This is a genomic window from Eubacterium sp. AM05-23, assembly GCF_003477535.1.
Taxonomy (GTDB): Bacteria; Bacillota; Clostridia; order Eubacteriales; family Eubacteriaceae; genus Eubacterium; species Eubacterium maltosivorans.
Genome location: NZ_QUDF01000005.1, coordinates 1 through 328,296, shown reverse-complemented (window position 1 = coordinate 328,296; position 328,296 = coordinate 1). Strand labels below are relative to the sequence as shown.

The following is a 328,296-nucleotide window of genomic DNA, read 5'->3' as shown; positions in this document are numbered from 1 at the left end:
ATCAGCTTTGCTGATTTGATTTAGATCAAATTCGCTATGCGAATTTGGCCCTTAACCTTCCACCTTCAACTTTCAACCTTCCATTAAAAAACGTAAGGCACGACGCCCTCGTCGTGCCGCAGACAGATATTAAAAAACAGGAGGAAATTTTAAAATGCCAACAACCAACAAAGATTTAACCATCCATTTTCAGCGAGCAGACGGGAAAGAGTTTAAGATCACCATTCCCGATTACAAGGAAGGCATCACCGATGCCGAAATCAAGGCAGGGGCCCAGGCCATTGTGGACCAGGGCGCCTTTCTGCCCGACGGCTTTGGGCTGGTCAAGGTGACCGGAGCCGTGAAAGTCGACACCACCAAAACCGACGTGGTCATCGAGGAAGCAGCATAAGAAAGGGGCGAAAGCCCCTTTTTAAAGTATTGATAAAGGAGATCAGTAAGAGATAAAGTGTTAAAAAGAGGAGTGTTTAGTTGAAGGTTGAAAGTGGATAGTGGAAAGTTTCGGTGCAAATCTGCCACAGGCAGATTTGATTGGGTGCGGCCTGCAGCTGCATATTAATCGCTTGAGCCACAGGCGAAAGCGTACGACAACCATCCACTATCCACGATCAACTCAAAGAGCTTCAAGCAATCGCTTCGTATCATATGAACACCTTTATCCAAACTCTAAAGGGAGGAAAACATGAAAAGAACGAAGAAAACAGTGATAATCGGGCTGATTGTGATTTGCGCGGTGGTCACAATGCTGTTCCTGAAAAGCCTTAGCCCCAAAAGAGCCGAGAATCTCATCATCCCAGAGACATCACCCGCCGAGGAAACAGAACCGGACACGCCAGAAAAGCCCGGAGAACCCGCAATGCCGCCGCCTCAGGACAGCGACAGCGCACCGGCCGGCACAGAGGAGGAGGCGCCCCTCATGGCAACACCCCACTTTGCCATGGCAGAATACCAGTGTGACTGCACAGGCTATTGCGATGGCTGGCCCTGCGCCATGGCCCCCGAGCTTTTGGAGAAGATCGAAGCCCTGCGCTGTTCTTTCGGGCGTCCGGTCATCATCACCTCAGGCGTGCGGTGCGCGGCGCGCAACGAGGAGGTAGGAGGCGTCAGCTGGTCCTTTCACAAGCGGGGCTGCGCGGCAGATCTCTACTGCCCGGGAGTGGGCGTGGGCGATCTGGCCGCCGGAGCAAAGGACTGCGGGCTGAACGTGCTGCCCTATTACAGCAGCGGCTATATCCATGTGGAAATCATGCCTTAAGGATGTTTGACTTGTTAAAAAATGTCTGAAAAAGTTCAAGATTTTTCTATTTTTTAAAACCCACTGGACGCAAAATATTTGGCATCTTAAAATAATACTGCTTATAAAACGTTGATAATGGCCTTAATAAAGGAAGTGTCACGTGATTTTGCGTGTAATGCGTTTATGCGGGAAAAATGAAACGTCAAAGAATTAAAGCGTCTTTTTTATAAAATAATTGTGATTTTATAAGATATTTTAGGTATGTTGAGAAGCAAACTTTCTTTAAAAAATTGAAGGAACTGGCACGGAAATTGCATTAGTATAGTGTCAGGAAATTTAATTTGTTTTAGGCAGAAAAAGCTTGTTTAAAACAAGGAAAGGAAAGTATAATGGATGTAGAAAAAAGCGGCGTTGTCGGAAGGCTCCAAACCAACAGAAGGAAGGGATCATCATGACTGAAAGACGCAGAGAACTCATTTATGTCTGCTGCCTGACAGGATTCATCACGATTACCTTTGCTTTTGGAAGATATATTTTTTCGATGATTACCCCGGATATTGTCAGAGAACTGGGGATTGATTATGAGTTTGTGGGACGGATTAACGCCTTTCATCAGGGTGCTTATCTGCTGTTTTCTCTGCTTGGCGGGCTGCTCTGCAGTGTGGTCAGCGTCAGGCATTTAATTGGAGGCTCAGTAATACTCTGCGGCGTCAGTGTCACGATGCTGGCGTTTGTGAATAATCCATGGATACTGCTCTGTATTGTCACCCTCCAGGGAATCTTTGCCGCAACCTCATGGATACCCATGGTGGCCTTTGTGGCGGAAAATATCCAGGAGAAAAACAGGGGGAAGAGCCTGGGCATTATCTCCAGCGGAACCTCCTTTGGCCTGATCTTAAACGGTATGCTTATCCCGTGGCTCCTTAAATATGGTACATGGCATACGGTGTGGCTGGTCTTTGGAATTATCAGCCTTATTCTTGGGGCCTTGGGAATTTATGCGATCACAGCCCTTGGAAAAAGTGGCCCAGAAGGACGTGAACCGACGGTGCCAGCGCCCAAGCCTGTTCCGGCGGCCCAGAAAGGCGGGCCCGCTGGCTGTATCTGGCGGCATTACCTGCTGCTGGTGGCTCTGCTTGTGATTTCAGGACTTTATCTGATTCCCTTTCAGAGCTATATTGTCCCGCTCATGCAGGAGGATATGGGGCTCAGTGAGCAGGTTTCAGGACTCTGCTGGAGTCTGTTTGGCTTTATCGGTATTTTCAGCGGGTTTATCGCAGGTGTGCTGGCAGACCATACCTCCGCTAAAACGGCCATGCTCATCACCTACAGTGTATCGGTGCTGTCCATTGCGTCAGTGGTCTTTTTAGGCGGCGCGGCTTCCGCGCTTCTGGCCTGCGCTATTTTTGGACTGACCTACAATGGTATTTTTGGACTGCATCCTACCTATGTTTCGAGAATTCTGCCGCCGGATAAAACAGCCCGCCTGTTTGGGCTGCTCAACCTTTCGCTGGGGCTGGGCTCTATGATTGGCAATTATGCGGGCGGCGCAATTAAAAAGGCAACAGGCAGCTTTACCCTGGCCTATCAGCTCATGTTGGTCATGGCGCTTTTAGCAGTGGTAATCTGCTTGATGATAAAAAGTGATCGTGAGAAAGGTGGAAAACAAAATGGAAAAAATCGTATTTAATCCCATGGAAATCTTTTATGATATCGAGGCCTTTGCGGGGGACAAAAACATTGACCCTCAGTCAGAGGTTTACAGTGCGCTTCTTCAATGGGCCCCAGCGGCCGAAAAGCTTGTAAAGCCAAGAGCTGTCATTAAATGGTGCACAGTAAAGGAGTTTGGCGGTGACCGGGTGCAGGTTGCGCATAAAATTTTTAAAAGCCATCTTCTGGCCGAAAAGCTGAAGGGGATCGAGCGGGTTTTTGCCACTGTGGTAACAGCAGGCGACGAGCTTGACGCTTTGGAACTGCCTTCGGATGAGGTGCGTAATCTGTTAAAATATGCCGCCCTCAGAGAGGCCCGGGCAGGGGTGGACCGTTATTTAAAAGACCATTTTTCTTTTGACCATATGGGCCGTTTGAATCCGGGATCACTGCCAGACTGGCCGATCGCCAATAATCCTGCACTTTTTGAGATTATCGGAGACGTGACAGAGACCATCGGGGTCCGGCTGACAGAAAAAAACTATATGCAACCAGGGTATTCGGTATCGGAGCTGCTCTTTTCAGGCGATGAGGATTACGATAATTGCAGCCTGTGCAAGAAATACGACTGTCTCGGGCGTAAGGTACCCTTTGACCCGGAGGCCTATGAGCAGATATTTGCATGAAAGGGAGGTAAGAAAATGAAAGGCAAAGAAACAGGAACACGCGGCTTAAAGGAAGCCCTTCATGCCTATGAAAAAAAGCTTTTACTGGATGCGCTTACTGAGAATTGCTATAATATTTCCAAAAGCGCCAGAGTTCTGGGGATTTCCAGACAAAACCTGCAGCACAAAATAAAGCTCTACCACATCCCGGTAGAGCACCAATCAGCCAACGGCAGACATGGATAAAATGAAAAAATCACAGAGCAGCGCCCTGTGATTTTTATTTTTGCCTGTAAAAGCCACCCTCAGTCGACCTGATAGACATCTTCCTTTGGCAGAACGATGACGCCAGAGTTCTTGAGAACCTCGATCGCCTTTTCCTGATCGCTGGTTTTCATGATAACCAGAGGCATGGCGCTCTGATTGCGCATGACAAAGGAATAGACATATTCTACATTGATGTCATTATCGGATAAGGTGTCAAAAATGCGGTACATGGCGCCGATACGATCCTCGGGCTCAACGGCCAGCACATCGGTCATTTTGGCCACATGACCGGCTTCTTTCAGGAGCTCGGCGGCTTTGTAGGGTTCATTGACAACCAGGCGCAGTATGCCGAATTCGGAGCTGTCAAAAACCGAGATCGCCCGGATATCAATTCCGGCATCACAGATCACCTTTGTGATGCTGGCAAGATGTCCTTTTTTGTTTTCGATAAAAATGGATAATTGTTTGATTAACATATCGGGCCTCCTTATTTTTCGTCTCGAAGGTCAAGGACACGCTGGGCCTTTCCTTCGGAACGCTTTAAGCTCTTTGGTTCAACGAGGTGGATGGTCGGATGAATTCCAAGGATGGTGTGCAGCTTGGTTTTGATTTCGGCATAGAGTGCATCCAGCTTGGTGACAGAATCCAGCAGGTCGTGGTCGATGACCTCCACATCAATCTCGATTTTATCCAGATACCCCTTCTTGCTGACGGTAATCAGATAGTTAGAGCCAATGCCGTCAATACTCAACAGCACTTCCTCAATCTGAGACGGGAAGACATTGACGCCGCTGATGATGAGCATATCATCGGTACGGCCTTCAATCTTGGCCATGCGCGCAGTGGTACGGCCACAGGCGCAGGGGGAGTAGTCGAGGTGGGTAATATCCTTGGTGCGGTAACGGATCAGCGGCAGTGCCTGCTTGGTGATGGGGGTGATAACCAGTTCGCCGGTTTCACCTTCTGGCAGAACCTCCAGTGTCACAGGGTCGATGATTTCTGCAATAAAGTGATCCTCATTGATGTGCATGCCGGTGAGCTCACGGCATTCGCCGGAAACACCGGGGCCGATGAGCTCGCTCATTCCGTAGTTTTCAGTGGCGAACAGGCCAAAAGCCTCGTTGATCTTGGCGCGCATGGCCTCGGTAGAGCCCTCTCCGCCAAAGCAGCCGACCCGCAGGTTTAAATCCGTTGCCGGGTCCAGGCCCATATCCTGGGCCACCTCGGCCAAGCGCAGCGCATAGGATGGCGTGCCGATGAGTACAGTGGCGCCAAAATCCTTCATGATTTTTATCTGCTTCTGGGTATTGCCGCTGGACATGGGCACTACGCCGGCACCCACCTTTTCAAGGCCCTGGTGCAGGCCAAAAGCCCCGGTGAACAGGCCGTAGCCAAAGGATACGTGTGCGGTATCCCGTTTCGTCACGCCGCCCATGGTAACCAGACGGGCAATACACTCGGCCCAGGTTTCAAGATCCTTCCTGGTGTAGCCCACAACGGTTGGGTTGCCGGTGGTGCCGGAGGACGCATGGTAGCGCACGATTTTTTCCTTAGGCACTGCGAACAGGCCAAAGGGATAGTTCATCCGAAGATCCTCCTTGGTGGTAAGAGGGAGGAAACGCAGATCCTCCAGAGAACGGATATCATCGGGCTTGATTTTATTGGCCTTAAACAGGTTTCTGTAGTAAGGCACGTTTTTGTACACATGTTTAAGTGTTTTTTTTAGACGTTTGAACTGAATTTCACGAATTTCTTCGCGGGGCAGGGTTTCTTTTAGTGACCAAATCATATTTACTCCTTATGATAAACGCGATTGAATGCGGATTACTTTCCAGGACGCCAGGAACTTTTAAGCGGCACGACCTGATTAAAGACAGGATTTCCCTCGGTTGAATATTTAGGGTCAACCGAGAAGTAGCCCTGGCGGACAAACTGGAACTTGTCATAGGGCTCAGCTTCGAGCACACGCGGTTCTACCCAGGCGGTGATCTTTTTCAGTGAGTCGGGGTTGATCTTATCAAGGAAGGTGTCGGCGTCAAAGCCTTCTTCATCCTTAAGCAGCGGGTTCAGCATGTGGACTTCGACCTGTTTTCCCAAGTCGGCGGATACCCAGTGGATGGTCCCCTTGACCTTGCGCCCGGTAAAGCCCGAGCCGGATTTTGTTTCGGGATCATAGGTACATTTAAGCTCGATGACCTCGCCGTTTTCATCCTTGATAACCTCGTTGCAGGTAATGAAATAAGCGCCTCTCAGGCGGACTTCATTGCCGGGGAAGAGTCGGAAGTATTTTTTAACCGGAGCTTCCATAAAGTCTGATTTTTCAACATAAATTTCACGTCCGAAGGGCATTTTGTGCATGCCCATTTCGGGCACATCCAGATTGGTCTCAATTTCAAGCCACTCGGTCTGATCCTCGGGGTAGTTGGTAATGGTAACCTTGAGGGGATCAAGCACAGCATTGACACGCGGGGCTTTCAGCTTTAAATCGTCGCGGATAAAATGCTCCAGCATGGCGATGTCTACGGTAGAGTTGGCCTTGGCCACGCCGATTTCCTCACAGAAGGCCTGGATGGCTTCCGGGGTATAGCCACGGCGGCGCATACCGGAGATGGTCGCCAGTCTTGGGTCATCCCAGCCGTCCACAATGCCTTCGTCCACCAGTTTTTTCAGGTAGCGCTTGCCCATAATGGTGCCGGACAGGTTCAGCTTTGCAAATTCGATCTGGCGGGGATGTTCAGCCTTAAAGTCGTCCAGATTGGCGAGAACCCAGTCGTAGAAAGGGCGGTGGTCTTCAAATTCCAGGGTGCAGAGGGAATGGGTGATGCCTTCAATAGCGTCTTCTACCGGATGGGCAAAGTCGTACATGGGGTAGATATACCAGTCTTCATCGGTGTTGGGGTGCTTGGTGTGCAGGATACGGTAAATGACCGGATCGCGCATGTTCATATTCGGGCTGGCCATGTCGATTTTAGCGCGGAGTACCTTGACGCCTTCATCAAATTCTCCCGCCTTCATTTTTTCGAAAAGCTCAAGGTTTTCGGATACAGAGCGGTTGCGGTAAGGGCTTTCCTTACCAGGCTCCTTGAGGGTGCCGCGGTACTCACGGATCTGGTCGGCATTTAAGTCATCTACAAAGGCAAGGCCCTTTTTAATGAGTTCAACGGCATATTCCGCCATTTTGGAAAAATAGCTGGACGCAAAGTAGAGGCGGTCTTCCCAGTCAATACCCAGCCAGGATAAATCCTCTTTGATCGAGTTGACGTACTCAATGTCCTCCTTGACGGGGTTGGTATCGTCAAAACGCAGGTTAAACTTTCCGTTGTATTTTTTGGCTACGCGGTAGTTCAGCAAAGAGGCCTTGGCGTGGCCAATATGTAAATAGCCATTGGGTTCGGGTGGAAAACGGGTATGCACACGGTTGTCGGTGTACACATGGTTTTTGTTGTCTTCGTCAATGGCGTTGATAATAAAATTGGTTTTTTCGTTTGTCTCCATCTATTCTCTCCTGTTGTGATTCTTGATTTTTATACTTCCTAAAATAATATCATAAAATCAGGCAAAAGCCTATAGTTAAGATGGGATATTGTGGGAGAAATTGCGGTGGATCTCCATAATTTCGAAAAACGTAAAATATAGAATTTTTAAAATTTAGTCTTGACAAACGAAATTAAACGAAATATAATTTGAGCATACTCAAATTTAATCACGCTCAAATAATTGAAGGGAGTAAAAAAGTGTGTTACATAAAGAGGAGCAGAGGTTAATGCAGTAAATCAAGTATTAAGGAGAGAGTGTTATGTCAGTGGAAATGTCGCGGTCAAAGAAAACGTTGGCAGTCATTGCCATTATGGCCACTGCTATTGCCGTTATGGCGGATCTGGCCATTAATCCTGTAATTGGTCTGTTATATCAGGCCTATCCGGATTCAATGGGGTATATTAATTATTTTATTTCGGGACCAATGTTAATTGTTGTCATTGCGTCTTTATTAACCGGCGTGGTTCTGAAAAAGGTTAACAAGCGGACCGTTATGATTGCGGGCGGCGTTGTTTTTGCCGTTGGGGCGATCTTAGGCGTTTTAGTCGATGATTTTTTATACATGTGTATCATGCGTACTCTGGTGGGGATTGGTTCAGGTGTTGTCAATGTGGTGGCTGTCGCCCTGATCGCGGATCTTTATGAGGACGAGACGAAAAGGGCTAAAATTACAGGCTATTATAATGCGGCCCTGAGTCTCGTAGGGGTTATCTTCAGCTATGCGGCCGGTATTCTGGCAGCCAGCGGTGTCTGGCAGAATGTCTTTAAGATTTACTGGTCAGCGGTGCCAATGGTAATTTTGCTGATCGTGTTTATTCCCAGTATCCGTCCAGAAAGCCAGGCCGCGCAGCAGTCCGGCGGCAAGGCTGAAAAGGAATCCCTGGGCTGGCGGTTTTGGTGGATGAGCTTTGGATGGTTTGTGATGAATGTGGTATTGGGGGGGACGGTCCTCTATTATCTGTCCTCCTACATTATGGAAAACGGTATTGGAGGAACCGAGCTGGCAGGTATTTCAGCCTCCGTTAAATCACTAGCCGGGTTTGTGCTCTGCCTGGGCTTTGGCTTTGTTTACAGCAAGCTCAAACGGCAGACCATTACCCTCTGTTATCTTGTAGCCGCGCTGTCCCTGTTTATTCTGATTCTTTTCCCATCAGTGGCAACGGTTCTAGTTGTAGGTACTATAGGGGGCTGTACCTACAAATATGCTTTCTCATATGCTTATGCCCAGGGATTTGCGATTGTACCAAAATCTCGATATGACGATTCAGTATCCATCTCGACAGCGGTTTATGGCATTGGCTCTTTTGTCAGTACTTACTACGCGACATGGCTGACCCAGCTCATGCACACCGATTCCTTCGTAAAAACTTGGATTATTTCAGCCGTCATACTGGCAGTGCTGTTTGTGGCGGAAATATTTGTATCTGCCATTGAGAAAAGAAGCTTTGCAGAGACCAGTGAAGCGTAAAAGACTTGGATTAATAAATTAAAAGGAGATTGAAACAAATGAGAGATGACGTTAAAAAAATATGTGAAGAACGAACACAGAATATTAAAGATGTATTTGACAATAAAATTCCGAAACGGGTGCCTATTTCGGTCAGCCTGCCATTAACCGCAGTGGCGGATTATGGAAGAGTTGACCGGAAGGCTGCTTACTGGGACCCTTCACTGCTTGAGTCGGCCGCGGAGGAGCTGTGCGAAATGATCCCGACCGATACCTGTATTTATGCAGGATCTGTTTACGCACCTTATTCTTCCCAGACGCTGGATGCCAAAAACAAACTGATGTCCAATACCGGGATCATGCAGCACCCTAATACAGAATGTATGCAGGCCGATGAGTACAGCGAGCTTATCGAAGACCCGTATGCTTTTTTAATTGATAAATGTGTTCCGCGGCTTTATAAAAACCTTAATGTGGAGGAAAGTGCGGGAGAGGTTTTGTTTTCATTATATGAGGAAATGATCTTGGAGGGTGACTACTATGCAAAAACTGGGTCTATGGTAGAAAGACTTAACCAAAAATACGGCTACCCATCGGATGTCGGCATTCAAGGCTTTGGCCGCGCTCCGATGGACTGGATCGGGGATCAGCTCAGAAGTTTTTCAGGCATCTGCATGGATGTTCGAAGACACCGGAAGAAGCTGATAGAGGCCCTTGACGCCATTTATCCCATGATGTATAAAATGGGGAAATGTACAGACAGCCGACAGATCAACCGCTATAATCCAACCATGTTCCAACTACACATGGCAACCTATATCCGTGAAAAGGATTTTGCAGAGGTTTGGCTGCCCTCGTGGAAACGCCTGGTAACCGACTACGCGTCACTTGGAATGCGATGCGGCGCCTTTTTAGAGCACGACTGGACAAGACTGCTGGACTATCTGTATGAGCTCCCAACAGGCATGTACTTTACCTTTGAACTGACCGACCCTAGGGAGATCAAGAAAAAGCTGGGCAAAAAATTCGTTTTGGGCGGCGGTTTCCCGCTGAACAATCTTTTAACCTGCACAAAGCAGGAGGTTATTGATAAAACAAAGGCATGGCTGGACATTATGGCGCCCGGCGGACAATATATTTTCGGCTTTGACAAGGATCCTATCACACTGGCGGATATCAAGCTTGAAAACCTGGCGGCAGTTTGTGAAACAGTGCGGGATTATGGCGTATATAAAAATGCCGGAACCGCCACGGGTGAGGTCTTTAAAAAGGAAGACTATCACCATTCAGAGGTTCCGGCATTTAAAAGCCGCTATTACCAGAGCTGGGACGACTATGTGAAATATTACCCCAATACGCCGGATAACGCCAGACCGTTGGTAATGGCAGCCCAGGACGCAGTATTTGAAAAATTCTTCTATATGAGCTGCTAGTCCTGTGCCGGAGGACAGGGCGCGATGGAGAGCTCGAAATCCTCGGATACCCGGATCTCCAGCGTGCCTAAGTCCTCATAAACACGGTCTAAGCGCCGGGAAAAATCCGCCTTTTCAAGAAAAGAATAGTGCAGCTCAAGATAGTAATTGAAAATTTCGTCAAAGGTCAGCCGGTCGATATCCCGGTCAATATAGGACTCCAGATACCCGTCCATCCCAATCATTGCGGCAAAGTAAAACAAGGCCTTCTGCTCACTCATGTATTCCTTAGCCACCAGAAAGGGCTCCGAATAGCTGTAGACAAAGCGGGACAGCTCCTTGTCGTAGGCACGCTGTGTGCAGACCTCGGCAGAAAAGCGCCGGTAATTCGCGTTGTCATAGAGCAGACGTAAATGCATGGCAAGTGCCAGCATACGTTGCTGTGTCAGATCACTTTCTGGAAATAGTGCCTTGGATTCGTTGGACAGGGTCTCCATAAGCTCCTGGTAGATCAGCAGGGCGATGTTAATCTTACTTTTAAAATGGTAGGAGACTGAGCCGGGATTTGTACCGGTCGCCTTGCAGATTCCGGCAAAGGTTACGGCAGAGAACCCCTTTTCATAAAACAGATGCCTACAGGTGGTTAAAATCTTCTTCCGGGTTGAAATGCCATTCTTGTTTTCTGTTGCCATTTTGAGTACGTCTCCTTTTTTAATCACGGTCAAATAAATATGTAATATTATGATAACACAAAACATACCGTGTTTAAAACAGGAGAATCATTTTATTTAAAGGATGAAGCATCCAGAATCAGAGGTCTGTCATGTTAGAGGCATTATCCAAAACCAAAAAGCTTTTGGCCTATATCAGTATTCTGACCACCTCCTTCGCGGTGATGTACACCACTATTTTTCAGGTGATTAATTATAATATTTATGCGGCCTTTCCAGACCAGCCCGCTGCGGTCAGATTTTTTATCTCCGGCCCACACATTGTCATCATGTGCGTGTCCTTTGTCTCACCGGCCATCTACAACAGGACGAACCGAAAAAAAGCCCTGCTGCTCGCCTGTGTGATCTTTACGGTCTCGGCCCTGCTTTTTACCCGCCAGGTCAGTATCGGCGGACTGATTGCGGTTAACCTGCTGTGCGGAGCCGCCTCCGCCTATATTAACGTGGCGGCGGTCACAATGATTGCGGAACTCTATGTCGATGAGCGGGTCCGGGCAAAACACATGGGATATTACAATGCCGCCATGGCGGCGGTGGGCTCTCTATTTTCGGTAGCGGCAGGTTATCTGGCCCAGCGGTCTTGGTTTGGCGTCTTTAATGTTTACTGGTCCGCGGCGCTCATGACCCTGATGGTAGCCCTGTTTATCCCGGGCCTGCCCGGCACGCTCTTTGATAAAGAAAGCAATAAAAAGGACAGGCACCCGGGCAGCGCCAGACTGGGCCCAAGATTCTGGGGAATGCTGCTTAACTTCATCGTGCTGGGCATTACCTACTTTGTTCCGGGGTTTTTTCTGTCTCTGTATATTGTGGAGCATGGCCTGGGAGATGTGAGCTATGCAGGAATCGCTCTTTCGGTCGATACCCTGGGCGGAGCGGTTTTTGCTTTCTTTTTTGACCGGACCTATGGAAAGCTCGGAAGCTATACCTCGGTTGTCTCAGACCTTTTGATGTCCGCAGTGCTTCTGATTTTGTACCTTTTTTCAAACCGGTTTTTGCTGATCATCTTGGTCACCCTGATGGGCGGGTCCTACATGACGTCCATCTCCTATGTCTATCAGGAGACGACTGAGGTGGTGCCCCCGGCATGTGTGCCCCGCGCCATGGGAATCGTGGTGGGGGTTCAGTACATTGCCACCTTTCTGGCGGCCTATATCACCACCGGGCTGATGAAGGTTCTGAATACCGCCGAGCTGACGCCAATTTTGATCTTTCCCGTCGTATGGATACTGGTTTTTGCTTTTGCCGAGTATCGCAGCATCAGATGGTACCAGGCCTCTGGATCGAAGGACACGCCCGGCCCGACAGATTTAATATGAAAGTTTTAAAGTGCGGGGCACTGTGTTATAATAATCCTGAAAAACAAATCAGGAGGAGTATCATCATGAGCTGCAACACATGTCAAACACCCGAAACTGCTGAAGAGCGGATCTGCCGGAGGGATAAAAATGAGCAGGGCTGTACCTGTACTGAATTTGGCTGTAAACAGCATGGCTACTGCTGTGAATGTATCGCCAAGCATCGGGGACGGGGGCAGATACCAGGCTGCCTGTTTTCCGAAGAAGGAGAAAAGCTCCATGACAGAAGCCTGGAAGCTTTTTTAGAGGATGTTAAGAGAAGGCAGCAGGCTTAGGCCGCCGCTGAAAAAGACAGAGGATTTTTTATATCCTCTGTCTTTTTTGTATATGGGCATTATTCACTCCTTTAAATCCAGATAAAACAGTTTTATAAACCACTTTTTATCTGGAATTTTTGCTGAAATTCTTGGGCGTAAGGTGTATAATAGACGAGGAAAATTGACAGAATGAGGTGGAATGGATGGAATTTAGATTTGAAACAGAGCTGGGTGGTAAAAATGCCGTGTTTGAACTCCGCACAGCCCCTTTAACCGATGAGGACGCCGCCAAGAAAACGACTTTGCGCGGTTATAAATGTGAACAGGTCATGGTAAACGGCGAGGCCCTGAAAAATCCGGCTTTTATCAGCTGCTATGCCGAAACCAATAAAAAGGAAGGTCCAGCGCTATGCTTTAAGTTTGGTATGGCCAAGTGGATGGAAGAGCAGTTCGGCATTGAAAATAAAAAGGGACAAGCCCTCTATGTGGGGATCCCCGAAAGCGTGCAGGCAGCTTATCTGGAAATGCTTGGAAAGCTGGATCAGGAAATTGAACGCCTTCAGGCAGAGGCCGAAAAGCGGAGGGATGAAAATGATAAAAATGTGCGGGACGATGATATTATCGAGCTATCCTACAGTCCGCGCTTTGTAGGGGTTCGTTATCCCTTTGATTCAAACAGAGAAAAGATCGAGTCAAAAATATGGTCCCAGTTCGATGGTAATCTGGACCTGGACGACTGGATAGAGGTGCATCTGGAACCATACTGCGTGGGGCTTGGCTGTGGCTGCTCCAAGAAGTACAGGGTGCCCTACAGAGAATACGCGGCGCTGCTGGAAGCATATAAAGCGCAGCTTTAAAAAAACCAGGACGCTTTAAATGAGGCGTCTTGGTTTTTTAGTGTCAGTCATCAATGCCGATCATGACGGAGGTCGCTTTGATCACCGCATAGGCGTCCGAACCTACCTGCAAGCCCAGCTCTCTGATAGAATCCATGGAGATGGTGGAGGAAATTTGGTTTCCACCGCCGATGTCTAAAACAACAATGCCGTTTACGGCGCCTTCTTTAATCGAGACGACCTTTCCGGCCAATTGATTGCGAGCACTTAATTTCATCAAAAATGCCTTCTTTCTATGGTATATTTTCTTATTATCATAATGAATACAGCTTAAGAATAACTTTAAATAAAGGCGGAGCCCTGTCTTTTTATCATATCGGTCAACGGATACCGGCAGCACGGACAATCTCGGAAATGTCCGCCCATTTGTTAAGGGAGTAGATATGCAGCCCGTCGATTCCGGCGCTTATAAAGCGGTGGATCTGTTTGACGGTATACTCCACGCCGGCCTTTTTAAAATCTTTTGGATTATCGCCATAGCGTGCAATAATTTCAGCCAGGTCTCTTGGAATGGAGCTGCCGTTGGATACCGCCATGCGGATGGTCGGGTCTTTAGCCAGAACGGGCATAATACCCACATCAATCGGCAATGTGATATGCGCTTTCCGGATTTTTTCGACCCACCATTCATAGTGGGCAACATCGTGGCAGAGCTGTGTCATAATAAAATCAGCGCCGGCATCCTGCTTTATGCGCAGATGGGCAATATCCTCGTCAAAGCTGCTGGCCTCAAAATGCTTTTCCGGGTCCCCAGCCATGGCAATGCTGAACTCTGGAAACGCTTCTTTTATAAAAGCGATCAGCTCGTTGGCATAATCAAAATCTCCGCCCGTCGAAGCACTGCCCTTTGGAAAGTCGCCCCGCAGCGCCAGAATATGATCTACGCCCAGTGACAGGTAGTTTCTGAGTTCATCACGGATTTTATCTTTGGAATTCCCAATACAGGTAAAATGGGTGATGGGGATCGTTGCGCCACTGTCCTTAATGGCCTTGCAAATTTCCACATTTCTGCCCGCATTGGTTCCGCCGGCGCCATAGGTACAGCTGATAAAATCCGGCTTGAACGCGTAGAGATGATCAAGTGTGTCAAGCAGCGGCTCAAGCGGCTGTTCCTCCTTTGGCGGAAAAACCTCAAAAGAAAAACTCATCCGATTCTTCATGATTTCTGGTATTGTCATAAAACCCCTCCGTATTTAATTTCTACTTAATAGCTTATATAAAGCATATCCGATTTCTTTACGAATAAACAGTGTATATGCAACAAAAGTCAATATAAAGGCTCATGGCGCGCATGATTTCTATGGTCTGGTTTTTAGTTTTACTGGATTTTATCAGGCTGTTTATCAAGCGTGAACAAATAAGTTGTTGTACTCAGAGAAAAACAGTATTGATGAAGCTATGGCAACAACTCAGAATCTAAAGACAAAGTGCGTAAAGAGACAAAGACTATCGAACAAACAGAAACAAAAAACTGAAAGGTTTAAAAGGATACGGGTGAATGAAATGGCAGTTAGAGTACAATACTCAACGATGATTGTAAAAAGCTTAGAGGAATCCATGAAGTTGTACAGAGATATTTTAGGTTTTAAAAAAGGGTACCGTGTCGACCTTCCAGATAGCGGGTGTATTACGATCATGGAGAGTGAAGGCGCAAGTGTTGAACTGATCGAGCACACAGATGAACATAAAGAAAAATATCTGTCGGAGGGTTAAAAAGATATGAGGATAGAGGGCAGATTAGCCTGAGATAAGTTATATCTGCTTGCTTCTGGAATTAGTCTGTCTAAACGATGACAGTGAGGACTGGCGTGTCCTTCATATTTTTAAAGTGCTTTTATATACTTAGCGTGGCGGGCAACAAAACTTAAGTGTTTTGGTGCCATGTGATGGCATAAGAATTTCCGCATTAACATTTTCCTTGTTCATATTACGAATAAATTTAAGAATCCAAGCACAAGGGAGGTCGATACCGGTTTGTTTTACTGGGGTGGTTTGCTTGAAAACACCAGCAATTTTTAATATTCTGGTATCATCAGCGGCAATCATGTCATTAAGAAGGTTAGGGCTCTCGCAAAACTTTTTTCCATAGCCACAACAACAGTCAGCACAAAAAGGAATATATAAATTCCCTTTATTTGTAAATAGAGCAAACGCTACGCCATCATCCACAGCGCTTTCATTTATCACTTTTTTTGCTTTACTTACCATAACATCAAAATCCATGTCTGTTTACCTCCGTATAATATAAATTTTCTGCACGGCATATTGTCCAACAAATCTATACCAGCATTATATCATGGATAATATTAAAAAACGATCGATAAAGCCATTTATTTTTCTTCAAAATTGCATTCTGATAGACCATAAAAATAGTATAAAAAATTGCTTTGAAAAAATAATGAGTTGATCCCAATTTATTAATTATTGTTGACTTTCTCCAAAAACCTGCTATTATGTTATTATAAGTAAAAAAAATAAAAGAAATTTGTAGAGAGTCCTGCCAAAGGAAAGTAACTTTGTTACTCTGGAAAATTAAGTGAGAATCTTTTACTGATGCACAGCCGTATTTTGTTAACAATAAGTCGGCAAGCCACCATCTACAAAGACAGCATAATAAAGTTTTACGCATCTCTTAAACTTCTGTCATAAACCTTTTTTTGGTGACAGAAGTTTTTTGTTTATATTAAGTGATTTTCAACTGCTATTCTGGACAGGACAGATGATATATACGAATTTAAATTTTTCATACCATGGGAGGTGGCACACATTGGATACACTTCAAGAGAAAATGGAAAAAGAAGTTATCGCATTAATCTTTCGTGATTATCCTGATTTGAGGGATCAAATCCTTAAGGCTCGCGTTACGAGCAGGGAATTTACAGGCGTTGGATTCTTTACTAATTATAATAAAGAAGATATATTGAGCGAAAAGAATAGGACAATCGACGTTGCTGTCGGAGCGATTCTCAACAATCGTATTGAGGTTGGGTTTGTTTTTTTCATCACAAAAGAAGAAGGGAGTGTTCTTGAATGTTATACGTATATGGTGCCTTTTCCTGATCAGTTAGAATCCTACGAAGCCATTGTATATGAGGTAGATGGAAATCATATGCTGGTTCGGCCACACTAATTAGGGGGCGACCTGAGCGCATACTTCATATCGATTAATGGTTGTGAGACAGACAGCGTCTGTTACAAATGTTTCAATTTTAATAGGAGGTTCAAATGGGATGTTACAAAGTACTATCAACACCAATGCTATTTGTGAAGAAAGAATATAAAGGTCTCAATCGTGTAGAAGCACCTTACGGATCAGGTACAAACAAACGGTACATTTCGCTGTGGGAGAGGTATATCGAATATAATGAACCATTGAAAAACACGGGGATTACCAATGAGCTCACAATTGACGAACTAAAAGAATATGCCAATCTGGCAACACAGGAAACCGGAGAATCTTATGAAGTGATCTACTTCAGCAAACACAAAGACTGTCTGCATAAGTTTGAATATTATGGTGTGGATGTTACAGGAGTGGGTGTCTATTCGATGGTAGGAGAGGGGTTCTTTAGAGGTTCATCTCCCGTACATAATGTTTTAACACAGTATTTTACAGAGAAGTTGAATGCTTACGGCTTGTTTGGTGCATATGAGGATGCTGAGTGTTTCCGGGCTGTTATCATGCAGTTGGGGATGTGGTTGCCCGGCAGTATTGAAGACGAGGACTGGCAGATACTTCATATTTTTAAAGTGCTTTGAGACTTCAATTAATACCAATTTTGCTCAAAGTGGTCGATATGCTGTAGAAAAAATATATTTTCTTGTGAATTTAAAATTGTTGAGGTAATATATGACAAAGTCAGGTTTTAAATATGCAATGCAACGCGGTCTGGGAAGCTGCATGCTGGTACTTGAATCCGTCGGCGATATCGAGCAGTACCGTGATATAATTCTCTGGGGATGTCTGCGAAATCTGTCGTATGACACCCAATGTGAAGGAACCAGGGCGTGTTATCTCCATGAGCTTGCCGCCCACTATGATAATGAGACGTATTTCGTTGAGCCCATTGCGGCAGCCCTGAAAAAGATGCGTTCAACTGACGGATGGGGCAAATGGCAGTTCAGCCATTATTGTGAAATCCTCCTGTGCTTTGCGCAGGCCGGAAATGCAGAAGCAAGAGCAGCCCTCTACGAAAAGTACGATGTCCTTTATCATAAGCTTCTCCGTACGCATTGCGGCTCCAGAGCGTCATGGGGCCTTGCGTGGGATTTTGAAAGTCTGTGTATTGTTTTGACATCCTTGGATGGCATTGGCCAGTATCTTTCGATGGAATCCGATATTGGCGTTTTGTTAAAAAAATCCCGTTTTACTGTAAGCAGCTTTTGGTGCTTTATAGATAACGCTAAAAGCGAGTTTGGAGAGAAATGTATATGCAAAAATCTTTTAAAAGCAGCCCAGGATTCAGAAACGCTGTCCTACTTTTGCGACCAGATAACCGAACAGGAACGAGTGAATCATGAACGAAAACCAGTGCCTGTCCAAATGGTTGACACAGCCGACGAGCTTTTAACAAAGGCAGTCAATGGCGAATTATCCATTGCCAAAAGAGTCCGATTCAGGAGAGCGGCCAGTGATGAAGAAAAGAAAAAACTAGCAGAGCATATTCTTTCCTGTAATAAACCATCAGTAAAGGCAGTACTCCTTTCCACATTTTTCGGAATAAATTTTCCCGGTCCATGCGAAGCGATTATCGCAGACGTCCACTCAGAAAATCTACAGCTTCGTGAGGTTGCGCTTGAGACGCTTAAAACATGCCGTGGTGAGGCAGTAAGGCTATTGGCACTCAAACTGCTGCCAGAAAAAGCGAACACAGCAAGTGCGATCTGTATGCTGATTACCAACTATTGTAAAAACGACAAGGAGGTACTATTCAAGGCCTTATATCGTTTGCCTGTTACATATTCCAACGTGAGCGGCTGGCATGAAATAATGCGGCATATTCTCTGGGCGTTCGAACAAGAAGCGTGTCAGGCATATCCGAGAGAGCTTCTGGATTACATATATCAAAATTCGCTTTGCTCGGGTTGTCGTGAGAAAGCCGTTAAATATCTTGTACAGCATAAATGGTTAACCTCGGAAATGAGGAGTGAATGTCGTTATGACAGTAACGAGAATATTAGAAAATATATTGCCTGTATCCCGAAATAAAAAATCGCGTATTCCAGCGGTTTAAAAACTAAAATCAGGGTATATTATTAATGCATACCTCTTACTTACATCTCCCCAAAATTTTCCTTATACCTTTTATTGTTGATATCCCCGGCTCCCCCAAGCCGGGGATATTTTCGTCTGAGGTACTTTAGTCTGATTTAACAGAGCTTTAACCTTTTCTTTACCGATTCAAAACCAAAGAGGTGTTTTTCTCTGGTATGATTAATCTCGTAGTTAAGCACAACTTAAGAAATTAAATATTAAAGGAGAAGAAATTAAATGGGATTAAAGAAACGTTTAGCAGGTCTGTCCATGGCCTTGGTTGTCGGAACATTTGCATTTGCAGGATGCAGCGGCGGAGGAGACAGTACGGGCAGCTCCTCAGCGGCCATTTCCGGTGAAATCAACGGCGGAGGCTCCACCTCAGTCCAGAAGATCATCGAAGCGGCGGGCGATGAGTTTGCAGCTCAGAATCCGGATGTCAAATTTACATACAGCGGTACCGGCTCGTCTGACGGTATTAAGGGAGCAACGGAAGGCACCTACGCTTTTGGCTGTGCTTCAAGAGAATTAAAGGATGAAGAGAAATCTGGCTTGACGGAGCTTGTTTTTGCCTATGACGGCATTGCCATGATCACACATCCATCCAATCCGGTTACCAACCTCAGCTCAGCGGACTTGACAAAGATTTATACTGGTGAAATCACAAACTGGAGCCAGGTCGGCGGTAACGATGCGCCCGTCGTCGTCGTATCCAGAGAAGATGGCTCCGGCACCCGTTCAGCCGTCGAAGAGCTGCTGAAATTTGAGGATAAACTAAAACCAGACGCCACCATCAAAGAAGGCAACGGTAATGTACAGTCTACAGTCGCTGGAAATGAAAATGCTATTGGCTATGTATCCTTAACCTTTGTGGACAACACCGTTAAAAAAGTAAATGTTGACAATGTTGAAGCAACCGTCGATAATGTCGTAAATAAAAGCTATCCGGTATCCAGACCGTTCCTGGCAGTTTACAAGACAGACAGCCTGAACAATCAGACAAAAGCTTTCTTAGATTTCTTGATGACCGATGAAGGACAGGCCATTGTTGAGAAAGAAGGCGGTATCAAGGTTGCGCTTGAACAGTAAATAAAGGCTCCACCTTCTTTTGTCCCCGGTTTGCCGGGGGCTTTTTTAATGTCGGAAGCTTGTCAAGGCCATTAAAAAGTTTAATGTTGTTTTTTGGCACAAAAAGGCATATGATAGGGTTAAGATTTTAAGAAGGAGTGAAAAGAAAATGACAACCCTGAAATTGAATGCCGGCCCCTGTGGCTTTAACACAGTCATCAAGGCTGAAACCGAAAAGCCATACAAGGTTAAGGTGACTGTTGAATCGGAATGCCCTCATTACAAGGCTGTAAATGATGATCTGGCAGAACCGTTGGATGCTCTTGGAATCTGCTGTAAGGAAAAATATGACAGCAACACCGTTTATAAGATCTTCGCGAAGCATATGAAGCATCCAGCCTGTCCGGTGGCCGTTGGGGTGATCAAGGCCATGGAAGCTGAAGCAGGATTGGCCTTAAAAACCGATATTGAAATGAAGTTTGAATAAAACAGATAAAGCCTGCCGGGTCAAAAGGCAGGCTTTTTTAAAAAGTTTTAAAACAGCGCTTGACTTTCCAGTCACTGGAATGTGTATACTTAAGTCATGTTCGAACAATGAATTACAAAGGGAGGAACAAAATGCTGACCATTGGTGCATTTTCAAAAATCAGTAATGTTACCACTAAAACACTGCGGTATTACGATGAAATCGGCCTGATCAAACCGGTTTATGTCAATGATGAGAACGGATACCGTTATTATTCGGCCACCCAGCTGGAGACTGTTTTGCTCATAGGCAAGCTGAAATGGTACGGCTTCTCACTGGACGAAATTGCCGAAGTGCTTAAGAATCCCGAGGATAACACCTTTATTCTCTCGCAGATCAGGGAGAAGGAGGTAGTTCTGAGGGAGACAGCACAGCATTATCAGATGCTTCTCTCCTTGCTGGAAAAAGATATTTCAAACTTAGAAAGAGGTAAAAACATTATGGCCTATTTAGAACAGATTGAAGTCAAGCTTGTTGAAACTAAACCCATGCCCATTTTATCCATAAGGAAAAAAATGAATGTCAAGGATTCGCAAAAATATATTATGGAGCTGATGAAAACCGTTCAGGATAAAGGGCTCACGCTTACCGCTGGCCCCATGAGCATTTTTCACGATGAGGTTTATGATCCTGAAAACTATGATATGGAGGACGCTGTCGCCATCAGGGAGGCGGAGGAAAGCACCCGTATCTTGGAAGGGGGCTTCTGTGTCATGTCCGTTTTAAAGGGCGCTTATACCGAATTGCCTTCTGTTTACGCAAAAATAAGAGAATGGATTGAGGATGAAGGCTACACTGTTTCGGGAGCCCCCTATGAGATTTACCAGACCGATCCAACGCAGGTTCTGCCTGAAGAGAATATTACAGAGATTTATGTCCCGATAAAAAAATAAGCGTGGCAAATGTCCTGGCTGTTATAAAACAGCCAGGACATTCTTTGCTTTTATACTAAAAAATTAGGCCAGATCACCAGCTGCCTTGACTTTCAAACGGCTGGTATTGCCGGGATAGTAGGCCAGAGGAACATCCTCAACATCAATGATGGCTACGGTCTCGGGGATTGCTCCGGCCTCAACAGCCAGGTTTGAGGCCTCTGCACGGGCGTTTTTAAGAGCTTCATCCCTGGGAATTTCATCATAGGATATCAGCTTTTCATAGGTCCCGCTGACCTTGGAGATGGCTGAGCCGATGGCATTGGCAATACCAAAATAGTCTGGTTTTGCTACCTGGCGGGCACCTGCCAGCTCTTTTGGAACAATGATCGAACCGCCACCCACCAGTACCACGTCGATAGCATCGTTGGAAATTTTCATCTGGTCAATACTGTCTTCGATCATTTCACGGATAACAGCCATAGCGCTCTCGGCAAAATCCAGTTCAATGCTGTCTGTCCTTGAAGGATCGCCCACCTCGGCCATACCCAGACGGACTGCAATGTCGGTGGCAGTTATGGTATTGCCACCGAAAACCAGGGCTTTTTCAGTTATCTGATAACCCACACTGTCTGGCCCCACGGTGATTTCGCTGTTTTCTTCACGGACAACAGACCCGCCGCCGAGGCCGATGGATATGACGTCTGGCATGCGGAAGTTTGTCCGTACACCGCCAATGATGGCGGCAACGCTGCTTTCTCGCGGAAAATCATGCTGAATGACTCCGAAGTCTGTTGTAGTGCCACCGACGTCGATGACAACAGCGTCGTGGAGACGGCTCAGATAGGAGGCGCCGCGGATAGAGTTGGTAGGCCCGCAGGCGATGGTGAGGATAGGGTAGCGTCTTGCAAAATCCATGGTCATTAAGGTACCATCATTCTGGCTCAGAAAAATATCGGCGTTTTCAATGCCTTCGTCTGCCAGACTTTTGGCAAAGCCTTCAGTAAAGCTTTCGGCAACCTCATACAGGGCAGCGTTCAAAATGGTCGCATTCTCTCTTTCAACAAAGCTTAGTGTTCCGATTTCACTGGATTTTGAAATGTGGACATCGGGTCCCAGCACTTCTCGGGCCAGCTCGGCACAGCGGTCTTCATGCTCGTTCCGCACAGGGGAGAAAACGCAGGAGATGGCAATGGACTGTGTTTTACCTTTGATATCTTCAAAAAAAGCGCGTGCGCCAGCTTCGTCAAACGGGGCAATTTCTCTGCCGTCAAATTCGTAACCACCGGCTACTGTCGTGGTGGCAATGACAAAATCAGTCAGATCTACCGGCCAGTCCACCATGGGCATAATGCCCTGCATAGCCGGCGCCGCCAGACGAATTACAGCCACTGGAGCCAGCTTTTTACGCTCCACAATGGCATTGGTACACTGAGTGGTGCCGAGCATAGCCTGATTAACCTGTGAGCGATCAATATCGGCTTCGCGAAGCACATCCTTCAAAGCGCCCAGAATACCCGAATAAATATCTTCGGAAGTGGTGTGCTTAATGCCTGCGATGATGTTTCGATTTTCATCTACGACAACGGCGTCAGTATTTGTACCGCCAACGTCAATTCCTATTTTATACATTTATGCGTTCTCCTTTCCAGATAAGCGTTCTTCCAGCGGAATATAATCTGTATCACACCCAAAATAACGCGGCCCGACCATTTCAAGCCCCTGTGGTGTGCGCCATAGATCATAGCAGGGCAGTCCTACGGCCATAACCCGTTTGCCATATTTTAAGGCGTCGGTCGTCACAGGAATAAAGGTTTCCGTATCGACCAGGCAGATCAAGTCGGGAACCGTTGCCTTTATACGGCCATTGACGGTTACGGTCAGGTTTTCGTTTTGGAAGGTTACCTCGGCCTGTTGCCCGCGGTACTCAGAAATGCCGTCCAGCATAACATGGCCCAGGTTAAAAGCGCCGGTGGTTTCACGCAGCACATCGGTTATTTTGCCCTTGAAAATTTTGTAACCGCCGGTCTGCGTAAGAAAGCTCGCTTCAGGTGTTCTGTTTTTATCAAGCTGCTTGATGCCCCTGATGGCAGCGCCCAGCTTTTGGGAACGGGTGATGATATTTTTGACGCCCCATTTTTTCATGGTAGCGCCATCCATGCCATACAGGGCAATGCAGACAGATCCGCCGCAGGTCATGGTGACCGCCCGGGCGAGGTCTTCGGTCCATTTGTTTGTGATGGTTTCAAAGATACAGGTATTGCCCTTTTCATCGGTCAGGGCCATGGGGGTAGCACTGACGCCGCCCAGGGTAAAGGTGACCATCTGAAGCTCTGGAAAGGCCCGGCCCATACCATCGACATCCACGAGGGGGATGCCCAGGCGGGCTGAGGCTGCAATGGGCAGCATACTGTTGACACCGCCGGCTTCGATGGGAAAGAAGCCCTTGATTTCTTTGCCGTAGAACTGGCTGACCATATCGTAAAGGCGTTTGTACTCGCTGCCGTTTATGCCCTTTTCGGCCAGTACAGTGGGCGCCCCCATCATGGCGATGGGAATAACCAGGTCATCGTCACCGATTTCTTCAGGGTCCATCATGGTGACGTCGCCGCAGGTTTTGACGGCATCCATGGCCATGAGCTTGCCAATGTAGGGATCGCCACCGCCGCCAGCGCCCAAGAGGGACGCGCCCAGGGCGATGTCTTCGATTTCGTTAATACCAAGCGTTCTCAATTTTAATTCTCCTTATTATCCGGTTTATTTTCAATGATTACAGTATAAACAAATTGAAAATAAAAGTAATGGGCCAATGGGATAAAATAAAAAAGATGCTTTCGTCCAAAAGGACAAAGGCATCTACTGGCCGTCCAGCAGTCTTCTCACAGACAAGGCTGTATAAAGCAGATTGCTTTCGGGCATTTTAGTCACCGGGTAACCAAGAAGGCTGTTGATTTTATGAAGCCGGTATTTTACCGTGTTTTTATGCAGGTACAAAAGTTCTGCCGTCATGGTGACATTGGCCTGGGCGTCGAGGAGGTAAACTGATAGGGTGGCAAGCAGCTCTTCCTGTATGTTGGAGTCGCTATGGAGCAGCGGCTCGAGGGGAGCGGTGACTTGCCGGACCATGGCTTCGCCTCTGGCGATGGTCTCAGCACAATCTGCGGCAAAGCCCAGTTCTGCCTGGGAGACAAGGGAACTGGCAGGGTAGAGGGTCCTAGTGTTTTTTAGATGGTTTTGATAGAGCAGAAAGCTCTTGCGCACACTGGCGGTATCGGCTTGGTTGGTAAAAAAGCCAAAGCTAACCGGAATGGATTCTTTTTCCAGACAGGCCATCAGGTTTTCGGCATGGGCCAGCATTTGTGAGGATAGCGGCGTATCCTGGATAAAGAGCACCACGGTGTTGTCATAAATATCTGAGGGGCCTGTCAAATGCTGGCTCTGCATAAAATCACGGCAGATTTTTAGAATCTGTTCATTGAGCAGTGCAGATCGGTCGTTGTCTGGCCGGACAAGCCACATGGTATGGATCGACGCGACGTCGATGCCCAGAATATCAGCCAGCCGGCGCATTTTCAGGGGTTCGTCATTTAAAATTGAACGGATTAGCTCGCTGTAGCCAATGGTGCCCTCTTTTTTATTCCAAATATTGATAAAAAGGCGCAGCACTTCGGCGGCATCCTCAAGGGCGGATAGGTTTTGAACAGGATTCTCTGATATCAGCGCCAGATTCATTCTGGGAGTATTGTCGGTCTGAACCGGCAGAACAGTGCTGTACAGCGTTAGGTTTTCTTCCTTTAATACAAGGGGGCCAGAGTTCAGACCTGCCTCGGTAAGCGCTGGCAGAATATTAGAGAGATAATCAGCTGCTGAGATAGGCCAGGCGGCAATTTCAGGATGTGTGAGGGCATGGTCAAAAAGAATCAGGGAGGAACGAAGGCGGTCGCTGAGCATGCGCAGCACATTGCCAAGGGTACGTCTGTTGTCTGGAAGCTGGGTAATGCGTTCCAGCATGGCGCTCACAAAATGGGGGTCCTTGTTCTGGTCCATAAAGATGGTTTCCATGGTCTGGGTGATAACCTCGCTGTATCTGAAATCTAGCCGGTTTTCTGGCATATAGATGAGTGGAAAGCCCAGGGTATCGGCCATCTCAACGAGCTTTTTATCAATGCATGGCAGGTAGATGCCAACATAATAAAGGATAAGGGCCGCCTCGCCCCCATCACTTAGCCGTTTGAGCACACGGCATTGTGCATTGACATCATCCTTAATATTGATGAAGCCACTGAGGACAATCTCGCTGCCTGGCACAAAGGATGGATTTTCAAAGAAGCTGTCTACCAGGGCGCCAGGGTCGGCATACTCCAAAACAGAGATGGAGCCTACAAAACGGTCAAGACCGGTATGGCCGCCCGCCACACGGGCTTCCCTGAGACAGGGCAGCTTTAATAAATCAGCTACAGTGACGCTCATTGCGAAACCTCCAAAGAATTTAATGGGCTTATTATAACACAAAAAGGATTTTTAAGCTTTCATTCAGCTTTAACGTTAAATTTAAGACAATCCACTGGTTTTGTCACTTTTTTTGACAAATGTCTGGACTCGTAAGGTGACAGCTGGTCTTTTAGGGTATTATACTTACCATAACAAAAGTGAACCATCGAAGGGAGTTATGAATCATGAACAAAGATAAATTAGGTAAAGCTCTGGCTGCTGGCGCCGGTGCTGCTATGGCGGCAGCTGCAACAGCAGCGACAGTGGCAGCAACTAAAAAAATGCGCAGACAGCAGCAAGAAGAAAGTGAAAACGCGGTCCAGAACCGTGATTACGGTGATAAGCAAGTCTACTTTGTGGGCGGCGGTATCGCCAGCCTGGCCGGAGCCGCTTATCTGGTACGTGACGCTAACTTTAAAGGAGAAAATATCCATATTCTTGAAGGGATGGATATCCTTGGCGGAAGTAATGATGGTATCGGCACGCCGGAAAAAGGCTTTGTGTGCCGCGGAGGAAGAATGCTGAATGAAGAGACTTATGAAAATTTCTGGGATTTATTTTCATCCATTCCGTCTTTAGATAACCCGGATCGTGATGTCACCACAGAAATCCTGAACTTTGACCATGCACATCCAACCCATGCGCGGGCACGTCTCATTGACAAGGACGGGAAAATTTTAGATGTCTACAGCATGGGCTTTAATAATGAAGACCGTATGGCCATGGCCAGGCTTTTGGCAACTCCGGAAAAGGATCTAGACAACCTGACCATCGAGGATTGGTTTAACCGTACACCGCACTTTTTCGAAACCAATTTCTGGTATATGTGGCAGACCACCTTTGCTTTCCAGAAATGGAGCAGCTTGTTTGAGCTTAAACGCTATATGGAAAGAATGATTCTTGAATTTAGCCGTATTGAGACACTGGAAGGCGTTACCCGTACGCCCTACAACCAATATGACAGCCTGATCCTGCCGCTTAAAGCCTACCTGAAAGATCACGGTGTTCAGTTCGAGATTAATACCAAGGTTGTGGACATTGACTTTAAAGATGGCGAAGGGATTACCGCAACTGCCATTCATATAGAAAAGAAGGGTAAACCGGAAGAAATCATTCTGAAGGATGGCGATGTGTGTATTGTCACCAATGGCTGCATGACAGACAGCGCAACACTCGGTGATATGAAAAAACCAGCGCCGGAGCCAAAAGAACTCTCCATGTCTGGCGAGCTGTGGGGTAAAATTGCCGTGAAGAAAGCCGGACTCGGCAATCCAGAGCCTTTCTTTGGTAATGTGCAGGAGACAAAATGGGAAAGCTTTACGGTTACCTGTAAGGGCAATCAATTCCTGAAGATGATCGAGGATTACTCCGGCAATATTCCCGGAAGCGGCGCTTTAATGACCTTTAAGGATTCCAGCTGGCTTATGAGCATTGTCGTGGCCGCTCAGCCGCATTTTAGAAACCAGCCCATGGACACCACAATTTTCTGGGGCTATGGCCTGTACCCTGACAGGGAAGGCGACTATGTTAAGAAGCCCATGAAGGATTGTACCGGAGCGGAAATTTTGAAAGAGCTGATCTATCAGCTTCATTTTGAAGAACATGAAAAGGAACTGATGGACTCCGTTGTCAATGTGGTACCGTGCATGATGCCATATATTGACGCCCAGTTCCAGCCAAGGGCCATGAGTGACCGTCCTGCAGTGGTTCCGGAAGGCTCCACCAATTTTGCCATGATCAGCCAGTTTGTAGAAATTCCTGAGGATATGGTCTTCACAGAGGAATACTCCGTAAGAGCTGCCCGGACCGCGGTCTATACTCTGTTTGACATTAAGAAACCCATTATTCCCGTTACGCCTTATAAACGCGACCCGAAAGTTCTGGCAAAAGCGCTGAAAACAGCGTACCGTTAAAACTAAAAAAGAAACGCCGATTTTTCTGGCAGGCTTTTGCCTGCCTTTTTTATTGTGTAAAAGCAATATTCCCGGTATAATAGAAAGTAATCATAAAAAGGAGACGGTGTGGATGTTTAAAAAATTGATTAAAGTCATATTTGCAGTGCTGATTGTCATGACCGTTGGGCTGGTTGGCGTATCTTTTTTTGCCCCAAAGGATAAGGATGCTGTTACAGATGAGCAGGTAAGTCAGACAATGGCAGAGGATCACTTTTTATCCAATCCTTACAGCGGATTTTCACTGCTGGGTGTGGATGAGAAAAAAACTTACCTTCGGCTGACAGATAAGCTGGACAATTATGAAAGTGCAGTAGAACTGGGCGATAACAAAATATCGGTAGACAGCCTGAACCGTGTCTGGACAGCCATTCAACAGGATAAGCCAGAATATTTTTGGCTGGACAGCTACACCTATCACTATGACCAGGAGACAGGGATGGTGACAGACGTCAGCTTTAATTTTAATTACAATACCGATGAGATCAAGCGGCGTCAGGGTGAAATTGAGGCGGTGACAGCAGGTATAAAAACCGGCATTTCACCAGAAATGGACGACTACGCCAAGGTCAAAACGGTTCATGACTATATCGTCAGCCATACCGAATACGATCTGGATTCAGAGGACAATCAGAATATATGCTCAGTTTTCTTAAATAACCGTTCTGTCTGTGCCGGTTACAGCAAGGCCTTGCAGTATGTGCTTAAGGATATTGGTATCTTTTCAAATTATGTTACAGGCAACGCAGTGGGAAGAGGCCCCCACGCCTGGAATCTGGTACAGATGGACGGAGAATACTATTATGTGGATGTAACCTGGGATGATCCGAGCTTTGATGATATTACCTGGGAGGACCCGGCCCTTCGGGCAGACCCGCCGCTGAGCATCGAGTATGTTTATTTTGGACTCACAACAGAAGAGCTTTTGAAAAGCCATACCTTTGATAATACACTGAGCACATATCCAGGCTTCACGGCAACAGCGGATAATTATTATGTCAGAGAAAATATGCTTTTCGATTTAAATAACGACGACGAACAGGCGCGTTTTATTGACACCTTAAGGGATACTCTCGATAACGGCGGCGTTATGGAGGCCAGGTTTACAGAAGCAGGTATGGTGGACCGCGCCCTGACCGGTATTGAGGAGAGCGATCTTTTAAACGAGTCAGGCGTCCGCTACCTGAGGTATGATGAAAATCAGGTTCTGATTATCTGGCGACCCTGATATTACTTTTAAATTTAAGCTGAAAGTGCTACAATATGGCAAAATGATTGAAAGAAAGGTGCCCCGGACCGATGATCCGGGGCGTGGCATGTCTTATGCAGTTAAATGTAAAAAAAACAATGTCTCTTTTGGGAATACTTCTGCTTATGTCGCCTGTTTTATTCTCACGTATGGCCATGGCGGAAGGACAGTCCACAGATTCCCTGAATATTGAAAACGGCAGTATTTCCATTTCAGAAGTGGGAAGAGCCACACAGGCTGGAAACACCTATACCTTTTCCAATGACCGAGGTCTCCGGCTCACCGGAACCAGCGACCAGTACGGTGTTACCGTCCGTTACGGTGTCGGCACTGGCAACCCTGTCAATCTCAAGCTTGATAATCTTCAGATTGACACCAGCAAAAATGATCTGTGTGCTTTTTCAGTTTTGGAAAATGCCTCGGTTGTCATTGAGCTGATGGATGGAACAGATAACCGACTGACCAGCGCGGATTATTTTGCCGGCCTGCAGGCGCAAAACCTTGGCGGAAAAGCCGGAGAAGTCCGTATAACTGGAACAGGCAGTCTGACATCCACTGGAGGCAGAGGCTCAGCCGGCATTGGCGGCGCCCAGAATATTACACACTGGTATGGCACGGGAGGAAACATCAGCATTGACAGCGGAACCATTACTGCCACAGGCGGTGAGGAAGGCGCTGGTATTGGAGGAGGCTACAAGGGAGACGGCGGTGTGATCCGTATTTCCGGCGGCACAGTAACCGCCCAGGGCGGCAAGAATGCTGCCGGTATCGGCGGTGGACATTATGGACTGGCAGGAAGCCTTGATATCACTGCTGAAAATATAACGGCCCAAGGCAGTGATGGCGCCGATTCCATCGGAAACGGTGCGGATTACACCGAAAAAAACGCTGGTGAAACCGTCATTGAAGTTCAGCAGTCAACGGACGTGAAGGTGGACGCGGTTCCAACAGCGTCGCCCGCCCAGACGGCACCCCAAAAGCAGGAAGAAGCCAGCCAGGAGAACCCCGCGCCAGTCAAAAAGGCAAAAGCAGGCAATATTTTGCTTTCCTTTGGTCTGCTTTTACTTCTCATGGGAGCAGAGCTTGGCCTGTGTAAAAGGATGGAAAAACACTGTGCGGAAGATGAAAGCAGCCAGGGCTATAGGAACCCTTAACATCCTAAATATAAACAATAAGGTAAGAAATGAAAGCAAAAGAAATTTTCAGCATTCCCAACATTTTATCCTATGTACGCATTTTATTGATCCCAATGTTCATTGGGATTTACATCAATGCCCAAACGACCCGGGATTATTATCTGGCGGCGCTTATCATCCTGATTTCTGGGTTGACAGATTTTGCGGATGGTCAGATCGCAAGGCGGTTTAATATGATCACAGAGCTTGGCAAGGCGCTGGACCCGGTGGCGGATAAGCTCACCCAGGCGGCCATTGTTTTCAGCTTGATGTTCCGCTACCAGAGCATGATTTTTGTGGTTATTCTATTTGTGATCAAAGAACTTTTTATGCTGGTCAATGATCTTGTCCTTATGCGCAAGGGTAAGAAGCTGGGCGGCGCTATGTGGTATGGCAAGGTATCTACGGCGGTGTTCTATGTGCTCACCTTTATTCTCATCGCGTTTCCGGAAATCAGTACAGTATGGGCGAATGTGCTTATGGGCGTTACAGGTTTTTTCCTGCTGCTGTCCTTTATTATGTACGGACGTGTGTTTTTTCAAATGTACCGTGAGGCGGCTGAGGAGAAAAAGAAACAGTAAAAAAGCCATGAAGTGTTTTTAGATATGGTATAATGATATAGAAATGACAGAAACAGGAGGCATATATGCAGGAAATTAAAATTGGACGAAATGATCCCTGCTGGTGTGGCAGCGGTAAGAAATATAAAAAGTGTCACGAGGAAATGGATGAAAAGATCGCGGGCTTCGCGCTTAAGGGACATATGGTGCCAAAGCGAAGTATGCTCAAGACACCGGAGCAGATCGAAGGTATCCGGGTCAGCGGGAAGATTAATATCGCTGTTCTGGACGAAGTGGCCAGCCAGATTAAAGAAGGCATGACCACCGAGGAAATTGATAAAATCGTTTATGATACGACTGTGAAAATGGGCGGGAGGCCTGCCCCTTTAGGCTTTGAGGGCTTTCCGAAGAGTGTCTGCACATCCATTAACGAGGAGGTTTGCCACGGTATTCCGTCAGAGCACATTGTTCTGCGGGACGGGGATATCATCAATGTGGATGTGTCCACCGAGTATAAGGGCTATTACTCAGACTCCTCCCGTATGTTTTGCATTGGAGCAGTAAGCCCCGAAAAGAAAAAGCTGGTAGAGGTGACGAGAGAGTGTGTCAAAAAAGGCCTGGAGCAGGTAAAGCCTTGGAATTTTATGGGAGATGTGGGCAACGCGGTACACGAGCACGCGCTTAAGAATGGTTATACCGTGGTTCAGGAAATCGGCGGGCATGGCATCGGGCTGGATTTTCATGAAGAGCCCTTTGTCAGCTTTGTAACCAGACCTGGCACAGAGATGCTGCTTGTCCCCGGTATGGTTTTCACCATTGAACCCATGGTTAATATGGGAACTGATGAAATATACCAGGACGATGAAAATGGCTGGACCATTTATACCGATGACGGGAAGCCCTCGGCACAGTGGGAGGTTACTGTTGCAGTGACCGAAACAGGCCATGAAGTGCTGGTATATTAAAAAGGAGAAGGACCAGTGAAGCTGAAGAAAACAACCCTGAACGCAGTTTTGAAACATTTTGATCTGGAGCCATCGGATTTTGGAAGTGCAGTTGCCCGCGCCTCAGATGGCTATGCCGTTGAAATTTCAGAAGATATGCTTTGGCAGAAGGATGTGGTGCTGGTCTTTGAGGCTGATGACAGACGGTTATCCCTGCGGGTGTATGTCCGCAGGGAAAGAGCCATGTACTGTGTACGTGATGTTGTGAGCCTGACCCTGCTGCCCAGGGCGGAGACAGTACCTGTGGAGTCGGTGTTGTTCTTTGATACGGCAGTGCAGGGTATGAAAAAAGAACTCTATATAGCTTATGGAGAAGATGCTGAAGCCGTTAAGGCCGCTGATTTCCTCGATGGTTATTTTGAGGAGAAGCCGGAGTTTATCAAGGCAGAAATGGTCGATGGGCTGGTCAAACGGGAGCAGTATTCAGTATTCAGCAAAGGATTCTTAAAGCTGACGGGTAAAAACGCCATACAGTTTACAGCCCCCGATTTGCCAGCAGGTATGCGGATGAAGGGAATACAGACCCTGTACGTTGGAAAGACAGCGTCTGTCAGCCTGAAGATGGCTTTTGAAAAAAGCGAGCGCAAAGAGCTTCTGGGCAGAGCTTTTCTGGAAGACATACTGCCAGCAGCAGACCGCTTAAAACTTACGGGCACAGATGGCACCCGGGTTGAAATCGATCGTCAGGATGCGCTTGGAGCGCGTTTTTATCAGGAAACAAATGGAACGGCGTCGTGTGAAATAAACGGGAAAACATTTAAAAATATCCTTAAGCTGGAGTCCTGCAGGGCGCTGCCAAAGCTTTCAGACAATTCAGGAAGCCCGTCCGGCAACAAGCTGGTTATGCGTCTGGAGCCAGTCTCTCAGATCGAGCCTCTTGGCGTTATCGATGGCGAAGCCTCAGAGCTTTATACACCAGGGGGCCTGTATCAGAAGGCAGGTACCCTTCGGTTTTATCCGCAGTGGGACGAAGAGGGAAAGCTCTGCGCGATTGTGCCGGGGACAACTTTGACAGACAGCGCTGTTAGCGGGCAGACAACCCGGAGCCTTGCAGTTGGGAAGGATGGAGGCATGTTTAATATCGGCAGTAACCCCATTGAGCTTCGGGGAAATACGATTTTTGGCCGGCGGCTGGATGGAAACCCTTTTGAGATGGCCGGCCTTTTTATCACTGAACCCGAAACCACTATTATGAATACAGCCTGGGATGCCCTTGAATGTCTGAAAAATGATGAAAAAATTATGATTATTGAGCTGGATGGCTTTGGACTGAATATTTACAGAAAGGCTCTGTCCTTAGGTAAACTCCCCTTTCTGTCAGCACAGCCCATGCAGCGTGCGATGACAGTGTTCCGGCCAGTATCCCACTCCGGTCTGGCTGCCATGCTCACCGGGACAACACCAGATGTCAACGGTATTCATAACCGAAAGGGCCGCACGTTATTAATGCCCGATCTCTTTGAACGATGTATGGCCATGGGGAAGGAATGCACCTATATCGAAGGCTATATCAAGCTTATCAACACCTCGGAGGAACCGGTGCTAAACCCCAGCCGGGGAGACTCTACAACGGATAAAGCTGTTTTTGAGTCTGCGCTCAGGGCAGTGAAAAAACGGCCAGACCTTCTTTTTATCCATTTTCACGGGATCGACGATGACGCGACCACCTACGGCCCATATGCCAGCGAGACCATGGAACGGGTATTAAAAAATGATGCCATGGTAAGCCGGTTGGCAGAGGAGTGGGCTGGTAGCATCATCGTTACCGCTGACCACGGGCTTCATGAGGAGAAAGACTTTAACAGCAGGGGAAGCCACGGCATATTCTGTGCGGAGGATATGCTGGTGCCCTATATTTACATTAAAAAGGACCATTCAGAATGAAGATAAAGACAGAAGATGTGCGCGGCGCAGGCCTGACAACGGTTTGCGCGAGTTTTAAAAAGAGCCGGCAGGCCCCGGAAAACCGGAAGTATACAGGCGTTTCATTTAAAAGGCTCGCAGAGTACACAGGCCACTCCCTTTCAAAGGAAAGTATCTGTGTTTTCAAAGCCTCAGACGGATTCAGCATTGCCCTCACCGGGGAAGAGGCAATGGATACGGAACAGTGCTTTATCGCGGTAAGCGAAGCTGGAGAGGCCTTGACACTGGAGGCTGGAAAGCCTTACTGCATGATGCTGATGCTAAGGGATGCCACCAGCCAGCGCTGGTGCCGCTACCTTGATGAAGTGGATATCCGGGAATGATTGAGAGGAACAAAGATGAAAGTAATATCAATCTGTGGTATTTCGGACAGCGGCAAGACAACGACTGCCGAGCATATTATAAAAGAATTGAGGCGGCGCGGCTACAGTGTGGGCTCTGTGAAAGAAATCCATTATGATCAGTTTAAAATGGATACAGAGGGCAGCAATACTGACCGCCACAGAAAAGCAGGTTCCCAGCTGGTGACCGCCAGGGGAAAATATGAAACGGATATTTTGTTTCAGGAAAAGCTGCCGGTTCGGGATATTCTGGCCTTTTATAATTTTGATTATGTGGTGCTCGAGGGCGTTGCCGATGCCCGGGTGCCAATGATCCTGACGGCACACGAGGCACCGGAGCTTGATGAGCGGTGGAGTGATTATGTTATCTGTTGTGCAGGGCGCATTGCCAGAACGTTAGACACCTACAGAGGCCGTCCTGTCTTTGACGCCAGAACTCAGACGGAAGCCCTGGTTGATCTGATTGAGTTAAAAACCTATCGTATTCTTCCGGATTTTGATAAAAACTGCTGTGATGCCTGTGGCTATGGCTGCGATGGGCTTGGATCCGCAATTTTAAAGGGTGAAGCCAGAGAAAAAGACTGTATAGTGCGGACTCGGCCTGAGGTGGATGTAAAGATTAACGGACAGCCCCTCGAGATGGTTCCCTTTGTCCAGGACATTATCAGGAGCGCAGTGACTGGTATTGTGGGAGAGCTGAAGGGCTATGAGGAAGGGGCCACCATTGAAATCAGCATTGGAAGAAAGTAGAACCTTCGAAAGCCGGAGGAATATCGTAAGTCTGGAAAAAGGGCGGATTAAAAAAGTTTTCAGCGACGCTGAAGCCGCGCACCACGAATGGAGTATTCTCATGCTTCTTTATAAAAGAGGTGTAGCAGTGCCGGAAGTTCTCGAGCTACGGGAAAATGTACTGTATCTGCAGTACTGTCCCGGGCCTTTACTGCTTGACCGCGTGCTTGCACTCGAGCACAAAAACAGTGCGGAGAGTCTGAACAATTTGTGCACAGAACTGGCAGACTGGTTTGATCGGTTTTATCAGGCAGTGCCCGGTCACATCCGAGGAGATGTCAATTTCAGAAATTTTATCGTCGGTGTTTCAGGTGTGATCGGCATTGATTTTGAGGCCCTGCCCACCGGTCAAAAAGAGATGGATATGGGCGCTATGCTGGCTTATTACGCGGCGTACAGCCCAGCTTTTACCACTCAAAGGACAAGGAGCGCCGCCATTATGTTCAATGTTTTTTCAGAAAAAATCCTATTGGATAAAAACAAAGTTCTAGAAGAAATACATATTGCTTTTAAGAGGATGAAGAAGCGGCGAAAATGCTTTGATACCCGTATTGTAGAAAGCTGGTTAAGCAGCTTTGAAAAAGAGGTTTGAAATGAAGGATAAACGATATTTAAAAAAACAGGTGCTGTATTTTTTGTACCGCGGCGCGATATGGGTGCTTTGGCTGTTGGTTTTTTGGAATATACTGATGTTATTTAATGAAGTCCTGGCGATTATTTATTTTCCAGACTTACCAGTGTGGAATTTATTTGTGCTTCTTTTTATGCTGACAGCAGATTTTCTTATAACACATTATATTTTAAAAAAGTTTGAAAAATGGATTGGAGAACATTGTTCCTTTAAAAACTATTTCAGAGAATTTCTGATTTAAAAGATAAATAATGGTATTATTCTCGATTAAATAAAAACCGCATGGACACTGCTGTTTGCGGTGTCCGTGCGGTTTTTTATATTTTGTCTTCTTTTTCATCGCGAACGTATTCCAAAATATCACCGGGCTGGCAGTCAAGGACATCGCAGATTGCGTTGAGGGTCGAAAATCGAATGGCCTTCACCTTGCCGGTCTTTAAATTGGACGGGTTGACATTGGAAATGCCAACCTGCTTTGCCAGCTCATTGAGGGATATTTTTCGGTCTGCCATCACACGGTCCAGTCTTAAAATAATAGCCATAACGCCCTCCTATAAAGTTTCATCGGATTCCTGCTGGAGGTAAGTACCATAGCGAAAGATGTAGGCAATGGCAAGCACCAGAAAACCGGCGGCAATTAAAATGATACGGAAACCATCATCCAAACCAAAAAGAAAGAAACGTGCGCCCAACAATGAGGAAGCTAAATTTACTTTTATGATCCTTTGGACAAACGCTGCCAATACAGTGCCGCTGCCAACGATAACCAGCTGTACAAAGGTTTTATTGCTGAAAGGTGAAACATCATTACATATTCGGTGAAAAATGGACCACAGCAGGGTTGTGAGGAAAACAGTCAAACCAAGAATAATGATGTGGTACCAGGCCTCAAATTGAAAAAAAGCTTTTGGATTTTGAGGCATAAAATGAGGACTGTAAAGCTTTGTGTCAAGTAAACGCAACATCTCTGCAAATCCCATTTCGTCCATTGGAATTGGCCGGTCCCAGGCAATAGCAATCTTTAAAGCGTTACTGTCAGGGGCAATTTGATAGGCAGTAAATTGATTTTCAGGAATAATTAGGATCATGACGATATGGTATAGATTTTTTCGACGCTCCGACGTAAAAGGTGGTCCTTCTAAGGACATACTATAAAGGAGTTTTCTAAGCAGAAACCATATGATACCAAACAGAAGAATAACAGACAAATTTGTCCATAAAACAATTTGCAATGCTGCCTTTGGGTGGGATGGTAAATTAGAGACCCCAAAATCTGTATGTGGAAATGGACTTGCATATAGAATAATTTTACTGGCAGCCTTGACAACCGGCTGAACAGATTCCGGATAGTACAGGATAACCGTTTTTGTAATATCCGACGGTTTGGTAATCTCAGCTGCTTCATAAACCTCGCCAGGGACTGAAAGACTAAGAGCTGTGAACGTCAGCCCCGTGATTAAATTAAAAATACAAAGGGCCAGAAAGACTGTGACAATTGAGCGCAGAATTATATAACGCTTTTTTAAACCGTTTTCCATAAGAACACCTCCTTTGCTTTTTTAAGTTTATTATAAAATTTTACTTGATATCTGTCGAGAAAACTTTAATTTTTATCATTAAAAAATAAATGATAAAAATAAAAACATCCGATTGGTCATAAAGATAACTTTTAAAAAAGTCATTCTTCAGAAGAAAATCGAATGTTTATATTTATTATTTCAAAGAAAACTGTAAATGTATGCCAAATACATCATTGTCAAGAGACGCACTGATACTGCCGCCCATACGGGTGGCAAGGCGTTTGGCGATGGAAAGGCCCAGGCCGGTGGTTTTACGGCTTCTGGACACATCGGTGGTGTAGAAGCGGTCAAAAATATAGGGAAGATCATCAGGGGTGATGCTGTGCGTACTGTTCTCAAAGGTGATATTCACAGCGTGGTTCTCCGATACGGCTTTTACGGAAAAATGACCTTCGCCGTGGGTCAGGGCATTGCTTAAGATATTGCTGAAAATCCGTTTGAAGGCATCGGTATCACCGGTGACGATAAAGGGATCGTCAGGAATCTGGATTTCCGGTTCACTGTCCTGGCTGCAAAAATCATTGTAAAACAGAGCCAGAGTATCGCGCAGCACATTGCCTAAGTTGACTGGTTCCTGGGCAAGAACCAGCTCATCCGCCTCAATGCGCGCAAATTCAAAAAGCTGGTCTAGAAGCTTGCGCACAGCCTGAATCCGCTGCTGAACAATTTTCAGGTACTCGACTCGGGTTTTCTCAGGCAGATCAAAATCCTGAAGCATCTGGATATAGCCTGAAGCAGAAGTGAGCGGGGTGCGCAGGTCGTGTGAAATGCTTGTGATGCTGTTTTTAAAGCTGCGGTTTGCCTGTGTCATGCGGATCTCAAACAGGCGGTGAGTCTCCAGCAGGGCATTGATGCTTTCAATCAGAGCTTCCACCTCCTTATCGGGCATGGCGGCAGTAATGGGCAGGTTGGTATCCTCATTTTGTATAAAATGATTTTGCCGTATAATATCCCGGATCTGTCTTTTTAAAAGCAGGCAGTGAATAACGGAAAAGAGGGCGGCGCCCCCGAGGATAATGCAGAGTATCATGAGTGATGTTTCCATAAAAACCTCACATAATGTCCCGTTTTTTAAAAACGGCAATACCTGCCAGCGTAGGCAATAAAATATAAACCACCATAAGCGCCAGGGTTTGCAGTACGACCAGGCCGCTGACTGTGTCAAATTCAAGGCTGGAAAGCGCCTCGGCGATCCAGATGGTGAGCAGATTAAAGCCTGTGGCATGGAAAGCGTTGCCGACAGATAAAAAGGCAGTGACAAAAATGAGCAGACAGATATTGACGGCCACTGTGGGGCTGGTCTGCTTGATGAGTACAGCGGTCATGACAAAGAAGGAGGCCAGACCGAGGTGCAGCAGGGTCTGTAAAGAGAGCCGATAGGCCAGCAGACTGACGGTCTGCGAATTCAGCGAGCTAAAGCCCCAGCACAGGCCGCTGAAAAGGACAGCGCTGAGTACGGCCAGTACAACGAGAAAAAGGGTTGCAGTCATGACGGTGATAAGCTTTGAGAGATAGATATCGCGTCTTTTAAAGCCCTTTGACACAGTGTTACGGAGTGTGCCGTCCCTGAAATCCGCGCCAATATACAGAGAGATAAATACTGCCATTAAAACAGTGGTGACACTGCCGGAAAGCGCTGTTTCGATAAAGGAGCTGGCATTGTAATTTTGCATGGCCTCGATTGTTTTAGCCAGATTTTCTGAGCTGTTTGACAATCCAAAGCGGATGCCAAAGCTGTTGTTCTCTTCAATACGCTTCTCAGATTCCTGCAGAGCGGCAGGGGACATGTTTGAAAAAAGATCGGCGGAATAGAGCTGTCCGACGGCTACAAAGGCCATAAGCGCCACGCAGAGAATCATGCAGACCCTGAAGGACTTTGCCTTAAAAAGCTTGAAGAGATCAGAACGCAGCAGGTTAAGCATGGTCTTCACCACCTATCATGGACATAAAATAAGCCTCTATATCCTGACCGACCGGCGTGATGGACTCGACCAGGATGCCGTTTTGGTTAAGCTCCCGGTTGACAAGGCCGCTCTGGTCCACATAGTCGAAAAGACGGATGGTGTTTTCTGGAAGAATGTCATAATTGTCTGTACCCAAAAGGGTTTCAATCAGCATTGCAGCCTTTTTAGGCTGGTCAACAACCATCTTCAGGCAGCGCTGACAGCGTGTTTCCAGCTCCTCGTGGTTAAACTCGTCGATAAGCGCGCCCTCGCGTATGATGCCATAACAGGTAGCCAGCTTTGACAGCTCGCCGAGAATATGGCTTGAAATAAGAATGGTCACGCCCCGTTCCCGGCTGAGCTGTGTCAGGACAGTGCGGATTTCTGCAATCCCTCTTGGGTCGAGGCCGTTGGTGGGCTCATCCAGAATCAGAAAGTCTGGACTGCCCAGGAGGGCCATGGCAATGCCGAGGCGCTGGCGCATCCCCAGGGAAAAGTGCTTGACCTTTTTGTGGTCAGTGCTGCTCAGACCAACGGCTTCAAGTGAATCGGAGACAGCGGTGCTGCTGGTGATGCCGAGCAGACGTCTGTGGGCCTCCAAGTTATTCGCTGCGCTCATATTGCCATAAAGACCGGGCGCCTCAATGATACAGCCTGTCCGCTTGCGGTGCTGTTCCAGCTCTGTGCTGTCAAAGAGGGTCATTGTGCCCTCAGTCGGAGGCATAAGGCCTGCGATCAGGCGCATAAGGGTGGTTTTTCCCGCGCCATTACGCCCGATCAGGCCGTAAATATCGCCCTTCCGGATGGTCATATTCACATGATCGACGGCATGGCGGCCCTCGCTTTTTCGCTTTTTATGCCGGGCAAATCCCGCAGGTGGGAAAATTTTTGTAAGGTTATGAGTTTTCAGGATGGTGGACATGGTTTTTGATCCTTTTCTGTTTTTATTCAGGCGGCTTTCAGTTTTATTGTAACATGCTGTTTTTTAAATTCTGTAAGCCAATCCTAAAGAAAAGATAAAGATTGACGCTATTTCATTTTAAAGCCAATGCCCCAGACTGTTTGGATATAGGCTTCATCGGGGTCGATTTTAGCCAGCTTCTGGCGCAGGTTGCTGATGTGCACATTGATGGCGTTGTCCTCGCCTAGAAACAGATCCTCCCAGACAGTCTCGTAGATGACATTTTTGGAAAAAACACGCTGTGGGTTTTGCATTAGAAGCTCCAGAATTTTGTATTCACGCTTGGTCAGTGACAGAGGCTGCCCCTTCAGGCAGACCTCGTAGGTAGAGGGGGTGAGGGTAAGCCCCTTATAGGTCAGTGTTCTACCCGAAAGGCCTGTATTTCCCGAATTACGGCGCAAAAGAGCCTCAATACGGGCCAGAAGCTCTTCGTTATTAAAGGGCTTGGTAATATAGTCATCTGCGCCGTTTTTGAGCAAATTGATCTTTGTGAAAGAATCATCCTTTGCGGATACGGCAATGACCAGGGTGTCTGAGGTTTGGCGCAGGCTTTTCAGCACTTCCTCGCCGCTCATACCCGGAAGCATTAAATCCAGAAGAATTAAAGCATAACTATTCTTTTCAAGGCAAAATAAGGCCTCGGTGCCGGAATAGGCGGTATCTGCCGTATAGCCGCTGTGTATCAGCAGATCCAAAAGCATGTTGCTGATGTTGACATCGTCCTCGACGATTAAGATATTGATGGATTCCATTTTGTTTGTCCTCTTTATTTAAATAGATTGATTTTCTGAAGCTGTCGGTACAAAAGGTTCGCCGCCACGCCCACCACGATCCCTGTCGGGATGGCGAGCAGCATGAGAAAGGGCAGATAGGACCAGAACAGGTTCATATTTTGCACTACTGCGGCTGCTACGGCCAGCTGGCCCAGGTTGTGGGACACTGCCCCGAGCAGGCTGATGGTTATGAGGGATAGCTTTTCTCTGGGGACCTTTAAAAGCAGGGCCATCATTCCAAAGCTTAGGAGCCCTCCGGCCAGGGAGTAGAGAATTGCGCTCATGCTCCCAAATAAAAAGCCGGATAAAAAGATCCGCGCGGTGACGATGAGCATGGTCAGGGGAGTGCCCAGGGTCAGCAGTGAGATGAGGGTAACGATGTTGGGCAGTCCGACCTTTGCCCCGGGCACAGGCATGGGGATGGGCGCAAGGGATTCCAGATAGCTGAGAATTAAGGCCAGGGCAGTATACAGAGCAATGACGACCAGGCGGCGCGTTTTGTTTTCCATTTTAAGGCTCCTGTATGATTTCAAGGATCAGCCGGTGGGGCAGGCAGGCAATGGTCTCTCCAGGGGACTGGATCGACGGGCTGTGCACACACACCTGGTTATCGCAGTCTGCGCTTTCGACCCGGGCGCTGCGGTCTTTAATGGCAATGGTGTTGCTGCCGAGGTCGCTGGTGATGGTTTCGGTATGGTCCTGACTAAGCGGCAGTGTGCGGATAACCTCACCATCCTGGCTGACCCGCAGCATAAGGTCGGAGCTTTGGCTGTTCATGAGGTGGAAGACGCCGAAGGCGATGAGGGCAACGGCCACAACCCCGGCAATGATGATCAGATCACGTTTTTTCATGTTTGATTTGTCCTTTGGTTCATTCTAGAGTCCATTTTAACGAAAAAAACAGTCTTGGTAAAGAGCAACTTTTTTGATATAATCACTTTTTAAGACAGGAGGTGACGATTTTATGGAAAATTATGATGATATCCGACAGCTCAAGGTGACCACCGACGGCTATGTGGGGGACGGCTATGCGGCCTGTATTGATTTTGAAACGGGTAAGGCCTGCTGGGCTGCTAGTGCGCTTTTTTATCAACCCCCCAAGTATTTAAAAACACTGGATACCGAGGCGCTGGACGCCTTGAAAAAAGGGATGTCGGAAGCTGGTGTACTGCAGTGGAAGAAAAAATATTATGATCTGACCTGTCTGGACGGCCCAATCTGGGAGATGACCCTGGTTTTTGAGGATTGTGAAAAGAGACTTGGGGGCACTGCGGCATATCCGGAAAGCTGGGAAGATTTTTGCGCGTTGCTCAGTGAAACGTTGGGAAAAGTTTTTAAGTAATGGAGAATGAAAAATTCTCCATTTTTTGTTTAGGAAAAATTAATTGACAGATGGGCGGCGGATATAGAGGGGATTGATGAGACAAAAAATAAAAAAGCAGACGTTATCCTAACATCTGCCTGATCACCAATTAAATGGTGCGAGAAACGGGAGTCGAACCCGTACGTGCGTAGCACACACGCCTCTGAAACGTGCTTGTCTGCCAATTCCAACACTCTCGCACAGCGCTCTTTTTTCTTGAGCGGCGACTCATTTCCTGAGTGCTTGTATATAATAACTTTTTTTGCCCGCTTTGTCAACACTAAATTTAAAAAATTTTAACTTTTTTTTGAAAATATTTTTCAACATAAAAAAATATGATTTTTATGCATTTTAGATTCAAAAATAAAGCGCTGCATTTGAAGAAAATCAATTAGTAATTGTAAAGTAGTGCAGGCTGAGATAAAATAGCTCTATAGCAAAAGGGAGAGATAATAATGAAAAAATGGGAAGATTCTTTTACAAGAGATATTTTAGATAATGGATATGAGCTTTTTACAAATGACCAGGTTCTGGAGGCAGTGCGCTGTGATAACGGCTATGAGGCAGTGGTGCGCGATACAAAGGACTATCGGGTAACGATCGAAACAGAGTTAGGTGAAATCACTGCTATGTGTTGTGATTGTACCTATGCGTCAGAGGGAGCTCATTGCAAGCATATGGCGGCAGCGCTTTTTGCCCTTACGGAAAGTGTGGGGAATGCCTTCAGGGATCCGTGGCAATTTGAAAACACCGAGCTCTATGCCCTTGTGCAAGGGGCGAGAGAAAATGAGCTCAGAGACTTTATCTACGAGCTGGCCTGTGCGGACAGGAACCTTGCAAACCGCCTCTGGCTCCGGTTTTTTAAGGGCGAAAGCATCGAGGAGCTTCGCCCTCTGGAACGTGCTCTGAATGCCATCTGCAAGAAATACCTGGGTCTTGAGCAGTTTATTCCATATTGGGATGCAAAGGACTTTTGCGAGGAGATTGAGCAGTTTTATGATGATAATCTGGAGGCTCTTATGGACCGGGAGCATTATGGGAGCGCCTTTGATTTTACCGCCATGGTTTACACCAGACTGTGCCAGATTGAGATCGATGACTCTGACGGGGATATTGAATTAATCGCACAGGACTGCGCGGATGGTTGGATGAAGATTCTGCCTCATATCAATGATGAGGCAGAAGAGCGGAGAATGCATCATTGGTTTATGAATCGTCTGGGCGGCGAAACGCTCGACTATCTTGAAGACTATGTGTTTGATGTCTTTATGAAATGGAACTGGAAACCGGTTCTGCTTGCCGACAGTATAAAAACTGTAGACTGGCTTATCCGAAGCGCTACACAGGAGCGGCTTGATTACTGGCTTGAGACCTATGCCGTCTGCCGGGTACAGCTCATGCAAATGATGGAGCTGCCAAAGGAAGCCATTGAGGCCTACCAGAGAAAATACTGGCATTTTTCCGGAATACGGAATACGGCCATCACCCTGAAAATCCAGTATGGTGAGATGGACGCCGCCATTGAGATGATCGATGAGAGCATGGAGATGGACAGAGATGATCCTGACAAGATTGACGAGTACCAGCGTGTGCTGGTATGGCTGTATGAAAAGCTGGACAGGCCCGAAGCCCTGAAAAAGGTGCTGTCGGAAATGCTTGCGGGCGAGGATTTTGTGAAACTGGAGGATTTTAGAAAGCTGAAAGCTCTTTGCGGCGAGACGGAATGGCATGAGCTTCGGGAGGAAATATTTAAAAACGTGGACTATGACCATAATCTGCGTGATCTGTATGAGGAGGAAGGGCTGTGCGAACGCCTCTTGGAAAGCATCCGTACCCAGGGAGATATGTCTGACCTGGATTATTATGAAAAAACCCTGAAGGCAGGCTGCCCAGAGGCCGCCCTTGAGCTTTATGCCGATTTTTTAAAGGGTATGGTTAAAAAGGCGGCGAACCGCAGAAAATATCAGCAGATAGCGGATTATCTGAGAAAAATGCAGGCTTATCCCGGCGGGCCGGAAAAGGTAAGGGTGCTGACTGCGGACTGGCGGCTCCGTTACGCCAAACGGCGCGCACTTATTGAGGAGCTTGAAGCACTTTGACAAATTTAAAATGCCATGGGCCCTTTTGGGGACAACATGGCATTTTAAGATTTAAAGAAACCATTCCGGCTCGGCCCGGCGCTTTAATCCCTCCTCAAGCTCATGCTTGTGGTAAAGATAGCCAGCGTCGTCATAGTAGCGCGCATGAACCGGGCATTTTTTTATACAGGCGCCGCATTTTATACAAATACCTGTGTAAGCCCGTACATCGTCGCGGTTGATGGAGCCCATAGGACAGACCTCAGAGCAAAGCTTACAGTCGGTGCACGCATCACTTGTGAGCGGTTTTACCTTGCGGATATCTACAGGAGTACCCTTGCGGTCCCTTGGCTGATAATAACCCCGGTAAGGGGCTGGCGCACCCTTGACATGGACAGGCAGGACATCCTGAATCTTGGTGATAGCAGCGACTTTTTCATAAGTCAAACCTGCAAATTCCTGGGCTTTTTCCATATCCTGTTCGTCTGGGCGTCCGGCTGCCAGTAAATCGGAAAAGGAATGTTCCCCGATAAAGGCTCCTGCTGTAAGCGTATGAAAGCCAGTCTTTTCAAGAATATCCCGAAGCTCGATCAAGGCATCGTCATAGTCTCTGTTGCCATAGAGTACCAGAGGAACAGCAGCTGCACCGCCTCCCTCCAGAGTCGCCAGATATTTCAGCAGCACGTTGGGCACACGCCCTGCGTAGACAGGGGTGCCAAATACTACCAGATCGTCAGCCTCAAAGCTTTTTGGCGCTTTTCGCTCCTCGGGCAGTGTGAAGTCAAAGCTTTCACAGGGCACCTCAAGTTTTTTCGAAAGGTTGTCTGCAACCGCGGTCACCAGCTTCTGGGTGGTGCCGGTAGCACTGAAGTAGACGGCCCATACACGATTGAATTTCATGATTTTTCTCCCTTGCGTAAAAGAGTGGTTTTTATGCCTTAACTATATCAGAGGGTGGGATGGTTTTCAAGTGGAAGCTAAAAAAACTGGCGGTTTTTAGCCAGAAGTGCCTTTAAGACAACAATAGATACGTCGAAACAACGTGCCTCGGGTTGTGGATAATTTTGGACAAGCAGTGAAAAACAGGGCAAAGGATATATATGTCCGCTATTTTGTCAAAAAGGGCAAAGTGGCGGCAGAATCACGGACATCCATGTCCGCCATTAAATAATTAATAATATATTATTTTAATCTTTTAAGAAGACAGAGACTTAAACTTTTTAAAAATTCTGGAAACCTTTTGGAATTTTTGACGATTGTATTAAGTGTAGAGCCGAATATAAAAAGAATCCCATTGTTTTCATTACAGCCAGCGGATGGTATAATGCAGATGAGCAGAATAAATAGTTAAAACCGAAAGGAGCAGTACCTATGAAAATGCCTGAAACCATCGATAACGTCATGTTCGCCCCCTGTGGAATGAATTGCCTGGTCTGTTATAAGCACTGTTACCACAAAAAGCCCTGTGCAGGCTGCCTGAACAGTGATAAAGGAAAGCCAGAGCACTGCCGGAAGTGCAGGGTCAAGGCGTGCGTTCTGGAAAAGGAGATTCGGTATTGCTTTGAATGTGGAGAATATCCCTGCAAGCCTGTCAAATCCCTGGAGAAAAGCTATAATACCCGCTATCACGCCAGCATGATGGAAAACAGCCGCCGGGTTAAGGAATTAGGGCTGGCGGCCTTTATGGCGCAGCAAAAGCAGCATTTTACCTGTCCGGACTGCGGCGGTGTTATTTCATTGCACGATGCAGAATGCAGCGAGTGCGGACAGAAGCCTGAGAAGGCAGGACTGGAATAAAAAACTGCCCGGCCAGGCGGACAGTTCTTCAAAAACCTGGTATACAGGTCAGTTAGGCTTGCCGGTAAAAGGGTTTCTTCCCTTCACAAAACTAAAAATAATGTGAATCATGCCCACCACAATACCGACAATCGCAATGCCCTCGGCAAAGCCAAGCCAGAAATCAGGCAGAAGCCGGCTCATAAACAGAGACAGTGTAAAGCACAGCATCCCTGCCAGATACAGAGCCATGACAAAAGAACAATACCCTTTCTTTTCAAAAAACTTCATCAGAAAACCCCTTCCCTTTTCATTGCTCCTTTATAAATGCTATTATAGCACAGGAAAACTGAAAAGTCTAAAGCGATTTTATCACAATAATTTGGGTATTTTATACCATAAAATCAATTAAATACAAAGGAGAATAAATAATGACAGGTGTAGAAATTGATATGGTTGTGACCGACAGCCTGAAAGCCCTGGAGCTGTATGAAAAAATATATGAGGTTGAGCGCGTAGAGGTGACCGATTACCCGAAAGGCACCAATGAAGCGGTCTTTACAATCTATGATACCCGCTTCCACCTGCTGGATGAAAACCCTGAGTATCAGCTAATCGCTCCAAAGCCCGGCCAGCCTCAGTCCGTCTGGTATAACGTGCTTGTTCCGGACATCCTGGCGGTCTACGATAAGGCCATGACGGCAGGCTGCACCGCGATCCAGCAAGTTACTGAGATGCCCGAAATGGGCGCCGCCAACGCCATGTTTGCCGATCCCTTCGGATATGTCTGGATGCTCCACCAGATCCACCGGGAGGTCAGCTTTGAAGATCGCTGTAGAGTTATGGAAGAAAAGCAGGAATAAACAGAAAGCAACCGGATTTTCGGTTGCTTTTCTCGTTAACATATCCTCTCAGGTTTGAAAATCCGTTTTTTTATTGGCGAAAATAAACCGGCTCCCGATGACGGCAATGACAGCGGCCAGAAGCACATAGGCCAGACGAAGCTCAAAAACCTCAGACTGCTTCATGAACAGGGTGCTGAGCGCAATGGCATAGCAGGTCATATAGGTGGCGCGGAAAAGATAGTTGTCCACCGCGTAGCCAAGGAATGTGCCAATGGAGAGAATGATCATGTGGCCGGTAAAGCCGGTGATATAGTGAAGCAGAATGGCTGAGATAAAAACTCCGGCGATGTTGCCGCCCACACGCTGTTTGATCTTGACCATGCTGTCCTCATAAAAATTGAGCGTCATGATAAAGACATTGAGGGGAAGCCAGTAGCCCTTTGGGATGTTAAATACCCGTTCCAGAAAAAAGCTGAAGGTCACCAGTAAAGAGATTCGGATGGCAAAGCGGGTGAGACGGAAATCAAAGGTGCCGGACTCAAGGGGCTTCGAAAGGCCCAAAAACAGGTGAAACTGCAGCATGGCTGCCAGGTTTTTAAAGGCACGTACAGTCCCCTTTAAAAAATCGCGGGTTTTGCCGCCGAGGTGGAGAAAAGGATTAAAAATGTGGGGATCAAGCTTAAAGCCTGTTTGCCTGCGCTTCAGTAAATACATAAACACAAGCCCGAGTGTGGCGATCGCGCTGGAGACAACGATGGCTATAAGGCGCAGCCTGAGCTCTGGCATAGTGGTGGAGAAGCTCTGGTACAGCACAAGCCCAAAGCCATAGCTGTAATAAGCCTTTGAGGTGTCTGAGTCGGTGAGAAGAAAGACCATGAGGTAGGTCGTGATAAAGTCCAGGGTAACGCAGAGCCAGACATTCAGACCTGCCAGGTGGGCGGCGACAGCCAGCACAAGGTTGATAAGCATTACGCTGTAGGGGTGCCAGCGGTCAGGCGAAAAGTCCTTGAGACGGTTGAAAATAATGGTAAGCGGAACTGCAATGACAGCATTTTTGTAGCCGAATAGAGCCATATTCATAAAAAAAAGCAGCAGACAGAGGGTGGTGGCTGGAATGGATTTCTTAGTCCCCTTCCAGGCAGACTGCCGTAAATGCTTAAGGTTTAGGCGTTTAATTTTTTCGCTCATCACAGGCTTCCTTTCATCATCATCGATACCATAGTTTTTACCCAAAAAGGGAATTTTATTCGATTTATGTGCGTTAAACAGGTAGAATTGTGGTACAATATTTAACGGTCCCTTTTTCAGGGAATCTAAGCATCATTGATTGTAAAAGGAGATAGTTAACATGCAAAATACAAATGATATTCCAAAAGGCCCCTTACAGCGGGTGGCTGCGATTCATGATATATCTGGATTTGGAAAATGCTCCATGACCGTCGTGCTGCCCATTTTATCCGCGGCAGGTATCGAGGTGGTCTGTATGCCTACTGCGGTCCTTTCGACCCATACCGGAGGTTTTGAAGGCTTTACCTACCGTGATCTCACTGAAGACCTCCCTGCCATTACCGAGCACTGGAAGTCTCTGGACCTGCACTTTTCATCAATCTACAGCGGCTTTTTAGGCTCACCGGAGCAGGTGGACATGGTGTCCAATTTTATTGATACCTTTAATTCAGACGACATACTGGTCTATGTGGACCCGGTTATGGCTGATGAGGGTGTGCTTTACAGCGTTTTTGACGACCATATGGTGGATAAAATGCGCGAACTCTGTGAAAAGGCAGACCTGCTGCTGCCCAACATCACCGAGGCCTGCTTTCTCTTGAAGGAGCCTTATCAACACGGTCCATACACCAGAGATTATATCGAAAAGCTTGTACGCAATCTATCCGAGATGGGCCCAGGAAAGGTCGTTCTGACCGGCGTGTATTTTGATAATGAAAAATTGGGCGCCGCCTGCTATAATCGCGATGAGGATAAGGTAGAGTACGCCTTTTCCGAAAAAGTACCCGGACAGTTCCATGGGACTGGCGATATTTTCGGCAGCTTTTGCCTGGCAGCTCTGCTGAACGGTAAATCCCTGCAGGATTCCACACAGTTTGCTGTCGATCTGACCACAGACTGCATCCTCAGAACGGTTGAACGTGAGACTAATCGCCGTGAAGGTGTGGATTTTGAAGGCGTGCTGCCAGAGATGATGAAACGTCTTGAGCTGGTCTAGAACAGAGAAGTAATTTAAAAAAAGAAAAAGCAGGTACGTCGTTTCGACGTACCTGCTTTTGTTCTGGGCAAAGCCAGTCTTTGTTTATTGTTCATCGAGCGTTTTAATCAGAGGGATCAGCTCGCTCAGATCCTGGATAACATAGTCTGCGCCGGCATCTCTGAAGGTTTTGGTTACCTTGTTGATGGCAGCGGCTTTGTCATCATCACAGAGATGGTTAAATTCTTCCTCGGTCAGCCCCATCTCAGAACTTCCGCGCACAACGCCGATGGAGACAACGCCGGCGTTTTTTCCTTCCAGAATATCGGAGACCGTGTCGCCGATTTTTACAGCATTATGGACGGAATGAACACCCAGAGTCTCCAGGTTTTTGAAAAGCATAAAGGGGTAGGGGCGGCCATGATTTTCCACAGCGTTTGGGCTGTACCAGCAGTCCGGCGCGTAACCCTTATCGGCAGCGACACGGGTGACTACGGCCATCATTTCATCGGTGTAGCCGGTGGTTGAGCCGATTTTTAAGCCCATGTCACGCAGTGCCGCGACAGTGTCCAGCACATATGGCTTGGGGTCTGCAAACTGGTCCAGAATACTCATGAGTTTTTCCTCAAACTGGGCGTATAGGGCGTCAATATCCTCTTCGGTGTAGCCGCGCCCGTACTTTTCCTGCCAGAGACTGTTGATACGCGGCATATCCATCATGGTGTGGATATGGTCACGCTTGAGCATCCCCATGGGCTTTCTTGTCTCCTCCATGGTGGGCTCAATGCCGAAGCCTTTAAAAACCTCCATGAATGCCTGTACCGGAGCAATGCATCCGTAATCGACCGTTGTACCGGCCCAGTCAAAAATAACAGCTTCAATCTTTTTCATCAATATGGCCTCCTATGCGTTCTGTTTTAAATAATCATAAAAGATATTGTAGAGATTTTCAATATCTTCTTGATAAATTTCTCCGATATTACCCATGCGGAAGGTATCCACCCTGGTCAGCTTGCCAGGATAGATGGCATAGCCGCGCTCCTTAACAAAGTTGTACATATCGGGAAAGTCAAAGTCCTGCTCGGGATAGAGGAAGGTCGTGATAATGGGGGAGCGATAGGCTTCGTCAATATAGGCATCTATTCCAAGCGCTGCCATTTTTTCGATCAGCAGCTTATTGTTCGAGGCGTATCGCTGATAACGGGCTTCGACCCCGCCATGCTCCTCCAACTCGTCCAAAGCTTTGGAGAAGGCCAGGACCGTATGAGTCGGGGAAGTAAATCGCCATTTTCCATCCTTGTTCATGGTCTTCCACTGGTCGTAAATATCCAGCGACAGGCTTCGCGCATTGCCCTTTGAGGCTTCGAGAGCTGCTGTGTGGCCAATGATAAAGGAAAAGCCCGGTACGCCTTGGATACATTTGTTGGCGCTGCTGATCATAAAGTCGATGTGGTTATCCTCTAACGAGATATCAATACCGCCAAAGCTGCTCATGGCATCGACAATATAGGTTTTGCCGAATTCTGCGCAGAGCTCACCGATAGCGTGGATATCGTTGAGAATGCCGGTGGTGGTTTCGCAGTGCACCATGGCCACATGGGTGATATCTGGGTTTTCTGTTAAAATTGCGCGCACTTTGGCGGCGTCAGGGATTATGTTGTATTCCTCGTTGTAGGCAAGGTAGTTCAGACGATGGTAGTCCGCGATGTCCAGCATGCGTTCGCCGTAGGCGCCGTTTGTGATGAACAACACCTTGTCCTTATCGCCGATAACGCTCGAAAGTACGGCTTCCACGCCAAAGGTGCCGCTGCCCTGCATGAGGATGGCGGTATATGTAGCCTCGCTGACATGGGCCAGTTTTAAAAGCTGAGCGCGGATTTTCTGGGTGATTGCTTTATATTCATTATCCCAGGTACAGTGGTCAAAAAGCATTTCTGCCTTTACCGCATCGCTGGTGGTCAGTGGGCCGGGGGTGAGTAACTTGTATTTTTTCATAAATGTTTTCTCCTCTGTAAAATATATCTTTGTATAAAATTTGTTTTTTACTTGTTAAGTTTGCATTTCTCTGAAAACTCCTGGTGTTTTTGTAAAAGATCCACGGTCAGGGGCTCTGGAAATATCTTAGGGCTTTTGGTGCACAGGGCAGGGTCGGCTGTTTCGCCGGGATACAGGGGCAGCGGATAGGTCTTGAGCAGCTCGGTCCTGGCGCTTTTTACAATACATTCAGCCATTTCCATGGCTTTGGCATTGGTTTTATCCCCTTTATTAATGACGGCGATGGATTCCGTGAGAGCATAACTGCCCTCGGACGGGTCGATGTAGTCGATGGGAAGACCTTCGCTTTTGGCCGCGACGGCCTGATGCCGAAGGCCGAAGGCCAGTGCGACCTCACCGGCTTTTACCTTTTTAAAGGGGCCGGAGCCGGAGCTTTCCATGTGCGGCCCGGAATTTCGGATGATCCCTGTCATGATCTCAGCGCCTTCTGTCTCGCCGTAAGCGTCGATGACAGCCTGTACCAGAATCCAGCCAGTGGAGGAGCCTTCAATATCCGGGATGGATATCTGGCCCGCGTACTCTGGATCAGCCAGATCCTTGATGGAGGCAGGTGCAGAAAGGCCCTGTTCCCGCATCACTTCAGTGTTGACTATGACAGCGCCTTCCTGGGCCGTGATAGGGGAAGAATAGGACGGACTGTCACCGCTCAGGGTGGCATGGTCAAAGCTCAGGTCAGAGAACATTCCGGATTCTTTTTGGGCAGTGTCCAGATAGTATGTGCTCATGGTCACCAGGTCGGCTTCGATTTTAGAGCCTTCAGCCATCATCCGGCCGCCTAGCTCGGAGGTTGCAAAGCTTTGGATAATATACTGGCCTTCGTAGCCGCCGGCAGTCAGAGCGTTTTCCATGGCGGTCAGGGCTTCGTCATCTGCATTGGAGTAGATAACGACTCTGTTATCCGCGTTTCCTGTACTGCACCCCGCAGCGGTGAGGGCTGTGACGGCAATGAGCAGTCCGGCGGCCAGGATTTTTGTGAGTTTACTCATCAGGCGGCCTTCCTTTCTGTTTTCTTCGACAAGGCTTTCAAAATCAGCTTGACAGCCAGGTTGGTGGAAAGAATGAGCAGGGATAAGACAAAAATCTGTTCAAAATCGCCGAAGTGCTGAAGCTGTTTGATTTTGGTGGTAACGACCATGGTGCGCGCGCCGACAATAAAAATAACAGCGGAAATAGTCACCATGGCGTTGATGAAGTAATAACTGAACATTTCAAATATCGTTGACCAGGAATTGGGGATCACGACTCTGAAAATGGTTTTGGTCCAGCTGTCGCCCATGAGCATACCGGTCGTTTCCCAGGAGGCGTTCATCTTTGACAGCGAGTTTTTGATCATCAGGTAAGGGGTTGAGAAATAATGGATAATGTTACAGATGATCAGTATAATAAAGGTACACTGGAGGCTGGTGCCAGAAAAAGCCAGGAGAAAGGCGATGCCAAGCACCATGCCCGGTACAGTGTTGGTGGTCTGGACCAGGCCGTCAATGGCGGCTTTGGAGGGCTTGCCCATTTTACTGCGGGCAGTAACCAGCGCGCTAAGATAGGCGATGGATGTCCCTAAAACTGCTGTGAGCACTGCTACCAGAATGGAATTGAGGTAGACGTCGGTCAGCTGGCCGCCAAACAGGGTTTCCCTGATGTTGTCAAGCGAGAAGCCAAGCTCATAGGGCCAGCTCTGCACAAAGGGAACGATAAAAATAACCGCGAAGATAGACAAAATACCAAGCATTACCAATGCGGACAAAACGGTGAAAAGGCCGTCGCGCCCTTTGTTTTTTGTGAGCTCGATCTGGGAGATCTTGTTATAGCGGAAATTGTATTTTTCCAGATAGCGCAGGATCAAAATGCTGAAAACCGATGGGATCAGCATCATCATGGCAACAACAGCCCCCTTGCTGAAATTGGGGATAGAGCCCAGCATCTGATTGTACAGCGTGGTGGCAACCACCTTGTACTCACCGCCAACTGATGCTGGAATCCCAAAGTCGGTGAAGCTCAGGAAAAAGGCCTGAATAAAAGAAGCCCCCAGAGTGGCGATCAGTGGCTTAAAGGTTGTGGTGAAAAAGGTTTTAAAGCTGTTGTCACCAAGCACACGGGATACCACAGAGAACTTCTTGTCAATGTACTTAAAGGTATTGTTAATAAGCATAAAGGCAATGGGAATAGTGTAGATTACATAGCCCAGCAGCAGCCCGTTAAACCCATAAATCTCAAAGGGCTGAAAGCCCAGCAGCCTGGTGACCAGGCCCTGCCGGCCGAAGGAATAGATGATGGCAAAGCCATAGGTAATGGTGGGCAGGAGCATGGGCAGCACTGCGACACTGGAAACGGCGCTCTTGTACCAGTCGGGTACATTGGTGCTATTGACTGTGTAGGCCAGCATAAACGCGAGAACCGTAGTGACAAGCGCACTGGTCCCGGCGATGATAAAGCTGCCCGCCAGGGCATTCAGAAAGCCTGCGCTGCTCAGTACAGCGGCGTAGCTTGCCGGGCTGAAGCTGCCGTCCACATTAAGGGACTTGATGAGCAGCAGTACCAGTGGAGCGACAAGGAACACCGCGAAGATGGCGATGATGATCCAGAAAACAATCTTCAGCTCCAGCGGGGTACCCGTAACAGCCCGGCTCCGCAGCCTCGGCCGTATTTTGTCGGTAATGGAATTACTGGGCATAGCATTCTCCGAACAGTGAGAAGATATTGTTGCGCTTGATCATGAGCTGGTTGAGAATAAACGCCTGAACAAAGCTGTTGCCAGGCTTTGTGATGATTTCCTGCGGTTCGGCGTATTGTGAAATTTTACCGCCGTTTAAAATGAGCACCCGGTCCGATAAGGTAAGGGCTTCTTCAGGGTCATGTGTTACAATAATGGTCGTCAGATTAAAATCCTTGGCAACTGTTTTGATCCGCTCTTTGATGGATTCCTTGATAACCCCATCAAGCGCGCTCAGCGGCTCGTCCAGTAATAACACCTTTGGCTTCATGACCAGGGTGCGGGCCAGAGCCACACGCTGTTTTTGCCCGCCGGAGAGCTGGTCAATGGGTTTGTCCAGATGCGGTCGGAGGTCCAGAAGGTCGATGAGCTCATCAACCTCCTCCTGGGTGGAAATACCCGGCTTGTTTTTGAGTCCGTATACGATATTATTATAGGCATTCAGGTTGGGAAACAGGGCATAGTCCTGAAAAACAATGTTGAAATCACGCTGTTCCATAGGCACATGGGTGATATCCTCACCGTCGTACAAAAGCTGTCCCTCATCAATGTCGGTGATGCCGAGAATCAGGTTGAGCAGAGTGGTTTTACCGCCGCCGGATGGGCCGAGAATGGAAACAATTTCGCCATTTCCGATGTCGAGTGTAATGCCTTTCAGGATTTCTGTGCCGTTATAGGCCTTCTTTACATTTTTTAAACTTAGCATAGTGTTATACTCCTTAACATTTTGGTTAAAACAAATGGCTTATTAGATTAAGAGGGTTCTTTCAAAAGCCTAGGCGTATTTTAATTCTAAAAATCTCACAATTCAATAGACTTAACAAAGAGTTAACGGAATTTAACCGAAGCTTTACAAAATCATTGGTTTTACAAATCGCAGTCGGATTGGTATAATAATGGGAGAAAAGAATGAGAGAAAAGAATGGAATCTAAAAAAATCTTTATGAAAAATAAACAAATTCTCTGGTGGTGTGTTCCTTTCCTGGCAGCTTTGGCAGTGGTGCTGCCCTTGCTTCTTAAGGAGGGTATCCCCTTTGGAAATGATGCAAGCTTCCATCTTTCAAGAGTTGTCTCGATCGCAGAAGGTCTTAAAAATGGCATTTTTTTGCCGGGAGTCTATGCCGATTACTTTAATGGCTACGGCTATGGCAACGGGCTTTTTTATCCGGATTTCTTTTTGTATATTCCGGCAGTACTGTCGCTTTTGGGCATGCCGGCCATCACGGCCTACAAAATTTTTCTGATTTTACTCACAGGCGCTATGGCCTGCACTATGTATCTCTCGGTCAAATCTGTATGGCGGTCTGATTTCGCGGCCTCGGTTTCCACTGTGCTTTACCTTCTGTGTTCCTTTCACACCACAGATCTTTATCAGCGGTCGTCGGTGGGGGAGCTTCTGGCCTTTGTCTTTCTGCCGCTTATTGTGGCAGGCTTCTGGCAGGTGGTTTACGGCGAGAAGGAGAAGTGGCCCCTGCTGTTCAGCGGCTTTAGCGGTCTGATCCTTTCACATGTCCTGACCGCCGTGCTGATGGGGGGATTCGCCGCTGTCTTTCTGCTGTTCAGTATACCAAGGCTGGCCCGCGAGCGGGAAAGACTGGCGGCACTTGGAAAAGCAGCGCTTTGGAGCATTGTCCTGACTTTGTTCTTTTTGCTGCCCATGCTGGAACAGCTAGTGGTTAATCCTGTTTGGGGCGACACCGGACTGCTCGGGAGCATTTCGGACTGGGCCGTGCCTTTTAAAAATTTAATTTTGGCAATCCCTCAAAGTATCGGCGAAAAATATGTACCACCGGCGGGGATTGGTCTTGCGCTGACACTGCTGGTAATAGCGGGTCTGTTTTTTAACAGAAGTGACAAGCTGATACAGATTCTTTCGCTGTCAGGACTGCTTTTACTATTCAGTGTATCGGTATATTTTCCCTGGCATTTGTTTGAGAATGTACTGTCAACCCTTCAGTTTCCATGGCGGTTCTATCTGTTTATCTCGGTTTTCTGGTGCTTTGCTTCTGGCAGGATTATTGAGAGCATGACAGAAAAAAGGGAAAACCAGGTGATCATCGCAGCCATTGCTGCTGGAATCATGCTCATAGCATATTTTGTAAATGTTGCGTATACTTATAAGAATTACGCGAAAATGGTTGTCAATACATATCCCACCTTTGCCGCAGGATGTGAGTATTTACCTGAGGATGTGACTTTATCACACATTCAGGAATCACAGAAATACCATCAGAACACTGCAAAACGCACTAATTATGGTTTGTATGAAATAAAATTAGAACGAAATGGTTCAAACGAGCTGCCGCTTATTTATTATAGTGGATATGAAGCCATGCTTAATGGCAATCGTGTCGAGATTTATCGAAACATAAATGGCATGGCAGAAGTAGCAGTTAATGAAACCGGTACGTTGATTGTCCAATACAAGGGAACGCCCCTCCGACGTGTCAGTGAGGCCATCAGCCTCATGGGGGTCATTGTGGGGATAGCCCTGCTCTTTAAAAATAAAAGAAAGGAAAATGATCAAAAATGACAGAAAAGTTCTATCATCTCAGTAAAAAGGAAATCATTTTTCTGGTGGCTGTAATCCTGATTTACAGCGTTGTAGGCTACTGGAATCTGGGCTCAAGAGTTGAGCCCCAGACCTATTATGATATGGAGGAGGGGACCCCCGCCGCGGAATTTGAGCTTCAGAAGCAGCCGGCGTCCATCGCGCTGTATCCAATAGTTAATGATTCCTCAAAATATGTGGGCATACAGATATTATGCTCAGATGATGGCGTGAACTGGAAACAGGCCTTTGATACCCGGGACGACGACACCGACTATACAGCGGCCATGATCTGGTACCACTATCCGCTGAATACGGATGAGAATACCCGATACATCAAAGTTAAAAAGCTGGATACCGCCAACCGCCTGGTACTGAGTGAGGTGGCATTCTATGACAATAATGGGAACAGGCTGGCGTCAACGCCCCTTAACGAAGGTTCCGCGAGGCTTCTGGATGAGCCGGAGACAGTGCGGATCACCTCAGACCGCCTGAACAGCGCTTACTTTGACGAGAGCTATTTTCCCGCCTCGGCGCTGGAAATGCAGGATGGCCTGAGTGTGGCTGAAATGGATCATCCCCCTGTGGGCCGGCTGATCATTGGCCTAGGAATGGATCTTTTTGGCAGAACGCCCTTTGGCTTTCGCTTTATGCAGGTGCTTTTCGGTATCGCCATGCTGCCTCTGATCTATTTTTTCGGCAAGGCGCTTTTTAAATCACCGCTATGGTCTGGTATTGCCACATTGCTGCTGGCTTTCGATTTTTTGCATTATACACAGACACGGATCGGAACCCTGGACGCCTTTCTTGTCTTTTTTATTCTGGCTATGTATACCTTCCTGTACTTTTTTCACGTCAGCACATCAAGGCCAGCCCGGTATGTGTTTTTGCTGCTCAGCGGGATTTTTACCGGCCTTGCCATTGGCACCAAGTGGTCAGGCTGTTATGCGGCGCTCGGACTGGCAGTTCTGTATTTTTACTGGTTTATCCGGGATATGGTAAAGGGCGGTAAAAGTGTCCGGCGGCAAAGACTCGGTGAGTCTTTTTTCTGCTGCCTGGCTTTTATTGTTGTTCCGGTGACCATTTACACACTGTCCTATATTCCTTATGCGGACACCATACCCGATAAAGGGTTTTTCGAGGTGTTTTTCGGCCATCAACAGCAGATGTTTGGCTACCACACCGGGGCTTCGACCCATTACCACCATCCCTATTCCTCCAAATGGTATACCTGGTTCCTGGCTTTAAAACCAGTGTTTTACTATTATCAGAAGGCGCCGGAAACCATTTATCTTTACGCGACCGGAAACCCTATGGTCTGGGGAATTGGCCTTTTCGGCACAGCCTTTGCGCTGGTCCATGGTATATGGAAACGCCATTCTGCCGGTATCGTCATCGGTGTTGGTTACTTTTCCCAGATGATTCCCTGGCTTTTTATCACGCGGGATACCTTTTTATATCACTATTTCCCGATGATTCCTTTCCTGATGCTGGGAGTGGCCTATCTGTTTAAGTATATGGGCTGTACGCCCCAGGCAAAGCCCTGGAAAAAAGCGTATATTGGGCTGTTCATGGCCTTTACGGTCTTTTCATTCATCTGTGCCTTTCCGTTTATCTATGGCAGTCCCATGAAGTGGGAGACGGTGCTGTTTATGCGCCAGCTGTTTATGGTGTTTGCCAGTGTGATGGGCGGTGCCCTGTTGCTGCTCGTGGGCTATGATGCGTATCATCTGCGGCGCAAGAAGAAAGAAAGCGCCCTGCTGGATGAAAATAATGGAGATATGCTTTAAGACAGGGGCTGATTATGGTATAATGCAGTGGGAACCATAAACAGGAGGAGACAATGCAACATAAAATTCAAAATAAGCTTTTGGGCTTTGTGCGGGTACTGGAGATTTTTATCGCCATCCTCATCGCCATTGCCATCATTATTTCAGCCCTTGCTCTGATTCCCGATCTTTGGCAGTTTATAGGAAATTACGGCGATTCTCAGGCCTTCCGGGTGTTTTTGGGCTATGCTTTTAACACGCTCATTGGCATTGAGTTTCTCAAAATGCTGATCAAGCACTCCACCGCGTCGGTTATAGAGGTTTTGCTGTTTGCCATTGCCAGGGAACTGATCGTTGAGCATACCACGCCCTTCGAAAATTTGATGAGTATTATATCCATCGCCATCCTGTTTGCCATCCGGCGTTTCCTGTTCGTCTCAACCTTTGATGACGGAGAGGGCGGAGAAGGTATGTCGCAGGGTGGACTGATGTGGTTTAAGCATCGCTTTAAAAAGCACGATGCACCAGCAGATGACAGCATTTTAGCGGTTTCTGAAGGCGCGGAAAACATTTTAAGTGACGACAAAGGAGAGAACAATCATGAAAACAAAAGTAGCAACAGATAAAGCCCCTGCGGCCCTTGGCCCATATTCTCAGGCGCTGGTAGTAGACGGCACCCTATACGCCTCCGGGCAGCTGGGGATTGATCCGGCCACAGGCGAAATGCCGGAAGCCTTTGAGGCCCAGGCAAAACAGGTGATGCTCAACATGGGCGCAGTGTTAAAAGAAGCAGGATATGACTATTCTGATGTGGTTAAAACCACAATTTTTGTCGATGATCTTGCCAATTTTACTGTGCTGAACGATATTTACGGCGAGTATTTTACAGAAAACCAGCCGGCCCGTTCCTGTGTGCAGGCAGCCAGAATACCCAAGGATGCCAAGGTCGAGATTGAATTTATTGCGGTAAAATAATGAATGGAGAGCTGCTGCACAGGGTGCGGCGGCTCTTTTTTGACTGAGAAAGGAAGTAATTAATGACCCGTTTACTGGTACGCCTGTTTATTAAAGAGGGCGATAAAACCGGAGATCCGGATGTCCGTCAGGCCTACGGTGTATTAAGCGGCGGTGTAGGCATTGCCTGCAATCTGCTGTTGTTTTTAGGAAAGCTTGTGCTGGGCTTTGTGACAGGCGCCATCTCTATAGTGGCCGATGCGGTCAACAACCTGTCGGACGCCGGTTCTTCCATCATCACATTGCTGGGCTTTAAAATGGCGGGAAAGCCTGCTGACCACGGGCACCCCTACGGCCATGGACGCATCGAGTACCTCAGTGCGCTGTTTATATCCGTTGCCATTATCCTTATGGGGGTTGAGCTGCTTAAATCGTCCGCAGAACGGATTTTAAACCCGGCGGAGACCTCGGTAAGCCTTGTGGTTTTTGTTATTTTGACTGCTTCGATTTTAGTGAAGCTCTGGATGTTTTTGTTTAACCGGAAGCTGGGCCAGAGAATCAATTCTTCAGCCATGGAGGCCACAGCCCTGGACAGTATCAGCGACAGCCTGGCCACACTGGTGGTACTGATCGGTATGGCCATCAATTATTTTACAGGCTATGATCTGGACGGATATATGGGTGTAATTGTGGCGGCCTTTATTCTGATAACAGGTATTAAATCTGCAAAGGACTCGGTTCAGCCCCTGATTGGCGCGCCTCCCGATGAGGGCTTTGTGGAGAAAATTCACCGCATCGTGATGGCTTATCCAGAGATCAGGGGAATGCATGAGCTGCTCATTCATGACTATGGCCCGGCTCACGCCGATATTTCCCTGCATGTGGAAATGTCTAGCCAGCTGGACATAGTTACCGCCCACGAGATTATTACCAGTATTGAGGACGAGCTTAAAAGCCAGTGCCATTGTGATGTGACAATCCATATTGACCCGGTCGTGGAGGAAAAAATAAAGGACCAGTAAATCCATCGGTGAAGGTACGTCGTTTCGACGTATCTTCACCGTCTGCGCCCCTTGACTTTTAAAATAACTTAGGCTATGCTTAACCAATAGAGGAGGGAGAACGTTGAAAAATCCACGATTAGAACAAATTATTCAGTTATTGCAACAGCAGGGGACCGTTAGCGTTTCCCAGCTCAGTGAAATTTTTCAGGTAACTACGAAGACCATCCGCAGGGATCTGGAGCTTCTGGAATCCGAGGGAGAGCTTTTGAGGACTCATGGCGGGGCACAGCTTGTCAAGGAGGATATTCTCAGAGAAAAGCCTCTGGAGCTTCGTCTAAACATCGAGGCAGAGAAAAAGAAACGAATGGGGCTCAAGGCCACAGGCCTCATCGAGCATGGTCAGAAGATTTTTATCGGCGCCGGTTCATCACTCTATCATTTTACAGAGCATATTGACAATACCAAGCGGCTTTATGTTGTAACCGATTCGGTCACAGTGGTCAACCAGCTCAACAGCCGCAGTGAAATCGGGATATTTCTGGTGGGTGGAGAAATCACAAAGCATACCCTCAGCACTTCAGGCACCATTGCGGAAAACACACTTCGGGATTTTTACTTTGACCTGGCCTTTGTATCCGCCACAACAGTGGATGAGCAGGGAAACCTTTTCCACCGCGGCCCGGCGGAGTACGGTGTATACCGGCAGCTTGCGAGCCATTCCAAAAGGCTGGTGGCACTCATGGACTCTGGCAAGCTCTTTAAACGTGATTTCATTAATGTGTCAACACTGCACCCAGGCGACGTCCTGGTGACCGATGCAGAGGCAGACAAAGAAATGGTCAAGCACTATGAAGAAATGGGGCTGACCGTCATAATTGCTGAATAACAAATGATAAAACCGGTATGGGAAAATACGGAAATTTCCCATACCGGTTTTTTTAGTGCAAAAAAACTTAAGAAATGTTCAAAAAGGAAACATAAACCAAAAAAGCCTTGACAAAAAAGAAAAAATGTCCTAATATGTCCTTAAAAATAAACCTAAATGGACACGAACGGCTGACGTGGGAGAGAGAAGTATGAACAGCATAAAAAACACAATAGAAAAAGCGCTCAGGGAAGCGTTCCCTTGGCTTGAAATCAAGGTTTCAGTCGACGAAAGGCAGATCGTAACACTGGCAGGAGAGTGCGGGGACTGGCAGCAGTTAATTGATGTGGGACACAAGGCAGCCAATGTGCCGGGAGTGAAAAATATCGTCAGTGATATGTGGGTAAAGGGACTGGAGATTCCCAGAAAGGACTACCAGACCGGACGGGCAAAGGGCTTTGAAGCCGGACTGGTTGGGGAAGCGGACATTGTCATTGCCGGAGCCGGTGTCATCGGCTGTGGAATTGCGCGGGAGCTGGCTAAGTATCCTCTGAAAATTATTGTTGTCGAAAAGAATGATGACGTCTGTACGGGTGCATCTAAAGCCAATAATGGAAATATTCATCCGGGTCACGCGGCCAAAACAGGAACCCTTAAAGCCAGGCTCAATATATTGGGAAACCGGATGTATGATAAGTGGGCAGATGAGCTGGGGTTTGTATTTCAGCGGAACGGCCTGATGTACATTGCATGGGAGGAGGCTTACATCCCGGCCCTTAAGGAGCGCTATGACAAGGGTGTGGAAAATGGTGTGGACGGCATTGAGATGCTCGACGGCGAGCAGGCAATGGCCATCGAGCCAGAACTCAGAAAGTTGGACAATCCGCCCATTGCGGCAGTCTGGCTTCCAAGCCTGGCCCATGTGGAACCCTATGACGTCACCGTGGCACTGGCAGAGAACGCCGCCCATAACGGTGTTGAATTCTGGTTTAACACGCCGGTCTGTGATGTGCTGAGGCATGATGGCAGAGTTGAAGGCGTGGTCACGCCAAAGGGCATTATCAAGGCCAGCTGTGTCATTAACTGTGCTGGCGTTTACGCCGATGATCTTTCAGAAATGGCGGGAGACCGTTCCTTTACCATTCATCCAAGAAAGGGAACCATCGCCATTCTGGATAAGGCCAAGCAGTATCCCTACAGGCCCCAGATGGGCTTTGTGGGAAACGCTCTTGAAAACCGGATGAAAAACATCAAAAACGCCGAATCGAAGGGCGGAGGCTGCTGCAAAACACCAGAGGGGAATTACCTTCTTGGCCCGTCAGCCAAAGAGGTATGGAATAAGGAGGACACCGCGACCGACCCGGATGGCCTGGAATATGCCATGAGCTGCAACCAGCACAAGAACGTGGGGCAGCAAGACCTTATCCGCGTTTTTACAGGCGTGCGTGCAGCGGATTTTAAAGAGGATTTTATCATTGAGATGTCTCCGGTGACCGACGGCTTTATCAATGTGGCGGGAATCCAGTCGCCTGGGCTGGCCTCGGCGCCAGCCATCGCCAAAATGGTCGAGGATATCGTGCTGGAGGATTTTGAGAAGAAAAACAGAAAACTTGATGTCCGTCAGGACTATCAGCCGCGGGAAAAGCCCAAAACACTTTTCAGAAAACTGCCGCCGGATGAGAAGAGGAAGCTAATCGAGAGGGAGCCTTCCTTTGGAAGAATTGTCTGCCGATGCGAGACCATCACTGAGGGTGAGATATTGGAGGCACTCGACAGTCCGGTTATGCCGGCATCTATCGAGGCCATAAAACGGCGGACAAGAGCGGGGATGGGCCGATGTCAGGGGGGCTTCTGTCAACCGCGGGTTATCGAGATCCTTGCCAAAAAACTGGGCAGGGACTGGAGTGAGATCAATTTTTCAGAACAGGGGACCAATTTTCTGGAAAAGATGCATAAATAGACACAAACGCAATGAGGGGTAAAGAGTAATGGATAAAAAATATGTGGTAGGTATTGACAGCGGCACACAGAGCACCAGAGTGATCATTTTTGATACCAGAGGCCAGAAGGTCTGTATGGGAATTGCCGCCCACCCGCCGTTGATTGCTGAAAAGGCAGGTTATGCAGTACATGACTACGACGATCTGTGGAACGGCCTCTGCCATGCCTGCGACGATTTGTTTTCAAAATTCAAGGGTGACGTTCATGAAATCGCCGCGATCGGCTTGTCCGGGCAGCGGGGAACCACCTTTTTTGTCGGAGAGGATAACCGCCAGCTTTGCAGGCCCATCAGCTGGATGGATTTGCGGTGGCGTGAGAACGCCGATCATTTACCGCCGTCCACTGAAGCGATGGACCCCTGGTGTGATTATCTCAGGAATTATTCAAGAATGAACTGGATGAAAACGAATTCTCCAGAGCTTGCCGGAAAGATACACAAATATCTGACGGCCCCGGGCTATATGGGCTATCAACTTTTTGGCGGCTATGTGGATACCCTGGCCAACAATCTGGGAATGCCTGTAGACAGGGAGCACTGGGAACTGTATAAGGATGATGAAGTCTTTGAAAAAATGGGGCTGAAGCGCAGTCAGCTGGCGCGCTTTGTGGAGCCTGGGCAGGTGATGGGTCATGTCACAGCGGAGGCGGCAGCGCTTACAGGCTTTCCAGAGGGCTGCCCGGTGGTGGCCTGTGCGGGTGATAAGCAGTGTGAGGTTTTAGGCTCTGGCTCTATCAGTGACGGGCAGGCATACATTACGTTGGGAACCCTGAGCGGCCTGGACATCGTGGGAGAAAAGTATATCCCAGATGCTTACAAAAAACTGAAGCACCGCACCTATCTGGCGTCTGTTCCAGGCACATGGCATGCTGAGGCGGCAATATCAAAGGGGTTTTGGCTGGTATCATGGTTTAGGGATAATCTGGCCGAAGGACTTGACGCCAAGGCGGAGAAGCTTGGGATGACCATTGAAGCCTACCTTGACAGGGAAGCAGAGAGCATCCCGGCAGGCAGCGAGGGGCTGGTGACGATTCCAGACTGGAAATCCAACTGGGATAAGCCTGCCGCCAAGGGCATGTTTATTGGTTTTGACCACCGCCATAAAAGAGCCCACATGTTCCGGTCATTGATCGAAGGCATTGTGATGCAGCTTAAAGTTAGCACAGATGAAATGTGCAGCATCATTGGAAAATCCATTGCAGAGCTTCGCGTTGGAGGCGGCGGAAGCAAGAGCGCCACAGCCGTACAGACCATTGCAGATGTATTCAATATCCCGGTTAAAAAATCTGTCGAAACTGAAACCTGTTCTTTAGGCTGTGCAATCTGCGGGGCGGTGGGAGCGGGGATCTTTCCGGATTTTCAGCAGGCTGTCGAAGCCATGGGGCAGCAGACAAAAACCTATACCCCGATCGCAGAGCACCATGCTGTATACCAGAAGCTGATGGACCGCGTGTTCAGTCAGTGTTACACCATTAATGAGGATTTGTTGAAGGAAATTGCTGAAATAACGGCTTAGCCGTTTTAAATAAAATACACAACAGAATGGAGAAAGCGCATGAAACAGGAAGAGTTGATTTTAGGTCTTAAAAAGGTGGCCGGCGACGACCGGGTAATCACAGACGATGCCAGTATCGAGGTGGCATCCAGAGATTATATCGGTTTTCGCCGTTATCACCGGTCAGATGGAAAAATATGGGTGCCAAAGGCCGCCTGTGTTGTAAAACCCGCTGACACCCAACAGGCTTCAGAGGTATTAAAATTTTTAAATGCAAACAAGGCCGATGTGGTGCCCAGAACCGGCGGTTCCAGCGTTACCATGGGTCTGGAGCCAGTGGAAGGCGGCGTGATTTTAGACGGCTCAGATATGAATGAGATTATTGAGATTGATGAGAAAAATCGGATTGTAACTGCCAAGTGCGGCACACCTCTGGAATATCTTGAGGAGGTGTTGAACAAAAAGGGATACACAACCGGGCATTATCCGCAGTCCTTGCCCCTTGCCAGCCTGGGCGGGCTGGTGGCAACCCGGAGCATTGGCCAGTTTTCAACCCTTTACGGCGGTATTGAGGATGTGATCGTCGGTCTGGAAGCTGTGCTGGCAGACGGCACCATTGTCCGTATAAAAAATGTACCGAGACGTTCCACCGGACCAGATCTCAGGCATCTGTTCATCGGCAGTGAGGGGATGCTGGGTTTCGTGACAGAGGTTTCCCTAAAATTGTACCCTTACAAGCCAGAAAATCGATGGATGCACGCTTATGGTGTTATCGGCATGAAGCGGGGGCTTGACTTTATCCGGGAGGTTATGATTGCAGGCTACAAGCCGGCCGTAGTGCGCCTTCATGACAAATATGAGGTAGCGGAACGTATGGGAGCGCCAGCGCCAGAGGGTTATGCCATGCTTCTGTTTATCGCGGAGGGGCCGGCGGAAATCGCGAGGGTTACAGGCGAAGCCATTGAAAAGCTGGCAGGCGAATACGAGCTGTTAGACTTGGGTACCAAACCTGTAGAGGTCTGGCTGGAAACACGAAACGATTCCTGCCCGAACATTGATAAGCCCATCAATTACAATAAGGGGCTAGTTTCAGACACCACTGAAATAGCCGCCAACTGGTCGGAGATCGGGGACATCTATGAAGCGATGATCGAGAGAATTCAGAATGAAATCAGCAATATTTCCTTTGTCGGCGCGCATTCCTCACACAGCTACCTCACAGGGACAAATATTTATTGCCGGTTTAATTTCTTAGCGGACAAGGGGGTCGATGCCGTACAGAAAGATTATATGGATCTGGTTAGCATTATTATGGAAGAAACACTAAAGCGGGGCGGAAGCATCGCACATCATCATGGTTCCGGAAAATACCGGACAAAATGGATGCCGCAGGAGCACGGCTCATCCTATGAATTGATGTATCGCTTAAAGGATGCGCTCGATCCAAACCACATTATGAATAAGGGCGTTCTGTTAGTCGAAAGATAATTTTAGGGGTAAAATTAAATATTTATATGAGGAGAGATAAAATGGGGAAATATGTATTAGTAATTGATGAAGGCACTACGGGTACTCGGGCTTTGATTTTTGATTCGGGTTTTAACATTGCCGCACAGGCCTATCAGGAATTTACGCAGTACACGCCGCAGGAAAACATGGTTGAGCACGACGCCATGGAAATCTATGCTAAGAGTGTGGGCGTTTGCCGCGAGACCATTGAGATGGCAGGACTCAGCAGTGATGATATTGCCTGCATGGGCATTACCAATCAGCGGAACACCTGCGTTATCTGGGATAAAAATACCGGCGAACCGCTGTACAATGCCATTGTATGGCAGGACAGCCGAACCGGACAGGCCGTAGACGCCATTAAGCAGACCAAGTGGGCGGAAAAGATTTTACAGGAGACCGGTAAGGTAATCGCGCCGCACAACAATGCCCTGATCATCAAATGGTATATGGACAATGTGCCGGAAATCAAAGAAAAAATCGAAAATGGCGAAGCACTATATGGAACTATGGATACATGGATGATCTGGAAGCTGACGGGCGGAAAGACACATGCGGTTTCCTGCTCTAACGCCTCCAGCAGCGGCTGTATTGATCTGAGAACCGGTGAATGGCACAAAGAGTTTCTGGATTATATCGGTGTCCCGGAGGATATTTTTCCAGTTATTCAGTCAGAATCCTCCGACTATGGAACCACCGATCTTTTTGGCAGCGCAATCCCGATCACCGGGGCGGTTGCAGATCAGCAGTCCGCATTGTTTGCCCAGGGATGTCTTGAACCCGGGACCATGAAATGCACCAATGGTACCGGCAGCTTTATGGATATTAACATTGGTTCAGAATTTAATATTGCCTCAGGCGGCGTGGATAACCTGATCGCCTGGAAGCTTGGCGACACCATAACCTATGCAGTTGAAGGCTTTGTGTCTGTTACCGGTTCAGCAGTCCAGTGGCTGCGTGACGGCCTGAAAATCATTCGGAAATCTTCAGATATTGAGGCTTTGGCGGCTTCAGTTCCAGATACCAACGGCGTTTATTTCGTACCGGCTCTGGTTGGACTGACCACACCGCACAACGATCCCTTTGCCCGCGGTATGCTCATCGGTATTACCCGCGGAACCACAGAAGCCCATATTGCCCGCGCAACCCTTGAATGTATCGCCTTTGGCATCAAGGATATTCTGGATGTGGTAGAACAGGAATGCAATGTAAAAATTGAGGAAATCAAGATTGACGGCGGCGCTTCTGAAAACAACTTGTTAGTCCAGATGCTGGCAGATTACTGTGACGCCAGAGTGTCACGTCCTGACACACTGGAGGCCACCAGCCTTGGAGCAGCACTGATGGCAGCGCTGTATATTAACATGATTGGCCTGGAAGATGTCAAAAATGTATTGAACACAGACCAGGTCTTTGAACCCAAAATTGACCCTGTGCTTCGTGACACCCGTAGTCTGGAGTGGAAAGAAGCCGTAAAACGTTCGCTGAATTGGATTAGACACTAACACTTAACCCCTGTTAGTATTTTATAAAAAAAGGTTCCTTCCGGTTAATCACCGGCAGGAACCTTTTTAAATTGTCATGCTCAGAGCAGGGTATATCGTTTCGGCGTATCTGTTCTATGGTGTCACGATATCCCGCCTTGTCAGGCGGCGGATTGCCAGTCTTGTGAAAACAAAGAGATACAGAGCAATGAGGATAAAAAATAAAATAAATTCAAGAGGGCTGAGCGCAGCCTGGTTCAGAGCGCCAAAGCTTTTGACCAGCTGAGAAGTGGGATAGAGCATCCACAGGCCAGTGACGCAGAGCCCTAATCCCAGCACACAGGTGCCTAGACAGATGCCGATGGGCAGGGCAAAGCTTTTAATGACCATGGATAAATAAAGCTGAATAGCAGCTACTGCGAGGGAGGCCGTAAAGCCGCAGAGACAGAAGTTTAAAATATCCAGCGGAAAGCTGCCTTTCACACCAAGAAGAAGTCCAGCTGTCAGATAGAGTATGATCAAAAAAGCCTGGACAATCAGACTGATGAAACCAATGATAATAAGCTTTGACAAGATAACCGTTCTTGGCCGGACTGGATAGGTCATAACTGCGTTCCAGTTATGATTATTCTTTTCAAGACGCATGATGTATGCGCAGCAGATGGCAATAATGATCGGATAAAAGAAATAGCCGTAAAACAGAGCAACTTGCGTCCAGAGACTGTACCATCCATTGGTAAGCTCGTGTGGATTAACCGCATAATTGCCGCTGCCAAGCAGAACACTGATCAGCGGTAAAAGGATTATTGGCAAAGCGATTTTTGAACCCCTAAGCTTCAGGCCTTCAGTTAAAACAGCATTTTTTAACATGATAAACTCCTTTCAAAATTCTTTTTTGCAGATACAGTAACGACCGGCAAAATAAAGGATAATCCCCAGAAAGAGCGCAAAGGCAAAGGGCCAGGCTGGTACCGGTGTCAGCAGGATTTCCCCTGAAGGATAAGCCATGGTCGCAGGAGATAAATCTAGATAGTAACAGGATAAAACCAGATGTCTCAAAGCAGAGGGGAGAAGGCTGCCCATGATTCCCAAAAAGCCAAAGACAATACCTGCCACCATCACAATCAGCTGGTTTTTAAAATAAAATGCAATCCCTTGAAAAAGGCTGATCAAAGCCGCGTTAACCAAGGCTGTACCCATCAGAGCCGTCAGGAAGGCTGTGACAGGAAAAAGGCCAGCAAAGGCCCTGACGAAAAACCCATAGACAATCAGACTGCCAAAGGTGATGAGCGAGGACATAAAGAGGAGCAGGTTGCTGGCGGAAAATTTGGCAAAGTAGAGGCGGCTCCTGGTTTCAGAGGTTGTCTCCAGCCATTTTAGCGTATTGCCCATATGCTCAATATCGCAGATCCGGCTGCTGAGTAGTGCTGCGGCAATGGGGAAGAAAATCACCTGCATAGAGGTAAAGGTCATGAGCAGGGATTCCCATGGGAAATCAAGCATTCGTCCTTTTGATAGATACTGGTCTGTAGCAGCAATGACCCAGACAGCCTGGATCAGCAGAATGGCCGTGGTCGTCAGAAAGACCCGTCGGCGCTTCAGCTTGTAAAATTCTAGCTTTAAATAGGTCATTACAGCGCGCCTCCTTTGCCAGTAAGCTTCAGGAAAATATCCTCGAGGCTCAGTACATGCTCTTCAATGCGGTAGACATCAATACCCTTTTCTATGAGCAATCGGTTGATCCTAGCCGTCATTTTATCGTCAACGCCGCGGATGAGAACAGTGTCGTTTTCTATCTTGGGCTTCATCCGGTGCAGCAGCGTTCCTGTTTCGACTGGATTGCTGGTTTTAAAAGCTACGCTGGCGCTACTGTAGGCGTGGAGCGATTTTAAGCTTCCCTGAAATATAAGCTCTCCATGGTTAATGATACCGCAGGTGGTGGCCATCTGGTCAATTTCGCTGAGCAGATGGCTTGAAATCATCACGGTAATACCGTACTTTGCGGGAAGAGATTTGATCAATTCACGGATTTCTTCGATCCCTGCAGGGTCAAGACCGTTAGTAGGCTCGTCGAGAATTAGAAGTCTTGGGAAGCCTGCGATGGCCATGGCGATGCCAAGGCGCTGCTTCATGCCAAAAGAAAACTGGCTCACTTTTTTGTCCAGCTGCTTGTCAAGCCGTACGATGCGCAGGGCCTCGAGAGCGTCCTTTTCAGAAACATTTGAAAGTTTTTGTAAAATGTGCATGTTTTCGCGGGCGGTCAGATGTCCATAGTAGGATGGAGACTCAATGAGAGAGCCGGTATGTTTTAAAATATCCAGGCGATTCTCCACTGTGAAGGGTTTGCCAAAAACAGTGATATCGCCAGAGGTGGGGCGTGCCAGGCCCAGAAGCATTTTCATGGTCGTGGATTTTCCGGCGCCGTTTGGTCCAAGAAAGCCATAAACCTCGCCCTCTCGTACTTGAAGGCTTAAATGCTTAACACGATAGATCGAATCATACTCTTTACAAAGCTGTTTTGTTTCAACAATGTTTTTCATTTTTCTGTACTCCTTTTTCTAAGCTGGTTTTAGCTTACCACCGTCACTTTACAGCTGCTTTACGCCTGTTCTACTTTTAGTCTACTTTTTTGTCTGCGCCGGCGGCAGACACCCAAAATGTGGTATAATTTTTTAAAACAGGAGGTGAAATGATGGATTACATTAAAGATAAAGGCATTCTTCTGGTCGACGATGAGCCAGAGCTTTTAAAACTGGTGCATAAGATACTCGAAAATGAAGGCTTTGCGAAGGTTTATACAGCGTCGGGCGTGGCCGAGGGAATGACTGTTTTTCTGGAAAAAGCTCCAGATATGGCAGTTCTTGATGTGATGCTGCCAGATGGTGAGGGTTTTGAGCTGCTTAAATTTATCCGGGCTTCTTCGGATATCCCGGTGCTTTTTTTATCAGCCCGGGGCAATGCCGAGGACCGGTTCGCCGGCTTTGGTTTGGGAGCGGATGATTATATTATCAAGCCCTTTCTGCCCAAGGAGCTTGTGTTCAGGATCACAGCTATTTTAAAACGTGCCTACAAAAACGAAGCGCCGACCTTTACCCTGGCCGACGTCACAATCGATCTGGATCGCGCTGAGATTATCAGGGGAGAGGAGCATCTGCCTCTTACCGCCAAAGAGCATGCTATCCTCCAAAAACTTTATGAAAATGCAGGAAAAATTGTGACGATTGGCTCCCTCTGCGACTATGTATGGGAGGGCGATAGCTATGGTTATGAAAAACCGCTTATGGCGCATATAGGCCGTATCCGGGAAAAAATCGAGGCAGATCCCAGCCATCCAAAAGCCCTTGTGACGGCCAAGGGGCTGGGTTATAAGCTGTTAGTGAGCAAATAGAGGAGCAATATCATGTTTAAGCATATCCGATTCTTTTTCAGACGCTATGTGGTTTTGATTATGCTTTCCATCATTGTGCTCTTTGTGCTCAATCTGTATTTGGGTTATGCCATTGCGGTCAATCCAGTGACTGGAGATCTGAAAAAGTTGCCAGGCGCTATCATTGAAAAAGTATCTGAGGGACTGCTGGAAAGTGAGGATGGAAGGCTTGAGCTTTCAGAAGAAGGAAAAAACTTGTTAACAGAGAGCGGCGCCTGGGCCATACTCATTGACAATAGCAGTAGTGACGTTATCTGGAACGACCATGTGCCGCCGGAGGTTCCCAGTCATTTTACGCCAACAGATATCGCCGGTTTTTCCCGCTATTACTTGAAAGATTACCCAGCTTTTACCTGGGAAAATCCCAATGGCCTTTTGGTTTTGGGCTTTCCAAAGGACAGCTATATGCGTCTTGGCGATAAGTATTACAGCATACCTGTGCTTCAGAAGACCATTACTCGGGCCCTGCCCCTGATGCTGGTGTTTAGTCTTTTGGCTGTGATGGTAATCTATATTATCAGCGGAACCCTGATGATGCGTCCGGTCAAAATTGTAGTGGCGGGATTAGAGGCTCTCTCCAGGGATTGTCCCGTCAGCCTTAAAGAAAAAGGGGCCTTCTCAGAGGTGTTCGCGAGTATTAATCAAACCTCAGCTATATTATCCCAAAAAAATGAAGTCCTTAAAAAAAGGGATAACGCCCGCGCTAACTGGATCGCTGGAGTATCCCATGATATACGAACGCCATTATCCATTATTTTAGGATATGCTGAGGGTCTTAAAGCAAGTAACGATAATGAAACCCAACAGGCTGGGGAAACCATCAGCCATCAGGCCCTGCGTATCCGTTCACTGGTAAATGATCTGAACCTGGCGTCAAAGCTGGAATATGAAATGCAGCCCTTGTGCCTTGAGCCCATAGATGTAGTGGAATGCCTGCGCCAGGTCATCAGTGACACTTTAAATAATGGCCTTCCAGAGCAATATACGATTGATTTCGATTACTATGACAACTGCGGCGGATGTCTGGTAAAAGGGGACGCCAAACTGTTCGAACGCGTCCTTGTTAATTTGATACAAAACAGTATCCGGCATAATCCAGATGGTTGCGATATTGTGGTGAAGCTGGAAAAAAGAGCAGAGGAGCTCGAGCTGACAGTATCAGATAACGGCATTGGCGCCACGCAGGAAAAGCTCAAGCAAATTCGAAGTGCTACCCATTATATTCAAAACGAGGAGGAGAACGCCATTCAGAATCACGGCCTTGGTCTTTTCATCGTGAAAAAAGTTGTAAGTGTTATGAATGGCAAAATAGCCTTTGAGAGTGAGTACAATAAATACTTTTCTGTCAAAATCATTCTGCCGATGTTTCACAGCACAGAGGTGAATGATGTTAATCTAACCCGGGAAAATAGAACATATTAAAAAAGAAGGCTGACACAGTGCAGGTCTGTGTCAGCCTTCGTGTCATTATTTTTCTTCTGTAATCCGCACATAAAAGTGGCGGTTTCGAGGACCGTCGAACTCACAGAAATAAATATCCTGCCAGGTTCCCAGCAGCAGGTTGCCGCCCACCAGCATAATCGTCTCGCTTACACCAAGAGTGCTTGATTTTAAATGGGCTGTACTGTTGCCTTCCGCATGCTGGTATTCTGGAAGATCGGGGTAGATGTGGCGAAGGCCGATAAGCATATCGTGAACCACATCCGGGTCGGCGTTTTCATTGATGGTAATGGCCGCTGTGGTGTGTGGGGCAAAGACCGTTACCGTACCATCCTTAATACCACTTTTTTGAACTGCCTCCCACACCTGAGGCATAATATCGTGCATATTTTCAGGGTCTGTTTTTAGTTTGAATTCGTAGAGCATTGTCAGGAACCTTCTTTCATTTTAATTATCCGTTCATTCTTCTGGATTTATATTTTGCTGAAATAAAATAATTTTTTAATATTATACAATGTATTCTTGAAAATTATCTTTAAAAGGACACATGCTTTTTCAGGAAAAAAGAATTGACATCTTGGATAAAGTGGATTAGGATATTATAAGATAAATATTGTTTGGAGAAGTATCGAAGAGGTCATAACGAGCCGCACTCGAAATGCGGTTGCCTTCCGGGGCACGTGGGTTCGAATCCCACCTTCTCCGCCATAAACTGCCTGAAATCAATGATTGAGGGCTTTTTTGTTTTAATGTAACTGCAGCAGTCTCGCTGATATGAAGGGGTAGGTAAGAATGTACAACATATTAGTCGTTGATGACAGAGAAGTTTTTCGACGAAAGCTGAAGCGTATGCCCTATTGGGAGGAATGTAATGGAAAATTCAGGATCAGCAGCGAGGCTTCAAACGGGCTTGAAGCCCTTGAACTTCTCAGAAAACAGAAAATCGATCTGGTTCTCACAGACATCCGGATGCCGATGGTTGACGGGATTTCACTGCTTAAGCAGATCAGACGGGAGAATCTCTGTAGCTGTGTTATTCTGTTAAGTGAATATGCTGAGTTTTCATATGCCAGAGAAGGTATTTTAAACGGTGCTTTTGATTATATTGTAAAGCCTATTGATAACGCTAAGGTGGAGGATTCCTTTGAACGGGCTTATACTTTTCTCAGCAGTATCAATGAAACGACGCCCTCCAATGTCCATTATGCAGAGGCTTTGACAGAATACATTCTGAACGGGAATCTGGATGACGCCATGGTTTACGCCCGGCATGTTGATGCTGAGCTTAAAAAGGATGCGCAAAATGGAGAGTCGCGGGCCATCTTTATGAATGATCTGCTTAAAAAGCTGGAGGAAATTCTCCTTAGCAAAAAGCCTTATTTGACAAAATATTTTATGATGAAGGATTTGTTTCACATCGACCTTCAGGACCAAACATATAAAGCAAAGGTCTTTACTTTTGCGGAATGGATTTCTCGGATTTTTGAAAAGCTGAAACCTTTTGTGCCCCAAACCAACAATCGGATGATCCGGGAGATATGTGAGCTTGCACTTGAACAGCCAGAGGAAAAGCATAGTCTGGCTTGTTTGGCGAACACCTATTTTGTCAATCAGAAATATCTGGGAAGCTTATTTAAACAGGAAATGAGGGTCAGCTTTTCACAATATCTGACATTTTTAAAAATGCGGCGCGCAGAAATACTGCTGTTGGACAAATGCTTAAAAATATACGAGATAGCTGAAAGGCTGGGATATGAAGACGTAGAGTACTTCAGCCGTATTTTTAAAAATACAATGGGCCAGTCACCGAGCAATTACAGAGAGAGTCTCCTGAAAAAATAGAGCACATTGTGCTGACAAAAGCATATTCGGCTTATTTCTGAAAAAAAGACAGGTTTTGCATGGAGTAATTTCCGGAGAATTTCCAGCACCTGTCTTTTGGGAATAATCCTTTGCCCAAACTGCATTCACTTTTGATAACCTTTCCAGTATCATCTAATCATAAAAAGTATACGGATTCTTTAAGTTTTATTATTCAGGAGGTAATTAAAATGTGTGATACTTTTGTAGCGTTGTCTGATGTTTCGGCATTAAATTCAGTAATTCTGGCAAAAAACAGTGACCGTCCCGCTTTTGACTGTCAGCCAATGGCTTATCATGAAGCGAAAACATTTGGTAGTGGAGAAAAACTGCAGCTTGCGTATGTAGCGATTGATCAGGCAGGAGAACGCTACCGAACCTTTGGGTCATCACCTTACTGGTGCTGGGGATATGAAGAGGGCATGAATGAGTTTGGCGTGACCATTGGCAACGAAGCGGTTTATACAAAAGATCTGACTGAAAATACCGAATCAGAGGAGGCTGGAAAGCCCGTTGATAAAGGAATTTTGGGTATGGAGCTTATCCGTTTAGGACTGGAACGGAGTAAAAGTGCAGAAGAAGCTCTCAATATTATGACAAAGCTGGTGGAGGAGTACGGACAATGGGGCTCTGGCGTGCCGATGTCTGATACGGTTTCGGGTTCCTACAATAATTCTTATATTATCGCAGATAAGAAAGAAGCCTATATTCTTGAAACCGCTGGTAATCGTTGGGCGGTACGTAAAGTTGAAAAAGGCTATGCTGCCATTTCAAATGAAGTCAGTATCCGCACAGATATGACAAGCGGCTGTAGTGATCTTATTGATCATGCGATTGAAAAGGGCTGGTGGCCCGAGGAAAAACGAGATGCTTTTGATTTTGCAAAGGCATATATCAATCAGAACAATCCACGCCAGGTTTCCCATATCCGCGTTCAGCGTGCCCGGCAATTGCTTTCACAGGCAGCAGGCCGTGATGAAAAAATTGACGTTGTGGATATAAAGCGTATTCTGCGCGACCACTATGAGGACACCTTTTTAGAAGGACCGTATTTCAATGCGTCGTCACCGGATTTTCTTACGATTTGTATGCATGATTCTCAGGCAGGATTTACCTGGGGGAATACCGCGTCCTCAATGGTTGCAGTTTTACCGGATGATGATCAGAAACTGCCTGTTATGTGGTGGGCACCAGTGGTCCCATGCTGCAGTATTTATATCCCGCTATTTATTGACGCCGGAGGTTTGCCGGAATACTTACAGGAGGCGGGAACATTCGGAAAAACCATGCGCGCGCCGTCAGACGTTGACCGTGAGGACACTTACAGGGAAGGTTCATTCTGGTGGGATATGCGTTCGCTGCTGGATGAAATCAACGGTGATGCAGACGGAGATACCTATGAACAGCGCCACGCGATTGTAAGAAGTTTATTTGATGAGCTGGAAAATAAATGGCTGACCGAGGTCAATGCTGTTGAGATGAGAGCGGCGGCATTGAAAAATGATGGAAAAGTGCAGGAAGCAGCAGATATGCTTTATGCTTATACCGAAAAATGTGTTGCGGAAGCGCAGGCAGCTATTGAGCGTGCTAAAAAGATGTTCCGCATTTAAGAACAGATTCTAAGATCTGTGGAATGCAGGATAAGCATAGCAATCCCGAAATATCCAAAATGAAAACAAAGGTTAAGAAAATGTCAAGTATAAGAGAAAACGCAGACTATATCATAAAAAAATCAATTGACGCCGTTTTGCCGGATGAAGCGGTCAAAAGGGCTCTTGAAAATAAGGATTTTGGAAATGGGCGGGTACGGCTGGTAGCAGTGGGCAAAGCAGCCTGGCAAATGGCTCAGACAGCTGACGAGGTGATGGGAAAACGTATTGAGTCTGGTATAATCGTGACAAAATATGGCTATAATAAAGGCCCCATCGCTGCTTATACCTGCATTGAGGCAGGACATCCCGTCCCGGATGAAAATTCCTTCAAGGGCACACAGGCAGCGCTGGAGCTGGTTAAGGGCTTGAATCAGAAGGATACAGTTCTCTTCTTACTCTCAGGAGGTGGTTCTGCGTTATTTGAAGACCCTGTAATTCCAGGTAAGGAGCTGGCCGATCTGACAGAACAGCTGTTGGCCAGCGGTGCGGATATCGTAGAGATAAACACGTTTCGCAAACGCATGAGCAGGGTGAAAGGCGGGCGCTTCGCTCTCGCCTGTAAGCCCGCCCGGGTATACTGCATTGTCCTGAGTGATATTGTGGGCGATCCTCTGGATATGATTGCCAGCGGCCCGGCTTATCCAGATTCCTCGACAGCTGAGGACGCAAAGTGCGTAGCCCGAAAATACGGGCTGAAGCTTTCATCAGCTGTATGGGACGCTTTGGAACGGGAGACTCCCAAGCAGCTTGATAATGTTGAGACAGTGATAACCGGAAGTGTGCGTGAGCTCTGCACAGCGGCCAGAAATGCCGCAGAAGAGCTTGGCTATAAAACCCAGCTTTTAACAGATCATCTTGATTGTGTCGCACGGGAAGCAGGAACACTGTTGGGAGATATTGCCCTGACACATCAGGAGTCAATAGAAAGCTGCGCATGGATTGCTGGTGGAGAGACAGTGGTCCGGCTGACCGGTAAAGGAAAAGGCGGCCGCAATCAGGAGATTGCGCTGGCGGCGGCTGATAAAATTTCTGCCTGTCATAATACGGCTGTTTTTAGCATCGGTTCTGACAGTACAGACGGACCCACAGACGCTGCGGGTGGTTTTGTTGATGAAAACACAAAGCCTTTGTTATTCGAATTGGGAATATCGATATTCGATACTCTTCAGGAGAATGATGCCTACAACGCCCTTAAGGCCAGTGGTGGATTAGTGATAACCGGAGCAACAGGTACTAATGTCAATGACGTTGCGATGGTTTTGATAAAACGTTAAGATAAGCTGTTGCCTGAAGGCATAAAGCGTGATAAAGTATCATCAGGACTTAACAGCCTGAAGAAACAGTGTCGGTGTTAAGCCGGCACTGTTTTACTTTGTTTGATCGGTTTGTTCGTATAATTGACAAGGTATATGGAGATATAAGCCATGGAAGATAAAAAACAAATGGAAGAAAAGGCGGCTGAGCAGCTCAATTCATTTATCTATACCGTCGCCCACGAGTTGAAAACGCCAGCCCGTGAGATTAGCCTGTACGCAGAGTTTATTGAAGAGGACAACAGAGATAAGCTGACAATGCAGTCTATTAAGGACCTTCATTCCATTCGCAGAACCTGTGAAAGAATGACCGATATGGTGAAACGACTGATGGAGTATTCTAAAGCGGATCTTAAAAATATTGATCGGATACGCATCAATACACAGTTGCTTATCCATCAGTGCTTTGAGGAATTAATGCGGGCAGAACCAAATCGAAAGGTCACCTTAACAATGGAGGATTTACCAGAGCTTACAGGCGATATGTTTCTGATCAAGCTGATGGTTATGAATATTCTTTCAAACAGTATTAAGTTTACAAGAAGCAGAACAAAAGCGAAGATCATGGTTTTTGCTACCGCTCGTGATGGTTATGTGGCTTTTCATTTTCGTGATAACGGTATCGGCTTTGATATGAATTACGCAGACCAGATATTTGAGGCCTTTGAACGGCTTGAGAGCAATGAGGCATACGAGGGAAATGGCATTGGCCTGGCTACTGTTCGCAGAATCGTGCAGAGATTTGACGGCAAGGCGTCGATTATGGGTTGGCCTGAAAAGGGCTGCGAGGTTACCGTTTGCTTTCCAGAGGAAATAATTTATCCGGATATAAAAGTCAGCAGGCAGGAGTGCTCTGTGGTTAAAATTGGCATTATCGGAGACTTAACGGGAATCGCTTCAAAGGAAGAACGGAGCAAACAGGCAGCTTACCAGCTGGCAGTAAAGGAGATAAATGAGGCAGGTGGTATCGATGGAAAGCAGATTGAACTGTTGATACGTGACGACCGTTCGCAGTCTGACCTTACAAACAAAGCGGCGCTCGAGCTTACCCAGCAGGAGCACGTGGATGTTCTGATGGGCTCAACACTGTCACCTTCACGAGATATTATGCAGCGCTACGCCCAGCAGACCAAAACACTCTATCTCAATACCCAGCAGACCGAGGGCGGTGTTTCAGGCCATTATGTTTTCTGCTTATCAGCTATGCCGGAGCAGCAAATGGAAAAAATGCTGGCCTATCTGTTTAAAAAGTATGGCTCAAAATGTTATATCGTGGCCGCAGACTATAACTATGGTATTTTATCTGCCGAGTGGGTAAAATATCTTGTCCCTAAGTTGGGAGGAGAAGTTGTTGGCATCGAATATCTGGATGAAAAAATGATGGATTTTACATCGGTCATTGACCGGATTCTCCAGGTTCAGACCGATGTTTTGTTTTCTATGTGTGTTTACCCCAACCAGGACCGCTTTTACCTTCAATGGCACGAGCGCGGGCTTAACCATATTCCCAATGCGACCACACAGGTCGCAGCAGAATATCCGCTGAATGTTGAGCTGAAAGCGCCAGTCCTTGAAAATATGTACGTGATGGCGTCGTTTATTGAAGAACTAAAAACTACCAGAGCCCAGCAATATGTAAAGAAATTCCGCTCTGTCTACAATCATCAGAATGTTCCATACATGAACATGGATACCGAAACAGCTTACACGGCCATGCACTTGTATAAACGGGCTGTGGAGATGGCCGGGACAACGGAAACCGAAGCAGTGATCTCAGCCCTTGAAAGCGGAAGTGTGTTTTATGATGGCCCTGGTGGTCGTGTTACGGTTCGTGGGGAGGATCATCACACCATCCGCACCATGTCGTGCTTCCGTATTGATAAAGACCACCATGCAGAGGAAGTATTCCGAACAGAGCCCCAGCATTCCGATTATATCGAATCGATGATCAAAAGGAACACTGGTGTGCAAGGAGGCATTAAAGCATTGGGAATCAACGCTGAAAACCTTCAATACAACATGCTTCTGGATAAAATCCGTTAGGCTGACAGTGCAAGATCAGCATATACTATCAGAAGTTTTTACTGTGGCGAAACAGAAGCACCCATTTGACAAAAACAAAAAACCATAGTATACTCTCTAGCTAGCTGGAATTTGTGCTGCAGATTTAGTTTTGGGAGGAAATTTATGAAAATTGAAAAGATTATGACAGATGAAGCGAATATTGCAGTTGTTTCCAGTAAAGAGAAAATAATCAGAGATACGAACTCCGCACTTGATTTAATCATGACGGTACAATACGAAACCGGAGCGGACAGAATCGCGATTGATAAAGATGCTGTTTCAGAAGATTTTTTTATACTGAGCACGGGAATTGCCGGCGAAATCCTTCAGAAATTTATTAATTATCGTATAAAAGCAGCGATCTTTGGCGATTACTCAAAATACACGAGCAAGCCATTGAAGGATTTTATTTATGAAAGCAACCATGGCAGAGATTTCTTTTTCGTGGCGACACGGGCAGATGCTGTTGAGCGGTTAAAGGATAAATTATAGTATTAAGTGCAAATTCCAGATTGCTTTATTAATATGACTTAAACCTAAGGAGTGCATAATGGCGTATATTATTTCAGGCGAGTGTATAGCCTGCGGCGGCTGTGTGACAGAGTGCCCAGTCGAGGCGATATCAAAAGGGGATGACAGATATGTCATTAACACAGATGAATGCGTGGACTGTGGTGTATGTGAGGAAACCTGCCCCACAGGTGCAATTATATCTGATTAGAGAGTTTGTAACGTTAAATGGCATTATAAGAAAGTCGTTGAGTGTGTATTATAAAAGATACACACTCTTTTTCTTTTTTAAGTACAAACGATAAACAAAATAAATATTTTCATTATGAGCTTGACTTGGAGTTCACTTCAAGTGTTAAAGTAATATGCAGAGGCCGGAAAACAAAGGCTGGCTTTAAAAATTTTATGAGGAGTATAGAAAATGAAAGAAAATAATTATAAAAATCCGGGTGCTTTTCCAATTGGAGAAAAGAATGACGCCTTTGCGGAATATTTTGTTGGTCAAAGCTATTTGAATATGTTGTCGACATCGGGTGTGGTGATTGGAAATGTCACTTTTGAGCCAGGCTGCAGAAACAACTGGCATATCCATCATAAAGGGGGCCAGATTCTCATGGTCACAGGCGGTAAAGGCTGGTATCAGGCCTGGGGAGAACCCGCGCAGGAATTAAACCCGGGAGATGTTGTGAGTATTCCGCCAGAGGTTAAACATTGGCACGGAGCAGCTAATGACAGCTGGTTTTCCCATTTAGCGGTTGAGGTTCCGGCAGAGGGCACGTCAAACGAATGGCTGGAGCCCGTAACAGACGAAGAATACAAAAAGCTTTGAGTAAGGGGGCGCTTGAAAATATTCCTTTCAGACCTTCAGAACTGGATACAGAATATCCAATAGTGACGACAAAAAAATAATGGAATAGCAGTCAAGCTATTGACAGTCAAAATAAACCGTGCTATACTACAAAGCAATTGAATAAACAATCTTCAGGGCAGGGTGCAATTCCCTACCGGTGGTATAGCCCACGAGCCGCAAGGCATGATTCGGTGAAACTCCGAAGCCGACAGTACAGTCTGGATGAAAGAAGATAAACGATGGTTATGTTTTATTTGCTCTGGAATGATTTTATCATTTCAGAGCTTTTTAATTTTAAATATACCTTGGATACAGGAAACTGACGTCAAATGCCTTGAATGATTTTATTCAAGGTATTTTTCTTTTTAGGAGGTGTTAAGTTTGACCGACCAGGATTATATGCAGCTGGCCCTTGAGGAAGCCTGGAAGGGCTGTGGCTTTGTTAACCCCAATCCCATGGTGGGTGCAGTTATTGTGAAAAACGGCCGTGTCATTGGAAAAGGCGCTCATGAAAGCTATGGCGGTCCCCATGCAGAGCGCAACGCCATTGCTCATTGCACCGAGAATTTAAAAGATGCCACTCTCTATGTGACCCTTGCTCCGTGCTGTCATTTTGGAAAAACACCGCCCTGTACCGATGCCATTTTAAAAAGTGGTATCAGGCGTGTAGTTATTGGTTCTCACGATCCCAATCCTTTGGTGGCGGAAAAAAGCGTGGAAATGCTTCGGCAGCATGGCGTCGAGGTAACGGCTGGAATTTTGCGGAAGGAATGTGACGCATTGAATGATGTGTTTTTCCATTTTATCAGAACGCGCGAGCCCTATGTTGTCATGAAATACGCAATGACGATGGATGGAAAGATCGCAACGGCTTCAGGAAAATCGAAATGGATTACTGGTGAGGCGGCAAGGGAAAAGGTGCATCAGGATCGAAAGCGTTATACAGCTATTATGACAGGAATCGGAACAGTCCTGTCAGATGACCCCCTGCTAACCTGCCGTATACCGGGAGGGCGGAACCCCGTTCGCATTGTCTGTGACACAAAGCTGCGTATACCGCTGACAGCGCAGTTGGTAAAGACGGCCCAAAAGACAAGGACTATTATTGTGACAGGTAGCAGTGATGTTAAAAAGCGGTCGCTTCTTAGTAAAGCAGGCTGTGAGATATTTACGCTTCCACTAAAAAATGGCAGAATTGATTTAAAGACTCTGATGAGAAAACTGGGCGAAATGGATATTGACAGTGTTTTAATGGAGGGGGGACCGCAGCTTAACAGTGCGGCCTTAGAAAGTGGAATCGTCAGAAAAGTACAGGCCTATATTTCCCCAAAGCTGTTTGGGGGCCAGCAGGCAAAAACGCCTGTCGGAGGAACTGGCGTTGATTCACCCAAGGCAGCGTGGCATCTATCTGCACCATTGATTACAAAACTCGGGCAGGATATTCTTTTAGAAAGTGAGGTGACTCCATGTTTACAGGAATTATAGAGGAAATAGGTATGGTTCAGACCATTCGCAGAAACACAGCGTCAAGCATGATAACATTTGAAGCCAGCGTTGTTCTGGAGGACGCGAGAAAGGGAGACAGCATTGCGGTAAACGGCGTCTGCCTGACCATAACATCCTTTTCCGGTTCGTGCTTTACGGTGGATATTATGCACGAGACGCTGAAACGTTCCTCACTCAGCAGCCTGCGTCCCGGGGATTCTGTTAATCTGGAACGCGCCATGCCTGCACTGGGGCGGTTTGGCGGCCATATTGTAGCCGGCCATATTGATGGGACCGGTAAGATAACGGCAGTTAGAAAAGATGATAACGCCGTCTGGTATACCATTCAGACCAGCAGTAACCTTTCACGCTATATTATCGAAAAAGGCTCCATCGCAGTGGACGGCGTCAGTCTGACCGTTGCCAGCATAGCTGGAAACCAGTTCAGTGTTTCTGTTATCCCGCATACAGTAAAAAATACCATTTTATCCCAAAAGGGAGCTGGAGATTGTGTAAACCTTGAAAATGACTGTATCGGCAAATATGTCGAAAAGCTTCTGGGTATGGCACCCCAACAGAGCAGCATCACAAAAGATTTTATAATGAAATTTGGCTATTAGGAGGCAGAAAATGATTAAATTTAATACAATTGAAGAGGCGTTGGAGGACCTGCGCCAGGGGAAAATCATCTTAGTGACAGATGATGAGGACAGAGAAAATGAAGGTGATTTTGTATGTGCCGCAGAATTTGCAACAACAGAGAATGTCAATTTTATGGCAGTGCATGGAAAGGGCCTGATCTGTATGCCAATGGGGATTGAGCTGTGTAAGAAACTTCGGTTTCCCCAGATGGTCTCTGACAATTCAGACAACCACGAGACAGCCTTTACGGTGTCCATTGACTATATTGATACGACAACAGGCATCTCGGCTGAAGAGCGCGGGCTTACCGCACGGAGGTGTGTGTGCGATGAAGCAAGGCCTGAGGATTTTCGTAGGCCAGGGCATATGTTTCCGCTCATGGCAAAGAAAAATGGCGTGCTGGAGCGCAGTGGGCATACCGAGGCCACTGTTGATTTAATGCGCCTGGCAGGACTAAAGGAATGCGGACTCTGCTGTGAAATTATGAAAAATGATGGCTCTATGATGCGTACAAAGGAGTTGGCTGAGCTGGCCGAGAAGTGGAATATGAAGTTCATAACCATTAAAGATTTGCAGGTTTATCGAAAAAGACATGACAGGCTGGTAGAATGTGTTACCTCCACAAATATGCCCACAAAATTTGGTGAGTTCAAGGCCTTTGGATACGTAAATAGAATGAATGGCGAGCATCATATCGCGCTGGTGAAGGGCGATATTGGAGATGGCAGGAATCTTCTGTGCCGTGTGCACTCTGAATGCCTGACCGGGGATGCCTTTGGATCGATACGCTGTGACTGTGGCCAGCAGTTTGAGGCAGCTATGATGCAGATCGAAAAAGAGGGACGCGGTGTTCTGCTCTATATGAGACAGGAGGGAAGAGGCATTGGACTGATCAATAAGCTAAAGGCTTACGAACTGCAGGATCGTGGAATGGATACGCTAGAAGCCAATCTGGCTCTGGGCTTTTCCGGTGATTTGCGTGAATATTTTATCGGGGCTCAGATTCTGCGTGATCTGGGGGCAAAAACCTTACGGCTTTTGACCAACAACCCGGATAAAATTTATCAACTTTCAGATTTTGCCATGGATATTATCGAACGCGTACCAATTCAGATCGCTGCGACAGATTATGATTTGCGTTATTTAAAAACGAAACAGAACAAAATGGGACATTTGTTAAATTATTAAACATAAAGGAGAAAAATTATGAATGTATTTGAAGGAAAACTGATATCAAAGGAAATTAAGATAGGGATTGTGGCATCGCGTTTTAACGAATTTATAACATCAAAGCTTCTGTCTGGCGCACTGGATGGGTTAAAGCGGCACGAAGTCAAGGATGAGGACATCGATGTCGCCTGGGTGCCGGGGGCGTTTGAAATTCCGCTCATTGCGTCTAAAATGGCGAAATGTGGTAAATACGATGCCGTAATCTGTGTGGGCTCTGTTATCAGGGGCAGTACCTCCCACTATGATTATGTCTGTAATGAGGTATCTAAGGGTATCGCCCACGTATCCTTAAGCAGTGAGATTCCCGTAATGTTTGGAGTGCTGACGACTGAAAATATTGAGCAGGCCATTGAACGCGCCGGTACAAAAGCAGGGAATAAAGGATTTGACTGTGCCATTGGCGCCATTGAGATGGTCAATTTGATTCATGAAATTGAAAGCTGAGGACGAATTGCTCATTTTTGATTATGACGGCACCCTGCATGACAGTATACAGATCTATGCGCCGGCATTTCGAAAAAGCTACAGAGCACTGGTAAGAATGGGATATGTGCCAGAAAAGCAGTTTACAGATATGGAGATCAGCCGGTGGCTGGGCTTCACTGCGCAGGAAATGTGGCAACTTTTTATGCCAGAGCTGCCACAAAAGCTCAGGGAGAAATGCAGCCGAATGATCGGCGATGAAATGGTTCGGCTTACACAGAAGAATAAAGCGCTTTTATATTCTGGAGCCCTTAATATGCTGGAGCGGCTGAGTGCAGAACACTCATTGATTCTGTTGAGTAACTGTAAGCAGCGATATATGGAAGTGCACCGCCACTGTTTTGAGCTGGATAAATATTTTGATGACTTCTATTGCGCCGAAGAATATCATTTTATTCCAAAATGGAAAATTCTTCAGCAGATATGGACACACTCTGACAGAAGTAAAGGCATTGTAATCGGGGACCGCTGGCAGGATATGGAGGCGGCACAGAAAAACGGGCTGCCAGCCGTTGGCTGTGCCTATGGGTATGGAAGCAGAGATGAACTTGCGGGCGCGGCAAAAATTGTGAATGACTGCGCGGCTCTTTACACAGCCATAAAGAAGATTACAAACCCATGTATCTAATCTGAAAATTAAGATATCCAAATTGATGTGCATTTTCAACCGTGAATCTGTTATAATAAAAACCTAGGAAAGAAGGAATGTTACTTATGAGAAATGCACAAGAGTACAAAGGTTATTATTTGGATATTTTTTACACCGACGGATTAGTCAACGGAATCATCCAGCAGACTGAAGAAGAGCTCCAGGGACTCACCATAGAAGAGGTCATAAGAGAGTTTAAAAAGAAAGTAAATATGATCAGCTGATACAGGGCTGAAAATTTACAAAAAGAGGTCCATTACATTAAAAAAACTATTACATCACGCTGCTTTTTATGTTAATATAAGATTGTAAAACAATTGAATAAGAGTTAGAGCTTTTTGGTATTTAATTGGAAACGACACATCTGTAAAACTGGCAGATGACAACGAACAACACAGCTGTCGTTTTTCAACTCTTTTTTCATTTTGTCAGAAAAGGAGAAATTTAAATGCCAAAAACAAAATTACAAAACGTTATTTTCACACTGTTAATGGCCCTGGTCATGGTTTATGCTTTAATCTGCTACAATATTGCACTGGACAAGGGCGGACTGAGCAATGCAGTGTTCTTGCTGGCTTTTCACGAGCTGACATTTATGTGGCCCGTTGCGGTTATCCTTGAGCTGTTTGTGGTTGAAAAGCTGGCGCAGAAACTGGCTTTTAGAATTATAGCACCTGAATCCAATGAGCCCATCTTTATCGTTTTCGCCATATCGGCAATAACCGTTTGTCTGATGTGCCCAATGATGAGCCTGGTTGCGACCGTCTTATTTAAAAATCCTGGAAGTGAGATCATTGCTGTGTGGTTCCAGACAACGGTCATGAATTTTCCAATGGCTCTGTTCTGGCAAATATTTTTTGCAGGACCCTGTGTGCGTTTTGTTTTCAGAATGCTGTTTAGGAAGCAGATGGCTGAAGAATTTGAATAAGCACTATCTGAGCATCGGCAGGCAGAAAAGCCAGACGATGCTCTTTTTTATGGGTCCATTTAGTAGGAGAGAGCCCGATCAGTGAAAACAATACCTCGCAGATGGTCGATCTCGTGGCAGAGACATTTTGCCATCTCTCCGCTGACATTCAAATAGATTACATCGCCGTTTTCATCCTGGGCGCGTACCTTGACAGCCCTGGGCCGCAGGGTCCTTATATGCCGTCCTGGGAAGCTTAGACAGGATTCAATGCATTCCCGTGATCCCTCTGTGTCCAGGATTTCTGGGTTGACAAGCTTCAGATGGTAGCCTGCGTAATCAATGACAATGAGCTGGAGAAGAATACCGGCCTGGTTAGCAGCTAAGGCGGCAGCGCCGGGTGTAAGCAGCAGGGTATTCATCATGTCATCCAGCAGGCTGCGGACCGAGTCGTCAACCTCTTGAACCTTCTGGCATTTCTGTTTTAAAACAGGATCATCATTATAGTGAAGCGGAAGCTTTGGCATGGCATTCTCCTTGACAAGTATTCTAAAAACATTGTATACTGAGAAATTTATGATGTCAATGTTTCCTTTTTGTGTCATAAAAAGGGAAAGCATGCTATAATAAAAAGAAAAATGAACGCTCGGGGAGGAAATAATTTTGCATTACCGAAAAGCGACTATTGAGGATCTTGATCTCTTATGTGAAATCCGAAAGAGACAGTTAATTCATGAAGGACTGGACCCAGTATTCAGTATTGATGATGAGTTGAAGGCTTTTTTCAGAAAAAGCTTCGAGGACAATACGATGATTGAGATGTTGGCAGTAGAAAACGGAAAAATTATAGCTACGGGTGCGGTTGTTTTTTATGCCTATCCGCCGAGCTATTCAAATAAAACTGGAATGTCTGCCTATATTACCAATATGTTTACAGAGCCTGTATACCGTGGAAAGGGTATTGCCACAAAAATATTGGATATACTGGTAAGGGAAGTGAAAAGCTGCAGAATCACTGTAATACGCCTTCGCGCATCAAAATTCGGAATGCCGGTTTATAAAAAATATGGCTTTGTCGAGGAATCTAACTGGCTGTGTATAAAGTGAATAAAATCATGTTTGGTTTTACGGAAAATATGATAGAATAAATCTACCGAGTAGCAAATGTGTAAATTCTGGCTTGGATTTACGCATTTTTTATTTTTGTTAAATAAGGGTATTTTTAATCGTTAAGGGTAAGAATCTATAAAACAAAAAGCTAAATTCAAATAGATCTTTTTTGTTTTTATAAGCACGGCTCAATCAATAAATCGGTCGTTTTGTGTTATAATGAAAATACTATTTGAAAGCCAGGAGGAAAACATGAAAAAGAAGTCCATTTTCTCTTTGACATTGGTATTATTATTTTTTATATCAGCCGTTCTTTCACCGGTTTATGCCGAATCAGAGGAAGAACTCCAGAAAAAAAAGACAGAAGCCAGCCAGAAGAAGGCAGAATATGAATATCAAATTGATATGAAGCAGAACACGGCTGAGGGAATCGAAAATGAGATCAATAAGGCTGAGGAAAAAATCAAGACCATCACAGACAAGGTCAACGCCTTTGATGGACAGATCAGCGAGATCAATACAAATCTTGAAGCAAAGAACCAGCAGCTCGCAGGCACTCAGGCAAAGCAGGCTGAACAGGAAAAAGACCTGGAGGAACGTCTGAGAGTCATGTATATGTTTGGCAATGAAGGCTACGCCAGCGTCCTTTTCTCTTCAACCAGCTTTACTGATTTTATCGCCAAAGCAGACATGATCCGCCTGATTGCCCAGGCTGACCGAAACGCGGTCAATGCTTTGGAGACAACCGCAAAACAAGTCAAAACACAGCAGGAGGAGATAAAAGCCGATAAAAAGCAGCTGGAGTCCTTGAAGCAGGAACAGGAGATTGCGCTAGCCAGCCAGAATGATATACGTGAACAAGAAAAACAGCTTCTGGCAGAAAATCAACATGTCATCAACGAATTGCAGGCTAAAGTTGAAGCCGAACAAGCAATTTATGATGCGGCGGATGACGAGTTGGCCAGACTGGCTGTTCAAGGTGAAAATGAAATTGGACAAGGTAACGTTCCGGGAAACACTGGTGAGAACGGCGAAGGTAATGAAGGCACAGGGGATAATAATGGTGGAGGTAATGAAAACCCTGTTCCTGATCCGGGACCGGCACCTTCTGTAGGCCTTATTTGGCCAATTTCTTCAGAATACCACCCCGTAGAATGGGATGATATGTTTGGTGATCGTATCCATCCCGTATATGGTACATGGACATGGCACAGTGGTTGTGATATGGCAGCCCCAGGTGGTACATCAGTTTGGTCACCGGGTGATGGAGTTGTAACCTTTGCGGGTTGGAACGGCGGCTATGGAAACTGTATTATGATTGCTGTTGATGGTGGAACTGTCCTTTTTGGTCATCTAAGTTCTATTGACGTTTCTAAAGGACAATCCGTGCGCCAGGGACAACACGTCGGCGCTGTTGGAACGACTGGAACATCCACCGGTAATCACCTTCATTTAAGTTTCCTGGTTAATGGAAACTACGTCGATCCCTTAAACTATATGCACTGGTAATAAAAGGACAATAAAAAACAAGATGCCAGATAAATCTGGTACCTTGTTTTTTACTTTATCAGAGAGTTATTTGTTTTTATACCATACCGAGGCGTTCAGGCAGAGGGCAAAAGAGACCCAGAGAATATATGGCAGCATAAGCCTTGCGGCCGTTTTACTTACCTTGGCGTATTCTTTAGCAGTATAGAGAATTGTCAAGAGGAGAATAGACATTTCGATCAGAGCTGTACCCCTTAAATGAAATTTAAAAAACAGAAAAGACCAGATAAAGTTAAGACTGAGCTGGAGTCCGTCTGCTTTGTGAATAGCCATTTCCTGTTCATCGTCTGCGGCTTCCAGAGCCTTGTACTTTGCAAGCCCCATCAATGCGTAAAGGGTTGTCCAGGCCACTGGAAATGCCCATTTAGGCGGTGCAAAGCTGGGCTTATCCAATTCAGAATATTCTTTTACATCTTTAGATATAGCCTTGCCGACAACAGAGCCAAGAGCCAAAGGGACGGCTAAACAGGCAGCCAAACGTTTTGGGTTTGTTTTTTTAAATAATTCAGACATTATAATCAATCCTTTCGATAATGTATATAAGTAATTTACCCGGAGTCGCTCCTTTAAAACCAAACACACTAATAATCTGAAATTTTAATAAAGCATGGATTATTCCAAGTGAAAAAGGTGTATATATATGGCAAAGAAAGAAAATAGAAGCAGACAAATTGCTTCTATTTTTATGCTTAAATTGGACTTGTTTCTGGGAATATGGGATAATAAATAAAAAACATCACGAGGCAGAAATGAAAATAAATAAAATCGCATTAATCGGCGCCGGTGCACTGGGCGTGCTGTATGGAAGCCGCCTGACCGAAGCTTTTGGTAATGAACGTGTTTATTTCATCGCGGATCAAGAACGTACTGCGCGTTACAAGAAAACCCCTTTTACCTGTAATGGAAAGATCTGTGACTTTCGCTATGTTGAGGATACAATGAAAACCGAAACTGTGGACCTTATTATTGTCGCGGTAAAATATACCGGAATCGACCAGGCAGTGAAAAGTATCCGTAATTTTGTGGGCAGAGAGACCATGATTATTTCATTGCTCAATGGCATTGCCAGTGAAGAGGTGATTGCGGAGGCCTTTGGGCAGGAGCATTTGCTTTATTGCGTGGCTCAGGGGATGGACGCAGTGAAAGAGGGCTCTGATGTCCACTACGATAACGGTGGCATTTTATTGCTGGGGAGCCAGGATAACACCAGAACAGTGCCACTGCAGGCTGTTGCAAAGATACTGGAGACGGCCGATATTCCTTATAAAATTCCTTGCGATATTCACTATTGTCTGTGGAACAAGCTCATGCTGAACACTGGTGTCAACCAGACCGCAGCGGTTTTTGAGACAAATTACGGAGGGCTTCAGAAAGAGGGCGAGGCCAGAGATCTGATGCTGAAGGCTATGGAAGAAGCTCGGATAGCGGCGGCTTACGAGGGAGTTTGTCTGACAGAAGCGGACATTGCGGAGTGGCTGCGGGTTTTGGATAGTCTGAACCCTGAGGGAATGCCCTCTATGCGGCAGGATACCAAGGCGCATCGTAAAACCGAGGTGGACCTTTTTTCAGGAACCATCTGCAAGCTTGGGAAAAAACACAGCTTTGAAACGCCAGTCAATGATTATCTCTATGAACAGATTCATAAAATAGAGGAGGCATATGATTAAAAAGACTCCCATCGGGGTAAATTAAAAATAGCCGCTTAAAGAGCGGTGGGATCGAAGAGATCTCTGTGATACCCTTCAGTGTGACTGAGGGGTATTTTTTGCGTAAAAAAGGCCAGCCTGTGCTGGCCTTTTTAATCAGTCAAAGTTATCCATTGACGACTTCGCCGCCGTTTACATGAATTACCTGTCCTGTTACATAGCTTGAGTCATTACTGGCAAGATAGACATAAGCCGGTGCCAGTTCGTAGGGCTGACCGGGCCGGTCAAGCGGGACATCTTTGCCAAACCGTTTAACATGCTCCTTGCTGAAAGTGGCCGGGATAAGTGGTGTCCAGATCGGCCCGGGAGCAACGCCGTTTACACGAATCGCTTTACCAAGAATCTCCTGATTGCTCGACAACGCCCGGGTAAAGGAGACGATGGCGCCCTTTGTGGCAGAGTAGTCCAGAAGAGTAGAGCTCCCGCGGTATGCTGTTACAGAGGTTGTGTTTACAATGGCAGCCCCTTTGTTGAGATGAGGCAGGACAGCTTTGACCATGTAAAACATACTGAAAATATTTGTTCGGAATGTTCGGTCAAGCTGGGCTGGTGAAATCTCAGTAATACTCTCTGCTACGTGCTGTTCGCCAGCATTGTTTATTAATACATCAATATGGCCATATTGCTCAATAATCTTGCTCACGCCTTTCTTTACAAAAGCGTCATCACCGACATCTCCCTTTATGGAGAGGGCTTCTGCGCCCAGCTCTTTCACGCGCCTGACAATGGCGGCAGCGTCATCATCGGAATCCAGATATAGAATGGCGAGCTTTGCGCCTTCTTTGGCAAAGGCGATTGCTACGGCGCCACCGATTCCGCTGTCTCCGCCAGTAATGACAGCAACTTTGTCTTTAAGCTTTCCGCTGCCCTGATATTCCGGATTTTCCATTACAGGTTCAGGTGAAACATTTTTAGTGGAATCATCGATGTAATAGCCTTTTTGCGGTTCCTGAGTTTGTATGTTTACCTGATTTTCTTTTTCACTTTTCATAATATTACGCCTTTCTTTTTAAAATTTATATTAATTGGATACCCATTCACTTTTTAAAGCGACAATAGAGCTTTTCCTTTTAGGGTTATTAAAGCTTTTCTCGATTCTGAACAAAAGCTTGAACATTTGAGAGAAGTGATAAGGAGACATAAAAATCGGGTAAACAATAGTTAACAATTATTAATGGAGGAACTCATTATGAAAGATGATAAAAGAATTGAACCAACTAACGACGGCGAAGGCGTTATTGAACAGCGTGCCGGTGAAAAGGAACGCCCAACCAATGACGGTAAGGGTATGGAAGGCAATGACAAAGATAAAAAATTCTTTGGGGCAAGAGCTTTGGAAGAAGACGAAAAAGAATAAACCTTACGGTATATAAGCTGCGCGGCCGCGCAGCTTTTTTTCATGCAGAAAAAAAGAAGCCTATTAAGACTTCTTTTGCTGATGATCATAAATCCAAAAGCTGCCAATAGGCGTATTATTATTATCAATTTGGCATCCAAGGGCTTGGGCTGCCTGCTGTACATCCTTTTGTGAAAAGATTTCAAAAATATTTATCTCCATCTGTCCATTTTCGTTAAACGCGTTCTTTGCCATCTGGTCAGAGAGGTATTCCTTTAAAAATACAGTTTTGTCCATGTCCGTACACTCCTTTTTTATAGTATGAATAAATCATACCCAAAACAAAGCAGAACAAAGCAAATAAGTCTGACACTATTGGCTTTTCTCTTTTTCTTTATGATACTTATAAACTTTCCAGCCGATGGGAATGGCAATAATGGCAAGGATGACTAAAATAAAGATAAGCCATGTGAATGCTCGCTGCAAGTAAAAAACAGAGGACTGGACAGCAAAGCTGAAACGAATGCCAACAACCATTCCAATGACAAAAATAATGGCGATTCCCACAACGTATAAGATGATTTTTGTTTTTAAATTGCTCTTTTTTTCAGGTTCTTTATCCTGTTGGACTTTTTCAATTTCTTGATCCTTCATAGGGGCCTCCTTTTAACTAACGTATGGTTTTAGTATAACCAATTTAGTTTAAAAGTAACAGAGGTTTCTGTTTAAAAGCATTAAAATTTTAATAAATCTGTTGGTTAAATTTAAGAATTTTTAAGTTGTCTGGCATGAGAGACAGGATTATACTGAAATTAAGCTTAATGAATAAGGAAGGGAAAATGAATGCGTAAAAGAATATTGATAATCGACGATGATGTGGAGCTTTGTTCTCTGCTTTTAAGATGTCTTGAACGAGATGGATACGAGGTATGTGCTGTGCACACTGGTGCCACGGGATTAAACCGTCTGGAAGAAAAAGAGGCCACACTGGTTATACTGGATGTGATGCTGCCCGAGATGAGCGGATTTGACGTTCTTAACGAGATTCGAAAAACAAAAAGTACACCAGTGCTGATGCTGACAGCCAGAGACAGTGAAAATGATAAAATACTAGGCCTGAAAAGCGGCGCAGACGACTACCTCACAAAGCCCTTTTCGATTAATGAATTCATGGCCCGTGTGGAATCCCTAATTCGGCGCTATACCATCTTAAATCATGATAACCCATGCAAAGAGAGTAGACTTGCTTTTAAAGGAGGTCTGTTAATCAATCCGGTGGAAAGAAGTGTCAGCATACAGGAAAAAAAGATTGCGTTAACAAACAAAGAATTTGATCTTCTCTGCTTTCTGGCAGAAAATCCTGGACAGGTTTTTACCAAGAAACAGCTCTATACACAGATATGGCAAGAGGAGTATGCCTTTGATGATGGGAATATGATGGCCTATATCAGTAAGCTGCGCAGAAAGATTGAGAAAAAAGATCAGGAAGCAAGCTATATTCAAACGATCTGGGGTGTGGGCTATCGTTTTAATAAAGAGGCTGTTTTATGAACGCCACAGTTTTGACAGTTCTGTGTTTGATACTCCTTGCAGCTGTTTTGATTCTGAGCATCCGGCTTTTTAAGGTTAAAAAGCAGATGATAAAGGCCGGTATTATTCTTGATGAAATTGAGAAAGGCAATTTAAATCGCCGGATTTTAGCGAGAAAGGGTGATATGACCGCAGAACTTTGCTATAAAATCAATAAAATTGTCATGAACAGTGAGCGTGAAATTGCTTCGTTGAAGAAAATTGAAAGGACAAACCGACAGCTGATGACCAATTTGTCCCACGATGTCCGGACTCCGCTCACTTCTCTTATCGGCTATCTGGACGTATTAAACAGCGAAAAGACAGAAACTGAGGAGGGGAAAAGGTATCTGGGCATTGTCTGGTCAAAGGCTTATGATCTTAAAGATTATGTGGACGTTCTTTTTGACTGGTTCAAGCTGGAGTCAAGGGAATACCCTTTTTCTTTTGAGGAGCAGGACATATGTGAGCTCACCAGGAATGGACTTATCGACTGGATTCCGTTATTTGAGGAAAACAATCTTGACTACACGGTCCATATCCCAGATGAAGAATACCAGGTCAGGCTTGATACGCGTTCATGGAACCGTATCCTGAATAACCTTGTCCAAAATGCCGTAAAGCACAGCGGGTGTTCTTCGCTTGAAATCGGTATCGAGAGGTGTGAAAGCAGCGTAATGCTCTGGGTAAAAGATAATGGGAGCGGCATTGCCCCCGATCAGCTTCCCCATATTTTTGAGCGGCTGTACAAATGCGATTCATCGAGAAGTTGCGCGGGCAGCGGCCTTGGGCTGGCCATTACAAAGGAACTGGTTCAGGCAAATGGAGGAACCATTCAGGCAGACAGTGTTTTATATCAGGGCACTGTTTTTACAGTTGTTCTGCCTTTATGCTAAAAACTAGAAAAATGCAAGGTTTTGGTAATGAATGTACAAGCTATTTTTCCTATACTGAAAAGCAGCAAAAGAAAAGGAGCGAAACAAATGCATAAACTGATCATTCAGACAAAGGATTTAACCAAAACCTATGGTGAGCAAACCGTTGTAGACCACGTCGATCTTCATGTAAGGAATGGAAAAATTTATGGTCTTTTAGGCCGAAATGGCGCGGGAAAAACAACAATTATGAAAATGATGATGGGTCTTACCCATATAACGGAGGGAGAAATTGAAATCTTCGGCCAGGGGGTCGGGGCGCGTCAGAAAGACATTTATCCCCGTATTGGTGCGATTATTGAAGCCCCTGGCTTTTATCCTAATCTCACAGGGACAGAAAACCTGAATGTATTTGCCAAGCTTAGGGGGATAGTAAGCCCGAGCGCGGTTAAGGAGGCGCTGGAGCTTGTAGGACTTCCCTATAATGATAAAAAGCTTTTTTCAAAATATTCACTGGGCATGAAGCAGCGCCTCGGAATTGCAAATGCCATCATACATGATCCAGAGCTTTTGATTCTCGATGAGCCAACCAATGGACTGGACCCTATCGGCATTGCCGAAGTCCGGAAATTCATTCGGTTTTTAAGCGAGGAACGAGGAAAAACCATTTTAATATCAAGCCATATTTTACCCGAAATTGCTCTTCTGGCCGACGATATTGGCATACTCCACAACGGTGTTCTTCTGGAGGAAAACAGTCTGGCAGCTCTGCAGAAAAAGAATGAATGCTATATTGCCTTTAAAGTCTCCTCGACGGCTAAGGCCGCCAGAGTGCTTGAACAGTTTTTGGGAATCACACATTATGTTATCGAGGATGACCACAGCCTGAGGGTGCTGGACACAAGTCAGGATATCGCAGAAATTAATAAAGCGTTTATGATGAATGAAATAGCTGTGAGCCGATCCGATTTGTGTGAGGAGACCCTCGAGGATTATTTTAAAAAGATCACCGGAGGTGAGGGAATTGCTTAACTTGATCCAGGCCGAATTTATGAAAATCAAACGGCAGAAATTCATCATTTTGACACTGCTGGCATCTTTGCTGGTGCCGCTACCATGGTGTGTGGTGTGTATCCGTGATAACCTGGGCTTTCAAAACCTCTTTCAGGGCATGCTGGTTTACGGAGGTCTGTTATTTTTGCCCTGTGTGCTGTGTATCGCGGCAGCTACCCTGTTTTACAGAGAAGAAGATTATGATACTCTCAAGAATATCATTATGGTGCCTGTGAGTAAAACAGCTCTTGTTCTGTCCAAGATGACAGTATTGCTGATCTTATCTGTTGCCTACTGTGTTTTGGGGCTGCTGGTCTGCATCTTTCTGAGTTTTTTTCTGCTGAATGGCGGACTGGCAGAATTCAGAATAACCGCAGTTCAGGATACACTGATGCTGGCTGTATTTGTATTTTTAGCCATCACCCCTATGATTACGCTCATATTGCTGTTTAAAAAGGGATATATCTTTGCGGTGATTATATCTTTTATTTACGCTATCAGCAGTTTCTCGGTTCTTTTAGTCGGCGTAAAGGTCATGTTTCCCATGATGGCGGTTTTTCAGCTTGTTATCATGCAGCACAACCTGAATATTGAAAAGCTTCCCCAGGAGAGCATTGACTTTTATCATTATCTCATGTATCCAGCTGGGGTATCGCTCGCCTGCCTGATTGCAGTGGCTCTGGTTTCGATCGGACTGGCTATCTTCATTTATAAACAGCAGGAAAATTAGGAGGAAATATATGAGTGCTTTAATACAGGTAGAATTTTTCAAACTTAAACGCTATAATATTTTGATTTTAGGGGTATTTACCACTCTCGGGACTGTGATGATTGCAGTGTATCAAGCATGGAGCATGCGTTTTTATGGCCTAGACTTTCCAGGAATAGCTGATTTTGTGCTCTGGGATGGGCTCACTCTGCTCCAGCCTTTTACCATTACACTTATCGGTGGTTTTATTTTAAAGCGAGAGCTCACAGACCGTACCATGCCCGCAGTATTAATAGTGCCAGTTTCAGAATCAAAACTGTTGGCAGCCAAACTTATCATTATCGCCGTTGTCACTGAGTTTTTGGTAATTTTAGAGTATATCATGACCATTGGTGCGGCCTTTATGCTGGGTGTAGGTGAGAGTATTACGGTTCTTCTGTTGCTCAGCTACTTTTATAAGTTTACGGTCATTGGGTTCACGACCTTTATTGCCATGCTGCCGCTTTTTATTGTTACGGCCTATTTCAGAAAAGGGTATCTGGCCAGCACCGTCATTGCTTTTTTTATGGGATTTTTGGGAATTATGGCAGCGAACAGCCCCACCCTCGTGAATCTGTGGCCGTTAACAGCGGGCCTCAGCCTCATTGATTATCAGAGCTCCGGGGCGAAATACAATTATTATAACCCTGTCATTTCCCTGATGGTTCTGGTTCTTGTTTTATTGTTCACGGTAGTCATGATACACAGGACAGGAAAGCGGAAGAAGGATTTTTAAATAAAAAAAGTGCCGGCATTTAAGTGTTGCCGACACTTTTCACATTTAAGGTTAACGGATAGCTTCGTGCTTGATAAAGGTACCTTCCTCTAGCTCCTCAAAAGCATGCATGAGCTCCTCACGAGTGTTCATAACAATGGGACCGCCCCAGGCCACAGGCTCATCAAGCCGTTTTCCAGAGAAAAAGACAAATCGGGAATCCTGTCCATCCGGGGCTTTAACGGTGATGGAATCACCGGAGCCAAACAACACCGCTGTTTTTTCATCAATGTTTTTTCCTTCGATCACGGCGTCCCCTTGAATCAGGAAAATAAAGACATTATCTTCCGTTTTGGTGGGGAGGGTAAAAGTTTTTCCAGCATTTACTGTAACATCGTAAAGAGTCGCCTGAATGTGACGAGGTTCTACACCTTTGACGCCTTCATATTCACCGGAGATTACACGGACCAGTGCCGTATCACTTGCTTTTTTCTTGATCATGTCACCTGTGATGTCAAAATAAGCGGGAGCAGCCATTTTTTCATCTTTTGGAAGGTTGATCCAGAGCTGAAGCCCCAGCATATGATCCGAAGGCTGCGGCATTTCCTGATGGAGAATACCACTTCCTGCAGTCATCCACTGGCTTTGGCCAGATTTGATGGAGCCCCTGTTGCCAAGACTGTCCTGATGCTCAATATCTCCTTCGATAAGATAGGTGACTGTTTCAATTCCTCTGTGGGGATGGAAGGGAAAGCCCTTTATATAATCGTCTGGATTTTTAGAATCAAAGGAATCCAGCATTAAAAACGGATCAAAATCCTGGACGTCATTATTGCCCAATACTCTTACCAGATGGACACCCGCCCCATCAATGGCATATTGCCCTTTTACTGTTTTGGTTATTTTACGTTCTGACATAAAAACACCTGCTTTCATGGTTTGAAATCACTTATATTCCATAATGAATACATCATGTAGGAATAAATCTACCCATAAAACACAGGCATAATGAATGTTTAAGTATTTTTTAAGGTTTAAAAAGTGAGGCATGCAACGAGGAGATCAAGGATATTGTCGGGTCCCTCTGTAAACGGGTGTGTGTTAAGGTTACCTTGCCCAATGGGTAAATTTGTGATATAATTTATAATCATTATGAAGTGTGGAGGAAGGGTAATGGATAAAAAAGATTATGAACGTGTTGACAAGCCCATGAAGAAGGCCTGTATTGATCCTGATCGTTATTATGGCGAAATGATGGCTATTATAAGAGCTGGTGAAGTCATTCCGTATCCCGCATATGCTGCCTTTACAACAACACCGGTGATCGAGCGGATTCAGAGGGCATCTGAAGATGATAAAATCTGTATTGCTCAATATCTGTTTAAAAACTCGCATAACGAGCTGGAGGTCAATAATATTACAGCGCTGCCTATGGCAATGATTAAAGAAATAAAAAAAGCGTTGAACTAACTGAATAAAAAAGAGACACACTCAATTGTGCATCTCCTGCGGGGCCGTTTTAAACGGCCTTTTTTAGTTAATACGGACGGCGCCTTCCACAACGCCTAAAATTTTCACTGTTTCTTTGGGATAGGTCTCTTCTTTATAAAACTCAATATTAAGGGGCTTCAGGATGATTGTATTCTCCACGATATAGACCCGGCGCAGCCGCACGTTTCCGTTTTCAAGAAGAACCAGGGCGTCCTGGCCATCACTGCAGTTTTCCTGAAGGCAGATATTTAGAATATCATCTTTATAGTAACGGTCGAACATGCTGTGGTCGCGCAGAGTGACCATGATATATTCGTGGCCGTTCCTGATTTTTCTGGGAAGGCTTTCCGTGGTGTATTCCTGGGGTTCTGGAGCCTCAATACTGCCATCAATATTGACGATGGATGAAGTGATACTGGAGGGGATAAAGAGCTCTACATTGTCATTCCAGTTCATGCTTTCACAACCTTTCTTTATAAAAATACAACCTGCAAAAATGTGTTTTCCACAGCAGCGTCCATTAACACCTGCCGCAGCTTTTCAGCGTAAGGGCCCAGATGAGCTTCGGCGGCATTAAAATGAATTATTTCGAGTCTGGTACTGGTAGCGATGCCTGTGAGAGCATCCCAGAGAGCATCGAGGTTTTTGCCGTAATAATCATGGATTTCAAGCTTTTTTTCAATATATGTATGGGCAGTCTGGATGGTATCCATAAACTGACCGTCAAGGGTAATACTTCTCACGCTCAATCGCTCCTTTAAAATATAATTTCTTCAAAGCTGTTATAATGATCGTTTGTATAATAAATCAGACCGTCGCTTGAGTAGATAATTCGTTCCGCGCCACGGTAGCCGCCTTTATAGTTGATATCACATTCCTTCCATGTACGTCCCTTAGCCTCAGGCAGCTTTTTGTCATAGTTTCCAAAACGGTCGCCGCCGATGCTTTTGCCTTTGGCCACCTTATCCAGGTTTCCTTTCTGACTGTCCCAGCCCAGCTTTTGAGCTTCTTTTTTAGTAATAAAGTTGGAGGGCAGCTTCTGGTAAGTGTGTATATAAAGCGCAACATCCTCCTTGGAGGTGTAGGCACCGTTTTCTGTAATTTGCGAGACACTGCCACCAGTGATATCCGTACCCGTTGGTAATGTGCTGCCGCAGCCTGTTATCAGAAGTGCAACCATCAACAGCGGCAGGAGTACTTTAAATAAACGCTTTAGCATTAATGACTTCCTTTCCTTAGGTTTGAATCAATTATATCATAGACCATGCAAAATTTGAATGTTGTATATTCTATTGGATTTAAGGGGTTTTTAATAATCCCTCGTTATACTGTAATAAATGTTATAATTTTGTAAATACATAAGGGGAAAATGATGACTGAAGAAAGCTTTTTTGAAACAGCCGATGAGACGTCCTTTGATGAGGCCTTTGAGATATTAGACGCTTCGTTTCCAGATACTGAAAAACGCTCCTATGAAGGACAGAAAGCACTTTTAGAACAGCCCGATTATAAACTGTTGATCAAACGGACCGATATGGGCAGAACCATTGCACTTTTAGGCGTCTGGGTTTTTGATGATTTTGATTTTATCGAACACGCCGCGGTGTCTGAAAAGGCAAGAGGTGGTGGTATTGGAAGCCGGATATTCAAAGAATATTTTAAAGAAAATGACCGGATGATCTTTTTAGAGGTAGAGCACCCCAATGAGGAGGATGCCAAGCGCCGGATCAAGTTTTATAAAAATTTGGGTTTTCATCTTAACCAGTACGAGTATTATCAACCGCCTTTGAAACCAGGCATGCCTGAGTTGCCGCTCTATGTTATGACCTACCCTGACCCCATTGATGAGGAACGTTTTGAGTACTGTAAGGGTGTTTTAATGGATACCGTTTATCATAAATCATTAAAACCATGAAATACAAAAGCCTGCCGTTGTAGAAGCATACAACGGCAGGCTTTTTATTCATTATTCGGCCAAAACACTCTTGTAGGACGGGTTGTTTGCAAATTCGGATACAGCAAAGGAACAGAGCGGGGTGATTTTTTTATGCTTGTCTCTGGCATATTGAACAGCCTTTTGGACTAAAGCACCGCCGAGCCCTTTTCTGCGTGCGGCGACAGATACGCCTACATGTGTAATGATCCACTCATCACCATTTTGAGTAAAATTCAATTCACCCAATTCGGTGCCGTGTTCATCAGTTGCCAGAATGCGGTTTTCTTCCAGTTGATATGTCATTGTAAAGACCTCCTTGGGATGGTTTATTAATGCTATAAGGCATTACGCTTATTATTATACCGAAAATTCTTAAACTTAACCATAAAATGTGATATAATCATTTTAGGAAGAGGTAATCGGCTTCATATGGAAACATATGTATTATGTTTTTTAAAGAAGGGAAAAAACAATGAATACGGAGTATGGGAAGACAATGGACAAAAAGAGGCTGTGGATGCTACTGGGGCTTATCGGGGCAGTGCTTGTACTGTGTATTGTGGCAATTATTATTTTTAATATGAACAATACCCCTGAGAAAGCTTTAAACACTTATATCGATGCAGTCAATCAGCGTGATTATGAAAAAATGTACAGTCTGATCAGTGATGAAAGCCAAGACAGCTATTCTAAAGAAAAATTTATTGAGCGGAACAAAAACATATATGAAGGTATCGAAGCACAGAACCTGACCATTACAAAGATACAGAACGCAGAGAAAATTGATTCCAAATATACAAGGGTAACTTACGATTCTTCGATGGATACAGTAGCGGGAACACTTAAAGAATTGAACTTTGTGAATTTAAAAAAAGACGGTATGTTTAAACCCTATCAGATCGTTTGGGATTCTTCAGTCATTCTGCCGGCGCTGCAGGATGGGGATAAGGTCAATGTAAGCACCGATGCCGCAGACCGGGGAAATATTGAGGATCGTAATGGAAATCTTCTGGCCACAACCGGCGTGGCTTCCTCTGTAGGTCTGGTTCCTGAAAAAATAAATCCGGAAACCAGAGAGGCAGATATAGCAAAGGTTGCAGAGTTTCTCGAAATAACAACTGAAAATATTCAGACTGCCCTATCTGCGGGATGGGTAACCGATGAAACCTTTGTCCCTATAAAAACAGTGGCTGCCGGCAATGCAGAGCTTGAGGCTGCACTGCTGCAGATACCGGGCGTTATGATCAATGATAAAATGGTCCGGGTCTATCCCTATGGTGAAAAGACATCGCAGCTCACAGGTTATATACAGGGGATCAGCGCCGAAGAGCTTGAGGAAAAAAAGGATCAGGGATATACTGAGTCCAGCGTTATCGGAAAGAGTGGTCTTGAAAGACTTTATGACAAGCGGTTAAGGGGTCAGGAAGGGGCAACCATCTCCATTAGTTATACAGAAAATAATGGTGAGGTGAAGAGCATCGCCATCCTGGAGAAAGCAGCGGTCAGCGGAGAAAATATCAAAACGACTATCGATGCGAATTTACAGAGCGCGCTTTATAACCAGTTTGCAGGGGATAAAAGTGCATCGGCGGCCATTAATCCCAAAACCGGTGAAGTACTGGCTCTTGTCAGTACGCCGAGCTACGATGCTAATACTTTTATACTGGGGCTAAGCGATGAACAGTGGCAGAGTATGAATGCCGACCCGGCAAATCCACTGCTTAACCGTTTTGAGGCTACCTATGCGCCTGGTTCCTCATTTAAGCCGGTGACTGGTTCCACTGGTCTGCAAACCGGTGCCTTTACGGCGGATGAGGACTTTGGAGAAAGTGGTCTTGTCTGGCAGAAGGACAGCAGCTGGGGAGATTTTAATATCACTACACTGGAGGAATACAGAGGGCCGGCAAATCTGGAGAACGCCCTTATCTATTCGGATAATATTTATTTTGCCAAGGCAGCCTTGAAAATCGGAGGGGATCGATTTGCTGAAGCGCTAAAGAAAATGGGGTTTGGCGAGACGCTTCCCTTTGGGCTTGATATGACAGCATCTCAGATTTCTGACAGCGGCGCCTTCGACAGTGAAGCGCAGCTGGCGGCCAGCGGTTTTGGGCAGGGACAGGTTCTGGTGAACCCGCTGCATATGGCTTCGATTTATTCGGCCTTTGTTAATGATGGCAGTATGGTCAAGCCCTATATCGAATACAAGGACAACGCACAGGCTGAATATTGGAAGACGCAGATTTTGACAAAAGAGGTGAGCAATACCATTCGTAACGACCTGATACAGGTAGTGGAAAGTCCAGCGGGTACAGGCCATGAGGCTCAGATTGACGGCTTGAGCATTGCCGGCAAAACAGGGACCGCAGAGATCAAGACATCCCAGGAAGATACTTCTGGGACAGAGCTTGGCTGGTTTAATGCCTTTACCGCTGACTCTTCAAGTGCACAGCAGCTTATGGTCATCAGTATGGTCGAGGATGTCAAGGATCGTGGTGGAAGCCATTATGTTGTCCCCAAGGTCAAGACAGTCTTTGAGACGCTGACACATTAAATTCCAGATTTTTGGGAACATGGTTTGACTTTTATATAACAGGATGGTTATACTAAAAGCACAATAGAGTGAAAGGACATTTTAAAGATGAGTAAAGCACAATGGCGTGGCGCTACCCTGCTGGCACCAGTGCCAGCTGTAATGGTATCCTGCGGCAGCATGGAGGAATCCAACATTTTAACCATAGCCTGGACGGGTATTATCAATTCGAATCCACCTAAGACCTATATTTCTATAAGGCCAGAGCGCTATTCTTATAATATTATAAAAAAAACCGGAGAATTTGTTATCAATCTGACGACTTCACCCCTGGTGAAAGCCACGGATTTCTGCGGCGTGCGCTCAGGCCGGGATTTCGATAAGTTTGAAAAAATGGCACTGACAAAGGAGCCTGCTGTACAACTGGGCTGCCCTATGATTGAGGAAAGCCCTGTGAGCCTTGAGTGTCGTGTGACAGAAATAATCCCTCTCGGTTCTCATGACATGTTTTTAGCGGATATCCTGGCAGTTAATGTTGATGAACAGTATCTGGATGAAAGAGGAAAGCTGCATCTGGATAAAGCACAGCTCATAAGTTATGCTCACGGCGAATACTTTGAGCTTGGGAAAAAGCTAGGCAGCTTTGGTTACACGGTTCGAAAGAAAAAGAAAAGAGCCAGAAAAAAGAATGTCAAAAAGTAATATGGAGCTCCTATTGTCAACTATACCTTAAAACAAGGTTGACAATAGGAGCTTTTTCTTTTATACTTTTTTTAATTAAAGCTTAGGAGAAAAAGATGGAAACAACGATGACAAAAACGCGTTCCATGGTTCAATGTGCGTTATTCGCCGCGCTAGTGGCGATTGGCGCTTTTATACAGATTCCCGTACCTTATATGGATTATTTTACGCTGCAATTCCTGTTTGTGCTACTGGCAGGTATGCTTTTGGGCTCAGTCCGCGGCGCATTGTCGGTGGGGGTTTACGTATTAGTGGGCCTTACTGGATTCCCGGTGTTTGCAGCAGGCGGCGGTATCCAATATATCTTCAGGCCAAGCTTTGGCTATCTGCTTGGGTTTATCCTGGCAGCGTGGGTGACAGGTTTTACTCTTCAGAGTGGGAAGACCTATGGCCGCTACCTTTTAGCTGCATTCGGGGGCCTTTTGATTACTTACACCATTGGTGTGGTCTATAAGTATATGATACTTAATTTCTATATGACAGAGCCGACTCCGTGGAGCATTGTTCTTTTATCCTGCTTTCCCCTCGATCTTCCCGGGGATATCCTGCTCTGCTTTGTTAGCGCTGGACTGGCACACAAGGTAAAGCCATTATTGAGGAGGATATTATGAACATTAAAGCCTTAACAGAAAAAATAAAATCGGGTTATGAGATCAGCAGGAAGGAAGCGCTGGAACTGGCGTATACTTCCAATGCTGAGGCACTGGCTGTATACGCGGATAAGATTAGAGAACATTTCTGCGGCATGGATTTTAATCTGTGCACTATCATCAACGGAAAAAGTGGACGATGCAGTGAAAACTGCGCTTACTGCGCTCAGTCTGTCTGGTTTAACACCTGTGTGGAGGAGTATCCGCTTCTTTCGGAGGAAATCGTGGTAGAAAGCGCCAGATCTAATTATCGTCAGGGGGTACATCGTTTTTCGATCGTAACTTCTGGAAAACAGCTTGAAGACGAGGAGCTGGATGCAGTCTGCCATATATACAGAAAACTTGCAAAGACAACTCCGATAGGTCTCTGTGCCTCGCATGGACTTCTGAGTTATGAAGCGCTGTTAAAGCTTAGAAAATCCGGTGTAACGCGTTATCATAATAATCTTGAAACCTCGGAAGATTTTTTTGCAAAGATTTGTACAACTCATACCTATTCGGATAAAAAGGCTGTTATCAGAGACGCCCAGAGAGCAGGGCTTGAGGTATGCAGTGGGGGAATTATTGGGCTCGGTGAATCCATGGAGGATCGTATTGATATGGCTTTTACCCTGAAACAGCTGGGTGTGAGATCGGTGCCGCTCAACGTGCTAAATCCGATTCCTGGGACGCCTCTTGAAGGAAACGGCCGCCTTGCATATGATGAAATAATCCATACAGCTGCTATCTTCCGTTTTGTTTTACCCAATGTACAACTTCGCTTGGCCGGGGGGCGTGCACTGTTTCCAGATAAAGGAAAGCGTCTGATGAAAGGGGGCGTAAACGCAGCGATTTCAGGAGATATGCTTACCACAGCAGGAATTGCGACTAATGAGGATATCGCTATGATTAAAGCCATTGGATTTGAGGTAAAAGCTAATGCATAAGGGAATATTTATTACTGCCACTGGTACAGATGTGGGGAAAACCTATATCACCGCCAGAATTATTAAAGGACTTATCGGGCAAGGCATAAACGCTGGATATTATAAAGCTGCGCTCAGTGGCACAGAGGTTGAAGATGGAAAGAGAATCGCGGGTGACGCTGCCTATGTATTCCGCTTTGCAGGACTTAAAGGTGAGCCTAACCAGGCTGTGACTACAATACTTGATTATCCGGCGTCACCACACCTTGCGGCGAAGATGGAGAATAAGAATATTACACTGGCACCCATACTGCGGGATTTTGACAAAGCGGTCTCGATTTATGACTATGTGGTGATGGAGGGGAGCGGCGGCATTATCTGTCCCTTAAGCTTAGAAGAAACGGTGCTTATGCTCACGGATGTAATAAAAGCTCTGGCGCTAGATATCGTGATTGTTGCAAATGCAGGTCTTGGGGCCATTAACAGCACGCTTCTAACTCTGGAATATGCCAAAAATCTGGGAATAAACGCACGCTGTATTGTGCTGAACAGGTTTGACAACGATTCTGCCATACATTGTGATAATAAAAGGGTCCTTGAAGCGATGACAGGCCTGGAGGTATTGGTCTGCGAAACTCAGGGAGATTTGGATGTTTTGGCGATTAAAAAAATTTTACTTGCAAATCTACTTGACACGGTTTGATACCTCCGATATAATTGATAGTGTTAAAAGGGAGTAGTTGAAACGGTAAAGTCAACATACTGGTGCGGGGCACCTGGTTTTACCGCCTTTATTTATTCAAAGGTAATGAGACTTTTAGCGTATTTTTAGAATACGCTGGAGGTCTCTTTTTTGATGTTGGGCCTATTTTTTATTAAAATTGGCCTCGAATAAGAGCGGCGCCGAGACAAATACAAATTTCTGAGAAATTTGTGATTCCTGTACAATCTTTTAACAGGGTAAAAATTTAAAAAGGAGTATCGTTGATGAAAGCATTTCTAGAAACGACAAGTCAGACGCTTGAACGGCTAGATGTCGATCCGGAATTGGGGTTAAGGAAAAACCAGATCGAAACCAGCCGTTTAAAGTATGGGGTTAATGCGTTCACCAAAGGAAAGCCAAAATCTGTTTTTAAAAAGATATGGGATGCGGCAACAGAACCGATGATTGTTATGCTGCTAGTGGCAGCTGCAATTACCCTGGGTGTTAATTTTGTTCGCTATTTTACCGGAGGACAGACCGAATTCGTTGAATGTATCGGTATTTTCGCTGCTATTTTTCTGGCAGTCGGTGTTACCGTCATTATGGAGGGGCGGAGCGAAAAGGCTTTTGAAGCCTTAAACCAGATTAATGAGGATGTACAGGTTAAGGTTATGCGGGACGGCAGCATTACCCTGATATCCCAAAAAGACCTGGTGGTCGGAGATATTATGGAGGTAGCTACCGGTGATATGATTCCTGCTGACGGCCGTGTGATCGAGTCGCTGGGGCTGAGAGTCGACGAATCCTCTTTGACGGGAGAAAGCCTGCCGGTTAAAAAAGAAGCGGAGCTGGTTTATGATAACCCCAAGACCCCAGTGGCCGAACGTGCCAATATGCTCTACTCCGGGTGCTTTATAACCGGAGGCAGCGGCACTATGATCGTGACTGAGGTGGGAGATGGCACCGAGTTTGGAAGTATCGCGCGAGAACTTTCCAAAACAGAAAAAGGCTCCACACCGCTTCAGGAGAAAATGGACCGATTAGGAAAGCTTATTACAATTCTGGGTGCAACCGCAGCAGCTATTGTTTTTATTATTCAGCTGATCATCTTTGCTTCAACGGGTACCTTTAATCTGGATACCGTATCTGAAGCTTTTATTACCAGTATTGTTTTGATTGTTGCAGCGGTACCTGAGGGGCTTCCAACCATTGTGGCGGTTTCGCTGTCCATTAATATCATTAAAATGGCCAGACAAAACGCTCTGGTTAAAAAGCTGATCGCCTGTGAAACTATTGGGTGTATTAACGTGATCTGTTCGGATAAAACCGGCACGCTGACAGAAAATCGCATGACGGTTACAGATATTTATTCAGACGGGCATCTGATTACGCCAAAAAATCTTAATAATGAAACCCTGATCCAAAATTTTACCATCAATAGTACCGCGGATATCGAACAGGGGAACCAGCCCAAATTTATTGGAAACCCGACAGAATGTGCTTTGATCATGGCCTACGAAAAATCAGAGGCACGCTGTGCGTCCTACAGCGATCTGCGTAAAAATGCCAAGATTACTTTTGTTTTTCCATTCTCCTCTGAGACAAAAAATATGACGACTATTGTTGAACAGAAAGATGGGAGTATGGCCTACTCTAAAGGAAGTCCTGAAAAAATCATCAACCAGTGCAGCCATATTATGATTGATGGACAGCCTGTTCCTTTTTCGGAAGCACATATCCAGAAGATTGAAAAGGAAATGACAGGCTTTGAGAAAAAAGCCCGCCGTGTGCTTGCCTTTTCACATAAACCACTTTCAGGTGTTGGGACAATAACGGAGTACGAAGAACACCGCACACATATTGAGTCCGATATGATTTTTGATGGTTTTGTCGCTATTACAGACCCGCTGCGTGAGGATGTCTATGAAGCGGTTAACCGATGCCGTAAAGCAGGAATCGAGCTGAAAATCCTGACGGGGGACAATATTGTAACAGCCCGCGCCATCGCCGATGAACTGGGGTTGCTGAAGCCTGGTGACGCGGCGGCTGAGGCCCATAAGCTCGAAGATCTGAGTGAAGAACGCCTCATCGAGCTGCTGCCAAGGATCAAAGTTATTGCACGAAGCACTCCAGTCGTTAAAATGCGTGTGGTCAACGCCTTGAAGAAAATGGGGAATGTAGTTGCTGTAACCGGGGATGGCATAAATGATGCGCCGGCCATCAAAAATGCTGATGTCGGCATCGCTATGGGGATTACCGGGACTGAGGTTTCCAAGGAAGCCAGTGACATTGTACTGCTTGACGACTCCTTTTCCACCATTGTCAAGGCAGTTCAGTGGGGTCGCGGGATCTACGAGAATTTTCAGCGTTTTATCCAGTTTCAGCTTACCGTTAACCTTTCATCGGTTATCGTGGTGTTGTCCTGTATTCTGCTTGGACTAAAGTCTCCTTTTACCGCCCTTCAGCTTTTGTGGATCAACATTATTATGGATGGGCCGCCGGCCCTTACGCTGGGCCTTGAACCAATTCGTGACGATCTTATGAACCGCCAGCCCATCTCCCGGGATTCCAACATTGTGAGTAAAGGTATGCTTTCACGTATTGCCTGCAATGGGATTTTTGTGTCAATCATTTTTATGATGCAGGCTCTGTTCAATATTCTGGGTGGCACCGAAGGAGAACAGTACACCATTCTGTTCACACTTTTTGTGGTCATGCATTTGTTCAATGCTTTTAACAGCCGTGAGCTTACAGATACCAGCGTCTTTTCAAATTTTTTCAGCAATCGTCTGATGCTGCTGGTTTTTGGCCTGACCTTTTTGCTGCAGGTAATCATCACCCAGTTTGGCGGAATTCTTTATAACACCGTACCTTTATCACTAAGCATGTGGGGCAAGATTATTACCTTAGGTTTATCGGTTATCGTTGTTTCTGAAGCGTTCAAGCTTATCAAGAGAAAAGTTTTTAAAATAGCATAAAATAAAAAAGACTCTGTTTTTTAATGAACAGAGTCTTTTTTTTTGCGTTTTTTTAATTCTTTCCGAATATTCAGCCAGATACGGATACTTGAGGAGACGATAATAATCCCCATGGCGAGTGCGCCGGCAATACCAAGCGTATGCAAACCTGTGTTGATGGCATCATCCACGCGTCCATTGATGAAATGCTCCATTGTGTAGTAGATGCCACCTCCAGGAACAAGTGGGATGAGGGCGGCGGCCAAATAAATGGTCGCTGGGGCTTTGAAACGCCTTGCCGTAATTTCGGCGTAAAGGGAAACCGCTAATGTAGCGATAAAATACTGGGGAATGTCGTTAATAAAAAACCCATGCAGGCCTATATACAAAAACCAGCCCAAGGCGCCGCCAATGCCAGCGATGGCCAGTGCCTGACCGCGGATATTAAAGACTACGCCAAAGGCGACTGTGGCGGCAAAGGCATAAAAACATTGGAGTAAGAGACCGCTTTCCATAAGCTAAACCCCCAGAAACGGACGGAGGAAAGTCAGTGGAATAGCAGCCCCCACAGCAATTCCGGCTCCGATCAGCAAAGCCTCTGTCGTTTTTGTTACGCCGGCCAGCAGATCGCCTGCGATAATATCACGCATAGAATTTGTGATGGCTAGTCCAGGTACCAAAGTCATGATGGTACCGATAATAATTTTGTCCATATTAGCGGCAAGTCCGGAACGGACAAACCCCAGAGCACAAAGCGCAATCACAGCGCCGCAAATGACATTTTCAAAGAAAGCATTAGTTTTGATTTTTTCCAGAGCATTGAAGATCACCTTTGTTAAAGCGCTGATAAAAAGTGCAGCAAAAGCATCTGATAGCGTTCCTTTAAAAAGCAGCGTAAAAAAGAAAGCCACAAAGGAGAAAGCCAGCACCTGCTTGATAAGGGAGTAAGGAGGAAAACGGCGAATCGCTTCGATACGTCTCTGAACTTCCTCATAGGGTGGGATAGTTGCGCACATTTCTCGGGATAGGGAATTCAGGCGTTCAACCTTATACAGGTCAGTTCCACGGCTGAAAATACGTTTAGTCAGTGTCAGCGGGGGATCGTCACCGACGCGGATTGTGATGATAATGGTGGTAGGAACTGCAAAAATTTCAGCGTTGTCCACACCATAGGCCTGGCAGATACGGCGCATGGAGTCCTCGACACGGTAGATTTCTGCACCGTTTTCCAAAAGCATATCGCCGATTTCCATGGCCACTGAGATGAGATGAGTTGGCGTCATGGCAGGCATTCCAAAATCGTGTCAAGAATCTGTCCAGCAACATCCTCTTTTGTCTGCTTTGGAAGTTCTGTGACACGGTCTTTTGTAATAACGGTTACGACATTCGTATCCCCGCTAAATCCCGCACCTTCTACCTTTAGATTGTTTGCGATCATCATATCAACGTTCTTTCGAATCAATTTGGCCTGAGAATTTTCCAAGAGGTTTTGCGTTTCCATGGAGAAACCACAGAGAAACTGACCCGGGCGTCTGTTTGCGCCCAGCCAGGCCAAGATATCCTGGGTGCGATCGAGAGCGATATTCATGGCGCCTTCTTTTTTCTTTACTTTTTCATCAGAATAATCGGAAGGAGTATAATCTGCTACCGCTGCAGCTTTGATGATAATATCCTGCTGCTCTGACCGGCTGCTAACCGCTTCAAACATATCCTTTGCGGAAACGATGTTGACCATATTTACAAAAGGAACTGGACGCAGCGCTGTTGGACCGCTGACAAGCGTGACCTCTGCCCCGCGCAGCATTGCATTACGCGCCAGAGAGTAGCCCATTTTACCACTGGAATGGTTAGTAATGTAGCGGACCGGGTCAATGGCTTCACAGGTTGGGCCGGCGGTTATCAGCACTTTTTTTCCAGCAAGATCTTTTTCAAAAGCGATTTCTTTTAGAATATGGTCGATCAGGACTTCTTCCTTGGGAAGCTTGCCATCTCCGATATCCTTACAGGCGAGGATTCCGCTGTCTGGCTGAACAATTTCAAAGTTATATTTTCTTAAAATTTCTAAATTGTCCTGAACGACCGGATTGTGAAACATGTTGGTGTTCATGGCTGGTGAAACAATTTTTTTACAGGTGCAGGCCAAAGCGGTTGTGGTCAGCATATCGTCAGCCAGACCGTGCGCCAGCTTGGCAATCACATTAGCTGTGGCAGGAGCGATCATGAGCAGATCAGCCCGTTTGGCCAGCGAGACGTGTGCAACGTTGTAATTAATGGTTTTATCAAAGGTATCGACAATACAGTTATTGCCTGTCAGAGTGGAGAAGGTCATCGGCGCAATGATCTCCGTTGCGTTGGGTGTCATAATGACATGGACGTCACATCCCCATTTCGCCAGTGTGCTGGCGACATTTGCCATTTTGTAGGCGGCAATACTACCACTGACACCAAGGATAACTGTTTTATTTTTTAAGTTCATCTTTTGTGTACTTCCTTCGTTCAAATTTACTAGGAGATTATATCAAAAATAAAACCTTCCGTAAATGCAGTTTAGGTAAAAAAGACTTGAAAGGTGATCTTTTTTCATGTTAAAATAATCACGATTAAGCATTGTATCCGGCTCGACTGGAACGATAGCAGGAGGAAAATCGAATATGAAAACACGAACGACCAAGGAATTGGTCCAATTGTCACTTTTTGTGGCAATCATTGTCCTGATGGCAGTTGTCCCGTTTTTGGGATACATTCCGCTGGGTTTTACCCGTGCGACCATTATCCATATACCCGTAATTATTGGAAGTATTATACTCGGCCCAAGGTATGGAGCATTTTTAGGATTTGTTTTTGGTCTCACCAGTCTCGTGAACAATACTTTTAACCCAACGGTAACTTCTTTTGTATTTACCCCATTCTATTCGCTGGGAACCTACGATGGTAATTTCTGGAGTCTTGTTATTTGCTTTGTACCCAGAATTTTAGTGGGGATTGTTCCTTATTATATTTATAAGGGGTTGAAAAAAGTAAAGGACAATGATGCTCTGGCCTTGACCTGTGCTGGTGTTGGCGGATCGCTCACCAACACACTGCTCGTTATGAATATGATTTATTTCTTTTTTGGACAGAGCTATGCATCCGCAAAGGAAATGGATATCTCAGCGCTTTATGGCGCCATTTTGGCGGTTATCGGTATTAACGGTGTTCCAGAAGCGATTGTTGCCGGGGTATTGACGTTAGCGATCTGCAAAGCGCTTTTAAAGTACGGCGTTAAAAAATAATAATTCATCTAACTCACCGCATTCGTTAAAAGAATGCGGTTTTTAATGTTTTTAAGAGACTTTAACATAAAATATAGTATAATTGTTATAAAAAAAGGATGTGATTGTTATGAATAATGCATTATGGATAAAGGCTGTTGAATTTCACAGGCACGAGTGTCCCGGGCTGGCTATTGGCGTGCGCGTCAGCGATGCGGCAAAGAAAATGCTGCGCATTGGCTCATCGGAGGACGAAGAGATTGTGTGCGTTGCAGAAAATGACTCTTGCAGTGTGGATGCAATACAGGCCTTGCTTGGCTGTACCTTTGGAAAGGGAAACCTTTTATACAGAAATACAGGAAAGCAGGCTTTTTCGTTTTTTAACCGCGCCACAGGTGAGAAGTTGCGTATTTATCTGAAGGCCCGCAAAAAAGAAATGATGAGTAAGAGTGAATATCAGGAGTACCTGCTAAATGCGCCGCTTGATGAACTGTTTGACTATTCAATGCCAAAATTTGAGCTTCCTGAAAAAGCCCGAATTTTTACTACGGTCTTTTGTGAGCTTTGCGGCGAGGGGGCTCCAGAACATAAAATGCATCTACAGGAAGGTAAAATTGTCTGTGAAGACTGCTTCAAGCCCTACAATAGAGGCTGGTAAAAAAGAAGGCGCCGGAATAAAAATCCGGCGTCTTCTTTTAATTTCGGCTGAGCTGGCGGTATCGGCTGATCATCAGGCCGACTGCAAAGATAGCGATGATAAAGCCCGCCAGAATCACCATATCAGCGAAAACAGGGGACAGGGCTTCCATGTTAAAACTCTTCAAACCGATAATGGCATTGTTTGCTTTAATGTACCAGTAAGTTGGCGTAAAGCTGGCAATGGCCTTAACCGTGTCACCCAACAGATATTGAGGGACAAAAACACCGCTCAGAAAGCAGAGTCCGAGTGAGACCACATTGGCAACGGCACTTTGAATGTTGTAGTTTTTTATAAACTGACCTGTCAGGAAAGCAATCCCAAGTGCAGTAAAGGTCATAAGAAGAGCATTGGCGCTGCAGAGCAAAACCAGCGGCAGATTGTCTGGCGTAATGTCGTAAAGTATAAAGGCGACCAGAAGCATAAATGCCCAGACGATAAGGCCAAAAATCGTGCTGGCGATTGCCAGCTGTGCGTTGAAATTTTTAAGGCGCATAGGGGCACAGCTGTTACGGCGTTTGATATCCTGATTGTTAAAGACCATCATAATCGAGGAAATGCCGAGAATCAAAACAGCCAGCAGAGCATAGGCAAGGTAATTAAAATAATAGGAATAGCTTGGAATCCCCTCCTCAATGGAAATCTGATCCAGCGTCACAGTTGTCTGATCATCCATACTAGCAGCTGTTTTTTTTGAGAGCTCCGCCTGACTGATATCTGGAATTCCCTTTAGGTAGAGCTGAGCCGTATTAAAATACTGATTGACAAGCTGACCCGACTGATACTCAAAATCACTGTCTGGGACTGTATTTTCAATAATTTCGGGATTTTCGCCCGCCATAAAGGCCTGGGTAAATCCTTCGGGAATGATTGCAATATAAACAACTTCTCTGAAAAAAAGCGCGTCTTTAAGTGTTGACGGGTCATCCTTCAGCGGCACAATATTGGCATTTTGATCAAGATAATCGGTAAAGCCACGGAGAAGCTCGCTGTTTTCATCATGATTGACAATGGCCACCGATGGCTTTCGGGGTGTAAAACTCACATTGTTATTAGTCTGTGACATCATTGAAAATAAAACAGCCAGGCCGATGAAAATAACGATATAGATCATCATCTGCATGAGATTGCTTTTAATAATTTTAAAATAGGTTTTAAAGACTTGCATATTGCTGCCTCCGGATAATGAAGTAAGTAACGGTGGAAAAAATCAGTGCAAAAATGCACAGAATAGCGATACAGGTATAAAATTTTGATCCGCCGTCATAATAATAAAGACTGTAAAAGGCATCTGTAATCTGACTGACAGGATTGACTGCCTCAGCCCAGGGGACGCTTAAGCGAATACTGTACTTGATATCTGGCGACATCATGCCAGCCAGAAAGGACATGAGCATAGTGAATGCCACGAGAATACCCGTCTTAAGTCCCTCGCTTCCTTTTACCAGAACGCCTATCATTGTCCCGAATGTAATGCCGCAGACCGACCCGATTAAGCTAATCAGCAGGATTTCAGGAATATGGTTTCCCATCTCAACATTCAGCATAAAAACCATATAGGCGATAAGGATAAGAATTTCAATAAAGTGGATAGTGAGTGTCGCGCAAAAGTTAATGGCCAATAACTTGAACTTATGTGTGGGCGCGACAGCTAAGCGAGCAGCTTTGTCGGATAAATTAGCCTGGATATCAACCATATCCTGAAGCCCTAGAAATGCACCGTAAAAACAGGCCATTGCCAGCAGCGCGTAGTAGCTGATGAGAAGTGTGTTCAGACTTTTGTCAGTCAGGGACCCGGCGGCAGTGTAGTCTTTGATGCTACCAACCTCATCCATAAATCCCTGAGCAAAGGCCTGTGGATTTGACTGAGCGATGTCAGCAACTGTGTGATAAATTCGAATATACTGGTCTAGCACATTTTTGATAATGGTCTGATTGATACCTGATTCAGTCACTGTAAGCTCGGGTTTATCACCAGTCATGGCAACAATGCCTGATACCGTACCATCTGCAAGCCATTCCTTTGCTTTGCCGGTATCCGAGGTTAATGAGAGCTTAAAAATCGAGTCTTCTCCACCGGAAACAGCTTTCATAGTTTCCTTGAAACTTTCATTTTTCTGATAATCTTCGTTTTCGATCACGGCAACAGGAATCGCTTTAAAGTTATGGTCCGATAAAATATTACTGAAGGCAAAATGGAACAGTGTAGCCAGTATCAGCGGAAAGAGCAGTGTCCAGAAAACCAGTGCTTTATCCCGCAAAAGGCATTTTATACGGTTGGTATATAAAAGGGAAAACATTGGGAGGCCTCCTAATCTCTCAGCTCTTTACCCGTGATTTCGAGGAATACGTCATTTAGTGTTGGCTCCTCAGAAGTGACACGGCCAAAGCTGATTCCGTTATTTTGCAGATAGTTAAGCAGCTGCATTAAATTATTTTTCCCACCAGAATAATGGATTTCCAGAAAGTTGTTCTGGTAGTGGACCTTTGAGACAGAGTCCTGTGACTCAATGATGTGAAGATGAGCGTCGGAAAGATCAAAAATTTCGACGTGTACGGTTTCCGCTGAGCGAATCATGGCTTTCAGTTCTTCCTTTGTGCCCATGGCCAGTGTTTTCCCTTTATCCATAATGGCAATGCGGGTGCAGATCTGTTCAACCTCTTCCATATAATGAGAGGTATAGACAATTGTCGCTCCCTCCTCGTTAAGCTTTTGAATACCTTCCAGAATAGCATTCCGGCTCTGCGGATCGACAGCGACGGTTGGTTCATCAAGAATGATGAGCTTTGGTTTATGCGCAATGCCACAGGCAATATTTAAACGTCTGAGCAGGCCGCCACTGAGTTTTTTGGGCAGAAAGCGTTTGAAATCTTCAAGGCCGACAAAACGGATTGCCTCCTCGACCAGAGCGCGGCGTTCTTCCTTGTCCTTAATATATAGACCGCAAAAGTAGTTAATGTTTTCATAAACGGTTAATTCATTAAACACCGCGACATTCTGCATAACAATTCCGATATCCCGCTTGAGAGCGTAAGAGGTTGGCGTCATAGGTTTACCGAAAACCTCAATGCTGCCTTTGTCATATTTGAGCAGGGATAAGATGCAATTGATGGTGGTAGACTTTCCTGAGCCATTTGGCCCAAGCAGACCAAAAATTTCGCCTTCTCTGACCTCAAGATTAAAATGATCAACGGCGACGAGTCCACCGTAACGCTTAACTAAATTTTTAACATTGATGACCATGATGGTGCCTCCTGTATATGATACTCTTATTTTACGCTGCCATCTTGGCTTTCGGTAGTGTCTTACATCAACAAAACGTATGACAAATGTAATTAAGAAAATAAATTTGTGTAAAAACTAAAAGAGTGGTATAGTAAAGTATTAAGAATTTTATTGAGGAGGAAGTTTATGAACAGCTTGTTTAACCGTATTACGCTGCTGATCTGTTCCTGTGCGCTGGTCGCTCTCGGCAGGATAAGCATCTTTTCGGTCGTTGCTTTTCTGGCTGCGGTGACAGTCTCAGCGTTGAACTACTATTTTTCAAACCGCTACTTCAAAATTGCAGCCATCGGCGTATTCACCATTGCTTCCTTTTATTGCACGGATTTTTTCTTTTACTATCCGCTCGTATATTATGATGCTTTCAGCAAGAGTGGCATTGGGTTGTTTTTTCTGGCAGGTACAGCCCTTGTGGTTAATCTGAAAAGCCTGCCCTTTAATATCGGGCTGATTTTGATTATTCTGTTTGGGCTGTCAGGTTTGCTTCGCAGAAACGAGGAGCTGGTTAACCGGCTAAACCTTGATTACCGTACCCTTCGAGACACAACGCGTGAAAACGCAATGCTGCTAGAGAGTAAAAATAAAGACCTGATGGAAAAACAGGATTATGAGGTGAATCTGGCAACCTTAAATGAACGAAACCGTATCGCCCGTGAAATACACGATAATGTTGGGCATCTGCTGTCCCGCTCTATCTTACAGGTGGGCGCACTCATGGCAATCCATCCAGAGGAGCCGCTTCAGGAAAATCTGGTTGAAATCAAGGATACGCTTTCCCAGGCTATGGACAGTATTCGGGATTCAGTGCATAATCTTCACGATGAATCTATTGACTGCCAGACTCAGATATGCTCGTTGATCGATGATTTTGATTTCTGCGAGGTCTCCCTTGATTATGGAATCGAAGGTAACCCCTCGAAGGAGCAGCGGTATGCCTTTATTACAATCGTAAAAGAGGCGCTTTCAAATGTTATGCGTCACTCAGATGCCAGCAGTGTAAAAATCTCCTTGAGAGAGCACCCGGCATTGTATCAGCTCATTATTGAGGATAACGGCAGTACTATAGCCTCAGGTCACAGCGGAATCGGTTTACAGAATATCGCAGACCGTGTAGAGGCTCTGAACGGCAATCTAAATATCCGTAGAGAACATGGCTTTCACATTTTTATTTCCATTCCAAAGGAGGAATCCCATGAAAGTAATCGTTATTGATGATGACCGTCTGGTCTCAGTATCCCTTAAAACCATTTTGGAGGCGGATGCTGAAATTGAGGTTGTAGCGCTGGGAAACAGTGGAGGGGAGGCAATTGCTTTGTACGATGAGCATAAACCGGATATTTTGCTTATGGATATACGGATGGACGGTATGACCGGTCTTGAGGCGGGTGAGCTTATTCTTGCTGCGGACAGAGACGCCCGGATTTTGTATCTGACCACTTTTTTAGATGATGAATATATTATCAAAGCGCTCAAAATAGGCGCAAAGGGTTACCTGCTCAAGCAGGCCTTTGAGAGTATCGTGCCAGCGCTGAAGGCAGTTTACAGCGGACAGAGTGTATTTGGCGATGAAATTGTGACGAAAATTCCGATGCTCCTTGGTGGAGAAGCAGCTGTTGATTTTTCTTCTTACGGCATCAGTGAGCGAGACTTGGAAATTATTGAGGGAGTGGCTCAGGGGCTGAGCAATCGGGAAATTTCAGAAACACTTTTTTTGAGCGAGGGTACAGTGCGCAATTATATCAGCAATATTTTAGATAAACTTGAGCTGCGCGACAGAACTCAGCTGGCCATTTTTTATTTCAACCATAAGTAAGGAGGTTTTCTCCATGGATGACGAGATATTGAAAAAACAGGAAGAAAAGAAAATTTTTTCCGGTGAAATTACACCTGAGGATATGGATGAGCTGTTATATCCTCAGGAAGACAACCCTGAAAAAACCAAAAAACAAGTTAAAGAGACATTCAGATGGAAGTCGAGCAGCGAAAAGGAAGAGCGACGGGTTCAGCAGATGACCGATTCAGCGGTCTTCAGACTGATGGACCGCTATGCGGAAAAATCAAAAAATGTCGCGCTCGAAAATGGCTCTGGCCAAAATGTGCGCCTTGAACCTACACTGATGATTACCGACAGCTACTGGTATGGCTCGTCAGCCAAGCTGTCTTTTAAGATAGGTGAAGACCGCCTTTATGTTGTAAAAGATCTGAGTGCTTTTATGGCGGCTTTTGATAATGGAGAGGAAATTCGATACGGTAAAGCTTTGGTATTACGCCATTTTGAAGAAAATTTTGATGAGCGAAGCCGTAAGTATCTTCATTTTCTTAAAAGCTTTTATAATGAAAGCAATAACCGGGCTTTGGCTGTGTATAAAAAGAGCTTCAATGATAATGTAAAGTACATGTACCTTAACGGTCCTATGCTTGACGCATATATGGCAATATGGGACAAAGAGCCAGAGCTGCCCGTTGATATTGAAGGCTCAGTCATGCTTGCCTCAATTGTACAGTCCAACGCGCATATCAGCATTCGAATTTCAGATATAGGAAAATCCTATATCATCGAGCTTTTAAATGACGAGGCATTGGTGCTGGATGGGCAGGAACGGCTCTATATCTGTGAAAAAGGAAAGATTTATTATTGCGATCCTTCCTACAGTCGCAATACAAGAGATTTTCTGAAGGCGATTATCCGCAATAAGCTGACAATGACTGTGATGAAAGAAGATATGAAGGGCTTTTACAATACGGTTTTATCCAGCCTCGAACAGTACTTCTCCTTTGTTACAGACTGTGACATGAGCGCCTATGAGCCTAAACCACTGGTGGCTAAGGTCTATTTTGATGCACCCCAGGAGGACTTCGTTATGGGGAAAGTGTTTTTCAGCTATGGTGATGAGGAGCATGAAGCATTTAAACCAAAGGATATGATTAAAAGCCAGGATCTGCGTGGTGAGTATCAGATAGAGCAGCTCATCAAAAAATATCTGGACCGCTATGATGCTGTCGGTAATTTTGCGTATATTGACGGTGATGAGGACAAGATTTTTGATCTTTTCAGCGAGGGATTAGAGACCATATCCTCAAAGGCAGAAATTTTTGCGACAGACCAGTTTAAAGGCTTTAAAATTAAGCCGCCTGCCACTGTCCGTGTTGGCATAAGGGTAAGCGGCGATCTGCTTGATCTGGAATTTGATCTGGATGGCCTTGATATACATGAATTGACCGAGGTGCTGAGCTCATACCGTCAGGCCAAAAAGTACCACCGGCTTCGGGATGGCAGCTTTATTAATATCCAGGATAATGCGCTGGGTGAATTTTCTGAGCTGGCGGATGTATTAAGTTTGAACGCAAAGGAGATAGAACGGGGGACTGTGTCGGTAGCGAAATTCCGTGCGCTGTACCTGGATGCCCTGTTTAAGCAGAGTGAAGGGATTAAGTATAATCGGGATACCACTTTCAAGCAGATTGTCAGAGATATCAAAGATGTCTCTGATTCTGACTTTGAGGTACCAGCCTCGCTGAAGCCCATTCTGCGCAATTACCAGAAAACTGGCTTCAGATGGCTCAAAACCATTGCGGCGTATGGATTTGGTGGTATTTTAGCAGACGACATGGGGCTTGGAAAAACACTGGAAGTAATTTCTCTGCTGCTGTCTCAGAAAGAAAGCGGGGCACAGACTACCTCACTGGTCGTCTGTCCTTCATCGCTGGTATTAAACTGGGAGAGTGAAATTGCACGTTTTGCGCCTGAACTTAAAGCAATTGCCGTCATGGGAACTGCTGCAGAACGCCGGGATAAAATCGCCGCAGCTGCCGAGGCAGATGTGCTTATTACCTCATACGATCTGCTCAAAAGAGATATTTTGTATTATGAAGACTTGCATTTTCATTATGAAATCATCGATGAGGCCCAGTACATTAAAAACCATAACACACAAAATGCTAAATCTGTTAAGGTGATCAACAGCGCAGTCCGTTTTGCTTTGACGGGTACGCCGGTAGAAAACAGCCTGGCTGAGCTCTGGTCTATCTATGATTTTTTAATGCCCGGATATCTCTATACTTATCGGAAGTTTCGTGAAAAATTTGAAATACCGATTGTCCGCGAGCAAGATAAAAAGACGTTGGAGCGGCTGAACAAGCTCGTATCGCCCTTTATTCTCCGGCGTCTCAAAAACGAAGTTCTCAAGGAGCTCCCTGAAAAGACGGAGACGACTATGTATGCATCTATGGATGGTGAACAGAAAAAGCTCTATCTTGCGAATCTGGCAAAAAGCAGGGAGGATCTGGCCTGCGAGTTGGATGGAGGCGATTTTGAACGCCGGAAGCTTATTATTCTGGCAATGCTGACAAGGCTTCGCCAGATCTGCTGCGATCCGTCACTGGTCTATGAAGATTACACTGATAAGAGCGCCAAGCTAGAGCTCTGTCTGGAAATTCTCGAAACCTCTTTAGCTTCTGGACACAAGGTGCTTTTATTTTCCCAGTTCACTTCGATGCTTGAAATCATTGAGAAGGAACTTGTTAAGAGGGAAATCGGTTTTTACAAGATTACAGGGCGGACAAAGGCTCAGGAGAGACTGCGCCAGGTTAACGCTTTTAACGAGGATGATACGCCAGTGTTTTTAATTTCCCTTAAAGCTGGCGGGACAGGTCTCAATCTGACTGGCGCTGATGTAGTCATTCATTATGACCCGTGGTGGAATCTCAGCGCACAAAATCAGGCCACCGACCGCGCACACCGTATAGGACAGATGAGCAGCGTCCAGGTCTATAACCTTATTGCAAAAGACAGTATTGAAGAAAAAATACAAAAGATGCAGCAGGCTAAAGCTGAGCTGGCAGATTCGATTATCCGTGAGGGTGAAGGGGCCATTTCCAGCATGTCTAAAGACGAGATTATCGGTCTTTTCGAATAGCATAGAAAGGAAGTTCATATGGAAGAATACATGAAAAATCTGGAAAAAAGCGCGCTTTTTAAATCAGTTAAGAGCGATAACCTTTCTGCAGTGCTTAAGTGTCTGGGGGCTGTCTCAAAGCATTATGATAAAAATGAACGCATTCTAAATAGTGGAGATGAGGTCATCGGCGTGGGGATTCTGGCTAAGGGGCGTGCACAGCTTATTAAAGAGGACGCCATGGGAAACCGCAATATTATCGGAGAGATAGAAGGGGGCGATCTTTTCGCGGAATCCTTTGTCTGCGCGGGCATAAAGGAAAGTCCCGTAACGGTAGTGGCCCTGGAAAGCTGTGTGGTTCTTTTTATTCAGGTGAATAAAATCATTGATGTCTGCAGCAATGAATGCAGTTTTCACAAGCAGATTATCAACAACCTGCTTAAGATTATCGCCAGAAAAAATTTGCATCTGAATAGAAAACTGGATTATCTGAGTTTGAGAACCACGCGTGAAAAACTTTTAGGATATCTGAATGACCAGCAGCGTCGTGCCGGGACAAATCCTTTCACGATCCCTCTGAATCGTGTGCAGCTGGCAGATTACCTGTGTGTTGACCGAAGCGCGATGTCGAGAGAACTTGGCAGATTGAGAGATGAAGGGATCCTCCGTTTTAAGCGCAGTCTTTTTTATCTGAAGGACATTGAGAATGACGCATTATAGAGTACGAAAAAGCCGTCGTAAAACAATGGCGATCCATATTTTGTCTGATGGACAGGTGGAGGTCAGGGCGCCATTAAGGACACCTCAAGCTATTTTGGACCGGTTTGTGATGGAAAAGGCACAATGGATCGAAGCGGCCAGTACAGAGGCTAGAAAGAGGTATAAAAAACGGCAGGAATTCACTTTAAAAGATGGCTGTTCACTGTTTTATCTGGGGAAAAGACTGCCGTTGGTATGCTGTGAACTCAAAAAACCCCTTTTTGACGGGGAGTGTTTTTATATACCTGAAGGATTTACAGAGGAAAAGATGAAAGAGGCAGTTGTAAAATTATATCGTTCTGAAGCTAAAAAAGTTTTAACTGAAAAAGTTCACTATTTCGCGGAGCATATGCACGCAAAACCAACAAATGTTAGAATTAATGCTGCCCGTACCCGCTGGGGCTCATGTTCTGGCAAAAACAGCCTGAATTTTTCATGGAAGCTTATGATGGCCCCCGAAAGGGCCGTTGAATATGTGGTGATCCATGAACTTGCTCATACATTTGAGCATAATCACTCGTCAGCATTCTGGAGCATTGTCACTGCGCTTATGCCGGATTATAAAATGCAGCAAAGTATCCTTAAAGAGTTGGGAACTTTGTTGAGCACACAGGACTGGGAGATATGATTTTCATTGCGTTTAAGGAATTTGCTCACGGGTATAACAACAGAAAATTATTCTAAGGAGAGCAAGAATGAAAGAATTGTACGAGTTCGACGCAATGATTAAAAAAGTACCTGATATCAATGGTGCTTATATTGAAATACCGTTCGATGTTAAAGAAACTTTTGGTCGTGGAAGGGTGAAAGTGCACGCCACTTTTGATGGCGAAGCGTATGACGGAAGTCTGGTACGCATGAAAACACCTTGTCATATTCTCGGTATTCGAAAAGATATCCGTGAAAAAATTGGGAAACAGCCTGGTGAGACTGTTCATGTAACGATCAGGGAGCGGAGGAACAAATAGAGCTCGAAATAAAACATTATACTTTAAAACAAGAAGAGTTTTAACGATTTAAAGTGTCAAAATAAACTTTTGTGTTTGAAAGATTTTCAAAATAGTCTTTCAAATTTACGTACAAAAATTTGAAAAATTCATAAAATCTTAAGAAATATGCAAAAACAACAGATAAAAATTCATCTGTTGTTTTATTTTTTATCTTATTTTAAGGTTTGAGGGTTATAATAGATATATTATAATCTGATAAATAGACGAGGGAGAGTGAAAAAATGACAAATGTATTTTCAGAAGAAAAGCCCGAAGTGCTCGACTATATTGAAAAATTAGAGAAAAATAATCATATTGATCCGGAATTATTTGATAAATACAAGGTAAACAGGGGTCTGCGCGACTTGAACGGAAACGGTGTTCTCACTGGTTTAACAGAAATTTCTGAGATCATGTCCTTTATTATGGACGGAGACCAGAGGATCAACTGCGATGGCCAGCTTTACTACAGGGGTATTAACGTTCAGGATCTGGTAAAGGGCTTTGTCAAGGAAAAACGCTTTGGGTTTGAAGAAGCAACCTATCTGCTTCTATTTGGTGAGCTGCCCAACAAACAGGATCTGGATATTTTTGTGAAGGTATTGTCACATTATCGGACATTGCCAACGAGCTTTGTCCGCGATATCATCATGAAAGCACCCAGCCGCGATATGATGAATACTTTGGCCAGAAGCGTTTTGACGCTTTATTCTTACGATGACCGTGCCAGCGACACATCGATCCCAAATGTATTACGTCAAAGTCTGGAGCTGATTGCACTTTTTCCATTGCTTGCAGTATATGGTTATCAAGCTTACTGTCATTATGAGCTGGGCCAAAGCCTTTACATACACTCACCGCAGCCTGAGCTCTCTACGGCTGAAAATATTCTGTATCTTTTAAGACCAGATAGCAAATATACCGAGCTTGAAGCTAGAATTCTTGATATTGCACTTGTACTTCACGCGGAACATGGCGGTGGGAACAACTCAACCTTTACCTGTCATGTTGTTACTTCCTCAGGTACTGATACTTATTCTGCCATTGCAGCAGCTTTGGGCTCACTTAAAGGTCCAAAGCACGGCGGAGCCAACATTAAAGTCTGCGAAATGTTTGAAGATATGAAAAAAAATGTCAATGACTGGAACGACGAAGAGGAAATCAGTATTTATCTGAGAAAGCTCCTGCACAAGGAAGCTTTTGATAAAGCTGGGCTGATCTATGGTATGGGCCATGCGATTTACTCCAAATCAGACCCGAGAGCCGAAGTCTTTAAAAAATTTGTCCGTAATCTGGCGGAAGAAAAGGGACGTATGGACGAGTTTGCGCTCTATTCCAATGTGGAACGTCTTGCGCCGCTTATTATTTCTGATGAAAGAAAGATGTACAAAGGAGTCAGTGCTAACGTCGACTTTTACAGCGGATTTGTTTATCACATGCTGGAGCTGCCTACCGAGCTCTATACACCGATTTTTGCAATCGCGCGTATTTCGGGCTGGAGTGCTCACCGTATCGAGGAACTTCTCAATGCAGGAAAAATTATCCGTCCAGCTTATAGAAATGTTCATGAGCGCAGGGAGTATATTCCAATTAATGAACGATAAAAATGCAAAAGCATCAGACTTACAGCCCGATGCTTTTTTTAATTGCGGAGCGCTACAGAATCCTTATTGTAATATTTGGCGACACTTATATTCCGCCAATCATTTCTATCTGTCTTGATATCATCGTAATACAGGACATAAGGTTTTACTGTATAGGCAAGAACGTTGGCATGGTTAATGGACTTGTTCTGGTAGATTTCGTTTCGTTCGTCGGCTTCCAGAGCATATTGTGATGCTGAGCCTTCAATGAGCGACTGCAGAGCGCTGAGGCTTGTCACTGGTGTTTTTGCCAAGGGGAGGGTCAGGACGATAAGAACCAGGGCAGCACTGGTAAAAACATCTGGTGGTGGCAGTGCTTTTTTTAATGGGCTGTGCCACAGGTTTTGAATATTTTTATGCTTTTGTATGCGATGAAATATCCACCCTGAAGTATAGAAAAGTATAAAACCCCAAAACCATAAAAAGTTGAAATATAAAATATTCATAATCCGTGTTTCCCAGACGAGACTTCCTGCGCCCAACGCATAAATAGGAGGAGTAAATCCGGCTGCAAAGACACAGAATGCAAGAGACAATGCGATTAAGGGGTACCGAAAAGAAAAACGGCTTTTGCGCGCCAGTTTTACCAGAAGGACGGAGAGGAAAAAAATGCCTGCCGCAACCGGTAGGGACATCCACTGCAGAAAATAATGTCCAGCACATTGAAAGGACTGTAAAACAGCAGAAATTGGAGATGGCTGTGACACAAGGGTCTTAAGTGTATCAGCTTGACGTACGCCGTTGCCGGGAGCAAAAGCGGAAATCAATATGCCAGCAGTTGAAAAAACAAAAACCATAACGGTGCCAAAGCAATGTGTGCTTTTGCGGTACCAGAGTATTGCAGCCATTATAGCCAGAAGTATCAGGTTTACCAGGGAAGACACAAAGTTGCCTCCGGAAATAAAAAAACCGAGGATGCACGCACCGGCGAGGGCCAGATATTTATGCCGTACAGGTCTTTTTTGATAGTAGATAAGCAGCAGACCAAAAAGTATCAGGGACATGGCGTAAATAAAGGTGTAGGAAATAGCACCGTCAAACCAGTATATTCCCTGAACGGCTGAAGGCAAAAATTGAAACTCTAATATTAAAAGCGTACAGCCAATGAAAAGCGTTGTATCACGATCCGCATTTAGATAATTTTCCAGCAAGATTTTTAAAAGAAAAAAAGTGCTGAAGATTACAGATAATACCATAACGACCGGGACCCAGTGGTATAATCCAAAAACAGATGGCTGAAGAGCCCCCAGAAAAGTTGCGAAGAAATTGCCGTCCCAAGTCATATAAGAATGCACCATTTGATTCCATGCAGTGAGCAGAGTTTGAAAAAAAGAGCCGGTGCTGTCCCAGGTTTGCCGCGTCAGCAGCCCGTAGACATAATCATCTGCAGATGGCTGATCATAAATTGAGATAGAAAAAACAGGGATAAGGGTGATTAAAAAAACGAAGATGGTTAGCAAATTCTTATAGTTTTTTTTAGAGACAGGTGTCAGTAAATCATATTTGTTCATAGCATTCTCCGATTATTAATTATTTTTCATATGATAGCACTTAAAAAATGAAAAAAACTTAATCTTAAAACATTTTAAGCTTAAGTTTTTCTACAATGCTTGACATAAACCTCAAAAGGTAATATACTACCTATGTTTAAAAATATATAAAATAAGGAAACAAAAATGTATCGTGGAAAAGTGGAAACAATGGATCCCCGTTTTCGAGTTTTTGGAAATCTTTTTTCGCTGGTAACCAGACTGGAGGTTATGGGAAATAGCCCCGATTTCCTTGGCGAGCTGACTACAAAGCAGTGGTATCTGCTGATTCATCTCATTACCTTTTTCAATGAGCCACCAGCTTTGTCCGAATTGGCCGCTGAAATGGATACCTCGCACCAGAACGCCAAGGCTATTGCCTTAAAGCTTCAAGAAAAAGGTTTTCTCACTCTTGTGAAAGATGAAAAAGACAAAAGGACACTGCGGGTCGTACCAGACAAAGCAAGAATTGAGACCTATGAAGCAGAAATGGGCGATGAGAACAACACCTTTGTCGAAGTATTTCTCGGCGCTTTGTCGGATGAGGAGCTTTTAATATTTGATCGTGTACTGGCCCAATTAATGGAAAAAGCAGAAACGATCAGAGAGGAACGAAAGATAAAATGAGTAAAAAAGCAGTGATTTATGCATCTGAATATGGGAGCACAGAGATATACGCAAAGTGGCTGGCGCAGGAACTTTGTGTCCAGGCATTTTCCCTAAAGAAGATAAAGCTAGATGTGTTAAATGAGAGTGATATTTTGGTTTATGGCGGCGGTATTTATGCCAGCGGTATTAAAGGAATTAAGATGTTTAAGAAAAAATGCGGGTCATTTCAGTATAAAAAGATTATTATTTTTACTGTGGGGCTGGCCGATCCACAGAAAACCGATTATAGCGAAATATTGAAAAGCAATTTTACAGATGAGGAAAGGAAACGCTTTAAATTCTTTCATTTACGCGGTGCCATAAATTACAAAAAACTTTCACTGCCACATCGCGCCATGATGGCGATGATGATGAAGATGTTAAAATCAAAGCCTGATTCTTTCAAGGAAAATGCAGATTTTTTTGAAAGCTACGGAAAAATGATTGATTTTAAAGATAAAAGCGCTCTTGCTCCTGTCATTGAATATATCGAGCAGATATCAGATTAAAAGCAGAATTTAAGGGACAGTATTATCAAAGATATGTTATAATGCTTCCATAATTCAACATGTGAGAGGAAACACGATGAAAGTCATTATACAGGATTTAACGGCGGAAGCTTTTAGTGCGCTCTGTCCGCCGTCTCTTGAAAATATTCAGGTAATCACAAATGAAAGTGATCGGGTCAAGTGTTGCATTGGCTGTTTTGGATGTTGGGTAAAGACACCGGGAACCTGTGTCCTTAAAGATGGATACGGCGATCTTGGAAAATTATATGCTGAGTGTGACGAGCTGATCGTCATTTCAAAGGTTCAATACGGCGGATACAGCGCTTTTGTTAAAAATGTAATGGACAGAAATATTGGTTATCTTCTGCCCTTTTTTACGGTTCGCAAAAATGAAATGCATCATGCAGACCGCTACCCCAATCGGCTTAAAATGACAGTAATCGGTTATGGGGAAGACATTACCGAAGAAGAAACCAAAACATTTAAGCATTTGGTTGCTGCTAATGCTTTAAACCTTAATGTGGAGGGTTATCGTGTTATTATAGTAAAAAAACCTGAGGAAGTTAAAAATGTACTGGAGGCTCTAAAATGAAAATAACACTGATTAACGCCAGTCCTAAAAAGCGCGGCAGCTTTTCGAACTATATTCTTAATGAGTTGCTTCCGCTTGTCAAAACAGAATCCGAGCCGGAGATTTTATCCATGTCTTTTTGGGATGATGATTTTTTTAATGATCTTTGTAGCAGTGATGTGCTGGTCTTTGCTTTTCCTCTGTATGTGGATAGTCTGCCAGCAAGCTTTTTGCACTTTTTAATGCATTTTGAAGAAAGGCTTAAGGGTTCTCCGGCCAATATCCGCATATATGGGTTAGTGAATGCTGGGTTTCTGGAAGGACATCAGAACCGTTATGCGCTCGAGATTTTATCACATTTTTGCCGCAGGGCAGGTCTGACCTGGGGTGGCGGTCTGGGTATTGGCGGAGGCCCTTTTCTTCATGGAATGGCCAATGTTTCATGGAAATTTTCTGCTAAGCGTCCGGTCTATGATGGGCTGGTTCACCTTTCAGAGGCCATCAAAAATGGGCAGGTGCTGGAAAATGATTTGCTGATTACCCCGAAAATTCCGAGAAAAATATATATGACTGTTGCAAACCATCAGTGGATCACAGAGGCTAAAAAAAATGGATTGAAGAAAAAAGAGCTTTATAAAAAGTAAAATATTAGATGGTACCGGTGTTTTTCACCGGTGCTCTTTTTAGTTTTGTCATAGACTTGACAGGACTTTCAAAATGCCGTATGCTGTTCTCATCATTGTTAAGGGAGCCAACAAATGAAGTATAAATTTCCAAAGGTAGGAATGCGAATGGTAAAGACTGCGGTAGCGGTTTTTATCTGCCTGCTTATTACCTTTATAAGGCCTGAAAGTGTGCCGATATATTCTACCATCACGGCTGTGCTTTGCATGCAGCCATACTTGTCAAACACCAAAGAGATCGCCATTAACCGAATTGTCGGAACGCTGATCGGTGGTCTTGCGGGGATGCTTGTGCTCATGTTTATGCGTAGCTATATACCATGGCCCACAATACAGTTTGGCATTGTTTCGCTCTGTATGATTCCGTTGATCTATGTAACGCTGGTCATCAATCATTCGTCAGCTTCTGCATTTACCTGTATTGTGTTTCTTGGGACGACCATTGCTGCAACACCAGACACTGCCCCCTACATCATTGCCTCCTATCGCATGTTTGATACACTGATCGGCATATTGGTTGCCCTGGTGGTTAATGCTTTTCATCTGCCGGTACACCGTAACCGAAGCGTTCTTTTTGTTTCGGAGCTCGACAACACTCTGCTGCATTCCGATGGAAAAATAAGCTCATATGCAGAATTCCATATAAACCGAATGATTGATGACGGCGAGTGGTTTACGATTGTTACAGACCGCACACCAGCCACACTTGTGCCGATTCTTGAAAATCTGAACTTGAACCTGCCGGTTATCGCAATGAATGGTGCTGTGTTCTATGATGTTCAGGATCGTTCTTACTCCTTTTCGCTGCCGATGGATCGTGAGGTCAGCGATGCGATTGAAAGCGTTTTTGAAGAGGAGAGACAAAACTGTTTTGTGCACGCTATCATTAACGAGACAATGCATATTTACTATGGCGATTTCAAAAACACAGCTGAGGAGCGTTTTTATCATCGGCTGCGCCGCACAAGCCACAAAAATTATGTCTTCGGCGGTTTGCCAGAAGATCAGCAGGCGGTTAACATTACTTCGGTCAATGAGGAATCTGTGAACAATCGGATTCGGAAAAAAATCGAAGCCCTGGACATCGGTAAGCGCATCGAGATTATAAACACACCCAGCCACGACGCAGAGGGTTACACAGTTATGGATATTTACAGCGCTGACGCCACAAGGGAAAATGCTATTTTAAAAATGAAAAAGGATTTATCTGTAGATCAGATTGTTGCCTTTGGCAGCTCAAACCTGAATGTGCCGACCTTCAAGCTTGCAAACCGCGCATATGCGGTAGAGAATGCAGCGCGCGCGTTAAAGGAAGCCGCTACCCAGACCATTAGCAACAATGACAGCGACGCGGTCGTGAAAATGATAGACAAGATATTTTACCGCAAAAAGGGTGTTTAATTCTATTCCGCTATACAGACAGGAGGAATTAAAATGAATAAAAACACGGCAGTAAGCTCTTTTTTCAGCTTGCTGCCGTGTTTTTGTTAAAAGGTTAATTCGATATGATCTTTGTTGCAGTTTTTACACTGGATAATCATAGACTTAAGTATATTATTTTCTATACTTACTTCGTCAATGGAAAATTTGTGATCTTCAAGCGCTTTTTTAAAATCCACCACGCTGTTTGGCTTTTCATCAATTTCTACCTTGTTTCCGCAGACACTGCATTGAATAATGATTTTCATAAAAATCCTCCGTTTTATTCTATAGGTTTATGTAAGCTTACACCCTTATATTTACCCTTTAAACAGAGAAAACAACAGACTCAAAGTTCTGTTCCCAAAACCACTCGTTCATTTTTGCCAGACATAAAAGCAGACAGCGCACGGTAGTTTTTAGAGAAAATACTGCCCTTTTTCCAGATGAATGCAAAATCATGGGTGATATCAAATCCCTGAATAGGTATTTCCCTTAACGTTTCACCAGCCAGCTCCCGGCCGGCAGCCACCTCGTATAAAAAGGTAACACCGCAGTTTTTTTCAGCCATTTCTTTTAAAGCGTTGACATTATTAACCTCAATAATTTTCGAAAAATCAGTAATGGCATAATTATTCAGTTTCAGGTACTGTTCAAGGATATTGCGACTGCCAGAGCCAGGCTCTCGAATCAACAGCGGCTTAGAAAATAAAACCTCAATAGGGCAGGGGACAGGTAAAGTCTCGGCATCAGCGCTTTGGACGGCAATAAAACGTTCGGTCGAGTAGACAGCGTAGTCGTAATTCTCTTTTGGAAAATAGCCTTCGATCAGGGCAAAATCAAGATCGTTGTTATCCAGTTGCCTGAGCAATGACTGGGTATTATCAACTGAAACGCGAATTTTTGCCTTGGGATACTGCTCCAAACAGCGAGATAGAATACCGCTTACCACAAATTCGCCAATGGTGAGGGTTGCCCCAAAATTTAAAGAACGAATATGCAGATGGCTACTTTTTAGATGCTCTCTCAAAATACAGTCATCGTGCTTCATGGCAGAAGCAGCGTGGAGCAAGGCAGTACCTTCAGGAGTCAGTTCCATTTTTTTGCCATGAAATTCAAAAAGACGGACGCCATAATCTTGCTCTATAAAATGAATGTGCTGCGAAACAGCAGGCTGTGTTATATTAAGTGCTTCTGCCGCACGTGTATAATTCATGTATTGACAAACCGTTAAAAAAGTATTGATTCTAAAATCTAACATTTTGGCCTCTTTCTTATATTTTTGTTTAACTATAACATATTTTTATGGCAGTATAAAGATAAATAATTTTTCATTATTGATAAAAAGTGATATCCTTCTATCATAGCATGAAACATATTTTACGAAAGAGGAAAAGACATATGAATTTTATCTCAAGAAGCTGGAAAGGTATTTTACTCTGCCTTGTTATCGCCATACCCGCATGGTTTGCAGGACAGGCTCTTCCTGTTATAGGCGGCCCCGTCATTGCTATTCTGGCAGGAATGGTGATCACGCTTTTATTAAAAAATAAAGAGCCTCTGCAGAACGGCATCACTTTTGTTTCAAAAAAGATTTTGCAATATGCGGTTATCCTGCTTGGTTTTGGCTTAAATCTTTCTGTTGTTCTTGAAACTGGACGGCAGTCGCTGCCGATTATCATTGCGACAATCTCAACCTCTCTGATCCTCGCATTTGTTCTACACAAAGTGTTGAAGATCCCAGGAAACATTTCGACGCTGGTAGGGGTGGGCTCTTCAATCTGTGGCGGGTCAGCCATTGCGGCGACCGCGCCGGTGATTGAAGCCAGTGATGAGGAAGTAGCACAGGCCATTTCGGTTATTTTCCTGTTTAATGTGCTGGCTGCAGTTCTATTTCCAGCCTTTGGCACTATGCTTGGCTTTTCAACCACTGACGGCGGAGCCTTTGGTGTGTTTGCCGGTACAGCCATTAATGACACCTCGTCCGTTACTGCTGCGGCTGCGACGTGGGATAGCATGTATCATTTGGGCACTGCGACACTGGACAAAGCCGTTACAGTCAAACTGACAAGAACGCTGGCTATTATCCCTATTACACTGGTGCTGGCATTCTGGAGAACACGGAAGGAGGAGGAAGCCGAGGGCGGTAAGGTAAGCTTTAAACAAGTCTTCCCGTTTTTCATTCTGTTCTTCATACTGGCCTCGGTCATTACAACTGTAATGACCTCCTTCTTCGGTGTTCCCATAGAGTTTTTTACACCGCTCAAGGAATTAAGCAAGTTTTTTATTGTTCTCGCCATGGCAGCCATCGGACTGAACACAAATATCATTAAACTGGTAAAAACAGGGGCAAAACCAATTTTTCTGGGGCTTTGCTGCTGGATCGGCATTACCCTTGTCAGCCTGATGATGCAGCATTTTCTGGGAATATGGTAAAAGGTTAAGTTTCTTTGAATCAAGGAGGTTTTCAAAGTGAGTTATACATTGAGTTTTTCTGAGGCGAACAGTATTTTTGATACACTACAAAAAGAGTATGAAATATGGGCGCCAAAACGTTTTACCGGAAAAGGACGATATTCTGATACTGATATCATCCGTTACGATAAGGTTGGCCGTATTGAAGAAATTGAATTTAATGAAAAATCTGATTTTCCTGCTAAGGAGGTGTTAACGCCTATCTCAGAATCGTTGTTCTACTTTACAGAAGATGCGTTTATGGAAAGCCGGGGAACTTCAAAAAAACTGCTGATTTTCATGCGTCCCTGCGATGTTCATGCCAAGTATCATCAGGAAAAAATTTATCTTCAAAATGGCGGGTTTGAGGACAGCTACTATAAACGTATGAGTGAGAGAGTGAAAATTGTTCTGATGGAATGCAAAGAGGGATGGGATACCTGTTTCTGTGTAAGCATGGGGACGAACAAAACAGATGATTACGCTGCGGCTGTTCGCGCGGGGAAGGATATCCTGAGCCTTGAAGTCAAAGACGCTGAGCTGATTCCTTATTTTGAGAGATGCACATCCTGTGATTTTAAGCCTGAATTTATTAAAAAAAACGATCTGACACTGGAGGTTCCAGAAATCAATGACCGGAATGTTTTGGCTAAACTAAAGGTTCACCCCATGTGGAAAGAATTTGACAAGCGCTGCGTCTCCTGTGGTGCCTGCACAATCGCGTGCAGTACCTGTACCTGCTTTACAACAACTGATGTCATCTACAATGAAAATACAAACGTCGGTGAAAGAAAACGTACTTCTGCATCCTGTCAGATAGGCGGCTTTACCGATATGGCTGGAGGTATGTCTTTCAGGCCAACTGCAGGTGATCGTATGCGCTATAAGGTACTTCATAAATTTCATGATTATAAAGCGCGGTTCAAAGATTACCATATGTGTGTAGGCTGTGGGCGCTGTATCAGCCGATGTCCTGAATTTATTTCAATCGTCGCTACAGTCAATAAGATGACCCGAGCTATTGATGAGATACAAGATGAAATAAAAGCACAGGAGGTACGTTAAAATGGCAAATATTATGCAACCACAGGCCTGTAAAATTATGGACATCAAAAAAGAGAGCCAGCACGAGTATACTTTTAAGGTGAAAACGGATATACGCCCCAGGCATGGCCAGTTTTTTCAGCTTTCACTCCCTAAGATTGGCGAGGCGCCCATTTCGGTGAGCTCCTTTGGGGATGGATGGCTGGATTTTACAATCCGCTCTGTTGGAAAAGTTACGGATGAGATTTTTGAAAAGCAGCCAGGCGATGAGCTATTCCTGCGCGGCGCTTACGGTAATGGCTGGCCGGTCGACCAATTTAAGGGAAAGCATATGGTCATTATTACCGGCGGCACTGGCCTGGCGCCAGTCCGCAGTATGCTGCATTTTTTTACCGAAAATCCAGATTATGTTGAGAGTGTTAATCTGATTTGCGGGTTTAAAAATGAAGCGGGAATTGTTTTTCGTCAGGAGCTTGAAAACTGGCGGCAATCCTTTTCCACCCTCTATACCCTTGACAATGAAAAAATTGAGGGCTGGCATAAAGGCTTTGTGACAGAATTCGTTTCACAAGTTCCGTTTTCAGAGTTTGGCGATAATTATGAGGTTGTACTCGTAGGACCACCGCCAATGATGAAATTTACAGGCATTGAGTGCAGCAAAAACGGCGTGCCGGATGAAAAAATCTGGCTTTCTTTTGAACGCCGCATGTCCTGCGCGGTAGGGAAGTGCGGACACTGCCGAATTGATGAGGTTTATGTCTGTTTAGATGGTCCGGTGTTCAATTATACACAGGCCAAGTACCTGGTAGATTAGTGAAAGGAGCGGCAAAAGATGAATCATGATATCGATGTTAAAAAAGTACGGACAAACTGTTTCAGACAGTCTAAAGTGCCCGGCGAATTTATGCTGCAGATGCGTGTGCCTGGCGCAGTGATCGAGGCCAAGCATCTGAAGGCTGTGGCCGAAATCTGTGAGCGCTGGGGCAATGGCTCCTTTCATATGGGAACCAGGCAGACACTGGATATTCCAGGTGTCAAATATGAAAATATCCCTGAGGTAAATCGTTATATCAAGACTTATATTGAAGAGGTTGATGTAAAAATCTGCGATTGCGGGATGGAGGCAGACGATTATGGCTATCCCACCATTGGAGCCCGTAATGTTATGGCGTGTATTGGAAATACACACTGTATTAAGGGAAATGCCAACACCTATGAGCTCGCAAAAAAAATCGAAAAATTAGTCTTCCCTTCACACTATCACATTAAAGTTGCTGTTGCCGGGTGTCCTAATGACTGTGTAAAGGCTAATTTTAATGATTTTGGTATTATGGGCGTAAATAAGCAGGTTTATGACTATGACCGCTGTATTGGCTGTGGTTCCTGTGTGGATGCCTGCCAGAGCCATGCTACCGGGGTGCTTACACTCAATAAAGACGGGAAGATTGATAAAGACGCCTGCTGCTGTGTAGGCTGTGGTGAGTGTACCTTAATCTGTCCTACTGGAGCGTGGACAAGAGATCCAAAGAAATTATATCGTGTGACCCTTGGGGGGCGTACTGGAAAACAGAGCCCGCGCTCAGGAAAGCTTTTTATGAACTGGGTGACAGAAGAAGTAGTTTTGGGAATGTTTGCAAACTGGCAGAAATTTTCAGCCTGGGCCTTGGATTATAAACCTGAGTATCTCCATGGCGGTCATCTCATTGACCGCGTCGGATATAAAGAATTTATCAAACATATTTTTGAAGGGGTCAACTTTAATCCCGAGGCAAAAGTTGCGGATGATATCTACTGGGCAGAAAATGAACAGAGAAGCAATATACATGTCATGCCCTTATCACAGCACAAACATGCGGGGCCACAGGAATCCAAATAAGAATATGATCTCTCAATATAAGAGGCGCGGGTGATTTGTTCCGCGTCTCTTTCTGTGTTAAGATAAGGGTAATCGATAAACAGGAGGTAGAAGCATGAGAGTCATATCGTTAAGGGAAGAACCCGTTTATACACAAGCCGCCATCGATTTTTTCCAAAGCCGGTGGGCAACAGATAGTAATAAAATGATTTATGAGGACTGTATTGTTCATGGGCTTACCACAGAATCACCACTGCCTCGTTGGTATCTTTTGCTCGAAAGTGATAGGATTATCGGCGGCGCTGGCCTGATTACCAACGATTTTGTGAGCCGTATGGATCTTTGGCCCTGGATATGCGCTGTTTACGTTGAAGAGGAATACAGAGGGCACGCCTATGCGTCTCGTCTTCTCGAACGGGCGCGTGAGGACGCTGGGAAGGCTGGATATTCTTATGTCTACATTTGTACAGACCACGTCGGCCTTTATGAACATTATAATTACGAGTATATCGGCACTGGTTATCATCCCTGGGGAGAAGCCTCCAGAATCTATCGGGCTGGCACCGAAAAGGCTGAAAATATAAACGGCGCCGGAATATAGGTAAAGATGACAGAAAATTTAAAGGAGAAAAGCTAAATGGAGAAAAATGAGCGAGCATATCCGCAGTTTTCTATGTGTGGTCTTAACTGTGGCCTGTGCCCCATGTATCATATGAGAGAATCCGGCTGTCCCGGCTGCGGAGGAAAGGGCCATCGTTCCTGCACAATCAAGAAATGCGGACAAGAACATGACAATATTGAGTTTTGCTTTCAATGCCGGGATTATCCCTGTGAGCGCTACGAGACCGTTAGTCCATATGACAGCTTTATTTCATACCGCCACGTGTTGAAGGACTTTCAAAAAGCTGAGCGTGATGGCCTGGAAAACTACAAAATAATGCTGAATGAGAAAATTGAGATACTTCGTTATCTTTTAAAGAACTATAATGATGGAAGACGGAAAACATTTTACTGCACAGCTGTGAATCTCTTAGAGCTTGAGGATGTAAACAGAGTGATGACGCAGATAAAGGAAGCAATTGCTCCTGAGACACCTCTGAAAGAGAGTGCTAAACAGGTTGTCTATCTGTTTCAAACCATGGCGGAAGAAAAAGAAATATCATTGAAGCTGAAGAAAAAGAAAGCGAAAAAGGAAAAATAGGCCTGAATTTAAAAAGGGCTTAAAGGCGTAATGAGATAGAAATGAAGCTTTACAAACCCACAGCCTGCCTGAATTTTGCTGAAGAAACAGATGTTAAGAGTCGTAACTATAAAATTATGATAAAAAGTCCTATTCAGGACTTTTTTTGTTATACTTTTTAAGTATTGGCATAAAACGTTTCACAAAGGTTCCTTTACCACGGCCTTTAATATAGAACAAACCAAAGATTGAAAAAACGACCGCGCCGATAAAGTTAACAAAGAGATCAGACATGGTGTCAATTAAACCAATGTCGATATAGCCGCCATAATTCCACGTTTGTCCGTTGACAATCATACTTTCGATTGGGATGGTCACCGCAACATTTTTGCCTTCAGGATTAAAAATCACCGAACTGATGCTGTGGATAATGGTATCTTTCTGCATATCGGTATGAAAAAACCAATCTGCTGCAAATTCAAAAAATTCCCAGAGAACGCCGATCGTCATTGAAAAACAGAAAGCAAAGACTGCCACAAAAACCGGGGAAAGGCTGAGACTGAAATTCTCATTTTCGTTAAGAATATCAATGAGTGAAAAACCAATTGCCGCCATCAGAAAACCGTTAATGGTGTGCAACATTGCGTCCCAATGGTCAAAAATGAGGTAGTATTCCTGGATTTCGCCAAGAATTTCAGCCGAAAAGATAAAAAGAAGAATAATAACCTCGAGAGTAGTAGGCATTTTGATATGCAGTTCTTTATCGATAAAGGAAGGAATCATAAATAAAATCAGTGTAAACACACATAAAAACACATTATCCCAGTTTTCATTTACAATCTGAGCAATCATTACAACAATGACCATGGCTCTCAAGAGCAGGTACAGCAGAAACTTTCCTTTATTTTCCCGAATATTTTTAACCGATTTTTCTTTTGATGTCTTGTCCTTTTTCACTAGGTACTCCTTTTGGGGCTTTAATGGTAGCATTATATCACAAATGAGCAGAAAGCAATATTTATTTATTCTATTTCCAAAGAAAAAATCTGTTCCCAAAAATCTTGACAAAGAGGGCAAAGTAGACAATACAGAAATTTTTGAAGCCGCCTGTGAGTTCTACGCGACTGAATCGCTCCGTAAGACCCAGATTTTCAATGAGCCTGGTATGCCCGCGATTGATAAGCTTAATTATTTTATACAGTATCTTTTTGACTATACTCTGAAGCATAAGGAGTTTGAGAGCAATTATCATGAAAACAGTGAAATAAGAGCCAGCCGAATTGATAAGGTGGCGGCTAAAATGGTGGAAAATCTGATTCCGATTATGGAAGAGGGGATTCGTGAGGGTACATTTCATTGCGAAAATCTACAGACGACTGCGAGATTTATCGTTTTTGGTATGCTGCATACCTTTCATGATGAGATTCCTGAAAAGAATATTGAAGCTTACATACAACATTTTGTTATCTTTATTCGAAAAATACTGATTTTCTTGACAATCAAAACAGACTGGGTTGTTCTGAAAGTGAATGAATTCACTCGAATACAAAATCTATGTCAAATTATTCAGCAGGGGAAAACTATCTGAAAGCTATTCTGATTCTCCACAGCTTCATTAAAGATTTATAAATGATGCCTGGATTTATCATTTATAACGTAGTTCATGACGCCAGTTTTCTGAATGGCTGCTACCAGAACAGCTCCCAGGACCACACCGCCGATACAGCTGATGAAAAAAGGTATCACGTAGGCAAACAGAGCAGCCTCTTTGCCCATGACCATGGTCGCAATTGGGTAAGCCGCAAGAGCGCCAAGGATACTGGTACCAAAAAGCTCACCAAGATAAGTGAATGACAGCTTTTGAGTATAACGAAAAACCAATCCGCAGAGAAGAGCGCCGCACATGCTTCCAGGAAAGGCCAGAAGGCTGCCGGTTCCAAGCATTAGCCGTATAAGACTGGTGATAAAAGCCATAGAAAAGCCATAAAAAGGGCCGAGAAAAACGGCTGAGAGAATATTAACCATATGTTGAACTGGAAAACAGCGGGCCGATCCCAAAGGAATGCTGAAGGGCGAACAGACCACCCCTGTGGCAATAAGAATACCGGCCATTGTTAATTTTCGTGTATGATTTTTTTCCATGCCAGAAGCCTCCAGAAAAATAAAAATGGGATACGCCTACGCTGCGTACCCCATAAAATATTATGCTGTCCCTACGTTGGCATTATCCAAATCAGGTTGTGAGTCGAAGCGACAAAGCCTCCTCTCAGCCTGCTGCAGCAAGCTCCCCATATGATTCTGTTTTTATTATAGCTGTTTTTGAAATGATATTCAAGTCTGGCTGGCTTCTTCTGGTACATTTTTTGAGATTTCAAAATCTTTTTTAAGCATCTCTCCGACTTTGTGAATTTCAGTTTTTATGTGTTGCCATTGCTCTGGCGAAACACCTTTTAAGCTTAAGTACATGCTCAAATGAACGGCTACTGCTAGAAAATGCCGGTTCCTATCCATTATTTTTTCAAAGGCTTCATTTGGTATAAGCTTTTGCTCTTCTGCCAGGCTTTCCAGCTGCTTGCTGACCAGATGGAGGTTTAACAGGTTTTCATAAAGTAAGGGTCCAGTCTCCCGTTTTTCAGCAAGATTCCACAGATTATACAGAATAAACAAATCCGATTTAAAAAGGCTGGTGAGTTCATAGCGGAAAACATCCTGCTTGCGTGTTCTGAATATGAAAATTCCGCCAAGTACAGCGATGGACACACCGCCGATAACACAGAATACCCGGAATAATACCAGATCCATGACGCCCAGTTCGGGTAAAAACATAACGGCGGTCATTTGTGTGCTGATTATGGTGCTGACAATTGAACTTTTTATGGTTAGCATAAAGACCAGACCGACTGCAACGGTAAGCAGCAGGCGTATTGAGGCGGGAATATATTGTGTGACAAGAACGAAAAATATCATTCCCAGAATTGTACCGATCACCTTATAGGCAGCTTTTTTTAGTGTGTCACGAATATAAATGCTGGAAGATAAATATCCCATAAGCGGTATCCAGTAGCCGTGCCATTCATTGAGAGGAATACTAAACCAATGGGGAATATAGTGTGCTGTGACGGTACAAACTGTTACAATAACAGCTGTCTGGAGTGCGAAACGCATCTGAAAAAAATCAAGGCTGAACCGGCGGCGAAGTGTAAGGGATTTATACCTAAGCCCTTGTTTAATAGAAGTGTTCAGATCGCTGCTGTGACAATCATCCAGAAGCCGTTCCCTGAGAGATTCCAGAATCAGCAGAAGCTCTTGATTCAGCCGGCTATGGGTCAGCGAAGGCTTTTTTAAAAATGCCTGTAAATCGGCCGCCAATGCTTTGGGCTCTTCCGCAGCTTCCAGCCGTGCGCCTAAAACAGAAAACTGAATCTCATCAATGGCTGAAAGCGCTTTTTCAGAAGTGCCGATGGATTGTAGTACTTGCCCGAGCTGTTCAAGGCAGAGCATCAAACCATAGGTATATTTTTGACTGCCGTTCATCAGGCCCATTTGTCTGAAAACAGCTGGATAAATATCGCTGCTAAGCTCCAGCGATAGGGCATCAAGCTTTTTATCAACGGCTTCATCTTTAGATTTTCTTTTTTGTCCCAGCATTTTAAACCCTGCGCCAGCGCAGTTGAGCGCTTCTTTTACAATTGGATTAAAGGCGGGTTTTGAGGGATGTTTTTGCAGAATCAGACTCATTGTTATACAGATCGCCAGGCAGTAAAGGAGTGCTAAAATACGGATCGGAAGATCGGCCAGTGTTCTAGGGCTGATTTGTACAAGGATAAACGCCATACCGGGGATGTAGTAGTTTGTTTTCAAAAACTCATTGGCATCGGCATAGATCAGAAAAAAAATCAGGAAAAATCCTATAGTAATCAATGTAACAAAGTGCATGGAGACCAAAGTTCCTAAAATAGCATAGCCAACCAACCAGATGGAATCGAGCAGCATATTGACAACGGACAGACGGTTTTTAACCATCGTCTGGGTGTATAAAAGAAAAACAAGTGCGATAACTGCGTTGTTTCTTCCAAAGAGCAGAGTAACAGTTCCCATAAGAAATAAACCGAAGACAATGGCTGGTAATGTTTTGGGTAAGGCTTTAAAGAAATTTTTGATGGCTTTTAGAATTGAAATCACTCCTTAAGGTTTTTCTTTTTAGAATACCCCTTTGGAAAAAAATAAAGCAATAAAAAAACGATTCTGTCATTTTTCCAGAACCGTTTTTTTGCTTTAAAAGAAATTCATTATGAATCCCATAATCATACCCAGCAGACCACCAAGCCATATGATGGCATTCAATTCTTTTTTCATGATGCTTAAAATAATTTTTTCCATTTCCAGTACGTCAAATCCATTGATTTGATCTTCTACTAACTGGGGAATATCCAAAGCAGTGAGAGCCTTGGATAAATTATTTTCGACCAGATTGTGATAGGCCTTAAGCAGACTCTCCTTTACCTTTGGCACACTTGAGCCAAAACGCTCATAGAGTTCAGCCATGCTGTAATCCAATATTTCATGACTCTCGCGGTCTACCAGATTGCCAATCATCTCCTCGCCGCGCTCAAAAATCATGTTGTTGACAGTATCTCTGAGTTTTTCACGGATGCCGATCATGGTGTTATCGCTGACCATAAAAGAAAAAGCTGAAAATAACGAATTATTTTTGATTTCATCCATCGCAGCATCGGCAATCATATCGCCGACATCCATCTGGCATACCTTACGAAAAAGCAGCGCGGTTGCTTTTTCAGTGGTTGTATTCGCCAACGCTTCTGTTTTTTCTTCATCGGTATAGTGGATAATAATTTCGCGAATGGTCATTGGGCTGTCTTTGTAGGCTTCAATTTTATAATCGATGTAGCCATTGATTTTAGCATCCATTTCCGGTGACAGGAGTCCGCGGCTCAGAACCTCTTCATTTACAAGTGTAGAGCCAATGACGCCCCCCACAGATTTTGCGATTCGCGTTTTTTCTTTTGGAATGATCCCTGGCGTGAAGGGAAGAGTCCAACCTAAAATTTTGACAGGCTTCAGTGGCCGGAATAACATGCGTATGGCAATCCCGTTAGTGATAAGGCCAATAACGGCGCCGACCAAAGGGCCGATTAAAAAGTGTAGATCCAAAATGATCGCTCCTTTATAGAATGATTGGTTATTATAGTATTATAACGATGGCGCTTATAAATGTCCATCCTCAAGTTTAACTTAAAATCATTTAAATTTACATAAATATTTCAAAAAGGTATTGAATCTTCCGGCGTTTAGGGGTATACTGTGTATAAATTGAACATATAAAGATGATGACTGGGAAGAGTAAGTTAATCGAAGGTTACAGAGAGCAGGCATAGTGCTGAGATTGCCGCAGCCAATCCTTAACTGAAGACCGTCCCACGAGTTGGCTGTCAAATGCAGTACCGGAGCGCTGTCCGTTATCAGCATCAGAGTGGGTATACTATGTATGCCAATTTGGGTGGAACCGCGTGACGAACGTCCCATTGTCTATGACAATGGGACGTTTTTGATATTTCGTTCCATTTTAGAAAAATATTTATTTGATCAATCTAAACTTATCAATTTTATGGAGGTAATCTTATGAACATAACTTTAAAAGACGGTTCTGTTAAACAGTATGAACCTGGAATCACTGTTTATGATGTGGCGAAGGATATCAGTGAGGGTCTGGCGCGCAACACAATGGCCGGTGAATTAAATGGTGAGCTGGTAGATATCCGCAAGCCCATAACGGAAGACAGCACATTAAATTTATTGACCTTTGATTCTGAAGGCGGAAAGCACGCTTTCTGGCATTCCGCATCCCATCTCATGGCTCAGGCAATCAAACGGATATGGCCTGAAGCACAGTTAACCATTGGTCCAGCCATTGACAATGGTTTTTACTATGACATTGACTTAGAGCATACCTTGACACCTGAAGACCTTGAAAAGATCGAAAAGGAAATGAAAAAAATTGTTAAGGAAGCGCCCGAAATTGAGTATTACACCAAATCCAGAGAGGATGCGTTGAAATGGGCAGAGGCAGAGGGTGAGACCTATAAAACCGAGCTGATTAACAATCTCCCAGAGGACGCGGTTATTTCATTTTATGGACAGGGTGAATGGGCTGACCTGTGCGCTGGCCCACACATACGAAACGCATCTCAGATCAAGGCTTTTAAGCTTTTAAGTCTTGCTGGCGCTTACTGGCATGGCGACGCCAATAACAAGATGCTCCAGCGCGTCTATGGGATTGCCTTCCCTAAAAAGTCGGAGCTTGATGCGTATTTACAGCGCTTGGAAGAAGCTAAAAAACGTGACCACCGTAAGCTGGGCAAGGAGTTAGACCTTTTCTCAATGCATGAAGAGGGACCAGGCTTCCCGTTTTTCCATCCTAAGGGAATGGTTCTGCGAAATGAGCTTGAAAATTTCTGGCGTAGTGAGCACGCGAAAAAAGGCTATAAGGAAATCAAGACGCCGATTATGCTGAACGCTGATCTGTGGAGACGTTCAGGCCACTGGGACAACTATAAGGAAAATATGTATTTTACTGAAATAGATGGACAGGAGTTTGCTGTCAAGCCAATGAACTGCCCGGGCGGCATGCTTGTCTACAAAACGAGACAGCACAGCTACCGTGAGCTGCCACTGCGTATGGGTGAGCTGGGACAGGTACACCGCCATGAACTTCACGGTGCGCTCCACGGCCTCATGCGTGTCCGTACCTTTACTCAGGATGACGCGCACATTTTCTTGACAATGGATCAGGTAAAGGATGAAGTCATTGGAATCATCGACCTGGCTAATGAAATCTATGATATTTTTGGCTTTAAATATAAGGTTGAGCTCTCTACTAAACCTGAGAAAGCCATTGGTAATGATGAAGACTGGGAAGTTGCAACGGATGCGCTGCGCGAAGCATTGGAGGCCAAAGGGATGGATTATCAGCTGAACCCGGGAGACGGCGCATTCTATGGTCCTAAGATTGACTTCCATCTGGAAGACAGCATTGGCCGTACATGGCAGTGCGGTACGATTCAGTTAGATATGCAGATGCCGGAACGTTTCGATTTAACCTATGTTGGCAGCGATGGAGAAAAGCATCGCCCAGTTATCCTGCACCGTACCATTTTTGGCAGTATTGAACGTTTCCTCGGTATTTTAATCGAACACTTTGCCGGAAAATTTCCGCTTTGGCTGGCTCCGGTACAGGTACAATTGATTCCAGTATCCGATGCTCATGACGCTTTCACAAAAGAAGTAGCTTCAAAACTCGAAGAAGCAGGCATTCGCGTAGAAATTGACTTCAGGGATGAAAAGATTGGTTACCGTATTCGTGAAGCACAGATGCAGAAGATTCCGTATATGCTGGTCATTGGTGATAAGGAAGTTGAATCTGGACGTCTGAGTATCCGTAACCGTGATACCGGTGAACAGGAAACTTTAAAAATTGACGAGTTCAAGTATCGTCTTGCTCAGAACATCGCAAAAAAATCTTTGGTTCTGGATTAATTTTAAAAAGAGCTTGACAATTATTTATAGTTGCTATATACTAATTAAGCAAACAAAGCAGAGGTGTCCACTTCTCACCTGGTCTTCTAGCAAGGCGGGTTCATAGCAATTTAAGTAATTGATTGTTTAATGCAGGTGGACTATGTCTACCTGCATTTTTGTTTTAATAAATTCCTATAAATGGAGGTGTATTACTATAGCAAGAGAAGTTCAACACGAGATTAACGAGGAAATCCGTGATCGTGAAGTCCGCGTAATTGATGCAAACGGAGAAATGCTGGGCGTTATGCCGACAAAAGAAGCACAAAAAATGGCAGACGAAAAGAGTCTGGATCTCGTTAAGGTTTCTCCTAACGCGAAGCCGCCGGTCTGCAAAATTCTGGACTACGGTAAATTCCGTTATGAAGAAATGCGGCGTGTTAAAGAAGCAAAGAAAAACCAGAAAGCGGTTGTTATCAAAGAAATCCGTATGTCTGTACGGGTTGAGGAACACGACATCATGGTTAAAGTCAAAAACTGCATTAAGTTCTTAGAACAGGGCAATCGTGTCAAAGTATCCATCCGTTTCAGAGGCCGTGAGATGGCTTATACGGATCAGGGTAGGGGTGTTTTACTTGACTTCGCTGAACGTGTAACTGATTATGGTACGGTTGACAAGCCACCAAAAATGGAAGGCCGCAGCATGGTCATGTTCTTATCCCCTAAAAAGGATAAGTAAGCTAAGCCTATAATGGTATAACTTGTTATACTTCATTATATAAATAAAATAAAAAATAAGTTGACGAAGATAGGGAGGAGGAATCGACTATGCCAAAAATGAAATCCCATCGTGGTGCTGCTAAGCGCTTCAAAGTGAAAAAATCAGGTGTGATCAAACGCGCTAAGGCTTACAAAAGCCATATCTTAAATAAGAAAAGCCAGAAGAGAAAGAGAAATCTTAGAAAAGCTGGTTACTTAGTACCAAGTGACGCAAAAGTTGTCAAAAAAATGTTAATGAAATAATAGTGAGCAAGGAGGAAAATTTTAATGGCTAGAATTAAAAAAGGCGTTAATGCCAAAAAGAAGCATAAAAAAGTATTAAAACTTGCAAAAGGCTATTATGGTGCTAAAAGCAAGTTATACAGACCGGCGAACGAAGCAGTTATGCGTGCACTTCGTTCTTCTTACAGAGGTCGTAAAGAAAAGAAAAGAAATTTCAGAAGATTATGGATCACCCGTATCAATGCAGGTGCCCGTATGTATGGTTTAAGCTATAGCAAATTTATGTTTGGCCTGAAACAGGCTGGCGTTGAAATGGACCGTAAAATCTTAGCCGATTTAGCAATGAATGATATCAATGCATTCGCAAAATTAGTTGATGTTGCAAAAGCACATCAGGCTTAAGCTTTAACAACCAAGACAAAAAACTTCTCAGTCCTTGGGAAGTTTTTTTTATGTGATATTTTCACCATGTTGGGTAATAATCTCCTTTAGAAAGGCATTGATTGCAGCAAACGATCTTGCTTTTTTTTGACAGAATGGTACAATAGGTGAAAGCAAATAAAATATTTACTTGGAGCAGACAAATGATAAACATTGTTAAAAAAGGTGGGCGTATGGCTACCTTTATGCGGCACCGTTCTCCGGCCGAAATTCTGATGTTCGGCTTTGCAGCAGTAATATTTCTGGGGGCAGTGATTCTGAACCTGCCAGTCTCCAGTGCCTCCGGCCAAAGTCCGGGATTTTTGAACTGTTTATTTACGGCAACCTCCAGCGTATGTGTTACAGGACTGGTGGTTGTGGATACGGGGACCTACTGGTCGCTGTTTGGTCAGATTGTCATTATTCTTTTAATTCAAATCGGCGGTCTCGGCTTTATGTCTTTAATGACTATTTTTTTCGTACTGGCGGGTAAGCGCATTACGATTAAAAACCGTCTGCTCATCCAATCCTCAGTCAATTCAGACAGAGTACAGGGGGTTGTCAAATTTACTAAATACATCGTCTTTTCCTGTCTGGTGATCGAAGGCGTCGGCGCGCTGCTGCTGTCCTTTGTCTTTGTTCCAGATTATGGGTTGGGGAAAGGTATTTATTTTGGTATCTGGCATTCGATCTCTTCGTTCTGTAACGGCGGTTTTGATTTAATCGGCGGCTTTCAGAGCTTTACAGGATATGCTAATAACCTTCTGTTGAACTTTACTGTTTGTGCGCTTATCGTAATCGGTGGTCTGGGTTTTGCGGTTACCAGTGAAATTGTCAGCTACCGGACAACCAGACGACTGAGCATGCATTCTAAAATTGTTTTAAGCATTACCGCTATTTTGGTAGTCGGCGGCGCGGTGCTCTTTTATATTTTTGAGCACGCCAACCCCGAAACCATGGGGAACCTGCCGTGGTACGGGAAAATTTACGCGGCTTTTTATCAGTCTGTGACGCCTCGTACAGCCGGTTCCAACACCATTAGCCAGACAGGGCTTAATCCAGTTTCCAAGGTACTAACCATTGTGCTGATGTTTATCGGCGGTTCGCCAGGGTCAACGGCCGGTGGGGTTAAAACCACTGCTGTAGCCATGATGGCTATTACATTATTTACTGAACTGATGGGCAGAAAGGATGTCACCTGCTTTAAACGCCGCATTCCGGAGATCACCATTAAGCGGGCTGCCTGTGTTCTGACCATTGGTATTTCCATCATCATTGTCATTATTATGATTTTGATGGTCTGTGAACCTGGCGCAGACCCGATGGCTGTTACCTTTGAGGTGTTTTCAGCCTATTCTACCGTTGGACTTACCTGTGATTTAACACCGCACCTTCATGCGCTCAGCAAAGTTGCGCTGATTATTACAATGTTTATCGGTCGTGTGGGGCCGCTCACAATCGCTTATGTTATTACGAGAAAAGAAAGAAAAGAACTTGAGAATAAAGGCCAGTTCAAGCTGCCCGAAGGCAATGTCTTGATTGGTTAAAAGGAGCATAAATTGAAGGAAAAACAATTTGCTATTCTGGGGCTCGGCCGTTTCGGTGAAGCTCTTGCTATTACTCTGAGTGAGTTGGGGTCAAATGTGATCGTTGTTGATAAGAATGAGGAAAAGGTGCAGAATATTGCCAACTATGTCACCTACGCGGTTCAGGCCGACGTCTCAGATATTAATGCTCTGAAGTCCATTGGCTTAAAAAATGTGGATGCGGTGATTATCTCGATTACCTCTGATATCAACAGCAGCATTATGGGAGTTGTCAACGCGCAGGAGCTTGGAATTCAGGAAATTTATGGAAAAGCCAATAATGCGCAGCACGAAAAGGTTTTGCTCAAACTAGGCGTTAAAAAGGTCTTTTCACCAGAGCGCGATATGGGTGAACGTGTTGGTCACAGCCTTTATTCCGGCGATTTTATTGATGCACTGGAGCTGGACACAGACCATTCAATCGTTGAGATCGACGCCCTACATAAATGGGAAAACCAGGCTCTGGAGTCATTGGATATGCGTACAAAATATGGGCTTAATGTCATAGCGATCCGCTCTCAGGATCACTTGAATGTCTCTCCAGTGGCGACAGATGTCATCCGTACTGGTGATAAGCTGGTCGTAATAGGCGACAATGCGGATATTAATGATGTCACCCGCCTCTATCAGTCTGGAAACTAAGATGATGGCTGAAGAATTGATTACCTCCCGCCAAAATGCAACGGTTAAAAATGTTATCAAGCTGAAACAGAAAAAAAACAGAGACCGTGAAGGGCAGTTTGTCCTGGAAGGGACTAAGCTTTTTATGGAGGCTGAAGCCTGGAATGTGGCAATCACTGCGGTTTTTACAACGCCACAGTGGCTCGAGGGAGCTGGGAAGGCTGCAATGGAGGCATTCAAACGCGTGAAAGACAAGAGAACCCCGGTTTTCACGGTTGAGGCCAGCGTTTTTGAAGTCATGTCTTCCTTGAGAATGCCGGAAGGTGTTTTATGTACAGCACATAAATTTGACGCATCTGAAAAACTTTTTGAAAAAAAATGCAAAAAAAGCGGGAAAAATTATCCAACTTATGTTATATTAGATGATGTGCAAGATCCGGGCAATGTTGGAACCATCATACGAACAGCGGATGCAGCTGGCTTTGACGGTATTGTCTGCTCGTCAAAAACCGCAGATATCTACAATGAAAAAGTCCTGCGCGGAGCCATGGGATCGGTGTTTCACCTTCCGGTGCTTCAAGTCTGTGATCTTGAAAAGACGGTTCTTTTGCTTAAGGAGCAGGGTACGCGTATGATCGGAACCTCGCTTCAGGGAAAAACCGGTCTGTCTGATTCACTGACAGCGCAGACATCTGTTGGCGTTATCCTTGGCAACGAGTCAAAGGGAATGTCAAAGGGAATGGCGGATCTGTGCGACGAATTGTACAAACTGCCAATGTATGGACATGCTGAATCTTTAAATGTTTCGGTAGCTGCCGGTATCTTAATGTATGATATCGCAAGGACCATGCATGAGTAAAACAGAATAAGATAAAGACGATGATGGAGAAAGTAGGCGGCACGCCGCTCATTTACAGAGAAAAAACCCCGGCGGCTGAGAGGGTTTTAGTGAACAGTGCTGCTGAAGTTCCCTCCTGAGTTTTGACTGCCAAGGCACCTGGTGTTTGTAGTGGTCAACGTCAACGTGACGTTATACGTGAGAGGCCACGCCAACTGGGCGGCGGCAACAAAGGTGGTACCGCGGAATTTATTCGTCCTTTATGCAGTTTTGCATGAAGGGCTTTTTTAGTTTACAGCCGCGATCCGATAAAAATGTTATTATGAAGAAGGAGATAAAAATGCAAGAGGAATTAAATCGCATCAGAGAAAATTGTTTGGAAGATTTGAAAACTGTCAGCGATATGAAATCGCTCGATGACATCCGTGTAAAATATCTTGGTAAAAAAGGTGTTTTGACCGCGGCTTTAAAAGGAATGGGCAAGCTTTCAAAGGAAGAGCGCCCGGTTATTGGCAAGCTGGCTAATGAGGTTCGGGAAGAGATTGAAACCGGACTGGCCGGAAAAAAGGAAGCGTTGGAAACAGCAGAAATGATGGCTGCCATCGAAAAGGAAAAACTGGATGTCTCTCTGCCTGGCAAAAAACCATCAGAAGGCAACCTGCACCCTTTAAATATCATCATCAATGATCTGGAAGAAATCTTCCTGGGTATGGGCTTTTCCATTGCCGAAGGACCCGAAATCGAATGGTCTAAATATAATTTTGATTATCTTAACATGCCTCAGGAGCATTCAGCCAGAGATTTGCAGGAGACCTTCTATTACAATGATGAGGTGGTTTTAAGAACGCAGACTTCACCGGTTCAGGTGCGCGTTATGATGGATGAAAAGCCGCCACTGCGTGTTATCTCACCAGGACGCGTTTATCGAGCTGACGAAATCGATGCGACCCATTCACCGGTATTCCACCAGATGGAAGGTCTTGTCATTGACAAAGGTATCACAATGGCTGATTTAAAAGGAACCCTGGATATGTTTGCCAAAAAGCTTTTCGGTGAAAATGTTCAGACAAAATTCCGTCCTCACCAATTCTATTTCACCGAGCCCAGTGCGGAAATGGATGTAACCTGTTTTAAATGTGGGGGCGCAGGCTGTAAAGTGTGCGGCAATAGCGGCTGGATCGAGCTTTTAGGTTGTGGGATGGTGCATCCTAATGTACTGCGCCACTGCGGCATTGATCCAGAGGTTTACAGTGGATTTGCTTTCGGTATGGGCCTTGAACGAGTGGCCATGACCAAATACGGAATTAACGACTTACGTCTGCTTTTCGAAAACGACATGCGTTTTCTGACACAATTCAAATAGGAGGAGCCCCATATGTTAGTATCACTCAATTGGTTAAAAGAATATGTAAAAATCGAACAGGACCCCAAAACTTTCGGGGATATCCTGACAATGTCCGGTACAAAGGTAGAAACCATTGATCACGTTTCGGATGAGGTTTCCGGTGTCATCACTGGTAAAATTGTTAAAATTGAAAAACATCCTGACGCTGACAAGCTGGTTGTCTGCCAGATTGATGTGGCAGCTGCATCGCCATTAACTATCGTCACCAGCGCAACCAATGTTTTTGAGGGGGCAGTCGTCCCGGTTGCGGTTGAAAATTCAGTGGTAGCCGGCGGGCATAAAATGAGCCGTACTGATTTCCGGGGGATTATGTCTTATGGCATGATGTGCTCTGTGGAAGAACTGGGAATGAATACAGATCTGTTTACCCCTGAAATAAAAAATGGTATCTACATTCTGCCTGAAGATACTGAACTTGGCGTTGAGGTGCGTGAGCTGCTTTGGATTGACGACAATATCATTGAGGTGGAATTGACGGCCAATCGCGGAGACTGCCAGTCTATTTATGGAATTGCGCGTGAAGCTGCTGCAGCGCTTGATGAGCCAGTGGCCCCGGTTAAGCTCTACGATAAAAAAGAAACTAAAAATGAAATTGCGGATCATCTGAGCGTTAAGGTAGAAACTGAGCTGTGCCCGCGCTATGTGGCTAAAATGTTCAAGGTTAAAAAGATTGAGCCCTCTCCGCTTTGGATGCAGCTTAAACTTTTAAACAGCGGCGTCCGTCCGATTAACAATATTGTCGATGTGACAAACTATGTTATGTTAGAGCTTGGGCAGCCGCTTCATGCCTTTGACTACAAGAGCCTTAATTCTGATGAGATTGTGGTTAAAACCGGTAATAAAGAAAAGACGGTCGTCACACTGGATGACAAGGAACGTGATATTGATGAATCCATGATGATGATCACCAACGGAAAATATCCTGTGGCTGTCGCGGGGATTATGGGCGGCTTGAACTCAGAAATCACTGAAAACACCGAATATGTCGTCCTTGAATCCGCCTGCTTTGACAAAACCAGCATCCGCCTGACCTCCAAAAAGCTTGGCATGCGTACAGAAGCTTCTGGACGCTATGAAAAGGGAATCTATCCAGAGCTTGCCGAAACAGCTGCCCTGCGCGCAACTTATCTGTTTGATCTGATCGATGCCTGCGATGTTCTGGAGGGAATGATTGATGTTTACCACAAACCAGAAGAACCACACGAGGTTGCTGTGAATGTGGACTGGATCAACCGTTTTATCGGCATTAGCCTCTCTGAGGATGAAATTATCCGTATTTTTGAAAGACTGTTCCTGACTGTTGAAAACAAGGGAAACGGCGATCTGGTTGTTAAGGTGCCAGACTATAGGCAGGATCTTGAAATCCGAGAAGACCTGGCGGAAGAGGTGGCGCGAATTTATGGCTACAACAGGATTCCAAGCACCATTATGGGTGGCACCACCCTCGTTGGCGGAAAGAGTGTTAAACAGAAATATCAGGATATGCTTCAGAGTCTGCTGGTAGGTGCTGGATATTACCAGACGCTTACCACTTCTTTTACCAGTGTCAACCGTATCAACGCTTTAAATATGGACTGCGGTAATGATCTGGTTCCGCTCATCAATCCACTCGGTGAGGAAAACAGCATTATGCGCAACACACTGGTCGGACACCAGCTGGAAGTGGTGAGCTTAAACCATAACCGTAAAAATCCACAGGGCCGTTTCTTTGAGTTTGCCCAGACCTACCATAAAAACCCAAATGAAAATGAGTTGCCCATTGAGCGCAAGCACCTGGTCATTTCTTCCTATGGAAATACAGACTATTTCGACATTAAGGGTGTGGTTGAGCTGCTGCTCGATCGTTCTGGCATTGTGGGTTATGACTTTATCCTGGCGGGGCCTGATCTTTATCATCCGGGCAGAAAGGCTGAAATAAGAGTAGGGAATACGCTTGTCGGCCAGATAGGGGAGATTCATCCGATGGTTGTCAAAAACTATGATCTGCCGAAACGTACCTACGCCTGTGAACTGGACTTTGATCTGATGGCCGAATTACAGCAGGATGCCATTAAATTTGTTGAAATGCCCAAGTATCCTGGTTCCTCAAGAGATATCGCGCTTGTCCTGGATGAGGACGTGCCGGCTTCAAAAATTGAGGCGACCATCAAAGCCCATGATACAGGTATTATGGAAAATGTTGAGCTCTTTGATGTTTACCAGGGTGAACAGATCGAAAAGGGCAAAAAAAGCCTGGCCTATTCAATTTTATTCCGTCATCCCGAAAGAACATTAACAGACGATGATATCAATCCAGTAATGGACGAAATTTTATCTGATCTCAAAAATGGATTTAATGCCCAATTAAGGGATTAATATGGTATAATAGTAGTGTGTTAAGATCGCATAAAGATTTTGCGAATCGCGTTAAGATTATATAAAGATCTATTTACAGGAATTTACCGGGGCTGAAAAGCCCCGGTCTTAATGCACGAACTTTAAATACCAGGCAGCACCTTCGTCTGCCTTAGCAATAGAAGGGAAGAGAATTATGAATAAGAACGACTTAAACCGCAGTATTATAGCGCTTTGCCAGCTAAAGGGCATCGGCCGTAAAAAAGTGAAAACCATTTTAAAATCCGTTGATAACCCGGCGGACTACCATCTTTTAGAGCTGGTTGAAATCGGTATATCCTTAAATGTTTTTTCACGCAACAGTACAATCGGTACATTTTTAGACGCCAGAAAGCGCGCGGATGAAATTTTAAAGTGCTGCGAAGAAAATGACATCAAGATGATCAACTCTTATTCTGAGGATTTTCCAAAGGCATTGCTATTTGAAGATGGTCCAGATTTGATTTATTATAAAGGCGATCTGTCGCCTCTTACCAATATAAACAGAGCGGCTGTTATCGGTACCCGTGTACCATCCGATATTGGCTATCATTTTGCCTATAATTGCGGTAAAAGTCTGGCAGAACAGGGTTATACAGTTGTCAGCGGGCTGGCTCTTGGCTGTGACACTGCGGCGCATCTTGGCTGCCTGAAAGCCGGGGGAAAAACCGTTGCCTTTCTACCGTCAAATTTAATGACGATTACACCGCGCGAAAATATGGAGCTGGCAGAGCGTATCATAGCAGGGGGCGGCTGTATTATCAGTGAATTTTCGCCTTTGTCCACTTCCAATGCCTATATGTTTATTGAAAGAGACCGGCTTCAGGCAGCGGCTTCTAATTTTGTGCTGGTATCTGAATTTGCCCGAAACAGCGGAACGCTTCATACGCTGCATTTTGCACACACCTATGGGAAACCGATTTATGCTGATGATGCCATTGTCAATTCCGATGTCGATGGGTATGATGCTATGACAGAAGAGGGAATTACATATCAAGTTGGCAATATGGAAGAAATTAAGCAATTTATCCTTAAAAATCGACAATAATTGTAATATTTTAATATTTTATTTGAAATTTCTTACAAGATTACTTATAATGATAGAAAGAGAACTAATTAATTTTTATATACAGGAGGTAAGTTAATTGCCTGAAGAAAAAAAAGTTGTCGAACTTCGCATCTTAGAAAATGATTTTTCTGTAAAGGCTGGGGAAAGTGAGGATTATATCCGCGAAATCGCCACCTTTGTTAATGACGAACTGACAAAGGTCAAGGAACGCAATCCTTTCACCAACCATATCCGTATCGCAATTCTTGGCTGTATGAACATCACTGAGCTTCTATTTGAAGCTAAAAAGGATGTGATCATTGCGGAGCGTAAGCAGGAGGAGGAAGCCAATAATATCAATCTGGTAAAGGAAGAATTAAAGACTGCCGGCGAAGAAATCAATGAACTTAAAGAAAGTAAACTTCAGCTTGTCGAGGAAAAAGAACAGCTTCAGAAAGAAATTGAAGAAAAAAACGAGCTGCTCAACCAATACCGTGAACATCTGAAACAGGCTAAAATCGAAAGTGAATCGAATCGTAAGGCCATTCTTGATCTCCAAAACCAGCTGTTTGAAAGCCAGATTGAACTGGTTAAGGCAAATAAAAAAAATCCTGAAGAAATTGATCAGGATGTACTTCAGACAGATATGGAGCCAGAAGACTCGCCGAATCGTCCAGAATAATAAAATTAAAACCTCCAGTCCAGAGCTGGAGGTTTCTTTTTATGGTCTTACATTTTGCGGAGAAGTCCGGTTACACGGCCCATGATCTGAACCTCGGTATCCTTGAGCTCTCTCGGTTCAAAATTCGGGTTTTGAGGCTTCAGGATAATGATATCCTGATCACGGTAGAAGGTTTTAACGGTTGCCTCTTCATTTTCGAGTAAAAAAGCAACGACAATATCACCGTCGTTGGCAGTATTCTGCTTTTTGACGATAATATCATCTCCGTCTAAAATTCCCGCGTTGATCATACTGGTACCCTTAACCCGCAGCAAAAAGTGCTCACCGGTGCCGACAAAACTAAGGGGAAGAGGAACCTGATCCATGATATCCTCGGTTGCCAGAATAGGATCACCGGCGGTAATTTTACCCAGCAGAGGAAGTGTGACCATCTCACGGTCGGTCTGAAAATGTTCAAGACCGTCCTCGTCACCCTTGTTAATAACATCAATGGCACGCGTTTTTAGCGATGTTCGTCGAATATAAGAACGTTGTTCAAGCGTTTTAAGGTGAGAGTGCACTGACGATGTGGATTTAAAGCCCACAGCCTCGCATATTTCACGGACAGAAGGCGGATACCCACATTCTCTTGTCTGTTTTTTTATAAATTCTAAAATTTGTTTTTGTTTTTCGGTTAAATCTTCGTACATTTTTTGATACCCCCAAGTTTGTTGGGTTTATTATAACATAAAAGAAAACAAAAGTAAACATTTGTTCTTGAAAAATGAAGCCATGTTTGTTTATTTTTTATGGCCAGGATTTCGTTTGGCGAGAGGATTCTGATAGATCGCCTCACGGACATCATCCACCTCAATATGTGTGTAAATTTCTGTGGTAGAAATGCTCTCATGACCCAAGACTTTCTGGAGCGTACGAATGTCTACCTGTCCGTATTTATGCATGAGTGTGGCCGCAGTGTGGCGGAGCTTATGAACAGAAATTTTATCTGCATTCAGTCCAGCTTTTAAAACATATTTTTTTACCATGGACTGTACCGTACGGTTGGAAAGAGGCGTCTTTCGTTTGCTTAAAAAGACATAGGAAACCTCGGTATCCTCAGGCCGTACCGCCATATAGGCCTCCAGTGTCTCCACACAGGCGTCGTTGAGTCTTATATTCCGCTCTTTGTTCCCCTTACCTACAATATGGATTGTTTCCTCCTGGATATCCTCGATTTTAAGGTTGGTTAACTCGGAAAGTCGAATTCCGCAGTTTAAAAACAGAGTGATGATCGCCAGGTCGCGCTCATAAAATTCACCGTCAACGGCATTTAAAAGGCTTAAAGCTTCGTCGAGTGTAAGATAGACTGGATCTCGGGACTTAACCTTGGGGATTTCCAGGCGTTGTGTCGGATCGTCCATTTTAGTGTCGATGACCGTTGTCAGATAGTGGTACAAATTTTTAATGGCCGCAGTTTTTCTTTTTCGAGTTGAATCAATGTTGCTGCGTTTGGAAGTAGAGTAACTCAGAAAAGCGTAAATATCCGGAAGCGTGACCTGTTTAATGATTTTCAGATCGACATCGTCTATGGCAATGGTGTCAAATTCGCCTTCTGGATCAGCCATCTGAAACCGAACCTTTAAAAAACGGAAAAACTGCATCAGGTCATTTCGGTATGAAATTAATGTGTTTGGTGAAAATCCTCGAATAGAGAGCAGATAATCGTCAAGCTCATCGAGGAGGGCATTGTGTTTGAGGTCCATTTATAATATTCCTTTCAATCGCTATAATTGCGTATAACGTAGGTTATACGCAATTATAGCAAAAAAAATAACAAATATCAAGTTTTTTATTACTCTTTCATTTTAACAGACTGTCTTACGGATACTTAAAAAGCACGGCACAATTCTGCGCCGTGCTTTTTAAACTTGTAATTAATGCTTCCATGGTCTGGCTGTTTCGAGCTCTGACCAGTATTTTCCATGCTGATGATGCTGATGATTTTGTTCTGTGACTGCACTAAACTCTTTTCAACTCACCTTCTATTATCTGCCGATTCAGTCCTCCTGCGACAGAAACATGGTTTCCAAAATATGAATCCCTGTTTTTGTTTTAAACAGGCGGTCACGTATGCTTTCGATTTGAGAAGGCTTCATGACATCCTCATAGATATTGACCAGAAAATCAGCTTCGATAAGCACCTGGTAATCGATGGCCTGAATACTGCCGTAGGTATGATGGTTAGCGATCAGGAAGCTGACGCGTTCCATGATTTCATCAGATACGCTATATTTTTTTAACAGGAGACGGGCCAACGGAGGACCTTCAATCTCCTGGTAATTTCCGGCACTGGAGCCATGTTTTTTCACACTTGGTTTGATACCTATGTCATGTAAAACAGCGGCAATTTCGAGGGTATCTCGCGTTCTTTCATCTAAACCCTCCTGTTCTGCGATGATTTTCGCAAAGGCATAAACCTTTAAAAAGTGTTGAACACGGCGGGGATTTCCTTTTTCATATTCAATCATTTCGCTTATTAAATTATTCAAGATGTCTTTCATTTTTATGCACGTCCTCCTTTATATAAGCATTTTACCATGTATCTTAAAGTCTACCGCTGACCAGCTCCATTGTCAATGAAGCAAAAACAGGAGTGCAGGGAAAAAATTGACAAAAAAAGAAAGGCCGGAGCCCTCTTTTTCTTAATAATGCTTCACTAATTTATTTTTTAAAGGCATTGGCATAACCTTAATAATGCCAAAAACCACGGAAAAGCAAATAACCTTATCCAGCAAATCTGTAATAATCTGAGTTGAAAAGACAGAGGTGACAATATTGAAGCCAGAATTTTTCAGAACAGCTACAATAAAGCTGGAGCCTGAGGAGGTTACGCCGTTGAACACAAAGGCAACAATAACAGACGACATGACTGAGACAAACAGGGTTACCAGCACGATCGCCAGCACAGATTTTAAGCCTTCAAAACGGCCATTTTTAAAAAGCAGCCCTGTTGATACACCAGCCACTACCTGCACGGGTAAAAAGTAAAGAGAAACCGGATCGATGGTCGCGCCATTTATCAACGCGGTTAGCCCGCCGACGACTGCGCCTGCTGCCGGCCCCAGGAGCACTGCGGAAAGCAGTGTCCCGATAGAATCCAGATAAACTGGGAGTTTTAGCACAAGCGCGACAAAGCAGCCTACAAAATTTAAGCCGACAGCCATGGCCATAAAAACAAGCATATTGGTGGTAAGTTTCTTCATGACAGCCACCGTCTATTCGCAGCCGTATTTCTCATTGGATAAAACCGCTGTGATATCTGATTGATGCTCAGGAAAAAGGCGTGTCATAAACATTTCCATAAAAGCTCTGGCGTGTACCTGGGTAAGGACAAAGCAGTTCGGCTCCTTTTTGTAAATGCCGCCCACATCGACCATGCTCATCCCAATGGCCTTACCCTCTGTGACAACATCGACATAGTAAGCTCTGCCTGAGCAGATGGAGGGATTAATAAAATAAGCGATGGCCAAAGGGTCATTGATGACGCAGCCTAAGGTGCGCTCCTGTTCCCAGTGAAAATCCAGATAGAATCGGGTGATATCAACAATACAATCCGCAACCGGATCGTTAAACCGACGCAGCAGCTCGATATAATTTGGGGTCAGAACCACTTCGCGGGTGACGTCCAGTCCAACCATGGTGATGGGGCAAGCAAGCTGGTTTAGGACCATTTCAGCCGCGTCCGGGTCAGCCCAGAAATTAAACTCAGCCACCGGCGAGCAGTTGCCGTGGCTCTTGAAAGCGCCGCCCATTAAAACAAGCTCCTCCATCCGGCTAAGTGTGTCCTTATCTTTCTGTAAGGCCAGGGCAATATTGGTTAATGGGCCAATGGCCAAAACAGAGACACGCTCTTCAGTCTTTAGCGTATTTAAGATGAAATCGACAGCGCCCTCATGATAGCGGACATCTTCAATTCTTTCAAATTTAACACCCCCCAGGCCATCCTCGCCGTGTGTTTCCTCCGCGACGACCATATCCCTCAAAAGTGGCTGTGCCGCACCAAGATATACCGGGATATCCAGACGGTTCATCACCTTTAAAATATGGAGTGCATTTTCAGCGCATTGATAGGCATTGATATTACCGGATACAATAGTGATGCCCAAAATTTCCAATTCCGGGGAACGGCATGCCAGCATAATCGCCAGAGCATCGTCAATCCCCGGATCGCAGTCAATAATTACTTTTCGTTTTGTCATGGTATTTCTCTCCTTGGTTAAGTTCAACCAGCGGATAAACGCAAAAAGAGCGCACGTGTAACCGTACGCCCTTTATAACGCTCTTTCCTTAGTTTTTTATAGAGGGATGGTTACGAACCTCTCCGTCTTAATTAAAACGGTCATATGTGCAAAACAGCTTGTTTTGCAGACGGTATACCCGTCCTTGTCTTATGGATACTATAGCATATTTAATAAGTTTTTGCAACCTTCTTAAGCCAGACGCTCCTCAATGAGCCTGGCCAGATCTGTGGCAATGCGGTTAAGCTCAGACTGATCTTTGCCCTCGATCATGACGCGAACCAATGGTTCAGTGCCGGATGGGCGGATTAAAACACGTCCCTGGCCGTCAAAATGCTTTTCAACCTCGGAGATCCGCTTCTGGATCACTTCGTCAGTCAGATAGTCGTTTTTAGTCTGGTTGGTCACTTTTGCATTCACAAGCACCTGCGGATAGGAGGTCATTAAAGACGAAAGCTCTGCCGCGGTGCGGGTTTCTTCTTTTAAGATCGTTAAAAGCGAGACCGCTGTTAAAAGACCGTCGCCCGTGGTATTATGATCCAGTAAGATGACATGGCCGGATTGTTCCCCGCCCAGATTATAGCCTTTTTTCAGCATTTCTTCCAGAACATAGCGGTCGCCGACATTCGTCTTAACACTTTTGCAGCCACAATCCTTCAGAGCGATATCGAGGCCGATATTACTCATAACGGTTACCACGACCGTATCCTTGTTCAGCCGGCCCTCCTGTTTCAGCTTTGCGCCAACCAGATGAAGGATCTTATCACCGTCGATAATACGGCCTTCATTGTCAACCGCCAGACAACGGTCAGCATCACCGTCAAAAGCAATTCCGATGTCTGCTTTTTCCAAAAGGACATGCTCGCTCAGCTTGTCAAGACAGGTAGAGCCATATCCGTCGTTGATGTTTTTGCCGTCTGGTTCATGCCCGATCACAACCACATCGGCGCCGGCATCGATAAAAAACTTCGGTGCAATACGGTAGGATGCGCCGTTTGCGCAGTCCAGCACCATACGGATACCGGAAAAATCACAGGAGAATCCTTTTGTAATGTGATCAACATAGATTTTTTCAGGCTGGTCAAGGGTCTCAACTGAGCCGTCGGACCGGTCATTGATTTCAAGCTGGTCGATGATACATTTTTCAATCTGATTTTCTACATTATCAGAGAGCTTATAGCCCGCGCCGTTGAAAAATTTAATCCCGTTAAATTGATAAGGATTGTGTGATGCGGAGATGACAATCCCGGCATCTGCGTTGATCTCGCGGGCAATGACCGCGACAGCGGGTGTTGGTATAACGCCTGCCAGTACAACCTTACCCCCGACTGAGATAATACCGTCTGTCAGCGCTTTTTCAAGAGGATCACCCGAAATACGGGTGTCCTTCCCAATAACAATTTTAGGATTATGGCTGCCTTCTGATAATATATACGCGCCATAACGTCCAAGCTGATATGCTAATTCTGTGGTTAACTCTTCACCAAAGACACCACGAACACCATCAGTACCAAAAAATTTTCCCATTTTTTAACCTCTATTTCATAAATCAAATAAATCAAATTCTATTATAGCTTTAAAACAGAAATAAATCAATTTATTTAAAGGATTTTATCATTTTTTACTTATATTCGATTGTTCCTCCGCCTAAGAGTATATCGCCATCATAAAAGACCGCCGCCTGTCCTGGCATGGGCGCCCGAACAGCTTCCTCGCACTCCAGATAACCTCTGCGGTTATCTGTCAGGCAAAGTGTTCCCTGGTACAGGTAGCCCCAGCGGCAGATTTTAAATTGGATTTTTCCTGAGTATAAGCTACCGTCAATAAAATGAAGCTCTTTTAAAAAGATTCTTTTTTGATAAAGCTCCGATTCCTCGCCAAGAATGACCTCGTTGGATTTTGGGCGCAGAGCTGTAACCACGTATTTTTTTCCGCAAATTACCGGAACACCATGTTTCTGCCCAACCGTATAGTGATAAAAGCCGTTGTGGCTGCCAAGAATTTTACCAAAGCGATCCCGAAAACGCCCCTCGGTCATCAAAGGTGTTTCTTTTTTTATAAATCGTGCATAATTTCCGTCCGGGATAAAGCAGATTCCCTGGCTTTCTTCAGATTTCGGAAGCACTATTCCCTGCCCCTCCAGAAAAGCACGCACCGCGTCTTTTGACTGAAAAGTGCTCAAGGGAAAAATCAGCCGGTTCAGGAACGCCTGATTAAGGGTATAGAGATAATAGCTCTGATCCTTTCTGGAATCCTGGCTGGTCTTAATCCGGACAAGCCCCTGGCTTTTTTCAAGCCTTAAGTAATGGCCGGTCGCTATGAAATCAGCCTCTTTTTTGTTGGCATAGTCCATCAGCCCTCTGAATTTCATCACCGCGTCACAAAGGATACAGGGGTTAGGTGTGTAACCTCTGAGATACTCGTTTATAAATGGGGTTATCACCCTCTCCCTGAATGCATGCTGCCGGTTGATACATTCATGCTGGATACCGATTTTTTCTGCCAGAGCGCCGGCTTTTTTGAGCAGTACTTCATTTCCAAAAAAATCAAAGGTTACGCCCAAAACCTCGTAACCTTTATTTTTTAGAATCAGAGCAGCGGCAGCACTGTCTGCGCCGCCGCTGAACCCCACAATTACTTTTTTATTTTTCATTTATCTTTTACAGTTTGTCAAATGTGTTGTTTTTTTCAAAATAAATTGTTTCTTGGTCTCAAAAGATTTTTCTTCAAGCGTCATATTGACAGAAAAGTTTTCAAGGTCTGTTTCCTGATTATCTGCAATAATGCGGATAAAGGCTTCGGTCATCCAGGGATTACAGACGAGCACTGGACCAAGAGTGTTTGTAAAAACCGCATTTTTGATCTGGACCCCCTCATTGGTATCCCTTCCGTTATTGCCGTATCCATATTTCAGAGCTCCAAAGGGCTCATCATCGCCAGTCAGCTTGAAATCGGCCATCTGAATCTGATTTCCGATGATTTCCATTTGCGCGCCATTCAGATTACAGCTGAAATAGAGGTCGTCACCGTAGACTGCTTTGTTTTCAACGGTCTCCACATCAATGATGCCCAGACCCTTTACAACGCTGCCATCATCTCTCCTGATTTCGTTACCCCAGAGGGCGATGCTGGTTCCTGTGACAAGCATGGGACGGCCTGCTTGAATAAAGCCGCGGAGCGAAAGCTCATAGGGCTCCAGAAAATCAACGATAGATGAAAAAGAAGCGATCTCTCCCGGTGAACAGAATAAGAAGTCATAATCGATTGGGGTAAAATCTTCGGTATCAAAATCAATTTTTTCAATTTTTACCTCAAAGCCTGCGGCTTCGCCCATACGTTTTAGAGCCAGAACGTTTCCGCGGTCACCGTGGAGGTAAAGGGAATCGGGAAACATCCACCCGATCTTTAATGTTTTTTCATTCATTTAATTGCCCTCCTCGATGTATTTTTTCATTTTATTAAAGGTTTCAAGCCATGTGATCAAATAAACGTTTGAAGTATCTGCCTTTTCAATTTCTTCAAAGATCGTTTTGATATCATCGGTCTCCTTGATAGCAATTTTTGATGGTTCAACCCCTTCGTAAATCAACCGGTTAGCGGTATCATAGCAGACATTTTGAGAGAAACAAAAATATTTTTCAACATTTGATTCTGCAAGCGGTCTGAAGTCGCAGTCAAAGCTGTAAAAGGTGTTGGTATAGAATGGGATAAAATCCGATACTGCATAGAAGCCAAAGCAGACCATTTTGGCTTGCTGATCAGAAGCCATGATGTTTAAAGCGCTCTGAAGCGTATCCGGGTTTTCCTGCTTGATGCGCATATACTTAATGGTTTTATCCTTGTAGTGAAGCACTTCAAAACGGCCGCCGATGTTTTTAAAGGATTTAAAAGCCGGGACTGCGTCCTTGACGGAGACGCCTGCAAAGCGTTCACAAAGCGCCAGAGCGCCGCTGTAGTTGTACAGCATAAATGGCAGATCATAAGGCATATTAAAGGTCTCATCCTCAACCGTGAAAGTCTTGTTTTCAAAGTCAATATCCTTTACGGCATAATGTGGCGCCGCTTCACTAGAATAGCCGCAGTTTGTGCAGGTAAACGGACCGACGCTGTCGATGGTATAGTAGTCAAAATCAATTTTATGATAGCATTTTGGGCATGCACAGGTCGGATAAGTTTCGTCCTTTTCGAAGGATTCAGAATGTTTTTCCACGCCGAAATAGGTGACGTGGTCAGTAAAGCGTTCAAAGGATTTTGTCCGCGGCTCTTCATTATTTAAATATAAATGCATTTTAGGATTCATAAAAGAGGTGAGCTTGCGATAGATAAAATCCGGATCGCCGTTGCGCTGAACCTGGTCCTTCTGCAGATTAGTGATCAACATGTTTTCTGCCGGAAGCTGATCATAGATGAGGGGTAAATAACGCTCATCTGTTTCAAAGACAAAATAATCCGCCTTGAGCTTCCCGGTCATCGTCGATTCTTTTGCCAGAATGGTCGCGATACCGGGCAGTAAATTGGCGCCCTCCAGGTTCGATACAACGGTTTTCCCGTTTTCTCTTAAAATGTGGGTCACCAGATTGGTGGTGCTTGATTTACCATTGGTTCCTGTAATAAAAACAACCTTGGAATAGTCGATCCCCTTGAAATGCTCGACCATTCTCGGGTCTACCTTTAAGGCCTTCTCACCGGAAAGGTTAGATCCTCTCCCCTTGCTGACAAGATTGATGAGGCCGTTAATGGCTTTAGCGTACCATAACGCCAAATAAAACTTCATACTTGTTCCTCCGTTAAACTAATCGTTAAAATATTGGTTAATGTGAGACAAATCATCTTTATTAAAATCAGATACTAAAACTTTATGACGCTCCAGGTCCACCTTATATCCTTCTTTAATGGGGGTGCCATAACTTGCGACAGGCTCGCTTACAAAAACGCCATCCTCCCGTTCGATCACGGCTAATGTACCTTCAATCCGGTCTACAATCCCAGTCATGATGATTCCTCCTGTTTCATACCCTGCCATAAGACAGAAGTATTGTCTCAGCCTTCCGGAACACAGGCATCCAGTCTGACTTCAACTATAAAATTATAATATAAGGCAGCGCATAAGTCCAATCATATTTCCAAACTTCTTGACAAAAAAAATCACAAGAGGTATATTAGCTGTTAGCAGCTTAAAACGAATGATTAAAAGAAAGGAAAACCATGCTGACACTTGATAAAATTTACCACGCTTCCTACACGTTAAAAAAAGTAATTCGACCAACGGATTTGATATACGCACCGGGTATCCAGTCGGATGGCAAAATTTATTTAAAAACCGAAAACCTCCAGGTAACCGGTTCTTTTAAGGTGCGGGGCGCTTACTATAAAATTTCCCAGTTGACCGATGAGGAGAAGCAAAGGGGCGTTATTGCCTGCTCGGCCGGAAACCATGCACAGGGAGTGGCGCTGGCCGCAACTAAAAACAATATTAAATCCCTGATATGCCTGCCAGACGGCGCGCCTATTTCAAAGGTCGAGGCCACAAAGCACTACGGCGCTGAGGTCTGTCTTGTGGAGGGCGTCTATGATGATGCGTATCAGAAAGCCCTGGAGCTTCAGCAGGAAATGGGCTATACCTTTATTCATCCCTTTGATGACGAGAACGTCATTGCCGGACAGGGAACCATTGGTCTGGAGTTGTTGGATCAGCTCCCGGATATGGACGCGGTGATCGTCCCCATTGGCGGCGGCGGCCTGATCTCAGGCATTGCCTTTGCCATCAAGTCATTAAATCCGAATATCAAGGTCTACGGTGTGCAGGCCAGCGGCGCGCCCAGCATGCTCAATTCCATCGCCGATAAACAGATTGAACGCCTGAACGAGGTGTCCACCATCGCGGACGGCATTGCGGTAAAGGAGCCGGGCCAGCATACCTTTGAGATCTGCGGGCAATACGTGGATGAAATCGCCACAGTCACAGACGATGAAATCTCAACGGCAATTCTTACGCTCATTGAACAGCAGAAGCTGATCACCGAAGGCGCCGGCGCTGTGTCCGTCGCGGCCGCTCTGTTTAACAAGTTTCCCATCAAGGGCAAAAAGGTGGTCTGCCTGCTGTCAGGCGGCAATATTGATGTCACGATTCTTTCGCGTGTCATCAAACGAGGTCTTCTGAAATCAGGCCGCACCTGCTCACTAAACATCGAGCTGGTCGACAAGCCCGGGCAGCTGAAGGGCGTATCTGCCATCATTGCCGATATGGGTGGCAATGTGGTATCCATCCACCACGAGCGTGCCAGTGAGAACGCGGATGTAAATGGCTGTTACCTCCGGATCGAGCTTGAAACAAGAAATTATGACCATATTCATCAAATCGAGAATGCCCTTAAAGATGCTGGCTACCGGCTCAAGGACAATTTACAGTAAAAACAGGCGAAAATAAAAAAGAGAAGCACTTGCAGTTTTTTCAGGCTGCGGGTGCTTCTCTTTTATTTTACTTTTTATCGGTCAGGCCGTGGCTTTCAAACAGAGATAAAAGCGAATCGATATCGGAGTGCAGGTCAATGGCGGCGTTTTGCTCAAACTGGCTGATATAATTACCAAAAGCCTCAATGATCGTGTCAAAACTGGCCTCAATCTTTTCTCTTGCCAGTTTATTCTCACCCGTCTCGGTTTCGGTCTGGCTGAGATTATTGTAGGAGCGTATAATATCCAGCGTCATGGGGAGATAATTGATCTCAAAAGAAAAATGATACTCCTTTGGATTTTCCTGCATATGGTCTATGATTTTCTCTGTAAGGCTTTTGATGGTTTTAAGCTTTCCTGAAATTTCGGAGCTCTCGGTGTTTTGAATGGCCGTATCCAGACAATCGGTTGCTTCCTTTAAAAGTTTTTTCTGTTCGAGAATCCGTTTTTTATCCGCTGACAGGCTGTCGGATAAAATTTCGTCAGAAAACAGCTCAGGACAGAGCTTGTCGGTGTTTTCATTATAATAATTAAAGACGGCGGTTTTATTGATCGTTTCGCCGTCGGCGGCAGCGTTAAAAGACTCGGTATCTCCGGTCGGCAGGAGTCCGTCCTTCAGCTTAAAGTCAATGATTTTTTTGATGGCCTCCTGTTCGGCCTTTTTTACCGAGACAGAGGCCTTTCCGCGGTCATTGACCAGTGCAAAATTGTGCTGGCCGTTAAAGCCTTCTGGATAAATGGTGTTTTTCAGCATCTGCCTTGATTCTTTAATAAAAGAGAGCGGCTCTGTGGTAAAATCGCCGGGTGTCGTTTCGGTATAGCCGGAAAGCTCTTTCTGGGTCTTTACAAGATAGTAGGCATTGATATAGTAAAGCAGCCATGAAAAATCATTATCGGATAGTCCGGTGCGATGCTTTTTAATGACCTCGGCACACCCCTCAGCGGAAGGCGTTTTTACCTCAGAATCAATTACCGGGTTGTCGCTCAGGTCAATGAACAGGTTTCTTTCTTTGGCGCGGTACTGCTCGACGAGCTCAGGCACTGTGGCGAAGCGGTTATCGCTCAGATCCAGCACAAAGGAGTAGAGATTTAAGATAAAGCCGCCTTTGTATTTGTTATTCAGACGGGTCACATCCTCAAGGCTAAAGGGGATTTCCTGAATGAGGTTGTGGCTGAGATCTGCCTCCTGGAGCTTGAATAAGTATTCCATGCCTTCCAATGAGCGGATCTCCATGCCCGACGCCCTGAGACTGCGGATTTCCTTTAAATCCTCAATGCTGACCGGTTCGTTAATGCCCGACAGCTTCTTTCCTGCGCGTTTATTGAGCTCGTTTAACACACTGTGTGCGAGATTAACATCTGGAAAAATTTCCCCGAGCGGCACAGGACGGTTTAAATCCAGCTTTCCAGGCTTGTAAGGTGCATTGCCGCCAAATAGTTTTTTAAAAATACCCATATTATCCATTCCTTTCCTTGTCTTAAATGCCTCAGGGTTTGCAGATTCCACAGGGCGTATAGCCCTGCTCCACCGCGCTATCGCGGGTCGCAAAGGTGGTTTGATTGTCCGCTTTTGGCAGCCCGCTGCAGGAGGGAAGATGAAATTTCTTTGTTTTTATGTTTCCAATATACACGATGGTGTCTGCCGGTCCTGCCGGGGATTCAGCGCCAGACACTGCGGTTTCCAGTTTGCCGCTGGCTTGTGTAATGAAGCTAATCCCCTGGCCGTCGCTGATGGCGACCACATTCCCCTCCTGGTCTGTTCGAAAAACGGTCTTTCCGTTCAGTTTGTTCAGAGTATCCTTGCTGGGATGGCCATAGGCGTTATCTCTGCCAACGCTGATCACTGCGTACTGCGGATTTACAAGCGAGAGGAAAAGCTCGCCGGTAGAGGTATCGCTTCCATGGTGGCCGACCTTCAGGACATCGCTTTTGAGCTTTAACCCTGCCTGAGCGGCGGCGTCCTGCTCGTCTTCATTTTCGCCGTCACCGGTAAATAAAAATGAGGTGTCGCCATAGGCTACCCTGGTGATGGGCGAGTAATCATTGAGCTCCGCATAACTTTTTCCCTCAAGGGGAGAAAAAAGCTCAATGGAAACAGCCTCACCTGCCGGAATGCTGACACCAGCATATGCGGCATTAGCCTTCAGGCCTTTTTCGCTCATGGCCTTCATAAAGTTTTCAAACAGCTGCGTATTGTGAGCAACCTTTGGCAAATAGACGCTTTCGACAGTATGGTTTTTCAAGATTTTTTCTGCAGAGCCCATATGGTCACTGTGCAGATGGGTGATCAGCATAGTGTTAAGCTTTTCGACCTTTTGAGCCTTCAGGTAAGTATTAATGGCCTCATAATCCTCTGGGTTGCCGGTATCAATCAGGATATTCTGATTATCCGGCGTTTGGATCAGGGCACAGTCTCCCTGCCCCACATCGATATAGTGAATCCGCAGCGTCCCCTCGGCGTCGATGGCAAGCCCGGGATCCTCCTTAAGCGCAGAGCATCCGAATACGGAGAAAGCAAGAAAGACTGCGGTCAGCAGTAAGCCTAAAATTTTATGTTTTGTCACGATTCTTCCTCTTTTTCTATGGTCTGATCAATCAGCTTTTCCTTACCGTCTTCTTCCACCGCCTGCTTTTCCCGGTTTTGCTGGCCAATGCTGTAGGCGCCTGAAATGATCGCACCGACAAAGCAAGCTGTACTGAAAATGCTGGTGACCGAAATAACAATGGCTGTAAACTGGCTGTAAAACATGCCTTCCACGCGAACCGGATAAATATCGCCATAGCCGATGGTGGAAAAGGACACAAACAGGTAATAGAGCAGATCCAAATAGTCTAAAGGCCGTTCTGTGGCGTGCTGAAAGAAAAAGGGGTTGGTTTTCCAGCAGCTGTAGATCATCAAATACAGGATTCCCAGCTCACACCCCATTAACGCGCCCATACCTTTTATGATGCCAAAAGCCTCACGGTTTCTGCGACGTTCATTGGTGGGCTTCATCAGAATATTGGGATTGATAATGGCGCGGATCATAACAGAAAAGCACAGAAAAAGGGCAAAAAGGAGTCCGATAAAGGTCAGGAGAAGGCTTGGCCGAGATACAAAGCTGGCAAAATAGACAAAAGAATGCCCCAGCAGCAGATAAAAAATAACATCGACATAACGGCTGACCATGTCATCCTCAAATTGATCAAGCCCTACAAAAAGCTTTTGCACAAAATACATGATTACAATGAAGATGATGAAGGTAGCCACCAGACCCAGAATCTCGCGCATGGTTACCATATGGCTCATGGAAATAGCAATAACCGAGATGATTAAAAGCAGGGCGTTTACGGTCAGAAGTCCATGGCGGTCATAATAACGGGTTAATTTTAACAGATAACGGCGCACTGGACGGATCCGTGTCCCGGCTTCCATATTCTTGCGCAGCAAAGCCTTGTAATGCTCTCTGTTGATATATAAAAACACCTCAAACAGAAAAAGACAGAGGACAAAAATATCATAAAAAATCAGAATGGCGTTGCCGTTTGCCAGAGTCTGATGCACGGTCAGATCATTTACTACATTATCCATTCTACATACCTCTCTAATGTTTATTAATGAGCTCCAGCTTTTGTTCACGGGTAAGCTTTTTGATCGCAGCCTCCCGCCGCAGAGCGTCGCTTTTGCTGTCAAATTCTTCTTTGTATACCAGCACAACCGGTTTGCGGCTTTTGGTATATTTTGCGCCTTTACCGCTGTTATGGGCCTTCAGGCGCTTCTCAATATCGGTTGTCCAACCCGTATACAAGCTGTTATCCTTACATTTTAATATATACACGTAGTGTTTGTCCATAAACAGTATGTCATCCTTAACGATATTTTTCATTAAAAAAGATCCCCGTAGGGATCTTAAATTCCATTTGAGACAGTCCTAAAATTCATTTCTTGGTCTTCTGGTAGACTGTTTTCTTTTAGCTCTGCATTCTTTACATCTTTTAGGTTCGTTATCGAAGCCTTTTTCTTTGTAAAATTCCTGTTCACCAACAGTGAATACAAATTCAGCACCACAATCCTGACAAACTAAAGTTTTATCTTCCATTGTGTCTTGTTACCTCCATTTAAAATTTCTTGTACAGGGTCTGATTCAGTTTTTTAAATGGAGTAGATGTTTCAGGACATGGTAACCATTTGAAATTAATGTAATCATTACTATACTATAGGTTTATTATACACTAATTATTTGTTGTTTGTAAAGCGATTTCTACCGGAATTGTGTTAATTTTACATTTTATGTTTTTGAATTTTTTAAAGAGCACAGCGCAAAAATGTGCTGTGCTCATCATGGATAAAAAATGAAAAAACAAGTCGTTGTATAATGTTATGCAACGACTTGTTTTGTATTAAATAGAATTAATTACGAAACGTATTAATTTTGATTTTCCGCAACCATCATTTCCTTAACCTTCATCAAACGGGTAATGTTTCCACGCTCGTTATCTTCCAGCTTCATGGTGATATACTTGATGGTTTCCAGCATCTCCGGAATCATGACATGTTCCAGTGCGTTGACACGGCGTCTTGTCTTTTCGATTTCATCGGCCAGCATGTTACAGGTTTTTTCAACCTCGGCCAGTTCGATGAGCAGCGGTAAAAGCGCCGCCATGTCCAGTACCGCGCCGTCCAGTTCGCCTGAAGTAAAGGCAAAACCGTATGGCAGATCTGTACCGCCTTCTATGGCTGTGTACTTGATAGTCGGCACATCCACATTCATGATATTCTGTTTTCCAAGCTCTATGGCCGCTTCACGGGCCGGGCACAAAAGCGCCTCGGTTACCGCTGCCTCGCCCATTCTGGCACCGGCAATGGCAAAACGTCCCATTGCAGCGCCCAGCTGCTCTTCAATTTCTTCCCGGAGTTCTTTGTTTCTGCGGATATATCCCATAAAACGCCTTACCATTTCGTCCCGTTTATCCTTTAAGAGCTTATGACCTCTTGTGGCTGTTTTAAGCCTTTTTTTGAGACGGGTCAGCTCCATCCGGGTAGGATTTACACGAATAGCCATGGCTTATTCCTCCTCGTCTGTGATATCGTCGTCTTCACTTAGCGGAGAAGGAATGTATTCATCAATATATTCGTCCTTAATACGTTTGAGCTCTGTACGCGGCAGGATGGATAAAAGCTCCCAGCCAATGGTCAGGGTTTCTTCGATGGTTCGGTTGGTTTCAAAGCCCTGAGATACGTAGCGTTCCTCAAATTCTGTGGCAAAACGCGCGTAGATTTTATCGACATCGGACAACGCCGCGTCCCCAAGGATAACGGCCAGCTCCTTCGCGTCCTTCCCACGGGCGTAGGCTGAGAACAGCTGGTTCATGGTATCGGCGTGATCCTTACGGGTCTTGCCTTCACCGATCCCCTTATCCTTCAGACGGCTGAGCGAAGGCAGTACGTCGATCGGCGGCTCAATCCCTCTTCTGTACAGATCTCTTGATAAGATAATCTGGCCTTCGGTGATGTACCCGGTTAAGTCAGGAATCGGGTGAGTTTTATCATCTTCCGGCATGGAGAGGATTGGAATCTGGGTGATGGAGCCTTTTTTGCCGCGCATACGGCCGGCGCGTTCATACAGGGTCGCAAGGTCTGTATACAGATAGCCAGGATAGCCGCGGCGGCCTGGAACCTCCTTACGGGCTGCGGAGACTTCACGCAGGGCTTCGGCATAGTTAGTAATATCGGTCAGGATGACCAGTACCTGCATATCCAGCTCATAGGCCAGGTATTCGGCGCAGGTGATTGCCATACGCGGCGTTGAGATACGTTCGACCGCTGGATCGTTGGCATAGTTCATGAACAGGACAGCACGTTCGATGGCGCCTGTACGGCGGAAATCCTTGACGAAGAAGTCTGCTTCTTCAAAGGTGATCCCAATGGCGGCAAAGACAACAGCAAAACCTTCGTCGTTGTCGAGAACGCGGGCCTGGCGGGCAATCTGGGCCGCCAGTTGCGCATGCGGCAGACCAGAGCCGGAGAAAACCGGCAGTTTTTGTCCACGGACCAGGGTGTTCAGGCCGTCGATGGCTGAGACCCCTGTCTGGATAAATTCGGCAGGGTAGTCGCGTGCAACGGGGTTCATTGGCGAACCGTTGATGTCCAGTTTCTTTTCCGGAATAATTTCCGGACCACCGTCGGTTGGACGTCCCATACCGTCAAATACACGGCCAAGCATGTCTCTGCTCACGCCGAGCTCGATGCCGTGGCCCTGGAAACGTACCTTAGAGTTTGAGATTCTAAGGCCCTGGGAGCTTTCATAAAGCTGTACCATGGCTTTATCGCCATTGACCTCGAGGACTTTACCAAGACGTTTTTCACCATCGGCTTGTTCAATCTCGACCAGTTCGTCGTATTTTACACCTTCTACATGGTCGACCAGCATCAATGGGCCGACGACTTCACTAATGGTTTTGTACTCTTTATTCATCGTCACCACTTCCTTCCATCAGTGCTAAGAATTCTGCTTCCATTTCGGCGGCAATGGCCGGGAAGCGCTCTTCCTTCTGGTCTTCTGGCACGTATTTCATACGGGCGATTTTTTCTCGGATATCCATGGTGATGATTTTGGCAAAAGGCACGTTCATTTCAAGAGCGGCAACGCCTTTTTCATACCAGGCCAGAATCATACTCAGCATGGCATATTGTTTTTCGAGTGAAGAATAGGTATCGACATCGTCAAAAGCGGACTGATGCAGGTAATCTTCACGGATAGACTGGGCACATTCCAGTGTCAGGCGGTCCTTGAAGCCCAGGGCGTCTACCCCGACGAGACGGACAATTTCATCCAGCTCGGCTTCTTCCTGGAGGATCTGCATGGTCTGGCGAACATGAACAGACCAGTCGGTTTCGACAGATTTGTCGAAATAAACATTCATTTTGTCACTGTAAAGCGAGTAGCTCTGCAGCCAGTCAATGGCTGGGAAGTGACGTTTGTACGCCAGGTTGGCGTTCAGGCTCCAGAATACCTTAACGATACGCAGGGTTGCCTGGGATACCGGCTCGGAGATGTCACCACCCGGAGGCGATACGGCTCCGATGGCAGAGATGGCGCCGTATCGCTCTTCTGAGCCAAGGCATCTGACAAAGCCCGCGCGTTCATAGAATTCTGCCAGTCTGGAGGAAAGATAGGCCGGGTAGCCTTCTTCACCGGGCATCTCTTCAAGACGGCCAGACATTTCACGCAGCGCTTCGGCCCAGCGCGATGTGGAGTCGGCCATAATTGCCACTTTATAGCCCATATCGCGGAAGTATTCCGCAATTGTGATACCAGTATAGATGGACGCTTCACGGGCGGCTACGGGCATATCTGAGGTATTTGCGATAAGAACCGTACGCTTCATCAGGGACAGGCCGGTACGCGGGTCATGCAGTTCCGGGAATTCCATCAGAACGTCGGTCATTTCATTACCACGTTCACCGCAGCCAATGTAAACAATGATGTCGGCGTCGGCCCATTTTGCCAGCTGATGCTGCACAACGGTTTTGCCGGAGCCGAATGGTCCTGGAATGGCGGCGATACCACCCTTGGCGATTGGGAACAGCGTGTCGATTACGCGCTGGCCGGTGACCATGGGCTCATCGGGTGCGATTTTTTCTGTATAGGGACGGCCGCGTCGTACCGGCCAGCTTCTGAGCATGGGGACTTCCACAATTTCTCCGTCCTTCTTTTTAATCTTGGCTATGGGTTCGACAATATTGGCTTCACCGTCGAAAACCCATTCAACGGTTCCTTCCAGCTTTGGCGGCATCATGATCTTCTGGAGTACCGCCGGTGTTTCCTGGACAGTACCGATCACATCGCCGGGCTTTAACACATCGCCCTTCTGGCAGGCCGGTACAAAAGGCCATTTCTTTTCGCGGTCGAGCTTAGGGACATCAATCCCTCTGCTGATACGGTCTCCGGATTCGTTGTAAATGGTGGTCAGCGGTCTCTGGATACCGTCAAAAATACTTTCAATCAGGCCAGGGGCCAAATCAACGGACAGGGGCTCGCCTGTCACATATACGGGTTCGCCTGGGCCTAAGCCGGCGGTTTCTTCATATACCTGGATAGAGGCTCTGTCACCTCTTAATTCAATTACTTCACCAATGAGTCGTTTTTCACTGACTCGGACAACGTCAAACATCTGAACATCGGCTAGTCCGGTTGCTACAATCAGCGGACCGGCAACCTTGACAATTGTCCCTACTTGCTTCATGGTTGATTGTTCATTGGGCTGAATCATCGTTCTATCCACCCCTTTCTATAGTTTATAAAATATCTGCGCCAATGGCTTTTTCAATGTTATCCTGAATTCCCTTCATGCCTAACCCGTTTGTTCCAAAACGGTTTGGAATCGGGATGATGGCCGGGAAAGGCTCGGTTTTATACTTTTCAATGGCTTCCGGCACCAGGGCGGCGGCCTGTTCGGTAATGTAAATGACAGCAGTTTCTTCTTTGGCCAGCGCATGGATGGCTTTTTCGATATCCTTTGCTGCATCGGCATAAACGGTGCGAACCCCGAGCGCCTGGAAAACCATGATCGAATCCTGATCGCCGATAACGGCTAATTTTGCTTGTTCACTCATGATTTCCTCCTAAATAACGCCGAGTTCGGCAAGCGGTATTTTAATACCGGAGCGTTTACCCGCAAACATGACCCGCAGGGCCTTACCCTCAGCCTGGCGCTGGAACAGGTAGTTGGCGATGGGGCCAATACTAAAGGAGTCACTCCTCCGCTCATGGATCATATTAAAAGCCGCATCTTCAAATTTCTGTTCAACTTCTGACAAATTTCCGTCCTGCGCATAGCGTTCAAGAACCGATTTGATCAGAATACTGTGTTCCCCGTGTCCCAGCTGTTTTGCGAGCTGTTCATTCGGAATATCCGTTGCGTCAAGCAGCGCCTTTTCTTCGATTTCACCGCCTGGTATCAGCAGGGGTTTTACCTTGAAGGTCCCCCAGTCCAGGACATTTGCTCTGAGCACTGTCAGAATATTGGTAAAATCAATTTTTGCCTTGTAATATTTTTTCAGCAGCTCGCTTGAATGCTTCTGCTGTGATAAAGTTTCTAAGATCTGTGCATAAGCCGCGTTATCGATGGTCACACTGATGACTCTGGGGTCGGTGACATCCTCGAGACGCTTCAGCGGTTCTCTGAAGCATTCCGGCAAAAGACTGTAATCGCCATGCTCCAGGGCTTTCTGAAGAATATCCAGTGGAATGCCGCCTCCTTCAAGCAGGAGGTTTTCGACTTCGACCCGCTGCAGCTGTCCTTTTAAAATAGCTTTGATGTTGTGGACATCTGTCGGAATGAGCAGAAGATCGGTTACTGTTTTATCCGGAGTGATCTCATTGATGAGGTTCCGGGTTTTTGTGAGCTCAGCGTCGATCAGATTGTCGAGCTGGCTGTGGTCTTTGGCTTCTGCGCCATAGCCGATTTCATCCAGGAGCTTGAGAGCCTCGGCTTCATCGGCCTCCCAGAGGCGGTTCCAGCGCGTCCGGTCGATAAGGCCTGCTTCCTGCACCTTGATACGCCCTATTGCATAGGGATAACTGGTTTCAGACATGGCCTACACCTCCACTTCAAAAAGCATTTCTGCAACCTCTCGCTCATATTTTTCGCGGGCGTCATCGATGAGAACATCGAAAGAGCCGTTAATATCGCTCATTTCACCGACAAGCATAACGCCGGATTTAAAAGCTGCCGGAGTTTCATCCAGGGTCAGCTCTCCAATTTTCCCAGCTTCCTTAAGGGCGGTGTTCAGCTTGTTCAGCAAACCGTCCTTGTACCGTTTGATATCTTTTTCAGGAACCTGTAATTTTTCGGTTCCGGTTTCAGAGCCATTCACGACAATCTTTGTCACGAGCGCTTCGTAGCGGCTTTCGTCAAGGGTGTCGAGAGCTGTTCTTGCTTTGTCAAAAACTTCATTGATAACCTTGCGTTTGACGGCCAGGATATTTTTTCTGGAATCCAAACGGGTCATCAGCTGGCTTCTGCGGTGGGCTTCCTCCACATCAGCCTTCTCTTTATTTTTTAGCGCGTTCAATGTCAGCTCTGTACGACGCTCAATGGCGGCCACAGAGGACTGAACCTTTTCTGCCGTTTCCTGTTCGATCAAAGCCACGTCTTCGTTGGCTTTTTCCAGGATTTTTTCAATAATTTTATCGGCACTCACACGCTGTCACCTCACTTTCACGTGTTTTGCAGTTCTTATAACTGGATGCTGTAGATTAACAGGATGGATACGAGTAAGGCTAAGATCGCGTAAGTTTCTACAATCGCGGTGATGGTGATCCCTTTCGCGAAAGCAGACTCATCCTTGGCGGTCATATGAATAGACGCTGCGGCTGCTTTCCCCTGTGCAATCCCGGAGAGTAAGCCGACGATCCCGATTGGAAATCCGGCAGCCAGGAAAGACATTCCCTGGTACAGGCTTAAATCGAGAGGGGTTCCGCCTAAAATACCAATCTGAACCATGATCAGAACCGCTGTCAGGAAGCCGTAGATACCCTGCGTACCTGGCAGCGCCTGGAGTACAAGCATTTTACCGAACATTTCCGGGCGTTCTGCAACAACGCCTGCTGCGGCTTCACCACTAATCTGAACACCCTTGGCTGAACCAATACCTGCTAAACCGGCAGCGATTGCTGCACCAAAAATAGCTAATGCTAAACCTAAAGACATGATTTCATTCCTCCTAAACTTCTTTAGAATTGTCAATGACATCTATTGATTTTGTCTGAATTGCCAGTGGTTCGAAGTTATAACCACCGCCATCATAAAACTTATTAAAGAATTCAATATACTGAAGACGGCTGTCGTGTACATAAGCGGACAGCAGGCTCATTGTGATATTGAAAACATGGCCGATAAAATAGATCACAAGGGATAAGATAAACCCAAGCACATTGATCTGCACCATTCCGGCCAGAATATTCATAACCATGGCGATAACGCCGGTGGCCAGTCCCAAAGCAAGAATACGGGCGTAGGACAGAATATCACTCAGGTAGCTGGTGACATCGTAAAGCCCCATAATACCGCCGAAGGCCTTGCCCACGATATTTTTCTTTTCACGTCCCGCTGTAAAGAGGATAATGACCGCGCCCACAATGGCGAGGACCATTCCCACGGTTCTGGTCTGTTCTAAAAAGATCAGGCCTGCGCCGGCAATCAGGAGCATCCAGCTGACCTGGTCAAAAATCGCGTCCAGCACATGGCCGGCGCGAACCTGCTCTGCGATTTTGATGGCCATACCCGAGAAGATATGAAGCACCCCGATCACCAGAGAGAAGATCAGCATCGCTACCGGGTTGTCCAGCGGCGAGAAGAGAATGGGATGAAAGGTTTCGCCAAAATAGCTGCCGAAAAGTATCCCAAAAATCATGGTTGTGATACTGGAATAAAACAGGAGTGTGACCAGCATACCAAACTGTCCCTTTGGCTTCATGATTTTTTTCATGAGTCCAAAGATAACGGCCATGAGGGCTCCGTAGCCAAAATCCCCCATCATCATCCCGAAGATTACCCAAAACCACGGTGCGGACACCGGTGTGGGGTCGATGGTTCCCGGTTTTGGCGGGGAGTACATATCTGTAATGGACTCAAAGGGCTTCCAGAACTTTTTGTTTTTAAGCGCTGTCGGGGGCTGCTCGCCTTCCTCTGGGTCGCTGTATTCCAGATCGTATACGTCTGTTACCTGACTGACGGCATTTTCAACCGCTTCCATCCGGTCGTTTCTTACCCAGCCTTCTACACAAACCGTTTCAACCGTTTCCATGAATTTGACAGACTGGCGTTCCTGCTCAGCCTTATACTGCTCGCTCAGAAGCTCAAGCTCCTGCTGTGATTCAGCCAGCTCGGCCATCTGCTTTTCATAGGATTCAATATCCTTTTCCAGAAGCTCGATTTTATTCTGATTACTCTGGCTGATTTCAGACGCGGTTCCTGTCACTCTCGGGAGGGATGCCTCCACAAAACCAAGAACTTTGATGCTGTCTGAAAGGGCGGCGTCATCCTCCATAAAGGAGACAATCAGCGCTGCCTGACCTTCTACGGTTTTGCCAAAGAGCTGAATTTCAGCATTGTGCTCCGCCACAGCGGCAACGATTTCTTCATGGACAAGAGGCGGCAGATAGCCAATATGAAAATTGGTGTACTGCGTTGGTTTTAAATCTTCGATGGGTACGTCCATCGAAAGCCACGGCTCCAGCTGGGAGCACTCGGATTTCAGCGTCATAATTTCAGAATGCGCTGCTGAAAGCTTATCCGAGATCGCTGAGGTTTCCTGGACCAGAGCCTCGCCCTTTTCGTTACGGCGGATAAACGCATCGTAACCATATACCGGGCGGTCGCTGAAGAAGCTTTTCTTTTTCTGATAACGCTGCATAAACCGCAGCATGGCATCTGCCTGCTGTACGTCTAAATCAATCTGTTCATTTTTTGCGGTTTGTTCTGTCTCTTCGTCGGGTGGAATGGCCATGAACTCACCACACCTCTGAAGTGAAAGCAGAAGAGCTTCCTTATCTTCCTTCAGGGCAATGAGCTTTGCTTTTTTCATTGGAATAATCATTGCGTTTCTACCCTTTCCAAAATAAATTCAACCGCCTTCGGGACACGAGTCCTGGCATTTTCAGCCATTTTCTCATCTGCGAGACTCGCATCGTGAAGGACGCGTTCCATTTCCTTTTCGGCCAATGCCTCCTCCTGCAGAAGAACTGCTTCAGAAGCTTCCTTGGCTTCAAGAATCAATGCGTCGCCCTTTTCCCTGGCTTCGGCCTCAGCCTGACGCAGGGTTTCACGCGCTTTTGCTTTTGCCTCCGAACGCATTTCTGCTGCACGTTCTTCGGCCTTGTTGATTGAATCCAGAATCGACATTTAATCACCACCTTTACTCTCAAATTCACACAAATTCAGATTTTCTTTACGACCGCTTCTGTTTTTATACCCAGATTCTTTCAGCAGCAAAAGAAATAATTGGACTTAAAAGCAATCTTTTTTGTTGACGTTTACAGGTTTGTTTTTAAAACAGAAGACAGATAACGTCTTTGTCGCCTGTTTGTTTCAAAAAAAAATTTAAAAGAAAACCCATGATAATATATTATCATGGGTTGAAGGGGTTTTCAACAAAAATTTACAGACATTCTCCAAAAATTTCGACGGCCTGGTCAATTTCTTCTTTATTAATAGTTAATGGGGGAACAAATCTTATGGCGTCGCTGCCTGCTCCTACTAAAAGAAGCCCCTTTTCCATCGCTTTGTTTATAATTTCGCCTGTTGGGACAGAAACAGCTACCCCGACCATTAATCCCATACCACGCACATCGGTAATGCAGGTATGTTCTTTTTTAAGTACACACAGCTTTTCCATGAGGTAGCTTCCCTTTTCAGCGACTTCATCGAGGAAGCCGTCACCGGTAAGCACGCTTAATACATAACGGGAAGCGGCTGAGGCCAGTGGATTACCCCCGAAAGTGGAGGCGTGGGTGCCAGGCGTGAAAACCTGAGCAACCTTATCACAGGCGATGATACCACCCATGGGGAATCCGCCCGCGATCCCCTTGGCCATGCAGACAACATCCGGCTTTAAATTGTAGTGTTGGTAAGCAAAGAATTTTCCAGAACGGCCCATACCACATTGCACCTCGTCAAAAATCAGGACGAGGTTTTCATCGTCGCAAAGCTTGCGGACTGCTTGTAAATATTCATAATCCGCCGGATAAATACCGCCCTCACCCTGAATAGGTTCGAGCAGCACCGCGCAGGTTTTATCGGTTACCGCCGCCTTTAAAGCGTCAAAGTCATTGAAGGGTACGTGTGAGATGCCCGGCAGCATGGGCGAAAGGCCTTTGTGGTATTTTTCCTGTCCGGTGGCGGTGATGGCGCCGTAGGTGCGGCCGTGAAAGGAATGATCCATGGCGATGATTTCAACCGCGTCTTCACTTTTAAACTGTTTTGCGTAAATCCGCGCAAGCTTTAAGGCCGCTTCGTTGGCTTCAGCGCCGCTGTTGCAGAAAAACACCTTGTCAAGTCCGCTGGCCTTTACAAGTATTTCAGCCGCGTCAATCTGAGGCTCGGTCCAGTACAGATTGGAAACGTGCATGATTTTCTGGCACTGGTCCGCGATGGCGGCATTGAGGCCCGGGTGGTTATGGCCAAGACAATCTACCGCGATACCGGCTACACAGTCCAGATATTCTTTTCCGTTCACATCTTTTAAAACACAGCCATTGCCGCTCTCGAAAGCAATGGGAAACCGTGCGTAGGTGGGCATGATCACTTTTTCTGCCCGATTAATCAACTCTTCACTTTTGTTCATGTCTTTATCTCCTGAATGTTCATATTTTATGCCTGTGTCAGCGATTGGCGGATCATCGTCCCACAGCCCGCCGCAGTAAAGAGTTCGAGCAGCAGTGAGTGCTCAACCTTACCGTCCAGGATGTGGACAGAATTGACCCCGGAACGAATCGCATCCACGGAATTTTCAACCTTTGGAATCATACCGCCAGATATAATCCCCTCCTCAATAAGCCGTTCAACCTCATCGACATCCAGACGGCGGATAATGGAATCCGGATCATCGGCGTCCATATAGACCCCGTCGGTATCTGTGAGGTAAACCAGCTTTTCAGCCTTCAGCTCCTTGGCGATGGCGTAAGCCACATGGTCTGCGTTGATGTTGTAGCTCTGGCCGCATTTGTCGCTGCCGATCGGAGCGATAACGGGGATATAGTCGCTTTTGAGCAATGTCTGGAGAAGATCGCTCTTTACCTTGACAATATCGCCAACAAAGCCGATATCCAGGCCATTGACGAATTTTTTTCTCACCTTGAGCATACCGCCGTCTTTACCGGAGATCCCTACTGCGGTGATGTCACGGTCTTCCAGAAGCTGAACAATTTCTTTGTTGATTTTACCGGAGAGCACCATTTCTGCCACTTCGATAACATCGTCATTGGTAACACGCAGACCATCGATGAACTCGGTCTGGATGTCCAGATTGTTTAAGAATGCGGAGATGTCTTTACCGCCGCCGTGCACCACAATAGGACGCAGGCCAACCAGTTTCATGAGGGCGATATCGTCCATGACAGATTTCTTGATATCATTGTCATACATGAAACTGCCGCCGTATTTGATGACCACTGTTTTCTTTCTGAATTGCTTGATATAGGGCAGCGCCTCGACCAGGATATTGGCCTTTTCGATGTACTGCGCCATGTTCTGTGTATTATCTGACATTTTTACTTCCTTTTCTGATGGATTGTTTTGTATATGATTTAAGAACGGTAATCGCCGTTGATTTTGACATAATCGTAGGACAGATCACAGCCCCAGGCAGTCGCTTTATCTTCCCCCTCCTTGAGGGTTACCATGATGGAGATTTCCTTTTCAGACAGTACCTTTTTAGCCATCCCTTCATCAAAAGCGATGGGCGCCCCTTCGTTCAGAAGGGTGATCATTCCAGCGTTGCTGAAAAACACCAGGGATACCTTGAGCGGGTCGAAAACGACCCCAGACGCTCCCAGCGACGAAAGCACACGGCCCCAGTTGGCGTCCTCGCCAAAGAGGGCGGTCTTTACCAGGCTGGATTTAACAACCGCTTTTGCCAGGGTGCGGGCATCTTCATCTGTCGCCGCGCCACAGACAGTGACCTCAACAAATTTGGTTGCCCCTTCCCCATCGCGGATGATGGATTTTGCGAGGTGCTCATTGACGTAATAAAGGGCCTCGCTGAATACAGCGAAATCCTGTGAAGTCACATCATTAAGGCTGATCTCCTTGTTTCCGGCCTCACCGCTTGCCATTACGACAACTGTGTCGTTTGTGCTCATATCACCGTCTACAGACATCATATTGTAGGTATCCTGGGTGATTTTAGCGAGCAGCTTCTGCAGGCATTCTGGTTCGATGGCGGCGTCGGTCGTGACATAGGAAAGCATGGTGGCCATGTTTGGGCAGATCATCCCTGATCCCTTGGCCATTCCGCCGATATGGACGGTTTTTCCGTCCAGCTCGATTTCCACCGCAATGGTTTTGGTAGTAAGGTCTGTGGTGATAATGCCGTGCGCTGCGTCGTCCGCGTGCTGCGCATCGTCCCCGAGCCCGTTTACCAGTGCCTGCACGCCTTTTAATATTTTTTCAATGGGCATTACCACTCCAATAACACCAGTGGAGGATACCAGCACGTCCTGAGTGCTTACGCCGAGAAGCTCAGCCGCAACGCCGGCGGTCTGTTCCACATGGCGCATGCCGGTTTCACCGGTGCAGGCGTTGGCGTTTCCACTGTTGACCACGACTGCGCGCTTGTAGGGCGACTCGATCATAACAGCTCTGTCCCATTGCACAGGCGCTGCCTGAACCATGTTGGATGTGGTCATAACAGCTGTCGCCGCGGGCTTGTCCGCGACCAGAAGCGCCATATCCTTATTTCCGTTATCCTTTATACCGGCGGCAATGCCGGCGGCTTTAAAGCCCTTTGCGGCCAAAACGCCGCCATCAATTATTTTCATCTCGTGTTCCTTTCACAAATTAAACCGGGAAATCCGTAATAAAATCGATTCCTGTTTTTTCATCAAAGCCAAACATCAGGTTCATATTTTGAACGGCCTGTCCGGCCGCGCCCTTTACCAGATTATCAATGGCTCCGACGACAATCACGCGGTTTGTGCGTTTATCAACCTTCAGTCCGATATCGCAGTAATTTGAGCCTTTTACCCATTTGGTTTCCGGGAGCTTATCCTCAGTCAGGCGCACAAAATACTCATCCCTGTAAAAGTCACGGTAAACCTGTCTCAGGCCCTCCTCGTCCATATCGCTGGTCAGGCTGGCGTAACAGAGTGCCAGAATTCCACGATTCATAGGTGTGAGGTGCGGTGTGAAAAGCAGCTTCAGGTCTGTGCCTGAAAGCAATCCCAGTTCCTGCTCGATTTCCGGCGTATGGCGGTGTGATCCGACCTTGTAGGCTTTGATGGATTCATTGACTTCACAATAGGAAAATGCGGTATCACTGCTTCTCCCTGCTCCTGTGACGCCGGATTTTGCGTCAATGATAATGCTCTGTGGGTCAACCAGATGGTTTTTAAGCAGCGGCGCCAGGCTCAGAATGCTGCAGGTGGTGTAACAGCCCGGATTGGATAACAGACGCGCGCCCCTGATGTCCTCACGGTGCAGCTCACACAGGCCATAGACGGCTTCCTTCAGCAGATCCTTATTATAATGGTTGACTTTGTACCACTGCTCATAAATATCCACGTCCTTTAGACGGAAGTCTGCGCCGAGATCGATAATCTTTGTTTTTTTGAGAACTTCCCCGGTCACCTGTTTTGAGGCGATGCCGTGGGGCAACGCCATAAAAATTACGTCGGATTTTTCGACCAGCTCGTTCATATCCGCTGTTTCGCACAGGGCGTCTGTCACATTTTCATAGTTTCTGTAAATATCTTTTAAAGGCTGTCCCGCAAAGCTCCTTGAGCCGACGGATACGACTTCAACCTCCGGGTGTCTGTAAAGTATTCTGAGTAATTCCTGTCCGGCATAGCCGGTTCCGCCGATAACTGATGCTTTAATCATAAAATCTCTCCAATTTTAGGTTTATTTTTTATCATACAAATGGTACAATAAATTTTCGATAAATCATTAATAATGAACAATTAACGCTGACCGCTTCTTTTTAAACCGGAGTCCTTAATTATTAATTGTTAATGATTCATTTATAAAATAGCTTTTATGAAAACTATTTTGTAATTATACCCCTAATCATTTGAATATTCAAGCACTTTTTATGAATATTTATGAATAATTTACGCATATTTTTTCAAATATACCTTGCAATTTCGGTTTTGGTATTGTATAATCATTCACAGATTGTAAGGAAACGCAAGAATAAATCAAATGAAAACAATTAAGAGGAGGCACAGTGTTATGAGTGCAAAAAAAGTTATTTTAGCCTATTCAGGCGGATTGGATACCACAACCATTATTCCGTGGTTAAAGGAAACCTACGATTATGAGGTTATCTGCGTATGCGTCGATGTTGGACAGGGTAAGGAAACCGAAGGTCTGGAAGAACGGGCTTTATCCTCCGGCGCCAGCAAGTTATATATAGAAGATGTTACCGATGAATTTGTTGAAGAATACTGCTGGCCGGCACTCAAGGCTGACGCAGTTTATGAGAAGAAATACCTGCTGGGGACTTCTCTCGCCCGTCCGCTGATCGCTAAGGTGTTAGTGGATATCGCCCATAAGGAAGGTGCGGAAGCCATCTGCCACGGCGCTACCGGCAAAGGGAACGACCAGGTTCGTTTTGAACTGGGAATTGGCGCTTTAGACCCGCAGCTTAAAATCATCGCGCCATGGCGTATCTGGGATTTACAGTCCCGGGAAGACTGCATGGATTTCTGTATCGAACATGACATCAAAGTCAGCATGAGCCATGACCAGAGCTACAGCCGTGACCGCAACCTGCTGCACATCAGCCATGAAGGCCTGGAGCTTGAAGATCCTTCACTCGAACCCAAATACGACCATTTGTTAAAATTAACCAAAACACTGGAAGAAGCGCCTGACACTCCAGAAGAAATCGAAATTGAATTTTTAAACGGCGAACCCATCAAGATCAACGGCGAAGCCATGAGCCCGCGCAAAATTCTTGAAACCTGTAATGAAATCGGCGGACGCAACGCCATCGGCGTGGTCGACCTCATCGAAAACCGTGTGGTTGGTATGAAATCCCGCGGTATCTATGAAACACCGGGCGGCACCATCCTGTACCGTGCCCATGAAGAGCTGGAGCATATGTGCCTGGACCGTGAAACCTTTGCCTTTAAACAGCAGGCCGCTGTTAAGTTTGCGGAAATCACCTACAATGGCCAGTGGTTTAACCCCCTGCGCGAAGCCTTATCCGCTTTTGTGGATGAAACGCAGAAAACCGTTACCGGCGTCGTAAAATTAAAGCTGTACAAGGGTAACTGTATCCTGACCTCTGTCTCTTCCCCATACTCCTTATACAACGCAGAGATCGCAAGCTTTACCACCGGGGATTTATATGACCACAAGGATGCCGAGGGCTTTATCCACCTGTTTGGCCTGCCGCTTAAGGTTCGCGCCCTCATGCGCATGAGCCACGAAGAAAAGGAAAAAGAAGCAGAAAAGGAAAATAAATAATGAGTAAAATGTGGGGCGGTCGATTTAATAAAGGAACAGATGCGTTAACAGACGATTTCAATTCCTCCATTTCTTTCGATCAGCGTTTATACAAACAAGATATCAGGGGCAGCATTGCCCACGCAAAAATGCTCGGGAAACAGGGAATTATCTCTGTCCCCGAGTCCGAATTAATTGTCAAAACCCTGGGTGAAATTTTAGAGGATATCGAAGCCGGAAAAATTGAGTTTTCCGTCGATATGGAAGATATCCATATGAATATTGAATCCATACTCACCGGGCGAATTGGTGATACCGGGAAAAAACTGCATACCGGCCGCAGCCGTAACGATCAGGTTGCCACCGATATGCGTCTTTACGTTAAGGACATTTCCATGGAGCTCAAGGACCTGATCCGGAATCTGGGCCTCACGCTGATGGATATGGCAAGCAAGCACACCAAAACCATTATGCCGGGCTATACCCATCTGCAGCGCGCGCAGCCCATCACCTTTGCCCATCACCTGATGGCATATGTTGAGATGTTCAGACGCGATATGAAACGCCTCGATCAGGTTTACGATATGGCGGATACGCTGCCCCTTGGTTCCGGCGCCCTGGCTACCACCACCTATCCGCTGGACCGCTACTATGTTGCCAGTGAGCTGGGCTTTAAAAATGTGTCCATGAACAGCCTTGACGGCGTGTCTGACCGGGATTTCTGTATCGACTTCCTGGAGGCTGTGTCTGTGTTCATGATGCACCTGAGCCGTTTTTCTGAAGAAATTATTCTGTGGTGCTCCTCAGAATTTAATTTTATTACACTTGATGACGCTTTCTCCACTGGCTCCAGCATTATGCCCCAGAAGAAAAACCCGGATATCGCCGAGCTGGTCCGTGGAAAGGCCGGCCGTACCTATGGCGACCTTCTGGGCTTCTTAACCACCATGAAGGGGATTCCGCTCGCATACAATAAGGATATGCAGGAGGATAAGGAGCCAGTCTTTGACGCCTATGACACAGCCAAAATCTGCGCCATTACCTTTGAGAAGATGATCGGCACCATGACGGTCAACACAGAGGTGATGCGCAAATCAGCCGCGGGCGGCTTTTCCAATGCGACTGACGCAGCAGACTGGCTTGTCAAGCACGGCGTGGCTTTCCGTGACGCCCACGCCATTATCGGAAAGCTGGTCTTCTATGCTTTGGAAAAGGGCAAAAGCCTGGATGAGCTGACACTGGAAGAATACAACGCTGTCGATCCAGTCTTTGACGAGAGCATTTATGATGCCATCGACCTGCAGACCTGCGTTAACCAGCGTGATATTGTCGGCGGTCCGGCAGAAAGCACTGTCCGCCGCGCCATCGCCGTCAACCGAAGCCTGTTCCAGAAAGCTTAAACAAATCAACCATATAAAACCAGGTACACAGTGGTAAGGCTGTGTACCTGGTTTTTTCGCATTGTTCTTTTAAGAGGGACTTTGCCGCTTCAGGAAATTTCGGATGCGCCGGTACAGCCGACAACATTCCCGCAGCATGGACAAAGGTTTTGTGGCGTCTGTATGATATTTTCCTTGACTGTGCCCCAGGGGGCTGCCTTACAATAAAGAAAAGACCCATTCACAAAACAGGAGGAATACACATGCAAATCAAGGAGGCGTGCAGAAACTGCCATCTGACTAAAAAATCAATCCAATATTATGAGGATAAAGGGTTGATTTCACCCCGAAAGCTCGAAAATGGCTATCGGGATTACAGCATGGAGGATATTCGGACGCTCAAAGAAATCTCTTTACTCAGACGGCTTGACCTGAATGTCCGGGAGATCAAAGGAATCTTAGAAAGCACCGATAAACAGGCTGCCCTTAAGAAATACCAATATCTGGCAGATTTAAAGCAGGACCACCTTAAAATTCAGTGGATGTCAGCCATGAAGCTTATTGCGAACGATGATATCGAGAAAGCGTTTCAGATTCTGCAAGCCTCTGAAAACCAGTGGTATACAGTCAAAGAGCAGCTTTTGTTCTCTTTTCCAGGGAATTATGGCCTGTTTATCGCACTGCATTTTGGAAAATTTCTCAACGGAAGAATTGATACAAAAGAAAAGGAATCCGCCTATCGTGCAGTGATTGAATATCTGGACAGCGTCGAGCTTTACCTGGATCCTGAGCTTTCAGTCTGTCTTGAGGAAATAACCAGTGTCATGGATCCCGAATTGATGGCGACAGAAACAAGCCAGGCGTTAGACACAGCCTGTCAGGACATCGATGCCTATATGGCTCAAAACGGCGAAGCCATTGCCGCTTATTTCGAATATAAAAAAACCGACGCCTTTAAAAACAGTTTGGCAGGGTGTCTTGAACGCAGTCTTCTTGATTTTCAAAATAAAAGCGGCTACCTGAAAAATTTTATTCGCAATATGGAGATACTCAGCCCTGAGTATCAGACTTATCTCGCACAGCTGAAAAAAGCGAATGAATTGTTTATGGAAAAAATTCCGGAAGCCAAAGACCTGTACAGCGGCTAAATATAAAACGAGCACGGCACATTTTTGCGCCGTGCTCATTATTTTTAAAAGCCAAGAAATACAATTTCGGACAGGGCCGTATCGTATTCGCCGTCCTCAGGGCCGGAGTAGGTATCCTCAATGGTAAAGCTCAGGGTATCGCCGCCCTGGACAGTTACCACCTCGGGCAGCATGAAATACTGTGCGCCGCGGTCATTTTCGAGCTGCAAAGTGCAGAGAGGCGAACCGTCATACAGGTGCACCTTCAAAAGACGGACCCTTCCGTTTTCGGCAAAGGCCTTGTCACTCTTGCAGTATCCGTTTCGAATGAGGAAGCCCTTCATTTCCATACTGTGGGCAGGTGTGATGAGAAGCCGCTCGCCCACGCCAGAGCCGGAAGCGCCTTCCACCCAGGCTGTATCCAGGCTGTTATCCTTTAAGTTTTCAGCGCCGTAGGAAATTCCGGCCATTGGCGCTTTGGCTGAGGAGGCGCTGATCTGATAATCCTGTGTTCTCGGGATATTTTCTCCGCCAGAGGCGGCCCGGAGCGTACCGTAATCCTCATAGGCCTTTGCTGAGCCGGTATCTGTTTCTGAGGCGGCGGCAGTGGGCTGAGCTGTCGGAGCGGGGGTTGGCGTTTCCCCCTGATTTTTTCCTTTTCCGCCATCGGTGTAAATATTGACGCAGCCTGAAAAGCAAAGGCAGGCGGCCAGGATGAGCGCTGTTGCTATGAACCTTTTCATTTCTGATCCTCACTTTCGAAAGATTTTCTTTTTTTCATCATAGCATCTTTTCAAAGTCCTTGCAACTGAAAAATGAGCACGGCACATTTTTGCGCCCTGCTCATTTCTTCCGGTTATCATAGTCGTCCATCTGCATACGGTCCGCAATTTCCAGATCACGCATGCCGGCCCGGGATTCCATATGATGCTGGAATTCGTGCCGGAGTGTTTTTTCCATCTGGTTCTTTAACGCCTCGTCGCTCAGATAGCCGTATACCCGCTCAAAGGAGCCGTAATAAATGACGATATAACGCCCCATGGACGAATCGCGGTGATACTCCCCCATGATATAGAGGTCGTCCCCTCTGGCTTTGGGGTGGCGTTTGGCTTCCGGAAGAAGCAGAATGCCGCCGTTGAGCTCTTCGTAAAAAGCCGGCGGCAGCGTATTGGCAATGGCGTCCAGTACAGTCTCAAACTGGTCAATATCCATCATTTTTACCGAACTCCCTTCTCTCATGCAATTTTGTATTCTTTACGGCGGTTCTTTAGTATGGTATAGTAAGACTATCATACCATGACATAAGGAGACCATCAAATGAATTGTGAAGAAACCTTAAATAAGCTGGATGCCCTGGGCATCGCCTATGAAAAAATAGACCATCCCGCTGTTTACACCATCGACGAGATGGATAATCTTGACATTACCTTTAAATGTAATGTGGTTAAGAACCTTTTCCTGCGCGACGCCAAGGGAAAGCGCCATTTTCTCGTAGTGCTCGACAAGGATAAAAAAGCGGATCTGGCAGGAATCCGCGGGCAGCTGGGCTGTTCCAAACTCAGCTTTGCCTCGGAGGACCGGCTGATGAAGCACCTTCAGCTGACCAAGGGGGCTGTCACTCCGCTGGGTGTATTCGGCAACCCCGAAGCCAATGTGGAGGTTGTTCTGGATAAGGATCTTGCGGGCTGCCCAAACCTTGGCGTGCATCCCTGCGACAACACGGCTACAGTTGTCCTCAGCTATGAGGATCTTGTTAAATGCATTGAGAGCAACGGCAACAGCATTGTATTGCTGAATATATAAAAAAGAGGTGGAGACATCATGCGTAAAGCAAACCGAGAAATTAAAGACGAACAGCTCATGCGCCAGACCCTGGAAACGGCTGACACCTGCCGCCTGGCCCTGAATACCGGCGGCGCTCCCTATATCGTTCCGCTCAGTTATGGTTATACCCTGGAGGAAGGCAGTCTAACCTTCTATTTTCACTGCGCCGGCGAGGGACAAAAGCTTGAGCTCATGGACGCTGATAACCGCGCCGGGTTTGAGGTGGACTGCGGACAGAAGCTGGTGACTGGGCCAAAAGCCTGCCACTATTCCACTCAGTTTATGAGCGTTGTGGGATGGGGGCTTCTGGAAAGGCTGACGGACCCTGCGGCTAAAAAGACTGCCCTAAGCCATTTGATGCGCCACTACAGCGGGCGTGACGACTGGGACTTTGATGAGAAAGTTTTGAACCACACCACCGTTTTACGACTGACGGTTCGTGAATTTACCGGCAAGGCCAATCGAAAGGAGCGCGTATGAATCTTTTTAGCAGTGACTATTGCGAAGGGGCACATCCGAGAATTATGGAGGCCCTGGCCCGTACCAATTTTGAGCAGACCGAGGGCTATGAGGAAGATCCTTATTGTGACAATGCGCGCGCGTTAATCAGAAAAGCGATTGACTGCCCGGCCTGTGATATTTATTTTCTATCTGGCGGTACTCAGACCAACATGACTTTTATTGCCCACGCGTTAAAACCGTGGCAGGCTGTGATCGCAGCTGAAACCGGCCATATCTGCACCCATGAGACCGGGGCCATCGAGGCAACCGGCCATAAGATTATCGCCATGCCAGCAGAGGACGGCAAGCTGACCCCGCAGCTGATCCAGGCCGCGGTAGATGCCCATACCGATCATCATATGGTCGCGCCCAAAATGGTCTATCTGTCAGATTCCACAGAGATCGGTACGATTTATACAAAGGCTGAGCTGTCTGCCATCCGGAGGGTGTGCGACAGGAACAGCCTGTACCTTTATATGGATGGCGCGCGCCTTGCATCCGCCCTCACAGCGCCGGGCAATGATCTGTCCTTCACAGATTTTCCAGAGCTCTGCGATGCGTTTTATATCGGAGGCACAAAATGCGGCGCTCTGTTCGGTGAGGCACTGGTACTTGTCAATCCGGCGCTGGCAGAGGATTTTAATTTTACGCTGAAGCAGCGCGGCGGACTTTTTGCCAAAGGACGTATTCTCGGCATCCAGTTCGGGGAGCTCTTTAAAGATAATCTTTATCTGGAGCTTGGCGCACACGCCAACGCACTGGCAGCCCGGCTGAAGTCCGCCTTTGAGGATAAGGGCTTTCCCTTCCTGGTGGACTCCCCCAGCAACCAGATCTTCCCGATTCTGCCCAACGAGCTGATCACCGCGCTGAGGGAAAAAACTGCTTTCAGAGATCAGGAAGTCATTGACGAGGGACATACAGCCGTGCGGTTTGTAACCTCCTGGGCCATGACCGACGCCATGGTGGACGCGTTTATAGAGGATTTAAACAGGCTGTGCCATGAATAAACAGCAGCTGGTATTCAGGGTATTCCTTCTGGCCACTGGTGTTGCCGCACTTGTGATCCGCCTTTCCACCCTGGTGGTGGATACCGCGTTGTCCATTGATTTTACAGGCTTTCAGGTTTTTGCTCTTGTGAGCTTTGCCCTGTACGCGGCCTTTGCGGTCATCACCCTGGTTCTGTCCTTTTTATCACTGAAAAAGACAAGCGGCTCAGCCGTTCCGGGCCAGGTCCTGTATATCGCCTGTCTGTTTGTGCTGCTGGGTGTTGTTTTAAATCTGCCCGCCTTTTTTAAAGCCGCCGCCCTAGATTTCTCCAGCGCTTCTCCGGCCTTTGTGGCGGTCAATTCTCCATTTCTATTCAATTACGGGAAGGGCTTTGGCAGCATCGCCATCGGGGATTTCACCAATTACTTTTTAGGCCTTGCCGTTACAGTCAGTATGGTCATGGGGATTATCGCGCTGGTTCTGCTGGTGCGCTCTGTCAGAGAAGGGCGCGGCACAGCGGTTCCGTTCACCCGTTATTCCAGACAGGACAGAACAAAAGATTACCGCAGGCCGCGCGCAACCGCTAAACGCGTAAGCTCCGCAAGACAGGTGGATATCTTTGAGCGCAGCAATGATTTCTTTTCGCATCATACTGAGGACGATATCTTTTAACCTAAATTCCTGTATTCTAAGCTAAGGGCATTGCTAAGTCAATGCCTTTTCTTTATAATAAGATTAAATGAATCCTGAAAGGAGTCTTTTATATGAAACTGACCGTACTTGTTGACAATCACACCAGCATTGATCACTATTACCTTGGAGAGCCAGGGCTGTGCTACTATATTGAGGATGAGGACTCGCGCTTTCTTCTGGATACGGGTTATTCGGATATTTACATCGAAAACGCCAGGCGTCTCGGCATTGATCTGTCCAATCTTGACATGATTGTCCTCTCCCACGGCCATAACGACCATACCGGGGGGCTTCCGGCCTATTTTGAACACTTTCACAACCCTGGGCTTAAGATCATCGCCCATCCCGGGGCATTGTCAGAAAAACAGTTTGACGGTGAGAATATCGGAATAACCCTGTCAGAGATGACACTGATTGAAAACAGCCAGCTGATTTTGACAAAAGCCCCCTATAAGGTCAGCCCAAATTTTACTTTTTTAGGTGAAATCCCACAGCTTACGGACTTTGAACCGCGAAAAGCCATCGGCACCACCAGCGGAGGGGGCCGCGGGGATGCATCCGATTTCCTGTTTGATGATTCCGCGCTGGTCTATACCACGCCTGAGGGGATATACATTGTGACAGGCTGCTCACACTCCGGGATCTGCAATATTGTGGAGCACGCCAAGAGTGTTACAGGCGACAGCCGGGTACTTGGTATCATCGGCGGCTTTCATTTGTTTAAGTTGGGAGAACAGGTCGACCGGACGATCCAGTATTTTAAAGACAACCATATCGAAAGCCTGCTTCCCTGCCACTGCACCTCCTTCCGGGTAAGAGCGGCCATCCATCAGGCGGTCCCCCTTAAGCGGGAGGTTGGTGTCGGACTGACCCTGGAGTGGTAAGGCCATGGACGACAAGGTTCGCTGGACTGTCAGCCAGAAAATTCTGCTGGCCCTTACGCTGATCTGCTTTTTCGGTTTCATCATTTATCTGGTTGTATGCTGGAACCAGATTCCGGAACGGCTGGTTTCAAAATACAATGCCGGGGGCGAGGTGGTCCGCTACAGTAAGAAAGCCTTTACGCTGGTACCCATGATGATGATTGAGAGCATCCTGTTTGTGATCATCACCATCATCAGTTTTTTTCCAGCGGCGGTGGCAAATACAAACGCCACAAAGTATATCCAGGATGATATGAATATCTATAAAAAGTCAGCCCTGGAGCGCATACGCCTGCTGACACGTACCATTATCCTCATCTCGGATCTGCTCTTTGTCAATCTGTTTAACACGATCTTTCTGTCCATGATTTATTCGGGCGGTGTTCTGGTACAGCACAGAGTGACACTTTATAGTATCATTGGCTTCACAGTTTTGTTTGCCGCGTCCATCCTTTTTTATTATTTCCGGCTGCGGCAGATTATGAAAGGACATTCACGCTGAACATGAAAAAATATACAACGCTTCTTTTTGACGCTGACGGCACTCTGATGGATTTTAAAAAGACAGAAGCCCAGGCATTGGATCAGACTTTCAGAAAATACGGCGTTCATCCGACAAAAGAGATTCTGGACCTTTACGCGGATATCAACCACGGCCTCTGGAAAGATTTTGAGCATGGGCTGATCGACAAGGATACACTGGTCACCAGCCGTTTCCGGCTTTTGTTTCTTGAGCTTGGGCTGGATATTGACGGAATGGCCTTTGAGTCCGATTATCAGCCAGCCCTGGGGCGGGGCGCTTTTCTCATTGACGGCGCCTATGAGCTCTGCAGGGCTTTAAAGCCGGATTTCAGGCTTTATATTGTCACAAACGGTGTCTCGAGCACCCAGTACAGCCGTCTTTCGGCATCGGGGCTTGACAGGCTCATGGACGATGTCTTTGTCTCCGAGGACGCCGGCGCACAAAAGCCCCAGAAAGACTTTTTCGACTATATCGCCGCCCGTATTCCAGGCTACAACCCCGGTGAGGCGCTGGTCATCGGGGACTCCCTGACCTCTGATATCCAGGGCGGCATAAACGCCGGCATTGATACCTGCTGGTACAACCCTGGCAGAGAGCGCAATCCCCTTGATATTTGTGCTGATTATGAAATACATACCCTGGAAGAGCTCCCGGCTCTGCTGGAAGGCTAAAACCGGATTTTAAAAATGACCGCAAGTAAAATCAAGCGGAAGCTGCGCTCTTTCTTTATAATAAAGAAAGAGCAGTCGAAACGAGGTGGACAGGTAGATGTACGAATGGCTAAAGCATATTCAGACAATCGTTGACGAAATTGACAAATGCATAAAAAACTATAATGATGAAGCACTGACACTGCGCTTTCTTTCTCACAAGCTGGGTTACTCCGAGTTTTATACAACGCGGAAGTTTAAAGAAATATCCGGTATGCCTTTCAGGGATTATCTGAGGCATAGAAAGCTGGCCTTTGCGCTTAAGGAGGTTCGTGACAGTGAGAAAAGCCTTTTGGATATTGCTTTCGATTATGGCTTTTCATCCCATGAGGCATTTACCAGGGCTTTTAAGAAAACCTATGGCGTGACGCCAAGTGAATACCGGAAAAATCCTAAGCCCGTTGTTCTCCGTACAAAAATAAATCCTTTTGACCGCTACTTTTTAGGATTTGGAGAGATTGGCATGATAAAATCCACAGAAGATATTAAAATCTATTTTGTAACCATCCCCGCACATAAATTTTTGCATATTAAGAACTATGAGAGCAACGGCTATTGGGATTTCTGGCAGAAGCAGAGCCTTATCCCAGGGCAGGACTGCGAAACAGTCTGCGGCCTCCTCGACAGTATCAAAGGCAAACTGGATGATGACGGCGGGAGCGAAACGAACAGCGGTAACGGCCAGATTATGGCATACATCAATGATCCGGAAGGAAGACTCTGCGATTGGGGGTTTCCCCGCACGGAATGCTACGGTGTACGGCTTCCCATTGACTATCAAGGCGAGGTTCCAGCCCAAATGCTCATGATGGATGTCCCTGAGGCAGAGTATCTTGTTTTTGAGCATGGCCCTTTTAATTATGAGCAGGAAAACCGCACAGTAGAGGAAAAGATTGAAAAAGCAATGGCAGATTTTGATTTTACAGATACTGGCTACTGCTTTGACACTTCCCCGGGAAGAATTATCTATTTATATTTTAATCCTGAGCAGTTTTGTAAATATGTCCGGCCCGTACGGCGGTAAACGGGCAGATATAAAAACGCCGGTACCCCATAAACAGGGCACCGGCGTTTGTTTCACTTTAGTTCTGCTGGTTTTTTAAGCTGTCCTTGATGGCGTTCATGATATCTGCGCTCATAATATTGCCGAAAACAGCGTTGACTGCGTTCGTATCAAGGTTGACCATCCATTTGCCGTTTTCCTTTACGACCGGGAGTTCGAGCTCAGTGGTCGTCGTTTTTCCCTTGGCTTCCTTTACCAGGTTTAGAAACCGGTCTTCAGAAGGCTCCTCGCCGATCAGTTTGTTGATTATCTGGGAGAGGTCCCTGTTGGTGACCTGTACCTTAACGGTTGCTTCATCCCCTTTCGTCTGACTGTCGAGGATCTTATAAGAAAAGTCCTCGGTCAGATTGGTAAGAAGCGCCTGAGATTCAGGGTCCTGCGCATCGGTGAGCAGCTGATTATCATTTGAAGTCAAGCCGCTCAGCGCCCCAAATTCGCTGCCAAGGCTTATCTTGACATTTTCATTGAGGGTTTTCGCATCCTTATCCTTAAAAGCGTCAAATACGATTTTTACAGTCCCTTCCGGTGTCGATGGGTCTGCGGTTACCTCCATACCGGCTGCATCGTTTGGCTGGGTGGTATTGTTCTTCTTTACGCAGGCTGTCAGCGAGAAAACCATAAACGCCGCGATGGCAAGGGTTAAAATTCTTTTTGCTTTCATATTATTTACTCCTCCTTATCATTTTTCTCTATTCTACCAGAATTTTCCTGAAAAAACTTAAAATTTCAGATTTCTTCAGAATTCTTTAGAAATTGTTATAAAAAAAGAGCCCGAAGGCCCTTTTTTAATAATCTTTCAATTCTGTGTTGATGTTTTGAGTGATATCTTCGCCGAACCATTTCTGAGACAGCTCAGCTAATTTACCGTTATCTCTCAGCTTCTGAAGAGTTTCTTCAATTTTCTGGGCAAATTCAGTGTCATTCTTACGCATGGTGATACCGATTGGCTCATTGGACAGGGTTTCAGAAGTAATGCTGTAAACATCTGGTTTTTTGCTGGTATAGAACTGTCCGACCGGTTTATCTGTTAAGATATAGTCGATGGTCTTTCCTTCCAGTGCTGTGAAAGCATCCAGCATCGCATCAAATTTGCTGAGGTTCATGTCTGTGCCGCTTTCGATCATTTTTTCTGCGGCGTAATCAGAGGTGGTTTCAATCTGAACGCCTACTTTTTTGCCTTTTAAATCATCAGCGGTTTTTGCCGGTGTACCGTCATTTCTGGATACAATGACAATCCCATTGGCGGTATAAGGTGAAGACATGTTAAAAGTTTTCTGACGTTCTTCTGTAATACTGGTCCCTGCGATAATCATTTCATACTGGTTTGAGGTCAAGCCATTGAAAATACCGTCGAATCCGGTATCGACCCATTCTGCTTTAACGCCAAGCTCTTCTGCGATGGCGTTACCCATATCAATATCAAAACCAACCATTTCATTGTTTTCATCCCGGTATTCAAAGGGAACATAGGTTGCGTTGGTACCGATTTTCAGTACACCGTCTGCCAGCGGATCTTCTGCTGTTTTACCGCCGCAGCCAGCCAGAGTCAGGGAAGCTACGAGCATCAGCGCAACAGAAACGCCGACTAGTTTTTTCTTCATTTTCATTTCTCTCCTCCTAATGATTTTAAACTCAAGTCTTATTATACAGCATTATGTATAATAATTCAAGCATTTAAGCAGTTGGCGGATTCAAATGAATAAAAGTGCATTGATTATACGATTGTATACAATATTTGTATTTACCGGATATTTATGCCTGCGCCAGCGCCTTTAAAGCCTTGGACAGCTGATCCGGGCAGGATGTGGTTTTATAGCCGCAGGTGATGCCGCTGAGTTTTGGAATAACATCCTCCACCCTCTGCCCTTCGACCAGCGCTGAAATTCCTTTGGCGTTGCCGTTGCAGCCGCCCATAAACTCAAGATTCTTTATGATGCCGTCCTCTACATCAAAGCTGATGGAACGGGAGCAAACGCCCTGTGTTGTATATTCGTATCGCATGATAATCTCCTTTTTTATATAAAAAATTCCAGAGATAACCTTACCATAAATTATTTTTTTTGACAAGCGCTTAAGTCCAAAAGAGAGTGCAAAAAATAACTAGAACCGATCTGCTTTTTTACTTCTGGCAAATCGGCTCTAGCGTTCAATCTCGGTTAGCATGTCTTTCGGACTCACTCCCTTCAATTGATTTTCAAATCTCAAAATCTTCTTCTGTTGTTAAGTAAACACCATCCCAACCTTATTCCCTATTCAATTGTAATATTCTACTCGTATTTTTCAGTGTGTCCTGTGTCTATCTTTTATTATTTATCTTTGTGAGACGCCTTACTCAACAACTTTCACATTTAAGTCTCGATACGCTATAAATGTAATACTCATTGTCCTTCAGATTTGTCTTCACACTCTTTAAGGTTACCTACTAAATTACTTTCGATTATCTGTTTCAATTCTTCACTCAACCGAAACATTAACGATAATTTGTGTTAAATAATTATGATCAAAATATATGATTAACGTGCCTTACTGTTTTATAATAAATTATTGTTTCCGAGTAAGCCACTGTTGCTCTTTATAGTTTAATCCTTGGTCGTTGGGACTTATTTACTTTTCAATGACCTTCCAAATCTGTCATTTTCAACTTCTGTTGATCTTGATCTTTGATTTGTCTATATTATAATACGATTACATGGAAATGTAAAGGTTTTTCTTGTAACTAATTTGTAAAATTTAAGAAATGTTTAATTTATACGAAATCCTGTGAACCTGTGTAAAGACCATATTTCAGATCACCCTTGTCAGACGATCCGTGACAAACTTAGTACAGACGAAAGTTATTAAAAAATCCTAAAGTGTCCAAACCTTCAAAAAAATCGAAAACGCCCAAAGCTATTTGCAAAAATAGTCTTGGGCGTTTTCGATCATTCGGATTAGTTTTTCTTGCACTTGCAGCTTGCGAGGATAGCTTCCTCATTTCTGGATTCTCTGGATTCCTGAAGTGGGTTATGGTAGCCTGCGCCAGGTGCCTTGTCCACTGCATTTTCATCCAATAACGGATTGGCGTACATTTCAGCCTTTACCTCGTCTTCGGCTTTTTTGTCAGCTGGGGCTTCCGGAGCTGGGGCGTTTGGGTCGTTCTTCTTGCACTTGCAGCTTGCGAGAATGGCTTCCTCATTTCTGGATTCTCTGGATTCCTGAAGCGGGTTATGGTAGCCTGCGCCAGGCGCCTTGTCCACTGCGTTTTCGTCCAATAACGGATTGGCGTACATTTCAGCCTTTACTTCGTCTTCGGCTTTTTTGTCAGCTGGGGCTTCTGGAGCTGGGGCGTTTGGGTCGTTCTTCTTGCACTTGCAGCTCGCGAGAATGGCTTCCTCATTTCTGGATTCTCTGGATTCCTGAAGCGGATTATGGTAGCCTGCGCCAGGCGCCTTGTCCACTGCGTTTTCGTCCAATAACGGGTTTGCATACAATTTTTCTTCCTGTGATCTCATTTCTCTTACTCCTTCAACTTTTTAAATTTTACGGTAATAGTCTTACTGATTTATCCGTAACTTTTTTTGTTACTGTTTATACTGTAATTATATTTGTTACATATAGATTTGTCAAGTACTTTTTTAAATTATTTTAAATATTTTCTAAAAAAAATGAAAATAAAAAAAGCCCCGCCAGCTTCTCATGGAAAACAGGTTCGGCTTCAAAAAATGACTAAGACCAGTTTTACTTCGTTTCGGTGTTTCTGTAAAACCGGTCTTAGCGTTCAGATTCAGTTAGCATGTCTTTTGGACTCACTCCTTTCGAATCTTTAAACCAAATATCAAATGCTTCATTCAGTATCTTTATATCTTTTTGAATAGTTCCTCAACTTGTGATCCTTACAGTCCTTTACTGGGTTACACGTTCAAAATCCTTTTTGATATGGAACACGTTTATGTAATATCACCTACTCCATGGATTCTTCGACGCTTAAGTCTCTATATGCTATAAGTCGTGTACTCCTCCAGCTTTAGGCTATGCCCCTATCTGATTTTCTACTTATGTACTTTTCAAGCCAGCAAGTGATACCATTAGATTGTTGTTATCCTTGGGTTTATTAAATTCTGAAATTCCATTCGACCATTAACATCTTACTACGATTATTGACTTATTGCATCAACATCTTATTCTGGATATTTTTGGTTTTCCTTTTTTTCATACTTCTAATAAAAATCTTTTGGGGTTTACTTTTTCTAGGTGTTGATACAGCCTATCTTCAATAATCACCTTATTGATTTTCATTACCAAAGCTGAGCTTCTATTCACTTGTTAAAGACCTTTCAAAGATTACTGATGTTTCTTTGATCTTTGATTTGTCTATATTATACCACGATTTCAATCTCTGTAAACGGTTTTTTCGTAAACAAAGCGTAACAATTTTGTAAACGTACACATTAAAGTGTTGAACTACTGCGGAACCCTCTGTTTTAAAGGGCTCCGCAGTGCATTGCGTTTCTTAAGTGTTTTCGTAAGCGCTGTCAGGATTTAAGGTTCAGCTCTTCTCGGATCATAACAATGGTCGGGTCTATGATAAAACAGGGCTTTACGGCCTGGTTGACTGTCTGCAGAACCAGCTCGGGCTTGACACTCTGTTGCTCAATGTATTTGAGCCTGAGCGCCAGTACGGCAGTCCCATCCTGTACGGAAAGAACCCGGATATCCTGAATAAAGGGACGGATATTTTTAGGCACCAGCTTTCCCTTCTTATTTCTTTTTTCAAGAATCACCTCATCCAGAGACTGGTAGACGCTTAATGCCTCGTTCAGGGACGCTGCGTCTATCCTGGGTTCCAGCGCGACCTCGATCCGGTAACGGCTGTCTGTAAGAGACGCGCTCAGAGAGGCTTTCCCCTGGGGGATTCTTCTGGCCTCTACCACCTTCAGCCCTTCTGGCAGAGAGGCGTTCAGCCTTTTGGTAAACTCAGTCAGGTCGATGTCGCGGGTCAGCACCACATCGCCGTACTCACTGTCGCTCATGAGCCCCACAGACATGGCCAGTGCAAAGGACAGTTTGGGATGCGGGTTAAAGCCGTTTGAATGGGCAATATTCAGCCCTGCCCGGCGAAATGCCCGCTGAAACAGGCGCTGCTGATCTAAATGTGAGATAAAACGCAGCTCCTCGCCGCGGGTAAATTTAAACCGTATAGTGCTCATGGCATTTCCATCCTTTACTGAATTGCATGACGCCGCAGCTGCTGCAGCCCTCGCGGCAATAAGGCGTCAGAGCCTCTTTTGTTGATTTTTCCCATTCTTTTTGCAGGAATTCCTTTGTCACGCCGATATCAATGAAATCCCAGGGCAGCAGCTCGTCAAAGCTGCGGCTCCGCAGGGCATAGAAATCCGGATCGACGCCGGCCTCCTCAAAAACAGAAAGCCATTTCTGATGATCGTAATGCTCCTGCCAGCCGTCAAATTTACAGCCGGCCTCGTGGGCCTTGAGCAGTACTCTGCCCAAACGGCGGTCACCTCTGGCGAACACGGCTTCCAGATAGCTCAGAGAGCCCTCATGCCAGTTGTAGGAGATTTTGCGGTCTTTGATCAGAGATTTTAACAGCTTCTGTTTTTCGATGAACTGACCGCCGGTATTTTGTCCAAACCACTGGAAGGGTGTAAAAGGCTTGGGCACAAAACAGGAGGTGCTCAGCACAATTTTTACCGCTTTATTGCGGCTTTCTCTCGGCACGGCATAGTATTCATCCAGAACCTTTTGCCCCAGATCGGCGATGCCGGCAATGTCGGTCTCGGTTTCGGTGGGCAGACCGATCATAAAATAAAGCTTGATATGGCCCCAGCCGCGTTCAAAGGCGGTGCGCACAGTGCTTAGAAGGTTCTCCTCGGTCACCCCTTTATTGATGACGTCACGCATGCGCTGGGTGCCGGCCTCCGGCGCGAGGGTGATGCCGGTTTTCCGGATTTTCTGAATCTGCTCCAGCATATCAATGCTCAGGGAGTCAATGCGCAGTGACGGCAGCGATACGCCGATGCACTGGTCCTCGTAGTCAAAAACCAGATCCTCGATAAGTGTCTCGATTTTTGAATAGTCGCCGGAGCTCAAAGAAGCCAGAGAGATCTCCTCGTAACCGGTTGATCTGAGAAGCGCCTTGATGCCCTCCTCGATGGTATTCAGGCTTTTCTCGCGGATCGGACGGTAGATCATTCCCGCCTGGCAGAAACGGCAGCCCCGGCCGCAGCCTCTGAAAATCTCATAGCTCACCCGGTCATGGACGGTTTCGGTGTAGGGCACGACATATGCTTCGGGATAATAGGCGTTATCAAGGTCTTTTATAAAACGCTTGCGGACCTTGACGGGCGCTTCCCCGATAGTGGGGGTAAAAGCCTTTAGGGTGCCGTCCTCATGATAAGCCGCCTCGTAAAAAGCCGGAACATAGACGCCCTCGATGGCCGCGGCTTTTTTCAGGTAGTCTTCCCTTGTGCCGCCCTCTGCTTTAAAGCTCCGGTATGCGTCCATAAGCTCCAGAATGGACTCCTCAGCCTCGCCGATGACAAAAATATCCACAAAATCGGCCAGTGGTTCGGGATTGTAGGCGCAGGGGCCCCCCGCCATAATGAAGGGCGTCTCTTCGCCGCGGTCCTCTGAAAGCAGAGGGATGCCGCCCAGCTCCAGCATATTGATGAGGTTGGTGTAACTCATCTCATACTGGAGGGTAAAGCCCACAAAGTCAAATTCTGAAATGGGGTCCATGGATTCCAGCGCGTAAAGCGGGATTTCCCGGCTGCGCATCTGCTCTTCCATATCCACCCAGGGCGCAAAGACCCGCTCACACCAGATATCCTCTTCGTCGTTGAGCAGGCTGTACAGTATTTTCATGCCCAGGTGGGACATGCCCACCTCATAGGTGTCGGGGAAAGCAAAGGCGTACCGGATCGTGGTATCCTTCAGGTCCTTATGCACTGCTCCCACCTCATTGCCCTGGTAGGTGATGGGCTTTGTGACCAGGGGCAGCACCTTTTTATTGATCAACTCTTTATCGTATTGCATTGTATCCTCTTTGTATTTTATTTCGTTAGCCTTCCTATCTTACAATAACCAGGCACAAAAGTCAAAAGGGATTCTGAAAAAGAGCACGGCGCAAAAATGTGCCGTGCTCCTGGCTCGGTTTATGGTTCGACAATATTGAAAAAATACTCAAAGGTCACCATGTGCTCCGTCAGCTTTTTGAGGATATCCTGGTCTCCCTCGATTTTAATAGCATTTTTCTGCTGGTCTTCGTCCTTGTTTAAAATCGCGAACATGGCAACTCTGGGCAGAGTCAGCGTCGCGTCGGCGTCATCTGCCTGAACGCCTTTCTGGTAGAGGAGCACGCCAGAATCCACACACAGCAGATAAGGGTCGGTGTCGGTAAAGTTCAGATTGATTTTCAGGTTGAGATTCTGCGCCGCGTTGGAATCTGTTAAAATTCCCATGTAGTCCATCATCATTTCCGGTGTCATGGATTTTTTAAGGTCGGCGCTGCTGTTGGCCTTGAAAGCCGCGTCTGTCGTGGTTCCCTCTCTCAGTTCTCTGGCGCCGGACAGGTAGGCGTTGCGCCAGGTGCCGGATTCTGCCTGGTAGCCGAGCTGTTCAAGGGCGTCGGCGCACAGGAAGCGCGCGTCTTTGTTATCCGGGTCGGCAAAGACCAGTACGTTGGTAATTTCGGCTACCCACTGGTACTCGCCTCTGTCAAAATCGGCTTTGGCTTTTTTCAGCACTTCGTTGGTGTCGCCCATATATTCCACATATTTTTTGGCGCTGTCGCTTGGCGTGAGCGGGTTCAGATTTACCGGGTTGGCGTCATACCAGCCCATATATTTCTGATAAACAGCCTTGGCGTTGTGGGCAACTGTGCCATAATACTGGCGTGTGTACCAGTTCTTTTCCAGGCTTTCCGGCAGGGTGATCATGTTGGAAATCTCGTCGGAGGTGTAGCCCTGATTAATGTACATGAGGGTCTGGTCATTGATGAATTTATACATGGCCGCTGTATTTTTCAGATAGCTGCTGATAACGTCATTGCCCCAGTGCGGCCAGTTATGAGACTGAAAAACGACCTCGGCGTCTTTTCCGTAACGGGTCAGGGCTTCCATGATGTATTCGGCCCAGGCATTGCCGTCGCGTATCTGCGCCCCGCGCAGCGTATAGAGGTTATGCAGGGTTCCTGTGCAGTTTTCAGCGATCCAGAGCGCTTTTTTATCTGCGAACCAGGTGTTCATCTCAACAGGGGCCTCTGTACCCGGCGTCAGCTGGAATTCCATGGTCACGCCGTCAATGGTCCGGGTTTCACCGGTCTGTTTAATGGTATCATTTGGAGAAATATAGGAGACTGTCCCAGTGGACTGCCCCATTCCGATGCCGATGGAAAGGGAACCCGTGGCGCTTTTATCCAGAAAAGTGCCGTACTGGTAGCCCGCGCGTCGTCCCATGGCGTTTCCCGCGTAGACATTTTCGCTGACTGCGTGTTCCTCAAAACCCTCGGGCACAATGATGGGAATGGCCCGGGAGATGACCTCCTCCTCGCTGATGATCCCCTTGATGCCGCCATAATGGTCCACATGGGGGTGGCTCATAACCACCGCAGTTACTGGCCTTTCGCCCAGGCTTTCATTGACCAGCTGCATGGCGGCAGCGGAGCACTCTGTGCTCATGAGCGGGTCAAAGACAATCCATCCGGTGTTGCCGCGGATAAAGGTGATATTGGTCATATCGTAGCCCCGAACCTGATAAATGCCGTCCGTTACCTCGAACAGGCCGTACAAATGATTGAGCTGGGTATTTCGCCACAGGCTCGGGTTGACCGTATCCGGCGCCTCTGCGTTCTCGACAAAGGCATAAGCCTTCTGACTCCAGACCACCTTGCCATTTTCGTCCTTGAGTTCCAGTGTCTCGGGTGCGGCGATAAGTCCTTTTTCCGCAAAGGTTTTCTCCTGCTCGTCGGAGAAATCCAGCGCAGTACAGACCGTCTCATTTTTATCGGCGGTGGCTTTGCCTGCCTCCTTGACGGTGGCGTCAAGATTGACGCCTGACCTTCCGCCAGCACAGGACGACAGCGCAAACAACGCGGCCGCAAGGCCCATGGATAAAAGCAATTGTGACTTTTTCATTTTGAAGCCTCCTTTTTTCTATATTTTATCTGCTTTTTTATCGGTTGTCGAACTTTTTTTCCGTATAAAGTAAATTCCCGCAAAAATGATGACGGGCTGAACGGTTTTTTGTCAATGACATTATTCTGGCCGCCTACAGCATGTCCAAGAGCCATACGTCGATCGCTTATAAAAAACTGGGCGTCAACAACGCGATGGACGCCGTACTGAAAGCCCGGGAGCTTGGGCTTATCGATTAAAGCAGGAGACCGGTGTAAAAACGTCCCGGTTTCTTGCTTAATACAGAAAAGACAGCCGCACGTTTGCGCGGCTGTCTTTTTTAGTCAGCTTTTTTCCTGATTATCAGGAAGAATAATACAATCCCGATACCGAGTAAGATGTGGCCAATGCCGGCGATACCGGAAATGGAGGCGTTCAGGCCGCTGCTGACCGGAACCGACAGCACCTGAATAATACCGCGCCATGCCAGTGTGACGGCCGTAATACAGAGACCGAAGTTATACAGGATATAAAATACTTTGAATTTTCTGTCGGCCAGGACATCGGGCAGGTTCTTGACAAACAAGGCCACAACCAGAAACCCGATCATGCCCAGTATAAAGAGATGCGTATGGACAAAGCCCAGGTTTGTCTGGCCGGTAAAGTGGTTGAACTTTGTGAATTCTCTGTAAAACACACCGCCTGCCATAGCGAGCAGCGCATAGGTAAAGGCTGTGTTGATCATTTTTTTCATTTGCTTATTCTCCTTTAATATGAACAGTGTTCATTATCAATCATAGTGCATATGAAGTCTTTTGTCAAGTTTACAGAGAGAGCACAGCGCAAAATTGCGCTGTGCTCTCTAGTCCTCGATTCCAAGCTGGGTTTTATACATGCGGCTGTAAATACCGCCCAGAGACATGAGCTCACAATGGCTGCCTATTTCGGCGACACGGCCATTTTCCAACAGGAGTATCTGGTCGGCGTCCCGGATCGTGGACAGTCGGTGGGCGATGATAAAGGAGGTCCGGCCTTCGGTAAGCCGCAGCATGGCCTTTTGTATCCGGCTTTCGGTCCGTGTATCGACGGAGCTGGTAGCCTCATCGAGGATGAGGATGGGCGCATCGGCCAGAATCGCGCGGGCAATGGTGATGAGCTGGCGCTCACCCTGGCTCAGGCTTCCCCCGCTGTCGGTAATGAGCGTCTGATACCCCTCCGGCAGCCGGCTGATAAAACCGTGGGCCCCTGCAGCTCTGGCAGCCTCGACCACCGCGCTGTCCTCAGCGTCCTCCCGCCCATACCGGATGTTTTCAAGAATACTCATATGAAACAGGGCTGTATCCTGAAGTACCACGCCAAAACAGCGTCTCAGGTCTGCCAGGCGGTAATCCCTGAGGTCGTGGCCATCCAGAAGAATCTGCCCCTCTGTCACGTCATAAAACCGCGTCAGAAGGCTGATAATGGTGGTTTTTCCGGCTCCAGTCGCGCCGACAACTGCCATGCGGGTTCCGGCGCTGGCCTCAAAGCTTACATCCTTGAGAATGGGGATATCGGGTTCATAGCCGAAGGACACGTGTTCAAAGGCCACATCGCCTCTTGGATTGACAATGGGCAGCGCGTCCGGAATGTCAGGCGGCTCTGGGATTTCGTCAAAAATTTCAAAAATACGCTCAGCGCCGGCCACGGCGGTCTGAAAGACATTGTAAATATTGGCAATTTCATTAAGCGGACGCGTAAACTGCCTTGAGTACAGCAGAAAGCTCGAGATAGTCCCAATGCTTACCATGCCCTGGGCAGCCATGACGCCGCTGACAATGGAGACGGATATAAAGCTGAGGTTTTTGATCACGTTCATGAGCGGCATGAGATAGCCAGACCAGACCTGGGCTTTGGTGCCCACATCGCAGAGCGCGTCGTTGTTTTTCTCAAATTCTGCGATGACAGCCTCCTCTCTGCCGTAGGCCTTGACGAGGGTGAGCCCTGAACTGGTCTCCTCAATTTCTCCATCCAGGCGGCCAAGCGCTGCCTGCTGCTTTTTAAACAGCTTGCGGGTGACACGGGTGACGGTGCGGGTCAGTAAAAAGACCAGGGGCACCACCGCCAGCGCGGCCAAGGTCAGCCATACATTGAGAGCGAGCATAATGCCAAGGACCCCCACAAAGGTAAAGACCAGCATCATAAGCTGCGCCAGCGAATCGGAGATGGTGGAGCTGATATTGTCGATATCATTGGTCAGGCGGCTCATGAGATCGCCGTGGGGGCTCCGGTCAAAAAAGGCCAGCGGCAGATCCTTCATCACGTCAAACAGCGCCTTGCGGATATAGCAGATCATGCGCTGGGACACCGAGGCCATGATGTAGTTCTGGCCAAAACGGACAGCCCAGTCGCCGATATAGGCCAGAAGCAAAAATGCGAGGAGTACGGCGGACAGTTGGCCGTTGTTGATGCTGTCGATGATCTTTCCGATCAGCAGAGGGGTGAGCATGGCAGACAGCGAAGCCAGCCCTGACAGGGCAAAAACAAGCCACAGCCCCTGCCGGTGGCCCCTGGTCAGGTGCCAGAGACGGGACAGCGTGCCTCTCATGTTTTTGGGCCTGACCGCCTCAGCCATCCTGTGTTTGCCGGGTGAGCGCCGGACTGGGGGCAGTCCTGCTGGGTTAGCGGCGGGCATGTTCATCATCTCCTATCTGGGATTTATAGATTTCACGGTAAACCGGACTTTCAGCCATGAGCGTTTCGTGGCTGCCAAGCCCGGAGACGCGCCCTTCATCCATGCAGAGAATTTTATCTGCCCGCATGACCGAGGCGATCCGCTGGCTGATGAGGATCACCGTGGTTCCTCTGGCGTATTCCCGGATACGGCTCATAACCGCTGCCTCGGTGGTGGCGTCAAGGGCGCTGGTACTGTCGTCCATCACCAGTATTGCGGGATGGCGGATCAGCGCTCTTGCAATGGAGAGCCGCTGCTTCTGCCCGCCGGACAGGTTTACCCCGCCCTGCCCCAGAACCGTGTCGTAGCCTCCGGAGAAGCCGTTTATAAACGCATCGGCACAGGCTGCGTGGGCCGCGGCGGCGAGAGCCTTATCGTCGGCGTCTGGATCTCCCCACTTCAGGTTATCCCGGATGGTGCCAGAGAAGAGCAGTGATTTTTGGGGAACCATACCGATAGCCGCGCGAAGCTCCGAGGTCTTCAGGCTCCTTACATCCCGGCCCCCCACCAGCACCCGCCCGTCTGTAGCGTCGTAAAACCTTGGGATCAGGCTGACCAGAGTGGATTTGCCGGAGCCCGTGGCCCCGATGACGCCCAGCACCTGCCCGCTTTCCAGGTTAAAAGATACATTGTCCAGTGACTTTTCTGGCGAGTGGCTATATGAGAAAGAGACATGCTCAAAGGCTACGCTGCCGTCGGGCTTTCCAGCCGCGGGGCTCTCTGGTTCGCTCATGGCGGGCTTTTCGGAAAGAACCTCCTGCACACGCTCGGCCGAGGCTGTGGCCCTCACCATTGTGTTGAGGATATTGGAAACCATGGACAGGGCAAAAAGCACCTGAGTCATGTAATTGACAGAGGCCATAAGCTTTCCCACGTCCTGGTGCCCGCCGGTTCCACCCAGCCACAGCAGCACCACGATACCAATGTTGACAGTCAGATTGATGAGCGGCCCAAACACTGCCGTCACCCGGGTGGCCGAGATACCGGAGGCGGCCAGCTCTTCGGCAGCAGTGCCGAACCGTCCGGTCTCATAGTCCTCCCGCCCAAAAGCTTTGACGACTCTTATGGAGGTCAGGAACTCGCGGCTCACGCTGTTCAGGCGGTCCAGCCTGCGCTGAAGCCGGACAAACCTCGGGTAGCCAAAGCGCATGTTCCCGGCGATGAGCAGCGCCGAGATAATAAGGATGATCACAATCATTGGGATCTGCGCTGGCGTCTGGGTTATGATGAGGATGATGGCGCCGATACAGGTGATGGGCGCCTTGACCAAAATGCGCATGGTACCGTTGACAAAGCTCTGAATCTGAGTGACATCATTGGTGATGCGGGTGATCAGTGACGCGGGGTGAAGCCGGTCGATGTTTTCAAAGGAGAAAGACTGAATTTTGCGGTACAGCTCTGAGCGAAGCTCTTTTCCGATCTGCTGGGAGGTGCGGACTGAAAGGTTGTTCCGGATTACCGCGCCAGCCGCGCCTATAAAGGCAACGATCAGCATAATGCCTCCAAAATAAAGCACAGTGCCCACTTCCTGATTTTTTACCCCGTCGTCCACGATATGGGACATGAGGGTGGGCTGTAGCAGGTCCGAGAGTGCCTCAATGGTCAGAAAGAAAATGGCAGTGAGAAACAGCCACAGATGTTCTTTGATTTTGGTTATGATCAGCTTCATGTTAATCCCTGCCTTTTATTTTCGGATAGGTCTATTGTAGCATAAAAAAACGGTTAAGGGGATAAAAGTAAATCCGTTATTGTGCTGTTCAAGGCATTTTTACGTTTATAACAGGCGCGGCTTTATTAATTGAAAAATTTTTTTGAGCTCCAAAAGATCTTATTCGATATATTTCCTTTAATTTGCATTAATTTTGTGTTAAAATTGGCTTGTTTGTGGAAGCAAATATAAAAAAATAAGGAGGAGTATTTATGGAAACAATCGATGTTGGTTTCTTATCGCTGTTACCACCGATCATCGCGATCGTTCTGGCGTTATGCACCAAAGAAGTTATTTCATCGTTGTTAATCGGAATACTTTCAGGGGGACTTATCTACGCGTTAAACACAGGCGGCGGCATCATCGAGATGAGCAGCGTAGCCTTCGGCGTTACTGCTGAGACCGTTGGTTCGCCTGGCAAGTTTAACATCATTCTCTTTTTGGCCCTTCTGGGGGCGCTGGTTTATGTGGTCACGATGGCCGGGGGCTCAAGAGCCTACGGTAACTGGGCCTCAACCAAGCTGAAAAGCAAGAGAAGCGCTCAGCTGGCCACCAGCTTTCTGGGAATGCTGATTTTCATCGACGACTATTTCAACTGCTTAACAGTCGGTACTGTTATGAAACCCGTCACAGACAAGTACAATGTATCCCGCGCAAAGCTGGCCTACATCATCGACGCCACCGCGGCGCCGGTCTGTATCATCGCCCCGATCTCAAGCTGGGCGGCGGCTGTTGGATCAACCCTGTACGAAACCGGAGCCTTCACCAACGAATTACAGGCTTTCTTCGCGACCATCCCATACAATCTTTACGCTATTTTATCCATTATTATGGTACTGGCGCTGGCCGCAACGAATCTGGAATTCGGACCCATGGCCAAGGAAGAGTACAAGGCTGAGAAAAAAGGTGACCTGGGCGCTGTCGCGGATGATCTTGAAAGCAACCAGGAGGTATCCGACAAAGGAACCGTCTGGGATCTGATCATCCCCATCGGCGCGCTGATCGTGTTCTCAATCATTTCCATGCTGTGGAACGGCGGCTACTGGGCCGGCGAAGGCCTGAGCATCGGCGAAGCCTTTGGGAACTGCGACGCTTCCGCGGCCCTGGTACTGGGCGGCTTCTGGGCGCTCGTTGTAACCTTCCTGCTGTTTATTCCGAGAAAGCTTGTGAGCTTTAAGGAATTCATGGGCGGCATCGGCGAAGGCGTTAAGAGCATGGTTCCGGCTTACATTATCCTGACACTGGCATGGACCATCGGTTCTTTATGCCAGGATTACCTGGGCACCGGTATCTACGTTGGCCAGCTGGTAGAAGCCAGCCACCTGCCCATGGGCCTGATTCCGGCCATCGTATTTTTGGTAGCTGCGGGTCTGTCTTTCTCTATCGGTACAGCCTGGGGAACCTTTGGGATTTTTATCCCAATCGTTGTGTTTATCTGTCAGGCATCCGCACCGGAGCTGATGGTTGTCACCCTGTCCGCAACGCTGGCAGGCTCTGTTTTCGGAGACCACTGCTCACCGATCTCAGACACCACTATCCTGTCTTCTACCGGCGCGGGCTGTGACCATATCAAGCATGTGGCCACCCAGATGCCTTACGCGTGCCTGGTAGCAGCGTGCTGCTTTTTCGGCTACATTGTGGCCGGATTCTCATACGGCAACATCGCCCTGACACTTGGCACTGGCATTATCCTGCTGGGCGTTACCCTGTTCGTGCTTCACCGCCTCTCCAGCAAAAAACTGGAAAGAACAGAAGTGACTGCCGAGCCGGAAGCTTAAGCAGACTTTTAAATTTTGTGGAGAATCCAGAACTTTCTGTTGTGGATTCTCCATTTTTTTACCCTTAATAAAAAGAATTTTTCAAGCAAGTCGTTTACAGATATGTTATAATAAAGAAAAAAAGGGGGCTTGAAAATGGGCGAAAAAGTATTATTTAAAGAATGGCTTTGTGCCAGGTACTCAGGCGATGCGTCTTATTTTGGTGATCTGGCAAAGGATGTGGCCGAGGATAAAGGCTTTCCGGACGACGGCTCAGCCGATGATTTTATCAGCTATATTGAGAGCCAGGGCGCCAGCGAGGAAGCGCTGAAGGTGATGAGCGACGCCTACGCACTCTTTATGAAGGGCGACAACTAAACGAAAGAGAACCTGTCTTTTAAAGATGGGTTTATTTTTTTGCCTGGGAGGCACAGCGCAAAAATGTGCCGTGCTCCCCTACCGTCTGCGGCGGAACCTCTGCAGAATATTTCTGCCCAGGTCCCGGAGCCCGGAGCTCTTCACAAGCCGGGTTGGAAAATCCGGCTCGCGGTCATAGACAATCTGGAAATACTGGCTCCTGTTTTCCGCGTCCATACTGGTAAAAACCAGCCCGTACCTCAGGGCGCCGTCTCTGCTCTCATCTGTTCGAACCACTCTGGCCTCCAGTCTGGCGCGGTAGTGGCCGGACTGGACAAGCACCTCCAGCGGCAAACTCGGGTCCAGTGTTTTTCCGGTGTCAAGCGCTATGGCCATGCCTGTTTCGGAGATATCGAGCGTATGGCCCGAAAAACGGCCACAAGGCGTTTTTAACAACACGGGCAGTTCTGCACTGAAGCGCACGTTTTTCCGGCTGTTTTTCCGGCCTAAAATAAAAAATACGGCCATGATAAGAATAAAAGTGTTGAGAACCAGCCAGTACATGACGACCAGAGCCGCCACAAAGCTGGCGGGCATCCACACTGTGTAGCACTGGTAGATGGCGAGCGCGGACAGCAGAATAAAAAACAGGTGCGGAAGCGCCAGAGTAAAGCTGCGCGAGTCGGTCACCGCATCCTTGCGGGTTACAGAGAACTTCTTTTCACGGATGCCCAGAGTTTCCAGGATAATGGGAAGCGTCAGATACGGAAACAGGGCGGTGTCGATAATGTTGCTCCACCTTGCGCTGCGCATGCTGCCGGAAAGAAATTGCAGTGACAGGCCGTAGAGCAGATAGGCTGGTATTGAAAAAATCAGCAGCTCGGGCACAGTGCAGTCCACGATAACAATTTGGAACAGGGTAAAAAGGATCGGGGCTGAAATATATACAAATCGCCTGAAAAAGGCCCACCAGTATAAAAAGGAGCTGTAATAGCTGAGGCGTGTCCTGAGGGGCAGGCCCATATGCCTGAGCCAGTGTGACTGGCGCAGGGTCTGGACGCACCCCCTGCCCCACCGCCTGCGCTGGCTGATGAGGTCCCGCAGGGTGGCGGGAGCCAGCCCGTGGGCCAGAACGGTCGGAATGGCATAGCACCGGTACCCGGCGGCCTGAATACGGATACCGGTGGCAAAATCCTCGGTGATGCTGTCCGTGGCGATGCCGCCCACCTCTGTGAGCGCCCGGCGTGAGATAAGGGTGTTTGACCCTGCATAGATGGGCGCATTGGCATAGTTCCGGTTGACATTAACCTCCTTGAAAAAGTAGTCCTGTTCGTTGGGCAGCTTTTTCTCAGAGTACAGGTTATACTGGAAAAGGTCGGCGTTGTAGAAGCTCTGGGGCGACTGGATAAAGCCGATGGGCCCCTCCTCCAGGAAGAAGTAGGGCACAGTTTTCATGAGAAAATCATGGGTGGGGATCATATCCGCGTCAAAGGTGGCGATGAGGGGCGAATGGGTTTTAAAGATCGCGTTGTTGAGGTTCCCGGCCTTGGCGTGGGGGTTGTCCCGGAGGCCAAAGTAGCCGACGTCCATCTGTCTGGCCAGCGCGGCGACCTCTGCGCGGCCGGTATCGTCGCAGAGGTAAATGTGCACTTTGTTTTTGTCCGGATACACCATGTATCTGCAGGCGTTGACGGTTTTATAAAGGAGCCCGGCCGACTCGTTATGCGTGGCGATGAGCACATCCACCTCCGGATAATCCGCGGCGGGAATCACCGGGAGCTCTGGTACGGCAGAGCGGGAATAATTCCGGTAGAGCTCGAAGGTTTCCAAAGCGCCTGTGAGCTCTGTGATGAGCAGGATAACGCCGACGGCTGAAGCCAGCGGCCCAAACCGGAAGGGCAGCGTAAAAAACAGCCGCCAGCCGAAATAGACGGTCATGGCAACCACTGTAAGTATAAAAATCGTCTTCTTGATTCGTATTTTATTTTGTTCTTTCATGCTTTCCTCTTGAATTTTAAGTCTCATTTAAAGTTTACCCTGAAGCAGTGCCGGAAAACAAAAAAGAAAAGCGGAAACCGGTTAAGGCTTCCGCTCGGTTTCCTATAGAAAAAGGGGAGTAATTCTAAAGGAAAAAGGATTATATGTGATATTTATTATTATAGAGTTATTGATCCCAAGTTGCAAGGCCAAATTTTGCAATATCGTTTGCAGATTTTAATTTGTGAACTGAGATAAATAAAAAGAAAAACCTGTGAGCAGAATGCCTCTGAACATCAGGTTTTTCTTAGCTTTCGAGGGGCTTTTCATCCCCTGTCAGATTCCGAGATTTTTATTGGCGGTTTCCATCATCAGCTTGATCCGGTTGATCTGGTTGACCTCGGAAGCGCCGGGGTCGTAATCGATGGGAGCGATATTGGCCTTCGGATAGCGCTTGCGGATAGGCTTGATCATCCCCTTGCCCATGACGTGGTTCGGCAGGCAGGCAAAGGGCTGGACACAGACGATGTTTTCAACGCCGGACTCGATAAGCTCCATCATTTCAGCGGTCAAAAACCAGCCCTCCCCGCCCTGGTTTCCCAGCGCGATGAGCTCCCTGGCCTTTTCCGCCTTTTTATAGATGGTCGACGGCGCGTGAAAATGGCGGCTCTTATCCAGTGCCTTTTTCATGTTTTTGCGGTACATTTCCAGCACCTTGATCCCGGCGATACCGGCGGTTTTTCCTGATTTGCTGCCTGACAGCTCGTCGTACTTGTAAATCGAGTTATAGCAGCAGTAAAGGAAAAAGTCGATGAGATCCGGCACCACCACCTCAGCGCCCTCGTTTTCCAGCACCTCAATGAGGTTGTTGTTGGCGGTCGGGTGGTACTTGACCAGAATCTCCCCTACAATGGCGACCTTCGGGATTTTCTTCTCAATTCTGGGCAGACGGTCAAAGTCCTCGACAATCTGAGTCACATTGCGTTTAAAGACTGACCATTTCGGCTTGCGGATGTCAATCTTAACCCGCTCTTTCCACTTGTTGTAAAGGGCCATGGCGGAGCCAGGCACCTGCTCGTAGGGCTTGGTGGCGTAAAGCACACGCTGAAACAGGTCGCCGTAGACCATGCCGATCATGGCGCGGTTGGCCAGCCCCGGCGTGATCTTAAAGCCCGGATTGTCCTCCAGGCCCACCAGATTCAGTGAGATTACCGGCACCTGCTCCATGCCCGCTTCCTTCAGCGCCTTGCGGATAAAGCCCACATAGTTGGACGCGCGGCAGGGGCCGCCGGTCTGGGTCATGAGCACAGACACATTATCCAGATCATATTTGCCGGATTTCAGTGCTGCCATGATCTGCCCGGTGGTGATGATGGTCGGATAGCAGGCGTCGTTGTTGACATAGGTCAGTCCTTCATCCACTGCCTTTTCGTCCACGCTTGGCAGCACCTCGACGTTGTAGCCGCTTTCGGCCATGGCGTCCGCGATAAACTCAAAGTGGATGGGCGACATCTGAGGTGCCAGCAGCGTATGACGCTTGCGCATTTCCTTAGTGAACACCACTTTTTCAGGAAGCTCTTCACACGGGAGCTTGACGTGGTTTTTTTCACGTTCTTCCATGGCTGCCTTCAGCGAGCGCATACGGATGCGGACAGCGCCCAGATTGTTGACCTCGTCAATCTTGATGAGGGTATAGATATTGCCCTTACTTTCCAGGATTTCCTGAGTCTGCTCGGAGGTGACCGCGTCCAGGCCGCAGCCAAAGGAGGTCAGCTGTACCAGCTCCAGAAAATCATACTGAGCGACAACCTCCGCAGCCTTGTAAAGGCGGCTGTGGTATTTCCACTGGTCCAGTACGCGGAAGTTTTCCTCATCGAGCTCAGCGGCCAGATGGGCGATGGAATCCTCGGTGAGTACGGCCATGCCCAGGCCGGTAATGATGTTGTCGAGCCCGTGGTTGATCTCAGGGTCGATATGGTAGGGCCTGCCGGCCAGCACAATGCCTTTTTTGCCGTTTTTTTTCAGCCACTCCATGGTCTCCTCGCCCTTTGCGCGCATATCGTCCCGGAAGCGGTCCTTTTCGCCCAGGGCCAGCTTCAGGGCAACGCTGATCTCTTCCTTCGGGATACCCAGCCCGCCAAAAATTTCGGTGAGCCGTTCCTCCAGCCGCTTGTGGTCATCCAGGGCGATGAAGGGATTCAGGAAGGTCACGCCGTTTTCTTTCAGGGATTCCATATTGTGCTTGATGGTTTCGGGGTAGGACATGACAATGGGGCAGTTGTACCAGTTGTCCACTTTTTCAAATTCCCGTTCCTCATAAGGAATGCAGGGATAGAAAATCGTCTTGATTCCCCGGTCGATCAGGTCCTGGATATGACCGTGCACCAGCTTGGCCGGATAACAGACTGATTCGGAGGGGATGCTGGCCATGCCCTTTTCATAAACCTTGCGGTTGGATTCCTCAGACAGCTCGACACGGTAGCCAAGGCTGGTCAGGAAGATGAACCAGAAGGGATAGTTTTCATACTGGTTGAGCACGCGCGGAATGCCGATCACACCGCGGGACGCCTGGTTGGTGGGCAGGGGCTGATAATCGAAAACGCGCTTGTATTTATACTGGTACAGGTTCGGCAGGTCCTTGTTTTTTCTTCCCTCGCCGGCCCCAATCTCACAGCGGTTACCAGTAATGTGCCGGCTGCCGTCATTAAAACGGTTGATGGTGAGCAGGCAGTTGTTGCTGCACCCGCCGCAGCGGCGGTGGCTGACCTCAACCTCAAAGCTGTAGAGCTTATCCAGATCGAGAAGGGTGCTCCTGTCGCCCTCGGTATAGTTTTCACGGGCGATCAGCGCGGCGCCAAAGGCGCCCATCAGCCCGGCGATGTCTGGCCGCACCACGTCCTTATCGGTAATTTTCTCAAAGGCGCGCAGCACCGCGTTATTGTTGAAGGTGCCGCCCTGGACAATGATATTTTCGCCCAGATCCTTGGGGTTATGCACCTTGATAACCTTCTGCAGGGCGTTTTTAATGACCGAATAGGACAGGCCGGCGGAAATCTCCCCGACCTCGGCCCCTTCCTTCTGGGCCTGCTTTACCTTGGAATTCATGAAGACCGTACAGCGGGTGCCAAGGTCCACGGGCTTTTCGGCCAGCAGAGCCTGGGACACAAAGGCGTCCATGCTCAGGTTCAGAGATTTGGCAAAGGTTTCGAGGAAAGAGCCACAGCCCGAGGAACAGGCCTCGTTGAGAATAATGCTGTCAATGGTGCCGTTCCTTATCTTCATGCACTTCATGTCCTGGCCGCCGATGTCCAGAATAAAATCGACCCTGGGCATAAAGTATTTAGCGCCTTTATAGTGGGCAATGGTCTCGATCTCGCCGATATCGACCTTGAGCGCTGTCTTGATCAGGCCCTCGCCGTAGCCGGTGACCGCGGATTTGCCGATAACCGCGCCGTCGGGCAGCTTGTTGTAAACATCCTCCACAATCTTGATGGCCTGGCCCAGAGGGCTGCCCTCATTGCTGCCATAGTAATGGTACAGAAGCTCGCCCTCACGGCCGACGAGTACTGCCTTGGTGGTCGTGGAGCCAACGTCGATACCCAGGAAGCACGCGCCAGTATAGGCCTCAAGGCTTCCCCGCTCCACACGGTCCTTTTGATGGCGTGAGAGAAAACGGTCCAGCTCCTCCTGGCTTTTAAAAAGCGGGTCCAGACGTCCTACCTCGCTGTCACCAGCGCCGTCGGTGTTCTGTACGCGTCTGACCAGCTCGGAGAGCGGCAGCGTGCCGTATTTATCGGAGGAGTAGGCAGAGCCCACGGCCACAAACAGGTTAGAGCCTTCCGGGAAGATTACCTGCTCAGGCGACAGCTTCAGCGTTTCGATAAAGCGCTGCCTGAGCTCAGACAGGAAGAACAGCGGCCCGCCCAAAAAGGCGACATTGCCGCGGATAGGATGCCCGCAGGCCAGACCACTGATGGTCTGGTTGACCACTGCCTGGAAAATGGAGGCGGCGATATCCTCTTTGGCAGCCCCCTCGTTGAGCAGGGGCTGTATATCGGTTTTGGAAAATACCCCGCAGCGCGAAGCGATGGGATAAATGGTCTGGTGGGTTTTCGCAAGCTCATTGAGCCCGGTGGCGTCGGTTTTCAGCAGGGTGGCCATCTGGTCAATAAAGGCCCCGGTGCCGCCAGCGCAGGTACCATTCATCCGCTGCTCAATATTGCCCTCAAAGAAGGTGATCTTAGCGTCCTCGCCGCCCAGCTCAATGGCGCAGTTGGTCTCAGGAATCAACTGCTCAACCGCCACTGTCCCGGCTACCACTTCCTGGATAAAAGGGATATCCAGCCATTTGGAAATCATCAGTCCGCCGGAGCCGGTCACGCAGACCTTGGTGGTGATGTCGCCTACCGCCTCAAAGGTTTCCTTTAAAAGCTCCGCCATGGTCAGCTTGATATTGGACAGATGTCTTCGGTATTCTTTGTAAATAATATTGTCGTTCTCGTCCATCACCACCACTTTAATGGTGGTTGAGCCTACGTCAAGGCCCATCTTGTAAGTTTTGTTCATGTATTATGCCTCATTTTTATTAATCATCAATCATTGTCAGTAATGCTTGTTTAGTGTACGCTCTCTATTTTTCCCAATCGTTTATACAGCGGTTTATAGCGCTTATACGCCTTTTTATACACCTCTCGGTAAAGAACTGCGTAGTGCCGGCTTTCTTCGGGATCAGGCATGAAACGGCGCGATTTTCGCACCATCTCCGCCCCGGCTGTCTCCAGATCCGGATAAACGCCGAGCCCCACGTAGGTAGCCATGGCGCCGCCGAGCCCGGTGGTCTCATAGGTCTGAACCCGGTAAACCTCCCGGCCAAAGACATTGGCCATAATCTGGGCGATGTTGTCACTGCGGGAGCCGCCGCCGGACAGGCCGATGGTATTCACCCGCACGCCAGATTTTTTCTCGATGGTTTCAAGGCCCTCCAGAAGCGCGAAGGCCAGCCCCTCGATAATGCTTCTGTAAATATGGTATTTGGTGTGGCGCTCGCTGAAGCCGATAATGGACCCTTTGGCCTCCGGCTTAAAGGATTCCTGTCCCCAGTAGGGCTGCAGCACCAGGCCGCCGGCCCCCGCGGGTACGGTGGGCAGTTTCCCGTTCAGAAAATCGAACAGGTCCTCACCCCGTTTCTCACAGTCCTCCCGCTCCTTCGTGGCAAACATTTCGATAAACCAGTTGACCATCCAGAATCCGTGATAAACTGTGATCTCAGGGTTATAAGCCTCTGGGTCCACCCCGGGGAAGGGCGGATAGAAGGGCACCAGCTCATAATAGCGCTTGGAGGTTGTCTCCACAGTGGCCTGGGTGCCAAGGGATACACTGGCGCAGCCCTCGTTCACGCAGCCGACCCCAATGGTCTCACAGCCCTTATCGGTTCCTGAGCCAACGAGAGGCAATCCCTCGGGCAGACCTGTCTTTTCGGCGGCCTCAGGGGTAATGACACCGATGACCTGGCAGGAATCCACCAGGTCACAAAGCTTTTCACGCTCGATCTGAATGATCTGGCGCTTGATTTCGTAAGGACCGCACCATTTCTTATGCTTGAAGTCAAAGGGAAAGTGGCCCGCAATATTGGAGGTCGCGTCCACCATCTGGCCGGTCAGTTTATTGATCAGGTAAGTCGAAAGAAAAATGTATTTATCCGCAGCGTTCCAAAGCTCCGGCTCATGCACCTTGATCCAGTGCGCGTGTGTGCCGGTATTAAAGCTCTCGGTAAAGGCTTTTTTGCCCGCTATCCAGAAAGCAAAACGGTAAGGCTGCGGTATCGTAAGTGGTTTCTCCAGCGTCCGCCGGTCCATCCAGCTGATGAAGTCCCGCAGGCCCTCGCCTTTTTCGTCCACAATGGTGGCGATATCGCGCTGCACCGCGATATTCATACCCGAAAGCGCTTCGACATACTCAGGATAATGGTTTTTCATCTCCAGAGTAACCCTGGCCAGATCCTCCCAGAACATAGCGGGCGGCGCTTCCACATAATGCGGCTTCTTTGAGTAGTAGCCCTCAAACCTTTTCTCGGTTTTTGCCAGCGCCCGGCCCGTTTTGTCAAACACAATGGCCCGAATGCCCTGGGTGCCACAATCAATCGTTAAAACTAATTCCTTCTCCAAACCTTAACCTCAAAATCAAATTTCTTCTTATTTATTATATATCAATTCTTAAACGACCACTATTATAACAAATCTTCAAGAATTTATCAAAGTTTTCTTTAGAACTATTTAAATTGGGAAAGGGTTACAATTGATTGAAGTTTTCCCCTGGCGATTAAAAACTTCTTTCAGTCTTTTCAGGTATAATAAAAAGAAACCGCAAATTATGAACAAGAAACTGGAGGCTTCCATGAAAACAAAGCTCGCCTGCTGCCAGATGCCGCTGACAGCAGATAAGGAAACAAATCTGAACACTGCTGAAAAAATGATCCGCACCGCCGCAGAAAACGGGGCCGGGATGGTGCTGCTGCCCGAAATGTATATATGCCCCTACGCCGGGAGTGATTTTCTGACCGCGGCCGAGCCTGCGGACGGGCCTGCCAATACCCGCATGTCTGCCCTGGCCGGGGAGCTCGGCATCACACTGTTCGCCGGTTCTATCCCCGAGATGGAGGACGGTCATATCTATAACTCCTGTTTCGTTTTTGGACCGGATGGCAGTCTGCTTGGACGGCACCGGAAGGTGCATCTTTTTGATGTTGATGTCAAAGATGGTATATCCTTTAAGGAGTCGAATGTTTTAACTGCTGGTGATAGCATCACTGTTGTGGAAACGCCCTTTGGACCTGTGGGCGTGGCCGTCTGCTTCGATATCCGTTTTCCCGAGCAGTTCCGCATTATGGCAGAACACGGGGCGAAGCTGGCAGTGCTGCCCGCCGCCTTTAACATGACCACCGGGCCCATGCACTGGGAACTGGCGCTGCGCTCCCGGGCTGTGGATAATCAGTGCTACATCGCGGCCTGCTCCTCCGCCCGGGATGAAAACGCCAAATACGCGGCCTGGGGACATTCCTGCGTGATTGACCCCTGGGGCAATAATATCGCCGGGCTTGATGAAAAGCCCGGCGCCATCTCGGTCGAAATCGACACCCGTGTCGTTGACGCGGCGCGGGAACAGCTGCCCATTCTGTCAGCCAGAAGAAAGGATCTTTACAGGCTGGAGGAAATAAAATGATTGAGCTTATTTTCGGGAACAGCGCTGCTGGAAGTCTGAGCTGCGCAAAATCCATGAAACATGGCCAGGAGATAAAAGAAGCGTCGATGCTGCGTGGTAAGAATCATACCACCCCCACCCATTGGCCCGGGCTATCCCTTGGCGGCAGCCCCGGGGATGTGGCGCCCCTGTGGCAGTCGCTGGATATCGGAGAGCTTGACAACAACGATACAGAGAGCGGCGTCCGGCTTTCTGTGCTGAAAATCCTGTACGGCGAAACGCCCGGCGTGGCTGAGGAAATTGCGGGGCTGAACCGCAAAACCCTTGACTGTCTGGAAAAAGCCAGGGAAACCCTTGAGCCCGTCCGCATCTGGCTGTCCGAGAACGATCCGGCCGAGGTCTGCGGCCTTCTCTTTATCTGCCATTTTTTCAGAGAAGGTTCAGTTCCCTTATCCGCAGTCTTTGTCTCCCGGCAGACTGTGTTTGACGGCAAAGCGCGCCAATACCTGAGCACAGGCAATATTTTTCCAGAGGACTTCGGCAGCCTCGCCCAGCTTGAGGAACCCCTCGCCCTTGTCCAGGTAAAAGCCTGCGCAGCGCTGTGGGAACAGCTCGTCAAAGAAAACGCCCCTCTGCGGGCTGTGGTAAATGGCCGCGTTATGAGCGTGCGCGAAAACTTCTATGACGCTGTTCTCCGGGCGAATATACCGGACGGTGACTTTATGGCCGCTGTTCCCATCGGCAGAACCCTGATCCGCGTCCCGGGGGTGAGCGCGCAGTGGCTGTTGATGCGTCTGCAGGCCATGGCTGATGACGGAGAGCTTGTGGCAGTTGCTCCGTCAGAGGACGAGAACCCTTATGGCGGCATTATGCGGCGAAAAGACTGAGCAACGTAAAAACGGCCGGATCGCTCCGGCCGTTTTTGGTTTCGCTTACGGATCTATTGGTCCTGCCCGGAATATTTATTCCGCATTTTAAAATAGAACAGGCGCCAATATATCGACTCGATTAAGGTTTTTAACACTACTTCTCTTTCCTCGATTCTTTTATTTTTGTAAACGAATTTGTACTTGTATTATATACCCTGAACTCAGAAAAATCAATTGTATTCAGAAAAACACCCATAGGATTTAAGAGATGATGGCACTCACTGTTGTGTTACGTAATATGCACAGGAATTGAATGTATTAATATTGAGTTTTGCACTTGTTTGGTGTATGATATACAAAAGCGGAGGTATATGATGGATAAAAAACATACCGTAGATAAGCAGGTCTTCGGCCAGCGCCTTAAATACCTGATGACCAATTTTAATGAAACCACCTATTCGATGTCCCGAAAATTCAATCTTTCTCCCCCGAGTATTTCACGCTATACCCGAGGCGAGATGGCCCCGAAGATTACGACCATCCGGGAGATGGCGGCCTACTTTGACGTCAGCCCCCTGTGGCTTATGGGGCGTCCTGTCTCGATGTACGAGAGAGAGGTGCTTGACGACACCCGGCCTTTTGGGCCGGAGGTGACACTCTCGGTTTTCGGGAGCATAAAATACCAGCTGCCTGTCTTTTCCAACGAGAAGACCGTCCATACCCTTACCCTGCCCAGCGACCAGCTGGCAAAATGGGGCCCGGTCTTTGCTCTGGAGATTACAGACGCCAGCATGGAGCCCACACTCATGAAAAATGACCATGTGGTGGTAAAGCTCAACACCTTTTTAAAATCCGGCGATCTGACCGCGCTGCACGTGGGTGAGTCGGATCTCAAAATAAGGAAGGTCTCTTTCCGGAAAAATCAGGTGATTCTCCAGCCGCACAACCCAGCTTTTGAGGTGGAGGTTTATGACCTTAATAAGGATAATGTCCAGATCATCGGTTCCGTTGTCTATCAGAAACGCATCTATGAGCGCTTCTTTGAATGTTATTAATTTTATTTATAGGAGGACTTATGAAATCTTATCGAAAAGAACTGCATTTTAACTTGCCGACCCGCAGAGGCCTTGTCAATATCACGCCGGATGTGGAGGCAGCGCTGGCTGACAGCGGTATCCGGGAAGGACTGGTGCTGGTCAACGCCATGAATATCACTGCCAGCGTGTTCATCAACGACGATGAGAGCGGCCTGCACCATGACTATGAGGTGTGGCTCGAAAAGCTGGCGCCCGAAAAACCTTACAGCCAGTACCACCACAACGGTTTTGAGGATAACGCCGACGCCCATCTCAAGCGGACCGTTATGGGCCGTGAAGTGGTGGTGGCCATCACAGACGGCCGCCTGGATTTCGGCACCTGGGAACAGATCTTTTATTTTGAGTTTGACGGTAAGCGCGATAAACACGCGCTCATTAAAATCATCGGTGAATAAAAAGCACGGCACAAAAATGTGCCGTGCTTTTTTAGTAAAGTTTCTGTCTTTTGTAGGACCATACAGCCAGCCCGCCAAACAGCGGGATCTCCACCGCGGCGAACAGAAGGCAGGCGCAGGGCCGCCACAGGACAAGGTCGCCAGCGTTAAAAAATTCCAGGCTTTTCTCTGTCAGCGTCTGATAAAAGCCACTGCTCGAGACGACGCCGGCAGAGGGCAGCAGAGAAGACAGCACGCTTTCCTCAATATGGAGAAAGGAGAAGAAAACAGGCAGCAGGGCGATCACCACACTGGTCGACACAGCCGCCACCGGCACTTTGCAGCGTGAGGATACAAGCATGGCGCAGGATACTGTGGCCAGCAGGGTGAGAATGCCTGAAAGCACTGTGGCGCCCATAACGCCGCCGATGGTCATTGGTGTGATCGCAGTTGTGAAGTAACGGGTCTGTAGGGATGCTTTCAGCCCCTCCCATCCAAATACGGTGTTGAGGGATAGCAGATAAATCCCGATGCAGACTGTCACCAGCAAAAGAACCAGGACATATACGGCCATCAGCCGCGCTGTTCCAAGCTGCGGCCCATACCGGCAGCAGCGCTGGATATCATCGGCCTGGCTGTGATAATCCTCAGAAAAGACTGGCGCGGCAATAACCGTACCGAAAAACACCAGCACAAACAGGAGAAACACCAGAAATTCTGGCCCGTCGCTGTCGCCGTAACCATAGGCGTAGTAAAAAGGCGTTTCGACCCTCTGGTTAATGTTTTTGGCGGCATTCTGAACCGCTGGCGAACCGGGATACTGCTCCTCAATGGATGCGTTGATGCGCGCTTCACGCTGTCTGTAAAAGTCAGCGGCAGCATCAACAGAAATGTCGCGGGTTTCATAAGTATACGACAGCAGGCGCAGCAGCGGCGACAAAGGCGCTGTCGTTTTCTCCCGGAGCGCGTCTGGTATTTCGCCTTCCGGGTAATCTTCTGCGATATCCTGATAGGTCCTGAGGGCTGACTCCAGCTTTTCAGCTGTGACAGAGCCGTATGACGGCGCGTAGACTATTCTCGCGTGGGCAACGGCGTCCAGGCCGCTTCTGTACGCCGGGCTTTCGTATGAGCCATAACGGGTGTTCGCTATGACCACATACACCAGTAAAATGGTAAACAAAACCGACAGGATCGACAGCGCCTGAACGGTCTTGTTCAGGCACAGCCGCTTAAATTCATGAAAAAAGACGTTTAGCATGGCCACGCTCCGAGGTAGCTCAGGCGACCTGCCGACCCTTGTGGGACAATATGGTCAGCAGGACAAACAGTGGAATCTCCACCGCGGCAAAGAGGATATAGGCGTAAGGCAGCCACAGGGTAAAGCTCCCAAGGTGAAGGAAGCTCGTGCTGTTGAGCGTCAGGGCATAGTAAAAGCTGTTTTCCATGGCCATGCCGCCCGAGGGCAGCAGCGCGTACAGCCATTTTACATTGACGCCCGCAAAGCCCAGGAAAATGGGCAGCAGGCTGACGCAGAAGCTGATGATGAGCGCCGTTGTGGGCGAGTTACACCGGGAGGATACAAACAGGCAGCAGGACGCTGTGGCCAGCAGAGTGAGAATGCCGGCAAAAAATGTCATGCGCACCATATCCCCCACATTCATGGGCGCGATGCCCCAGGCCACAAAGGCCGTCTGAAGGGAGGCTGACAAGCCCTCCCAACCAAAGATGCTGTTCAGAATGATCAGGTAGACACCGGTGCTGATCACTGTTATACCCAGGGTGAGGATGAGCACAGAAAGCGACCGCGCGGCGCTCAGCTTTCCCCTGCCGTAGCGGGTGCAGCGCTGGATGTCATCGGCCCGGCTGTGATAGTCGGCGGCGAAAGCCGGCGCGGCTATGGCGGTGCAGAACAGCACAAGAATCAGCAGCAGTAAAACCATAAAATCCTTTCCATCACTGCTGCCGTAGCCGTAAGCATAGTGAAAGGGTGTTTCAACCTTGCTGTTGAGCTCCGTGGCCGCCTGCCTTGCCTGCGGTGCGTTGGGATATTTATCCTCCAGCATGCTCTGGACATTCTGGAGACGTTTGGCGTAGAAGCCACCCACCTCATCGGCGTTTGTGATTTCAGAATCGTCAAAGGCGCTGAAAATCCAGCTGAGGGCTGGCTGGACCGGGGTTATTTTTTCTTTATAAACCGAGGCCGGCATTTTTTCCTCATAGGCGTTTGATGTGTTGATATAGGTCTCAAAAGCAGACTTAAGCTTTTCGGGCGTTACCTCTCCATAAAGGGGCTTATAGGCTTCCTTGAGGGCCGGGATGGCCGCCAGCCCGTTTTTGGCGTCCGGGTCGTCCCGCCTTCCGTAGCTCACATTGTCCACTGCCATCACGCACAGCAGCAGGGCGGCAATAAGCGACGCGGCGCACAGTATCCATACCATGCGGCTTTTAAAAAGGCGTTTAAACTCCATACAAAATACGTTAAGCATCACTGCACCTCCTCTGTGCCCTCTGGGAAAAGCCAGAGGTATAAATCTTCGAGCCGGGGTGTTTCCGGGGCTGAGCCCGGCAGTATGGCGGTATCGGCCAGATAGCGGAGTGCGGCCCGTCCTCCGGGCTCGCTCCGGATATTGGCGACACGGACAAGGCGCTCACATTTTAACAGGTCCCTTTCAGGCACCTCGGTATGCCATACACGTCCTTTCATGGTTGCCACCAGCTCATCCGTGCTGCCCGCTGCGATGATCCGCCCGTCCTTCATGACCGCGTTACGCGTGGCGATATTTTCCACATCGGACACGATATGGGTGGAAATGAGCACGATCCGGTCTTTTGCAAACTCGGCCAGAATATTGCGGAAACGCACCCGCTCGCCCGGGTCCAGGCCGCTGGTGGGCTCGTCCAGAATCAGGATTTCCGGATCGTTGAGCAGGGCCTGGGCAATGCCCACCCGCCGCTGCATACCGCCGGACAGCCTGCGGATTTTTTTGTTTTTCACATCACTCAGTGCGAGCATCTGGAGCAGGCTCTCGATTTTTGAAGACGCTTCTTTTCTGCCAATACCCTTGAGGGCGCTCATATATTCCAAATAGCTTCTCACTGTAAATTCAGGGTAAAAGCCAAAGGTCTGGGGCAGATAGCCAAAGATGTCCCGATAACTTTCGCCCAGATCGGCAATGTCTATCCCATCGTAGAACACCCCGCCGGAGGTTGGCTTTAAAATGCCTGCCACCATGCGCATCATGGTGGTTTTCCCCGCGCCGTTGGCGCCGAGAAGCCCCCAGATTCCCGGCGTTAATTTCAGGCTGACACTGTCCACGGCCAGCTTATCCTTATATTGCTTGGTCAATCGGTTGATTTTAAGTTCCATCATTTCACTTCCTATTCAATGTTATAGTCGTTGACGAGCTTCCGGCACTGCGCTAAAACACCCGCTCCGCAGAGGAGTGTGAGCACCGTAAGCGGTCCGGTCTGCTGATAAATGACCGGGTTCAGGCTTCCGGCCAGCCACAGGGCCAGAAAAAGCGCACCGCAGAACAAGGTGCAGAAAAAAAGCAGACGTTCTCCGGGCACATGCCGGATGATCAGAAGGCTGCCGAGACAGGCACTCAGAAAGGGCAGCAGCAGATAGACAGCGGCGTTTAAGCCGCTCAGGCTGGTCTGCCAGAGGGCCGCGGTAAAGGCGGCGGCCAGAATGAAAAAGTCCACCAGCCCCAGAATGAGCAGCCGGCAGAGGATGAGGCCGGGCAGGGATAAACGCGTCGCCGCCTCCGTCTCATACATCCTGTGCTGCCAGGAACGGCTGATCCCCGGCAGGCTTGTGGCCGCGACCACCACCGCACAGAGACTGAGCAGCTCGGGCAGATGCTGCGGCTTTATGGCGCTGAAATCGCCGCCGAGAATGCTGTTTAAAACCAGAAAAAGGGCAAACAGGGCGCCGCCCTGCAAAAGCCAGACCCAGACGCCGCAAAAACGTATCTGCATAAGCAAAAACTCGGGAAAAGAAATTTTTTTCCGTTGCCTGCTGTCAGCGTAAAGCCCGCGGGCGGCCTCCCTTGTCGCTTCCAGATGCTCTTCGGATACCGGGGCCGGCGCTTTTAAGGCCTGCCTCATTCTCTTTTTGAATTTATGGTTCATGGCATATTTCTCCTTTTAACAGCTGTTTTTTAATTTTTTTCAGGGCTGACCGCAGGCGTGACTGAACGGTGCGCACTGGCAGCCCGGTAACCTGGGCGATCTCGCGCAGGGTAAGGTCCTGAGCAAAGCGCAGGAGCACCAGCTCACGGGCTTCCTCTGGCAGGCCCCTTACCATACAAATAAAATCAGCGTCCGATTCGGCGCGCTCAAAGCCCGCTTCATCATAGGTAAGGTTCTCCGGCAGAGGTTCCTCGTCGGCTTTTCGCCATCCGTCACGGCACACATTGGTGGCAATTTTATAGAGCCAGGCCCTGAAATGCCCCTGATGGCGGTAGCCGTCCAGAAAGCGCACAGCCTTCAGAAAGGTCTCCTGGGTCGCATCCTCGGCGGCGGCCCGGTCTCTGGTGTGCCAGAGGCAGTACCGGAAAATATCCGGGTAATAGTCTGTAATCAGCCCATCCAGCGCCTGCCGGTCTCCATTTTCAATTTTTCTCAGTAAAATATCTTCACGCGTCAAGTTCTTCCTCCTCCGGGCGTCCCCTTGTATTATATAACGTTTGAGGAAGCCCTGAGGATTTAATTTAAGAAAACTTTTTTTGTATTAAAAAAGCACGGCGCAAAAATGTGCCGTGCCAGAATACCATCACAGATATTCGCTGTAGATGGTCAGCACAAAATGGCCGGCAGTGCAGGCTTTTTCCTTGGGCAGGGGGCTGCCGAAGTACCGGGTAAGCTGATCCAGGGTATAGGCGCTGAGGGACTCTCCCCGCTCAGCCCTGAAGATGGTTTTATGGCTCACGCCCACAGCTTCCGCAAGCTGAGGCTGCGTGAGGCCCCTGGAGCGTCTGTTGTCACGGACCCAGCGGGCCAGCTCGCTGCCGCTCATTGCTCGTCCACCCACTGAAGCCTGAGCACCAAGCCGGGCACATCGTCCTCAGCATTGTCCAGCAGCTCGGCAAAGGCATCCTCAGCCTCAGACAGGGTGCGCGCTCTCAGGCTGATGTGCAGGGCGCCCTCGGCCATGCAGTCGTAATCGGTATAGGCGGGGTTGGTGTCAAACCGCTCGCCGTAGAGATCGGCGTAGGTATCCTTTAGTAAGCCCATTTTTCTTCCTCCTCCCTTGCTTTTTGTTCTCTCAGAGCCTGCTCAGCCCAGAACCGCTGGACATCGTCCGGGTATTTCAGTGCCAGAGCCTTCCGCTCCTCCTCAGACAGGGCGGGCGGAATCCAGAAACCGCAGGGATTATGATCTTTTACAGGACGCGCGGCCTTATCCCCTGCCGTGGTCCATACGCTCAGGCTGGTGTGGTCTTCCAGGCGGATGGCCGTCTGGACGGTTTTGTGGTCAAAGGGCTTCAGAGCGTACTGGTAGCCGCCGCCGGTTTTCCGGTAATCGATGCGGCCGTCCCGGATCAGGCGGCCTCGGTAATAGGCGATCTGCCGCCGGTCCTCCAGGTTTAAAAAAGCCTTGAGCCCGGGGTTATCCACCTCAAACCATACGGGCCAGTGCCAGTCGCCCGCCGCATCTCTCACGGCGCTCTGGTTGTTCTGATACAGCAGGTAAACCCAGAAGCCCTTGTATTCCAGCGCCCTTTTGGGGTGGCGGCTCAGCCAGGCAAAGAAGGCCAGAAATTCAGTCAGAAGATTCATGCTGTCCACGCTCCAGTACAGGATACAGGTTGTTTTCTGCCAGCAGCTCGTACAGGAAGCGCCGGCCTTTGGGCGTCCACTGCAGGCTCTCCACCACCTTGGCAGTGCCGTCCTTTTTATAAATGGTGTCTGACTTGGTGGCTGCGTAGCCCTCGGCCTGGTAATCCGAATAAAGATACCAGCGTTTGCCGATGCGGTACTGCACGCCCAGGCTGTGCAGAAGACGGTTCATGAACTCAGCAGTCATGCCGTAATCCTTGGCGATGCCGGTAATGGGCGTCAGGGCCTGGTTGTCGAGGACTTTTCGGGCATAGTCGGCCTCAGGTTTCAGGTTTTTGATGATATCCTTTGCCTCCAGCACCGCCATGGCCATGAGGGCGTCGCCCTCGGGCAGCGCGGGCCTTTCGGAGCGCAGCCTTTCCTCCATCTGATTAAAGGCCTGCATGTAGCGGATCTTCCACTCCAGCGCCCGGGCGCCGGTAAAGCTCATGATGAGCAGGGTAAAGCCGTCCCGGGTGATCTGGTAAGCCTTGCGCTTTCTGCCCGCCGCGTCGGCGTAGGACCAGGGGATAAAGAGACCGGCACAATTCTGCGCTGTGGTCTCACGGTTGAGCTGGGCAATGCGCCGCAGCACACTCTTATGCTCCTTGCCAAAATCCGCGGCCACCCGCCGGCTGGATACCACGGGCTGCTCACCACACAGGGTGACCACCACATTGGCTGCGGACAGGTCTGCCGGAGCCGTATTTTCCATTATTTCCTGATTTTTTGCACACTGAACAAGGCCACGGTCTTTTTCCGGGTGCTCTTTGTTTTCTTTCATCACTGTACCTCCAGTTTTGATTTGAAATTTCATCGCTTATTGGATGATACAGGCATCTTATCACGCTGGCTTACCCTGTGTCGCTGCATTGCCAGTGCAAAGCACCAAATCGGTTGACGGTCATTTTGAGCGCCAGGAGGTACCAGCGCTCAAATCCTGCCGTCGCGGCCCGCAGGGCGGACCAGAAATCCCGGGCTTTACCATCCTCTTCACAAAAGGTCAGGCGAATCCCCAGCTGGGTGAGCGCCCATAAGAACAGCATGAGCTGGTCCGCCATCTTTTTGAGCAGCCGCTGGATCGTGCCTGGCGTGCAGGGCACCTCGGTGCTGCCGTCGGCAACCGCCTGGTGCACTTCGGCGTCGTAATGGCTGTGGGGCACCAGGATATCAGGAAGGTCGCGTTTGGGGTGGTTATGATTATAACAGGCTTTATTGTCACAGACCACGCGGCGTATCTCCACCTTACTCTCGATGCCGTCCATACCGGTAAAGCACCGGGCTTTTTTACCGGTGAGACGCTCTCTTTCGTGCATGGGCGCGCCGCAATCGGGGCAGCGGGGCATTTCGCCATAGATGAATTGATAGTAGTTCAGCGGGGTTTCCCCATCCTCCTTCAGGGTCTCCTTCACCAGCTCCAGTCTTCCCTTTGAGATCAGCATGTCGCCGCTCCCGCTGGGATGTTAAGTTTTTGACAATAAAAAAGGAACCGCCAGCGCTCAGCCTTCAGTTCCTTTTCGGGTGACAGCAAGTGTCCCTTTAGTGTTTTATTCGATTATGCCCGGTATATGGCGGGAACAGATGGATACAAGCGCCTCCCTGCATGACTCTCCCCTTTGTTTAATTTGAGTATGATATTTTTCTCTTTAAGTAATGTGCTTTTATTTTAACACATTTTTATCAGAAAGGGTAACCTTTTTTGCCATAAACCGCGGTATTTCCGAAAAAAATTCATGCTACCGGAGGATTGGGGTGAAGGCGGTAAAATAAAGCAGCTCCTCAAATTTCTTATCCAGCGCGATGCCAGGATTCCTGAGCAAAATAAAAAAGCAGGAGTCTGTTCCTGCTTTTCAGGTACCCGCCCTAACGCACTGGCGTATAACTGATCTGGCCCTCCTCGTCGGTGGCTTCCAGCTTAAATATAACAGGCCGAAGCCCGTCGTTACAGCTGCAGATGGCCACACCGGGTTTTTTGATCCAGTCGCCGTAATAAAACAGCTCCTTATCCGCGCCGTGGGCCAGAGCAAAAGCGTACTGGTAGATGGCTTTCCAGGCCTCGTCACAGAGCCCCTCAGGCTTTGCGTAGTCGGCATAGAAGACCTGCCCCTCCCTGAGCATGGGACAGGCGGTGAGGCCGTCCACGCCGTATTCCTCAGCCAGGTCCTGATTTAGCATTGTTCTGAGAACCGTAATTTTAACTTTTTTCATAATAATTGCCTCCTTAAAATATTTATGGTAATGGCTTTCCGACAGGGGGATGGTTAAAAGCCCCCTCGGCAGGTTCACTCAGCCTTTTTCGTTTCTTTTTCGTTGAGCTGAGGCCGTTCACTGCCGCGCGTCAGATTCGCCAGATAGACGCCGCCGATGACAAAAAAGGTTCCGGCCGCCTGAAGCACAGAAAACCGCTCTTTTAGAAAAACGACGCCCGCCAGAATGGAAACCACGGTGGAGATCCCCACAAAGGATGCGGATCGGTTGGTCCCAATATAAGCGATGGCCAGATTATAAAGTAAAAAGGCCATGATCGAGCAGCCAATGCCCTGGTACAGAACCGCGGCTAAAAGGCTGGGGTTTGCAAAGGGCGCGGATAAAAATTCCGGCAGGGTGCCGGTCCGCAGGCTCTGCGCAAGAGCGGCGGCCGTAAAAGCGATGGCGCCGAAAGCGATCATCACATAGGTTTTTTCCGCACTGGAAAAAGAAACGGCCCGCTCAGAGAAAACAGAATACAGGCTGTAGGAAACCACTGCCATCAGCAGCATGAGGTATCCCGTCGGGTTAAAGGAAGCCTCCATTCCCTTAGAGAGGACACAGACCATCACCCCGGCCATGGTGACGCACACACCTGTTACCTGCAATTTCGTGGGCTTTTCCCTTAAAATCAGCGCTCCAGCCATTAAGGTGGCGGCCGGTATGATGGAGAGGACTGCGCCGCTTTCAGAGGCCGTTGTCAGGTTAATGCCTGCCGTCTCGCCGGCAAAATAGATAACCGGCTGAAAAATGGCAATCCAAAACAAAGGAAGCAGCCGTTTTCCCCTCAGGCGGACCTTGACCACCCCGGCGGCCACACACAGGTTAATGACCAGAAAAGCAACGAGAAACCGCCAGCTCAGCAGCGTCAGTGGGCTGACCGATGTGGTGGCGTGCTTTGTGAATAAATAGCTCAGCCCAAAAAGTATCTCACAGAAAACAGCGCACAGGCAGCCTTTGATTATTTTCTTTTTTTCCACGATTTCATTCCTTATCTATACAGCCTTGTGGCTGTGTCCATTTCGATTCTCATTCTAATCTGCTTTTCTTCTCATCCTGACAATTTTTTCAAATTTCTGCTGTGATGGGGTACCGCTGCACTTTTCCTTAAACGGAAACTGTCTGTCAAATGCTTCTGCCTTCGTCTCAGAAATATCATAGACAGTGTCCTCAATAAAACGCCCCTGTACGCCCTCCAGTGCATGGACACGCAATTCGCAGACTTGAAGCGCCGCGGCGTACATGTTGTCCGCAGTTCGGATATTGTAGTTTTCGGCAGGGACAAAGCCCTGCTTTGTGTAGTAATCCGGATCGCCATACAGTAAAATCGCCCGGTACCCCATTTTACAGGCCTTGGCCCTGACCTGTCTGAGCATTCTGCAGCCGATCCCCTTTTTCTGATATTCAGGCAGAACAGAAATCGGTCCTAAAGTTAGAACCTCACAGGCTTTTCCATCATCTCCTTGAATAATGGATTTCACGCACATCACATTTCCGATAATCTTATCGCCATCCAGAGCGACAAAAGCCAGCCCAGGCAGAAAAGCAGGGCTGTCCCGCATGACATGCACCAGATAGTGCTCAAAGCATCCCGGTGCGTAGTGATTCCAGAACGCCTCCCGGGTTACTGTCTCAGTTTCACGGTAATCTTTGGTCTGCTCACATCTCAGTTTTATTTCCATAAGCTACTCCTGCGTGGTATGAGCGTGCATACCGATGGACGCGCTGGCAGGCGGCTGACCATAATCTTGTTGGACGGCTCCATATACATTTTTGCGGACACCGCGCCCGCGCCGTCCTTTAAATGCGGGATGGTTATTTCCTCAATCTCATCAAATTTAATCAGCATGTCAAATCATTCCTTTCTATTGTTTTCTCAGAACACTTATGTCAGCGTCGCATAAAGCCCCGAAGTTCTGCGGCTTTTTTATCTAAGGTAAGTATAGCATAAAAAGAAGCCTGATAAACAGGATGTTTTTGTTTATCAGGCTTTTTATAAATCAGAAGATGTTTCGTACCTTTGGCACAAGGTAATGGCTGCCGCCGCGTTCCTTGACGTCCTCCACCATGCTCACCACCAGAAGCTGCTCAGGACTGTTCGGGTCAGCGATAAACGCTAAGCATGCCCTCATTCCATTCAATGGCCCAGCCCCCCGGCTTTTTCGTGATGCGCGCGCTGGTACCTCCCATATAATGACCGGCGACTGTGTCCATTTCATAATCATATTTGAGATAGGTGTAGTTATCTGTGCTCTCATCGCTTTTTTCGAGATTGCTCATTTTTATATTCCGGGCCTCAATGCCGCCGTAAATATTTCGATACTGGTCAATAAAGGTCTGCCGATCCGTGTAGCTCTTAGCTTTATCGGATAACAGCTCGTCATACACCGCCTCATACCGACCTTCATTGACATATTGCATATACCGGTTCAATACCCATTCTGGTGTCTGCCGGTTATTCCAGACAGCCAGAACGATCAATACAGCCAACAACACGATACCGCCCATCAAAAAAGGCAAATACTTTTTTAAACGATGCATTTTTATCCTCCTCTATTGAATTTATAACAATTATATCACATTTTAGGTTAAAAGACACATCGTAACTGAAGATTGAAAAAGCACAGCGTAATTATATGCTGTGCTGTGACTGTTTTTGATTTTTCCTTAAACAATGCCCCTACAGCGCCGTTCCTTTTTTGGGAATAAAAAAGGCCGACATTTCTGTTTTTTCCAGTGTGAGCAGCTTCACTTTTTTATCAATACCTCCCGCGTAGCCTGTCAGGCTGCCATTTGTTCCCACGACCCTGTGGCAGGGCACAATGATGGAAATGGGGTTGTGCCCCACAGCGCCGCCGACCGCCTGCGCGGACATTCTGGCAGCGCCCTTCTGCTTTGCGATTTTATCCGCGATTTCCCCGTAGGTCATGGTCTGCCCATAAGGGATTGAGAGCAATATAGCCCATACCGCCTCGCGAAAGGGGCTGGCGTTAAACAGCAGCGGCGGTGTGAAATCGGGCGCCTTCCCCTGAAAATAAATATCCAGCCACTGCCTTGTCGTATCAAAAACAGACAGCTTTCCCGGCTCACATTGTTCTGTCAGCGTGTCGCCGAAGTATTTCTGCCCGTCAAACCAAAGCCCTGTCAGCGCCGAGCCATCGCTGGCCATTGTAACTTTGCCCAGGGGCGAAGCGTATTGATCTGTGTAAATCATTGTCTGGTACCTCCTGTGTATTTAATAAGTATCCTTACGACAGTTCCAAAGCTGCCCTCTCTCAATGCGTATAATCCAGAAACCGGATATTCTCATCCCTCAGGTCTTTTTGAACGATCTCTTTCATTTTCCTGGCGAAGGGGCATGGATAGCCGATGGGGTTGCCTTTCTGAATGCAGGAGGCAAAGGCAATGGTATCCGCGCCTCTTTTCACAAGCTCTCTCGCCCTGAGAACAGCTTTCTTTGCCGGGCAGCCGCCGCAGTTTGTAAAGCCGATAATTTCGATATCCTCTGTCACATCCTCAAAGGTGCCTTTCCGCTCTCTAATCACCTTAAAATCCATTGTTCCGGGACAGAAATCTTCTGTCTGCATACATCGGATAATGCCTAGCTTCATTGTATAACCTCCTTTATGCTCTCACAGCCGCAAAAAGACATCATGCCTCCAAGCGGACCAAACCTAAGTATGGCTTTAGTATAACATAAAACAAGAGGCACAGCGCAAAAATGTGCTGTGCCTCCGCTTCTCTGACCGTATGAATTTTACTTCAGCTCTCCGGTACGGCCCTCCTGGATGGCGGTGAGGTTCCGGGCGATTTTTTCTCTGGGCCAGTCCCACCACCTTATTTCAAGCAGATCGGCGACGGCCTTGTCGGGAAACCGTTTTTTGATGGGCTGTGCAGGCACCCCGCCTACAATGGTGTAGGGCGGAACATCCTTTGTGACCACCGCCCGTGTACCGATCACGGCGCCGTCGCCGATGGTCACGCCGGCCAGCACGACTGCCTCATAGCCGATCCAGACATCATTGCCGACAACGATGTCCCCTTTGTTTTCCCAGGCCGCGGTCACATCCTTTGAATCGAGGCCCCACTCTTCAAAGAAAAGCGGAAAGGGATAGGTTGAGAGCGAGCGCATGGTGTGGTTCGCGCTGTTAAACAGGAAACGCGCGCCGCAGGCGATGGAACAGAATTTTCCGATCACCAGCCGGTCGTGGTTGATGGGGTACTGGTATAGCACATTGTTCTTCTCAAACAATATGGGGTCCTTGGTAAAATCGTTATACATGGTATAGTCGCCAACCGTTATGTCAGGGTTGGTGATAGCATCCTTTAGATAAATGGTTTGTCTGTCACCTGTACGGGGATAGATTTTTTTCTCTGGAATAGTCATTTTAATCCTCCTGTTGTGTTAAACTATTTTCAGGCTATTCCAGTCAGTGCAATGCAGCGTTTCAAGAAATACCACCTCTCTTTTCAGTTGTCTCAAGCATAACACAGACGCCTCTACTTCACAATCTTTATTTTCCCCCAGCGCCTTTTTACCTTAACCGCATACTTAAGCGTATAGGAGACACAGCCCCCGGCCAGGGCTTTTTTGATTTCCTGGATTTCCTGTTCAAGGGCCTCCTCGCCGTCATACCAGCCCAGCACAGTCGTGTTTTCTCCCCAAAATGAGCTGTTGTCCACGCCGAAAAGAGCGTATTTTGGCTCATTCTTCCCTGTCCTGAACCGGGGCGATGCCTGCACCCGGTAGCAGCTCACAACCGACTTTCCATCAAAGGAGTCGATCAGGATCCGCCCGGTCTGCCTGCTGTCTCTGGAGGCAGCGTGCATTTCCGGCTCCTCTGCGCTCTCGGCCATCAGGCGGTCCAGTGATACATCCAGCGCCTCTGACAGCAAAAGCAGTTTTTCGACCTCGGGATAACCATTGCCCTGCTCCCATTTCGATACAGCCTGACGGCTGACCATGAGCCGTTCGGCCAGCTCCTCCTGGGAGAGCCGCCGCTCCCTCCGGAGCTGCCTTAGATTTTCTCCAAAGCCCATTTTTAAACACCTCCGTCCCCTTTTCTCTCATTTTAACCGAAAGCGCCCCGGCCGTCCAGCAGCTACTGTTTGCATATCCGCAACCTGAGGTGGCAGAGGCCTTTATTGTGGTGTCAGACTGCCAATGTTTTTACGGGCGCGGCTATAATAAGAGGGCACAGCACAAAAATGTGCCGTGCCCCGGAAATGCGTCGTCAGATCTCCAGCTCGGTCTTTCGGACGGTTTTATCGACATATTCGTAGCTCTTGAGCTTCTGGTAGCCAAAGCCGCCGGGCTGAAAGATATTCTGGGCAATGACGATGCTGGCCGCTGCGGTGATCTGCTCCTCGGTAAGCCCGTCCAGATAGTCGGGCAGGCTCAGGGTATCAGTATCGCCGTTTTCCAGCAGAAATTCCAGGTCCAGGCTTTTTGTGGTGACAGTTTCCATCTTTTCTCCTTTCTCATTTTCTGACTTGATTTAAACGCCGTGTCAGGCAGTCTCTATATTATCGTAATACATCACATTGGTAATATCGCTGATGATGGGGTCCATCAGGGTGCCCAGAGCTTTGGCGGTGCGCACCACCGCCTCGGGTGTGGCAATGGCTTCATCGGTGCTCAGACCACCAAAGGTCTTAAGCTTTTTCTTGATTTTACCGCCTTCTTCTCCATAATTCAGATAGATCTTGAGCTCATTTTTCAGCTTCTGTCTTTCATAGGCCATCGTGAATATCTCCTTTCGTTTTGATGGCTTTAGTATACCATCCGCCTGCTCCCGCTGCCTATGGACACCTGAAACTGGCGGGTTTGTCAGCTTTGGCGCAGGCCTCTGTACATCCCTTAATTCATTTATTATTTACGCATTTATATTTATTCTAATAGGAAGAAAACCGCCCCGCGTCGGCGGGCCGTCTGAGGATGCGAAAAAAGCCGTCCGGATTTTGTGAAAACCGGACGGCCAGAGGTGTCATGCCAAAGACAGGCGCAGGAGGCCTGTCCTTGTGAAGAGGGCGGCAGTTTAAAACGCCCTGCCCTGTCCTGGTCTGACCCGGCGGGGGTGTCCTGTTCAGCCCTCCCTGCCGCGCTGACCGGAAGTTAAAGACTGTCCAGGCCGCGTCCCAGCTCCGCCAGGGTTTTCATGGCTTTTCTGAAAACCTCAGGCGGTTCGTAGGCGTAGGAAATGCGCAGGGCGTGGTTGGGCGCGAAATCATAGATACCGCCGGGGTTTAAAAGGATTCGGTGCTCCAGCGCCTTTTTAAACAGGCGGTCAATGGACAAAGAGCTTTTAAACCGCAGCCAGACATAAAAGCCGCCTTCTGGCACATTCCAGTCCGCCAGGCCGGTAAAGTAGTCCGCCAGCACCCGCAGCGCCGCGGCCCGCCTTTTTCTCAGCTCCTTTCTGAGACCATGCAGGTAGGTATCGTACAGGCCGCTTGTCAGAAATTCCGCCGCCGCCCACTGTGACAGTGAGCTTGCGCCATAGTCTGTCTGCATTTTAATATCCCCCAGGCGGCGCACCACGGATTCCGGCCCCGCGATCCATCCGATCCGCAGGCCCGGCGCCAGAGTCTTGGACAGCGTTCCCAGCGAAAGCACCATACCGCTTTTATCCCTTGCCTTCAGAGAGGCGGGCGGCGGACTGTCCAGCCACAGCTCGCTGTAGGCGTTGTCCTCGATGACCGGCAGCCGGTTTTTCTGGCAGAACTCAAAAAGTCCGGCCCGGCGTTCCTCGCTCATGAGGGTACCGGTTGGGTTCTGGTAGGAAGGAATGGTATAGAGCAGCTGGTTTTCACTGTTTTTTCCCGGGGCCTTCTGATATCTTTCCAGCTCGCGGTAGAGCAGCCCCTCTCCGTCCATGGGAATGCCGGTGATGGACATCCCCGCAGACTGAAAGACCTGGAGGGATTTCAGATAGGTGGGCGCTTCGGTAAAAACCCGGGAGGATGGGCTTAAAATCCCCACAGAAATAAGCTGCAGCCCCTGGAGTGACCCGGAGGTGATGAGGATGCCCGAGGGAGGCGCTGTGATTCCCTGGTCTGCCAGACGCTCAGATAGGACGTGCCGGAGCTCTGGCAGTCCCAAGGGTTCCAGATAATGGAGAGGTGGTGTCCTCCGGGCCAGCTTTTCAAGGACGCGGCGCATCATCTCCTCAGGAAAGAGCGCTGGCGACAGCTCCCCGGTGCCCAGGCGCACATAGTCCTCAAACTCCAGGCGGTTAATGGTCTGGACCGTAGGCTGGTTGGCCTGAAAACTGCCCGACCGGATATAGCGCCCCCAGTCCGGCGCTGCCCCAGACAGCAGCACCGACCAGGTGTCGCTGGCAATGCGGGTGCCGCCGCTTCCCCTGCCCTCCACCAGACCGATGGCAGCCAGCTCCTCCATGGCGGTGACCACTGTGCTGCGGTTGACGCCGAGGGCCTGAGCCATGTTCCGCTGCGAGGGCAGGCGCGTGCCCACGCCCCAGTGGCCTGAGGCTACCTGGCCGCTGACATAGCGGACAATCTGCACATACAGGGGCACGCCGGAATTTTTGTCCGGCTTCCAGTCGAAAGAAACGGTTTGAAGTGTCTTAGAAGTTTGCATAGGCCTCTCCTTTTTGGTTGGGTTCCTTTTATGATTTTGGCTGTGTACACAGCCGCTTCTGATACGTATAATTATAGCATAACATTACGTTTTTGGTTGGTATCAGGAGGTCTTTATGCATTTTCTTCAAGGGCTGACCATGGGCCTGGCTTACGTGGCCCCCATCGGTCTTCAAAATCTGTTTGTCATCAATACAGCGCTCACACAGAGCCGCAGGCGTTCCGCAGTTACCGCGCTGATTGTTATCTTTTTTGATATCTCACTGGCTTTAGCCTGTTTCTTTGGCGTCGGCGCGCTCATGGAGCAGTTTCCCTGGGTACAGAAGCTTGTGCTGCTTTCGGGCAGCGTCATCGTCATTGGAATCGGCATCAGCCTGCTGCGGGGTAAGGGTACCCTGGATACATCCGGGGATGTAAACCTGCCGCTGCGCCAGGTGGCGGCCACAGCCTTTGTGGTCACCTGGCTCAATCCCCAGGCCATCATCGACGGCACCATGATGCTGGGCGCTTTCCGGGTCACGCTGCCCGCAGAGCAGGGCCTCGCCTTTATCGCCGGGGTCGCCTCAGCCTCCTGCCTCTGGTTTTTGGGCCTGACAGCTTTCATTACCCTGTTCAGCCATAAATTCAACGACCGGGTACTGCGGGTCATCAATATAATCTGCGGTGTGGTCATTATTTTTTATGGGCTGAAGCTGCTTCTCAGCTTTGTCAAAATGGTGGCTTAGGCCGCCTTTTTATATCCCCTCCATTTCATCCAGCGCATTGCCAGGAGGCACAATGGGCAGGACATTGGCGCCGGCCTCGAGCCTAAACTCGATGAGCGACGGGCCAGCCGCGTAGCCAGCGGCTTTTTCAAGGGCCGGCCTCACGGCTTCCACACCCGTGACCCGCTGGGCGGACATTCCATAGCTCTCGGCCAGACGGATAAAATCAGGCGTATACTCCGGACAATTTTCCGACGGACCGGAGCAGCAGGGCGGACAGTCCCTCCTGGCCCTGAGGCAGGTGCTCGAGTAACGCTTTGCGTAAAAAAGCTCCTGCCACTGCCGCACATTGCCAAGCCAGCCGTTGTTAAGCACACAGATGATAACAGGCAGGCCGTAGACCACTGCGGTGGCCAGCTCCTGGCTGACCATCTGAAGTCCGCCGTCCCCCATGATGGCCACGACCCTGCTTCCTGGATTTCCCAGGCTGGCCCCGATGGCGGCAGGCAGCCCATAGCCCATGGTGCCCAGTCCGCCAGAGGTGATGAGACGCCTGCCGCCCCTGTGCTCAAGGAACTGGGTGGTCCAGAGCTGGTTTTGGCCCACATCTGTTACCACGATGGCTTCGGGCAGCAGCGCATTGACCGCTTCGATGATCCGCTGTGGCGTCAGCCCCTCACCCGCCATGCCAAGCGGATAAAGGGCCTGCCACTCCCCAATCTGCCGGCGCCAGCGCAGGCAGGCGGTCAGGACCGCGTGCCTTTCCAGGGCGGTCAGAGCATCGCCCGCGTCCGCTGTCACGGCCAGGTATGCCGGCACATTTCTGGACAGAACGGATGGTTCAATATCGATATGGATAAGCTTCGCGTTCTTCGCAAAATCCGCTGTGCGTCCGGTTATGCGGTCATTCAGGCGGGTGCCTACCGCCAGCAGCACATCGCAGGCCGACACTGCCGAATTGGCCGCAAAGCTGCCGTGGATACCGATATTGCCAACATACAGCGGATGTTTTGTCGGCAGCGCTCCCCGGCCCATAATGGTGGTGACAACTGGAATTCCGGTCTTTCGCGAAAAGGACTGGAGCGCGGCTGACGCACCGGCAATATGCACGCCGCCGCCCGCCAAAATTAGCGGGCGTTTGGCCTTTGCGAGCAGGCCGGCCACCTCTTCTGCCCAGGTATTATCAAGCGCTGGCGCGTTTTCTGGCTGTGTCACCGTTCCAGAAGGCGTGTAGGCGTCGCTTCCGAGAGCCTGCTGCACGTCCTTTGGAATATCGACCACCACCGCGCCGGGCTTACCGCTTTTGGCAAGGAGGAAGGCCTTTCTGATCTCACCGGCCAGGTCCTCACGCCGTAAAACCGTGACCGCGTATTTGGTAATACTCCCAGAGATACTCACAATATCCACCTCCTGGAAAGCGTCCCTGCCCAGCAGCTCAGTTGCCACCTGGCCGGTAAAGCAGACCAGCGGTACGCTGTCGTAATTGGCAGTGGCGATACCTGTGACCAGATTGGTGGCGCCGGGACCGCTGGTCACAAGGCAGACCCCTGTCTTTCCCGTAGAGCGTGCGTAGCCATCGGCCGCGTGGGCAAGCCCCTGCTCGTGCCTTGGCAGGATCACCTCAATGGACGGGTGATCGTACAGCGCGTCAAACAGGTCGATGGCCTGCCCTCCGGGATACCCGAAAATCATATCAACCCCCTCTGCTTTCAGAGCCTTGGTAAATAAGGCTGCTCCAGTTATTTTCATAATTCCCTCCTTAAATGCAAGCACTTGCTTGCATGCTGGTTATTTTTTTGGCACCCTCTGGAAAGAAGGTGCCGCACTTTACTGCCGCTCAATGCCCCTGACAAAAAGGGACACGCTTTTTTCGATATAAGCCTCCTGCTCAACCGGTGTCAGCCGGTTCTCAAAGGACGCTGTGAGAAAGGTATAGCCAAAGGTTGCGGAAAAGATGGTCATAGCCAGACAGTCAAAATCTGTCTCCGCGATTTTCCCCCGGGCTGCCATCTCCTTAAAATACGCCTTTAAAGCGTCCATAAAGGACTTCGGTGTCTTCATAATCAGCGGGGCTGTCTCCTCATAGATCTGCGGGGCGCGCAGCCCAATGGAGAGCCCCACAAAATCAGCGGTGATCTGTTCCAGATAGGTGCGCATAAAAAGTCTGAGGTCCGGCTCAAGCGCATAGGTTACCTTTTCTAAAATACCCGGCCCGGGCTCCGGCCGCCACCGTTTTTCCTCCATGGCGCTCAGAATAATATCCTTCTTTCCTCTGAATTTGCGGAAAATGGTGCACTCGTTCACCCCGGCCTCCCGCGCGATATCCTTGGTGGTCGTGGCTGCATACCCCTTATCCCGCACCAGCTCCATGGTTGCGTCCATAATTTTCTGTTTCGTCTCGTCCAAAGGCTCCACCTCCAATGCAAGTGCTTACTTTCATCCATTATATACGAAGATCCGGGCCCATGTCAACAAAAGAAAAGCACAGCGCAAAATTGTGCTGTGCTCCAGGCACCGCCTTTCCACATAAAAACCGGTCAAACCGCATAAGTTGAGAATATGTCCTACTTGACAAAATATTCATTAAAAATTAAAATATGTTGTATACGACATATTGCTACGGAGGATGGAAAATGGAAAACGATGAAATCAGCCTGCTGGTCAAAAATCTCAGTGACGCCATTGTCTGCCGGGTCAACCGGGACTTTAAGCAGTTTAACCTGACCATGCAGCAGCTTAAAATTCTGCTCTTCTTAATGGAGGCGCGTTATCATCATGAGGAAACCACACAGAAGGATATTCAGCGCTATATGCGGCTGAGCCACTCCACAGTGATCAGTATCTTAAAGTCCATGGAGCTCAAGGGCTTTATCGAGACCGCGGTCAGCAAACAGGATAAGCGCCTGAAAACTGTGGCGCCAACCCGTCAGGACGACCCGCTGATTAAGGGCGTTCTCGAAAAAAAGAAGGCGATCGAAGACCACCTGCTCGAGGGGTTTACCTCTGAGGAGAGGGCAAACCTGAAAGTGTATCTTGAAAAAATGTATCATAATATCGCAGAGGTGTAATGTGAAACAAATATGGAATATCTTTAAAAGAGACGTCCGACGGCTCTGTAAAAACCGCTTCGCGCTCATTGTAACCATCGGTATTATTGTGATTCCCTCCCTTTACGCATGGTTTAACATCGGGGCAAACTACGACCCCTACAGCAATACAAAGGGCATCAAGGTCGCCGTCGCCAACGAGGATACCGGAACCAAAGACACGGTTGCGGGCGATCTCAACGCCGGCGACGAGATCATCGCGAATCTTAAGGAAAACGACCAGCTTGGCTGGACTTTTGTCGATACTGAGAAGGCTGTCGAGGGCGTAAAATCCGGCAAATACTATGCGGCCATCATTATCCCCGAGGACTTCAGCAGCCGGCTGACTGAGTTTTTAAACGGCCGGATAGAGAAATCCGAGATCATCTACTATGTCAACGAGAAGAAAAACGCCATCGCGCCCAAGATCACCGATACTGGCGCTCAGACCCTGGAGGAGGAAATCAAGAGCGCCTTTTCCTCAGTGGCTTCTGAGAGCGTGTCAAAGGTCATGACCGCTTCGGCAGTGGGCATATCCGGAAAGCTCAACCAGGCCAGCGCGGACATCACCACTGCCATCGACACGACCCGGAGCGATCTGGACACTTACCGTGTGCTGCTGGAAAACTTCAGGGGGACTGTCTCTGAGGGACAGGGCGCCGTAGACGGCGGCAAAGCTACCCTCGACAGCCTTAAGGACGCCGCCGCCTCGGGCCAGGAGGGCCTCGAAAGCGCGCAGGCCCGTCTGAGCCAGAGCCGTGAAAGCGTTGGAAAATTTTCGGGCAGCCTGTCAAATATCCTGAGCCAGGGACAGGGCGTTCTGGGACAGATAAACGGGACGGCCGCGTCACAGCTGGGAAACCTGGAGGCCCAGGCCCTTAAGATCAACGCGGGGTTTGAGAGCAGCATCACCTCAGCAGAGCAGATGCTTTCTGTCAATCAGGAGATCGTGGACGCGCTGAAAAAGCTCAACGAAGAGCGCCCCTCTCCGGAGCTTGCCAGACTGATCCAGTCGCTGGAATCCGAAATTGAGCGCCAGCAGAAAATCCTTGGCCGCCTGGAGACCGGAAATGCCAGCGTTAAAAGCATGATTACCCAGACCTCCGAAACGCGAAAGAACCTGAACCAGATTGCCACAGACAGCGGTGAATCCCTCAAAGGGGTTAACACCCAGTTCCAGCAAAGCCTCCTGCCGCAGGTCAACCAGACTCTCGACAGCTTTGCCGCCCTCTCCGGGAAAACCGCCGGGATTCTGAACGGGGTCACCCCGGCGGCCAACCAGCTCCAGGGAATCCTCGACGACCTGGGCACTGCGCTGACAGAAGCGCAGAACGCCCTTGACAGCACCCAGGGTGTCCTGGTGGACCTTACCGGGCAGCTCAGCCGGGTTTCCACAGATTTAAGCGCCATTAAAAACTCCAGACTCTATCAGAATTTTCTCTCAACCACAGGCATCCAGCCCGAGCAGGTCGCAGAGTTTATGGAATCCCCCGTGGAGGTCGAGACTCAAAAAATCTACCCCGTCGCCAATTACGGCTCTGCCCTCGCGCCTTTTTACAGCAACCTGGCCATCTGGGTTGGCGGTATTGTTCTGATCGCCATCTTTAAGCTGGAGGTGGACGAGGATGAAAACATCAAAAACCTGACGCCCACCCGGGCCTACTTTGGCCGGTGGCTTTTGTATATCACCGTCGGCCTTCTGCAGGGGTTTGTGGTATGCCTCGGAGACCTGCTCCTGATGAAAATCCAGTGTGAGAGCCCGGCCGCCTTTATTCTGGCCGGACTGCTGGCCTCTTTTGTCTATGTGAACCTGATCTATGCCCTTTCAGTGACCTTCAAGCATATTGGAAAGGCCATCTGCGTGATTCTCGTCATTTTACAGATTCCCGGCTCCGCGGGTACCTACCCCATCGAGATGACGCCGGGCTTCTTTCAGGCGGTCCATCCTTTGCTGCCCTTCACCTATGGCATCAACGCCATGCGCGAGGCAGTGGCAGGTGTCTACGCGGCGCACTATGTTTCGGATTTGCTCCACCTGCTCATCTTTATCCCTGTGGCCTTTGTCATCGGGCTGGGGCTCAGGCCGCTGCTCTTAAACCTCAATCACTTTTTTGACAGGCGGCTCTCCGAAACCGGGATGATGGTCAGCGAGACCGAGGGCGGTATCCGGCAGAAAAAGGATCCCATCTCCATTATCGCAAGAGCCCTGGCTGTGGAGGGCCGGACAGCCGAAGAACGGGAGGCCCGCCAGGCCGCCTTTGAGGAGAGCTACCGCAAAAAGATAAAGGCGGGATTTCTGCTCATGTTTATTTTGCCCCTTGTGTTCATGGTGCTCATGTTCAGCCTGGACTCGAAAATTGTCTATCTGGTGCTGTGGATCATATCCCTGATTGGTATCTCAGTGTATCTCATCTGTCTCGAATATTTCCGGGATAAAATGCGCAAGCAGTTTGAAATGGAGCAGCAGCTCTGCGGCATGACCGATGAGGAAATCCGGGCGATGTTTAAGGACGGCTGGAAAGGAACAGAAAAATGAAAAAAATCTTGAAAATATTTACCGGAGACGTCAGCCGTATCCGGAATAACACCATTGCCCTCATTGTCGTGATGGGCGTCTGCGTTGTGCCTGCCATGTACGCCTGGTTTAATATCGCCGGGAGCTGGGACCCCTACAGCAATACAAAGGACATCAAAATCGCGGTGGCCAACACCGACGCGGGCTATCACGGGGAGATCCTCTCCATGAGCATGAACGTGGGCGACGAGGTGGTAAACGCCCTGAAAGCCAACGACCAGATGGACTGGCAGTTTACAGGCCGGGACGAAGCCCTGGAGGGCGTGAAGTCCGGCGCTTACTACGCCGCCATCGTGATACCCGAGGATTTCAGCGCCAACATCATGAGCCTGTTTTCCTCCGATATTAAAAAGAGCGCCATTATCTATTACACAAACGAGAAGGAAAACGCCATCGCCCCCAAGGTGACCGATAAAGGGGCGACTGCTGTCCAGGAGCAGGTTAACAGCCTCTTTGTGGAAAAGGTGTCCGAAATCTCCCTCGAGGCGCTGCAATCCGTCTATCATGCCGCGGACAGGCAGGGCAGCCAGTCTTTGACCGACAGTCTCAGGACAAACCTCCAGCGCATAGAGGGCGAGGTGGAAACCTCTGCGAAAACAGTGCGGGCCTTTGCGGCCATGACCGACTCCACCCAGAAGGTTCTGTCCTCCACCGCCGGCTTTCTTGAAACCTCCGGCGACAGCGTCTCAGAGAGCTCGGGCATTCTGCAGGAGACAGAGCGCACCGCCCAGGGCCTTCAGGGCGCCATGAACACAGCCTCCCAGGGCATTGAGACCATCTTTGATGTGAGCGGCGAGAGCTACCGGAAAATCTCAGCCGAGATCGACAAAGCCTTCTCTTCTGTGAGCCAAAACGCCGGGGAAGCCGCCAAAAGCCTGGACAGCCTGGCCGATGAGGTTCAGCTTCTCATCGACCACGATACCGAGCTTAGAGATACCATTCAAAAGCTAAGCGATGCCTACCCGGACATGGCCCCCACGCTCCAGCCTGTGATTGGCAGGCTGAACCAGGTCATCAGCCAGCAGGAAGCCCTGCGGGATAAGCTGACAGAAACCGTGGCGGATATTTCAGAAACCACTGGCATGGCAGAGGCGGATTACAAAACCCTCAAAGGCCTGGCCGATGAGGCCAGCGGCCTGATGGGCGACGTAAAAAATGATTATCAAACCAATCTGAAGCCGCAGCTGGACACGCTGTTCTCAAGCCTCGATTTTGGCAGCGGTGAAGTGGCTGGCGTCCTCGGCCAGCTAAACGGCAGCGTCCGCAGCATCGCTGCCCTTTCCGGCGAGACCGCTTGGGACCTGGGTACGGCAAAGGATCTTCTGACCCGCTCGGCCGACCAGCTGGACGCCGTGAAGGCAAAACTGAACAGTGTGCTCAAGGAGGTTGAGAACGCAGCAGCCAGCGGCGACATGGCTGAAATCGAGACGCTGCTCTCCGGCAGTCCTGCCGAGCTCAGCAGCTTTCTGGCAGCACCGGTCGAGCTTAAAACCGAAAAAATCTACCCTGTGGCTAATTACGGCTCCGCCATGGCGCCCTTTTACACAACTCTGGCCATCTGGGTAGGCGGCGTTGTGCTCGTGGCCATGATCAGCGTAAATGTCTCGGAAAAAACGGAAAAGGCCCTCTCGCTCAGGCCCCATCACGTCTATTTTGGCCGGTACATCACCTTTCTGATTCTGGGGCTGATCCAAAGCACCATCATCGTTCTGGGGGATCTTTTCTTTCTCGGAATTCAGTGTGAGCATCCCATTCTCTTTCTGCTCACAGGCTGGCTCACGAGCATTGTCTATGTCCATCTCATCTATACCCTTACGGTCTCCTTCGGGGATGTGGGCAAGGCCATCGCGGTTGTCCTGATGGTTATCCAGGTCGCAGGCTCCGGTGGCAGCTTCCCCATCGAGGTGCTCCCAGAGTTCTTCCAGAGGCTCTACCCGCTTATGCCATTTGCCCACAGCATGAACGCCATGCGTGAGTGCATTGCCGGCATGTACCAGAACACCTACTGGATCGAGATGGGCTATCTGGCCATCTTCCTGATCCCTTCCCTGCTCCTGGGCCTGGTGCTCAGAAAACCGGTTATCCGGCTCAACCACACCTTTACCGAGAAGCTGGAAAGCACCCATCTCATGTAAAACGGAAAAAGGAGCACGGCGCAGAAATGTGCCGTGCTCCTTTTTTTAGTTTTCACCTGTCTGCGCCTCCGGGGGATTAACCGCGTCATCATTGATATAGCGGTACCTTTTAGAGGTGTGATGGTCCTGATAGAACACCTGCTTGTCCAAGTACATTCTCTCGTCCGCTTCGGTGACGGCCGCGTCAATGTCCGCCCCGCAGGACGTCCAGTACGCGCCGATAGCTACACTGACGCGGGAGTCCTGTCCAAAGCATGCGCGCAGCCTTTCAACCCTGTCAGAGAACCCTGTCTCGGTATCTCCGAGGTCAATGACCACAAATTCATCTCCGCCCACGCGGTAAAAATTGCTCTCGCCAAACCCTTCCCGGATTCGGCGCGCACATTCCACCAGCAGCCGGTCCCCACTGCCATGCCCATACTGGTCGTTAACCTCCTTCAGGCCATTCATATCCAGGAAGACAATGCCCACAGAACTCTCGTAATCCGAGAAAGTCTCGAGATCCTGAATATAGCGGTTGCGGTTGTAAAAGGAGGTGAGGGTATCATAGTAGCTCAGCTTGGTCAGTTCTGCCTCATCCTCGGTGCGCCGGATGGCCAGCATCAGAAAATAGCGCAGGGTCTGCAAAATTGACGCGGCGTTCTGCAGCAGCTCCGGCGGCGGATTATCCACGCCGATACAGGCATAGAGCTCGCCGTCCTGTTCTAAAGGGACGGTCACGAGCCGCTTGATATTCTGGGCGAAAAGCACCTCGTATTCCCTGGGCTCGCTGGTCTTAAGCGCCTCACAGTCGTCGATTACCATGCATTCATGATCGTCAAAGACGCGCAGCCATCGCCCAAAATAGTCCTTTGGAATACGCTGCAGATCCCCCTGCTCTGATTTGATGCCCTCAGCGCACCACTCATAGGTGTTTTTCAGAAGCTCGCCTCTCAGATCAAAAATATAGCTGCGGTCTGCTCTGAGAAATTTTCCGATACGCTCCAGAAACAGAGGGATGGCCTGGTTCAGGTCATGGTTCTGGTAGAGATCGCGGATGCACTCCACGATAACCTGCTCAGTCTCAAGCATATTTTTCAGGTTTTGCTTTTCCCTCATGGCCTCGGTCAAGTCAAAGGCGAGCTCAAACCGGGCGGGCCGTCCTTCCCACTCGATCAGGCGGTCCTTTAATAGATAGTGCCGCCCGGTTATTGGGTTGGTATGCTCCCAGTTATAATACTCCTCGGGCTTCAGCTTTGGCGTCGAGCAGAAAGGACAGGGTGCGTCCAGACCCTGGAGCAGCTCGTAGCATTTCTTTCCTTCTGTAGCCTTAAAGTTAAAGGTATCCTTACCCGCCTTGTTAATAAACAGCAGGTTGTAATTCTCCAAATCCGCAACATACATAAGCTCGGGCAGCTCGTCGAGGGGCGCGCGGATATCGTTCAGCATCTGGTTTAAATGAATCTGCCGTTCCAGAGATTCCTTTTCATCCCCCAGAAGCTTCTCACGGCGTTTTTGCTGGGAGGAGGCAAAAAAAGCGCAGACCACCACCATGATCAGGAAGATCAGGGTGACCAGGAGCAGAAAATACTTCGCGTTCCTTACCGCCTGCTCTGTGTAATGCTCCGCGGCAAAAACCGTCTGGTCGGCAAGCCCGAAATATTCCTCGCTTATTTCGTAGAGTGGCCCGGCCGTCCCGCCGGCGCGGTAATCGTAGATCGCGTTTTTAAGCGCGCCCCACTTACCCTGAAGCGCATCCACAAGCGCCTGATACTCCAGATTATCCAGCTTTATCAGATTATTCTTTTCTCCGCCGTTCTCAAGCTCCTCCAGAATGATATCCAGCCGCCCGATGAGCGCGTCGTTCTGCTCATTGTGCAGCTCCTGCTTTACCAGGCGCTGTGTTGCCCCACGGACAATGCCGGAGTAATTAATCACGCGGGCGTTCCCCTCCAGGCTCTGGATTGTAAGCAATGAAAAAACACTGCTGACAATCAGCGCCACGCCCAAAATAAGAACAATGGTGGTAAAACGGATTTTTTTTAATAATTTTGTCATCTCTGCCTTCCCCTGTCTGTTTTATGCCTTCATGTCTGTGTTTTCGGGAATGTTGATTATTTTAAATCGGGCTAATGTATTTGACTGGGGCACAGATGTAATCGGTCAGCATACCTTAGCGATATAATATATAAAATGAAAGTTTCCCTGATTAATATTACCACCCATTCTACTACAACTCGGACTAAATATCAAGTAAAGTTATCATGATAAAGCCCATGTCTTTTGCCTGAGACGGGCACAGCGCAAAAATGTGCCGTGCCCGCTTTTGGCAGGGCTCTGATTATTCAAAGGGGTACTGCATTCCCCACTGCCCGCGCACAGCGGTCAGAATCTCCATCACATCCCGGCTCAGGGCAAGGGGCGCGATGCCGGCCCTGCTCTCAATGGCCTCCTGCATATGGCGCACCTCATAGCAGAGGGCGTCCCCGGTTTTTCCGGCCTCAACCGCCTCCTGCCGTCCATCACTGGTATAGGTGATGACCGCTCTTTGGGCCCTGGGGTAATTATCCACCTCAATGTAGCCGAGCTCCCCGGCCACCACGCCGCGCTTGGGCTGCTTGGCCCGCATGGTCAGGGCTGTGACAGCCATCTGCCCCCGGTCGTTTTTCAGGATAATGCCTGACTGCTCATCGACGCCGGTCTCAAAGTACTGGGGTGTGGTCAGGATCACATTGGGCCTGGCCTCCATAAAAAACCGGGCAAAGGATATGGCGTAGATACCGATATCCAAGAGGGCGCCGCCTGCCAGCGCTTTGTCGAAGAAGCGGTTCTTTACATCGTATTCTTTGCAGCTGCCAAAGTTGACCTGTATCATCTTCACCTTCCCGATGACGCCAGAGTCCACGATCTCACGCAGCCTCTGGTACAGCGGCATATGGTAGATGGTCATCCCCTCCATGACGACCACGCCCTTCTCAGAGGCAAGGGCCGCCACCGTCTCCAGCTGCCACGCATTCACGGTAATGGCCTTCTCACAAAAAACGTGCTTGCCAGCCTCCACAGCCCGCATCAATGTGGCGTAATGATAGTTGTGGGGCGTGCCGATATAGACCACATCCACCTCCGGATCAGCAAGCAGAGCCTCCTCGCTCTCAAAGACTTTCTGAACCCCGTATTCGTGCGCAAAGGCATGGCCCTTTTCCACGTGATGGTTATAAACGCCGTAGATCTCACCGTTTTCCTGTTTCAGCGCCCTTGCCATCTCATTGCCGATGACGCCAGTGCCAATGATCGCCCAGTTATATTTTTTCATGCTATTCTGCTCCTTTTATGTGCTTGATGCTTCTATTTTAACATAAAAACAGAGGGACAAAAGCCCCTCTGCTCAACTGCTGGTTCCGTTTTTTAATTCCCTGGCCATCTCCTCGATTTTTTCGTTATAGTTATCCACCCTGGTCAGGGATGAGCGGAACGGCCGGTTGGCGCAGCTGACATCGTAAACCTTATACCGGTTTTTCCCCAGATCCTTGGAGTGGTAAAGGGCCTGATCCGCCTTCTGGAGAAGGATGTCAAAATCCTCCCCATCCTGAGGATAACGGGAAATGCCAAGGCTTCCGGTAATGCCATAGCTTTTAAAGCGTTTGTTCAGCTTTTTACAGATGGCCGCAACACGCCTTTCTATATCCTGCTGGTCGACGATATCGTGGAACAGAATCAGGAACTCATCACCGCCCACACGGCCTACCAGATCGGTATGGCGCACGCTGCTGGTCAGGATCTCCGCCACCTCCTTGAGTACCATATCCCCAAACAGATGGCCGCGCTCATCATTGACCGATTTAAAGTTATCGACGTCGGCAAAGCACAGGGCCGCATTCTTCACACGACGGTCCTTTAGCACCAGAATCGTCTGCTCACGCATGGCCCGCTGGTTTAACAGCCCCGTGAGCGGATCGCTCTCCGCTTCCTTTTTAAGCATCAGATTGCGCTGCTTGGTCTCCTCCACATTGATAAGCTTACCGATGTAGCTCACGCATACCGGCTCAAACTCCATATCCCAGATGGGATAAAGGTATACCTGGTACCATTGGAACCCCTGGCCATCCAGATTGATGCGCAGCTCTGCCTTGCAGGTCGGCCTGTTCGGCGTAACGCGCTCAAGCATCCTGTAAAGGCGGCTGTAGTCCTCGGCGTTGACCAGCGACGCATCCGATAATATCCTGCTGATCTGTGGGAACACCGGGTCTTTTCCGGTCAATATCTGAAAACGGTCAGAAAAGACCAGCTTATCAGTGCGCAGGTCATATTCAAAAATGAGCTCATCCGAAAGCTCAGACAGTATCTGATATTTCTGACGCTCCTGTTCTAACAGGTATAGGGTCCGGCTGGAAAGATCGCCGTGAGTCTCTTTTTTCTTCTTTTCCGGAATGGTCACTTCACCGGGCGCGGTAACCGTCGACGTCAGCATTTCGCCGCCTTTCATGGAACGGTTAAGCTCAGGCAGCGCTGTCAGAAAGCACTCGATCAGCTGCGGGTTAAACACCCCGCACTCGCCGTCTAAAATCATCTGGACAGCGGTTTCATGGGTGTAGGCGTCCTTATAAACCCGTTTACTGGTCAGGGCGTCATAAACGTCAGCCAGCGACACCGCCTGGGCCCAGATGGAGATCTCATTGCCCGCCAGGCCATCAGGATAGCCGCCTCCGTCCCACCGCTCATGGTGGTGGCGGCAGATATCATAGCAGTAGTCATAGTAAGCCAGATCCTGGACGCCGGACAGCTCCATCAAAATCTCGCTGCCCCGGGAGGTATGGGTCTTCATGATCTCGAATTCCTCATCGGTCAGTCGGCCGGGCTTGTTGAGGATATTGTCCGGTATGGCTACCTTGCCGATATCGTGCATGGCCGCCGCCTCGGAGATCATCTCAATCAGGGAGTCGGACAGGCCGTACTCGCTGTGGCCCTTTGCGAACTCAGCCAGAAGCAGTCTGGTAATCACACGCACGTTGTGTATATGAGACACAGATTCAGTATTCTTAAATTCAATGATGCTGCTGAGCGTATCGATCATCTGCGCGCTGTTTTCACGCATTTTTTCCGCCTGCTCCCGCAGCGCCTTTGTCTGCTCAGCCACCAGCTGGCGCAGGTGGAGCTTCTGCGTATACTGCTCGATAATGTTGTGGACGCGCTGAATGACAATATTGGGGTTAAAGGGTTTGGTGACAATATCGGCGGCCCCCATCTCATAGCCCCGCTGCATGACGCCCTCGCTGTTCTCAGCAGTGATCATGATGACCGGTATCCGCCCAGTCAGGCTCATACGCTCCATTTCCTGCAAGACGCCAAAGCCATCGAGCACTGGCATGATGAGATCCAAAAGCACAACCGCGATATTTTCGCTCTCCCGCTCCAGAATTTCCAGCGCCTGCGCACCGTTTTCAGCTTCGTATATTGTATATTTTGTCTGGAACATCTCGCACAGCAGCGCGCGGTTCAGCTCCATGTCGTCAACGATGAGTATCTTTCTTTTTTCTGCCTGATTATCCATAAACAACTCCCTTAAACGGACTTGAATCTCTATAAATGCTATTTTATAATAAGTCTTAATTCATTATAACTTAATCACAGAAAAAGTTCAACTTTTAGCGCGCAATAAAAAACTCAGAATCATCTGCCAGAACAGCTCATAAAAGCAAAGCACCGATAATATTGAAAGACAAGAAACCATAGAGGGGGGACAATCGGTACAGCTCAGGAGCATGGAGCGCTTCAACCGATGCACGGACCTCGCTTTGGTCACTGTGCAAGACCACTCTGCCCTGTCTTTTTATCGCGATTATCCCCTCAAAGAAAAGTGATGACACTCTTATTATACAAACATTCGTTTCAAAAATCAAGTGTTTGAGAACGAATATTCTTCACAAGTTTCACTGCCGCATCTTAGTGAATTGCAGCAAAAAAGCCCCTGATCCGAAGATCAGGGGCTTCTCTTGGGGAGAGTAAATTGGGGGAGAGATTAATTGATTTAAGTAAGAGGTATGTGTGTTCTTTTATATTTATACCCGAAGACCCGGGTTCTAAACATCAGAATAAAAAAGATATCGGCAGTCCATAAAAGGGTATACTCTATAACATATCTAAACCTTAGCTTAACCGCTCTTGCAAAAGCCCCAAATATCTGATATATTAAAAAAGGTGCACCTAACATTTTCAATGAGCGCGATACTCTCCTATCCCTTGGTAGACCGTAGCTTTTGAAACATCCTGTTAGGCGCACTTTTTCATTCAGCAGTCCTGCTTTCAAACCGCATTTTTTGCTTGACGGTTCAGGCTCTGTGAATTATAGTTGAAAGAACAGAATGCTTGTTAATGAGGAGAAAAATATGACAGTTGCACTCGAATTAAAAAATTTAAAGAAAACATATGAATCGGGCGTCGTGGCGCTGCGCGGCATTGATCTGGTCGTGGAGCAGGGCGATTTCTACGCGCTGCTCGGACCAAATGGCGCCGGAAAATCCACTACCATCGGAATTGTGACCTCCCTGGTCAATAAAACGTCCGGGTCGGTGAAGGTATTCGGATATGACCTTGACACGGAGCTTGTGCAGGCAAAGCAGCAGATCGGCCTGGTCCCCCAGGAGTTTAACTTCAATCCATTCGAAACCGTTGAACAGATCGTTGTCAATCAGGCCGGTTATTACGGCGTTCCCCACAAAGAGGCTCTGAAGCGCAGCGAAAAATACCTCAGGCAATCCGGCCTGCTCGAGAAACGCCATGAACGGGCGCGGATGCTTTCCGGCGGAATGAAGCGGCGTTTGATGATCGCGCGGGCATTGATGCACGAACCGCGTCTGCTTATTTTGGACGAGCCCACCGCCGGAGTCGATATTGAGCTGAGACGTGAAATGTGGGATTTTCTGAGAAACCTGAACGCACAGGGCACGACCATTATTCTGACGACCCATTATCTTGAGGAGGCGGAAATGCTTTGCCGCAATATCGGCATTATTCAGTCCGGTGAACTGATCGAGAACACCAGCATGAAAAACCTGTTGTCAAAATTACAGTTTGAAACCTTTATTTTTGATTTAGAACCTTTTGAGCACAAACCCGTCATCAGCGGGTATAAAAATTATTTTGAGGACAGCCGAACCCTTGTCGCCGAGGTCCAGCGTGACCAGGGGGTCAACGGCATCTTCGAGCAGCTCACGCGGCAAGGGATAAAGGTCGCTTCCATGCGGAACAAATCCAACCGCCTGGAAGAACTGTTCTTAAAAATCACCGATGTAAAACATCAATCGGAGGGAAAAAATGTTTAAACTATATTTTACCGCGCTAAAACGTCTGGCAGCAAAAGAAACCAACCGCTATCTGCGTATCTGGGTACAAACCCTGGTGCCGCCGGTCATCACCACATCGTTGTATTTCGTTATTTTTGGAAACCTGATCGGCGGCCGGATTGGAGAAATGGGCGGCTTTTCCTATATGGAGTTCATTGTGCCCGGGCTCATCATGATGTCTGTCATCACGAGCTCTTATGCCAATGTCGCCTCCTCCTTCTTCTCTCAAAAATTTCAGAAAAATATTGAGGAACTGTTGGTGGCGCCGGTGCCCACCCAGGTGATCATTTTCGGATTCGTCGCCGGCGGGGTGGGCCGCAGCATCCTGGTCGGGGCCCTCGTTACCGGGATTTCATTATTTTTTGTGCCCCTTCATGTCTTTTCCTGGCCCATCATCCTCGTGACCCTGCTGATGACTGCCGTCTTGTTTTCGCTGGCTGGACTGCTGAACGGCATCTTTGCCAGGTCTTTTGACGATGTATCCATTGTGCCGACCTTTGTGCTGCAGCCATTAACCTATCTGGGCGGCGTATTCTATTCAATTTCAATGCTGCCGCCGATCTGGCAGGCCGTATCAAAGGTTAACCCCATTGTCTATATGGTCTCAGGCTTTCGCTTTGGATTTCTTGGCGTAACGGATGTCCCGGTCGTCTGGTCTCTGATGATCCTCATCCTTTTTATCATCGTGCTTTATGGCATTTGCTGGTATCTGATTGAAAAAGGGGTCGGCTTAAGAAGCTGACCTCTTTTTTCAAAAAAATAAAAAAGCCCTTCTTCACAAAGCGGACCGCCTGCACCAGAAGAGCTGTAAATACTCGATGATTAATCCATGATTTCCATGGGTTTTCCGCAGCAGAAAGGAATTAAATCTCCTTCTTTTACAGATTGAACCTTATTACAGGTCAGGCAGTAAACCTGACAGTCAAAAGGCGCCCGGAGCTCTGGTGCAGCCTTTGCTTCTGCTTCTGTTAAACCACCAATGTGAAAGCGCGCCACATTGTTTTCTGTCGGGATATATACGCCAATCGGTGACAATTTCTTATTATCGCCCACGCAGTTCCCCATTTTAATCCAAAGCGCTTCAAGCTCAGCGGTTTCAATCGGATTTTCTGGAATAAATTCAACAACAGCCTTATCCATATTGATCTTCATAATATCTTCCTCCTTCGTTCTTCGATATAAACGTTTTACCGTCATTATTATAGCATCTATTTTAGTTCTTGTCTATTATTAATTAGGATACATTTTAAAATAATAATCGCTCGTCTTTCTTCATATAAAAAAGCTCCTGGTCAAAGATCAGGAGCCCTGAAAAAGAAAAATCCCTTTCAAACCGCCTGTTTAAGCTGTTTGAAAGGGTCTTTCATTTTTAATTCATACCACTAAGTCTGTAAGCCGAGTTCTGTCTTAGATAATCATCTGTCTAGATCCATTGTTACCAATGGATTCAAGCGACCTACCATTTGGACGGCGACGAGCAGCCGCCTTTTTTACATCCGTTCTTGGTCTTGCACCAGGTGGGGTTTACATAGCTGACGGATTACTCTCGCCACTGGTGAGCTCTTACCTCACCCTTTCATCCTTACCGGCCAGGCCGGCGGTTTACTTTCTGTTGCACTTGCCTTGGAGTCGCCTCCACCGGGCGTTACCCGGCACCCTGCTCTGCGGAGCTCGGACTTTCCTCAGACAGCCTGCGCTGCCCGCGATTATCTGGCTTAGTAGCTTAGTCAGTATACCGCAAAACGCCTGTAAAATCAACGTTAATTTTGATTTTTTTCGGTATTGTCCTCTATGATCTTCATTTCAAACCAGAAGTTGCTTCCCATTCCCGGTGCGCTGTTGACGCCAAAGCGAAGGTGATGCAGCTCCATGATATTCTTGACAATGGATAGCCCCAGCCCAGTTCCAATGGACGCCTGTTTATGGGCTTTGTCAATTTTATAATATCGGTCCCACACATAGGGCAGCAGCGCCTCCTCGATGCCATCGCCATGATCCAGCACCTCGATCTTCACCGTATCTCCCGAGACGTTCTGGCGGATCACAACGGTTTTATCCTCGCCGGCATAGTTGACGGCATTATTCACCAGATTGTAAATCACCTGTTCCATTTTGATCGCGTCAGCCTTTACAAAGACATCCCGATCCGCCTCAAAACGTATATGATATCCTTCCTGCTCGATGAGCTTTGTATACCTTGTGAGAATCCGGCGGATGCTCTGAGTCAGATTATATGGGGCTTCGTTTAAGACCTGCACGCCGGCCTGAAGCTTGGAGATATCCAGCATATCATTGACCAGGCTTGTCAGGCGGTTGGCCTCGTCAATGATGATCTGCACGTTTTCCGGTGTGTTTTCACCTGGAATGTCCCGCATGACCTCGGCATAGCCGGTAATCATGGTTAGAGGTGTGCGCAGGTCATGGGAAACGTTGGCGATCAGCTCACGCCGCAGGTTTTCCACCTTTGAAAGCTCCTCCGCCGCGTAGTTCAGCGTATCGTTGAGCTCTGTGATTTCCCGGTAGCCTTCTCCATCAAAGTGAACCGCCACATTGCCCTTTGCGAGCTCCTTGGCACTTTCATTAATCTTGATAATGGGCTTTGAGACCTTCTTAGACATAATGGCTGCAAAGATAAGGGCAAGCGCCATGAATACCATGCTGATATAAAAAAGCTGGGAACGCAGGGTCTGTACTGTGGCGTTGACGGGCGAGATCATGGTGTTCAGCATGATCACATACTGTCTGCCACTGCCGCCTGTAATGATCTGGGTGTAAATCAGGTTTTCATCCCGCTCAAATTTCTTTTCAGGGATCACCCCCTGGCGGCCGTCGCTGCTCTGAATGTTAATCAGCTGGTAGCTGTCCTTGGAGAAGCTCTCAAAATAGGAGCCGCCGTGCTGTTTGGCCTGCAGATACAGGTTCGCCAGATCCTGGGCGGTCATCTGGTGCAGCACACAGCGGGGAACCGTGTCCACGTTGATCTCCACATTATTCTCGGTATCGGTGATCTTCGCGCAGATATTGTTCCGCCCTGCCACCTCTGTTACAATATTGCTCAAATCGTTGCTGTCAATATTGGCGGAGATGGTGTTGGCCAGAGATTTAAGCTCACTGATCTTTGTCTGGCGGTAAAAGCCGTTTAAAAAGACGATCTGGAAGAGCCAGATCACAAAGATCATGACCGCTGCAAAAAGGGCAATATAGGCGAAAAGCTTCCATTTAATGCTGGTATTCTTAAGCCTCAAAACGGTATCCTACTCCGCGCAGTGTCACGATGCACCTGCTGTAATCACCCAGACTTTTTCTCAGCAGCTTAATGTGCGTATCCAGGGTGCGGTCATCGCCATAAAAATCATAGCCCCAGACATTTGTAATGAGCTTTTCCCGCGTCAGGGCGATCCCCCGGTTGCGCACCATGTAAAAAAAGAGATCATACTCCTTTGGCGTCATCTCAACCGGTTTTCCGGAAATCGTGACGCGGCGCCCGGCAAAATCCACCTCCAGGTCTCCAATTTTGACCACGTCTCTGTTCTCCTTGGCGCCGCCCCTCCGTTTGAGAATCGCACCCACGCGCATCATCAGCTCCTTAGGCGAAAAGGGCTTGACAACATAGTCGTCAATGCCCAGTTCAAAACCATGGATCCGGTCATACTCCTCACCTCTGGCGGAGAGCATGATAACCGGTGTATCCTTATATTTACGGATTTCCTTACAGGCTGAGAAGCCATCAAGCTCTGGCATCATAATATCCAGAATAATGATGTCAAAATCCTGGCTTTTGGCGAGTTCCACTGCCTCCATACCATCAGCGGCCTCGACGACCTCATTGCCCTCAAATTCCGCGTATTTTCTTACAATCGCCCGTATTTTCTCCTCATCATCAACCATTAGAATCCGGTACATTTCTTTACCTCGTTTTTCTGTTAGTTATTCGTGGTGGGGGTTTCCTCTCCCAGTGTGGCGTTTAGGGTCAGCATGCTGCCGCCGCGCTGCACTTCGATTTTAACAGTGTCGCCTACCTGATGGCTCTTAATAGCAGTCTTGACATCCGCAGCGCTTGAGACTGCCGTGCCGTCCACAGAGACGATCATATCGCCAGACTGGATGCCCGCCGCTGACGCTCCGGAGCTGTCCGCCACCTTGGCCACATATACGCCCATTTCAGAGACACGGTACTGCATGGCGGTTTCAGCTGAGTTGACATCCACTAAAGACACGCCAAGGCTCGGACGTCCCTTTACATAGCCGTTTTGAGATAAGGATTCGACCACTGTTTTCACATCATTGATCGGGATGGCAAAGCCAAGGCCTTCCACTCCAGTGCCCGTTGACTTGGCGTCCACGATTCCCACCAGCTCGCCGTATTCGTTGAACAGCCCGCCGCCGGAGTTGCCGGGATTAATGGCCGCGTTTGTCTGGAGCAGGTTCATGGTATCCCCGTCGATGGTGATTTCACGGTTCAGGGCTGAGACAATGCCGTCGGTAACTGTGCCGCCCAGTTCCCCAAGCGGGTTCCCGATCGCCACAACGGTCTCGCCCACGCTCAGCTTGTCCGAATCGCCCATGACAGCCGGCTGCAGATCATTGGCGTCGATTTTGAGCAGCGCTACATCTGAGGTGGCATCCGTGCCGACCAGTTTTGCCTCATAGCTCTGGCCGGATTTCAGAGTGACGGTAATCTTGCTGGCGCCGTCGATCACATGGTTGTTGGTCACCACATAGCCGTCATTGGTGACGATCACGCCGCTGCCAGCGCCTTCGGACACTGCTTGCTGAAGCCGGCTGTCCTTGGTCACTGTTTCGGTCTTGATTTCTACGACAGAGTTGCCCGCCGACTCAGCGATCTGCTGGGTGGTCATGGCGCCGGAATTACTGGTCTCATTGGAATTGGTGCTGGTGCGCTCCACGGACTGGTACATCACACTTTTATTGTTGCCCCCCAGACTGCTGGCCAGCATACCGCCGCCAAAACCGCAGGCGCCCGAGAGCACCAGACCCACTGCCATCATGGCCCCGGTTTTCTTCGCGAACACATTTTTACCCGCAAACCGTTTTTTCTTTTTCTTCTGGCCGCCGTCAATGGGCACCAGAGCGTTTTCTACCTTTGGTTCTTCATCATTATTGTTTGTAAATTGATTATTTGTATACTGATCGTTCATTTGTTCCTCCATTTATTTAAGTCGCATATCGCTTTTATTTTTGTTGATAGCTTTATTCTAAATGGAGAATGTGACGGTTTTATGAACGCTTCGTGAAAGGGCGCTGAAATTTGGAGTTTTTTCGCGTTTTTTGCGTGATGATCGCCACCAGCGGCCTTCTTTCTTTATTTTACCCCAATCACCGCCTTAAATCAATAACTGGTAAATTTTTCGAAAAGCGCCACAAAATAAGATGAACATGCTATAATGGGATTAAGAAAGGAGATATAAGAAATCAAGATGGTTGAAATGGTTATATTAAAGGAGGTAAACCGTGAAAATTGAAGATGTTCTGCCCTATATCCGGGATAAATCCGCCTATACATTAAAGGAAGCGGAGGAACTCCGCCTGCTGACCTGGGATGAGATTAATAAAGTTCAGGATTTGGCTGAAAAGAACAAAAATTTTGAGACCATTCAGCTCTGTATTACCTGCAAGGTACTTATCCAGAAGCTGGCTGATAATCCCGAAACCTACAAATTAAAGATCGGCCCTGAAGACGCGCATTAAGCACAGAATTTTTTGAGAGGAAGGAAATTATTATGCTTACATTTATTATTATCGGTATTGTCATCATCGCAGTGGTTATACTGTTGCTGACAGGCTATAAAAAAGCCCCGCCTTCTGAGGCGCTGCTTATCTCATCGCCCTTTTCCCATCCCATCAAGGACGCCCAGGGAAATGTGATCGGCACCAGCAAGATCAAGGTCGTGCCGGGCGGCGGCGCGAAAATTGTTATCCCCTACCTGGAAAAGGCGTATCGACTGAGCCTGTCCACGATGCAGGTGGATATCGACACCTCAGAATACATTCCCACGAAAGACTACATTGGCGTCAAGGTTAACGCTGTGGCCAATGTCAAAATCTCCAGCAAGCCTGAATACCTGCTGCTGGCCGCTGAACAGTTTTCGACCAAGCGCATTGATGAAATCCGCGACATGGTCAAGCAGATTCTGGAAGGAACGATCCGAAGCGGCATGGGCGGGCTCAGCGTTGAGGACCTTGTCCAGAACCGTGAAAAATTCGCTAACCAGTGTGTCACCTCCGCCGAGGAGGACCTTCAGAAAATGGGAATGGAGATCATCAACCTGACGATTCAGTCCTTTACGGACAACAATGAGGTCCTTAAAAACCTGGCGGTTAAAAACTCAGCTGAAATCAAGAAAGAAGCAGATGTGGCGAGAGCCCAGGCCGAAAAGGAATCCCGGATCAAGCAGTCCCAGGCCGAGCGCGAGAGCAAGGAAATTGAGCTGGCCAACCAGGTGGCGGTCGAAGAAAAAACAAAAGAAAAAGATGTCCAGATCGCGGGCTATCACCGTGAGAGCGCCATCGCCAAGGCCCAGTCCGACGTGGCCTACGACATCGAAAAAGAAGAACAGAACAAGGCCCTGGTCAGCAAGCAGCAGGAAGTTGAAATCATCAAAGCCCAGAAGGAAGTTGAGCTGAAGCAGCAGGAAATCCGTATCCGCGAGAATGAATATATGGCGGATATCGGAAAGAAGGCAGAGGCCGACAAAGCCAAGGCGGAATTCGACGCCGACGCCAAGCTCTATGCGAGCCAGAAGGAAGCCGAAGGGATTCGGGCTATCGGTGAGGCCAAAGCGGCCGCCATCGAAAAGGAAGCCCTGGCCATGCGCAAGATGACAGGACCGTCTGTTGTCAAGATGGTTATCGAAAAGCTGCCTGAAATGGTGGAAGCCGCGGCCAAACCAATGGAAAAGGTAGATTCCATCACCATGTATGGCAACGGAAACGAAACGAAGATGGTTCAGGACGTCACCGGCGCCGCCAGCCAGATTTTTAACGCGGTCAAGGATGGCACAGGACTGGACCTCAAGGATCTGATCTCCAGCTGCCTGAGCGGCGAGGAGCTTGATGACCTGGCGGATACCCCAAAAGTCTCCGAAGCATCCTCCAGAGAATCGGTGCCGTCAACCCCTGAGTCGGAATTAAAAGAGACAAAGGTGGAACCTTTGCGTGAGGAATCCATCGAAACGCTGTCCCCCGATCTGGATGAAATCTCTACCCTCGACGCTCTGCGCCAGATGGCAAAGGATGTCCAGAAGCATGACGCTGAGCGTAAAAATAAATAAAACTCCAATAAAAAAGCAGATCCTGAGGAGCTGCTTTTTTTATGATGTGTTAAAGCATTTTCAATAAAGCGCGCTCACAAAGCTTCAACTTTAACTTAATTTCAGGTTATATCTGCCATAACTTTAATTCAATATGAATTTATTTCAAATGGGTGTATTATATATGTAGCGAAAGAAAACGCTGTATTGTTCTCATTATCACATAAACATATAACAGTTATAGTTTTGTTTTTGTGTAAACGCTATTATTTTTCTATTTACAATTGAATAAGGAGGGAAAATCATGGAAGTTACTATGCTTTCGTACATGTCAGAATTTATCGGAACAGCGTTGCTTGTACTATTAGGGGACGGCGTTTGTGCCGCGGTTAATTTGAATAAGTCCGGCTTTAAAGGTGCCGGTGCTGTTTATATCATGCTTGGCTGGGGTCTTGCAGTTATGCTGCCAGCCATGGCCTTTGGTGCACAGTCTGGTGCACATTTCAATCCTGTTCTGACAGTCGGTTTAGCCGTTATCGGTGCATTCCCGTGGGCAGCAGTTCCGGGTTACATTCTTGCACAGATGCTGGGCGGTTTAGTCGGCGCAATCCTCGTATGGGTTGTTTACAGACCTCAATTTGCTGCCACCGAAGATGCGGATACCATTAGAGGAACCTTCTGTACAGGTCCTCAGATCCGTAATATCCCCCAGAATATCCTGTGCGAAGCTGCAGCAACCTTCGCACTGGTATTCTTTATTGTAGCGATCGGCCATGCAGGCATGACAAATGTCGGTGATGTTGGTTTGAATTACTTCTTCGTATATGCCATCATCATGTCCTGTGGTTTCTCACTTGGCGGTACCACCGGATTCGCCATGAACCCTGCCAGAGACTTGTCTCCACGTATCGCTCACGCCATTCTGCCAATCCCGAACAAGGGCTCCTCTGACTGGGGTTACGCACTGGTTCCGGTTGTTGGTCCATTGATCGGCGCGATCCTGGGCGCTCTGCTTGCCAACGCAGTTATTTTAGGATAATCTTCTTTTTATAAAAATCATACAGCGAACTTTCCCAAAAGACCCATCCTGTTTATTCGGATGGGTCTTTTTCTTTACGCTCTGTTTTCTCCAGAGCGGTTCCATTATAAATGATTGCGTCGCCATACTTTTCTTTCAGCTTGTCCATGGCTGCTTCCACCCTTTCCAGCTTCTCACGCTTCTCAAAGCTGTCTGTGCCAAAAAGGGTCAGCTGTTCCGGTTCACAGGTATCTGCGCTCACCAGATTGATCCCCGTTACCGTGAGCATACGGATTCCCTTGGTGAAATCCCAGTATTTATCTACCAGGGCGGCCGCCGCGTCAAAGATTTCTTTAAACAGCTGTGTTGGATGGCTCAGGGTTATCTGTCTTGAAATCTGGCGGAAATCCGGGTCTTTTATCATCACCTGTACGCCGCGGCACTTCAGATGGTAGCCCTTAAGGCGTTTAGCGACCGTCTCAGCCAGCGGATAAAGGCCTTTTTTCACCTCCTCCATATTTTCGAGGTCTTTGCTGAAGGTGTTTCCATGCCCTACGGATTTTACCTCCCGCGGTTCAGTGGCTGAGCGAACTGGGCTGTCATCCAGGCCGTTGGCATAATCGTGGAGCATTTCTCCCATCTTTCCCATATCGTGAGAAAGCACAGAGCGGTCTGAGACAGCAAGATCTCCAATGGTCCTTATGCCATAGCATTTCAACTTCCTGAAAGCACTCTTGCCCACATAGATAAGATCAGTGACTGGCAGGGGCCACAGCAGTGTTTTATAATTCTGCGGTGTAATGACGGTCACGGCATCGGGCTTTTTATAGTCGCTGCCCAGCTTGGCAAAAATTTTATTATAGGAAACACCCACCGAGATGGTCAGCCGGGTACGCTCCTTAACTGTCTCACGCACCAGATCGCCCATGGCTGTGCCGCTGCCGCCAAAGAGATGCATCGTATCGGTCACATCCAGCCAGGACTCATCAATGCTGAAAGGCTCCACTCGGTCTGTAAATTCGTTGTAAATCTCATTGATTATTTTTGAGTAATGGCGGTACAAGTCGTGATGAGGCGGCAGCAGAATCAGATCCGGGCACTTCCGCTTTGCCTGATATACGGTCTCCGCAGTCTGGATTTTAAATTTCTTTGCCGCTTCATTTTTAGCCAGGATAATGCCGTGCCGGTTTTCCGGATTACCGCAGACGGCCACAGGCTGCTCCTTAAGCTCTGGATGGGATAAAAGCTCCACCGAAGCGTAGAAGCTGTTCAGGTCACAATGAAGAATCCGGCGAACTCTTTCCATCTTCTCACCTCCCAGCATGTAAGTTTACCGCAGAGCACGGCGCAAAAATGTGCCGTGCCCTGTATACCACTAAAAAAGGGCACATACACGACTGTACGCACCCTTTTCTGTCAGCTTTCTTATTTGTCAGCCGGCTCCCATTTGCAGCGAACCGGTGAAACAATGGCGCCTTCAGCTTTTAACTCTTTAAAGGCTTTATCAATCTCCTTGCGGTCAACGTCCAGTGCCTTCTGAACCGCTCCGGCATTCATCGGCGCGCCGTTTTCACGCATGGCTTCCAGTACTTTTACTTTTAATTCCGCTAATTCCATATTTTTCTCCTGTTTATTCTTCCTCAAACTCATTCAGCTCAAAAAACTCATCCATATCCTCATCGGATAATTCGGCAGCCATTTCAGCCTGATCCTTCGCCAAAGTCTCTGAGCTTTCCTCCGGCGCTTCGGGCTCATCCTTCTTTGCAAAATGATCACGGATTTTCTGTTCAACCACATCGGCAAATTCAGGGTTTTCCTTGAGGTATTCTTTGACCTTGTCACGGCCCTGTCCCAGGCGTTCCTCGCCGTAGGAGAACCATGAACCAGCTTTTTTAATAATGTTCAGCTCAACCGCCATGTCCAGAATATCCCCTTCTCTGGAGATACCCTCGCCGTACATGATGTCAAACTCTGCGGTTTTAAACGGCGGCGCCATCTTGTTCTTTACGATCTTGGCGCGGGTACGGTTCCCGATCATGTCCGTTCCTTTTTTCAAGGTCTCAATTCTGCGGATGTCCATCCGGACAGAGGAATAAAATTTTAAAGCACGGCCGCCAGTGGTAACCTCTGGATTACCGTACATCACCCCAACCTTTTCACGCAGCTGGTTGATAAAGATCGCTGCGGTATTGGATTTTTTGATAATCCCCGCCAGCTTTCTGAGGGCCTGGGACATCAGTCTCGCCTGAAGCCCAACATGGGAGTCCCCCATTTCCCCGTCGATTTCCGCGCGGGGCACCAGAGCCGCGACAGAGTCCACAACAGCTACGTCGATGGCGCCGCTCCGCACCAAGGCTTCAAGAATTTCAAGGGCCTGCTCACCTGTATCCGGCTGGGATACAATCAGGTTATCGACATCCACACCGAGGGCTTTTGCGTATACGGGATCGAGCGCATGTTCGGCATCGATAAAGGCCGCGTTGCCTCCGGCTTTCTGGGCTTCCGCCACAATATGAAGGGCGATAGTGGTTTTACCGGAGGATTCCGGCCCGTAGATCTCAATGATCCGGCCACGGGGCACCCCGCCGATTCCAAGGGCCATATCAATACCGATGGAGGAGGTGGAGATAACATCCACATCCATCTTCGCGCTCTCGTCTCCAAGACGCATGACTGCACCCTTTCCAAAGGTTTTTTCAATATTTTTTAAAGCAGCGTTCAGGGCTTCCTGCTTTGCGCTGTTGTCTGTTTTTTCTTCTACTTTTTCTAATGGTTTGCGTTTTTCAGCCATACTTTTCTCCTCTATTTCCACGAAGCGTTCTGTGAACGTTCGTTCTGTCACTATCTATATTATAAAGAAATCACTCTGTTTTGTCAAGGATTGCTTCGCGAATTAAGTGAAAAACTTTATTGGCGGTGCGCAATTGAACAATCTTTCGGCTGCCTTCAAAGAGATATTTTTTTATGGTGGTTTTTCCTTTGGCACAAACCCCTACGTATACCAGTCCCACAGGTTTTTCCGGCGTTCCGCCGTCAGGCCCGGCAATGCCGGTGACCGACGCGGTAATATCACAGCCTGAAATTTCCTTAAGGTGCTCGCACATCTCACGCGCGGTCTGCTCGCTGACGGCGCCGTAGCGGTCAAGGGTTTCAGCCCTCACATTTAAAAGCTGCATTTTAGCTTCGTTGGAGTAGGTAACCAGCCCCATTTTCAACGACGCTGAAATTCCCGGAATCTCTGCCAGCTTTGAGGCAACAAGGCCCCCGGTACAGGATTCTGCCAGGGCCACGGTCAGGCCCTTTTCCATTAAAAGCTTACCGACAGTCACGTCCAGGCTGTCCTGGGAATGTGTGAAAATATGGCTTCCAAAACGCTCAATAATGACCTTCTCATAACGGTCCAGCAAAGCGTTAATGGTTTCAGAATCGTCACCGTTGGCCGTCAGGCGGATCATCACCTCGCCCAGCTTGGCGTAGGTGGCGACCGTGGGATTATCCTGCCGGTCGATGATGTCCATGATGCTGTCCTCCACGGTGGACTCACCAATATCCGAAAGATTGTAATATCGTGAGATCACAAGCTGGTTTTTCAGCTGGTGCAGGACAGGCTCCACACAGTCTTCGTACATGCCCATCATTTCATGCGGCGGTCCTGGCAGCATGATAATGGTCTTATCGTCTTTCTTGATCATAATCCCCGGCGCGGTGCCTCTGGGGTTTGGCAGCATGACGCCGCCCTTTGGCACGTAGGACTGGCGCAGGTTGTTTTCTGTCATTTCTACCCCGCGGCGGTCAAAAAACGCTTTGAGCTTTGCGACAATTTCCGGACGCTGTTCCATTTCCATCCCAAAGATTTCCGCGATGGTTTCCTTTGTCAGGTCATCCTGAGTAGGTCCGAGACCACCGGTCGTAATGATCAGGTCACTGCGGGTTAAAGCCCTCATGATGACGGATTTCAGACGCCCCGGATTGTCGCCCACCGTTGTATGATAAAGCACCGAGAAGCCATTTATGGATAATTCCTTGGACAAAAACATAACGTTGGTATTTAAGGTGTCTCCCGTTAAAAGTTCTGTTCCAACCGAAACGAGCTCACAATTCATAATTCCATCTCCTTATGTCAATTCAGGCGGGCTTCATAAAGCTCCGGCCCTTATCATTATACTGTTTCTGGCAAAATTCTGCAATGTTATTAAACTTTGATTCAGAGTTGTTTACTCTGGATGCCGACAAAAAATTTGGGGGATGCCCGGAACGCGTATTTGGCAGCCGCTTACTTTGGCACAAACCCTTCTATATTTTTTATCTCAACCGAGATGGTGCCGTCCGGATTATTTCTGAACTCCACAATATCTTCCCGCATGAGGTAATCTGTTGGAATCGAGAGCTCTATACCGGAGTCTGTGACAAACTTCTGTTTTTTAAAAATCTTGTTCTCAATATTATCGCTTACCGCCACCTTGCTCTGGGTGAGACCCTTTTTGGCCGCTTCTTCCCTGAAACGCTCCTTAACGGTAAAGTCATCGCCAAAGGTGGCCTGCGCGATACTGTCCATATCGATGACCGAGTCCGATTCGTAGTCGTCGGCAATGACCCGCTTGACAGTGTTCAGCTTTTCGATGTCACCGTTATACTCGCTGGCGATAATTTTTTTAACAGTTTTTTCCACAATATCAAATGTCTGTTTTTCGGAGAGCACATCCTCACATAAAACCAGACGGTTGGAGAGATAGTACTCCTTTTTATCATCAATCTCAAACTTCTTTTCCTTAAGAAAAATCTGGTCTGTATTCAGGTTGATGATCACAAACTCATCCAGCCGCTGCCCCTCTGTCGGCAGTGAACAGGGCTGGCGCAGAATATCATTTAAACGGCCGTCCTCGTGGTCGACATAGTGGATATAGCTGTGCATGTAATTCAGCTTTAAAACACCCAAATAAGGCTCTCCATCGCCGATAAAATCGACTACCAGCAGATCGGCCGACGGCACTCCCACGTTTTCCAGCATAAAATCAAAGAGCAGACTCGCAATTTCCTGGCTGACAGAAGTAAAGCTTTCGCCGTCCTTTTTATACTGCTGTACCAGCTCACAAAAACGGCTTGGCGGGTCCACAAACTGGGTTCTCTTAATATCCGGGTCCTTCATGGCCCGGGTCAGATGCTTATATAAGTATTCCTGGATACCGATGGGCAGGCCCAGCAGCGTATCCGAAAGCACCGGAATGCCCGCGCCTGTATCCAGAATGTGTAAAATCGCTCTTTTTACATGAACATCGATTTCCATAAAAACTCCTCACACAAAAGCGCGGCTTCCGCCGCGCTTGTTTTTTATTCTCATTTATTTACTTTCAAAAACCTACATACTTCTAAAAACACCCTTGTTCAGTCTGAAATAATCAATGCCTGAGATCAGGGTCAGGGCAAGGGCAACATAAACCATGATGTTACCAAACAACAGCAGCGCGGGGAATGCCATAACCGGCCAGTTGACCAGCAGCAACGCGATGATGGCAATCATCTGAGAAATGGTTTTGGCTTTACCCCATTTGCTGGCGGCAATGACGATGCCGTCGGAGGCAGCCAGCGTCCGGAGGCCTGTAATGGCAAATTCGCGGGCAATAATGATGATCACCACCCAGGATGGAATCATCTGGAGCTCAACCAGACAGATAAACGCTGAACAGGTCAGCAGCTTATCGGCCAGCGGGTCCATAAATTTTCCGAAATCTGTAATCAGATTCCGGCTTCTGGCAAGATGCCCGTCCACCGCGTCAGAGGCAGAGGCGACAATAAAGATCACCACTGCGATGGGCTCGTGGAATGGAAAATTGACCAGCAGGGCAATAATAAAGAATGGAATCATAATGATTCGGGCCATGGTAATTTTGTTAGGTAAGTTCACTTTCTACATCTCCTATCAAATCATAATCCAGTGTCTGGATTATTTTTACTTTATAGAAATTGCCAATGTCTAATACCTCTTCCCCGCTATTGGCAAAAACCATACAATCAATTTCTGGTGCATCACCATAAGTTCGGCCGGAATAAGTTCCCGGCGCTTCCATTTCTTCTATTAAAACGTCCAGGCTTTTGCCAACAAAGGCCTCATTGGCTTCAGCCGTTATTTCCTCCTGCTGTCCGTATATTTCATTCCACCGTCTTTCCATAACCGCTTCATCCACCTGGTTCGGGAAGGCTGCCGCGGGAGTCCCTTCCTCCTGCGAATATTTAAATACACCCAGACGGTTGATCTTAAGCGCTCTCAATGACGCCAGAAGACCCTCATGGTCTTCTTCTGTCTCACCGGGAAAACCGGTGATGATCGCCGTCCTCAATACCGCATCAGGCAGCTTTTTACGGATCAGCCCAACCTGTTCAAAAAGATGGCTCTTGCTGACCGGACGCCCCATGCGTTTTAAAATCTTATCCTCAGTATGCTGGATTGGAATGTCAAAATAATGACAGATATTCTCATGGCCTGCAATCACATCCAGAAGCGCCTCAGTGATCCCCTCAGGATACATATAGAGCAGGCGTATCCAATGGAAAGAAAAATCCTCTGACAGACGCGTCAGCAGTCCGGCCAGATCGATCTCCTCATCCAGATCATTTCCGTACTGGGTGATGTCCTGAGCGATGATGATCAGCTCCCTGACACCCTTTTCCTCAAGGTGAGCCGCTTCCCTGTAAATGGCCTCTGGCTGACGGCTGCGGTGCCTTCCGCGGATTTTCGGAATCACACAATAAGTGCAGTGATGGTCACAGCCTTCACTGATTTTCAGATAGGCTGTGATCGTATTGTCCTCGATATACCTGGGCATTTCTTCCAGGTAAGGCCGGTCGATATCACCCGCGAGGGTTTCACCGCCCCTTCCGCTTTCAACCGATTTAATCAGGTCAATGATATTGTCGATATGGCCCACACCTAGAAAGCCGTCAACCTCAGGCATTTCCTCAGCCAGCTCCTGATGATAGCGTTCCGCCATACAGCCCGCCACCACCAGAATCTCACACGGACCGCTTTCCTTATAGCCGGCGTATTCAAGGATATACTCAATGGATTCCTCCTTGGCTGCCTGGATAAAGCAGCAGGTATTGACGACGATGATTTCAGCCTGCGCCGGGTCCGGCTCAATGGTATAGCCATTTTCCGCGAGCATTCCCAGCATCTGCTGGGCGTCTACGGTATTCTTATCACAGCCCAGGGTTGTGATATGTATCTTCTTCACTCTGTCACCTCCTGTAATACTCTTCCTGTGTCATCAGCAGGGTTCGCGGCTTACTGCCGTTTGGCCCTGAGATAATCCCCTTTTGCTCAAGGGAGTCGATGAGCCTTCCAGCCCGGGCATAGCCAACCTTCAGCTTACGCTGGAGCATGGAGGTCGATACCTGATTATAGGTAAAGGCCGTCTCCACTGCCTGGTCAAACAGCGGGTCTAGGTCATCCTCCTTGGCTTCCTCTTCTTCCTGGGGCTCGTTAATGGCCTCTTCAATCTCATCATTGTAGGTTGGCTGTTTTTTGGGTTTGACCGCGTTGATTACGCGGTTGATCTCCGCGTCAGAGACAAAAGTGCACTGCACGCGCAGCGGTTTTGATTTTCCGACGGGATAGTAGAGCATATCCCCCTTGCCCAGCAGCTTTTCAGCCCCGGCCATATCAAGAATGGTACGGGAGTCCGTATTAGACGCCACCGAGAAGGCAATACGGGATGGGATATTTGCCTTGATCAGCCCGGTGATAACATCTACCGAGGGTCTTTGGGTCGCGATGATCAGATGAATCCCGCAGGCTCTGGCCAGCTGCGCAATACGGCAGATCGCGTTTTCACATTCCTTCGGCGATGTCATCATCAGGTCGGCCAGCTCGTCGACCACAATGACAATACGCGGCAGCTTTTCGCCGCCCTGGCCAGCCATCAGCTCGTTATAACCGTCAATATCACGCACGCCGTTTTCCTTAAACAGCTGGTAACGATCCGTCATTTCCTTAATTCCCCAGTTCAGGGCATAGGAGGCCTTTTTAGGGTCTGTGACCACAGGAATCAGCAGGTGTGGTATGGCGTTATACTGGTTCAGCTCGACCATTTTGGGGTCAATCATGATAAAACGCAAATCCTCAGGTGAAGCCTTGTACAAAAGGCTGATGATAATACTGTTGATGCACACGCTCTTACCAGAACCTGTGGCTCCGGCGATGAGCACATGGGGCATTTTGCTGATGTCCCCAATAATATTCTGTCCGGACAGGGTCTTGCCAAGTGCAAAAGGCAGGGGCCCTTTAAAGCCTTCAAAGGCCGGCGTCTCAATGATCTCACGCAGGCCGACGATAACGCTCTCCTCGTTTGGCACCTCAATGCCCACCGCAGCTTTTCCTGGAATAGGCGCTTCGATACGGATATCCGAGGTCGCCAGATTTAAGGCCAGGTCGTCAGCCAAATTAACAATCTTGTTGACCTTTACTCCCGGTTCGGGCTGAAGCTCAAACCGGGTAATACTCGGGCCGACGTCTACCCCGACGATTTTGGCATGCACACCAAAATTAGAAAGGGTTTCCTCGATAATTCTGGCCTTTTTAACCACTGCGTCCTTTCTGTTTTTGGAACCGGAGGCTGGCGGATTTAACAAAGTCGTTTCCGGAAAATGATAAACCTCGTCAGCCTCCAGTTGAGGGTTTATGGGGTCCTCCCCGTTGTCGGATAAATCCAAAAGCTCATCCACAATTTTATTCTGTTTTTGCTTCTTTTCAGGAAGTATCAAAAGCCTTTCCTGCTGTTCCTCTGGCAGAGCCTCATTGGAATCCTCCAAGGTGTCTGATTCATCCAGCTCTTTATTGACATCGTCAATAAAATCAAGAATTTCTGTGTCAATCGAAACCTTTCCAGTCTCTGAGCGCTGGAACAGGCCGTCATAGCTGTCACTTGCCGGCTCTTCCTGTTTTGTCCTGCTCTTTTTGGCGTTTTTGCTCTTTTCACTCAGTTCTTTTGAGAGCTTGCGTTCTTCCACCAGATCGCCGACCTTATTCTTCAGAGGCGCAACACCGAATTTGTTTTCCTTCATTTTCTGATAATAATCGTTAAAATTTGCCCGTACGATCAGCAGGGCCTCGGCGATGGACGCCAGTATCAAAAAGACAATGGTACCAACCTTGGTCACAAGCATCTGAAGGAAGTAGGACAGCAGTATCCCGATAATTCCTCCATAGCCGCCATAGCTGGCCACGCTGAAAAGATCGAGCACGCTGTAGGTCATAAGCCTCGGAATATTCAGGCTGAAGACCACCATCAGATTAACCAGAAGTAAAAACACCATGACCAGCGTCTGTATATTTCCTCTGTGCTTGTTAAAAAACAGCATGATTCCCCAGGCGATCATATAAAGGGCAATCATGATCGTTGTATTGCCAAACATGTAGGTAAAGATAACTTTCCCTACAATTTTATCTAAAATTCCGGGCGTTGCCGTCAAAAAAGCATAGCCGACATAGAGGCCGAGAACGGCCAGCACTGCACCGGTTATTCTCTGCTTGACCATTGGGCTCATGCCAGGCTGCTTTTTGGCTCTGCTTCCCGCGCGCTTTTTGGCAGGTTTCTTTTTGCTTGCTGTTGCCACCTTATTATCACCTCACTTACTTAATAAAAAAAGGCACAGATCCTCTGTACCTTGTATTCCTACATACCGGAATGTCCAAATCCACCGTCGCTGCGTTCTGTGTCCGTCAGAGCCTCTACACTGTCGACCTCTACAAAATCAGCAGTCACATAGGATTTTATTACCATTTGCGCGATGCGGTCACCGGGATGAATGGTATGGGAAAAGGCCTTCAGATTTGTTAAAATAACCTTTATTTCACCACGGTAGTCTGAATCAATGGTACCAATCCCATTGACCAAGGCAATGCCGTGCTTCATGGCCAGACCCGAACGCGCCCGGATCTGAGCTTCGTATCCCGCCGGCAGTTCTAAATAAATTCCCGTCGGAATGGTGTAAATATTCTGGTTTAAAATCTCAATCGGTTCGTCTATATCCGCGTATAAATCCACCCCGGCAGCACCGGAGCTCTGATACTCCGGCAGCGGGTACTTGGATGCGTTGTATATTTTTACCTTGCACTTTTCCATATTATAACACTCAATCCTTAGGTAAGCACGCTTTTCTTGATAAATTGATGCGGCCCTTATCGTCAATTTCAACAACCTTGACGGTTACAACGTCACCAACCTTCACGACATCCTCTACGGATTTCACGCGTTCCTTGGCAAGTTTGGAAATATGGATCAGGCCGTCCTTGCCGCCGGGCAAAGATACAAAGGCGCCAAAGTTCATGATACGAACGACCTCGCCAGTATAAACCTCTCCGACTTCCACTTCCTTGACAATATCTTCGATAATCGCTTTAGCCTTATCTGCTGCAACACCGTCTTCAGACGCGATATAGATGGTACCATCGTCCTCAATATCAATCTTAACGCCGGTTTCCTCAATAATCTTATTGATGACCTTTCCGCCCGAGCCGATAACGTCACGGATCTTATCGGGGTTAATGGTCATCGTCATAATACGCGGTGCATATGGTGATAATTCTGCGCGCGGTTCAGAAATTTCTTCGTTCATGATGCCCAGAATGTGCATACGGCCAATGCGGGCCTGTTCCAGCGCCTGGGTTAAAATTTCTCTGTCGATACCGTGGATCTTGATATCCATCTGAATAGCGGTGATCCCGTCTTTAGTACCGGCAACCTTAAAGTCCATGTCTCCGAGGAAGTCTTCCATGCCCTGGATATCCGTTAAGATGGCCAGCTTTTCTTCTTCCTTGATCAGGCCCATTGCCACACCGGCGACCGGCTTCTTGAGCGGTACACCCGCTGCCATCAGGGCAAGGCTGCTGCCGCATACGCTGGCCTGAGAAGTAGAGCCGTTAGAGCTTAAAACCTCAGATACCACGCGGATGGCGTAGGGGAATTCTTCTTCCGGCGGAATCATTGGCAGCAGCGCACGTTCTGCCAGTGCGCCGTGGCCGATTTCACGGCGGCCTGGGCTTCTCATTGGTCTTGCCTCGCCAACACTGTAGCCTGGGAAGTTATACTGGTGCATATAACGTTTTTCCGTATCGTTGGATAGGCCGTCCAGCACCTGGGCATCTCTCAGGACGCCTAAAGTCGCGATGGAAAGCACCTGTGTTTCGCCTCTGGTGAACAGGCCGGAGCCATGCACTCTCGGGATATAGTCGATTTTCGCGCTGATTGGACGGACTTCATCCATTTTACGGTTGTCCGGACGGATGCGGTCTACCAGAATCAGGCTACGGACTTCTTTTTTCTGAAGTGCGGTTAAAATCGTATCAATATCATTTAACTGATCAGGATAAAGCTCGCCAAAGTGTTCAACCACCTCGGTCTTAACCGCGTCGATATTTTCAAGACGTTCTGTTTTATCCTCAGTGTGAACCGCTTCATGCATTTTACCGCCCACAAAAGCTTCGACCTCTGCGGTCAGCTCGTCTGTTGGCAGGTAAAGGGTATAATCCTTCTTTTCCACACCCACTGCTGCGACAATCTCTTCCTGAAAAGCCACAATTTTCTTGATTTCTTCATGTGCGAATAAAATTGCTTCCAGCATGGTTTCTTCAGAAACTTCGTTAGCGCCGGCTTCTACCATCATAATGGCATCCTTGGTACCGGCGACTGTCAAGCTTAAATCGCTGACTTCACGCTGGGCTTCGGTCGGGTTCAGGATGAACTCGCCATCGATCAGTCCAACCGCTACAGAACCAGTAGGGCCGTCAAAAGGAATGTCTGAAATACTGAGAGCAATGGATGCGCCGATCATCGCGGCGATTTCCGGTGCGTTATCCTGTTCAACAGACATAACCGTAGTAACTACCTGAACGTCATTGCGGAACCCTTTGGGGAACAGCGGACGAATCGGACGGTCGATTAAACGTGAGTTTAAAATTGCTTTTTCAGAAGGACGGCCTTCTCTTTTTAAGAAGCCACCTGGTATTTTACCAACTGCGTATTGTTTTTCTTCATAATCCACGCTCAGCGGAAAAAAATCCATACCTTCACGGGGTTTTTTAGATGCAGCGGCTATGGCCAGCACACTTGTTTCACCATAGCGGATCATTGCAGAGCCCTTAGCAAGCTGTGCAACCTCGCCGATTTCCACCTTAAAGGGACGACCGGCAATTTCTGTTTCAAATATTCTCATTAATACCTCCAATGATATCAGCCGATTTACGAAGCGGCTGGACTCCGTTTATTTCAAAATCATCTGCACAGATGTTCGAAAATTCAAAGAAAAAAGGCGGAATACTCCGCCTTACAGTACTATTTTCTCAAGCCTAATCTCTGAATTAATTCACGATAGCGCATGATATCTTTCTTTTTGAGATAGTTTAATAAACCTCTACGCTGACCGACCATTTTCAGAAGACCTCTTCTTGAGTGATGGTCTTTTTTATGAACGGCAAAGTGTTCATTTAAACCATTAATTCTTGCTGTTAAAATAGCAATCTGTACTTCTGGAGAACCAGTGTCACCTTCGTGTGTCTGGTACTCTGCAATAATGCGTTCTTTTTCTTCTTTTGAAATCATTTGTGTCAATTCTCCTTAAATTATAAATAGACTCCGTAATCACAGTATTTCGTTGGAGTTTCGAAAAACCAAGAGAACGGGCTTAACGTAATAATGATACCATAACCGCAGGGCGGTGTAAAGTTTTTTATCAGAGTTCCGGGATTATTTCTCCCGCTTCATATTCTGAAATCAGTTTTTTACAGAGCTCGATGGTTTTTTCCATCGAATGGTTTCTGGCTTCCTCAGACATATTTTCAGCCATCTGCTGAATAATATATTTATTCTCAATGAGAAAATCAACCATGGAGGTCAGCTCCTTGATCTTGTCTACCTTGATGGCCATGCCGCTTTCCACCAAATAATCGGCGTTTTCTTCCTCCTGTCCCGGATAATAATACGGGATGATCATCGGAATACATTTGACGATCGCCTCTGTGCTTGTCAGGCCGCCTGGCTTGGAGATAATAGCGTCGGCCTCGTCCATGAGCTCGGGTATATTATCGACAAAGCCATGAATTTCCACAACCTTATCCTCTGTCTCATAGACCTTGTTTAAAAACTCAATGGAGCGCTCGACCTTTTTATTGTTGCCACAGACCACAATAATCTTAATTTTTTCCTGAGCCTTCATCAGCGCAACAAAGGCTTTTTCCATCTGTCTGGTACCCATGCTGCCCGCCATAAGCAGGATTGTACCGCGGATCGTTGGATCTTCGATCTCAGCTTTCTTTCGGGTATCCTCCACAAACTCCTGTCTTATGGGAATGCCGAAAGGATAGATAATATCCGGGTTTACCCCTTTTTCAATCATGGTTTCCTTTGTGTACTCACTGCCCACCACATAGGCGTTGATTTTTTTGTGCAGGTATACGCTGTGGATTTTATAATCGGTCACAAAAGAGAGCACTGGCAGGTCAAAGGCTCCGTGCTCTTTTAAGGTTCCTAAAATATTGGTGACAAAGGGATGGGTTGAAATCAGCAGATGTGGCTGTTCCTTATGAATCATGGGAACAATTTCTGGATTCATAACCTTTGTCATCATCTTAAAAATATTCTGCTGAAAAGGCGTCATGTGGTTGAACTGGTTATAAATCTGCTCATAAAGCTTTGGCACATTTTCAACCAGCTGCTTGTAGCCCTTTGTTACGATTTTGTCTAAAACGGCGCTGCTTTCCTTGAAGGCATCATAAACGTCTACCTCAAAACCATATTCGGATAAAGCCTGGGCAATGGATTTTGCCGCCAGGTTGTGTCCCGCACCGGTGGATGCTGTAAAAATAAAGATCTTAGACATTGACCCCTCCAAATTTTTCGTCTGTTTTATTTTATATATTGTCCGCTTTTAATCGTCAAAATCCTTGGTAAAACGGTACTGCACCTTCATTAATTTACCGCCGACTGCTTTTTCACGGCGTTTTTCCGCTACATAAAAAGCGCCTAATACGGTCAGCATACCAGCTGCTACTGCAGACAAACTAATCATTACTTTTTTTAACATCTTGGACCTCCTGTAAATCCTGTTTAATAAAAAATGTTCCTATTTCATTGCCTTCTAAAATATCATAAATCACTTTAACATCCTCACCGGATGCGATGATGGTGTTTATTCCCCGGTCGGTTGCGTATTTAGCCGCCCCGATTTTGGTCACCATACCGCCTGTTCCAAGGCCGGAGGTGGAACATCCCGCGCTGCTTAAAATATCGGAATCAATCGTCTCAACGGTCTGGAGGAGTATGGCATCCTCATTTTCATTGGGATTTGAATCGTACAGACCATCCACATCCGAGAGAATAATCAAAAGGTCAGCGTCCACAATATCGGCAGTCATGGCAGACAGGATATCATTATCCCCAAAGCACTCCTCCTGAATTTCATCCGTCGCGATACAGTCATTTTCATTGACGATCGGGATAATGCTGCGATTTTTCAGTGCCTTGAAGGTATTGATGGCATTGCTTCTTTTAATGGAATGCTTGAATACATCCTTGGTCAGCAGAATCTGACCCACATTCTGGTGGTATTCATCAAAAAACTTATGATAAATCTCCATCAAAAGCCCCTGCCCCACCGAAGCGGTGGCCTGCTTGGCCTCCAGTGTCTTCGGCCGTTCCTTTAAACCCAAACGGTTCATGCCACAGCCGATGGCACCCGAAGATACCAAAACCATCTTTCTCCCACTGTTTTCAAGATCAGTCAAAACCCTTGCAAGCTGGTCAAGCTTTTTTAAATTGAGGGTACCATTGGCATGGGTTACTGAGGTGGTGCCCATTTTGATGACAATGGTCTCTGCTTCCTTAATTGTCTGTCGCATTTAATGCGCCTCCATTTGTCTACTGTTGTCTTCCACTCAGGCAGCTTAGTCTGTCCATTTTTGATTAAAGACTATCGCCGTCGGTCTGGTGACTATTCTGAAATATTATCATATCAAACTTAACTTAATTTTGCAAGTTTGTTTTATCCTGACGCGCTGGGTATACCTTCTGTTTATTCTCTGCTTTTTCTTTTTCAAAACTAAAGCTTTCCTTAGGAATAGAAAGACGATTGTTTTCTTCACCTGTCTGGGGGTATATAAGAACTAACAATTCTTATTAAGGAGGCTTTATTATGAGCAAAGATACAGGATTTACCGATCAGGCAAAAGGCGAAGTAAAAGACCGAGTCGGCGGTGCAACAGGCGATAAGGGCTTACAGGCCGAAGGCATGATGGACAAGGCAGCCGGAAAAATCAAAGAAAAAGCAAATGACGTAAAAGAAAAAGCGAAAGATGTTGCAGATGATGTAAAGGATCGTATGAATAAATAAAACATTCACATAAAAAACCGGGATATTCCAAGCTGAATATCCCGGTTTATTTATTTTTCTGATTTTTAGCTTAATCAGCTGCAGCCCGTGGTGGTGCCGCAGTCCATACAAACCTTACAGGTACCATTGCGGACCATGCGGTCACTGCCGCACTGGCTGCACACTTCCCCATAGAGTTTTTCACCCTCAATTTCCATTTCCATCTGAAGCGGCATAGTTTCCGGTGTCGGAGCTGCCGTGCTGGCGTCTACCTTTGCGAGGGGAGCTTTCGGCTTCACCTGGCATTTGGAATAATCACCGCATTCAATATCAATGACCTTGGAGATCAGGTCAGAAATAGAGGATGCGTATTTAATATACGGATGCCTCTGGACAAAGCCTGACGGCTCGTACTTCTGGCCCCTCAGCATGATGGATATTTTTTCCGGCGGAATATTGTACTGAAGCATATTGGAGATGGACTTGGACAATGAAGCCAGCAGTCCCTTAACCACTGTACCATCCTTATCGGTGGATACAAAAATTTCTGCAATTTTACCATCATCATAAAAACCGATGGTGATATAAAGCTCAATATCGCCGATTTTAGCCGCATGGGTACGACTCATACGCATACCGTCTGGTTTACGCCGGTTGGGAACCCCCTGATTACAGTCTCTTGCAAATTCAAGAAGCTCCTTATAAGAACAATCCTCCAGATGCTTTTCGCCTTCCTCCTGCTTACCGGAGCTTAGAGGCTGTGATGCCTTACAGCCATCACGGTAAACGGCAATGGCTTTGGCGCCGGTAGTGTATGCCAGAAGATGAATTTTCTTAACATCCTCTATCTCCGCGTCTGACGGCAGGTTCACAGTCTTTGAAACCGAACCACTGATCATCGGCGTAATGGCCGAAACCATGAGCACATGGCCCTCTGGGCGGATGGTATTGGCTGTGTCAAAAACCGGAATATGCTCTGGCTTGATATGCGGCGCGCCGGACAGACTGTCGTGGCGCAGATAGCCTTTTTCATCCTTATCCAGCATGTAACCAAGTATATCGGAAATTTCCTTTGGCTTGTAACCCAGATTTTTAAGGGCAATCTCCATCACTGGATTCACGATTTCCATGGAGCCGCCGCCTACCAGTTTTTTGAATACCACATGGTTGTAGAAGGGTTCGACAGAGGTGGCGCCGCAGTCCATGGCAAAGGAAATGGTACCGGTCGGCGCGATAACGCTAACCTGCGCATTGCGGTAGCCACTCAGCTCACCATAGTCAATGGCATCCTTCCACGCGTCTTTGATACGGCTGCTGATATTCAGGAAACCCATTTCTTCTAAAAGTTCATGATTGATTTTAAGCGGTTCATAAGTCATTTCCTCATAGTCATCGGTCAGATAGCCCGCGACACGGCTGTGGTTGCGGATAACGCGCTTCATATAAGGACTGTTGATCTCATATTTCGCAAAAGGCCCGACCTTTCCGGCCATCATGGCTGAAACATAGTAGGAATGTCCTGTCATAATGCCGCATAAAGCTGCGATCAGGTTTCGGGCTTCATCGGAATCATAAGGATAGCCCAGCGCCAGAATCAATGACGCAGCATTGGCAAGGCCCAGACCAGTGGTGCGGAACAGGTAGCTTTTTCTGGCAACATCTTCTGTTGGGAACTGTCCCCAATAGATCGAAGCCTCCAGCACCAGCTGGATCAGTCCTGCTAAATGTGAAAACCGTTCAATATCAATTTTGTTGGTTTCCGGGTCAAAGAAGCGGAAAATATTGATGGATGCCAGGTTACAGGCTGTATCATTTAAGAAAGCATACTCTGAGCATGGGTTTGTCGCGTTGATCCGGTTTTCTTTTTTGGAGGTATCGCCATCTTCACCGCCGGGACAGGTATGCCAGGCGTTAAACAGATCGTCGAACTGAAGTCCAGGATCGGCGCAGGCCCAGGAAGCTGTGTTGATTTTCTGCCACAGCTCCTTGACGGATACTTCACGGTTAACTGCGTCGTCTACGCGTCCCTTCAAAGTCATTTTGTGATCCGGTTCGTGCTCAAGATTGATGACAGCATCCATGAATTCTTTATTTAAACGGACGGAGTTATTTGAGTTCTGCCCTGCAACGGTGCGGTATGCCTCACCGTCCATGGAGGTATCATAGCCCATCTTTCCAAGAGCGCGGACTTTATCCTCTTCCCTGACCTTCCAGTCCACAAATTCTTCAATTTCGGGATGGTCCACATCTACAATGACCATTTTAGCCGCACGTCTTGTGGTGCCGCCGGATTTAATGGCGCCTGCGTTACGGTCAAGCCCTTGCAGGAAGCTCATCATTCCTGAGGACTGCCCGCCGCTCGATAGCTTTTCATTCACGCCGCGAAGCGATGAAAAGTTTGTGCCAACACCGGAACCGCCTTTAAACAGCTTTGTCTCACTGACATAATGCTCAGAAATGGAGTGATGGCCGAGCAGCTTGTCCTCGATGGACAATATAAAGCAGGCGCTTGACTGAGTCCGGGTATAGCGGTCATCTGATTCTTTAACCTCACCGGCCGCCTCGTCGTAGTAATAAAGGTCGTCCTTGTCACCTTTGATGCCATAGCTTCTGGCCAGGCCAGTATTGAACCACTGCGGTGAATTTGGCGCCCACATCTGTTTCAACAGAGCGTAAACCATCTCGTCGTAAAAAATCTGCCACTCTTCAGCGGTCTCGATGATGCCTTCTTCTTTCAAAGCATCTGCCCAGAAGCCAACCATGCGGTCGGCAACTTCACGCATGCTGTGTTCATAGCCCAGACCGTTTGGGATTCCCCGTCGTCTGAAATACTTGCTGGCTATAATATTACAGGCATTTTGCGAATAATCAACTGGAAATTCAAGATCTTCCATGGACAAAATGGTCGCGCCCGTCTGATAATTTGTTAAATTGACGTCAACATTCTGCCACTCGAAAAGATCGTAGACAGTCTTATTACTGCCTTCCAGTTCTTTCGTAAAATGTCTTTTAAATAGATCTTTCAGCTCTTTCAATCTTAAACTCCTTATAAAATCGGTTTGTAAAGGCGTACACAAGATGTGCTGCGCCGATTTCTATTATAACATATATCTGGTATAATACGTGGAATAAATTCTTGTAATCCACATCAACTTTCTTGTAAAAAGAAAACAGAAACAGTAAAAAGAGACTCTCTGCTTTGAGAGTCTCTTTAAAACACCAGTCAGAATCAGGCTTCCCGGTTTTCTTCCTGTTCTTCTAAAACGTCTAAATCTACAGCGGCGTTGGTCGCCGCTTCTTCAGTTCCGATAACATCTTTTTCAAAGGTACCAGCCTCATGGGTTTCCTCCACCGATACAGATTCCATTACATCATCTGTCAGGGATTGACGTCTGACCTCAGGCTCTGCTTCGCGGATGTCTTTTTCCTGTCCAGCAACAACGACTTTTTTATCATTCGACATCTTCATGTCTCCTTTCAAAGTTTAGTTGCCTTTCTTATCATCTCCACCCATTTTAACCTTCTGCCCTACCTTGCTCTCGGTGCCAGCCATAATCCGCTTGATGTTGGTGCGGTGCTGGAACACTGTTGAGCAGCAGAGAAACAAGGCAAAAAACAGCTCGGGTGTAAAAACAGCCCCATGTGTAATAAAAATACTTTTAATAAGAACTGCAATCGGAAGGGATACCATCCCAATAATGGAAGTCAGCGACATCATTCTGAAAATGGCCAGGAAGATCAGTCCAACGGCAATACAGATCAAGGCAATCGGCCAGTCAAAGACGATAAAAACGCCGATGGAAGTGGCTGTACCCTTTCCGCCTCTAAAGCCAAGGCAGACCGGCCAGTTATGACCGCAGACCACTGCAATTCCCGCAGCCGCTACCCAGGCTTCACTGAAGCCAAGCAGTCTGGCTGCAAGAATCACGACAGAGCCCTTAAGCGCATCCAAAATAAAAACAGGAATAGCGTATTTCAGGCCCATCGTCCGGAGTACATTTGTCGTTCCGGCGTTACCGCTTCCGTAATTACGGACATCCTCACCCTTTACAGCGCGCACCATAATATAGGCAAAATCAAGATTACCGATAAAATAAGCCGCCACAACCAAAATCAAGCCAATAAGTATACTCATACTAAACTCTCCTCACACATAATCCTGAGCTACTGCTCTCTAACGCGCTCGATAAGAATCAGGAGTTTTTCGATGATCCGGTCATAGTTCTCTTTTTTATGGGGAACAAGGCAATTTGTACAGTTCTTTATACCCTTTTCCGTGTATTCAAAACCACCGCCGCAGTCCCTTCCCAGCGCATATAAAGGACAGTAACAAAACAAACAGTTAAACTCGTCTAGATTTTCCATTTTATGGCAGGGAAAATATTCACAATCCCTGTTTTGGAAAAATTTGAAGTTTTCTGTTTCAAATTCTTTTTTACACATAGCCTTTTAGTTAACGGCGTCCATTCCGACAGCCATCGCTTTGATATTCAGATCAACAAATTTTGGTTTTACATTATTTCGGATAATTTCATCCCAGTTAATATCCTGAAGTCCCATAGATTTGATGATGGCCCCAAGCAGAATTACATTCATAACCTTGAGATTCCCCATCTCCTCCGCCATGGCGGAGGCATTCATCACGCGGACATCGGCCTTTTCCTGCAATGTTTCCAGAATTTTTTCCGGATAAGTCGCTTTGCCGATAACGACCGGCAGCGGCCATATCTCTGCATCGTTGACAATAATCTTTCCGTCTTCCTTTAAGAAGTCAATATAACGCAGTGCTTCCATTTTTTCAAAAGCAACAATGATGTCCGCTGTTCCCATCTCGATAACCGGTGACTGGACGTCATCCCCATAGCGGACCTGAGATGAAACGGAGCCGCCACGCTGGCTCATACCATGGATTTCACTCATCTTTACGTCATAGCCGGCTTCCATAAGACCCGTGGTCAGCAGTTTTGCCGCTGTGATGGTTCCCTGGCCGCCAACACCAACCAATAATATATTTTTTGTTTTCATTCTACTTTTCCTCCTCTACATAAATGGCATGTTTCGGGCAGATCTGCAGGCAAACCTCACAGCCCAGACAGGATTCTTCCAGAATACCGGATTTTTTCGGTACGGTAGAGTTAAAGGCTAAAGCAGGACAGCCGGATTTCAGGCATTTCTTACAGCCGATACAGAGATCGGTATCGACCTTGCAGTGGCGCTTAAAGGCTTCTGGGAACTCTTCCTTATCGGCCTGAGAGAAACGCTTGAGCGCACATGGCCAGCGCGTGATAATGACAGAGGCTTCATCATTTGACAAACCCCAGTCAAGCGCCGCGTCGGTTTCTTCCAGATTGTTTGGATCAACCGTACGGACATTTTTAACGCCAAGTGCGCGGACAATGGTTTCGATATCCATAATCGGCGCCGGTTCGCCCTTTAAGTCAAAGCCGCTGCCCGGGTTTTCCTGATGGCCGGTCATGCCGGTAATGCGATTGTCCAAGATAACAGTCAGAACATTGCTCTTATTATAGGTAACATCCATAAGACTGGTCATTCCAGAGTGGAAGAAAGTTGAATCGCCGATGACAGAAACGACTTTCATATCGTTATTCTTAATATCCATGGCCTTTGCCACACCGTGTCCCCCGCTGATGCTGGCACCCATGCAGATCATCGCGTCTGTAGCGTTGTAGGGCGGTGTTAAGCCCAGGGAATAGCATCCGATATCACTGAAAATCATAATATTTTTACGGCGGCCCAGCTCGTAGAAAATACCGCGGTGCGGACAGCCTGCGCAGAATGCCGGCGGACGGCCGACAATTTTTTCAGGATCGGGCGCAAGGGTCACTTCGCTTTTACCATAGAGGGCTTCACGGATGCGTTCCGGTGTCAGCTCGCCCATGGTTGGGAACACATCTTTTCCAATAACGTCAATGCCCATGGCTTTAATTTCGGTTTCAAGAATCGGATCATTTTCTTCAAGAACATAGATCTTTTTAACTTTGCCTGCAAATTCAGCAATCAGCTTCTTGGGAAGTGGATAAGAAAATCCCAGTTTCAGATAAGAGGCCGTATCGCCAAAAACTTCCTTGGCATAACGGAAAGCCACGCCAGACGCGATAACGCCAATTTCCTTCTGATTATCTTCGATATAATTCCATTTAGAGGTTTCGGTATATTCTGCCAGCTTTTCAAAATTTTTGGCAAGCTTAACCTGCATAACGCGGGCATGAGCCGGCAGCGGACAGTTTTTCATAATATCTTTTACATATTCTTTATCGTCCACTTCCACACGGTCCTCACATTCGACAATGGATTTTGAATGACAGACACGGGTAGTCATGCGGTAAAGCACTGGGCAGTCATAGGTTTCACTTACTTCATAGGCGTCCTTAAGCATATCCTTAGCTTCCTGGCTGTCAGACGGCTCAAACATCGGCATTTTTGCATGGCGCGCGTAGTTTCGATTATCCTGCTCATTCTGAGATGAGTGCATGCCTGGTTCGTCGGCTGTTACGATAACAGAGCCCCCGTTAACGCCAAGATAGGCAAAAGTAAAAATCGGGTCAGCCGCAACGTTTACCCCAACATGTTTCATTGCAGCAAGTGTACGGATACCGGCAATTGAAGCACCAGCAGCCGCTTCAACCGCTACTTTTTCATTTGGCGCCCATTCGGAAACAATGCCATCATAGGTCGCTACATTTTCAAGGATTTCTGTACTTGGTGTTCCCGGATAGGCGGTGGCGAACTTAACGCCGGCTTCCCAGGCACCACGGGCAATGGCTTCATTACCTGTTAATAATTTCTTCATATTCTCTCCTCTCCTGTAAGGGCGGGAACCGCCCGTCCTTGTGACAGAATAAAATTTTACTGTTTCATAACTTATTTTTATAATTATACACTAAACCATACACGAATTCAAAGAATCAATCTCTGTTTCATGTTTTTTATAAGGCACATTAAACGAGGCCATAGCCGTCAGGATGCCCCTGATGCCATTTCCAGGCGGTTTCGATGATATACTCGAGTGATGAGTTTGCCGGTGACCAGCCCAGTGCTTTCTGGGCTTTTTCTGAACTGGCAATTAAGACTCCCGGATCGCCTGCCCGGCGGTCTGTGATTTCAACCTGAAAATCTTTTCCGGTAACAGTCTTAACCTTTTCAATCACTTCCAAAACTGAAAAACCATTGCCGTTGCCTAGATTATAAACATCGCTGGTTTCAGATTTAACCAGATCCTCCATACCCAGAATGTGGGCTTCCGCGATGTCCATTACATGGATATAATCGCGGATACAGCTTCCGTCAGGGGTATCATAATCATCGCCAAAGACATAAATCTTATCACGGATGCCCTGTGCTGTTTTTAAAATCAATGGGATCAGATGGGTTTCGGGCGCGTGGTCCTCGCCAATCTCTCCGCTCGGGTGTGCACCGGAAGCATTGAAATAGCGGAACACCTTGTAATGAAGTCCGTAGGCAACCTCCATCCAATGCAGCATTTTTTCAACCGCCAGCTTTGTTTCGCCATAGGTGTTGGTAGGGTGCTTAGGCGTATCCTCATCAATGGGCAGACGCTCAGGCTCGCCGTAGGTTGCCGCGGTCGATGAGAAAATAAAATGCTTAATATCATTGTTGACCATGGAACGCAGCAGGCACAGCGTCCCGTAAACATTATTATCATAATACTCAATGGGCTTTTCCATGCTTTCACCCACCAGTGAGTTTGCACAGAAATGCATAACGCAGTCAACCTCATGACGTAAAAACAGTCTTTCAAGACAGGCTGCATCGCGAATATCGCCGACCTCCAGCACTGCGCCCTGCGGGACGGACTGGCGGTGCCCCGTGGATAAATTATCCAGCACCACCACCTCATAATCCTTGTCTAAAAGTGCCCTGACTACATGGGACCCGATATAGCCGGCCCCGCCGCAAACTAAAACTTTCATCTCTCTGTCTCCTTAATACTCTGTCAACTCTGCTTAATAGTAGCGCATGAAATCTTCATTGTAATTTGACCGGACATACTCGATCTCCGGATCGTCCACCTTTTCCCGGAGCAGGTTCTCAAGCAGACCCACGACCATTTTTTCCGTTCCGAAATGACCGGCGTCAATGACCCACAGGTTATTTTCGGCCGCCCGCTGGGCATCATGATATTTCAAATCTCCGGTAATGTACACATCTGCCTTTTTAACCTTTGCCAGTCCGATAAACTCTGCTCCGCTGCCTGTGCACAAAGCCACCTTTCTGACTTTTGCCGGCTCATTACCTGCTGCCCTCACGTGGGAAAGGCTCAGCACTTTTTTTACATACTCAATAAAGGCTTCCGGCGTCATGGTCTCTTTTAAGACGCCGATTTTTCCAAGGCCATTCTGGTTTAAAAGCACGCCGTTTTCAAGAGGATATAAATCATAGGCCATCTCCTCATAGGGATGGACTTTTTTAAGCTTTTGAATGAGGGTTTTCATCATCTTACCGTCAATGATGGTTTCTACCCGGTCTTCTTTAACGGTTGCCACCTCACCCTCCTCACCGATGAAGGGCGAAGACCCCTCGAGCGGCTTAAAGGTTCCCTGGCCCACAGTACGGTAGGTACAGTGGCTGTAATTACCGATAAAGCCGGCGCCGCTGTCTCCCATCACTTCAACAATTTTATCGGTGTAATCCACCGGCACATAAACCACGATCTTATAGAGCTTATCCTCATCGGAAGGGTCCAGCGGCTGGCGCTGTTCAATGCCGAGTGTTTTCGCGATATAATCGTTAAGGCCAAGCTCTGCCTTGTCCAGATTAGTGTGCGCTACATACAGGCTGATGTCATTGCGGATCAGCTCAGCCACAATCTTTCCCTTCAGCTCATCGGTACAAATGGATTTGATGCCGTTAAAGATAAAGGGGTGGTGCGCAATAATCATATCCGCATTTTCCATGACTGCTTCCCGCACGACAGCCTCGGTCACATCCAATGTCAGCAGTATTTTTTTCACTCTTTTCTGGAAAGAGCCGATCTGAAGGCCGACGTTGTCCCATGACTCCGCAAGGCTTCTCGGAGCCACAGCTTCGATCACTTTTGTTATTTCACTGCATTTTACAGCCATTTTTCACCTCCATCAGCGCAGCCGCAATGGCTGTGCTTTTTTTATACTGTTCTCTGGCCATTTTTGTATGCTTGTTTTCCGTGTTCTGGATTATTTTATTTTCAAGCTCCAGCTTACGGTCGATCAGCTCCGGCAGAAGCGGATGCTTACGCCTTTTTGCCTCATAGCCAATCAGATAATCCAGATCGTTTTCAATGGACATTTCACCCTTTTCAGCAACGATAATTTCATAGACTCTGCGTTCTTCCTTTGCAAGATCCTCATTTACAATCACGAAGCCGTTATCCTCCAGAAAATGCCTGACAATAAAAGCATTATTCATGGGCTGGAGCACCAAACGTTTTGCCGAGACCGCCACCTCAAGGGATTCGGTCAGCAGATCCCTTATCAGGTAACCGCCCATCCCCGCCATGACAATGGTTCCAGCTTCTCCGGGGATTAATACGGAAAGACCTGAGCCCAAACGCGTTTCAATCTGCTTTTCATAGCCCGACCGGGCCACAAGCTGCTCTGCTTTTTTCAAGGGCTTTTCATTAATATCTGCCGCGACAGCGCGCGGTATAAAGCCCTGTTCCATTAGATAAACAGGCAGATATCCGTGGTCTGTACCGATATCTGCCATGCTTTCATTTTTCAATACATTATCTGCAATCACCTGCAAACGTGGTGTCATCATTTTAGGTCAAATAATCCTTTAATTTTTTACTTCTGCTCGGGTGTCTCAGTTTTCTGAGTGCCTTGGCTTCAATCTGGCGGATACGCTCTCTGGTAACGTTGAACTCCTTGCCGACTTCTTCCAGTGTGCGGGCACGTCCGTCATCCAGTCCAAAACGCAGGCGCAGTACTTTTTCTTCACGCTCAGTCAAGGTGTTGAGCACTTCCATGAGCTGTTCCTTCAAAAGCGCATAGGACGCTGCTTCCGAAGGTGCCGGGGCATTATCATCCTCGATGAAATCGCCCAGATGGCTGTCCTCTTCCTCACCAATGGGTGTCTCGAGGGATACAGGATCCTGCGCGATTTTCTGGATTTCGCGGACCTTTTCTTCCGAGAAGCCCATTTCTTTACCGATTTCTGCCGGCGTAGGTTCACGCCCAAGCTCCTGGAGCAGCTGCCTGGACACACGGATGAGCTTGTTAATGGTCTCAACCATATGCACAGGAATACGAATGGTTCTGGCCTGGTCCGCGATGGCGCGGGTAATGGCCTGACGAATCCACCAGGTCGCATAGGTACTGAACTTAAAGCCCTTGGTATAATCGAATTTTTCCACCGCCTTGATCAGGCCGAGATTTCCCTCCTGAATGAGATCCAGAAAGGACATCCCACGGCCCACATAGCGTTTGGCAATGCTGACAACCAGACGCAGGTTGGCCTCAGCCAGCTCTTTCTTGGCTTCGTCATCGCCTGCTTCCATACGCTTGGCGATGCCCATTTCCTGCTCCGCGGTCAGGAGCGGCACCTTGCCGATTTCCTTTAAATACAAGCGCACTGGATCATTGACACTGACGCTGTCCCCCAGGTCTATATCCTTGACGGGATCCTCCTCAATCTCAATTTCTTCCAGCTCTGCCACGTCGATGTCGATATCAAGATCAATATCATCGGTCTCAATATCCATATCCTGGAAGGTTAAATCAATGCCTTCCTTCTGTAAAAGCAGATAGATGGAATCAATCTCTTCCGGGTCCAGATCGGTCTTTTCAAGCACTTCCTCAAAATCGGCGTTGTTTAAGGAGCCTTTTTCCTTACCGCGCTTGATCAGTGTCTGAACTTCCGGCATTGCCTCTAGGTCGGCGATTGCATCAACCTCGTCGAGCAATTCCTCCATATCTGGTTTCACTTTTTTCTTCTTTGCTTCAGCCATTTATATCCTCCTGACTTTCGATCATAACTTGTTACATTTCTTTTTTCAATGTAATCATTTTATTCATTAAAACAGCGGCTTCTTCCTCGCTCGCTTTACTGATTTCCTGTTTTATCCGCTCGATTTCGGTCAAACGGTAAAAATGCATGATGGTTTTGATACATTCCTCCAGTTTTGTGCTTTCGACAGGAGTATCATCCATCAAAATAGCAGATACTGGCTTTACCTGTTCCGCATCCTCAAAATGGTTCATAAGCGCTGCCGGTGACAGATGCTCACCCTTTTCCAGCAGCCCTGTAATAAGCACATAAAGCTCTCTGAAAAACCCCGGGCTAAAGTGCTCTGCCCTCAGTCTCCCGGATTTAAAAACCTCTGGCTCCATCATTCCCTTTCTGAGAAAAAGAATCTGGGCCTCCTCATAGGCTTTTGGCATTTTCTGCCAGTAGTCAATCTTTTCGCCAACATCCTCTTCCGTCAGATCCATAGGCTTTTTGCGGTATACCTCCCGTCTTATAACCTTGAGGTCAATTCCGGTTTCTCTGGCAAGACGCTTGCTGTAAAGATCGATCTGAACCTCATCGGAGAGCTGTCTCAGCACTGCGATGGCCTGATTAATGTATTTAATCCGGCCGTCGGTTTGACTGAGATCAAATTTATTCCTCAGAAGGCCGATCTCATACTCGACAATGGTGATGGCCTCAGTCACTTTTTTCTCAAAGGCTTCTCTGCCGTGCTTCTGAATATAAGTGTCCGGGTCATCCTCAATGGGTAACCTTAATATTTTAACATTCAACGGTGTATTTTTCAAGATCGTAATGGCTTTTTGCGTAGCGCTTTCTCCAGCGGCGTCACCGTCGAAGCTGAGCACTACCTCCCCCACATAGCGCCCCAAAAGGGCTGCGTGATAAGCGGTAAAGGCTGTGCCGAGAGCGGCTACTGTGTTGCGTACGCCATGCTGATAAAGTGAGATCACATCCATATAGCCCTCGACGATGAGCATCTGCCCACCGACAATATTGCTTTTGGCATGATTCATATTAAAAAGCTCGGTTCCCTTTGAAAAAATCATGGTTTCCGGTGAGTTTAAATACTTTGGCCCGTGATCCTCCTCGCTGATCCGCCTGCCGCCAAAGCCAATAATCCGGCCTGTAGCGTTCAGAATCGGAAACATGATGCGGTTCCTGAAACGATCGTACATACGCCCATTTTCACTGCGCATCACCAGTCCGGAATCCAGCATCTCCTGATCAGTATACCCCCTTTGACGCAGGAACCCCAGAGCGTTCTGCCAGCCATCCGGCGCCAGTCCCAGGCCGTAAGCCCTGATGGTTTCCGGTGTGATCTTGCGGCCTGCCAGATAGTACTGTGCATTTCGGTTTTTTTTAAGACAAAGATAGTAATAGTTGGCCAGCTCACGGTGCAGTTCATAAAGGCGTTCTTTTTTCCGGTATCGTTCATTATCCTCGGCACTGCTGCCGTTCTCCGGCAGAATAATATGCGCCCGTCTGGCTAAAAACTTCAGCGCATCCACAAAAGGAAGATTTTCAATGGCCATGACAAAGCCAATAACATTTCCTCCTACGCCGCAGCCAAAGCAGTGATACAGCTGCTTATCCGGCGACACTGTAAAAGAAGCCGTCTTTTCGTTATGAAAAGGACACTTGCCCTTATAGGAGCTTCCGGCTTTTTTCAGTGTCACATACTCTGATACAACGTCGATAATATCGTTGGCCTGCAGCACCTGGTTAATAACCTCTTCACTATAACGAGGCGCCATCTTCTCACCACTTTCCCTGTAATATCTGATATTTGTACCAAAGGGTACTTTAATATTATTCTTTTTTTTATGTTAATATCCTTTAAAAAAGAACAACTTTTTTTAAAACGTAAAAATGCAGACGCTTTTCTTAAGTTTTTTAAGATTCAACCGTTTTTTATTCCAGTCCGTTTTGCCATATTTATGCTATAATATAAACACTAAAGGAGGCTGACATGACCATACGTGAAGAACTGTTTTTACTTGCAGAAAATGATTATCGCAGATTTCAGCAAAAATTGCTGCCTGATCATTGCGAATTGATAGGAGTCCGACTTCCTATACTCAGAAAGATTGCGAAACGTATTGTGAAAGAAGATTATCCGCTTTTTCTGTCTCAGGGACCTGAAGATTATTTTGAAGAAAAAATGCTCAAAGGAATGGTGATCGGTTATCTGGACCCTGAAAAAGCCGGACTGGATACCATCATAGCATCCATTAATACTTTTATCCCCAAAATCGACAACTGGTCTGTATGCGACAGTTTCTGCAGTGGTTTAAAGCATGCTAGAGCCTACCCTGAGCTATTCTGGGGCTTTGTTTTATCCAAGCTTAAATCCTCAGACGCCTTTACTCTCCGCTTTGGCATTGTGATGCTTCTGTTTTATTATATTGATGAAGCCCATATTCACCAAACCATCGAGCTTCTGGACGCAGTCCGCCATGAGGACTACTATGTGAAAATGGCAGTAGCCTGGGCGTTATCCATGTGTTATGTCCGCTTTCCGGATATTACCCTGTCATACCTTTTGGGCGAGACCGCGCTAGATACCTTTACTTATAATAAAACACTGCAGAAAATCATTGAATCCAGACAGGTCTCACCAGAAGAAAAGGCGCGGATAAGACTGATGAAAAAAAGAAACTAACTCGTCCGCCCTTCCTGCAAATACAGGGCTTTCCGCACTGCCGTTTCAACTGTTTGGCCAATCATCTCTCCGAGCTTAAAATGCTTCCCAGCGTCAGTCATGCGCAGCTCTGAGCCTGGCCGCGCAATGATGACAACACCGTCGGTACCGGTGCCGGTCGCTCCGCCTTGCGAAATTACGCTTTTGCAGCCCAGACGCTCAAGAGCGGCTGTCTTGGCTTCGGTACAGGTCATAAAAGCCTGAAGCATGGCGCCATCCGGTAAATTGGCATCGATTGCCAGGATCACATTGATGGTGCCGCCGAGCACAAACGGCCGGCCTTCCTTCTGATCAAGCGTCGCCCGGTCGCCTGCCCGCAGAGCATTGCCCGAAACACCCGCTGTCACCAGCGCTGACACCGCCAGCGTGTCGTAAGCGGCCTCGCAGAACGCCGCATTGCAGATCTGGGCTGCTGTGGTCAGCCCGGTCGTCTGTCCCGTCGGTAATTTTAAAATATCTGCCGCCACAATCTTTAAATGCTCCTCGTGGGTGGGCGCCAGCATTTCACACTGTCTGGTTTTATTTTCCAGCTCGTCATAATTAAAAACATATTTTAGGTCGCTGCGAATACCACCGTTTAAAAGGGATGTGCTGAGGATCCGCCGCTCATTCTCAAGGCTGATAATAGCAGACCGGCGGTCAAGACGCGCCGTATCACCGGTTGCCAGCTGATATTCTTTTATTTTCACGATCCTTTACCCCATCATCTGCCGGTACCAGAAAATAACGCATACCAGAAAGACGCCATTTAAAATATCTGCCAGCATCGCAGCCATATCCACCACATATGTATAAAAAAGCCCAAAGCAGATGCTGATAACCGAATAGATCATAACATTGGCAAAAGCAGCGGTTGTGACGGCCCTGAGGTCTTCCTCGTTCATCCATCCCTGAAAAACATGGAGACCGATAGGTACCACCAGCACAATGACCTGAATCGTATAATATAGAAACAACCAGTCGCCATAGTCCTTGATGACCACTCCTGTCATTTTAGCATAAACTAAAAAAGCAGCGTAAAGAACACTTATCAAGCTGATAAAGAAAAAGATTTTCCCTGTTTTTGTCATTTTTTGTAGCATTGGTTCTGTCCTGATTTTCATAAAAGATTTTTTGTGATTATTATAGCACAAAAGATTGCAGTCGGGGAACAATTCTAAATGTTGACGTATACAACATCCTATTATAAAATATAAGAAAAATAAGCTTTAAAGCTTTAAAGGAGGATTCAGAATGGCAACACCAAAATTATGGTCTCTGCTTGCAGAATTAAAATCCCCGTCCTACAAATGGGTAGACCTGACCCATGCTTTTGATGATGGCAGCCCGCATTGGCAGGGTTTCCCGGCCATGACCACCAAGCTGATCTATGATTACAAAAACGGCGACATCTTTCAGACTCAGCAGTTTACGGTTGTCGGCCAGTATGGCACTCATGTCGACGCGCCCATTCATTTTTACCCGGAAGGCAGGACCCTGGATGAAATCGAGGTGACCGAGTTCACCTATCCCTTATGTGTCATCGATGTGCACAACCAGGTCGCGGCCAATCCCGACTATGCGCTGAGCATCGCGGATATCAAAGCCTTTGAAGAAAGCTATGGCCCAATCCCGGACGGCGCCTTTGTCGCCATGCGCTCGGACTGGTGTAAACGCTGGCCCGATGAAAAAGACTGCATGGAATTTGACGAAAAGGGAAATGTTCACTATCCGGGCTGGAGCCTCGAAGCCATTAAATTCCTCGTCGAAGAACGAAACGTCGGCGCCATTGGCCACGAAGCCTTTGATACTGCCCCGCCAGCCCTTGAAGAGGATAAGCCCATGGAAAGCGAAACCTATATTTTAAGACAGAACCGCATTCAGATTGAGGTTATGGCAAACCTTGACAAGGTTCCGCCAGCCGGAGCGATCATCTTCTGCACCTTTCCTAAGGCAAAGAATGCTTCTGGCTTCCCGGCAAGATGCTTTGCCCTCTGTGAAGCCTGACTCATCCGAGATACGCCGTTTCGGCGTATCTCTTTTACTCTTCGATCTCCACCTGACCATACAGATACTTCGAGGTGTCCAGCAAATGACTGTAATCCCTGAACACCTTATCGACAATGGCGTTGGATTTTTTCACAATCTCTTTGATTTTCTGCTTCCCATAGTTTAAATCCAGAGCAAAGCTGTAGGTCTTTACCATATATTCAAAATAATCCTGATAGCTCAGGTCCATGCCATCATTAATATTCCACTGCAAAGCTCTCTGAACACCAAAAATCGTTCCGAGCGCCAGCTTAAGTTTCTTTTCATAAGAAATCTCTTCATCTATCAGTTCCATCAGCGCTGCATACTCATGTTTCTGATTTCCATCATAAATCGAGGCCTCCAGAATATCATCTTTCATGATCTCAGTGGTAAACCGCGCCATCTTATAGTCCTGTTCACGGATTCTCAGCGTCATGTTGGTAAAGCAGAGAACATAAAGCAGAATATCCTGATCTGGCGTTAAATAATTTTTGAGATGGGCTGACAAAATGGTATAATCCTCCTTCAGGATGGCGATGGCGATATTGCGCTTGCTGCTAAAGTGATAGGCGATCAGACCAAGGCTGACGTTAGCCTCTGTGGCAATGCGGCGGTTGCCAATGAGATAGCCCTCCTCCAAAAACAGCCGTTTGGCTGTTTCGTATATTTTCTGTTTGCTTTTCTTCCCCTTCATTCCCGGCAACCTCCTTCGGTGTCTTTGTGATTTAATTTAAACATATTTTTTATCCTTAATCAAGCCTTTATTCAAACAACTGGACGCGTTCAAAAACATTGACTTTAGTAAAAAATCATGTTATTATTATTTTATAAAAAACTGAACGCGTACAGTAAATAACTTAGGAGGGTTTTTCCATATGAGTGAAAATCAATTATCTGCTGGAGTACTGGAAAAAAACAAGCTTTTTGAAGATGTCTTTGACGGAAAGGTTCCTGAGCGTGTGCCACGTCTTGTTTTTGGTGATAACGCTTTCTGTCTCGAGTATGCCGGTTATGACCTGAGAAAAGAACAGTACAGTCTGGTAAAAAATCTGGACGCCATCGACCAGGCGACCAAAGACTTTGATTCAGATGTTGTTTTTGGCATGTTTTTGAGAATGCCGCATCTTTACAAAATGCTGGAAGCCATCAACTTTGTGATGGGCACAGACGGTTTTATCCAGCATCCTGAAGTGCAGGGCTTAAAAGATGATGAGTATGACGATTTTATCGCCGACCCCATCAAAACGCTTTGGGACAAGGTGCTGCCCAGACTGTATCCCGCTCTGGCAAAACCGGGCTTTGAGGGCCAGAAGGCTTTGTCCAAGGCGTTCTATACCTTCTTCACCTCTATGGGTGTCATGCAGCAGGGCTTTGGCAAAATCGCCGAAAAGTATGACAAGTCTGTCTATTCTATGGCCCCTGCTGCCTCCTGTACCCCGCTCGACATTCTCTCTGACCAGTTGCGCTCTTTCTCAGGCATCAGCACAGATATGCGCCGCCGTCCGGAAAAAGTAGAGGCCGCCTGCAACGCGCTGCTTCCTGTCGCCATCAAGGCCGGCTCCGGGCCAAACGCCAACCGCTATGTGCGTACCTTTATTCCGCTTCACATGGCGCCATACATGCGTGAAAAAGACTTTAAGCGCTTTTACTGGCCAACATTTAAGGCCTATGTTGAGGCACTGGACGCAAGAGGTATCGGTGCAAACCTGTTTGTTGAGCATGACTGGATGCGCTATCTCGATTATCTTAACGAGCTGCCGCCGCTGACACACATGAGCTTTGAGTTCGGTGATCCTAAGCTGATCGCTGAAAAGGTGGGAAAACGCCATGTTATCTCTGGCCTGTACCCGCTCACTCTCTTAAAAACAGGAACCGAACAGCAATGTATTGACAAGGCAAAAGAATTGATCGACATTCTGGCTCCAGGCGGACAGTATATCTTTGCCCTTGACAAAAATCTGCTCAAAGCCCGGGATATTAACCCCGAAAATTTAAAGGCAGTCCTGAACTTTGTAAAAGAATATGGAAAATATTAAGGAGGCGTTATGATGGAAGATTTCAAATCTGAATACTACACAGACCTAAAGGAAACCATGGAAAAATACGATATTCCGCCGGAAGCAGTCGAATTTGCGGCTGAACCAATGCAGTCACTCGAGGAAATGTTCTTCTCTTTTGCGAACTATTTGATTTCATAAACAAAAAGCCAGGATTCTCATCGAGAGATATCCTGGCTCTTATTGATTATCTAAATAAAATTGCTTCTTAATCATCACATTTTGCAAGTGCTTTTGCGGCTAAATCAGCAGCGATAAAACTATAGAACATCATAATAAAATCTCTCCTTTCTCAAAGCACCGTTATTTATTTGCTTTATTAACTGATTCTAGTTTACACACTAATCCGCTTTTGGTCAAGCAACATTTTCATTTATTTACAGTTTGTTACAAATTTTTACAAAGATGCATAAAAAGGCGACTGCTGTTTTCTTCTTGATAATGCGTTTACAGTCCCTGTAACACTGGCTTTGCAATATTTTTTTATTAATTCTCTAAATTTTAAACATATTTTTCAACGTAACATTATTTAAGAATCTATTAAGTTTCTTTTTTAGATATTTATTTCTGTCAAAAATCATGTCAAGGGTAAATTTATGCTTATAAGAAAAATATTTTTTAAATACGCTTATAAATTATTCTTTTTAAAAAATTATGTTTCTGCTGTTTCATAATTCTCTATTTTTCTCGGTCCATCATCGGTACAAATCTGTTTATCGTTTCCAGATAATGCGGCAGTTTTTTACTTTTTGCTCTTCCCTTAAGCTTAGCAATTGCCTGTGTAAACATATTCCAGATGGTTCCTTGCGATCTCGGCCAGCCGGTGAACTGTCTCGATCTCGGTCGGCCCTCTGTCAAGCATCTGATAACTTGGAAAAAAGCGTGATACATGCAGCGGGATCTCAGGATTGATGCCGGCCAGCCACTCTGCCAACGCGTCCATTTCCTCATCACTGTCATTTTCTCCGGGAATGATCAGGGTTGTTACCTCAACATGGCAGTGCTCTGCCGCCAGAAGGATATTTGTCTTAACTGTTTTAAAATCACCGCTCACTACCTCATAAAAGGATTCATTAAAAGCCTTTAAATCAATATTCATAGCGTCAATCAGCGGCAAAAGCGTTTCAAAATAGTTTGAAGCAATATTTCCATTGGTCACCACCACATTTTTCATGCCTCTTTCACGGATCAGCACTGCGCAGTCCCGCACAAACTCATAACCTACCAGCGGCTCATTGTAGGTATAGGCAATGCCGATGTTTCCTGCTTCTTTCAGGCTTTCCGCCTTATTCGCCAGCATTTCCGGCGTGACATGGATCGTCCGTGTATCCCGTCCGCTCATGGAAATCGAGCTGTTCTGGCAAAATGAACAGCGGAGGTTACAGCCATAGCTGCCCACTGAAAGAATTGAGGTTCCTTTAAAAAAACGGTTCAGGGGCTTCTTTTCAATGGGGTCCATGGCGGCTGAGGTAAGCCTGCCATAATTTTCACAGACAATGCGCTCGCCGTTATTGCCCCTGGCCTGGCAAAAGCCTGTCCGGCCTTCCTCAATAACGCAGTGGTGCGGGCATAAATCACAGGTCAGTTTCATGAATGACGCACCACCTCAAACCGCTGCAGCTCACAGGCTTCATCGGCTGCGATTCCGGCTTTTTGTTTCGCGATGGCGATCTGCTGCTCCACACTGTCAACGCCATCAAGGTTTGGCAAAAGCAATCCCCGCTTGTGGCCCTTTGTGACGATCACGCCATAACGGCGGCTATCCAGCGCATTGGCCGAGCCGATGGCCTCCGGCGTACTCAGCACATCCACGCTGTAGACAAGCGCTTCCAGCTCAGAGACCTTAACCTGTGGAAACCGCGGGTCTGACATCCCTGCACTGACAGCGTTCCTTAAAATTTCTTCTGCCACACTACCTGTTACCGGAGCGATTGTTCCGATACAGCCACGGAGCTTTCCATGTTTTTTCAGGGAAACAAAGACGCCCGCCTGCCGGCTTGTCAGCTCTCCTGGCAGTTCTTTTGGCAGTTTTGCCGGCACACCGGTCTTGACATAGGCCTCGAGTGCATAGCGCGCCAGACGGACATACTCATCCTCCTGGCTTTTCAACGCCTTTAACCGATCCTCCTCCAGCTTTATATACTGTTTTTCAAAATAGCGCTCTGTGGTCTTGCCCAACGGGCGAAAGGCCGCCACCGCATAGCCCACCCCAAAAGGGCCCTCATAGGACAAAAGCTCTGGTTCTACCGCCGTACCATCCAGAGTGCCAGCCATTATGGCAAAAGAGCCAAGCCCGCATTCAGCCGCCTTTTCACAAAAGCCGGGCTCGTAGGTCAAAAATCTCAGAAAATCTGCACGTTTCATGGCTGCTGTCACATCGGCATCGAACACCGGCCCTTCGGACGCAAAGCCGTAAGGCCCGTCCTCCTTTAATTTATGGGACAAATCGCCGCTGGCAACAATCACAATCCGGCGGTCCAGCTTGTCAGCCGCCTTTGCGATGCTTTCACCCAGACGGTAATGATCGATCATGGGCAGGCCGGACAGGCCGATGCGCACCACCTCGGAGGAAAGCTTAAAGGGCGCCAGAAACCAAAGCGGAATCAGCGTGCCGTGGTCCAGCGCTGGATCCTTTTCGCCGAGTGTCCCGGCGGGGATACCGTCCTCCTCGGCCTGAATACCAACGGCCTTGGCAAGCACTTCGTCATAGGAAGCTTTTACCAAAACACCGCTGACGCCAAAAGCACGCAGATCGCCCTCTGCCCCACTTCCCGGTGAAATATGGAAATAATCGGCATACATAACCGAATGCGGAGAGGTAATCACAATGGTATCCGGCTTTAGCTCTGCAATACGTTTGGCCACAGCCCTGTACGCCCGGGCTGTTTTTTCAATTTTTTTCTCCTCACCGCGCCCCACTTCCGGCAAAATAATAGGGGGATGCGGCACAATAAAAGTACCAACCACAGACATCTTAAACACCTCTTTTTTCTTTTTAATATATCACAGCAATAAAAAAATCTCCTTAAGTTTTAACAATTTCTTTAAACTTTAATTACCAAACAGCAATAAAGGGCACAGCTTTTTTGTGAGCTGTACCCTTCGAGGTGAACATTTATAATCTTTTAAAAGCTTCTAGACCATCGCAATAGGCCTTACATACATTCCTGTCGCGCATTTAACCTTTGCGGGCAGGCAGATAAAGCAAAATTCATAGCATTTATCCTTTGCCAGCTGATCCAGCTGCAAATATTCGATAATATGAACAGCCTGCTGAATCAGCAGATAATGGTGCACTGGCTGTGGGTGCTCTGGCACAGAGGATGAGCCGTCTGCGTTAAAGCCGTCAATACACGCCATATCATCGCCGACCAAAAAAGCGCCGTTGCCTTCTACCAGATATCTGGCAGCAGAAATACCCAGACCGGCATCACAGCAGGCTTCAGGTCCTGGCCAATTTTCACCGGTTCTCAGCATTACGGCGTCGCCTTTTTTCAGCTCAACACCTTCCCATTTCGCGCAGCCGTCGCAGTCCTCAGCAGTAATAATATAGTTGGGATCAAGACGGTCGACCCCTTTATAGCCGGCAATGTCCAAAAGCACGCCGCGCATAACCATTGGCGGAATTTTTGCAATATCGCATTTAACCGGGCCGTAGTTGGTGCTGTAACGGTCGGCGGAGTAGCCATTATACCAGTGGTTGTCATCGCCGGTTGTCCAGTGGCACAATGCATCGATGTGAGTTCCTGCATGGAGCGGCGCAATGAGCATTTCCGTATTGAGCCCCATTTTATAAGCGTCCTTGCTGCTGTCCAGCATTCCTCCGTCCTCCGACCAGTTGAACTCTGGGCTCAGCCCGCTGCCCTTCATATTTTTACGGCCAGACGGTGAGGCATAAGCCAAAATATCAAAGCCGCAGTGCCCTGCCCAGACAGGCATACCCTTAAAACGCTCTGTTTCCAAATCATATATTTTTCCCTTTTTAATATACTGAACCGCCTTCAGAATAAGCTCCGGTGTCAGATCGTTCATGACGCCGACTTCATCTTCTTCGCCCCATTCACCCCAACGGTTATTTTCCATCCAGCTGTTATCATAGTAATCTTTCATTTTACTTCTCTCCTCTATCTCTGTTTAAAATAAATTTTTCATATACCCCTGTTTATCCCAGTTAAGCTGCACTTTTTCCATGATCTCTACCTTGCCCTCAAGCTCTGGCAAGAGTGCTTCTGAAACGATAAGCTCCTGCAGCTCCAATGTATTTTTAGCCATGACCATTCTGGCATTTTCGGCTGTGACATACCGGTTGCAGCAGTTCAATGCGGTTTCAATCGCCTCTCTGTCGCTCTCTGCGACAACAGGCATAAACCCACGCTCTAAAAATCCTGAAGTCATTGTGTTGACATAGGTAGGCTCAAAATTAATTTTTTCATACATTCTGCGGGTAATCAAATCCGCGATTCCTACACCGATGGCATTACGGTGGCTTTCTTCGGTCAGATCAAGACAGACAATACGGTAAATATCTGGAAGCTGATCCGGCATATTCCGAATAAGGTAGCGGCCGACAATGTTGGGATCAATCCCTGTCCCACTGATATTTTTACCCATTTCCTGCAAAACCAGCACGTCCAGCTTGTCGCATGGAAGGGCCGGCAGAAGCGCTTTGGCTTCCTTTAAAAGCTCACGCTCACGTGCTTCAATACGCTCCGCAGGCAGTACCTCAATTTTGGCTGTCCGGTCCTGCTGGTTTTCTAAAATGGCGACCCCCATCAATATGGGCATCTTATCCAAAATGACCCTGGCAGATTCTGGCATGAGCACACTCAGGCCATAGATCCCCCGGCGGTGGATCGTGGAAGCGCCGCGCTGTTTTCCAAGCCCGATGGCCATCTGTTTCATAATGCCGCTCTCAATTTCGCCATGAAAATCTGTGTGGGGCTTAATCCGGTTGACCATGATGATGCCATCCATCGAGCAGGCATTCTTATCAAAATGAACCGGTACGCCCTCTTTTGTATAACCGATCGTATTCGTTTCCATTGAGGACAGAAAGGGCACTCCCATGCTCTCCGGAGTAATACCATAGCCTTCTAGAACTTCCAGCTGGCCTTCTGCCGTCGCGCCGCCATGACTTCCCATTGCCGGAATGATAAAAGGCTCCGCCTTGCTTTCCTTTACAAAATCTACTACTGCTTTTATAATCCGGCTGTAATGATAAATTCCACGGCTCCCTGCCGCGATGCCGATCCGGCTGCCTGGCCTGATACGCTCCTTATAGAGGCTCATCTCACGGATAACTGTCTCCTCAGGATTCTCTAAAAAATCAGTCTTCCACTTTTGCCGAACGCGGTACAATACTGGTATTAATGACGGTCCAAATTCAATCAACGCATCCCCTCCTTTGCCTATACGTTGTTTTCAGGAGAAGATGTTTCATTTCAGAACACATTTGGTTCTCTGCTCTCCTTACTTTAGGTCACACGTATTCTATCACCATGATTTAGGGACTTCAAGAAAGTAAAAGGCCAAAAGTGTTTTATTATAAATCATTTTTCAGTTTTCGCCAGAGTGTGCTTCTGCTGATTCCCAGCATTTTCGCTACCTTTGACTGGTTATGATTTTCCCTTTGCAGCAGAACCGTAATGATGTCCCGTTCAATACTTTCCAAAGGCTGATCAAGATTTAATCCTGTATCTGTCTCTTTCTTTTCCTCAGGATAGCGGTTTTGATTTTTCAAAAGATAGCCCAGTCTGTCTTTTGAAATATAAAGGGTGTTGGACTCTAAAACCAGCTCCTTGACAAGATTTCGCAGTTCCTTGATATTAAAATGCCACGGAAGCGTCTCTAAAAGGCTGTAGGCTTCCTCCTGAAACCCGACAATCTCTTTGCCGTATTCGCTGTTAAACTGTGTAATAAAAAGACTGCTGAGATTTCGGATATCTTCCTTTCGGTTTCGCAATGGCGGCAAAAATATCTGAATACCGCTGAAGAAAGTGTACATTTCGGAATGGAGAATGCCCTTCCGGATCATCTCCTCAAGAGATATTTCTGAGGACGCCAGAAGTTTCAGCCTCTTAATCGAAGAAGCCTGGTGCAAAAAAGACAGCAGAAGAAGCTGTACTGACAGATTCATGTGGTCGATGTCATTAAAAAAAATAATTTTGGATTTCTTATTATCAATGAGTGAAAACAGTGTGTCAAACACCTCATCACTCTCACTGCAGTTCAGAGCCATACAGTTTACCTGGATAAATTCTTTATTTTTTTGCTGTTTTTCCCGATGAATGGACAACGCGAAATCCTCACGCCCGGTGCCCTGCTCGCCATAAATTAAAATTGGCTTATAGTTTTCGCAATTTGCCTGCGCTGTCTGTATGGCCCTTTTCATCAAAGCATTGCTGCTCTCAAACCGCGACAGGATCATTGTATTTTTGCCAAAATCATTATCTAGCTTGATGATATTCTTTTCCTTAAGCCGCTGGCTCAGGTAACGTTTTCCATATAAGAAATAGCGTTTTACCTTCCCTTCTATCAAAGATCCCTCGACATGCCACAGCTCATCATTCATTGTCAGATTAAAAACGACATGTCCTTTCAGGTCAATCTGATCTTTATAGCGCTGAATGTCAGAATGGGCTTTGATTCCGTCAAACATCTCCGCATTGTCATTGGTAAAAAAGATATTCCCCTCCTCATCAAACACGTCGATACGGACTGCCTCATTGGCGATGAGCTTTTTATAAAAATTGCGCTCTTCCCTGAGATAGGAAAGCTGGCCGTACATTTTCTTTGCCTGCTCCAGCGCTTTAGAAACACTTTCTCTGCCGGAGGTGATCATGGCATGGTTCAGGCCGATACTGTCCGCTGCCTTTGCGGTGATCACATCGCCAGCGACAAAATTATATCCCTGGCTCTGCAGGTTTGAAAGCATGGGAAAAAGCTCGTTTTCGCTGTTGATCTCAAAACAGTCAATCTCATACTGAAGCAAATCACACAGCACATAAATACTTTTGATGATGGCAGAAAAGCCCACCACCGCCGTTTTACCCGTATAGGTCTGAAGCAGGCGGATCAGGCGCACCATATCGTAACCGGAAATATCAATATAAATAACCGGGATATGAGTCGCCTCCTCGATCAGCCCGGCGGTGCGGCCCCGGGAAAGCACAAAATCATAAGTGTCATCCTGATGATGCTCTTTAAAAATTTTCAGGCCCTCATACATGTCGCCGACAAAAAGATCGGCCGAAATGTCCGGCTCCTGCTCGAGGACTTCTGCCACTGTTTTCATCAGGCCTTTGTAAGGCATAATTCCAAGTATTTTCATAAAACTGCTCCTGTATGGGCTAACATTCTCTCAACCACATCCTCTCTCCCCAGTCCGCCGGCCTTTGATATGACGCGGTAATCGCCAGTCTCTGACAATACCACCCCCGGCTCAATCTCATCAACTGGCCTCAGATCATTCAGCTTCAGATGATTAAGCACTGCCAAAAGCGTATCCCCGCCAAAAACAGCGAGATCCTTATAGCCAAACGCTTCGGCCACGTGCTTTGTAATATAGCCCAGCCGGTCCGCAACGTGCGCTCTTTCCCCGCTGCGCTCAGGTCTGAAGGGACTCCCGCTTTCAATATCCGAGCTCGCCAGGATCATTGTATGCCCAGCCTGGCCTTCCATATCTTTCAACAGCCGATTCAGCCCCTGACTCCCATTCCCACTCAGTTCAAGATAATCTGAGAGCTTAAAAAGAGGAATTCCCAGTGCTCGCGCTTTTTTAAGCTGGCATGTCGAAACCGGACAGACACTGCCGCACATTAACAATAAAGGCCGCTCTATCTTCAAAGCTTTCTGTGCCTGTGTCCTCATTTCCAAAAGTGACGGCAGAAATGACGCGAATCCCGCGCAGCCTGAAAAAATACTGAGGTGCCTGAACGCTTTTAAACAGCCGGCAATCTTTTTCATCTCGCTCTGGTTTTCTGCGTCAAAAACATAGATCCCCTTCGCTTCTGGATCAAGGCGCTCAAGCCCAGTGACTGGAATCTCATAAACCGGCACCGCGCACTGGCTGTGAACGATCTCTAAAATTCTGCTGGAAATAACCGGATTAAAAGGATCCTGCGCAAAGGTTGTTTCTGAGAGCGGCGTTTTATCAATATACTGCAGGCCTGCGCGCGTGTACCTTTTATTTTCGGGATAAGCCGGCACCAGCATCACCTGCTCTGCTTCCATCCCCTTCATACAGCCATACAGCTCCGCCCCGATGTTTCCTCTGAGAGTCGAGTCTATTTTTTTATAAAGAAAAGGAATGCCTGCTTTTTTGACATTGCTCGAGATTTCATAAAGTCTCTGCGCGGCCTTTTTCTCTGTCAGATGTCTGGATTCTGTATTGATGACCAGCACCTCACAGTCGCCGCCTGCTGCCATGCGGCCATTGGTCTGCTGTGTCACAACCGTACGGATTCCCAGCTTGCCGAACTGTATGCCTGTGTCAAGCGCTCCGGTAAAATCATCCGCCAGCACCACAAGCCTGATCATTGCCGTTTCTCCCTGCCACGCGCCATAATCGCTGCCATGTGCAGCGCGTCAAGCATTGATTCCTCATTTGCTTTTCCGGTCCCCGCCACCTCAAAGGCTGTTCCGTGGTCTACAGAGGTTCTTATGATCGGCAGGCCCACCGTACAGTTTACGCCGCTCATACTCGTGAATGCACCAGTCTCAGGATCCATTCTAAAACCACAGAGCTTAAGCGGAATATGTCCCTGGTCATGGTACATGGCAACGACCATATCAAAAGCCCCGCCGAGGGCTTTTACAAAAACAGTGTCCGGTGAAACCGGCCCGATGGCCTTTATGCCGGCTTTTTCAGCCGCCTCTATGGCCGGGATAATCTCGAGCGCTTCCTCATCGCCAAAAAGACCGCCCTCCGAGCAGTGTGGGTTAAAGCCTGCTACACCTATTCTTGGAGAATCAATCCCCATGAGCCGCAGTGTCTCATCTGCCAGACAGATTGTGTCATAAATCCGGTCTTTTTTGATCATATCGCATACCCTTCGGATCGACGCATGGGTCGTCACATGAATCACGCGCAGCTTATCACTTGTCAAGACCATACGGTATGCTTTTGTGCCCGTATAATGGGCGAAGATTTCAGTGTGTCCTGAAAAATGATGCCCGGCAAGATTCAGCGCCTCCTTGTTGATCGGCCCGGTTACAACACCGTCAAGAACACCGTCCATTGCCAATATAATACCCTTTTTTATAAATTGGAATCCCGCATCGCCGCAGCGGGCGTCGACCTTTCCGAACTGCCAGTCAGCAGCTTTAAAAAGTTCCATGTCAATATATGGAAGCGCGTCCTTCCCAAGGTGGTCAAGGGTTTCTCTCAGGCTCTTCTCTTTGACAGGAACCAGCTCTTTTTCAATTTTTATGATTTTTAGAGCATTTTCCAGTACCTTCTTATCTCCCACGGCCACTGGGCTGCACACTTTCCAAATCTCCTGGCAGGCCATTGCTTTCAGTGTGATCTCCGGCCCGATACCCGCTGGATCACCAATTGTTATCCCTAAAATAGGCTTCATCTTTCTTCCCCCTTATAAAATCTGTTTAAATATCAAACAATCTCCGCCATATTCTTTCTGGTTTTTATACTATCGGATTCCATATCCTTTTTCAATCTGGCAGATGTTTCATAATAAAACAATCCAGAGAATGAAGCTGTTTAAGACAATAAAAAAACACAAATGCTCTCACACTCAAGCATTTGTGTTTCTGTATTACCTCTGAAATTTTAAAATACTAAAGACCGGTCCTTAAACCAAAAGGATTTTTTATCCCAGGTATATTCCAGCTCTGTGCCCATTTTCTCAAAAAAAGCGTCAATCACTTCGTACAGGGCTTTGTTCGCCTTGGGATCACCAGCATTGTTCAGGCTTTCAATCCACATGCTCTGGGAGCCGCAGGCATCGCTCAGATGAATTTTATAATCCAAGTGTTTTTCCTGTAAAAGCTGATTCAGCGCGCCAATTTCTCTAAAAGTAACAATCATATGATAACCTTCTTTCCTGATTTTTATATCTTGACCTTTTATGATAAATTTTTACTCATACCTTATGCGTCAGCACCTGCCAGTTGAATGCTAAAGCAGCCGCCAATTTCAAATTTCAGGGTTTCCACGACTTTTCTGGACTTTCGCAGATTATCCTGAATCCGCTTTTTATCCAGCACTAAGAAGCGGTAATACTCTGTCAGAAAAATATCGATCGCGTCGCCATAGGCGATATCGATCTTTTTCCCAAGAATATCTCTGAAAAACTGAATCTCCATGCCAGACGTCAGAGAAGCGATGGCGTCAAAGTAAGTCTTATCCTTAATCATCGCGCTAGTCTCAAACTTCAGTCCATTCTCGAAGCGTTTCTGTATAAAATAATCTTTTAGCTCAATGGTCATCTGTGCAAAGCTTTCAAGAATCGAAATATCCTTATAAAACCTTCTTATCTGCTCATTGGCGTTTATACACTCAAAATAAGCGCGGTACTCAATCATGTCCACCAGCAGATAATCATTTTTTGCCGTGTATTCCTTTAGAGGCTCCTCCAGCACTAAAGCAATATCATTGACAAAATCCTTAAAAATACTGATCGCCACAGATTCCTTGCTCTCAAAATAATAAGTGAACAAACCTAATTTTGATTCGGCGTCAGTAATAATATCCTTAATGGTTGTCGCACCATAGCCTTTTAAGTAAAAAAGCTTTTTCGCGCTGTTATACAGCGAAGCCTTTGTCTCTGTTCCATTTTTATAGTTTGCCATAATTCACCTCATGTTCATTATAGCATGATTTTTAGTAAAAAAAAGAAGAATTTAAAAAAGACTTGACAAATTTGTACACATACTATATATTGCAATCATACAATATTGTATTCATACAATTCATGGAGGGAAATTTTGAGATGGAAGAAAGAATTGCGTGTATAAAAAACACAATGGCAGGAGAACCTGCCGATCATGTGCCAGTGATACTGGATTTTGAAATCAGCTATGCCTGTGAGCTTGCAGGCATTGATTTTCTGGAAGCGACGTGGAATTATGAGAAAATCATCGAAGCTTATGAAAAAATTTTAAGCACTTTTGAAATGGATGCCAATCTGGGGATGGGATGGTTGCCACCTCAGCGCAGCGAAATTTTGGGCAGCAAAACGTGGATTCAAAACAGAAGGACCGGGACCATGCAGCACCCTGAGGTCATGAGCTTGAGTGAGGATGATTATCAAGCGCTGATCGAAGACCCGCTGCGCTGCATCGTTGACAAGGTGCTTCCCGGCATGTACAGCGCGCTTGGAAAAGACAGCGTCAAGGATATTACAGCCATTTCCAAGGCTCTGCTGTTTGAAAAAAGTCAGGTTGCCGATTTTTATAATAAGCTATATGATCTTACTTACGCTAAGGGCGTTCCGATTTACTATGGCACCATGTTTTATGCCCCCTTTGACCTGCTGGGCGACCATCTGCGCGGGATCACTCAGATTTCCATGGATCTCCGACGGAAAAAGCGAGAATTGGAGGCCGCCTGCGAAGCGCTTACGCCGGTGATGATCGACTATGTGGAAAATACTCTGCCAGCTGATGCCGATGGGATTTCCTGTGCCTGCTCCTGGGTTCACTTGCCGCCAATGATCAGCCCCAAACATTTCGAGAAATTTTTCTGGCCTACTTTTAAAAAGGTTTGTGACGCGCTGGCCGCAAAGGGGCACACCATCTATTTACAGTTCCAGGGCGATTACACAGACGGCCGCTATTTTGACTATTATTCCGAACTGCCTGAGGGAAAGGTTATTTTAGCTGTGGAGCATCAGAATTTTAAAAAGGCACTGGATATTCTCGGCTCTAAAAACATGGTCTGCTGCTCCTATCCTCTGGATTATCTGACGAATTATTCCACAGAGGAATGCCTGGATAAAGCCCGTGAGCTCATGGATATTGGCATGGAAAGCAAACGGTTTTACTTTGGTTTTAATAAGCCAGCCTTCAGCTTTAAGGACGCGCCGCCTGAAAAAATGAAAGCAGTGATTGATTTTGTCAATGAATACGGAAAATATTAAGGAGATAAATCTTATGCTTAAAGAAATAGAAAAAATTGAAGATCTGGCCAGCGAGTACGATGAAAAATATCGGGCGCTGATCCGCGATTGTATGACCGAAACGGAAAAAGAATTCGAAACCTTTATTCTAAGCTTAATCATGTAGGGGGAGTATAAAATGAACGAAGTAAACAAAAGTAATTTTACAAAAGGGATTATCTACGGCGGGATTGCCGGCGTTTTATGGGGAACCCTCGGCGTTTTCATCGCATTGCTCCAAAATCTTGGGCTAAGCGATGTGGCCGTCTCATCTATGGGGCCAATGATCGTTATCCTGTTTTATGGGATAAAAATCCTGATCAAAAATCCAAAGGCTTTTAATATTGGATGGAAACGCATACTCATCGTCCTGGTGGGCGGCGGAATTGCCAACGCGGTGCTCTATTACTCTTACGCGCGGGCGCTTAACTACCTGAGCACCGGTGTCTTTTCCATTCTTGAGTTTTCCCATGTCTTTATACTGATGCTTCTCTCTTCCTTTATTTTTAAATACAAAATAACCAAGGGCAAGGTCGCTTCGCTGGGGTTGGCCATTATAGGTCTGGCACTGGTTTTAAATGTCTTTTCGCCCGATGCTTTCATTGCGCCTTCAGGTATAATGTGGATGGCGCTAAACTGGCTGGCTAACTGCGCTGTTGCCCTGATCATCAAATGGGCTTTAAATAATGAGATTGACAATGATGTGGTCATCACTTATTATAACCTCGGAGCGGCTTTGATCTACTGGGTTGTCTGCCCTCCCTGGGCTGTCATTGGCCAGATCGGTTCCGCCCAGAATGTCCTGCTTCTTATTTTGATCATCGTTGCCTATGGGCTGCTGACACAGATTCTTTCATCCTATGTCTGGGTAAAGTCCTTTTCTCTGGTCGATCCTGCCATCACCAATATGATGAATGCATTCTCGCCCATCACAGCCTCAATCCTCGGCTATTTTATCTTTGGGCAGGTTGTTTCATTACCGCAGATTATTGGTATTGCAGTCGTCATTGCCGCGGTTATTATCCTGAATAAAACCGGAGCGGCTGAAGAGCTTTAGATTTTTATTCGATTTTTACAACGCCAATATAAAAAGGGCATTTTCCATCGGCTACAACTGGGAAAATGTCCTTTTTTATGCTGTTTTTAAGATTGTCTTTGCCGCTGGATAACCTCGCCAAGAGCCTGCACAACAGCTGGATCATAGAGGGTACCGCTTTCCTTACAGATCTTTTCGTACGCTTCATCCGGCTGTCTGCCCGACTCCTGCCATTGGTCAAAAGCATCGGCAACCGCACAGACTCTGGCAATGATGGGTATATCCTGTCCGCTTATCCTTTTGGGGTTATTTTTACCGTCATACCGGTAGTGATGGAACCGGCAGAGATCCGAAGCGATACTGCAGAAAATCTGTTCTGCAAAGCAGGTCGTTTTTGTTTCATAAAGATTCCTGAAAAACCGCGCGCCCGTTGTGCAATGGCCGAGAGTATCTTCTGTTTCCGCTTTTCCGATGTCGTGATAATCCACCGGAGACATTTCCTCCAACTGCCAGATTGAAAGCAGTTCTTCACGCCCCAATTCCTTTATTATTTTTCTTATCCAGCTGCCTGTTCGCAGGCAATGCTGCCGAACGCTTTCGGAACAGCGCCCAAACTGAGTCTTAATCAATGCTTGCATGCTCTCTACCTTTATTGTGATTCCTTAAAATACAGGGTATATTTTTTAAAGAAAGTTCGTAGAATACCATATTTCACGACAATTTATGCCGCTTTTCCATATATTGTTGAGTTTAGCTTATCCAGAAGCACCATCTCCTGTTTTTTATGATGGTCTGTGATGTGCAGATAAATGTTCATGGTGACAGATGTCTCTGAATGCCCAAGAATTTCACTGATGATCTGTATGTCCATTCCGCTTTCCTTCGCCCTGGTCGCAAAGGTGTGCCGAAGGTCGTGAAAACGGTAATTATCTAATTTAAGGGTGAAAATAGTCTTTTTAAAATAGCGCTGTATGGTTCTCACATCATAGGCTGAGCCACCTTTTTTGGCAATCACAAAAGCTTCCTGCTTTAACCCGTTTTTTTCATAGCACTGGAGTGATTTCATTAAAATAGAGGTAATGGGAATAGAGCGAAAGGCTTTTTGCGATTTTGGCGTGCCAATCTGGTTAATGGTTTTGCGCTGGCCCATTTCAGGATTTTTCACACGCTGAACATTTCTGCGAACATGAATGAACCCATTTTTCAGGTCAATGTCTTTCCATTGCAGCGCTGCGATCTCCCCGATGCGCATTCCCGCAAAGAGTCCGAGCTGTATGGCAAGGCTCAGGTTGTGCTCATGGGCTGAAAGCCAGTGCGTCAGAGTCTTTTGGTCCTCAATGGTCAGAATTTTTCCTGTCGTTGTCTGCCGTTTTTTCTGGATGACGATATGCCCGCAGGGATTTTTATCAATCAATCCGGTTTCCACGGCTCTTTCCATAATTGACGATAGCCTGCCGATAATGCCTTGAATTGTGGATGTCTTAAGTGTTTTCTTTTCCAGTGATTTCACAAAATTCTGTACCACTTCACCGGTTACAGCATCCAGCCGCAGATCACCTAATTCAGGCAACAAATAGCGTTCAATAATACGCTGATAATTGGTAAGTGTGGAAACCTTAATCTTTCCTTCATCGCTGCGTTCCCTTATCCACTCACGGCTGAACGCTCCCAGCGTTAGTGACCTCTTTGAAAAAAAACGACGAATTGACTGCGACCACATTGAAAATGTTTTTTTCATAATCATGCCTCCCTACTAAAAATTAATTAGAATTTTGCTAGTAATAGCAATTTATAAATGATATAATAGAATTTATAAAAAGTAAAAAAATGACGTAGAATATGGTATTCTACGATTTTTATTTTTCCGCTTACATACATTCCATATGGGTTGTTTTATACTAAAAGATAAGTCCTCATTATTTTTTATTTTTATACTTTCACGTTGGGCGCTTCTCTATGCAAATTCTTCCGTTCTATGGTAAAATGAGGAAAACTCATGCAAATTGTGGAGGTTGGTTTTGGATCAATTCGCTTTTGCTGCGCTGCTTTCACTTATTCAACTTCTGCCGGCGCTCTTTCTATACCAGTCGGTTTTTAAAGGCAATTTCCGATTTGGCACCAGCATTAATATTCTGATGGTTGCTGTACTCCTGATTTCAAGTACGGTCACCTATGCCGCTGTTTTCACGCTCAGCGCCATGCCTGATTCCGGCAATGCGCGGATCACTGTCAGTGTTTTGTTTAATATTACCATTGGTCTGATTTTTCTTTTAAGCGTTAAAGAAAATTTTTTCCTTAACTTTTTTGTGGTCTTTATTATTAAAAATTATCTGGATACCGTTGTGTTTTTCAGCCAGATATTCTGTGGGCCTTCTCTGCTTGCCAATCCGCTGCTGTCTGCCTTTATCCTGTTTTTAATTTTCACGCTTACACTGCCCTTTGTCGGATTTTTTACCATTAAGGTCATTAAACCAACTGTCTTTGAGACAGGCAGCATGCCCTACTGGCGGTATTTATGGGTTGTGCCCGTTTGTTTTTTCCTGCTATACCGGTTCTGCATCTATCCTGGCTCTTTAAATCTTTCCTCTGTATCGGCCCATGTTTTACCTTTTGTCTGGTTTGCCGGCACCTTTTTGACCTATTATGTTATTTTAAGACTGATTCAGGAAAACCAGCGGGCTGCTGAGCTTCAAAATAAACTGGAGCTATCTGATTATCAGGCCAGTATGCAGCATGAACAGTATAACCGCCTGAAAAATAATATTGAGGATACTGAAAAAGCCCGTCATAACCTGAAGCACCGCCTGCTCATGCTCAAAGGATATGCGGAAAACAACGCCTTTGAACAAATCGACGCCTGCCTGAGCGACTGCCTGAAGTCTGCGGATATGAACAGGGCCCTGCCTCTCTGCGCCAACACTGCCATCGACGCCATCGCCCAGCATTACGCTGCTCTTGCACGCCAAAATGCCATTGACCTGCACATTGATATCGAGCTTCCCGAGCCGCTGTTTTTTTCTGAGGGCGATCTCTGCGTGGTTTTTGGCAATTTGTTTGAAAACGCGGTGGAGGCCTGCCAGCGTCAGAAAAAGGCAAACCGCTTTATTTCTGTAAAGCTCGGCGTTTCGGGCAAGGACTCCGTGGTGATCTCCGTCAAAAACAGCTATGATCATGCAATCTGTAAAAAGGATGATGGTGGCTTTATGTCCTCCAAGCGCGATGCGGAAGGAATCGGTATCCATTCGGTCTGCCGGATAACTGAAAAATACAGCGGCTTTGCAAAATTTAATGATGACCATCAGGTTTTTGAAGCATCTGTTCTGCTGAACCCTGACGCGCTATCACGCAAAAACAGCACATCAAAAAAGAACGTCCCGTAAAGGACGTTCTTTTTTATCTAAATCTTTTCTTTTTCCATGAGCGTTTCCGGCGGATACTTCAGGCTGTCTGGCAAAACAAAGTAAAGCAGTGCGATGATACCGGCTGTGGCGATCACATCGAAAACCTTGATAACCATGGTGCCAATGAAGCAGGCCAGCACCCAGGGGACACCGGCGGATACGGCCAGGTTGTAAAAATAGACCTCCCAGGGGTGGGTAAGCGCTCCGCCACTCTGCCAGATGCTGAGCAAGGCGGACAGGACGCCAGTGACTAAAATCAGCAGCCCCATGGTTGGAACTGTGCGCTTCCAGTCGATCTGTCCGTTACGGCGCATATTCACGCCCACCACCAGCGCGGCGGCAGCGCTGACCGCGTAGAAAATCAGCGAGCTGCTGCTGTAGTTGAACACTGCCAGCCCAAAATTATTCACAAGCCCTACCAGAAGCCCAGCTGTCGGCTCCAGTATCAGCGCGGCCAGAACAGTGCCGGACATATCCAGCCAGAAGGGCAGATTAAAATGCATCGAGAGAACATAGAGCAGCCGGTTCATTACAACGCCCAAAACCATGATGATTAAATAGCGCGTTTTGTTACTCATTCTGTTCCTCCAATTCCTCCTCAATGACTTCCTCGAGGTTCTTCCCTTCTTTTTTAGCCTTTTCAAGGCGTTCCAGTTCCTTCGCACGTCCGATTTCATCCATAAACCCAGCGGTCACGACACCGGCAGGCATTGCGATCACTGCGATACCAAAGAGTGATGAAATCATGCTGATCAAACGCCCTACCTCTGTGACCGGGTACACATCCCCATAACCAACGGTGGTCAGGGCTGTTGTTGCCCAGTAGAGCGCTTCAAAGAAATTATCAAAGGTATCCGGCTCATAAGCAAACATGGCCAGTGCCGATACAAAGATATAGGCCAGCGCGATGATGAGCACATAGCCCAGGGTTTTGCGCTCGTTTTTGAAAACATTGGCCACATAGGAGAAGGTTTTTGAGTAGTACAGCACCTTAAACACACGCAGCACACGCAGAATTCGAAAGCCAGCGCCCAGCAGCCCAAGAGACGGCAAAATCGAAACCAGGTCGATCAAGGCCCAGGGTGAGAAGGGATAGGCCACAAACACCCAGGGTGAATGCTTTTTAAGCTTGTAATCATAGGTAATCCAGTTAAAAATATAATCGGTAAAAAGAATATAGACGGTGATGGTATCAATCATCACCAAAAGCGAATTGGATTCCTTAAACATCAGCGGGCAGATACTGATAAAGGCCACCACCATGATAAACACGTCATAGTATTTGCTGATGACATCTCCAGGCTCTGCTTTTTTAACAATTTTGTATATCTGTTCACGCATCGATTAACGCCTCGATCCCTAGAACATATACGCGGATATGGGCAGGATGATATTCCCGGCCACCACAAAGAACAGAATCGTATAGAACATGACACGCCCGTAAAAGCTTGCAAAATCACGATCCTCGTATTTGTTTCGAATCCGGTTAATATTGATGATTGTCATCGCCACTGCCAGAATGGTCGCAATGCCAAAGATATTGACGAACTCAAGCAGGCCGAGCTGAAGGGCGTCTGGCAGCAGGTTCGCTCCAACCATAATGTTGGTCACTGTCCCGAAAAGAGCTGCAGGGATCATGCTGAGGGGATCGACACGGTGATAGGTGCAAATGAATAGCGTGATAAGCACCCAGGTAATGGTTCCGACCAGCGCAATAAAACATTTGACATATAATCCCATGCTGTCACGGTTGAGCTCCAGCGCGGTGATATGCTCTGAGTTAATGATATTACCTGATATTTCCGGATCGTCGTGGTTATTATCGTACTCAATCATGGTGGTCCCGGTTTCATTGCGCCTCAAATCATAACCGGAGATTCCAAGTGAGCCGTTAACGCCGCTGTTTTCGCTATCGTTAACAAACACGACCTCATCCACTGGCAGTTCGGATTCCACATACATACGAAGCTGATGGGATTCCAGCGGGAAACGACGATTCCAGTAGTTTTTGGTAATTGAGACATCACACCGAACCGCCTGATAATTTTCGCCATTTTCATGGTAGTTTTTAACGGTTTCTGTTTTGTTAATGGTTCCTTTATAAATGCGGAAATGCTTGGCCATATCCAGATTATCATCTCCCTCCCATTTAAACCAGATCAACACCACCATGCGGAAGCTTGAGGTTTTCAGGTTGACTTCTTTCAGGTTTTCCACATAGGTACCAACCTGCACCTTAGTTGCGTCCTGATCGAATTGAGCCGCCTTCTCCTCAATATCCTTTGGCGTCTGCAGCATAGACACCCAGTAGCCGTCTTCTGCTTTCTTGTCGGTATACATGGTAACCGCAGCATACGCCAAAAAAACAACAATAACGATGACATAGGTAAAAAAGCTCATCAGCAGACGTTTTTTCTGCCAGCTTTTTAATTCGCCGAATTTCATTTTCTCTCCTCTCGTCTTTTAAAGTCTATTTTGAATACCTGTTTGGGTATATCAAACATAAAAAGGGAGACAATCTTTCCACTCTGCCGCATCGCGGAAACGGAACACCATTGTCTCGCTGTTTTAAACTTCATGCAGCGCGGGCAGGGTTTACTGCATTACGATTGGATGAGAGGATATGTGTTCACACTGTGAAAGCATATTGGTGTAATACAAAAACAAAGCGCCGCACTGCTATCTTAATGGATGATAAGCGTCTGCTTGTCATTTTCTTAAGATCCTGTTAAGGTACACTATAATCATACCTGTCAAAAAAATCAGAATCAACATTCTTACCGAAAACGTCTTTTTTTTACCAATTTTGTGTTCCGAATTTCCAGTCTTTTTTAACATAATATGATAAAATTTGATTGCAATAATTATGAAAGGGGGATGTCTTTATGAAAATCGCGATTATCGACGATCTAAGAACAGAATGTGAGCTGCTCTCCGAATACATCCACCGTTACAGCGCCGATCACCAGCTTGATGCGGAGATCACGCTCTTTGAAAGCGGCAGCCGTTTTCTTGAGTGCTTTACCCCGCAGACCTATGATCTTATTTTTTTGGATATTTATATGGATGGTTTGAATGGTATTGAAACGGCAGAGAAAATCCGTGAGAAAGACAGCGATTGTCTGCTCATTTTTTCGACCACCAGCCAGTTTCATGCGGTAAAGGGATTCAGAGTCCGGGCTTTCGACTATCTGGTTAAGCCTTACAGCTATGAAGTTTTTGAGGAAACCATGCGCTATTGTGATGAAACGCTGTTCAAGAAAAGCCGGTATATTGAGGTGAAGGAAGGGCGGACTTATGTAAAAATCTTTTTAAAGGATATCGTTTATACGGATTACTCCAACCATTACATTTACATCCATACTAAACGACGTACTGTCAAATGCTACATGCCTTTTTCTGATTTTTCCGCGCTGCTGCTGCCCTATCCTCAGTTTGTCAACTGCTACCGGAACTGTATCGTGAATATGGATGAGGTAGATATACTTGACGAAAAGGATTTTGTCATGCTCTCAGGCGAACGGGTACCCATTAACCGCGGGCTTCGCGCAGAAATCCGGCAGCGCTACGCTAACTATGAATTTGACAAATTAAACAGGAGGCTTTGATTTTGGACGCCCGAATCGCTGTTGTCATCTGTCTTGCCCAGCTTATCCCCTGTTTTTTTTGTTTTTTTGCTGTTTTTATTGAGCATTTAAAGGTTCCTAAGTGGGTTTGGTTTGTCGTCATTGTGTCTATCCTCGCCTTCAGCGTGTTTATCACAGACATTTATCTCACGCCAGACAGCGTCTTCTACAGTGTTCGCGGCGTCCTGAGCTTTGTATTCTTTCTTTTTGTCGTTACGGCTGCTCTTTTCTGTATAAGGGATAATTATTTTACAAATCTCTTTGTTTTGTGCTTTCTGACAAACTACAACGACTATATTCAGCTTCTGGCAAAAATTTTTAATATTGTCTGGAACAATCGGTTTGGCCTTTTTATTTATCCGCTTGATTTTACAATCACCCTTGTATTACTGGAGCTGGCCGCTTTTCCTTTCCTGTTCTGGTTTATGCAGAAAACTATTAAGCCTGTTATCGAACAGACCAGCGATATGCCCGCATGGCGCTACCTTTGGATTATTCCCATATCCTTTTACTTTATTTTCCGGATTGGGCTGTACCCCACCTTTTGCGACAGCAGCCTGGTCTGGCACAACAGTTTTTTCCTGCTGCCTGTGGCGTGGATTATCGGGACTATCCTGACCTACTATATCGTCATGCGCACCCTGCTGGAAAGCTTCGCCAACTCAAGGCTGCAGTCAAAGCTGAGCGTCATGGATCTTCAGATCGAGCTCCAGAAGGAGCAGTATGAGCAGCTTCAGAAAAATATCGAGGACACAAGGGCCGCAAGGCATGACCTCAGGCATAACCTGCTGGCCCTCAAGGGCTATGCCGACCAGAGAGATACCACCGGCCTTCTGCGGTATATTAACCACTACCTGAAAATACTGGATACCGATGAGGCGCCTTCCTTTTGCGAAAACTACGCTGTCGATACCATCCTCCGCCATTACTATCTGCTGGCGCGCAAGGCTGGTATCGAGATGAATGTTACGGTCAATCTGCCAAAGGAGCTGCCCATAACCGAGATGGACGCATGCGTGGTGCTTGGAAATCTTTTTGAGAATGCACTGGATGCCTGCCTGCTTCAGACGAGGCTGCGCCGCTTTATTCATGTAAGTGTCGGTATTGCCGGACAGCGGATGGTGGCCGTTAACGTGAAAAACAGTTATGAAAATGAAATTCGACAGGTAAAGGACAGGTTTTACTCCACCAAACGCGCCGGTGAGGGTATCGGCCTCGCTTCTGTCCGCCATATCGCTGAAAAGCACCAGGGCTTTGCCCATTTCGATTACGCTGACCACATTTTCAAAGCCTCTGTTTTACTGATGCCGGAAAGCAAATAAAAAACTCCTGCGAAGCTGCAGGAGTTTTTTTGTTTATGGCTTCAGATAAAACCAGGTAAAGTGCAATGAGATAAAAGCATCGCTGCTCTTTCCATGAAAATTCCCCGTTTTATGGAAAAAGCAAAGCGTCAAAAATCAATGACCGGCGCTCTGGATAACACCGGCTTTCCAAAAGCATCATATATGGAGGCACGTTTTGGAATGTGATCAAAATGAATCGGACTAACGCTTTCGATCTGATTTATGCACCCGTCCCAGCTGCCAAAAATCGGAATTTTAAAGTGAGTCTGTTCTTATTTTCTGATGCCGCCCCCCAGTTTGAGATTGTGATGTATGGCTAAGGGGGGCCGGTCCGCCGGCCGCAGTGGTGAAAATGATAATGTTAAAAGCGTGTTATTTTTTTGAACCTGTTCAATCGCCTCAAGGTAATGAAGCGATCTGGAGGAGTCCCAAAATCACAGCCCTGTTGGTTCGGCAGGGCTACTCCTCTTGACTGTGTTCCATCGCACAGCCATTTTTACCGGCGCCATCAGAAAAATCAGAAACAGCTGATGTGTCGTGAGATCTCATGGCAAGAGCCTCATCTCCCCATCAAAAACAATTTGCTGCATTTTTTTACAAGAACACAGCGAAAAACTTGTTTTCATTATAAAAATGAAAATAAACAGCACAAATGGAGCGTCTACAGCCAGACCAGAGATTTGAATTGGTATGGATGAGAGGATTTTATACTTGCTTTCACAAATATAGTCAAACCTCTGGAATGGCAGGGTGTGCTTATCTCAAAAGGCGTGAGCATATGGGGCTCTTCCTTTTGTGATCCATCGGATGACTAAATTATAGCACTTCAAGTCACCTTATTGTAAAATATTACGGTAAAAAATTACCCTTTTCGGTAAAACTTGGGGCAACTATCCCTGTTTGGGTATATCTTGACGATATTTTAACGCTGTGCTGTACTTGCTTATCCATCCTTTTTCCATTATAATGAAACGGAATACAAAGACAGGAGATGACTTTTTGAACGCTTTCAGCCAAAAAATTTATTTAGAGCTGCCGGCACCTGGCCAAGGCGACATCACAGCAGACCGCGAACGCCTGCTGCAGGGCCTTGAAGCCACCTTTTCACCGCTGGCGCTATCCTATAAAACCTACAAAAAATACGCAGCTGTCTGCCGGGAAGCTGGTTTCAAGGTAACCTGCACCCTGGTTTACGCTGGAACCCACTGGGAACTGACGCGCATTGAAGCCGGCGACACCACCGCAGAAAACTACGGCCTGGCCGTGGATCTCGGCAGCACCACTGTGATCATGCAGTCCATCGACTTAAACACTGGACAGGTATTGGCAGAAAAAAGCCGCTTTAACAGACAGATCGACTACGGCGATGAGATATTAAGCCGCATTTTCTATACCAAGGGCCGGCCTGACCACCTGGACGAGCTTCAGGCCAGCACTGTCCAGACCTTCTGCGATTTGTTTGACGACCTCACCGCCCAAACGGGCATCGCGCCCGAGGCTTACAGCATTATGATTGTGTCTGGCAACACGACCATGACGCATCTTTTCCTCGGTATTGACCCCTGGCCCATTTTTGAAGTTCCCTTTACCCCCATGTTCAACCACACAGACTTTATACCCGCCGCCGATCTGGGCCTGCCCACCAGCGGACTGGTTTACTGTATGCCCTCAGCAGCCAACTACCTGGGCGGCGACATCATCAGCGGCCTGCTGGCGGCCCGGCTCGACAGGCAGAAAAAGCCTTCCCTCTTTATCGACATTGGCACCAATGGCGAGATGGTGCTGGGCGATGAAAATTTCCTGATCGCCGGGGCTGGCGCGGCCGGTCCCGCGCTGGAGGGCGGTATCAGCAAGAGCGGCATGAAGGCCGGACCGGGCGCCATTGACCATGTGCGTATCACAGACAGTGTTCTGCACTGCACCACCATTGAAAACGCGCCGCCCAAAGGTATCTGCGGCTCCGGCATTGTGGATCTGCTGTCGGAAATGCTGCTGAACGGCTGGATCGACTTTTCCGGGAAGTTTAACCCTGACGCCACAGACCGCATTGTGACCACCGATGACGGCTATGCCCTGCGGTATGCCGACGCGGATGTGACCGCTGACGGCACCCCGCTTCTCTTCAATCAGACAGACATCACCCAGTATCTGGACACCAAGGCTGCCGCCAACACCATGGTGGCCTATCTTCTGGAAGCCGCGGGCATTGGGCCAGAAGACATTGACCAGGTCTTTATCGCCGGGGCGTTCTGCGCGCATATCAACCTTGAAGCCGCTGTCAACATCGGCCTCTACCCCGACCTTCCGGCCGAGCGCTTTACGGTTCTGGGCAACAGCTCCCTGACCGGCGCGCGGGCCCTGCTGCTGGACTATACCCTTTTCGATACGGTGGGCGCACTTCAGGACAATATCCATTATCTGGAGTTTGGCGCAGCGCCGGACTTTCTGACCCGCATGTTTGCCGCGCGCTTTCTGCCCCACACCGATCTGAGCCTTTACCCCACTGTGCGGCAGCGCTTAAAAGAACGCGGTGTCCTGCGCTGAGCATAAAAAATCCCACGAGCCATCCGTGGGATTTTTTAATGCTTAATCCTATCTTTTTCCGGGCATTTCAAGACCTTCCAAAGCCTTGTTGATAAAGTCATTAAAGGGCTTTATCCGTCTGAACACATCCACTGCCTCGTCCAAAAAGGCTTCGCGGTCCAAAAACAGGTCTTTTTCGATGCCATACTCCACATACCAGGACTTATGCTTTAAAAGTTCGCCACAGGGGTGTTCTTTATCGTAACCGCGCGGCACATTTTTAAGCTTTTCACCCTGGAGTGTCAATTTTTCGGCAAAATCTGGCGCCGCTAAAATAGCCTCGAAGCGACTGCCCTCCAACACAATCTGATCTCTTATGCGTCTGGTGATCTCTGGCATTTTGGCGTGAAAGACACCGCCGCCCAGAAAAATATGGCCTGGCGAGACAAACAGGTAGTCTCCCACTGGCACCATGCCTCTGCCCTGCGGTGAAATATGCGCGCGGAACGCCGGCGTGTAGGGGCTCTTATCCTTACTGAAGCGGGTGTCCCGGTTAAGCCTGAAAACAAGGTCTCCAGGGTTTATCAGGCCCAGGTCGGGCTCGTCGGGGAGCATCTTCTGCATTAAATCTGAGACAAGGCCGACAAAGGCTGCCCGGGCGGCCCTGTACTCTGGCTGATGGCTGTGCATCCATTCCAGGGTGTTATTAGCCTGCAGCTGCGCCAGAAAATCCAGCATTTTTTCACTGTCGTTCATCTTATATTCTCCCCGCTTTCTGAATCGAAGCCATTGAATCTGAAGCTACCAGACGGTTGATAAAGGCCCGGGCATTTTCCGGCACACGGTACTCTGGCAGGCTTTCGAACACACCGGCCAGGGCGTCCATGTTTTCCATTTCCTTTTTGCACACCTCTAAAGCGCTGTACTCCAGACGTGCGGGGTTCAGTCGCTTTTGGCCCACCGCGTAGCCAAGGCGCTTTTGGCAGGCGCACATGCCGCTCCCGCTGAGGCCGCAGTATTTTTTCAGAAAATCATTGACCTGTCTGCGGATGCGGGAGAGCTTCTGCCGGTAGTTTTCCGGCGTTGTGTCAAAAATATTGGCCCCCATGGCGCTGTCGATTTTGAACATGGTGCCCAGCACATAAATACAGCGGCTTTCCGCGTCCAGGCACTGCAGCATGACATTGGTACAGGAAAGCTTCAGCTCCTCGGCCAAAAGCTCGGCGTCCACCCCAGCCTGAGGATCCGGGCAGCGCTCAGCCATGCCTTGCTCGATATCGCGGGCATAAAAATCAAAGGTGAGGGGCTGACGGTCGAACCGTGAGCGGCGGTAATCCACCAGATAGTTTTTGGCGATACGGTAAACCCAGGTGGAAAAAAGGCTCTCTCCCTTAAAGGACGACAGGCTTGTCATGACACGGATCATGATCTCCTGGGTGGCGTCCTCGGCGTCCTCGATCATTCCCATCATGCGCAGCGACAGGTTAAAAACCATATCCTGAACCGATTCCAGCACAGTCCCCAGGGCTTCCTTATCCCCCTCCGAGGCTCGTCTGATAAAAGTACGCATCTCTTTTTCTGAAACCATTATGTTTCCTCCTTTATGCTTATACAGGATTAGACGACAGCCAAAACCCGCTGTGACAAAATTTAAGTATTTTTGCCTTTTTGCGCCTAAACAAAAAGAGCGGACTCTAAGCCGCTCTTACTGCCGTTTATCCGGCGAATACATAGCCGTTTTTACTGTTTTTCTTGCGCTCGTACAGGGCCTGATCGGCTGAACGCACCAGCGCGCTGTAGGTGCTGCCGTTATCCGGCGCCAGGGCGATGCCAATGCTGACGGTAATGCTGCAGTCTGGAATATCCATGACAGGCTTTACCACACGCTCACAGAACTGCTGGGCAGTCTGGCCGATGCTGTCGCGGCCGGCTGTCTTTTGTGCAAAGACCACAAACTCGTCGCCGCCTACACGGCCCATGATGCTCTGGCCGCCAAAGCTGTCGCGGATCCGGTCGGACAGGACCTTGAGCACGGTATCGCCGGCCAGATGGCCGAACACATCGTTAATCCCCTTAAAATCATCGATGTCAATCATCAGCAGCACGCCCTCTGCGCCCTGCTCCAGAGAGGTGTTAATCTCCTGCTCGACACTGACTCGGTTTAAAAGGCCTGTCAGTGAGTCCAGCTGGGCCATCCGCCTGAGTTCGTTGGTTTTCTGCTCAAGGGCATGGCGGAATTCCTCGTTGCGCTTTTCCGTAATGGTCTTAGGGAAGAATTCCCCTTCCAGCTGCTCAAAATTGGGGACTGAGTGATGCAGGTGGACGACCTTAAAGGTATCGCCGCTGACCCGCAGTGTCAGGGAAAAGCGGGTGTGCATGGCCGCAACCAGAGGGTTATCGCTGGCCTCATGGGCGTCAAAGCCTCCAAAAACAACGACAAATTCATTGCTCATGACCCGAACCTCATACCACTGGTCATCAATGGTAAAATGGCCGTTCCACTCCTCTTCCTCACCTAGGAGCGCTGCGCGAACCTGTTCCAGACTATAACAGATTTCGCCGTCTCCGGTGCCAATATAGGAAGCGTTATCGTCAAACACCTTCGTCAGCTTCAGAAGATCACGATTGACCAGATAATCCTCCCATATGGATTTTGCAAAGGCAACTGCCTTTTCCTCAATCTTTTTCATATACAGGCTCCTCAGTTTCTCATTATATCTATTATACAGTGCTTTTATGCCTGGGGCAAGGCTTAATTACACCGCCCAGGCGGTCATCTGGGTCGATACGGCCTGTTTCAGGCCGGGGTGCGCCGTTTCGACGTATCCCAGCCCGCTTACAATATAAAAAGCAGGAAGGCTCTTGGAGGGGAGCATTCCTGCCGACTGTTAAATGTTTACTGCTAAATGTTAAAAATTTTAGTTTGGAAGGGTAATTTTCTTTAAATTATTTATTCATTTGATGAGCAGCCGGCGGTGATGTGCCGCCGGCCATAGAGGGGTGATCATTTCACTTGGAGAATGAAATCATCGGGTTACGCATCAGACTATGCGTCCAGCTTGCCTTTGCGGTGCGCTTTGATATACTTGCCGCAGTAGTTGTCCTTGCCAAGGAGCGCGGTGGATGTGATGATATCAGCCATCATCTTGCCGTTGGTGGGGTCAAGTACATAGCCGTCCATCCCCAGGGTCATTGTCTGGACTACAAACAAACGGTTCAGTATACTGCGGTTCGGCAAGCCATAAGAAATGTTACTTAAACCGCACATGAAGTGTACATCAGGGTAATCCTGCTTGATCTGCCGGATGGTGTCGAGCACTTCCTCTCCAGCGCTGGTAACGCTGCTGATGGGCTTGACCAGCGGGTCAAAGTACATGTCGTCATCGGCGATGCCCTCGGCCTTGAGCTTGGCATAAAGGTTTTTCACAACCTTCATGCGGTCGGCTGCGGTTTCCGGCATACCGGTGGAATCCATGCACAGCACGACGATTTTGGCGTTATACTTTTTAATTAAGGGAAGAACAGATTCATAACGCTCATCCTCGTCAGAGATGGAATTGATCATGGGACGGCCGTTCTTACACAGGGCCAGGCCCACGTCCAGTGCTTTGGCGTTGGGGCTGTCAATGCACAGGGGTGTGTCCACCTCGTCCTGAACAATATTCACAAGCCATTCCATTATTTCCAGTTCATTCTTGACCATATTGCCGCAGTTCACGTCGATATAGGTCGCGCCGGCGTCTGCCTGCTTTCTGGCAAGGTCCCGGATGAACGCTTCATCTTTGTTATTTACCGCCTCCTTAACCGCGGGGCGGCTGGTGTTTATGAGTTCACCAACAATTGTCAGCATTTGAAATGCCTCCTGTTCGTCAAATTTTATGTTTAACTAATCTTTATGCCAGTTTTCTGCCTGCTACATGGCCATCATGCGGTCACAGAGCTCAACGGCGGTAGAGGCGTCTTCGGAATAACCGTCCGCTCCCACATCATCAGCAAATTCCTGTGAGATGGGCGCGCCGCCTATAATGATCTTAACCTGGTCACGCAGACCGGATTCGTTAATTAATTTAACGGTGTCGTCAATCTTCATCATGGTGGTGGTCAACAGTGAGGACATGCCCACAATGTCTGGCTTGTGCTCTTTAATGCCTGCTACAAACTGTTCTTCTTTAACGTCAACCCCCATGTCTACCACGGTGTAGCCGCGGCTTTCCATCATTAAGACCACCAGATTTTTGCCGATGTCGTGCAGGTCACCGTTGACGGTGCCGATGATAACCTTGCCCTTAGTGGGCATGTCAGCGTCGGTGATTAAGGGCTTAACTACCTGCATGCCTTCGTTCATGGTATCCGCGGATTCCATGACTTCGGGCACAAACATTTCACCGCTCTTAAACAGCGGCGCCACAATGTTCATACCGCCGATCAGGCCATCATTGATGATGGTGGTGGGGTCGATGCCTTCGTCCACTGCCTTCTGTACCAGATCCTTGATCTCATCCAGTTCGCCGTCTAACACACAGTTTTGAATATCTTCTAAAATTGCCATTTTTATATCCTCCGATTTTTGTTTTTATTCCTGATTAAAGCTGCTTACCTGAGCTTCCGGCGCGCAGTGTGTACTGGCTGCGCCGGAAGGTATTATCCAATTTTCAAAAATATTTTAATAGTGAATTTTCCGTTCTTTATTTTAGAATATTAATATCCGCTGCTTAAGCCTTTAAGCCGTAGCCTTCAGGGTGCCATTTGTCCATATCCAGCTCGGGTTTGATTTCTGCGTAGAACTGTTCCGGATCGTCTGGAATCTTGTCCACTGCTTTTTCCATCTTGTCGAGCCATTTCATGTCGCGGCGGTCAGCCTTGACCTTTTCGGCCTTGATGGCGTCGCGCAGCTCATTGATGGTCAGCTTGGCGGCCAGCTTGGTTCTCAGGAAGTTATCCTGTTCTTTGACCAGTTCGCCGGCGATCTTAAGCACAACATCTGGTCTCAGAACCCATGCCTGAACGTCCAGCGGAGCATCGGACTCGGTGAGCAGATCGCGCATCATGAGCCCCTGACCCTTTTCCTTGGCTGTGTTCATGAGACGGCAGTCATATACGAGCTGTTCCATGCCCACTACAGGCGCCATTTCGGATAAAAGCTTAACCTGCTGGATGGATTCATTACTCCAGGTATCGGCCACTGCTGCCGCGATGTTGCCAACCGGGCTTAAGTGGGCGCCCGCAGCGCTTTTGCCTTCCATGGCGATGGGGCTGCCGGTAATGGCCTTGAGGTATGGGCCTTCATAAGCGCAGTCCTTGCTTGGGCCAACGGCGCCCTGTTCAAAGGCGACCAGCGCTCTCGGCACTGCCACAACACGCATAACGGCGGCAAAGACATGGGGGATAAAGCCTTTTTCGGCCAGTACCATGGCAGTGTTGGCAAAGCCGCAGGCAGAGTCGCCGGCAGCGAAGCAACCATTAGCGTCGGATAATTTAACCAGGTTGCCCCAGAGATATTCCATATCGCGGCAGCCCAGAACACCCATGGCGAAGATGGCCTTGCGGATATCCGCCTTTACTAGGGCTTCATCGTTGATTTCCTTACCGCCGGTCGATTCGATGGATAAAAAGTCCGAACCATCCTTGGCACACTGTTCATACAGCTCCAGCATGGTATCCCAGTATTTACCGCCGCGCATTACCGGAGGACGGCTCATTTCGCGCAGGTCGTTGGGGGTCGTCCGCAGCGCTGCCTTGAGGCCGTACTTGTCAGCCGCTTCCTTAATGCCGTTTAACAAAATGCGGTTGGCGTCGATGCCATATTTCGGGTGCTCGGTAAAGTCCGGCACGGTTTCAAATTCGACCAGTACGCCGGGCGCGTAGAGCTCTGCCGCGCGCTTGAGCACGCCGTCAATGATATTGGAATAAATGCTCAGCGCCTTATCGATGGTCTGATCGTTTACATCCATACCCGGAAGTGTAAAGTTGATTTCCGGATAGACGGTGCCGCCGCCGATAACCATGCCGCTCTTGGTGGTCACAGGGTTCGGGCAGGAGCCATAAATAAAATCATCCAGATGATTAATTGCCAATTTATCAAATTTCTTTGCCATTTTTGTATCCTCCACTTTTTAGTTCGTTGAATGCCGAAGGGAGCCTTTGCAACAAGGGTTGATGACGATGAACCCGGCCATCTCCACCAGGCGTCTGAAAATCTCGTTTCCGTCCTCCTGTCCATCTCCATAAACAGGGCCCAGGGCGATGACGCCGGACTTCAGGTCGTCCAGTCCGCTGCCGACTACTGGTTCCAGCCGCTTTTTCACTTCTCTGAAAAGCTGGCCTGCCAGTAATAAATCACCGGCAAAGTACTCCCCAGCCTCAAAAAGTGTTCCGACCTTCTCCGTTCCCTGCCGGCAGGCTTCGATCACATATAATCCTTCTTCCCTCGATGGATTTAAAGCTAAAAATTCATCAATCGCCAGCATCAGATTTTCTTCTTCCAGATTTGCCATCAGATTTGTGATTACTTTAAATTCCATAAAAGCCTCTCTAATCCTAAAATATCCTTTTTAAAACATCCTTTAACGCTTTAATACACTCCTCTTTCCTTAAAATATACATCATGATCACCCCGCGGGACTTATTAAATAATTATTTATGTTATTATCATACACCCTGCGGGGCTGTCTGTCTTTGGACGATTTATATACTTTTCGGTAATATCTTGCTTTTTATAATTATTATACTAAAATCATACTAAAAAAAGGCCTTATTCTTTTAAAATAAAGCCTTTTTACATGATTAATGAATTCAAAAGTCAGGAACAAAGATAAAACACGAGGCTGTTCAGGTTAAAGGTTGAAGGTTGAAAGTTGTAGGTTATGGAACGCTTTGCTAACGCAAAAGCGATTGAAATCACGGCCGCAGGCCGTATCCAATCAAATCTGTCAAAGGCAGATTTGTACCTGAACTTTCCACTTTCCATTTTCAACTTTCAACTAAACCGTTCTCTTTTTAATGCTTTGCCTCTTATTGTTAAAGTTTGTTGACATGATTAATGGTCGTGATGCTGGTGTTCATGCCCATGATCGTGATGCCCGTGACAGACAGGACAAACCTCGCCGTCGTGGTGGTGATGCTCATGGGCTTCCTCGGTGATGGCCTCTGTCACCCGCATAACCACCTGATGATAGTCCTTCTCAATAAACAGCCATGAAAGGTTTAAAAGCTTCCGGCTCTCCTCGGCAGTAACGCCGCTGACCAGGGAGTTGATGATCATTTTCACCTGGCTCGACGCTTCGCTGCCGCCCGTGTACTCGTGATGAACGCCAGCCAGGGCGTTGACACAGCTGAACTTGATAAAGGCGGCGTCCGAAAGCTCCGCCAGGCCCTTGATATGACCGATAAAGGTCTTTTCCCTTTCCGATATGCGGTTGGCGTACACGCCCATGAGGCTGCCGATCATTTCCTCCCACTCCTCGGGCGTCATGGGGCCGTCGGATTTAAACTGAAGCTTGAAAACCGCTGGTATAAACTCATTCTGATACATTGTTTTTTCTCCTGTCTAACGGACTAAGTATGTCTTGAATGCTGGTGTCAGCCCGGCGCTGACATCCATCTTAAAGACCGGAAGTCTGCCGTCCAGATTCCGGATCATGCCCTCTGCCTCACGCACCGCGTGCTCGGGGGCCTCGTCAATCTTATTAATCACCACTGCCCAGGCCAGCTCCAGAGAGCTCTTTAGCAGGCTGTTCAGCCGCACCCGGTACAGATCCACCCGCAGCGGGTCAAAGATAAACACATTGCGGATATCCTCTGGCGTGTAACCACAGTTTTCCATGGACGGGTACATGGCGGCCGGGTCGGCCATGCCAGATGGCTCAAACAGAATATAGTCGATGCCGTCGTATTCTGTAAGCAGATGGTTGATAGTGGCCTCCAGGGTCACTTTCAGCGTACAGCACACACAGCCGCCAAACAAATCCAGCACGTCATAACCCAGCTTGCGCATCTGCCGGTTATCGATGCCCACCTCGCCGATCTCATTGACGATGATAGCGCATTTTTTATTTTCCGCTGCCAGCAGCTCAATGGTTTTTAGCAGCATGGTCGTCTTTCCTGAGCCTAAAAATCCCGTAAACAGGATGATCTCTGGCTTTTTCTCACACATTCTCACACCTCACTTGTCCCAAAATAGCCGCCGCCTCTGCCCAGAAGCTGGTTGACCACATCGATGGCCCCAAAGATATCTTTGCCGTAGCCGTTGGCGCCCACCTCGTCGGCAAAGTCCTGGGTCACAGGCCCGCCGCCCACAATGATCTTCACCTTGTCCCGGAGGCCTTCATCGGTCACCTCCTGAATCACATTGCGCATCTCGCCGATGGTGGTGGTCAGCAGGGCGGACATGGCTAAAATATCTGGCTGGCACTCCCGGATGGCGGCCACAAAGGTAGCGGGCGGCACATCGATGCCCAGATCGACGACCTCATAGCCCTCACCCTGAAGGCTCCAGGTGACCATATTCTTGCCGATGTCGTGCAGATCCCCGGCCACTGTGCCGATGACCACCCTGCCCTTGTGGCCGCTTACAGCCCTTGTGAGCAGTGGCTTGAGCACATAAAGGCTGGCATGCATGGCCCGGGACGACATGAGCACATCGGGGATATAGATATCCCCTTCCCTGAACTCCCGGCCGATTTTATCCATGGTCGGAATCAGCGCATTTTTAATGATGGCTTCCGGCCTGATCTCACGCGCCAGGGCCGCCTCGGTTTTGCCCTTCACATACTCTGCGTCGCCGTCTACCAGGCCCTGCTGTATTTCCATAATAATCTGATCCATGCGCTCTTCCCCCTTTCCTCATGCTCTGCGCGCCTACCGGCTCTGCCTGAACTGTGTCGGCGTCATGCCCTCGTTTTTTTTGAACACTTTTGAGAAATAGCTCGCGTCGCTGTAGCCCAGCCGAATGGCAATCTCGTCAATTTTGTACCGCGTGTTGCCCAGCATCTTCTTGGCCTCGTCCAGCTTGACCCGGGTCACATAGTCCATGACTGTGATGCTCTGACTCTCCTTAAAGATGCGGCTGACATAGTACGGGCTCAGATAAACCGAATCCGCGATTTCCTCGAGGGTCAGGTTGCGGTCATAATTGTTGCGGATAAAGCCCTTGATGCCCTCAATGGCCAGGCGGTTCTTAGACTTGCTATTGGTCTGTATCTCCTTAAAATAGCGCTCCAGCACCTTTAACGCCGCTGTGTTGATGGCCTCGGTCGAATAGCATGCCCCAAGCTCCTGCATAAAAGCCGCGTTGATGCCAATGGGTCTTTCTGAATTGACGCCAGCCTCCACCGAGGCCCGGGACACCACGACCACCAGCTCAAAGACCCGCGCCCGCACCACAGCCAGGTTATCCTGCCCGGCTTCGGCAAAGATATCGGCCAGCATGACCTTAAAAATTTTGCGGCATTCGTCAAGGTCGCCCAGCTTAATCTTGCCGATAAGGCTCTTTTCCTTTTCGATATAATAGTTCAGGCTCTGGCTGTTCAGCTTTTCTTCCAGGCTTTTGCGGGTAGCGATCTCATCGTTTAAGAGCGTCTGCTGAAGCTCAAGCTCTTTTTTGCGCTGCATGCTCTGCCAGGCCGCGTTCACGATGTAGTTGGCCATGACCGACAGCAGCGAGGCGGCGCTTTGTACCTTTTCACCCGACACCACCTGAAGCTCCTTGGCGGCCTTAAACAGCGGGTCAAAATCATCGGTGAGCACCCGGTTCATCTCCTCCAGCTCGATCCAGAAAAACTCCTCGGGCTCCCACATGAGCACCTGCCCGCAGATCACACTGCCCAGGTGCTCACCGTCCACGATGATGGGCGCTGCCCATTCCACCAGACCGCCCGGGCACCTGAAGATATAGGGCTCGTTAAACAGGGCTGCCTGCTTGCCCGCCCGGGCGTAGGCGCCCTTGCAGCGCTGGATGCCCTTCTGCTTTTCCAGCTTCCAGATCAGCTGGCAGAAGCTGCAGTTGATCTGGGCGTCGGCCTTTGAGAAAATGGAACGCCCCGCTGTGTCCACGATGTTGGCGGTCAGGCCTGTCACATTGGTAAAGGCGTCCAGGATCTCGACCAACAGATTTTTATCCACCAGCTGCAAAAGGTGCGCCCGTGTGGCCGGCCCGTTCCGGCTTTCCTTTCCCACGCTGTTTTCCATTTCTGCGCCTCCTTGTGTTCGTTTTCATCTGCCGCTATCTTTCTATATATAGTTATATAACAAAAAACGCGCTGTGAATAGGAAATTTCTTGTCATTTTCTGTACTATTTTGTGCTTCTTTCATGGCATGGAAAAAGCGGCAAAAGACACTCCGGTCCTTTACCGCTCGCTTTGTTAAAATTTCTATTTATTTTTGTCCATATTTTTCATAGTGAACCCGGTCGGCGTCATACCGTTCTTCCACCTCGTAGGGCCGTTTGGCATAGCCAAAGGGAATGATGGCGTAGGGACGGATGTTATCCGGCAGCTCAAAGACCTTTGTGATGTGGTCCATGCGCTCCTTAAGCGGAGCCACTCCCAGCCATACCGCGCCCAGTTCCTGGCTCACGGCCTCCAGCAGGATGTTTTCGCAGGCTGCGCCCAGGTCCTGTTCCCAGTGTTCCGGAAACCGCATTTCATTGGTATTGCCGAGCGCCACGATGGCTGCCGGTACCTTGGCCACAAATTTAGCGTAGGCATCGGTTTCGGACAGCTGTTCCAGTGTTTTTTTGTCCTCGACCACGATAAATTCCCAGGGCTGCTGGTTTCCGGCGGACGGGGCCTGCATAGCTGCCTTTAACAGCATTTCTATTTTTTCCTTTTCGACCGGCGCGTCTTTAAAGACTCTGACGCTGGCACGATTAAAAATCGCGTTCATATCATATCCTCCTATGTGTTAAGCTATTATAACTATTATATACCCAAATTCAAAAAAGGAAATGAAAAATTTTAAATTTTAAGCCGTTTTTTTCAGATAAAATCGCAGGCGCGCTCAGCCAGGACACTGCTGCCTGCCGCGGGCTTCGTCTCGGCCAGGGTCTGAACGGCTGTCACCGCAGAGGCGGCGGCGCTTCCATGGCTCTGAATGAGCGACTGTGTGGATTGAAACAGCCCTACAAGGGCAGCGGTCATTAAAATCAACAGCGCGAGGACCATGACGGTCAGCTGGTCTGTCTTTTTTGTCTTTGTCATTTCGTACACCCCCAAGGTTTATTTCCTAAGTATGTATTTAGTATAACAAATCATTGTGATCTTTCTGTGAACAAATTCTGAAATATTTCTGAAGAATTAAATTTCCACATGAATGTAGCCGCTGCTGTAGTAGGGCAGCACGTTCAGCCCGCAGTCCTTTGCTCCGGCGGCCAGATCGCCCAC

The 328,296-nt window shown here is 47.3% G+C and carries 330 protein-coding genes, 2 tRNA genes, 1 other RNA gene, 1 pseudogene, 3 riboswitches and 3 other annotated features; of the genes and pseudogenes, 147 read left to right on the top strand and 187 right to left on the bottom strand.

The annotated features are described in order from the left end of the window. Positions 1 to 154 precede the first annotated feature (154 nt). From DW091_RS09210 to DW091_RS09190, 5 genes are all read left to right on the top strand, one after another. Positions 155 to 391, top strand: coding sequence for a DUF2922 domain-containing protein (locus tag DW091_RS09210; protein WP_058694749.1), 237 nt, complete (start codon positions 155 to 157; stop codon positions 389 to 391). A 291-nt stretch (positions 392 to 682) separates the two neighbouring features. Continuing rightward, positions 683 to 1,255 (top strand): D-Ala-D-Ala carboxypeptidase family metallohydrolase, encoded by a 573-nt coding sequence (locus tag DW091_RS09205; protein WP_118518018.1) that lies wholly within the window; start codon positions 683 to 685, stop codon positions 1,253 to 1,255. 343 nt (positions 1,256 to 1,598) lie between these two features. After that, on the top strand, positions 1,599 to 2,927 hold the full coding sequence (locus DW091_RS09200) for an MFS transporter (RefSeq protein ID WP_347561012.1): 1,329 nt from the start codon (positions 1,599 to 1,601) through the stop codon (positions 2,925 to 2,927). Further along, entirely contained in the window at positions 2,908 to 3,573 is a 666-nt protein-coding gene (locus tag DW091_RS09195) for a hypothetical protein (RefSeq protein WP_118518016.1), read from the top strand. The genes DW091_RS09200 and DW091_RS09195 overlap by 20 nt, the downstream gene beginning before the upstream one ends. A 15-nt stretch (positions 3,574 to 3,588) precedes the next feature. After that, positions 3,589 to 3,798: a helix-turn-helix domain-containing protein gene (locus DW091_RS09190; protein ID WP_058694357.1), complete on the top strand. Its 210-nt coding sequence runs from the start codon at positions 3,589 to 3,591 to the stop codon at positions 3,796 to 3,798. Between the two features lie 59 nt (positions 3,799 to 3,857). On the opposite strand, the gene DW091_RS09185 is transcribed toward DW091_RS09190, so the two are convergent. Genes DW091_RS09185 through DW091_RS09175 form a run of 3 tightly spaced genes read right to left on the bottom strand, consistent with a single transcriptional unit; the run spans position 3,858 to position 7,314 of the window. Next, positions 3,858 to 4,295 (bottom strand): amino acid-binding protein, encoded by a 438-nt coding sequence (locus DW091_RS09185; RefSeq protein ID WP_038351511.1) that lies wholly within the window; start codon positions 4,293 to 4,295, stop codon positions 3,858 to 3,860. 11 nt (positions 4,296 to 4,306) lie between these two features. Continuing rightward, positions 4,307 to 5,608 carry a phenylacetate--CoA ligase gene (locus DW091_RS09180; RefSeq protein ID WP_118518015.1) on the bottom strand — a complete coding sequence of 434 codons (1,302 nt, stop codon included), beginning with the start codon at positions 5,606 to 5,608 and terminating at the stop codon, positions 4,307 to 4,309. 35 nt (positions 5,609 to 5,643) lie between these two features. Then, the gene (locus DW091_RS09175) at positions 5,644 to 7,314 is read right to left on the bottom strand and encodes a glutamine--tRNA ligase/YqeY domain fusion protein (RefSeq protein ID WP_118518014.1); all 1,671 of its coding nucleotides are present in this window, start codon (positions 7,312 to 7,314) and stop codon (positions 5,644 to 5,646) included. Between the two features lie 301 nt (positions 7,315 to 7,615). Here DW091_RS09175 and DW091_RS09170 point away from each other — a divergent pair, with 301 nt between their 5' ends. Next, entirely contained in the window at positions 7,616 to 8,824 is a 1,209-nt protein-coding gene (locus DW091_RS09170) for an MFS transporter (RefSeq protein ID WP_074616749.1), read from the top strand. 38 nt (positions 8,825 to 8,862) lie between these two features. Then, positions 8,863 to 10,236, top strand: coding sequence for a uroporphyrinogen decarboxylase family protein (locus DW091_RS09165; RefSeq protein WP_118518013.1), 1,374 nt, complete (start codon positions 8,863 to 8,865; stop codon positions 10,234 to 10,236). On the opposite strand, the gene DW091_RS09160 is transcribed toward DW091_RS09165, so the two are convergent. After that, the gene (locus DW091_RS09160) at positions 10,233 to 10,907 is read right to left on the bottom strand and encodes a TetR/AcrR family transcriptional regulator (RefSeq protein ID WP_058694362.1); all 675 of its coding nucleotides are present in this window, start codon (positions 10,905 to 10,907) and stop codon (positions 10,233 to 10,235) included. The genes DW091_RS09165 and DW091_RS09160 overlap by 4 nt on opposite strands. 131 nt (positions 10,908 to 11,038) lie before the next feature. Here DW091_RS09160 and DW091_RS09155 point away from each other — a divergent pair, with 131 nt between their 5' ends. The 3 genes from DW091_RS09155 (at position 11,039) to DW091_RS09145 (ending at position 13,415) form a co-directional block, all read left to right on the top strand. Beyond that, positions 11,039 to 12,262 carry an MFS transporter gene (locus DW091_RS09155; protein WP_118518011.1) on the top strand — a complete coding sequence of 408 codons (1,224 nt, stop codon included), beginning with the start codon at positions 11,039 to 11,041 and terminating at the stop codon, positions 12,260 to 12,262. A gap of 65 nt (positions 12,263 to 12,327) precedes the next feature. Then, the gene (locus DW091_RS09150; RefSeq protein ID WP_058694364.1) at positions 12,328 to 12,576 is read left to right on the top strand and encodes a DUF6485 family protein; all 249 of its coding nucleotides are present in this window, start codon (positions 12,328 to 12,330) and stop codon (positions 12,574 to 12,576) included. Between the two features lie 185 nt (positions 12,577 to 12,761). After that, positions 12,762 to 13,415, top strand: coding sequence for a hypothetical protein (locus tag DW091_RS09145; RefSeq protein ID WP_074616752.1), 654 nt, complete (start codon positions 12,762 to 12,764; stop codon positions 13,413 to 13,415). Positions 13,416 to 13,458: 43 nt separating this feature from the next. On the opposite strand, the gene DW091_RS09140 is transcribed toward DW091_RS09145, so the two are convergent. Together DW091_RS09140 and DW091_RS09135 are read right to left on the bottom strand one after the other, a co-directional pair. After that, positions 13,459 to 13,671: a TOBE domain-containing protein gene (locus tag DW091_RS09140; RefSeq protein WP_013380675.1), complete on the bottom strand. Its 213-nt coding sequence runs from the start codon at positions 13,669 to 13,671 to the stop codon at positions 13,459 to 13,461. Between the two features lie 103 nt (positions 13,672 to 13,774). After that, the gene (locus DW091_RS09135) at positions 13,775 to 14,632 is read right to left on the bottom strand and encodes a methylenetetrahydrofolate reductase (RefSeq protein WP_074616753.1); all 858 of its coding nucleotides are present in this window, start codon (positions 14,630 to 14,632) and stop codon (positions 13,775 to 13,777) included. Between the two features lie 325 nt (positions 14,633 to 14,957). Between DW091_RS09135 and DW091_RS09130 the strand changes: the two genes are divergently transcribed. Beyond that, the gene (locus DW091_RS09130) at positions 14,958 to 15,167 is read left to right on the top strand and encodes a VOC family protein (RefSeq protein WP_147365285.1); all 210 of its coding nucleotides are present in this window, start codon (positions 14,958 to 14,960) and stop codon (positions 15,165 to 15,167) included. 129 nt (positions 15,168 to 15,296) lie between these two features. Here the strand turns inward: DW091_RS09130 and DW091_RS09125 are convergent, their stop codons facing one another. After that, on the bottom strand, positions 15,297 to 15,677 hold the full coding sequence (locus DW091_RS09125; RefSeq protein WP_118518009.1) for a hypothetical protein: 381 nt from the start codon (positions 15,675 to 15,677) through the stop codon (positions 15,297 to 15,299). 544 nt (positions 15,678 to 16,221) lie between these two features. Between DW091_RS09125 and DW091_RS09115 the strand changes: the two genes are divergently transcribed. From DW091_RS09115 to DW091_RS09090, 6 genes are all read left to right on the top strand, one after another. Further along, complete coding sequence (locus DW091_RS09115) at positions 16,222 to 16,584, top strand: hypothetical protein (protein ID WP_118518007.1); 363 nt, start codon at positions 16,222 to 16,224, stop codon at positions 16,582 to 16,584. A 95-nt stretch (positions 16,585 to 16,679) separates the two neighbouring features. After that, positions 16,680 to 17,213 carry a hypothetical protein gene (locus DW091_RS09110; RefSeq protein ID WP_118518006.1) on the top strand — a complete coding sequence of 178 codons (534 nt, stop codon included), beginning with the start codon at positions 16,680 to 16,682 and terminating at the stop codon, positions 17,211 to 17,213. A gap of 142 nt (positions 17,214 to 17,355) precedes the next feature. Then, complete coding sequence (locus DW091_RS09105) at positions 17,356 to 18,663, top strand: hypothetical protein (protein WP_147365284.1); 1,308 nt, start codon at positions 17,356 to 17,358, stop codon at positions 18,661 to 18,663. Between the two features lie 282 nt (positions 18,664 to 18,945). Further along, positions 18,946 to 19,797, top strand: coding sequence for a phosphate ABC transporter substrate-binding protein (locus tag DW091_RS09100; RefSeq protein WP_118518004.1), 852 nt, complete (start codon positions 18,946 to 18,948; stop codon positions 19,795 to 19,797). Positions 19,798 to 19,945: 148 nt separating this feature from the next. Next, on the top strand, positions 19,946 to 20,263 hold the full coding sequence (locus DW091_RS09095) for a hypothetical protein (protein ID WP_074616951.1): 318 nt from the start codon (positions 19,946 to 19,948) through the stop codon (positions 20,261 to 20,263). 131 nt (positions 20,264 to 20,394) lie between these two features. After that, positions 20,395 to 21,195, top strand: a complete 801-nt coding sequence (locus DW091_RS09090; RefSeq protein ID WP_118518003.1) for a MerR family transcriptional regulator — start codon at positions 20,395 to 20,397, stop codon at positions 21,193 to 21,195. Positions 21,196 to 21,258: 63 nt separating this feature from the next. Here DW091_RS09090 and DW091_RS09085 read toward each other — a convergent pair whose 3' ends face one another. From DW091_RS09085 to DW091_RS09075, 3 genes are all read right to left on the bottom strand, one after another. Next, the gene (locus DW091_RS09085) at positions 21,259 to 22,806 is read right to left on the bottom strand and encodes a hydantoinase/oxoprolinase family protein (protein WP_118518002.1); all 1,548 of its coding nucleotides are present in this window, start codon (positions 22,804 to 22,806) and stop codon (positions 21,259 to 21,261) included. Continuing rightward, positions 22,807 to 23,907, bottom strand: a complete 1,101-nt coding sequence (locus DW091_RS09080; protein WP_118518001.1) for a DUF917 domain-containing protein — start codon at positions 23,905 to 23,907, stop codon at positions 22,807 to 22,809. 123 nt (positions 23,908 to 24,030) lie between these two features. Continuing rightward, on the bottom strand, positions 24,031 to 25,644 hold the full coding sequence (locus tag DW091_RS09075) for a PucR family transcriptional regulator (RefSeq protein WP_118518000.1): 1,614 nt from the start codon (positions 25,642 to 25,644) through the stop codon (positions 24,031 to 24,033). Between the two features lie 302 nt (positions 25,645 to 25,946). On the opposite strand from DW091_RS09075, the gene DW091_RS09070 reads away from it, so the two are divergent. The 9 genes from DW091_RS09070 to DW091_RS09030 all read left to right on the top strand — a co-directional run bounded on the left by DW091_RS09070 (position 25,947) and on the right by DW091_RS09030 (position 35,250). Then, positions 25,947 to 27,578 carry an oleate hydratase gene (locus tag DW091_RS09070; protein ID WP_342026588.1) on the top strand — a complete coding sequence of 544 codons (1,632 nt, stop codon included), beginning with the start codon at positions 25,947 to 25,949 and terminating at the stop codon, positions 27,576 to 27,578. 112 nt (positions 27,579 to 27,690) lie between these two features. Next, positions 27,691 to 28,845 (top strand): transglutaminase domain-containing protein, encoded by a 1,155-nt coding sequence (locus tag DW091_RS09065; RefSeq protein WP_096919770.1) that lies wholly within the window; start codon positions 27,691 to 27,693, stop codon positions 28,843 to 28,845. Positions 28,846 to 28,940: 95 nt separating this feature from the next. Further along, positions 28,941 to 30,020, top strand: a complete 1,080-nt coding sequence (locus DW091_RS20700; RefSeq protein ID WP_147365283.1) for a hypothetical protein — start codon at positions 28,941 to 28,943, stop codon at positions 30,018 to 30,020. Positions 30,021 to 30,049: 29 nt separating this feature from the next. After that, positions 30,050 to 30,622, top strand: a complete 573-nt coding sequence (locus DW091_RS09055) for a CDP-alcohol phosphatidyltransferase family protein (RefSeq protein ID WP_118517998.1) — start codon at positions 30,050 to 30,052, stop codon at positions 30,620 to 30,622. Positions 30,623 to 30,687: 65 nt separating this feature from the next. Next, the gene (locus DW091_RS09050; RefSeq protein WP_058694378.1) at positions 30,688 to 31,566 is read left to right on the top strand and encodes a methionyl aminopeptidase; all 879 of its coding nucleotides are present in this window, start codon (positions 30,688 to 30,690) and stop codon (positions 31,564 to 31,566) included. Between the two features lie 15 nt (positions 31,567 to 31,581). Further along, positions 31,582 to 33,489 (top strand): alkaline phosphatase family protein, encoded by a 1,908-nt coding sequence (locus DW091_RS09045; protein ID WP_118517997.1) that lies wholly within the window; start codon positions 31,582 to 31,584, stop codon positions 33,487 to 33,489. Further along, positions 33,486 to 33,851 (top strand): molybdopterin-dependent oxidoreductase, encoded by a 366-nt coding sequence (locus DW091_RS09040; protein ID WP_118517996.1) that lies wholly within the window; start codon positions 33,486 to 33,488, stop codon positions 33,849 to 33,851. The genes DW091_RS09045 and DW091_RS09040 overlap by 4 nt, the downstream gene beginning before the upstream one ends. Positions 33,852 to 33,866: 15 nt before the next feature. After that, positions 33,867 to 34,619, top strand: coding sequence for a molybdopterin-guanine dinucleotide biosynthesis protein MobB (locus DW091_RS09035; protein ID WP_118517995.1), 753 nt, complete (start codon positions 33,867 to 33,869; stop codon positions 34,617 to 34,619). Further along, positions 34,606 to 35,250: an RIO1 family regulatory kinase/ATPase gene (locus tag DW091_RS09030; protein WP_158577863.1), complete on the top strand. Its 645-nt coding sequence runs from the start codon at positions 34,606 to 34,608 to the stop codon at positions 35,248 to 35,250. Before DW091_RS09035 ends, DW091_RS09030 begins: the two co-directional genes overlap by 14 nt. 356 nt (positions 35,251 to 35,606) lie before the next feature. On the opposite strand, the gene DW091_RS09020 is transcribed toward DW091_RS09030, so the two are convergent. From DW091_RS09020 to DW091_RS08985, 8 genes are all read right to left on the bottom strand, one after another. Beyond that, positions 35,607 to 35,831, bottom strand: coding sequence for a helix-turn-helix transcriptional regulator (locus tag DW091_RS09020; RefSeq protein WP_118517992.1), 225 nt, complete (start codon positions 35,829 to 35,831; stop codon positions 35,607 to 35,609). A 9-nt stretch (positions 35,832 to 35,840) separates the two neighbouring features. Further along, complete coding sequence (locus DW091_RS09015) at positions 35,841 to 36,827, bottom strand: DUF2975 domain-containing protein (protein ID WP_118517991.1); 987 nt, start codon at positions 36,825 to 36,827, stop codon at positions 35,841 to 35,843. Between the two features lie 175 nt (positions 36,828 to 37,002). Next, the gene (locus tag DW091_RS09010; RefSeq protein WP_074616771.1) at positions 37,003 to 37,914 is read right to left on the bottom strand and encodes a HAMP domain-containing sensor histidine kinase; all 912 of its coding nucleotides are present in this window, start codon (positions 37,912 to 37,914) and stop codon (positions 37,003 to 37,005) included. A 7-nt stretch (positions 37,915 to 37,921) separates the two neighbouring features. Continuing rightward, complete coding sequence (locus DW091_RS09005; RefSeq protein ID WP_058694387.1) at positions 37,922 to 38,791, bottom strand: ABC transporter permease subunit; 870 nt, start codon at positions 38,789 to 38,791, stop codon at positions 37,922 to 37,924. Beyond that, positions 38,784 to 39,734, bottom strand: coding sequence for an ATP-binding cassette domain-containing protein (locus DW091_RS09000; RefSeq protein ID WP_058694388.1), 951 nt, complete (start codon positions 39,732 to 39,734; stop codon positions 38,784 to 38,786). Before DW091_RS09000 ends, DW091_RS09005 begins: the two co-directional genes overlap by 8 nt. Positions 39,735 to 39,841: 107 nt before the next feature. Further along, positions 39,842 to 40,525, bottom strand: a complete 684-nt coding sequence (locus tag DW091_RS08995; protein WP_058694389.1) for a response regulator transcription factor — start codon at positions 40,523 to 40,525, stop codon at positions 39,842 to 39,844. A gap of 14 nt (positions 40,526 to 40,539) precedes the next feature. Then, positions 40,540 to 41,055: a Gx transporter family protein gene (locus DW091_RS08990; RefSeq protein ID WP_118517990.1), complete on the bottom strand. Its 516-nt coding sequence runs from the start codon at positions 41,053 to 41,055 to the stop codon at positions 40,540 to 40,542. Between the two features lies 1 nt (position 41,056). Beyond that, on the bottom strand, positions 41,057 to 41,398 hold the full coding sequence (locus DW091_RS08985) for a NusG domain II-containing protein (protein ID WP_118517989.1): 342 nt from the start codon (positions 41,396 to 41,398) through the stop codon (positions 41,057 to 41,059). Between the two features lie 112 nt (positions 41,399 to 41,510). Here DW091_RS08985 and DW091_RS08980 point away from each other — a divergent pair, with 112 nt between their 5' ends. After that, positions 41,511 to 41,888 (top strand): hypothetical protein, encoded by a 378-nt coding sequence (locus DW091_RS08980; protein WP_058694392.1) that lies wholly within the window; start codon positions 41,511 to 41,513, stop codon positions 41,886 to 41,888. Between the two features lie 135 nt (positions 41,889 to 42,023). On the opposite strand, the gene DW091_RS08975 is transcribed toward DW091_RS08980, so the two are convergent. Then, positions 42,024 to 42,109 (bottom strand) — tRNA-Leu (locus tag DW091_RS08975). A 255-nt stretch (positions 42,110 to 42,364) separates the two neighbouring features. On the opposite strand from DW091_RS08975, the gene DW091_RS08970 reads away from it, so the two are divergent. Further along, positions 42,365 to 44,008, top strand: a complete 1,644-nt coding sequence (locus tag DW091_RS08970) for a hypothetical protein (RefSeq protein WP_118517988.1) — start codon at positions 42,365 to 42,367, stop codon at positions 44,006 to 44,008. A 51-nt stretch (positions 44,009 to 44,059) separates the two neighbouring features. On the opposite strand, the gene DW091_RS08965 is transcribed toward DW091_RS08970, so the two are convergent. Then, positions 44,060 to 44,887 (bottom strand): EFR1 family ferrodoxin, encoded by an 828-nt coding sequence (locus DW091_RS08965; protein ID WP_118517987.1) that lies wholly within the window; start codon positions 44,885 to 44,887, stop codon positions 44,060 to 44,062. A 471-nt stretch (positions 44,888 to 45,358) separates the two neighbouring features. Here DW091_RS08965 and DW091_RS08960 point away from each other — a divergent pair, with 471 nt between their 5' ends. Continuing rightward, positions 45,359 to 45,784: a DUF3795 domain-containing protein gene (locus DW091_RS08960; RefSeq protein WP_118517986.1), complete on the top strand. Its 426-nt coding sequence runs from the start codon at positions 45,359 to 45,361 to the stop codon at positions 45,782 to 45,784. Between the two features lie 48 nt (positions 45,785 to 45,832). Here the strand turns inward: DW091_RS08960 and DW091_RS08955 are convergent, their stop codons facing one another. After that, the gene (locus DW091_RS08955; protein WP_074616781.1) at positions 45,833 to 46,054 is read right to left on the bottom strand and encodes a hypothetical protein; all 222 of its coding nucleotides are present in this window, start codon (positions 46,052 to 46,054) and stop codon (positions 45,833 to 45,835) included. Positions 46,055 to 46,194: 140 nt separating this feature from the next. Between DW091_RS08955 and DW091_RS08950 the strand changes: the two genes are divergently transcribed. Next, on the top strand, positions 46,195 to 46,626 hold the full coding sequence (locus DW091_RS08950) for a VOC family protein (RefSeq protein ID WP_074616782.1): 432 nt from the start codon (positions 46,195 to 46,197) through the stop codon (positions 46,624 to 46,626). Between the two features lie 48 nt (positions 46,627 to 46,674). Here DW091_RS08950 and DW091_RS08945 read toward each other — a convergent pair whose 3' ends face one another. After that, positions 46,675 to 47,796 (bottom strand): FUSC family protein, encoded by a 1,122-nt coding sequence (locus DW091_RS08945; RefSeq protein WP_118517985.1) that lies wholly within the window; start codon positions 47,794 to 47,796, stop codon positions 46,675 to 46,677. A gap of 160 nt (positions 47,797 to 47,956) precedes the next feature. On the opposite strand from DW091_RS08945, the gene DW091_RS08940 reads away from it, so the two are divergent. After that, positions 47,957 to 48,832 (top strand): pyridoxamine kinase, encoded by an 876-nt coding sequence (locus DW091_RS08940; RefSeq protein WP_118517984.1) that lies wholly within the window; start codon positions 47,957 to 47,959, stop codon positions 48,830 to 48,832. Positions 48,833 to 48,916: 84 nt separating this feature from the next. Here the strand turns inward: DW091_RS08940 and phnX are convergent, their stop codons facing one another. The 5 genes from phnX to DW091_RS08915 are packed head-to-tail and all read right to left on the bottom strand — an operon-like array spanning position 48,917 to position 54,279. After that, on the bottom strand, positions 48,917 to 49,702 hold the full coding sequence (gene phnX, locus DW091_RS08935) for a phosphonoacetaldehyde hydrolase (protein ID WP_118517983.1): 786 nt from the start codon (positions 49,700 to 49,702) through the stop codon (positions 48,917 to 48,919). A gap of 12 nt (positions 49,703 to 49,714) precedes the next feature. Beyond that, positions 49,715 to 50,806 (bottom strand): 2-aminoethylphosphonate--pyruvate transaminase, encoded by a 1,092-nt coding sequence (gene phnW, locus DW091_RS08930; protein ID WP_118517982.1) that lies wholly within the window; start codon positions 50,804 to 50,806, stop codon positions 49,715 to 49,717. A 47-nt stretch (positions 50,807 to 50,853) separates the two neighbouring features. Next, on the bottom strand, positions 50,854 to 51,852 hold the full coding sequence (locus tag DW091_RS08925) for an extracellular solute-binding protein (protein WP_118517981.1): 999 nt from the start codon (positions 51,850 to 51,852) through the stop codon (positions 50,854 to 50,856). Then, entirely contained in the window at positions 51,852 to 53,534 is a 1,683-nt protein-coding gene (locus DW091_RS08920) for an ABC transporter permease subunit (RefSeq protein ID WP_224168770.1), read from the bottom strand. Before DW091_RS08920 ends, DW091_RS08925 begins: the two co-directional genes overlap by 1 nt. Next, positions 53,524 to 54,279, bottom strand: coding sequence for an ABC transporter ATP-binding protein (locus DW091_RS08915; RefSeq protein ID WP_058694404.1), 756 nt, complete (start codon positions 54,277 to 54,279; stop codon positions 53,524 to 53,526). The genes DW091_RS08920 and DW091_RS08915 overlap by 11 nt, the downstream gene beginning before the upstream one ends. Positions 54,280 to 54,516: 237 nt before the next feature. Between DW091_RS08915 and DW091_RS08910 the strand changes: the two genes are divergently transcribed. The 10 genes from DW091_RS08910 (at position 54,517) to DW091_RS08865 (ending at position 67,224) form a co-directional block, all read left to right on the top strand. Next, positions 54,517 to 56,106 carry a 6-pyruvoyl-tetrahydropterin synthase-related protein gene (locus DW091_RS08910; RefSeq protein ID WP_158577862.1) on the top strand — a complete coding sequence of 530 codons (1,590 nt, stop codon included), beginning with the start codon at positions 54,517 to 54,519 and terminating at the stop codon, positions 56,104 to 56,106. Continuing rightward, positions 56,103 to 57,914: a phospholipid carrier-dependent glycosyltransferase gene (locus DW091_RS08905; protein WP_118517980.1), complete on the top strand. Its 1,812-nt coding sequence runs from the start codon at positions 56,103 to 56,105 to the stop codon at positions 57,912 to 57,914. The genes DW091_RS08910 and DW091_RS08905 overlap by 4 nt, the downstream gene beginning before the upstream one ends. A gap of 53 nt (positions 57,915 to 57,967) precedes the next feature. Further along, the gene (locus tag DW091_RS08900) at positions 57,968 to 58,519 is read left to right on the top strand and encodes a phosphate-starvation-inducible PsiE family protein (protein ID WP_058694407.1); all 552 of its coding nucleotides are present in this window, start codon (positions 57,968 to 57,970) and stop codon (positions 58,517 to 58,519) included. Further along, positions 58,494 to 58,868, top strand: coding sequence for a RidA family protein (locus DW091_RS08895; protein ID WP_013380623.1), 375 nt, complete (start codon positions 58,494 to 58,496; stop codon positions 58,866 to 58,868). Before DW091_RS08900 ends, DW091_RS08895 begins: the two co-directional genes overlap by 26 nt. Before the next feature lie 62 nt (positions 58,869 to 58,930). Next, complete coding sequence (locus tag DW091_RS08890; protein WP_058694408.1) at positions 58,931 to 59,869, top strand: cation diffusion facilitator family transporter; 939 nt, start codon at positions 58,931 to 58,933, stop codon at positions 59,867 to 59,869. 103 nt (positions 59,870 to 59,972) lie between these two features. Continuing rightward, complete coding sequence (locus DW091_RS08885; RefSeq protein WP_096919802.1) at positions 59,973 to 60,737, top strand: DeoR/GlpR family DNA-binding transcription regulator; 765 nt, start codon at positions 59,973 to 59,975, stop codon at positions 60,735 to 60,737. A 190-nt stretch (positions 60,738 to 60,927) separates the two neighbouring features. Continuing rightward, positions 60,928 to 62,676, top strand: coding sequence for an FAD-dependent oxidoreductase (locus DW091_RS08880; RefSeq protein ID WP_118517979.1), 1,749 nt, complete (start codon positions 60,928 to 60,930; stop codon positions 62,674 to 62,676). Positions 62,677 to 62,704: 28 nt separating this feature from the next. Next, on the top strand, positions 62,705 to 64,231 hold the full coding sequence (locus DW091_RS08875) for an FGGY family carbohydrate kinase (protein WP_118517978.1): 1,527 nt from the start codon (positions 62,705 to 62,707) through the stop codon (positions 64,229 to 64,231). 39 nt (positions 64,232 to 64,270) lie between these two features. Beyond that, complete coding sequence (locus DW091_RS08870; protein ID WP_118517977.1) at positions 64,271 to 65,698, top strand: FAD-binding oxidoreductase; 1,428 nt, start codon at positions 64,271 to 64,273, stop codon at positions 65,696 to 65,698. Between the two features lie 41 nt (positions 65,699 to 65,739). Further along, complete coding sequence (locus DW091_RS08865) at positions 65,740 to 67,224, top strand: glycerol kinase (protein ID WP_118517976.1); 1,485 nt, start codon at positions 65,740 to 65,742, stop codon at positions 67,222 to 67,224. 114 nt (positions 67,225 to 67,338) lie between these two features. Here the strand turns inward: DW091_RS08865 and DW091_RS08860 are convergent, their stop codons facing one another. Genes DW091_RS08860 through DW091_RS08850 form a run of 3 tightly spaced genes read right to left on the bottom strand, consistent with a single transcriptional unit; the run spans position 67,339 to position 69,743 of the window. Then, entirely contained in the window at positions 67,339 to 68,073 is a 735-nt protein-coding gene (locus DW091_RS08860; protein WP_118517975.1) for an ABC transporter permease, read from the bottom strand. Positions 68,074 to 68,085: 12 nt separating this feature from the next. Beyond that, positions 68,086 to 68,835 carry an ABC transporter permease gene (locus tag DW091_RS08855; RefSeq protein WP_118517974.1) on the bottom strand — a complete coding sequence of 250 codons (750 nt, stop codon included), beginning with the start codon at positions 68,833 to 68,835 and terminating at the stop codon, positions 68,086 to 68,088. After that, entirely contained in the window at positions 68,835 to 69,743 is a 909-nt protein-coding gene (locus DW091_RS08850) for an ABC transporter ATP-binding protein (RefSeq protein ID WP_058694416.1), read from the bottom strand. The genes DW091_RS08855 and DW091_RS08850 overlap by 1 nt, the downstream gene beginning before the upstream one ends. A 152-nt stretch (positions 69,744 to 69,895) precedes the next feature. Here DW091_RS08850 and DW091_RS08845 point away from each other — a divergent pair, with 152 nt between their 5' ends. Further along, positions 69,896 to 70,591: a response regulator transcription factor gene (locus DW091_RS08845; RefSeq protein ID WP_118517973.1), complete on the top strand. Its 696-nt coding sequence runs from the start codon at positions 69,896 to 69,898 to the stop codon at positions 70,589 to 70,591. Between the two features lie 12 nt (positions 70,592 to 70,603). Further along, positions 70,604 to 72,052: a HAMP domain-containing sensor histidine kinase gene (locus DW091_RS08840; RefSeq protein WP_118517972.1), complete on the top strand. Its 1,449-nt coding sequence runs from the start codon at positions 70,604 to 70,606 to the stop codon at positions 72,050 to 72,052. A gap of 45 nt (positions 72,053 to 72,097) precedes the next feature. Here the strand turns inward: DW091_RS08840 and DW091_RS08835 are convergent, their stop codons facing one another. Further along, on the bottom strand, positions 72,098 to 72,496 hold the full coding sequence (locus DW091_RS08835) for a secondary thiamine-phosphate synthase enzyme YjbQ (protein ID WP_118517971.1): 399 nt from the start codon (positions 72,494 to 72,496) through the stop codon (positions 72,098 to 72,100). A gap of 193 nt (positions 72,497 to 72,689) precedes the next feature. Here DW091_RS08835 and DW091_RS08830 point away from each other — a divergent pair. The 15 genes from DW091_RS08830 to DW091_RS08765 all read left to right on the top strand — a co-directional run bounded on the left by DW091_RS08830 (position 72,690) and on the right by DW091_RS08765 (position 85,736). Further along, positions 72,690 to 72,778, top strand: a tRNA-Ser gene (locus DW091_RS08830). An 84-nt stretch (positions 72,779 to 72,862) separates the two neighbouring features. Next, a complete protein-coding gene (locus DW091_RS08825) occupies positions 72,863 to 73,912 on the top strand; it encodes a response regulator (RefSeq protein WP_118517970.1) in 1,050 nt (349 codons plus the stop codon). A 209-nt stretch (positions 73,913 to 74,121) separates the two neighbouring features. After that, complete coding sequence (locus DW091_RS08820) at positions 74,122 to 75,540, top strand: C69 family dipeptidase (RefSeq protein ID WP_118517969.1); 1,419 nt, start codon at positions 74,122 to 74,124, stop codon at positions 75,538 to 75,540. A gap of 80 nt (positions 75,541 to 75,620) precedes the next feature. Then, positions 75,621 to 76,856 carry a DUF4147 domain-containing protein gene (locus DW091_RS08815; protein WP_118518021.1) on the top strand — a complete coding sequence of 412 codons (1,236 nt, stop codon included), beginning with the start codon at positions 75,621 to 75,623 and terminating at the stop codon, positions 76,854 to 76,856. Positions 76,857 to 77,006: 150 nt separating this feature from the next. Continuing rightward, complete coding sequence (locus DW091_RS08810; RefSeq protein WP_118517968.1) at positions 77,007 to 78,938, top strand: ABC transporter substrate-binding protein; 1,932 nt, start codon at positions 77,007 to 77,009, stop codon at positions 78,936 to 78,938. A 144-nt stretch (positions 78,939 to 79,082) separates the two neighbouring features. After that, positions 79,083 to 79,451, top strand: a complete 369-nt coding sequence (locus DW091_RS08805; protein WP_096919815.1) for a DUF4180 domain-containing protein — start codon at positions 79,083 to 79,085, stop codon at positions 79,449 to 79,451. A 58-nt stretch (positions 79,452 to 79,509) separates the two neighbouring features. Then, on the top strand, positions 79,510 to 79,680 hold the full coding sequence (locus tag DW091_RS08800; RefSeq protein ID WP_118517967.1) for a 4Fe-4S binding protein: 171 nt from the start codon (positions 79,510 to 79,512) through the stop codon (positions 79,678 to 79,680). A 210-nt stretch (positions 79,681 to 79,890) separates the two neighbouring features. After that, a complete protein-coding gene (locus DW091_RS08795; RefSeq protein WP_118517966.1) occupies positions 79,891 to 80,298 on the top strand; it encodes a cupin domain-containing protein in 408 nt (135 codons plus the stop codon). Between the two features lie 144 nt (positions 80,299 to 80,442). Next, positions 80,443 to 80,557, top strand: a riboswitch (FMN riboswitch). 143 nt (positions 80,558 to 80,700) lie between these two features. Continuing rightward, complete coding sequence (gene ribD, locus DW091_RS08790; protein ID WP_118517965.1) at positions 80,701 to 81,804, top strand: bifunctional diaminohydroxyphosphoribosylaminopyrimidine deaminase/5-amino-6-(5-phosphoribosylamino)uracil reductase RibD; 1,104 nt, start codon at positions 80,701 to 80,703, stop codon at positions 81,802 to 81,804. Further along, the gene (locus tag DW091_RS08785; RefSeq protein ID WP_118517964.1) at positions 81,786 to 82,424 is read left to right on the top strand and encodes a riboflavin synthase; all 639 of its coding nucleotides are present in this window, start codon (positions 81,786 to 81,788) and stop codon (positions 82,422 to 82,424) included. Before ribD ends, DW091_RS08785 begins: the two co-directional genes overlap by 19 nt. A 10-nt stretch (positions 82,425 to 82,434) precedes the next feature. Next, complete coding sequence (locus DW091_RS08780; protein WP_118517963.1) at positions 82,435 to 83,634, top strand: bifunctional 3,4-dihydroxy-2-butanone-4-phosphate synthase/GTP cyclohydrolase II; 1,200 nt, start codon at positions 82,435 to 82,437, stop codon at positions 83,632 to 83,634. Positions 83,635 to 83,652: 18 nt separating this feature from the next. Beyond that, positions 83,653 to 84,120 carry a 6,7-dimethyl-8-ribityllumazine synthase gene (gene ribE, locus DW091_RS08775; protein WP_074616805.1) on the top strand — a complete coding sequence of 156 codons (468 nt, stop codon included), beginning with the start codon at positions 83,653 to 83,655 and terminating at the stop codon, positions 84,118 to 84,120. Next, positions 84,104 to 84,787, top strand: coding sequence for an HAD hydrolase-like protein (locus tag DW091_RS08770; RefSeq protein ID WP_118517962.1), 684 nt, complete (start codon positions 84,104 to 84,106; stop codon positions 84,785 to 84,787). The genes ribE and DW091_RS08770 overlap by 17 nt, the downstream gene beginning before the upstream one ends. Positions 84,788 to 84,873: 86 nt before the next feature. Beyond that, positions 84,874 to 85,032: a hypothetical protein gene (locus DW091_RS20305; RefSeq protein WP_167495155.1), complete on the top strand. Its 159-nt coding sequence runs from the start codon at positions 84,874 to 84,876 to the stop codon at positions 85,030 to 85,032. A gap of 224 nt (positions 85,033 to 85,256) precedes the next feature. Continuing rightward, a complete protein-coding gene (locus tag DW091_RS08765) occupies positions 85,257 to 85,736 on the top strand; it encodes a DUF2798 domain-containing protein (protein WP_118517961.1) in 480 nt (159 codons plus the stop codon). A 59-nt stretch (positions 85,737 to 85,795) separates the two neighbouring features. Here the strand turns inward: DW091_RS08765 and def are convergent, their stop codons facing one another. Next, the gene (gene def / locus DW091_RS08760; protein ID WP_058694523.1) at positions 85,796 to 86,242 is read right to left on the bottom strand and encodes a peptide deformylase; all 447 of its coding nucleotides are present in this window, start codon (positions 86,240 to 86,242) and stop codon (positions 85,796 to 85,798) included. Positions 86,243 to 86,378: 136 nt separating this feature from the next. Here def and DW091_RS08755 point away from each other — a divergent pair, with 136 nt between their 5' ends. Both DW091_RS08755 and DW091_RS08750 read left to right on the top strand, forming a co-directional pair. Beyond that, positions 86,379 to 86,822: a GNAT family N-acetyltransferase gene (locus DW091_RS08755; RefSeq protein ID WP_118517960.1), complete on the top strand. Its 444-nt coding sequence runs from the start codon at positions 86,379 to 86,381 to the stop codon at positions 86,820 to 86,822. Positions 86,823 to 87,077: 255 nt separating this feature from the next. Further along, the gene (locus tag DW091_RS08750) at positions 87,078 to 88,334 is read left to right on the top strand and encodes a peptidoglycan DD-metalloendopeptidase family protein (RefSeq protein WP_158577861.1); all 1,257 of its coding nucleotides are present in this window, start codon (positions 87,078 to 87,080) and stop codon (positions 88,332 to 88,334) included. Between the two features lie 66 nt (positions 88,335 to 88,400). Here the strand turns inward: DW091_RS08750 and DW091_RS08745 are convergent, their stop codons facing one another. After that, complete coding sequence (locus DW091_RS08745; protein WP_118517958.1) at positions 88,401 to 88,886, bottom strand: TspO/MBR family protein; 486 nt, start codon at positions 88,884 to 88,886, stop codon at positions 88,401 to 88,403. A gap of 236 nt (positions 88,887 to 89,122) precedes the next feature. On the opposite strand from DW091_RS08745, the gene DW091_RS08740 reads away from it, so the two are divergent. After that, positions 89,123 to 90,040 carry a ketopantoate reductase family protein gene (locus tag DW091_RS08740; RefSeq protein WP_118517957.1) on the top strand — a complete coding sequence of 306 codons (918 nt, stop codon included), beginning with the start codon at positions 89,123 to 89,125 and terminating at the stop codon, positions 90,038 to 90,040. Positions 90,041 to 90,185: 145 nt separating this feature from the next. On the opposite strand, the gene DW091_RS08735 is transcribed toward DW091_RS08740, so the two are convergent. After that, positions 90,186 to 91,070, bottom strand: coding sequence for an SDR family oxidoreductase (locus DW091_RS08735; RefSeq protein WP_118517956.1), 885 nt, complete (start codon positions 91,068 to 91,070; stop codon positions 90,186 to 90,188). 198 nt (positions 91,071 to 91,268) lie between these two features. Here DW091_RS08735 and DW091_RS20120 point away from each other — a divergent pair, with 198 nt between their 5' ends. Then, a complete protein-coding gene (locus DW091_RS20120; protein ID WP_013380587.1) occupies positions 91,269 to 91,436 on the top strand; it encodes a hypothetical protein in 168 nt (55 codons plus the stop codon). Positions 91,437 to 91,499: 63 nt separating this feature from the next. Here DW091_RS20120 and DW091_RS08730 read toward each other — a convergent pair whose 3' ends face one another. Both DW091_RS08730 and DW091_RS08725 read right to left on the bottom strand, forming a co-directional pair. Continuing rightward, a complete protein-coding gene (locus DW091_RS08730; protein ID WP_074616813.1) occupies positions 91,500 to 91,712 on the bottom strand; it encodes a hypothetical protein in 213 nt (70 codons plus the stop codon). 75 nt (positions 91,713 to 91,787) lie between these two features. After that, positions 91,788 to 92,069 carry a hypothetical protein gene (locus DW091_RS08725; protein WP_058694534.1) on the bottom strand — a complete coding sequence of 94 codons (282 nt, stop codon included), beginning with the start codon at positions 92,067 to 92,069 and terminating at the stop codon, positions 91,788 to 91,790. Between the two features lie 189 nt (positions 92,070 to 92,258). On the opposite strand from DW091_RS08725, the gene DW091_RS08720 reads away from it, so the two are divergent. The 5 genes from DW091_RS08720 (at position 92,259) to DW091_RS08700 (ending at position 96,396) form a co-directional block, all read left to right on the top strand. Next, positions 92,259 to 92,966: a response regulator transcription factor gene (locus tag DW091_RS08720; protein WP_118517955.1), complete on the top strand. Its 708-nt coding sequence runs from the start codon at positions 92,259 to 92,261 to the stop codon at positions 92,964 to 92,966. Then, positions 92,963 to 93,880 (top strand): HAMP domain-containing sensor histidine kinase, encoded by a 918-nt coding sequence (locus DW091_RS08715; protein ID WP_118517954.1) that lies wholly within the window; start codon positions 92,963 to 92,965, stop codon positions 93,878 to 93,880. The genes DW091_RS08720 and DW091_RS08715 overlap by 4 nt, the downstream gene beginning before the upstream one ends. Before the next feature lie 87 nt (positions 93,881 to 93,967). Beyond that, the gene (locus tag DW091_RS08710; protein WP_118517953.1) at positions 93,968 to 94,891 is read left to right on the top strand and encodes an ABC transporter ATP-binding protein; all 924 of its coding nucleotides are present in this window, start codon (positions 93,968 to 93,970) and stop codon (positions 94,889 to 94,891) included. Beyond that, the gene (locus tag DW091_RS08705; protein WP_058694538.1) at positions 94,884 to 95,642 is read left to right on the top strand and encodes an ABC transporter permease; all 759 of its coding nucleotides are present in this window, start codon (positions 94,884 to 94,886) and stop codon (positions 95,640 to 95,642) included. The genes DW091_RS08710 and DW091_RS08705 overlap by 8 nt, the downstream gene beginning before the upstream one ends. Before the next feature lie 10 nt (positions 95,643 to 95,652). Further along, the gene (locus DW091_RS08700; RefSeq protein ID WP_118517952.1) at positions 95,653 to 96,396 is read left to right on the top strand and encodes an ABC transporter permease; all 744 of its coding nucleotides are present in this window, start codon (positions 95,653 to 95,655) and stop codon (positions 96,394 to 96,396) included. Between the two features lie 51 nt (positions 96,397 to 96,447). Here DW091_RS08700 and DW091_RS08695 read toward each other — a convergent pair whose 3' ends face one another. Continuing rightward, positions 96,448 to 97,293, bottom strand: a complete 846-nt coding sequence (locus DW091_RS08695; protein ID WP_058694540.1) for a pirin family protein — start codon at positions 97,291 to 97,293, stop codon at positions 96,448 to 96,450. 255 nt (positions 97,294 to 97,548) lie between these two features. Here DW091_RS08695 and DW091_RS08690 point away from each other — a divergent pair, with 255 nt between their 5' ends. Then, positions 97,549 to 97,845, top strand: a complete 297-nt coding sequence (locus DW091_RS08690) for a hypothetical protein (protein ID WP_118517951.1) — start codon at positions 97,549 to 97,551, stop codon at positions 97,843 to 97,845. A gap of 63 nt (positions 97,846 to 97,908) precedes the next feature. Here DW091_RS08690 and DW091_RS08685 read toward each other — a convergent pair whose 3' ends face one another. The 3 genes from DW091_RS08685 to DW091_RS08675 are packed head-to-tail and all read right to left on the bottom strand — an operon-like array spanning position 97,909 to position 99,085. Then, on the bottom strand, positions 97,909 to 98,322 hold the full coding sequence (locus tag DW091_RS08685) for a S24 family peptidase (protein WP_074616819.1): 414 nt from the start codon (positions 98,320 to 98,322) through the stop codon (positions 97,909 to 97,911). 17 nt (positions 98,323 to 98,339) lie between these two features. Beyond that, positions 98,340 to 98,609: a barstar family protein gene (locus tag DW091_RS08680; RefSeq protein WP_074616820.1), complete on the bottom strand. Its 270-nt coding sequence runs from the start codon at positions 98,607 to 98,609 to the stop codon at positions 98,340 to 98,342. A 14-nt stretch (positions 98,610 to 98,623) separates the two neighbouring features. Then, the gene (locus DW091_RS08675; RefSeq protein WP_118517950.1) at positions 98,624 to 99,085 is read right to left on the bottom strand and encodes a ribonuclease domain-containing protein; all 462 of its coding nucleotides are present in this window, start codon (positions 99,083 to 99,085) and stop codon (positions 98,624 to 98,626) included. Positions 99,086 to 99,235: 150 nt separating this feature from the next. Between DW091_RS08675 and DW091_RS08670 the strand changes: the two genes are divergently transcribed. Then, complete coding sequence (locus DW091_RS08670) at positions 99,236 to 99,781, top strand: GNAT family N-acetyltransferase (RefSeq protein WP_058694545.1); 546 nt, start codon at positions 99,236 to 99,238, stop codon at positions 99,779 to 99,781. Positions 99,782 to 99,832: 51 nt separating this feature from the next. On the opposite strand, the gene DW091_RS08665 is transcribed toward DW091_RS08670, so the two are convergent. Then, on the bottom strand, positions 99,833 to 100,105 hold the full coding sequence (locus DW091_RS08665) for a GNAT family N-acetyltransferase (protein ID WP_058694546.1): 273 nt from the start codon (positions 100,103 to 100,105) through the stop codon (positions 99,833 to 99,835). Between the two features lie 193 nt (positions 100,106 to 100,298). Here DW091_RS08665 and DW091_RS08660 point away from each other — a divergent pair, with 193 nt between their 5' ends. The 6 genes from DW091_RS08660 (at position 100,299) to DW091_RS08635 (ending at position 108,309) form a co-directional block, all read left to right on the top strand. Further along, positions 100,299 to 102,353 (top strand): penicillin-binding transpeptidase domain-containing protein, encoded by a 2,055-nt coding sequence (locus tag DW091_RS08660; protein WP_118518020.1) that lies wholly within the window; start codon positions 100,299 to 100,301, stop codon positions 102,351 to 102,353. 87 nt (positions 102,354 to 102,440) lie between these two features. Continuing rightward, positions 102,441 to 103,034 carry a flavin reductase family protein gene (locus DW091_RS08655; RefSeq protein WP_096919831.1) on the top strand — a complete coding sequence of 198 codons (594 nt, stop codon included), beginning with the start codon at positions 102,441 to 102,443 and terminating at the stop codon, positions 103,032 to 103,034. A gap of 95 nt (positions 103,035 to 103,129) precedes the next feature. Beyond that, on the top strand, positions 103,130 to 103,684 hold the full coding sequence (locus tag DW091_RS08650) for a biotin transporter BioY (RefSeq protein WP_118517949.1): 555 nt from the start codon (positions 103,130 to 103,132) through the stop codon (positions 103,682 to 103,684). Further along, the gene (gene bioB / locus DW091_RS08645; RefSeq protein WP_118517948.1) at positions 103,681 to 104,649 is read left to right on the top strand and encodes a biotin synthase BioB; all 969 of its coding nucleotides are present in this window, start codon (positions 103,681 to 103,683) and stop codon (positions 104,647 to 104,649) included. The genes DW091_RS08650 and bioB overlap by 4 nt, the downstream gene beginning before the upstream one ends. Then, positions 104,642 to 105,331, top strand: a complete 690-nt coding sequence (gene bioD / locus DW091_RS08640) for a dethiobiotin synthase (protein WP_118517947.1) — start codon at positions 104,642 to 104,644, stop codon at positions 105,329 to 105,331. The genes bioB and bioD overlap by 8 nt, the downstream gene beginning before the upstream one ends. 284 nt (positions 105,332 to 105,615) lie before the next feature. Further along, the gene (locus DW091_RS08635; protein ID WP_118517946.1) at positions 105,616 to 108,309 is read left to right on the top strand and encodes a calcium-translocating P-type ATPase, PMCA-type; all 2,694 of its coding nucleotides are present in this window, start codon (positions 105,616 to 105,618) and stop codon (positions 108,307 to 108,309) included. 20 nt (positions 108,310 to 108,329) lie between these two features. Here DW091_RS08635 and DW091_RS08630 read toward each other — a convergent pair whose 3' ends face one another. From DW091_RS08630 to coaBC, 3 genes are read right to left on the bottom strand one after another with little or no spacing between them, the layout of a single operon-like run. Beyond that, positions 108,330 to 108,803, bottom strand: a complete 474-nt coding sequence (locus tag DW091_RS08630) for a threonine/serine exporter family protein (RefSeq protein WP_118517945.1) — start codon at positions 108,801 to 108,803, stop codon at positions 108,330 to 108,332. A gap of 3 nt (positions 108,804 to 108,806) precedes the next feature. After that, complete coding sequence (locus DW091_RS08625; RefSeq protein WP_074616825.1) at positions 108,807 to 109,571, bottom strand: threonine/serine exporter family protein; 765 nt, start codon at positions 109,569 to 109,571, stop codon at positions 108,807 to 108,809. After that, positions 109,568 to 110,764: a bifunctional phosphopantothenoylcysteine decarboxylase/phosphopantothenate--cysteine ligase CoaBC gene (gene coaBC / locus DW091_RS08620; RefSeq protein ID WP_058694552.1), complete on the bottom strand. Its 1,197-nt coding sequence runs from the start codon at positions 110,762 to 110,764 to the stop codon at positions 109,568 to 109,570. Before coaBC ends, DW091_RS08625 begins: the two co-directional genes overlap by 4 nt. A gap of 175 nt (positions 110,765 to 110,939) precedes the next feature. Between coaBC and DW091_RS08615 the strand changes: the two genes are divergently transcribed. Then, a complete protein-coding gene (locus DW091_RS08615; RefSeq protein WP_058694553.1) occupies positions 110,940 to 111,560 on the top strand; it encodes an ECF transporter S component in 621 nt (206 codons plus the stop codon). 109 nt (positions 111,561 to 111,669) lie between these two features. Further along, entirely contained in the window at positions 111,670 to 112,197 is a 528-nt protein-coding gene (locus tag DW091_RS08610) for an FmdE family protein (RefSeq protein WP_118517944.1), read from the top strand. Positions 112,198 to 112,234: 37 nt separating this feature from the next. Here the strand turns inward: DW091_RS08610 and DW091_RS08605 are convergent, their stop codons facing one another. Genes DW091_RS08605 through DW091_RS08595 form a run of 3 tightly spaced genes read right to left on the bottom strand, consistent with a single transcriptional unit; the run spans position 112,235 to position 115,480 of the window. Next, complete coding sequence (locus DW091_RS08605; RefSeq protein ID WP_118517943.1) at positions 112,235 to 113,404, bottom strand: ABC transporter permease; 1,170 nt, start codon at positions 113,402 to 113,404, stop codon at positions 112,235 to 112,237. Then, complete coding sequence (locus DW091_RS08600) at positions 113,391 to 114,536, bottom strand: ABC transporter permease (RefSeq protein WP_118517942.1); 1,146 nt, start codon at positions 114,534 to 114,536, stop codon at positions 113,391 to 113,393. Before DW091_RS08600 ends, DW091_RS08605 begins: the two co-directional genes overlap by 14 nt. A gap of 11 nt (positions 114,537 to 114,547) precedes the next feature. Then, positions 114,548 to 115,480 carry an ABC transporter ATP-binding protein gene (locus DW091_RS08595; protein ID WP_058694557.1) on the bottom strand — a complete coding sequence of 311 codons (933 nt, stop codon included), beginning with the start codon at positions 115,478 to 115,480 and terminating at the stop codon, positions 114,548 to 114,550. A 168-nt stretch (positions 115,481 to 115,648) separates the two neighbouring features. Between DW091_RS08595 and DW091_RS08590 the strand changes: the two genes are divergently transcribed. The 7 genes from DW091_RS08590 (at position 115,649) to DW091_RS08560 (ending at position 123,766) form a co-directional block, all read left to right on the top strand. After that, positions 115,649 to 116,731: a sensor histidine kinase gene (locus DW091_RS08590; protein ID WP_074616828.1), complete on the top strand. Its 1,083-nt coding sequence runs from the start codon at positions 115,649 to 115,651 to the stop codon at positions 116,729 to 116,731. Continuing rightward, positions 116,712 to 117,332 carry a response regulator transcription factor gene (locus tag DW091_RS08585; RefSeq protein ID WP_096919840.1) on the top strand — a complete coding sequence of 207 codons (621 nt, stop codon included), beginning with the start codon at positions 116,712 to 116,714 and terminating at the stop codon, positions 117,330 to 117,332. The genes DW091_RS08590 and DW091_RS08585 overlap by 20 nt, the downstream gene beginning before the upstream one ends. A 13-nt stretch (positions 117,333 to 117,345) precedes the next feature. Next, positions 117,346 to 120,435 (top strand): DEAD/DEAH box helicase, encoded by a 3,090-nt coding sequence (locus tag DW091_RS08580; RefSeq protein ID WP_118517941.1) that lies wholly within the window; start codon positions 117,346 to 117,348, stop codon positions 120,433 to 120,435. 18 nt (positions 120,436 to 120,453) lie between these two features. Continuing rightward, entirely contained in the window at positions 120,454 to 121,134 is a 681-nt protein-coding gene (locus DW091_RS08575) for a Crp/Fnr family transcriptional regulator (protein WP_058694560.1), read from the top strand. Then, positions 121,121 to 121,801 (top strand): SprT family zinc-dependent metalloprotease, encoded by a 681-nt coding sequence (locus DW091_RS08570; protein ID WP_058694561.1) that lies wholly within the window; start codon positions 121,121 to 121,123, stop codon positions 121,799 to 121,801. Before DW091_RS08575 ends, DW091_RS08570 begins: the two co-directional genes overlap by 14 nt. Before the next feature lie 67 nt (positions 121,802 to 121,868). Next, a complete protein-coding gene (locus DW091_RS08565; protein ID WP_096919843.1) occupies positions 121,869 to 122,141 on the top strand; it encodes a DUF1905 domain-containing protein in 273 nt (90 codons plus the stop codon). A gap of 263 nt (positions 122,142 to 122,404) precedes the next feature. Next, positions 122,405 to 123,766, top strand: a complete 1,362-nt coding sequence (locus tag DW091_RS08560; RefSeq protein WP_013380547.1) for a citrate/2-methylcitrate synthase — start codon at positions 122,405 to 122,407, stop codon at positions 123,764 to 123,766. Positions 123,767 to 123,804: 38 nt separating this feature from the next. Here the strand turns inward: DW091_RS08560 and DW091_RS08555 are convergent, their stop codons facing one another. Further along, entirely contained in the window at positions 123,805 to 125,316 is a 1,512-nt protein-coding gene (locus tag DW091_RS08555; protein WP_118517940.1) for a DUF6056 family protein, read from the bottom strand. Positions 125,317 to 125,481: 165 nt separating this feature from the next. Between DW091_RS08555 and DW091_RS08550 the strand changes: the two genes are divergently transcribed. From DW091_RS08550 to DW091_RS08530, 5 genes are all read left to right on the top strand, one after another. Continuing rightward, a complete protein-coding gene (locus DW091_RS08550) occupies positions 125,482 to 125,961 on the top strand; it encodes a MarR family transcriptional regulator (RefSeq protein ID WP_058694566.1) in 480 nt (159 codons plus the stop codon). Then, complete coding sequence (locus DW091_RS08545; RefSeq protein WP_118517939.1) at positions 125,958 to 126,491, top strand: flavodoxin domain-containing protein; 534 nt, start codon at positions 125,958 to 125,960, stop codon at positions 126,489 to 126,491. Before DW091_RS08550 ends, DW091_RS08545 begins: the two co-directional genes overlap by 4 nt. A gap of 76 nt (positions 126,492 to 126,567) precedes the next feature. Then, positions 126,568 to 127,083 carry a flavodoxin family protein gene (locus DW091_RS08540; RefSeq protein ID WP_058694568.1) on the top strand — a complete coding sequence of 172 codons (516 nt, stop codon included), beginning with the start codon at positions 126,568 to 126,570 and terminating at the stop codon, positions 127,081 to 127,083. After that, positions 127,080 to 127,706 carry a hypothetical protein gene (locus DW091_RS08535; protein WP_058694569.1) on the top strand — a complete coding sequence of 209 codons (627 nt, stop codon included), beginning with the start codon at positions 127,080 to 127,082 and terminating at the stop codon, positions 127,704 to 127,706. Before DW091_RS08540 ends, DW091_RS08535 begins: the two co-directional genes overlap by 4 nt. Before the next feature lie 114 nt (positions 127,707 to 127,820). Further along, positions 127,821 to 129,146 carry an HAD hydrolase family protein gene (locus tag DW091_RS08530; RefSeq protein ID WP_118517938.1) on the top strand — a complete coding sequence of 442 codons (1,326 nt, stop codon included), beginning with the start codon at positions 127,821 to 127,823 and terminating at the stop codon, positions 129,144 to 129,146. Positions 129,147 to 129,232: 86 nt separating this feature from the next. On the opposite strand, the gene DW091_RS08525 is transcribed toward DW091_RS08530, so the two are convergent. Both DW091_RS08525 and DW091_RS08520 read right to left on the bottom strand, forming a co-directional pair. Beyond that, positions 129,233 to 129,433 carry a hypothetical protein gene (locus DW091_RS08525; protein ID WP_058694571.1) on the bottom strand — a complete coding sequence of 67 codons (201 nt, stop codon included), beginning with the start codon at positions 129,431 to 129,433 and terminating at the stop codon, positions 129,233 to 129,235. Positions 129,434 to 129,513: 80 nt separating this feature from the next. Continuing rightward, positions 129,514 to 130,425: a LysR family transcriptional regulator gene (locus DW091_RS08520; RefSeq protein WP_074616838.1), complete on the bottom strand. Its 912-nt coding sequence runs from the start codon at positions 130,423 to 130,425 to the stop codon at positions 129,514 to 129,516. A gap of 140 nt (positions 130,426 to 130,565) precedes the next feature. Here DW091_RS08520 and DW091_RS08515 point away from each other — a divergent pair, with 140 nt between their 5' ends. The 6 genes from DW091_RS08515 to DW091_RS08490 all read left to right on the top strand — a co-directional run bounded on the left by DW091_RS08515 (position 130,566) and on the right by DW091_RS08490 (position 135,718). Next, a complete protein-coding gene (locus DW091_RS08515) occupies positions 130,566 to 131,600 on the top strand; it encodes a YeiH family protein (RefSeq protein WP_058694573.1) in 1,035 nt (344 codons plus the stop codon). A 36-nt stretch (positions 131,601 to 131,636) separates the two neighbouring features. Then, entirely contained in the window at positions 131,637 to 132,683 is a 1,047-nt protein-coding gene (gene asrA / locus DW091_RS08510) for an anaerobic sulfite reductase subunit AsrA (RefSeq protein ID WP_058694574.1), read from the top strand. Position 132,684: 1 nt separating this feature from the next. After that, positions 132,685 to 133,476, top strand: coding sequence for an anaerobic sulfite reductase subunit AsrB (asrB, locus tag DW091_RS08505; protein ID WP_096919850.1), 792 nt, complete (start codon positions 132,685 to 132,687; stop codon positions 133,474 to 133,476). An 18-nt stretch (positions 133,477 to 133,494) separates the two neighbouring features. Beyond that, positions 133,495 to 134,538 (top strand): sulfite reductase subunit C, encoded by a 1,044-nt coding sequence (gene asrC, locus DW091_RS08500; protein WP_058694576.1) that lies wholly within the window; start codon positions 133,495 to 133,497, stop codon positions 134,536 to 134,538. A gap of 94 nt (positions 134,539 to 134,632) precedes the next feature. Beyond that, positions 134,633 to 135,118: a GNAT family N-acetyltransferase gene (locus tag DW091_RS08495; protein ID WP_118517937.1), complete on the top strand. Its 486-nt coding sequence runs from the start codon at positions 134,633 to 134,635 to the stop codon at positions 135,116 to 135,118. Positions 135,119 to 135,154: 36 nt separating this feature from the next. Next, a complete protein-coding gene (locus DW091_RS08490; protein WP_058694578.1) occupies positions 135,155 to 135,718 on the top strand; it encodes a DUF3795 domain-containing protein in 564 nt (187 codons plus the stop codon). 129 nt (positions 135,719 to 135,847) lie between these two features. On the opposite strand, the gene DW091_RS08485 is transcribed toward DW091_RS08490, so the two are convergent. Further along, positions 135,848 to 136,654, bottom strand: a complete 807-nt coding sequence (locus DW091_RS08485) for a hypothetical protein (protein ID WP_118517936.1) — start codon at positions 136,652 to 136,654, stop codon at positions 135,848 to 135,850. 43 nt (positions 136,655 to 136,697) lie between these two features. Here DW091_RS08485 and DW091_RS08480 point away from each other — a divergent pair, with 43 nt between their 5' ends. Beyond that, the gene (locus tag DW091_RS08480) at positions 136,698 to 137,285 is read left to right on the top strand and encodes a hypothetical protein (protein WP_118517935.1); all 588 of its coding nucleotides are present in this window, start codon (positions 136,698 to 136,700) and stop codon (positions 137,283 to 137,285) included. 35 nt (positions 137,286 to 137,320) lie between these two features. Here DW091_RS08480 and thiW read toward each other — a convergent pair whose 3' ends face one another. The 3 genes from thiW to DW091_RS08465 all read right to left on the bottom strand — a co-directional run bounded on the left by thiW (position 137,321) and on the right by DW091_RS08465 (position 140,869). Then, positions 137,321 to 137,839, bottom strand: a complete 519-nt coding sequence (gene thiW, locus DW091_RS08475) for an energy coupling factor transporter S component ThiW (protein WP_118517934.1) — start codon at positions 137,837 to 137,839, stop codon at positions 137,321 to 137,323. Positions 137,840 to 137,890: 51 nt separating this feature from the next. Then, positions 137,891 to 137,998: riboswitch (TPP riboswitch) on the bottom strand. Positions 137,999 to 138,028: 30 nt separating this feature from the next. Beyond that, positions 138,029 to 139,795: an FUSC family protein gene (locus DW091_RS08470; RefSeq protein ID WP_147365282.1), complete on the bottom strand. Its 1,767-nt coding sequence runs from the start codon at positions 139,793 to 139,795 to the stop codon at positions 138,029 to 138,031. Positions 139,796 to 139,972: 177 nt separating this feature from the next. Beyond that, positions 139,973 to 140,869: a DUF445 family protein gene (locus tag DW091_RS08465; protein WP_118517932.1), complete on the bottom strand. Its 897-nt coding sequence runs from the start codon at positions 140,867 to 140,869 to the stop codon at positions 139,973 to 139,975. 167 nt (positions 140,870 to 141,036) lie between these two features. After that, positions 141,037 to 141,243, top strand: a binding site (T-box leader). Positions 141,244 to 141,337: 94 nt separating this feature from the next. On the opposite strand from DW091_RS08465, the gene thrS reads away from it, so the two are divergent. From thrS to zapA, 11 genes are all read left to right on the top strand, one after another. Continuing rightward, a complete protein-coding gene (gene thrS / locus DW091_RS08460) occupies positions 141,338 to 143,251 on the top strand; it encodes a threonine--tRNA ligase (RefSeq protein ID WP_074616847.1) in 1,914 nt (637 codons plus the stop codon). Positions 143,252 to 143,300: 49 nt separating this feature from the next. Next, positions 143,301 to 143,419: a sequence feature (ribosomal protein L20 leader region), on the top strand. Beyond that, positions 143,394 to 143,969, top strand: coding sequence for a translation initiation factor IF-3 (gene infC, locus DW091_RS08455; RefSeq protein WP_052237152.1), 576 nt, complete (start codon positions 143,394 to 143,396; stop codon positions 143,967 to 143,969). (Overlaps the previous feature by 26 nt.) A gap of 89 nt (positions 143,970 to 144,058) precedes the next feature. Continuing rightward, positions 144,059 to 144,253: a 50S ribosomal protein L35 gene (gene rpmI / locus DW091_RS08450; protein ID WP_013380523.1), complete on the top strand. Its 195-nt coding sequence runs from the start codon at positions 144,059 to 144,061 to the stop codon at positions 144,251 to 144,253. Between the two features lie 24 nt (positions 144,254 to 144,277). Continuing rightward, the gene (rplT, locus tag DW091_RS08445; RefSeq protein WP_013380522.1) at positions 144,278 to 144,634 is read left to right on the top strand and encodes a 50S ribosomal protein L20; all 357 of its coding nucleotides are present in this window, start codon (positions 144,278 to 144,280) and stop codon (positions 144,632 to 144,634) included. A gap of 182 nt (positions 144,635 to 144,816) precedes the next feature. Further along, complete coding sequence (locus DW091_RS08440; protein WP_083337054.1) at positions 144,817 to 146,199, top strand: TrkH family potassium uptake protein; 1,383 nt, start codon at positions 144,817 to 144,819, stop codon at positions 146,197 to 146,199. A 12-nt stretch (positions 146,200 to 146,211) separates the two neighbouring features. Continuing rightward, positions 146,212 to 146,880, top strand: a complete 669-nt coding sequence (locus DW091_RS08435) for a TrkA family potassium uptake protein (protein WP_058694586.1) — start codon at positions 146,212 to 146,214, stop codon at positions 146,878 to 146,880. Then, positions 146,834 to 147,718 carry an RNA methyltransferase gene (locus DW091_RS08430; protein ID WP_082669286.1) on the top strand — a complete coding sequence of 295 codons (885 nt, stop codon included), beginning with the start codon at positions 146,834 to 146,836 and terminating at the stop codon, positions 147,716 to 147,718. The genes DW091_RS08435 and DW091_RS08430 overlap by 47 nt, the downstream gene beginning before the upstream one ends. A gap of 11 nt (positions 147,719 to 147,729) precedes the next feature. Beyond that, positions 147,730 to 147,961 (top strand) — a binding site (T-box leader). 76 nt (positions 147,962 to 148,037) lie between these two features. Next, complete coding sequence (gene pheS / locus DW091_RS08425; protein WP_096919868.1) at positions 148,038 to 149,060, top strand: phenylalanine--tRNA ligase subunit alpha; 1,023 nt, start codon at positions 148,038 to 148,040, stop codon at positions 149,058 to 149,060. A 12-nt stretch (positions 149,061 to 149,072) separates the two neighbouring features. Further along, complete coding sequence (gene pheT, locus DW091_RS08420) at positions 149,073 to 151,457, top strand: phenylalanine--tRNA ligase subunit beta (protein WP_118517931.1); 2,385 nt, start codon at positions 149,073 to 149,075, stop codon at positions 151,455 to 151,457. Between the two features lie 175 nt (positions 151,458 to 151,632). Next, positions 151,633 to 152,523, top strand: coding sequence for a DNA-processing protein DprA (locus tag DW091_RS08415; RefSeq protein ID WP_058694590.1), 891 nt, complete (start codon positions 151,633 to 151,635; stop codon positions 152,521 to 152,523). A gap of 97 nt (positions 152,524 to 152,620) precedes the next feature. Further along, positions 152,621 to 153,205 carry a cell division protein ZapA gene (gene zapA / locus DW091_RS08410; RefSeq protein WP_224168769.1) on the top strand — a complete coding sequence of 195 codons (585 nt, stop codon included), beginning with the start codon at positions 152,621 to 152,623 and terminating at the stop codon, positions 153,203 to 153,205. Positions 153,206 to 153,252: 47 nt separating this feature from the next. Here zapA and lexA read toward each other — a convergent pair whose 3' ends face one another. The 11 genes from lexA to DW091_RS08360 form a co-directional block, all read right to left on the bottom strand. After that, positions 153,253 to 153,894 (bottom strand): transcriptional repressor LexA, encoded by a 642-nt coding sequence (gene lexA / locus DW091_RS08405; protein ID WP_058694591.1) that lies wholly within the window; start codon positions 153,892 to 153,894, stop codon positions 153,253 to 153,255. A 90-nt stretch (positions 153,895 to 153,984) separates the two neighbouring features. Further along, positions 153,985 to 154,947, bottom strand: coding sequence for a tyrosine-type recombinase/integrase (locus tag DW091_RS08400; RefSeq protein WP_058694592.1), 963 nt, complete (start codon positions 154,945 to 154,947; stop codon positions 153,985 to 153,987). A gap of 125 nt (positions 154,948 to 155,072) precedes the next feature. Beyond that, on the bottom strand, positions 155,073 to 155,204 hold the full coding sequence (locus tag DW091_RS20695) for a hypothetical protein (protein ID WP_263422109.1): 132 nt from the start codon (positions 155,202 to 155,204) through the stop codon (positions 155,073 to 155,075). Positions 155,205 to 155,241: 37 nt separating this feature from the next. Further along, positions 155,242 to 155,745, bottom strand: coding sequence for an HD domain-containing protein (locus DW091_RS08395; RefSeq protein ID WP_058694593.1), 504 nt, complete (start codon positions 155,743 to 155,745; stop codon positions 155,242 to 155,244). Positions 155,746 to 155,886: 141 nt separating this feature from the next. Continuing rightward, complete coding sequence (locus DW091_RS08390; RefSeq protein ID WP_074616850.1) at positions 155,887 to 156,447, bottom strand: ECF transporter S component; 561 nt, start codon at positions 156,445 to 156,447, stop codon at positions 155,887 to 155,889. Between the two features lie 12 nt (positions 156,448 to 156,459). Continuing rightward, positions 156,460 to 157,443, bottom strand: a complete 984-nt coding sequence (locus DW091_RS08385) for a nucleoside hydrolase (RefSeq protein ID WP_118517930.1) — start codon at positions 157,441 to 157,443, stop codon at positions 156,460 to 156,462. Positions 157,444 to 157,525: 82 nt separating this feature from the next. After that, positions 157,526 to 157,570, bottom strand: a riboswitch (PreQ1 riboswitch). Between the two features lie 104 nt (positions 157,571 to 157,674). Beyond that, positions 157,675 to 159,009, bottom strand: a complete 1,335-nt coding sequence (gene glmM / locus DW091_RS08380; protein ID WP_074616851.1) for a phosphoglucosamine mutase — start codon at positions 159,007 to 159,009, stop codon at positions 157,675 to 157,677. Positions 159,010 to 159,103: 94 nt separating this feature from the next. Next, a complete protein-coding gene (gene mnmA, locus DW091_RS08375) occupies positions 159,104 to 160,135 on the bottom strand; it encodes a tRNA 2-thiouridine(34) synthase MnmA (protein WP_118517929.1) in 1,032 nt (343 codons plus the stop codon). Further along, complete coding sequence (locus DW091_RS08370; protein ID WP_118517928.1) at positions 160,136 to 160,906, bottom strand: cobalamin biosynthesis protein CobQ; 771 nt, start codon at positions 160,904 to 160,906, stop codon at positions 160,136 to 160,138. Then, on the bottom strand, positions 160,907 to 162,256 hold the full coding sequence (locus DW091_RS08365) for a Mur ligase family protein (protein WP_118517927.1): 1,350 nt from the start codon (positions 162,254 to 162,256) through the stop codon (positions 160,907 to 160,909). It lies immediately after the preceding gene. Positions 162,257 to 162,274: 18 nt separating this feature from the next. Next, entirely contained in the window at positions 162,275 to 162,505 is a 231-nt protein-coding gene (locus DW091_RS08360; RefSeq protein ID WP_158577860.1) for a hypothetical protein, read from the bottom strand. 182 nt (positions 162,506 to 162,687) lie between these two features. On the opposite strand from DW091_RS08360, the gene ilvA reads away from it, so the two are divergent. Continuing rightward, positions 162,688 to 163,893: a threonine ammonia-lyase gene (ilvA, locus tag DW091_RS08355; protein WP_118517926.1), complete on the top strand. Its 1,206-nt coding sequence runs from the start codon at positions 162,688 to 162,690 to the stop codon at positions 163,891 to 163,893. 67 nt (positions 163,894 to 163,960) lie between these two features. Here ilvA and DW091_RS08350 read toward each other — a convergent pair whose 3' ends face one another. The 18 genes from DW091_RS08350 to argC form a co-directional block, all read right to left on the bottom strand. After that, positions 163,961 to 165,388, bottom strand: a complete 1,428-nt coding sequence (locus DW091_RS08350; protein WP_158577859.1) for a 5-bromo-4-chloroindolyl phosphate hydrolysis family protein — start codon at positions 165,386 to 165,388, stop codon at positions 163,961 to 163,963. Between the two features lie 31 nt (positions 165,389 to 165,419). Then, the gene (locus tag DW091_RS08345; protein ID WP_118517924.1) at positions 165,420 to 166,496 is read right to left on the bottom strand and encodes an MBL fold metallo-hydrolase; all 1,077 of its coding nucleotides are present in this window, start codon (positions 166,494 to 166,496) and stop codon (positions 165,420 to 165,422) included. After that, positions 166,493 to 167,503, bottom strand: a complete 1,011-nt coding sequence (locus DW091_RS08340) for an ion channel (protein ID WP_074616859.1) — start codon at positions 167,501 to 167,503, stop codon at positions 166,493 to 166,495. Before DW091_RS08340 ends, DW091_RS08345 begins: the two co-directional genes overlap by 4 nt. A 13-nt stretch (positions 167,504 to 167,516) precedes the next feature. Further along, positions 167,517 to 167,798 (bottom strand): GIY-YIG nuclease family protein, encoded by a 282-nt coding sequence (locus DW091_RS08335; protein ID WP_199678153.1) that lies wholly within the window; start codon positions 167,796 to 167,798, stop codon positions 167,517 to 167,519. A gap of 45 nt (positions 167,799 to 167,843) precedes the next feature. Continuing rightward, a complete protein-coding gene (locus tag DW091_RS08330; RefSeq protein ID WP_058694605.1) occupies positions 167,844 to 168,011 on the bottom strand; it encodes a zinc-ribbon domain-containing protein in 168 nt (55 codons plus the stop codon). A 327-nt stretch (positions 168,012 to 168,338) separates the two neighbouring features. After that, on the bottom strand, positions 168,339 to 168,974 hold the full coding sequence (locus tag DW091_RS08325; RefSeq protein WP_118517923.1) for a V-type ATP synthase subunit D: 636 nt from the start codon (positions 168,972 to 168,974) through the stop codon (positions 168,339 to 168,341). A gap of 3 nt (positions 168,975 to 168,977) precedes the next feature. Then, the gene (locus tag DW091_RS08320) at positions 168,978 to 170,387 is read right to left on the bottom strand and encodes a V-type ATP synthase subunit B (RefSeq protein ID WP_074616861.1); all 1,410 of its coding nucleotides are present in this window, start codon (positions 170,385 to 170,387) and stop codon (positions 168,978 to 168,980) included. Next, positions 170,380 to 172,158: a V-type ATP synthase subunit A gene (locus DW091_RS08315; RefSeq protein WP_058696379.1), complete on the bottom strand. Its 1,779-nt coding sequence runs from the start codon at positions 172,156 to 172,158 to the stop codon at positions 170,380 to 170,382. Before DW091_RS08315 ends, DW091_RS08320 begins: the two co-directional genes overlap by 8 nt. 52 nt (positions 172,159 to 172,210) lie before the next feature. After that, complete coding sequence (locus DW091_RS08310; RefSeq protein WP_058694608.1) at positions 172,211 to 172,528, bottom strand: V-type ATP synthase subunit F; 318 nt, start codon at positions 172,526 to 172,528, stop codon at positions 172,211 to 172,213. Between the two features lie 9 nt (positions 172,529 to 172,537). Further along, positions 172,538 to 173,509, bottom strand: coding sequence for a V-type ATPase subunit (locus DW091_RS08305; protein ID WP_058694609.1), 972 nt, complete (start codon positions 173,507 to 173,509; stop codon positions 172,538 to 172,540). A gap of 3 nt (positions 173,510 to 173,512) precedes the next feature. Further along, positions 173,513 to 174,118 carry a V-type ATP synthase subunit E family protein gene (locus DW091_RS08300; protein ID WP_090412434.1) on the bottom strand — a complete coding sequence of 202 codons (606 nt, stop codon included), beginning with the start codon at positions 174,116 to 174,118 and terminating at the stop codon, positions 173,513 to 173,515. A gap of 35 nt (positions 174,119 to 174,153) precedes the next feature. Next, positions 174,154 to 174,630: a V-type ATP synthase subunit K gene (locus DW091_RS08295; protein WP_333519699.1), complete on the bottom strand. Its 477-nt coding sequence runs from the start codon at positions 174,628 to 174,630 to the stop codon at positions 174,154 to 174,156. Positions 174,631 to 174,640: 10 nt separating this feature from the next. After that, entirely contained in the window at positions 174,641 to 176,503 is a 1,863-nt protein-coding gene (locus DW091_RS08290; RefSeq protein ID WP_224168768.1) for a V-type ATP synthase subunit I, read from the bottom strand. An 8-nt stretch (positions 176,504 to 176,511) separates the two neighbouring features. Beyond that, a complete protein-coding gene (locus DW091_RS08285) occupies positions 176,512 to 176,820 on the bottom strand; it encodes a hypothetical protein (protein WP_058694612.1) in 309 nt (102 codons plus the stop codon). A 256-nt stretch (positions 176,821 to 177,076) separates the two neighbouring features. After that, positions 177,077 to 178,261, bottom strand: a complete 1,185-nt coding sequence (locus DW091_RS08280; RefSeq protein ID WP_074616864.1) for an acetylornithine transaminase — start codon at positions 178,259 to 178,261, stop codon at positions 177,077 to 177,079. Between the two features lie 26 nt (positions 178,262 to 178,287). Beyond that, a complete protein-coding gene (gene argB, locus DW091_RS08275; RefSeq protein ID WP_074616865.1) occupies positions 178,288 to 179,184 on the bottom strand; it encodes an acetylglutamate kinase in 897 nt (298 codons plus the stop codon). Positions 179,185 to 179,222: 38 nt separating this feature from the next. Beyond that, positions 179,223 to 180,455, bottom strand: a complete 1,233-nt coding sequence (gene argJ / locus DW091_RS08270; protein ID WP_118517921.1) for a bifunctional glutamate N-acetyltransferase/amino-acid acetyltransferase ArgJ — start codon at positions 180,453 to 180,455, stop codon at positions 179,223 to 179,225. A gap of 19 nt (positions 180,456 to 180,474) precedes the next feature. After that, positions 180,475 to 181,515: an N-acetyl-gamma-glutamyl-phosphate reductase gene (gene argC / locus DW091_RS08265; RefSeq protein ID WP_058694616.1), complete on the bottom strand. Its 1,041-nt coding sequence runs from the start codon at positions 181,513 to 181,515 to the stop codon at positions 180,475 to 180,477. Between the two features lie 351 nt (positions 181,516 to 181,866). On the opposite strand from argC, the gene DW091_RS08260 reads away from it, so the two are divergent. From DW091_RS08260 to DW091_RS08250, 3 genes are all read left to right on the top strand, one after another. After that, positions 181,867 to 183,108, top strand: a complete 1,242-nt coding sequence (locus tag DW091_RS08260) for an argininosuccinate synthase (protein ID WP_013380482.1) — start codon at positions 181,867 to 181,869, stop codon at positions 183,106 to 183,108. Next, entirely contained in the window at positions 183,108 to 184,487 is a 1,380-nt protein-coding gene (gene argH, locus DW091_RS08255) for an argininosuccinate lyase (protein ID WP_058694618.1), read from the top strand. The genes DW091_RS08260 and argH overlap by 1 nt, the downstream gene beginning before the upstream one ends. A 242-nt stretch (positions 184,488 to 184,729) precedes the next feature. After that, entirely contained in the window at positions 184,730 to 185,614 is an 885-nt protein-coding gene (locus DW091_RS08250; protein ID WP_118517920.1) for a MerR family transcriptional regulator, read from the top strand. Positions 185,615 to 185,658: 44 nt separating this feature from the next. On the opposite strand, the gene DW091_RS08245 is transcribed toward DW091_RS08250, so the two are convergent. Both DW091_RS08245 and DW091_RS08240 read right to left on the bottom strand, forming a co-directional pair. Next, complete coding sequence (locus tag DW091_RS08245; protein ID WP_118517919.1) at positions 185,659 to 186,336, bottom strand: hypothetical protein; 678 nt, start codon at positions 186,334 to 186,336, stop codon at positions 185,659 to 185,661. Between the two features lie 100 nt (positions 186,337 to 186,436). Beyond that, on the bottom strand, positions 186,437 to 186,808 hold the full coding sequence (locus DW091_RS08240; RefSeq protein ID WP_118517918.1) for a metallopeptidase family protein: 372 nt from the start codon (positions 186,806 to 186,808) through the stop codon (positions 186,437 to 186,439). A 102-nt stretch (positions 186,809 to 186,910) separates the two neighbouring features. Between DW091_RS08240 and DW091_RS08235 the strand changes: the two genes are divergently transcribed. The 8 genes from DW091_RS08235 (at position 186,911) to DW091_RS08200 (ending at position 192,778) form a co-directional block, all read left to right on the top strand. Next, positions 186,911 to 187,396 carry a prolyl-tRNA synthetase associated domain-containing protein gene (locus DW091_RS08235; RefSeq protein WP_058694621.1) on the top strand — a complete coding sequence of 162 codons (486 nt, stop codon included), beginning with the start codon at positions 186,911 to 186,913 and terminating at the stop codon, positions 187,394 to 187,396. Between the two features lie 18 nt (positions 187,397 to 187,414). Continuing rightward, positions 187,415 to 187,897, top strand: a complete 483-nt coding sequence (locus tag DW091_RS08230; protein ID WP_058694622.1) for a pyridoxamine 5'-phosphate oxidase family protein — start codon at positions 187,415 to 187,417, stop codon at positions 187,895 to 187,897. Next, positions 187,894 to 188,925: a low specificity L-threonine aldolase gene (locus DW091_RS08225; protein WP_118517917.1), complete on the top strand. Its 1,032-nt coding sequence runs from the start codon at positions 187,894 to 187,896 to the stop codon at positions 188,923 to 188,925. Before DW091_RS08230 ends, DW091_RS08225 begins: the two co-directional genes overlap by 4 nt. Further along, positions 188,918 to 189,577: a hypothetical protein gene (locus DW091_RS08220; RefSeq protein ID WP_118517916.1), complete on the top strand. Its 660-nt coding sequence runs from the start codon at positions 188,918 to 188,920 to the stop codon at positions 189,575 to 189,577. Before DW091_RS08225 ends, DW091_RS08220 begins: the two co-directional genes overlap by 8 nt. A gap of 92 nt (positions 189,578 to 189,669) precedes the next feature. Further along, positions 189,670 to 190,482: an MBL fold metallo-hydrolase gene (locus DW091_RS08215; protein WP_118517915.1), complete on the top strand. Its 813-nt coding sequence runs from the start codon at positions 189,670 to 189,672 to the stop codon at positions 190,480 to 190,482. A gap of 4 nt (positions 190,483 to 190,486) precedes the next feature. Beyond that, entirely contained in the window at positions 190,487 to 191,023 is a 537-nt protein-coding gene (locus DW091_RS08210; protein ID WP_058694626.1) for a DUF1648 domain-containing protein, read from the top strand. Positions 191,024 to 191,025: 2 nt separating this feature from the next. After that, the gene (locus DW091_RS08205; protein ID WP_058694627.1) at positions 191,026 to 191,715 is read left to right on the top strand and encodes a YjjG family noncanonical pyrimidine nucleotidase; all 690 of its coding nucleotides are present in this window, start codon (positions 191,026 to 191,028) and stop codon (positions 191,713 to 191,715) included. A 97-nt stretch (positions 191,716 to 191,812) separates the two neighbouring features. Then, the gene (locus DW091_RS08200; protein WP_096919888.1) at positions 191,813 to 192,778 is read left to right on the top strand and encodes a helix-turn-helix transcriptional regulator; all 966 of its coding nucleotides are present in this window, start codon (positions 191,813 to 191,815) and stop codon (positions 192,776 to 192,778) included. A 58-nt stretch (positions 192,779 to 192,836) separates the two neighbouring features. Here DW091_RS08200 and DW091_RS08195 read toward each other — a convergent pair whose 3' ends face one another. The 10 genes from DW091_RS08195 to DW091_RS08150 form a co-directional block, all read right to left on the bottom strand. Continuing rightward, positions 192,837 to 193,478 carry a hypothetical protein gene (locus DW091_RS08195; RefSeq protein WP_074616876.1) on the bottom strand — a complete coding sequence of 214 codons (642 nt, stop codon included), beginning with the start codon at positions 193,476 to 193,478 and terminating at the stop codon, positions 192,837 to 192,839. 124 nt (positions 193,479 to 193,602) lie between these two features. Next, positions 193,603 to 194,424 (bottom strand): basic amino acid ABC transporter substrate-binding protein, encoded by an 822-nt coding sequence (locus DW091_RS08190; protein ID WP_074616877.1) that lies wholly within the window; start codon positions 194,422 to 194,424, stop codon positions 193,603 to 193,605. Positions 194,425 to 194,569: 145 nt separating this feature from the next. Continuing rightward, positions 194,570 to 194,818 (bottom strand): TIGR03905 family TSCPD domain-containing protein, encoded by a 249-nt coding sequence (locus tag DW091_RS08185; protein WP_058694630.1) that lies wholly within the window; start codon positions 194,816 to 194,818, stop codon positions 194,570 to 194,572. Between the two features lie 929 nt (positions 194,819 to 195,747). Next, positions 195,748 to 196,308, bottom strand: a complete 561-nt coding sequence (locus DW091_RS08180) for a hypothetical protein (RefSeq protein WP_118517914.1) — start codon at positions 196,306 to 196,308, stop codon at positions 195,748 to 195,750. A gap of 1,020 nt (positions 196,309 to 197,328) precedes the next feature. Beyond that, the gene (locus DW091_RS08175) at positions 197,329 to 198,003 is read right to left on the bottom strand and encodes a TIGR03936 family radical SAM-associated protein (protein ID WP_058694632.1); all 675 of its coding nucleotides are present in this window, start codon (positions 198,001 to 198,003) and stop codon (positions 197,329 to 197,331) included. Beyond that, entirely contained in the window at positions 197,984 to 199,849 is a 1,866-nt protein-coding gene (locus tag DW091_RS08170) for a TIGR03960 family B12-binding radical SAM protein (protein ID WP_118517913.1), read from the bottom strand. Before DW091_RS08170 ends, DW091_RS08175 begins: the two co-directional genes overlap by 20 nt. A gap of 119 nt (positions 199,850 to 199,968) precedes the next feature. Then, entirely contained in the window at positions 199,969 to 201,948 is a 1,980-nt protein-coding gene (locus DW091_RS08165; RefSeq protein WP_118517912.1) for an alkyl sulfatase dimerization domain-containing protein, read from the bottom strand. Between the two features lie 319 nt (positions 201,949 to 202,267). After that, a complete protein-coding gene (locus DW091_RS08160; protein ID WP_058694637.1) occupies positions 202,268 to 202,681 on the bottom strand; it encodes a DUF2871 domain-containing protein in 414 nt (137 codons plus the stop codon). Positions 202,682 to 202,789: 108 nt separating this feature from the next. Then, on the bottom strand, positions 202,790 to 204,598 hold the full coding sequence (locus DW091_RS08155; RefSeq protein ID WP_118517911.1) for an ABC transporter ATP-binding protein: 1,809 nt from the start codon (positions 204,596 to 204,598) through the stop codon (positions 202,790 to 202,792). Further along, positions 204,585 to 206,306, bottom strand: coding sequence for an ABC transporter ATP-binding protein (locus tag DW091_RS08150; protein ID WP_118517910.1), 1,722 nt, complete (start codon positions 206,304 to 206,306; stop codon positions 204,585 to 204,587). The genes DW091_RS08155 and DW091_RS08150 overlap by 14 nt, the downstream gene beginning before the upstream one ends. A gap of 251 nt (positions 206,307 to 206,557) precedes the next feature. Between DW091_RS08150 and DW091_RS08145 the strand changes: the two genes are divergently transcribed. Then, the gene (locus DW091_RS08145; protein ID WP_074616886.1) at positions 206,558 to 208,123 is read left to right on the top strand and encodes a Na+/H+ antiporter NhaC family protein; all 1,566 of its coding nucleotides are present in this window, start codon (positions 206,558 to 206,560) and stop codon (positions 208,121 to 208,123) included. Positions 208,124 to 208,258: 135 nt separating this feature from the next. After that, a complete protein-coding gene (locus DW091_RS08140) occupies positions 208,259 to 208,480 on the top strand; it encodes a YozE family protein (protein WP_058694641.1) in 222 nt (73 codons plus the stop codon). Between the two features lie 78 nt (positions 208,481 to 208,558). On the opposite strand, the gene DW091_RS08135 is transcribed toward DW091_RS08140, so the two are convergent. From DW091_RS08135 to DW091_RS08125, 3 genes are all read right to left on the bottom strand, one after another. Beyond that, complete coding sequence (locus tag DW091_RS08135) at positions 208,559 to 210,457, bottom strand: glycosyltransferase family 2 protein (RefSeq protein ID WP_158577858.1); 1,899 nt, start codon at positions 210,455 to 210,457, stop codon at positions 208,559 to 208,561. 315 nt (positions 210,458 to 210,772) lie between these two features. Then, a complete protein-coding gene (locus DW091_RS08130; protein WP_118517908.1) occupies positions 210,773 to 215,002 on the bottom strand; it encodes a 2-hydroxyacyl-CoA dehydratase in 4,230 nt (1,409 codons plus the stop codon). A gap of 50 nt (positions 215,003 to 215,052) precedes the next feature. Next, complete coding sequence (locus DW091_RS08125; protein ID WP_118517907.1) at positions 215,053 to 216,600, bottom strand: FGGY-family carbohydrate kinase; 1,548 nt, start codon at positions 216,598 to 216,600, stop codon at positions 215,053 to 215,055. Between the two features lie 229 nt (positions 216,601 to 216,829). Between DW091_RS08125 and DW091_RS08120 the strand changes: the two genes are divergently transcribed. The 4 genes from DW091_RS08120 to DW091_RS08105 all read left to right on the top strand — a co-directional run bounded on the left by DW091_RS08120 (position 216,830) and on the right by DW091_RS08105 (position 219,994). Continuing rightward, positions 216,830 to 217,654, top strand: a complete 825-nt coding sequence (locus DW091_RS08120; protein WP_224168767.1) for a carbon-nitrogen hydrolase family protein — start codon at positions 216,830 to 216,832, stop codon at positions 217,652 to 217,654. Then, entirely contained in the window at positions 217,651 to 218,520 is an 870-nt protein-coding gene (locus DW091_RS08115; RefSeq protein WP_118517906.1) for a DUF3658 domain-containing protein, read from the top strand. Before DW091_RS08120 ends, DW091_RS08115 begins: the two co-directional genes overlap by 4 nt. Before the next feature lie 353 nt (positions 218,521 to 218,873). After that, positions 218,874 to 219,557, top strand: a complete 684-nt coding sequence (locus DW091_RS08110) for an XRE family transcriptional regulator (RefSeq protein WP_224168766.1) — start codon at positions 218,874 to 218,876, stop codon at positions 219,555 to 219,557. A gap of 20 nt (positions 219,558 to 219,577) precedes the next feature. Further along, positions 219,578 to 219,994, top strand: coding sequence for a secondary thiamine-phosphate synthase enzyme YjbQ (locus DW091_RS08105; protein WP_058694648.1), 417 nt, complete (start codon positions 219,578 to 219,580; stop codon positions 219,992 to 219,994). A gap of 31 nt (positions 219,995 to 220,025) precedes the next feature. On the opposite strand, the gene DW091_RS08100 is transcribed toward DW091_RS08105, so the two are convergent. From DW091_RS08100 to DW091_RS08005, 22 genes are all read right to left on the bottom strand, one after another. Continuing rightward, complete coding sequence (locus DW091_RS08100) at positions 220,026 to 221,231, bottom strand: ABC transporter permease (RefSeq protein WP_118517905.1); 1,206 nt, start codon at positions 221,229 to 221,231, stop codon at positions 220,026 to 220,028. Between the two features lie 19 nt (positions 221,232 to 221,250). Further along, the gene (locus DW091_RS08095) at positions 221,251 to 222,459 is read right to left on the bottom strand and encodes a hypothetical protein (protein WP_118517904.1); all 1,209 of its coding nucleotides are present in this window, start codon (positions 222,457 to 222,459) and stop codon (positions 221,251 to 221,253) included. After that, the gene (locus DW091_RS08090) at positions 222,459 to 223,340 is read right to left on the bottom strand and encodes an ABC transporter ATP-binding protein (RefSeq protein ID WP_118517903.1); all 882 of its coding nucleotides are present in this window, start codon (positions 223,338 to 223,340) and stop codon (positions 222,459 to 222,461) included. Before DW091_RS08090 ends, DW091_RS08095 begins: the two co-directional genes overlap by 1 nt. An 11-nt stretch (positions 223,341 to 223,351) precedes the next feature. After that, complete coding sequence (locus tag DW091_RS08085) at positions 223,352 to 224,107, bottom strand: hypothetical protein (protein WP_058694652.1); 756 nt, start codon at positions 224,105 to 224,107, stop codon at positions 223,352 to 223,354. Continuing rightward, complete coding sequence (locus DW091_RS08080) at positions 224,097 to 224,624, bottom strand: RNA polymerase sigma factor (RefSeq protein WP_118517902.1); 528 nt, start codon at positions 224,622 to 224,624, stop codon at positions 224,097 to 224,099. The genes DW091_RS08085 and DW091_RS08080 overlap by 11 nt, the downstream gene beginning before the upstream one ends. 126 nt (positions 224,625 to 224,750) lie before the next feature. Then, positions 224,751 to 225,008: a helix-turn-helix transcriptional regulator gene (locus tag DW091_RS08075; protein WP_158577857.1), complete on the bottom strand. Its 258-nt coding sequence runs from the start codon at positions 225,006 to 225,008 to the stop codon at positions 224,751 to 224,753. Beyond that, positions 224,990 to 225,211, bottom strand: a complete 222-nt coding sequence (locus tag DW091_RS08070; RefSeq protein WP_058694655.1) for a hypothetical protein — start codon at positions 225,209 to 225,211, stop codon at positions 224,990 to 224,992. Before DW091_RS08070 ends, DW091_RS08075 begins: the two co-directional genes overlap by 19 nt. Next, positions 225,199 to 225,756: a hypothetical protein gene (locus DW091_RS08065; RefSeq protein ID WP_058694656.1), complete on the bottom strand. Its 558-nt coding sequence runs from the start codon at positions 225,754 to 225,756 to the stop codon at positions 225,199 to 225,201. Before DW091_RS08065 ends, DW091_RS08070 begins: the two co-directional genes overlap by 13 nt. Beyond that, entirely contained in the window at positions 225,740 to 226,579 is an 840-nt protein-coding gene (locus tag DW091_RS08060; RefSeq protein WP_118517901.1) for a phage regulatory protein/antirepressor Ant, read from the bottom strand. Before DW091_RS08060 ends, DW091_RS08065 begins: the two co-directional genes overlap by 17 nt. A gap of 70 nt (positions 226,580 to 226,649) precedes the next feature. Then, positions 226,650 to 227,237, bottom strand: coding sequence for a DUF6431 domain-containing protein (locus tag DW091_RS08055; protein ID WP_118517900.1), 588 nt, complete (start codon positions 227,235 to 227,237; stop codon positions 226,650 to 226,652). Between the two features lie 421 nt (positions 227,238 to 227,658). Continuing rightward, complete coding sequence (locus DW091_RS08050) at positions 227,659 to 228,003, bottom strand: TIGR04076 family protein (protein ID WP_074616897.1); 345 nt, start codon at positions 228,001 to 228,003, stop codon at positions 227,659 to 227,661. Positions 228,004 to 228,077: 74 nt separating this feature from the next. Beyond that, the gene (locus DW091_RS08045) at positions 228,078 to 229,022 is read right to left on the bottom strand and encodes a DMT family transporter (RefSeq protein ID WP_082669289.1); all 945 of its coding nucleotides are present in this window, start codon (positions 229,020 to 229,022) and stop codon (positions 228,078 to 228,080) included. A 54-nt stretch (positions 229,023 to 229,076) separates the two neighbouring features. Next, positions 229,077 to 229,724, bottom strand: coding sequence for an N-acetyltransferase (locus tag DW091_RS08040; protein ID WP_118517899.1), 648 nt, complete (start codon positions 229,722 to 229,724; stop codon positions 229,077 to 229,079). Continuing rightward, positions 229,715 to 229,891 carry a hypothetical protein gene (locus tag DW091_RS20115; protein WP_158577856.1) on the bottom strand — a complete coding sequence of 59 codons (177 nt, stop codon included), beginning with the start codon at positions 229,889 to 229,891 and terminating at the stop codon, positions 229,715 to 229,717. Before DW091_RS20115 ends, DW091_RS08040 begins: the two co-directional genes overlap by 10 nt. A 151-nt stretch (positions 229,892 to 230,042) precedes the next feature. Next, positions 230,043 to 230,174, bottom strand: a complete 132-nt coding sequence (locus DW091_RS20690) for a hypothetical protein (RefSeq protein ID WP_263422108.1) — start codon at positions 230,172 to 230,174, stop codon at positions 230,043 to 230,045. Further along, positions 230,146 to 230,583, bottom strand: a complete 438-nt coding sequence (locus DW091_RS08035) for an NTF2-like N-terminal transpeptidase domain-containing protein (protein ID WP_118517898.1) — start codon at positions 230,581 to 230,583, stop codon at positions 230,146 to 230,148. The genes DW091_RS20690 and DW091_RS08035 overlap by 29 nt, the downstream gene beginning before the upstream one ends. Before the next feature lie 139 nt (positions 230,584 to 230,722). Then, positions 230,723 to 231,256 carry a methylated-DNA--[protein]-cysteine S-methyltransferase gene (locus DW091_RS08030; RefSeq protein ID WP_058694665.1) on the bottom strand — a complete coding sequence of 178 codons (534 nt, stop codon included), beginning with the start codon at positions 231,254 to 231,256 and terminating at the stop codon, positions 230,723 to 230,725. Between the two features lie 61 nt (positions 231,257 to 231,317). Next, positions 231,318 to 231,653, bottom strand: coding sequence for a CGGC domain-containing protein (locus DW091_RS08025; protein ID WP_058694666.1), 336 nt, complete (start codon positions 231,651 to 231,653; stop codon positions 231,318 to 231,320). A gap of 146 nt (positions 231,654 to 231,799) precedes the next feature. Continuing rightward, a complete protein-coding gene (locus DW091_RS08020) occupies positions 231,800 to 232,429 on the bottom strand; it encodes a CatB-related O-acetyltransferase (protein WP_118517897.1) in 630 nt (209 codons plus the stop codon). 113 nt (positions 232,430 to 232,542) lie between these two features. Further along, a complete protein-coding gene (locus DW091_RS08015) occupies positions 232,543 to 233,082 on the bottom strand; it encodes a helix-turn-helix transcriptional regulator (protein ID WP_118517896.1) in 540 nt (179 codons plus the stop codon). 194 nt (positions 233,083 to 233,276) lie between these two features. Beyond that, positions 233,277 to 233,510, bottom strand: a complete 234-nt coding sequence (locus DW091_RS08010) for a DUF2922 domain-containing protein (RefSeq protein ID WP_118517895.1) — start codon at positions 233,508 to 233,510, stop codon at positions 233,277 to 233,279. Positions 233,511 to 233,552: 42 nt separating this feature from the next. Beyond that, positions 233,553 to 233,786 carry a hypothetical protein gene (locus DW091_RS08005; protein ID WP_058694670.1) on the bottom strand — a complete coding sequence of 78 codons (234 nt, stop codon included), beginning with the start codon at positions 233,784 to 233,786 and terminating at the stop codon, positions 233,553 to 233,555. Between the two features lie 219 nt (positions 233,787 to 234,005). Here DW091_RS08005 and DW091_RS20400 point away from each other — a divergent pair, with 219 nt between their 5' ends. Beyond that, positions 234,006 to 234,161, top strand: coding sequence for a hypothetical protein (locus DW091_RS20400; protein ID WP_207665237.1), 156 nt, complete (start codon positions 234,006 to 234,008; stop codon positions 234,159 to 234,161). On the opposite strand, the gene DW091_RS08000 is transcribed toward DW091_RS20400, so the two are convergent. Continuing rightward, a complete protein-coding gene (locus DW091_RS08000; protein WP_118517894.1) occupies positions 234,158 to 235,645 on the bottom strand; it encodes a PLP-dependent aminotransferase family protein in 1,488 nt (495 codons plus the stop codon). The two genes, DW091_RS20400 and DW091_RS08000, sit on opposite strands and share 4 nt — an antisense overlap. A 115-nt stretch (positions 235,646 to 235,760) precedes the next feature. Here DW091_RS08000 and DW091_RS07995 point away from each other — a divergent pair, with 115 nt between their 5' ends. Next, the gene (locus DW091_RS07995) at positions 235,761 to 236,369 is read left to right on the top strand and encodes a LysE family transporter (RefSeq protein ID WP_058694672.1); all 609 of its coding nucleotides are present in this window, start codon (positions 235,761 to 235,763) and stop codon (positions 236,367 to 236,369) included. Between the two features lie 9 nt (positions 236,370 to 236,378). Here the strand turns inward: DW091_RS07995 and ilvB are convergent, their stop codons facing one another. Both ilvB and DW091_RS07985 read right to left on the bottom strand, forming a co-directional pair. Then, positions 236,379 to 238,097: a biosynthetic-type acetolactate synthase large subunit gene (ilvB, locus tag DW091_RS07990; RefSeq protein WP_118517893.1), complete on the bottom strand. Its 1,719-nt coding sequence runs from the start codon at positions 238,095 to 238,097 to the stop codon at positions 236,379 to 236,381. 78 nt (positions 238,098 to 238,175) lie between these two features. Further along, on the bottom strand, positions 238,176 to 238,763 hold the full coding sequence (locus tag DW091_RS07985; protein WP_339620866.1) for a TetR/AcrR family transcriptional regulator: 588 nt from the start codon (positions 238,761 to 238,763) through the stop codon (positions 238,176 to 238,178). A gap of 218 nt (positions 238,764 to 238,981) precedes the next feature. Here DW091_RS07985 and DW091_RS07980 point away from each other — a divergent pair, with 218 nt between their 5' ends. The 3 genes from DW091_RS07980 to DW091_RS07970 are packed head-to-tail and all read left to right on the top strand — an operon-like array spanning position 238,982 to position 244,144. Then, positions 238,982 to 239,416 carry a MarR family transcriptional regulator gene (locus tag DW091_RS07980; protein ID WP_058694675.1) on the top strand — a complete coding sequence of 145 codons (435 nt, stop codon included), beginning with the start codon at positions 238,982 to 238,984 and terminating at the stop codon, positions 239,414 to 239,416. A 1-nt stretch (position 239,417) separates the two neighbouring features. Continuing rightward, positions 239,418 to 241,970: a YhgE/Pip domain-containing protein gene (locus DW091_RS07975; protein ID WP_118517892.1), complete on the top strand. Its 2,553-nt coding sequence runs from the start codon at positions 239,418 to 239,420 to the stop codon at positions 241,968 to 241,970. Next, a complete protein-coding gene (locus tag DW091_RS07970; protein WP_118517891.1) occupies positions 241,967 to 244,144 on the top strand; it encodes a YhgE/Pip domain-containing protein in 2,178 nt (725 codons plus the stop codon). The genes DW091_RS07975 and DW091_RS07970 overlap by 4 nt, the downstream gene beginning before the upstream one ends. Positions 244,145 to 244,189: 45 nt before the next feature. Here DW091_RS07970 and DW091_RS07965 read toward each other — a convergent pair whose 3' ends face one another. The 3 genes from DW091_RS07965 to DW091_RS07955 all read right to left on the bottom strand — a co-directional run bounded on the left by DW091_RS07965 (position 244,190) and on the right by DW091_RS07955 (position 249,671). After that, a complete protein-coding gene (locus DW091_RS07965) occupies positions 244,190 to 246,181 on the bottom strand; it encodes a diguanylate cyclase (protein ID WP_118517890.1) in 1,992 nt (663 codons plus the stop codon). 283 nt (positions 246,182 to 246,464) lie between these two features. Beyond that, on the bottom strand, positions 246,465 to 247,436 hold the full coding sequence (locus DW091_RS07960; RefSeq protein WP_118517889.1) for a Gfo/Idh/MocA family oxidoreductase: 972 nt from the start codon (positions 247,434 to 247,436) through the stop codon (positions 246,465 to 246,467). Positions 247,437 to 247,508: 72 nt separating this feature from the next. Continuing rightward, positions 247,509 to 249,671: a diguanylate cyclase gene (locus tag DW091_RS07955; RefSeq protein WP_118517888.1), complete on the bottom strand. Its 2,163-nt coding sequence runs from the start codon at positions 249,669 to 249,671 to the stop codon at positions 247,509 to 247,511. A gap of 835 nt (positions 249,672 to 250,506) precedes the next feature. Between DW091_RS07955 and DW091_RS07945 the strand changes: the two genes are divergently transcribed. Then, complete coding sequence (locus DW091_RS07945; protein WP_058694683.1) at positions 250,507 to 251,442, top strand: ABC transporter ATP-binding protein; 936 nt, start codon at positions 250,507 to 250,509, stop codon at positions 251,440 to 251,442. Then, positions 251,435 to 252,205, top strand: coding sequence for an ABC transporter permease (locus DW091_RS07940; protein ID WP_058694684.1), 771 nt, complete (start codon positions 251,435 to 251,437; stop codon positions 252,203 to 252,205). Before DW091_RS07945 ends, DW091_RS07940 begins: the two co-directional genes overlap by 8 nt. Positions 252,206 to 252,285: 80 nt before the next feature. Here DW091_RS07940 and DW091_RS07935 read toward each other — a convergent pair whose 3' ends face one another. The 5 genes from DW091_RS07935 to DW091_RS07915 form a co-directional block, all read right to left on the bottom strand. Next, entirely contained in the window at positions 252,286 to 252,615 is a 330-nt protein-coding gene (locus tag DW091_RS07935; RefSeq protein ID WP_058694685.1) for a hypothetical protein, read from the bottom strand. A gap of 223 nt (positions 252,616 to 252,838) precedes the next feature. Next, positions 252,839 to 253,185: RNase P RNA component class A (gene rnpB / locus DW091_RS07930), an RNA gene on the bottom strand. 38 nt (positions 253,186 to 253,223) lie between these two features. Further along, positions 253,224 to 254,708, bottom strand: a complete 1,485-nt coding sequence (locus DW091_RS07925) for a HAMP domain-containing sensor histidine kinase (RefSeq protein WP_058694686.1) — start codon at positions 254,706 to 254,708, stop codon at positions 253,224 to 253,226. Next, positions 254,698 to 255,366: a response regulator transcription factor gene (locus DW091_RS07920; RefSeq protein WP_058694687.1), complete on the bottom strand. Its 669-nt coding sequence runs from the start codon at positions 255,364 to 255,366 to the stop codon at positions 254,698 to 254,700. The genes DW091_RS07925 and DW091_RS07920 overlap by 11 nt, the downstream gene beginning before the upstream one ends. 20 nt (positions 255,367 to 255,386) lie before the next feature. After that, a complete protein-coding gene (locus DW091_RS07915; protein WP_118517886.1) occupies positions 255,387 to 256,622 on the bottom strand; it encodes a trypsin-like peptidase domain-containing protein in 1,236 nt (411 codons plus the stop codon). Between the two features lie 313 nt (positions 256,623 to 256,935). Here DW091_RS07915 and DW091_RS07910 point away from each other — a divergent pair, with 313 nt between their 5' ends. From DW091_RS07910 to DW091_RS07900, 3 genes are all read left to right on the top strand, one after another. Next, a complete protein-coding gene (locus DW091_RS07910) occupies positions 256,936 to 257,172 on the top strand; it encodes a hypothetical protein (protein ID WP_074616915.1) in 237 nt (78 codons plus the stop codon). 32 nt (positions 257,173 to 257,204) lie between these two features. Continuing rightward, positions 257,205 to 258,755: a flotillin family protein gene (locus tag DW091_RS07905; RefSeq protein ID WP_118517885.1), complete on the top strand. Its 1,551-nt coding sequence runs from the start codon at positions 257,205 to 257,207 to the stop codon at positions 258,753 to 258,755. 295 nt (positions 258,756 to 259,050) lie between these two features. Beyond that, positions 259,051 to 259,773: an MIP/aquaporin family protein gene (locus tag DW091_RS07900; protein ID WP_058696382.1), complete on the top strand. Its 723-nt coding sequence runs from the start codon at positions 259,051 to 259,053 to the stop codon at positions 259,771 to 259,773. A gap of 52 nt (positions 259,774 to 259,825) precedes the next feature. Here DW091_RS07900 and dinB read toward each other — a convergent pair whose 3' ends face one another. The 14 genes from dinB to proB form a co-directional block, all read right to left on the bottom strand. Beyond that, a complete protein-coding gene (dinB, locus tag DW091_RS07895; RefSeq protein ID WP_118517884.1) occupies positions 259,826 to 261,058 on the bottom strand; it encodes a DNA polymerase IV in 1,233 nt (410 codons plus the stop codon). 119 nt (positions 261,059 to 261,177) lie between these two features. Further along, the gene (locus DW091_RS07890) at positions 261,178 to 261,369 is read right to left on the bottom strand and encodes a hypothetical protein (RefSeq protein WP_058694692.1); all 192 of its coding nucleotides are present in this window, start codon (positions 261,367 to 261,369) and stop codon (positions 261,178 to 261,180) included. Between the two features lie 13 nt (positions 261,370 to 261,382). Next, positions 261,383 to 262,543 (bottom strand): recombinase RecA, encoded by a 1,161-nt coding sequence (gene recA, locus DW091_RS07885; RefSeq protein WP_074616918.1) that lies wholly within the window; start codon positions 262,541 to 262,543, stop codon positions 261,383 to 261,385. A 70-nt stretch (positions 262,544 to 262,613) separates the two neighbouring features. Continuing rightward, complete coding sequence (locus tag DW091_RS07880) at positions 262,614 to 263,855, bottom strand: competence/damage-inducible protein A (protein ID WP_058694694.1); 1,242 nt, start codon at positions 263,853 to 263,855, stop codon at positions 262,614 to 262,616. A 170-nt stretch (positions 263,856 to 264,025) separates the two neighbouring features. Further along, the gene (locus tag DW091_RS07875; protein WP_118517883.1) at positions 264,026 to 265,036 is read right to left on the bottom strand and encodes a nucleoid-associated protein; all 1,011 of its coding nucleotides are present in this window, start codon (positions 265,034 to 265,036) and stop codon (positions 264,026 to 264,028) included. 72 nt (positions 265,037 to 265,108) lie between these two features. Beyond that, on the bottom strand, positions 265,109 to 265,654 hold the full coding sequence (pgsA, locus tag DW091_RS07870; RefSeq protein ID WP_013380371.1) for a CDP-diacylglycerol--glycerol-3-phosphate 3-phosphatidyltransferase: 546 nt from the start codon (positions 265,652 to 265,654) through the stop codon (positions 265,109 to 265,111). Next, complete coding sequence (gene rimO, locus DW091_RS07865; protein ID WP_118517882.1) at positions 265,641 to 266,981, bottom strand: 30S ribosomal protein S12 methylthiotransferase RimO; 1,341 nt, start codon at positions 266,979 to 266,981, stop codon at positions 265,641 to 265,643. Before rimO ends, pgsA begins: the two co-directional genes overlap by 14 nt. 4 nt (positions 266,982 to 266,985) lie before the next feature. Then, positions 266,986 to 269,361, bottom strand: coding sequence for a DNA translocase FtsK (locus DW091_RS07860; RefSeq protein ID WP_118517881.1), 2,376 nt, complete (start codon positions 269,359 to 269,361; stop codon positions 266,986 to 266,988). A 59-nt stretch (positions 269,362 to 269,420) separates the two neighbouring features. Beyond that, positions 269,421 to 269,870, bottom strand: coding sequence for a dUTP diphosphatase (gene dut, locus DW091_RS07855; RefSeq protein ID WP_058694698.1), 450 nt, complete (start codon positions 269,868 to 269,870; stop codon positions 269,421 to 269,423). 10 nt (positions 269,871 to 269,880) lie between these two features. Beyond that, complete coding sequence (locus DW091_RS07850) at positions 269,881 to 271,959, bottom strand: polyribonucleotide nucleotidyltransferase (RefSeq protein WP_058694699.1); 2,079 nt, start codon at positions 271,957 to 271,959, stop codon at positions 269,881 to 269,883. 119 nt (positions 271,960 to 272,078) lie between these two features. Then, positions 272,079 to 272,345, bottom strand: coding sequence for a 30S ribosomal protein S15 (gene rpsO / locus DW091_RS07845; RefSeq protein WP_013380366.1), 267 nt, complete (start codon positions 272,343 to 272,345; stop codon positions 272,079 to 272,081). Between the two features lie 130 nt (positions 272,346 to 272,475). Next, positions 272,476 to 273,621: a glycosyltransferase gene (locus tag DW091_RS07840; RefSeq protein WP_058694700.1), complete on the bottom strand. Its 1,146-nt coding sequence runs from the start codon at positions 273,619 to 273,621 to the stop codon at positions 272,476 to 272,478. A 48-nt stretch (positions 273,622 to 273,669) separates the two neighbouring features. Beyond that, complete coding sequence (locus DW091_RS07835) at positions 273,670 to 273,825, bottom strand: hypothetical protein (RefSeq protein WP_013380364.1); 156 nt, start codon at positions 273,823 to 273,825, stop codon at positions 273,670 to 273,672. Continuing rightward, positions 273,803 to 274,639: a glutamate 5-kinase gene (proB, locus tag DW091_RS07830; RefSeq protein ID WP_118517880.1), complete on the bottom strand. Its 837-nt coding sequence runs from the start codon at positions 274,637 to 274,639 to the stop codon at positions 273,803 to 273,805. The genes DW091_RS07835 and proB overlap by 23 nt, the downstream gene beginning before the upstream one ends. 293 nt (positions 274,640 to 274,932) lie before the next feature. On the opposite strand from proB, the gene DW091_RS07825 reads away from it, so the two are divergent. Further along, positions 274,933 to 275,130, top strand: a complete 198-nt coding sequence (locus DW091_RS07825; protein ID WP_058694702.1) for a CsbD family protein — start codon at positions 274,933 to 274,935, stop codon at positions 275,128 to 275,130. A gap of 74 nt (positions 275,131 to 275,204) precedes the next feature. Here the strand turns inward: DW091_RS07825 and DW091_RS07820 are convergent, their stop codons facing one another. The 11 genes from DW091_RS07820 to dnaG all read right to left on the bottom strand — a co-directional run bounded on the left by DW091_RS07820 (position 275,205) and on the right by dnaG (position 287,855). Continuing rightward, positions 275,205 to 278,144: a vitamin B12-dependent ribonucleotide reductase gene (locus DW091_RS07820; RefSeq protein WP_058694703.1), complete on the bottom strand. Its 2,940-nt coding sequence runs from the start codon at positions 278,142 to 278,144 to the stop codon at positions 275,205 to 275,207. Between the two features lie 194 nt (positions 278,145 to 278,338). Next, complete coding sequence (locus tag DW091_RS07815; protein WP_074616932.1) at positions 278,339 to 278,572, bottom strand: hypothetical protein; 234 nt, start codon at positions 278,570 to 278,572, stop codon at positions 278,339 to 278,341. A 21-nt stretch (positions 278,573 to 278,593) separates the two neighbouring features. Continuing rightward, the gene (gene plsY / locus DW091_RS07810; RefSeq protein WP_118517879.1) at positions 278,594 to 279,244 is read right to left on the bottom strand and encodes a glycerol-3-phosphate 1-O-acyltransferase PlsY; all 651 of its coding nucleotides are present in this window, start codon (positions 279,242 to 279,244) and stop codon (positions 278,594 to 278,596) included. Between the two features lie 29 nt (positions 279,245 to 279,273). Beyond that, positions 279,274 to 279,552, bottom strand: a complete 279-nt coding sequence (locus DW091_RS07805) for a cysteine-rich small domain-containing protein (protein WP_058694706.1) — start codon at positions 279,550 to 279,552, stop codon at positions 279,274 to 279,276. 6 nt (positions 279,553 to 279,558) lie between these two features. Further along, positions 279,559 to 280,134: an indolepyruvate oxidoreductase subunit beta gene (locus DW091_RS07800; RefSeq protein WP_118517878.1), complete on the bottom strand. Its 576-nt coding sequence runs from the start codon at positions 280,132 to 280,134 to the stop codon at positions 279,559 to 279,561. A 1-nt stretch (position 280,135) separates the two neighbouring features. Further along, positions 280,136 to 281,920 carry an indolepyruvate ferredoxin oxidoreductase subunit alpha gene (gene iorA, locus DW091_RS07795; RefSeq protein WP_074616935.1) on the bottom strand — a complete coding sequence of 595 codons (1,785 nt, stop codon included), beginning with the start codon at positions 281,918 to 281,920 and terminating at the stop codon, positions 280,136 to 280,138. A gap of 148 nt (positions 281,921 to 282,068) precedes the next feature. After that, positions 282,069 to 283,061 carry a UDP-glucose 4-epimerase GalE gene (galE, locus tag DW091_RS07790; protein ID WP_058694709.1) on the bottom strand — a complete coding sequence of 331 codons (993 nt, stop codon included), beginning with the start codon at positions 283,059 to 283,061 and terminating at the stop codon, positions 282,069 to 282,071. Positions 283,062 to 283,094: 33 nt separating this feature from the next. Beyond that, a complete protein-coding gene (locus DW091_RS07785; protein WP_074616936.1) occupies positions 283,095 to 284,213 on the bottom strand; it encodes a Nif3-like dinuclear metal center hexameric protein in 1,119 nt (372 codons plus the stop codon). Next, positions 284,194 to 284,889: a class I SAM-dependent methyltransferase gene (locus DW091_RS07780; RefSeq protein WP_058694711.1), complete on the bottom strand. Its 696-nt coding sequence runs from the start codon at positions 284,887 to 284,889 to the stop codon at positions 284,194 to 284,196. Before DW091_RS07780 ends, DW091_RS07785 begins: the two co-directional genes overlap by 20 nt. Before the next feature lies 1 nt (position 284,890). Then, positions 284,891 to 286,042, bottom strand: coding sequence for an RNA polymerase sigma factor RpoD (gene rpoD / locus DW091_RS07775; RefSeq protein ID WP_038352466.1), 1,152 nt, complete (start codon positions 286,040 to 286,042; stop codon positions 284,891 to 284,893). Positions 286,043 to 286,109: 67 nt separating this feature from the next. Further along, positions 286,110 to 287,855 carry a DNA primase gene (gene dnaG / locus DW091_RS07770; protein WP_224168765.1) on the bottom strand — a complete coding sequence of 582 codons (1,746 nt, stop codon included), beginning with the start codon at positions 287,853 to 287,855 and terminating at the stop codon, positions 286,110 to 286,112. A gap of 215 nt (positions 287,856 to 288,070) precedes the next feature. Between dnaG and DW091_RS07765 the strand changes: the two genes are divergently transcribed. Next, positions 288,071 to 288,763 carry a DNA alkylation repair protein gene (locus DW091_RS07765; protein ID WP_074616938.1) on the top strand — a complete coding sequence of 231 codons (693 nt, stop codon included), beginning with the start codon at positions 288,071 to 288,073 and terminating at the stop codon, positions 288,761 to 288,763. Here DW091_RS07765 and DW091_RS07760 read toward each other — a convergent pair. Beyond that, positions 288,760 to 289,491, bottom strand: a complete 732-nt coding sequence (locus DW091_RS07760; protein WP_074616939.1) for an adenosylcobinamide amidohydrolase — start codon at positions 289,489 to 289,491, stop codon at positions 288,760 to 288,762. The two genes, DW091_RS07765 and DW091_RS07760, sit on opposite strands and share 4 nt — an antisense overlap. Before the next feature lie 6 nt (positions 289,492 to 289,497). Beyond that, the gene (locus DW091_RS07755) at positions 289,498 to 289,884 is read right to left on the bottom strand and encodes a hypothetical protein (protein WP_118517876.1); all 387 of its coding nucleotides are present in this window, start codon (positions 289,882 to 289,884) and stop codon (positions 289,498 to 289,500) included. 151 nt (positions 289,885 to 290,035) lie between these two features. On the opposite strand from DW091_RS07755, the gene DW091_RS07750 reads away from it, so the two are divergent. Continuing rightward, positions 290,036 to 290,788 carry a cyclase family protein gene (locus tag DW091_RS07750; RefSeq protein WP_118517875.1) on the top strand — a complete coding sequence of 251 codons (753 nt, stop codon included), beginning with the start codon at positions 290,036 to 290,038 and terminating at the stop codon, positions 290,786 to 290,788. A gap of 34 nt (positions 290,789 to 290,822) precedes the next feature. Here DW091_RS07750 and DW091_RS07745 read toward each other — a convergent pair whose 3' ends face one another. Then, entirely contained in the window at positions 290,823 to 291,506 is a 684-nt protein-coding gene (locus DW091_RS07745; RefSeq protein ID WP_096919940.1) for a TetR/AcrR family transcriptional regulator, read from the bottom strand. Between the two features lie 181 nt (positions 291,507 to 291,687). On the opposite strand from DW091_RS07745, the gene DW091_RS07740 reads away from it, so the two are divergent. Next, a complete protein-coding gene (locus DW091_RS07740) occupies positions 291,688 to 292,848 on the top strand; it encodes a uroporphyrinogen decarboxylase family protein (protein WP_058694718.1) in 1,161 nt (386 codons plus the stop codon). A 9-nt stretch (positions 292,849 to 292,857) separates the two neighbouring features. Next, the gene (locus tag DW091_RS20110) at positions 292,858 to 293,010 is read left to right on the top strand and encodes a hypothetical protein (protein ID WP_158501347.1); all 153 of its coding nucleotides are present in this window, start codon (positions 292,858 to 292,860) and stop codon (positions 293,008 to 293,010) included. Between the two features lie 625 nt (positions 293,011 to 293,635). On the opposite strand, the gene amrS is transcribed toward DW091_RS20110, so the two are convergent. The 9 genes from amrS to DW091_RS07695 form a co-directional block, all read right to left on the bottom strand. Further along, positions 293,636 to 294,460, bottom strand: coding sequence for an AmmeMemoRadiSam system radical SAM enzyme (gene amrS / locus DW091_RS07735; RefSeq protein ID WP_118517874.1), 825 nt, complete (start codon positions 294,458 to 294,460; stop codon positions 293,636 to 293,638). After that, a complete protein-coding gene (amrA, locus tag DW091_RS07730) occupies positions 294,457 to 295,842 on the bottom strand; it encodes an AmmeMemoRadiSam system protein A (protein ID WP_118517873.1) in 1,386 nt (461 codons plus the stop codon). Before amrA ends, amrS begins: the two co-directional genes overlap by 4 nt. A 162-nt stretch (positions 295,843 to 296,004) precedes the next feature. Then, the gene (locus DW091_RS07725; RefSeq protein ID WP_058694721.1) at positions 296,005 to 296,979 is read right to left on the bottom strand and encodes a cyclase family protein; all 975 of its coding nucleotides are present in this window, start codon (positions 296,977 to 296,979) and stop codon (positions 296,005 to 296,007) included. Positions 296,980 to 297,003: 24 nt separating this feature from the next. Beyond that, entirely contained in the window at positions 297,004 to 298,260 is a 1,257-nt protein-coding gene (locus DW091_RS07720) for a lactate racemase domain-containing protein (RefSeq protein ID WP_096919942.1), read from the bottom strand. Between the two features lie 151 nt (positions 298,261 to 298,411). Next, positions 298,412 to 300,199 carry a sigma-54-dependent transcriptional regulator gene (locus DW091_RS07715; protein WP_118517871.1) on the bottom strand — a complete coding sequence of 596 codons (1,788 nt, stop codon included), beginning with the start codon at positions 300,197 to 300,199 and terminating at the stop codon, positions 298,412 to 298,414. After that, positions 300,196 to 301,407: a four-carbon acid sugar kinase family protein gene (locus DW091_RS07710; RefSeq protein ID WP_118517870.1), complete on the bottom strand. Its 1,212-nt coding sequence runs from the start codon at positions 301,405 to 301,407 to the stop codon at positions 300,196 to 300,198. The genes DW091_RS07715 and DW091_RS07710 overlap by 4 nt, the downstream gene beginning before the upstream one ends. Beyond that, entirely contained in the window at positions 301,404 to 302,450 is a 1,047-nt protein-coding gene (pdxA, locus tag DW091_RS07705; RefSeq protein ID WP_118517869.1) for a 4-hydroxythreonine-4-phosphate dehydrogenase PdxA, read from the bottom strand. The genes DW091_RS07710 and pdxA overlap by 4 nt, the downstream gene beginning before the upstream one ends. Positions 302,451 to 302,659: 209 nt before the next feature. After that, the gene (locus tag DW091_RS07700; protein ID WP_058694725.1) at positions 302,660 to 302,917 is read right to left on the bottom strand and encodes a hypothetical protein; all 258 of its coding nucleotides are present in this window, start codon (positions 302,915 to 302,917) and stop codon (positions 302,660 to 302,662) included. A 62-nt stretch (positions 302,918 to 302,979) separates the two neighbouring features. Next, positions 302,980 to 303,681 (bottom strand): TetR/AcrR family transcriptional regulator, encoded by a 702-nt coding sequence (locus DW091_RS07695; RefSeq protein WP_058694726.1) that lies wholly within the window; start codon positions 303,679 to 303,681, stop codon positions 302,980 to 302,982. 173 nt (positions 303,682 to 303,854) lie between these two features. Here DW091_RS07695 and DW091_RS07690 point away from each other — a divergent pair, with 173 nt between their 5' ends. The 3 genes from DW091_RS07690 to DW091_RS07685 are packed head-to-tail and all read left to right on the top strand — an operon-like array spanning position 303,855 to position 306,045. Then, on the top strand, positions 303,855 to 304,970 hold the full coding sequence (locus DW091_RS07690; protein ID WP_224168764.1) for a uroporphyrinogen decarboxylase family protein: 1,116 nt from the start codon (positions 303,855 to 303,857) through the stop codon (positions 304,968 to 304,970). Between the two features lie 13 nt (positions 304,971 to 304,983). Continuing rightward, positions 304,984 to 305,115 (top strand): hypothetical protein, encoded by a 132-nt coding sequence (locus tag DW091_RS20685; protein ID WP_263422107.1) that lies wholly within the window; start codon positions 304,984 to 304,986, stop codon positions 305,113 to 305,115. 12 nt (positions 305,116 to 305,127) lie between these two features. Continuing rightward, positions 305,128 to 306,045, top strand: coding sequence for a DMT family transporter (locus tag DW091_RS07685; RefSeq protein ID WP_096919947.1), 918 nt, complete (start codon positions 305,128 to 305,130; stop codon positions 306,043 to 306,045). A gap of 86 nt (positions 306,046 to 306,131) precedes the next feature. Here the strand turns inward: DW091_RS07685 and DW091_RS07680 are convergent, their stop codons facing one another. Both DW091_RS07680 and DW091_RS07675 read right to left on the bottom strand, forming a co-directional pair. After that, the gene (locus DW091_RS07680) at positions 306,132 to 306,662 is read right to left on the bottom strand and encodes an HD domain-containing phosphohydrolase (RefSeq protein ID WP_118517867.1); all 531 of its coding nucleotides are present in this window, start codon (positions 306,660 to 306,662) and stop codon (positions 306,132 to 306,134) included. 83 nt (positions 306,663 to 306,745) lie between these two features. Next, entirely contained in the window at positions 306,746 to 307,762 is a 1,017-nt protein-coding gene (locus DW091_RS07675) for a site-specific integrase (RefSeq protein ID WP_158577855.1), read from the bottom strand. A 280-nt stretch (positions 307,763 to 308,042) separates the two neighbouring features. Here DW091_RS07675 and DW091_RS07670 point away from each other — a divergent pair, with 280 nt between their 5' ends. After that, on the top strand, positions 308,043 to 309,404 hold the full coding sequence (locus DW091_RS07670) for a sensor histidine kinase (protein WP_118517865.1): 1,362 nt from the start codon (positions 308,043 to 308,045) through the stop codon (positions 309,402 to 309,404). 17 nt (positions 309,405 to 309,421) lie between these two features. Here DW091_RS07670 and DW091_RS07665 read toward each other — a convergent pair whose 3' ends face one another. From DW091_RS07665 to DW091_RS07655, 3 genes are read right to left on the bottom strand one after another with little or no spacing between them, the layout of a single operon-like run. Next, positions 309,422 to 310,003: a hypothetical protein gene (locus tag DW091_RS07665; protein WP_074618404.1), complete on the bottom strand. Its 582-nt coding sequence runs from the start codon at positions 310,001 to 310,003 to the stop codon at positions 309,422 to 309,424. Further along, positions 309,996 to 310,766 (bottom strand): ion transporter, encoded by a 771-nt coding sequence (locus DW091_RS07660; RefSeq protein ID WP_058694733.1) that lies wholly within the window; start codon positions 310,764 to 310,766, stop codon positions 309,996 to 309,998. Before DW091_RS07660 ends, DW091_RS07665 begins: the two co-directional genes overlap by 8 nt. A gap of 18 nt (positions 310,767 to 310,784) precedes the next feature. Then, positions 310,785 to 311,870: a hypothetical protein gene (locus DW091_RS07655; protein WP_118517864.1), complete on the bottom strand. Its 1,086-nt coding sequence runs from the start codon at positions 311,868 to 311,870 to the stop codon at positions 310,785 to 310,787. A gap of 440 nt (positions 311,871 to 312,310) precedes the next feature. Here DW091_RS07655 and DW091_RS07650 point away from each other — a divergent pair, with 440 nt between their 5' ends. The 3 genes from DW091_RS07650 to DW091_RS07640 all read left to right on the top strand — a co-directional run bounded on the left by DW091_RS07650 (position 312,311) and on the right by DW091_RS07640 (position 316,938). Then, positions 312,311 to 313,033, top strand: a complete 723-nt coding sequence (locus DW091_RS07650; protein ID WP_058694735.1) for a LytTR family DNA-binding domain-containing protein — start codon at positions 312,311 to 312,313, stop codon at positions 313,031 to 313,033. Positions 313,034 to 313,035: 2 nt separating this feature from the next. Next, the gene (locus DW091_RS07645) at positions 313,036 to 314,373 is read left to right on the top strand and encodes a GHKL domain-containing protein (RefSeq protein WP_118517863.1); all 1,338 of its coding nucleotides are present in this window, start codon (positions 313,036 to 313,038) and stop codon (positions 314,371 to 314,373) included. 1,020 nt (positions 314,374 to 315,393) lie between these two features. Continuing rightward, on the top strand, positions 315,394 to 316,938 hold the full coding sequence (locus DW091_RS07640) for an ASKHA domain-containing protein (RefSeq protein ID WP_118517862.1): 1,545 nt from the start codon (positions 315,394 to 315,396) through the stop codon (positions 316,936 to 316,938). 48 nt (positions 316,939 to 316,986) lie between these two features. Here the strand turns inward: DW091_RS07640 and DW091_RS07635 are convergent, their stop codons facing one another. From DW091_RS07635 to DW091_RS20515, 14 genes and pseudogenes are all read right to left on the bottom strand, one after another. Continuing rightward, a complete protein-coding gene (locus DW091_RS07635; RefSeq protein ID WP_118517861.1) occupies positions 316,987 to 317,673 on the bottom strand; it encodes a DUF2461 domain-containing protein in 687 nt (228 codons plus the stop codon). A 1-nt stretch (position 317,674) separates the two neighbouring features. Then, positions 317,675 to 318,505, bottom strand: coding sequence for a sigma-70 family RNA polymerase sigma factor (locus DW091_RS07630; RefSeq protein WP_118517860.1), 831 nt, complete (start codon positions 318,503 to 318,505; stop codon positions 317,675 to 317,677). A gap of 127 nt (positions 318,506 to 318,632) precedes the next feature. Beyond that, positions 318,633 to 319,607 (bottom strand): diguanylate cyclase, encoded by a 975-nt coding sequence (locus DW091_RS07625; RefSeq protein WP_058694739.1) that lies wholly within the window; start codon positions 319,605 to 319,607, stop codon positions 318,633 to 318,635. Between the two features lie 356 nt (positions 319,608 to 319,963). Beyond that, positions 319,964 to 320,764 carry a methyltetrahydrofolate cobalamin methyltransferase gene (locus tag DW091_RS07620; protein WP_058696385.1) on the bottom strand — a complete coding sequence of 267 codons (801 nt, stop codon included), beginning with the start codon at positions 320,762 to 320,764 and terminating at the stop codon, positions 319,964 to 319,966. A 66-nt stretch (positions 320,765 to 320,830) separates the two neighbouring features. Further along, on the bottom strand, positions 320,831 to 321,466 hold the full coding sequence (locus DW091_RS07615; RefSeq protein ID WP_118517859.1) for a corrinoid protein: 636 nt from the start codon (positions 321,464 to 321,466) through the stop codon (positions 320,831 to 320,833). 163 nt (positions 321,467 to 321,629) lie between these two features. Further along, complete coding sequence (locus DW091_RS07610; RefSeq protein WP_118517858.1) at positions 321,630 to 323,012, bottom strand: methyltransferase MtaB domain-containing protein; 1,383 nt, start codon at positions 323,010 to 323,012, stop codon at positions 321,630 to 321,632. An 18-nt stretch (positions 323,013 to 323,030) separates the two neighbouring features. Beyond that, entirely contained in the window at positions 323,031 to 323,438 is a 408-nt protein-coding gene (locus tag DW091_RS07605) for a B12-binding domain-containing protein (RefSeq protein WP_118517857.1), read from the bottom strand. 515 nt (positions 323,439 to 323,953) lie between these two features. Beyond that, complete coding sequence (locus DW091_RS20300; RefSeq protein ID WP_199678157.1) at positions 323,954 to 324,448, bottom strand: hypothetical protein; 495 nt, start codon at positions 324,446 to 324,448, stop codon at positions 323,954 to 323,956. Positions 324,449 to 324,463: 15 nt separating this feature from the next. Further along, positions 324,464 to 325,069, bottom strand: coding sequence for a GTP-binding protein (locus tag DW091_RS07595; RefSeq protein WP_118517856.1), 606 nt, complete (start codon positions 325,067 to 325,069; stop codon positions 324,464 to 324,466). Positions 325,070 to 325,071: 2 nt separating this feature from the next. Continuing rightward, the gene (locus DW091_RS07590; protein WP_118517855.1) at positions 325,072 to 325,740 is read right to left on the bottom strand and encodes a corrinoid protein; all 669 of its coding nucleotides are present in this window, start codon (positions 325,738 to 325,740) and stop codon (positions 325,072 to 325,074) included. A gap of 33 nt (positions 325,741 to 325,773) precedes the next feature. Then, on the bottom strand, positions 325,774 to 327,102 hold the full coding sequence (locus tag DW091_RS07585; RefSeq protein WP_118517854.1) for a PocR ligand-binding domain-containing protein: 1,329 nt from the start codon (positions 327,100 to 327,102) through the stop codon (positions 325,774 to 325,776). 187 nt (positions 327,103 to 327,289) lie between these two features. After that, entirely contained in the window at positions 327,290 to 327,799 is a 510-nt protein-coding gene (locus DW091_RS07580) for a nitroreductase family protein (RefSeq protein WP_058694747.1), read from the bottom strand. 92 nt (positions 327,800 to 327,891) lie between these two features. Continuing rightward, a complete protein-coding gene (locus tag DW091_RS07575; protein WP_133067102.1) occupies positions 327,892 to 328,113 on the bottom strand; it encodes a hypothetical protein in 222 nt (73 codons plus the stop codon). A gap of 96 nt (positions 328,114 to 328,209) precedes the next feature. Next, positions 328,210 to 328,296, bottom strand: a pseudogene (locus DW091_RS20515) (peptidase M15); the annotation flags it as partial.

Coding starts and splice junctions, on each gene's coding strand:
- DW091_RS09210 (WP_058694749.1), top strand. CDS start 155: ATGCCAACAACCAACAAAGATTTAACCATCCATTTTCAGCGAGCAGAC.
- DW091_RS09205 (WP_118518018.1), top strand. CDS start 683: ATGAAAAGAACGAAGAAAACAGTGATAATCGGGCTGATTGTGATTTGC.
- DW091_RS09195 (WP_118518016.1), top strand. CDS start 2,908: ATGGAAAAAATCGTATTTAATCCCATGGAAATCTTTTATGATATCGAG.
- DW091_RS09190 (WP_058694357.1), top strand. CDS start 3,589: ATGAAAGGCAAAGAAACAGGAACACGCGGCTTAAAGGAAGCCCTTCAT.
- DW091_RS09185 (WP_038351511.1), bottom strand. CDS start 4,295: ATGTTAATCAAACAATTATCCATTTTTATCGAAAACAAAAAAGGACAT.
- DW091_RS09180 (WP_118518015.1), bottom strand. CDS start 5,608: ATGATTTGGTCACTAAAAGAAACCCTGCCCCGCGAAGAAATTCGTGAA.
- DW091_RS09175 (WP_118518014.1), bottom strand. CDS start 7,314: ATGGAGACAAACGAAAAAACCAATTTTATTATCAACGCCATTGACGAA.
- DW091_RS09170 (WP_074616749.1), top strand. CDS start 7,616: ATGTCAGTGGAAATGTCGCGGTCAAAGAAAACGTTGGCAGTCATTGCC.
- DW091_RS09165 (WP_118518013.1), top strand. CDS start 8,863: ATGAGAGATGACGTTAAAAAAATATGTGAAGAACGAACACAGAATATT.
- DW091_RS09160 (WP_058694362.1), bottom strand. CDS start 10,907: ATGGCAACAGAAAACAAGAATGGCATTTCAACCCGGAAGAAGATTTTA.
- DW091_RS09155 (WP_118518011.1), top strand. CDS start 11,039: ATGTTAGAGGCATTATCCAAAACCAAAAAGCTTTTGGCCTATATCAGT.
- DW091_RS09150 (WP_058694364.1), top strand. CDS start 12,328: ATGAGCTGCAACACATGTCAAACACCCGAAACTGCTGAAGAGCGGATC.
- DW091_RS09145 (WP_074616752.1), top strand. CDS start 12,762: ATGGAATTTAGATTTGAAACAGAGCTGGGTGGTAAAAATGCCGTGTTT.
- DW091_RS09140 (WP_013380675.1), bottom strand. CDS start 13,671: ATGAAATTAAGTGCTCGCAATCAATTGGCCGGAAAGGTCGTCTCGATT.
- DW091_RS09135 (WP_074616753.1), bottom strand. CDS start 14,632: ATGACAATACCAGAAATCATGAAGAATCGGATGAGTTTTTCTTTTGAG.
- DW091_RS09130 (WP_147365285.1), top strand. CDS start 14,958: ATGGCAGTTAGAGTACAATACTCAACGATGATTGTAAAAAGCTTAGAG.
- DW091_RS09125 (WP_118518009.1), bottom strand. CDS start 15,677: ATGGATTTTGATGTTATGGTAAGTAAAGCAAAAAAAGTGATAAATGAA.
- DW091_RS09110 (WP_118518006.1), top strand. CDS start 16,680: ATGGGATGTTACAAAGTACTATCAACACCAATGCTATTTGTGAAGAAA.
- DW091_RS09105 (WP_147365284.1), top strand. CDS start 17,356: ATGCTGGTACTTGAATCCGTCGGCGATATCGAGCAGTACCGTGATATA.
- DW091_RS09100 (WP_118518004.1), top strand. CDS start 18,946: ATGGGATTAAAGAAACGTTTAGCAGGTCTGTCCATGGCCTTGGTTGTC.
- DW091_RS09095 (WP_074616951.1), top strand. CDS start 19,946: ATGACAACCCTGAAATTGAATGCCGGCCCCTGTGGCTTTAACACAGTC.
- DW091_RS09090 (WP_118518003.1), top strand. CDS start 20,395: ATGCTGACCATTGGTGCATTTTCAAAAATCAGTAATGTTACCACTAAA.
- DW091_RS09085 (WP_118518002.1), bottom strand. CDS start 22,806: ATGTATAAAATAGGAATTGACGTTGGCGGTACAAATACTGACGCCGTT.
- DW091_RS09075 (WP_118518000.1), bottom strand. CDS start 25,644: ATGAGCGTCACTGTAGCTGATTTATTAAAGCTGCCCTGTCTCAGGGAA.
- DW091_RS09070 (WP_342026588.1), top strand. CDS start 25,947: ATGCGCAGACAGCAGCAAGAAGAAAGTGAAAACGCGGTCCAGAACCGT.
- DW091_RS09065 (WP_096919770.1), top strand. CDS start 27,691: ATGTTTAAAAAATTGATTAAAGTCATATTTGCAGTGCTGATTGTCATG.
- DW091_RS20700 (WP_147365283.1), top strand. CDS start 28,941: ATGCAGTTAAATGTAAAAAAAACAATGTCTCTTTTGGGAATACTTCTG.
- DW091_RS09055 (WP_118517998.1), top strand. CDS start 30,050: ATGAAAGCAAAAGAAATTTTCAGCATTCCCAACATTTTATCCTATGTA.
- DW091_RS09050 (WP_058694378.1), top strand. CDS start 30,688: ATGCAGGAAATTAAAATTGGACGAAATGATCCCTGCTGGTGTGGCAGC.
- DW091_RS09040 (WP_118517996.1), top strand. CDS start 33,486: ATGAAGATAAAGACAGAAGATGTGCGCGGCGCAGGCCTGACAACGGTT.
- DW091_RS09035 (WP_118517995.1), top strand. CDS start 33,867: ATGAAAGTAATATCAATCTGTGGTATTTCGGACAGCGGCAAGACAACG.
- DW091_RS09020 (WP_118517992.1), bottom strand. CDS start 35,831: ATGGCTATTATTTTAAGACTGGACCGTGTGATGGCAGACCGAAAAATA.
- DW091_RS09015 (WP_118517991.1), bottom strand. CDS start 36,827: ATGGAAAACGGTTTAAAAAAGCGTTATATAATTCTGCGCTCAATTGTC.
- DW091_RS09010 (WP_074616771.1), bottom strand. CDS start 37,914: ATGGAAACATCACTCATGATACTCTGCATTATCCTCGGGGGCGCCGCC.
- DW091_RS09005 (WP_058694387.1), bottom strand. CDS start 38,791: ATGCTTAACCTGCTGCGTTCTGATCTCTTCAAGCTTTTTAAGGCAAAG.
- DW091_RS09000 (WP_058694388.1), bottom strand. CDS start 39,734: ATGTCCACCATCCTGAAAACTCATAACCTTACAAAAATTTTCCCACCT.
- DW091_RS08995 (WP_058694389.1), bottom strand. CDS start 40,525: ATGGAATCCATCAATATCTTAATCGTCGAGGACGATGTCAACATCAGC.
- DW091_RS08990 (WP_118517990.1), bottom strand. CDS start 41,055: ATGGAAAACAAAACGCGCCGCCTGGTCGTCATTGCTCTGTATACTGCC.
- DW091_RS08985 (WP_118517989.1), bottom strand. CDS start 41,398: ATGAAAAAACGTGATCTGATCATCATTGCCGGGGTTGTGGCCGTTGCC.
- DW091_RS08980 (WP_058694392.1), top strand. CDS start 41,511: ATGGAAAATTATGATGATATCCGACAGCTCAAGGTGACCACCGACGGC.
- DW091_RS08970 (WP_118517988.1), top strand. CDS start 42,365: ATGAAAAAATGGGAAGATTCTTTTACAAGAGATATTTTAGATAATGGA.
- DW091_RS08965 (WP_118517987.1), bottom strand. CDS start 44,887: ATGAAATTCAATCGTGTATGGGCCGTCTACTTCAGTGCTACCGGCACC.
- DW091_RS08960 (WP_118517986.1), top strand. CDS start 45,359: ATGAAAATGCCTGAAACCATCGATAACGTCATGTTCGCCCCCTGTGGA.
- DW091_RS08955 (WP_074616781.1), bottom strand. CDS start 46,054: ATGAAGTTTTTTGAAAAGAAAGGGTATTGTTCTTTTGTCATGGCTCTG.
- DW091_RS08950 (WP_074616782.1), top strand. CDS start 46,195: ATGACAGGTGTAGAAATTGATATGGTTGTGACCGACAGCCTGAAAGCC.
- DW091_RS08945 (WP_118517985.1), bottom strand. CDS start 47,796: ATGAGCGAAAAAATTAAACGCCTAAACCTTAAGCATTTACGGCAGTCT.
- DW091_RS08940 (WP_118517984.1), top strand. CDS start 47,957: ATGCAAAATACAAATGATATTCCAAAAGGCCCCTTACAGCGGGTGGCT.
- phnX (WP_118517983.1), bottom strand. CDS start 49,702: ATGAAAAAGATTGAAGCTGTTATTTTTGACTGGGCCGGTACAACGGTC.
- phnW (WP_118517982.1), bottom strand. CDS start 50,806: ATGAAAAAATACAAGTTACTCACCCCCGGCCCACTGACCACCAGCGAT.
- DW091_RS08925 (WP_118517981.1), bottom strand. CDS start 51,852: ATGAGTAAACTCACAAAAATCCTGGCCGCCGGACTGCTCATTGCCGTC.
- DW091_RS08920 (WP_224168770.1), bottom strand. CDS start 53,534: ATGCCCAGTAATTCCATTACCGACAAAATACGGCCGAGGCTGCGGAGC.
- DW091_RS08915 (WP_058694404.1), bottom strand. CDS start 54,279: ATGCTAAGTTTAAAAAATGTAAAGAAGGCCTATAACGGCACAGAAATC.
- DW091_RS08910 (WP_158577862.1), top strand. CDS start 54,517: ATGAAAAATAAACAAATTCTCTGGTGGTGTGTTCCTTTCCTGGCAGCT.
- DW091_RS08905 (WP_118517980.1), top strand. CDS start 56,103: ATGACAGAAAAGTTCTATCATCTCAGTAAAAAGGAAATCATTTTTCTG.
- DW091_RS08900 (WP_058694407.1), top strand. CDS start 57,968: ATGCAACATAAAATTCAAAATAAGCTTTTGGGCTTTGTGCGGGTACTG.
- DW091_RS08895 (WP_013380623.1), top strand. CDS start 58,494: ATGAAAACAAAAGTAGCAACAGATAAAGCCCCTGCGGCCCTTGGCCCA.
- DW091_RS08890 (WP_058694408.1), top strand. CDS start 58,931: ATGACCCGTTTACTGGTACGCCTGTTTATTAAAGAGGGCGATAAAACC.
- DW091_RS08880 (WP_118517979.1), top strand. CDS start 60,928: ATGAACAGCATAAAAAACACAATAGAAAAAGCGCTCAGGGAAGCGTTC.
- DW091_RS08875 (WP_118517978.1), top strand. CDS start 62,705: ATGGATAAAAAATATGTGGTAGGTATTGACAGCGGCACACAGAGCACC.
- DW091_RS08870 (WP_118517977.1), top strand. CDS start 64,271: ATGAAACAGGAAGAGTTGATTTTAGGTCTTAAAAAGGTGGCCGGCGAC.
- DW091_RS08865 (WP_118517976.1), top strand. CDS start 65,740: ATGGGGAAATATGTATTAGTAATTGATGAAGGCACTACGGGTACTCGG.
- DW091_RS08860 (WP_118517975.1), bottom strand. CDS start 68,073: ATGTTAAAAAATGCTGTTTTAACTGAAGGCCTGAAGCTTAGGGGTTCA.
- DW091_RS08855 (WP_118517974.1), bottom strand. CDS start 68,835: ATGACCTATTTAAAGCTAGAATTTTACAAGCTGAAGCGCCGACGGGTC.
- DW091_RS08850 (WP_058694416.1), bottom strand. CDS start 69,743: ATGAAAAACATTGTTGAAACAAAACAGCTTTGTAAAGAGTATGATTCG.
- DW091_RS08845 (WP_118517973.1), top strand. CDS start 69,896: ATGGATTACATTAAAGATAAAGGCATTCTTCTGGTCGACGATGAGCCA.
- DW091_RS08840 (WP_118517972.1), top strand. CDS start 70,604: ATGTTTAAGCATATCCGATTCTTTTTCAGACGCTATGTGGTTTTGATT.
- DW091_RS08835 (WP_118517971.1), bottom strand. CDS start 72,496: ATGCTCTACGAATTCAAACTAAAAACAGACCCTGAAAATATGCACGAT.
- DW091_RS08825 (WP_118517970.1), top strand. CDS start 72,863: ATGTACAACATATTAGTCGTTGATGACAGAGAAGTTTTTCGACGAAAG.
- DW091_RS08820 (WP_118517969.1), top strand. CDS start 74,122: ATGTGTGATACTTTTGTAGCGTTGTCTGATGTTTCGGCATTAAATTCA.
- DW091_RS08815 (WP_118518021.1), top strand. CDS start 75,621: ATGTCAAGTATAAGAGAAAACGCAGACTATATCATAAAAAAATCAATT.
- DW091_RS08810 (WP_118517968.1), top strand. CDS start 77,007: ATGGAAGATAAAAAACAAATGGAAGAAAAGGCGGCTGAGCAGCTCAAT.
- DW091_RS08805 (WP_096919815.1), top strand. CDS start 79,083: ATGAAAATTGAAAAGATTATGACAGATGAAGCGAATATTGCAGTTGTT.
- DW091_RS08800 (WP_118517967.1), top strand. CDS start 79,510: ATGGCGTATATTATTTCAGGCGAGTGTATAGCCTGCGGCGGCTGTGTG.
- DW091_RS08795 (WP_118517966.1), top strand. CDS start 79,891: ATGAAAGAAAATAATTATAAAAATCCGGGTGCTTTTCCAATTGGAGAA.
- DW091_RS08785 (WP_118517964.1), top strand. CDS start 81,786: ATGTTTACAGGAATTATAGAGGAAATAGGTATGGTTCAGACCATTCGC.
- DW091_RS08780 (WP_118517963.1), top strand. CDS start 82,435: ATGATTAAATTTAATACAATTGAAGAGGCGTTGGAGGACCTGCGCCAG.
- ribE (WP_074616805.1), top strand. CDS start 83,653: ATGAATGTATTTGAAGGAAAACTGATATCAAAGGAAATTAAGATAGGG.
- DW091_RS08770 (WP_118517962.1), top strand. CDS start 84,104: ATGAAATTGAAAGCTGAGGACGAATTGCTCATTTTTGATTATGACGGC.
- DW091_RS20305 (WP_167495155.1), top strand. CDS start 84,874: ATGAGAAATGCACAAGAGTACAAAGGTTATTATTTGGATATTTTTTAC.
- DW091_RS08765 (WP_118517961.1), top strand. CDS start 85,257: ATGCCAAAAACAAAATTACAAAACGTTATTTTCACACTGTTAATGGCC.
- def (WP_058694523.1), bottom strand. CDS start 86,242: ATGCCAAAGCTTCCGCTTCACTATAATGATGATCCTGTTTTAAAACAG.
- DW091_RS08750 (WP_158577861.1), top strand. CDS start 87,078: ATGAAAAAGAAGTCCATTTTCTCTTTGACATTGGTATTATTATTTTTT.
- DW091_RS08745 (WP_118517958.1), bottom strand. CDS start 88,886: ATGTCTGAATTATTTAAAAAAACAAACCCAAAACGTTTGGCTGCCTGT.
- DW091_RS08740 (WP_118517957.1), top strand. CDS start 89,123: ATGAAAATAAATAAAATCGCATTAATCGGCGCCGGTGCACTGGGCGTG.
- DW091_RS08735 (WP_118517956.1), bottom strand. CDS start 91,070: ATGAAAAGTGAAAAAGAAAATCAGGTAAACATACAAACTCAGGAACCG.
- DW091_RS20120 (WP_013380587.1), top strand. CDS start 91,269: ATGAAAGATGATAAAAGAATTGAACCAACTAACGACGGCGAAGGCGTT.
- DW091_RS08730 (WP_074616813.1), bottom strand. CDS start 91,712: ATGGACAAAACTGTATTTTTAAAGGAATACCTCTCTGACCAGATGGCA.
- DW091_RS08725 (WP_058694534.1), bottom strand. CDS start 92,069: ATGAAGGATCAAGAAATTGAAAAAGTCCAACAGGATAAAGAACCTGAA.
- DW091_RS08720 (WP_118517955.1), top strand. CDS start 92,259: ATGCGTAAAAGAATATTGATAATCGACGATGATGTGGAGCTTTGTTCT.
- DW091_RS08715 (WP_118517954.1), top strand. CDS start 92,963: ATGAACGCCACAGTTTTGACAGTTCTGTGTTTGATACTCCTTGCAGCT.
- DW091_RS08710 (WP_118517953.1), top strand. CDS start 93,968: ATGCATAAACTGATCATTCAGACAAAGGATTTAACCAAAACCTATGGT.
- DW091_RS08700 (WP_118517952.1), top strand. CDS start 95,653: ATGAGTGCTTTAATACAGGTAGAATTTTTCAAACTTAAACGCTATAAT.
- DW091_RS08695 (WP_058694540.1), bottom strand. CDS start 97,293: ATGTCAGAACGTAAAATAACCAAAACAGTAAAAGGGCAATATGCCATT.
- DW091_RS08690 (WP_118517951.1), top strand. CDS start 97,549: ATGGATAAAAAAGATTATGAACGTGTTGACAAGCCCATGAAGAAGGCC.
- DW091_RS08685 (WP_074616819.1), bottom strand. CDS start 98,322: ATGAACTGGAATGACAATGTAGAGCTCTTTATCCCCTCCAGTATCACT.
- DW091_RS08675 (WP_118517950.1), bottom strand. CDS start 99,085: ATGCTAAAGCGTTTATTTAAAGTACTCCTGCCGCTGTTGATGGTTGCA.
- DW091_RS08670 (WP_058694545.1), top strand. CDS start 99,236: ATGATGACTGAAGAAAGCTTTTTTGAAACAGCCGATGAGACGTCCTTT.
- DW091_RS08665 (WP_058694546.1), bottom strand. CDS start 100,105: ATGACATATCAACTGGAAGAAAACCGCATTCTGGCAACTGATGAACAC.
- DW091_RS08660 (WP_118518020.1), top strand. CDS start 100,299: ATGGACAAAAAGAGGCTGTGGATGCTACTGGGGCTTATCGGGGCAGTG.
- DW091_RS08655 (WP_096919831.1), top strand. CDS start 102,441: ATGAGTAAAGCACAATGGCGTGGCGCTACCCTGCTGGCACCAGTGCCA.
- DW091_RS08650 (WP_118517949.1), top strand. CDS start 103,130: ATGGAAACAACGATGACAAAAACGCGTTCCATGGTTCAATGTGCGTTA.
- bioB (WP_118517948.1), top strand. CDS start 103,681: ATGAACATTAAAGCCTTAACAGAAAAAATAAAATCGGGTTATGAGATC.
- bioD (WP_118517947.1), top strand. CDS start 104,642: ATGCATAAGGGAATATTTATTACTGCCACTGGTACAGATGTGGGGAAA.
- DW091_RS08635 (WP_118517946.1), top strand. CDS start 105,616: ATGAAAGCATTTCTAGAAACGACAAGTCAGACGCTTGAACGGCTAGAT.
- DW091_RS08630 (WP_118517945.1), bottom strand. CDS start 108,803: ATGGAAAGCGGTCTCTTACTCCAATGTTTTTATGCCTTTGCCGCCACA.
- DW091_RS08625 (WP_074616825.1), bottom strand. CDS start 109,571: ATGACGCCAACTCATCTCATCTCAGTGGCCATGGAAATCGGCGATATG.
- coaBC (WP_058694552.1), bottom strand. CDS start 110,764: ATGAACTTAAAAAATAAAACAGTTATCCTTGGTGTCAGTGGTAGTATT.
- DW091_RS08615 (WP_058694553.1), top strand. CDS start 110,940: ATGAAAACACGAACGACCAAGGAATTGGTCCAATTGTCACTTTTTGTG.
- DW091_RS08610 (WP_118517944.1), top strand. CDS start 111,670: ATGAATAATGCATTATGGATAAAGGCTGTTGAATTTCACAGGCACGAG.
- DW091_RS08605 (WP_118517943.1), bottom strand. CDS start 113,404: ATGCAAGTCTTTAAAACCTATTTTAAAATTATTAAAAGCAATCTCATG.
- DW091_RS08600 (WP_118517942.1), bottom strand. CDS start 114,536: ATGTTTTCCCTTTTATATACCAACCGTATAAAATGCCTTTTGCGGGAT.
- DW091_RS08595 (WP_058694557.1), bottom strand. CDS start 115,480: ATGGTCATCAATGTTAAAAATTTAGTTAAGCGTTACGGTGGACTCGTC.
- DW091_RS08590 (WP_074616828.1), top strand. CDS start 115,649: ATGAACAGCTTGTTTAACCGTATTACGCTGCTGATCTGTTCCTGTGCG.
- DW091_RS08585 (WP_096919840.1), top strand. CDS start 116,712: ATGAAAGTAATCGTTATTGATGATGACCGTCTGGTCTCAGTATCCCTT.
- DW091_RS08580 (WP_118517941.1), top strand. CDS start 117,346: ATGGATGACGAGATATTGAAAAAACAGGAAGAAAAGAAAATTTTTTCC.
- DW091_RS08575 (WP_058694560.1), top strand. CDS start 120,454: ATGGAAGAATACATGAAAAATCTGGAAAAAAGCGCGCTTTTTAAATCA.
- DW091_RS08570 (WP_058694561.1), top strand. CDS start 121,121: ATGACGCATTATAGAGTACGAAAAAGCCGTCGTAAAACAATGGCGATC.
- DW091_RS08565 (WP_096919843.1), top strand. CDS start 121,869: ATGAAAGAATTGTACGAGTTCGACGCAATGATTAAAAAAGTACCTGAT.
- DW091_RS08560 (WP_013380547.1), top strand. CDS start 122,405: ATGACAAATGTATTTTCAGAAGAAAAGCCCGAAGTGCTCGACTATATT.
- DW091_RS08555 (WP_118517940.1), bottom strand. CDS start 125,316: ATGAACAAATATGATTTACTGACACCTGTCTCTAAAAAAAACTATAAG.
- DW091_RS08550 (WP_058694566.1), top strand. CDS start 125,482: ATGTATCGTGGAAAAGTGGAAACAATGGATCCCCGTTTTCGAGTTTTT.
- DW091_RS08545 (WP_118517939.1), top strand. CDS start 125,958: ATGAGTAAAAAAGCAGTGATTTATGCATCTGAATATGGGAGCACAGAG.
- DW091_RS08540 (WP_058694568.1), top strand. CDS start 126,568: ATGAAAGTCATTATACAGGATTTAACGGCGGAAGCTTTTAGTGCGCTC.
- DW091_RS08535 (WP_058694569.1), top strand. CDS start 127,080: ATGAAAATAACACTGATTAACGCCAGTCCTAAAAAGCGCGGCAGCTTT.
- DW091_RS08530 (WP_118517938.1), top strand. CDS start 127,821: ATGAAGTATAAATTTCCAAAGGTAGGAATGCGAATGGTAAAGACTGCG.
- DW091_RS08525 (WP_058694571.1), bottom strand. CDS start 129,433: ATGAAAATCATTATTCAATGCAGTGTCTGCGGAAACAAGGTAGAAATT.
- DW091_RS08520 (WP_074616838.1), bottom strand. CDS start 130,425: ATGTTAGATTTTAGAATCAATACTTTTTTAACGGTTTGTCAATACATG.
- DW091_RS08515 (WP_058694573.1), top strand. CDS start 130,566: ATGAATTTTATCTCAAGAAGCTGGAAAGGTATTTTACTCTGCCTTGTT.
- asrB (WP_096919850.1), top strand. CDS start 132,685: ATGGCAAATATTATGCAACCACAGGCCTGTAAAATTATGGACATCAAA.
- asrC (WP_058694576.1), top strand. CDS start 133,495: ATGAATCATGATATCGATGTTAAAAAAGTACGGACAAACTGTTTCAGA.
- DW091_RS08495 (WP_118517937.1), top strand. CDS start 134,633: ATGAGAGTCATATCGTTAAGGGAAGAACCCGTTTATACACAAGCCGCC.
- DW091_RS08490 (WP_058694578.1), top strand. CDS start 135,155: ATGGAGAAAAATGAGCGAGCATATCCGCAGTTTTCTATGTGTGGTCTT.
- DW091_RS08480 (WP_118517935.1), top strand. CDS start 136,698: ATGAGCAGAAAGCAATATTTATTTATTCTATTTCCAAAGAAAAAATCT.
- thiW (WP_118517934.1), bottom strand. CDS start 137,839: ATGGAAAAAAATCATACACGAAAATTAACAATGGCCGGTATTCTTATT.
- DW091_RS08470 (WP_147365282.1), bottom strand. CDS start 139,795: ATGGGAACTGTTACTCTGCTCTTTGGAAGAAACAACGCAGTTATCGCA.
- thrS (WP_074616847.1), top strand. CDS start 141,338: ATGAACATAACTTTAAAAGACGGTTCTGTTAAACAGTATGAACCTGGA.
- infC (WP_052237152.1), top strand. CDS start 143,394: ATGTCTACCTGCATTTTTGTTTTAATAAATTCCTATAAATGGAGGTGT.
- rpmI (WP_013380523.1), top strand. CDS start 144,059: ATGCCAAAAATGAAATCCCATCGTGGTGCTGCTAAGCGCTTCAAAGTG.
- rplT (WP_013380522.1), top strand. CDS start 144,278: ATGGCTAGAATTAAAAAAGGCGTTAATGCCAAAAAGAAGCATAAAAAA.
- DW091_RS08440 (WP_083337054.1), top strand. CDS start 144,817: ATGATAAACATTGTTAAAAAAGGTGGGCGTATGGCTACCTTTATGCGG.
- DW091_RS08430 (WP_082669286.1), top strand. CDS start 146,834: ATGCGGATATTAATGATGTCACCCGCCTCTATCAGTCTGGAAACTAAG.
- pheS (WP_096919868.1), top strand. CDS start 148,038: ATGCAAGAGGAATTAAATCGCATCAGAGAAAATTGTTTGGAAGATTTG.
- pheT (WP_118517931.1), top strand. CDS start 149,073: ATGTTAGTATCACTCAATTGGTTAAAAGAATATGTAAAAATCGAACAG.
- DW091_RS08415 (WP_058694590.1), top strand. CDS start 151,633: ATGAATAAGAACGACTTAAACCGCAGTATTATAGCGCTTTGCCAGCTA.
- lexA (WP_058694591.1), bottom strand. CDS start 153,894: ATGTACGAAGATTTAACCGAAAAACAAAAACAAATTTTAGAATTTATA.
- DW091_RS08400 (WP_058694592.1), bottom strand. CDS start 154,947: ATGGACCTCAAACACAATGCCCTCCTCGATGAGCTTGACGATTATCTG.
- DW091_RS08395 (WP_058694593.1), bottom strand. CDS start 155,745: ATGAAAGACATCTTGAATAATTTAATAAGCGAAATGATTGAATATGAA.
- DW091_RS08390 (WP_074616850.1), bottom strand. CDS start 156,447: ATGAAGAAACTTACCACCAATATGCTTGTTTTTATGGCCATGGCTGTC.
- DW091_RS08385 (WP_118517930.1), bottom strand. CDS start 157,443: ATGACAAAACGAAAAGTAATTATTGACTGCGATCCGGGGATTGACGAT.
- glmM (WP_074616851.1), bottom strand. CDS start 159,009: ATGGGAAAATTTTTTGGTACTGATGGTGTTCGTGGTGTCTTTGGTGAA.
- mnmA (WP_118517929.1), bottom strand. CDS start 160,135: ATGAAAAATAAAAAAGTAATTGTGGGGTTCAGCGGCGGCGCAGACAGT.
- DW091_RS08370 (WP_118517928.1), bottom strand. CDS start 160,906: ATGAATGAAAAAACATTAAAGATCGGGTGGATGTTTCCCGATTCCCTT.
- DW091_RS08365 (WP_118517927.1), bottom strand. CDS start 162,256: ATGAAGTTTTATTTGGCGTTATGGTACGCTAAAGCCATTAACGGCCTC.
- DW091_RS08360 (WP_158577860.1), bottom strand. CDS start 162,505: ATGGCAGGGTATGAAACAGGAGGAATCATCATGACTGGGATTGTAGAC.
- ilvA (WP_118517926.1), top strand. CDS start 162,688: ATGCTGACACTTGATAAAATTTACCACGCTTCCTACACGTTAAAAAAA.
- DW091_RS08350 (WP_158577859.1), bottom strand. CDS start 165,388: ATGGGTATTTTTAAAAAACTATTTGGCGGCAATGCACCTTACAAGCCT.
- DW091_RS08340 (WP_074616859.1), bottom strand. CDS start 167,503: ATGGATAATGTAGTAAATGATCTGACCGTGCATCAGACTCTGGCAAAC.
- DW091_RS08335 (WP_199678153.1), bottom strand. CDS start 167,798: ATGAAAAATATCGTTAAGGATGACATACTGTTTATGGACAAACACTAC.
- DW091_RS08330 (WP_058694605.1), bottom strand. CDS start 168,011: ATGGAAGATAAAACTTTAGTTTGTCAGGATTGTGGTGCTGAATTTGTA.
- DW091_RS08325 (WP_118517923.1), bottom strand. CDS start 168,974: ATGGCTATTCGTGTAAATCCTACCCGGATGGAGCTGACCCGTCTCAAA.
- DW091_RS08320 (WP_074616861.1), bottom strand. CDS start 170,387: ATGAATAAAGAGTACAAAACCATTAGTGAAGTCGTCGGCCCATTGATG.
- DW091_RS08315 (WP_058696379.1), bottom strand. CDS start 172,158: ATGAAGCAAGTAGGGACAATTGTCAAGGTTGCCGGTCCGCTGATTGTA.
- DW091_RS08310 (WP_058694608.1), bottom strand. CDS start 172,528: ATGAGTGAACAAGCAAAATTAGCCGTTATCGGCGATCAGGATTCGATC.
- DW091_RS08305 (WP_058694609.1), bottom strand. CDS start 173,509: ATGTCTGAAACCAGTTATCCCTATGCAATAGGGCGTATCAAGGTGCAG.
- DW091_RS08290 (WP_224168768.1), bottom strand. CDS start 176,503: ATGAAAAAAGCAAAGCTCATTGCCCTGAAGGAAGATAAGGAAGCTCTT.
- DW091_RS08285 (WP_058694612.1), bottom strand. CDS start 176,820: ATGTCGATTCTGGATTCAATCAACAAGGCCGAAGAACGTGCAGCAGAA.
- DW091_RS08280 (WP_074616864.1), bottom strand. CDS start 178,261: ATGAACAAAAGTGAAGAGTTGATTAATCGGGCAGAAAAAGTGATCATG.
- argB (WP_074616865.1), bottom strand. CDS start 179,184: ATGTCAGATAATACACAGAACATGGCGCAGTACATCGAAAAGGCCAAT.
- argJ (WP_118517921.1), bottom strand. CDS start 180,455: ATGAAAATAATTGATGGCGGCGTTTTGGCCGCAAAGGGCTTTAAAGCC.
- argC (WP_058694616.1), bottom strand. CDS start 181,515: ATGATTAAAGCATCAGTTATCGGCGGAACCGGCTATGCCGGACAGGAA.
- DW091_RS08260 (WP_013380482.1), top strand. CDS start 181,867: ATGAGTGCAAAAAAAGTTATTTTAGCCTATTCAGGCGGATTGGATACC.
- argH (WP_058694618.1), top strand. CDS start 183,108: ATGAGTAAAATGTGGGGCGGTCGATTTAATAAAGGAACAGATGCGTTA.
- DW091_RS08250 (WP_118517920.1), top strand. CDS start 184,730: ATGCAAATCAAGGAGGCGTGCAGAAACTGCCATCTGACTAAAAAATCA.
- DW091_RS08245 (WP_118517919.1), bottom strand. CDS start 186,336: ATGAAAAGGTTCATAGCAACAGCGCTCATCCTGGCCGCCTGCCTTTGC.
- DW091_RS08240 (WP_118517918.1), bottom strand. CDS start 186,808: ATGATGGATATTGACCAGTTTGAGACTGTACTGGACGCCATTGCCAAT.
- DW091_RS08235 (WP_058694621.1), top strand. CDS start 186,911: ATGAATTGTGAAGAAACCTTAAATAAGCTGGATGCCCTGGGCATCGCC.
- DW091_RS08230 (WP_058694622.1), top strand. CDS start 187,415: ATGCGTAAAGCAAACCGAGAAATTAAAGACGAACAGCTCATGCGCCAG.
- DW091_RS08225 (WP_118517917.1), top strand. CDS start 187,894: ATGAATCTTTTTAGCAGTGACTATTGCGAAGGGGCACATCCGAGAATT.
- DW091_RS08220 (WP_118517916.1), top strand. CDS start 188,918: ATGAATAAACAGCAGCTGGTATTCAGGGTATTCCTTCTGGCCACTGGT.
- DW091_RS08215 (WP_118517915.1), top strand. CDS start 189,670: ATGAAACTGACCGTACTTGTTGACAATCACACCAGCATTGATCACTAT.
- DW091_RS08210 (WP_058694626.1), top strand. CDS start 190,487: ATGGACGACAAGGTTCGCTGGACTGTCAGCCAGAAAATTCTGCTGGCC.
- DW091_RS08205 (WP_058694627.1), top strand. CDS start 191,026: ATGAAAAAATATACAACGCTTCTTTTTGACGCTGACGGCACTCTGATG.
- DW091_RS08200 (WP_096919888.1), top strand. CDS start 191,813: ATGTACGAATGGCTAAAGCATATTCAGACAATCGTTGACGAAATTGAC.
- DW091_RS08195 (WP_074616876.1), bottom strand. CDS start 193,478: ATGAAAGCAAAAAGAATTTTAACCCTTGCCATCGCGGCGTTTATGGTT.
- DW091_RS08190 (WP_074616877.1), bottom strand. CDS start 194,424: ATGAAAATGAAGAAAAAACTAGTCGGCGTTTCTGTTGCGCTGATGCTC.
- DW091_RS08185 (WP_058694630.1), bottom strand. CDS start 194,818: ATGCGATACGAATATACAACACAGGGCGTTTGCTCCCGTTCCATCAGC.
- DW091_RS08180 (WP_118517914.1), bottom strand. CDS start 196,308: ATGAGATCACAGGAAGAAAAATTGTATGCAAACCCGTTATTGGACGAA.
- DW091_RS08175 (WP_058694632.1), bottom strand. CDS start 198,003: ATGAGCACTATACGGTTTAAATTTACCCGCGGCGAGGAGCTGCGTTTT.
- DW091_RS08170 (WP_118517913.1), bottom strand. CDS start 199,849: ATGCAATACGATAAAGAGTTGATCAATAAAAAGGTGCTGCCCCTGGTC.
- DW091_RS08165 (WP_118517912.1), bottom strand. CDS start 201,948: ATGAAAAAGTCACAATTGCTTTTATCCATGGGCCTTGCGGCCGCGTTG.
- DW091_RS08160 (WP_058694637.1), bottom strand. CDS start 202,681: ATGAAAAAAATGATCAACACAGCCTTTACCTATGCGCTGCTCGCTATG.
- DW091_RS08155 (WP_118517911.1), bottom strand. CDS start 204,598: ATGCCCGCCGCTAACCCAGCAGGACTGCCCCCAGTCCGGCGCTCACCC.
- DW091_RS08150 (WP_118517910.1), bottom strand. CDS start 206,306: ATGAAGCTGATCATAACCAAAATCAAAGAACATCTGTGGCTGTTTCTC.
- DW091_RS08145 (WP_074616886.1), top strand. CDS start 206,558: ATGGAAACAATCGATGTTGGTTTCTTATCGCTGTTACCACCGATCATC.
- DW091_RS08140 (WP_058694641.1), top strand. CDS start 208,259: ATGGGCGAAAAAGTATTATTTAAAGAATGGCTTTGTGCCAGGTACTCA.
- DW091_RS08135 (WP_158577858.1), bottom strand. CDS start 210,457: ATGAAAGAACAAAATAAAATACGAATCAAGAAGACGATTTTTATACTT.
- DW091_RS08130 (WP_118517908.1), bottom strand. CDS start 215,002: ATGAACAAAACTTACAAGATGGGCCTTGACGTAGGCTCAACCACCATT.
- DW091_RS08120 (WP_224168767.1), top strand. CDS start 216,830: ATGAAAACAAAGCTCGCCTGCTGCCAGATGCCGCTGACAGCAGATAAG.
- DW091_RS08115 (WP_118517906.1), top strand. CDS start 217,651: ATGATTGAGCTTATTTTCGGGAACAGCGCTGCTGGAAGTCTGAGCTGC.
- DW091_RS08110 (WP_224168766.1), top strand. CDS start 218,874: ATGATGGATAAAAAACATACCGTAGATAAGCAGGTCTTCGGCCAGCGC.
- DW091_RS08105 (WP_058694648.1), top strand. CDS start 219,578: ATGAAATCTTATCGAAAAGAACTGCATTTTAACTTGCCGACCCGCAGA.
- DW091_RS08100 (WP_118517905.1), bottom strand. CDS start 221,231: ATGCTAAACGTCTTTTTTCATGAATTTAAGCGGCTGTGCCTGAACAAG.
- DW091_RS08095 (WP_118517904.1), bottom strand. CDS start 222,459: ATGCTTAACGTATTTTGTATGGAGTTTAAACGCCTTTTTAAAAGCCGC.
- DW091_RS08090 (WP_118517903.1), bottom strand. CDS start 223,340: ATGGAACTTAAAATCAACCGATTGACCAAGCAATATAAGGATAAGCTG.
- DW091_RS08085 (WP_058694652.1), bottom strand. CDS start 224,107: ATGAACCATAAATTCAAAAAGAGAATGAGGCAGGCCTTAAAAGCGCCG.
- DW091_RS08070 (WP_058694655.1), bottom strand. CDS start 225,211: ATGGGCTTACTAAAGGATACCTACGCCGATCTCTACGGCGAGCGGTTT.
- DW091_RS08065 (WP_058694656.1), bottom strand. CDS start 225,756: ATGAATCTTCTGACTGAATTTCTGGCCTTCTTTGCCTGGCTGAGCCGC.
- DW091_RS08060 (WP_118517901.1), bottom strand. CDS start 226,579: ATGAAAGAAAACAAAGAGCACCCGGAAAAAGACCGTGGCCTTGTTCAG.
- DW091_RS08055 (WP_118517900.1), bottom strand. CDS start 227,237: ATGCTGATCTCAAAGGGAAGACTGGAGCTGGTGAAGGAGACCCTGAAG.
- DW091_RS08050 (WP_074616897.1), bottom strand. CDS start 228,003: ATGAAAAAAGTTAAAATTACGGTTCTCAGAACAATGCTAAATCAGGAC.
- DW091_RS08040 (WP_118517899.1), bottom strand. CDS start 229,724: ATGGAAATAAAACTGAGATGTGAGCAGACCAAAGATTACCGTGAAACT.
- DW091_RS20115 (WP_158577856.1), bottom strand. CDS start 229,891: ATGCTGATTAAATTTGATGAGATTGAGGAAATAACCATCCCGCATTTA.
- DW091_RS20690 (WP_263422108.1), bottom strand. CDS start 230,174: ATGAGGGCATGCTTAGCGTTTATCGCTGACCCGAACAGTCCTGAGCAG.
- DW091_RS08035 (WP_118517898.1), bottom strand. CDS start 230,583: ATGCATCGTTTAAAAAAGTATTTGCCTTTTTTGATGGGCGGTATCGTG.
- DW091_RS08030 (WP_058694665.1), bottom strand. CDS start 231,256: ATGATTTACACAGATCAATACGCTTCGCCCCTGGGCAAAGTTACAATG.
- DW091_RS08025 (WP_058694666.1), bottom strand. CDS start 231,653: ATGAAGCTAGGCATTATCCGATGTATGCAGACAGAAGATTTCTGTCCC.
- DW091_RS08020 (WP_118517897.1), bottom strand. CDS start 232,429: ATGACTATTCCAGAGAAAAAAATCTATCCCCGTACAGGTGACAGACAA.
- DW091_RS08015 (WP_118517896.1), bottom strand. CDS start 233,082: ATGGGCTTTGGAGAAAATCTAAGGCAGCTCCGGAGGGAGCGGCGGCTC.
- DW091_RS08010 (WP_118517895.1), bottom strand. CDS start 233,510: ATGGAAACTGTCACCACAAAAAGCCTGGACCTGGAATTTCTGCTGGAA.
- DW091_RS08005 (WP_058694670.1), bottom strand. CDS start 233,786: ATGGCCTATGAAAGACAGAAGCTGAAAAATGAGCTCAAGATCTATCTG.
- DW091_RS08000 (WP_118517894.1), bottom strand. CDS start 235,645: ATGCAAACTTCTAAGACACTTCAAACCGTTTCTTTCGACTGGAAGCCG.
- DW091_RS07995 (WP_058694672.1), top strand. CDS start 235,761: ATGCATTTTCTTCAAGGGCTGACCATGGGCCTGGCTTACGTGGCCCCC.
- ilvB (WP_118517893.1), bottom strand. CDS start 238,097: ATGAAAATAACTGGAGCAGCCTTATTTACCAAGGCTCTGAAAGCAGAG.
- DW091_RS07980 (WP_058694675.1), top strand. CDS start 238,982: ATGGAAAACGATGAAATCAGCCTGCTGGTCAAAAATCTCAGTGACGCC.
- DW091_RS07970 (WP_118517891.1), top strand. CDS start 241,967: ATGAAAAAAATCTTGAAAATATTTACCGGAGACGTCAGCCGTATCCGG.
- DW091_RS07965 (WP_118517890.1), bottom strand. CDS start 246,181: ATGACAAAATTATTAAAAAAAATCCGTTTTACCACCATTGTTCTTATT.
- DW091_RS07960 (WP_118517889.1), bottom strand. CDS start 247,436: ATGAAAAAATATAACTGGGCGATCATTGGCACTGGCGTCATCGGCAAT.
- DW091_RS07955 (WP_118517888.1), bottom strand. CDS start 249,671: ATGGATAATCAGGCAGAAAAAAGAAAGATACTCATCGTTGACGACATG.
- DW091_RS07945 (WP_058694683.1), top strand. CDS start 250,507: ATGACAGTTGCACTCGAATTAAAAAATTTAAAGAAAACATATGAATCG.
- DW091_RS07940 (WP_058694684.1), top strand. CDS start 251,435: ATGTTTAAACTATATTTTACCGCGCTAAAACGTCTGGCAGCAAAAGAA.
- DW091_RS07935 (WP_058694685.1), bottom strand. CDS start 252,615: ATGAAGATCAATATGGATAAGGCTGTTGTTGAATTTATTCCAGAAAAT.
- DW091_RS07920 (WP_058694687.1), bottom strand. CDS start 255,366: ATGTACCGGATTCTAATGGTTGATGATGAGGAGAAAATACGGGCGATT.
- DW091_RS07915 (WP_118517886.1), bottom strand. CDS start 256,622: ATGAACGATCAGTATACAAATAATCAATTTACAAACAATAATGATGAA.
- DW091_RS07905 (WP_118517885.1), top strand. CDS start 257,205: ATGCTTACATTTATTATTATCGGTATTGTCATCATCGCAGTGGTTATA.
- DW091_RS07900 (WP_058696382.1), top strand. CDS start 259,051: ATGCTTTCGTACATGTCAGAATTTATCGGAACAGCGTTGCTTGTACTA.
- dinB (WP_118517884.1), bottom strand. CDS start 261,058: ATGGAAAGAGTTCGCCGGATTCTTCATTGTGACCTGAACAGCTTCTAC.
- DW091_RS07890 (WP_058694692.1), bottom strand. CDS start 261,369: ATGGAATTAGCGGAATTAAAAGTAAAAGTACTGGAAGCCATGCGTGAA.
- recA (WP_074616918.1), bottom strand. CDS start 262,543: ATGGCTGAAAAACGCAAACCATTAGAAAAAGTAGAAGAAAAAACAGAC.
- DW091_RS07880 (WP_058694694.1), bottom strand. CDS start 263,855: ATGAATTGTGAGCTCGTTTCGGTTGGAACAGAACTTTTAACGGGAGAC.
- DW091_RS07875 (WP_118517883.1), bottom strand. CDS start 265,036: ATGGAAATCGATGTTCATGTAAAAAGAGCGATTTTACACATTCTGGAT.
- dut (WP_058694698.1), bottom strand. CDS start 269,870: ATGGAAAAGTGCAAGGTAAAAATATACAACGCATCCAAGTACCCGCTG.
- DW091_RS07850 (WP_058694699.1), bottom strand. CDS start 271,959: ATGAGAATATTTGAAACAGAAATTGCCGGTCGTCCCTTTAAGGTGGAA.
- rpsO (WP_013380366.1), bottom strand. CDS start 272,345: ATGATTTCAAAAGAAGAAAAAGAACGCATTATTGCAGAGTACCAGACA.
- DW091_RS07840 (WP_058694700.1), bottom strand. CDS start 273,621: ATGTCTAAGATCTTTATTTTTACAGCATCCACCGGTGCGGGACACAAC.
- DW091_RS07835 (WP_013380364.1), bottom strand. CDS start 273,825: ATGTTAAAAAAAGTAATGATTAGTTTGTCTGCAGTAGCAGCTGGTATG.
- proB (WP_118517880.1), bottom strand. CDS start 274,639: ATGCGACAGACAATTAAGGAAGCAGAGACCATTGTCATCAAAATGGGC.
- DW091_RS07825 (WP_058694702.1), top strand. CDS start 274,933: ATGAGCAAAGATACAGGATTTACCGATCAGGCAAAAGGCGAAGTAAAA.
- DW091_RS07815 (WP_074616932.1), bottom strand. CDS start 278,572: ATGTCGAATGATAAAAAAGTCGTTGTTGCTGGACAGGAAAAAGACATC.
- plsY (WP_118517879.1), bottom strand. CDS start 279,244: ATGAGTATACTTATTGGCTTGATTTTGGTTGTGGCGGCTTATTTTATC.
- DW091_RS07805 (WP_058694706.1), bottom strand. CDS start 279,552: ATGTGTAAAAAAGAATTTGAAACAGAAAACTTCAAATTTTTCCAAAAC.
- DW091_RS07800 (WP_118517878.1), bottom strand. CDS start 280,134: ATGAAAACAAAAAATATATTATTGGTTGGTGTTGGCGGCCAGGGAACC.
- iorA (WP_074616935.1), bottom strand. CDS start 281,920: ATGAAGAAATTATTAACAGGTAATGAAGCCATTGCCCGTGGTGCCTGG.
- galE (WP_058694709.1), bottom strand. CDS start 283,061: ATGAAAGTTTTAGTTTGCGGCGGGGCCGGCTATATCGGGTCCCATGTA.
- DW091_RS07785 (WP_074616936.1), bottom strand. CDS start 284,213: ATGGCTGTAAAATGCAGTGAAATAACAAAAGTGATCGAAGCTGTGGCT.
- DW091_RS07780 (WP_058694711.1), bottom strand. CDS start 284,889: ATGATGACACCACGTTTGCAGGTGATTGCAGATAATGTATTGAAAAAT.
- rpoD (WP_038352466.1), bottom strand. CDS start 286,042: ATGGAGGAATTGCTCGACGAGGTTGATGCAATCGCCGACCTAGAGGCA.
- dnaG (WP_224168765.1), bottom strand. CDS start 287,855: ATGGCGCCTCGTTATAGTGAAGAGGTTATTAACCAGGTGCTGCAGGCC.
- DW091_RS07765 (WP_074616938.1), top strand. CDS start 288,071: ATGACCATACGTGAAGAACTGTTTTTACTTGCAGAAAATGATTATCGC.
- DW091_RS07755 (WP_118517876.1), bottom strand. CDS start 289,884: ATGCTACAAAAAATGACAAAAACAGGGAAAATCTTTTTCTTTATCAGC.
- DW091_RS07750 (WP_118517875.1), top strand. CDS start 290,036: ATGGCAACACCAAAATTATGGTCTCTGCTTGCAGAATTAAAATCCCCG.
- DW091_RS07745 (WP_096919940.1), bottom strand. CDS start 291,506: ATGAAGGGGAAGAAAAGCAAACAGAAAATATACGAAACAGCCAAACGG.
- DW091_RS07740 (WP_058694718.1), top strand. CDS start 291,688: ATGAGTGAAAATCAATTATCTGCTGGAGTACTGGAAAAAAACAAGCTT.
- DW091_RS20110 (WP_158501347.1), top strand. CDS start 292,858: ATGATGGAAGATTTCAAATCTGAATACTACACAGACCTAAAGGAAACC.
- amrS (WP_118517874.1), bottom strand. CDS start 294,460: ATGAAACTGACCTGTGATTTATGCCCGCACCACTGCGTTATTGAGGAA.
- amrA (WP_118517873.1), bottom strand. CDS start 295,842: ATGTCTGTGGTTGGTACTTTTATTGTGCCGCATCCCCCTATTATTTTG.
- DW091_RS07725 (WP_058694721.1), bottom strand. CDS start 296,979: ATGAAAGATTACTATGATAACAGCTGGATGGAAAATAACCGTTGGGGT.
- DW091_RS07715 (WP_118517871.1), bottom strand. CDS start 300,199: ATGAAAATACTTGGAATTATGCCTTACAAAGGCCTGATGAAAACAGTG.
- DW091_RS07710 (WP_118517870.1), bottom strand. CDS start 301,407: ATGATCAGGCTTGTGGTGCTGGCGGATGATTTTACCGGAGCGCTTGAC.
- pdxA (WP_118517869.1), bottom strand. CDS start 302,450: ATGAAGCCTATTTTAGGGATAACAATTGGTGATCCAGCGGGTATCGGG.
- DW091_RS07700 (WP_058694725.1), bottom strand. CDS start 302,917: ATGATTGTTACTTTTAGAGAAATTGGCGCGCTGAATCAGCTTTTACAG.
- DW091_RS07695 (WP_058694726.1), bottom strand. CDS start 303,681: ATGGCAAACTATAAAAATGGAACAGAGACAAAGGCTTCGCTGTATAAC.
- DW091_RS07690 (WP_224168764.1), top strand. CDS start 303,855: ATGGCAGGAGAACCTGCCGATCATGTGCCAGTGATACTGGATTTTGAA.
- DW091_RS20685 (WP_263422107.1), top strand. CDS start 304,984: ATGCTTAAAGAAATAGAAAAAATTGAAGATCTGGCCAGCGAGTACGAT.
- DW091_RS07685 (WP_096919947.1), top strand. CDS start 305,128: ATGAACGAAGTAAACAAAAGTAATTTTACAAAAGGGATTATCTACGGC.
- DW091_RS07680 (WP_118517867.1), bottom strand. CDS start 306,662: ATGCAAGCATTGATTAAGACTCAGTTTGGGCGCTGTTCCGAAAGCGTT.
- DW091_RS07675 (WP_158577855.1), bottom strand. CDS start 307,762: ATGAAAAAAACATTTTCAATGTGGTCGCAGTCAATTCGTCGTTTTTTT.
- DW091_RS07665 (WP_074618404.1), bottom strand. CDS start 310,003: ATGAGTAACAAAACGCGCTATTTAATCATCATGGTTTTGGGCGTTGTA.
- DW091_RS07660 (WP_058694733.1), bottom strand. CDS start 310,766: ATGCGTGAACAGATATACAAAATTGTTAAAAAAGCAGAGCCTGGAGAT.
- DW091_RS07655 (WP_118517864.1), bottom strand. CDS start 311,870: ATGAAATTCGGCGAATTAAAAAGCTGGCAGAAAAAACGTCTGCTGATG.
- DW091_RS07650 (WP_058694735.1), top strand. CDS start 312,311: ATGAAAATCGCGATTATCGACGATCTAAGAACAGAATGTGAGCTGCTC.
- DW091_RS07635 (WP_118517861.1), bottom strand. CDS start 317,673: ATGAACGACAGTGAAAAAATGCTGGATTTTCTGGCGCAGCTGCAGGCT.
- DW091_RS07630 (WP_118517860.1), bottom strand. CDS start 318,505: ATGGTTTCAGAAAAAGAGATGCGTACTTTTATCAGACGAGCCTCGGAG.
- DW091_RS07625 (WP_058694739.1), bottom strand. CDS start 319,607: ATGAAAAAGATTGAGGAAAAGGCAGTTGCCTTTGCAAAATCCATATGG.
- DW091_RS07615 (WP_118517859.1), bottom strand. CDS start 321,466: ATGGCAATTTTAGAAGATATTCAAAACTGTGTGTTAGACGGCGAACTG.
- DW091_RS07610 (WP_118517858.1), bottom strand. CDS start 323,012: ATGGCAAAGAAATTTGATAAATTGGCAATTAATCATCTGGATGATTTT.
- DW091_RS07605 (WP_118517857.1), bottom strand. CDS start 323,438: ATGGAATTTAAAGTAATCACAAATCTGATGGCAAATCTGGAAGAAGAA.
- DW091_RS20300 (WP_199678157.1), bottom strand. CDS start 324,448: ATGTATCAGAATGAGTTTATACCAGCGGTTTTCAAGCTTCAGTTTAAA.
- DW091_RS07595 (WP_118517856.1), bottom strand. CDS start 325,069: ATGTGTGAGAAAAAGCCAGAGATCATCCTGTTTACGGGATTTTTAGGC.
- DW091_RS07590 (WP_118517855.1), bottom strand. CDS start 325,740: ATGGATCAGATTATTATGGAAATACAGCAGGGCCTGGTAGACGGCGAC.
- DW091_RS07585 (WP_118517854.1), bottom strand. CDS start 327,102: ATGGAAAACAGCGTGGGAAAGGAAAGCCGGAACGGGCCGGCCACACGG.
- DW091_RS07580 (WP_058694747.1), bottom strand. CDS start 327,799: ATGAACGCGATTTTTAATCGTGCCAGCGTCAGAGTCTTTAAAGACGCG.
- DW091_RS07575 (WP_133067102.1), bottom strand. CDS start 328,113: ATGACAAAGACAAAAAAGACAGACCAGCTGACCGTCATGGTCCTCGCG.